The 401,003-nt window shown below is 68.2% G+C and carries 415 protein-coding genes, 8 tRNA genes, 3 rRNA genes and 1 other RNA gene (1 of these 427 cut by a window edge); 208 read left to right on the top strand and 219 right to left on the bottom strand.

What is annotated here, in order from left to right; all coding sequences use genetic code 11:
- Positions 1-54: 54 nt before the first annotated feature.
- From LT972_RS14705 to queF, 8 genes are all read right to left on the bottom strand, one after another.
- Positions 55-543, bottom strand: coding sequence for a GNAT family N-acetyltransferase (locus tag LT972_RS14705; protein WP_232571137.1), 489 nt, complete (start codon positions 541-543; stop codon positions 55-57).
- Entirely contained in the window at positions 540-1,703 is a 1,164-nt protein-coding gene (locus LT972_RS14700; protein ID WP_232571136.1) for an ATP-binding protein, read from the bottom strand. Before LT972_RS14700 ends, LT972_RS14705 begins: the two co-directional genes overlap by 4 nt.
- On the bottom strand, positions 1,700-2,818 hold the full coding sequence (locus LT972_RS14695) for a hypothetical protein (protein WP_232571135.1): 1,119 nt from the start codon (positions 2,816-2,818) through the stop codon (positions 1,700-1,702). The genes LT972_RS14700 and LT972_RS14695 overlap by 4 nt, the downstream gene beginning before the upstream one ends.
- Before the next feature lie 2 nt (positions 2,819-2,820).
- Entirely contained in the window at positions 2,821-6,825 is a 4,005-nt protein-coding gene (locus LT972_RS14690; RefSeq protein ID WP_232571134.1) for a hypothetical protein, read from the bottom strand.
- A gap of 4 nt (positions 6,826-6,829) precedes the next feature.
- Positions 6,830-7,297 carry a hypothetical protein gene (locus LT972_RS14685; protein WP_232571133.1) on the bottom strand — a complete coding sequence of 156 codons (468 nt, stop codon included), beginning with the start codon at positions 7,295-7,297 and terminating at the stop codon, positions 6,830-6,832.
- Entirely contained in the window at positions 7,284-8,129 is an 846-nt protein-coding gene (locus LT972_RS14680) for a hypothetical protein (RefSeq protein WP_232571132.1), read from the bottom strand. Before LT972_RS14680 ends, LT972_RS14685 begins: the two co-directional genes overlap by 14 nt.
- Positions 8,126-9,064, bottom strand: a complete 939-nt coding sequence (locus LT972_RS14675; protein WP_232571131.1) for a tRNA guanosine transglycosylase family protein — start codon at positions 9,062-9,064, stop codon at positions 8,126-8,128. The genes LT972_RS14680 and LT972_RS14675 overlap by 4 nt, the downstream gene beginning before the upstream one ends.
- Before the next feature lie 104 nt (positions 9,065-9,168).
- On the bottom strand, positions 9,169-9,597 hold the full coding sequence (gene queF / locus LT972_RS14670) for a preQ(1) synthase (RefSeq protein ID WP_232571130.1): 429 nt from the start codon (positions 9,595-9,597) through the stop codon (positions 9,169-9,171).
- Positions 9,598-10,638: 1,041 nt separating this feature from the next.
- Between queF and LT972_RS14665 the strand changes: the two genes are divergently transcribed.
- Positions 10,639-10,989 (top strand): DUF5783 family protein, encoded by a 351-nt coding sequence (locus tag LT972_RS14665; protein ID WP_232571129.1) that lies wholly within the window; start codon positions 10,639-10,641, stop codon positions 10,987-10,989.
- A gap of 25 nt (positions 10,990-11,014) precedes the next feature.
- Positions 11,015-11,368, top strand: a complete 354-nt coding sequence (locus tag LT972_RS14660) for a NifU family protein (RefSeq protein ID WP_232571128.1) — start codon at positions 11,015-11,017, stop codon at positions 11,366-11,368.
- A gap of 40 nt (positions 11,369-11,408) precedes the next feature.
- Here LT972_RS14660 and LT972_RS14655 read toward each other — a convergent pair whose 3' ends face one another.
- Both LT972_RS14655 and LT972_RS14650 read right to left on the bottom strand, forming a co-directional pair.
- Positions 11,409-11,702, bottom strand: a complete 294-nt coding sequence (locus tag LT972_RS14655) for a DUF7130 family rubredoxin-like protein (protein ID WP_232571127.1) — start codon at positions 11,700-11,702, stop codon at positions 11,409-11,411.
- Positions 11,703-11,793: 91 nt separating this feature from the next.
- Positions 11,794-13,902, bottom strand: coding sequence for a heavy metal translocating P-type ATPase (locus tag LT972_RS14650; protein ID WP_390226324.1), 2,109 nt, complete (start codon positions 13,900-13,902; stop codon positions 11,794-11,796).
- A gap of 454 nt (positions 13,903-14,356) precedes the next feature.
- Here LT972_RS14650 and LT972_RS14645 point away from each other — a divergent pair, with 454 nt between their 5' ends.
- Positions 14,357-14,737, top strand: a complete 381-nt coding sequence (locus tag LT972_RS14645) for an SHOCT domain-containing protein (RefSeq protein ID WP_232571126.1) — start codon at positions 14,357-14,359, stop codon at positions 14,735-14,737.
- An 85-nt stretch (positions 14,738-14,822) separates the two neighbouring features.
- Here LT972_RS14645 and LT972_RS14640 read toward each other — a convergent pair whose 3' ends face one another.
- Genes LT972_RS14640 through LT972_RS14630 form a run of 3 tightly spaced genes read right to left on the bottom strand, consistent with a single transcriptional unit; the run spans position 14,823 to position 19,016 of the window.
- The gene (locus tag LT972_RS14640; RefSeq protein ID WP_232571125.1) at positions 14,823-18,386 is read right to left on the bottom strand and encodes a DNA polymerase II large subunit; all 3,564 of its coding nucleotides are present in this window, start codon (positions 18,384-18,386) and stop codon (positions 14,823-14,825) included.
- Positions 18,386-18,805 (bottom strand): PPC domain-containing DNA-binding protein, encoded by a 420-nt coding sequence (locus LT972_RS14635; RefSeq protein WP_232571124.1) that lies wholly within the window; start codon positions 18,803-18,805, stop codon positions 18,386-18,388. The genes LT972_RS14640 and LT972_RS14635 overlap by 1 nt, the downstream gene beginning before the upstream one ends.
- 40 nt (positions 18,806-18,845) lie before the next feature.
- Positions 18,846-19,016 carry a DUF7556 family protein gene (locus LT972_RS14630; RefSeq protein WP_232571123.1) on the bottom strand — a complete coding sequence of 57 codons (171 nt, stop codon included), beginning with the start codon at positions 19,014-19,016 and terminating at the stop codon, positions 18,846-18,848.
- A gap of 180 nt (positions 19,017-19,196) precedes the next feature.
- Here LT972_RS14630 and LT972_RS14625 point away from each other — a divergent pair, with 180 nt between their 5' ends.
- The 11 genes from LT972_RS14625 (at position 19,197) to LT972_RS14575 (ending at position 33,324) form a co-directional block, all read left to right on the top strand.
- Complete coding sequence (locus LT972_RS14625) at positions 19,197-21,095, top strand: ABC transporter substrate-binding protein (RefSeq protein ID WP_232571122.1); 1,899 nt, start codon at positions 19,197-19,199, stop codon at positions 21,093-21,095.
- Positions 21,096-21,245: 150 nt separating this feature from the next.
- Positions 21,246-22,259 carry an ABC transporter permease gene (locus tag LT972_RS14620; RefSeq protein WP_232571121.1) on the top strand — a complete coding sequence of 338 codons (1,014 nt, stop codon included), beginning with the start codon at positions 21,246-21,248 and terminating at the stop codon, positions 22,257-22,259.
- 2 nt (positions 22,260-22,261) lie between these two features.
- On the top strand, positions 22,262-23,749 hold the full coding sequence (locus LT972_RS14615) for an ABC transporter permease (RefSeq protein ID WP_232571120.1): 1,488 nt from the start codon (positions 22,262-22,264) through the stop codon (positions 23,747-23,749).
- A complete protein-coding gene (locus LT972_RS14610) occupies positions 23,749-24,834 on the top strand; it encodes an ABC transporter ATP-binding protein (RefSeq protein ID WP_232571119.1) in 1,086 nt (361 codons plus the stop codon). Before LT972_RS14615 ends, LT972_RS14610 begins: the two co-directional genes overlap by 1 nt.
- A complete protein-coding gene (locus tag LT972_RS14605; protein WP_232571118.1) occupies positions 24,831-26,174 on the top strand; it encodes an ABC transporter ATP-binding protein in 1,344 nt (447 codons plus the stop codon). The genes LT972_RS14610 and LT972_RS14605 overlap by 4 nt, the downstream gene beginning before the upstream one ends.
- A gap of 3 nt (positions 26,175-26,177) precedes the next feature.
- A complete protein-coding gene (locus LT972_RS14600; RefSeq protein ID WP_232571117.1) occupies positions 26,178-26,645 on the top strand; it encodes a DUF7555 family protein in 468 nt (155 codons plus the stop codon).
- Positions 26,646-26,718: 73 nt separating this feature from the next.
- Positions 26,719-27,318, top strand: coding sequence for a DUF7529 family protein (locus LT972_RS14595; protein WP_232571116.1), 600 nt, complete (start codon positions 26,719-26,721; stop codon positions 27,316-27,318).
- A 66-nt stretch (positions 27,319-27,384) separates the two neighbouring features.
- Positions 27,385-28,242: a CBS domain-containing protein gene (locus LT972_RS14590; RefSeq protein ID WP_232571115.1), complete on the top strand. Its 858-nt coding sequence runs from the start codon at positions 27,385-27,387 to the stop codon at positions 28,240-28,242.
- Positions 28,235-29,962 (top strand): glycine--tRNA ligase, encoded by a 1,728-nt coding sequence (glyS, locus tag LT972_RS14585; RefSeq protein ID WP_232571114.1) that lies wholly within the window; start codon positions 28,235-28,237, stop codon positions 29,960-29,962. Before LT972_RS14590 ends, glyS begins: the two co-directional genes overlap by 8 nt.
- A complete protein-coding gene (locus tag LT972_RS14580) occupies positions 29,959-30,516 on the top strand; it encodes a dolichol kinase (protein WP_232571113.1) in 558 nt (185 codons plus the stop codon). Before glyS ends, LT972_RS14580 begins: the two co-directional genes overlap by 4 nt.
- Positions 30,517-30,882: 366 nt before the next feature.
- Positions 30,883-33,324 (top strand): DEAD/DEAH box helicase, encoded by a 2,442-nt coding sequence (locus tag LT972_RS14575; RefSeq protein ID WP_232571112.1) that lies wholly within the window; start codon positions 30,883-30,885, stop codon positions 33,322-33,324.
- A 26-nt stretch (positions 33,325-33,350) separates the two neighbouring features.
- Here LT972_RS14575 and LT972_RS14570 read toward each other — a convergent pair whose 3' ends face one another.
- A complete protein-coding gene (locus tag LT972_RS14570; protein WP_232571111.1) occupies positions 33,351-33,743 on the bottom strand; it encodes a universal stress protein in 393 nt (130 codons plus the stop codon).
- 48 nt (positions 33,744-33,791) lie between these two features.
- Positions 33,792-34,439 carry an Sjogren's syndrome/scleroderma autoantigen 1 family protein gene (locus LT972_RS14565; RefSeq protein ID WP_232571110.1) on the bottom strand — a complete coding sequence of 216 codons (648 nt, stop codon included), beginning with the start codon at positions 34,437-34,439 and terminating at the stop codon, positions 33,792-33,794.
- Between the two features lie 162 nt (positions 34,440-34,601).
- Between LT972_RS14565 and mdh the strand changes: the two genes are divergently transcribed.
- Positions 34,602-35,516 carry a malate dehydrogenase gene (gene mdh, locus LT972_RS14560; protein WP_232571109.1) on the top strand — a complete coding sequence of 305 codons (915 nt, stop codon included), beginning with the start codon at positions 34,602-34,604 and terminating at the stop codon, positions 35,514-35,516.
- Positions 35,517-35,750: 234 nt separating this feature from the next.
- On the opposite strand, the gene LT972_RS14555 is transcribed toward mdh, so the two are convergent.
- Positions 35,751-35,996 carry a ferredoxin gene (locus tag LT972_RS14555; protein ID WP_232571108.1) on the bottom strand — a complete coding sequence of 82 codons (246 nt, stop codon included), beginning with the start codon at positions 35,994-35,996 and terminating at the stop codon, positions 35,751-35,753.
- Between the two features lie 121 nt (positions 35,997-36,117).
- On the opposite strand from LT972_RS14555, the gene LT972_RS14550 reads away from it, so the two are divergent.
- Positions 36,118-38,142 carry an endonuclease MutS2 gene (locus LT972_RS14550; RefSeq protein ID WP_232571107.1) on the top strand — a complete coding sequence of 675 codons (2,025 nt, stop codon included), beginning with the start codon at positions 36,118-36,120 and terminating at the stop codon, positions 38,140-38,142.
- Here LT972_RS14550 and LT972_RS14545 read toward each other — a convergent pair.
- Complete coding sequence (locus LT972_RS14545; protein WP_232571106.1) at positions 38,139-38,978, bottom strand: Rieske (2Fe-2S) protein; 840 nt, start codon at positions 38,976-38,978, stop codon at positions 38,139-38,141. The genes LT972_RS14550 and LT972_RS14545 overlap by 4 nt on opposite strands.
- A gap of 127 nt (positions 38,979-39,105) precedes the next feature.
- Here LT972_RS14545 and LT972_RS14540 point away from each other — a divergent pair, with 127 nt between their 5' ends.
- Together LT972_RS14540 and LT972_RS14535 are read left to right on the top strand one after the other, a co-directional pair.
- The gene (locus tag LT972_RS14540; RefSeq protein ID WP_232571105.1) at positions 39,106-39,867 is read left to right on the top strand and encodes a helix-turn-helix transcriptional regulator; all 762 of its coding nucleotides are present in this window, start codon (positions 39,106-39,108) and stop codon (positions 39,865-39,867) included.
- A gap of 81 nt (positions 39,868-39,948) precedes the next feature.
- Positions 39,949-41,073: an ORC1-type DNA replication protein gene (locus tag LT972_RS14535; RefSeq protein WP_232571104.1), complete on the top strand. Its 1,125-nt coding sequence runs from the start codon at positions 39,949-39,951 to the stop codon at positions 41,071-41,073.
- A gap of 58 nt (positions 41,074-41,131) precedes the next feature.
- On the opposite strand, the gene LT972_RS14530 is transcribed toward LT972_RS14535, so the two are convergent.
- Positions 41,132-41,599: a DUF7504 family protein gene (locus LT972_RS14530; protein ID WP_232571103.1), complete on the bottom strand. Its 468-nt coding sequence runs from the start codon at positions 41,597-41,599 to the stop codon at positions 41,132-41,134.
- 138 nt (positions 41,600-41,737) lie between these two features.
- Between LT972_RS14530 and rpiA the strand changes: the two genes are divergently transcribed.
- Positions 41,738-42,412: a ribose-5-phosphate isomerase RpiA gene (gene rpiA, locus LT972_RS14525; protein ID WP_232571102.1), complete on the top strand. Its 675-nt coding sequence runs from the start codon at positions 41,738-41,740 to the stop codon at positions 42,410-42,412.
- Between the two features lie 56 nt (positions 42,413-42,468).
- Here rpiA and LT972_RS14520 read toward each other — a convergent pair whose 3' ends face one another.
- Positions 42,469-42,636, bottom strand: coding sequence for a DUF1931 family protein (locus LT972_RS14520; protein ID WP_232571101.1), 168 nt, complete (start codon positions 42,634-42,636; stop codon positions 42,469-42,471).
- Positions 42,637-42,878: 242 nt separating this feature from the next.
- Here LT972_RS14520 and LT972_RS14515 point away from each other — a divergent pair, with 242 nt between their 5' ends.
- Positions 42,879-43,028, top strand: a complete 150-nt coding sequence (locus LT972_RS14515; protein WP_232571100.1) for a DUF7563 family protein — start codon at positions 42,879-42,881, stop codon at positions 43,026-43,028.
- Positions 43,029-43,066: 38 nt separating this feature from the next.
- Positions 43,067-43,300: a GIY-YIG nuclease family protein gene (locus LT972_RS14510; RefSeq protein ID WP_232571099.1), complete on the top strand. Its 234-nt coding sequence runs from the start codon at positions 43,067-43,069 to the stop codon at positions 43,298-43,300.
- Here LT972_RS14510 and LT972_RS14505 read toward each other — a convergent pair.
- A complete protein-coding gene (locus LT972_RS14505) occupies positions 43,297-43,881 on the bottom strand; it encodes an NADPH-dependent FMN reductase (protein WP_232571098.1) in 585 nt (194 codons plus the stop codon). The two genes, LT972_RS14510 and LT972_RS14505, sit on opposite strands and share 4 nt — an antisense overlap.
- 134 nt (positions 43,882-44,015) lie before the next feature.
- On the opposite strand from LT972_RS14505, the gene LT972_RS14500 reads away from it, so the two are divergent.
- A complete protein-coding gene (locus LT972_RS14500) occupies positions 44,016-45,386 on the top strand; it encodes a phosphoglucomutase/phosphomannomutase family protein (RefSeq protein ID WP_232571097.1) in 1,371 nt (456 codons plus the stop codon).
- Here LT972_RS14500 and LT972_RS14495 read toward each other — a convergent pair.
- Genes LT972_RS14495 through LT972_RS14485 form a run of 3 tightly spaced genes read right to left on the bottom strand, consistent with a single transcriptional unit; the run spans position 45,378 to position 47,071 of the window.
- Positions 45,378-45,707, bottom strand: coding sequence for a GNAT family N-acetyltransferase (locus LT972_RS14495; protein WP_232572618.1), 330 nt, complete (start codon positions 45,705-45,707; stop codon positions 45,378-45,380). The genes LT972_RS14500 and LT972_RS14495 overlap by 9 nt on opposite strands.
- Before the next feature lie 40 nt (positions 45,708-45,747).
- Positions 45,748-45,945 (bottom strand): ubiquitin-like small modifier protein SAMP2, encoded by a 198-nt coding sequence (gene samp2, locus LT972_RS14490; RefSeq protein ID WP_232571096.1) that lies wholly within the window; start codon positions 45,943-45,945, stop codon positions 45,748-45,750.
- Positions 45,946-45,997: 52 nt separating this feature from the next.
- Complete coding sequence (locus LT972_RS14485) at positions 45,998-47,071, bottom strand: bactofilin family protein (RefSeq protein ID WP_232571095.1); 1,074 nt, start codon at positions 47,069-47,071, stop codon at positions 45,998-46,000.
- 167 nt (positions 47,072-47,238) lie between these two features.
- On the opposite strand from LT972_RS14485, the gene LT972_RS14480 reads away from it, so the two are divergent.
- Positions 47,239-48,210 (top strand): replication factor C small subunit, encoded by a 972-nt coding sequence (locus LT972_RS14480; protein WP_232571094.1) that lies wholly within the window; start codon positions 47,239-47,241, stop codon positions 48,208-48,210.
- A gap of 74 nt (positions 48,211-48,284) precedes the next feature.
- Positions 48,285-48,578, top strand: a complete 294-nt coding sequence (locus LT972_RS14475) for a hypothetical protein (protein WP_232571093.1) — start codon at positions 48,285-48,287, stop codon at positions 48,576-48,578.
- Here LT972_RS14475 and LT972_RS14470 read toward each other — a convergent pair.
- From LT972_RS14470 to LT972_RS14460, 3 genes are all read right to left on the bottom strand, one after another.
- The gene (locus LT972_RS14470) at positions 48,575-49,054 is read right to left on the bottom strand and encodes a TspO/MBR family protein (RefSeq protein ID WP_232571092.1); all 480 of its coding nucleotides are present in this window, start codon (positions 49,052-49,054) and stop codon (positions 48,575-48,577) included. The two genes, LT972_RS14475 and LT972_RS14470, sit on opposite strands and share 4 nt — an antisense overlap.
- A 31-nt stretch (positions 49,055-49,085) precedes the next feature.
- Positions 49,086-50,069 carry a glutathione S-transferase family protein gene (locus LT972_RS14465; RefSeq protein WP_232571091.1) on the bottom strand — a complete coding sequence of 328 codons (984 nt, stop codon included), beginning with the start codon at positions 50,067-50,069 and terminating at the stop codon, positions 49,086-49,088.
- Positions 50,070-50,130: 61 nt separating this feature from the next.
- The gene (locus LT972_RS14460) at positions 50,131-51,408 is read right to left on the bottom strand and encodes an outer membrane protein assembly factor BamB family protein (protein WP_232571090.1); all 1,278 of its coding nucleotides are present in this window, start codon (positions 51,406-51,408) and stop codon (positions 50,131-50,133) included.
- Positions 51,409-51,585: 177 nt separating this feature from the next.
- On the opposite strand from LT972_RS14460, the gene alaS reads away from it, so the two are divergent.
- Positions 51,586-54,363 (top strand): alanine--tRNA ligase, encoded by a 2,778-nt coding sequence (alaS, locus tag LT972_RS14455; RefSeq protein WP_232571089.1) that lies wholly within the window; start codon positions 51,586-51,588, stop codon positions 54,361-54,363.
- Here alaS and LT972_RS14450 read toward each other — a convergent pair whose 3' ends face one another.
- On the bottom strand, positions 54,364-54,756 hold the full coding sequence (locus LT972_RS14450) for a hypothetical protein (protein WP_232571088.1): 393 nt from the start codon (positions 54,754-54,756) through the stop codon (positions 54,364-54,366). It abuts the gene before it with no gap.
- A gap of 60 nt (positions 54,757-54,816) precedes the next feature.
- Entirely contained in the window at positions 54,817-56,043 is a 1,227-nt protein-coding gene (locus tag LT972_RS14445; RefSeq protein WP_232571087.1) for an HD domain-containing protein, read from the bottom strand.
- A 197-nt stretch (positions 56,044-56,240) separates the two neighbouring features.
- Here LT972_RS14445 and LT972_RS14440 point away from each other — a divergent pair, with 197 nt between their 5' ends.
- The 5 genes from LT972_RS14440 to LT972_RS14420 all read left to right on the top strand — a co-directional run bounded on the left by LT972_RS14440 (position 56,241) and on the right by LT972_RS14420 (position 60,476).
- Complete coding sequence (locus tag LT972_RS14440) at positions 56,241-56,537, top strand: HalOD1 output domain-containing protein (protein ID WP_232571086.1); 297 nt, start codon at positions 56,241-56,243, stop codon at positions 56,535-56,537.
- A 73-nt stretch (positions 56,538-56,610) separates the two neighbouring features.
- Positions 56,611-57,297 (top strand): type 1 glutamine amidotransferase, encoded by a 687-nt coding sequence (locus tag LT972_RS14435; protein ID WP_232571085.1) that lies wholly within the window; start codon positions 56,611-56,613, stop codon positions 57,295-57,297.
- 66 nt (positions 57,298-57,363) lie between these two features.
- Positions 57,364-58,527 carry an acyl-CoA dehydrogenase family protein gene (locus LT972_RS14430; RefSeq protein WP_232571084.1) on the top strand — a complete coding sequence of 388 codons (1,164 nt, stop codon included), beginning with the start codon at positions 57,364-57,366 and terminating at the stop codon, positions 58,525-58,527.
- 50 nt (positions 58,528-58,577) lie between these two features.
- On the top strand, positions 58,578-59,453 hold the full coding sequence (locus LT972_RS14425; RefSeq protein ID WP_232571083.1) for a hypothetical protein: 876 nt from the start codon (positions 58,578-58,580) through the stop codon (positions 59,451-59,453).
- Between the two features lie 114 nt (positions 59,454-59,567).
- Complete coding sequence (locus LT972_RS14420; RefSeq protein ID WP_232571082.1) at positions 59,568-60,476, top strand: phosphotransferase family protein; 909 nt, start codon at positions 59,568-59,570, stop codon at positions 60,474-60,476.
- On the opposite strand, the gene LT972_RS14415 is transcribed toward LT972_RS14420, so the two are convergent.
- Both LT972_RS14415 and LT972_RS14410 read right to left on the bottom strand, forming a co-directional pair.
- On the bottom strand, positions 60,473-60,841 hold the full coding sequence (locus LT972_RS14415) for a thiol-disulfide oxidoreductase DCC family protein (RefSeq protein WP_232571081.1): 369 nt from the start codon (positions 60,839-60,841) through the stop codon (positions 60,473-60,475). The genes LT972_RS14420 and LT972_RS14415 overlap by 4 nt on opposite strands.
- The gene (locus tag LT972_RS14410) at positions 60,841-61,308 is read right to left on the bottom strand and encodes a cupin domain-containing protein (RefSeq protein WP_232571080.1); all 468 of its coding nucleotides are present in this window, start codon (positions 61,306-61,308) and stop codon (positions 60,841-60,843) included. The genes LT972_RS14415 and LT972_RS14410 overlap by 1 nt, the downstream gene beginning before the upstream one ends.
- Before the next feature lie 539 nt (positions 61,309-61,847).
- Here LT972_RS14410 and LT972_RS14405 point away from each other — a divergent pair.
- Positions 61,848-62,168, top strand: a complete 321-nt coding sequence (locus LT972_RS14405; protein WP_232571079.1) for a 4Fe-4S dicluster domain-containing protein — start codon at positions 61,848-61,850, stop codon at positions 62,166-62,168.
- 12 nt (positions 62,169-62,180) lie between these two features.
- Here the strand turns inward: LT972_RS14405 and LT972_RS14400 are convergent, their stop codons facing one another.
- Both LT972_RS14400 and LT972_RS14395 read right to left on the bottom strand, forming a co-directional pair.
- Positions 62,181-62,342, bottom strand: a complete 162-nt coding sequence (locus LT972_RS14400) for a DUF6757 family protein (protein ID WP_232571078.1) — start codon at positions 62,340-62,342, stop codon at positions 62,181-62,183.
- 46 nt (positions 62,343-62,388) lie between these two features.
- Entirely contained in the window at positions 62,389-63,189 is an 801-nt protein-coding gene (locus LT972_RS14395) for a PHP domain-containing protein (RefSeq protein ID WP_232571077.1), read from the bottom strand.
- 118 nt (positions 63,190-63,307) lie between these two features.
- Here LT972_RS14395 and LT972_RS14390 point away from each other — a divergent pair, with 118 nt between their 5' ends.
- Positions 63,308-63,592 (top strand): DUF5789 family protein, encoded by a 285-nt coding sequence (locus tag LT972_RS14390; protein WP_232571076.1) that lies wholly within the window; start codon positions 63,308-63,310, stop codon positions 63,590-63,592.
- Positions 63,593-63,656: 64 nt separating this feature from the next.
- Positions 63,657-63,827, top strand: coding sequence for a DUF5786 family protein (locus LT972_RS14385; protein ID WP_232571075.1), 171 nt, complete (start codon positions 63,657-63,659; stop codon positions 63,825-63,827).
- Here the strand turns inward: LT972_RS14385 and LT972_RS14380 are convergent.
- From LT972_RS14380 to LT972_RS14370, 3 genes are read right to left on the bottom strand one after another with little or no spacing between them, the layout of a single operon-like run.
- Complete coding sequence (locus tag LT972_RS14380; protein WP_232571074.1) at positions 63,824-64,567, bottom strand: DUF7530 family protein; 744 nt, start codon at positions 64,565-64,567, stop codon at positions 63,824-63,826. The two genes, LT972_RS14385 and LT972_RS14380, sit on opposite strands and share 4 nt — an antisense overlap.
- Positions 64,560-65,489, bottom strand: a complete 930-nt coding sequence (locus tag LT972_RS14375; protein ID WP_232571073.1) for an NAD(P)H-binding protein — start codon at positions 65,487-65,489, stop codon at positions 64,560-64,562. Before LT972_RS14375 ends, LT972_RS14380 begins: the two co-directional genes overlap by 8 nt.
- A gap of 24 nt (positions 65,490-65,513) precedes the next feature.
- Positions 65,514-66,392, bottom strand: coding sequence for a YkgJ family cysteine cluster protein (locus tag LT972_RS14370; protein ID WP_232571072.1), 879 nt, complete (start codon positions 66,390-66,392; stop codon positions 65,514-65,516).
- 490 nt (positions 66,393-66,882) lie between these two features.
- Here LT972_RS14370 and LT972_RS14365 point away from each other — a divergent pair, with 490 nt between their 5' ends.
- The gene (locus LT972_RS14365) at positions 66,883-67,083 is read left to right on the top strand and encodes a DUF7561 family protein (protein ID WP_232571071.1); all 201 of its coding nucleotides are present in this window, start codon (positions 66,883-66,885) and stop codon (positions 67,081-67,083) included.
- Positions 67,084-67,114: 31 nt separating this feature from the next.
- On the top strand, positions 67,115-68,917 hold the full coding sequence (locus LT972_RS14360; RefSeq protein WP_232571070.1) for a helicase C-terminal domain-containing protein: 1,803 nt from the start codon (positions 67,115-67,117) through the stop codon (positions 68,915-68,917).
- Positions 68,918-69,081: 164 nt separating this feature from the next.
- Here the strand turns inward: LT972_RS14360 and LT972_RS14355 are convergent, their stop codons facing one another.
- Positions 69,082-70,113 (bottom strand): class I SAM-dependent methyltransferase, encoded by a 1,032-nt coding sequence (locus tag LT972_RS14355; protein WP_232571069.1) that lies wholly within the window; start codon positions 70,111-70,113, stop codon positions 69,082-69,084.
- Positions 70,106-71,206 (bottom strand): 60S ribosomal export protein NMD3, encoded by a 1,101-nt coding sequence (locus tag LT972_RS14350; protein ID WP_232571068.1) that lies wholly within the window; start codon positions 71,204-71,206, stop codon positions 70,106-70,108. Before LT972_RS14350 ends, LT972_RS14355 begins: the two co-directional genes overlap by 8 nt.
- Before the next feature lie 130 nt (positions 71,207-71,336).
- On the opposite strand from LT972_RS14350, the gene radA reads away from it, so the two are divergent.
- Positions 71,337-72,368 carry a DNA repair and recombination protein RadA gene (gene radA, locus LT972_RS14345; protein ID WP_232571067.1) on the top strand — a complete coding sequence of 344 codons (1,032 nt, stop codon included), beginning with the start codon at positions 71,337-71,339 and terminating at the stop codon, positions 72,366-72,368.
- Between the two features lie 18 nt (positions 72,369-72,386).
- On the opposite strand, the gene LT972_RS14340 is transcribed toward radA, so the two are convergent.
- The 5 genes from LT972_RS14340 to LT972_RS14320 form a co-directional block, all read right to left on the bottom strand.
- A complete protein-coding gene (locus tag LT972_RS14340; RefSeq protein ID WP_232571066.1) occupies positions 72,387-73,115 on the bottom strand; it encodes a hypothetical protein in 729 nt (242 codons plus the stop codon).
- Between the two features lie 69 nt (positions 73,116-73,184).
- Positions 73,185-73,610, bottom strand: coding sequence for a Fe-S cluster assembly sulfur transfer protein SufU (gene sufU, locus LT972_RS14335; protein ID WP_232571065.1), 426 nt, complete (start codon positions 73,608-73,610; stop codon positions 73,185-73,187).
- Between the two features lie 53 nt (positions 73,611-73,663).
- Complete coding sequence (locus LT972_RS14330; RefSeq protein ID WP_232571064.1) at positions 73,664-74,908, bottom strand: aminotransferase class V-fold PLP-dependent enzyme; 1,245 nt, start codon at positions 74,906-74,908, stop codon at positions 73,664-73,666.
- Between the two features lie 82 nt (positions 74,909-74,990).
- On the bottom strand, positions 74,991-75,281 hold the full coding sequence (locus tag LT972_RS14325) for a DUF424 domain-containing protein (RefSeq protein WP_232571063.1): 291 nt from the start codon (positions 75,279-75,281) through the stop codon (positions 74,991-74,993).
- Entirely contained in the window at positions 75,278-76,057 is a 780-nt protein-coding gene (locus LT972_RS14320; protein ID WP_232571062.1) for a tetratricopeptide repeat protein, read from the bottom strand. Before LT972_RS14320 ends, LT972_RS14325 begins: the two co-directional genes overlap by 4 nt.
- A 56-nt stretch (positions 76,058-76,113) precedes the next feature.
- Between LT972_RS14320 and thpR the strand changes: the two genes are divergently transcribed.
- From thpR to ftsY, 6 genes are all read left to right on the top strand, one after another.
- Complete coding sequence (gene thpR / locus LT972_RS14315; protein WP_232571061.1) at positions 76,114-76,668, top strand: RNA 2',3'-cyclic phosphodiesterase; 555 nt, start codon at positions 76,114-76,116, stop codon at positions 76,666-76,668.
- 53 nt (positions 76,669-76,721) lie between these two features.
- The gene (locus tag LT972_RS14310; protein ID WP_232571060.1) at positions 76,722-76,874 is read left to right on the top strand and encodes a 50S ribosomal protein L39e; all 153 of its coding nucleotides are present in this window, start codon (positions 76,722-76,724) and stop codon (positions 76,872-76,874) included.
- Complete coding sequence (locus LT972_RS14305) at positions 76,874-77,152, top strand: 50S ribosomal protein L31e (protein WP_232571059.1); 279 nt, start codon at positions 76,874-76,876, stop codon at positions 77,150-77,152. The genes LT972_RS14310 and LT972_RS14305 overlap by 1 nt, the downstream gene beginning before the upstream one ends.
- A 4-nt stretch (positions 77,153-77,156) precedes the next feature.
- Entirely contained in the window at positions 77,157-77,822 is a 666-nt protein-coding gene (locus tag LT972_RS14300; protein ID WP_232571058.1) for a translation initiation factor IF-6, read from the top strand.
- Positions 77,823-77,955: 133 nt separating this feature from the next.
- Complete coding sequence (gene pfdA / locus LT972_RS14295) at positions 77,956-78,420, top strand: prefoldin subunit alpha (protein WP_232571057.1); 465 nt, start codon at positions 77,956-77,958, stop codon at positions 78,418-78,420.
- 4 nt (positions 78,421-78,424) lie between these two features.
- Positions 78,425-79,537: a signal recognition particle-docking protein FtsY gene (gene ftsY / locus LT972_RS14290; RefSeq protein ID WP_232571056.1), complete on the top strand. Its 1,113-nt coding sequence runs from the start codon at positions 78,425-78,427 to the stop codon at positions 79,535-79,537.
- Between the two features lie 2 nt (positions 79,538-79,539).
- Here ftsY and LT972_RS14285 read toward each other — a convergent pair whose 3' ends face one another.
- Positions 79,540-79,974 (bottom strand): hypothetical protein, encoded by a 435-nt coding sequence (locus LT972_RS14285; RefSeq protein ID WP_232571055.1) that lies wholly within the window; start codon positions 79,972-79,974, stop codon positions 79,540-79,542.
- A gap of 134 nt (positions 79,975-80,108) precedes the next feature.
- On the opposite strand from LT972_RS14285, the gene LT972_RS14280 reads away from it, so the two are divergent.
- From LT972_RS14280 to LT972_RS14260, 5 genes are all read left to right on the top strand, one after another.
- Positions 80,109-81,494, top strand: coding sequence for a signal recognition particle protein Srp54 (locus LT972_RS14280; RefSeq protein ID WP_232571054.1), 1,386 nt, complete (start codon positions 80,109-80,111; stop codon positions 81,492-81,494).
- Between the two features lie 105 nt (positions 81,495-81,599).
- Positions 81,600-82,436: a hypothetical protein gene (locus LT972_RS14275; protein WP_232571053.1), complete on the top strand. Its 837-nt coding sequence runs from the start codon at positions 81,600-81,602 to the stop codon at positions 82,434-82,436.
- Between the two features lie 52 nt (positions 82,437-82,488).
- Entirely contained in the window at positions 82,489-83,061 is a 573-nt protein-coding gene (locus tag LT972_RS14270) for a magnesium transporter (protein ID WP_232571052.1), read from the top strand.
- Positions 83,062-83,619 (top strand): magnesium transporter, encoded by a 558-nt coding sequence (locus LT972_RS14265; RefSeq protein ID WP_232571051.1) that lies wholly within the window; start codon positions 83,062-83,064, stop codon positions 83,617-83,619.
- A 65-nt stretch (positions 83,620-83,684) separates the two neighbouring features.
- Positions 83,685-84,638: a hypothetical protein gene (locus tag LT972_RS14260; protein WP_232571050.1), complete on the top strand. Its 954-nt coding sequence runs from the start codon at positions 83,685-83,687 to the stop codon at positions 84,636-84,638.
- On the opposite strand, the gene LT972_RS14255 is transcribed toward LT972_RS14260, so the two are convergent.
- Positions 84,639-85,058: an RNA-binding domain-containing protein gene (locus LT972_RS14255; RefSeq protein ID WP_232571049.1), complete on the bottom strand. Its 420-nt coding sequence runs from the start codon at positions 85,056-85,058 to the stop codon at positions 84,639-84,641.
- On the bottom strand, positions 85,051-85,596 hold the full coding sequence (locus LT972_RS14250; RefSeq protein WP_232571048.1) for an AAA family ATPase: 546 nt from the start codon (positions 85,594-85,596) through the stop codon (positions 85,051-85,053). The genes LT972_RS14255 and LT972_RS14250 overlap by 8 nt, the downstream gene beginning before the upstream one ends.
- A gap of 87 nt (positions 85,597-85,683) precedes the next feature.
- Between LT972_RS14250 and LT972_RS14245 the strand changes: the two genes are divergently transcribed.
- Positions 85,684-85,758, top strand: a tRNA-Arg gene (locus LT972_RS14245).
- 867 nt (positions 85,759-86,625) lie between these two features.
- Here the strand turns inward: LT972_RS14245 and LT972_RS14240 are convergent.
- Complete coding sequence (locus tag LT972_RS14240) at positions 86,626-87,735, bottom strand: aminopeptidase (protein ID WP_232571047.1); 1,110 nt, start codon at positions 87,733-87,735, stop codon at positions 86,626-86,628.
- Positions 87,736-87,842: 107 nt separating this feature from the next.
- On the opposite strand from LT972_RS14240, the gene LT972_RS14235 reads away from it, so the two are divergent.
- Positions 87,843-88,859 (top strand): threonine aldolase family protein, encoded by a 1,017-nt coding sequence (locus LT972_RS14235; protein ID WP_232571046.1) that lies wholly within the window; start codon positions 87,843-87,845, stop codon positions 88,857-88,859.
- Here the strand turns inward: LT972_RS14235 and LT972_RS14910 are convergent.
- Positions 88,856-88,984 (bottom strand): DUF7859 family protein, encoded by a 129-nt coding sequence (locus LT972_RS14910; protein WP_269780535.1) that lies wholly within the window; start codon positions 88,982-88,984, stop codon positions 88,856-88,858. The two genes, LT972_RS14235 and LT972_RS14910, sit on opposite strands and share 4 nt — an antisense overlap.
- 117 nt (positions 88,985-89,101) lie before the next feature.
- Here LT972_RS14910 and LT972_RS14230 point away from each other — a divergent pair, with 117 nt between their 5' ends.
- Positions 89,102-89,746 carry an ArsR/SmtB family transcription factor gene (locus LT972_RS14230; RefSeq protein ID WP_232571045.1) on the top strand — a complete coding sequence of 215 codons (645 nt, stop codon included), beginning with the start codon at positions 89,102-89,104 and terminating at the stop codon, positions 89,744-89,746.
- Between the two features lie 87 nt (positions 89,747-89,833).
- Here LT972_RS14230 and LT972_RS14225 read toward each other — a convergent pair whose 3' ends face one another.
- On the bottom strand, positions 89,834-90,346 hold the full coding sequence (locus LT972_RS14225; protein ID WP_232571044.1) for a metallophosphoesterase: 513 nt from the start codon (positions 90,344-90,346) through the stop codon (positions 89,834-89,836).
- Between the two features lie 86 nt (positions 90,347-90,432).
- On the opposite strand from LT972_RS14225, the gene LT972_RS14220 reads away from it, so the two are divergent.
- Entirely contained in the window at positions 90,433-91,380 is a 948-nt protein-coding gene (locus LT972_RS14220) for a cation diffusion facilitator family transporter (protein WP_232571043.1), read from the top strand.
- Between the two features lie 106 nt (positions 91,381-91,486).
- On the top strand, positions 91,487-92,026 hold the full coding sequence (gene dpsA, locus LT972_RS14215) for a DNA starvation/stationary phase protection protein DpsA (RefSeq protein WP_232571042.1): 540 nt from the start codon (positions 91,487-91,489) through the stop codon (positions 92,024-92,026).
- Between the two features lie 49 nt (positions 92,027-92,075).
- On the opposite strand, the gene LT972_RS14905 is transcribed toward dpsA, so the two are convergent.
- On the bottom strand, positions 92,076-92,210 hold the full coding sequence (locus tag LT972_RS14905) for a DUF7331 family protein (protein WP_269780534.1): 135 nt from the start codon (positions 92,208-92,210) through the stop codon (positions 92,076-92,078).
- Between the two features lie 139 nt (positions 92,211-92,349).
- Between LT972_RS14905 and LT972_RS14210 the strand changes: the two genes are divergently transcribed.
- Positions 92,350-94,536, top strand: coding sequence for an ATP-dependent DNA helicase (locus LT972_RS14210; RefSeq protein ID WP_390226325.1), 2,187 nt, complete (start codon positions 92,350-92,352; stop codon positions 94,534-94,536).
- A gap of 375 nt (positions 94,537-94,911) precedes the next feature.
- Here the strand turns inward: LT972_RS14210 and LT972_RS14205 are convergent, their stop codons facing one another.
- Positions 94,912-95,439, bottom strand: coding sequence for a 2'-5' RNA ligase family protein (locus LT972_RS14205; RefSeq protein WP_232571040.1), 528 nt, complete (start codon positions 95,437-95,439; stop codon positions 94,912-94,914).
- 38 nt (positions 95,440-95,477) lie between these two features.
- Positions 95,478-95,672, bottom strand: coding sequence for a DUF7554 family protein (locus tag LT972_RS14200; protein WP_232571039.1), 195 nt, complete (start codon positions 95,670-95,672; stop codon positions 95,478-95,480).
- A 373-nt stretch (positions 95,673-96,045) separates the two neighbouring features.
- Between LT972_RS14200 and LT972_RS14195 the strand changes: the two genes are divergently transcribed.
- The 12 genes from LT972_RS14195 (at position 96,046) to LT972_RS14140 (ending at position 108,869) form a co-directional block, all read left to right on the top strand.
- Entirely contained in the window at positions 96,046-97,266 is a 1,221-nt protein-coding gene (locus LT972_RS14195; protein WP_232571038.1) for an argininosuccinate synthase, read from the top strand.
- On the top strand, positions 97,263-98,714 hold the full coding sequence (gene argH / locus LT972_RS14190; protein WP_232571037.1) for an argininosuccinate lyase: 1,452 nt from the start codon (positions 97,263-97,265) through the stop codon (positions 98,712-98,714). Before LT972_RS14195 ends, argH begins: the two co-directional genes overlap by 4 nt.
- Positions 98,715-98,941: 227 nt before the next feature.
- Positions 98,942-99,106: a lysine biosynthesis protein LysW gene (gene lysW / locus LT972_RS14185; RefSeq protein WP_232571036.1), complete on the top strand. Its 165-nt coding sequence runs from the start codon at positions 98,942-98,944 to the stop codon at positions 99,104-99,106.
- A 1-nt stretch (position 99,107) separates the two neighbouring features.
- A complete protein-coding gene (lysX, locus tag LT972_RS14180; protein WP_232571035.1) occupies positions 99,108-99,977 on the top strand; it encodes a lysine biosynthesis protein LysX in 870 nt (289 codons plus the stop codon).
- Positions 99,977-101,047: an N-acetyl-gamma-glutamyl-phosphate reductase gene (argC, locus tag LT972_RS14175; RefSeq protein ID WP_232571034.1), complete on the top strand. Its 1,071-nt coding sequence runs from the start codon at positions 99,977-99,979 to the stop codon at positions 101,045-101,047. The genes lysX and argC overlap by 1 nt, the downstream gene beginning before the upstream one ends.
- Positions 101,048-101,054: 7 nt before the next feature.
- Positions 101,055-101,879 (top strand): acetylglutamate/acetylaminoadipate kinase, encoded by an 825-nt coding sequence (locus tag LT972_RS14170; RefSeq protein ID WP_390226294.1) that lies wholly within the window; start codon positions 101,055-101,057, stop codon positions 101,877-101,879.
- On the top strand, positions 101,876-102,988 hold the full coding sequence (locus LT972_RS14165; RefSeq protein WP_232571032.1) for an aspartate aminotransferase family protein: 1,113 nt from the start codon (positions 101,876-101,878) through the stop codon (positions 102,986-102,988). Before LT972_RS14170 ends, LT972_RS14165 begins: the two co-directional genes overlap by 4 nt.
- On the top strand, positions 102,985-103,995 hold the full coding sequence (locus LT972_RS14160) for a [LysW]-lysine hydrolase (RefSeq protein WP_232571031.1): 1,011 nt from the start codon (positions 102,985-102,987) through the stop codon (positions 103,993-103,995). Before LT972_RS14165 ends, LT972_RS14160 begins: the two co-directional genes overlap by 4 nt.
- Entirely contained in the window at positions 103,983-104,864 is an 882-nt protein-coding gene (gene argF, locus LT972_RS14155; protein WP_232571030.1) for an ornithine carbamoyltransferase, read from the top strand. Before LT972_RS14160 ends, argF begins: the two co-directional genes overlap by 13 nt.
- A gap of 39 nt (positions 104,865-104,903) precedes the next feature.
- On the top strand, positions 104,904-105,812 hold the full coding sequence (locus tag LT972_RS14150) for a metallophosphoesterase family protein (RefSeq protein WP_232571029.1): 909 nt from the start codon (positions 104,904-104,906) through the stop codon (positions 105,810-105,812).
- Between the two features lie 61 nt (positions 105,813-105,873).
- Positions 105,874-107,121, top strand: coding sequence for a threonine synthase (gene thrC, locus LT972_RS14145; RefSeq protein ID WP_232571028.1), 1,248 nt, complete (start codon positions 105,874-105,876; stop codon positions 107,119-107,121).
- A 107-nt stretch (positions 107,122-107,228) separates the two neighbouring features.
- Positions 107,229-108,869 carry a sensor histidine kinase gene (locus LT972_RS14140; RefSeq protein WP_232571027.1) on the top strand — a complete coding sequence of 547 codons (1,641 nt, stop codon included), beginning with the start codon at positions 107,229-107,231 and terminating at the stop codon, positions 108,867-108,869.
- Here LT972_RS14140 and LT972_RS14135 read toward each other — a convergent pair.
- The 4 genes from LT972_RS14135 to LT972_RS14120 form a co-directional block, all read right to left on the bottom strand.
- Entirely contained in the window at positions 108,866-110,041 is a 1,176-nt protein-coding gene (locus LT972_RS14135; protein ID WP_232571026.1) for an MFS transporter, read from the bottom strand. The two genes, LT972_RS14140 and LT972_RS14135, sit on opposite strands and share 4 nt — an antisense overlap.
- Positions 110,042-110,100: 59 nt before the next feature.
- A complete protein-coding gene (locus LT972_RS14130) occupies positions 110,101-110,544 on the bottom strand; it encodes an acyl-CoA thioesterase (RefSeq protein ID WP_232571025.1) in 444 nt (147 codons plus the stop codon).
- A 37-nt stretch (positions 110,545-110,581) separates the two neighbouring features.
- Positions 110,582-112,165: a phosphoglycerate dehydrogenase gene (serA, locus tag LT972_RS14125; RefSeq protein WP_232571024.1), complete on the bottom strand. Its 1,584-nt coding sequence runs from the start codon at positions 112,163-112,165 to the stop codon at positions 110,582-110,584.
- 157 nt (positions 112,166-112,322) lie between these two features.
- Complete coding sequence (locus LT972_RS14120) at positions 112,323-113,015, bottom strand: helix-turn-helix domain-containing protein (protein ID WP_232571023.1); 693 nt, start codon at positions 113,013-113,015, stop codon at positions 112,323-112,325.
- A gap of 84 nt (positions 113,016-113,099) precedes the next feature.
- Here LT972_RS14120 and LT972_RS14115 point away from each other — a divergent pair, with 84 nt between their 5' ends.
- Positions 113,100-113,984, top strand: coding sequence for an alpha/beta fold hydrolase (locus LT972_RS14115; RefSeq protein WP_232571022.1), 885 nt, complete (start codon positions 113,100-113,102; stop codon positions 113,982-113,984).
- Between the two features lie 50 nt (positions 113,985-114,034).
- Complete coding sequence (gene serB / locus LT972_RS14110; protein ID WP_232571021.1) at positions 114,035-114,673, top strand: phosphoserine phosphatase SerB; 639 nt, start codon at positions 114,035-114,037, stop codon at positions 114,671-114,673.
- Here serB and LT972_RS14105 read toward each other — a convergent pair.
- The 3 genes from LT972_RS14105 to LT972_RS14095 all read right to left on the bottom strand — a co-directional run bounded on the left by LT972_RS14105 (position 114,670) and on the right by LT972_RS14095 (position 116,509).
- Complete coding sequence (locus LT972_RS14105) at positions 114,670-115,287, bottom strand: hypothetical protein (RefSeq protein WP_232571020.1); 618 nt, start codon at positions 115,285-115,287, stop codon at positions 114,670-114,672. The two genes, serB and LT972_RS14105, sit on opposite strands and share 4 nt — an antisense overlap.
- 70 nt (positions 115,288-115,357) lie before the next feature.
- Entirely contained in the window at positions 115,358-116,077 is a 720-nt protein-coding gene (locus tag LT972_RS14100; RefSeq protein WP_232571019.1) for a hypothetical protein, read from the bottom strand.
- Positions 116,078-116,436: 359 nt separating this feature from the next.
- Positions 116,437-116,509: transfer RNA gene (locus LT972_RS14095), tRNA-Gln, on the bottom strand.
- A 150-nt stretch (positions 116,510-116,659) separates the two neighbouring features.
- Here LT972_RS14095 and LT972_RS14090 point away from each other — a divergent pair.
- On the top strand, positions 116,660-117,244 hold the full coding sequence (locus LT972_RS14090) for an IMP cyclohydrolase (RefSeq protein WP_232571018.1): 585 nt from the start codon (positions 116,660-116,662) through the stop codon (positions 117,242-117,244).
- Between the two features lie 25 nt (positions 117,245-117,269).
- Positions 117,270-117,929 (top strand): metallophosphoesterase family protein, encoded by a 660-nt coding sequence (locus LT972_RS14085; RefSeq protein WP_232571017.1) that lies wholly within the window; start codon positions 117,270-117,272, stop codon positions 117,927-117,929.
- 231 nt (positions 117,930-118,160) lie between these two features.
- Here LT972_RS14085 and LT972_RS14080 read toward each other — a convergent pair whose 3' ends face one another.
- Positions 118,161-119,510 (bottom strand): tryptophanase, encoded by a 1,350-nt coding sequence (locus tag LT972_RS14080; protein WP_232571016.1) that lies wholly within the window; start codon positions 119,508-119,510, stop codon positions 118,161-118,163.
- An 89-nt stretch (positions 119,511-119,599) separates the two neighbouring features.
- On the bottom strand, positions 119,600-120,787 hold the full coding sequence (locus LT972_RS14075) for an aspartate kinase (protein WP_232571015.1): 1,188 nt from the start codon (positions 120,785-120,787) through the stop codon (positions 119,600-119,602).
- A gap of 127 nt (positions 120,788-120,914) precedes the next feature.
- On the opposite strand from LT972_RS14075, the gene LT972_RS14070 reads away from it, so the two are divergent.
- Positions 120,915-121,298: a GNAT family N-acetyltransferase gene (locus tag LT972_RS14070; RefSeq protein ID WP_232571014.1), complete on the top strand. Its 384-nt coding sequence runs from the start codon at positions 120,915-120,917 to the stop codon at positions 121,296-121,298.
- Here the strand turns inward: LT972_RS14070 and LT972_RS14065 are convergent.
- The 4 genes from LT972_RS14065 to LT972_RS14050 all read right to left on the bottom strand — a co-directional run bounded on the left by LT972_RS14065 (position 121,295) and on the right by LT972_RS14050 (position 124,281).
- A complete protein-coding gene (locus tag LT972_RS14065; protein WP_232571013.1) occupies positions 121,295-122,140 on the bottom strand; it encodes an ABC transporter permease in 846 nt (281 codons plus the stop codon). The two genes, LT972_RS14070 and LT972_RS14065, sit on opposite strands and share 4 nt — an antisense overlap.
- A complete protein-coding gene (locus LT972_RS14060) occupies positions 122,137-123,054 on the bottom strand; it encodes an ABC transporter ATP-binding protein (RefSeq protein WP_232571012.1) in 918 nt (305 codons plus the stop codon). Before LT972_RS14060 ends, LT972_RS14065 begins: the two co-directional genes overlap by 4 nt.
- A 72-nt stretch (positions 123,055-123,126) precedes the next feature.
- Positions 123,127-123,909, bottom strand: coding sequence for an ABC transporter permease subunit (locus LT972_RS14055; RefSeq protein ID WP_232571011.1), 783 nt, complete (start codon positions 123,907-123,909; stop codon positions 123,127-123,129).
- Between the two features lie 117 nt (positions 123,910-124,026).
- Complete coding sequence (locus LT972_RS14050) at positions 124,027-124,281, bottom strand: hypothetical protein (RefSeq protein ID WP_232571010.1); 255 nt, start codon at positions 124,279-124,281, stop codon at positions 124,027-124,029.
- 107 nt (positions 124,282-124,388) lie between these two features.
- Between LT972_RS14050 and LT972_RS14045 the strand changes: the two genes are divergently transcribed.
- Positions 124,389-126,140, top strand: a complete 1,752-nt coding sequence (locus LT972_RS14045) for an excinuclease ABC subunit C (protein WP_232571009.1) — start codon at positions 124,389-124,391, stop codon at positions 126,138-126,140.
- A gap of 62 nt (positions 126,141-126,202) precedes the next feature.
- On the top strand, positions 126,203-126,682 hold the full coding sequence (locus LT972_RS14040; protein ID WP_232571008.1) for an acyl-CoA thioesterase: 480 nt from the start codon (positions 126,203-126,205) through the stop codon (positions 126,680-126,682).
- Here the strand turns inward: LT972_RS14040 and LT972_RS14035 are convergent.
- Together LT972_RS14035 and LT972_RS14030 are read right to left on the bottom strand one after the other, a co-directional pair.
- Positions 126,679-127,674 carry a ribonucleotide-diphosphate reductase subunit beta gene (locus tag LT972_RS14035; protein WP_232571007.1) on the bottom strand — a complete coding sequence of 332 codons (996 nt, stop codon included), beginning with the start codon at positions 127,672-127,674 and terminating at the stop codon, positions 126,679-126,681. The genes LT972_RS14040 and LT972_RS14035 overlap by 4 nt on opposite strands.
- Entirely contained in the window at positions 127,674-130,073 is a 2,400-nt protein-coding gene (locus tag LT972_RS14030; RefSeq protein WP_232571006.1) for a ribonucleoside-diphosphate reductase subunit alpha, read from the bottom strand. The genes LT972_RS14035 and LT972_RS14030 overlap by 1 nt, the downstream gene beginning before the upstream one ends.
- A gap of 210 nt (positions 130,074-130,283) precedes the next feature.
- Between LT972_RS14030 and LT972_RS14025 the strand changes: the two genes are divergently transcribed.
- On the top strand, positions 130,284-130,460 hold the full coding sequence (locus LT972_RS14025) for a hypothetical protein (RefSeq protein WP_232571005.1): 177 nt from the start codon (positions 130,284-130,286) through the stop codon (positions 130,458-130,460).
- Here LT972_RS14025 and LT972_RS14020 read toward each other — a convergent pair whose 3' ends face one another.
- The 5 genes from LT972_RS14020 to uvrB all read right to left on the bottom strand — a co-directional run bounded on the left by LT972_RS14020 (position 130,461) and on the right by uvrB (position 136,169).
- The gene (locus tag LT972_RS14020) at positions 130,461-130,895 is read right to left on the bottom strand and encodes a universal stress protein (protein WP_232571004.1); all 435 of its coding nucleotides are present in this window, start codon (positions 130,893-130,895) and stop codon (positions 130,461-130,463) included. It lies immediately after the preceding gene.
- 1 nt (position 130,896) lies between these two features.
- Entirely contained in the window at positions 130,897-131,988 is a 1,092-nt protein-coding gene (locus tag LT972_RS14015) for a TSUP family transporter (protein ID WP_232571003.1), read from the bottom strand.
- Between the two features lie 183 nt (positions 131,989-132,171).
- Complete coding sequence (locus LT972_RS14010; protein ID WP_232571002.1) at positions 132,172-133,023, bottom strand: ABC transporter permease; 852 nt, start codon at positions 133,021-133,023, stop codon at positions 132,172-132,174.
- Positions 133,020-133,985: an ABC transporter ATP-binding protein gene (locus LT972_RS14005; protein WP_232571001.1), complete on the bottom strand. Its 966-nt coding sequence runs from the start codon at positions 133,983-133,985 to the stop codon at positions 133,020-133,022. Before LT972_RS14005 ends, LT972_RS14010 begins: the two co-directional genes overlap by 4 nt.
- 117 nt (positions 133,986-134,102) lie before the next feature.
- A complete protein-coding gene (gene uvrB, locus LT972_RS14000; RefSeq protein ID WP_232571000.1) occupies positions 134,103-136,169 on the bottom strand; it encodes an excinuclease ABC subunit UvrB in 2,067 nt (688 codons plus the stop codon).
- A 136-nt stretch (positions 136,170-136,305) separates the two neighbouring features.
- Between uvrB and LT972_RS13995 the strand changes: the two genes are divergently transcribed.
- Complete coding sequence (locus tag LT972_RS13995; RefSeq protein ID WP_232570999.1) at positions 136,306-136,719, top strand: hypothetical protein; 414 nt, start codon at positions 136,306-136,308, stop codon at positions 136,717-136,719.
- A 47-nt stretch (positions 136,720-136,766) separates the two neighbouring features.
- Here LT972_RS13995 and LT972_RS13990 read toward each other — a convergent pair whose 3' ends face one another.
- Positions 136,767-136,928, bottom strand: coding sequence for a hypothetical protein (locus tag LT972_RS13990; protein ID WP_232570998.1), 162 nt, complete (start codon positions 136,926-136,928; stop codon positions 136,767-136,769).
- 77 nt (positions 136,929-137,005) lie between these two features.
- On the opposite strand from LT972_RS13990, the gene LT972_RS13985 reads away from it, so the two are divergent.
- Complete coding sequence (locus LT972_RS13985) at positions 137,006-137,275, top strand: DUF7553 family protein (protein WP_232570997.1); 270 nt, start codon at positions 137,006-137,008, stop codon at positions 137,273-137,275.
- 207 nt (positions 137,276-137,482) lie between these two features.
- Here the strand turns inward: LT972_RS13985 and LT972_RS13980 are convergent, their stop codons facing one another.
- Both LT972_RS13980 and LT972_RS13975 read right to left on the bottom strand, forming a co-directional pair.
- Positions 137,483-138,112, bottom strand: a complete 630-nt coding sequence (locus LT972_RS13980; RefSeq protein WP_232570996.1) for a rubrerythrin family protein — start codon at positions 138,110-138,112, stop codon at positions 137,483-137,485.
- A gap of 63 nt (positions 138,113-138,175) precedes the next feature.
- The gene (locus LT972_RS13975; protein ID WP_232570995.1) at positions 138,176-139,036 is read right to left on the bottom strand and encodes a sulfurtransferase; all 861 of its coding nucleotides are present in this window, start codon (positions 139,034-139,036) and stop codon (positions 138,176-138,178) included.
- A 209-nt stretch (positions 139,037-139,245) separates the two neighbouring features.
- Between LT972_RS13975 and LT972_RS13970 the strand changes: the two genes are divergently transcribed.
- Positions 139,246-140,016 carry a sulfurtransferase gene (locus LT972_RS13970; protein WP_232570994.1) on the top strand — a complete coding sequence of 257 codons (771 nt, stop codon included), beginning with the start codon at positions 139,246-139,248 and terminating at the stop codon, positions 140,014-140,016.
- On the opposite strand, the gene LT972_RS13965 is transcribed toward LT972_RS13970, so the two are convergent.
- A complete protein-coding gene (locus tag LT972_RS13965) occupies positions 140,017-141,090 on the bottom strand; it encodes an AI-2E family transporter (protein ID WP_232570993.1) in 1,074 nt (357 codons plus the stop codon).
- A gap of 95 nt (positions 141,091-141,185) precedes the next feature.
- Here LT972_RS13965 and LT972_RS13960 point away from each other — a divergent pair, with 95 nt between their 5' ends.
- The 3 genes from LT972_RS13960 to LT972_RS13950 are packed head-to-tail and all read left to right on the top strand — an operon-like array spanning position 141,186 to position 145,197.
- On the top strand, positions 141,186-142,319 hold the full coding sequence (locus tag LT972_RS13960) for a thiamine ABC transporter substrate-binding protein (protein WP_232570992.1): 1,134 nt from the start codon (positions 141,186-141,188) through the stop codon (positions 142,317-142,319).
- Positions 142,280-144,172 (top strand): ABC transporter permease, encoded by a 1,893-nt coding sequence (locus tag LT972_RS13955; protein WP_232570991.1) that lies wholly within the window; start codon positions 142,280-142,282, stop codon positions 144,170-144,172. The genes LT972_RS13960 and LT972_RS13955 overlap by 40 nt, the downstream gene beginning before the upstream one ends.
- Positions 144,169-145,197 (top strand): ABC transporter ATP-binding protein, encoded by a 1,029-nt coding sequence (locus LT972_RS13950; RefSeq protein WP_232570990.1) that lies wholly within the window; start codon positions 144,169-144,171, stop codon positions 145,195-145,197. The genes LT972_RS13955 and LT972_RS13950 overlap by 4 nt, the downstream gene beginning before the upstream one ends.
- Positions 145,198-145,212: 15 nt before the next feature.
- On the opposite strand, the gene LT972_RS13945 is transcribed toward LT972_RS13950, so the two are convergent.
- Complete coding sequence (locus LT972_RS13945; protein WP_232570989.1) at positions 145,213-145,890, bottom strand: class I SAM-dependent methyltransferase; 678 nt, start codon at positions 145,888-145,890, stop codon at positions 145,213-145,215.
- Positions 145,891-146,259: 369 nt separating this feature from the next.
- On the opposite strand from LT972_RS13945, the gene LT972_RS13940 reads away from it, so the two are divergent.
- Both LT972_RS13940 and LT972_RS13935 read left to right on the top strand, forming a co-directional pair.
- On the top strand, positions 146,260-146,697 hold the full coding sequence (locus LT972_RS13940) for a DUF2391 family protein (RefSeq protein WP_232570988.1): 438 nt from the start codon (positions 146,260-146,262) through the stop codon (positions 146,695-146,697).
- Between the two features lie 100 nt (positions 146,698-146,797).
- On the top strand, positions 146,798-147,376 hold the full coding sequence (locus LT972_RS13935) for a DUF7090 family protein (protein WP_232570987.1): 579 nt from the start codon (positions 146,798-146,800) through the stop codon (positions 147,374-147,376).
- Positions 147,377-147,402: 26 nt separating this feature from the next.
- On the opposite strand, the gene LT972_RS13930 is transcribed toward LT972_RS13935, so the two are convergent.
- The 6 genes from LT972_RS13930 to LT972_RS13910 form a co-directional block, all read right to left on the bottom strand.
- Positions 147,403-148,179, bottom strand: coding sequence for a DUF7089 family protein (locus LT972_RS13930; RefSeq protein ID WP_232570986.1), 777 nt, complete (start codon positions 148,177-148,179; stop codon positions 147,403-147,405).
- A complete protein-coding gene (locus tag LT972_RS14960; RefSeq protein ID WP_452176542.1) occupies positions 148,180-148,263 on the bottom strand; it encodes a hypothetical protein in 84 nt (27 codons plus the stop codon).
- A 60-nt stretch (positions 148,264-148,323) separates the two neighbouring features.
- A complete protein-coding gene (locus LT972_RS13925) occupies positions 148,324-149,871 on the bottom strand; it encodes an MATE family efflux transporter (RefSeq protein ID WP_232570985.1) in 1,548 nt (515 codons plus the stop codon).
- 128 nt (positions 149,872-149,999) lie between these two features.
- Positions 150,000-150,842 (bottom strand): OapC/ArvC family zinc-ribbon domain-containing protein, encoded by an 843-nt coding sequence (locus tag LT972_RS13920; RefSeq protein ID WP_232570984.1) that lies wholly within the window; start codon positions 150,840-150,842, stop codon positions 150,000-150,002.
- On the bottom strand, positions 150,842-151,234 hold the full coding sequence (locus LT972_RS13915; protein ID WP_232570983.1) for a DUF2073 domain-containing protein: 393 nt from the start codon (positions 151,232-151,234) through the stop codon (positions 150,842-150,844). The genes LT972_RS13920 and LT972_RS13915 overlap by 1 nt, the downstream gene beginning before the upstream one ends.
- Before the next feature lie 6 nt (positions 151,235-151,240).
- A complete protein-coding gene (locus LT972_RS13910) occupies positions 151,241-151,885 on the bottom strand; it encodes an Era-like GTP-binding protein (RefSeq protein WP_232570982.1) in 645 nt (214 codons plus the stop codon).
- Between the two features lie 1,385 nt (positions 151,886-153,270).
- Between LT972_RS13910 and LT972_RS13905 the strand changes: the two genes are divergently transcribed.
- A complete protein-coding gene (locus LT972_RS13905; RefSeq protein WP_232570981.1) occupies positions 153,271-154,821 on the top strand; it encodes a Cdc6/Cdc18 family protein in 1,551 nt (516 codons plus the stop codon).
- 238 nt (positions 154,822-155,059) lie between these two features.
- Here LT972_RS13905 and LT972_RS13900 read toward each other — a convergent pair whose 3' ends face one another.
- Positions 155,060-155,608, bottom strand: coding sequence for a DoxX family protein (locus LT972_RS13900; protein ID WP_232570980.1), 549 nt, complete (start codon positions 155,606-155,608; stop codon positions 155,060-155,062).
- 157 nt (positions 155,609-155,765) lie between these two features.
- Between LT972_RS13900 and LT972_RS13895 the strand changes: the two genes are divergently transcribed.
- Together LT972_RS13895 and LT972_RS13890 are read left to right on the top strand one after the other, a co-directional pair.
- Positions 155,766-156,143, top strand: a complete 378-nt coding sequence (locus LT972_RS13895) for a helix-turn-helix domain-containing protein (RefSeq protein WP_390226296.1) — start codon at positions 155,766-155,768, stop codon at positions 156,141-156,143.
- Complete coding sequence (locus tag LT972_RS13890) at positions 156,140-156,412, top strand: DUF7521 family protein (RefSeq protein ID WP_232570978.1); 273 nt, start codon at positions 156,140-156,142, stop codon at positions 156,410-156,412. Before LT972_RS13895 ends, LT972_RS13890 begins: the two co-directional genes overlap by 4 nt.
- 43 nt (positions 156,413-156,455) lie before the next feature.
- Here LT972_RS13890 and LT972_RS13885 read toward each other — a convergent pair whose 3' ends face one another.
- Positions 156,456-157,154 carry a S26 family signal peptidase gene (locus tag LT972_RS13885; protein WP_232570977.1) on the bottom strand — a complete coding sequence of 233 codons (699 nt, stop codon included), beginning with the start codon at positions 157,152-157,154 and terminating at the stop codon, positions 156,456-156,458.
- A 119-nt stretch (positions 157,155-157,273) separates the two neighbouring features.
- On the opposite strand from LT972_RS13885, the gene LT972_RS13880 reads away from it, so the two are divergent.
- From LT972_RS13880 to LT972_RS13870, 3 genes are all read left to right on the top strand, one after another.
- Positions 157,274-158,863 carry a DNA-directed DNA polymerase II small subunit gene (locus tag LT972_RS13880; protein WP_232570976.1) on the top strand — a complete coding sequence of 530 codons (1,590 nt, stop codon included), beginning with the start codon at positions 157,274-157,276 and terminating at the stop codon, positions 158,861-158,863.
- A 93-nt stretch (positions 158,864-158,956) separates the two neighbouring features.
- On the top strand, positions 158,957-159,151 hold the full coding sequence (locus LT972_RS13875; protein WP_232570975.1) for a cold-shock protein: 195 nt from the start codon (positions 158,957-158,959) through the stop codon (positions 159,149-159,151).
- 180 nt (positions 159,152-159,331) lie between these two features.
- Positions 159,332-161,476: a PAS domain S-box protein gene (locus LT972_RS13870; protein ID WP_232570974.1), complete on the top strand. Its 2,145-nt coding sequence runs from the start codon at positions 159,332-159,334 to the stop codon at positions 161,474-161,476.
- 7 nt (positions 161,477-161,483) lie between these two features.
- Here the strand turns inward: LT972_RS13870 and ligA are convergent, their stop codons facing one another.
- The gene (gene ligA, locus LT972_RS13865) at positions 161,484-163,613 is read right to left on the bottom strand and encodes an NAD-dependent DNA ligase LigA (RefSeq protein ID WP_232570973.1); all 2,130 of its coding nucleotides are present in this window, start codon (positions 163,611-163,613) and stop codon (positions 161,484-161,486) included.
- Positions 163,614-163,718: 105 nt separating this feature from the next.
- Between ligA and LT972_RS13860 the strand changes: the two genes are divergently transcribed.
- Positions 163,719-164,891 (top strand): pyridoxal-phosphate-dependent aminotransferase family protein, encoded by a 1,173-nt coding sequence (locus LT972_RS13860; RefSeq protein ID WP_232570972.1) that lies wholly within the window; start codon positions 163,719-163,721, stop codon positions 164,889-164,891.
- On the opposite strand, the gene LT972_RS13855 is transcribed toward LT972_RS13860, so the two are convergent.
- Positions 164,888-166,042, bottom strand: a complete 1,155-nt coding sequence (locus LT972_RS13855; RefSeq protein WP_232570971.1) for an MFS transporter — start codon at positions 166,040-166,042, stop codon at positions 164,888-164,890. The two genes, LT972_RS13860 and LT972_RS13855, sit on opposite strands and share 4 nt — an antisense overlap.
- Positions 166,043-166,240: 198 nt before the next feature.
- Here LT972_RS13855 and LT972_RS13850 point away from each other — a divergent pair, with 198 nt between their 5' ends.
- Positions 166,241-167,554: an O-acetylhomoserine aminocarboxypropyltransferase/cysteine synthase family protein gene (locus LT972_RS13850; RefSeq protein ID WP_232570970.1), complete on the top strand. Its 1,314-nt coding sequence runs from the start codon at positions 166,241-166,243 to the stop codon at positions 167,552-167,554.
- Entirely contained in the window at positions 167,554-168,741 is a 1,188-nt protein-coding gene (gene metX, locus LT972_RS13845) for a homoserine O-acetyltransferase MetX (protein ID WP_232570969.1), read from the top strand. Before LT972_RS13850 ends, metX begins: the two co-directional genes overlap by 1 nt.
- Here the strand turns inward: metX and LT972_RS13840 are convergent, their stop codons facing one another.
- The 9 genes from LT972_RS13840 to LT972_RS13800 all read right to left on the bottom strand — a co-directional run bounded on the left by LT972_RS13840 (position 168,742) and on the right by LT972_RS13800 (position 177,823).
- Positions 168,742-170,007, bottom strand: coding sequence for a VWA domain-containing protein (locus LT972_RS13840; protein WP_232570968.1), 1,266 nt, complete (start codon positions 170,005-170,007; stop codon positions 168,742-168,744).
- Positions 170,004-170,927: an AAA family ATPase gene (locus tag LT972_RS13835; protein WP_232570967.1), complete on the bottom strand. Its 924-nt coding sequence runs from the start codon at positions 170,925-170,927 to the stop codon at positions 170,004-170,006. Before LT972_RS13835 ends, LT972_RS13840 begins: the two co-directional genes overlap by 4 nt.
- A 75-nt stretch (positions 170,928-171,002) precedes the next feature.
- Entirely contained in the window at positions 171,003-171,893 is an 891-nt protein-coding gene (locus tag LT972_RS13830; RefSeq protein WP_232570966.1) for an FAD binding domain-containing protein, read from the bottom strand.
- Positions 171,893-174,331 (bottom strand): xanthine dehydrogenase family protein molybdopterin-binding subunit, encoded by a 2,439-nt coding sequence (locus LT972_RS13825; protein WP_232570965.1) that lies wholly within the window; start codon positions 174,329-174,331, stop codon positions 171,893-171,895. Before LT972_RS13825 ends, LT972_RS13830 begins: the two co-directional genes overlap by 1 nt.
- Positions 174,328-174,882, bottom strand: coding sequence for a (2Fe-2S)-binding protein (locus tag LT972_RS13820; RefSeq protein ID WP_232570964.1), 555 nt, complete (start codon positions 174,880-174,882; stop codon positions 174,328-174,330). The genes LT972_RS13825 and LT972_RS13820 overlap by 4 nt, the downstream gene beginning before the upstream one ends.
- Positions 174,882-175,511 (bottom strand): CoxG family protein, encoded by a 630-nt coding sequence (locus tag LT972_RS13815; RefSeq protein WP_232570963.1) that lies wholly within the window; start codon positions 175,509-175,511, stop codon positions 174,882-174,884. The genes LT972_RS13820 and LT972_RS13815 overlap by 1 nt, the downstream gene beginning before the upstream one ends.
- Before the next feature lie 210 nt (positions 175,512-175,721).
- Positions 175,722-176,156, bottom strand: a complete 435-nt coding sequence (locus LT972_RS13810; protein ID WP_232570962.1) for a DUF6691 family protein — start codon at positions 176,154-176,156, stop codon at positions 175,722-175,724.
- Positions 176,156-176,650: a YeeE/YedE family protein gene (locus LT972_RS13805; RefSeq protein ID WP_232570961.1), complete on the bottom strand. Its 495-nt coding sequence runs from the start codon at positions 176,648-176,650 to the stop codon at positions 176,156-176,158. Before LT972_RS13805 ends, LT972_RS13810 begins: the two co-directional genes overlap by 1 nt.
- Positions 176,651-177,823 carry an MBL fold metallo-hydrolase gene (locus LT972_RS13800; protein WP_232570960.1) on the bottom strand — a complete coding sequence of 391 codons (1,173 nt, stop codon included), beginning with the start codon at positions 177,821-177,823 and terminating at the stop codon, positions 176,651-176,653. It lies immediately after the preceding gene.
- Between the two features lie 221 nt (positions 177,824-178,044).
- Between LT972_RS13800 and LT972_RS13795 the strand changes: the two genes are divergently transcribed.
- The 4 genes from LT972_RS13795 to LT972_RS13780 are packed head-to-tail and all read left to right on the top strand — an operon-like array spanning position 178,045 to position 180,503.
- A complete protein-coding gene (locus LT972_RS13795) occupies positions 178,045-178,287 on the top strand; it encodes a sulfurtransferase TusA family protein (RefSeq protein ID WP_232570959.1) in 243 nt (80 codons plus the stop codon).
- A complete protein-coding gene (locus LT972_RS13790; protein WP_232570958.1) occupies positions 178,287-178,844 on the top strand; it encodes a DsrE/DsrF/DrsH-like family protein in 558 nt (185 codons plus the stop codon). The genes LT972_RS13795 and LT972_RS13790 overlap by 1 nt, the downstream gene beginning before the upstream one ends.
- Positions 178,845-178,857: 13 nt before the next feature.
- Positions 178,858-179,631 (top strand): DUF2270 domain-containing protein, encoded by a 774-nt coding sequence (locus LT972_RS13785; protein ID WP_232570957.1) that lies wholly within the window; start codon positions 178,858-178,860, stop codon positions 179,629-179,631.
- Positions 179,632-179,672: 41 nt separating this feature from the next.
- Positions 179,673-180,503 (top strand): universal stress protein, encoded by an 831-nt coding sequence (locus LT972_RS13780; protein WP_232570956.1) that lies wholly within the window; start codon positions 179,673-179,675, stop codon positions 180,501-180,503.
- Here the strand turns inward: LT972_RS13780 and LT972_RS13775 are convergent, their stop codons facing one another.
- The 4 genes from LT972_RS13775 to LT972_RS13760 all read right to left on the bottom strand — a co-directional run bounded on the left by LT972_RS13775 (position 180,504) and on the right by LT972_RS13760 (position 187,294).
- Positions 180,504-183,053: a PEP/pyruvate-binding domain-containing protein gene (locus LT972_RS13775; protein WP_232570955.1), complete on the bottom strand. Its 2,550-nt coding sequence runs from the start codon at positions 183,051-183,053 to the stop codon at positions 180,504-180,506.
- Between the two features lie 229 nt (positions 183,054-183,282).
- Positions 183,283-183,768 (bottom strand): KEOPS complex subunit Cgi121, encoded by a 486-nt coding sequence (cgi121, locus tag LT972_RS13770; RefSeq protein WP_232570954.1) that lies wholly within the window; start codon positions 183,766-183,768, stop codon positions 183,283-183,285.
- Entirely contained in the window at positions 183,765-186,125 is a 2,361-nt protein-coding gene (locus tag LT972_RS13765) for an ATP-dependent DNA helicase (RefSeq protein ID WP_232570953.1), read from the bottom strand. Before LT972_RS13765 ends, cgi121 begins: the two co-directional genes overlap by 4 nt.
- Before the next feature lie 47 nt (positions 186,126-186,172).
- Positions 186,173-187,294 (bottom strand): twin-arginine translocase subunit TatC, encoded by a 1,122-nt coding sequence (locus LT972_RS13760; protein WP_232570952.1) that lies wholly within the window; start codon positions 187,292-187,294, stop codon positions 186,173-186,175.
- A gap of 92 nt (positions 187,295-187,386) precedes the next feature.
- Here LT972_RS13760 and tatC point away from each other — a divergent pair, with 92 nt between their 5' ends.
- From tatC to LT972_RS13725, 7 genes are all read left to right on the top strand, one after another.
- Positions 187,387-189,567 carry a Sec-independent protein translocase TatC gene (gene tatC, locus LT972_RS13755; protein WP_232570951.1) on the top strand — a complete coding sequence of 727 codons (2,181 nt, stop codon included), beginning with the start codon at positions 187,387-187,389 and terminating at the stop codon, positions 189,565-189,567.
- A 368-nt stretch (positions 189,568-189,935) separates the two neighbouring features.
- Complete coding sequence (locus LT972_RS13750; protein ID WP_232570950.1) at positions 189,936-190,484, top strand: hypothetical protein; 549 nt, start codon at positions 189,936-189,938, stop codon at positions 190,482-190,484.
- Positions 190,485-190,487: 3 nt separating this feature from the next.
- The gene (locus LT972_RS13745) at positions 190,488-191,447 is read left to right on the top strand and encodes a tyrosine-type recombinase/integrase (RefSeq protein ID WP_232570949.1); all 960 of its coding nucleotides are present in this window, start codon (positions 190,488-190,490) and stop codon (positions 191,445-191,447) included.
- Positions 191,448-191,741: 294 nt separating this feature from the next.
- On the top strand, positions 191,742-192,065 hold the full coding sequence (locus tag LT972_RS13740; protein WP_232570948.1) for a hypothetical protein: 324 nt from the start codon (positions 191,742-191,744) through the stop codon (positions 192,063-192,065).
- Entirely contained in the window at positions 192,058-193,260 is a 1,203-nt protein-coding gene (locus tag LT972_RS13735) for a hypothetical protein (RefSeq protein WP_232570947.1), read from the top strand. The genes LT972_RS13740 and LT972_RS13735 overlap by 8 nt, the downstream gene beginning before the upstream one ends.
- Positions 193,261-194,462: 1,202 nt before the next feature.
- Positions 194,463-195,587 (top strand): DNA methyltransferase, encoded by a 1,125-nt coding sequence (locus LT972_RS13730; RefSeq protein ID WP_232570946.1) that lies wholly within the window; start codon positions 194,463-194,465, stop codon positions 195,585-195,587.
- The gene (locus tag LT972_RS13725) at positions 195,584-197,116 is read left to right on the top strand and encodes a DNA methyltransferase (protein WP_232570945.1); all 1,533 of its coding nucleotides are present in this window, start codon (positions 195,584-195,586) and stop codon (positions 197,114-197,116) included. The genes LT972_RS13730 and LT972_RS13725 overlap by 4 nt, the downstream gene beginning before the upstream one ends.
- Before the next feature lies 1 nt (position 197,117).
- Here LT972_RS13725 and LT972_RS13720 read toward each other — a convergent pair whose 3' ends face one another.
- From LT972_RS13720 to LT972_RS13710, 3 genes are read right to left on the bottom strand one after another with little or no spacing between them, the layout of a single operon-like run.
- Positions 197,118-197,327, bottom strand: a complete 210-nt coding sequence (locus LT972_RS13720; protein ID WP_232570944.1) for a helix-turn-helix transcriptional regulator — start codon at positions 197,325-197,327, stop codon at positions 197,118-197,120.
- A gap of 32 nt (positions 197,328-197,359) precedes the next feature.
- Entirely contained in the window at positions 197,360-198,325 is a 966-nt protein-coding gene (locus LT972_RS13715) for a prenyltransferase/squalene oxidase repeat-containing protein (protein ID WP_232570943.1), read from the bottom strand.
- Entirely contained in the window at positions 198,318-199,718 is a 1,401-nt protein-coding gene (locus LT972_RS13710; protein WP_232570942.1) for a hypothetical protein, read from the bottom strand. Before LT972_RS13710 ends, LT972_RS13715 begins: the two co-directional genes overlap by 8 nt.
- Positions 199,719-199,770: 52 nt before the next feature.
- Between LT972_RS13710 and LT972_RS13705 the strand changes: the two genes are divergently transcribed.
- The 3 genes from LT972_RS13705 to LT972_RS13695 all read left to right on the top strand — a co-directional run bounded on the left by LT972_RS13705 (position 199,771) and on the right by LT972_RS13695 (position 201,424).
- A complete protein-coding gene (locus LT972_RS13705; RefSeq protein WP_232570941.1) occupies positions 199,771-200,307 on the top strand; it encodes a TATA-box-binding protein in 537 nt (178 codons plus the stop codon).
- A gap of 228 nt (positions 200,308-200,535) precedes the next feature.
- The gene (locus LT972_RS13700) at positions 200,536-200,712 is read left to right on the top strand and encodes a ribbon-helix-helix domain-containing protein (RefSeq protein WP_232570940.1); all 177 of its coding nucleotides are present in this window, start codon (positions 200,536-200,538) and stop codon (positions 200,710-200,712) included.
- The gene (locus LT972_RS13695) at positions 200,702-201,424 is read left to right on the top strand and encodes a queuosine precursor transporter (protein ID WP_232570939.1); all 723 of its coding nucleotides are present in this window, start codon (positions 200,702-200,704) and stop codon (positions 201,422-201,424) included. Before LT972_RS13700 ends, LT972_RS13695 begins: the two co-directional genes overlap by 11 nt.
- On the opposite strand, the gene LT972_RS13690 is transcribed toward LT972_RS13695, so the two are convergent.
- The 3 genes from LT972_RS13690 to LT972_RS13680 form a co-directional block, all read right to left on the bottom strand.
- Entirely contained in the window at positions 201,421-202,191 is a 771-nt protein-coding gene (locus LT972_RS13690; RefSeq protein WP_232570938.1) for a 23S rRNA (uridine(2552)-2'-O)-methyltransferase, read from the bottom strand. The genes LT972_RS13695 and LT972_RS13690 overlap by 4 nt on opposite strands.
- A gap of 88 nt (positions 202,192-202,279) precedes the next feature.
- The gene (locus tag LT972_RS13685; RefSeq protein ID WP_232570937.1) at positions 202,280-202,942 is read right to left on the bottom strand and encodes an SOUL family heme-binding protein; all 663 of its coding nucleotides are present in this window, start codon (positions 202,940-202,942) and stop codon (positions 202,280-202,282) included.
- A 101-nt stretch (positions 202,943-203,043) separates the two neighbouring features.
- Positions 203,044-204,381 (bottom strand): DUF4382 domain-containing protein, encoded by a 1,338-nt coding sequence (locus LT972_RS13680; protein WP_232570936.1) that lies wholly within the window; start codon positions 204,379-204,381, stop codon positions 203,044-203,046.
- Between the two features lie 143 nt (positions 204,382-204,524).
- On the opposite strand from LT972_RS13680, the gene LT972_RS13675 reads away from it, so the two are divergent.
- A complete protein-coding gene (locus tag LT972_RS13675) occupies positions 204,525-205,532 on the top strand; it encodes a sodium:calcium antiporter (protein WP_232570935.1) in 1,008 nt (335 codons plus the stop codon).
- A gap of 72 nt (positions 205,533-205,604) precedes the next feature.
- Entirely contained in the window at positions 205,605-206,348 is a 744-nt protein-coding gene (locus LT972_RS13670) for a DNA polymerase sliding clamp (RefSeq protein ID WP_232570934.1), read from the top strand.
- 342 nt (positions 206,349-206,690) lie between these two features.
- Here the strand turns inward: LT972_RS13670 and LT972_RS13665 are convergent, their stop codons facing one another.
- Positions 206,691-207,359, bottom strand: coding sequence for an HD domain-containing protein (locus tag LT972_RS13665; RefSeq protein ID WP_232570933.1), 669 nt, complete (start codon positions 207,357-207,359; stop codon positions 206,691-206,693).
- Positions 207,360-207,389: 30 nt separating this feature from the next.
- Entirely contained in the window at positions 207,390-208,031 is a 642-nt protein-coding gene (locus LT972_RS13660; protein WP_232570932.1) for a protein sorting system archaetidylserine decarboxylase, read from the bottom strand.
- An 86-nt stretch (positions 208,032-208,117) separates the two neighbouring features.
- Between LT972_RS13660 and priL the strand changes: the two genes are divergently transcribed.
- Complete coding sequence (priL, locus tag LT972_RS13655) at positions 208,118-209,200, top strand: DNA primase regulatory subunit PriL (RefSeq protein WP_232570931.1); 1,083 nt, start codon at positions 208,118-208,120, stop codon at positions 209,198-209,200.
- On the opposite strand, the gene LT972_RS13650 is transcribed toward priL, so the two are convergent.
- Positions 209,201-209,401, bottom strand: coding sequence for a DUF7472 family protein (locus LT972_RS13650; RefSeq protein ID WP_232570930.1), 201 nt, complete (start codon positions 209,399-209,401; stop codon positions 209,201-209,203).
- Positions 209,402-209,565: 164 nt separating this feature from the next.
- Between LT972_RS13650 and LT972_RS13645 the strand changes: the two genes are divergently transcribed.
- Positions 209,566-210,171 (top strand): SWIM zinc finger family protein, encoded by a 606-nt coding sequence (locus tag LT972_RS13645; protein ID WP_232570929.1) that lies wholly within the window; start codon positions 209,566-209,568, stop codon positions 210,169-210,171.
- 12 nt (positions 210,172-210,183) lie between these two features.
- Here LT972_RS13645 and hjc read toward each other — a convergent pair whose 3' ends face one another.
- The 12 genes from hjc to eif1A all read right to left on the bottom strand — a co-directional run bounded on the left by hjc (position 210,184) and on the right by eif1A (position 220,007).
- The gene (hjc, locus tag LT972_RS13640) at positions 210,184-210,609 is read right to left on the bottom strand and encodes a Holliday junction resolvase Hjc (RefSeq protein WP_232570928.1); all 426 of its coding nucleotides are present in this window, start codon (positions 210,607-210,609) and stop codon (positions 210,184-210,186) included.
- Between the two features lie 111 nt (positions 210,610-210,720).
- Positions 210,721-211,707: an ornithine cyclodeaminase family protein gene (locus tag LT972_RS13635; protein WP_232570927.1), complete on the bottom strand. Its 987-nt coding sequence runs from the start codon at positions 211,705-211,707 to the stop codon at positions 210,721-210,723.
- A gap of 46 nt (positions 211,708-211,753) precedes the next feature.
- Entirely contained in the window at positions 211,754-212,632 is an 879-nt protein-coding gene (locus LT972_RS13630; protein WP_232570926.1) for a hypothetical protein, read from the bottom strand.
- Between the two features lie 114 nt (positions 212,633-212,746).
- Positions 212,747-214,426 carry a thermosome subunit alpha gene (gene thsA / locus LT972_RS13625; protein ID WP_390226326.1) on the bottom strand — a complete coding sequence of 560 codons (1,680 nt, stop codon included), beginning with the start codon at positions 214,424-214,426 and terminating at the stop codon, positions 212,747-212,749.
- Positions 214,427-214,583: 157 nt separating this feature from the next.
- Entirely contained in the window at positions 214,584-214,784 is a 201-nt protein-coding gene (locus tag LT972_RS13620) for a hypothetical protein (RefSeq protein ID WP_232570925.1), read from the bottom strand.
- Between the two features lie 5 nt (positions 214,785-214,789).
- Positions 214,790-214,990, bottom strand: coding sequence for a hypothetical protein (locus LT972_RS13615; RefSeq protein WP_232570924.1), 201 nt, complete (start codon positions 214,988-214,990; stop codon positions 214,790-214,792).
- Positions 214,991-215,046: 56 nt separating this feature from the next.
- Positions 215,047-215,598 (bottom strand): KH domain-containing protein, encoded by a 552-nt coding sequence (locus LT972_RS13610; RefSeq protein WP_232570923.1) that lies wholly within the window; start codon positions 215,596-215,598, stop codon positions 215,047-215,049.
- Between the two features lie 56 nt (positions 215,599-215,654).
- Complete coding sequence (locus LT972_RS13605; RefSeq protein ID WP_232570922.1) at positions 215,655-216,470, bottom strand: ArsR/SmtB family transcription factor; 816 nt, start codon at positions 216,468-216,470, stop codon at positions 215,655-215,657.
- Between the two features lie 67 nt (positions 216,471-216,537).
- On the bottom strand, positions 216,538-217,671 hold the full coding sequence (locus tag LT972_RS13600) for a tryptophan--tRNA ligase (RefSeq protein ID WP_232570921.1): 1,134 nt from the start codon (positions 217,669-217,671) through the stop codon (positions 216,538-216,540).
- Between the two features lie 195 nt (positions 217,672-217,866).
- Positions 217,867-218,733, bottom strand: coding sequence for a winged helix-turn-helix domain-containing protein (locus tag LT972_RS13595; protein ID WP_232570920.1), 867 nt, complete (start codon positions 218,731-218,733; stop codon positions 217,867-217,869).
- A gap of 40 nt (positions 218,734-218,773) precedes the next feature.
- The gene (gene rio1 / locus LT972_RS13590) at positions 218,774-219,706 is read right to left on the bottom strand and encodes a serine/threonine-protein kinase Rio1 (protein WP_232570919.1); all 933 of its coding nucleotides are present in this window, start codon (positions 219,704-219,706) and stop codon (positions 218,774-218,776) included.
- A gap of 13 nt (positions 219,707-219,719) precedes the next feature.
- Positions 219,720-220,007, bottom strand: a complete 288-nt coding sequence (eif1A, locus tag LT972_RS13585; RefSeq protein ID WP_232570918.1) for a translation initiation factor eIF-1A — start codon at positions 220,005-220,007, stop codon at positions 219,720-219,722.
- A gap of 106 nt (positions 220,008-220,113) precedes the next feature.
- Between eif1A and LT972_RS13580 the strand changes: the two genes are divergently transcribed.
- On the top strand, positions 220,114-220,290 hold the full coding sequence (locus tag LT972_RS13580) for a DUF7470 family protein (RefSeq protein ID WP_232570917.1): 177 nt from the start codon (positions 220,114-220,116) through the stop codon (positions 220,288-220,290).
- 196 nt (positions 220,291-220,486) lie between these two features.
- Here the strand turns inward: LT972_RS13580 and LT972_RS13575 are convergent, their stop codons facing one another.
- The 5 genes from LT972_RS13575 to LT972_RS13555 all read right to left on the bottom strand — a co-directional run bounded on the left by LT972_RS13575 (position 220,487) and on the right by LT972_RS13555 (position 225,925).
- Positions 220,487-221,494 (bottom strand): NUDIX domain-containing protein, encoded by a 1,008-nt coding sequence (locus LT972_RS13575; RefSeq protein ID WP_232570916.1) that lies wholly within the window; start codon positions 221,492-221,494, stop codon positions 220,487-220,489.
- 237 nt (positions 221,495-221,731) lie between these two features.
- The gene (locus LT972_RS13570; protein ID WP_232570915.1) at positions 221,732-222,595 is read right to left on the bottom strand and encodes an ArsR/SmtB family transcription factor; all 864 of its coding nucleotides are present in this window, start codon (positions 222,593-222,595) and stop codon (positions 221,732-221,734) included.
- Positions 222,596-222,634: 39 nt separating this feature from the next.
- Positions 222,635-222,814: a hypothetical protein gene (locus LT972_RS13565; RefSeq protein ID WP_232570914.1), complete on the bottom strand. Its 180-nt coding sequence runs from the start codon at positions 222,812-222,814 to the stop codon at positions 222,635-222,637.
- Between the two features lie 72 nt (positions 222,815-222,886).
- Positions 222,887-223,870 carry a tyrosine--tRNA ligase gene (locus LT972_RS13560; RefSeq protein ID WP_232570913.1) on the bottom strand — a complete coding sequence of 328 codons (984 nt, stop codon included), beginning with the start codon at positions 223,868-223,870 and terminating at the stop codon, positions 222,887-222,889.
- A 90-nt stretch (positions 223,871-223,960) separates the two neighbouring features.
- The gene (locus LT972_RS13555; RefSeq protein ID WP_232570912.1) at positions 223,961-225,925 is read right to left on the bottom strand and encodes a DUF460 domain-containing protein; all 1,965 of its coding nucleotides are present in this window, start codon (positions 225,923-225,925) and stop codon (positions 223,961-223,963) included.
- Between the two features lie 99 nt (positions 225,926-226,024).
- Between LT972_RS13555 and LT972_RS13550 the strand changes: the two genes are divergently transcribed.
- Both LT972_RS13550 and LT972_RS13545 read left to right on the top strand, forming a co-directional pair.
- A complete protein-coding gene (locus tag LT972_RS13550; RefSeq protein WP_232570911.1) occupies positions 226,025-226,423 on the top strand; it encodes a DUF7344 domain-containing protein in 399 nt (132 codons plus the stop codon).
- Positions 226,420-227,130, top strand: a complete 711-nt coding sequence (locus LT972_RS13545; protein WP_232570910.1) for a DICT sensory domain-containing protein — start codon at positions 226,420-226,422, stop codon at positions 227,128-227,130. The genes LT972_RS13550 and LT972_RS13545 overlap by 4 nt, the downstream gene beginning before the upstream one ends.
- Here LT972_RS13545 and rnz read toward each other — a convergent pair.
- Positions 227,127-228,056 carry a ribonuclease Z gene (gene rnz / locus LT972_RS13540; protein WP_232570909.1) on the bottom strand — a complete coding sequence of 310 codons (930 nt, stop codon included), beginning with the start codon at positions 228,054-228,056 and terminating at the stop codon, positions 227,127-227,129. The two genes, LT972_RS13545 and rnz, sit on opposite strands and share 4 nt — an antisense overlap.
- 251 nt (positions 228,057-228,307) lie before the next feature.
- On the opposite strand from rnz, the gene LT972_RS13535 reads away from it, so the two are divergent.
- From LT972_RS13535 to LT972_RS13525, 3 genes are read left to right on the top strand one after another with little or no spacing between them, the layout of a single operon-like run.
- Positions 228,308-229,501 (top strand): DUF7282 domain-containing protein, encoded by a 1,194-nt coding sequence (locus tag LT972_RS13535; RefSeq protein ID WP_232570908.1) that lies wholly within the window; start codon positions 228,308-228,310, stop codon positions 229,499-229,501.
- 54 nt (positions 229,502-229,555) lie between these two features.
- On the top strand, positions 229,556-230,560 hold the full coding sequence (locus tag LT972_RS13530; RefSeq protein WP_232570907.1) for an AAA family ATPase: 1,005 nt from the start codon (positions 229,556-229,558) through the stop codon (positions 230,558-230,560).
- A gap of 30 nt (positions 230,561-230,590) precedes the next feature.
- On the top strand, positions 230,591-230,941 hold the full coding sequence (locus tag LT972_RS13525; RefSeq protein ID WP_232570906.1) for a hypothetical protein: 351 nt from the start codon (positions 230,591-230,593) through the stop codon (positions 230,939-230,941).
- Here LT972_RS13525 and LT972_RS13520 read toward each other — a convergent pair whose 3' ends face one another.
- Entirely contained in the window at positions 230,942-231,904 is a 963-nt protein-coding gene (locus tag LT972_RS13520; protein ID WP_232570905.1) for a TIGR01177 family methyltransferase, read from the bottom strand.
- A gap of 115 nt (positions 231,905-232,019) precedes the next feature.
- On the opposite strand from LT972_RS13520, the gene LT972_RS13515 reads away from it, so the two are divergent.
- From LT972_RS13515 to LT972_RS13505, 3 genes are all read left to right on the top strand, one after another.
- On the top strand, positions 232,020-232,580 hold the full coding sequence (locus tag LT972_RS13515; RefSeq protein WP_232570904.1) for a TATA-box-binding protein: 561 nt from the start codon (positions 232,020-232,022) through the stop codon (positions 232,578-232,580).
- Between the two features lie 3 nt (positions 232,581-232,583).
- Complete coding sequence (locus LT972_RS13510) at positions 232,584-232,943, top strand: DUF7473 family protein (protein WP_232570903.1); 360 nt, start codon at positions 232,584-232,586, stop codon at positions 232,941-232,943.
- Positions 232,944-233,017: 74 nt separating this feature from the next.
- The gene (locus LT972_RS13505; protein ID WP_232570902.1) at positions 233,018-233,374 is read left to right on the top strand and encodes a hypothetical protein; all 357 of its coding nucleotides are present in this window, start codon (positions 233,018-233,020) and stop codon (positions 233,372-233,374) included.
- Here LT972_RS13505 and hisG read toward each other — a convergent pair whose 3' ends face one another.
- Entirely contained in the window at positions 233,375-234,223 is an 849-nt protein-coding gene (gene hisG / locus LT972_RS13500) for an ATP phosphoribosyltransferase (protein ID WP_232570901.1), read from the bottom strand.
- A 236-nt stretch (positions 234,224-234,459) separates the two neighbouring features.
- On the opposite strand from hisG, the gene LT972_RS13495 reads away from it, so the two are divergent.
- The 3 genes from LT972_RS13495 to LT972_RS13485 all read left to right on the top strand — a co-directional run bounded on the left by LT972_RS13495 (position 234,460) and on the right by LT972_RS13485 (position 238,152).
- Positions 234,460-235,755: an amidohydrolase gene (locus tag LT972_RS13495; protein WP_232570900.1), complete on the top strand. Its 1,296-nt coding sequence runs from the start codon at positions 234,460-234,462 to the stop codon at positions 235,753-235,755.
- A gap of 51 nt (positions 235,756-235,806) precedes the next feature.
- A complete protein-coding gene (locus LT972_RS13490) occupies positions 235,807-236,763 on the top strand; it encodes a hypothetical protein (RefSeq protein ID WP_232570899.1) in 957 nt (318 codons plus the stop codon).
- A 108-nt stretch (positions 236,764-236,871) separates the two neighbouring features.
- Positions 236,872-238,152 (top strand): adenosylhomocysteinase, encoded by a 1,281-nt coding sequence (locus tag LT972_RS13485; RefSeq protein WP_232570898.1) that lies wholly within the window; start codon positions 236,872-236,874, stop codon positions 238,150-238,152.
- Between the two features lie 39 nt (positions 238,153-238,191).
- Here LT972_RS13485 and LT972_RS13480 read toward each other — a convergent pair whose 3' ends face one another.
- The 3 genes from LT972_RS13480 to leuS all read right to left on the bottom strand — a co-directional run bounded on the left by LT972_RS13480 (position 238,192) and on the right by leuS (position 242,282).
- Positions 238,192-238,401, bottom strand: coding sequence for a DUF7535 family protein (locus tag LT972_RS13480; RefSeq protein WP_232570897.1), 210 nt, complete (start codon positions 238,399-238,401; stop codon positions 238,192-238,194).
- Positions 238,402-238,442: 41 nt separating this feature from the next.
- Positions 238,443-239,363: a sodium:calcium antiporter gene (locus LT972_RS13475; RefSeq protein WP_232570896.1), complete on the bottom strand. Its 921-nt coding sequence runs from the start codon at positions 239,361-239,363 to the stop codon at positions 238,443-238,445.
- A gap of 81 nt (positions 239,364-239,444) precedes the next feature.
- The gene (leuS, locus tag LT972_RS13470) at positions 239,445-242,282 is read right to left on the bottom strand and encodes a leucine--tRNA ligase (protein ID WP_232570895.1); all 2,838 of its coding nucleotides are present in this window, start codon (positions 242,280-242,282) and stop codon (positions 239,445-239,447) included.
- Between the two features lie 159 nt (positions 242,283-242,441).
- Here leuS and LT972_RS13465 point away from each other — a divergent pair, with 159 nt between their 5' ends.
- A complete protein-coding gene (locus tag LT972_RS13465; protein ID WP_232570894.1) occupies positions 242,442-242,906 on the top strand; it encodes a hypothetical protein in 465 nt (154 codons plus the stop codon).
- Here LT972_RS13465 and LT972_RS13460 read toward each other — a convergent pair whose 3' ends face one another.
- The 8 genes from LT972_RS13460 to lipA form a co-directional block, all read right to left on the bottom strand.
- Positions 242,907-243,296, bottom strand: coding sequence for an Hsp20/alpha crystallin family protein (locus LT972_RS13460; RefSeq protein WP_232570893.1), 390 nt, complete (start codon positions 243,294-243,296; stop codon positions 242,907-242,909). It lies immediately after the preceding gene.
- Between the two features lie 111 nt (positions 243,297-243,407).
- On the bottom strand, positions 243,408-244,214 hold the full coding sequence (gene pheA, locus LT972_RS13455) for a prephenate dehydratase (protein ID WP_232570892.1): 807 nt from the start codon (positions 244,212-244,214) through the stop codon (positions 243,408-243,410).
- 47 nt (positions 244,215-244,261) lie between these two features.
- Positions 244,262-244,414, bottom strand: coding sequence for a hypothetical protein (locus tag LT972_RS13450; protein ID WP_232570891.1), 153 nt, complete (start codon positions 244,412-244,414; stop codon positions 244,262-244,264).
- A gap of 54 nt (positions 244,415-244,468) precedes the next feature.
- Entirely contained in the window at positions 244,469-245,893 is a 1,425-nt protein-coding gene (gene lpdA, locus LT972_RS13445) for a dihydrolipoyl dehydrogenase (protein ID WP_232570890.1), read from the bottom strand.
- On the bottom strand, positions 245,893-247,362 hold the full coding sequence (locus LT972_RS13440; RefSeq protein WP_232570889.1) for a dihydrolipoamide acetyltransferase family protein: 1,470 nt from the start codon (positions 247,360-247,362) through the stop codon (positions 245,893-245,895). Before LT972_RS13440 ends, lpdA begins: the two co-directional genes overlap by 1 nt.
- A gap of 1 nt (position 247,363) precedes the next feature.
- On the bottom strand, positions 247,364-248,338 hold the full coding sequence (locus LT972_RS13435) for an alpha-ketoacid dehydrogenase subunit beta (RefSeq protein WP_232570888.1): 975 nt from the start codon (positions 248,336-248,338) through the stop codon (positions 247,364-247,366).
- A gap of 1 nt (position 248,339) precedes the next feature.
- On the bottom strand, positions 248,340-249,422 hold the full coding sequence (gene pdhA, locus LT972_RS13430; protein ID WP_232570887.1) for a pyruvate dehydrogenase (acetyl-transferring) E1 component subunit alpha: 1,083 nt from the start codon (positions 249,420-249,422) through the stop codon (positions 248,340-248,342).
- A gap of 305 nt (positions 249,423-249,727) precedes the next feature.
- Entirely contained in the window at positions 249,728-250,666 is a 939-nt protein-coding gene (gene lipA / locus LT972_RS13425; RefSeq protein WP_232570886.1) for a lipoyl synthase, read from the bottom strand.
- 125 nt (positions 250,667-250,791) lie between these two features.
- Between lipA and LT972_RS13420 the strand changes: the two genes are divergently transcribed.
- The 7 genes from LT972_RS13420 (at position 250,792) to pheT (ending at position 261,447) form a co-directional block, all read left to right on the top strand.
- Positions 250,792-252,183, top strand: a complete 1,392-nt coding sequence (locus LT972_RS13420; protein ID WP_232570885.1) for an MATE family efflux transporter — start codon at positions 250,792-250,794, stop codon at positions 252,181-252,183.
- A 36-nt stretch (positions 252,184-252,219) separates the two neighbouring features.
- Positions 252,220-254,556: a DEAD/DEAH box helicase gene (locus tag LT972_RS13415; protein WP_232570884.1), complete on the top strand. Its 2,337-nt coding sequence runs from the start codon at positions 252,220-252,222 to the stop codon at positions 254,554-254,556.
- A 73-nt stretch (positions 254,557-254,629) separates the two neighbouring features.
- A complete protein-coding gene (locus LT972_RS13410; protein ID WP_232570883.1) occupies positions 254,630-255,367 on the top strand; it encodes an endonuclease NucS domain-containing protein in 738 nt (245 codons plus the stop codon).
- A gap of 23 nt (positions 255,368-255,390) precedes the next feature.
- Positions 255,391-256,422, top strand: coding sequence for a tRNA-intron lyase (gene endA / locus LT972_RS13405; RefSeq protein WP_232570882.1), 1,032 nt, complete (start codon positions 255,391-255,393; stop codon positions 256,420-256,422).
- Positions 256,419-257,963 carry a tryptophan--tRNA ligase gene (locus LT972_RS13400; protein ID WP_232570881.1) on the top strand — a complete coding sequence of 515 codons (1,545 nt, stop codon included), beginning with the start codon at positions 256,419-256,421 and terminating at the stop codon, positions 257,961-257,963. The genes endA and LT972_RS13400 overlap by 4 nt, the downstream gene beginning before the upstream one ends.
- Positions 257,964-258,223: 260 nt before the next feature.
- Positions 258,224-259,732 carry a phenylalanine--tRNA ligase subunit alpha gene (gene pheS / locus LT972_RS13395; protein ID WP_232570880.1) on the top strand — a complete coding sequence of 503 codons (1,509 nt, stop codon included), beginning with the start codon at positions 258,224-258,226 and terminating at the stop codon, positions 259,730-259,732.
- Positions 259,732-261,447 carry a phenylalanine--tRNA ligase subunit beta gene (pheT, locus tag LT972_RS13390; RefSeq protein WP_232570879.1) on the top strand — a complete coding sequence of 572 codons (1,716 nt, stop codon included), beginning with the start codon at positions 259,732-259,734 and terminating at the stop codon, positions 261,445-261,447. Before pheS ends, pheT begins: the two co-directional genes overlap by 1 nt.
- Before the next feature lie 51 nt (positions 261,448-261,498).
- Here pheT and LT972_RS13385 read toward each other — a convergent pair whose 3' ends face one another.
- Both LT972_RS13385 and LT972_RS13380 read right to left on the bottom strand, forming a co-directional pair.
- Positions 261,499-262,548, bottom strand: coding sequence for a quinone-dependent dihydroorotate dehydrogenase (locus LT972_RS13385; RefSeq protein WP_232570878.1), 1,050 nt, complete (start codon positions 262,546-262,548; stop codon positions 261,499-261,501).
- A 5-nt stretch (positions 262,549-262,553) separates the two neighbouring features.
- Positions 262,554-262,751, bottom strand: a complete 198-nt coding sequence (locus tag LT972_RS13380) for an AbrB/MazE/SpoVT family DNA-binding domain-containing protein (RefSeq protein WP_232570877.1) — start codon at positions 262,749-262,751, stop codon at positions 262,554-262,556.
- Positions 262,752-262,981: 230 nt separating this feature from the next.
- Between LT972_RS13380 and LT972_RS13375 the strand changes: the two genes are divergently transcribed.
- The 8 genes from LT972_RS13375 to LT972_RS13340 all read left to right on the top strand — a co-directional run bounded on the left by LT972_RS13375 (position 262,982) and on the right by LT972_RS13340 (position 270,700).
- Positions 262,982-263,293 carry a non-histone chromosomal MC1 family protein gene (locus tag LT972_RS13375; RefSeq protein ID WP_232570876.1) on the top strand — a complete coding sequence of 104 codons (312 nt, stop codon included), beginning with the start codon at positions 262,982-262,984 and terminating at the stop codon, positions 263,291-263,293.
- Positions 263,294-264,165: 872 nt separating this feature from the next.
- Positions 264,166-265,638 (top strand): 16S ribosomal RNA (locus LT972_RS13370).
- Positions 265,639-265,749: 111 nt separating this feature from the next.
- Positions 265,750-265,821 (top strand) — tRNA-Ala (locus LT972_RS13365).
- Between the two features lie 371 nt (positions 265,822-266,192).
- Positions 266,193-269,108: ribosomal RNA gene (locus LT972_RS13360) — 23S ribosomal RNA — on the top strand.
- A gap of 109 nt (positions 269,109-269,217) precedes the next feature.
- Positions 269,218-269,339, top strand: a 5S ribosomal RNA gene (gene rrf / locus LT972_RS13355).
- The 16S, 23S and 5S rRNA genes sit together here with 2 tRNA genes alongside, the layout of an rRNA operon.
- 125 nt (positions 269,340-269,464) lie before the next feature.
- Positions 269,465-269,540: transfer RNA gene (locus tag LT972_RS13350), tRNA-Cys, on the top strand.
- Between the two features lie 104 nt (positions 269,541-269,644).
- Positions 269,645-270,445: a hypothetical protein gene (locus tag LT972_RS13345; protein ID WP_232570875.1), complete on the top strand. Its 801-nt coding sequence runs from the start codon at positions 269,645-269,647 to the stop codon at positions 270,443-270,445.
- Positions 270,446-270,499: 54 nt separating this feature from the next.
- Positions 270,500-270,700, top strand: a complete 201-nt coding sequence (locus tag LT972_RS13340; RefSeq protein WP_232570874.1) for a hypothetical protein — start codon at positions 270,500-270,502, stop codon at positions 270,698-270,700.
- 138 nt (positions 270,701-270,838) lie between these two features.
- Here LT972_RS13340 and LT972_RS13335 read toward each other — a convergent pair.
- Positions 270,839-270,912: transfer RNA gene (locus LT972_RS13335), tRNA-Lys, on the bottom strand.
- A gap of 91 nt (positions 270,913-271,003) precedes the next feature.
- Here LT972_RS13335 and LT972_RS13330 point away from each other — a divergent pair.
- Entirely contained in the window at positions 271,004-272,245 is a 1,242-nt protein-coding gene (locus LT972_RS13330) for a M20 family metallopeptidase (RefSeq protein ID WP_232570873.1), read from the top strand.
- Here LT972_RS13330 and LT972_RS13325 read toward each other — a convergent pair.
- Together LT972_RS13325 and LT972_RS13320 are read right to left on the bottom strand one after the other, a co-directional pair.
- Entirely contained in the window at positions 272,236-272,892 is a 657-nt protein-coding gene (locus LT972_RS13325; protein ID WP_232570872.1) for a DUF7119 family protein, read from the bottom strand. The two genes, LT972_RS13330 and LT972_RS13325, sit on opposite strands and share 10 nt — an antisense overlap.
- Positions 272,893-272,924: 32 nt before the next feature.
- Positions 272,925-273,062 carry a hypothetical protein gene (locus LT972_RS13320; RefSeq protein WP_232570871.1) on the bottom strand — a complete coding sequence of 46 codons (138 nt, stop codon included), beginning with the start codon at positions 273,060-273,062 and terminating at the stop codon, positions 272,925-272,927.
- 240 nt (positions 273,063-273,302) lie between these two features.
- Here LT972_RS13320 and LT972_RS13315 point away from each other — a divergent pair, with 240 nt between their 5' ends.
- Genes LT972_RS13315 through LT972_RS13305 form a run of 3 tightly spaced genes read left to right on the top strand, consistent with a single transcriptional unit; the run spans position 273,303 to position 275,702 of the window.
- The gene (locus tag LT972_RS13315; protein ID WP_232570870.1) at positions 273,303-273,632 is read left to right on the top strand and encodes a hypothetical protein; all 330 of its coding nucleotides are present in this window, start codon (positions 273,303-273,305) and stop codon (positions 273,630-273,632) included.
- 43 nt (positions 273,633-273,675) lie between these two features.
- Complete coding sequence (locus tag LT972_RS13310; RefSeq protein ID WP_232570869.1) at positions 273,676-275,436, top strand: nitrite/sulfite reductase; 1,761 nt, start codon at positions 273,676-273,678, stop codon at positions 275,434-275,436.
- 2 nt (positions 275,437-275,438) lie between these two features.
- Positions 275,439-275,702 (top strand): DUF6360 family protein, encoded by a 264-nt coding sequence (locus LT972_RS13305; RefSeq protein WP_232570868.1) that lies wholly within the window; start codon positions 275,439-275,441, stop codon positions 275,700-275,702.
- On the opposite strand, the gene LT972_RS13300 is transcribed toward LT972_RS13305, so the two are convergent.
- Genes LT972_RS13300 through LT972_RS13290 form a run of 3 tightly spaced genes read right to left on the bottom strand, consistent with a single transcriptional unit; the run spans position 275,703 to position 277,741 of the window.
- A complete protein-coding gene (locus tag LT972_RS13300) occupies positions 275,703-276,089 on the bottom strand; it encodes a hypothetical protein (RefSeq protein ID WP_232570867.1) in 387 nt (128 codons plus the stop codon). It lies immediately after the preceding gene.
- 54 nt (positions 276,090-276,143) lie between these two features.
- The gene (locus LT972_RS13295) at positions 276,144-277,415 is read right to left on the bottom strand and encodes an MBL fold metallo-hydrolase (protein WP_232570866.1); all 1,272 of its coding nucleotides are present in this window, start codon (positions 277,413-277,415) and stop codon (positions 276,144-276,146) included.
- Positions 277,416-277,462: 47 nt separating this feature from the next.
- Positions 277,463-277,741 carry a hypothetical protein gene (locus LT972_RS13290; protein ID WP_232570865.1) on the bottom strand — a complete coding sequence of 93 codons (279 nt, stop codon included), beginning with the start codon at positions 277,739-277,741 and terminating at the stop codon, positions 277,463-277,465.
- A gap of 98 nt (positions 277,742-277,839) precedes the next feature.
- On the opposite strand from LT972_RS13290, the gene LT972_RS13285 reads away from it, so the two are divergent.
- From LT972_RS13285 to LT972_RS13270, 4 genes are all read left to right on the top strand, one after another.
- Complete coding sequence (locus LT972_RS13285; protein ID WP_232570864.1) at positions 277,840-279,309, top strand: aldehyde dehydrogenase family protein; 1,470 nt, start codon at positions 277,840-277,842, stop codon at positions 279,307-279,309.
- Positions 279,310-279,734: 425 nt separating this feature from the next.
- Positions 279,735-280,142 carry a 30S ribosomal protein S6e gene (locus tag LT972_RS13280; protein WP_232570863.1) on the top strand — a complete coding sequence of 136 codons (408 nt, stop codon included), beginning with the start codon at positions 279,735-279,737 and terminating at the stop codon, positions 280,140-280,142.
- A gap of 37 nt (positions 280,143-280,179) precedes the next feature.
- On the top strand, positions 280,180-280,617 hold the full coding sequence (locus tag LT972_RS13275; RefSeq protein WP_232570862.1) for a DUF5807 family protein: 438 nt from the start codon (positions 280,180-280,182) through the stop codon (positions 280,615-280,617).
- The gene (locus LT972_RS13270; protein WP_232570861.1) at positions 280,617-281,525 is read left to right on the top strand and encodes a carbohydrate kinase family protein; all 909 of its coding nucleotides are present in this window, start codon (positions 280,617-280,619) and stop codon (positions 281,523-281,525) included. The genes LT972_RS13275 and LT972_RS13270 overlap by 1 nt, the downstream gene beginning before the upstream one ends.
- Here the strand turns inward: LT972_RS13270 and LT972_RS13265 are convergent.
- From LT972_RS13265 to LT972_RS13250, 4 genes are all read right to left on the bottom strand, one after another.
- Complete coding sequence (locus tag LT972_RS13265; protein WP_232570860.1) at positions 281,522-282,319, bottom strand: BtpA/SgcQ family protein; 798 nt, start codon at positions 282,317-282,319, stop codon at positions 281,522-281,524. The genes LT972_RS13270 and LT972_RS13265 overlap by 4 nt on opposite strands.
- 61 nt (positions 282,320-282,380) lie before the next feature.
- On the bottom strand, positions 282,381-283,460 hold the full coding sequence (locus LT972_RS13260) for a DHH family phosphoesterase (RefSeq protein WP_232570859.1): 1,080 nt from the start codon (positions 283,458-283,460) through the stop codon (positions 282,381-282,383).
- A gap of 37 nt (positions 283,461-283,497) precedes the next feature.
- A complete protein-coding gene (locus LT972_RS13255; RefSeq protein WP_232570858.1) occupies positions 283,498-284,532 on the bottom strand; it encodes a hypothetical protein in 1,035 nt (344 codons plus the stop codon).
- A gap of 39 nt (positions 284,533-284,571) precedes the next feature.
- On the bottom strand, positions 284,572-285,003 hold the full coding sequence (locus LT972_RS13250) for a universal stress protein (RefSeq protein WP_232570857.1): 432 nt from the start codon (positions 285,001-285,003) through the stop codon (positions 284,572-284,574).
- A 75-nt stretch (positions 285,004-285,078) separates the two neighbouring features.
- On the opposite strand from LT972_RS13250, the gene LT972_RS13245 reads away from it, so the two are divergent.
- Positions 285,079-285,522, top strand: coding sequence for a universal stress protein (locus tag LT972_RS13245; RefSeq protein ID WP_232570856.1), 444 nt, complete (start codon positions 285,079-285,081; stop codon positions 285,520-285,522).
- Here LT972_RS13245 and LT972_RS13240 read toward each other — a convergent pair.
- On the bottom strand, positions 285,519-286,058 hold the full coding sequence (locus tag LT972_RS13240; protein ID WP_232570855.1) for a GNAT family N-acetyltransferase: 540 nt from the start codon (positions 286,056-286,058) through the stop codon (positions 285,519-285,521). The genes LT972_RS13245 and LT972_RS13240 overlap by 4 nt on opposite strands.
- 1 nt (position 286,059) lies before the next feature.
- Positions 286,060-286,428 carry a universal stress protein gene (locus LT972_RS13235; RefSeq protein WP_232570854.1) on the bottom strand — a complete coding sequence of 123 codons (369 nt, stop codon included), beginning with the start codon at positions 286,426-286,428 and terminating at the stop codon, positions 286,060-286,062.
- A gap of 252 nt (positions 286,429-286,680) precedes the next feature.
- Here LT972_RS13235 and LT972_RS13230 point away from each other — a divergent pair, with 252 nt between their 5' ends.
- Positions 286,681-287,292 (top strand): DUF5806 family protein, encoded by a 612-nt coding sequence (locus tag LT972_RS13230; protein ID WP_232570853.1) that lies wholly within the window; start codon positions 286,681-286,683, stop codon positions 287,290-287,292.
- Here the strand turns inward: LT972_RS13230 and LT972_RS13225 are convergent.
- Positions 287,289-287,771: a DUF7529 family protein gene (locus LT972_RS13225; protein WP_232570852.1), complete on the bottom strand. Its 483-nt coding sequence runs from the start codon at positions 287,769-287,771 to the stop codon at positions 287,289-287,291. The two genes, LT972_RS13230 and LT972_RS13225, sit on opposite strands and share 4 nt — an antisense overlap.
- 82 nt (positions 287,772-287,853) lie before the next feature.
- Between LT972_RS13225 and LT972_RS13220 the strand changes: the two genes are divergently transcribed.
- The 5 genes from LT972_RS13220 (at position 287,854) to LT972_RS13200 (ending at position 294,704) form a co-directional block, all read left to right on the top strand.
- Positions 287,854-290,583 carry an ABC transporter ATP-binding protein gene (locus tag LT972_RS13220; RefSeq protein WP_232570851.1) on the top strand — a complete coding sequence of 910 codons (2,730 nt, stop codon included), beginning with the start codon at positions 287,854-287,856 and terminating at the stop codon, positions 290,581-290,583.
- Between the two features lie 119 nt (positions 290,584-290,702).
- Positions 290,703-292,346: an ABC transporter substrate-binding protein gene (locus LT972_RS13215; protein WP_232570850.1), complete on the top strand. Its 1,644-nt coding sequence runs from the start codon at positions 290,703-290,705 to the stop codon at positions 292,344-292,346.
- Between the two features lie 60 nt (positions 292,347-292,406).
- Positions 292,407-293,420: an ABC transporter permease gene (locus tag LT972_RS13210; protein WP_232570849.1), complete on the top strand. Its 1,014-nt coding sequence runs from the start codon at positions 292,407-292,409 to the stop codon at positions 293,418-293,420.
- The gene (locus LT972_RS13205; RefSeq protein WP_232570848.1) at positions 293,417-294,337 is read left to right on the top strand and encodes an ABC transporter permease; all 921 of its coding nucleotides are present in this window, start codon (positions 293,417-293,419) and stop codon (positions 294,335-294,337) included. Before LT972_RS13210 ends, LT972_RS13205 begins: the two co-directional genes overlap by 4 nt.
- Positions 294,330-294,704 carry a DUF7268 family protein gene (locus LT972_RS13200; protein ID WP_232570847.1) on the top strand — a complete coding sequence of 125 codons (375 nt, stop codon included), beginning with the start codon at positions 294,330-294,332 and terminating at the stop codon, positions 294,702-294,704. The genes LT972_RS13205 and LT972_RS13200 overlap by 8 nt, the downstream gene beginning before the upstream one ends.
- Here the strand turns inward: LT972_RS13200 and LT972_RS13195 are convergent.
- Together LT972_RS13195 and LT972_RS13190 are read right to left on the bottom strand one after the other, a co-directional pair.
- Positions 294,701-295,966: a dihydroorotase gene (locus LT972_RS13195; RefSeq protein WP_232570846.1), complete on the bottom strand. Its 1,266-nt coding sequence runs from the start codon at positions 295,964-295,966 to the stop codon at positions 294,701-294,703. The genes LT972_RS13200 and LT972_RS13195 overlap by 4 nt on opposite strands.
- A 141-nt stretch (positions 295,967-296,107) precedes the next feature.
- Complete coding sequence (locus LT972_RS13190) at positions 296,108-296,779, bottom strand: lipoate--protein ligase family protein (protein WP_232570845.1); 672 nt, start codon at positions 296,777-296,779, stop codon at positions 296,108-296,110.
- Between the two features lie 52 nt (positions 296,780-296,831).
- Between LT972_RS13190 and LT972_RS13185 the strand changes: the two genes are divergently transcribed.
- The gene (locus tag LT972_RS13185; RefSeq protein ID WP_232570844.1) at positions 296,832-297,647 is read left to right on the top strand and encodes a hypothetical protein; all 816 of its coding nucleotides are present in this window, start codon (positions 296,832-296,834) and stop codon (positions 297,645-297,647) included.
- A 31-nt stretch (positions 297,648-297,678) separates the two neighbouring features.
- Here the strand turns inward: LT972_RS13185 and LT972_RS13180 are convergent, their stop codons facing one another.
- A complete protein-coding gene (locus LT972_RS13180; RefSeq protein WP_232570843.1) occupies positions 297,679-298,251 on the bottom strand; it encodes a cysteine hydrolase family protein in 573 nt (190 codons plus the stop codon).
- A gap of 45 nt (positions 298,252-298,296) precedes the next feature.
- A complete protein-coding gene (locus LT972_RS13175; protein ID WP_232570842.1) occupies positions 298,297-298,890 on the bottom strand; it encodes a hypothetical protein in 594 nt (197 codons plus the stop codon).
- Between the two features lie 134 nt (positions 298,891-299,024).
- Here LT972_RS13175 and LT972_RS13170 point away from each other — a divergent pair, with 134 nt between their 5' ends.
- The 3 genes from LT972_RS13170 to LT972_RS13160 all read left to right on the top strand — a co-directional run bounded on the left by LT972_RS13170 (position 299,025) and on the right by LT972_RS13160 (position 303,222).
- A complete protein-coding gene (locus tag LT972_RS13170) occupies positions 299,025-300,539 on the top strand; it encodes an Hvo_1808 family surface protein (protein WP_232570841.1) in 1,515 nt (504 codons plus the stop codon).
- Between the two features lie 37 nt (positions 300,540-300,576).
- On the top strand, positions 300,577-302,010 hold the full coding sequence (locus tag LT972_RS13165) for an Hvo_1808 family surface protein (protein ID WP_232570840.1): 1,434 nt from the start codon (positions 300,577-300,579) through the stop codon (positions 302,008-302,010).
- A 66-nt stretch (positions 302,011-302,076) separates the two neighbouring features.
- Positions 302,077-303,222, top strand: a complete 1,146-nt coding sequence (locus LT972_RS13160) for a nicotinate phosphoribosyltransferase (RefSeq protein WP_232570839.1) — start codon at positions 302,077-302,079, stop codon at positions 303,220-303,222.
- A 17-nt stretch (positions 303,223-303,239) separates the two neighbouring features.
- Here LT972_RS13160 and LT972_RS13155 read toward each other — a convergent pair whose 3' ends face one another.
- A complete protein-coding gene (locus LT972_RS13155) occupies positions 303,240-303,884 on the bottom strand; it encodes a TIGR00296 family protein (RefSeq protein ID WP_232570838.1) in 645 nt (214 codons plus the stop codon).
- 270 nt (positions 303,885-304,154) lie between these two features.
- Here LT972_RS13155 and rnpB point away from each other — a divergent pair.
- Positions 304,155-304,507, top strand: an RNA gene (gene rnpB / locus LT972_RS13150) — RNase P RNA component.
- 119 nt (positions 304,508-304,626) lie between these two features.
- Positions 304,627-305,184 carry a DoxX family protein gene (locus tag LT972_RS13145; RefSeq protein ID WP_232570837.1) on the top strand — a complete coding sequence of 186 codons (558 nt, stop codon included), beginning with the start codon at positions 304,627-304,629 and terminating at the stop codon, positions 305,182-305,184.
- Between the two features lie 56 nt (positions 305,185-305,240).
- On the opposite strand, the gene LT972_RS13140 is transcribed toward LT972_RS13145, so the two are convergent.
- The 3 genes from LT972_RS13140 to LT972_RS13130 all read right to left on the bottom strand — a co-directional run bounded on the left by LT972_RS13140 (position 305,241) and on the right by LT972_RS13130 (position 309,386).
- Positions 305,241-305,474 carry a hypothetical protein gene (locus tag LT972_RS13140; protein ID WP_232570836.1) on the bottom strand — a complete coding sequence of 78 codons (234 nt, stop codon included), beginning with the start codon at positions 305,472-305,474 and terminating at the stop codon, positions 305,241-305,243.
- A 96-nt stretch (positions 305,475-305,570) separates the two neighbouring features.
- A complete protein-coding gene (locus tag LT972_RS13135) occupies positions 305,571-306,674 on the bottom strand; it encodes an aminopeptidase (RefSeq protein ID WP_232570835.1) in 1,104 nt (367 codons plus the stop codon).
- Positions 306,675-306,746: 72 nt separating this feature from the next.
- A complete protein-coding gene (locus LT972_RS13130) occupies positions 306,747-309,386 on the bottom strand; it encodes a valine--tRNA ligase (RefSeq protein ID WP_232570834.1) in 2,640 nt (879 codons plus the stop codon).
- A 240-nt stretch (positions 309,387-309,626) separates the two neighbouring features.
- Between LT972_RS13130 and LT972_RS13125 the strand changes: the two genes are divergently transcribed.
- The 3 genes from LT972_RS13125 (at position 309,627) to LT972_RS13115 (ending at position 312,868) form a co-directional block, all read left to right on the top strand.
- Positions 309,627-310,802 carry an ABC transporter substrate-binding protein gene (locus LT972_RS13125; protein ID WP_232570833.1) on the top strand — a complete coding sequence of 392 codons (1,176 nt, stop codon included), beginning with the start codon at positions 309,627-309,629 and terminating at the stop codon, positions 310,800-310,802.
- Positions 310,803-310,877: 75 nt separating this feature from the next.
- Positions 310,878-312,014: a FecCD family ABC transporter permease gene (locus tag LT972_RS13120; RefSeq protein WP_232570832.1), complete on the top strand. Its 1,137-nt coding sequence runs from the start codon at positions 310,878-310,880 to the stop codon at positions 312,012-312,014.
- Positions 312,015-312,016: 2 nt separating this feature from the next.
- Entirely contained in the window at positions 312,017-312,868 is an 852-nt protein-coding gene (locus LT972_RS13115) for an ABC transporter ATP-binding protein (protein WP_232570831.1), read from the top strand.
- 6 nt (positions 312,869-312,874) lie between these two features.
- Here the strand turns inward: LT972_RS13115 and LT972_RS13110 are convergent, their stop codons facing one another.
- Positions 312,875-313,114 carry a hypothetical protein gene (locus LT972_RS13110; RefSeq protein ID WP_232570830.1) on the bottom strand — a complete coding sequence of 80 codons (240 nt, stop codon included), beginning with the start codon at positions 313,112-313,114 and terminating at the stop codon, positions 312,875-312,877.
- 83 nt (positions 313,115-313,197) lie between these two features.
- Here LT972_RS13110 and LT972_RS13105 point away from each other — a divergent pair, with 83 nt between their 5' ends.
- Together LT972_RS13105 and LT972_RS13100 are read left to right on the top strand one after the other, a co-directional pair.
- Entirely contained in the window at positions 313,198-315,042 is a 1,845-nt protein-coding gene (locus LT972_RS13105; protein ID WP_232570829.1) for an ABC transporter ATP-binding protein, read from the top strand.
- 90 nt (positions 315,043-315,132) lie between these two features.
- Entirely contained in the window at positions 315,133-316,041 is a 909-nt protein-coding gene (locus LT972_RS13100) for a decarboxylating 6-phosphogluconate dehydrogenase (RefSeq protein WP_232570828.1), read from the top strand.
- Positions 316,042-316,148: 107 nt separating this feature from the next.
- Here LT972_RS13100 and LT972_RS13095 read toward each other — a convergent pair whose 3' ends face one another.
- Positions 316,149-316,730, bottom strand: coding sequence for a DJ-1/PfpI family protein (locus tag LT972_RS13095; protein WP_232570827.1), 582 nt, complete (start codon positions 316,728-316,730; stop codon positions 316,149-316,151).
- 92 nt (positions 316,731-316,822) lie between these two features.
- On the opposite strand from LT972_RS13095, the gene LT972_RS13090 reads away from it, so the two are divergent.
- The 3 genes from LT972_RS13090 to LT972_RS13080 all read left to right on the top strand — a co-directional run bounded on the left by LT972_RS13090 (position 316,823) and on the right by LT972_RS13080 (position 319,068).
- Entirely contained in the window at positions 316,823-317,401 is a 579-nt protein-coding gene (locus LT972_RS13090) for a 2Fe-2S iron-sulfur cluster-binding protein (protein ID WP_232570826.1), read from the top strand.
- A gap of 128 nt (positions 317,402-317,529) precedes the next feature.
- Positions 317,530-318,945: an MATE family efflux transporter gene (locus LT972_RS13085; RefSeq protein ID WP_390226327.1), complete on the top strand. Its 1,416-nt coding sequence runs from the start codon at positions 317,530-317,532 to the stop codon at positions 318,943-318,945.
- Positions 318,946-318,995: 50 nt separating this feature from the next.
- Positions 318,996-319,068: transfer RNA gene (locus LT972_RS13080), tRNA-Arg, on the top strand.
- Positions 319,069-319,189: 121 nt separating this feature from the next.
- On the opposite strand, the gene LT972_RS13075 is transcribed toward LT972_RS13080, so the two are convergent.
- The gene (locus LT972_RS13075) at positions 319,190-319,507 is read right to left on the bottom strand and encodes an RPA12/RPB9/RPC11 RNA polymerase family protein (RefSeq protein ID WP_232570824.1); all 318 of its coding nucleotides are present in this window, start codon (positions 319,505-319,507) and stop codon (positions 319,190-319,192) included.
- A gap of 249 nt (positions 319,508-319,756) precedes the next feature.
- The gene (locus tag LT972_RS13070) at positions 319,757-320,077 is read right to left on the bottom strand and encodes a hypothetical protein (RefSeq protein ID WP_232570823.1); all 321 of its coding nucleotides are present in this window, start codon (positions 320,075-320,077) and stop codon (positions 319,757-319,759) included.
- A gap of 108 nt (positions 320,078-320,185) precedes the next feature.
- On the opposite strand from LT972_RS13070, the gene LT972_RS13065 reads away from it, so the two are divergent.
- Positions 320,186-320,257: transfer RNA gene (locus LT972_RS13065), tRNA-Ala, on the top strand.
- 261 nt (positions 320,258-320,518) lie between these two features.
- Positions 320,519-321,037, top strand: a complete 519-nt coding sequence (locus tag LT972_RS13060) for a DUF7504 family protein (RefSeq protein WP_232570822.1) — start codon at positions 320,519-320,521, stop codon at positions 321,035-321,037.
- On the opposite strand, the gene corA is transcribed toward LT972_RS13060, so the two are convergent.
- Genes corA through LT972_RS13045 form a run of 3 tightly spaced genes read right to left on the bottom strand, consistent with a single transcriptional unit; the run spans position 321,034 to position 322,704 of the window.
- Entirely contained in the window at positions 321,034-322,014 is a 981-nt protein-coding gene (gene corA, locus LT972_RS13055) for a magnesium/cobalt transporter CorA (protein WP_232570821.1), read from the bottom strand. The genes LT972_RS13060 and corA overlap by 4 nt on opposite strands.
- A complete protein-coding gene (locus LT972_RS13050) occupies positions 322,011-322,175 on the bottom strand; it encodes a hypothetical protein (protein ID WP_232570820.1) in 165 nt (54 codons plus the stop codon). Before LT972_RS13050 ends, corA begins: the two co-directional genes overlap by 4 nt.
- A gap of 49 nt (positions 322,176-322,224) precedes the next feature.
- Entirely contained in the window at positions 322,225-322,704 is a 480-nt protein-coding gene (locus LT972_RS13045) for a deoxyuridine 5'-triphosphate nucleotidohydrolase (RefSeq protein ID WP_232570819.1), read from the bottom strand.
- A gap of 137 nt (positions 322,705-322,841) precedes the next feature.
- Here LT972_RS13045 and LT972_RS13040 point away from each other — a divergent pair, with 137 nt between their 5' ends.
- From LT972_RS13040 to LT972_RS13020, 5 genes are all read left to right on the top strand, one after another.
- A complete protein-coding gene (locus tag LT972_RS13040) occupies positions 322,842-324,425 on the top strand; it encodes a S8 family serine peptidase (RefSeq protein WP_232570818.1) in 1,584 nt (527 codons plus the stop codon).
- A 162-nt stretch (positions 324,426-324,587) separates the two neighbouring features.
- Positions 324,588-326,573 carry an aconitate hydratase gene (locus LT972_RS13035; RefSeq protein WP_232570817.1) on the top strand — a complete coding sequence of 662 codons (1,986 nt, stop codon included), beginning with the start codon at positions 324,588-324,590 and terminating at the stop codon, positions 326,571-326,573.
- An 87-nt stretch (positions 326,574-326,660) separates the two neighbouring features.
- Positions 326,661-327,164 (top strand): GNAT family N-acetyltransferase, encoded by a 504-nt coding sequence (locus tag LT972_RS13030; protein ID WP_232570816.1) that lies wholly within the window; start codon positions 326,661-326,663, stop codon positions 327,162-327,164.
- Between the two features lie 22 nt (positions 327,165-327,186).
- Positions 327,187-327,540 carry a DUF5810 domain-containing protein gene (locus tag LT972_RS13025; RefSeq protein WP_232570815.1) on the top strand — a complete coding sequence of 118 codons (354 nt, stop codon included), beginning with the start codon at positions 327,187-327,189 and terminating at the stop codon, positions 327,538-327,540.
- A gap of 24 nt (positions 327,541-327,564) precedes the next feature.
- Positions 327,565-327,984 (top strand): DUF5809 family protein, encoded by a 420-nt coding sequence (locus LT972_RS13020; RefSeq protein ID WP_232570814.1) that lies wholly within the window; start codon positions 327,565-327,567, stop codon positions 327,982-327,984.
- Here the strand turns inward: LT972_RS13020 and LT972_RS13015 are convergent.
- Positions 327,966-328,403 (bottom strand): metal-dependent transcriptional regulator, encoded by a 438-nt coding sequence (locus tag LT972_RS13015; RefSeq protein WP_232570813.1) that lies wholly within the window; start codon positions 328,401-328,403, stop codon positions 327,966-327,968. The two genes, LT972_RS13020 and LT972_RS13015, sit on opposite strands and share 19 nt — an antisense overlap.
- 80 nt (positions 328,404-328,483) lie before the next feature.
- Between LT972_RS13015 and LT972_RS13010 the strand changes: the two genes are divergently transcribed.
- On the top strand, positions 328,484-329,059 hold the full coding sequence (locus tag LT972_RS13010) for an NUDIX hydrolase (protein WP_232570812.1): 576 nt from the start codon (positions 328,484-328,486) through the stop codon (positions 329,057-329,059).
- Between the two features lie 49 nt (positions 329,060-329,108).
- The gene (locus tag LT972_RS13005) at positions 329,109-329,462 is read left to right on the top strand and encodes a rhodanese-like domain-containing protein (protein WP_232570811.1); all 354 of its coding nucleotides are present in this window, start codon (positions 329,109-329,111) and stop codon (positions 329,460-329,462) included.
- A 65-nt stretch (positions 329,463-329,527) separates the two neighbouring features.
- Here the strand turns inward: LT972_RS13005 and yciH are convergent, their stop codons facing one another.
- The 5 genes from yciH to LT972_RS12980 all read right to left on the bottom strand — a co-directional run bounded on the left by yciH (position 329,528) and on the right by LT972_RS12980 (position 334,350).
- Positions 329,528-329,821, bottom strand: a complete 294-nt coding sequence (gene yciH / locus LT972_RS13000) for a stress response translation initiation inhibitor YciH (protein WP_232570810.1) — start codon at positions 329,819-329,821, stop codon at positions 329,528-329,530.
- Between the two features lie 34 nt (positions 329,822-329,855).
- Positions 329,856-332,057, bottom strand: coding sequence for a transglutaminase family protein (locus LT972_RS12995; RefSeq protein ID WP_232570809.1), 2,202 nt, complete (start codon positions 332,055-332,057; stop codon positions 329,856-329,858).
- On the bottom strand, positions 332,054-333,058 hold the full coding sequence (locus tag LT972_RS12990; protein WP_232570808.1) for a DUF58 domain-containing protein: 1,005 nt from the start codon (positions 333,056-333,058) through the stop codon (positions 332,054-332,056). Before LT972_RS12990 ends, LT972_RS12995 begins: the two co-directional genes overlap by 4 nt.
- A 1-nt stretch (position 333,059) precedes the next feature.
- On the bottom strand, positions 333,060-334,058 hold the full coding sequence (locus tag LT972_RS12985; RefSeq protein ID WP_232570807.1) for an AAA family ATPase: 999 nt from the start codon (positions 334,056-334,058) through the stop codon (positions 333,060-333,062).
- 67 nt (positions 334,059-334,125) lie between these two features.
- Complete coding sequence (locus LT972_RS12980) at positions 334,126-334,350, bottom strand: DUF7573 domain-containing protein (protein WP_232570806.1); 225 nt, start codon at positions 334,348-334,350, stop codon at positions 334,126-334,128.
- 72 nt (positions 334,351-334,422) lie between these two features.
- Here LT972_RS12980 and LT972_RS12975 point away from each other — a divergent pair, with 72 nt between their 5' ends.
- A complete protein-coding gene (locus LT972_RS12975; protein ID WP_232570805.1) occupies positions 334,423-334,632 on the top strand; it encodes a hypothetical protein in 210 nt (69 codons plus the stop codon).
- On the opposite strand, the gene LT972_RS12970 is transcribed toward LT972_RS12975, so the two are convergent.
- Genes LT972_RS12970 through LT972_RS12960 form a run of 3 tightly spaced genes read right to left on the bottom strand, consistent with a single transcriptional unit; the run spans position 334,629 to position 336,900 of the window.
- Positions 334,629-335,603: a 5,10-methylenetetrahydromethanopterin reductase gene (locus LT972_RS12970; RefSeq protein ID WP_232570804.1), complete on the bottom strand. Its 975-nt coding sequence runs from the start codon at positions 335,601-335,603 to the stop codon at positions 334,629-334,631. The two genes, LT972_RS12975 and LT972_RS12970, sit on opposite strands and share 4 nt — an antisense overlap.
- On the bottom strand, positions 335,590-336,351 hold the full coding sequence (locus LT972_RS12965) for a coenzyme F420-0:L-glutamate ligase (RefSeq protein ID WP_232570803.1): 762 nt from the start codon (positions 336,349-336,351) through the stop codon (positions 335,590-335,592). Before LT972_RS12965 ends, LT972_RS12970 begins: the two co-directional genes overlap by 14 nt.
- A 51-nt stretch (positions 336,352-336,402) precedes the next feature.
- The gene (locus LT972_RS12960; RefSeq protein ID WP_232570802.1) at positions 336,403-336,900 is read right to left on the bottom strand and encodes a metallophosphoesterase family protein; all 498 of its coding nucleotides are present in this window, start codon (positions 336,898-336,900) and stop codon (positions 336,403-336,405) included.
- Between the two features lie 62 nt (positions 336,901-336,962).
- Between LT972_RS12960 and LT972_RS12955 the strand changes: the two genes are divergently transcribed.
- Complete coding sequence (locus tag LT972_RS12955; protein WP_232570801.1) at positions 336,963-338,177, top strand: NUDIX domain-containing protein; 1,215 nt, start codon at positions 336,963-336,965, stop codon at positions 338,175-338,177.
- A gap of 228 nt (positions 338,178-338,405) precedes the next feature.
- Here LT972_RS12955 and LT972_RS12950 read toward each other — a convergent pair whose 3' ends face one another.
- The 3 genes from LT972_RS12950 to engB form a co-directional block, all read right to left on the bottom strand.
- On the bottom strand, positions 338,406-338,942 hold the full coding sequence (locus LT972_RS12950; RefSeq protein ID WP_232570800.1) for a hypothetical protein: 537 nt from the start codon (positions 338,940-338,942) through the stop codon (positions 338,406-338,408).
- Complete coding sequence (locus LT972_RS12945) at positions 338,939-339,673, bottom strand: DsbA family protein (RefSeq protein WP_232570799.1); 735 nt, start codon at positions 339,671-339,673, stop codon at positions 338,939-338,941. Before LT972_RS12945 ends, LT972_RS12950 begins: the two co-directional genes overlap by 4 nt.
- Before the next feature lie 61 nt (positions 339,674-339,734).
- Positions 339,735-340,355 carry a GTP-binding protein EngB gene (gene engB, locus LT972_RS12940; RefSeq protein WP_232570798.1) on the bottom strand — a complete coding sequence of 207 codons (621 nt, stop codon included), beginning with the start codon at positions 340,353-340,355 and terminating at the stop codon, positions 339,735-339,737.
- Positions 340,356-340,467: 112 nt separating this feature from the next.
- Between engB and LT972_RS12935 the strand changes: the two genes are divergently transcribed.
- Together LT972_RS12935 and LT972_RS12930 are read left to right on the top strand one after the other, a co-directional pair.
- Positions 340,468-341,217 carry an SIMPL domain-containing protein gene (locus LT972_RS12935; RefSeq protein WP_232570797.1) on the top strand — a complete coding sequence of 250 codons (750 nt, stop codon included), beginning with the start codon at positions 340,468-340,470 and terminating at the stop codon, positions 341,215-341,217.
- Positions 341,218-341,284: 67 nt separating this feature from the next.
- On the top strand, positions 341,285-342,580 hold the full coding sequence (locus LT972_RS12930) for a TIGR00341 family protein (protein WP_232570796.1): 1,296 nt from the start codon (positions 341,285-341,287) through the stop codon (positions 342,578-342,580).
- Positions 342,581-342,615: 35 nt separating this feature from the next.
- Here LT972_RS12930 and LT972_RS12925 read toward each other — a convergent pair whose 3' ends face one another.
- Complete coding sequence (locus LT972_RS12925) at positions 342,616-343,602, bottom strand: NOG1 family protein (protein WP_232570795.1); 987 nt, start codon at positions 343,600-343,602, stop codon at positions 342,616-342,618.
- Between the two features lie 81 nt (positions 343,603-343,683).
- Between LT972_RS12925 and LT972_RS12920 the strand changes: the two genes are divergently transcribed.
- Positions 343,684-344,046: a DUF5518 domain-containing protein gene (locus LT972_RS12920; RefSeq protein ID WP_232570794.1), complete on the top strand. Its 363-nt coding sequence runs from the start codon at positions 343,684-343,686 to the stop codon at positions 344,044-344,046.
- On the opposite strand, the gene LT972_RS12915 is transcribed toward LT972_RS12920, so the two are convergent.
- From LT972_RS12915 to LT972_RS12895, 5 genes are all read right to left on the bottom strand, one after another.
- Positions 344,043-344,810 (bottom strand): alpha/beta fold hydrolase, encoded by a 768-nt coding sequence (locus LT972_RS12915; protein ID WP_232570793.1) that lies wholly within the window; start codon positions 344,808-344,810, stop codon positions 344,043-344,045. The two genes, LT972_RS12920 and LT972_RS12915, sit on opposite strands and share 4 nt — an antisense overlap.
- 247 nt (positions 344,811-345,057) lie before the next feature.
- Positions 345,058-345,363 (bottom strand): phosphoribosyl-ATP diphosphatase, encoded by a 306-nt coding sequence (gene hisE, locus LT972_RS12910; protein WP_232570792.1) that lies wholly within the window; start codon positions 345,361-345,363, stop codon positions 345,058-345,060.
- The gene (locus LT972_RS12905) at positions 345,360-345,806 is read right to left on the bottom strand and encodes a bifunctional nuclease family protein (RefSeq protein WP_232570791.1); all 447 of its coding nucleotides are present in this window, start codon (positions 345,804-345,806) and stop codon (positions 345,360-345,362) included. Before LT972_RS12905 ends, hisE begins: the two co-directional genes overlap by 4 nt.
- Before the next feature lie 22 nt (positions 345,807-345,828).
- On the bottom strand, positions 345,829-346,428 hold the full coding sequence (gene pdxT / locus LT972_RS12900) for a pyridoxal 5'-phosphate synthase glutaminase subunit PdxT (RefSeq protein WP_232570790.1): 600 nt from the start codon (positions 346,426-346,428) through the stop codon (positions 345,829-345,831).
- Positions 346,429-346,467: 39 nt separating this feature from the next.
- Positions 346,468-346,629, bottom strand: coding sequence for a preprotein translocase subunit Sec61beta (locus LT972_RS12895; RefSeq protein WP_232570789.1), 162 nt, complete (start codon positions 346,627-346,629; stop codon positions 346,468-346,470).
- A gap of 113 nt (positions 346,630-346,742) precedes the next feature.
- Between LT972_RS12895 and LT972_RS12890 the strand changes: the two genes are divergently transcribed.
- Both LT972_RS12890 and LT972_RS12885 read left to right on the top strand, forming a co-directional pair.
- Entirely contained in the window at positions 346,743-347,009 is a 267-nt protein-coding gene (locus LT972_RS12890; RefSeq protein ID WP_232570788.1) for a thioredoxin family protein, read from the top strand.
- 139 nt (positions 347,010-347,148) lie between these two features.
- Positions 347,149-349,008 carry an SLC13 family permease gene (locus LT972_RS12885; RefSeq protein WP_390226298.1) on the top strand — a complete coding sequence of 620 codons (1,860 nt, stop codon included), beginning with the start codon at positions 347,149-347,151 and terminating at the stop codon, positions 349,006-349,008.
- On the opposite strand, the gene LT972_RS12880 is transcribed toward LT972_RS12885, so the two are convergent.
- Entirely contained in the window at positions 349,005-349,349 is a 345-nt protein-coding gene (locus LT972_RS12880) for a hypothetical protein (RefSeq protein WP_232570787.1), read from the bottom strand. The two genes, LT972_RS12885 and LT972_RS12880, sit on opposite strands and share 4 nt — an antisense overlap.
- Before the next feature lie 121 nt (positions 349,350-349,470).
- On the opposite strand from LT972_RS12880, the gene LT972_RS12875 reads away from it, so the two are divergent.
- A complete protein-coding gene (locus tag LT972_RS12875) occupies positions 349,471-350,400 on the top strand; it encodes a sulfide-dependent adenosine diphosphate thiazole synthase (RefSeq protein ID WP_232570786.1) in 930 nt (309 codons plus the stop codon).
- Positions 350,400-351,752 carry a bifunctional hydroxymethylpyrimidine kinase/phosphomethylpyrimidine kinase gene (gene thiD / locus LT972_RS12870; RefSeq protein WP_232570785.1) on the top strand — a complete coding sequence of 451 codons (1,353 nt, stop codon included), beginning with the start codon at positions 350,400-350,402 and terminating at the stop codon, positions 351,750-351,752. Before LT972_RS12875 ends, thiD begins: the two co-directional genes overlap by 1 nt.
- Here thiD and npdG read toward each other — a convergent pair.
- From npdG to LT972_RS12850, 4 genes are all read right to left on the bottom strand, one after another.
- The gene (gene npdG / locus LT972_RS12865) at positions 351,723-352,391 is read right to left on the bottom strand and encodes an NADPH-dependent F420 reductase (RefSeq protein ID WP_232570784.1); all 669 of its coding nucleotides are present in this window, start codon (positions 352,389-352,391) and stop codon (positions 351,723-351,725) included. The genes thiD and npdG overlap by 30 nt on opposite strands.
- Positions 352,392-352,454: 63 nt before the next feature.
- A complete protein-coding gene (locus LT972_RS12860; protein WP_232570783.1) occupies positions 352,455-352,823 on the bottom strand; it encodes a hypothetical protein in 369 nt (122 codons plus the stop codon).
- Positions 352,820-353,698 (bottom strand): TIGR01548 family HAD-type hydrolase, encoded by an 879-nt coding sequence (locus LT972_RS12855; RefSeq protein WP_232570782.1) that lies wholly within the window; start codon positions 353,696-353,698, stop codon positions 352,820-352,822. The genes LT972_RS12860 and LT972_RS12855 overlap by 4 nt, the downstream gene beginning before the upstream one ends.
- Before the next feature lie 28 nt (positions 353,699-353,726).
- Entirely contained in the window at positions 353,727-354,152 is a 426-nt protein-coding gene (locus LT972_RS12850; protein ID WP_408610817.1) for a UPF0146 family protein, read from the bottom strand.
- Positions 354,153-354,155: 3 nt separating this feature from the next.
- Between LT972_RS12850 and LT972_RS12845 the strand changes: the two genes are divergently transcribed.
- Positions 354,156-354,677, top strand: coding sequence for an archaemetzincin family Zn-dependent metalloprotease (locus tag LT972_RS12845; protein ID WP_232570780.1), 522 nt, complete (start codon positions 354,156-354,158; stop codon positions 354,675-354,677).
- 232 nt (positions 354,678-354,909) lie between these two features.
- Here LT972_RS12845 and LT972_RS12840 read toward each other — a convergent pair whose 3' ends face one another.
- From LT972_RS12840 to LT972_RS12820, 5 genes are all read right to left on the bottom strand, one after another.
- Positions 354,910-355,395: a hypothetical protein gene (locus LT972_RS12840; protein WP_232570779.1), complete on the bottom strand. Its 486-nt coding sequence runs from the start codon at positions 355,393-355,395 to the stop codon at positions 354,910-354,912.
- Positions 355,396-355,592: 197 nt separating this feature from the next.
- A complete protein-coding gene (gene hflX, locus LT972_RS12835) occupies positions 355,593-356,879 on the bottom strand; it encodes a GTPase HflX (RefSeq protein ID WP_232570778.1) in 1,287 nt (428 codons plus the stop codon).
- A 165-nt stretch (positions 356,880-357,044) separates the two neighbouring features.
- Positions 357,045-358,016 carry a hypothetical protein gene (locus tag LT972_RS12830; protein WP_232570777.1) on the bottom strand — a complete coding sequence of 324 codons (972 nt, stop codon included), beginning with the start codon at positions 358,014-358,016 and terminating at the stop codon, positions 357,045-357,047.
- A gap of 198 nt (positions 358,017-358,214) precedes the next feature.
- Positions 358,215-360,029 (bottom strand): ribosome biogenesis/translation initiation ATPase RLI, encoded by a 1,815-nt coding sequence (locus LT972_RS12825; protein ID WP_232570776.1) that lies wholly within the window; start codon positions 360,027-360,029, stop codon positions 358,215-358,217.
- 2 nt (positions 360,030-360,031) lie between these two features.
- The gene (locus tag LT972_RS12820; RefSeq protein WP_232570775.1) at positions 360,032-360,331 is read right to left on the bottom strand and encodes an EMC6-like membrane protein; all 300 of its coding nucleotides are present in this window, start codon (positions 360,329-360,331) and stop codon (positions 360,032-360,034) included.
- Positions 360,332-360,535: 204 nt separating this feature from the next.
- Here LT972_RS12820 and LT972_RS12815 point away from each other — a divergent pair, with 204 nt between their 5' ends.
- Together LT972_RS12815 and LT972_RS12810 are read left to right on the top strand one after the other, a co-directional pair.
- Positions 360,536-361,399, top strand: a complete 864-nt coding sequence (locus tag LT972_RS12815; RefSeq protein ID WP_232570774.1) for a DUF4397 domain-containing protein — start codon at positions 360,536-360,538, stop codon at positions 361,397-361,399.
- Between the two features lie 53 nt (positions 361,400-361,452).
- Entirely contained in the window at positions 361,453-361,725 is a 273-nt protein-coding gene (locus LT972_RS12810) for a MarR family transcriptional regulator (RefSeq protein ID WP_232570773.1), read from the top strand.
- Here LT972_RS12810 and LT972_RS12805 read toward each other — a convergent pair whose 3' ends face one another.
- Positions 361,726-363,102 (bottom strand): methyl-accepting chemotaxis protein, encoded by a 1,377-nt coding sequence (locus tag LT972_RS12805; RefSeq protein ID WP_232570772.1) that lies wholly within the window; start codon positions 363,100-363,102, stop codon positions 361,726-361,728. It abuts the gene before it with no gap.
- 60 nt (positions 363,103-363,162) lie between these two features.
- On the bottom strand, positions 363,163-365,028 hold the full coding sequence (locus LT972_RS12800; protein ID WP_232570771.1) for a PINc/VapC family ATPase: 1,866 nt from the start codon (positions 365,026-365,028) through the stop codon (positions 363,163-363,165).
- A gap of 93 nt (positions 365,029-365,121) precedes the next feature.
- Here LT972_RS12800 and LT972_RS12795 point away from each other — a divergent pair, with 93 nt between their 5' ends.
- Entirely contained in the window at positions 365,122-365,520 is a 399-nt protein-coding gene (locus LT972_RS12795; RefSeq protein WP_232570770.1) for a DUF7347 domain-containing protein, read from the top strand.
- Here the strand turns inward: LT972_RS12795 and LT972_RS12790 are convergent.
- Positions 365,517-366,218, bottom strand: a complete 702-nt coding sequence (locus LT972_RS12790; protein ID WP_232570769.1) for an archaeal proteasome endopeptidase complex subunit alpha — start codon at positions 366,216-366,218, stop codon at positions 365,517-365,519. The two genes, LT972_RS12795 and LT972_RS12790, sit on opposite strands and share 4 nt — an antisense overlap.
- Positions 366,218-366,949 (bottom strand): Ntn hydrolase family protein, encoded by a 732-nt coding sequence (locus LT972_RS12785; protein ID WP_232570768.1) that lies wholly within the window; start codon positions 366,947-366,949, stop codon positions 366,218-366,220. The genes LT972_RS12790 and LT972_RS12785 overlap by 1 nt, the downstream gene beginning before the upstream one ends.
- Before the next feature lie 114 nt (positions 366,950-367,063).
- Between LT972_RS12785 and LT972_RS12780 the strand changes: the two genes are divergently transcribed.
- From LT972_RS12780 to LT972_RS12745, 8 genes are all read left to right on the top strand, one after another.
- Positions 367,064-368,140, top strand: coding sequence for a M20 family metallopeptidase (locus LT972_RS12780; protein ID WP_232570767.1), 1,077 nt, complete (start codon positions 367,064-367,066; stop codon positions 368,138-368,140).
- Between the two features lie 66 nt (positions 368,141-368,206).
- A complete protein-coding gene (locus LT972_RS12775; protein ID WP_232570766.1) occupies positions 368,207-369,715 on the top strand; it encodes a carboxypeptidase M32 in 1,509 nt (502 codons plus the stop codon).
- A gap of 309 nt (positions 369,716-370,024) precedes the next feature.
- Complete coding sequence (locus tag LT972_RS12770) at positions 370,025-370,576, top strand: GNAT family N-acetyltransferase (protein WP_232570765.1); 552 nt, start codon at positions 370,025-370,027, stop codon at positions 370,574-370,576.
- A gap of 48 nt (positions 370,577-370,624) precedes the next feature.
- Positions 370,625-372,118 (top strand): carboxypeptidase M32, encoded by a 1,494-nt coding sequence (locus tag LT972_RS12765; protein WP_232570764.1) that lies wholly within the window; start codon positions 370,625-370,627, stop codon positions 372,116-372,118.
- A gap of 89 nt (positions 372,119-372,207) precedes the next feature.
- A complete protein-coding gene (locus LT972_RS12760; RefSeq protein ID WP_232570763.1) occupies positions 372,208-372,378 on the top strand; it encodes an HVO_0416 family zinc finger protein in 171 nt (56 codons plus the stop codon).
- Positions 372,379-372,524: 146 nt separating this feature from the next.
- Positions 372,525-372,683 (top strand): DUF7563 family protein, encoded by a 159-nt coding sequence (locus tag LT972_RS12755; protein ID WP_232570762.1) that lies wholly within the window; start codon positions 372,525-372,527, stop codon positions 372,681-372,683.
- Positions 372,684-372,785: 102 nt separating this feature from the next.
- The gene (locus LT972_RS12750) at positions 372,786-374,615 is read left to right on the top strand and encodes a UvrD-helicase domain-containing protein (RefSeq protein WP_232570761.1); all 1,830 of its coding nucleotides are present in this window, start codon (positions 372,786-372,788) and stop codon (positions 374,613-374,615) included.
- A complete protein-coding gene (locus tag LT972_RS12745; protein ID WP_232570760.1) occupies positions 374,616-375,641 on the top strand; it encodes a M24 family metallopeptidase in 1,026 nt (341 codons plus the stop codon).
- Here the strand turns inward: LT972_RS12745 and LT972_RS12740 are convergent.
- Positions 375,635-375,871, bottom strand: a complete 237-nt coding sequence (locus LT972_RS12740; RefSeq protein ID WP_232570759.1) for a DUF7533 family protein — start codon at positions 375,869-375,871, stop codon at positions 375,635-375,637. The two genes, LT972_RS12745 and LT972_RS12740, sit on opposite strands and share 7 nt — an antisense overlap.
- Before the next feature lie 32 nt (positions 375,872-375,903).
- Positions 375,904-376,167 carry a cytidine/deoxycytidylate deaminase family protein gene (locus LT972_RS12735; RefSeq protein ID WP_232570758.1) on the bottom strand — a complete coding sequence of 88 codons (264 nt, stop codon included), beginning with the start codon at positions 376,165-376,167 and terminating at the stop codon, positions 375,904-375,906.
- A gap of 80 nt (positions 376,168-376,247) precedes the next feature.
- On the opposite strand from LT972_RS12735, the gene LT972_RS12730 reads away from it, so the two are divergent.
- Positions 376,248-376,892 (top strand): riboflavin synthase, encoded by a 645-nt coding sequence (locus LT972_RS12730; protein WP_232570757.1) that lies wholly within the window; start codon positions 376,248-376,250, stop codon positions 376,890-376,892.
- Here the strand turns inward: LT972_RS12730 and LT972_RS12725 are convergent.
- The gene (locus LT972_RS12725) at positions 376,832-377,962 is read right to left on the bottom strand and encodes a PrsW family intramembrane metalloprotease (protein WP_232570756.1); all 1,131 of its coding nucleotides are present in this window, start codon (positions 377,960-377,962) and stop codon (positions 376,832-376,834) included. The two genes, LT972_RS12730 and LT972_RS12725, sit on opposite strands and share 61 nt — an antisense overlap.
- A gap of 263 nt (positions 377,963-378,225) precedes the next feature.
- On the opposite strand from LT972_RS12725, the gene LT972_RS12720 reads away from it, so the two are divergent.
- Positions 378,226-378,603: a DUF7532 family protein gene (locus tag LT972_RS12720; protein ID WP_232570755.1), complete on the top strand. Its 378-nt coding sequence runs from the start codon at positions 378,226-378,228 to the stop codon at positions 378,601-378,603.
- Positions 378,600-380,006 carry a DUF402 domain-containing protein gene (locus tag LT972_RS12715; RefSeq protein ID WP_232570754.1) on the top strand — a complete coding sequence of 469 codons (1,407 nt, stop codon included), beginning with the start codon at positions 378,600-378,602 and terminating at the stop codon, positions 380,004-380,006. The genes LT972_RS12720 and LT972_RS12715 overlap by 4 nt, the downstream gene beginning before the upstream one ends.
- Positions 380,007-380,033: 27 nt before the next feature.
- Here the strand turns inward: LT972_RS12715 and LT972_RS12710 are convergent, their stop codons facing one another.
- The 5 genes from LT972_RS12710 to LT972_RS12690 all read right to left on the bottom strand — a co-directional run bounded on the left by LT972_RS12710 (position 380,034) and on the right by LT972_RS12690 (position 384,111).
- Positions 380,034-380,405: a NifU family protein gene (locus tag LT972_RS12710; RefSeq protein ID WP_232570753.1), complete on the bottom strand. Its 372-nt coding sequence runs from the start codon at positions 380,403-380,405 to the stop codon at positions 380,034-380,036.
- A gap of 38 nt (positions 380,406-380,443) precedes the next feature.
- Positions 380,444-381,985 carry an LVIVD repeat-containing protein gene (locus tag LT972_RS12705; RefSeq protein WP_232570752.1) on the bottom strand — a complete coding sequence of 514 codons (1,542 nt, stop codon included), beginning with the start codon at positions 381,983-381,985 and terminating at the stop codon, positions 380,444-380,446.
- Positions 381,986-382,027: 42 nt separating this feature from the next.
- On the bottom strand, positions 382,028-382,999 hold the full coding sequence (locus tag LT972_RS12700) for an ROK family protein (RefSeq protein ID WP_232570751.1): 972 nt from the start codon (positions 382,997-382,999) through the stop codon (positions 382,028-382,030).
- 63 nt (positions 383,000-383,062) lie between these two features.
- Positions 383,063-383,659 (bottom strand): AIM24 family protein, encoded by a 597-nt coding sequence (locus LT972_RS12695; RefSeq protein ID WP_232570750.1) that lies wholly within the window; start codon positions 383,657-383,659, stop codon positions 383,063-383,065.
- Positions 383,659-384,111: a universal stress protein gene (locus LT972_RS12690; RefSeq protein ID WP_232570749.1), complete on the bottom strand. Its 453-nt coding sequence runs from the start codon at positions 384,109-384,111 to the stop codon at positions 383,659-383,661. Before LT972_RS12690 ends, LT972_RS12695 begins: the two co-directional genes overlap by 1 nt.
- A 60-nt stretch (positions 384,112-384,171) precedes the next feature.
- Here LT972_RS12690 and LT972_RS12685 point away from each other — a divergent pair, with 60 nt between their 5' ends.
- Entirely contained in the window at positions 384,172-384,912 is a 741-nt protein-coding gene (locus LT972_RS12685) for an SDR family NAD(P)-dependent oxidoreductase (RefSeq protein ID WP_232570748.1), read from the top strand.
- Between the two features lie 12 nt (positions 384,913-384,924).
- On the opposite strand, the gene LT972_RS12680 is transcribed toward LT972_RS12685, so the two are convergent.
- On the bottom strand, positions 384,925-385,119 hold the full coding sequence (locus tag LT972_RS12680) for a hypothetical protein (RefSeq protein ID WP_232570747.1): 195 nt from the start codon (positions 385,117-385,119) through the stop codon (positions 384,925-384,927).
- Positions 385,120-385,228: 109 nt separating this feature from the next.
- Between LT972_RS12680 and LT972_RS12675 the strand changes: the two genes are divergently transcribed.
- From LT972_RS12675 to LT972_RS12660, 4 genes are all read left to right on the top strand, one after another.
- A complete protein-coding gene (locus tag LT972_RS12675) occupies positions 385,229-385,699 on the top strand; it encodes a YbaK/EbsC family protein (protein ID WP_232570746.1) in 471 nt (156 codons plus the stop codon).
- A gap of 71 nt (positions 385,700-385,770) precedes the next feature.
- Complete coding sequence (gene uvrA / locus LT972_RS12670; protein ID WP_232570745.1) at positions 385,771-388,740, top strand: excinuclease ABC subunit UvrA; 2,970 nt, start codon at positions 385,771-385,773, stop codon at positions 388,738-388,740.
- 116 nt (positions 388,741-388,856) lie between these two features.
- Positions 388,857-389,516 (top strand): lactate utilization protein, encoded by a 660-nt coding sequence (locus tag LT972_RS12665; protein WP_232570744.1) that lies wholly within the window; start codon positions 388,857-388,859, stop codon positions 389,514-389,516.
- Between the two features lie 39 nt (positions 389,517-389,555).
- On the top strand, positions 389,556-390,635 hold the full coding sequence (locus LT972_RS12660) for a geranylgeranyl reductase family protein (protein WP_232570743.1): 1,080 nt from the start codon (positions 389,556-389,558) through the stop codon (positions 390,633-390,635).
- Here the strand turns inward: LT972_RS12660 and ygfZ are convergent, their stop codons facing one another.
- Entirely contained in the window at positions 390,636-391,730 is a 1,095-nt protein-coding gene (gene ygfZ / locus LT972_RS12655; RefSeq protein ID WP_232570742.1) for a CAF17-like 4Fe-4S cluster assembly/insertion protein YgfZ, read from the bottom strand. It abuts the gene before it with no gap.
- A 40-nt stretch (positions 391,731-391,770) separates the two neighbouring features.
- Positions 391,771-392,067: a DUF6432 family protein gene (locus tag LT972_RS12650; protein ID WP_232570741.1), complete on the bottom strand. Its 297-nt coding sequence runs from the start codon at positions 392,065-392,067 to the stop codon at positions 391,771-391,773.
- 103 nt (positions 392,068-392,170) lie between these two features.
- Here LT972_RS12650 and LT972_RS12645 point away from each other — a divergent pair, with 103 nt between their 5' ends.
- Positions 392,171-393,109, top strand: a complete 939-nt coding sequence (locus tag LT972_RS12645) for a DUF7093 family protein (protein WP_232570740.1) — start codon at positions 392,171-392,173, stop codon at positions 393,107-393,109.
- A 37-nt stretch (positions 393,110-393,146) separates the two neighbouring features.
- Positions 393,147-393,542, top strand: a complete 396-nt coding sequence (locus tag LT972_RS12640) for a DUF5611 family protein (RefSeq protein ID WP_232570739.1) — start codon at positions 393,147-393,149, stop codon at positions 393,540-393,542.
- Positions 393,543-393,546: 4 nt separating this feature from the next.
- On the opposite strand, the gene LT972_RS12635 is transcribed toward LT972_RS12640, so the two are convergent.
- The gene (locus LT972_RS12635) at positions 393,547-393,903 is read right to left on the bottom strand and encodes a cell division protein SepF (RefSeq protein WP_232570738.1); all 357 of its coding nucleotides are present in this window, start codon (positions 393,901-393,903) and stop codon (positions 393,547-393,549) included.
- A gap of 100 nt (positions 393,904-394,003) precedes the next feature.
- Here LT972_RS12635 and LT972_RS12630 point away from each other — a divergent pair, with 100 nt between their 5' ends.
- Positions 394,004-394,708 (top strand): DUF1028 domain-containing protein, encoded by a 705-nt coding sequence (locus LT972_RS12630; protein ID WP_232570737.1) that lies wholly within the window; start codon positions 394,004-394,006, stop codon positions 394,706-394,708.
- A 1-nt stretch (position 394,709) separates the two neighbouring features.
- On the opposite strand, the gene LT972_RS12625 is transcribed toward LT972_RS12630, so the two are convergent.
- Positions 394,710-395,189 (bottom strand): RNA-binding protein, encoded by a 480-nt coding sequence (locus tag LT972_RS12625; protein ID WP_232570736.1) that lies wholly within the window; start codon positions 395,187-395,189, stop codon positions 394,710-394,712.
- A gap of 142 nt (positions 395,190-395,331) precedes the next feature.
- Between LT972_RS12625 and LT972_RS12620 the strand changes: the two genes are divergently transcribed.
- Positions 395,332-395,610, top strand: coding sequence for a DUF7562 family protein (locus LT972_RS12620; RefSeq protein WP_232570735.1), 279 nt, complete (start codon positions 395,332-395,334; stop codon positions 395,608-395,610).
- A 45-nt stretch (positions 395,611-395,655) separates the two neighbouring features.
- A complete protein-coding gene (locus tag LT972_RS12615) occupies positions 395,656-396,945 on the top strand; it encodes an RNB domain-containing ribonuclease (protein WP_232570734.1) in 1,290 nt (429 codons plus the stop codon).
- 6 nt (positions 396,946-396,951) lie between these two features.
- Here LT972_RS12615 and LT972_RS12610 read toward each other — a convergent pair whose 3' ends face one another.
- The 5 genes from LT972_RS12610 to LT972_RS12590 form a co-directional block, all read right to left on the bottom strand.
- Positions 396,952-397,998 (bottom strand): hypothetical protein, encoded by a 1,047-nt coding sequence (locus LT972_RS12610; protein WP_232570733.1) that lies wholly within the window; start codon positions 397,996-397,998, stop codon positions 396,952-396,954.
- Between the two features lie 315 nt (positions 397,999-398,313).
- Positions 398,314-398,385, bottom strand: a tRNA-Ala gene (locus LT972_RS12605).
- A gap of 39 nt (positions 398,386-398,424) precedes the next feature.
- Complete coding sequence (gene rpsJ / locus LT972_RS12600) at positions 398,425-398,733, bottom strand: 30S ribosomal protein S10 (RefSeq protein ID WP_232570732.1); 309 nt, start codon at positions 398,731-398,733, stop codon at positions 398,425-398,427.
- Positions 398,734-398,736: 3 nt separating this feature from the next.
- On the bottom strand, positions 398,737-400,002 hold the full coding sequence (tuf, locus tag LT972_RS12595; RefSeq protein WP_232570731.1) for a translation elongation factor EF-1 subunit alpha: 1,266 nt from the start codon (positions 400,000-400,002) through the stop codon (positions 398,737-398,739).
- 230 nt (positions 400,003-400,232) lie between these two features.
- Positions 400,233-401,003: the 3' portion of a homoserine dehydrogenase gene (locus LT972_RS12590; protein WP_232570730.1), read on the bottom strand. The gene runs 171 nt beyond the window's last position; only the last 771 of its 942 coding nucleotides appear in the window; the start codon falls outside the window, past its right edge; its stop codon occupies positions 400,233-400,235.

Here is a 401,003-nt window from a genome sequence, read left to right as displayed (position 1 = left end):
TTCCGGAACATACCAGGATCGGGACGCGAGAAAGCCAGCTTCTGCTCAGGGTGGTCAGTCGAGGGGTTTCTGAACGGTAAGCATCGACCGTCCGCCGCGGGTTTCCCACTCTTCGAGGGGGTCGTACCCGATTGATTTCCAGAACTCAACAGCCGGGGCTGACGCAACGACATCGGCGATCATTCGATCCTGTGATTGTCGGCGGGCAAAGGCCTCCGCACATTCGCAGAGTAGTCGCCCGAGCCCTTCATCGCGGTTATCTGGTGAAACGGCTACGAGGCGGATTTGCGCCTCGCCGGGGTCGAGGACGCGTGATTGGCACCACACCATGAGAGCCCCGATGATCTCGCCGTCATCGTTGTCTACGTAGAGGAGTTGTCGGTCTTCGCGCTCGAATGCTCGGTCAAGTGTGTCTCGGTAGGTGAACCAGTGAAGGTCGGTTTTGATTTCGGTTGAATTGAAGAACGCATTGATGCGTTCGACGTCGTCGGGTGACGTAGCGCTGGAGACCTTCATCAGCTTCACCTTCTTACCCCTGCTCATGCTTCACCGCCACCGTGCTTACTCTGCCGTGGCCGCATCTTCACCATCTCCACAGTCTCTTCGTCGTCGTCTACATAGACGACCTCCCCGACGTTGTCGATCTGCCGGACGTAGGTTTTCAGATCACTCCCCATGTAGTCCTGACTGAGCTTGTCAAGGGACTGGATGTCCTCTTTGGTCGTGATTTTGTGGCAGAGAATGATGTCGCATTGCGACAGCACATCGCTATCGATTGCTGACGGTTGCTGGGTTGCGACAACGATGGATAGGCCGGGCTGTCGCCCTTCTTTCACCCACCGAATAATGGTGTCCTTAGCAAGTGACGACGACCCGCTTGGCACGAAGTTGTGGGCTTCATCAATGAACAACCACACCTTGGGGATCTCCACCGAAAGCCCCATCTCCTCACGGCGGCGGGCCTCCTGACGCTGCCGGAAGAGCTCTTTCCCCAGGACTTCAACGACCAGGTTTCGAAGCCCGTACTGCCCGGGATCGATGACGCTCATGTCCAGGACGTTTATTCTGTTCTCATCGAAGGTCCGCCAGAGATCCTGGTATTGGTCGGCGAAAATGCCCCAGTCTTTCGCCATCTCTAGCCGGTTCAGGAGGGCTTCCTTGGTTCGGTCGGAGGACCCGCCGTCACGCTCTACCTTCTGGATGATGTCGTCCAAGTAGAATTCCGACTCCTCTTCGTTGAGCTCTCGAACGGACCGGTACAGAGCGATGCCCATCGGCTTGTTGATGTTCAGGTCGAAGAGGTCACACCAGCCGTCTGGGGTCATGTCCGAGGGGTTCAGCAGAAGCGGGTTCACGTCGATGCCGCGCCCCTCAAGCTCCCGGAGGACTTCATCACCGAATCGCTCGCCGGGATTCCCCGGGACGAGTAGATTCACAGGGAAGCCCTCTTCGGACATTCCCCAGTCCCAGAGGAGGTCGCGTTGACGGTCGTTTTCCTCGGCCATCGTCCAATAAATCCCCATCGGGTCGATGACGAGCGGAACGATGTCGTCGGTTTCCGTGTGAATCTCTTCCACGATGCTTCCCATCGTGTAGCTCTTGCCCGTCCCGCGTTTGCCACACGCGAGGATGGAGCGGGCTGATGATGCGTCAATGTACGTGTCGCCGTGCTCGTCGAGGTTTTCGCCGATGAACAAGTTCATGCTGAATCACCGTCGTTGGAGTTGCTGCTGAGTTCTACGAGCGGGACGACGGATTCATAGTACGAGAACCCGCCGTGAACGCCCCACTCAGTGTGTTTCAGATCCCGGGCGAGATATGGGTATGCCAGCCCGGAGACGATCTCACCGTCGGAGGTGTACGTCATACTGTGCGGGACTTTTTCGCGGCCCTGTACGTACCGTGGTTGGTGTTTGTAGTCGTCCAGAATCACCTCCGGGCTATCCGGAAGCTGGGTACGCCAGAGAATGCCGTGGTCTGACGTTGCGAAAATCCGGTAGCTCTCTGCCTGTTTGGAGAGTTCCGCTTCGAGGTCGCGGACATCTTCGATGATGTTCTCAACGACCGCGTCATGGTCTGGCTCTTCTTTCTTGTTGTGCGAGTCCTGGTCCAACCCCATTCGTGTGATCTGGACGTATGTCCGGTTCGTGAACGGGGCGGCATCTGAGAGAGTCTCCACCGCGTCGGAGAAATCCCGGATGCGGTACACGTCGTTCCCCATCGCAGCATGGAGGTCCGTCGAGAGGTCCTCCTGTCCTCGGTCCCAATACGTGAAACCGAATTTGTTGGTGAAGTTCTTCTCGTGGAGTAACTCGCTGTACAGCGAGACGTTGTCGTCCCCGTAAATAATCCGCTTGAAGCCGGGTTCGGTGGTCGTCATTCCGTCAACGACCACGGGTTGGGCAGGGAGTTGCGTCGTGCGGAGTGACTCGTAGGAAAGGCCGTCAACGATGAGCAGCACGACGATGGTTTCTCCAGTCACGCTGTGAACGATGTGGTTTTTGAGACTGGATTGTTTCAGCAGCTCCCGCCGTAGCCGGTCGTGGTGTTCTCGATTGCTCCAGTCCACGACCTCGTTCAGTCGGGGCGTGACCGGCTCCTCGTCACAGCTCAGGTGCGTGTAGTCCGGATGATGGTCATCCGCACTAATGACCACATCTCGGTCGAATCGGTAATCTGGATTGTAAAGGTCGTAGTGGAAGTTGTCGAGTGACGTGTAGACGGCGAGGTCATCGAGGTAGAAACTCGCCAGTCTTGGGAGTGGGCAAACGACGGGGGTGGCTTGTGCCTGTTCAGCGATCTCCGTGAACGTTGGCATGGTTATCGCCCCCGTCTGCGGGAGATCTCAATGTCGATCTGGTTGTGCTTGAACAGCTGGTTCATCCGGGTGAGGAGGTCGTCCGGCGAGAGATTTTCGCCATCGTCGTGGTACTCCATGAGCAGTTCCTTGAAGTCCACCTGACGGTGGTCATTGATTCGCTCAAGCAACTCTTGGACGGCCTCATCGTCGGGCTCCGTTTCACGGCGGAACTCGCCGGACTGCTCCCGGAGTTCCTCCGCGCTGTCCAACACTGTACGCCCCTTGCTTTCCAGCTCGGAGCAGAGTTCGTTCCCCTCCTGAATGTCTGTGAAGGTGAACCGGGAGAGTGCAGATTTCAAGTTAGAAACTTTGGCTTCCGCCTGTTCGATCCGTTCGCCGACCTCGTCGGGGTCAGCCTCGACTCCGGCGTCTACACCGACGATGCGCGCGTACTCGATCTCTTGGAACGCCTTCGTCAGCTGTTCCTCAGCCTTCTCGATCACTTGGGTCCTGTATTCCTCCTCGAAGTCATCGACTAACCCTCGGCGTGCCTCATCAGGGTTCTCAATGAACGGATACTGAGCCCGACGGAGCCCTCGGGAGGAACCGCCAGTGGCCTCACTGAGCACGCTCTTCAGAATTTCCAGTTTCTTCTGGAACACCTCGCGGCGGTTTTCACGCCGGGCTTCGTAGGATTCCTCGATGCGGTTGAGTTGTTCTTCGAATCCTTCGCGGTTCTGGAGAGCGGCTTCCCAATCGTCTGTGAAGTGCTCGGACACCTGTCCGATGAAATCCTCGATATCTTCCGCTTCGTCCACCTCCTCTTCGAACGTCCGAGCGTAGTCCATGATCTTCCGCCGGACGTTCGCTACCTGGTCGGCGAATATTTCCCAGCGTTCCACGGCGTCTGCGAGATCCTCAAGACTCTCTCCGTCATCGCTCTCGGAGACTTCGCCCCGGATCTCGTCAAGTTCATCGCGTGCCTCTCTCGCCTTCTGGTGGAGCGTTTCCGTGTTCTCTATAGTCGGTTCGTCGTGTTGGGCGACAGCAGCTTCCAAGTCATCGCTCACTTCCCCGATTCGCTGTTTGACATCCTGATACTCTGCCCGCAGTTCTCGGCGAGCGTCGTCCAGCACCCCGACGAACTCCACGCTGCCTTCGATTGGGTCGTCGAGGTGGTCAGGGTTGATTCGACGACGTTCCCGGTTGGCCTCCTTCTTGACGTCCTTGCATTCGGAGAGATACCGCTGGTGCAGGGATTGGACCTGCTGGTCGAGGCGATCTCGGACGTGTCGAGCCGTCACCTGGAGGGACTCCAGCGTCTCCCCGTCATCAGGGTGAGCATCCTCCAGGTCTTCCTCAATTGAGTCTAACTCAGCCGTAACTCCGTCTGGAATGAATTCAGCATCAAGAGACGTGATTGCATCGTGGAGGTTCTGGCACTCCGTTACCGTTTCCTCGACGTCCTCGATGCTGACATCGGTTTCGAGGAGCGCAAGCGTTTCTCCGGAGTCCACCTCTTCGACGAGACCCCGGTGCTGGAGGAAGGTGAGGATGACGTCAACCTCTTCCTCACGGTATCCGTGCTCCACCGCAATCTCATCGACCGTGGATTGTGGGATTTGCTCGTCTTCGCTATGTTCTAAGCGACTGATGATCTCCTCTTCGAGGGGGTGGAGCTCCGCGGAGACGACGAAGCCGTCCTTTTCGTTATTTTTGACAGTGAGGATGTCGCTGTAGTGCTGACTGATCCGGCCGTCGAAGGGAGAAGTGTTCTTCAGGCCGAATAGCGATGCAACATCTGATTTCGTCCCTTCGATGGGGTTTGAACCGCGGCGCTTTGACGTGGTTTCGAGGGCGTCAAGGAAGTCCACGTACTCATCCATCATCTTCTCGTACTGCGTGCTGGTGATGATGGTGTGGTACTCGGGGTAGACTTCCTGCATCGCCTCAGTGAACACCCCCTCAACTGCTCGCTTTCCCGCTCGACTGAGTTTGACGGGTGCGTTGTCGATGAGTTCCTCGCCGAACAGGGACTTCAGCGCGACGTTGAGGAGTTTATCCCGGAAGTGTTCGACGCGGTTCTCCTCCTGGGCGTCCATCTCCGTGTCATCCTGCTCTAGATACGCAACGAGCGCGAGCATCAGGAACGGAGTGACTGCATTCGGGTCCATCGCGTCCCGAAGGAAATCGAGATTCTCAGGAAGCGAGTCGAACGTCTGCCGGCCGTTGACGACGAACGTGTATTCACGCTCGGATTCGCGCTCGATGCGGGGCGTGACCGGGTTTTCCTCGCTCTCCCACCCTAAGATGAAGTTGAACGCGATGTCGGGTGTACCGTACCCGGCCCCGAGGTCATCGTGACTCCCGATCTCGTCGTCGTGATCAGGGTCGGTGACTGTGATGCTGGCAGTCCGCTTCGGGTACCGCGTGTTGAACGTTCCTTGGAGGTCGCTGCGCTTGTACAGCGTCGGCTCGTAGTTATTCAGGCCGTCTCCGACGCCCCACCCCCGGAGCTTCCCACGGATGGGTTCGAATATCTCACCGCAGACGAGGTCGTTGGCGAACGCCTCCATCGCATAGGCGGCGTTGACGTGCTCTGTGTCGTACTGTCGCCAGAAATCACGGATGAGCTGCTGAACGATGTCATCCGGGCCTTCAGTAGCCGTGACATCAATCAGTGTGTAGCCTTCTGCGACGACCTTGATGACCTCTCCGTGCAGGGCCTTCGAGAGCTCTTCTTTCGCCTCCCCAAGGTTCCACGACTCAACGACCTCGTCCGGGATGCCTTCTTCCGGGAAAACGGCACAGATGCGGATGAACTGTGATTTCTTCTCGGAGTCAACGCTGGAGTGATCGAGGGCGTCCTGGATGGCCGACTGAATCTTCGTTGACGACCCCTGGTAGCGGACTTCACCTTCGTAGAATGCGTCGGCCAGGTCAAGGACCGTGAAGCACTCTCCGGCGGTCTGGTACTGCTTGATTGCGATGCGGAAAATGTCAATGACCGTCCGAGGACCGTTGCTGAGGTCTTCACGAGAGCAAATCTCGCCAATCGCCTTCAATGCGGATTGACTGATGACATCGTGTTGCCGATCCTCGAAGCTGTATCCCTGTGCGTACCGGTTCCAGAGTTCGGCAGGGAAGTCCTGCCCGTAGACGTTCTGGAGGTTGAGCGTCAGGTTATCGCGTTCTAACCGGTTCAGCACGTCACCCGCGTGCGCATCGAGAGTGCTCTTCGTCTGCTCCGGCATCGAGATGAACAGCCCGAACTCGTCCTGCACCTTCGCCCCGGACTGCAGTCCGAACACGAGGTTCCGGAATCTAGATTCGGCGTCCTGGCGATTATCCGCGCTCTTGAAGTACTGCTGGAACTCGTCGCCGAGGATGAGTAGACCGTCGAAGTCCGCCTTCAGGGCGAGTTCAGTGCACTCGCTGAAGAAGTCGATGAGGGTGTCGGCCTGGATACTGAGGTCCAGGTCGTTGGTACGCTCCATCTCACGGAACATCTCCACGAGCTGGTCCTTGTCCTGAAACTGGTGGTCGTCCTTCTTCTCTTCGGCGTACGCCTCCAGCTCTTGGTTGATGTATCGGTCCTTGATTTCCTCTAGCTCATCGACGTACCCGGGGGCTTTGTTGTTCAGCTCGTACCGCATCCACCCGTGGGTCGCGCGCATAATGGCGGTGAACGACGTGAGGGTGAACGGGGGCACAGCGATGACGTCGTTGTCCGTGATCTCCTTCCAAATGCTGACTGACGTACTGGTCTTCCCGTACCCGAACGGCCCGTACAAGTAGCCTTTCGTCGGTTTCTCGCTTTCCACGAGCGATTCATAGACCTCGTCTTCGAACCCGTCGGTGTCCCCGAGTGAGATGTGGGTGTCCGCGAATCGCTCGTATTCGGCTTCGACTGTTTGTGGTTCCTCTGCGACTTCGTTTGCGCTGAACGTTGAGATGATTCCCTCGCTCTTCCGAACGAGGTCAAACACCTCGCCAACGCTGTCAGTGAGTTGTTTTCCGCTCATTGGTTTACATAGTGGGTGCGTGTTCGACGGACAGTCCGAGTGCTTCCCAGTTGGCTCGGACAGTCTGGTAGTGGTCCTCTCCAGGGGCCAGTTCGACTCTCGGAAAAACCTCTTCTGCCGGCCTGTGCGTCACGTAGACGATGGTCGCAAGGCCGTTGATGCTGGCATGGTTCCGGAGATTCCGTGTCGCCATCCGGTCTGCCTCCCCGTGGTCGTAGATGACCACTGGTTCATCAGCTGACTCCGGCATCTGCGGATGGTACTCCCAGTCCTCCGCTTCCCGGAGCGCCCAGCACAGGAACGTTTTCCCGGCTTCTTCCGGACCGTACAGGTTTATGAACCGGGCATCGTCGTCCCGATGCTTCCGAATCTGGTCCATCGCCTCCTGCTGGGCAGCAGAGAGCCGTTCGACAGACGCAGCGTCTTTGAGGGCGTTCATCCGCTGGAGGAGTAGGGCATTAGGCGAGGTCATCAATGGTCACCGGCTCTGATAACCGAACGTGCATCGTGTAGTCCGCCTTGAGGCTCAGGCGACTGTCCATTTTCACAGCCTGTTCAACAACATCTGAGAGAACGTCTTCCTGCACCAAACACAGCGTCTGTAGAGCCTCGGCAGGAACACCACTCAGACTCATCAACCCACCATACTCCCGTGACCCGGCGAAGTCAGTCCGGTACAGGAGATCAATCGCCGCCAGAACCAGCTCTGACGGCACGAACTCACGCAGCTCGAACCGCCCCTCTTGGAGAACCGGCGGGTCCAACTCGTCGATGAACCGCCGATAGTTGTTGATGCTCTTCGTGCTGAGTGTACCGTGATCATCGAACCCCGGCGCAGTTTCGGTCTCCGCCGACTGCAGCACGGCCTCGACGACTTCCTGTTTGGCATCGTTGAAATCGACTGGAGCCCGTTTACAGTACTCTCGCGTAATCTGGTAGTACGACCACGAGATGAACCGCTCCGGGCTTGGGTTCCGATGATAGGCGGACGCGTACACGAAATGCAGCAGGTCGTAGAACCGCTGTTCGTTATGAATGAGGACATCCACAAGATCGCGGCCGAAGTCGGTGAGTTCCTGCCGGTCTTCCTCGTGCACGAGTCCAAGCCGGGCCAGCGTGGTTGTCATGTCCTTGGTGTTGATGAGCTGGCCCGGCTTGCTGGGGTGGCTCAGCCCAAATTCGTGGTAGGCATCGCTCATCGCGTCCTCAACGGAGGTGTAATCACGTCGATCGATGAGGTCGAGGTAGTGCTTGATAGCTTCTGGTCGGCCTGCACTCCCGACGATGTGGAGCTTGTTGCTCATGTTGAGATCGGCCCCCGGACAGGACGGGTTTTTTGGACATCTTCCAGCCGTTTCCGGTACCGCGAGTTGGGGTCCATCGCGCCGATGATCTCTTCCGTGGTCATCTCCGTCATCTGATTCGTCATCTCGTGGATGACGATCAGATTATGAATGACGCGGTCCCAGCGGTTGTTCCGGAGGTTTCTGATGTTCTCACAGAACGGGCACTTGTGGCCGGTTTCCGCTCGAAGATGGGGGAGCTCGCTCGCTGTGAGGACGTTCCCGCTGCGGTTCTTCCGGTGGGAGGCGTTGAACCGGCTTTTGAACGGGAAGAACACGTTCCCGTAGCCGCTGGACCGCATCCAGCTCGTCGTGTCGAAGGAATCGACGCCGGCTTCATGTAAGAGTGGGAGGCTGGTTGGACCGCCGACACCGAAGGCGTGAACCGAGAGGCCTTCTTCGTGTGCGCGGTCAACGACTGTCGAGAGGTTATGGAAGGCTTCGGTGGTGAGCATATTGACGCCGTTGCTCACACCACCGGTTCCAAAGCTCCCGAACCCGACGTGCTGGAGTCCATCGAGTTGGCTGTACTTGTTGAGGCATCGGTAGAGTTGGTCTGTCGTATGTCCTTGGACGACAGCGACCGCTCGTGATTGCCGGTCTTCAGAAAGCCGGCGGAAGCACATCTCGGTCGCGCTCAGTGTCTCGTCCACCTTCCGATCGACAACGTTTGGAGGGTCGTCCGTGAGCGGGACGTTATCGGGGAGGACGTAGCGATGCCCCCAGTTGTTCTCTCCATAGAAGTCAATCAGGTACGAGTACAGGTCGTCGAATTCCTTGTTTCCGACTTGCACCTCGTACCCGCCGGAGTCGAACATCACGTTGAGGTCGAATCGTTTCGTGAGCGCCTCGATTTCCCCGTGGGTTTCTGGCCCCTGTGAGATGGGGGTGAACATGACGTTTTGCAGCGGTTCCAATGACCCATAACCGTCCTGCAGTCGGGCGAACGTCTTCCGCATCGAGCTGGGGGAGACGCTCATGGCTGCGTAGAACGAGAGACTCATTGTTCAGATTGGATTCGAGTCAGGTCCTCCGTTCGCGTTGACTGGCTTTCGGGGATTTCGGCTTCGTCTAGCTCCCCGTATTCGACTGTGACGTCGGTGGTGATCCCGCCACGTGTGTTGAATTTCCCGGTGATTCGCATCCACCTAGGCGAGCAGGCATCGACCAGGTCGTCGAGGATGCGATTGGTTGCGGGCTCGTGGTAGATCTCCACGTCGCGGTAGGAGGTTAAGTACAGTTTCAGCGCCTTCAGCTCGACAATGTACTCGTCCGGGACGTATTCGATGACGAACGTGGCGAAGTCCGGCTGGGATGGTTTCTCCGGACAGAGACAAGTGAATTCTGGCGCGACCAGCTCTAATTTTGTATGCCGATTCGGGTACTCATTCTCGATAACCTCCAAGCGTTCCGGTGCTGGCTCGCCCATGTTACACATCTTTAAGAGTTGCAGCGAGTCTCATGTGGGAGAGCAATTCGTACAAGGAGTGGGGTGCAAACGTCAGTCGGCTATACTTCATGATACTTTTCCATTTTGACCAACCTGTTATAAATTCTGCCCTAGTAAATGAATCTTCAATCAGGTATTACTTCTGTGCTCTATAGATAATATCCTGACCTATGGAACTGATGGCGAACAGAACAGATCTCGAAGGAGCGCCCACATTGTACACGAAGAGCGCCACCACAACATAGCGCATACTCGGCGGTACTATTCTCAGTGTTCGCACGTAGGGCGGCTTACGGTGGGGGTTCGTGCTGAAATAGTAGCTACCAGACCCCACCAAGATTAATTTCGGTGCCTTCTGGTGAGAAACTGGTTTGTAGCTGAGAGCGTTCCGAATCTCTAGTTCCCACCGACCCCCAGTTTTTATATCGTGGAATAGAGTTTATCGTCGGTTTGGGGCCGGGATGCGGCGCACACAGAGTTCCGGCTGCAGGAGGCGTGCCGGTGTTGAAATCGGTGTGTTCGGCGAACTCGGGAGAGGCGCGCGCTGCCAGCGGCGCGCCGAAGTGACGGGCGCGAAGCGAGACCGCCAAACGGGCGGGCGTGTACACGACGAGAGATGTCGGAGTTGCTGAACCGGAGCGCGGTTTAGCAAACGGGCGACGACACAGGAGAGGGTGGGCGCGCCGACGAAGGTCCGACGGCGGGAATCGCAGTGTTTGGGGCCGGTGCGGCAGCCAGCACACCGAGAGCCGGTGGCCGGAGCTCGCGTGCGCGAGGGAGCACGACGAGCCACGCAGACTCGAGGCGACAGCCACAGCGAGCCCCGCTTCGCAGCAGCACGGTGCGGACAGAGGATATATCGCGAGAGTCGGGCGTGTCGCCGACACCACCATCTATAAATCACATAGTGCGATATAGAATTGTGGTGTGGGCCGTGGTACGTTCACCGGTGCGTCTCCTCGAGCAGTCCGACTGAGCGCGACCGACGGGCACTTGTCTCGCGACGACGAATCGCCGGCAATGAGCGAGTTGACGCCCGAGGAGTTCGAGGAACAGAAGTACGTCGACCACTTCCCGAAACTCCAGACCGCGTACAAGCGCGCGTTCAACGAGATGAACGAGACGTACGACTCGGATCTGGTCCACGGCATCGACCAGACGATTCTCGCGGAGGCCGAACCCCACTACGAGGGCGACGGCGAGTTCTCCGTCGACGTGCCCGACGACCCCCTCGCCCAACTGGAGGGTGTGATGGCGACCGACGAGAAGGCCGAACGCGTCCTCGATATCTACCTCGACGAACTGAACACCCAACTCCAGAAGATGTTCGGCGTCGGCGACGCCGCCAGCGCAGACGACGAAAAGGCCTAAGCACCGCCAGCGCCAACTCCGCCCCATGAGCGCAGAGAGCCAAGACGGGGACGACCTGGAGGAGCGCGTCAACAACTTCCTCCGCCGGAACTTCCCGCAGATTCAGATGCACGGCGGCACCGCGGCCATCCAGAACATCGACCGCGAGGAGGGCGTCGTCGACCTCCAGCTCGGCGGCGCGTGCTCGGGGTGTGGTATCTCCCCGATGACGATTCAAGCCATCAAGTCCCGGATGACCAAGGAAATCCCCGAAATCGACACCGTCCACGCCGACACCGGCATGGGCGGCGGCGACACCGGCGGCATGAGCCCGTCGTTCCCCGGCGAGGAAGACGGCGAAGAACCCGAGGACGACGAAGGCCCACAGGCGCCGTTCTAGTCCGTTTCTATCGGTCAGTTCTCCCCAGTTCGTCGCGTCGTCAGTCCTCAGTCCAGTAGTAAATCGCCTCTTTCTCGACGCCGCAACTCGGACACTCGTCGGGGAACGACTCCTGGAGGTCGCCGAGCTCCCCGCACTCCGAGCACCGCCACATCAGTTCGGCCTCGCCGAACTCGTGGCCGGCGCGCTCGTGTTCGATGGAGAGCGCGTCCACGCCGTCCCGCGTGGTGACGAAGACGCCGTCCTCGTCGAACCCGCGGACGGTGCCGATTTCGTCGCCGTTCTCCGTGTACACTGTCGCGCCCAGTCCGACGGTCGGTGAGTCGTCGCTCATAGTTCCGGGTTCGACGCGAGAAGTCATAAAAGCAATCGCCGATACCGGGCCGCGTTCCCGCAGGCAGCCCGCTACCGAGTGGCCGCATCAGTCACGTTGACGTTTCTGGCCGGTCCCGTGTCCGGTCGGGAAACTCCGAAATGGAGAGGTCGACGCGGCGGAGGAGTTGGGCGTTGACGGCGACGATGACCGTACTCAGCGACATCAAGAGTGCGCCCACCGCGGGAGACAGCAGAATCCCGAGCGGAGCGAGAACGCCCGCAGCGAGCGGGATGGCGAAGACGTTGTATCCGGCGGCCCAGACGATGTTCTCCTGCATCTTCCGGTAACTGGCCTCGCTGAGTTTCACGAGGCGAACGACGTCCATCGGGTTGTTCTTCACGAGGATGACGTCAGCCGACTGGACGGCGACGTCGGTGCCACTCCCGATGGCGATGCCGACGTCGGCCCGCGTCAGCGCCGGCGCGTCGTTCACGCCGTCGCCGACCATTCCCACGAGCTTACCTCGGTCCTGGAGTTCCCGGACTTTCTCGTCTTTGTTCTCGGGGAGGACCTCCGCGAACACCGTGTCGATGCCCAGTTCGTCAGCGACGGCGTCGGCGACGTCCTGCGAGTCGCCGGTCAGCATCGCCACCTCGATGCCCAAGTCGTGGAGGGCGTCGACGACGCGGTAACTCTCCTCGCGAATCACGTCGGCCATCGCGAAGGCGGCGACCAGCTCGCCCCCGCGGCTCGCGGCTTCGCCGCTCGCTTCGTCCGAGGACTCGCTTCGCTCGCCCCCGCGAACGAGGTACACCACGGTCTGGGCGTTCTGTCCGGCCTCGTCGGCGAACCGCCGGAGGTGGGGTGGAATCTCGCTATCGAGTTGGGTCAGTAGGTTCGGCCCGCCGACGTACACCTCGCTGTCGCCGTCGGCCGAGTCCGACGAGCCTCCGGGGAAGCCGGAGACGTCGACGGTCGCGCGTACGCCGCGACCCTTGATTGCCTCGAAGCCGGTCGCGTCGGGAACGCTGAGGTCTCGCTCGGCGGCTGCTTCGCGGATGGCCCGTGCAATCATGTGTTCGGAGTCGCCCTCGACGGCGGCCGCCAGTCGGAGTGCGTCGTCCTCGTCGACGCCGTCGACGGTCGCCACCCCGACGACGCCGTGCTCGCCCTCGGTGAGCGTCCCGGTCTTGTCGAAGACGATGGCGTCCAGATTCCGCGCCTCCTCCATCGCGATTCGGTCGCGAACGAGCATCCCGTTGCGAGCGGCGAGTGACGTGTTGATTGCGACGACGAGCGGGATGGCGAGGCCGAGCGCGTGCGGGCAGGCGATGACGAGCACCGTGACGGCGCGCTCGATGATCGTCGCGTTGAACGAGACCGCGGCGGTCCAGGCGACCGCGGTCACGGCCGCGGCCCCGACAGCGACGTAGAACAGCCAGCCGGCCGCCCGGTCGGCCAGCACTTGCGTCTCGGATTTGCTCTGCTGGGCTTCCTCGACGAGTCGCATGATGCCCGCGAGCGTCGTCTCCTCGCCCGTCGCACCGACGCGCACGCGGAGGCTGCCGTCGCCGTTGACGGTGCCGCCGATGACCTCGTCGCCCGGTTCCTTCGAGACGGGTTTCGACTCGCCCGTAATCATCGATTCCTCGACGTCCGAGTCGCCCTCTTCGACGACGCCGTCGGCGGGGACGCTCGCGCCCGGTCGCACGAGCACGAGGTCGCCCTCGGAGAGTTCACTGACGGGGACCTCCTCGGTGTCACCGTCGTCGGTGATTCGCTCCGCGGTGTCCGGCATCAGTTTCGCCAGTTCGTCCACCGCGCTCGAGGCTCGGCGGACCGACCGCATCTCGATCCAGTGGCCGAGCAACATGATGTCGATGAGCGTCACGAGTTCCCAGAAGAACGCCGACTGGGCGGGGAAGACGACGGTCGCCAGACTGTAGACGAACGCGACGGAGATGGCCATCGAGATGAGCGTCATCATCCCCGGCGAGCGGTCCCGGACTTCGGGGCCGGCCATCCGGAGGAACGGAACCCCACCGTAGGCGAAGACGACGACCGCGAAGACGGGATTGACCCACTCGCTGCCGGGGAACGCCGGGACGGAGAAGCCGAGCCACTCCTGGAGCGTCGGGCTGTAGAGCAGGACCGGCAGCGAGAGGAGCGTCGAGACGAAGAAGCGACGTCGGAACATCTGCTCGTGGCCCTCGTGCATGCCGCCGTGCCCCTCGTGGCCGTCGTGCTCCTCGCGCATTCCACCGTGCCCCTCGTGCTGGCTGTGTGTGCCGTGCTCGGCGGGAGCGGCGCCGTCGCGAGGTGAATCCTCGGTGTCGTCGTTCGGGGCGTGGTCGTCCATTGTCGAGTCAATCGTTCGCAATGTGCTTCAACGTGGGTGGCGACCCAGTGGTCACGCTCGGAGAGCGAGGAGTCAGTGGTCGCGGCCGCCCGTTCTGGGAGAATCCGACACCGATTCGGAGCGCGTCGAGGACACCCTCGGTCATCGTCCGCGTCACCTGCCGGAGAGCCACTTAGAATACCGGCGTTTTGTATAGGTTCTGCTGTGGGTTCTAAACTTAGAGAGGGAAAATGACGCTGTATTAGAAGGCACAACCGCATTGAACTGCGGGCGCGTAGGTGACAGTAGGTGCGGACCCACGGAGGAAACATACATGCCTCAAAACACCAACGACAGCCGACTGGTCACGATTCTCCTCATCGTCATCGGTGCGTTCGTCGTCTTCCCGATGCTCTTCATGGGCTTCGGGACGATGGGGGCCGGGCCGATGATGGGCGGTGCGTGGGGCGGTGGAATGTGGGGTGACGGAACGATGTCGGGCTGGGCGTTCGTCGTCGCAGCCGTCATGCAACTCCTGTTCCTGGCCGTCCTCGTCGGCGGCGGTTACCTCGTGTACAGGGCAGTCACGGACAGCGAGCGTGATTCGGACCGGGCACTCGAGGAACTCCGACTCGCCTACGCTCGCGGGGAGTTGACCGACGACGAATACGAACAGCGGCGCGAGGCGCTGGAACGAGACACCGAATCGCGGTGACGGGACTCCGAGCGACGGACTAGACGACCCGACACGACCGGGCGAATCCCCGGTACTCAGGAGAATCGTCCTCGCCGGGCGGCAATCACATGAAGTCCGCGATGCCGGACTGCTTGTTCTTGTCGTTCTCGAAGATGGACTCCAGTTTCCGGTCGAGGAGTTCGAGGCGCTGTTTCGTGTACTCCCGGCAGTCGTAGTCCTCGGCCACCTGAATCGCGGTGTCCATGTACTTGTTCACGGAGCCCTCGTGGACCGTGAGGTTCACCCTGCCCCCGCACTCCCGGCAGTCCCCGGTCAGGGGCATCCGGCGGTACTTCTCCCCGCAGTCGAGACACCGCGTCTCCTGTCGGCTGAACGCCCGGAGGTTCCCGATGAGGTCCGGGAGGAAGTGGAACTCGATGACGCGCTCTGCGACGTCGGTCTCGTCCACGGACCGGAGCTTCCGCGAGAGTTCCAGTTGCGCGTCCATCTTGTCCATCATCGACCCGAGCGTCTTGTACGCGGAGAGCGCGGGGCCGAGGTGGATGTCCGTCGTGTCGTGGGTGTGCCCGAATCCGGTGTACTCCTCGTCGGTGCCGAGCGTCTCCTCCGCGATGGTCACGAGGTCGTCGACCTCGCCGGGGTCGGCCATCTCGCGACTCGCCTCGTAGAACTCCTTGGGGTACTCCCGGTCGATGTCCACGTTGTGCGCCTCGTCGTCGATTTCGCTCGGGTCGATGCGCGAGGACATGACGAGGGGCGCGTCCATCTGCCCGCCCCGTTTGTCCGGCAAGAACGACTTCGAGAAGTTCAGCAGGCCGTCCATCAGGAGCATCACGCAGTCCTCGTCACCGTCGCAATTCCGGCGTTTCGCGGCGTGGAAGTACGGATGCGCGTAGCCGACCGCGGCCGACGTGAAGCCGATGATTCTGCCGACGACCGCGGCGGAGGTGTGGGGCGCCATCCCGAAGACGAGTTCGCCGACGAGGTCGTCGCGCTCGTCGAGTTCGTAGAACGAATCGAGGCCGTAGTACTCCGTGAGGAGGTCGTCGACGAAGTCCGCGGTCTGGAGCATGTGTTCGGCTGCGCCGTCCGAGAGCACGACGTCCTGCACGCGGAGTTCGACGAGTTGGTCGTCGTGTTCGAGGGGGTCGCCGTGGATGTCCTCGTCGTACCCGAGGTCGCGGAAGTGGTCGACGGTGACGTCGAGTTCGCGCGGGCGGACAGCGGTGACCGGGAGGTCGGTCATGTCGTACCGGACGGTGCCGTCTTTGAACGCGGTGACGTCGTGTTTCGCGCGGAGGACGCCCTTCTCCATCGGTTCGGGGACTTTCTCCGAGGACATCAATCCCTGTACGCCTTTGAGCACGTCGAAGGCGTTCTCGCGCTCGCCGACGGACTGGAGCGCGCTCCGGTACTCGTCTTGGACGTCGACGGTCTGGGTCTCGACGTTGTCGAGTTCGCGCTCGCAGCGCGGGCACTCGACGCGCCCGGACTCGTCGGGTTCGGCGGTGATGCCGCAGTCGGGACACTCGTAGTGGGGGTCGGTCCAGGTGTCGCAGTCGGGGCAGGTCGCCTCGTAGGTGTGCTCGTCGCAGTCCGGGCAGACGCGTTCGCCGAGTCGCACGTCGATTTCGCCGGGCGTGTCCGCCATGTCGGGCGCGTACCGCGCGGCGTCGCCCACGTCGCGTTGGGCCCCGCCGGCCTCGCCGATGGGGAACAGCGTGTGGACCGCCGGCGAGAGGTCGCGGGACTCGGATTTCTCCGGGCGCCCCATTCGGTTCCCGATTCGCGTGGGGGCACGCTCCTGGACGTCGAAGGGTGCGACTTCCTCGACGGCGCGCATCGCGTTCGGCCAGTCGCGGGCGTCCGCCGAGAGGCTGTCCCACTCCTTCGCCAGGTCCTCGGCCTCGCGGAGCGATGCTCCGCTCGGCGATTCCGAGGCGCTCCGCGCCTCGCCGACCCCGAGCGAGCGCGCGAGCGGCACCCAGTCGGGCACGTAGAGCGCGTCCTCGCGCTGGCGGTGCTCGACGAGCAGGGCCTCCAGCGTCGCCCGGACCTCGTCGTCGGGCGCGAGCGCGAGGTCGCCGTCCTCGCGTTCGGCGTCGACGACTGCGTCCGCGAGCGCGACGAACTGCTCGACTGTCACGTCGTGCCAGAGGTACGTGTACGCGGGGTGGAGCGGGGCGTCGTACTCGGTCGCCCACTCGATTGCCTGGTCGGCGTCCGGGTCGTCGAGGTCGGCGAACGGCGAGTCCCGGAGCGCCTGCACGTCCGCGCCGGCGTCCGCGAAGTCCTGCACCCACCACTCCGGCGAGTAGGAGGCGGGCGCGAGTTCGTGGTTGTTCTCCACGAACTCGCCGTAGTTCACGAGGTACTCGCCGACGTCGAGAATCTCCACGACGCCGTTCCGGACTTCGAGGGCGTCCTCCGGGCTTTCGATGTGGCGCACGTCCCCGTTCGCGAGTTTCACGGTCGGCCCCTCGATGGAGTCGACGGGCACGACGCCCGCCGCCTTCCCCGGGCGCTCGGTCTTGATTTGGGTGCCCGTCGCGAGGAAGTCGTCCAGCAGGTGCATCGTCGCCGGGTGGACGCCCGCCGTCGCGAACCCGTGGTTTCGGGCGCGCCCGTACCGCAGGCGGAAGCCGCCCTCCTTCGACGGGTGGCCGAAGACGGGGCGGCCCGCGATGAGGTCCTGGAGGAACTTGTACGACGGGTCGACGCGGGGCGGCCCGTCGGGCTCGTCGCCGGCGTCCTCGGCGTCACCGTCGTCGCTCGCGGCGTCGCTCTCGCCGTCCTCGCCGTCGGCCTCGTCGTCGCCGGCGTCTTCGCCGATGGTGCCGTCGATGAGGTCCTGGAGCCACGGCCACTCGACCTCGTCGAGGTTCCGGGTGTAGCGCTGAATCTTCGGCGCCTTCAGCGCGATGCCCTCCGCGAGCACGAGACACATCCCGCCGCGGGGCGAGTTCGTGTCGATGCGTTCGAGGTCGCGGAAGCCGTCGACCTCCTCGTTGCCCGTCGCCTCGCCGTCCAGCATTACGGGACAGTTCTCGGTGATGAACTTCGTCTCCTTGTCCTTCGGCGAGTACTGGAGGCCGGTCTCGGAGTCGTAGAGGGCCACCTCCTCGGCGTAGCGCTCTATCTCGTCGTCTCGCGGCTTGAACTCGTCTATGTCGAGGAGGCTGCGCGCGTAGTCCGCGACGAGCACGGAGAGCGCCTGCGCCGTCCCGCCGGCGGACCGAATCGGGCCGGCGTAGTAGACGGCGACGTACTCGGTGCCGTCGTCGTTGGCGTTCACCTCGACGCGGTCGATGCCCTCGATGGGCGCCGCGACCACGCCCTCCGTGAGCAGGGCGACGGCGGTCCGGACCGCGCCCTCGACCTTGCCGGCGTCCGTCTCGTAGTCGCCGACGGTGCCCTCCACGAAGTCCTCGACGAGTTCGAGGGCCGCCTCCTCGCGGCTCATCTCACCTTCGAGGTCGCGGACGCGCTCGGCGACGCCGTCGATGCCGAGGATGTTCTCGACGCGGTCGGCCATGTCCTTCGCGACCGGAATCTCGACCTCTGGCTTCGGGTCGTCGCCGCGGCGCTTCGCGCGCTCGGCGACGTCGAACGCGTCGTCGAGGTCGGACTCCAGTGACTCGAAGTACGCTTCGTCTTCCGGGCGCATCAGAGCCAGAGGTCGAGGTCGGTGGCGTCGTCGTGGGCGCGCTCCAGGTCGGTGTCCAGTTCTCGGACGTACAGTTCGCCCGCGAACACCGTCGCGCGGTCGAGGTGGCCGGCGAGCGCCTGCCCGGACCGACGGGATAGTGTTACGTGCGTGTGCGCGAACGGCTCGCCGTCGAGTAGTGAAATATTACCGACACAACTGGCGACCTCTAAGGGCTCGTCGAACTGCGCGCTCTTGTACTCGAAGTCGTCCTGGTCGTAGTACCAGAGCTCCGCGTCCTGTACGGCCCCCATACCGACGAACCACGCGGCGGTAATGTCGTCCTCCTCGGCGAGCGACTCGAGTTCCTCGCGCCAGTCGGCGCCGTGGTCGAGTCGCACGACGTACTCGCGGCCGCCGGAGACTTCACGGACGTTCATGAGAGCGTCATCGACGCGCGCGAGGAAAAGTCCTGCCGTCTCAGCGCCACGCCGAAAGCGGCGTCGCCGCGTCCGCGGTCATGGATACCCAGGCCTCGTCCTGGGAGATGTCCGCGATGACGAGTCGGGACTCGCGGCCTTCCTCGTCCAGCGAGGCCATCACGTCGGTCCCGTGTGCGTCAGACGTCGGCTGAGCGGCGTCAGTCGTCATGACATGTGATACAACGTCTCACCCGGTACTTAAGACCGTCGGATTGACAGAATAGTTTGCCGTGTGTTAACACATAGTAGCCGTCGGTTGATTGTACACGGTAGCGAGTGGAGAAATTTAGGGCGTGGAGACCCCCAGAAGCGGTAAGTTTATCACTATAGATTAGTAACCCGTGGGTGGATGACAGATACTGACAACCTCTCCCGGCGTCGGTTCCTTCAGGGAACTGGTGCCGCTGCGACCGCAGCCGCCCTGGCCGGCTGTACCGGTGGCGGCGGGGACGACGACGAAGAAACGACGACCTCGCCCACCGACGACGGTGGCGACAACGGTGGCGACAACGAGGACTCCGAGACGACGGAGGAGATGGAGTACGACCCGAGCAAGACGCTCCGCTCCCTCAACGTCGGTACGATGGACACCCTCGACCCGATCAAGGCGACCGACACCACGTCGGGCGCGAACATCCAGAACATCTTCGACGCGCTGACCAACTATCCGCACGGTCAGACGAACGTCGAGATGCTCCTCGCGGAGTCCCTCGAGACGGCCAACGACGGCGCCACGCTGACGTTCACGCTCAAGCAGGGCGCGACGTACAACAACGGCGACGAGGTCACCGCACAGGACTTCGTCTACTCCTTCGAGCGCCTCGCGGCGTCCGACAACTCGCGGCGCTCCACGTTCATCCTCGACACGCTCGGTGTCAAACACGAGACCGAGACGACGACGGTGGACGGCGAAGAGCAGGAAGTGTACAAGCCCGGCACCATCGCGGTCACCGCCGAGGACGACTACACGCTCACGCTCGAGCTCGAGCAGCCGTTCTACGCGGCGACCAGCATGCTCGCGTACACGTCCTTCTCCGCGGTTCCGGAAGGACTTGTCGGCGACATCGAGGGCTACGAGGGCCAGATGAGCCACCAGGAGTTCGCGACGAAGAACCCGGTCGGCGCAGGCCCGTACACGCTCGAATCCTGGGAGCAGGCGTCCGAAGTTCAGCTCTCCGCCCGTGACGACTACCACGGCGAGACGCCGATGAACGCCGGCATCCACAAGGCGGTGTACACCGAGTCGAACGCGCGATACACGTACGCGACGGTCAACGTCAACGCCGACTCGCCGTACATCCCGTCCGCGCAGTACAAGCCGGACCTCCGCGAATTCGAAGGGACCGACGACCGTGGCCGCCGCTACGGTACCTACGGCCCGATGGACGAGAACGGTCTGACCGCGGACTACTACGAGGTCGCGACGCCGTCGACCTACTACCTCGCGTTCAACTCCGAAGTCGTTCCGAAGCCGGTCCGTCAGGCTGTGGCGTACGTCTACAGCCAGAAGACGTTCGTCGAGCAAATCTTCCCGCGTCCCGCGAAGCCGGCGTACCACTTCACGCCGCCGGGACTGTTCCCGGGCGGCCCGAGCAACTACGAGGAGCAGGCCCAGGACTACAAGTACGGCTACGAGCAGCGTGGCCAGGTCGCCAAGGCCAAGGAAGTCATGGAAGCGGCGGGCTACGGTCCCGACAACCAGTTCTCCATGTCCTTCACGATGCCGTCCAGCTCGGCGTCCTCGTGGGGTAGCGACCTGTACACGCTCCTCCGTGACCAGCTCACGCAGGCGCACATCAAGCTCGAGCTGAACAGCGCCGACTGGAACACGTTCCTCAACAGCGCCCGCAACGGCAACGTCGAGATGTACTATCTCGGCTGGCTCGCCGACTACCCGGGCCTGGACAACTTCCTCAACCTCGCGTACCCGCCGGCGACCGACACGTCCGGTCAGGCCATCGGGTACATCAACTGGAGCTCCGAGACCGGTGACGCCGCAGAGCAGGCTATCGACGGCTGGGAGATGATCCAGAACAACTACGGTACCGGGCAGGCCGAAGCCCGTGGCGAAGGTGGCATGATGATGGAGAACGCCATCGAGGAAGACGCCGTGTACATCCCGATGATTCACGGCATCACGCAGGGCTACAGTTACCCGTGGCTCGAATCCCCGCGCTCGGGTGCCATGGGCGGCTCTCGCGGCAAAGAAATCTGGGCGAAGATCGGCGACCGCGGCGAGTTCGAATAGTCGGCTCGCTTCCCGAACCGCCGTCCTGCATTTTTCGAACGCAAGCGTAGTCGCATTTCAGTACGGAGAGCCCTCCGAAACGCAAGACCTAAACCCGAATAATAAACAGAGAAGAATGCAAACGAGTCACACAACTCGAGGCATGCACCAATGAGCCGGTGGACCTATTTCGCGAAACGACTAGTACTGTCGATCCCAGTGATACTGTTCGGCACGTCACTGACGTTCTTCATCATCTACGCCGGGCCCATCGACCCAGCGTACGCTATCCTGGGACAACAAGCGACCGGCGAACGAATCGACGCACTGCACCGCCGGCTGGGCATGAATCAGCCGCTGTGGGCGCAGTACTTCGACTTCATCACGGACATGTTCATGTTCGAACTCGGGCAGTCGTGGGTCATCCGCCCCGACGTCGCCGCCAACGACGTCATCATGTCCTACGCGCCCCGCACCATCCTGATGGGCGCGCTCGCCGTCATCCTCCCGCTGTTCGTCGGGATTCCGCTCGGGTTCTACGCCGGCCTGAACCCGAACACGTTCGGCGACTACCTGGCCTCGTTCAGCGGTATCGTCTGGCGCGCGATGCCGAACTTCTGGCTCGCGGTGATTCTGCTGATGATCCTCTCGCAGTCCGAGGAGTTCCTCTTCGGGTTCAACTGGGAGGAGTTCCTGGTGTCGACGAAAGTCGCCGGGACACCGGACATGAGCAACCTCATGGAACCGATGGGGTTCATCAAAGCCGCGAAAGTGGTGTTGCCCGGCGCGCTCGTCCTCGGCTCCGCCTCGATGGGTAACGAGATGCGTATCGGTCGCACCGCGTTCCTCGAAGCGAAGAACTCGAACTACGTCGAGATGGCGCGCGCGAAGGGCCTTCCGGGCCGCACCATCGTCTGGAAGCACATCTTCCGGAACGCCCTCATCCCGCTGATTCCCGTCATCACCGCGGAAGCCGCGGTGCTGGTCGGCGGGTCCGTGCTCGTCGAGAGCGTCTTCGGTATCAACGGCATCGGGTGGCTGTTCTTCAACGCCATGATGCGCGGCGACCTGCCGCTCGCCGGTGCGCTGATGTACCTGTTCATCCTCCTGATCGTGGGTCTGAACATCCTCCAAGACTTCCTGTACACGGTCGTCGACCCGCGTGTCGGGTTCGAGGGTAACTGACAATGTCGATTGAAGAAAACAAGAGCAACAGTCTCGTACAGCGCGTGAGAGAGAATCCCGCGCCGGCGGCACGATGGGGGGTCGTCATGGCAGTCCTCATCGCCGCCGAGTTCGGCGCCCTCTGGGGCGGCATCATGGCCGTTCCGTGGGACGTGCCCGTGAACTTCGTCGCGGACGCACTCCCCGCAGCCATCGGCGGCGTCATCACCGGTGTCGCGTCCGTGTTCGCGAACGTCGGCGACGCACTCGCGAACCTGCCGACGCTCCTGAGCCGGGACCTCATCCCGAACCAGGGGTACAAGGTGCCCGGACAGGGCTGGCAGGGGACCTTCCTCGGTCTCGAACCGGCGTACGCGTGGCTCATCCGCGTCGCAGTCATCTACGTGTACGCGTTCGTCACGCTCTACTGGGCGTGGCGCGGCTACCTCGTCTTCCGGCGTCACTACCGGTACGCGGACTGGACGCCGGCCGACGACATGATCGACCGATTCCGCAGCCACAACTGGGGTCGGTTCGGGCTGGTGCTCGTCATGGTGTTCGTCGTGATGGCGCTGTTCGCGCCCACCATCGGTCCGACGACGAAGTCCCAGAACATGATGCAGCCGTACGACGAGACCTCCACCATCCAGTACTACGACGCGCAGTCCGGTGAGGTCTTGACGACGACCGCCGGGAACGCGAACCTGTTCTCGGCGTCGCAAGGTGACCGACAGAACTTCGGCCTGTGGACCTACGACGACTTCGGGAGATTCCACCCGTTCGGGACACTGACGTCCGGAAAAGACCTGTTCACGTTCATGGCGTTCGGGGCGCGCATCTCGATGTTCATCGGGATATTCGCGTCCGCACTCGCGGGCGGCATCGCGTTGTCGCTCGCGCTCATCACGGCGTACTACGCGGGTCTGACCGACCTCGCGGCGGTGCTGGCGAGTGACGCGTTCTCCGCGATGCCGCGCCTGCTCATCCTCATCATGCTGGTGGCGGTGTTGCAGGACCACTGGATATCCCAGATTTACAGCGGCGCCTTCCTCCTCGCGTTACTGTTCGGCATATGGGGGTGGATGGGGCTGTGGCGCGCGGTTCGCGGGCCCTCGTTCCAAATCGTCGAGAACGAGTGGGTCACCGCGGCGAAGGGCTTCGGCGAACGCCCGTGGCGCATCGTGAGTAAACACGTCGCGCCGTACGTCATCGGCTACCTGCTCATCTACCTCTCGATGTCGCTGGGCGGGTACATCATCGGCGCGGCGGGCCTGTCCTACCTCGGACTGGGCGTGACCGCGCCGACGCCGGAACTCGGCCGCGCCATCTCGCGTGGCCAGAAGTTCGTCATCACGCGGTCGTGGCACATCTCGGTGATGCCGGGAATCTTCATCACCCTCCTCGTGCTCGGCTTCAACGCGCTCGGTGACGGCGTCCGCGACGCCATCGACCCGAAGAGTGGTGGCGACGACGCGGCTGGTGAGGCCGCGGCCACAGGGGGTGGTGGGTGATGAGTCAGTCAGACTTCGCCACCGACCAGCGCTCCGGACAGGAGCCGCTCCTGCAGGTCGAGGACCTCCAGACGGCGTTCTTCACCGACAAGGAGACGATTCGCGCCGTCGACGGCGTCGACCTCGAAATCGGCCGCGGGGAGTCCGTCGGCATCGTCGGCGAGTCCGGGTCCGGGAAGTCCGTGACGGCGCGGTCCATCATGGGCCTCATCGAGTCGCCCGGCCGCGTGGTCGGCGGCTCCATCCAGTACAAGGGCCAGGAACTCGTCGGCAACTCCGAGAAGGAGTGGCGACAGATTCGCGGCGGCGAAATCGCGATGGTGTTCCAGGACCCGCTTTCCTCCCTGAACCCGGTCTACACGGTCGGGAACCAGATCAAGGAGTCGCTGCGACTCCACCAGGGGATGCGGGGCCGTGAGGCCACGGAGAAGGCCATCGAACTGCTGGAGGACGTCGGGATTCCGGACGCGCCGCGGCGCGTGGACGAGTACCCCCACCAGTTCTCCGGCGGGATGCGACAGCGCGCCGTCATCGCGGTGGCGCTGGCGTGTGACCCCGACCTGCTCATCTGCGACGAGCCGACGACGGCCCTCGACGTGACGATTCAGGCCCAGATTCTCGAGTTGCTCGAGAACCTCAAGGAGGAACGCGACCTCGGCATCATGTTCATCACGCACGACATGGGCGTCATCGCCGAGGTGACCGACCGCGTGAACGTGATGTACGCGGGCGAGATGGTCGAGTCCGCGCCCGTCGAGGAGCTGTTCGACAACCCGAAACACCCCTACACGCAGGGGCTGTTGGAGAGCATTCCGAGTCGGAACGAGCGCGGCGACAGCCTGACGACCATCGAGGGCGAGGTGCCGACGCCGAACGAGCCGGCGACGTACTGCCGGTTCGCGCCGCGGTGTCCGAAGGCGTTCGACGACTGCGAGCAAGTCCACCCGGTACAGGTGGAAGTCGACGAGGGCGTCGACGACCACACGGCGGCGTGCCTGCTGTACCCGGATGACGTCACGCAGAACGAGGCCGTCGAGTTGCATCGGTCGCGTGCAGACAAGACTGAGACGGAGGTGACGGAATGACGACGCTCTACCAGGAGGAACAAAGCGAGTCGGTTAGCGCGCAGACCGGGGAGACGCTCGTCGAAGTCGACGACCTGAAGACCTACTACGGGTCCGAGGGCGGCCTGTTGGGCGGGAAGCCCGTGAAGGCCGTCGACGGCGTGAACTTCGACGTGCATCGCGGCGAGACGCTCGGTCTCGTCGGCGAGTCCGGCTGTGGGAAGTCGACGCTCGGCCGGACCCTGATGCAGTTGGAGAACGCGACCGCGGGCGAGGTCCGGTACGACGGGACGGACATCACGACGCTCTCCGGGAGCGACCTCAAGCAGTGGCGACAGAACGTCCAGATGGTGTTCCAGGACCCGGACTCCAGTCTCAACGGCCGGATGACGGTCGGGGAGATCATCATGGAGCCGCTGAACGTCCACAACTGGAAGACGCCACAGGAGCGCCGACAGCGCGTCCGCGAACTGCTGGACACCGTCGGGCTGAGCGAGGAGCACTACTACCGGTACCCGTTCCAGTTCTCCGGCGGGCAGAAACAGCGCGTCGGCATCGCTCGCGCGCTGGCGCTGGAGCCGGACTTCATCGTGCTCGACGAGCCGGTGAGCGCCCTCGACGTCTCCGTGCAGGCGAAGGTGTTGAACCTGCTCGACGACCTGCAAGAGGAATTCGGGCTGACGTACCTGCTCATCGCACACGACCTCAGCGTCGTCGAACACATCTGTGACCGGGTCGCCGTGATGTACCTCGGGAACATCATGGAGATCGGACCGGTGGACGACATCTTCGACGACCCGGCGAACCCGTACACGCAGTCGCTGCTGTCCGCGATTCCCGAACCCGACCCGAACGCGGAGAAGAATCGGATGACGCTGCGCGGGACGCCGCCGAGTCCGCGGGACCCGCCGACGGGCTGTGTGTTCAGTACGCGGTGTCCGTCGAAGATTCGCCCCGAGCAGTACCGGGACATCGACGACGACGTCTGGGAGGGCATCGAGATCTTCCGGGAGGTGCTCCGGGAGCGCGGCGACGTGACGAAGTCCGTCCGCGAGCGCGTCCGCGACCTGCTCGGGATGGAGACGCGGGGCATGGACGTCGAGGAGGTCATCGACGACGCGTTCGGCGAACTGGACGTGCCAAGCGACGTCCAACAGCACGTCGACGAGGCCGTCGAGCACGTGGAACGCGACGACCTCCAGTCGGCACAGGAGACGCTCCGCGATGAGTTCGGGAGCGTCTGTGAGAGCGAGGAACCGGAGACGCTCCCCGTCGGGGACACCGGGCGGACGAGTCGGTGTCACCGCCACCGAGAGGAGTACGAGAGTTCCCAGGCGTACCTCACGGACCACTTCCAGTAGTCGATGTCGACGCCCTCCAATCCGGGCTCCGGCCCGGGCACGTCCGGCGTGACGGACGCGCCGACAGACCGCCTCGGCCAGGTCCTCGACACCGTGACGTACGTGCTCGCGGCGACGGGCCTGTTCGTGACGGTGTCCGCAGTCGCGACGCTCGCCGTCGGCGGGCGTGTCGCGCCGGGCGTGAAGTACGGGTTGTTCGTGTTCGGATGGCTCGGCCTGGGCGCGGCGACGGTGTTGTTGTTGCCCGACCGGCCGTGGCGCGACGGCGACGAGGGGTTCTCGGTGTTCGGCGAGTTCGCTGAGGACAGCCAGTCGGCGTTCCAGCGGTTCGTACAGCGCCTGCCGCCGGCGCGGTTCCGGCCAGTGGAGCCCGACGACCGGTTCGCCACCGGCGTGCGGATGTTGCTCGCGGCGTTGACGATGCTGGGGACGTCGCTGGTGATGGAGCAAGTGTTCGGTATCGGCCCCTGACGCCCGCGTCGTCGGGCGTCGCGTTCGGTTTCGGCACGGAAGGTTCTTGAGTGCGAGACGATAACGCGGCGACATGGTAGATTCCCCCACGACCGAGCAGGACGAGGTGCCGGAGGAAGACGAGACGTTCCAGGAGCACCACCAGCGCGTCGAGCAGATGTCCGCGAACGCGGGACAGTTGAAGGACGCGTGGTCGAACACTCTGGAGGACATGCACGCGCTCGCCGACGAGCGACGCGAGGAGGGGTACGAGGTGACCGAAATCGCGTCCGTGGACGCCGGCCCCATCGGTCGGGACACGAACGACCCGGACGGCGAGTACGGGATGGAGTTCGTCGTCGCGGACGACGACGGGAGCGAGTTCGCCGCTGCGTTCGAGGCGGGCGACTACCCCGAGTACGACGTGTACCGCGCCGAGGTGCAGTCTGACGCGTTCATCGTGGAGGAACTGCGCGACCCGGACGCCGAGCGAGTCATCCTGCTGGCGGGCGGCTACCACTTGAAGGACATCGCGATGTGTGCGTTCGCGGCCCGCGAGGAGGGGGAGATGTTCACGTTCGTCCGGACGATGGACGGGACGCGACTCGGCGCGTTCCGCCACGACGGCTACGAGAAGTTCTTCCCGCGCGCCGACGAGCTGCCGGAGGACCCGGCGGAACTGGAGTTCTTCTGAGTCGGCGTGTGGACGCGTAACGCGGTGTCGTAGCCTACAAATGCGTGGGGAGAGTACGACGCCCACATGAACGTCGCTGACGCGATGACGCCCCGCGAGGACGTAGTGACGGTCGAGTTGCCGGGGACGCGGGACGACATTCTGGAGTACATTCAGGAACGGGCGTTCTCGTCTGTGCCCGTCGTGAAGCCGTCCGAGGACGGCGAGCGGTACCGCGGACTCATCTCTCGGGACGACCTCATCGAGCGCCCGGAGGAAGACCAGTTGGCGATGCTGATGCGGGACGCGCCGACGACGACGAGCGACGCGACCATTCCGGAGGTGGCGTCGTTGATGTTGTCGACGGGAGCGCGCCGCGTGCCGGTCGTCGCGGACGGGCGACTGGAGGGCATCGTGACGGTGACAGACGTGGTGCGGGCCATCGCGGACGGCGAGGAGGACGGCGACACGGAAGTCGGCGGGCTGGCTCGCCGCGACGTGAACACGACGTACGTGGAGACGCCGCTGCCGGTCGCGGAGCGCGAAATCTCGTACGCGCGAGTGCCCTACAGCGTCGTGCTCGGCGAGGACGCGGAGATGGCGGGCGTGCTCACCGAGGTCGACATCATCGAGGTGGCTCGCGTCGTCGAAGGCGAGGACAACACGGGCGACTCGATGGCGGCCGACGACGACGACTGGAAGTGGGAGTCGATTCAGGCGACCGGGAGCCGCTACCTGCCGACGCGGAACGTGGAGATTCCGGCGGAGCCGGTCCGCGAGTTCATGACCGCGGACGTGGTGACGGTGACGAAGCGCCGGACCGCCCGCGAGGTCGCACAGATGATGTTGACCAACGACATCGAGCAGGTGCCGCTGGTGTCCGGCGACGAGCTCGTCGGCATCGTGCGGGACGTGGACTTGCTGGCGGGGCTGACCGATGAGTGACCTGAGCGAACTCGCGCGACGCCGCGGGTTCTTCTTCCAGGCCAACGAGGCCTACGGCGGCGTCTCCGGGTTCTACACGTACGGCCCGGAGGGCGCGGCGCTGAAGCGGAACGTCGAGGAGTCGTGGCGCGACCGCTTTGTCACCCGCGAGGGGAACATGGAGATAGACTCGCCGACGGTGACGCCGGAGCCGGTGTTCCTCGCCTCGGGCCACCTCGACGGCTTCGACGACATGCTCGTGGAGTGCGCGGAGTGCGGCGAGAGCCACCGCGCGGACCACGTCGTGGAGGACAACACGGACATCGAGGACGCCGAGACGTACCCGACCGAGAAGGTCGAGGACATCATCGCGGAGCACGACCTCGTCTGTCCGTCGTGTGGCGCGCCCCTCGCCGGGCAGCCGGTCGAGGAGTTCAATCTGATGTTCGAGACGAGCATCGGCCCGGGGTCGGGTCAGCCGGGCTACCTGCGCCCGGAGACGGCACAGGGGATGTTCACGGAGTTCCCGCGCCTGAAAGAGTACGCGCGCAACCAACTGCCGTTCGGCGTCGCCCAAATCGGCGCGGGCTACCGGAACGAGATCAGCCCGCGGAACGCGCTGCTGCGCGCCCGGGAGTTCACGATGGCGGAACTGGAGTACTTCGTGGACCCCGAGGGCGACGGCCCCGACCTGGACCGCGTGGCCGACGTGGAGTTGCCGCTGTACGACGCCGACGCCCAGCAGAGCGAGGGCGAGGAGTACGTCCACCTGACGCCACAGGAGGCACTCGACGAGGGCCTCGTGGGCGGCGAGTGGGTGGCGTACTTCCTCGCGCGGTCGAAGGCGTGGTTCGAGCGCGTGGGCGTCGACATGGAGCGGTTCCGGTTCCGCCAGCACCTCCCCGGTGAACTCGCGCACTACGCGGCGGACTGCTGGGACGCCGAGGCAGAAGTCGACGGCGACTGGGTCGAACTGGAGGGGGTCGCGTCCCGTACCGACTACGACCTCTCGAAGCACGCCGACCACGCCGACGACAACTTCACCGTCTTCAAGCAGTACGACGAGCCGAAGACCGTCGAGCGCGCGACGGTCGACCCGGACATGGCGTACCTCGGGCCGGAGTTCGGCGGCGACGCGGCGGCCGTGGCGGACGCGCTCGAAGCGCTCGCGGAGCGCGACCGCGCGGCGTTCGACGGCGACGAGGTGACCGTCGAAGTGGACGGCGAGGCGTACGCCGTCCCGACGGAGAAAACCGGCTTCTCGGTCGAGGAGGTCACGGAGTCGGGCCGCCACATCGTTCCCCACGTCGTCGAACCGGCGTTCGGCGTCGGGCGCGCCGTCTACACCGTCCTCGCGCACAGTTACGAGGCCGACGAAGTGGACGGCGAGGAACGGGACGTGCTCCGTCTGCCGGCCGAAGTCGCGCCGACGACCGTCGGCGTGTTCCCGCTGATGGACAAAGACGACATGGGCGACACGGCCCGCGACCTCGCGGCCGACCTCCGCGAGGCGGGGCTGTCGGTGACCTACGACGACTCCGGGAACATCGGCCGCCGGTACCGCCGGCAGGACGAGGTCGGGACGCCGTACTGCGTGACCGTCGACTACGACACGCTGGAGGACGGCACGGTCACCCTGCGGGACCGCGACACGACCGAGCAGACCCGAGTGGCGGCCGACGACCTCACGGAACTGCTGCCGGCGCTCCGGGACGGCGAGACGACGTTCGCCGACCTGTGAGCGAACTCGGCCGCCGACTGGTACACGCGAGCGGGGCCGTCGTCCCCGCGGCGTACCTCGCCAGCGTGGTCCAGTGGGCGGTCGTGCAGTGGCTCCTCGTGGTCGGGTCGGTAATCGCACTCGTTCTCGAAGCGCTCCGACTGTCGGGGCGCGTGAACTGGCGCATCTTCGACGCGCTCACTCGCGACTACGAGCAGGACAACCCCGCGGGGTACGCACTCTACGTGCTCTCCTCGACGGCGACGGCGTGGCTGTTCGCCCCCGCAATCGCGGTGCCGGCGCTGTTGATGTTGATGCTCGCGGACCCCGCGAGCGGGCTGCTCTCCCGCGGCGAACTCGGCGTGAAACGCGGCTGGGTGCTGTTGGCGACGTTCGGCATCTGTCTGGGCATCGCCAGCCTGCTCGACGTGCCGTTCGCGGCGGCCGTCGCGGGCGCGCTCGCGGCGACGCTCGCAGACGGCGCGACGCCCGTGGTCCGCGGCTACGTCATCGACGACAACGCGAGCATCCCGCTCGGCGCGGCGGCCGCAATGTGGCTCGCGCAGGCGATATAGCCCGGGATTTTGTCGAACAGTCACGCACACACGACAGCCGATGGCTTCGCACGATTCGACGACCGATTGCATCCTGCTACTCGACGACCAGTAGGGTGGGGCTCGGGAAGGGGCGTGGCTCTGGGCGACGGCAGCCGACGTAAGCCGCGAGGCGGTTACGCCGCCTCGGCCCGTGCGAACGGCGCTTCGCGCCGTGAGCAGACACCGCAGGAAGCGAAGCGACCGAGGCGCGCAGCGAGGCTCCCGAGCCCAGAGCCGCGGGGCTTCCCAGCAGTGGGCGAAAGCGCAAGCGTCAGAGCCAGAGTCACTCCACTTTCACCCCGGTACGCGAAGCCTTAACCGCGAGAGCGACCAACCACACTGCGAATGTCGGAGTCCGCGCACGTCGACCACTCGATGCTGGAGTCGGGCGTCATCGAGGCCCGCCAGTACCAACTCCAACTCGCGGCGGCGGCGCGCCGCGACCACACGCTCGTCTGCCTGCCGACCGGGCTGGGGAAGACGACGGTGAGCCTGCTGGTGACGGCGTACCGGCTGGACGACGACGCGGGCGGGACGTCGCTGATGCTCGCGCCGACGAAGCCGCTGGTCGAGCAGCACGCGGCGTTCTACCGGGAGGCGTTGGCGGTGCCGGACGACGAGGTGGTGGTGTTCACGGGGGAGACGCGGCCCGACGACCGGGCGGAGATGTGGTCGAGCGCGCGCGTCGTCGTCGCGACGCCCCAGGTCGTGGAAAACGACCTCGTGGGCGGGCGAATCGACCTGCGGGACGTCGTTCACTGCACGTTCGACGAGTGCCACCGCGCGACCGGCGACTACGCGTACACGTACATCGCGGAGCGCTACCACGCGGACGCGGCGGACCCGCTGGTGACGGGGATGTCGGCGTCGCCGGGCGGCAACGAGGAGGACATCCGCACGGTCTGCGAGAACCTCGGCGTGGCGAACGTGGAGGTGATGACCGAGGACGACGCGGACGTCGGCGAGCACACGTACGACACGGACGTGCAGTGGGAGCGCATCCAACTGCCCGACGACGTCCTGGAGATTCGGGACGCCGTCAACGAGGTCATCGAGGACCGACTGGAGAAACTCCGCGACCTGGGGGTGACGCGGGCGTCGAGCCCGGACATCTCCCAGAAGGACTTGAACAGGATTCGCGCCGAACTCCAGCAACTCATCGACAACGACCAGAGCGAGGGGTACGAGGGAATGAGCGTCCACGCGGAGGTGATGAAACTGAAGCGCGCCGTCGAACTGGTCGAGACCCAGAGCGTGGAGTCGGTCCGGCGGTACTTCGAGCGCCAGCGCAACGCCGCCCGGTCGTCGGGCGCGTCGAAGGCGAGCCAACGCCTCGTCTCCGAGCCGAAAGTCAAGGAGGCGATGCGAATCGCAGACGACTTCGACGGACTCCACCCGAAGTTCCGGAAGGCCCGGATGTTGCTCGCGGAGACGCTGGGCATCGAGGGCGGCGACCGCGTCATCGTGTTCACGGAGTCCCGCGACACCGCGGAGGCCCTGACCGACTTCCTCGGCGACCACTTCGATACGCGGCGGTTCGTCGGGCAGGGCGACGCCGACGGCAGCGAGGGGATGACCCAAAAGGAGCAACGCGAGACCTTAGACGAGTTCCGCGACGGCGAGTTCGAGGTGCTCGTCTCAACCTCTGTCGCGGAGGAGGGACTGGACGTGCCGGAGGTCGACCTCGTGCTCTTCTTCGAACCGGTGCCGACGGCGATTCGGTCGGTCCAACGGAAGGGGCGAACCGGACGACAGACCGAGGGTCGCGTGGTCGTGTTGATGGCCGAAGACACACGCGACGAGGCGTACTTCTGGATTTCGCGCCGGCGCGAGCAGGAGATGGAGGAGGAACTGCGGTCGCTGAAGGGCGTCGCCGAGGAACTGGAGAGTGACTTGCACGGCGACCAGCAGGCACTCGACGACTACGACGACGAGAGCGCGGACAGTGAAAGCGCGGGCGACGACGGCGCGGATGCGGACGTCGGTGGCGACGAGGAGGCGACTGCCGACGCCGAGGACGACGAGAGCGACGAGCAGGCCGGGCTGACGGACTTCGACGCACCGGACCCCGAGGACGTCGACGGGAGCGAGGACGACGAGGGCGTAGCGGCGCGCGCCGGAGGCGACGACGAGGTGGAGGTGGTGGTCGACCAGCGCGAACTCGACTCGAACATCGCCCGCGACCTCTCGAAGCGCGAGGACGTCGAGACGCGCTTGGAGACGCTGGCCGTCGGCGACTACGTGCTCTCGGACCGCGTCGCCGTCGAGCGGAAGTCCCACGCCGACTTCATGGACACCCTGCTGGGCGGCGACCGCTCCATCTTCGAGCAGGCCAAGGACCTGACGCGACACTACACGCGCCCCGTCCTGCTGTTGGAGGGTGACGGGGACCTGTACGCGGAGCGCAACGTCCACCCGAACGCGATTCGCGCGACACTCGCGAGCCTCGCCGTGGACTGGGGCGTGAGCGTCGTCCACACGAGAGACGAGGACGACACTGCGGAGATGATTCGGACAATCGCGGAGCGCGAGCAGACCGAGAACGACCGCGAAGTGGACGCGCACGGCGAGAAGGCGGCGAAGACGCTCGGCGAGCAACAGGAGTACGTCGTCTCCTCGATTGCAGACATCGGCCCCGTGACTGCCCAATCGCTGCTCGGCGAGTTCGGCAGCGTGGAGGCCGTGATGACCGCGAGCGTCGAGGACCTACAGGACGCCTCGGGGGTCGGCGAGGTCACCGCCGAGCGCGTGCGCGAAGTCGTCGGGACGGACTACCGGCCGGAGTAGCGCGCTCGCGGAACGTCGCGGCGAACTCACGGAATCACGGTCACCGGCACTTTCTCGGCGTGCAGGACGGTTTCGGCGGCGCTCCCGAGGATGGCGCGCTCGATGGTGCCGGCGCCGTGGTGGCCCATCACGACGTGGTCGTAGCCGCGTTCGTCGACGAGCGAGAGGATGTCGTCGCCGACGCGGTCGCCGGGTCGGAACTCGAAGTCGGCGTCGGTGGTGACTTCGGGTTCGGCGTCGACGCCCTGCGCGTCGAGGAGCGTCCGGGCGCGGTCGCGGACGGCGTCGGTGGCGTCGGTCTCGGATTCCGCGAAGTGGACGACGTGGAGGTCGGCGTCGTACCGGGGCGCCATGTCGGCGGCGAAGTCGAGCGCGCGGAAACTGCAGTCCGAGCCGTCGACGGGAACGAGGATGTCCATACAGAGAGGTGTATGGCTCCCGGGATAACCGTTTTCGCCGACCGTCGGCTACCGGAGCGCGGCGAGCGCTTCGGCGGCTTCGCGGGCGGCTTCGAGGTACTCGCGGGCGGTCCGCGGGTCGTCGGCGCTCGCGGCGCGGCGTGCGAGCGCGGCGATACTCGATTCGAGCGCGTCGGCGGCTTCGCTCGACGGCGTGCCGCCCGACGCGGACCGGGCGGGCGACTGGGGAGCGCGCTGGTCCCGCGACTGGTCGTCGGTCCGTGCCGAGGGCGCTGGCTGGCTTCGCTGGGCGTCGGCTGGCTGTTGGCGGGTGTCGGCGGGCGGCTGCTCGGCGGCGGCCTGCTGGTCTGGCGCGTCGGCCCGCTGGCCGCCAGCCTGTGCCTGCTCGGTTCGGGATTGCTGTGCCTGGGCTCGCTCGGCCTGCGCCCGCTGTTCCTGCTCGGCCTGCGTTCGCTGCTCCTGTTCGGCCTGCGCTTGCTGGGCTTCGTGCTGGCAGGTCGGGCAGAACGACTGGCCGTCGTACCGGAAGATGGGGGAGCCACAGCGGTCGCAGTGGTCGTTGGTCATCGTCGCGCCCTGCAGGAGGAGTTCGCTCATGCGGGCGGTGGTCTCGCGGTCTTCCTGTTCGTTCTCGTACTTCTCGCGGAGTTCCTCGCGGACGGCCTCCTCGTCGAAGCCGTCGTCCGTGTCGCTCATGGGGGAGTGGAGGGCCGGGAGCGTCGAAAAGCCTGTGGGCGGAACGTCGTCGTTCGTCGAATCGGCGTTCGGCGGCTGTCGGCCCCGAGAGTGGGCGCGTTCGGGGCCGGGAGTGCGGGTATCGAAGCGCTTAACGGCCTCCCCGGAGGTGGTTTACGTGATATGACGAAAGTCAGCATCGTGGGGGCAGCCGGCACGGTCGGCGCCGCCGCAGGCTACAACCTCGCGCTCCGCGACGTGGCCGACGAACTCGTGTTCGTGGACATCCCGGACAAGGAAGACGAGACCATCGGGCAGGCCGCGGACGCGAACCACGGCGTCGCCTACGACTCGAACACCGAGGTCTACCAGGGCGGCTACGAGGACACCGCGGGCTCCGACGTGGTCGTCATCACGGCGGGCATCCCGCGCCAGCCCGGGCAGACCCGCATCGACCTCGCGGGCGACAACGCGCCCATCATGGAGGACATCGGCTCCTCCATCGCGGAGCACAACGACGACTTCGTCACCGTCACCACGTCGAACCCCGTCGACCTCCTGAACCGCCACCTCTACGAGACGGGCGACCGCGACCGCCACAAGGTCGTCGGCTTCGGCGGCCGCCTCGACTCCGCGCGCTTCCGGTACGTCCTGAGCGAGCGCTTCGACGCGCCCGTGCAGAACGTCGAGGCGACCATCCTCGGCGAGCACGGCGACGCGCAGGTGCCCGTGTTCTCGAAGGTGCGCGTGAACGGCGCGGACCCCGAGTTCAGCGACTCCGAGCAGGCCGAGATTCTCTCGGACCTCCAGGAGTCCGCGATGAACGTCATCGAGCGCAAGGGCGCGACCCAGTGGGGCCCGGCGACCGGCGTCGCTCACATGGTCGAGGCCATCCTCCGGGACACCGGCGAAGTCCTCCCCGGCAGCCTCGTGCTCGACGGCGAGTACGGGCTCGACGACGTGGGCCTCGGCGTCCCCGTGAAACTCGGCTCGAACGGCGTCGAGGAGGTCGTGGAGTGGGACCTCACGGAGTACGAGCGCGACCAGCTCGGCGAGGCCGCCGAGAAACTCTCCGAGCAGTACGACAAAATCTCGTAACGACGCCGCGTCGCTTCTCTGTTCTTTCGAGTGCGCTCAGCGCCGCCGTCGCGCAGTCAGGACGGCGCGACTTCGCGCTGGACGTCCTCGGTGCCGTCTTCGTGTTCCGTCTCGACGTCGGCGGTGTCCCAGACGGGGACTTCCTCCCACGGGTGGCACATGCTACCACACAGTACAGGGCGTCGAGTGAAAAGTGTTTGGCCGAGCGCGCGCCTCGGCGTCGCTCGCTCCCGCTCAGACGATTTGCTCGCCGTCGTCGTCGTAGACGGCGATGGCGTCGACGGGACACGAGCGCGCCGCGAACTTCGCGTCCAGTTCGGCGTCCTCGGGAATCTCCCGGGCGAACACGTCCTCTTCGACTTCCTCGCCCTCGACTAGAATCGCCTTCCCGGCGTCGGCGTCCTGCTCGAAGCCGTCGCCCCACTCCGCGACGCACTGGAACATCCCGATGCAGGTGTCGCGGTCGAACTCGATTCGCATGGTCGCTTCTGGACGCCCCGCGGGTAAATCGTTGCCGGGCGAGCGCGGGCCGGCGGGGTGAGTCGGGTTCTGACCGGGTGGGCGCGTAAGCACTTTGAGGGAGGACGCCAACGGTCCGGCGATGGAACTGGAGGCGATTCCGGGCGTCGGCGCGAAGACCGCGGACGCGCTGCGGTCGCTGGACGACCCGGAGGCGGCCCTAGAGCGCGGGGACGTGGCGGCGGTCGCCGGCGCGCCCGGCGTCAGCGAGGGGCGGGCGGCGCGCATCGTGCGGAACGCGATTCGCGCGCGCCACGACGACCCCGGCGGCTTCCTCGCGACCGACCGGGCGCGGGAGGTGTACGACCGCGTGCTCGCGCTGTTACAGGAGCGCGCCGTCACGGACTACGCGAGCCAGCGCCTGCGGACGTTCTACCCGAGCGCGACCGACTCCCGGATTCGGGAGGCCAACGAGTTCGCGGAGCGCGCGATGGCCCGCGACCCCGACCCCGCGGTGTTGGACGCGCTGGTGGGCGTCGAACCGCTGTCCCGGCCGGACGGGCTGGCGGTCCGGGACCGGTGTCTCGCGACGACCGACGCCGAACGGTACAGCGCGGCCCGGGAGACGTTCCCCGAACTCTCCGTCGAAGTCGTGGAGGACGCCCGCGGGCTGGCGGACCTCGCGCGGGGCTACTCGACGGTCGTCGCGCTCGACGAGGCGTTCGTCGGCGTGGAGGTGGACGGCGACGTACGCGTCGAACCCGACGCCCTCGACCGCCCCGAGGAGGTCGTGCCCGAGCGCGTGCTGTCCTTCTTCGCGACGAACCGCGACCGCATCCGGGCGGCCATCGAGGTCCACCAGACGGCGGGTCTGGACGCTGGCGTGGACCTCGACGAACTGGACGCCGCGCTCGCGCAACTCGAATCGGACGGGAGCGTGGCGGGCGACGACGAACTCGACCGCCTCTCGGTGGCCGTCGACGACCTCGACGCCGCCGTCTCGACCGCGGAGTCGGTCGCCAACGACCGCCTCCGGGAGGCGATTCAGGAGCAGGACGTGACCATCGAGGGCGCCGACCTGCTGAGCCTCGTGGAGCGCGGCGCTGGCGTCGACAGCCTGCTCTCCCGCGAACTCGCCGACGAGTACGCGGAGGCGGTGGCGGCGGCCCGCGACCACCTCGTGGACGCGCTCGACCTGAAATCGGGGGAGGCGGAGGTCGCCAAGCGCGCGTTCGGCGACGAACCGACGTTCCCCGTGGAACACGACGCGGAGGCGGTGTCGCGACTGCGCGAGGACCTGACGGCGGCCCGCGACCGGCGCGCCGCCGAGCGGAAACGCGACCTCGCGTCGACGCTCGCGGACCTCCGGGAGCCGACCCGGGACCTCGTGAACGACGCCCTCGACCTCGACGTGGAGTTGGCTATCGCGCGGTTCGCGAACGACTTCGACTGCGTGCTCGCGGAGCGGGGCGGCCGCGGCTTCGACATCGACGCGGGGCGCTCGCCGCTGCTCGACGTGGCGTTCGCGGACGTCGACCCCGTGGACTACGGCGTGGACGGCGTGGCGCTGCTCTCGGGCGTGAACTCCGGCGGGAAGACGAGCACGCTGGACCTCGTGGCCGTCGTCGTCGTGCTCGCGCACATGGGCCTCCCGGTGCCCGCCGAGTCCGCGCGCGTCCCCGAGGTGGAGGAACTCCACTACTACGCGAAGTCACAGGGGACGCTGGACGCCGGCGCGTTCGAGGCGACGCTCCGGGACTTCGCGGGACTGACCGAGGGCGCGGCGCGCAAACTCGTGCTCGTGGACGAACTCGAATCCATCACGGAGCCGGGGGCGTCCGCGAAAATCGTCGCTGGCATCCTCGAAGAACTCCACGAGGCGGGCGCGTCGGGCGTGTTCGTCTCCCACCTCGCGGGCGAGATTCGGGACCAGTGCGGGTTCGGCGTGACCGTCGACGGCATCAAGGCCCTCGGCCTGGAGGACGGCGAACTGGTCGTCGAGCGCTCCCCCGTCAAGGACCACCTCGCGCGCTCCACGCCGGAACTCATCGTGGAGAAACTGGCAGACGGCGCCGCGGCGGACGGCGGTGACGGTGACGACGGCGGCCGCGGGGGAGCCGAAGCGTCGAAGGCGGGGTTCTACGGGCGGCTCCTAGAGAAGTTCTAGTCGCCGGGCCGGGGGAGCGCGGTGTAACTGCGCTTGACGATGCTGAACGGGTCGTAACTGGACTGGTGGCAGGGACAGTAGACGCCGTTCTCGGCGTCGAACTTGACGCCCTGCGGGGACTTGAACTTCGGCGTACAGCAGTAGTGCGTACACTTGTTCAGAACCGCCATGAACCCCTCGGCGGTGCTCTCGGCGAGCCAGTCGGCGGCCTCGCCGTCGCCGTTGGCGGCCGCCTCGATGCGCGTCGAGCGGATGATTTGGACGGGAATCGTGGTGTCGACGTTCTGGGAGCGCCACGTCGTGAACGCGCCCTTCCCGAGTCCGTCCTTCCCGACGCCGTTCGTCCACGTCTCGTAGTCCGCGAAGTCCTCGACGTTGACGCGGCCGTCGGATGGCTGCCAGTCGTAGGCGCGCCCACCGCCGGCGTACCGGAAGTAGTTGTCGCCGTCGTAGTCGGGTTGGAGGCCGGCGACGCCCTGAATCCCGCAGTACTGGAACCACCGCGGCGAGTAGTCGACGCCGGCTATCTCCTCGGCGTTCGCGATTCGCTTCGTCCCGCCGTCCTTCGCTTCGACCTCCTCGAAGCCGGTCCACTTCCCCTTCAGGTAGCCGTCGTCGTCGAGCTCGACGGGAATCTGGGGCATCGCGCGGGGCGCGGGGCCGTCGGTGTTCTCGATGCCGTAGTAGGTGACGGCGCCACCGCCGACGCCGGTCGAGGAGACGAGGGAGTTCACCGCGGCGGTGCCGGCGGTACCGACGCCGGCGAGGCCGGCGGACCCGACGACGCCTTTCACGAACCGGCGCCGCCCGGAGTCGGGATACTTCTCGGAGGGCATAGTCGTCGGTTCAGAACGAACGCCCAAAAGCGTTGAATTCGGCGTCCTAAACAGTTCTCGCGCCGCGATACCCAGTTCGTGAGAATCGTCGAAACCCCCACACTACTGATGGGTGAACCGACCCGACATGGTCTCCGAGACGGTCCACGCGTTCGTCGCGCGCTCGGACGTGCGGCGGGCGGTCCTCCACGCGGTCGCGGACGGCGGCGCCACCACCGACGACTTGCTCGCCGCCGTCGACGGCAGTCGCTCGGCGGTGTACAAGGCCATCGACGCGCTGGACGACGCCGGCCTCGTGGTCCGGGGCGACGACTGCGTCGCGACGACCGGGAGAGGCGACGTGCTCGCCGGCTGTCTCGCCGACCGGGCGCGCGTCGGCCGCCTGCTAGACGGCACCGGCTACTGGGAGGAACACGACGCGAGCGTGGTGCCGACGCGGTTCCGCCGCCGCCTCCCGGCGCTCGCGGACGCCGAGGTCGTGGCGAGTCCGGACACGTACCCGACGCGGGCGCGAGAGCGCTTCCGGTCGCTCGTGTCGGCGTCCGACCGCGTGGACGCGTTCGTCGCGGTGCGGGACCCCGGCCTCGCGGACGCGCTCGCGGACTGCGGCGGCGACGCGGGCGCTCGCGTGCTCGTGGACGGCGCGCTCTCGGAGGCGGGTGACGCGCTCCGCGAGGCGGACGACGCGGCGGTGCGGGCGGCCGACGTGCCCTGCGGGCTCTGTGTCACGGACGACGCCGTCCTCGTGCAGTTGCCGCGCCTCGACGGGTCGTTCGACGACCGGTCGTTCCTGCTGGCGCGCGGCGACCCGGCGCTCGCGTGGGGCCGAGACTTCTTCGCGGCCCGGTGGGCGAACGCGGCCACCGAACCGCGCGCCGGAAACGCGTGATTCGGCGGTAGCGGCGCTTTCAGCCGCCTTCGCGGCGAGTGTGGCGAAGCATTAAGTATCTCCCCGAGCGTGGTGAAAGTGATGGAAGACGACCCCGAGGAGGGGATGCTGGGCTGGGACGAGACCGTGTTCCGGGATGAACACGCGCTCGAAATCGACTACGTCCCCGAGGTGTTCCGCCACCGGGAGTCCCAACTCCAGACCCTCCAGTACGCGCTCCGACCGGCCGTCAGGGGGTCGCGGCCGCTGAACGTGATGGTGCGCGGGCCGCCCGGCACCGGGAAGACGACCGCCGTCCAGAAACTGTTCGGGGAACTCGGCGGCCAGCCCGGCGTGCGGACGGTGCGCGTGAACTGCCAGGTGGACTCGACGCGGTACGCCGTCTTCTCTCGCGTCTTCGAGGAGATTTTCGAGTACGAGCCGCCCTCGTCGGGCATCTCGTTCAAGAAGCTGTTCGGGCAGGTCGCCGAGCGCATCGCCGAGGACGACGAGGTGCTCGTGGTCGCCTTAGACGACGTGAACTACCTGTTCTACGAGGGGGAGGCAAGCGACACCCTGTACTCGCTGTTGCGCGCCCACGAGACCCATCCGGGCGCGAAGGTCGGCGTCATCGTCGTCTCGTCGGACCTCGACTTGGACGTCATCGAGGACCTCGACGGGCGCGTGCAGTCGGTGTTCCGCCCCGAGGAGGCGTACTTCCCGGCGTACGACCGCGCCGAGATTACGGACATCCTCCGGGACCGCATCGAGGTGGGGTTCCGGGAGGGCGCGGTGCCGACGACGGTACTGGACAAGGTGAGCGAACTCACCGACCAGGCGGGGGACCTGCGCGTCGGCATCGACGTGATGCGGCGCGCCGGCCTGCACGCCGAGTCCCGCGCGAACAAGACCGTCGAGCCGGCGGACGTGGACGCCGTGTACGAGGACGCCAAGCACGTCGCGCTCTCCCGGAACCTGCGCGCGCTGTCGGACGTCGAGCGCGCGCTCGTGGAGACGGTCGCGGACTGCGACGGCGAGCAGGCCGGGGACGTCTACGAGACGTTCCACGACCGCACCGACCTCGGCTACACGCGGTACACGGAGATCGTGAACAAACTCGACAAACTCGGCCTCATCGAGGCGGAGTACGAGCAGTTGGAGGGACGCGGCCGGTCGCGGACGCTCCGACTCACGCACGACCCGGAGACCGTGAAAGAGCAACTCTGAGTCGCGAGCAAGCCGGTTTCGGCGAACCGACCAGCGGCGCCGCCGTCGCCGGACTCGATTACGGGTCGCTCGCCGGGACGTGCGAGCAGTCGGCGCCGCCGTGGTAGTGACAGGTGCCGCCGGCGGCCCGGACGCGGTTCGCGAGGACGGAGAGAAAGCGGGCGGTTCGGAGCGGGCCGGCGCGTTCGGCGAGTCGGTCGAGGCCGTCCACGCAGACCGCGGGCGCGGCGCCGTCGGGGAGCGACGCGAGGAACTCCTCGGCGGCGAGCGCGACGGCCACGGGTTCGCGGAGGTCGGAGACGACGCGCACGCAGTCGGGATGGGGGTAGGTCGCGACGAACGCGGGGTTGGGGGCGGCGTGCCCGCGGTCGGCGAGCCACTCGCGGGGCGTCGCGTCGAGGGCGACGACGAGCGCGTGGTCGCCGTGCGCGAGCAGGTCCGTGCAGGCTGCGCGCGCGTCGTCGACGACCGGCACGGCGTCGTCGGCGGCGGTGTCGCGGCTCCGGGACTGGGACGCGCGCGTCATCGCTCCGTCAGACGACAGACGGAGGCTTAGTTAATCGCCGGATAAACGACTTCAGCCGGTGGTTTTCGGTGTCGCGTGGTGGGCGTCGCGCCGGCGTGGGGAGGTGGCTTTTTGCGGGGCGGCCTCCCACCGTCGTGCATGAAGAACACGGGCGGCACGGACGAGGCGAAGCGGCGAGCGGGCGAGGCCGCCGCCGCGGAAGTCGAGGACGGGGCGGTGGTCGGTCTCGGCACCGGGAGCACGGCGGCGCACGCGATTCGCGCGCTCGGGGAGCGCGACGCCGAAATCGAGGGCGTCGCCACGTCGTTCCAGTCCCGCCAGTTGGCCATCGAGGCGGGAATCCCGCTCACGTCGCTGGAGGAGGCGAGCGTGGACGTGGCGATAGACGGCGCCGACCAGGTCGCGGACGGCGACCTCGTGAAGGGCGGCGGCGCGGCCCACGCCCGCGAGAAGTACGTGGACGCGAGCGCCGACCGCTTCCTCGTGGTGGCGGACCCGTCGAAGGAGGTCGACGCGCTGGACTACCCGGTACCCGTCGAGGTGCTGCCGGACGCCCACCCGGTGGTCGCGGAGCGCGTCCGCGACCTCGGCGGCGACCCGGAACTGCGCGCGGCCGAGCGCAAGGACGGCCCGGTCGTCACGGACAACGGGAATCTGGTGGTGGACTGCGCGTTCGGCGAAATCGAAGCCCCCCGGGCGTTGGCGGCGTCGCTGTCGGAGATTCCGGGCGTCGTGGAACACGGCCTGTTCGTCGGGCTGGCCGACGCGGTCTACGTCGGCACCGACGACGGCGTGCGGGTCACGGAACCGTAGATACGCGTCGCTGGTCGGCGTCGCGTCGCGAAAAATATCGAAGGAGGTCTACCGAATTACAGGTCGCGCGGCTGGACGGTCTTGCGACCGTTCGCCTCGGCGCGCGCGGCGGCGTCCTCGAGGAGTTCCGAGACTTCCTCGTCGAGTGCCTCGTAGAAGTCGGAGGCAACGTTCTTGTCGTCGAGTTCTTCCTTCACAGCGGCCTTGACGATGAGGTCTGCCATACGAACGGCTTTTTTCCTGCCCTCCTTATAAGGCTTCCCATAATCGGGCGCTTCACGGGGGCGCTGGGCCGTGTTCACACCGTGTACGCGTCGAAACAACCCGCGCGTCGGCGCACCGGGCGGCGACGTGACGGACGAACTGAGATTCGGGCTGGGGGAAATTATGTTCGAATTTGGGAAAACTCCTTTATTGGCGTGCGGAGTATTCTCACGCTGCCGGCGGCCCCGTCGGCACCAAACCCATGCCCCGCTGTACCCACTGCGACGGCCACGTCTCCGACGACTTCGTCCGCGTGTTCGCGGACGAGGACGGACAGGTGCGAGCCTGCCCGAACTGCTCGGCGAACGTCGGCATCGCGGAAGTATCCCGCAACCGCGGGCGCAAAGCCTGACCGAAACACAGGTACGTCCCCCGTGGTTCGTTCTCGGCGTGCACTACGTGTACGTCGTCGAGTGTAGTGACGGCACCTACTACACCGGCTACACGACCGACGTACAGCGGCGCGTCGCGGAACACGACGCCGGTGACGGCGCGAAGTACACGCGCGGCCGCACGCCGGTCGAACTCCGGTACACCGAGTCCTTCGAGTCGAAGTCCGCGGCGATGAGCAGAGAGTACGAGATAAAACAGCTGTCGCGCTCGGAGAAGGCCGAGTTGTTCTAGTCGTCGGCGCACGCCGTCGACGTGGGTTCGCGGGCGGCGAGTCGCATCCGGGCGGCGTCGACCACGTCCTCGGCGACGCCGTCGATGCGGTCGGCGATGTCGTCGTCGGTGAGCGAGCCGTCGGCCCGGAACTTCGAGGAGGTGTTCCGAACCCCGACCTGCGCGGGGACGACGTGGGCGTGGACGCCCCGCATCGTCACCCGGAGGTGGTCGAGCGTGGACGCGATGGTGCCGCCGCCCGCGACGACGAGCAGGCCGACGGCGGTGTCCTCGTACTCGTCGAACCCGCAGTAGTCGTGGAAGTTCCGGAACGTCGAGGAGTAACTGCCGTGGTAGACGGGCGACCCGATTATCACGCCGTCGGCGGCGCGCACGCGTTCGAGGAGCGCGGCGGCCTCGCCCGACTCTTCGGTGCTGCGGTCGGGGTGGTAGAGGGGCAAGTCCACGTCACCGAGGTCCACGAGGTCGGTGTCGGCGCCCGCGTCCGCGGCGGCGGCGAGCGCGCGTTCGATGCCTTGGAGGGTGTGACTGCCGTCGCGCCGACTACCGGCGACGCCGACGACGAGCGGAGTGTCGGTCATTACTACCGGTTCCGGGCTCGCGGTTTAAACGGTCGCCGGTCCGCGAAGCGCGTTCCGACGGTTCGTTCCAGTAAGCTCGCTGAGTAGTCCGGGGGACCGCAGGGATTTTCACCCGAGGCGGCGACCCCTCAACCATGGACGCCATCTCCTTCGGCACGGACGGCTGGCGCGCCACGCTCGACGTGTTCACGAGCGAGCGCGTTCGCGTGGTCGCGCAGGCCACCGCCGACTACCTCGACAGCGAGGGTCACGGCGGCGAGACGGTCGCCGTCGGGTACGACGCGCGCGAGACCTCGCGCGGGTTCGCGGACGACGTGGCCGACGTGCTCGCGACCAACGGGTTCGACGTGGTGCTCCCGGAACGGGACTGCCCGACACCCGTAATCTCGCACGCCGTCGCGGAGCGCGATTTCGCGGGCGCGCTGGTCATCACGGCATCCCACAATCCGCCGGAGTACAACGGCGTGAAGTTCCTGCCCGAGGACGGCGCGCCGGCGCTCCCCGAGGTCACGGAGGCCATCGAGGCGAACCTCCGCGAACCCGAGGAGGGCGAGCAGACCGGCGAGATTCGCGAGGAAGACCTCGTGGCCGACCACGCCGACCACTGCCGGAGCCTCGTGGACGCCGACCTGGAGGGGCTCACCGTCGTCTACGACGCGATGCACGGGAGCGGGCGCGGCGTCACCGACGCGCTCCTCGAAGCGGCGGGCGCGGACGTGATTCGCCTGCGCTGCGAGCGCGACCCCGAGTTCGGCGGCACCTCCCCGGAACCCGACGAGGCGAACCTGCAGGGCCTCGCGATGGCCGTGAACGAACACGACGCCGACCTCGGCGTCGCCAACGACGGGGACGCCGACCGGGTCGCCGCCGTCACGCCCGACCGCGGCGTCCTCGACGGGAACCGCTTCTACGCGCTCGCCTACGACTACCTGCTCGAAGGCGACTCGGGGCCGGCGGTGCGCACCGTCTCCACCACCTTCCTCGTGGACAGACTCGCGGACGCCCACGGCTGCGAGGTCGTGGAGACGCCGGTCGGCTTCAAGTGGGTCGCCGAGGCGATGGGCGAACACGACGCGCTGTTCGGCGGCGAGGAGTCCGGCGGCTACACGATGCGCGGACACGTCCGCCAGAAGGACGGCGTGCTGATGGCGCTGCTCGCGTCGGCCGCCGCCAGCGAGCGCGGCGTCGACGACCGGCTCGACGCCATCGCCGCCGAGCACGGCGAAATCCACCAGGACAAGGTGAGCGTCGACTGCCCGGACGACCGGAAAGCGGGCGTGCTCGCCGACCTCGAAGCCGAACTCCCCGACACCGTCGCGGGCGTCGACGTGGCCGAGGTCAACGACACGGACGGCTTCAAGATTCTCTTGGAGGACGGCACGTGGCTCCTCGTCCGGCCGTCGGGCACCGAGCCGAAGATGCGCGTCTACGCCGAGGCCGACAGCCCCGAGCGCGTCCGGAATCTGCTCGACGCGGGCCGCGGCCTCGTCGAACCGCTAGTGTAGGACGCCGCGATAGCGGTCGCCGCGGCGCTCGCAGTCGAAGCCCAGTTTCTCGTAGAACGGCTTGACCGGCGGGTCGAAATCGGCCGTGAGCGGCGTCCACCGGTCGGCCGCCGCCGCGACGAGGCGGGAGCCGATTCCCCGCCCGCGGCGCCGTCGGCGCACCGCGATTGCTTCGACGTGCGCGCCCTCTTCCCGCGGCATCGCGACGAGCGCGCCGACGATGCGGTTGTCGTCGTCGGCCACGAGGACGGTGCCGGCGTCGATTCGGTCCTCGACGACCGACGCCGAGATTTCGAGCATCGCGCCGTCGAGCACCCGCATCGCGCCGAGGTGGTCTCGGGCCGACGCCCGCCGAATCTCGCTACCCGCCACGGATGAGTCTGAGTACGCGGACGTGCTCTGCGTCCACCGGTTGGTCCTCCGGGACGGGCGTCCCGTCGACCATCACCGACACCTCGTGGGGGCTGAGGTCGACCTTCGCGAGGAGGTCGGCGTACGTCTCGTCGTCCACGTCGAACTCGTGGGTGTCCTCGCCGACCACCTCGACGGTCACGCGCATACCGGGCGTAGCCGGCGCGCCGACTTCAGCGGTGCGGTCAGGCGCGGTGCGGTCACGCGACCGAGGGGTCCATCTCCTCCTCCTCGTCGCCGCCCCGCCGGCGCTTCGTCCACGCGTAGAAGGAGAGCGCGACGGCGCCGAGGCCGAGCAGGAGGACGGCGAGGTCGACGAACCCGCCGAGAATCGGGATGCGACCGAGGAGTTCGACGCCGAGCACGCCGACGACCAGCGCCGCCCACTTGTTCTCGTAGTCGGCGAGCGAGAGCCCCCACGCGCCGAGCGCGTACGCCCCCCAGACGAACGCCGCAATGAGGACGAACACGTAGACGAACAGCCACAGCAGGCCGAGGGGAATGCCGACGATGGAGAGGAACAACACCACCGCGAGCAGGGGCGCGAGCAGGAACGCGAGCAGCCCCCACCCGGCGGTGCGGAGCGGGCGGTTCGCGGCGCCGTCGGCGGCGGTGCGGGAGACACCGGGGAACGCGACGAGGAGGATGGCGCCGAACGCGAGCGTCAACAGCAGCGTGTAGACGGCGAACAGCCAGCCCGCGATTTGCGGGAGCAGGGGGAAGACGTCGAGGCCGAGGCTGTCGTCTTGCACGAGTTCGCCGCCGACGGTCGCGCCGTCGGCCCGCGTCAGGTCGCCGTCGTACCGGAAGTCGCCGCCCACGCTGGCGTTCTCGCCGAGCGAGATGCTCCCGGCGCCGACGCGCACGGTGCCGTCGACGCGCCCGTCGAGGACGAACGAACCCGCGCCGGTCTCCACGTCGCCGGTGACGACGCCCGTGTCGGTGATGTCGACGCTCCCCGCGGCGGCCTGCACGTTCCCGTCGACGGTGCCGGCGACGCGAATCGACCCGGCGGCGCCGGTGAGGTCGCCCTCCACGGTGCCGGTGTCGTCGACGACGACGGTGCCGGCGAACGCCTCGACGCCGCCTTCGACGGTGCCGCGCACGACGACGGTGCCGCCGGTCGCCTGCAGGCCGCCCGTGACGGTCTCGCCCTCTTCGACAACGATGGTGCCGCCCGCGCGCTCGTCGGCCGCCGCGACGCCCACGAGAGCGGGGACGGCGAGCAACACGACGGCGGCGAGCGCGAGCGCTCGAACGCGTGACGTGGTCATACGCGTACTGTCGGCGTCATTCTCCATAAACATATCTGCGAACTGAACAGTGTGTGGCGTGCTGTGCAAGCACTCGGCTGATACGTGGCCGGTAGGTAGCGGGGCCGACGCGAGCGCGACTGCCGTACCTCGCACCGCTTAAGTCCGGGTGGCCCGTGGCTACCGGTATGACAGACGCCGCCGGCGGACGGCAGGAAATCTGGGTCGAGAAGTACCGGCCGGAGCGCTTGGAGGACGTCGTCGGCCACCCCGACATCACGGAACGCCTGCAGAGTTACGTCGACCGCGACGACCTCCCGCACCTCCTGTTCGCGGGGCCCGCCGGCACCGGGAAGACGGCCTCGTCCGTCTCTATCGCGAAAGAAATCTACGGCGACGACTGGCAGGAGAACTTCCTCGAACTGAACGCCAGCGACGAGCGCGGCATCGACGTGGTCCGGGACCGCATCAAGGACTTCGCGCGGGCCTCCTTCGGCGGGTACGACTACCGCGTCATCTTCCTCGACGAGGCCGACGCCCTCACGGACGACGCGCAGTCCGCGCTCCGCCGGACGATGGAGCAGTTCTCGAACAACACCCGCTTCATCCTCTCGTGTAACTACTCCTCGAAGATCATCGACCCGATTCAGTCGCGGTGTGCGGTGTTCCGGTTCGCGCAAATCGGCGACGACGCGGTCGCCGCCCACCTCCGGCACATCGCCGCGCAGGAGGACCTGGAGTACACGGAGGACGGCATCGACGCGCTCGTGTACGCCGCGGACGGCGACATGCGCCGCGCCATCAACGCCCTGCAGGCGGCCTCGGCGACCGGCGAAGCCGTCGACGAGGAGACCGTCTACGCCATCACCGCGACGGCGCGCCCGGAGGAAATCGAGGAGATGGTGACCGAGGCGCTGTCGGGTGATTTCACCGCGGCGCGCTCGACGCTCGACGACCTGCTGACGAACCGAGGGCTGGCGGGCGGCGACATCATCGACCAGATTCACCGGTCGGTGTGGAACTTCGACGTGGAGGAGGCCGCCGCCGTTCGCCTGCTCGACCGCCTCGGCGAGGCCGACTACCGCATCGCCGAGGGCGCCAACGAGCGCGTCCAGTTGGAGGCGCTGCTGGCCTCGGTCGCGCTGAACGCCGAGGAGTGACCGCGAGAGCGAGAACGCGAAGCACCGCCGACCGGTAACAGCACCTTCTTCCGCGCGCGGACGAACGCTCGCGCATGGCAGACCTCACCGACTTCCAGACGGACGCCATCGAGATGATCGGCGCGGACGCGGAGTCGCCGACGGCGGTCATACAGATGGGCGACGAGGGCGGCGCGAACATGCTGCTCAACGACGGCGAGTTCGCCACGCGGGGGCCGAACCCGCAGTTCGACCTGCTCGCGGCGTACGTGCTCCACCTCGCGAACGAGAACGACCGCTCCGTCGGCGAGGTGTTCGAGGCCGTCGACGAGCGCCTCGAACTCTGGAGCGAGGAGGGCGGCATCAGCGTCGGCCACGAGGAGCGCTAGTTCAGCGTCCAGAACGCGTAATTGAGGTACGCGGCGAAGGACACCCACGCGAGGTACGGGACGAGCAGGTAGCCCGCGACTCCGCGGACGCGGTAGAACGCCGCGAGCGTCGCGGCGATGAGCGCGAGGAGCGCGGCGATGACGGCGAGGCCGCCCTCGATGTTCTCGCCGCCGAAGAAGACGAGCGTCCAACTGACGTTGAGGACGTACTGCGCGAGGAACAGCCCGAACGCGACGGCGCGCTTCCGGCCCGTGCCGTCCCGCAGGACGAGGTAGGCGGCGACGCCGAGGAGCGTGAACAACAGCGTCCACACCGGCCCGAACACCCAGTTCGGGGGCGCGAGCGCCGGCCGGGCGAGCGATTCGTACCACGTGCCGGCGCCGGTGGCGGTGACGAGCGCGGGCGCCGCGCCGACGGCGTTACAGACGACGACGGCGAGCGCGATTCCGGGGAGGTCGTCCCGTGTCAGGTCCATGTCGGGACGACGCGCGCCAGCCCTATGAAGGTCAGTCGCGGAGCGCCTCGGGCGGGCCGCCGGGCAGGTCGCCGCGGCCGTGGGACGCGACGAAATCGGGGTTCGGGCCGGTCGGCACGATGCGCTTGGGGTTGAGGTGGCCGTGGCTCCGGTAGTAGTGGTTCTTCACGTGGTCCATGTGGCAGGTCGCGGCGACCTCAGGGAGCTGGTAGAGTTCTCGGAGATACGGCCAGAGGTTGTCGTAGTCCGCGACGTGGCGGCGGTTGCACTTGAAGTGCGTGTGGTACACCTCGTCGAAGCGGTAGAGCGTGGTGAACATCGCGACGTCCGCGAGCGTGAGGCGGTCACCGGCGAGGTAGCGCTGGTCGGCGAGCACGTCGTCGTAGTGCGAGAGCGCCTCGAAGACGTCGTTGACGGCGTTGTCGTAGGCGCGCTGGGAGTCGGCGAAGCCGGCGCGGTAGACGCCGTTGTTGATGGGGTCGTAGATGTCCTCGATTAGGCGGTCGACTTCGTCGCGGTAGCCCTCGGGGTAGAGGTCGACGTCGCGGGCGGCGAACTCGTCGAAGGCGCCGTCGAGCATCCGCATTATCTCCTCGCTCTCGTTGTTCACGATGGTCTCCTCCTCGGTGTCGAAGAGGACGGGGACGGTGACGCGCCCGGAGTAGTCGGGGTCGGCCTCGGCGTACACCTCGCGGAGGTACTCCGAGCCGTAGAGGTGGTCCGGGGTCGAGCCCGGCACGTCCGGGTCGAACTCCCAGCCCTGGTCGTAGCGCACGGGGTCGACGACGCTCACCGAAATCGCGTCCTCCAGCCCCTTCAGCGCGCGAACGAGCAGGGTGCGGTGGGCCCACGGGCAGGCGTAGGAGACGTAGAGGTGGTAGCGCCCGGACTCGGCGGGGTAGTCCTCGCCCACCCAGTCTCGGAAGGAGGTCTCCTCGCGCTCGAACTCGCCGTTGTCGTCGTGTTCGAGCATCTCCTCGTCGGTGTGCCACTCGCCGTCGAGCATCCGTCCCATGGGCGACACGAACGCGTTCGCGGGTTTAGGCGGTGGGGGAAGCGGCCCGACTCGCCCCCAGTCAGACGTAGGCTCGCACGTAGTTGTCGTACTCGACGCCGGTCTGTTCCTTGATGCAGATGCCGGCGTACAACACGTCCTCGACGACGACGGGTGCGCCGTAGGAGCCGTGGTAGACGTCGACCGGGATGTCGAACGTCACGGAGCCGTCGGCGACGTCGAGCGCGAACAGCGGTTCGCCGCCGACGTAGAGCGTGTCGCCGGCGACGGTCATGCCGGACATCTGCGTGCGGTCGCTGGCGGCGCGCCACAGTTCCTCGCCGCCCGCGCCGTACGCGACGATGTCGCCGGCGGTGAGCGCGAACAGCCGGCCGTCGGCGTACGTCGGGCGGCTGTAGATTCGGTTCGTGGCGTCGACCGTCCAGTCGGTGTCGCCGTCGGGGGTGAGCGCGTGAATCGTGCCGTCGCGCGCCGCGACGAACACGCGGTCGTCGGCGACGACGGGCGCGACGTACAGCGGGGCGGTGGTCGACACCGACCAGTCCACGTCGCCGGACTCGGGGTCGAGCGCGTACAGCGCGCCGGTCTTCGAGCCGTCGTTCGCGAGGTGCGTCGCGGGAACGTAGACGGTGCCGTCGGCGACCGCGGGCGTGCCCGTAATCGTGCTCCGAGGGGTGTCGGGCACGTCGAACCGCCAGCCCTCGCTCCCGTCGGCGCGGTCCAGCGCGCGCACGAACCCCGACCCGCCGGCCTTCGCGGCGACGTAGAGGCGGTCGCCGTCGGGCGCCACCGTCGACGTGGCGGGGAGTTTCGTCTCCCAGCGCACGCCGCCGTCGGCGGGGTTCAGCGCGCGCACGTAGCCGGGGGCGCCGTTGTTCACGCCGCCGGCGTCCTTCGCGACCGTGTAGAGGGTGTCGTCGCGGTACGTCGGCGCGAAGTGGTGGGCCATCGCGTCGAGGTCGGTGCGCCACGCGCGCTCGCCGGTGGCGGCGTCGAACGCCCACATGAACTGGTCGCTCCCGACGAAGACGCGGCCGTCGGCGACCGCGGGTTCGCGGAGCGTGTAGATGCCCTCGACCGACGAACTCCACACCTGCGAGGGGTCGTCGCCGACGCCGGACGCGTCGGGGTTGAAGCCGCTGTGGCCGGTGTCGTAGCCGTACGTCGTCCACGCGCCGTCGCCGGACAGCGATATTTCGGGGGCGTCGGAGCCGGCGGCTGTCTGCGTGGTCGTCGTCGCGTCGGGGTCGTCTGCCGGCGCGGTGCAGCCCGCGGCGGCGGTGGCGGCGGCACCACCGAGCGAGGCGAGGAGGGCGCGACGGGAGAGCCGTCGAGTCATCGTGACGTGGTTACGAGTGACACGGCGTAAGGCTGTCGCTCAATCGCACCGAGCGACGCCGCGGTCAGCAACGCGTACGCATCCGACGATTTCGCGGCGGAAAATCGGGCTGGCTGGCGGTTCTGGCACTCGCTAGTCCCGGAACTGTTTTACTCGTTCGTCGGCCACCTACACCCAATGAGCGACCTCGAATCGGAGTACCGCCTCGATTACTTCGAGGAGGAAGGATTCGAGCGCCGGGAGTGCACCGAGTGCGGTGCGCACTTCTGGACGCGCGACCCCGACCGCGAGACCTGCGGCGAACCGCCCTGCGAGGACTACCAGTTCATCGACGACCCCGGCTTCGGCGAGGAATACAGCCTCACGGAGATGCGCGAGGAGATGCTCTCGTACTTCGAGACCGAGGGCCACGAGCGCATCGACCCGTACCCGGTCGCCGCGAACCGGTGGCGCGACGACGTGCTCCTGACGCAGGCGTCGATTTACGACTTCCAGCCCCACGTCACGAGCGGCGAGTCGCCGCCGCCCGCGAACCCCCTCGTCGTGAGCCAGCCCTGCATCCGGATGCAGGACATCGACAACGTCGGGAAGACGGGCCGGCACACGATGGCCTTCGAGATGCTCGGCCACCACGCGTTCAACGCCGACGACGGCACCGACTACGCCTACGAGGGCGAAGTCTACTGGAAGGACCAGACGGTCGAATACTGCGAGGGGCTCCTGGAGTCCGTCGGCGTGCCGCTGGACGAAGTGACGTTCATCGAGGACCCGTGGGTCGGCGGCGGGAACGCCGGCCCCGCCTTCGAGGTCATCTACAAGGGCCTCGAACTGGCGACGCTCGTCTTCATGAGCCTCGAACTGGACCCCGACGGCGAGTACGAGATGAAAGACGGGAACACGTACTCGCGGATGGACCGCCGGGTCGTCGACACCGGCTACGGCGTGGAGCGCTGGACGTGGATGAGCCAGGGCACCGCGACCGTCTACGAGGCCATCTACCCCGAGACCATCGACTTCCTCAAGGAGCGCGCGGGCATCGAGCACACCGACGAAGAGCAGCAACTCGTCCACCGCGCGGCGAAACTCTCTGGCAACCTCGACATCGACGAGGTCGAGGACGTGCAGGCGGCCCGCGACAACATCGCGGACAAACTCGACGTCGACACCGACTACCTCTCGGAGTTGGTCGAACCTCTCGAGGACATCTACGCCATCGCGGACCACAGCCGCGTCCTCGCGTACATGTTCGGGGACGGCATCGTGCCGTCGAACGTCGGCACGGGCTACCTCGCGCGGATGGTCCTGCGGCGCACCAAGCGCCTCGTGGACAGCGTCGGCGCGGACGTGCCGATGGACGAACTCGTGGACATGCAGGCCGAGCGCCTCGGCTACACGAACCGCGACACCATCCGGAGCATCGTCAGAAGCGAGGTCGAGAAGTACGCCGAGACCCTCGACCGCGGCGGCCGGAAGGTCGAACAGCTCGCCGAGGAGTACGCCGAGCGCGGCGAACCCATCCCGACCGAGGAACTCATCGAGTTGTACGACTCCCACGGCATCCAGCCGGACATGGTCGCGGACATCGCGAGCGAGGTGGGCGCCGAGGTGGACGCCCCCGACGACTTCTACTCGCTGGTCGCCGACCGTCACGACGAGGCGGGCGGCGCGGCGGGCGGCGAGGAGGCCGACGAGCGCCTCGCGGACCTCCCGGAGACGGAGGCGCTGTACTACGACGACGCCTACCGCTCCGAGTTCGAGGCCGTCGTGCTCGACGTGTTCGAGCGCGAGGAGGGCGACGACACCGTCTACGACGTGGTGCTCGACCAGACGATGTTCTACCCCGAGGGCGGCGGCCAGCCCGCCGACCACGGCACGCTCTCGACCGACGACCACGCCGTCGACGTGTTCGACGTGCAGGAACGCGACGGCGTCGTCCTCCACCGGACCGACGAGAACCCCGGGAAAGGCGAGTTCGTGCGCGGCCAAATCGACGTGGAGCGCCGCCGCCGCCTGATGGCCCACCACACCGCGACGCACGTAGTCGTCCACGCCGCCCGCGAAGTGCTCGGCGAGCACGTGCGGCAGGCGGGCGCCCAGAAGGGCACCGACTCCTCGCGCATCGACATCGCGCACTTCGAGCGCCTCGACCGGGAGACGGTCAAGGAAATCGAGCGCGTCGCCAACGACATCGTCACGGAGAACACGTCGGTCCAGCGCGAGTGGCCCCACCGCCACGAGGCCGAGGAGAAGTACGGCTTCGACCTCTACCAGGGCGGGATTCCGACGGGCGAGAACATCCGCCTCGTCCACGTCGCGGAGGACGTGCAGGCCTGCGGCGGGACGCACGTCGACCGCACCGGCGAAATCGGGACCATCAAGATTCTGAACGCCGAGCGCGTGCAGGACGGCGTCGAGCGCCTGACGTTCGCCGCGGGCGCGGCCGCCATCGAGCACGTCCAAGAGACGGAAGACGACCTGCTCGCGGCCGCCGACACGTTCGACGTGGCGCCCGACGAGGTGCCGGAGACGGCCGAGCGCTTCTTCACCGAGTGGAAGGAACGCGGCAAGCAGATAGAGGACTTGAAAGAGCAACTCGCGGAGGCCCGGGCGTCGGGCGGCGGCGCCGGCGAGGAGGTCGAGGTCGCCGGCACGACGGCCGTGATTCAGCGCGTCGACGGCGACATGGAGGAACTCCGCGCGACGGCGAACGCGCTCGTAGAGAGCGGCAAAATCGCGGTCGTTGGCTCCGGCGCGGACGGCGCGCAGTTCGTCGTCGCGGTGCCCGACGGCGTGCCCGTGAACGCGGGCGAGGTCGTCGGCGAACTCGCGGGGCGGGTCGGCGGCGGCGGCGGCGGTCCCGCGGACTTCGCGCAGGGCGGCGGCCCGGACGCCGAGCAGTTAGACGACGCACTCGACGACGCGCCCGAGATTCTGCAGACCGTCGCGAGCGCCTGACTACGGCGTCCTCGCGGCGCGAACCCGGACCGTTCCCGTATCCACGACGTTCTCGCTGGCGTCCACCGCGAGCAGCGAACTCTCTTTCCCGACCGGCAGGAACACAGAGACGCCGGTCTGTCCGGGACGCACGTCGCGAGTGCCGGTGACGCTCCCGGCGGTGGCGACCACGATTTCGCGGACTCTGCGGTCGGTCGCCGCGTCGGGCGCGAGCGAGACGGTGGCGGCGACGCGGTTCGCGCCCCACGACACCGACTGGTCGCGGCCGACGCCCGTGAAGACGACGCCGGAGAGGTCGGCGTCGACGCGGAGTCGGGTGGCGACACAGCCGGCGCTGGCGAGCGCGGGCGCGGCGGCGAGCGCGGCGAGGAAGCGACGGCGCGAGTGTACCATGCGTCGAGTGACGGACGCGCGCCCCAAGCCGTCGTTTACCAGAAAGCGACGGGGTGGCCGTCAGTAGTCGGCGTCGCCGACGGCGTCGAGGCCGAGGACGCGCTCGGCGGCGGCGGCGACCTCGGCGGCGTGCTCGTCGGGCGCGTAGACGCCGAAACGCCACTGCACGCGCTGGGACTCCTGCATCCCCTGCACGAGCGGGCTCTGTTCGTCGAGGCGGCGGACGGCCCCGTCACCGGACTGCGTCCGGCCGTTCGAGGCGCTTCGCGACTCGGTGTTGACGGCGACGCGCACCGATGACTCCGGCATCGACGGACTGCCGGGGTTGTCGACGACGACTTCGCGCTCGGGGACGCCAGCGGTGTCGGCGATATCGCGCTCGAACTCGCGGACGGCCTCGTAGTCGGCGGCGACCACGTCGTCGGGGACGGCGCCGCGTTCCACCCAGACGGCGCGCTTGAACAGGTCGCGGTCGCGGACGCGGCGCGCGGTGTCGGCCGTGGCCTCCTCGTCGCGGAGCGCGCCGAGCAGTTCGGCGTCGGTCATCCGCGCGAACGTCTCCGGGGCGAGGTCAGTGGTGTCGAGCAGGCGCGCGCCGGCGCGGTCGAGCATCGTGCCGGCGATGCGGGAGACGTGGTGGCGGTAGACGGTGGCGTTCATGAGCGCGCGCCCGACGAGCACGCTCTCGGCGGTGGCGACGTTCCCCTCTGCGAGCACGAGTTCGCCGTCGCGGAACGTGAGCGCGCGCAGCAGGCGGCCGTGGTCGATGGTGCCGTAGGGAACGCCGGTGTGGTGGGCGTCCCGCACCAGGTAGTCCATCCGGTCGACGTCCAGTTCGCCCGCCACCAGTTGGCCGAGGCGGCCCTCGCCGGAGACGACGGCGGCGACCCGGTGGGGGTCGAGGCCGTGGTCGCGGAGCACGTCCCCGACCGGGCCGCCGGCGAGCAGGTCCTCGACCTCGTCGTGGTGGCGACCGAGGCGGCGCTGGATGATGCCCTCGGTCTGGTGGCCGTACGGGCCGTGACCGACGTCGTGGAGGAGCGCGGCGGCGCGGACGGTGTCGGCGCGCGCGCCGGAGACGTCGAGGTGGTCGAGCGCGCGGTCGGCGAGGTGGTAGACGCCCAGGGAGTGCTCGAAGCGCGTGTGGTTGGCCGACGGGTAGACGAGCCGAACCGTGCTGAGTTGCTTGATGTGGCGGAGTCGCTGGACGGCGGGCGTGTCCAGCAGGGCTTCGGCCACGCCCTCGACCTCGATGTAGTCGTGGACGCTGTCCTTGATGGCGCGCATTCACTCGCAGGTGGCGGGCGCGCGCCAAAGGTGGTTCGACCGAGCGCGGCGCCGCCGGGAGCAGTCCGGTGGACACCGGCCGGCGGACGACGGCCATCTATCGGAGTCGTCACGAAACCTACTTAGTCGAGAGCGCGCTACGTGTGACCACACCACGGTTCCGCGGGGAATCACGGTGCAGAGGCACCACCGAATCGATGACCGAAGACACCAGCGAACGAGCGACGGAGCGAATCGGCCCGTCGAGAGCGAGCGAACGAACGCAGTACTCGTGGACCGACGCCGAGACGCCGAGCATCGGCGTCGTCGAGGCCGTGGCCGCGGCGACCGACAGCGACGTCACGGACCTCCCGCAGCTCGCGGACACCCTCGACCCGGACGCGCTGAACGACGTCCTCGCCGACGCCGGTAGCGACGTCCACATCTCCTTCGAGTACGCGAACGCTCACGTCGCCGTGAGCAGCGCCGGCACCGTCACCGTCGGTGTCGAGTGACCGGCGTCCGCGACGCCGACAGCACTGGCCGGCGGCGAAACGACCTTCCGCCAGCGGCCGCTACTGAGACGCGATGAGTCGCCCACGCGTCGCGTTGCTAAACGCCGCCCACGAACCCGCGGACACCGCGCGGAACTTCCGCCGCGAACTGGACGCCGACCTCGTGGAGTTCCACGCCGAGCGCGGCGAACTCCCCGAGAACGTCGAGTTCGACGGCGTCGTCGTCACTGGGTCTCGGTCGTCGGTGTACTGGGACGACGACTGGATTCCGCGCCTCGTGGAGTACGTCGCCGACGCCCACGACGCGGGCGTCCCCGTGCTCGGCGTCTGTTTCGGCCACCAGGTGCTCGCGGAGGCGCTCGGCGGCACCGTCGAGGACATGGGCGAGTACGAAATCGGCTACCGGGAGGTCGAGCGCACACGCGACGACCCCCTCTTCGAGGACGTGCCCGAGTCGATGACGGTGTTCACGACGCACTCGGACGCCGTGACGAGGCTGCCGCCGGGCGCCGAACTGCTCGCGGAGAACGACTACGGCGTCCACGCGTTTCGGGCCGACCACTCCGTCGGCGTCCAGTTCCACCCCGAGTACGACAACGAGACCGCCGAGGAACTCACGCGGAACAAGGAGTTGAGCGACGAGCGCGAGGCCGACGTGCTCGCGGGCATCACGCCCGAGAACTACGCCGCGGCCTGCGAGGCCAAGCGCCTCTTCGAGAACTTCACCGCCGGCCTCGCGGAAGCGCGGGCGGCCGACTAGTCGGATTTCCGGCGTGTGCGGCACAGACTAGCAGGCTTTTTCACCGCCGCCCCCCGACTACTGTGCATGCTCGACTACGTGGGACTGGAGGCAGACCTGTCCTCGGAGGAGCGGCTCATCCGCGACACCGCCCGTGAGTTCGTCGACGAGAACGTCCGCCCGGACATCGGCGACCACTACGTGGACGGGACGTTCCCGACCGAACTCATCCCCGAGATGGGGGAACTCGGCTTCTACGCGCCGAACCTCGACGGCTACGGCCTGCCGAACGTCGGCGAGAAGGCCTACGGCCTGCTGATGCAGGAACTGGAGGCCTGCGACTCGGGGCTGCGCTCGATGGCGAGCGTGCAGGGCGCGCTCGTGATGTACCCGATTCACGCGTTCGGGAGTGAGGACCAGAAGGAGCGCTGGCTCCCGGACCTCGGCGCCGGCGAAGCCGTCGGCTGCTTCGGGCTGACCGAACCCGAACACGGCTCGAACCCCTCCGGGATGGAGACGAAGGCGGAGGCGGACGGCGACGAGTACGTCCTGAACGGCTCGAAGACGTGGATTACGAACTCCCCAATCGCCGACGTGGCGGTGGTGTGGGCCCGCGACCACAGCGAGGCCGACAACCCCGTCCGTGGCTTCCTCGTGGAGACCGAGCGCGACGGCGTGACGACGAACAAGATAGACGAGAAACTCAGCCTGCGCGCCTCCATTACGGGCGAAATCGGCCTCCAGAACGTCCGCGTCCCGCAGGAGAACCGCCTCCCCGGCGTCTCCGGGATGAAGGGGCCGCTGTCCTGCCTGACGCAGGCCCGCTACGGCATCGCGTGGGGCGCCGTCGGCGCGGCCCGCGACTGCTTCGAGACGGCCCGCGACTACGCCACCGACCGCGAGCAGTTCGACCAGCCCATCGGCGGCTTCCAGATGCAACAGGACAAGCTCGCGGAGATGGCGACCCAGATTACGACGAGCCAGCTGCTCGCCCACCGGCTCGCCGACCTGAAGGAGCGCGGCGACCTGCGCCCCCAGCACGTCTCGATGGCGAAGCGAAACAACGTCCGGATGGCCCGCGACCAAGCCCGCGTCGCCCGCGAGATGCTCGGCGGCAACGGCATCACCACGGACTACCCGCCGATGCGCCACATGGCGAACATGGAGACGGTGTACACCTACGAGGGCACCCACGACATCCACACGCTGATTCTCGGCGAGGACCTCACGGGCATCGCCGCGTACCAGTAGCCGTTTCACCCCCGACAAGACACTTATCCGACCCGCGAAAATCGTCGGTAATGGCTTCCCGTAGACGCTTCCTCCGAGCCGGCGGTGTGGCGCTCGCCGCCGCAATCGCGGGCTGTTCCGGCGGCGGCGAAGGCCCCGAGACGGTCGAGACGAGCACCGACGAACCGACGACGGACGAGACGACAAGCACGCGACCCACGAGACGGCTCGACGCGACGCCAGTGGACGGCGCTGACGTGCCGGACGGCGCGACGGTCGCCGTCGCCGAGCCGGACCTCCACCAGTTGGTCGCGGACGCCGCGAGCGCCGAGGGGCGCGCCGACCTCGCGCGCACCGGCGACGGTCCGGGGTCGGACGCAACGCTCGCGCTCGGAACGTTCGATTACGTCCGATTCCGGGGCGAGACGTACGACCCGAGCACGTCGTTCGCGGGGTTCGCACAGGAAGCGGGCTACCAGTACGACCTCGTGGAAGCGAACGAGAGCGAAGTCGAGGGCGAACCGCTCCGGTACGCCGACCTGACGGAGAGCGAACGCGACATCGCGGACGCGATGCTGAACGACTCGTACTCGGTGGGCCACCACGAGGAGAAGCCGGCCGCCGCCGAGACGTTCGAGCCACAGGACCACCTCCGGGTGGAGAACGCGACCTACCGGGTTCGCGTGACGGTCGGCGACCACGCCGCCCACCACATGCTCACGCTCGACGCCGTGAGCGTCGGCGAAGGTGCGCGCGTCGTCACCGTCCTCGACCGCGCCCCCGAGTCCGAGTGGACAGACGAACTCCGCGCTGCCGTGGAGACGGGTAACACCGGCCTCGACGGCGTCGAAGACGCCGACGCGCTCGCGGACTACCTCGACGGCGCCGACTACGTCGTCACCGCGACCGGCGTCGCCGAAATGCAGGTCGTGCGCGTCGTCGAGTAGACGCGACCCGAACAGTTTTGTCCGGGCGCCGACTCGGGTAGCGTGTCTTCTCCCGGCCGTAGCGGCGGCGCCGTGCCGCTCGCGGCCGGTCGTCGCACGTGACGCGGCGAACTCATGCAATCGACACGAGACGCACTCGCGGCCGACTTCGAGGCGTACCGAATCGAGCGACGGCTACACGACGTGCCGCCCCACGAGGTCCACGAGGTGACCGTCGACGGCAACCGAGCGGTCTGCAAGCGCGACACCGGACCGACCGGGCACGCGGGCGTCGAGGGGCGCGCGACGGCGTTCGTCGGCGAGCACACCGACGTCCCCGTTCCCGACGTGCTGGCGGTCGGCACCGGACACTACGTCGCGGCGTGGCATCCGGACGCGCCCAGTCCGGACGGCGAGCACGACGCGGACGAAGCGTGGTCGCGGGCGGCGGGCCGAGGACTCGCGACGCTCCACGCGCAGACCGCACCGCACCTCGACGGCTACGGCGAATTCGGGATGGCAGGCGACGACCTCGCGCTCCCCGAGGCGGATATCTGGCGGGACGCCGCGCTCGCGGTGGTTCAGGCGCGACGGGACGTACTCGCCGAGCACGGGCACGCGGACGTGGCCGACGCGGTTCTCGACTTCCTGCGCGAGCACCCCGGCGCGTTCGCCGGGGCCGGCGACTCCGCGCTCTGTCACGGCTGGTGGACGCCCGCCCACGTCGCGGTCTGCGACGGCGAAGTGGCCTGCGTCGTGGACTTCGAGCACGCGCTCGCGGCGCCCGGCGAGTGGGACTACTGGCGGACAGTGCTCCCGGCGTTCGACGGCGGCGACGCGCAGGCCGCGTTCCGCGCCGGCTACGAGTCGGTACGCTCGCTCCCCGACGGCTTCGCGGCGCGGCGACCGCTGTACGTCGCGTTAATCGGGACGTACTACGTCGAGTCGCTGTACGTGCAGGACCAGCACGGCCCGGAGGCGACGGCGGCGCGCGCCGACTTCCTCCGGGAGTCCGTGTTCGACGCGCTCGACGCGCTCGCTTAATTTCTCGCGGGCGGGTCGTCGCGCGCTATTTTCCCGAGCAAGACGCGACGGTCGGCGCCCGCGCGGTACAGTTTCTCGCGGAGCCACGCGTACCCCGGGACGGCTCGGAGAATCGAGAAGGCGGGCCCGAGCGCGGGGAAGTCGTGGACGAGCGTGCGCTCGACGGCCTCGCCACACGAGTAGACGGCGTCGTCGGTGAGGAGGTGGGCGCAGTTCTCGTAGTCGTCGGGGAGGCGCGCGAGTTGGTCCGGCGTGAGGTCGGTGAAGCCCACCGTCTCCACGTCGCCGTGGCGCGCCGCGAAGTTCGCACACCACGTGCAGAAGCCGCAGTCGTCGTCGAACACGAGGCGGGGCGGATGGGTCATTACTCGAAGCGTCCCGTGACCGCGCCACACTCCTCGCAGACGGCGCGAATCTCGGAGCGGTCGTCCGCGAGTTCGAGCGCGTGCAGCGTCTCCTCGCCGCAGTCCTCGCACGCCCGGAGTATCTCGGTGTCCCCGGACTCCTGTGGCGCGCCGATTGCGAGCGCTCGCACGCGTTCCTCGCCGCGGTTCACGCCGCGCTGGAACTCGCCCGGTCCGAAGCGCACGAGTTCGCCCGCGCTGACTTCGACGTCCTCGTCGAGCGTGCGGAACGTCACGGTGCCGTCGAGCACGTAGAATATCTCCTCCTGTTTCTCGTGGGCGTGGAAGCCGTACGCGAAACTGTCGCCCGGCGCGAGCTCGTAGAAGTTCAACGCGGCGTCGGCGGCGCCCAGCGCGTCCGTCAGGGGGAGGCTCCGGTCCGCCGGCCCCATCCGGGAGTCGAGGTCGTCGAGGCGTACCTTTCGCATACCAGAGGGAAGCGTCGGCGCGCGCATAAGCCTGCGGGATGGCTATGGAACAGTGGTGTCGTGGAGTCTGCGCTTCGGAGATTTAGCGTGTCCTACGCCTCGAAAGCCCCGGCGCGCTGAACTCGGGGGCACCGGAAGACTCGCTTCGTTCGTCTTTCGAGGTCACGCTCGGTCCCCTCGCGTGATTCTCGCTGTGCGCGCTCTCGGTGGTCGCGTGCTTGCGTCGTCCGCCGTCGCTCAGCGCGCCGCCCCTTTCGGATTCCCTCCGTTACCAGCTGACCAGCCAGCAGATTCCGGCCACCTGACGAGCCGGTGGCGGGCGGACTGAAAGGGGCGACCGTGTCCGGGAAGCACGCCGCTGCAAGCACTGGAGTGAGCGAAGCGAGCGAAGGGCGCAGCGAGGTGCGCGAGCGGACACGGTCGGGGCTTTCGAGGCGTCGTGGAATCCAGTAGCAGGACAGTACCACGGAACAGACCAAAACCACGTACCCGAACACGTCTCCCAGAGGATTCATACCGCCAGCCGGCGGAGGTTCGGTATGGCAATCGACCCGCAGTTCACGGAGAATCGCGAGCAGGTGGACTCGCACAAGGGCCACGACGTGTGGGGGCCGGTGGAGGAGCCCGAGAAACTGGGGATTCACGGCACCCACGTCGCCGTCGACTTCGACATCTGCATCGCCGACGGCGCCTGCGTCGAGGACTGTCCCGTCGACGTCTTCGAGTGGGTGGACACCCCCGACCACCCCGAATCCGAACTCAAAGCCGACCCGGCCAACGAGAGTCAGTGTATCGACTGCATGCTCTGTGTGGACGTCTGTCCCGTCGACGCAATCGACGTGGACGCGGGCCGGACGTAGAAGGAGAGGGCGTTACGACCGCTCGATTTCGAGCTGCTCCCGGAGTCGCTGGAGGGTCTCGCTGTCGGAGAGTTCGTCGAGTTGGTCCTGGAAGTGGTCCTCGCAGACGCCGACCTTGATGCCGCCTTTCTCGACGGTGAGGTCCGCACTCCGGTCGCAGTAGTGACACTGCATGCACGGGGTTTGGGGCCGAGGCCACCTGAACCTCACGGCAGGGGCACTACAGGTGCATGCGGACGGTCTCGTAGGCGACGCGGGAGAGGCCGGCCTTCCCGAGGGTGCGCTCGTGGGCGTCGCTCCCGCCGGTGGCGAGCAGGTCGAACTCGTCGATGGCGGCGTCCACGAGCACGTCGCCGTCCTCGGCGGGGTCGTCGCCGACGGGTCGGTCGTAGGGGTAGTGGCGTTCGACGGCGTCGAGGTCGCGACAGAGGCCGAGGGCGGTCTGCGGGTCGTCGTAGCGCAGCGGGTGGGCGAGGCCGACGAGACCGCAGGCCTCCGAGAGCAGTTCGACGCCCGTCTCGAAGTCGGGGACGTCGCGCGCGACGAAACACGGGCCGTCGTCGGCGATGAGGTCGTCGAAGACGGCGCCGAGTTCGTCGTAGTCGGTTTCGGGGTGGTCGACGACGGCGCGCGCGATGTGCGGGCGACCCAGTCCCTCGCGGGATTCGAGGCCGAGGTCGACGCCGAGGGTTGTTTCGACGTTCTCGATGATTCGGGCGCCGCGGGTGCGGCGGTCGCGCTGGATGCGGTCGGTCTCGGCGACGAGCGCGTCGGTGCGCCGGGCGCCGTAGCCGAGGAGGTCGACGCGCTGGTCGCCGGCCTCGACGCGGAGTTCGATGCCGTGGACGACGTCGACGCCGCCGCGTTCGGTGACGGGCGCGTCGAGGTCGGGGTGGAGGCGGTCGTGGTCGGTGATGGCGACCGCCGAGACGCCGGCGTCGCGGGCGGCGGCGGGCACCTCGTCGAGCGCGAGGGTGCCGTCGGAGTTGTCGGTGTGGACGTGGAGGTCCGCGTAGACCATACGGGACGGCGGGCGCGCCGCCACCTAAGCGGCGCGGTCCGAGAAAAATAAGGGCCCTATTACTATCATGATTGTTGATGCAGAAACCTCTTGTATGGGCTCCACATCCCAACGAACGATGACCCTCAGAGAGACCGCAGACGTCCTGACGGCCCAAGATTACCCGCTGACCGCGGCAGAACTGGCGTCCGCCTGCGGCGACCACGAACTCGACGAGGCGGACGGCGGCGAGACGCTGCGTGCGGTCATCGCGCGCACCGGCGAGGACCGCTTCGAGACGGCGACCGAGGCGACGTTCGCGGTGTACGGTGCGGTGGGCGAGAGCGCCGTCGGTCGCGTCGGGTACAGCGACCGCGACCCGACGCCGATGGGCGTCGACGGCCCCGAACCGGTTTCGTTCTGAGTCCAACCCGCGTGAACATCCGTTACATTCATACTTACCAACCGCAAACGTGCTTGTTGTTGCCATGTCAATGGGTGCCTATGACGAGGACGAGCACGAGCGCCGCGAGGCGAAGAACAACGGCGTCGAAGTGAGCGACGACGACACTCGTACGACCTACGAGGGCTCCGTCGAGTTCGACTCCGGCGACTCCGCAGAGGACCTCATCGACCAGTTCCAGCAGATCAAGAACTAGTCGGCCTGTTCTAGCGCGTACAGCGACGCGGTCGCCACAACCGCCACCGCCACCACGTGTCCCGCCACCGCGACGACCAGCGGCGGGTGGTCCCAGACGAACGGCACCAGGACGGACTGTAGGAGCCCGAAGCCGAGCGTCCGCCGGTCGACGGCAGCGAGGCGCGCGCGGGCGTCGGCGTCGAGGTCCTGCGTGACGGAGCGCCAGAGCGCCACGACCGCCGCCCACCACCCCGTCCCGATGCGGTAGCAGACGTCCCACAGCACGAGCAGGCCGAGCGCCGCCGGGAGGACGGGCGGACGCTCCCCGAGCAGGGAAGCGAACAGCGTCGCGCCGTCCCGCGGGTCCCAGACGAACAGGTACGTGAGCAGGGCGACGTACGCGACGACGCCGAGCACCACCTCGATGCTCGAGGAGAACAGCAGGCGGCGGTAGCGCTCGGGGACGCCGGGCGCGCGCGCTCGGTTCCCGATGTCGAGCATGAACGCGCTCCCCGCGGCCGCGACGAGCACCGCCGCCGTCCCCGGCAGGACGGCTCCCGGCAGGTCGTAGGCGAACGCGAGCGCGAGCACGCCCACCTCGAAGATGGCGAACTGGATGACGACGGCGTGCCGGTCAGCGATGTCGATGCCGGGAATCGCGCCGACGATGCTCTCGTACACCCACGTCTCGCCGTACACCGTCGTCGGCGTCGGCGCGCCCGACTGGCCGGCGTCCTGGTCGCGTTCGGCCTCACGCATCGACATCCGCCTCGTCGACAGCGCTCTGGTCGGCGCCGTCGTACTCCGCGAGTGCCGTCCGCGCGGCGTCGTCGAACGGCGTCAGGTCGACGTCGACGGCCTCGGTGATGCTGTCGTCGGTGACGACGACCGGATTCTTCAGCCCGTGAATCAGGGGGTGGGCGACGCTCCGGGGCACGTTCGTGACGAGGTCGACCCAGTACGTCGAGAGCTTCGGTGACAGCACGGGCACCGGGAGGATGTAGAGGCGCTTGCCCGCGATGGCGGCGGTGCGTTCGAGCATCTGCTGGTAGGACAGGACTTCCGGGCCGCCGATTTCGTACGTCTCGCCCGCCGTCTCGGGGGCGTCGAGGACGCCGACGAGGTACGCGACCACGTCTCTGACGGCGATTGGCTGGCAGGGCGTGCGCACCCACTTCGGCGTCACCATCACGGGCAGACGGTTCACGAGTTGGAACACCAACTCGAAACTCGCGCTCCCGGCGCCGACGATGACCGCCGCGCGCAGCGACGTCAGTTCGAAGTCGGCGTCCGCGAGGATGGCTTCGACCTCGCGGCGCGAGCGCAGGTGCGGGGAGAGTTCGGCGCGCTCTTCCCCGAGACCGCCGAGGTAGACGACGCGCTCGACGCCCGCGGCGTCCGCGGCGTCCACGAAGTTCCGTGCCGCCCGGCGGTCGCGCTCCGCGAAGTCGCCGCCCGTCCCCATCGAGTGGACGAGATAGTAGGCGGCGTCGACGCCGTCGAAGTCGCCGTCGAGCGAGTCCGGGTCGAGCAGGTCGCCCTCGACGACCTCGACGCCCTCGGGCGGGTCGTACCTCGCGGGGTCGCGAACGAGCGCTCGCACGTCGTGGCCGGCCGCGACGAGTTCGGGGACCAGTCGACTGCCGACGAAGCCGGTGGCGCCCGTGACGAGTACGCGCATACCGTCACATCGGGCGGGTGACGCTTAATTATCGAGGGCGTCCCATCCCGGCGTTTCGGGTGCGCCGCGAGCGTCCTCGACAACCTCGCCGAGACCGGGGTCGGGTTCGTCGCGGTCGGCGCGGCGAGCCCACTCCCGGACCGCCTCGCCGACCCACGATTCGGCGTCGCGCGCGGTCTCGAACGCGTTCCGTCGGCGCTCCGGTTCGACGGCGGTGGTGCCGGGCGCGCTCGCGGCGGCGACGGCGACGAAGTGCGCGCGGTCTCGGTCGGTGAGGTCGCCCGCCGCGAGCCGGTCGAGGACGCCGTCAGGGAGGCCGCCGGGGTCGGGGTACGCGAACACCTTCTCGCCGACCGCCTGCGGCCCGAACAGCAGACTCGACAGGTCTTCCGGGGGTTCGTCGTCGAGCAGGCGCTCGCCGCCGACGCGCGCCTCCACGCGCTCGCACTCCGTCGCCACGCCGAGCGCGAGGTTGTGGCCGGGGTACTCCGCGCACTCCTCGGGGTAGACGTTCGAGTCATGAATCCGACACTTCAGGGTCTCGGGGTCGAGGAACGCACAGGACGGGAGCCAGTGCGGGTCGGCGCCGAACGGCGCGACGGGCTTCGGTGGCTTCCGCAGACCGACGAAGAACGCGGGCTTCCCCTCGATTGCGGCGACCTCGCGGCCCTGCACGTCGACGCTCGGGCCCTCGCGAGCCGTCCAGAGCCGCGGCGTCATCGCGTCCCCGAGCCCCGCGTCAAGGAACGCTCGCACGTCTTCGCGGGTCAGCGGCACGAGGTTGTACGCGTCGTCTAACGGCTCCTGCGGGCCGCGGCGCTCGTGGTTGGCGCGCTCGGGTACGTCGGCGAGCGCGCGCCAGTCCACACAACAGCCAGCGCAGTTCTCGCAGTCCACCTCCATGTACAGGTGTTAGTGAAACTAGGTGTTGTGCGTGGTGTCGGTTTGTGTGGTCGCTGGTGGCTGGAAACGTGTGGGGAGGAACGTGAGATGCTGTCGTTCGGTACTCTGTCGACGAGTCCGTCGAAATCCCGGCGACCCCTTGAATTCCCGGCCTGCTACCGGCTGACCAGCCGGCCGATATCGAGCCTGTCGAGCACCCGGTATCGGGCGGACTGAAAGGGGCGGCGTGCTCGTGAGTCGAGGCGACGCAAGCACCACAGCGACCGGCGGGAGCGAGGAGCGTGGTTCGAGAGAGCAAAGCTCTCTCGTCATCACGAAAGGCGCTACGCGCCTTTCGAACGACAGCGAGCCGCAGGCCACGAGCACGCCGGGGCTTTCGAGGAGAAATCCACAGCGGAGCGCCCACGTGGAGTGACCACGACGTGGGAGCGAAAAGCGACTCACTTGACTAGAGGCCAAACGGTTTGCGGACAGAACGCAAACGAGAGCCATGGCCGAGCACTGCGATGCGTGCGGGGAGGAGGTGCGTCTCGCCGGCGGCATCGCGAACATCTGGACGACCGAGCAGACGCGGACGGGCGGGATGACCCTCGAGTTCGAGGACGGCACAGAGCACTTCCTCTGTTTCGACTGCATCGAGGCGTTGCCGGACGAGCCGAGCGAGAGCGACGTCGAGGGCTTGAAGGGATGAGATTATCCGGGCGGCGCGCCTGCGTCCGACAGTGAAACCCGGTCGCATCGTCGCCGAGTTCCCCGCGCCCGAGTTCCGGGGCGCCCAGGAGCAGGCGCTGGCGGACATCCGGGACGCCTTCGAGTCGGGGAACGACGTGGTATTGGTGCGCGCGCCGACGGGGAGCGGGAAGAGCCTGCTGGCGCGCGCCATCATGGGCTGTGCTCGCGAGGTCGAGGACGCCGACCCGACCGACGCGACGGGCGCGTACTACACGACGCCGCAGGTCAGCCAACTCGACGACGTGGCCGAGGATGACCTACTGGAGGACCTGAAACTGATTCGCGGGAAGTCGAACTACACGTGTATTCTGCCCGGCGAGGAGGACACGCCGGTCGACCGCGCGCCCTGCGCTCGGGAACGTGGCTACGACTGCGCGGTGAAACACCGGTGTCCGTACTTCTCCGACCGCGCCATCGCGTCCTCGCGGTCGAACGCGGCGATGACGCTCGCGTACTTCATGCGGACCGCCGGGAGCGAGGTGTTCCGCCGACGCGACGTGTGTGTCGTGGACGAAGCCCACGGCCTCGCGGAGTGGGCGGAGATGTACGCGACAATCGACCTGAACAGCCGGACGGTACCGGTGTGGGAAGATGTGCGCGTGCCCGACCTCGACGGGAACGTGGACAAGGCGGTGGACTTCGCGGAACACCTTTCGCGGGTCTGCGAGGCGGCGAAAGACGAACTCGTCGGGCAGGACGAACTCACCGCCGAGGAAGCGGGGCGCCGGGACCGCCTGCAGGAGTTGCTCTCCGAACTCGATTGGTTCGTGGAGGACTACCGAGACCCCGAGTCGGGGACGACGTGGGTCGTCGACGCCGACGACCGGTCGGTCACCATCAAGCCGATGGACCCGGAGCGCTACCTCCAGCACACGGTCTGGGAGCGCGCGAACAAACACGCCCTGCTCTCGGCGACGATTCTGAACAAGGACGCGTTCTGCCGGAGCGTCGGCCTCGACCCGGCGAACGTCGCGCTCGTCGACGTGGAACACACGTTTCCGGTAAAGAACCGCCCGCTGTACGACGTGACGCAGGGGAAGATGACCTACGAGCACCGCGACCAGACGCTCCCGAAGGTGGCCGAGACGGTGGTGCGCGTGATGGCGAACCACCCCGACGAGAAGGGCATCGTCCACGCCCACTCCTACGACATCGCGGAGAAACTGGCGGGGAGACTTGAGGAGTTCGGGGTCGGCGACCGCGTGCGAACCCACGACTCGGACACGCGCGACGCGGAACTCGAACGCTGGAAGGCGAGCGACGACCCGGAGGCGTTCGTCGCCGTGAAGATGGAGGAAGCGCTCGACCTGAAGTACGATTTGGGGCGCTGGCAGGTGCTCTGCAAGGCGCCGTTCCTGAACACGAACGACTCGCGGGTGGCGGCGCGGCTCGCCGACGGCCAGTGGGCGTGGTACTACCGCACCGCGCTCAGGACCGTGATTCAGGCCTGCGGGCGCGTCGTCCGCGCGCCCGACGACCGGGGCGCGACGTACGTCGCCGACTCCAGCATTCTCGACTTGTTCGAGCGCGCCCGCACCGATATGCCCCCGTGGTTCCGCGACCAGGTCGACCGGATGAGCGTCCCGGACCTGCCCGACGTGGACGCGTCGGCGGCGCTCGGCGAGACGACGACGAGCGTCGACCAAGTGGAGCGCACCCGGCAGACGGAGCGCGCGCCGTCCTCGGGGGCGGGCGCGAGCACGGACGACGGCGGCGCGAGCGACGGGAGTGACGAGGAGACGACGGACTCGCGCGTCTCGGGGCCGATGGCCGACGTCTGGAACACCGAGTAGGTTAGAACGAGAGCGCGTAGACGACCGACGACCCGAACATCAGCAGCGTGAGGACGACGGCGAGAATCTGTTTTCGGTCCATGCCGCGAGCGTGGGGCCGCGGGCCAAAAGGCGTACTGGTCAGTCCACGCGAGCGTGGGGCCGCGGGCCAAAAGGCGTACTGGTCAGTCCACGCGCGCGTCGAGGACGACGTGCGCGACGCCCTCGCTGTGGGACTTCACGCGGCGCTTCGCCTCGATTTCGACCGCGCGGCCGGCGGCCGCACAGCCCTCGCGGAGTCGGGAGACGGGGCGCTCCCAGAGTTCGGGTTCGGGGACGGCGGCGTGGACGTGGAGCGTGCCGCCCGAGACGACGGCGTCGAGCGCGGCGGCGAGGTAGCCGGGGTCGTCGCCGTCGTGGACGGGGCCGCCGCCGAGCGCGTCGTAGTACCCCATCACGACCCGGTCGGCCTCGGCGTCGACCTCGCGGCAGTCGCCGAGCACGCAGTCGAGGCTCCCGGCCACGTCGTTGAGTTGGGCGTTCTGCGCGAGGTACCGGAACGAGTCGGGGTTCTTCTCGACGGCGGTGACGCTGGCGCCGGCGCGCGCCATCGGGACGGCGAAGTAGCCGATGCCCGCGAACATGTCCAGCACGCGCTCGCCGTCGCCCGCTACGTCGCCCATCCGGGCGCGCTCGGCCTGATTTCCGGGCGCGAACATCACGCGGTCGAGGTCCATCGCGTACCGCGTGCCGTGTTCGGTGTGAATCGTCTCCGTGTCGCCGGCGCCCGCCACGACGGAGACGTTCGGCTGGCGGTGTTCGCCCTCGACGCCGCCGCGGTCCAACACGGTGTCGGCCTCCCGGTGGAGTTCGAGGAGGGCTTCACCGACCTCACCCTTCCGGGGGCAGTCGTCGAAGGACGCGAGGACGACGGTGCCGAGGACGGCCCACGACGACGGCGCGCGCTCGATTTCGTCGTCAGCCCATCCGCGGGACCGGAGGCGGGCGTTCAAGTCGGGCGACCGCAGGTCGGGGTCGCGCTGCTCGACGACACGCTCGTGGGCGGTGTGGGTCGGCTCGTCGGTCACGGGGAGTTCGACGCGGTCGGCGTCGCGCTCGCGGACCTGCCGGTCGTCGTCGTAGACGCCCTCGCGTTCCAGCGCCTCGATTCGGGCCTCCGCGTCGGCCTTCGCCACGACGACCGCGAGGTCACGCATCGGGCAGGACGTGCAAGCCAGCGCGGGACTTCAGCGCCGGGACGGTCGCCGCGTCCGGGTCCACGTAGTCGGGACGGGGCACCGTCTCGGACTCGTAGGTCTCCGGGTCGAGAATCTGGATGGAGTTCTCGTCCTCGACGGTGACGACGGTCGCCTCGCTGGCGTCCTCGACGGTGCCGAGCTTTCGGGCGTCCGGGCTGTCGCCGTCCTCGTAACTCGCCTCGTAGGGCTCGCCGGTCGTCACGCGCACGCCCTTGAGGTTGCCGTGGACCGAGCGCACCAACACCGGGCCGCCGTCGTCGTCCGCGATGTCCACCACGTCACCCTGCTGGAACTCGGGGAAGCGAACGGCGTACGTCACGCGGTACACTTCGTTGCCGTCCTCGTCTTCGGTGACGAGCGTCTCGTGGTCCTCGAAGCCGCCGCCGAACTCCTCGACGAGTTTGCGCGCGAGTTTCAGCCCGATTTTGTTCGTGGAGAGTTTGATGTCGATACCCGACTCGGCGTCCGAAATCTCCGTGACGAACGCGTTCCGGTCGCCGGTCGCCTCCATGTCCGCGACGATTTCGTGGGCGAGTTCGGTGGCTCGCTCCGTCTCCTCGCTGGTCGGGTCGCGGTCGTTCGCGCGCACTTGCACCACCGAGGCGTAGGAGTCCCCGGCGATGCGGCCACACCGCTTGCAGGTCTGTCTGCTCACCTTCACCGGGACGGTCACCTCCTCGGTCTGGACGGTGTCCCGGACGACGCCCGTGAACAGGCAGTGCATCCGAATCGTGTTCTGGTCTACTTGCTCGGGGCGGACCTCCCAGTCCACGTCCTCGGCCTCCACGTGGACGCCGAGGGCTTCGCTCGTCTCCTCGACGGCGACGTCCGTGTAGTCGCGGGCGTCCACGTCCACCCAGCGGTTCCCGCGGTGGACCGCGCCACAGCGCGCACACACCATCACTTCGATGCGGTCGGGCGCGTCCACGAGGTCGAAATCCGAGAAGTAGCAGGCGTCACACAGCGACTGCTCGCGGCGCGTGGCGCCCTCGCCTTCGTCCTCGACGGGGTCGCCACAGCGCGGGCAAAACGACGTGCCTGCGTCGGTCATGGCGCGGCGTAGGTCGCGGAGGCGGTTAAGCGCCGCGTCGTGGCCCGCGGCCGTCGCCCGACCCAGCAGTTCCACTTTCAGTCCGGTGTATACGAGGCTTTATGAGGTGGTGGGGACAAGCCAGGTGTACATGCCCGAAGCAGACCTCGAGGAACTCCCCGGCGTCGGACCGGCGACCGCGGAGAAACTGCGAGAAAACGGATTCGAATCCTTCCAGAGCATCGCCGTCGCGTCCGCCGGCGAGCTCTCGAACACCGCCGACATCGGCGACAGCACCGCCGCAGACGTCATTCAGGGGGCGCGCGAGGCCGCCGACGTCGGCGGCTTCGAGACCGGGAGCACGGTACTGGAGCGCCGCCAGCAGATCGGGAAGCTCACGTGGAACGTCCCGGAAATCGACGAGATGCTCGGCGGCGGCGTCGAGACCCAGTCCATCACCGAGGTGTACGGCGAGTTCGGCGCCGGCAAGTCCCAGGTCACCCACCAGCTCTCGGTGAACGTCCAACTCCCACAGGAGGTCGGTGGCCTCCACGGGCGCTGTATCTTCGTCGACTCCGAGGACACGTTCCGCCCGGAGCGCATCGACGACATGGTGCGCGGCCTCACCGACGAGAAACTCGAAGCGGCGATGGAGGACCGCGACATCGAGGGGAGCCCCGACGACGAGGAGGCGATGGACGAACTCGTCCAGGACTTCCTCGACAAGATTCACGTCGCGAAGGGGTTCAACTCCAACCACCAGATGCTCCTCGCGGAGAAGGCACAGGAAATCGCCGGCGAGTACGAGGACGACGACTACCCCGTGCGCCTGCTCTGCGTGGACTCGCTGACCGCGCACTTCCGCGCGGAGTACGTCGGCCGCGGCGAACTCGCCGACCGCCAGCAGAAACTCAACAAACACCTCCACGACCTCGACAAGGTCGGGAACCTCTACAACGCCGCCGTCGTCGTCACCAATCAGGTGCAGTCGAACCCCGACTCGTTCTTCGGCGACCCCACCAAGCCCATCGGCGGGAACATCCTCGGCCACAAGTCCACGTTCCGGATGTACCTCCGGAAGTCCAAGAACGACAAGCGCATCGTGAAACTCGTGGACGCGCCGAACCTCGCGGACGGCGAAGCCGTCATGCGCGTGCAGGACGGCGGCCTCAAGCCCGAATAGGGGTTCGACCCGAGGACGTCAGTTCGAGGGCGGCGGCATCTCCGGCGGATACACCTCGATGACCGGCGTGTCGCCGTCCAACTTCGTGAACAGTTTCGACTGCGGGTCGCGGAGAATCACGGTGTCGTTCTCCCAGTTCTCGCCGTCGCTGTCGCCGACCGAGACCTGGTAGACTCCGGTCTCCGGCAGTTCGGCGAGTTCGAACGGCCCGGTGCCGTTCCGGTGGACGTCCTCCGAGTAGACGGTCTCGCCGTCGTGGGTCACGACGACCTGTGCTTCGATGGGGAGGTCGATGTTCTTCTGGAAGTACAGCGGTTCCTCCATCTCCTGTCGCGGCAACGCGAAGGACTTCACCTCGATGGCGAGGTAGGAGACGTCGATTACCGTCTCGTTCCCGAGCGAACCGTTCAGTTCGACCTGCTCGCTCATGTTCCCGCCGCCCGCCGCCGGAATCGTCGTGTTCACCGTCATCGTGTACGGCCCCGCCTCCTCGACCGAGGAGAGGTTCACGTACGTCCCGTCGCCGTCGCCGGACACCGAGCGTTCGAGGAGTCGCTCGCCGTCCTTCTCGACGGTGACCGTGGCCTCGTAGGCGTTCCCGCCGGTGTCGGAGACGAACGTGAAGCCGTGGTAGTCGGGGGCTTCCGGGTCGGCGTCGCCGCCGCCGCCACCGCTGGGGAGCGCCGAACACCCGGCGAACAGTACCATCGCTGCGAGTGCAACTGCGAGCAGCCGTTTGGAGGGCATCGCCCTCACGAACAGCACGAACTGATAAAAATCTAGGGCGGAATCGGGCGCGAGTCCGCCACGCGACGGCTACGCGTCGTCTTCGGTGGTCGTCTGGTCGACGTCCTTCTCGCCCTCGTAGATTTCCGCGCCGTCCTGGACGACCTTCTCGGCGAGCACCGCGCACTTGATGCGCATCGGCGTCACCTCGACGCCGAGCATGTCGAGGACGTCCTCGCGGTCGAGTTCCGCGACCTCGTCGAGTGTCATCCCCGGCAGTTTCTCCGAGAGCATGCTCGCGGACGCCTGACTGATGGCACACCCCTCGCCGCGGAACGCGACGCGCTCGACGGTCTCGCCGTCCTCTTCGAGTTCCACGTCGAACTCCAGTTCGTCCCCGCAGGACGGATTGAACCCCTCGTGGCTGAACGTCGGGTCCGACAGCTCGCCGTGATTCCGGGGGTTGCGGTAGTGGTCCAGAATCTGCTGTCGGTACATGTCCGAGCCCATGCTCATGTTGCCTGCTGGTACGGTAGAACGCCCTAAAAGCGTTCCGCGCGGCTACGCGTTCAGTTGAAGATGTCGCGGGCGGCGTCGACGGCCTCGACGAGCGCGTCGACCTCCTCGCGGGTGTTGTAGAGGTAGAACGACGCGCGGGCGGACGCCGGCACGCCGAGCACGTCGTGAAGCGGCTGGGTGCAGTGGTCGCCGGCGCGGATGGCGACGCCGTGGTCGTTCAGAATCGAAGAGAGGTCGTGGGCGTGGACGCCGTCCACGTTGAACGCGACGACGGCGCCGCGGTCGTCGCCCGGCGGCCCGTAGATGTCCACGTCGTCGTACTCCGTGAGGCGGTCGTAGGCGTACTCCGTGATGGCCTCCTCGTGGGCTTGGACGTTCTCCATCCCGATGTCGTCGAGGTAGTCGACGGCCTCGGCGAGCGCGACGCCCTGCTCGATGACGGGGGTGCCGGCCTCGAACTTCCACGGCAGGTCGTTCCACGTCGACTCCTCGAACGTGACCTTCTTGATCATCATCCCGCCGTAGAGGTACGGTTCCATCTCCTCCAGCAGGTGGCGTTTGCCGTAGAGACAGCCGATGCCCGTCGGCCCGAGCATCTTGTGCCCGGAGAACGCGAGGAAGTCGGCGTCGATTTCCTTCACGTCCACCGGTCGGGTCGGGACGGACTGGGCGCCGTCCACGAAGAACAGCGAGTCGTGGTCGTGGGCGATGTCCGCGAGTTCGGAGACGGGGTTGACGGTGCCGAGCGTGTTCGAGACGTGGACGGCGTTCACCATCTCGGTGTCGTCCGTAATCATCTCCTCGGCGGCGTCCATGTCGAGGTAGCCGTCGTCCGTGACGGGGATGTACTTCACCTCGGCGCCCGTCTTCTTCGCGACCTGCTGCCACGTCACGAGGCTCGCGTGGTGTTCCATCTGGGTCAGGACGACCTCGTCGCCCGGCCCGAGTTCGTTCAGTCCCCACGCGAACGCGACGAGGTTCTCGGCCTCGGTGGTGTTCTTCGTGAACACCATCTCCTCGCGGCCGTCCGCGCCCACGAACTCCGCGACGCGGTCGTGGGCGTCCTCGTACGCGACGGAGGCCTCCTGACTGAGTTCGTGGATGCCGCGGTGGACGTTCGCGTTGTACCGGCGGTAGTAGTCCGCGATGGCGTCGACCACCGGCTCCGGCGTCTGCGAGGTGCCGGCGTTGTCGAGGTAGACGAGTTGGCGCCCGTCCGCGACCTCGCGTTCGAGGATGGGGAAGTCCTCCCGGATGCGCTCGACGTCGAGCGGGTCCTGTTCGGTTTGTTCCATTGTCGAGAAGTAGGGAACCGGGACACTACTGTTCTTCGGTGCGGCTAGAACTGCCGGCCGTACGGGAAAGCGGCGAGAACGGCTACAGCCGCATGAACTGCGCGTGGACGGTGCCGTCCAAATCGAGGACGTTTGCCTCCTCGACGAACCCCTCCTCGATGGCGATGCCGACCGCGTCGTCGCCGACGATGTTCGCGACGTTCGCGCGAGCGAGCGCCGCCCGGACGGCGTCGGCGTCGGCCTCGTCGCCGCCGTAGAACTCCTCGTTGACGGTGAACTCCACCTCGCCGTTCTCGAAGGTCTCCCCGAGCACGTCCGGGTCGCAGGCCGTCACGAGGACGCCGCGTTCGGTCTCTCGCTCCGTGAGTATCATCTATCGACGAGTTCCTGCTCCTTGCGCTCGCGAATCTCCTCGGCCTGCTCGGCGACCTCGGCGGCCTCCTCCTCGCGGTCGAGGGCTTCGAGCGCGCGGGACTTCTCCTCGTACACGTCGGCCTGCTGGAAGCCCAGCCGAATCGCGTTGTCCAGCGCGTCGAGGGCCTGCTCGTGGCGGTCGCGCTCGTTCTCGATGAACCCGAGGTTGTACCACGCCTGCGGCAGGCGGTCGTTCGCCCGGACCGCCTTCTCCGCGTGGTAGAACGCCTCCTCGTCCTCCTCGAACTCCCAGAGCGCGTACGCGAGGTTCGTGTGCGCCTCGGCCTCGAAGTCGCCGTCCTCGGCGACGAACAACGCCTCGCGGTGCGCGCCGACGGCCTCGTCCCACTCCTCCATCTGGCCGTGCGCGATGCCCTTGTTCACCCACGCCTCCTGTTCGAGGTCTTCGTCGTCGGTGAAGCGAGCGGCGCGCTCGAAGGCGTCGGCGGCCTGCTCGTGGCGGTTGATGCCGAGGTAACTCAGCCCCACGTCGACGAGTTCGTCGGCGTCCACCTCGTCGTCGTTGATGGCGCGCTGGTCGAGGTTGTCGGTGACGACGCGGCTGTCCACCGGGTCGACTTGGTCCGGGTCGACTTCGAGTTCCGGCGGGTCGAGGTCGAACCCCTCGTAGGGGTCGTCGAACCCCTGCCCCTCGGAGAACTCGTGGTCGAGGTCTTCGACGTCGAGGTCCTCCACGTCGGGGCTCTCGCTGTCGGATTCCTCGCGGTCAGTCATATGGACCCGGCTAAGTGAGGCGCGGAGTTAAGGCCTCCGCACGCAGAACGCCCGGTATGCGGCTGTTCGTCAGCGTCGACCTGCCCGACGCCCTCGCCGACGCGGTGGCCGACGTACAGGAGGAGTTCCGTGACGCCTCGGGGTTGAACTTCGTGGACCCGGCGCAGGCCCACGTCACGCTGAAGTTCCTCGGCGAGGTGGACGAGTCCCGACTGGACGAACTCGGGGACGCACTCGAAGAAGCGGTCGCGGACGCCGACGTGGCGCCGTTCGACGCGACGTTCGAGGGGCTGGGCGTGTTCCCGAGTCTGGACTACATCTCGGTCGTCTGGCTCGGCGTCGGCGACGGGAGCGAGGAACTGACGCAACTCCACGAGGCGGTCGAAGAGACGTTCGTCGCGCGCGGCTTCGACCCCGAAGACCACGATTTCACGCCCCACGTCACGCTCGCGCGGATGGAACACGCCGGCGGCAAGGAGCGCGTGCAGGAACTCGTCCGGGAGCGCCACCCCGAGGTCGGGACGGCGCGCGTCGAGGAAGTCAGGCTCACCGAGAGCACGCTCACGCACGACGGCCCCGAGTACGAGACAGTCCGCGCAGTCAGGCTCTGAGCCGGCCCGAGAAGAACAACGTTTTAACGACGGCGGGGGTAGAGGCGCACACTATGGGTAAGAAATCGAAGGCGCAGAAGAAGCGGCTCGCGAAGCTCGAGCGGCAGAACAGCCGCGTGCCCTCGTGGGTCATGATGAAGACGAACCGCGACGTCCAGCGAAACCCGAAGCGCCGCAACTGGCGGCGTAACGACACCGACGAATAATGAGCGCCAACGACTTCGAGGAGCGCATCGTCACCGTGCCGCTCCGCGACGTGACGAAGGTACCGAACCACGAGCGCGCCGGCAAGGCGATGTCCATCATCCGCGAGCACCTCGCGAAGCACTTCGCGGTCGAGGAGGACGAGGTCCGCCTGGACCCGTCCATCAACGACAACGTGTGGAGCGAAGGTCAGAAGAACCCGCCGCGGAAGGTCCGCGTCCACGCCGCGCGCTTCGTCGAGGACGGCGAGACGGTCGTCGAAGCCGAGTACGAAGAGTAAAAGTTTGCTCCGCGCAGCGTTCCACGGCTCCCCGTACGTCGGCGTGTTCGCCCGCGCCACGAACGACTGCGTCGTCGTCCGTCCCGACTTGGACGACGACCTCACCAGCGACGTGGCCGACGAACTCGGCGTGCCCGCCGTGCAGACGACCGTCGGCGGCTCGGCGACCGTCGGGTCGCTCGTCGCCGGGAACTCGAACGGCTTGCTCGTCTCCGGGCGCGTCCGCGAGCGCGAACGCGACCGCATCGAGGAGGCCGTCGACGTGTCGGTCGGCGAACTGCCGGGGCGCGTGAACGCCGCGGGGAACGTCGTCGTCGCGAACGACAACGGCGCGTACGTCCACTCCGAGCTCTCCCGGGAGGCAGTGCAGGCCGTCGAGGACGCTCTCGACGTGCCCGCCACTCGCGGTCGGCTGGCCGGCGTCGACACCGTCGGCGCGGCCGCCGTCGCGAACAACTCGGGCGTGCTCTGCCACCCGAAGTCGAGCGACGACGAACTCGACGCCATCGAGGACGCCCTCGAGGTGTACGCCGACATCGGCACCGTGAACTACGGCGGCGCGCTGGTCGGCTCGGGCCTCGTCGCGAACGACGACGGCTACGTCGTCGGCGAGGACACGACCGGGCCCGAGTTGGGTCGCATCGACGACGCGCTCGGCTACATCGACTGAACCGGCGGGCGTTTTTCTCCGCCGCGCCGAACGACTAAACGAGCGTTTCGGCGCTTCTACCCTCAATTCTACGCTTCTCGCCGCGAGTTCCCGAGTAGGAAGATACTTCCCGCTCGCACCCGGATTCGTTGGTATGAGTCTTGGAGGCGGCGGTCAACAGCAGCTGCAGCAGTTGTCCCAGGAAATTCAGGCGCTCGAAGAGGAGAAAGAGGAACTCGAAGCCGACGTCGAGGACCTCCAGGAGGAGAAGGCCGAAATCGAGGAGGCGAAGGAAGCCCTCGACGTGCTGGAGACGGGTTCGACCGTGCAGGTCCCCCTCGGCGGCGACGCGTACGTCCGCGCCGAAGTCGAAGACATCGACGAGGTCGTCGTCAGCCTCGGCGGCGGCTACGCCGCCGAGCAGTCCAGCGACGACGCGGTCGACGTGCTCGACGAGAAGAAGGAAGCCGTCGACGAGCGCATCAGCGAGGTCCGCTCGGAGATTTCGGACGTCGAGGAGGAGCAGTCCAGCCTCGAGCAGCAGGCCCAGCAGGCCCAACAGCAGATGATGCAACAGCAGATGCAGGCCCAGCAGCAGGGCGAGCAGGAAGACGAGTAGGGCGATGTTCGACGGGCTGAAGGACAAACTCTCGAACTTCCGAGAGGACGCCGAGGAGGTCGCCGAGGAGAACGCCGAGGAACTCGACGAGGCGGAACTCGACGAGCCCGAGAGCGACGCCGACGTCGAAGCCGAGGCCGTCGGCGACGCCTCGGAGCCGGACGCCGACGCTGCCGACGAGTCGGCGCCCGAGGACGGCGAAGAGGAGGAGTCCTCGGATTCGTCCGGCGGCTTCGTGAGTCGCGCGTCCTCGCTGGCTCGCGGCCGCGTGGTCATCGACGAGGAGGACCTCGAGGAGCCGCTGCGCGAACTGGAGTTCGCGTTGCTGGAGAGCGACGTGGAGATGAGCGTCGCCGAGGAGATTCTCGACCAGATTCGCGAGGACCTCGTCGGCGAGGAGCGGAAGTTCACCGAGAGCACGGGCGCGCTCGTAGAGGACGCGCTCCGGGACGCCCTGCTGTCGGTCATCGACGTCGGCCAGTTCGACTTCCTCGAGACCATCGAGGCGGCCGAGAAGCCCGTCACCGTGATTTTCACGGGCGTGAACGGCGTCGGGAAGACGACCTCGATTGCGAAGGTCGCGAAGTACCTCGAGGACCGCGGCTACTCGACGGTGCTGGCGAACGGCGACACGTACCGCGCCGGCGCGAACGAGCAGATTCAGGAGCACGCCGACAACCTCGGCCTGAAGCTCATCCGCCACGAGCAGGGAGGCGACCCGACCGCGGTCGTCTACGACGCCGTGGAGTACGCCGAGGCACACGACGTAGACGTGGTGCTCGGCGACACCGCCGGGCGCCTGCACACGTCCAGTGACCTGATGAGCCAACTGGAGAAACTCGACCGGGTCGTGGACCCCGACCTCACCATCTTCGTGGACGAGGCGGTGGCGGGCCAGGACGCGGTGAACCGCGCCCGCGAGTTCGACGACGCGGCGGCCATCGACGGCGCCATCCTGACGATGGCGGACGCCGACAGTCAGGGCGGCGCGGCCATCTCCGTGGCTCACGTCACGGGGAAGCCGATTCTGTTCCTCGGCACCGGACAGGGGTACGACGACCTCCAGAAGTTCGACCCCGAGGCGCTCGTCGAGGACCTGCTCGGCGACGACGACTGATTCTATCGGGGCGCGTCCGACTCGGTCGGTTCGGCGGCGACCAACACGAGGTCGCGCCGCGAGCCGTTTCGGTCGTAGGCGCGCACGGCGTCCGATTCCCACGGCGGCACGGCGACGAGCAGTGTCGCGTGCAGGTCGTCCGTGACCGAGACGTCGGGGTTGCCGTCCGGGTGAGAGACGAACCGCCCGGCGGTCTGTCCGGTGGGAGCAGCGAGGTCCACGCCGAAGACGCTGGTGAGCGCGTCGCCGGCGTCGGGGAAGTAGAACTCCGAGAGCACCGGCGTCTCCGGGTCGAGACCCGTGAGGTCGCCGTCGGTCGGCCGGAGGTCGCCGGCCGGGGCGGCGGCGAGACGGACCGACACGGCGTCCGGGTCGTCGTCGGCGGCGAGTTCGCAGAGCACGTCGACGAGCGCTCGCGTGGCGTAGACGGGCGTCACGCCGGCAGGTAGGACCGCGAGCCGGTTGAACGTACCGGCGCGCTGACCGGTGTTCGGGCGCGCTCGTCCCGGGCTTCCGGCGGGAGTATATGGAAAAAGGCTCTTACGGACCGGTCGCCTACTGGCGAGCAACAATGGTACTCGACGACCTCGGGAGTTCCCTGCGGGGGACGCTGGACAAACTCCGCGGGAAGTCCCGCATCTCCGAGGAGGACGTCGACGAGGTCGTCAAGGAGATTCAACGCTCCTTGCTGCAGGCCGACGTCGACGTCAGTCTCGTGATGGACCTCTCGGACTCCATCAAGGAGCGCGCGCTCGAAGAGGAGCCGCCGGGCGGCACGTCCGCCCGCGACCACGTGCTCCGCATCGTCTACGAGGAGCTCGTGGACCTCGTGGGGGACTCCACTTCGATTCCGCTGGAGAACCAGACCATCCTGCTGGCGGGCCTGCAGGGGTCGGGGAAGACGACGACGGCGGCGAAGATGGCGTGGTGGTTCTCGAAGAAGGGACTCCGTCCGGCGGTCATCCAGACGGACACGTTCCGGCCGGGCGCCTACGACCAGGCCAAGCAGATGACCGAGCGCGCCGAGGTGGAGTTCTACGGCGACCCCGACGAGGACGACCCCGTGAAAATCGCGCGGGACGGCCTCGAAGCCACCGAGGACGCCGACGTCCACATCGTGGACACGGCGGGCCGCCACGCGCTCGAGGACGACCTCATCGCGGAAATCGAGGAGATAGAGCGCGCGGTGAACCCCGACCGTCGCCTGCTCGTGTTGGACGCGGCCATCGGGCAGGGCGCGAAAGACCAGGCCCAGCAGTTCGACGAGTCCATCGGCATCGACGGCGTCGCCATCACGAAACTCGACGGGACGGCGAAGGGCGGCGGGGCGCTGACGGCCGTCAACGAGACGGGTTCGACCATCGCGTTCCTCGGGACCGGGGAGACGGTCCAGGACATCGAGCGCTTCGAGCCCGACTCGTTCATCTCGCGGCTGCTCGGGATGGGGGACCTCAAGCAGCTCACCGAGCGCGTGGAGCGCGCGATGGAGGAGACCCAGGCCGACGACGAGGACTGGGACCCCGAGGACATGATGAAGGGGGAGTTCACGCTCCACGACATGCAAAAGCAGATGAAGGCGATGGACAACATGGGTCCCCTCGACCAGGTGATGGACATGATTCCGGGGATGGGCGGCGGTCTCATGGACGAACTCCCGGACGACGCGATGGACGTGACGAAAGATCGGATGCGGAACTTCGAGGTCATCATGGACTCGATGACCGAAGAAGAGATGGCGAACCCGCGCTCCATCGGCGCGTCGCAGGTGCGGCGCATCGCGAAGGGGTCGGGGCAGAGCGAGGACACCATCCGGGAACTGCTCGACCAGCACAAGATGATGGCCCAGACGATGAAGCAGTTCCAGGGGATGGGCGACGGCGACATGCAGCGCATGATGAAGAAGATGCAACAGCAGGGCGGTGGCGGCGGCGGTGGCGGTTTCGGCGGCATGTTCTGACCAGTAGGGTTTTCACGCCGGTCCCGAAACGTCGTGTGGATGCGTACCACGGGTGGGACCGGGCGCAGTCGTCGCGCCGAGGGCGTCGTACGGCGGGTCGAGCGAGTGCGAGCGCGTGAGACGCCGGACGGCGTCCGCGTCGACGGCACGCACGCGCTCCTGTTGGTCGTCGAACTCGACGGCGGCGAGGCGGTCCGCGTCTTCGAGTCGTGGCCGAGCGCCGGGCACTCGTCGAGTCGCGTCGCGCGCCTGCTCGCGGCGGTCGGTCACGGCGCCGGCGACCCGGGCGCGCTGTCCGGCGAGCGCGTCGTGGTCGTGCGCGAGGACGACGACTACCGGGTCGCGGTGGACGCCACGCGCGAAACCAGGGCGTCGGCGGCGCCGGCCAGCGAGGACGCGCACTCGCTCGCCGAAGTCGTCGTCGGCGCCGGCGCCGTCGCCGGCGTCCTCGCCGTGCTCGCAGTCGGTGCGGGCTACACGAATCCCGGCCTCGCACTCGGCGCCCTCGCAGCGGTGGTCCTCCCGGTCTCGTTGGGCTACGACGCGTGGCGCACGCACGACGTCGAGTGGTCGCCGCGCCCGCTCCCGTGGGCCGTCGGCGGCGCCGTCCCCGTCCTCAACGTCGCGGTGGCGCTCGCGTACCTCGTGCAGAAAGCCGTCGTCGTGACCGACCCGGAGGACCCGGCGAGCGTGTGGCGGGACGTGCTCGTCGGCGTCGTGGCGGCGTTCGCCGCCGGCCTCGCGCTCGCCGCCGTCGAACCGGCGTTCCCGGTCTCGCTCGCGGTGTTCGTCCACGCGTGGGTGTTCGCCCCGGTCGCGGTGTTCCTCGACGCGCGGACCGAACGCCACGGCGACCGGCGGCCGCGGTGGCCCGCGTGGGTGGCCGGAGCGGTGGTCGTCGGCGGCGCCGGCGCGCTCGTCTACCTGATGCGGACGGAGTGACGGCGACGGACCGCCGGCGGGTTTTTTCAGCGCGCGGCGCGTCGCGTCGGCCATGAGCGTGCGCGCGGTCGCGGCTGAAGCCTACCGGGAGGCCGCCCCGGCGTTGGCCGCGAGCGTCGTCGGCGGCCTGTTCGCGGGCGCGGTGCTCGGCGGGATGCGCGCGCAACTCCGCGCGGTCGAAGGTTTGCTCGTCCTCGTGCCGGCGCTGTTGGCGACGCGTGGGAACGTCTACGGCGCGTTCGGCGCGCGCCTCGCCACGGGGCTACACCAGGGCGTCGTGGAACCGCGGGTAGCGGTGGGCGACGAGCGCCTGCGCGCGGCGGTCGCGGCGGCGATGGCCAACGGCCTGCTCGCGAGCGTGTTCGCGGCGCTCGTCGCGTTCGCGGTGCTCACCGGCCTCGGGCGACCAGTCGCGGGCGTCACGACGCTCGTCGGCGTCGCGTTCGTCGCCGGTCTGCTGTCGGGCCTCGCGCTCACCGTCGCCGTCGTCGTGGTGGTGTTCGCGGGGTTCCGGCGCGGCCACAACCCGGACACGCTCGTCGGGCCGCTCGTCACGACGACCGGGGACGTGTTCGGCCTCGCCTTCCTCGTGCTCGCGGTCCGCGTCGTCGTGGGGGGTGTGTGAGTGCGCCGGGAGTGGTCCGTCGCCGCCATCACGCGCGCGACGCTCCCCGTCTTGCTCGCGCTCACCGTCGTGGAAGTCGGGAGCGGGCTCGTCCTCGGTTCGTTCGAGGCGACGCTGCTGCGGTACCCCTCGCTTTTGGTGCTGGTGCCCGTCACCATCGGTACCGCCGGGAACCTCGGGAGCGTGCTTGCGTCCCGTCTGTCGACGGCGTTCCACCTCGGGACGCTCGCGTTCGACCCGCGCGACGACGACCTCGTGGGGAACGCCGTCGCGACGCTCGCGCTCGCCGTCACGCTGTTCCCGGTCGTCGGCGCCGGCGCGTGGGCGCTCGCCGCGCTCACGCAGGGCGCCGACCTCGCCGTCGGAACGGTCGTCCTGGTCGCGACGGTGTCTGGCGCGACGCTCGCCGTGCTCGCCGTGCTCGTCACGCTCGCCGCGACGTACGCCGCCTACCGGTTCGAGCTCGACCCGGACGACGTGGTGATTCCGGTCGTCACGAACGCCTGCGACGTGCTCGGCGTACTCGTCTTGTTCGGCGCCGTCGAACTGCTCGTGTGACCGAACGGCGGGGTCGGCGGGACGCGAACCGACACCAGTAATTCCGGCGAGCGCCAACCGCCGGTGTGCAACTCGCGGCGCTCCTCGCGGACGTGCTCCCCCGGGTCGCGGTCGTCTCGGTCGCCATCGCGGTCGGCCTGACGCTCGCGAACCTCGCCGTCGCGTTCGGCGCGGTTCGGTACGTCGCCGGCCTCGCACGCCCCCTCACCGGCCCCGCGAACCTCCCGGACGAGGTCGGTACCGCCATCCTCGCGACGACCGCGTCGCCGACGGCGGGTTACGGGATGCTCAAGGAGTACCGGGACGCCGGCGTGCTCGACGACCGCGCCACCCTGATTGCGGTGACGGTCAACACCTTCTTCGGGTTCGTCCAGCACATCTTCACGTTCTACGCGCCCGTCCTCATCCCGATTCTCGGTCTCCGAGTCGGCCTCATGTACGTCGGCGCGCGCGCCGCGGTCAGCCTCGGCATCACGCTCGCCGGCATCCTCGCCGGCGCGCTCTTGCTCTCCGAGGCGAACGTCTCGCCCGCCACCGACGCCGACGTGGACCTCCCCGGCGGCGACGACGAGACGCGTCGCGAAGCAGTCGCCGGTGCGCTCTCGAAGACCGCCGGGAAACTGAAGACGCTCGTGCCGCGCCTCGCCGTCGTCTACGCCGCTGTCGTCTACCTCACGGAGTCCTACGACGTGACCGCGCTGACCGCCGCGGCGCGCCCCGTCACCGACCTCGTCGGCCTCCCGCCCGCGAGCGTCCCCGCCGTCGCGACGTTCGCCGTCGACACGACGACGGGAGCCATCTTCATCGCGCCGCAGGTGCCGGGCGCGTTCACACCCAGAGAAGCAGTCGCGACGATGCTCGTCGGCGGCATCGTCTCCTTCGCGGTGTCGACGTTCAAGCGCTCGATTCCCTTCCAGTACGGCATCTGGGGGGCGCGCTTCGGGTCGAAAGTCATCGCCGTCAACGTCGCCGCGAAGGTCGTCTTCATCGCCGCCGCGATAGTTGTCCTGCTGGTCTGACTACGCGCCGTCGAGGGGTTCGCCGTCCTCCGTCTCGGGCGCGAGGTAGGCGATGAACGACTCCACGTCGGGCTCGCGGACGGTCACGTCGACGTGGATGTCGCCGAGTTCGTCCGGGTCGCCCACCGCGAAGTTCACCTTCCCGTTGAACGCCGCCTGCTTCTTCAGGTCGAAACTGAAGCCGTCGGGGTCGCGGTTCTCCGTGAACTGCTTGCGCGCCGTGTCGAGGATGCGCTGCTCGAACAACTGCTCGCGGAACGTCTCGACGGCGTGGGCCTCCGCGACGACGCGGTCGCCCTCGGTCGCCACGTCCGCACCGGGGAACAGGCCGTGGATGGCGTCGACGACGCGGTCGGTGACTTCGGTCGGCTGAATCGGGGCGGAAACGCGCACGTCCACGCTGTAGACGACCTCAGTCATCGTCGCCCTCCAGAATCGCCTCGAATTTGTCGTGGAACTCCGCGAGCGTGCCCGTGTTCTCGACGCGCACGTCGGCCTCGGCGATGGCGTCCTCCATCCCGAAGCCCTTCTCGCGTTCCTCGCGCTCGGCGAGGCTCTCGCCGTCGCTGTCGCCGGGGCGCCCCCGGCCCTCGATGCGCTCCTCGCGCAGGTCGTAGGGCGCGAACACGTGGACGAGCGTGAAGTCCTCGCCGAACGCCTCGCGGAACTGCTCGACTTCCACGTCCGACCGGATGCCGTCCACGAGCACCACGTCGCTGTCTTCGAGGTACTCCTCCAGAATCGGGAGCGAGCGCTCGGCGATGGCGCCGGGGCCGTTCTCCTCCCGGAGCGCTTGCGCGATGCGGCCGTGGTGCTGTGCGGGGTCCAGCCCCCGGTCGCGGCACTCCTGTCGAATCACGTCGCCCATGATGAGCACGGGCACGCCCATCCCCTCGGCGACGACGGCAGCCTCGCTCTTGCCGCTGCCCGGCATCCCCACGGTACCGATGACTCTCATTACTCGATTGGAGACGACGCCGCTACCTTTGTGCTTCGGTCTGGATACCCGTCGGTTTTTACCGACGCCGAATGTACTCGTGAGCGAGGGCACGTAGCTCAGTTCGGACAGAGCGTCTGGCTTCTAACCAGACGGCCGGGGGTTCGAATCCCCTCGTGCCCGTATTCTGTCGCGAGCGAACGCGAGCGACGAATTCGGTGAGGGGTTTCGAACCCGGAGAGTCGCAGCGTCCGAGCGCAGCGAGGACGACCGTCTCTCCTCGGTTCGAATTCCGGCGCGGCACCGCCGCGCCGGCGTCCCGCTCGCGCTGCTCGCGGGACTCCCCTCGTGCCCGTGTTCTGTCGCGAGCGAACGCGAGCGACGAATCCGGTTGGAGGGTACTGTAGAAGGGGATGGGACGGGGTAGCGGCGCTACGAGCGAGTAGTCGGCGACTGCGCGGGCGTTGCGAGCGCGTCGGCTCGGACGGCTACATCAACTGCTTGACTTCCTCGAAGTCGGTGCGGCAGAAGGGGCAGCGGTAACTCGTCTCGAAGCCGGTGGTCTGGGCGACGGTCCGCGTCTCCAGTTCGTGCATTGCGATGCCACGACCACAGTCCGGGCAGTCGAGCTTGGGCACGTGTCAGGCGTACACACGCCACTGACTTAAAACACCGGATGGTAAATGGTAGCATATCAGGGCGGGAGACCGGCGCTACCGTCCGGTAGCGGCGCGCGTGCGATTTCTGCCCCACTTTGGTCGTACTAAACGTCTTGTGGCCAGTCGTGGGACGCGAGAAACGCGACGTACAGGCGAAATACACAGGAATCTGAACCGCCGGTGAGACTCCGGGGACGTACCACCTACCGCAAAAATCTACGCCGGGAACGCGACGCGTTCCCGTGCTCTCACTCGCGCCGCTCGTGAGAACGCTAAAAAGACGGCGCTCGCGGCTCCCTTCGGTCACCGCTCGACATTTCGTGGCCTCCCGTCGGTCGGCCACGCGCTCCCCGGTCGCGTCCCCGAAACGCCTCACTAGTTCGGCGTCTCGCTACCCTTCGAATCCGTCCTCGAATTTGAACGTCCCATTGCGCTGCACGATTTCCCCGTCGACCTCGATGTAGGAGTCCTCGCTCATGTCGACGATCATGTCGACGTGCTTCGCGGAGTCGTTCTGTTCGACGCCCTCGCCGACCGTCGCGGGGTACGCGCGGCCGAGCGCCATGTGGACGGTGTCGCCCATCTTCTCGTCGAACAGCATGTTGTACGTGAACCGGTCGATGTCCCGGTTCATCCCGATGCCGAGTTCGCCGAGGCGGTTCGACCCCTCGTCGGTGGTGAGGATGCCCTCGAGGACGTCCTCGTTCTGGGTGGCGGAGAAGTCCACGACCTCGCCGCCCTCGAATTTCAGCCACGCGCCCTGCACCTCGCGGGCGTTGTGGTAGACTGGCTTGTCGAAGAGCACTTCGCCCTCCACGGAGTCCGGAACGGGCGCGGTGAACACCTCGCCCGCGGGGAGGTTGTTCGTCCCCCAGTCGTTCAGCGTCACCATGTCCTTCACGCTCATCGTCACGTCCGTCGTGTCACCGGAGACGATGTGAACCTCGTCGGCGCCGTCCATGATTTCCACCATCTGCTCTTGGTGCTCGCGGACGGCGTCCCAGTCCTTGTTCACGGCGTCGTAGACGAAGTCCTCGTAGGCCTCCGTGGACATCCCGGCGAGTTGGGCGTCGGCGGGCGCGGGGTACTGTGTGAGACACCACTTCGTGGAGAGGCGGGCGTTCAGCACGTCGCGGTACGCGCGGTCGTACGCCGACCCCTTCTCGGGGCTGACGTCACTCTGCTCGGTGACGTTCTCGTGGGGGCGCGCGACGACCGCGGCGTCGGCGTGCTCGAACAGTTTTAGGGCGTGTTCCGGTTCGGAGAGGTCGTCCTCGTCGACCGCGCGGAGGTACGCGCGGGTCGCGCGGTCCGTGCCGATGCCGCGGTCGCCGCGCGCGACCATCATCGGGTTCGCGCCGACCTCGCCGATCTGCTCGTAGAGGGCGACGGCGAGGTCTTCGGCGACGGGCGGCATGCTCACGACGACGTCGTCGTCGGGCTGCAAGTCGATGGCTTGGTGGACGATGATTTCGGCGTGCCTCCGAATCCGGGAGTCCATGCGCTACACTCTCCGAAACTGGCCCAAGGGTCTTTCGAAACGATACAGTTTCCCGACAGGGTGCCGGGACGCACTAACTTTTGTCCCTCGGGCACGCACCCAGAGCCGTGATAGACCTCCGGAGCGACACGGTCACGACACCGAGCGACGAGATGCGGGCGGCCGCGGCGGACGCCGACGTGGGCGACGACGTGTACGGCGAGGACCCGACAGTCAACGACCTCGAAGCGCGGGCGGCCGAAGCGGTCGGGATGGAGGCGGCGCTGTACGTCCCGACGGGGACGATGGGCAACCAAATCGCGGCGCGCGTCCACACCGAGCGCGGACAGGAGGCGCTCGTGGAGCGCGAGAGCCACGTCTACAAGTGGGAACTCGGCGGGTTCGCCCAGCACGCCGAACTACAGGTCCGCACGTTCGACGGCGGCGAGAACGGCTGTCCGACCCCCGAACAGGTGCGCGAGGGGTACGTCGAGGAGGACCTCCACCGGCCCGGCACCGGCTTGCTCTGCCTCGAGAACACGCACAACGCGAAGGGCGGAGCCGCCGCGCCGGCCGGCGAACTCGCGGCGGCCGCGGACGCCGCCCACGACCTCGGGCTACCCGTTCACGTCGACGGCGCGCGCGTGTTCAACGCCGCGACGGCGCTCGGCGTCGACGCCAGCGACCTGCTCGCGCCCGCGGACTCCGTGATGTTCTGCCTCTCGAAGGGGCTGGGCGCGCCCGTCGGGTCGATGCTGGCGGGGAGCGAGGAGTTCGTGGAGCGCGCGACCCGCGTCCGGAAACTGCTGGGCGGCGGAATGCGGCAGGCCGGGATAATCGCCGCGCCGGGCATCGTGGGCTTGGAGAACCGCGAGCGGCTCGCCAACGACCACGAGAACGCGACGCGACTCGCGAGCGAACTCGACGAAATCGAGGGGCTGTCCGTCCCGGAGCCGGACTCGAACATCGTGCTCGTGGACACGACCGAGGCTGGCGTGACGGCCGCCGAGTTCCTCGACGACTGCGAGGACGAGGGCGTCCTCGGCTCGGAGTTCGGCGACTACACGGTGCGGTTCTGCACGCACCTCGACGTGGACGCGGGCGACGTGAACGAGGCCGTCGCGGCGGTCGAGCGCGTCGTCTAGCGCTTCCCCTCGTCCATGCCCTCCCGGAACCCGGTGAGCGTGCGCCGGATGAACAGGAACATGAAGAACACGAACAGGAGGACTGCGCCTGCGAGGATGTAGAACGTGGGTCCGAACTCCACCATACGTGGTGGTGCCGGTCGGAGGCAATAGTGGTTTCGGCGGGGTGCGGAGAGGAGGCGACGGTATTCGGGCGCGATATTACGACAAAATTCATTGTAGTTTGGCTCAAACAGGGGGGCATGTCCGGCCTGCTGCCCTCCAAGTCGGAGCCGACCGCCAGCGAGGGAGACCCTCGCGTGGTGGGCGTCGACTCCGACGACGCGGACCGCCTGCTGTCGGCGCTGTCTTCGGGCACCGCCCGGAGTCTCTACGCCGCCCTCCACGACCGCCCCGCGACGCCGTCGGAACTCGCAGACGACGTGGACACGTCGCTCCAGAACGCCCAGTACCACCTCGACAACCTCCGAGAGGCCGAACTCATCGAGGAGTGTGACACGAAGTACTCCGCGAAGGGGCGCGAGATGAGCGTGTACGCGCCCTGTGACGCGCCCGTGGTGTTGTTCGCGGGCAGCGAGGAGGAGGGCGAGGACGTCCAGACGGCGCTCACGAGCCTGCTCGGCGGCGTCGGCTTGCTCGGTCTCGCGAGTCTGGTCGTCCAGCGCGTCGTCGGGAGCGGGCTGTCGGCGCCCGGCCCGAGTCCGGGGAGTGCGACCGAGACCAGCGGTGAGGTGTCCGGGCTGGTGGCACAGAGCGGCGACCAGGCCCAGACCGTCGCGGACGCCGGGAGTTCCGGCGCGGCCGCGCTCCCCGTGGGCGCGACGTTCTTCCTCGGAGGGCTGTTGGTGCTGTCGCTCGTCGCCGCCGCGTGGTTCGTGCGTGGCTAAAACGGTTTTTTGAGTGTACGTCGCCTACTTGACACCCTACTCCGTAGGGTGTGGTACAGGCCGACGTGGCCTGCGCCCTCGCTGGCGCTATCGGCCCTCCACACGGAACTCACGCAGTACGCCCCCGTCGCGGGTTCTGACCTCGCCGCGCACGCCGCCGTCCATGGGATACAGTTCGGCGTGCGCCACCGGGTTGCCGCGCGGGTCGGCGTGACTCCCCGGATTCAACAGCACCGCGTCGGCCGTCTCCGCGACGGTCGGCGCGTGCGTGTGTCCGGAGACGACGAGGTCGGCGTCTCGTTCTCGCCCGAACAGCGACAGCCCCATTTCGCCGCCCTGCTGGCGGTGCGTGAGCGCGACGGTGACGCCCTCGACGTCGAACGTGCGCGCCGTCGGGAGGCGGTCGCAGACTGCGGGCGAGTCGGCGTTCCCGTGGACCGCGAACAGGGTGTCGGCGGCGTCGTGGAACGCGTCGAGGGCGGTCTCGCTGGTGAAGTCGCCGGCGTGGACGACGAGGTCGGCGGATTCGACGGCGTCGCGGGCGCGTCCCGCGAGTTCGTGGCCCGAGTCGCTGTGGGTGTCCGAGAGGACGGCAATCATGACCTTGGGTAGACGTTGGCGCGTGGTGACTGTTACGCGACGGACGCGCAGGAACGCCTTTGTGTGGCGGGGGAGAACCGCGTTCAATGGCTGGTAGCAAGACGGTCGTGCTCGCGGCCCTGTTCGCGAACGGGGCCATCGCGGTGCTGAAGTTCCTCGGCTTTCTCGTGACCGGGAGTCCGGCGATGCTCTCGGAGACGTACCACTCGGTCTCGGACACCGGGAACCAGGTGTTCCTGCTCGTCGGCCTGCGGTACGGCGAGCGCGACCCGACGCGCTCGCACCCGTTCGGGTACGGGAAGGCGCAGTTCTTCTACTCGTTTCTCGTGAGCGTAATGTTGTTCGGCATCGCGGGCTGGGAGTCCGCGAAACACGGGTACAGCGCGCTCACCCACCACGAGGCGGCGCTCTCTCAGCAGGCGTCCCTGCTGGGGTATCAGTTCCCGGGCGTGTGGGTGAACTACGTCGTGCTCGTGGGCGCCATCGGGTTCGAGAGTTACGCGTTCGCGAAGGCGTGGAAGGAGACGAAACGCCAGATGGAGCGCCACGGCTGGGAGTCGCTGCGGGAGATGTTCCGGCGGACGAGCGACACGACGACGCTCACCGCGCTCACGGAGGACACCGTCGCCCTGCTCGGGTTGGTGACGGCGCTGACCGGCATCCTGCTCACCCAACTCACCCACAATCCGATGTACGACGCGGCGTCGGCGCTGCTCATCGGGGTGTTGTTGATGGGCTTCGCGGTGGCGCTGGCGTGGGAGAACAAGCGGCTGTTGCTCGGCGAGAGCCTGCCGAAGGTCGACGAGGACGAACTCCGCGAGGTGGTGCGGACGTTCGAGGGCGTGGAGTCGATAGCGGACTTCCGGACCGTCTACTTCGGGCCGAACGAGGTGGTTGTGACGGCTGACGTGGCGTTCGCGGACCGGTTCGACACGGACGCGATGGACGACCGCATCACGGCACTGGAGGACGCGCTCCGCGAGGCGAACCCCGCCGTGTCGAAGGTGTACGTGGAACCCGAGACCGAGGCCTGACCCCGCCGCGGCGTGGTCGTTTCGCGAACGTTGTTTTCCGATTCCGTAACCGAATTTCTATTTGGCAAAAATCTTTAAGTGGCGGGCGGTCGAATAGGTGACTGTCATGAGCACCCAGAAAGAAGTACGCGCGCACGCCGGTGACGTCGAGGGCTCCGAAGCGCTCCGGATGGACGCGGAGAAGGCCGAGCAGGTCGTCGACGCGCTGAACGCCGACCTCGCGGACACGTACGTCCTCTACCACCAGTTGAAGAAACACCACTGGAACGTCGAGGGGGCGGAGTTCCGCGACCTCCACCTGTTCCTCGGCGACGCCGCCGAGAACGCCGAGGCGTTCGCGGACGAACTCGCGGAGCGCGTGCAGGCGCTGGGCGGCGTACCCCACGCGAGCGGCGCGACCCTCGAAGCCGAGTCCTCGCTGGAGCCCGAGGACGAGGACGTCTACGACATCCGGACGTCCCTGGAGAACGACCTCGCGATGTACGGGGACGTCATCGAGAGCCTGCGCGAGCACGTCGACCTCGCGTCGAACCTCGGCGACCACGCGACCGCCGAGATGCTGCGCGAGAACCTCGTCGAGGTCGAGGACGACGCCCACCACGTCGAGCACTACCTCGAGGACGACACGCTGGTCGTCGGCGAGTAGACCGCGAAGACAGATACTGATTTTTCGGTCGGCGCGCTGTGCGTCGTTCCTATCGTTCGACGTCGACGGTGTAGTCGGTGGAGAGCCAGCCGTCGGGGTTGTCGGCTTCGGTGAAGACGGTGCGGTCCGGCGACGAGCGGAACGCCGAGACCGTCTCGCCGTCGTCGTCCTGCGAGAGTGCCATCAGCAGAGAGTACCGGGCCGCAGCCGAATATACGTTTTGGTCGGCCTAAACCTCGGTTCGGCGAGAAGACGGGCTGACGTTTATACGGCGTGGCGACCAACGACCCGCCATCGTGGCCGCGAGCGACTCACCCGACTACCTGCAGTTCTTCCCGAAGCCCTCGCCGTACGACAACCAGCGGGCGGCGATGGACGAGATACGGGACGCCCTCGACACCGGCCGGGACGTGCTGTTCGAGGGCGCCTGCGGGACGGGGAAGACGCTCGCGGCGCTCGCGCCGGCGCTCTCGCACGCCCGCGAGGAGAACAAGACGGTCGTCATCACGACGAACGTCCACCAGCAGATGCGCCAGTTCGTCCGCGAGGCCCGTGAGATTCACGACGCCGAACCCATCCGCGCGGTCGTGTTCAAGGGGAAGGGGTCGATGTGTCACATCGACGTGAACTACGAGGAGTGCCAGGTGCTCCGGGACAACACCCACGAACTCGTGGACGCCGAGCGCGACAAGCGCCAACTGGAGGAGCGCCAGGAGGCCCTCTTAGACGAGGCCCAGGACGGCGACGAGGCGGCGGCGGAAGCCCGACAGTCCGTGATGGAGGAACTCGAAGCCGTCGAGGACGACCTCGAAGACCTCCAGGAGGGGAACGTCTGCGAGCGCTACTACGAGAACCTCGTCGGCGACAACGACGACTTCTACCAGTGGCTGTACGACGGCGTGCGCACCCCCGAGGACATCTACGAGTACGCCGAGCAGCAGGGCCTCTGCGGGTACGAACTCCTGAAGGACGGCATCGAGGGCGTCGACCTCGCGGTGTGTAACTACCACCACCTGCTCGACCCCGGCATCCGCGCGCAGTTCTTCCGCTGGCTGGGTCGGGACCCGGAGGACGTGGTGGTCGTCTTCGACGAGGCGCACAACGTCGAGGACGCGGCCCGCGACCACGCCGCGGAGAAACTGACGGAGAACAGCCTCGACAGCGCGCTCGCGGAACTCGACGAAGTCGAGGACGACCGGGGAGAGGCCGCCGAGCGCGTGGTGTCGGCGTTCCGGGACGCGCTCGTGGAGACCTACGAGGACTCCTTCGGCCCGGGCGGAAAGGGGCCGTCGCGCGCGAAGTCCGAGGTCGGCGAGAACTGGGAGGACGTGCCCGTCGCGAACGACGACCGGCGCGACGACCTGACGCTGGCCTTCCTCCAGTCGTACACCGGGCCCGGCATCAAGGAGGACGTGACCGACGCGCTCGGCCTCGGCGAGTACTTAGACGAGGAGTACGAGGAGGCCTACCGGAACGGGGAGACGACGACGCGCCGGGACTGCCACGTCCTCCGGGTCGCGGAGTTCGTGGAGGCGTACATCGAGCGCGGAAACGACCTCGGCCAGTACCCGACGGCGGCGGTCCGCCGGAACGAGCAGACCGACGAGGTGTACGGGCGCGCCGAACTCTACACCTGCATCCCCCGCGAGGTGACGACGGACCTCTTCGACGCCGTCCACGCCTCCGTCCTGATGTCGGCGACCCTCCGCCCGTTCGACGTGGTGAGCGACGTGCTCGGCCTCGACGACCCGGTGACGATGGCGTACGGCCTGCAGTTCCCCGAGGACCGCCGCCGGACGTTCGCGGTGGACACCGAACCCCTGTTCTCCTCGAACCGCGAGGACCCCTCGGTCCAAGACGAGGTCGCGGGCGCGCTCCGCGACGCGGTGCGGTTCACGCCCGGGAACTGCCTCTTCTTCTTCCCGAGTTACGCCGAGGCCGAGCGCTACCACGACCTCCTCGCGGACGCCGACACCACCCGCTACCTCGACCAGCCCGGCGTCGCCGCCGAGGACTTGCGACAGGAGTTCGTCGCCGACCGCAACGGCGCGCTGTTCACGTCGCTGTGGGGTACGCTCGCCGAGGGCGTGAGCTTCGACGGGGACGACGCCCGCACCGTCGCCGTCGTCGGCGTCCCCTACCCACACCTCGACGCGCGCGCCGAAGCCGTCCAGGACGCCTACACCCGCACGTTCGACGGCCGCGACGACAGACACCACGAGGAGGACGCCGGCTGGCGGTACGCCGTGGAGATTCCCACCGTCCGCAAGACCCGGCAGGCGATGGGGCGCGTGATTCGGTCGCCCGAGGACTTCGGCGTCCGGATGCTCGTCGACCGCCGGTACACGAAAGAGAGCCGGACGGCGATGCGCAAGTACAGCGTCAACCCCACGTTCCCCCCGGAAGACCGGCAGGAACTCGTGGACATCGACCCCGAGAAACTGCGGTTCTCGATGCTGAACTTCTACGGCGACCTGGACGCCTACGACGGCGACCCGCCTAGTCCCTGAGCCAATTTCAACAGCCGGCAGTTCGGCCAGTGCCGCCGACGTGTCCTCGAAAGCCCCGGAGCGGTCGATACGCCGGGGCTCGCTGCGCGCGCTCCCGCCGGTCGCGTGCTTGCTTCGCCCGGGCGCAGTCGACCGCTCCGCCCCTTTCAGTCCCACCTAACACCAGTTGGTCGGTAGGCGTGTTTCCAGCGGGCGCGTCATCCGGTACCGGGCGGGACTGAAAGGGGCGAGATTGTGGACGAAGGCGCGCGACGAAAGCACTGGAACGAGCGAAGCGAGTGAAGCGCGCAGCGAGCGCACCGAGTCCACAATCTCGGGGCTTTCGAGGAGGTAGCGTTCACGGTAGCAACGCCAATTTTCAAACAGTACGAGAACTCACGCCGGCAACGAGATAGAGTCCACGCGTTCGCCGTAGGTGGCGTCGTAGAGGTGGAGTTCGTCGATAGTCCACGTGACCGGGCCGACTTGGCGGCCGTCGATGTTGTCGACGGCGCGCCGGCCCTGGAAGCCGTCGGCGTCGCGGGCGAGCGTGACGTGGGGGTCGTAGTCGTCGCCGCCCTCCATCACGGGCACCGGGTCGAAGACCGAGCAGAGGCGCGCGTGGAGGTCGTGGATGCCGGGGCTCTCGACGGCGAGGTAGACGACGGGGCTGGAGCCGTTCGGGGGGTTCTGGAAGGTGTCCACCTCCGAGACGCGGGCTTCGACGGCGGGCGCGCCGGCGAGCGCGTCCTTGGCGGTCTGCCACGCCGTCCGGAGTTCCTTCCGGTCGTCGGCGGGCACGCGCTTGACGAGGAGCGTCTGCTCGTGGCGTTCGCGCACGCGGTCGAAGCCGGTGAGCGCGGGCCGGAGGTCGGCGGCGACGTCCTTGACCGACGCCGGCACCGGCGCGTTCACGCTGTACACGCCCGTCTGTCCGGGACGGAGCGTGAAAGCGCTGGCGTTTAGATTTCGTCGAGCAGCCAGAGCACGATGAGCGCGAGCACCGCGAGCCCGACGATTGGCCGGGCGAGTCCGAGGACGGCCGCCAGGGATTCGATGAGCGCGCCGATGACTTCGAGCGCGAGCCACACGACCACGAGTACGAGGATTATCTTGAGCAGGCTGTCCGTGTCGATGTCGCCCCGTGATGTCGGCATAGACGGGCGTACAGACACGACGCTGAAGAGCGTTCGGGCCGTTCTCATTCGCTCGCTGACGAGAAGGGTGTGTGACTGTGTAGCGAGCAACGCTTATGATGGCGGAGGTAGTTTCGTCGGGTACGATGACGCCGCCGACTCACTCCGCGGGTTCGACGTCCCGGAGCCCGGCGGCTACGCCGCCCGCGGCCTCCCGCGGGTCGGGCACACGGCTCGCGGCTACGCCGCTCGTTCGTTCCGCGGCCTCCCGCGGGTCGGCCGCGCGTTCCTCCTCGTCGCGACGACCGGGGTCCGCTTAGACCCCACTACTACCTACTCTTTGGTCCCGGTCGGCCGCACCGCGTTTCGAACGTCGCGACAACACACACAACACATGACAGGAGGAACCGTCGCGCTCGCCTTCTCGGGCGGGCTCGACACGACAGTCTGCGTACCGCTGCTGAAAGAGGAGTACGGCTACGACGACGTCATCGGCGTCACCGTCGACGTCGGCCAGCCGGACTCGGAGTTCGCCGAGGCCCACGAGACGGCCGACGCGCTCGGCGTCGAACACTACGTGGTCGACGCGAAGGCCGAGTTCGCCGAAGCCTGCTTCGGCGCCGTGAAGGCCAACGCCACCTATCAGGGCTACCCGCTGGGCACCGCGCTCGCGCGCCCGGTCATCGCCGAGGCGATTCTCGGCGTGGCCGAGGAGCAGGGCTGTACGGCGCTCGCTCACGGCTGCACGGGGAAGGGCAACGACCAACTGCGCTTCGAGGCGGTGTGGCGCGCCAGCGACATGGACGTCTGCGCGCCCGTCCGCGAACTCGGCCTGACCCGCGAGTGGGAGATCGACTACGCCGCCGAGAAGGGCCTGCCAGTCGAGGCGGGCAACGACGGCGAGTGGAGCATCGACACGAACCTCTGGAGTCGCTCCGTCGAGGGCGGCGACCTCGAAGACCCGGGCTACGTGCCGCCGGAGGACATCTACGACTGGACCGACGCCCCGACCGGTGAGACCGAGACGGTCGACATCGAGTTCGAGGCGGGCGTCCCCGTCGCCGTCGACGGGAACGAGATGGAGCCGGTCCACTTAATCGAGTACCTGAACGACCTCGCCGGCGGCTACGGCGTGGGTCGCACCGACCTGATGGAAGACCGCATGCTCGGCCTGAAGGTGCGCGAGAACTACGAGCACCCGGCGGCCACCACGCTGCTCGCCGCCCACGAGGCCCTCGAAGGCCTCGTGCTGACCAAAGACGAGCGCGACTTCAAACAGCAGGTCGACCAGCAGTGGGCCCAGAAGGCCTACGAGGGGCTCGCCGACCACCCGCTCGTGAGCGCGCTCGACGCGTTCGTGGACGAGACCCAACAGCAGGTCACGGGCACCGTGACCGTGAAATTCGAGGGCGGGCAGGCGCGCCCGGTCGCTCGCGAGAGCGAGCACGCCGTCTACTCGGCTGACGCCGCCTCGTTCGACACGGAGACGGTCAACGGCATCGAGCAAGAGGACGCGACGGGCGTGGCGAAGTACCACGGCTTCCAGTCGCGCCTCGCGAACGCGAGCAAGCCCGAACTGACGACGGACGGCGGGGACACGGGGAGCGAGGAATGAGCGGAGAGGACGACGGCACGGTGGTGCGCCGCGACCGCTTCAGCGGCGGCCCCGCGCGGTCGTTCCTCTCCTCGATGGACGCGGACGTTCGCATCTTCGACGCCGACCTCGCGGTCGACCGCGCGCACGTCGTGATGCTCGCCGAACAGGGCATCGTGACCGACGCGGAAGCGAGCGAGATTCTCGGCGCGCTGGACGACGTGGAGGCCGCGGGCTTCGAGGCGCTGCCCGACGGCGAGGACGTCCACGAGGCAATCGAGTCCGCGGTCGTCTCCCGTATCGGGCGCGTCGGCGGGAAGATGCACACGGCGCGCTCGCGCAACGACGAGGTGGCGACCTGCATCCGCCACCGCCTCCGCGAGGACCTGTTGGGCGCGCTCGACGCCGTGCTCGCGCTCCGCGGCGCGCTCGCGGACGTGGCCGACGCGGAGACGGAGACCGTGATGCCCGGCTTCACGCACCTGCAGCCCGCGCAGCCGACGACCGTCGCGCACTGGGCGCTCTCCTACGAGGGGACGCTCGCGCGCGACACCACTCGCCTGCTGGCGGCGTTCGACCACGCGAACGAGTCGCCGCTGGGCGCGGCGGCGTTCGCGGGCACCACCTTCGACGTGGACCGCGAGCGCACCGCCGAGTTGCTCGGGTTCGACGGCGTGGTGACGAACGCGACAGACGCGGCGGCGGGCCGCGACTTCCTGCTTGAGGCGGTGGCGGCGCTGGCCTCAGTCGCGGTGACGTGTTCGGGGCTCGCCGAGGACGTCGTGTTCTTCGCGAACCGCGGGTTCGTCGACGTCGACGACGACTACGCGTCGACGTCCTCGATTATGCCCCAGAAGAAGAACCCCGACTCGATGGAGTTGGTGCGCGGGACGGCGGGCGACGCCGTCGGCGCGTACCAGGGGCTCGCGACGACGCTGAAGGGCCTGCCGCGCGCGTACAACCGCGACCTCCAGCGCGCGACCACCCACGCGTGGCGCGCCGCCGACTGCGTGACCGAGGCGACCGAGGTGGCCGCTGGCGCGGTGGCGACCGCCGACTGGCCCGCCGACGACCTCGAAGCCGCGGCGACCGAGGGGTTCTCGACCGCGACCGGCGTCGCGGACGCGCTCGCTGCGGCGGGGCTGCCGTTCCGCGAGGCGCACGAAATCGTCGCGCTCGCCGCCGAACGCGGCGCGGACCTCGACGCGGTGGACGCGGCCGCCCGCGAGGTGACCGGCGAGTCGCTATCCGACCTCGCCGACCCCGAGGTCGTCGCGGCGGCGCTCGACCCCGTGGAGAGCGTGGCGTCCCGCGATTCGACCGGTGGCCCCGCGCCTGCGGCAGTGCGCGACGCGCTCGGGGACGTGGTCGAGGGCGTCGCCGAGGACGAGGCCGCCGTGGCCGCGCGCCGCGAGGCGCTGACCGACGCGGCGGCCGCACTGGACGCGGAGGTGGCCGCCTATGTCTGAACTGATTGGAGCGCCGACCGTCGCGGCCGTCGACAGCACCGCGGCCGCGCCGCGACCGCGACGACCGCCCCGTTTGGGGCAAATAGACAACTCTCTGACTTCGGTATCGGTTTCGCTTTGTTCGCCCTTTTCGGCGCTCTCGCGCCAGTAGCGTGCCGTACAGTTTGTTTAATTTGTTTGACAGGTTCGATTACCTTAAGTAGTATGCCGGTGTAGGCAGGAGTGTAATGAGCACGTGTACCGAGTGCGGGGCCGACGTGGCCGTGCACGACGACGCCGAAGCGGGCGAGATACTGGACTGTGGCACCTGTGGCACCGAGCTGGAAGTCGTCGACACCGCTCCCCCGACCCTCGAGCGAGCGCCGGACCTCGCCGAGGACTGGGGGGAGTGAGTTGCACGTCGGCATCCTCTACTCCCGCATCCGTCGGGACGAGAAACTCCTCCTGACGGAACTCCGGGAGCGCGGCCACGACGTGACGAAGATAGACGTGCGCGAGCACGGCTTCGCGCTCGACGGCACCGACGCCCCCCTCGCGGACTGCGATATCGTCGTCGACCGGTGTCTCGCCACCAGTCGCTCGACGTACCTCACGCGGTTCTGTGAGTCCTACGGCGTCCCCGTCGTGAACAGCGCCGAGACGGCGTCGGTCTGCGCGGACAAGGCCGAGACGAGTCTCGCGCTCGCGGATGCGGGCGTGCCGACGCCCGATACCACCGTCGCGTTTACCACGGAGAGCGCGCTCGACGCCATCGAACAGTACGGCTACCCCTGCGTGCTGAAGCCCGTCGTCGGGTCGTGGGGGCGCCTGATGGCGAAAATCGAGTCCCGCAGCGCCGCCGAGGCCATCCTCGAACACAAGGACACGCTCGGGCACTACGAGCACAGCGTGTTCTACGTCCAGGAGTACGTGGAGAAGCCGGGCCGCGACGTGCGCGTGCTCGCCGCCGACGGCGAGCCCATCGCGGCGATGACGCGCTCGGGCGACCACTGGCTCACGAACGCCGCGAAGGGCTCCGAGACGGCCGACTTCGAGGTCGACGACGAACTCGCGGCCCTCGTCGCGAAGGCGAGCGACGCGGTGGGCGGCGGTTTGCTCGGGGTCGACGCAATGGAAACGGAATCGGGCGACTACACGATTCACGAGGTGAACCACACGGTGGAGTTCAAGGCGCTGAACGACGCGACCGGCGTGGACGTGCCCGCCGCCGTCGTGGACTGGCTGGAGACGAAAGCCGCTCAGACCGTGGAGGTTACCGCGTGATGGCAGTGACCGGAGACGCGACAGACGAGGAGAGCGCGACGACGACGGCGAGCGTCGTCGGCGCGAGCGGGTTCGCGGGCGGCGAACTCCTGCGCCTGCTCGCCGGCCACCCCGAATTCGCGGTGGCGCAGGCGACCAGCCGCGAGTACGCGAACAAGACCGTCGGCAGCGTCCACCCGAACCTCCGCGGCCTCGACCTGCGGTTCTCGGAGCCGTCGGACCTCGACTCCGTGGACGTGCTGTTCGCGGCGGCGCCCCACGGCGTCGCGATGGAGCACGTCGACGCGTGGCGGGACGCCGCCGGCACCGTCGTCGACCTGAGCGCGGACTTCCGCCTCGAAACGGAGGCGCAGTACGACGACTGGTACGACGGCCACAGCGCGCCCGAACACCTCGAAGACGCGGTGTACGCGCTCCCCGAGATTTCCCGCGACGACCTACCGGGCGCGGACCTCATCGCGGGCGGCGGCTGTAACGCCACTGCGACGATTCTGGGGCTGCTCCCGCTGGCCGAGGCCGGCCTATTGGAGGGCGCACACGTCGTCGTGGACGTGAAAGTCGGCTCCTCGGAGGGCGGCGCCGGCGGCGGCGCGGCGTCCTCGCACGCCGAGCGCTCGGGCGTCGTGCGCCCGTACGCGCCGACCGGCCACCGCCACGAGGCCGAAATCGAGCAGGAACTCGGGCTCTCCGTGTCGTTCACGGCGCACGCCGTGGACATGGTGCGGGGCGCGAGCGCGACCTGTCACGTGTTCCCCGACGGACCGGTCTCGAAGACCGACCTCTGGGGCACCTACCGCGAGACGTACGGCGACGAGCCGTTCGTGGAGACGGTGGCGGGCGGGAGCGGCGTCTACCGCTACCCCGAACCGAAGGCCGTCGCCGGCACCAACAAGGCCGAGGTTGGCTTCGAGGTGGACCCCGAGAACGGCCGCGTCGTGACGTTCTCGGCCATCGACAACGTCGTGAAGGGGTCTGCCGGGCAGGCCGTCCACGCGGCGAACGTCGCGCTCGGCTTCGCGGAGACGGCGGGACTCGAACAGTACGGGATGCACCCGGTGGGGAGTCCATGACTGGGGGGTGGCTCGCGTGACGGTAGTCGTCAAAATCGGCGGCGCGCGCGCCGTCGACCCGGCGGGTGCCGTGACCGACGTTGCGCACCTGACGGTGAACGACGAGGACGTGGTCGTGGTCCACGGCGGGTCGACCGCGGTGGACGACGCGCTCGACGACTACGGGAAGGAGCCCGAATACGTCGAGTCGCCGTCCGGGATGACCGGGCGGTTCACCGACGCGGAGACGATGGGCGTGTTCACGATGGCGATGGGGAAGGTGAACACCGACCTCGTCGCGGCGTTCGAGAACGCGGGCGTGCCCGCCGTCGGCCTGAACGGCGTGGACGGCAGTCTGCTCTCGGGGCCGCGGAAGTCCGCCGTAAAGGTCGTCGAGGACGGGAAGAAGAAGATTCGCCGCGGCGACCACTCGGGGAAGATTACGGACGTGAACACCGACCTCCTGTGCGCCCAACTGGACGCGGGCTACGTGCCCGTGGTGTCGGTGCCGATGCTCGCGGACGACGGCACCGCGGTGAACGCCGACGCGGACCGCGCGGCGGCCGCCGTCGCTGGCGCGCTGGACGCCACGCTCGTCGTGTTGACGGACGTGGCGGGCGTCTACGAGGACCCCGACGACGAGGGGTCGCTCATCGAGGCGGTGCGCACGCCCGGCGAACTCGCGGCCGCGGAGGACGCCGCGGAGGGGTTCATGTCGAAGAAGGTACTCGCCGCGACGGAGGCCCTGGAAAGCGGCGCCGAGGAGGTCGTCGTGTCGGACGCGAACGCCCGCGACCCCGTGGTGCGGGCGCTCTCCGGCGCGGGGACGCATTTCGACCCGGAGGCAGTATGAGCGGATTCGTCTTCGGGGAGAAACCCATCGGCATCGAGTCCGGCGAGGGCGTCCACCTGTACGGCGAGGACGGCACCGAGTACCTCGACTTCGGCGCGTCCTACGCGTGTGCGCCGGTCGGCCACTGCCACCCCGACGTGGTGAGTGCCGTCGAGGAGCAGGCGAGCGACCTGTTGTTCGTGCAGGGGTCGTACCCGACCGAGACGCGCGCGGCGCTGTACGACCGCCTCGCGGGGCTCGCGCCCGGCGACTGCTCGAACGTCTGGCTCTGTAATTCGGGGACGGAGGCCAACGAGGCGGCGCTGAAGTTCGCGCGCCACGCCACCGGCCGCGAGAAGGTGGTGGCGGCCAAGCGCGCGTTCCACGGGCGCACGCTCGGCGCGCTCGCGGCGACGTGGAAGCCGAAATACCGCGAGGGCTTCGCGGTGCCCGAGAACGTCGAGTTCGTGGACTACGGCGACAGCGAGGCGCTCGCCGAGGCCGTAGACGAGGAGACAGCCGCCGTCCTGCTCGAACCCGTGCAGGGCGAGGGCGGCGTGAACCCCGCGCCCGAGGGGTACCTCGCGGCGGCCCGCGAGGCCTGCGACGACGCGGGCGCGGCGCTCGTGTTCGACGAGATTCAGACCGGCCTCGGGCGCACCGGGAGCCTGTGGGCGTGCGAGAACGCGGGCGTCGAACCCGACGTCCTGACGGTCGCGAAGGGGCTGGCGTCCGGCCTCCCGATTGGCGCGACGCTGTGCGCCGGCTGGATTGCCGAGGACGCAGGCAACCACGGGTCGACGTTCTCCGGCGGCCCCGTCCCCTGCGCCGCGGCGCTCGCCACCCTCGACGTCATCGAGGACGAGGGGCTGGCGGGCCACGCGAGCGAGGTGGGCGCGCACTTCCAGTCCGAGCTCGCCGACCTCCCGGTTCGGGACGTGCGCGGCGAGGGTCTGCTAGTCGGTGTCGAGGTGAAACGGGGGGCGAACCGCGCGCTCCCGAGTCTCGCGATGGAACACGGGATTCTCGCGCTCCCGGCCGGTCGGACGGTAGTGCGCTTCCTCCCGCCGCTGACGGTGTCTGAGGGAGACGTCGAGACGGTGGCGTCGGCGCTGGAGGCGGTGCTGTGACGCCCCGCGACCTCCTCGTTGACCTCGTCTCGACCCCCTCTGTTTCGGGTGCGGAAGCCGACGCCGCAACGGTCCTCGTGGACTACTTCGAGCGCGAGGGCCGCGACGCGTGGACCGACGAAGTCGGGAACGTCCGCGCGCCCGGCGACGACTCGGTGCTGCTCACGAGCCACGTCGACACCGTTCCGGGCGACATCGAGGTTCGCGAAGAAGACGGCAAACTGTGGGGGCGCGGGAGCGTGGACGCGACCGGCCCGCTGGCGGCGATGGCGGCCGCGAGCGTCGAGACGGGCGCGTCGTTCGCGGGCGTCGTCGAGGAGGAGACCACGTCGGCGGGCGCGCGCCACCTCGTGGAGCACCGGGCGGAACCGGACGCAGTCGTGAACGGCGAACCCTCGGGCTGGGACGCCATCGCGGTGGGCTACCGGGGGCTGGCGCGCGCGACCTACGAGGTTTCGACCGCGAGCGCGCACACGTCGCGTCCGGAACCCAACGCCGTCCAGCGCGCGACGGCGTGGACGGAGCGCGTGCAGGCCGCCTTCGGTTCCGGAGAGTCGGTGTTCGAGTCGGTGACGGTCAAGCCCGTCTCGTTCGACGGCGGCCTCGCCGACGACGGCACCGCGTTCGAGGCGACGGTAGACGTGGAGTTCCGCCTGCCGCCCGACACGACCGCCAGCGACGTGCGGGCGACGGTCGCGGACTGCACCGAGGCCGGCGACGTGACGTGGACGGAAGCGATGCCGGCGCTCGCGGCGGACGCGCGCACCCCGGTCGCGGGCGCGCTCCGGGCGGGCGTCCGCGACGCGGGCGGCGACCCGACGCACGTCCGCAAGACCGGGACCTGCGACGCGAACCTCTACGCCGCTGCGTGGGACTGCCCCGTCGCGACGTACGGCCCCGGCGACTCGGCGCTCGACCACGCGCCCGACGAACGCATCGACCTCGCCGCGTTCGACCGCGGCGTCGAGGTACTCACGACGGCGGCTCAGCAACTATGCACTTCCTGACGATAGACGACCTGACACCCGAGGAACTGGCGAGCGTGCTCGACGACGCGGCCGCGCTGAAACAGGCGCAGGCCGACGGCATCCCCCACACCGCGCTCGCCGGCCGAACGCTCGCGATGCTGTTCGAGAAGCCGTCGACGCGCACTCGGGTGAGTTTCGAGGTGGGAATGACCCAACTCGGCGGGCACGCCGTCTTCCTCGGCAAGGACGACATCCAGTTGGGCCGGGGCGAACCGGTCGCGGACACGGCCTGCGCGCTCGGCCTGTACGCGGACGCGGTGATGGCGCGCGTCGGGAGCCACGACGACCTGGAGACGCTGGCGGCGAACGCCGGCGTCCCGGTGGTGAACGGCCTCTCGGACGCCGCGCACCCGGCCCAGACGCTCGCCGACCTGCTGACGCTCCGCGAGGTCGTCGGCGACTCGGGGACGGTGGCGTGGATCGGCGACGCGAACAACGTCGGCGCGTCGTTCCTCGTCGGCGCGGCGATGGCGGGCTACGACGTGCAGGCCGCCACGCCCGCCGAGTACGGCTTCGCAGCGGAGACGGTCGAGCGCGCCAGCGAGTACGGGAGCGTCGACGTCGGCCACGACCCGGAGGCGGCGACGGCGGGCGCGGACGCCGTCTACACGGACGTCTGGGTGAGCATGGGCGACGAGGCCGAACGCGAGAAGCGCCTCTCGGCCTTCGAGGGGTTCCGGGTGGACGACGCGCTCCTCGGCGACGCGGCGTTCATGCACTGTCTGCCCGCCCACCGCGGCGAGGAGGTCACGGCGGGCGTCATCGACGGCCCGAACTCGGTGGTGTGGCGGCAGGCCGAGAACCGCCTGCACGCCCAGAAGGCGGTGCTGGTCGAGTTGGTGGACTAGAACGGGAGGACTAAGTCGGCGTTCGTTCGGCGTTCAGACATGAGCAATCGGTTCCTCGTGATGGGCGACAACCACGGCGACGGCGAGTCCCTCCAGCGCGTCCTCGACGACATCGACGGCGAGTCCTTCGACTACGTCGTGCACGTCGGCGACTTCACGCGAGCGATGCGCCACGACGCCGAACTCGGTGTCGAACAACTCCGGGAGACCGAACACCACCTGTGCGAGTTCGACGAGCGCGCCGACCACGGCCTGCTGTGGGTGTGGGGCAACCAGGACCTGTTCGGCGACATCGACTACGACATCGACGCCGGCACCGAGATTCCGAGCGACGGCGCCGTGACGGTCGGCGGCCAGCGGTTCACGAACGACCCCGAGCGCGTCGATTCCGACACGATTCTCGTCACGCACATGGAGACGTGGCGGCTCGTCGACCACTTCGACGGGAACGCGCACTTCTGTGGAAACACCCACTTCGGCCGGCGGAAGGACCGACGGCTGAACGCCGCGTTCCTGCAGGCCACGAACCCGGAGACGGGCGAACAGCGCTACGGCGGCTACTTCGTCGTCGAGATGGGCGACGACACCTTCGACGTGGAACTCCGGCCAATCGGCGACCTCGAACGCCGCGAGTGCGCGCGCCACCGCGAGCGCGGCGTCCAGTTCCTGCCCTCGGACTGGGACTGCATGTACGCGTGGGAGGACCGCGTGCTCCTCCGCGAGATGGCGGCGTCTGCGTTCTACGGCGTCACGCGCGACGCGGACCGCGAACACGCGACCGCCGACGAACTCGTCGAGCACGCCGTCGGCCTCTGGGACGACTCGCCCGAGGGACTCCGCGAGGAGTTCGCCGACTACCTCGGCGAACTCGGCGACGACCGGTACGCGCCGCTGGCCGAACGCGAGGACGGGCGTATCGAGGTGGCCGAGCACAGTTACGCGTACTGACGGACCGGCAAAACCCGCGCCACCCGGCCCGTATTTGTGTGTCCGTCACCGAGTCGTTCGCATGACCGACCTCTCGCTCGGCGGCAGCGCGCCCGCCGAAGCCGACGACGGCGCGTGGCTGGCGTGCGTCGAGTGTGGCGCGACGCTCGCGCCGTTCGACGGCGTTGTGTACCGGTGTCCGGACTGCGACGGCCTGCTGGAGGCGCGGTACGCCGACTACCCGACGTTCGACGACTTCTCGGGCGAGGGCGTCTGGCGGTACGCCGAATCGCTGCCCTTCGAGTCCGGGGTGTCGATTCAGGAGGGGAACACGCCGCTGTACGAGGCGCCGAAAATCGAGGCCGAGGCGGGCGTCGCCGACCTGCGCGTGAAACACGAGGGGATGAACCCGACGGGGAGTTTCAAGGACCGCGGGATGACCGTCGGCGTGCGCGTCGCGGACGAACTCGGCGTCGGGCGCCTCGCGTGCGCGTCGACGGGGAACACGTCGGCGGCGCTGGCGGCGTACGGCGCGCGCGCCGACACGCCCGTCCTCGTGTTGCTGCCGGCGGGGAAGGTGGCCGCCGGGAAGGTCGCGCAGGCGGCGCTGCACGGCGCGCGCATCTGCGAGGTGGACGGCAACTTCGACGACTGCCTCGACGTGGTCGCCGAACTCGCCGACCGCGGGGAGGCGTACCTCCTGAACTCTCTCAATCCGTTCCGCCTGGAGGGCCAGAAGACCATCGCGTTCGAGATGCTCGAACAGTCCGTTGCGGCCCACGGCGAGTGGCCCGACCGCATCGTCCTCCCCGTCGGGAACGCCGGGAACACGGCCGCGCTGTACAAGGCGTTCCGCGAACTCGTCGCCGCCGGCGAGATGGAAGCGGGCGAGATGCCGACGCTCACCGGCGTGCAGGCCGCGGGCGCGGCGCCGATGGTCGAAGCCGTCGAAGCCGGCGCGGACCACGTCGAGCGCTGGGACGACGTGGAGACGCGCGCGACCGCCATCCGCATCGGGAACCCCGTGAACGCGCCGAAGGCGCTCCCCGGCATCTACGACACGGGCGGCACGGCCGTCGCCGTCTCGGACGACCAGATTACCGACGCCCAGCGCATGCTCGCCGAAGACGGCATCGGCGTCGAGCCGGCGTCGGCGGCGAGCGTCGCCGGGCTGCTGGAACTGCGCGAGCGCGGCGAGGTCGGCCCCGACGAGCGCGTCGTCTGCCTGACCACCGGCCACCTCCTGAAGGACCCGGACGCGGCGGCCGAAGCGGGCGGCGACACGACGGCGGTGCCCGCCGACGCTGACGGCGTCCTCGACGCGCTCTGAGGCGAGTAATTTTCGCTCCCGAGACGCCCTAATACCGCCCGAGAGACGTCGAAACACCGCCCAGAAGCCAGTAGGCTTATTCCAGACTACCGTAACCTACGGGTGTCATGCAGGTGACCGTCGGTGTCGTTCTCTCGGCAACGTCGGCGGTCGTCGCCGCTACCGTCGCGTGGTACGCGTGGCGGCAAGACGCGCCCGGCGCCACCGGCGCGGCGGCGTTCACCGCGGCGGCCGCCGTCTGGGCGGCCGGTAACGCGCTCCAGGTCGCGTCCACGTCGTACGCGGTAACGCAGTTCTCGGTCGTCGTGCAGTACGTCGGCATCACCGCGACGCCCGTCGCGTGGTTCGCGTTCGCGGCGGACTACACCGACCGCGAGAGGTGGGCGACGCCCCGCATCCTCGCCGCGCTCTCGGTGATTCCGGTCGCGGTGTTCGTGCTCTCGGTGACGAACGACGCCCACCACCTCGTCCGGGAGTCGATGCGCCTCCAGCGCGTCGACGGCGTGGTCCGCCTCGAACGCGAGTTCGGCCCGGCGTTCTGGGTCGGCGTGGCGTACTCGAATCTCCTCAACGCCGCGGGCACGACGATGCTCCTCGACGCGATGTTGCGCGTCGGCCGACAGTACCGCCGGCAGACGGTGGTCGTGCTCGCTGGCGTGACCGTGCCGTGGGCCGCCGCGATGGCGTTTTACTCCGGCACCACCGTCGTCGAACCGGAGGCGTTCGTCGGCGTCACCGCGGCGGCGTTCGCGTACGCCATCGCGCGCTACGAACTGTTCGACCTCGTGCCCGTCGCCCACGACCGCGTGCTCTCGGAGTTGGACGACGGCGTTCTCGTCGTGGACGCCGAGCGGCGCGTCGCCGACTACAATCCCAGCGCGGAGCGCCTGCTCGGCGCGGAGTTGACGGCTGGCGATACCCTCGACGACGTGCTCCCGGACGCCGTGCTCGCAGCGCTGGACGCGGACCACACCGACCCCGTGTCCGTGGACGGCGGCGACGGGGCGCGGTGGCTGACCGTGCGGCGGACCGACGTGAGCACGGACGAGGACGGCGAACTGCTGTTGCTTCGGGACGTCACCGAACTGGAGCGCCAGCGCCACGAACTCGACCGCGAGAACGAGCGACTGGAGCGCGTCGCCGACACCATCAGCCACGACCTCCGGAACCCCCTGACGGTGGCCGACGGCTACCTCGACCTCGCCGAGGAGACCGGCGACTCCGAGCAGTTCGACCGCGTCCGGCAGGCCCACGACCGCATGGACGACATCATCGAGGGGACGCTCCGACTCGCGCGCGCCGGCGTGGACGACCCGGAGACGACGGCGGTGTCGCTCCCGACGGTCGCACAGCGCGCGTGGAGCAACGTCCCGACGGCGGACGCGACCCTCGACCTGCGAGTCGACGGCGCCGTCGTCGCGGACCCCGGGCAACTGGAGAGCCTCCTCGAGAACGTCTTCCGGAACGCGGTAGAACACGGCGGCGGCGAGGTGACCGTCACCGTGGCACCGACCGAGGACGGCTTTTTCGTCGCCGACGACGGCCCCGGTATCCCCGCCGACGCGCGCGACGACGTCTTCGACCGGGGGCACACGACGAACGACGACGGAACCGGCCTCGGCCTCGCCATCGTCGCCGACATCGCGGCGGCCCACGGCTGGACGGTGACACTCGACGAGAGCGACGGAGGCGGCGTGCGCGTCGGCGTATCCGGTGTCGAACCGGTGGAGAGGCACGCGAAGCCCTAGGTGGTGACGGCGACGAGCGCGGCGCTCGCGAGCAACGCGACGACCAGCCCCCAGAACGCGACCCGGTAGTCGGCGGCGGTGGCGACGGTGCCGACGTACGTCGGGCCGAGCGCGCCGATGCCGATGTAGACGGTGCGCATCGCGCCGAGGTCGCCGCCCGCGGAGTCGTCGGGGAACGCGTCCATCAGGTAGGACTGCATCACCGGCGGGAACGCCATCAGGCCGGCGGCGAACGCGACGACGGCGGCGACGGAGGCGACCGGGGAGTCCGCGAGCACGACGCCCGCCAGCGACACCGCGCCCAACAGGAGCGCGCCGACCGTGATGGTGCGCCGCGGCAGGCGGTCCGAGAGCGTGCCCGCGGTCGGTTTGACGACCGCGCCGACGCCGAACAGCACCCCGAACGCGACCTGCGCGACCAGCGGGTCGAACTGTTTGCCGACTTCCAGAAAGGTCGGGAGGAAGGCGGCGGTCGCCTGCCACGTGAACGCGTACAGCGTGTACGCGACCAGCAGCCACCGGAACCGCGACCCGCGGAGCAGGCGGTCGGCGGTGTCGCGGACGTCCAGCGACCGGCGCTCGAAGACGTAGGCTTCCCGGCTCCAGAGGTGCAGCGAGACGAGAATCGCGAGCGCGACGGCGACGACAGGGAGGAACGCCCAGCGCCACGTCGCGACGGCGAGCACGAGCGCCGCGAGGCCCGCCGAGGCGACGCCGCCGACGTCGCCGGAGGCGGTGTGGAGGCCGAACGCGCGGCCGCGCTTCTCGGTGTAGAGGTCGGAGACGAGCGCGCGGGCGGCGGTCGGGTAGAGTCCCGCGCCAGCACCGACGACGGCCGCCCCGAGCAGGAACAAGGCGTAGTTCGGCGCGGACGCGAGCGCGCCGAACCCGACGACGACGAGCGCCAGCCCCGACGCGAGCAGCGTCTTCCGCGAGAGGGCGTCCGAGAGCCGTCCGCTCGGGTACTGGAGGAGCGCGTACAGCCCCCAGAGGAGCGTGAACGCGAAGCCGGCCTGCGCGTCCGAGATGCCGAGGTCGGCTTTCACCGCGGGGAGCGACGGCGACAGCACGAGCCGGCCCGCCTGAATCGCGAGCCAGCCGACGGAGACGGCGACGAGCAGGCGGCCCGCGTACCCCGTCACCAGTCGCTCCTCGGTCGCGGAGTCTGTCACTACCGGGAGGAGGGACGGCGCGTATTTGAGCGCGAGGGTTGCGGTAGTCCGCGGTCCGGTCAGTGCTCGGCTTCGCCTTCGAGCGCCGCCTCGCGGAGTTCACGACAGCGCTCGGTCTCGACGCGCAGTTCGGGGACTTCGGTCGGGTGCATCTCCTCGTCGACGGCGACGAACACGAAGTAGGAGTCGGTGGTCTGCTCGCGTTCGCCCGTCCGGGGGTCCTCGCGGTACGCGCGCAGGCGGACCTTCACGCTCGTCCGCCCGACGTCGTAGACGTAGGCGTCGATGACGCAGGTGTCGCCGGTGGGAATCGGGCGGTCGAAGCTGAAACTGTTGATGCGCGCCGTCACGCAGGTCGTGCCGGCGTGGCGCATCGCGGACATCGCGCCGACCTCGTCCATCCACTTCACGACGTTCCCGCCGTGGGCGGACTCGTAGTTGTTCGCGTCGTCGGGCTGGACGCGCTCCCGGTTCTCGATGAACGTGTCGCTGACGGAGGCCATACCGGAGCAACGCGCGCCGGTGAGAAAGTCGTCCCGCCTACTCGCCGTTCAACTGGACGTTCGTCACGTCGATGATGCGGTCGTCGCTCGCGAGGCGGTCGCGGGCGTCCTCGGGCACCGGCGAGTCGAGGTTGTAGACGGTGAGCGCCTCGCCGCCGATGGTCTCGCGGGCGTTGAACATCCCCGCGATGTTCACGCCGGCGTCGCCGAGGACGGTGCCGACGAAACCGATGACGCCGGGTTCGTCGCGGTTGCGCGCGGCGAGCATGTGGCCGTGCGGGATGGCGTCGACGCGGTAGCCGTCGATTTTCACGAGGCGCGGGTCGTCGCCCGCGAACAGCGTGCCCGAGACGGTGAGGTCGCGGTCGCTGTTGCCGACGGTGACCGAGACGAGACTCTGGAAGTCGTCGCTCTGTCGGGTCTTCGTCTCGGAGACCTCGATGCCGCGCTCCTCGGCGACGCGGGGCGCGTTCACGGCGTTGACCTGCCACTCCAGCGGCTCGAAGACGCCCTTCTGGGCGCTCGCCGTGACGAGTTCGAGGTCCTCGCTCGCGATGTCGCCCTCGTAGGTGACGTCGACGTACTCGATGCGGTCGTCGAACAACTGGGCGGCGACCTTCCCGGCGGTCTCCGCGAGTTCGACGTAGGGCTGGATGCGGCCGAACGCGCTCTCGTCGACGCTCGGCGCGTTCAGGGCGTTCAACACGGGTTCGTCGGCGAGCGCGGCGACGACCTGGTCGGCGGTAGTGGTGGCGACGTGTTCCTGGGCGGCCTGCGTGGACGCGCCGAGGTGAGGGGTGACGACGACCGACTCGGCGTCGAGCAGGGGCGAGTCGTCGGCGAGCGGTTCCTCCGCGAACACGTCGAGGGCGGCGCCTGCGATGACGCCGTCGTTGGCGGCCTCGGCGAGCGCGTCCTCGTCGACGACGCCGCCGCGGGCGACGTTCACGACGTAGCCGCCCTCCATCTCCGCGAGTTCGGCCTCGCCAATCAGGCCCTCGGTTTCGTCGGTGAGCGGGACGTGAATCGTGAGGAAGTCGGCGCGCGCAACACAGTCCTCGAACTCCACGAGTTCCGCGCCGAGCTGTTCGGCGCGCTCCTCGCCGATGTAGGGGTCGTAGGCGACGAGGTCCATGCCCAGCGAGTGGAGGCGCTTGGCGACCTCCTGGCCGACCCGACCGAGGCCGACGACGCCGAGGGTCTTGCCGTTGAGTTCGGTGCCGAGGAACTCGCCTTTCGCCCACTCGCCGTCGGTGAGGCGGGCGTGGGCCTGCGGAATCGAGCGCGCGGCGGCGAACGCCATCGCGACGGTGTGCTCGGCGGCGGCGCGGACGTTCCCCTCGGGGGCGTTCGCGACGACGACGCCGTGGTCGGTGGCGGCGTCGATGTCGATGTTGTCCACGCCGATGCCGGCGCGCCCGACGATGGCGAGGTCGGGCGCGGCCTCCAAGACCTCCTCGGTGACGAGCGTCCCGGACCGCACGACCAGTGCGTTGGCGTCGGAGACGGCGTCGAGGAGCGCGTCGCCCTCGGCGTCGTAGGCCGTTACTACCTCGTGGCCGGCGTCGCGGAGTCGGTCGAGGCCGGCGTCCGCGATGGGGTCCGTGACGAGAACCTTCATGTCCGTGAGTCGCCGGGAGCGCGGATAAGGGTTTCCGCACATGCACGTATTGACGCGACTCTAGAGCCCGGGATGTGTTCGAGAACGTGTAATGTGGTGTGGCGGCTGGCGGCGGTTCTGTCCACGCCCGCGCCCGGCTCCGGCAGCGTCTGCCGGGCTACGGGTCGCCGCCGGCGAGGCGGGGGCGGTGGGGCCGGCGGGGTGCAGGTTCACCAGCGACGGCGTCCCGGACGACGACGCGTTCGGCGCGCCGGAGCAGTTCGCCAGCGGTGCTCGACGAGCAGTCGATGGCGTCGGCGACGTCCGCGACGCTCGCTTCGCGGGGCACCTCGTAGTAGCCGAGGTCGACGGCGGCGGCGAGCGCGTCGCGCTGGCGCGTCGTGAGGTCGGCTGGCGTCCCGCCCCGCCGGAAGTCGTGGACCGCCTCGACGCTCGCATCCAACACGCCGGCGAGCGCTTCGTAGAACGCCGCGAGCGCGTCTGACTCGCCCACCGCCTCGAAGCGCGCAGTACGGTCCTCGCGGAACGAGAGCGGCGGGACGAAGGCCGCGTCCGCCTCGACGACCAGTTCGAGGAGTTCGTCGGCGAACCCGTACTCGGTCTGTCGCGTGAAGGCGTACGTGCCGCCGTCGCCCGCGACGAGACTCACGTCAGCCATCTGCGGGACGGCGTCGAGGAGCGCTGCGGTGGCGTCGCGGTCGGCGTCGAACCACGAGAGGCCGGTGGCGCTCCCGACCGGCCCCCACGTCAGGAGGTCGGCGCGCGTCGCGGCGTCCCGCGCGACGACCTCGCGGTGGAGCGGGTGGATGAGTTCGGGCGGGTACGCGACGGACAGCGTGACGCGTTTCACGCGCCATTCTCCTCGTCCGCGACTTATAAAAGACCGGATGCATCCGCCGAAACCCCCTCGCGCTCGGGCCGGCTACGTCCACTCGTGAGCGTCACGTCACGCGCCCGGAGCGACCAGCAGGTCGGCACGCAGACCGCCGAGGTGGCCGGCGAGCCGGTCGCCTACGAGTCGTACGGCGACCCCGGCGGCGAGCCGGTGGTGTTCCTCCACGGCACGCCCGGTTCGCGCGTGCTCGGCGAACTGTACGACGACGCGGCGCGAGCGCGTGGCGTTCGCGTACTCGCCTTCGACCGCCCCGGCTACGGGCAGAGTCCCGCACGCGACGGCTACGGCCCCGCGGACACGGGCGACGTGGTCGCCGCGGTGCTGGACGACGCCGGCGTCGAGTCCGCCGGCCTACTCGGGTTCTCCGGGGGCGCGCCGCACGCGCTCGCGGCGGCCACAGACCTCGGCGACCGCGTGACGCGCGTCGACGTGGTGGCCGGCGGCGTCCCCGCCTCCGAGCGCGAGGAGACGCCGACGCCCCAGCGCGTGCTCGGGACGCTCGCCGGCGCGACCCCCCGAGTTCTGGGGGGACTCCTGCGCGGGCAGGCGTGGCTGGCCGCCCGGCGCCCGCCCGCGTTCGTCACCGCCCAGTACACCACCGACGGCGCCCGCGACGGCGTCCCCGACGAGGTGGCCGACGTGGTGAAGCGGGACTTCCTCGAAGCGCTCTCGGAGCGTCGCGCCGGCGTCGTCCGCGAATCCCGACAGTTCACCGAGGACTGGCCGACTCGCCCGCGGGACGTGGACTGCGAGGTTCGGTGGTTCCACGGCGAGCGCGACACCAACGTTCCCGTCGCCGCCGCCCGGCGCACCGCGGACGCCCTCCCCGATTGTGACTTCCGCGCGCTCGCCGACACCGACCACCTCGGCGCGCTCGTCGAGAGTCGCGGCGCCGTCCTCGACGCCCACGCCCCCGAGCCGTAACGCCTGCCACGGCAGCGAGACTTTTCCCCGCTGACCGCCAACCCCCTCCAATGTCGCTGGTGGCGTTCGACTTCGACGGCACGCTCGCGGACTCGGAGATGCTCGACCGACTCGCCGCCCGCCACGGCGTCGGCGACGAGGTCGCGGACATCACGGCGCGCGCGATGCGCGGCGACCTCTCCTACGCCGAGAGCCTACGGGAGCGCGCGGGCCTCGTCGCCGGCCTCGACAGCACCGACGCGGCCGACATCTACGGAGGCGTGCGCCTGCGAGACGACGCCGGCCCCCTAATCGGCGACCTGCGAGAGCAGGGCGTGCGCGTCGTCGTGCTCACGGGCGGCTTCGGCGCGGGCGTCGAGGCCGCGCTGGACGCCGCCGGCGTGAGCGCCGACCGCGTCGTCTCGAACCGCCTCCCAGAAGCCGACGGCGAACTCACCGGAGCGGTGGACGGCCCCCTCGTCGAGGGAACGAAAGACGACGCGCTCCGCGAGGTCTGCGCGGACTTCGACGTGGCCGTCGAGGAGGCCGTCGCCGTCGGGGACGGCGCGAACGACGTGCCGATGCTGAACGCCGCGGGCTACGCGGTCGGCTTCGAACCGAAAGACGGCGTGGACGCGCACTGCGACGCGTCCGTGTCGTCGATGGCAGAACTGGAGGGGTTGTTCCGCGAGCGGGACCTACTCGACTAAGCCTGCGTGCGGTGAGTCCACGTCGTCGCCGCCGCGACGACCGCTGCACCGGCGCCGACCGCGACCGCGTTCACGAGGAGGTTCCCGAACTCCACGCTCCCCGGCTTCTGGACGACCGTACTGCCCTGCAGGCTCGCGGTGCCGAACGCCATCGACACGAGGAACGCGCCGACGACGAACAGCGCGAGCGCACCGGCGAGGCCGCCCGCGGCGCTCGCGACGTACGTCTCGCGGTCCTCGGCGTCGATTTCTCGGGCCGCGTACAGGCCGACGACCGCGGCGAACGCCGCGGCGAGCAACGGCAGCAGGTAGATGGTGAACTGCGCGGACGAGTTCACGAACTGGGTCGCGGCGATGCCCGCGTTCGACCCGCTGCCGCCGCTCCCGCCGGTGGACTGCGTAATCGTCGGCGCGCCGACGAACTTCAACAGCAGGAACATGACGCCGAGACCGACGCCGACGCCGGCGCCGGTCGCCCCCGAGAATTTCGCAAACTGCTTGGTCAACGGCGCCGTCACGAGGTCCGCGTAGGAGTCCTCCTGTTGGGTGACGCGCTGTGTCTGGTGTGTAGTCGTCTGCGATTCCCCTCCCGTGTCGCCGCTCTGACCCGACATCGAGCGAGGAATATCACTTCCCTCACTTATAATTTTGCAGTGATATGGGAGACGGTGGCGTCGTCCGCAGTCAGTTCGTCGGTGCGTATTCGCGGGCGACGTACGCGCTCGCGGCGCTCACGGCGCCGACGCCGACCCCGACGGCGACGGCGTTGAACGCGAGTTTGTCGAACGCGAGTTTCGTCCCGCCGATGTACACCGCGGAGATGGCGCCCGACGCGCTGCTCAGCTGGGAGGTCTGTGCGGTCGTTCCGGAGAGCGCTGACGCGGTCTCGGACGGCTGTGGCGTCGGCACCGTGGAGACCGCAACCGACGCGAGGACGCCGACCACGACGACGAGCACGAACGCGCCGACGCCGCCAGCGAGCGCGCTCGCGACGTACGTGTGGCGGTCCGTGCCGTCGAGCGTGGTCGCGGTGTAGAGGCCGCCCGCGACCCCGAGCAGGCCCGCCGCGACGGGCGCGGCGTTCATCGTCTGGAACGCGAGACGGTTCGCGTACAGCTGCCCCATCACCGCGTCGAAGTTGTCGAGGAAGGTGTTCGGGCTGACGATGATGTCAGGGGACAGCGGCGCGCCGCCGAGGAAACCGACGAGCACCACGGCGAGACCGGCCGCGGCGCCGACGAGCGCGAAACACGCGGTGACGAACTTCACGTACGCCTTGGTCGTCTCGTCGGTCGCGAGGTCCGAAATCGAGGGCTGTGCGGTCTGCTGGGGGTTCGGTCGTTGGTCCGCGACCGGCTGTTCCGGCGGCCGGTCGGTGGTATTGTTGTTGTCAGTTTCCGACATCGTCCTCCCAAATCCGGGAACGTAAAATAAAACCTACACATAAATTCGCCGTCAGTACGCGCGAAACCCGTCGCTGTCTGGGCACAGCGCGCTCGCAGAAACCTCCCGTGGCGGGTGGTCCACGGGAGTGCACCCAGGTCGATGGTCAGGGCACACGACCGGGTTCGGGACCTGGGCGTCCCGAAAGACGGACTGCACCACCTTCTTAATTTGGGATTCGGCGGGGACGGACGCGTCGCTGCGTACCGTAACGCACAGGAGAATAGTCCCGGGAAGATTCGAACCCCGGTCACTCCGCTTCGCTCCGTTCCCTGCTTCGAATCTGCACGATTCACTGCGTGCCGTAGCGCGCAGGAGAATAGTCCCGGGAAGATTCGAACTTCCGTCGAAGCCCCCAGAAGGCTTCAGGATTGGCCACTACCCCACGGGACTCGTCGTTCGCAGTGGATACGACGGGATTCGAATTTATTAGTGTTGCGAAGGCGTCCGGCGGTGAGAGCGTTCGGCACGGCGGCGAGCGCCCGAACACTCGAACGTGTACACACCGACGCCTATTTGCCACGCTAGGATGCACGTTCTCGTATGTACGTCGGACGGTTCGTCGTCGTCGGTCCGGAGGTCGCCGCGTACCGCGTCTCCTCGCGGTCGTTCCCGAATCGCCGCGTTGTCGAACGCGAGGGCGCGCTGACGGTCGCGCCGACGCCGGACGCCCCCGAGACGGACAACCCCTACGTGTCGTACAACTGCTACCGGGAGGCCGTCGGGCACGCGGTCGTCGGGAACGGGAGCCACGTCGACCCTATCACCGAGAAACTCGGGTTGGGGTATCCGGCGCGGGACGCGCTCGCCGAGTCGCTGCTCGCGCTCGACTACGAGAAAGACGACTACGACACGCCCCGCATCGCCGGAGTGCTGACGCCCGAGGGCGACGCCTACGTCGGGACGGTGCGGAAGGACGCACTGCTCGTCGAATCCGTCGACGAGCCGACGCTCGTCGCGACCTACGAGAAGGACAGTCCCGAGCCAATCGGCTTCGAGGCCGACACCGCGAGCGAGGCCGCCGCCGAGGCGTACAGCGCGGCGTTCGAGCACGCGGTCTGCTCGGTGGGTGTCGTGCGGGACGGCGAGGGGTACGCGACGGCAATCGAGAACGGGCAGGAGGACTAAGGCCGAGGACGCCCGAGTCCCGGGCATGAAGGTCGGCGTCGTCTCTGACGTTCACTCGAATCTGGTCGCGCTGGAGGCGGTTCTCGACGAGATGCCGGACGTGGACCGACTGGTCTGCGCGGGCGACGTAGTCGGGTACAATCCGTGGCCCGCCGAGTGCGTGGACGGCCTCCGCGAGCGCGGCGTCCCGGCGGTGATGGGGAACCACGACCGGATGGTCGCGACGGATCGGAACTTCCGGGGGAACGGGATGGCGCAGGCGGGCGTCGAACACGCCAAAGCCGAGTTGAACGACGTGCAGCGCACGTGGGTGGAGAATCTGCCCCGCGAGCGCACGCTCGCCGACGGCCGCGTGAAGGTCGTCCACGACCACCCGGAGCGACAAGACGAGTACACGTACCCCGAGGACTTCGGTCCGCACCTGCTCGGCGACGAGGACGCGCTGATTCTGGGCCACACGCACGTCCAAGCCCACGAGACGTACGCCGACGGCGTGGTGATGAATCCGGGGAGCGTCGGCCAGCCCCGCGACCGCGACCCGCGCGCGGCGTACGCCGTCCTCGACCTCGACGACCTGTCCGTGAGCGAACACCGCGTCGAGTACGACACCGAACGCGTACAAGAGGCCGTCCAGGAGGCCGGCTTGCCGCCGGAGACGGCAGACCGGCTGTCGGACGGACGGTAGCAGAATGCGACAGCCGGCGTGCTCGTGACGAGACCACACAGCCGGTAGGCCTGGCGGATCGAAAGGGCGAGGCCGTCAGGACGACTCCCCGCGACGCAAGCACTGCAGCGACCGAAGGGAGCGAAGCGCGCAGCGAGCGGCGAGAGTCGTGGCGGCCGAGGGCTTTCTAACGTCGTCGACGCTCGGAGCAGAGCCGCGAAGAGCGAGAGTACAGCAGAAACCGAGCCCGTACTATTCGACCGGCCGGAGTTCGGCGGAGAAGTGCCGGAGTTCTTCCATCTCGGGTTCCTCGACGATTTCCAGACCCGAGATTTCGTCGGCGCGCTCGCAGACGGCTTCGGCGGTGTCGGCGACGTGTTCGACGTGGTCGGGGCCGTACATGCGGCGGGGGACGGCGAGGCGCACGAGGTCGCGGCGGTCGGTGTCGGGGAAGGCGAAGCGCCCGAGTTCCACACCACGAACGCCGCCCTCGCGGTAGAGTTCGCAGACGAACGCCTGCCCCGGATATTGGTCGCGGGGGATGTGGTCGAGCGCGCGGTTGGCGTCGATGTAGACGGCGTGGCCGCCGGCGGGCTGGTAGACGGGGACGCCGCGGTCGGCGAGCGCCTCGCAGAGGCGCTGGACCTGTTCGACGCGCTCGGCGACGTACGGCGGGTCGACGGCTTCGCGGAGGCCGACGGCGAACGCGGCGATGTCCCGACCCGACATGCCGCCGTAGGTGGAGAATCCCTCGTAGAGGATGCCGCGCTGGCGGCACTGCTCGTGGAGTTCGTCGCGGCCTTCGCGGATGCCGACGAAGCCGCCGATGTTGACGAGGCCGTCTTTCTTCCCGCTCATCACGCAGGCGTCGGCGTAGGAGAGCTGTTCGCGGGCGATGGCGGCGACGGAGTCGTCAGCGAACTCGGGTTCGCGCTGCTGGACGAAGTGGGCGTTTTCGGCGAACCGGCAGGCGTCGACGACGAACGTCGCGTCGATGTCGTCGGCGAACTCGGCGACGGCCCGGGTGTTGTCGACGCTGACCGGTTGGCCGGCCATGGAGTTGTTCGTGATGGTGAGGACGACGACGGGGACGTTCTCGGCGCCGACGTCGTCGACGACGGCGCGGGCGCGGTCCAGCGAGAAGTCGCCCTTGAAGGGGTCGTCGGAGTCCATGTCCGTCGCGGCTTCGACCGGGCAGTCGACGGCGTCGCCGCCGTTCGCGACGACGTGCGCGCGTGTGGTGTCGAAGTGGGCGTTGTTGAGGATGGTGTCGCCCTCGGAGACGAGCGCGCCGTAGAGGACGTTCTCGGCGCCGCGGCCCTGGTGGGCGGGAACGACGTTCTCGAAGCCCATCACGTCGGAGACAGCGGCTTCGAGGTCGGCGAAACTGTCGCCGCCGGCGTAGGCCTCGTCGCCCTGCATCATGGCGGCCCACTGGTCGTTGCTCATCGTGCCGGTTCCCGAGTCGGTCAGCAGGTCGACGAAGACGTCCGCGCTGTCGAGGTTGAAGACGTTGTAGCCCGCGTCCGCGAGCGCCGCGTCGCGGTCCTCGCGGGGGAGGAGGCGGACGGGGTCGACCATCGTCGTCTTGTAGGAACGCACGTGCAGAACAGGGGGCCGAACTGTGAAAGTTCCGGCGTAGAAGACGTGTACCCGCCCGTACAGGGTTGTTCAGTGAGGGACGACGCCGGCTACGTCGACCCGAAGTGGTCTTGGACGATGTCGAGGGCTTCCTCGCGGTCGCTCCAGTCGACGAAAACGGCGACCGAGGTGGCACTGGAGATGATGTCGATGACGTTGATGTTGGCCTCCGCGATGGGGTCGACGATGCGCTGGAGGACGCCGGGCTGGTTCGGGAGTTCGCCGCCGAGCACGCGGATGACCGCGATGTTGTCGGTGACCGTCACCGAGGAGAGTTCGCCGACGTCGATGACCTCGCGGTGGAGGACGTTCTCGGCGCGCTCGGCGATTTCCTCGTCGACGTAGAACGTCATCGAGTCCATCCCCGACGCCACGGCGTCGACGTTGATGTCGCTCTCGTAGAGCGCCGTGGACAGCGTCGACATGATGCCGGGGCGGTTCCGGATGGCGCGCCCGGCGACGGTGAGACACGCGAGCGGTTCCTCGCGCATGTCGATCATGTTCTCGAATTTGCCCTCGACGCGCGTGCCGCCGGACAGCAGGTCGCCGTGCTGGTAGTGGATGACGCGAACGGAGAGGTCGTCGTCCTTGAAGGAGAGCGCGGACGGCGCGACCACCTCGGCGCCGCGGAAGGACAGATTCCGGAGTTCGTCGACCGTGATTTCGCCGACGTTGCGCGCGCCCTCGACGACGTGCGGGTCGCCGGTCATGATGCCCTCGACGTCGGTGACGATAACGACCTCGTCGGCGTCGACGTACCGCCCGAGCATCACGGCGGTGGTGTCCGAGCCGCCGCGCCCGAGCGTCGTGACGTTCCCCTCGTGGTCCTCGGCGAGGAAGCCCGTGATGACGGGGACGGCGTCGCCGAGGTGGTCGGCGAGCGCTTCGACGCGCTCCTGTGTCGCGTCGGCGTCGACTTCGCCGCGCTCGTTCGTGACGATGGGCCAATCCGGGTGGCCGGGTTCGAGGAACTCCGCTTCGACGCCGCGGGCCGCGAGCGCCGCCTTCAGCATCCGCACCGACGTTCGTTCGCCCATCGAGACGATTTCGGCGCGGTCGGCGTCCTCGGCGTCGAACGTGATGTCGTCGAGCAGTTCGTCCGTGGTGTTGCCCATCGCGGACGCCACCACCGCAATCTCGTGGCCGGCCGCGACCGCGTCCGCGATGGAGTCCGCGGCGCGCTCCACGCGGTCGCCGCTCCCGAGGCTGGTGCCGCCGAACTTCGCGACTACGCGCATCGGCGGTCACCGGCACAGCGTACCGTAGTCATTGCCGGAGAGTAGGGCCCTCGGTGGGGATAACTGCTTGCATGCCCGAAACGGTTGCCGCGCGGGGTTGAAGTCCTCGGCGCGCTTACGGGTCGCTATGCACGTCCGCGACGCAACCGACGAGGACGCCGACGCGGTCGTCGCGCTCGCCGACGAGGCCGTCGACGCCGCCCGACTCATCCGCGACCGCTCCGTGCGAGTCGCCGACGACGACGGTGAAGTAGCGGGATTCGTCGCCTACGACACGTGGCGGGGCGCGGTCCACGTCACGCGTCTCGGCGGCGACCCGGCGGCGCTCGGCGACCTGCTCGCGGCGCCCTGCGAGTTCGCGGCGCGCGAGGACCTGCCGGTGGAGGTGGTGTTGCCGGACGACGAGGACGACGACTTCCGGACGATTCTCGACGACGAGGGGTTCGAGGACGCGGGCGCCGGACCGATGTTCGACGGGCGGCGCACGCGCCGGTACCGCCGGCAGCCCTAGAGGTCCGCGCGGTCGAAGACGCGGTAGCCGACCAGCGGGACGGCGACGGCCCACGCGAGCAGAATCGCGAGCGCGCCCCACTTCGAGAGGTAGATGGGCGGGTTCTGCGGGAAGTACTGGGCGATGGTGCCGGCGTTTCCGGGGAGGAACCCGAAGACGGCGTTCGTGAACGCCGAGGACGGCGGGATGCGGTTCAGGAGGAGGTACCACTCGGGCGGCGTGCCGGTCGGCGTGAAGGAGTTGTTCAGCAGGTAGTAGATGCCGATGGGGACGATGGCCCACGCGAGTTCGAACACGACGAAGAAGCCGGCGGCGAGGACGGTGGCGCGCCCGGCGTCCTTCGTGGTCGCCGAGAGGCCGACGGCGATGGCGACGTAGGCGACGGCGAGCAGGAGCGTGAGCGCCGAGAAGCCGAGGTACGCCATCGCGTCGAAGGAGTCGTACATGACGACGGTGACGACGGCGGCGACGACGAGGCCGACGGCGACGGCCGCGCCGAGGACGGCGCCGCGCCCCGCGACTTTCCCGGCGAGCGCGTCGCGGCGCGTGTGCGGGAGCGACAGGAGGAACTTCGCGCTGCCTGACTCGACTTCGCCGGCGACGGACTTGTGCGCCATCACGAGCGCGGTCAGCGGCACGAGCAGCGTGACGGGGTTGAGGAGGAAAAAGAGCAGGCCGACGCTCTCCAGTTCCGTGCCGGCGGCGCCGCCGCTCTCCTGGAGGAGCGTGTAGACGTACGCCATCCCCGCCATGAACAGCACGAACAGCGCGGTGAGCGCCCACAGCGCCTTCGACCGGCTGGCGTCCCGGAAGTCCTTCTTCGCGACGACGCGCCAACTCATGCCGTCACCTCGGCTTTCTCGGTATACGCGGCGAACACGTCGTCGAGGGACGCCTCCTCGGTGGCGAAGTCGAGCACGTCGGCGCCCGCGGACTCGGCGGCGTCGAGCACGTCGGTCTTCGCGGCGCTCTCGGTGCGCACGGTGAGCGTGTCGCCGGACGCCGAGACGTCGGTGACGCCCGCAACGTCGCGCACGGCGTCGGTGACGGCGTCGGTGACGGCGTCGACGGTGACGGTGAGCGTGGTGCCGGTGCCGGCGGCGTCGCGCAGGCCGCGGATGGTGTCCTCGGCGACGAGTTCGCCGTCCTGCAGGATGCCGACGCGGTCGCAGACGGCTTCGACCTGTTCGAGGATGTGACTGGAGAAGAAGACGGTGGCGCCGCGCTCGGCCTCCTCCTGGATGATGCTCCGCATCTCGCGGGCGCCGTTCGGGTCGAGGCCCGTCGAGGGCTCGTCGAGGATGATGAGGTCGGGGTTCCCGACGAGGGCGACGGCGAGCGCGAGGCGCTGGGCCATCCCCTTCGAGAAGCCGCCGGCCTTCCGGTCGACCGCGCCCGGGATGCCGACGCGCTCCAGGAGCGCCTCGGGGTCGTCGTCCGCGTTCTTCGACTCGATGGCGAACTCGAGGTGCTGGCGCGCCGTCAGGCGGTCGTAGACGTGGAAGCCGTCCGGCAGGACGCCGGTACGCTGGCGGATGGCCTTGGAGTTCGCCTGTGCGTCCATTCCGAGCACTTCGGCGCGCCCGGACGTCGGGCGCACGAAGTCCAGGAGGATGTCGATGGTCGTGGACTTCCCGGCGCCGTTCGGCCCGAGGAAGCCGTATATCTCGCCGTCCTCGACGCGCAAGTCGAGGTCGTGGAGGGCTGTGACGTCACCGAATCGCTTCGTGACGCCGGACAACTCGATGGCTGGCATGGGCGAAACGTCACGAGCAGACTGTAAATCCGTTGCGGTGATTCTCACCGGTAGCGACGTTCGACCGCCGCTTCAGAGTTCGAGACTGCCGAATCGGCGCGCGGCGAGCGCGTACCCGAGTCCGGTCCACGCGAGCAACACGAGGACGCCGGCCCACGGCGGGACGGAACCGGACGCGCCGCCGAACCCCGTCTCGACGCCGGCGAGCGCGGCCTGGAACGCGAAGACGGGGCTGAGGTGGACGACGGCGTTCGCGGCGGCGTCCGAGACCGCGATGCCGAGTTCGCCGTCGAGGAGCAGACGGCCGATTTGGACGAACGCCGGCCAGACGAACGACACGAGGAAGAAGCCGTAGGCGGTCGCCGTGGAGAGCGTCGGCGACCGGGAGCGCGCGGTGAACGCGAGCGTCGCGGCGGTGAACGCGGCGGCGAGGAGCGAAACGACGGCGCAGACGCCGGCGAGCCGGAGCGGCGCGACGGGCCCGCCGCGAACGAGGTAGATGGCGAGCGCGCTCGCGACGCCGACCGCAGTCGCCAGCAGGGTGGCGGCGAGGCCGGCGGCGCCGACGCCCGCGACGTACTCGCCGCGGGCGTGCGGGAGCGAGAGCGTGAGGCGGACGCGACCGGAGACGACGGCGCGGGGAATCGACTCGTCGACGAACGACGCGGCGGTCAGAGGCACGCCGAAGAGGAACATGAGCGCGAGCGCCTCGGAGAGCGGCGGCGCGCCGGCGTCGCCCGTCGCGACGTACGCGACGGCGCCGCAGGCGAGCGCGAAGAACGCACAGAAGGACGCGAGCGTGCGGTCGGCGCGGTACTCGCGGACGTCGCGGCGGGCGACCGCCAGCCACGTCACGGCGCGGTCACCGGCCGGTGGAGGGGCGTCATACCGGGAGCGTCGCGGGGCGGCGTGAAGTGTCTTGCCCGGCGTCGCGGGCACTGCGAATCGGGCGCGCTCCGCGACATCCGAGAGTCAGACGGTCTCGTCGGGGTCGTGTTCGTCCCGCATTCGCTGGGCTTCGTCGCTGTACCGCTCGACGTCCGCGGGGTCCTCGACCGGTTCGAGGTCGGCGACGTCGGCGTCGGTGGCGGCGGTCGGGTCGCCGGCGTTCATCGAGCGTTGCTTCTCGAAGACGTGTTCGCCGTCTTCGGTGGCGTACACGAGACTCAGCAGGCCCTTGTCGGTGTACTCGCGGAAGACCAGCCAGACGCGCTCGGTGTCGCTCATGGCGGGTGATTCAACGACCACGTCCTTCAACGATTCGAGGTCGGGACGGGGCGCGAGAACGCCGGGGACCGCGCAGTTGAAAGCCGGCGCGGCCGTAGCCGGGGGCGATGGACGCCGACGAGGTCAGGGAGCGCGCGAGCGACCTGCCGGCGGAGCCGGGCGTCTACCAGTTCGAGCGCGCGGACGGCACCGTGCTGTACGTCGGGAAGGCGGTGGACGTCCGGGACCGGGTGCGGTCGTACGCCGACCCGCGGTCGGCGCGCATCGGCCGGATGGTCGAGCGCGCTGACGCCCTCGACTTCGCGGTGACGGACACGGAGACCCAGGCCCTGTTGCTGGAGGCGAACCTCGTGAAGCGCCACCAGCCCCGGTACAACGTCCGCCTCAAGGACGACAAGTCCTACCCGCTGGTGCAGTTCACGGACCACGCGGCGCCCCGCATCGAGGTGACTCGCGACCCCGACGAGGGCGCGGCGGCGTACGGCCCGTACACGGACGTGGGCGAGGTCGAGACGGTGGTGAAGGCGGTGCGGGAGGTGTACGGCCTCCGCGGGTGCTCCGAGCACAAGTACCGGAACCGGGACCGGCCGTGTCTCGACTACGAGATGGGGCTGTGTACGGCGCCCTGCACGGGCGAAATCTCGGAAGGGAATTACGCCGAGGACGTGGAGAGCGCGCGCCGCTTCTTCGAGGGGGAGACCGGCGCGCTCGCCGACCCCATCGAGCGCGAGATGGAGCAGGCGGCGCAGGCACAGGAGTTCGAGCGCGCCGCGAATCTGCGGGACCGACTCGACGCCGTGACCGGGTTCCACGAGGGGTCTGGTGGGGCGGTGGCGGGGCGCGACGACGCGGCGACGACCGACGTGCTCGGCGTGGCGGTGGAGGGCGATTCGGCGACGGTGGCGCGCCTGCACGCCGAGCGCGGGCAGTTGGTGGAGCGCGACCAGCACCGACTCGACGCGCCGGAGGGCGGGGCCGCGGACGGCGCCAGCCGGGTCGCTGACGTGCTGGCGGCGTTCGTCGTGCAGTTCTACGCCGAACGGGACCTGCCGGACCGCCTCCTGCTCCCCGAGGACCACGGCGACGAGGACGTGGCGGCGTGGCTGGCGGACGCGGGGGTCGACGTCCGGGTGCCGGGCGCGGGCCGGGAGGCGACGCTCGTGGACCTCGCGCTGAAGAACGCCCACCGGTACACCGGGGAACGGGACGAACTCGGCGCGCTCGCGGACGCGCTCGGCATCGGCAGGCCGGCGCGCATCGAGGGGTTCGACGTGAGCCACGCGCAGGGGAAGGCCGTCGTCGGAAGCGACGTCTGCTTTGTCGAGGGGAGCGCGGAGAAGGCGGATTACCGCCGGAAGAAACTGGACGAGGAGAACGACGACTACGCGAACATGCGCCGCCTCGTGCGCTGGCGCGTCGAGCGCGCCGTCGAAGGACGAGACGACCGCCCGGACCCCGACTTGCTGCTCATCGACGGCGGGCGCGGACAGTTGGACGCGGCCCGCGAGGCACTCGATGCAGTCGGCTGGGACGTGCCCGCCGTTGGACTGGCGAAAGACGAGGAAATCGTAGTGACGCCCGACAGAACGTACGACTGGGACGACGATGCGCCCCAACTACACGTCCTCCAGCGCGTCCGCGACGAGGCCCACCGGTTCGCGGTGGCGTACCACCAGACCGTCCGGGACGAGGTGGCGACGGCGCTCGACGGCGTGGAGGGCGTCGGCCCCGAGTTGCGCAAGCGCCTGCTCCGGCGGTTCGGGAGCGTGGACGCGGTTCGGGAGGCGTCCGTCGAGGACCTCCGGGACGTGGAGGGCGTCGGTTCGGCGACGGCGGAGACCATCGCGAACCGACTGTAGCAATTCTAATTGCAGTAGAGCAACTGGGTTTGTTTTATGGTCGTGGAGCGAGGCGTGCCTCCATGGACCGGTCCGAGGAAGTCGCGCTCGCCGCGTCGTACACGGAGATGCACGAGATTCTGATGCCCAACGACACGAACAACCTCGGGCGCGCGCTCGGCGGGAGCGTCCTCCACTGGATGGACATCTGCGGCGCCATCGTCGGCCGGCGGTTCTCCCGCCGACAGGTCGTCACGGCGTCGATGGACCACGTCGACTTCCGCGGCCCCATCGACCTCGGCGAAATCGTCGCCGTCGAGGGGTACGTCTTCGACACCGGCGACACCAGCGTCGACGTGAAGGTGGACGTGTTCGCGGAGCGCCCGAGCGCCGGCGAACGCCGCGAGACGGCGTCCTCGTTTTTCACCTTCGTCGCACTCGACGACGACGAGTCCCCCGCGCCGGTGCCCGCCCTCTCCTGCGAGACCGACCGCGAGCGACGCCTGCGCGACGAAGCGCTCGACGAGCGACGGGAGCGCCGTCGGAGCGCCCCGACGCTCTAGTCCCAGTCCAGCGACCCGCCCTGCTGGTACTCCGAGACGTTGCGCTCGAAGAAGTTCTTCTCCGCGTTCAGGTCGACCTGCTCGGTCATCCACGGGAAGGGGTTCTCGGTGCCGTAGACCGGGTCCATGCGGAGTTGCTCGAAGCGGCGGTCGGCGACGTACTCGACGTACTCCGCGAACTGCTCGCTGGACATCCCGAGTACGTCCTCGGGGCACGCCTCGCGGGCGTACACCTGTTCGAGGTCGACGGCCTCCCGCATCAGGGCGGCGACCTCGGCCTCGAAGTCGGCGGTCCAGACGCCCGGGTGTTCGTCCCGAATCTGGTTCACGAGGTCCACGCCGAAGTTCAGGTGCAGCGACTCGTCGCGCATGATGTACTCGAACTGCTCGCCGACGCCGACCATCTTCCCGCGGCGCTTCAGCGCGAGCATCATCGCGAACCCCGCGTAGAAGAAGATGCCCTCCATGATGACGTAGAAGCCGACGAGGTCCCGGAGAAAATCCCGGAGGTCGTCGTCCGTCTCGATGGTGAACGTCGGGTCGTCGACGGCGCGCGTGAGGTCGACGACGAACTCGTCTTTCTCGGCGATGGCGGGGATGCGGTCGTACATCCCGTACATGTAGTCGGGGTCGAACCCGAGGCTGTCACAGCAGTAGATGAAGGTGTCCGTGTGGACGGCCTCCTCGTAGGCCTGCCGGAGGAGGTACTGCCGGCACTCCGGCGCCGTGACGTACTCGTAGATGGCGAGCACGATGTTGTTCGCCGTGAGGGATTCGGCCGTGGAGAAGAAGCCCAGATTCCACTCGACGAGCTGGCGCTCGGCGTCGGTGAGTTCGTCGTTGTTCCACTGGTAGACGTCGTCTTGCATCGGGACCTCCTCGGGCGTCCAGTTGTTCGCGACGCCCTGCTGGTAGTACTCGCGGGCCCAGTCGTAGTCGATGGGGAGAATCTTGTTCGGGTCGTGTTCGGCGTCGCTATCGAGCACCGGCATCACTGACACACCTCGCAGGTCGGGTCCTCGACGCTCGGCAGGTCGCCGTCCCCGTCCTCGTCGTCGCCGTCGCCCCGGAACTGGGTGTCGTCGTACTCGTCCATGTCCAGCGTCGTCTTCTCGATTTGGCTGGCGCCGAGCGTGCGCAAGTAGTAGGTCGTCTTCAGGCCGAGTTCCCACGCCGTCTGGTAGACCTCGGAGAGCTTCGACCCGTCCGTCTCGGGGAAGAAGACGTTCACCGACTGGCTCTGGTCTATCCAGACGCCGCGCCGGGCGGCGAGCCGGAGTTGGTGGCGCGGGTCGATTTCGAAGGCGGTCCGGTACAGTTCTTGGAGGTCGTCGGGCACCGCGTCGAGTTCCTGTACGGAGCCGTCGTGGTAGGTGAGTTTGTCCCGAATCTCCTCGGTCCACAGGCCCCGGTCTTCGAGGTCGGCGACGAGGCGGTCGTTGACTACCGTGAAGTCGCCGCTCATGTTCGACTTCACGTAGAGGTTCGAGTACACCGGTTCGATGGACGCGGAGGTGCCGGCGATGGTGGAGATGGTGGCGGTGGGCGCGACCGCCATCGTGTTCGAGTTCCGCATCCCGTGGGCGGCGACGCGCTCGCGCACGTCGCTCCAGTCGAGGCGCTCCTCGCGCGGGACCGGAATCTCGCGGTCGCGCTCGGCTTCGAGCAGGTCGACGGTGTCCTGCGGGAAGATGTCTCGGTCCCACTTCGAACCCTCGTAACTCTCGTACGTCCCGCGCTCGGCGGCGAGGCCGGCCGAGGCGTCGATGGCGTGGTAGGAGACGAACTCCTGTAGTTCGTCGGCGCGTTCGAGCGCGTCGTCGCTCGCCATCGGCACGCGCATCCGCTGGAGGGCGTCGTGGAACCCCATCACGCCGAGGCCCACAGGGCGGTGGCGCATGTTCGAGCGCTCGGCGTTCTCCGTCGGGTAGAAGTTCAGGTCCACGACGTTGTCCAGCATCCGCATCGCCGTCTCCACGGTCTCGGAGAGCCGTTCGCGGTCCACCTCGCCGTCGTCGACGTGGCGCGCGAGGTTGACGCTCCCGAGGTTGCAGACCGCCGTCTCCTCCTCGGAGGTGTTCAGCGTGATTTCCGTACAGAGATTCGAGGAGCGCACCGTGCCGGCGTGGTCCTGGGGCGAGCGCACGTTACAGGGGTCCTTGAACGTGAGCCACGGGTGGCCCGTCTCGAAGAGGCGCGTGAGCATCGTGCGCCAGAGGTCGGTGGCGTCGACGCGCTCGAAGTTCTCGACGTCCCCTTCGTCGGCCATCGCCTCGTACTCGCGGTAGCGCTCCGCGAAGTCGCTGCCGTACAGTTCGTGGAGGTCGCCCGTCTCCTTCGGGGAGAACAGCGTCCACTGCTCGTCGTTGCGGACGCGCTCCATGAACAGGTCGGGAATCCACGCCGCGGTGTTCATGTCGTGGGTGCGGCGGCGCTCGTCGCCGGTGTTCCGGCGGAGGTCACAGAACGCGGGGAAGTCGAGGTGCCAGCACGCGAGGTAGGCGGCGGCCGCGCCGCGGCGCTTCCCGGAGCGGTTGATGGCGGCGGTCACGTCGTTCGAGATTTTGAGGAACGGGACGGTGCCCGTGGACTCGACGCCAGTGGACTCGATGAGCGACCCCGCCGCCCGGAGCGGCGTCCAGTCGTTCCCGAGGCCGCCGCTCCACTTCGAGAGTTTGGCGTGTTCCTTGTACGCGTCGAAGATGCCCTCTAGGTCGTCGGGGACGGTAGTGAGGTAACACGACGACAGTTGGGGGTGTGCGGTGCCGGCGTGGAACAGCGTCGGCGTGGAGTGGACGAACCGCAGGGTGGACAGGGCGTCGTAGAACTCGATGGCGTACTCCTCGCGCTCGTCGGCGTTCTCGCGGAGCGCGACGCCCATCGCGACGCGCATCCAGAACGTCTGCGGGAGTTCGAAGGGGTCGGCGTCGGGTTCGCGGAGGAAGTAGCGCTGCTGGAGGGTGTCCACCGCCATGTAGTCGAGGCGGTCGTCGCGCTCGGGTTCGATGGCGTCGGCGAGGCGGTCGAGGTCGTAGTCGCCCATGCGCTCGTCGAGCAGGTCGGCGTCCAAGCCCTGTCGAATGCCGTCGCGGAACGCGCGCCGGTAGGCGGCGTCCCGGTCGTCGGGGTCGTAGTCGTCGACGAGGCGGCGTTCGAGGCGCTCGCGGAGCACGCGCCCCGCGACGGTCTTGTACGCCGGGTGGCGGTCGATGCGGCCGGTGAGCGCGCCGAGCAGGGCCTCGTAGCGCTCGTCGGTGGTGGCGTCGTCGTAGGCGTTGCGTTCGGCTTCGCGCAGGACGCTGTCGCGTTCGTCCGCGAGGGCGTCCTCGTGGCCTTCGCTGGCGCGGTCGAGCGCCGCTTCGAGCGTCCGGTCTGGCGTGGTCTGGCTCATTGGTGGGGTGCCGAGCGCCGCCGCTGGACGTGGCAGTCGCTATCCGCGAAAACGCCCGCGAACGGGTCGCTCGGTCGTGTTCCGTCCCACTCGCGCCCGCCGAATAAAACTTACCAACCCCAGTTGTGGAAGTACAACCTAGTTTGTTTTCTACGTCCCCCACCAACGTCCATGATACTTATTATCTAGGGGGTACTATGCCCAGACGTAATGAGTTACGACGATGCCCCCCGTGGGCGTATCGACGAGCAGAGCCGCCACGCCGACGAGAGTCTCGGCTGGCGTCTCGCTCGCGCGCCACGCGGCGTCGTCGCGAGACTCCGGCGACACGTCCGCGAGTGGCCGACGCGATACGTCGACCAGCAGGCGAAACTGTACGAAAAGTAGTCAGTCGTCGAGTCCGACCGTCATCACCGGCACCGGCGAGGTGCGCACCACCTTCTCCGCGACGCTCCCGACGAGGTAGTGGTCGATACCGGTGCGTCCGTGCGTCCCCATCACGACGACGTCGGCGCCCGAATCCTCGGCGTACTCGACGATGGCCTCGTGGGGGATGCCCTCGGTGACGACGCGCTCGACGGCGACGCCGTCGGGGAGCGCGCTCGCCGTCTCGTCGACGGCCGCCTCCGCGCGTTCGCGCTCGCTCTCCTCCCACGCTTCCGCGGCGATGCCCGCGCTCGGCGACTCGAAGCGGTTGCGCTCGTCGGCCACCGCGAGGACGTGAACGGTCGCGTCGTACGCGTCGGCGAGGCTGGCGGCGTGCTCGGCGGCCGCCGCCGTCCCCTCGCTCCCGTCGGTCGGCAGGAGGACGTGGTCGTACATCTCAGAACCCCCCCACCGCCATCAGGAACAGCGCCGTGGCGATGACGGCGAACAGCCCGCCGACGCCTTTCTTGATTGTCTCGGTGTCCAACGCGGCGGAGACGTACGGCGCAATCTGGCCGCCCGTCACCGTCGCCGGCACCGTCCACACGACCATGTTCCACGGCGTCGTCGACAGGTCCATCGAGTGCCCGCCGACGAGGCCGCCGCCGAAGACGTGAACGAGCGACGCGATGATGGCCGTCGACGCGACGACGATGTGGTTCGTGCCGATGGCGACCCGCACCGGAATCTTCGAGGACAGCATCGAGATGATGCCGAGTTCGCCGATGCCGAAGCCGGCGAGCCCCTGGAAGGTGCCGCCGACGCTGTAGTTCCCGAACCGCTTCAGGTAGCCCGAGCGGTCGTACTCGTAGGTCTCGCCGTCGCGGTCGACCCGCGTCACGGTGCCGTCGTCGTCCGTGCGGACGCCCGCTGGCCCGAGCTTGTCGGCGTCGTCCGGGAGGTGGCCGCCGTCAGCCGCGGCCGCGGCGCTCTCCTCGCTGCTCTCCGCCGAGTCGCCGTGCCCGAGGTCGGCCTTGAACAGGAGGTACGAGGCCGCGAGCAACGCGAGCCCGAGGAGCGCGTGGAACACCGGCTCCGGGATGACGAAGGACAGGAGCGCGCCGCCCACGACGAACGGGAGGCCGCCGAGGACGAGCGACAGCGCGAGGCGGCGGTCCACGAGCCCGTACTGGACGAACGCGATGGAGGAACTGGACAGCCCGAAGGACTCGCTGATGAGCCCGATTTTCACGAGCGTCTCGGCCTCCAGCGGCTGAGCGAACAGCGGGAAGATGAAGATGAGGAACGGCACGAACAGCGCCGACCCGCTGATGCCGACGGTGTTCACGATGGTCGCGCCCGTGAGGAACGCCGGGAACAGCCACCAGTAGTTCGTCCAGTAGCCGGGTGCGGGGTCGCTGGGCGCGAGCGGCCCGAAGTAGACGAAGCCGACGAACAGGACGGGCGCGAGGAAGACGAAGACGTGCTGGTACTTGAGGAACGCTTTCGTCAGGCGCGCGGACGACGACGGCGACTCGGAGTCCGACACGTCAATGCACCCCCCGTGTCGGCGGCTGAATCGGGTGTCCGGGGTGTGAGCGTCCGCTGGCGAACGGTGATAGCATGATGGCCCGGGCTAACCGGCGCGTGACTGAAAAAGGTTGGCGTCTACGAGAGAAATTCCGCGGCGAACGGGCGTCAGACGACGGTTTGTGAGAGATTCGCAGACTCGCTACCCGAGTTCCGAGCGCCGGAACGAGACGTAGCCCGCGAACAGCGACACGGCGCCCCACGCGAACATCACGAGCGCGTTGAACCAGAACTGCCGGTAAATCTCGTTGGGTGGGTCGACGAAGTTCGAGTTTAGGCTCCCGTAGGGCGTCGGTAGGACGCCCTGATAGACGATTTCAGTCGCGTACAGGTAGGACGTGGCCGGGGACAGCGACTGAATCAGGCGGCCGGTGTTCTCGGAGATGGTGACGCCGAACAGGTCGGTGGCGGTGCTGAGGATGTTCGTCAGCGACACGAACGGCAGGAACCCGAACCAGAACGGCACGAGCACGAAGTACGCGCCGAACACGCCAAGCATCGCCCGCGAGCGCTTGCTCGTCATCGCGGAGACGCCGACGAAGATGCCGACGAAGGAGAACGCGAACAAAAGCGAGACGAGCGCGAACTTCACGAACCTGACCGGGTCCGGCGCGTTCACGAACGTGACCAGCGAGAACAGGAACGCGACGCCGATGGAGAGCGCGACGGCCACGAGCGTGACGCCGAGCCGCGACACCAGTTTCCCGAAGACGTACTCGCCCCGCGAGTTCGGGAGCCCCATCGCGTACTTGATGGCGCCGCCGTCGCGGTCGCCCGCGATGGAGAGGTACGTGAGCGGCGCGAGGATGATGGGGAAGGTGAGGAACAGGAAGAAGGACACGTCGAACAGCGTCCGGTACGGGTGGTCGTACTGGTTCATCTCGGCGGCGAAGATGAGCACGACGATGGCGGTGAGCACGCCGATGACGCCGAGGACGGCGTACGACCGGCGGGCGTTCTTGAAGTCGTCGCGCGCGACGGTGTAGAGGCTCACGCCGCGTCACCTCCGGTGGCCGGCGCGGCTTCCGGCGTCGCCGCCGACTCCGCCTCGGGCACGTCGCCGTTCGTGTACTTCTCGAACAGCGCTTCGAGGGACGCATCCTCGACGGTGATGTCGGTCACGTCGGTGGCGTCGTCGAGCGCGCGGAGCGCGGGCATCTTCGCCTCCGGCTGGGTGCAGGAGATTTCGAGGGTGTTGCCGTAGACGGCCACGTCGCGGACGCCGTTGACGGCCGCGACGGTGTCCGTGTCGGGGACGGCGGACACTTCGGCCTCGACGGTGGACTCGGCCTGCATCTGGTCGCGGAGCGCGTCGATGGTGTCGACGGCGACCATCTGGCCCTGATTCATGATGCCGACGCGGTCACACACCTGCTCGACCTGCCCGAGGATGTGACTGGAGAAGAACACCGTGGCGCCGCGCTCGGCCTCCTCGTCGACGATCTGTCGGAGGAGTTTGGCGCCCTTCGGGTCGAGCCCGGAGGAGGGTTCGTCGAGGATGAGGAGGTCGGGACTCCCGACGAGGGCGATGCCGAGCGCGAGGCGCTGGGTCATCCCCTTCGAGTAGCCGCCGGCCTGCCGGCGGGCGGCCTCGGGTTCGAGGCCGACGCGGTCGATGATGGCGTCCGGGTCGTCGTCGGCGTTCTTCGTCTCGATGGCGGAGACGACGTGCTCGCGTCCGGTGAGGTTCTCGTACAGTTCGAATCCCTCGGGGAGCAGGCCGGTACGCTGGCGGACGTTCCGGGACTGTCCCGCGGCGTCGTGGCCGAGGACCGTGGCGGTGCCGTCGCTCGGCTGGAGGAAACCGAGCAGCATGTTGATGGTGGTGGACTTCCCGGCGCCGTTGGGCCCGAGGAAGCCGAACACCTCGCCTTCCTCCACCGTCAAATCCAGGGCGTCGACGGCCACGAAGTCGCCGAACCGCTTCGTGAGACCGTCCGTTTCGATAGCGGGCATGCCGCGAAGTGGTGGCTCCCGTATTATGAACCTAGGGACCGTTCTCACCGACGTTCTACCACGGTAGAGAGTCTCACAGACGGGTCTGTGGTTCTCGCCGGGAGCCGGAACGGGCGGCTACCAGTCCTCGGCCTCCGGCGCGACGCCGCCGGGGTCCTCGGCGGTGTCGCCGTCGAGGTCGTACTCCTCGCGCAGTTCCCGGATGCGGTCGCGGATGTCCGCCGCGAGTTCGAACTCGAGGTTGTTCGCGGCCTCCTGCATCCGGTCTTCGAGTTCCTCGACGAGCAGGGCGGCCTCGCCCTCGTCCTCGGGGCCGTCGCCAGCCACGGAGGAGGTGTCCGTCTCCGCGCCGGGGAGGTTCGTCTCGCTGACCGCCTTGTCGATGGTCGTCGGCGTCGTGTCGTGTTCCTCGTTGAACTCCTGTTGGATGCGGCGGCGGCGCTTCGTCTCCTCGATGGCGTCCTCCATCGCGTCGGTGGTCTCGTCGGCGTACAACACGACCTCGCCGTTGACGTTCCGAGCAGCCCGGCCCATCGTCTGGATGAGACTCGTTCTGCTCCGCAGGAACCCCTGCTGGTCGGCGTCCAGAATCGCGACGAGCGACACCTCGGGGATGTCGAGTCCCTCACGCAGGAGGTTGATGCCGACGAGCACGTCGAACTCGCCGAGGCGCAGGCCGCGCACGAGTTCGTGGCGTTCGAGCGTGTCCGTCTCGTCGTGCATGTACTCGACCGCGACCCCGGCCTCTTCGAGGTACTCCGTGAGGTCCTCGGCCATGCGCTTCGTGAGCGTCGTGACGAGCGTGCGCTCGCCGCGCTCGGTTCGGTCCTCGATGCGCTCCATCAGGTCCTCGACCTGGCCGGTGGCGTCGGTCACGGAAATCTCGGGGTCGACGAGGTGGGTGGGGCGGACGATTTGCTCGACGACCTGCTCGGAGGCGTCGCGCTCGTAGTCGCTCGGCGTCGCGGAGACGTACAGCGTGCGGTCGGTCTTCTCCTCGAACTCCTCGAAGGTCAGCGGGCGGTTGTCGTAGGCCGTCGGCAGGCGGAAGCCGTTCTCCACGAGCGAATCCTTCCGTGACTTGTCGCCCTCGTACTGGCCCTTGATTTGGGGGACGGTTCGGTGGGACTCGTCGATGACCGTGAGGAAGTCGTCGGGGAAGTAGTCCAGCAGCGTGTAGGGCGCGTCGCCGGGTTCGCGGTCCGAGAGGTAGACCGAGTAGTTCTCGATGCCCGAGCAGTAGCCCGCCTCCTCCATCATCTCCAAGTCGAACGTTGTGCGCTCCTCGATGCGCTGGGCGGCGACCATGTCGCCGTTGCGCTCGAAGTGCCGCACCCGCCGGTGCATGTCCTCGCGAATCTCCTCGATGGCGGCCTGCATCTCGTCCTCGGGCACGGAGTAGTGTTCCGCCGGGTGGAAGAGGACGGCCGGCTCCTCGCTCTCGACGGTGCCCTCCATCGGGTCCAGTTTCGCCATCCGGTCGACCTCGTCGCCCCAGAACTCCACGCGAACTGGGTACCGGCCGTACATCGGGAACACCTCGACGGTGTCACCCCGGACGCGGAACGTCCCCTGCGTGAAGTCCACGTCGTTGCGCTCGTAGTTCAGGTCCACCAGCCGGGAGAGCAGTTCCTCGCGCTCGATGGTCTGCCCGCGTTCGAGGCGCAGGCTCATCTCCTCGTAGTTCGACGGGTCGCCCAGCCCGTAGATGGCCGACACCGACGCGACGACGATAACGTCGTCTCGCGTCAACAGCGAGCGCGTCGCGGAGTGCCGCAAGCGGTCGATTTCGTCGTTGATGGACGCGTCCTTGTCGATGTACGTATCGGTCTGTTCGACGTACGCCTCGGGCTGGTAGTAGTCGTAGTAGGAGACGAAGTACTCCACGGCGTTGTCCGGGAACAAATTCCGGAACTCCTCGTAGAGTTGGGCGGCGAGGGTCTTGTTGTGCGCGACGACGAGCGTCGGCTGCTGGAGTTCCTCGACGGCCCACGACACAGTATTCGTCTTCCCGGACCCCGTGACGCCGAGCAGGGTCTGTTTCCGTGCGCCGTCCTCGAACCCCGCGACCAGTTGTTCGATGGCATCGGGCTGGTCGCCCGCCGGGTCGAAGGGCGCGTCCACGCGGAACGGCACGTCGGCCTCCGGTCTGTCCGGCTGGAGGGGGCCGCTGGCGTCGCTCATTGTCTCGTCCTAGGCGCGCGCCCACTTCAGGGGCGCGCCTCCGGCGACCACCACTGCGCCGCACCGAAATAATATGAGAAAGTCGTCATTTTGGATGTGTTTTTAAGTCACCGTGCCCGCCTCGTGCAGTCACTCGATGTCGTCTAACGACTACACTACCGGAGAGTTGACAGCAGTCGGCGGCGCGACGCTCGCGGCGATTAGCGCGTTCCTCCCGTGGATTACGGTGTCGTTCGGAGGGGTCAGCGGCTCCCAGAAGGGGATGGACGTGGCGGCGACCCTGGACGGCCGAATCGTCTTGCTGCTCGCAATTCTCGCCGTCGGGGTCGTCGTCCTCCGCGAGTGGGAGCGCGCGGACGCCGGCGCGGTCGCCGCGTTCGGCCTGGTGACGACCGGCATCGGCGCCATGTACCTCCTCGACCCGGCGGCCGCCGCGAACGCGTCGGGTTCGTTCGGCGCATCGCTCATCCAATCGGGCTACGGCCTCTACGCCGCAGTCGTCGGCGGGCTCGTGATGCTCGGCGGCGGCGCAATCGGCCTCGCTGACTGAGGTCTAGCGGGCGCTTCCCGCGGGCGAGGACAGCCGTCAGCGGCGCGTCAGTCGTGGACTTCGAACGGGAGGTTCGACGGGTCCTCGGCGACCACCCACCAGTGGACGTCCCGCTTCGGGTGTCGTCTCTCCACGTGGTCGCGGAGTTTGCCGCCCTCCTCGAAGTCCTTCCCGCAGAGGTTACAGCGGTGGTGTCGTTTCGGGGCCATACTAGGTAGTTGTCAACGATTCTCATAAAGTTGAGCGCACACCCAGTTCTAAGCGTCCGCGCCACGAACTCCGCTACATGACCCGAGACCACCTCACGACCGCCGCCGAACTCCTCGACGACGCCAGCGAACGCGCGGACGGCGACCTCGGGGAGCGCCTCCGCGGGCAGGCCGACGCGCTGTTCGCGCTCGCGGATCGCGACCGCGGCCCCGACCACGGTCGCCTCGACCGCCACATGCACGCGCTCCGCGACATCGAAAGCGAGGCGGACGACGACCTCGCCGAGACCGTGGAACGCGCGCTCGCGGAACTCACGGAGTACCGGTCGGGCGTCGAAGGCGTCTAAACCCACTTTTTGCGCTGCATCGGGGTGCGCTTTGCGCACCCGATTCGGCAAAAACTTGGGGAAAAGCGGCGTCGGCCCACCTCCGTCAGCGCGGTGCGCTGACGTGCTCTCGTTCGCTTCGCTCACGAGAACTCCGGTGGGCCTCGCCGCCAGCGCGCGAAGCGCGCTGTGAACCGCGAGCGCTCCGCGCTCGCGGATGCTCGTCGTTCAGCAGACCGGCTTCGGGTTGACGCCCATCGCCTCCAACTGCTCGGTGTACTCGTCGTAGGCGGCCTGAATCGCGCCGTCGGCGGCGTCTTTCGCTTCGTCCCAGTCGTCGTCAGAATTGCAGACCGAGTCGAGGAGGGAGAGCGCGCGCTCGCGCTGGTCGTCGAGGTCGCCCTTCAACTCGCGGAACAGTTGGGCGGTCTGGGGGTCGGCCTGCCCGACGAAGAAGCCCGTGAGTTGTTCCTTGGACTTCTCGGTGGCGAGCAGGCGCCCGAGCAGGCCGCCGGCGCGCGCGGGCGTCGAGTCGAGGCCCCGGAGGTACGACTGCATCGCGCCGAGGTCGTCGCCGGCGTCGTAGTCGCCGAGTTTCCCGACGACCGTCTCGTAGTGGTCGTCTTCCTCGCTGGCGGTGGTCTCGAAGGCGTCGCGGGCGCCCTCGTCGCCCTCGGTGTCGGCCCACTGGTCGAACGTGCGCGCGGCGGCGTACTCGGCGTCGGCGGCGGCGCGCAGGACCGCATCGGCCTCCATCTCGCCGCCGGTCGCGGCGTAGAGGCTCTTCGAGGAGCCGAGGCGGGAGAGCGCGGTCTCGTTGTCAGCGCGGACGGATTCGAGGAGTTCGGTGGCGTTCATGGCGTGGTGTAGGCCGGCCGGCGGCTTGTATGCTGGCGTCGGAAATCGGGATTGTGAGCGTCGTTACTCGCCGCTACCCGTTTCGACCGGTGCGCCGACGAGGTTCCCCCACTCCGTCCACGAGCCGTCGTAGTTGACGGTGTTCTCGTAGCCGAGGAGTTCGTGGAGCGCGAACCACGCGATGCTGGAGCGCTCGCCGATGCGGCAGTACGCGACGGTGGTCTCGTCGCCATCGATGTCCTCCGCGCCGTAGAGCTCGGCGAGTTCGTCGGCGGACTTGAACGTGCCGTCGTCGTTGACCGTCGCGGCCCACGAGATGTTCTTCGCGCCGGGGATGTGGCCGCCGCGCTGAGCGGTCTCCTGGAGGCCCGGGGGCGCGAGAATCTCGCCGGTGAACTCCTCGGGGGAGCGCACGTCGACGAGCGGCAGGCCCTTCTCGACGGCGTGTTCGACGTCGTCGCGGTACGCGCGGATGCCCTCGAAGGGGCCGCGGGCCTCGTACTCGCGCTCGGTGAAGTCGGGGGCTTCGTCGGTGGTCGGGTAGTCGTTGTCGAGCCAGTAGTCCCGGCCGCCGTCGAGGAGTTTCACGTTCTCGTGGCCGTAGTACTTGAACTGCCAGTACGTGTACGCGGCGAACCAGTTGGAGTTGTCGCCGTAGAGGACGACGGTGGAGTCCTCGGTGATGCCGTGGCTCCCGAGGAGGTCCTCGAAGTCGTCCTTCGAGAGGATGTCCCGCGTGGTCTGGTCCTGCAGTTGGGTCTCCCAGTTGAAGCCGATGGCGCCGGGCGCGTGCGCCTCGTCGTAGGCCTCGGTGTCCACGTCGACTTCCACGAGTCGGTAGTCGGGGTCGTCGCTCTGGAACTGGTCGAGGTGGTCTTCGACCCAGTCCGCGGTGACGAGCACGTCGTTGGCGTATTCTGCCATGGACGTATCTACGACGTCACACCTCATAACTCTCGGACTCCCCGGCAGGTACCCCCGGCCGTTCGACGTGGCGGCGAGTCTCGCCGCGTTTCGGGAGGCGGGAAGCGGGCGTAGCGGGCTCCCCAGACGAAACCGGCAGGAAATGCCGCCATCCCGGAGTCGCGGCGACGGGGCGGGTGCTAAGTCGCCGGCGCGCGTACGCCGAGTCGATGACCGACGAATGGGTGGTGTCCGCGGACTGGCTCGACGCGAACCGGGACGGCGTTCGCGTCGTGGACGTGCGGGACGCGTGGGAGTACGACGGCATCGGCCACCTGCCGGGCGCGGTGAGCGTGCCCTTCGACACGTTCCGGAGCGAGGACGGGCCGGTGGGGACGATGCCGCCCCGCGAGGACTGGGAAGGCCTGCTCTCCGAGGCGGGCGTCGAACCCGGCGACACGGTCGTCGCGTACGACGACACGCACGGCGTGTTCGCGGCGCGCTTCCTCGTCACGGCGCTGTTCTACGGCCACGAGAACGTGCGTCTCCTCGACGGCGACTACAGCGCGTGGCTCCGCGAGCACGAGACGACCACCGACGCGACCGACGTGGCGCCGACAGAGTACGAAGCGGGCGACCCCGTGGAGGGCGTGTTCGTGGACGCCGACGACGTGCTCGCGGCGCTCGACGACCCCGACACCGTGCTCGTGGACACCCGCGACCCCGAGGAGTTCGAGGCCGGCCACCTGCCGGGCGCGGTGAACCTCGACTGGAAGGAACTCGTGGACGACGAGACGCGCGCCCTGAAATCCCGCGGGGAACTGGAAGAAATTCTCGCGGGACACGGCGTCACGGCCGAGAAGCGCGTCGTGCTCTACTGCAACACGGCCCGGCGCATCAGCCACACGTTCGTCGCCCTCCGGCACCTCGGCTACCCGGACGTGCAGTTCTACGAGGGGAGCCTGACCGAGTGGGAGGCCGCCGGCCACCCAGTCGAGTAGTCAGGCGTCGTCCGCGTCGCCGGGGCCGCCCGAGGTGTCGGGATTCGCGGGACCGTCCGTGGGTTCCGGTTCGAGCGTCCCGTTCTCGCCGTTCGCGCGGCGCTCGTCGGCGAGCAGGTTCGCGGCTTCGACAGTGAGCGCGACGACCAGCGGCCCGGCGATGATGCCGACCGGACCCACCGTCAGCAGGCCGCCTGTGAAGCCGATGAAGTAGAGGCTCCCGGGGAGGTTCGCCGTCTCGCGGGAGAGGCGGGGGCGCACGAGCACGTCGGGGAGCCACGCGACGAGGATGCCCGCGACGACGACGATGGTGACTGCGCCGGTGGTGTCGCCGGCGCCGATGCGGTAGACGGCGAGCGCGCCGACTACCAGCGACGGCCCGACGATGGGGACGAACTGGAGGACGCCCGCGACGACGGCGAGCGTGACGGGGAACGGCGTGCCCAGCGCGTAGAACACGGGCAAGGCGATGGCGGCGGTGGCGAGAGCGGTGACGGCCTGCAGGACGTAGATGGCGTACAGCGTGGCGGTGGCGCGCTGGCCGAGCGCGTGCGCGACGTCGTGGTAGGCTCGCGGGATGGTGTTGAGGAACGCGCGCTCGGCGTCCTCGTGGCCGAGCAGGAGGCCGAAGACGAGTACGCCGAACAGCGTGAGTTTGAGCGCGAGGACGGGGAGCGCGCTGGCGGCGTCGACGGCGAGCGTCGCGGCGTACTCGGCGACGGTGTCCAACAGCGCGCCCACCTCGACGACGTACGTGTAGTCGAGAACGGCCACCTCGAAGGACTCGGGGAGGTCGCGGAGCGCGTCGAGGAGTTGGGTGACGCGCCCGCTGGCGACGTAGAGCGCGACACCGAGCGGGACGACGACGGCGAGCACGGCGAGCGCGGTGGTGGCGGCGCTAGCGAGCCACCGGGAGAGTCCGAGGCGTTCGACGCGGTGGAGGAGGGGGATGAGGAAGTACGCGACCGTCCCGGCGAAGAAGACGGTGGCGAAGACGGCGCCGAGGAGCACGCTGGACGCGAGCAGGAGCGCGGCGAGCACGCCGGCGAGAACCGTGGTCCGCGAGGGGTTCACTGCCCGGAATACCGCGGGCCACCGACAAAAGCGCTCGGGACGCTCGGAACCGCCGAGCGACGCGTTTTTCTACCACAGGCCAAAACAACCGAGTGATGAAACGCCGCGAGTACCTCACGTCCGTCGGCGTCGGCGCCGTCGGCCTCGCCACCGCCGGCTGCCTCCAGGTCGAGAACTCCGGAGGCGGCGACACCACGACGAGCGAGACGACGTCCGGCGACGGCACCACGACCGCGACGACCGGCGGCACCACCAGCCAGTCCAGTGGCCCGCTGCGAGTCGCGACCTACGATTCCTTTTTCGGCGACGAGGGGACCGCGGGCGACTGGCTGAAGACCGCGTGGGAGGCCGAACACGACACCGAGGTGCGGTTCACCGCGCCGAGCAACGGCGTCAACGAGTTCATCCAGCGGAAGAAACAGGGCGTCGACATCGACGCCGACCTGTTCGTCGGCCTGAACACCGGCGAACTCGTGCGCGTCGACGAGAACCTCCCGAACGCCACGCTGTTCGACGACCTCGCGGGCGACGTGGCCAACGCCGGCGACATCAAGGACAGCCTGCGAATCGACCCGCAGAACCGCGCGCTCCCCTACGACACGGGCTACATCTCGCTCGTCTACGACGGCACGAAAGTCGAGAACCCCGGGACGTTCGAGGCGCTGGCCTCGGACGCCTACCGGGGCGACTTGCTCGCGCAGAACGCCCAGACGAGCGACCCCGGCCGGGCGTTCCTGCTGTGGACGATTCACGAGTTCGGCGAGGACGGCTATCTCGACTACTGGGACACGCTCGTGGACAACGACGTGCGCGTCCTCGACGACTGGCAGCCGGCCTACGACGCGTTCCTCGCGGGCGAACGCCCCATCGTCGTCTCGTACTCCACGGACCAGGTGTACTACAACGGCGAGGACGAGATTCCCCGCCACCAGGTCGGCTTCCTGAACGACGAGGGCTACGCGAACCCCGAGGCGTTCGCGCGGTTCGCTGACACCGACAAGCCCGATATCGCCGCACAGTTCGCCGAGTTCATGCTGACCGACGAGGCCCAGCGAAACATCGCGGTGAACAACGTCCAGTTCCCGGCGACGACGACCGCCACGCTCCCCGAGGAGTACGCGAAGTACGCGTACGAGCCGCCGGAGCCCGTGACCTTCACGTACGACGAACTCGCAGGGAACGTCGGCGAATGGACCGAAGCGTGGGCACAACAGATAGCGAGCAACTGACGCGGCTGGCGGAGCGCGCGGCGCTCCCGCTGGCCGGCGTCGGCACGCTCGCCGTCCTCCTCGTGGTGTTCTACTACCCCGTGTGGACGGTGTTCGAGAACGCTCTCGGGAGCGTCGCCCGCCCCTTCCAGCCGGTCCGCGAGGTGCTCGAATCAGAGTTCTACATGGGCGCCGCCCACGGCCTGTTCGCGCACCCAGCACGGGTGCCCGGCGACGTGTTGGCGTGGCTGACGAGCGTGCGCGTCGGCTTCGGGTGGAACTGGACGGGCGTCGTGCTCGGCGACCCGCTGACGTGGCCGCGCGCGCTCCCCGACGCGTGGGTCGTCTACCCCGAGGTCCGGAAGGGCCTGTTCGGCTTCACCGCGTGGCAGGCCGCGCTCTCCACGGTCGCGAGCGTCGCGCTCGGCCTGCCGGGCGCGTACGTCCTCGCGCGCTTCGAGTTCCCGGGCCGCCGCACGCTGAAGTCCCTGACAATCCTCCCGTTCGTCCTCCCCTCCATCATGGTCGTGGTCGGGTTCGTCGCGACGTTCGGCCAGTTCGGCACCGTCAACGACCTGCTCGCGTGGCTCGGCTTCGGCCGAGTCCAGATGCTGTACACGCTCGAAATCGTGGTGCTCGCACACGCCTTCTACAACGCCCCGCTCGTCACGCGGATGGTCGGGACGGCGTGGGAGAACGTCGACGCGAGCGCCGTCGAGACGGCGCGCTCGCTCGGCGCGAACCCCCTCCGGGCGTTCCGCGACGTCGTCGCACCCCAACTCGTCCCCGCGCTCGCGGCGAGCGCGCTGCTGACGTTCATCTTCACGTTCATGACGTTCCCCATCGTGCTCGCGCTCGGCGGCCTCCAGTTGGCGACCGTCGAGGTGTGGCTGTACGCCCGCGTCCAGCAACTCGACTACCAGACCGCGGCCGCGCTCGCGACGCTCGAAACCGTGTTCTCGCTCGCGTTGATGTACGTCTACCTGCGCTACGAGGGGCGGCGCGCGGCGGGCGGCACGAACAACCCGCTCTCGCGTCACCGGCTGTTCGACGCCGACACCGCCCGCGAGTGGCTCGTCCGGGGTGGCGTCGCCGTCTACGGCGTCGTCGTCGCCGTCGTCTTCCTCGCGCCGCTCGCGTCGATGGTGCTCGCGAGTTTCGGCGGCGCCGTCGACCCGACACTCCGCTGGTGGGAGTTCATCCTCGAACGCCAGTCCGGAGGCCGCACGCAGCCGGCGACAGCGGTCTGGAACTCCCTGAAGTTCGGCGTCGGCGCGCTCGCCGTCGCGCTCCCGATGGGCGTCGTCGTCGCCGCATTCTCCGCGCGCGGCGGGCGCGGCCGGAAGGTCGTCGACGCCGTCTTGATGGCGCCAATCGCCGTCTCCGGCATCGTCGTCGGGTTCGGGATGCTCCAGTCGCTCGTCTTCGGCGTCGAACTCGGCGGCCTGCGAATCAGCATCGTCGGTCCCGTCGTGGTGGTGTTCGCGCACGCCGTCGCGGGCTACCCGTTCGTCGTGCGGAACGTCGCGCCGATGCTCTCCTCGGTCGACCGCCGGCTCGTGGAATCGGCACGCTCGCTCGGCGCGAGCCGGGGGCGCGCGCTCTGGGACGTGGAACTCCCGCTCGTGTGGCCGGGCGTACTCGCGGGCGCGGCGTTCGCGTTCGCCATCAGCATCGGCGAGTTCGACGCCACCGTCCTGCTCGCCGAGGGCGGGAGCACGTACACGATGCCGGTCGCGCTGGAGCGCTACCTCGTGGACCGCACTGCCGGGCCGAGCGTCGGGCCGGCGGCCGCGATGGGCACCGTCCTGCTCGCGGTGACAGCCGCCAGTTTCGTGGTCATCGACTACGTCGGAGGTGAGTATCGCCCATGACGAGGCTCACGCTGGACGGCGTCACCCGCGAGTTCGGTCCGACGACCGCCGTCGACGACGTGTCCCTCTCCGTCGCCGACGGCGAGTTCTTCACGCTCGTCGGTCCCTCGGGCTGTGGGAAGACGACGACGCTCCGCCTCGTCGCGGGCTTCGAATCACCGGACGCCGGCGACGTTCGCTTCGGCGACGACTCGATGACCGGCGTGCCGCCCGAGCGCCGCGACGTGGGCATCGTGTTCCAGAGTTACGCGCTGTTCCCGCACATGAGCGTCGCGGAGAACGTCGCGTACGGCCTGCGGTTCCGCGACCCGCCCGAGGGCAAATCCAAGGACGAGCGCGTCGCGGAACTGCTCGACCTCGTGGACATGCCCGAGATGGGCGACCGCGCTCCGGACCAACTCTCGGGCGGCCAACAGCAACGCGTCGCGCTCGCTCGCGCGCTCGCTCCCGGTCCGAGCGTGCTCCTGTTGGACGAGCCGATGAGCGCACTCGACGCCCGCCTCCGGGAGCGCTTGCGCGTGCAGGTCAAGGCGATTCAGTCGGAACTCGACATCACGACCGTCTACGTCACGCACGACCAGGAGGAGGCGCTGTCAGTCTCGGACCGCGTCGCGGTGATGAACGGCGGCCGCGTCGAGCAGGTCGGAACGCCCGAGGACGTGTACCGAGCCCCCGAGTCGCGGTTCGTCGCGGAGTTCGTCGGCGACAACAACGTCCTCGACGGCGTCGCGTCTCCACACGAAACAGAGGGGTCTTCGGTGGCGGTGGACGCGGGCACCTTCGAGGCCGCCGAATCGGCGTCCGGCGACGTGACAGTCTGCGTCCGTCCGGAAGCGCTGTCCTTCGGTTCCGGGGAGAACGAGATTGCCGTGAGCGTGGAGCGCGCGGAGTTCCTCGGCGACACCTACAAGGTACACTGCGACTGGAACGGGACGTCACTCCTCGCCAAGGCCGCCGACGCGCCCGACAGCGGGTCGGCGACGCTGTCGTTTCCCCGGGAAGCGGCGACGATAATCCGGCAGTAGGGCGGCTCGTACGTTCTACGGCGCGACGCCGACCGTCAACAGGGTGCCGTACGTCCGGTAGCGCTCGACCATGTCCTCGCGCGTCTCGAAGCCCTCGTAGGGGAACTCCGAGGCCGGCGGAATCTCCACGTCCCGGTCCGCGACGTTGTCCTGCTCGGCGACGTGCAGGCCGGCGTCGCGGAACGCCTCCCGGTACTCCGACCGGTCCCACCGCGTCATCTCGACGGTGATGTTGTCCTGCCAGTCGTGGCTGTGGACGTTCTCCTCGTAGTAGTTCACCGCGCAGTAGAACGTCCCGCCGGGCTTCAGCACGCGCCGGATCTCTTCGAGCGTGTGGTGGGGGTCGCTGGCGTAGTAGAACGCCTCCATCGAGAACACGTGGTCGACGGAGTCGTCGGCGAACGGCAGGCTCCCGAAGTCCCCGACGACGAACCCGATCTGGTCGTCGTCCGTGTAGTCGCGGGCGTTCTGCGCCATCGCCGGCGCGCCGTCGAGACCGTAGCCGCGCGCGACGCCGCGCTCCCGGAGCGCGCGCAGGGCGTACCCCGACCCCGTCCCGAGGTCGAGGACGTAGTCGTCGTCCTCCACGGGCATCCGCGCGAGGACGTGTTTCGCGGTCTGCCAGTGGCGCTCCTCCATTCCCCTGTCGCGGCCCGACGCCGCCCACTCGTCGAACTCCTCGCGAACGCTCATACTCGAATCCTCGCCCGCATCGGGCAAAACGCCACCGGACCGCGACAGCACCGTGGCGAGCGACGCCTCCGCCCGACGCCACCGCCGACAGCACCAGCAGACGACACAGCCGACAGCACCAACAGACGCCACAGCCGGTAGCCTGGTGGATTGCAAGGGCGAGGCGCGCTCGCGCTTGCTCGTTCGGTCGCGACGCAAGCACCGACGGAGCGAGTGAAACGAGCGACGAGGCGCGCAGCGAGCGACCGGACGCGAGCGCGCCGAGGGCTTGCAGGCGGCAGTCATCGAGTGACTGTCGAAGCACTACACGGCGACCGGCAATTCCGGAAGCCGATGACACTTTAGCGACTCGTCACGCAAACCACGAGCATGGTCGGGAATCGGAAGCGGTACGCGTACGCGGACACCGCCCAGCAGGTCGTCGGCGGCTTCCTGCTGGCGGGACCGTTCGTCGTCACCGAGGAGGTGTGGCTGCTCGCCAGTCGGATGCAGTGGTACCACGTCGCCGTCACCGTGGCGTTCGTGTTCGCCATCGGCTACGGCGCGCTGTACAAGGCAGACGACGACCGCGACCCGGACCGCGAAGCCGACGTGGCCGGGGTACCGGTGCGGTTCGTCTCGCTGATGGGCGTCTCGTTCGGGGCCGTGTTCGTGTTGTCGCTCGCGCTCACCGCGCCCCACACGTTTGCGACGCAGTTGGAGTTGAGCACCGAGATGGGCGCGCTCGCGTGGCTGACGGCGAAGGCCGCGAGCGTCGGCGCCATCTTCAGCGTCGTCGGCGCGGCGACCGCCGACAGCCTGCTCTGACGCGGCGGTTCGAGCGCGTTCGCCGGCGTCGCGCCGACTCCCTGCCGCCGTCGCTTCCCCGACCCGCAAGGTTAAGACGCCGCGTCCGCTCCCGTCGCGTATGGACTACGACCTCGCTATCGACGGCGCGCCCGACTCCGTCCCCGGGGGCACCGTCGTCCTCCTCCTCCACCCGAGCACGGGGGAGACAGACCGCATGGACACCGACTTCCTGAAGACGGACACCGACCACTTCCTCGTCGTGTCCACGCGAACCACCGCCCGCGAGGTCACGCAGAAACTGGAGTACTACGACGTCGACGAGGACAGCGCGGAGATTCTGGACACGCTGTCGGTCGAGCGCGGCTACTCCCGCCGGGGCGCGAGCCACGTCCACTACGTCTCCTCGCCGGACGACGTGGACGGCATCCTCACCGCCATCGACCAGTTCCTCACCGACAACCCCGGGAAGCGCCGGGTCTCCTTCGACTCGCTGACCGAACTCGCGTACTACGCCGACGAGGCCCAAGCGCTGGACGCCATCCAGCGACTCGGCGGCCTACTGGAGCGCCACGACGCCGTCGCGCTCGTTCACGTCTCCGAGGAGGTCCACGACGCCGAGGACGTCGACGCGTTCCGCGACGCCAGCGACGTCGTCGTCGAGCTCGACGAGGACGGCAACGTGGCGACCGACTACTAACGGGCTGCGGGCCGAACTCACGAGCACTACTCGTCGCCGAAAATCTTCTCCGCCCACGTCACCGCGTACTCGGGGCCGTGGCGTCGGTACGCAACCGAGTCCAGCGCGCCGAACGGCGCCGGCACGTCGACGTCGTGTTTCACCGCCGAGCACGCCAGTTCGGCGGCGTCCGCGAACGAGGTCTCGCCGCGCGCGACTTCGCCCGCGAGGCCGTCCAGTCGGGGTTCGAGGCGCTCGCCGGCGTCCACCCACGCGTCGTAGAGGTCGGGGTAGTCGTCGCCCCACGCCTCGAACTCCTCGCGGGTGTGGAGGCCGCGGTAGGCGTCACAGCACGCCGTCGCGAGTTGGTAGACGGTCGTCGGGTCGCGGTCGACGGCGGCGTCGAACTCGCGGTACGTCTCGCCGAAGAAGCCGAGGAACTGCTCCGGGAGGTCGAGGGCGGCCTCGACGAGCGCCTCGGCGACGAGGAAGTCCGCGAACGCGTCGGGCGTGCCCTCGATGCGGGCTTTCACGAAGACGACCGGCGGCTCGGTCTGCGATGTCCACGCGACGGCGCCGTCGCCGGGCATCCCGACGACGAGGTCGTCCGTGGCGAGTCGACGCAGCAACTCCGGGGCGTCCTCGGGGAGCCACGACTCGTCGTACTCGTGGGGAACGATGCTGTCGGTGAGGAGCGCGAGGTCGTCCCGGTTCGCGGGCGGGAGCACCTCGAAGTCCCGCGCGCAGTCGAGGACGAGCGCGTCGGACGCGTACGCCTCGCGGACGGCCGCGAGGTCGCCCGAGAGGGCGCGCTCGGAGAACATCTACGCGACGTTCAGGAGGACGAACAACGAGAGTACTGCGGCGATGCCGACTGTCGCGAAGACGACTTTCGTGGCCGTGCTCATGTGCGTGGATTCGACCGCTTCGACTTAAATCCGTGTCGTTCGCGTCCGTGAGACAGGGGCTCAGTCGCCGGTCGCTGGCGCGCCGTACGCCCGCCACGCGCCGGACTTGAAGCGCGCGAGGTTGACGGCGGCGCGAGCGTACATGTCCCCGAGAATCGCGGCGTAGACGGCAATCAACCCCAGTCCGAGGCCGGGCGCGAACGAGACGGCGGGAATCGCGAGCGGCCCGAGGGCGTACGGGCCGGCGGAGAGCGCGAAGCCGACCGGGAGCGCGACGAACGCGAGGGGCAGGCGCACCGCGTAGGTGCCGATAATCCCGCCGTAGAACGGCCAGCGCGTGTCTCCCGCGCCCCGCAGGCCGCCCCGGAGTGTGCGCGAGACGGAGAAGCCAGCGACGCCGAGGCCGAACACGCGGATGAACGTCACCGTTAGCCCCACGTCGCCGGCGTCGAACACGCGAGCGATGGGTGCGGCGGCGGCGAAGATGGCGGCGCCGATGAGCAGTTGCGTGACGAGCGCGATGCGGAGCGTCTGCCAGCCGTACTCGGCGGCCTCGTCGGGGTCGTCGGCGCCGAGGCGCTGGCCGACGAGCGTCGAGGACGCCGTCGAGTAGCCCCACGCGGGCATCAGCGCGAGCAACATCACGCGCCGGCCGATGGCGTACGCCGCGACGACGGTGGGGCCGAACGTCCCGAGCACCCAGAGAAACGGGAACCGCCCGAACGTCCGCGAGAGCCGGGTGCCGGCGAGCGGGAGCGCGACGCGCACGATCTCCTTCGCGACGCGCCAGTCCCACTGCTTCCCGCCGAGGTGGAGGGTGACGCTCCACCGGCCCGACAGCAGGACGGCGAAGAACGCGACGCCCGCGACGGCGTTCGAGACGGCGGTCCCCCACGCCGCGCCGACGACGCCGAGTTCCGGGAACACCCACAGGCCGAAGATGAGCACCGCGTTCAACGCGATGTTCGTCGGGAGCGTCACGAGACGGACGTACATCGGGGTGCGGGTGTCGCCCGCGCCGGCGAGCGCGCGGGCGGCGGTCATGCTCCAGAACCGGAACGCGACGGAGAGCATCACGACGCGGAGGTAGTCCGCGCCGAGTCGCGTGGTCTCGGGGTCGCTCGCGAGCAGCGCGACGAGCGGGTCGGCGTACAGCCACGTCCCGACGGTGATGGGGACTGAGACGATGAGGGAGAGCCACAGCGACTGCTTGATGGCGAAGTCAGCGCCCACGTCGTCCTCGGCGCCCTTCAGCCGGGAGACGACGCTGATGGTGCCGGAAGTGAGCGCGAGCGCGAGGCCGAACGGGATGAAGTAGTACTGGAACCCGAACTCGAGGGCGGCGACCGCGGTGGAGCCGGCGGCGATGCTCACCATCAGGAAGTCGGCGGTGCGCAGCAGCGTGCGCAGACCGCCGGTCACCATCGCCGGCACCGCGAGGTCGAACGCCTCCTCGCCCTTCGAGCGGTCGACGAGGCCGAGGCGAGCGAGCAACGCCGGGAACGCCGCGAGGACGCCGGCGAGCCACGACTGGAGCGCCCCGAATCCGCGCGCCAGCGCCGCGACGACGGCCGCGAGGCGCGCCCGGATTCGTCTGCGAAGCGTCATCTATCGGAGACGCGACGCCACAGCGGAAAACAACTTCGCCACGCGGCAAGCGACGAAACGAGAGCGCGGTGGCCGCGGCGCTGTCGAGTGGAAACGGCGGTGTGAAGGATGGAAGTTGGGACTGCTCGCTACTCGGCGTCGGTCGGGTCCGGCGCGTCCCACGCGTCCGGCACCTCGATGACGTACTGGCCGTCCTCCTGGAGCGCGATGATGTACTCCTGGCGGTCGTACAACTCCATGAGGTTGAGTTCGTACTGGCCGGGTGCGACGATGCGGATGGACTCGAACTGGTCGTTCAGTTCCTGCCGGAGCGCTTCGAGGTCCGGTCGGTCCTCCTCGTCGTCGGGCTCTTTGACGACCCGGCCCTCGGAGGCGTCCGGGAGGACGTTCCGGTCGACGACTTCGCTTCGCGCGGACGCCTGGGCCGTGTCCTCGGTGTCGGACGTGCTGGCGTCCACTGCTTCGGCGCCGCCGGTGCCGGAATCGGCGGCCGTCGCGTCGGACTGCGATGTGTCCGACTCGGAGTCGACGGCGCCACCGGCCGGCCCGGCGTCCTCGACGCCCCCCGTTTCGGGTGCAGCGCCGCTCCCGGTCGACGCCTCCGTCGCCGGCGAGTCGTCGGCCGCGGCGGACGCGGACTCGATGGACACGTCCGCAGACGCCGACGTTTCGGGTGGAGCGTCGTCCGCGCTCGCGTCTGCACCCTCGTCTTTCGAGTGCTCCGCGCGTGCGTCGCGCTCGGGCGAGGAATCACGGGACACCGCGTCCCGAACCTTGTTCGCGGCGCGACCCACCGCGCCGCTCACCGACCCGGACTCGCGCTCGGGCGGTTCGGCGTCCTCGGACGGCTCCTCGGGGACGTCACCCGGGTGGTACTGGAACTTGTTCCCGCCGCAGTCGGGACACCCCGAGAGCATCTCCTTCGAGCCGTCGTCGAAGACGTGCCCGCAGTTCGTACACTGGTGGGGCATTACTTGCGTGAGATGAGCGCGCTGATGAGGGTCTCGTCCTTGTGCAGCGACTGAATCTGGTTCGCCGGCCCGATGACCGTCAACTTCGAGGACTCCTGTTTGCCCATCAGGCGACCGAGGAGACTCGTGTCGTTGGTCTCGGACTGCGGGAAACTCTCGATTTCGATGCCGGAGAAGCCGTCCGGGTTGATCTCGCTCATCGTCACCTCGATGAGTTTCGACTCCTCGTCGGGCGTCAAGCCGGACTCGAGGACGACGATGTTGCCGTCCCGGACGCCGTCGAGGATGAGTCGAATCTTCTCCATCGACGTCTTCCCGGACATGCGTTCGCTACTGATGAGGTCGACCTGGACGCCCTCTTCGGGCCCGTCGCCGCTGGTAGTTTCAGGCATGGACAATCACGCGAAGTACTCCGCGATCTTCTCGTAGACCTCGTCCATGTTCTCGCCTTCCAGCGCCGAGAGCGGAATCGTCTCGTGTTGCGGGAACGCGTTCGAGATCTGCTGGATGTTGGCGTCCTCGAGGTCCGTCTTGTTCGCGAGGATGAGCACCGGGAGGTCCCGGGACTCGATGATGCCGATGAGCATCGTGTTCACCTGCGTGAACGGGTCGGTCGTCGAGTCCAGCACGTAGATGACGCCGTCAACGTCCTCGCGGAGCCAGTGCATCGCCTCGGCGACCCCCTCGGTCGCCTCGCGGGAGCGACGCACGGCCTCCTCTTTTTCCATGTCGTGTTCGAGGAACTCCGAGTAGTCGACTTTCGTCGTCACGCCGGGCGTGTCGACGATGTCGATGTTGACGGTCTTCCCGTTGCGTTCGATCTCGACGTTCTCCTTTCGGCGCGCGCGACGCGTCTCGTGAGGGATGTGGCTCTCGGGACCGACCGCGTCGCCCGTCCAGTCGCGGGCGATGCGGTTCGCGAGGGTCGTTTTCCCCGCGTTAGGCGGTCCGTAAATCCCGATTCGTTTCGGTTCCGAGTCGTCGTCGAACAGGCTCGACGTGACCCGAGAGATGCTGTCTCTGAGTTCTGCGAACAGTCCCATCCTTGACCTCCATACGCACCCCGCGCCTTGTATGTTTGACGCAGGATACGGACGGTTATCTGGAGAACTCCCGGCGAGACAACTTAAACCTACGTCAGACGGGCGTCTCCGGAGCGCGGAGTAGGCCGACGTTTCGAGTCGAACGAGGGCGGTGACTCCGGTGTGTCGGTGAACCGTCCGCGTGACGTCGGCTCGACGGGAAACGGGGCGGAGTGCCTAGGGAGGGACGGGGCGGAGTGCTTGAGAAAGAACGAGCCGGAGTGTTGGGGAGGAACAGGTCGGGGTGAGGGAATAGGTAGGATTGGACTAGAAAGAGAGGGCGGGTGGTTCGTGACGAGTGGTACCAAGAGACGTCGACGACCGGGCATCTAGCCCCCACCCCTTCGTTTCGGGTGGAACGAGAGTGAGCCGCGGTGGGGTGTCCGCGAGAACGGGAGTGAGCCGGCAAGACAGAACTAGAACTAGACCACTTCCCCACCCAAACTAACGGTTCGTTCTGGTTTGCGGATTCTGTTTTGACAGTAGTCACTTAGTCTTTTCCTAATCAAGTACCCATCTCGCTCTCTCACCTCTCCCGCCTATTCTCCGCTCCACCCGAAACGAAGGGGTGGGGGGCCACCCCACGCCCCGCACCCCAACCCCCACGTTTCGAGTGGAAACCCCACCACACTCCAATCTCCACCCGTTCTCGTCTCACTCTCACCACACTCCTCCGCTCCGCTCTCGCTGCTTTCCTGTTGTTCTCTCGCTGCTCGCCCCTCCCCGCGACTGCTTCTCGTATTTCCCGCTGCTCCCTTCGTTCCGTCACGAGCCTGCACACGATCGACACTCGATACAACCATTCACAGTCGGCGCGGCGAACCGCGACCGAATCGAGTCGACGTTACGACGCCCCCGAACCGAACGAACCACCGAGACATTCCTCGTCGTCACTCGTCGACTTTCGCACTCACACCTCCCGTCGACTCCTGCACCCCATACTTCCCGCTGACTCCCGTACCCGCACCTCTCACTCGTCCAGACTCACCCTCCCACTCGTCCAGACTCTCCCCTCCTTTTCACCTCGTTCTCTCTCCCCCAATTCTCTCCCGCTGCCTCCGTTCCACTCGAAGCGTACCGCCCCAGATTGCCGTCGTTACTGTTCTCGTCCACATCACCTGACGCGTCGCGGCGCACAAAGCGGCGTTACGAACTCCCTACCCGTCGTTTCGCTCCGGCCACCACCCATCGAAACTTATTAGTCTCTCTCGTTTCCATTGGTTCATCTGCATCAACTGGAGCGGTGTTCGATACGCCCTGCGAGAAACCGGCGGTACTGGCGTTCTCCGGGGTGCTGTCATCCGAAACCGCTCTCCACACGAAACGAAGGGGTATTCGAGCAAAACATGTCAGACGAACCGACGCCGGACGGACGCCGACGCGCCGACCGGGACTTCGACGTCGACCTCGACGACGTACTCGACGACGAGGACGGCGACGAGGGCCTGTTCGACGACCTGCTCAGCGGCGAGCCCATCTTCGAGAACAAGGAGGTCCTGCGCCCGTCCTACACGCCACACGAACTCCCGCACCGCAAAGACCAGATCAACAACATGGCGACCATCCTGGTCGCCGCGCTGCGGGGCGAGACGCCGTCGAACATCCTCATCTACGGGAAGACGGGGACCGGGAAGACCGCGAGCGCGAAGTTCGTGAGCCAGGAACTGGAGAAGACCTCCCAGAAGTACGACGTGCCCTGCGAGGTCGAGTACATCAACTGCGAGGTGACGGACACCCAGTACCGCGTGCTCGCGCAGCTCGCGAACACGTTCATCGAGCAGAACCGGGCGTTCGTCGACGACCGCGTCGCGAAACTCCAAGACCTCCGGAACGAGGCCGAGGCCGACCCGTCCGCACTCGAAACGGAGGGCGACGCGTTCGACGCGACGCCCGAGGACGGGGCCGGCGCCGGAGACGACGCCGACGACTTCGGTGACCTCCGTGAGCAGTTCGACTCCATCGACGAGATAGACGAACAGATAGAGACGCTCCTCCAGGAGAAATCGGAGATGGAGGAAGTCCCGATGACGGGGTGGCCGACCGACCGCGTGTACGCGACGTTCTTCGACGCCGTCGACTACGTGGAACGCGTCGCCGTCATCATGCTCGACGAGATCGACAAACTCGTCGAGAAGTCCGGGGACGACACGCTGTACAACCTCTCCCGGATGAACTCCGAGTTGGACAACTCCCGGGTTTCGATTATCGGTATCTCGAACGACCTGAAGTTCACCGACTTCCTCGACCCCCGAGTCAAATCGAGTCTGGGCGAGGAGGAGATCGTCTTCCCGCCGTACGACGCGAACCAACTCCGGGACATCCTCCAGCACCGCTCGGAGGTGGCGTTCAAGGCGAACGCGCTCTCCGAGGACGTCATCCCGCTGTGTGCGGCGTTCGCCGCGCAGGAACACGGGGACGCCCGCAGAGCCCTCGACCTGCTCCGGACGGCGGGGGAACTCGCGGAGCGCGACCAGTCCGACGACGTCACCGAAGCCCACGTGCGTCGCGCGCAGGACAAGATAGAACTCGACCGCGTGGTGGAGGTCGTGCGCACGCTCCCGACCCAGAGCAAACTCGTCCTGTACGCCATCCTCCTCTTGGAGGACAACGGCGTCCACAACGTGAACACGGGCGAGGTGTACAACATCTACAAGACGCTCTGCGACGAGTTGGACGCCGACGTGCTCACGCAGCGCCGCGTCACCGACCTCATCTCAGAACTCGACATGCTCGGCATCGTCAACGCCGTGGTGGTGTCGAAGGGCCGGTACGGGCGCACCAAAGAAATCTCGCTCTCGGTGCCGGTCGAGGAGACGGAGGCCGTCCTCGAAGCCGACTCCCGGCTGAGTGACATCGAGAACGTCACGCCGTTCGTGCAGGCCAGATTCGACAACTGACCGCTCGCGCTCTCGTTGTCGTTTCCGTTCACGCTCACAGTGCGTCGATGGCAACCCTCCTCGAACTGCGGCGCGTTCCACCCGAAACGGGTGGCCGTGACACACCCTTCCAGTTCCACTGGAACTGTTGCCAATACGTCCTCTAGTGGCGCGTAACGGCAGTATCGAAGAAATGATCGGTCCACCCGAAATGTCGGGTGGTGGCCAGCGCGCAGCCGGCTGTCGGGTCTCGGGCGTGCTACCCGAGGAGGTAGCGCAGCCACGCGTTGTGCTTCACGACGTCGAGTCGCTCGAGGTAGGCGTCCACGCCGAGGATGCGCCCGGCGCCGAACGCCGCGACCGCGAGGAACACGAGCATGTACGCGAAGTCGCCGTTCACGTAGCCGTGTCCGACACTCCAGTTCCCGAAGTAGAACATCAGCATCATGAACGCCCCGAAGAACGCGGCGAGTCGGGTGACTGCGCCGAGCAGGAGCGCGACGCCGATGAGCGCCTCGCCGACGGGAACGGCGACGTTCACGAAGTCGAGGAACCACGGGGTGTTGGCCATCCACGCGAACATCCCCTCGAGCGGGTTGCCGTTCGCGGCGGCGACGTTCGTGAGGTAGCCGCCGGCGGCGAACCCGCCGCCGAGGAGTTTGTCGACGCCCGAACTGAGGAACGCGTACCCCATCATCAGGCGGAGCGCGAGGACGAACCACGCGCTCAGGCTGTGGGCTTTGCCGCGGACCGTGACACCGCCGAAGCGGGATTCGAATACGTTGGGGCCGGCAGTTTGCTGGCTCATAATGTTTCCCTCCGAGTAGTCCTACGACGCTCTCTGACATATACCGAGCAGGCAGTTCCCACGCGGTGAACACTGTTCTCGGGCCCTGGGAATCGCGATTTCCGGTGCGACGAGCGCGTCGAACGAATTATACGCCGGGGCTACCGACGTGCGGACGTTGATGCGCGCCCCGTTCGATTCGGACGACGCACCCGAACTGCAGGACGTCCTCGACGCGCTGGACGACGAGGGGTGCCGAAGCATCATCGAGGCGCTCGACGAACCGATGACCGCGAAGGACATCGCCGACGAGAGCGGCGTCCCGCTGTCCACGACTTACCGGAAACTCGACCTGTTGACGGACGCCGCGCTGTTGGAGGAGCGGGCGGTCCTCCAGCCGGACGGCCACCACACGACGAAGTACGAGGTCGCGTTCGAGGAGGTTGTCATCCAACTTGGCGAGGACCGCCGACTCGACGTCGGCATCGCTCGGCCGCCGTCGTCCACGGACGAGCGCCTCGAAACGCTCTGGGCTGAGGTGAGCAAGGAAACATGAGATACTACACGGTCGTCGTCGCGTTGAAGACAGTCACGCTACTGCTCGGCGGTCTCGTCACGTACTTCGCGTCGAAGGCGTGGCGCCGCACCGGGTCGCCGGCGCTGCGGTCGCTCGCTATCGGCTTCGGGTTCGTCACGCTCGGGTCGCTGTTGGCGGGCGTCGCGGACCAGGTGCTCGCGATGGACCGCACGTTCGCGACGCTGACGGAGAGCGCGCTGACTGCCGTCGGGTTCGCGGTCATCGTCTACTCGCTGTACGCGGACTGATCGACGGGAGAGGTACGCGGACTGACCGACGGAGAGAACCGAGTCAGACTACGACCGGCGGCGCGACGGTGCCGCCGGCGGCCGTGCCGGAGACGGTGAGGCGGACCCAGCCGAGCCACGGGATGCGGTACTCGGCGGTACCCTCTATCCACTCGGGTTTGACCGGACTGGAGATGCCGCGTGCCTGGTCGTAGTAGTCGTTCGTGAGTTCGTTGTCGCCTTTCGTGATGAAGCCGGCGTGGGGCGCGGGGCAGTTCCGGAGTTGGTCGCAGTTCGCGGCGTCGACGTAACTCTCGTTTGCCCTGTCGTACCAGTTCTCGCCGGCGTCCACCCAGAAGCGCGCGCGGTGTATCACCGGTGTCTGCCTGGCGTTCCCGTAGGGCTTGTAGACGACGACGTCCCCGGGGCCGCCGAACTTCCGGAAGTCGTGTTCGCCGGCGTCCTGTGCGGCGACGACCCCGGTTTCCCCGGTGGCGTACTCGGGGCTGAAGCGGTGTTCCTCCATCACGAACACGAGGTCGCCTTTCTCCATGTTCGGCTGCATGCTCCCGCTCTCGACGGCGACGAGCGGCGGCCACACGCCGCTGACGGAGAACAACAGCATCCCGACGAGCGCGACGGCGAGCGCGCTGGACGCGGCCTCCCGGACGAACAACACGACGGGGTGTTCGGTGCGGAGGAACCACCGGATGGCGTCGCGGGGGCCGCCGAGCGGGTCAGGCACGTCGTCGCCTGTCGTCATTCACTCGTCGGTTCGTCGCTCCCGCGTTTCAACTTTCCCCTCTCGCCACCGCATCCCGTCGAACTGTCGGCTCTCTGGGACCGCCACCCTTTTGCTGGCTGTGCGCCTTCGACCGTGGTGTGCCACTGGAACCCCCGGTGCGGGTGGTCCGCGAACTGACCAGCCGGGGCTACAACGCTGACCGGGAGGCCGTGACTCTGCTCGCGGGCGCGGACGACCCGGCCGACGCCGTCGAGCGTGCGGTCGACGAGGCGCCCGCCGACGCGCTCACGCTCACCGCCGACCACGTCCGCGGGGTGCTGGCGGACGCGACGCCGGACGCCGAACCGACTGGCGCTGGGGGGCCGTCCGACTCGGACGCCGATTCGACTCCCGCCGACCGACACACCACGTCTTCGACTGGAACCGAAACCACGACGGACCGTGGGGCAGAGGTTACCACTCCACCGGAAACGAAGGGGGTCGAGCGTGGCGGGGAGTCGGCCCGCGACGCGAACGCCGACCTGCGGAGCGTCGACGTCGCCGGCGACATCACCGGCGAGTCCACGGGGACCGGCGAGTACAAGCACTTCGTCGCGACGTTCCGGGACCGCTACGACAAACTCTCGAAGAAACTCCGCGGGCGCGTGAACCACCGCCCGACGGACGCGCTCGACTCGATGCCCGGCGGGAGCGAGGCTGCCGTCGTCGGTATGGTCAACGACGTGCGTTCGACGGCCAGCGGCCACTGGCTCGTCGAACTGGAGGACACGAACGGCGTGTTCCCCGCGCTCGTGATGAAAGACCGCGACATCGCCGCGCACGTCGACGAACTCCTCATGGACGAGGTCATCGCCGTCGAGGGGACGCTCTCGGACGACGGCGGCATCATCTTCGCGGACGACCTCCACTTCCCCGACATCCCGCGCACGCACGACCCCAGCACCGCCGACCGCCACGTGCAGGCGGCGCTCGTCTCCGACGTCCACGTCGGCAGCCAGGAGTTCGCGGGCGAGGCGTGGGACGCGTTCGCGGACTGGCTCCACACCCCAGAGGCGGAGACGGTGGAGTACCTGCTCGTCGCGGGCGACATGGTCGAGGGCGTCGGCGTCTACCCCGACCAGGACGAGGAACTCGACATCGTCGACCTCTACGAGCAGTACGAGGCGTTCTCGGAGCGCCTCAAGGACGTGCCCGGCGACATGGAAATCGTGATGATTCCGGGGAACCACGACGCCGTCCGCCTCGCCGAACCCCAGCCGGCGTTCGACGAGGAACTCCGGGACATCATGAGCGCACACGACGCCCAGTTCACCGGCAACCCATCCACCGTCACCATCGAGGGCGTCTCCGTCCTGATGTATCACGGCGTCTCCATCGACGAGGTCATCGCCGAGTATCCGGGCGACGAAGTGTCCTACGACCACCCCCATCGCGCGATGGAACACCTCCTCCGGAAGCGCCACGTCGCCCCGCAGTTCGGCGGCCGCACCCGCCTCGCGCCCGAGGAGAAAGACTACCTCGTCGTCGACGAGGTGCCCGACGTCTTCCACACCGGCCACGTCCACAAGCTCGGCGTCGGCGGCTACCACAACGTCCGCCTGGTCAACTCCGGCTGCTGGCAACACCAGACCGAGTTCCAGAAGTCCGTCAACATCGACCCCGACGTCGCCACCGCGCCCATCCTCGACTTGGACACGCTTGACGTGACTGTCCGAAAGTTCGTGTGAAACAGCGGTATTTTAGACGCTCGTCCACCGGACGGTCGTGGTAACGCGACCCTCGGAACCCTTATCCCCGAAACGGCCCTGTGTTTGTTTGCAATGGCAGAAGGTAAGGTTGACTTCTTCAACCAGACTGGCGGTTACGGTTTCATTTCCACCGAGGACGCTGACGACGACGTTTTCTTCCACATGGAAGACGTGGGCGGCGCGGACCTCACGGAGGGCACGGAAATCGAGTTCGACATCGAACAGGCACCCAAGGGTCCGCGCGCGACGAACGTCGTCCGCGCGTAACTCCGGTCTCTGAATCTAGGGCGGTTTTTTCCGCTTTCCAGTCGCGTAGCGGCGTCGCTGCTCGCCGACGGGAACCGACTGGGTGGGCTCGCGTTTTCTCCGCTTGATAGCGCGTCGTCGGTCGTGAACGCAACCCTAGTCGCTAAGTAAGACGACGAGTATTGAGGGCCAACGACAGTAATGATGGACGCCGCGACCGTCGCCGACCAGTTCCCGGAGCCAGTACTCGCAATCGACGACGGCGGTGCAGTCGCCTACGCGAACGACCAGTTCCTCGACACGACCGCCCTCGACCGCGACGCGGTCACCGGTTCGTCGTACACCGACCTCGACCGCGTGTTCGCCGAGGGGTTCTCTCGGCTCCGGGACGCCGTGTCGGTCGTGGCGTCCCTGGAGACCGACGAGCGCCACGTGCAGGCGACCGTCGCGCCGGCCGACGGCGCGTCGGCGGAACGCGTCGGCGCGCGCGTCACTCGACTCGGCGACGACCGCGACGCGTCTGTCCTCGTCGTCCTCCGGGCCGCGGCCGACCAGTCCGGCGAACCCTTCGACGAGTCGCTCCACCACGAGATGGTCTCGCTTTCGAGTGACGTGCTCACCATCGTCGACGAGGACGGCACCATCACGTACGTCAGCTCGTCGGTGCGTCGCGTCCTCGGCTACGACCCCGAGGACCTCGTCGGGGAGAGCGGCTTCGACTACCAGCACCCCGCGGACCGCCGAAAGGTCGCGGACGCGCTGACCGAGGCCACGTCGAATCCGGGCGAACCGGTGTCCGTCGAAGTGCGGTTCCGGCACGCCGACGGGTCGTGGACGTGGATCGAGTCGACGATTCGAGACCCGCGAGAGAACGACGCGATCGACGGCCTGCTCGTGAGTAGCCGGGACGTCACCGGTCGCCGCGGCCGCCAGCGCGACCAGGAGCGCGCCGAGACGCTGTTCGAGAACACGCAGGACGCGCTGTTCGTGGTCGACGTGGGCGGGGGCGCCGACGAGTTCCGGCTGACGCGCGTGAACGGCGCCTACGAGCGACTGACGGGGCTGTCGAACGAACAGCTGACCGGACGGACGGTCGAGGAGGCGTTCGGTCCGGACGACGGCGGCGACATCGCCGCCCGCTATCGCGAGTGCGTGACCCGACGGGAACCGATAGAGTACGTCGAGGAGCTGTCGGTCCCCGAGCCCGGGTCCCACTGGGACACGCGAATCGCGCCGGTCGTCGTGGACGACGAGGTCGTCCAACTGGTCGGTGCGACGCGGGACGTGACGACGGTTCGGGAGCGCGAGCAGGCCCTGGAGCGCTCCGAGCGACTGCTGGAGACGCTGCCGGTCGGCGTCTACCAGCACGCGTCGGACACCGACGACGGGTTCCGGTTGGTAAACGAGAAGATGGTCGACATCCTCGACGCGGAGTCGAAGGCCGACCTGCGCGCGCGGCCGGTGGCGAGTTTCTTCGCCGACCCGTCGGCGTGCCGGGCGTTCGTCGAGCGCCTCACCGAGCGCGGCGTCGTTCGTGACGAACATCTCCGCTTGGAGACGCTGTCCGGCGACACCATCTGGGGGTCGGTGACCGCGATAGCTCACGAGGTGGACGGCGAGACGGTGTACGACGGGGCCATCCAGGACGTCACGGAGCGCGAGCGCTACGAGCAGCGCCTGGAGAGCCAACGCGACGACCTCGAAGTCCTGAATCAGGTGGTTCGCCACGACATCCGGAACAACCTCCAGTTGGTGACCGCGTACGCGGACATGGCCGCCGACCACGTCGACGACGCGGGCCGGGCTCACGTCGGGAAGATACAGGAGGGCGCGTCGCAGGCGGTCGAACTGACGGAGACGGCCCGGGAGCTCGCGGGCGTGATGATGACCGAGGAGACGACGACCCACGCGGTCGGGCTGGCGTCCGTACTGGAGCGCGAAGTCGCCGAACTCCGGGACGCGTACGCGGACGCCGACGTGACGGTGGCGGGCGAGCTTCCGGCCCGAACCGTTCTCGCGAACGAACTCCTCGACTCGGTGTTCCGGAACCTCCTGAAGAACGCCGTCCAGCACAACGACACGGACGCCCCCGCGGTGACGGTGTCCGCCGAACCGCGCGACGAGTCGGTCGTGGTTCGCGTGGCGGACAACGGGCCGGGCGTGCCGGACAGCCGGAAGGAGGACGTCTTCGGGAAGGGCGAGAAGGGATTGAACAGCGCGGGTACCGGTGTCGGCCTCTACCTCGTGCGGTCGCTCGTGGAGACGTACGGCGGCAGAGTGTGGGTCGAGGACAACGACCCGAGGGGAGCGGTGTTCGCGGTGGAACTGCCGACCGTCGAGGTGTAAGCCGCCGTCACCGCGTTGGGTCGACGCCGCGCTCGGCGAGCAACTCGAAGAACTCCGCGGGCGAAATCTGTGGAACGTCGTTGGCGTCGGCGTCCTCGCGCTTCGACTGGCCCGGATTGGCGCCGACGACGAGGTAGTCGGTGTTCCCGGAGACCGACGACGTGGCGTTCGCGCCGTGGCGCCCCACGAGGGCCTGCAGGTCGCCGCGCGTCCAGTCCTCGACGCTCCCGGTGAACACGAACGTCAGGCCGTCGAGCGCGTCGCCGTCGGTGGATTCGACCGGTTCGGGTTCGCCGAGTCGGGACTCGTCGCGCAGGCGCTCGATGACGCGGCGGTTCCGGTCGTTATCGAGGAACTCCCGAAGGTGGCGTGCGACCACGTCGCCGACGCCGTCGACGGCGCGGAAGTCGGCCTCGCTGGCGTCCAGCACCGCGTCCAGCGTCCCGAACTCGGCGGCCACGTCGCGCGCGACGGTCGGTCCGACCTCGGGGATGCCGATGGACGCGAGGAACTTCCCGAGCGGCGGGTGGCGCGCGGCGTCCAGTTCGGCTTTCAGGTTCTGCGCGCTCGTCTCGCCCCACCCCTCTAGTTCCGCTATCTCGTCGACCGACCGGTCGTAGAGGTCCGCCACGTCGTGTTCGACCAGCCCCGAGTCGACGAACTGCTCGGCGGCCTGCTCGCCGATGCCCTCCACGTCCAGCACGCTCGCGAAGTAGCCGACCGACCGCACGAGTTGGGCGGGGCACGCGAGGCCGCCCGTGCAGTACGCCATCGGTCCGTCGAACTCCACGTCGCTCCCGCAGCGCGGGCACGCATCCGGGAACTCGAAGTGCCCCTCGGAGTGGGACGCGACGACTTCCTCGACGTACGGAATCACGTCGCCGGCGCGCTGGACGCGCACCTCGTCGCCGACGCCGACGCCCATCTCGGCTATCTCCTCGGGGTTGTGGAGGCTCGCCCGCGACACCGTCACGCCGCCGACTTCGACGGGTTCGAGGAGCGCGACCGGCGTCAGGCGGCCCGTCCGCCCGACCTGCACGACCACGTCCGAGATGGTCGTCACCTCCGAGCGCGCCGGGAACTTGTAGGCGTACGCCCACCGGTAGTGTCGGGCCGTCACGCCGAGTTCGACGCACTGCCGGCGGTCGTCGACTTTCACGACGACGCCGTCGATTTCGTAGTTCAGGTCCTCTCGCTCCGCGCCGAGGTCGTTCCGGTACGCCACGATTTCGTCCGCCGTCTCCACGCGCTCGGCGCGGTCGTTGACTTTCAGCCCCCACGTCGGGAGCGCCTCGTGTTCGGCCCAGTGCGTGTCGATGCCGGCGTCGAGGCCGCCCCGCGAGGCGTCCGGTTCGACCGCGTCGCGGGACTCACCTGCAGCCAACACATCGTAGAAGAAACAGTCGAGCGGGCGCTCGGCGGTGACACTCGGGTCGAGTTGGCGGAGCGTGCCCGCGGCGGCGTTCCGGGGGTTGGCGAACGCGTCGTCGCCGCGCTCCACGCGCTCGGCGTTGTACGCCTGGAACGCGTCACGGGGGATGTAGACTTCGCCGCGCACGACGAGGAACGCGGGCGGGTCGCCCCGCAGGCGCTGGGGGACGCTCTCGATGGTGCGGACGTTCTCGGTCACGTCCTCGCCCGTCTCGCCGTCGCCGCGGGTGGCGGCGCGGACGTACTCGCCGTCCTCGTAGACGACTTCGACGGAGAGGCCGTCGAACTTCGGTTCGCAGACGAATCGGGCGTCGCCGACCTCGCGTTCGACGCGCGCGACGAAGTCCCGCACGTCGGCCTCGTCGCCGCTGGAGTCGATGGAGAGCAGAGGCGCGACGTGGTCGACGGAATCGAGTTCGTCGAGCGGTTCGCCGCCCACCCGGCGGGTAGGGCTGTCCTCGGTCGCTACGTCGAAGGCGTCCTCCAACTCCTGCAGGCGCGAGAACAGCGCGTCGTACGCTCGGTCCCCGATGACGGGGTCGTTCGCGACGTAGTACCGGTAGTCGTGGTAGCGAATCGCCTCCCTGAGGCGTTCGGCCTCGGCGGCGGCCGCCTCGGCGTCGAGGTCCGCGGCCGGCACGAAGTCGGTGTCCGGGTCGCGGACGTAGGGGTTGTCCTCGGGGGCGTCCTCCTCGGCGTCGGGCATACACCGGGGTAGGCGGGGCGGGGTGGTAAGCGATTGGGGGACGGACACTCGGCAGGAGTTGCACCCACCCCGCCTCCTTATCCGGTCCGGCGACCTGTCTCCGGTATGCGCGAGGACTTCCTCCTCTTGAACCCCGGTCCCGTCCCGGTGACTCGCGAGGTCCGCGAGGCGATGAGCGAGCCGATGGTCTCGCATCGCTCCGCGGCCTTCGAGGCCGTCTACGAGCGAGCCCAGACCCACCTCGATTACGTGTTCGAGCACTCGACGCCCGACGGCGCGAGCACGTCCGCGGGCGGCACCTCGCTGATTCTGAACGGCACGGCGACGATGGGGATGGAGGCCGCCGTCGCGAATCTGACCGACCGCCACAGCGAGGTCGTGTCGGTCGTCAACGGGAAGTTCGGGCGTCGGTTCGCGCGCATCGCGGACCGGCACGGCGACGCGACCCAGGTGGCCTTCGACTGGGGGGAGTCCGTCGACCTCGACGCCGTCGCGGACGCCGTCACCGACGAGACCGAGGTGGTGACGATGGTCCACAACGAGACGAGCACGGGCGTCCTGAACCCCGTGGAGGCGGTCGGCGAGATAGCCGCCGAGCACGACGCCCGCTACGTCGTGGACGGCGTGACGAGCATCGGCGGCGACGAGTTCCGCATCGACGACTGGCACGTCGACGTGGCCGTGACCGACGGCCAGAAGGCGCTCGCGGCGCCGCCGGGCGTCAGCGCGCTGTACGTCGCCGACGACGCGAAACCGCACGTGGACGGCGAGAAGGCGCCGTTCTACGAGGACCTCGACTGGCACCTCCGGAAGGCCGACTCCCACCAGACGCCCTTCACGAGCGCCGTCCCCCTGTTCCGTGGGCTGGCCGAAGCGACCGCGGACATCCACGAGGAGGGGATGCCCGACCGCATCGCGCGCCACCGCCGGCAGTCAGAGGCCTTCAGGGAGGCGTTCTGGGCGATGGGCCTCGAGTCGTTCCCGGACCTGAACGAGCACGCCGAGTTCTCGAACACGCTCACCGCGATTCGCCTGCCGGAGGGCGCCCGCGGCGACGACGCGCCCGCCTTTTTCGACGCCGTCGAAGCACGGGGCGTCTCCATCAGCGGCGGGCAGGCCCACCTCGGCGGCGACATCTTCCGCGTGTCGAACATGGGCGGCCTGTCCAGCGAGCAGATTCTCCGCGGGATTCGCACCATCGGGGAAGCGTTCCGCGAGGTCGGCGTCGACGCCGACACCGAGGCCGCGCTGGACGCGGCCCGCGAGTGCCTGCGCTAATCGAGGCGCAGTAGCGCCGGGAGCGCGAGCGCGGCCAACAGCAGTTCCGTGCCGCCGGCGAGGAGGAACGCGGATTCGAACCCCCAGCTTTCTGCGACCCAGCCGCCGCCGACGATGCCGGCGAGGAAGCCCAGCGACCCGGCGGCGTTGAAGCCGGCCATGCCGACGCCGCGCTCGTCGTCGCCCGCGATGTCGGTGACGAGCGCCATCGTGGCGGGCGCCATCAGCGCGCCGAGCACGCCGACGACGACCATGCCGCCCTGCGCGAGGCCGAGCGCGGGCGCGAAGCCGACGCCGACGACGGCGAGGCCGTACGTGGCGGAGCCGACGGCGATGGGTATCGTGCGGCCGATGCGGTCCGAGAGCCGGCCGAAGGGGTACTGGAGGAGCGCGAACGGCGCGAAGAACAACGCGAGCGTGAGCCCCGTCGCGCCGGCGTCGAGGCCGAACTCCTGTCGGAAGTACAGCGTGCCGACGAGCGCGAAGAAGCCGGCGGTGAACCGGTCGATGAACCCGAACGCGTACGGGACGGACAGCGACGGGCGATTCGAGAGGACGCGGAGGCCGGCGCGCAGCGAGTCGCCGTGGCCCTCGGGCGCGCGGTCGGGGACGCGGAGCGCGAAGACGCCCGCCAGCGCGAGGACGGCGCCGCCGACGACGAGCGGGAGGCGGGGCGCGATTTCGGTGAGTTCGCCGCCGACGGGCGCGCCGAGCGCGGTGCCGAGGCCGATGGCGATGCCGGCGGCGCCCATGTTCTTGCCGTGGTCGTCCGAGAGGTCCATCAGCATCGTCATCGCGAGGGAGAACGCGCCGATGGTGACGGCGCCCTGTGCGGCGCGGAGAACGAGCGCGCCGGCGAGGCGGACGTTCGCGGCGGCGAGCGCGCCGTAGCCGACGCCGCCGGCGACGGCGCCCATCGCGATGAAGGGGACGCGGCGGCCGGCGCGGTCGCTGAGCGCGCCCCAGACGCCGGCGAACGCGACGAACGCGCCGAATTCGGCGGCGAGGAACCACCGGCTGGCGGTCTCGGGGTCGCTGGCGTCGAACGCGGCGACGAGGTCGGTGGCGCCGGGGTAGAGGAGGACTTGCGCGAACAGCACGGCGAACACGACGCCGGCGAGGGACGCGCGTTCGCGTCGGACGTCGCTCACGGCGCCCTCCGTCCGGCGTTCGCTCGCGCGCCGACCGTCCACCGCGGGGGTTCCGGACGCGGGCCGGTCGGTCGGTTCCGGCAGTCCATGTCCGAGTCGTGGGAGCGAACTGCCAAGTACGCGGTGGAAGCGGCGCGATTCCGCAAGCGTTGCCGTAACTGCTACGCATATTCTATAGTAGTTCTATAACTATAGCACATGACTGACGCGAGCGACGGGGACGGCGCGCCGGACGGCGAGGCCTACGACCGCCGGACGCGGAGCGTCCACGCGGGCTACGACCCCGACGAGACCGGGGCGCGCGCCCCGCCGATTCACCAGACCACGTCGTACGTCTTCCCGGACGCCGACGAGGCGGCCGCCCGGTACGCGCTCGACTCCGAGGCCGACGTCTACTCGCGCATCTCCAACCCCACCACGTCGGCGCTCGAAGACCGGCTCGCCAGCCTCCACGGCGGCACCGGCGCCGTCGCGACGAACGCCGGCATGGGCGCCATCGACGCCATCACCACGACGCTCGCCGAAGCGGGGCGAAACATCGTTGCAGGCGAGGAGATGTACGGCGGCACCGCCTCCTACTTCGCGCACACCGCGGGCAAGCGCGGCGTCGAGACGCGCACCGTCGACGCCCTCGACCCCGACGCCGTCGCCGACGCCATCGACGACGACACCGCGTTCGTCCACGTCGAGACCATCGCCAACCCCTCACTCGTCACGCCCGACTTCGACGCGCTCGCCGAGGTCGCGCACGACCACGCCGTCCCGCTGGTCGTCGACAACACGTTCGCCACGCCCCACCTCTGTCGCCCCATCGAGCACGGCGCGGACGTGGTGTGGGCGTCCACGACGAAGTGGCTCCACGGCGCCGGCACCACACTCGGCGGCGTCGTCGTGGACGGCGGCACCTTCCCGTGGGACCATCCGGACGCCGAATTCCCCGAACTCGCGGGCGAGAACCCCGCGTTCGGCGTCGACTTCACCGAGCGCTTCGGCGACCGCGCGCTCGAAGCCGCCGTCCGCCAGCGCGCGGTGCGCTCGTGTGGCACCGGGCAGAGCGCCTTCGACGCGTGGCAGACGCTGCAGGGAATCCAGACGCTCCCGCTCCGCGTGGACCGCCACTGCGAGAACGCCGCCGCGCTCGCCGACTTCCTCGACGACCACCCGGACGTGGCGTGGGTGTCCTACCCCGGCCTCGGCGACCACCCGACCCACGACGCGGCCAGCGAGTACCTCGACGGCGGCTTCGGCGGGATGCTGACGTTCGGCCCGGAGGGCGGCTTCGACGCCGCGAAGGCGGTCTGCGAGGGCGTCGAACTGGCGTCGTTCCTCGCGAACGTCGGGGACGCGAAGACGCTCGTCGTCCACCCAGCGAGCACCACGCACGCGCAACTCTCCGAGAGCGAGCAGCGCGACGCCGGCGTGCGCCCCGACATGGTTCGCGTCTCCGTCGGCATCGAGGGGACCGAGGACGTGCTCGCGGACTTCGACCGGGCGCTCCGGGAGGCCCACTGATGCCGACAGCCGAGTTGGGTCGCTTCGAGTTCGAAAGCGGGCAGGCCGTCGAGGACCTCACCGTCGCCTACGAGACGTACGGCGAGTTCGACGGGCGGAACGCGGTCCTCGTCTGTCACGCGCTCACCGGGAGCCAGCACGTCGCCGACAGTCCAGACGGCGTCGCGGGGCAGGGCCACGGCTGGTGGCGGAGCGTCGTTGGCCCGGGGAAAGCCATCGACACGAACGACTACTTCGTCGTCTGCGCGAACGTCCCCGGGTCGTGTTACGGCACGGACGGCCCGTCGGCCGAGGGGCCGGACGGCGACCCCTACGGCACCGACTTCCCGCCCGTGACGGTCGGCGACTGGACGCGGAGCCAGCGCCGCCTCCTCGACGAACTCGGCGTTGGACGCCTGCACGCCGTCGTCGGCGGGAGCGTCGGCGGGATGAACGCCCTCGACTGGGCGCGCCGGTTCCCCGACGACGTGCGCCGCGTCGCCGCCGTCGCCGCCGCCCCCCGCCTCGACGCGCAGTGTCTCGGCCTGAACGCCGTCGCGCGCCGCGCCATCCGCACCGACCCGGACTGGAACGGTGGCGACTACTACGGCGACAGCCACCCCGACCGCGGCCTCGCGCTCGCCCGCCAACTCGGCCACTTGATGTACCTCTCGAAGGACTCCGCCGGCCGGAAGTTCGGGCGCCGGACGGCGGGCCGCGAGGCGGGCGGGGACGCGTTCCCCTCGGACCCGGCGGCCGCGTTCTTCCCGTACCGCGACGTGGAGTCGTACCTCGACTACCAGGCCGACCAGTTCGTCGAGCGCTTCGACGCGAACAGTTACCTCTACCTCGTCCGCGCGATGGACGACTACGACCTCGCCGCCGGCTACGACTCCGACGCCGCCGCGCTCGCCGCGTTCCCCGGCGACGCGCTCGTGCTCTCCTTTACCGGCGACTGGCACTTCACCGTCGACCAGAGCGAGGACCTCGCCGAGTCGTTCCGCGCGGGCGACGCGTCGGTCGCCCACCACGTCGTCGACTCCGACCACGGCCACGACGCCTTCCTCGTCGAACCCGAGTCCGTCGGCCCGCCGCTCCGGGACTTCCTCGCGGACGGCGTCGCTGGCCGGTCGGTCACCGACACCGCCGAGTCGGACACGGAACCGTCGTCGTACGCGCCGGTCCACAACAGCCTGTTCTCGGGGTAGTCACGCCCGCCGCGGGTCGTACTCGACGCCCACTCTGCCGCCCGCGCCGTGCCGGTCGAGTTGGCGCGCGAGTTCCGCGACGTCGGCGGCGTCCGCGAACGCGAACAGGCCGTCCACGAACGGGAGCGCCGCCGCCATCCCGCGAGCGGTCGGCTCGTAACTCGCCGACGCGGCGAGGGGGTTCAGCCACAGCACGCTCGCGGCGCGCCGCGAGACGCCCGCAATCGCCGACTCCAGTCGGTCCACGTCTCCCGTTTCGAGGCCGTCGCTGACGACGAACACGACCGTCCGGTGGTCGACGGCGTCGGCGTCCAGTTCTGCGAGCGACGCGCCGATGCGCGTGCCGCCGCCCCACTCGGCTTCCGCGCGCTCCAGCGCCTCGACGACGGCGGCGTGGGTCGGCGCGTCGAGTTCCCCGGAGACCTCGCGCAGCGCCTCGTCGAAGAAGAACACGCGGGCGTCCCGCCAGTCCCGGCGCGCGCGCCGCAGGAACTGCAGGAGGAACGCCCGGTCGACCGTGTCGAGGACGGACTGGCTCACGTCCACGAGGAAGACGGCGCGCACGGCGGGCCGGGTGCGCTCCCGACGGGGTACCGACAGCACCGTCCCGCCGGTGCCGAAACTCGACCGGAGCGCGCGCCGGGCGTCCGCGCGCTCGTCGCCCCCGCCCGCCCAGCGCCGCCCCCGCAAACCGCCGACCGCCGCCGTCAGCGCGTCGAACGCGCGGTCGAACGCCTCTCCGGATTCGACGGGCGGCACCGAAATCGGTTCGGGGACGCCGGTCGCGCTCTGCCGGCCGAGACTCGTGTCGTCGCCCGACTCCTCGGCGTCGTCCGCCACGACGCCGCCGAGCGACGCCGACAGCACGCCGACCTCCTGTTCGTCGCTCGCGCCGTCCTCGCCGGTGTCCACGTCTGCGCGCTCGCTGTCGGCCGGGTCGCCCATCGGAGCGAGCGCGCCCTCCGGGGCGTCCTCCTGTCGGTCCGCCGGCCCCGTCGGCCCGAGGCCCGCCGTGAGCCGCCGCCAGAACTCCGCGAACAGTCGGTCGAACGTCTCCGCGTCGCGGGCGTCCGTGACGAGACACGCCCGGAGGCCGGCGCGAGCGCGGTCCTCGTCGCCGAACCCGAGTTCCACGAGCGCTCGCGCTGCGGTCGTGTGCGCGTTCGCCGGCACGTCCACGCCCGCCTGGCGGAGCGAGCGCGCGAACCGCACGAGTTCGTCCCGGACGTGATCGCGGGCCGCGACGACGTCGGGCGCGTCGGTCATTCCGCCGTCGCCGCCTCGCGGGCCTCGGTCGCCGCGTCCAGCAGTTCGCGGAGCAGGTCGTCGTCCACGCGCTCCACGTCCTCGACCTCCTTCAGGAGCGTCCCGAGGGTCTGCTCGACCTCACTCGCAGACAGCGGTTCGTCACCGTTCTCCCTGAGCGCGGCGACCGCGCGCGCCCAGTCGATGGTCTCGGCGGCGCCCGGCGGCTTCCGCAGGGGTTCCTCGCGCAGGCGGCCGGCCGCGCCGCAGAGTTCGGCGGCGACGGCGCCGTCCAACTCGGGGACTTTGCGTTCGAGAATCGCGCGCTCCTTCTCGAAGGACGGCGGTTCGACGTGCAGGAACAGGCACCGACGCTTCAGCGCGTCGCTGAGCGCCCGCGTGCGGTTCGACGTGATGACGACCACCGGCGGCGTCTCGGCGGCGACGGTACCGAGTTCGGGGACGGAGACCTGGAAGTCGCTCAGGACTTCGAGCAACAGCGCCTCGAACTCCTCGTCCGCGCGGTCCACCTCGTCGATGAGCAGGACCGGGGGGCTGTCGTCGCTGCCGCCGCGGAGCGCGCGGAGGAGCGGTCGTTCGAGCAGGTACTCCTCGGTGAACACGCCGTCCTCGCCGTCGCCCGCCTGCACCGCGAGCAGTTGTTTCGTGTAGTTCCACTCGTAGAGCGCGCTCTCGGCCGTGAGCCCCTCGTAGCACTGGAGGCGCACGAGGTCGGTGCCGAAGCCGGCGGCGAGCACCTTCGCGAGTTCGGTCTTCCCGGCGCCCGGTTCGCCCTCCACGAGCAGGGGCTTCCCGAGGCGGAGCGCGAGCGACACCGTGGTCACGATGTCGTCGTCGGCGACGTAGTCCTGCGCGTCGAACGCCGCCCGCACGTCCGCCTCCGTGGCGTCCGCGAACGCCGTCCTGCGGTCGTCTGTCATTCCTCGTTCGTGGTTGGGCGCGAGTCAATAAATGGGCGTTGCTCACACACCCCGTGGACGGGGGCGCGTGGCGTGTCAGTCGGCCGCCGCGGGCGCCGACGCCTCCTCCATCGCCGCGAGCAGCGCGCGCTCCGCGTACACCTCCAGGAGTTGGGCGCGGAACTCTCCGGAGGCCTGGATGTCGTCCATCAGCATCGCCTCGTCGACGTCCTCGGTGGCGTGCTCGGCGGCCGCCGCGACGCTGTCCTCGTCGAGCGCCTCGCCCTCGATGGCGTCCGCGACGGACGGGAGGAGGACGCCCTGGCCGACCGCGCCGTTCGCGCCGACGCGCGCCTCCCGGACGGTGTTCCCGTCTACGTCCAGCAGGGCTGAGACGCCTATCATCGCGTACCCGGAGGACGGACTCGGCTTCTTCGCGTACGCGCCGACCGCGTCGCTCGCGGACGGAATCTCGACGCTGATGAGCATCTCCGTGGGCGCGAGGTCGGTGGCGTACATCCCGTAGAAGAACTCCTCGACGGGAATCTCGCGCTCCCCGTCCGGCCCGAGCGCGACGAGCGTCGCGTCCGACGTGAGCGCCGCCGCCGGCAGGTCCGAGGCGGGGTCGGCGTGCGCGAGGTTGCCGCCGACCGTCCCGCGATTTCGCACCTGCACGTCGCCGACCTGCGCGACCGCTTCGGCCATCGCCGGCGCGTGCTCGTGGGCGTCGTCGCTGTCGAGGAAGTCGGTGTACCGCGTCGTGGCGCCGACCGAGAGGGTGTCGCCGTCCGCGGAGACGCCGCGGAGTTCGTCGACGCTCCCGAGGTCGATTAGCACGTCCGGACTCGACAGGCCGGTCTTCATCGCGGGCAGGAGGCTGTGCCCGCCGGCGAGCAGTTCCACCTCCTCGGTCGCGTGCTCGTCCAGCAGTTCGACGGCGTGCTCGGCGGACTCGGCCTCGACGTACTCGAACTCGTCGGGGAACATCACTCCTCACCCCCGTTCTCGGCGGCGTCACCAGAACCGTCCGCGGACGCCTGCTCGTTCACGGCCTGCCAGACGCGCTCGGCGGTCATCGGCATCTCCACGCCGTCCACGCCGAACGGGTCGAGCGCGTCCGAGACGGCGTTCACGATTGCCTGGGGCGCGGCGATGGTGCCCGCCTCTCCGACGCCCTTCACGCCGAGGGGGTTGTGCGGACTCGGCGTCACCGTCGACCCCGTCTCCATCTCGGGGATGTGCTCGGCCTTCGGCACGGCGTAGTCCTGCATCGACCCGGTCACGAGGTTGCCGTTGTCGTCGTACTCCGCGCCCTCGTAGAGCGCCTGCCCGACGCCCTGCGCGACGCCGCCGTGAATCTGGCCCTCCACGATTTTCGGGTTGATCTGGTTCCCCACGTCGTCGACGGCGACGTACGTCTCGAACTCGATTTCGCCCGACTCGGGGTCGACCTCCACGACGGCGACGTGCGTCCCGAACGGGAACACGAAGTTGTCCGGGTCGTAGAACGACGTGGCCTCCAGGCCCGGTTCCTCGCCGTCGGGCATGTCGTGGGCGAGGTACGCCTGCCCCGCCACGTCCTTGATGCCGATAGAGCGGTCGGGCGCGCCCGCCACCCGGTACGTGCCGTCGTCGAACTCCACGTCCTCCGGGTCGGCCTCGAGTTGGTGGGCGGCTATCTGCTTGCCCTTCTCGACGACCTTCTCGGCGCTCTTCACGAGCGAACTCCCGCCGACCGCCGCCGACCGGGAGCCGTAGGTCCCCATCCCGTGGGGAATCTCGTCGGTGTCGCCCTCCACGACCTCCACGTCGTCGTAGGGGATGCCGAGTTCGTTCGCGACGATTTGGGCGTACGTCGTGCCGTGGCCCTGCCCGTGCCCGGACGTGCCACAGAACGCCGTCACCGTCCCGGAGGGGTGGAAGCGCACGAGACTGGACTCCCAGAGGCCGGCCTGCGCGCCGAGTTGGCCCGCCAACTCGGAGGGCGCGAGCCCACACGCCTCGATGTAACACGAGAACCCGACGCCGAGGTACCGGCCCTCCTCGCGGGCCTGTTCTTGGCGCTCACGGAAGTCCTCGTAGCCGACCATCTCCAGCGCCTCGTCCATCGGTTTCTCGTACTCGCCGGAGTCGTAGACGACGGCGACCTCCGTCTCGAACGGGAAGTCGTCGTCCGCGACGAAGTTCCGCTTCCGGAACTCCACGGGGTCTATGTCCAACTGTTTCGCCGCGAGGTGCATGATTCGCTCCACGACGAAGGAGGCCTCCGGGCGGCCCGCGCCCCGGTAGGCGTCCACCGGCGGGACGTTCGTGTACGCGCCTTTCACGGACGCGTGGATGGCCGGTATGTCGTACTGGCCGGAGAGCAGCGTCCCGTACAGCCACGTCGGCACGGCGGGCGCGAACGTCGACAGGTACGCGCCCATGTTCGCCTTCGTGTCCACGCGAAAGCCCTCGATGTCGCCGTCGTCGCTCACCGCGAGTTCGGCGGTCGTCTCGTGGCCGCGGCCCTGCGCGTCCGTGAGGTACGTCTCCGAGCGCGTCGCCACCCACTTCACGGGGCGTTCGAGGTGTTTCGCCGCCCACGCCACGAGCGCCTCGTCGGCGTAGTGGTGAATCTTCGACCCGAACCCGCCGCCCACGTCCGGCGCCTTGATGCGGAGTTTGTGCTCGGGATGCCCGAGCACGCCGGACATCAGGAGGCGGTGGACGTGGGGGTTCTGGGTCGTCATGAACACGTCCAACTCGTCGGTCCCTGGGTTGTAGTCCGCGACCGCCGCCCGCGGCTCCATCGCGTTCGGAATCAGGAGTTGGTTGTCGGCCTCGAACTCGACGACGTTGTCGGCGTCCGCGAACGCGTCGTCGGTCTTGTCCTCGTCGCCGATTTCCCAGTCGAAGGCGACGTTCCGGTCGCCCTCGCTGTGGAGTTGTGGCGCGTCCCCCGCGAGGGCGTCGCTCGGGTTCGTCACGGCGTCACGGCGCTCGTAGTCCACGTCGATGTTGTCGAGCGCGTCGTGCGCGAGGTAGCGCTCGTCGGCGACCACGACGGCGATGGCGTCGCCCTGGTAGCGCACTCGCCCGTCCGCGAGCATCGGGTGGTCGACGTCGTTCAGGCTCGGGAGCTGCCACGCCACCGGAATCAAGAACGGCAGGTCGCCGGGCGTGTCGTCGCGCGCGAGGTCGTCGTGCGTGTAGACGCCGACCACGCCGTCCATCGTCTCGGCGTCGCTCGTGTCCACGTCCTCGATGGTGGCGTGGGCGTACTGGCTCCGCAGAATCGCGGCGTGGGCGGTGTTCGGTAACTCGATGTCGTCCGTGTACTCCGCGTTCCCCGTAATCAGCGCGGGGTCTTCGCGGCGCTCGATGGCGGACCCGAGGATGTCCGCGGCGTCCACGTCGTCCGGGTCGATGGAGTCGATGCTCACGCCGAATCACCCCCCGAGGCGTCGTCGCCGGTCGGATACTCCCGCGTCAGGTCCATCTCCTTCCCGCCGTCCGCGACCGCCCCGCTCATCTGGCCGGCGGCGTTCTGCACCGCGTTCACGATGTTCTGGTAGCCCGTGCAGCGACAGAGATTCCCCTCCAGTGCCTCCCGGATTTCCTCGTCGTCCGGGTCGGGGTTCTCGTCCAGGAGGTCCACCGCGGACAGCATCATGCCGGGCGTGCAGTAACCGCACTGCAGGCCGTGTTCCTCCTGGAACCCCTCCTGTATCGGGTGGAAGTCGCCGCCGTCGGCGAGTCCCTCGACGGTCTCTACCTCGGCGCCGTCGGCCCGCACCGCGAGTTCGGTGCAGGACTTCACCGCGTCGCCGTCCACCAGTACGGTGCAGGCGCCACAGAGACTGCTCTCGCAGCCGACGTTCGTGCCCGTGTAGCCGAGTTCGTCCCGGAGCGCGTGTACGAGTAGTGTTCGGGACTCGACCGCGAGGTCGTGGTCCGTGCCGTTCACCGTCAGCGTGATGTCGTGTGTCGTCATTACTTGTCTCCCTTCGACCGACCGAGCAGTCGGTCCGTGAGGCTTCGTTTGCCGGACTCCTCCTCTCCGTCGCCCTCGCCGGCCATCTCGAGGTCGCGTAGCTGCTGTTGGACCGACGAGAAGAATCGCTTCACCACCCGATTCGCGACCGGGTTCACGACGCGTTGGCCCATCTGGGCGACGCGCCCGAACACGTCGGCTTCGGTGTTCCAGTCGACGGCGACGCCGTCGTCGGTCTCCGAGAGCGCCATCGACGACGACATCTCGAAGGAACTGTCGCCCGAGGAGCCCTCGCCGGACGCCGACATCTCGGGGAACTCGCGCTCGTCGATGGTCACCACCGTCTCGAACGTCGGATTCACGGGGCCGACGCTAATCTGGACGAGCGCGGCGTACGTGGCGCCTTCCTCGAAGGCGCGCTCCTCGATGACGTCGGCGTCCGCCGTCAGTTCGCGCTCGCGGTCCGCGTACTCCTCGCGGAGCGCGTCGAAGTCGACGTCGCCGTCGTCCACGCGGACGAGGAACTCGCAGCCCGGGAGCGCTTCCGCGACGAGCGCCGGGTCCGAGAGGGCGAGCCACACCTCCTCCGCGGTCGTGTCCTCTAACTCGAACGTGCCGTTGAATTCCATCTGTCCCAGTCACCTGTTGTCGGGTGTGAACAACCCTCGTGGTAACGTCTGTCTATTACCTCAAAAGTGTTCGTGTGGAACAAGAAAGGCGCGGAAAAAGTGAATAGAAGCGGCTAGAATACGGTTCTCGCGTAACCGATTACGGCAGTGCTAATCGGCGGCGGACGAACGCGTCCCCCGCCGCCGGACCGACAGTCGTCTGACCGCCGGTCAGCGCGACCGCCAGTACCCCTGTGCGTACGCGCCGAGGAACATCCCGGCAATCGCCCAGAGGATGGGGAAGTTCCCGATGCCGACGCTCGCGTACGCCGCGCCCGGACAGATGCCCGAGATACCCCAGCCGACGCCGAACACGGCGCCGCCGAGGAGGACGTTCCGGTCGAACTCCTTCACGCGGCGCGTGTACTGCCGGCCGGTGACCGGCGCGTCGCCGAGGAACGTCGTCCCGACGAAGAACGTCACGCCGGAGACGACGGCCGCGCCGCCCATCACGAACACCAGTCCGAGGTCGTCGAACTGGAGGAAGTCCAGGACGATTTCGGGTTTCGCCATGCCGGAGAGCGCGAGGCCGAACCCGAACACGAGCCCACCGGCGAGTATCACGGCCATGAACAGCGGGCCGTGTTCCTCGGTGTTCCCGCTCATCACGGGTTCACCCCCAGTGCGCTCACGAGTTGGGCCGTCCCGATGGCGACGGCCATGAACGTCGCGACGTTCGTGATGGACGTCGGCGACGCCGAGCCGATGCCACAGACGCCGTGGCCGGACGTACACCCTTTGCCGAGGCGGGTGCCGACGCCGACGAGGAAGCCGCCGCCGAGCAGCCGCCACCACTGCACGTCGGTCGTCCACGCGCCGCCAGCGAAGGCGACGGCGTACACCGCCGCGCCGGCGACGATGCCGACGGTGAACACGACCCGCCAGTCGCGGGACGCGAGATACTTCCGGCGGTTGAACCGGTCGGCGTCGGAGACGTACGACAGCGTGGACTCGAGGAACGTGCTCGCGCCCGCGATGATGCCCGTGCCGAAGTAGATGATGGACGCGCCGAGACCGACGAACAGGCCCCCGAGGGCGTACTGCGCGATGCCCCGCGGGAACAGGTCGCCGACGGCGGCCAGCGGTACGAGTGCGCTCATCTACTCGGTCAGCGCCTCCTGGCTCGCGGCGCAGTTGTTCGGGCCGAGTTCGAGTTCGAACGCCTCGTCGTCACTCGGCGCCTCGTGCCCGAGGTTCGTGGCGATGATCTCCTCGTGGTTGGCCGGCTGGGGCGGCATGTCGGAGACGATGAACTCCACGAACGACTCGCGCTCCATCGAGAGCGCGTCCATCGAGTCGACGACGTCACCGAGTTCGGCGGTGTACGTGCCGTCGTCGGCGGTAGTCGCGCCGTCGCCGAAGTGCGCGGGCGCGACGACCGCGTCGTCGTGAGTGAGGACGCGCTCGTGGAGGCTGTCGTACAGCGTGCGCGCGGCGTCCTTCGCGGCTTCGGGGTCTTCGAGGTCGGGGCGCGCGACGCTCTCCGTGAACAGGCCGTCGCCCGTGAACAGCACGTCGCCGACGCGGTAGGTCGTCATCCCGGTCGTGTGGCCGGGCGTGTGAATCACGTCGATGGTTGCGTCACCGACCGTGATTTCGTCGCCGTGCTCGACTGTCTCGTAGGGCGTGTCGTAGTCGACGCCGCGCGCGTCCGCGGCTTCGGGGAGGACGGCGGTGGCGTCGGTGGCGTCGGCGACGTCGCGGACGCCGGAGACGTGGTCGGCGTGGATGTGGGTGTCGAGCGCGTACGTCAGTTCGGCGCCGAGCATCCGCGCGTCCTGTTCGTACTCGTCGGCGAACGCGCGCAGCGGGTCGACGACCGCTGCTTCGCCGTCGGAGACGACGAGGTACGCGAGACAGCCACTCGACGGACGGCGGTACTGCGCGACGGTGGCGTCGGCGTCCACGTCGAGTTCTTCGTACTCGTAGACGCCCGCCCAGCCCTGCATGCCGCGCTCGACGTGTTCGACGTCGTAGCCGGCGTTCTTCAGTTTGCCCGCGACGAACTCGCTGGCGCCGCCCTTCGCGCAGACGACGGTCACGGTCTCGTCCTCGGGGACGTCGCCGAGGTCGGGCGTGTCTTCGAGGAACTCGAAGTACGGGACGTTGACCGAGGTCACCGTCTCGCCGTCGATGCGCCACTCCTCGTAGTCGCCGGGTGCGCGCGCGTCGAGGAGGAACACGTCTTCGTTCGCGTCGATGCGGGATTTGACCGTCTCTGGGGTGACAGTCTCGACGTCCGCGTCGACGGACGGGAAGTCGTCTGGATTCATGCTCGCCTGTTCGTACCGGACGCTCGCAGATAAGGCTTCCCATGGAAGTTCAGAAGTACCGCAATACTGTTGGCGGCGGCTCGCGCCGAGAAAACTCAAAATTACTTTTCGCGGGCGTGTATGGGGTGGCGCTGTTTTGTTCTCGTGCAAAACTACTGCACGACCATCGACGGGTTTTTCAACTAGCGTGCGGTATTGTGCGTCGAAGGCAATACGACACCATGTCAGACTACGAAATCACCGAGACGCTCGACGTGAAGGGACTCAACTGCCCGATGCCGGTCGTGAAGACCAAGCAGGCCGCCGACGGCCTCGGTTCCGGCGACGTGCTGGAAGTCGTCGCGACCGACCCCGGCAGCATGAGCGACCTCGGCGGCTGGGCCGACTCCACCGACGGCGTCGAACTCCTCGACCAACAGGAAGGCGACGACGTGTACAAACACTACGTCCGCAAGACAGAGTGATGAGCGACGACGCCGACACCACCGAACTCACGCGCGAGGAACTCGCCGAGCGCGTCGCCGACCTCGAAGCCCGCCTCGACGACGTCGAGGACGACGGGCAGCAGAAGATGAGCATCATCGCCACGAAGGGCACGCTCGACATGGCGTACCCGCCGCTCATCCTCGCGAGCACGGCGGCCGCGTTCGGCTACGAGGTGACCGTCTTCCACACGTTCTGGGGGCTCGACATCCTCCACCAGGACAAGGCAGACGACCTCAAACTCAGTTCCGTCGGCAACCCCAACATGCCCGTGCCGAACGCCGTCGCGGCGCTCCCCGGCATGGACCGCGTGACGACGAAGATGATGGAGAAGAAGATCGACGACAACGACACCGCCACCATCGAGGAACTCCTCCAGACCAGCCTCGACATGGGCGTCGAGTTCCAGGCGTGTCAGATGACCATCGACCTCATGGGGTACGACGAGGACGACTTCTTCGACGGCGTCACCACCGGCGTCGGCGCCGCGACGGCCATCCAGGACATGGCCGAAGCCGACATCCAACTCCTCGTCTGACCCGACACACCTGATGACCGACCAGACACCCGACCACGACGCCGAAGCTGACGCGGACCGCGACAGCGACGGCGTCGACGCCGACCACGCCGACGACGCGGACCACGGCGCCGACGCACTCGACGCACCGGCGGACGTGGGCGCCGGCCTCCTCGAAACCGACATGGGGCCGAGTTCGTCGCTCGCGCACCTCTACCGCGGCGAGATACACCGCATGAAACTCTGGCGCGAGCGCTTAGACCGCACCACGAACTGGGCGGTCATCGTGCTCGCGGGCGTCCTCACGTGGTCGTTCTCGGACGCCAGCCACCCCCACTACGTGTTGCTCGGCGGTGGCGCCGTCCTCGCGCTGTTCCTCGTCGTGGAGGCGCGGCGCTACCGCGGCTACGACATCTGGCGGAGTCGCGTGCGCTCCCTCCAGCGGAACGTGTTCGCGGTCGGTCTCGACCCCGGTCGCAGTCCGACGGACGACGACTGGCGGGAAGACCTCGCCGACGACTACCGCACGCCGACGATGAAGATTACCGCGGAGGAGGCGCTCGCACACCGCCTGCGTCGCATCTACCTCCCGCTGCTTTCGGTGCTGCTCGCGGCGTGGGTGGTCCGCGTCACCGCGTTCGGGACCGGCGCGTGGCCGACGAGCGCGGCGGTCGGTGCCCTCCCGGGCGTCGCGGTGACGGCCGCCGTCGCCGTCGCGTACCTCGCTGCCGTCGCCGTCGCGTGCCGGCCGCGGACGTGGCACGCGCGCGGCGAACTCCGGAGCGAAGACCTCCGCAAGCGGCGCTGACGCACACCCTTATTGAGCGGTCTCGCGTACGCTCGAACGCGATGTTCGACCGCATCCTCGTCCCCGTCGACGGCAGCGCGTGCGCGCTCCGCGCCGCGAAGTACGGCGTCGAACTCGCCGCGGCGTTCGACGCGGCTGTGGACGTCCTCCACGTGGACACCGGTGACGTCGCTCCGGCGGACGTGCTCGCGGCCGTCGAAGGCCTCGCCGCCGACCGCGCCGTCGCGACGCACACCGCGACCGGGAACCCCCGGAAGCGAATCGTCGCGTTCGCCCGCGAGCGCGACGCCGACCTCGTGGTGATGGGGCGTCACGGCCGCCGGGGCGTCGGCGAGCGCGTGCTCGGTAGCACCACCGAGCGCGTGCTCCGCAGTGCGCCCGCGCCCGTGTTCACCGTCGCGGGCGAGGGCGTCACCGACGACCTCGGGACGACCTACGACGACGTGCTCTTGCCGACCGACGGGAGCGAGAACGCCCTCGCCGCCGCGTCTCACGCCGCGGCCGTCGCCGCGCGCTTCGACGCCACCGTCCACGTCGTCGCCGTCGTGGACGTGCAACGCGAGGGTGGCGTGTTCGGCGCCGGCGGCGTCGACCGCTCGTTCGTCGAACGCCTCGAATCGCGGGCCGCGGAACGCGTGGACGCAGCCAGCGAGCGCGTCACCGACCGCGAGGACGTGCGCGTCCGACGCGCCGTTCGTCGCGGCCACCCGTCGGAGGCGCTCTGCGAGTACGCCGCCGACGAGGGCGTCGACCTCGTGGCGATGGGGTCCGCCGGCTCGCGGAGTCTCGCGGCCCGGTATCTCGGGAGCGTCACCGACCGCGTGCTCCGGCGGGCGGACGCGCCCGTGCTCGTCGTTCCCGCCGACCGCTGACTACTCGATGCGCTCCACGACGCCGTTCGCGCCGTCCACGCGCACCCGGTCGCCCGTCCGCAGGCGGCGGGTCGCGCCGTCCACGGCGACGACCGCGGGAATGCCGTACTCGCGGGCGACCAGCGACCCGTGCGTGAGCCGGCCGCCGACTTCCGTCACGAGCGCGCCGGCGTTCAGGAACAGCGGCGTCCACCCGGGGTCGGTGTAGGGCGCGACCAACACCTCGCCCGGCCGCAGGTCGGCGTTCCGGGGGTCCGTCACGACGCGCACGACCCCCTCGACGACGCCCGGGGACACACCCGTCCCCGTCAGGTCGCTCGCGTCCTCGGTCGGTTCCACCCGCGCCGTCGGCACCTCGCCGTCGCTCGTCACGACGCGGGGCGCGTCGGTCGCGGCGAACCGCTCGTGGTCGCGGCGGCGCGCCGGCAGGTCGCCGGGCGTCGCGCCGTCCGCGAGCGCCGCGTCGAGTTCCGAGAGCGTCAACAGCCACGCGTCCTCGCGGTCCGCCAGCACGCCACGGGAGACGAGTTCGTCGCCCGCCGCGAGCACCTGCGTCCGGAACTCCGCGAGCAGTTTCGAGAGCGCGAACTTCGGGTGTTCGCGCAGGCCGACGTAGTGGCGGTACAGCCGGCAGAGCCGCCGGACGACCGGCCGAAGCAGGGGGTGGGCGGCGGCTTCGAGGCGGTCACGGGCGGCCGCCGCGTCCGCCTGCCGGGCGGCGAACCGGTCGCGGTGCGCGCCGCGCTCGCCGGCGTCGAGGCGCGCCGCGACGACGCCGAGCAGGAGACTCGGGTCGTCCCGGTACCGGGGGCGACTCGGGTCGATTTCGCCGGGGCCGCGGAAGCCGTACTCGTCGAGGAAGTCCGCGAACGCCGCGCGGAACGCGTCGCCGCCCGGCACGCCCGAGAGGTCGTCGAGGGTCGCGCCGTCTCGGAGCGCGTCCGCGACCGCCGGGTGGTCGCGCGCCGCGTCCGCCACGTCGCCGAGTGCCAGTCCCATCCGCGCGGTCACGTCGCCCTCGAACCCGCCCGCGAGTTCGGCCACGTCGTCGGCGCGCTCGGGGACGAGGCGGCGGAGCGCCCACCCCGCCGCGACGCCAGCGAGGAACCGCCCGTAGAACGGTTCGAGCAGCCAATCGACCGACTCGAAGACGGCGTCGCGGGCGGCGCGGACGCGCTGGCGCGCCGAGTCGTGAGAGCGCACCGCCGCCACGCTCTCGGCCACCTCCTCCTCGTAGCGCGCGAGCAGGTCGTCGGGCGCGTCCTCGGGGTTCCGGGCGGCGAGCGCGCCGGGGAACCCCGCGACGAAAGCAACGAGCGTCCGCGCGAACCGGCCCGCGGACCCGGCCGCGCGGAGCCACGCCCGCGGCCCCGTCGCGGGGTCGGGGAGGTCGCCGCCGCGCTCGGCGAGCAGGTCGGCGAGCGCCGCCGCCGTCGGCTCGTCGATGATTCGGAGGTTCGAGACGATTCGGTCGGCCAGCCACGGCCGCGCGACGTACGGCGTGAGGTCGAGGTAGAGGCGGCCGCCCGCGACAGCGCCGAGGCGCCCCGGCAGCCCGTACTGTCGCCCGAGTTCGTTCGTGAGGTCCCGCCAGAACCCCAGCGACAGCGGCGGCATCGCGGCGGTCATCCCCTGCCGGTGGCCGAAACTGTAGTAGACGTGCAGGGCGTCGTCCGCGGGTCGCGGGTCAGGCACGGGGAACAGCGACGTCACGGGCCGGGACTGGAGCACCGACACGTCGCCGTCCCGAATTGCCCACTCCACGTCCTGCGGGCCGCCGAGTTCGGCCTCGATGCGGTCGCCGAGGTCGGCGAGCGTCCGGAGCGTGTCGTCGTCGAGGACGCGGGCCGCCCGCCCGCTGCCGACGCGGTAGTCGAGTACCTCGCCCGTTTCGCGGTCGATTCGCGCGGTGTCGGCGGTCTCGCGGCCGGAGACCTGTCGCTCGCCGCGGCCCGGGCCGGCGTCCACGACCGCCACGTCCCGGCGGCCGGTGACGGGGTCGGCGGTGAACAGGATGCCCGAGGTGTCGGGTTCGACCATGCGCTGGACGACGACCGCCATCGCCACGCCCCGGTGCGGGACGCCGTTGCGTTCGCGGTACGCGACGGCGCGGTCGGTGAACAGGCTCCCGAGACAGCGCGCCACGGCGTCGGGCACGTCGGCGGCGTCGACGCCGAGTTCGGTGTCGTGCTGGCCGGCGAACGACGCTTCCGCGAGGTCCTCGGCGGTCGCCGACGAGCGCACGGCGTACGCGCCGTCGTCCAGTCGGTCGCGAATGGAACCCAGCACGCGCTCGGGGAGCGGCGTCCCCGCCAGGCGGTCGCGGAGCGCGCTCGCGGCTCTCTCCTCGCCGCGTTCGAGGGCGGCGAGGCGGTCGCTCGCGCCGGCGGCGTCGGCGTGCGCGCGGTACGCCGCGGTGGTGACGACGAACCCGTCGGGGACGGGGAAGTCGGCGGTGCGGAGGCGCGCCAGCGTCGCGGCCTTCCCGCCGGTCAGCGCCGGTTCGGCGGCGCGCGGGTCGGCGAGCGAGACGACGAGTGGGTCGGACACGCCTAGAGTGGTTGGATTTCCAACGACAAAGCGGTTCGCCCGCCCGGTCGTCTGCTGTCTGTCTGACGAACGTCCGCCACTCGCGGGCACCGTTTCGACTGGAAAAATCGCTGACGTGACGGCGAAGACGCCGCCCGTCTACCACCTTGCTGCGCGGAGAACCACCCGACTGCGCCGACCCACAACCCCTTCGTTTCGACTGGAACGGGGTGTGCTAACTGTCCTCGGGCTACTTCTCCACGTCCAGCAGCGCCACGCGCTCTCGGACGACTCCCGGGAGGTCGTCCACGACCGCGTACTCGGCGTCGCTCACGCCGAAGAACGCCCGGAGCGTCGCCTCGTCGCCGCCGAGCGTCGGGCGCTCGGCTTCGAGCAGGCCGCGGACCGCCTCGGCCGCGCCCGACTCGTCCTCGCCGTCGACGACCACGACGACTTCGTGTTCGCCCTCGCCGACGCCCATCTCCAGCGCGCGCCGAATCTGCCGGCGGCCCGCCGCGTACAGCAGAATCTCGACGGCGCGGTCGCTCGCCACGTTCTCCCCGCGCTCGAACGCCCGGTTCGCGCGCTCGACGGCGGCTTCGAGGTGCGCGCGGCCGGCGACGTAGTCGGCGTCGAACGCCTGCACCGCACAGCCGTACTCGTCGCCCACGTCGCCCAATTCGGCGACGAACGCGTCCACGTCGTCGACGCGCGCGACGCCCTCGACGACCTTCACGAGAAATCACCCAGACTCGCCTGCCCGTCGCGCTCCTCGGCCTCCACGGCCGCCGTCGTCTCCGTGTCCGCGTCCACCTCGCCCATCTCGGGGTTCCGGTGGCCGACGTTCTCCAGAATCCGCTCGGCCGTCGCCTCCCGGCCCCGCACCGCCCCCAGCACCACGGACTTGTCCGCGTCCCGGAGGTCCGCGCGGGACTCGATGCCCGCGTTGTGGAGGCGCCGCGCGCGCTTCCGACCCACGTCTCTCACCCCCGCGAGGTCCAGCAGTTCCTCGCGGACGCCGTACTGCACGCGCTTCCGGGCCGCCCGCACCGACGCCGCGCAGTCCACGTCGAGTTCGCCCGCGAGGCGCTCGGCCGCCTGCAACAGCCACTCCGCCGTCTCCACCTTCCCGCGGATGTCCCCCGGCCCGACGTCGTAGCGCTCCGCGATGCGGTCCTCGTCCAACTCCGACGTCCAGTCGTCGAGCAGTTTCGCGGTCTTCAGCGCCGACAGCCAGTCCTCCCAGTCGGGCGCCTCCTCGCGGGGCGCCGGCCCGAGCAGGTCGTCCTCGCGCTCGTATGCGAGTTCGGTGTACGTCTCCCGGTCGCCCGACCGCAGGTACAGTTCGTACATGTCCGGCGTCCGGCTCACGAGGTGGTAGAGGCCGAGCGGCGACGGGTCCGCGCTCGCGTCCGCGGGCAGTTCCTCGTCTGCTCGGAGTTCGTTCGCGGTCTGGAAGCCCGCCGACGCGTCGGCGTCCGCGCTCGAATCCGAGTTCGCTCGCGCGGCGTCCCGCAGGCCGTCGACGATGGTCGCCGCGCTCATCGGGTCGACGTACAGTTGGCTCACGAGGTGGCCGGTGTTTGTCGCGCGGAGCGCGCCGTCCTCGCGCTCCACGAACCCGTTCCGGTCGAGGTACGCGAGCACGTCCCGCGTGACACTCCGGAGGCGCCCGGGGTCGTCGGTCTGAGTAGCATAGAGCGTCTCCCCGAGGAACTCGTGGAGCGCCTCCTCGGTGGTCGTGAAGCCCGTCGCGACGGCCGCGAGGACGTGCGTGCGCAGCGCCGGTTCGGCCGCGAGCTTCGAGCGCACCGGTTCCGGGTCGGCGTACACGTACCGGTCGAACAGTTCCTCGAGTTCGTCGTGGTTGTTCGCGAGCAGGACGGCCTCGCCGTACGGGTCGAGGCCCGGACGCCCGGCGCGCCCGAACATCTGGTGGACTTCCAGCACGTCGAGTGGCTGCATCCCGCCCGCCGTCCCGTCGTATCGCTGCCAGTCGCGCACGACCACTCTGCGGCTCGGCGTGTTCACGCCCGCCGCGAGCGTCGGCGTCGCCGAGACCACCTTCACGAGGCGGTCCCTGAACGCTTCCTCCACGAGTTCGCGGTGTTCGCGTGCGAGGCCTGCGTGGTGGAACGCCGCGCCCTTCGCCACGGCGTCCGCGAGGTCGTCGCTCGTCTCCGTGTCGCTCACGGCCCGAATCTCGTCGGCGACCTCGCGGAGGTCGGCGCGCTCCTCGTCGGTGAGTGCGGTCTTCGCCACGTCCGCGAGCCGTCGGGCCGACGCCTCCGCGTTCCGCCGCGAGTTCACGAACACGAGCGTCGACCCGTCGTCCTGTAAGGTGTCGTCGACGACCGCCGCCGTCTGGCTCCCCGACCCCACCGAGAGTTCGGCCTGCGTGCCGTCGTCGTAGTGGACCGCCTCCCCGTAGTGGACGCCCGTCCGCAGGTCGATGGGGCGCCAGTCCGAGTCCACGAGTTCGGCGTCCAGCCAGTCCGCGAGTTCGTCCGCGTTCCCGACCGTCGCGGACAGCGCGACGACCTGTAAGTCAGCGACGCGCTGGCGGAGTTTCGCGAGCGTCACTTCCAGCGTCGGGCCGCGGTGGTCGTCGTCCACGAGGTGGACCTCGTCGGCGACCACGCAGGAGAGGTCGTCGATCCAGTCCGCGCCGTTCCGCACCAGCGAGTCGACCTTCTCCGAGGTGGCGACCACGATGTCGTTGTCCGACAGCCGGGAGCCGTCGCTCTCGTAGTTTCCCGTGGAGACGCCGACGGACAGCCCGAACTGCTCGAACGCCTCGAACTCGCCGGCCTTCTCGCCGGCGAGCGCCCGCAGCGGGACGATGTAGAGGGCAGTCCCGTCGCCGCCGAACGCGGCGCCGTCGCCGTCCGCCTCGGCGATGGCGGACAGCATCGCCAACTGCGCGACCAGCGTCTTCCCGCTGGCGGTCGGCACGCTCGCCACCAGGCTCTCGCCCTCCGTGACCCCCCGCTCGACGGCCTCGCCCTGCGGCGGGTACAGCTCCTCGATGCCCTCGGCCTCGAAGTAGTCGGCCACGCCGTCGGGCAGGCCCGGAACCTCCGCGACTCTCATTGGAGTCGGGTAGGCCCGTCCCGCGGTTTAAACTGTCGGGCCGGGGCCTAGTTTCCGGTCCACCGCAGGAGCGCGAGCGTCGCCTCGAACAGCGCAATCATCGTGAGCGCGACGATGATGGGGACGACGCCCGTCGGGTCGATGGCGCCGAACGTAAAGGAGATACCCGCGAACGCCGCCCAGAAGAGGAGCCGGCGGTCCTCCAGCCACCGCCGCGTCACCACGCCGAGCATGATGGCGAGCATGATGAACAGCGGAATCTGGAAGACCACGGCGAGATACCCCATCACCATCAGGATGAGGTTGAACGTCGTGCCGAGCGCGAACGCCACGTCCGCCGTGCCCTGCGTGTACCCCTGGAAGTAGTCCATCGTGTACGGCAGGACGATGAAGTACGCGAAGAACACGCCCAGCACCGCCAACACCAGGCTCGTCGGCACCGCGGCGAGGTAGTACCGTCGCTCGTTCTCGTAGAGCCCCGGCCGCATGAACGCGTACGACTCGTAGACGAACGCCGGCAGCGCGACCACGAGGCCCGCGAGACTCGCCACCTTCAGTTGCGTGATGATGAGTTCCAGCGGGTGGTAGACGCGCGGGTCGACGACCTCGTCGCCCGACCCCGGCAACACGTAGTCCCAGATGGTGGTGACGAGCTCCTCCGTGAGCGGGAAGACGACGACGCTCGCCAGCCCCGCGACGGCGATGACGATGGCGAGGCGCTTTATCATCTCCTCGACGTGGACCGCGAGCGGCGCCTCCTCGTCGGTCTCCGGCGCGTTCGCGACCAGCCCGTCGGTTCCCTCCGGCTCGGGCGCGCTCGCCGGGTCGACGACCTCGTGGTCGTCGGGCGACGGCACGTCGCCCTCCGGCTCGTCGGCCTGGTGTTCGTCGTCGGCGAGCAGTTGCGGGTCCGTCGCCGCCGTCTCGCCCTCCCGGAGGCCCGGCGGCTGGAGGTCGGGGCCGTCCCACTCGTCGCCGGCGCCCGATTCCTCGACGCGCCGGGCCGCCGGCGGCAAGTGCGCCCAGCCGGACGGACGGTCCGAGGACGCGCTCTCGGCGCTGTCCTCGCCGTCTCCGACGCGACGGACGGCGGGCTGGAGGGACGTCCAATCGACGCGCGGCTCGCGCTCGCCGACCTCCTCTCGCCCGCCGTCCGGTTCCTCGGCCATTCCTGTACGCCACTTGGCGACGGGGCCGTTATAGGCTTTCTTTTGGCGTTCGACGGGAAGATTGATAATTGCGAGCGGGCAACCCGAACCCAATGAGTGACTCCGGCTCGGACATCGTGGACCCTGGGACGGCCCGCGCCATCAACTCCGGCCGGGAGACCATCGGGGTGTTGCTCGGTTCCGCACAGCGACGCCTCCAGCACGTCTTCATCGCGTTCGTCGTCGGCCTGCTCGGCGGCATCTTCCTGATGCGGCTGTACGTCTGGCCCCAACTCCGGGAGGACCTGCTCGTCGAGAGCGCGTCCGTCATCGCGCAGACGCCGTTCGACGTCATCCTGATGCAGGTGAAAATCGGGCTGTTCGCCGGCGGCGCCGCCGCGATTCCAGTCCTGCTCTATCACGCCAGAGAACCCCTGCAGGAACGCGACATAATCCCCGACGTCAACGTCTCCACGCTCCAGATTCTCGGACTGGCTGCGATGAGCGCGGTGCTCGCCGTCGTCGGCATCGCGTACGCCTACTTCCTGTTCTTCCCGCTGATGTTCGACTTCCTCGCGGGGAACGCCACGGGCGCCGGCCTCGCGCCGAAGTACTCCATCGTGAAGTGGACGGAGTTCATCTTCTTCCTCGCGCTCTCGTTCTCGCTCGCCGCCCAGCTCCCGCTGCTGATGTCGGCGCTGTCGTACTCCGGCATCGTCCCCTACGAGACGTTCCGCGACAAGTGGAAGTACGCCGTCGTCGGCATCTTCGCGTTCGGCGCGTTCTTCTCGCCGCCGGACCCGTTCACGCAGATTCTGTGGGCGGCGCCGCTCATCCTCCTCTACGGCCTCTCGCTGTACCTCGCGAAGGTCGTCGTGACGATGAAACGCGGCCGCGAACACGTCGACGTCAGCGGCGTGTTCCGGGAGCGCTGGAACCGCGTGCTCGGCGCGGGCGTCCTCGGGTTCGCCGCGGGCTACGCGGTCGGGGACTTTGGCGGCGTCGCCGCGTTCAACGACGCCCTCGACTTCATCGGGTCGTCCGTGAACGTCCCGACCGCCGCCGAGGCGTTCGGCGTCGACCCCGCGACCAGTTACCTGATTCTGGGCGGCATCTTCGCCGCGCTCGCGCTCCTCGCCGCGCTCCTCTACTACGTGTACGTCGCCATCGAGCGCGCCGCACAGACCGTCGCCGCGCGCGGCGGCCCCGGCGCCTCCCCGGCGGACATCGACCTCGGCATCCTCGACGCGCCCGGCGTTCGCGCCGCGCCGCCCGAGACGTTCGCGCAGATGAGCGAGGGCGAGGCGCTCGCTGAAGCCCAAGACGCCATGGAGGACGGCGACGACGAGAAAGCCCAGGCGATTTTGAACCGCTACGACCAGGTCCAGGAACGCCTCGAAGCGGAAGCCGAAGCCGCCGCGGAGGGCGAGGGCGAGGACTCGAACCCCGTCCAGTCCACGGCCGCCGGGATGGTGGACGCGTTCACCGAGGAGGAGACCACCGAGGACGACATCGGCGGCTACTACTACGACATCCGCTTTATCTTCGACAGCCTGCGGTCGCGCGCGTTCCGCATCGTCGGGTCGTTCATGGCGCTGCTCGTCGGCATCTTCGGGTGGCTCTACTACGGCGGCTTCGGCGACCTGCGGGACGACTTCATCGCGCGCATCCCCCAGGACGTCCAGCCCGCGGGCACCGTCGACTGGCCCATCACGCTCCACCCGGTCGAGGCGCTCGTCTTCCAGGTGAAGATTTCGACCGTGCTGGCCGCCATCTGCGTGCTCCCGTTGATGGTCTACTACGTGTGGCCGGCGCTCGCCGACCGCGGCTGGGTGACCGGCGACCGGCGCACCATCGCCGTCTGGGGCGGCGGCATCGTCGGCGGCCTGCTCGCCGGGAGTTACGTCGGCTACACGTTCGTCGCGCCCGAGGTCATCTCCTACCTCGTCTACGACGCGCTCCGCGCGGAGATGATGATCAGTTACACCGTCAGCAACTTCGCGTGGACGGTGTTCCTGCTCACCGCCGGTATCGGCCTGCTCGCGGACATCCCGGTGACGATGGTGTTGTTCCACCTCGGCGGCATCGTCTCCTATGACACGATGCGGCGGCGCTGGCGCGTCCCCGTCATCTCGATGTTCGCGTTCGGCGCGCTCGTCACGCCGGACAGCCTCTACACGATGCTCCTCATCGCGCTCCCGATGGTGGCGATGTACTTCGTGGGGCTGGCGATACTGTTCCTCGTGACGCTCGGCGGGCGCCGCGGGCAGTCCGGGACGGCGGTCGGGGAGTAGTCGGTCCGGCGCGGTCCCGCCGGCTATGGTTTTCGACGGCTCCGCTTCGCGTAGCCGCCTTGCCGTCGGCGAATGCGCGAGTTTATATTCTCCAGATATTCTCTAGGGCATATGCCCAAGATATAGTGTCAACTATCCAATACAATTAATATCCTATCAGTCTTAGTATGCTATGTAGAGATGGCTTCAGAAACGCCTTACAGCGGCCGCGCTGTCACGACTATCGACCAGTTCGCTAAACCGACTATTGACGAGGAGGACGATACTTGTCAGAATGATAAGGAATGGTGTGCCGGTCCAGATGGCGACGATCTCCCGTGCTTCGAGTGCTTCGATCCCGAACAGGACTACAACGTGGGGCGGTCAGAATGAACGGCGAGGATCGTCGAAACGAGATCGTCACCCTTGCTGTGTATCCAGACACCAAAGATGAGTGGGAGTCGGCTGCTCAGGACGACCCCGACGCCGATTCACTCTCGCAACTCGTGCGCGTAGCCGTCAATCGATACCTCCACGACCGAGCCAGCGGCTCCAGTGGAGAGGTCTCGCAGGAGATCCACGAACAGCTAACGGAACTGAACACCCAACAGGAGCAACTCGCACAGCACCTCGACGGGATCAAAGGGCAACTCACGGACGTTCGGGAAGCCGTCACCGGCGAGGCGGTTGGACCCGAAACGGAGGCCCTTGCGGACGATATCTTCGAGATGCTTCCCTCGAAGAAGGAGGCCCACACGGAGCCAGTTATTTCCGAAACGGCAGACGGCGTCCCTGCTCCGGAACAGGGATCGATTGAGTGGCTGTCGGAGCGACTCGACGTGCCTCGGTACCAGATACAGGCCGCTCTCGACCACCTACAGGAGACGACGTATGCGGTCAGAGAGACCGACGACGGCCGCTACTACAAGGAGGTGTGATCGATGCCCGAGTTCGAGAACGACCATATGAACCGCTTTCTCAAGCGGGTCAAGGGGATGAAGTCAGCGGGCACGCACGAAGCACGGAAGAACGCGCTCCGCCGATTCAACGAGTGGCTGGAGGAGACGGGATACGAACCGACTGAGATTGGACCGCTCGAAATTGAGGACTTCCTCGCTCACTTGGCGAACAAGGGGTACGCACCCAATTCAATCGACAGCTCTCTGTCCGGTGTTCGCCTGTTCTACAAATTCCTCGACCGGAAGGACGTCATCGAGGAGAACCCGGCCGACGAAATCGACCAGAGTAACCTACGGTCGCTCACGAACGGGACGAAGAAGCACAACGAGGCAGATGTCGTCTACGTCACCGAGGACGAGAAGGAGGCGATGGTCGAACACGCTCCGTCGCCACAACTTCGGAACCGGCTGATCATCCGGCTTCTGTGGCAGACCGGAGTCAGAGGTCACGAACTCGCTGGTATGGAGCTAGAGAATATCGACCGAGAGGAGCGGAGCATTCGGGTCTATTCCAGTAAGACGGACGACTGGCGGACAGTCTACTACCAGCCATCTCTTGATTTCCTTCTCGACCAGTGGATCGATAGCGGGTATCGGGATGCGTATGGGCCATCGACCACGTCCCCGTACCTCTTTCCGAGTCAACGATCAGAGCAGATTTCGAGACAGACGGTCGGGAAGCTAGTGGTTCAGGCAGCCAAGAACGCCGGTTGTCAAGAGCAGATGTACACAGACGCCGGCGGGAAGCCGAAATGGCGAATCACGACACATAGCTTACGGCACGGACACGCTATCCACGCTCTGAAGTCCGGTGTCGACATTCGGACGCTCCAGAAGCACTTGGGCCACAAGAACTTGGATACGACTGAACGCTATCTTAGAATCCTCGACGATGATGTCAAAGATGCTTACCAGAAGTTCGGCGACACGAAATCGGTATAAATTAATCGATTTTTAGATTTTTACACTGCTTAGAGTGTCGAAATGTTAATGTAGGTGGCGAACTGACGCTGTAATACATCAAATGTCACTCTTGGATTTTAGAACGACCGCCCTCGGAGTGTCGAGGACGGTGATGCCGATACCGTAGGTAGGCGGTCGTGGGGTCTCAGGGAAACCTCAGTTGAATCCCGTAGGACCACAAATGAGCCGAACACAGATTGACCGTCCTAAGCGGTCATGGAAGTCGACAGTATCAGGTATTGACTATAGCAGCAAATATGGAGGGGTCCGATCATGAGGATCAATGACCCGGATCCCGAGCTGCTCCAGAACAGAGAAGTTCGGGAAGACCCCGAGATGTTCCCCTGCGAGAAGGAGGTCCGTCTGTACGGCTCCAAGGAAACAGACCGAATGACGATCTCCACCGAAGTCCCTCCCGCTATTAGATGGATTATTGCTCATCCTCTGTGTGAGGTAGACTGGGTTCGCGTTATTGACGGATACATAGTAGCCGCTCACGCAACGATTCCGCGTAGATTAGTCTCAGTCAAATCTGAGCCACGTAAGAGCAACCATTGGAACAGAGTCTTCTCGAAGCCGGAGGTCTCTGATGACTAACCTCGATAGTACAGCTTCTAACCTTGACGCCGTCCTTCAGGATGTCGAGGACGTGTTCGATAAGCGTATCGCGCTCGTCACGGAGGCTGTTCTCTCAACGAAGACGACGTTGCTGCTAGACGGACCGGATAGCTGTGAGGGGATCGCTGTTGTCGGTCCTAGCGGCGCAGGGAAGACTACGGCTCTCGACTTCCTCAAAGGGGCCGAGTTCAACGACGAGGAACTAGTCTACTGGAGCGACGACCTCACCCCCGCCGCGTTCGTAAGTCATGAACCGTCCAAGAATGAGGAGGAGCTAGCAGAGTACGATCTGTTACCGAAGATCCGTCGCAAGTCGCTCGTCAATCCGGATATGGCAGGCTGGTTTAGCGGTAGTTTCGAGCAGATTCGGTCGACGATGGCGACAATCGCCCGAGTGATGGACGGTTCAGGCTATCACCGAGATACTGGATCACACGGCTCGCGTGGCTACGACGGCGACTATCGATTCGCCCTCATCGGAGCGACGACGCCGCTTGACGGCCGGGCTTGGAGTGCTATGGGCCACGTCGGAAATCGACTGGTCTTCCATTACCTGCCACGTAAAGCGAGTCCCCACGAGGTCGCTGTCGATGTGTTTGAGGGGCGTGAATATGGAGAGCAAGTTGCTGAATGCCAAACGGAGGTAATCTCGTTCCTACGTAACGTCTGGGAACACTATGGCGGCTACGGTAGTGTGACGTGGGATTCGGCTGCCCACGGTGAGGTTCGTGATGGGATCGTCTATCTTGCCCATCTTGTTGCGTACTGCCGAGCACCTACTGAAACCGGAACACGAGAAGGAGAACATCGAATTATGAGCAGTCTGCGAAATATCGCCCGCGGGCACGCTCTGTTGTGTGGCCGCGAAGAACTCCAGCTAGACGACGTCCAAGTGTCTAGTCGTCTGGCGTTGAGTACGATGCATAAAGAACGCCGAGGAATCGTTCGTGCTGTGGTTGATCCTGAAACACCGAATCCGATCACGTCCAAGGATCTTAGGACTCACCGCGGGACAGATTCAACGCGCAAGACGTTGCGCAAGCGAATGGATCTACTGGAGACTCTTGGTTTAGGCCAAGTCGTGAAGAAGGACAACGGCAGGAACACGGAGCAGTTCGCCCTCAAAGATGAATTTGTGTGGCCGGACTTCCTCAACTTCCCGGCTTTCGGGTAGGATGTATTAGATAGCTTAACTTAGTAGGATCTTCAGCCACATACGCATCTTTTCTCTGGTATAGTGGTTATTGACTTCTGTTCTGGTCACGGCGACTGTCGATACGCGAGTGGTTGAGGATCTTACTAATTTAGAATATCTAATAGGTCTGGTTACGGACTGGCTCAGCGGGGACTCAATAGAGATCTTAGCTCAGTCGTAGACTGAACTACGTTGGTCTCGCCCGAAAACACGGTCTATGACATATGGCTACCCATTGGAATCGAGCCAACACACTCATAGACTGAGCTACTATCACTCTACAGCGGATAGCAGCGGAGGGACTACCGAGTAACAGTAACGAGCCGGCCCCTCATAGGGTAGGGGTTCTCTGCCAGTTCTAGAACTGCAAAACACCGTTCGGCCACGATTGAGACGACCTCATCAATTCAAGAAAACTGCAGATTTGGGTAATAAAAAACATAAACGCCTGTCCGGATGCCTCTCCAAATAAGGGCCATTTTTGGGATAGTCGAACGGAGTTGAGCAAAACCAACCACACGTTGTCAGTACCGATCTACCTTCTCGCTCAAGTAGTCTATCCTCCGCTGACCCAATTTTTCCGATTAGCCAGAGTGCCCTATCGAGTCGCGTCGATGTCCGATTGTACTCCTCATAGAATAGACTGTTCGTAACACGAACACGCTTGGACGCCCCCGAGTTCCAAGAGTTTCTTAGTCGTCTGAGTATCCTCGTGAACGGCGTCATCCTAACCCGGCATCTGAGATCGAGATACTGTCTAGTATTAAACCCAAATAAGTCACACATCCAATGGGCGTATAACGGCACATGACAGATTGATTTCAAGATTTATAGCGTTCTATATACTAATAGTAGTGGGGAAGCATGGTACAGCCTCGAAAGTCAGAGGCCGCGTGGTAGGAGCACGCGACCACGCTTCCGTGGAGGAAGCACAAATGAGTTTGAACCCACAACAAAAAGGAATACCGTCTGAGCATAACGGCGCGGAGAATACTAGTAAACATCAGATCAAGCAAAAACATCAGCCAGGATTTTCACAGAACATGATATCCCCTCCCTACTGTACAAAACCATCAAATATATTTCAATTTTTGAGCAGCGGCAGTAGTGGAGATAGTGGCTTAGGAAACATTGGGTATATCACGCATGAGGAAGAGAGTAGCCAACACAGAGAGTATAGAATGGAATCGGACCACTTAGATTTCGTCGACTGGCGGTTTGAAGATGCAAAAACAAATAAATTTACACACGACTACCATCCTTACCCTGCAAAATTCATCCCGCAGATCCCGGCGACTCTAATGAAATACTTCTCCGAGAAAGGGGATGTCGTATGGGATCCATTCTGCGGCTGTGGAACTGCAGTTGTCGAGGCGATTCGCAAAGATCGTCACGCAGTCGGGACTGATTTGAACCCTCTTGCCACTCTAATGACACGGTCGAAGGCGACCCCGTTGGAGCCGGAAACTTTGGGTAACAATGTCCGTGACCACCTCGACGATGTCAAACGAGCCCATAACTTCCAAGAAGAGTATGAGGTTCCTGACATCCCAAAACTGGACGGATGGTTCTCGGACAATGCGATCCGCGAGCTGTCCATAATCAAGGGATACATCAACGAGGTTGAGGACGACAGTCTCCAGGACTTCTTCAAAACCGGGTTCTCCAGTATCATCGTCAACGTCTCATACCAGGACAGTAACACGCGGTACACTCGCGTCGACAACGAAATGGAGCCCGGCGAGACCATCCGCAAATACGAGAATAAACTCAACCGGATGGTTCGGGGTATGGAGGACTTCTACAACGACTGCGACGAGAAGTACACTCCGACCGTCTTCTCTCAGGATCTCCGAGAGGACTTTACGCTCGACGAGAAGGCCGATCTCATCATCACGTCACCGCCGTATCCTAACGCCTACGACTACCACCTATACCACAAGTATCGGATGTTCTGGCTGGACATGAAGCCCCGTCAGATGAAACATGACGAGATAGGGGCGCACCTCGTCTACCAGAACCGATCGAAGGAGGAGAACATGGAAACGTTCCGCGAGAACATGACGGCGTGTCTTCGGAATCTGGAGAAGAACACAAAGGAGGGTGGTCGCCTCTGTATGGTCATCGGCGACTCGAAACTGGAAGGTGAAATCGTCCGGAATAACGAGTTGATGAAGGAACTCGCGGAAGACACCGCATTTGAGGTCGAGAAGGAGTTCTTCCGGAACATCGACTCCACCAAGAAGACGTTCAACCCTGAGAACGCACGGGCGAAGAAGGAAGCAATTCTGGTGTTCGAGCGATGAGTGAGAACCAGACCATGCTTGACTACCTCCTCGTCTATCCAGACTACAGTATGTGGAGCTACGAGGAGGACATGTGCGAGGAGATTCTGGAGCAGTACGGCGAAATCTCCGAGAACCCATTCCTCGTCGAGAACGGTCTCAGTCTGAGTACCGAGGCAGAGGTTCCCGAGTACAATCTGGAGACACTCCCGTTCTTTCAGACGGTAAAAAACCAAGAGTCGGGCGAAACTCTCACTCCGCGAGGGCACCAATACGAGCTGACTGAAGTTCCAGAGGGGACACGGAAATCGGCCCGCTATCTCGGACACGGACTACACGAGTATACAGGTAAGTTCTATCCGCAACTCGTCTCTACGATCTTCAGTCTGCTCGACCTTGAAGCAGGAGATACGGTGATGGACCCGTTCTGTGGCAGCGGGACGACGCTCTACCAGGGTCGCCTGGAGTCGCTGAACACAGTCGGCATCGACATCAACCCGTTCTCGGTCTACCTGTCGAGAACAAAGGTCAGCACGCTCGACGTAGACCTCAGCGAGATGCGGGAGTTTTCCTTCTCGTGCAAAACACTCACTAGCGAGGAGTACACCCTTCCGGAACCCGACTATCTCGATAAGTGGTTCGAGGACCCCGTCATCAACCAGGTCCGTGGCCTCCACAGCCAAATCTCTGACGTCCAGAACGATCAGGTTCGACAGCTCCTGTTCATCACGCTGAGTGACCTGCTTCGGACAGTCTCCCACCAGGACGAGGATCAGATCCGGGTACTCCGTGCTGACGAGATTCCGGAGGATGTCGACGTCTACGAGATGTTCGAAGACCGGTTCAACAAGAACGTCAAGCGCGTCGAGGATACGCAGGACTTTAAGACAAAGTTCGATCTCAACGAGGAGACCGTCGTCGAACAGGCGGACGCGACCACAATGGCGGAGGAGACCTCACTCCCTGACATAGACCATATGGTTTGCTCGCCCCCGTATGCAACGGGTCTCCCCTACGTCGATACGTATCGTCTTTCGCTCTTCACGCTGGGACTGCTGGAGAAGAAGGACCGACGCGACCTCGAACGACAGGTCATCGGAAACCGTGAGATCCGCCCGCAGGAGAAAGAAGATCTGGAAGCAGAGTTCCTCGACAACTATGATTCGCTCTGGCTTCCCGACAACGTGAAGGAACTCATCAAGCGCGTCTATGACCTCAACGTTGACGCCGACGTCGGATTCCGTCGGAAGAACAAGGCTGCGCTCCTCTACAAGTACTTCCGGGACATGCGTGACGTCCTGGATCAAGGGCACCAGATGCTTCCCGAAGGAGGGAACTTCGTACTCGTGGTCGGTCGAAACACCACCAAAGCTGGTGACGACAAGGAAGTCGTCGAGATCCCGACTGATGACTTCCTCTACGACATTGGCGAGATGGTTGGATACGAGAAGGCGAATCTGGTCGAGAAGAGCCTCAACTCAACTGCAATCGGCGAAGTCCACAGTAAGAACGCAATCCAGGAAGAGAAGATCCTGTTCCTGGAAAAGTAGCCTACTCGATCTCCGACTTCCCTTTCTCCGTCAGAGAAAATATAGTCCGACCTGACTCCTCACCAGACTGCTCGATGTATTCCGCTTCCTCCAGGTCGTCCAGATGGGAGTAGACCGTTTGAGGCGTGAGGTCCAACTCGTCAGCCAAGTTGTATCCCCACGTAGATTCCTGGCCAATTCGCTGAAGAATCTCCCTCTTGGTCTCCCTCATGACACCCAGATTTGTCCATATTTCGTTTATACCTATTGTACGAGTGAGGGCGTGAGGAGAACCATCATATGCTCCAGCGGGGTGTACGTCCGACCGAACGGGGCTTCGAACTCACGTGCGTTGACGTCAACACCGAACCCTTCCTCGTCTTCCGTCCCAGCGATGAAGTCGATGAACTCACCAGTGTCGTAGCTGAATCGAGAGTCGGTCTCGCTGGCGATATGGTAGGCATAGAAGCTGCTGAAAAGGTGCGGTGGGTTCTGGTCGCGCCACGTTCGGTGGTCGCTCCCTGCATGTTCGTCGGTCTTGTCACTGAGGCGGTACTCCCGAAACCCACCGTCCTTCTGTAGGTCACCAAGTCGCTCGGCTTCTTCATCGGTGAGTGCCGGATCGATATCGAGGTGCTTCCGAATCCGCCACGAGTAGTAGATGGGCGTGAGGAACTCGTTCTCGTCGAGTTCGGCCACGATTGGATCCGTGTCGACATTGTCGGTCAGGAGGAGCCCCAATAGAACCTGCTGGCGGAGCTCTGAGTCGAATCGGTACTCGGGAATGGTGTTCGACCACTCCTCGTTATAGATGTATCCGTCGTCCTGCTGGGAAGCGACGAAGGTGTCGACATCCACTCCAGATGAACGACCGAGGAGACCGAGAGTTTTGACCGCATAATACGTCGAATAGATGTCTGGCTCCCGGTCCGCTCGCCATCCTTCCATCTTCTCTTCGGGCACAGGGCAGTAGCCGCCACCGACCTGCAATTCCGACAGATACGACGGCACTCGGTCTGAGAGGGGGCTGTGGTCAACTCCGAGCATCTCGCATGCCCCGATGGTGAAGAACATATCCGGCAGTGGGATCCATCCGGTCGACCGTCTGTCAACGACGCCCTGGTAGAACTCGACTACGGTGTCGAGGCTGTCTCGGCCAAACGTGTCGACAAAGGCGGACTGATCGAACTCTGCGTCGAAACCAAAGTGCTGAGCGAATGTATTACTCATCCTTGCTCACCTCGTAGTGCTCGACGCGCTCAGGATAGAATGCGAGATCGTTCATTAGCGCGAAGAAGAGGACTGCTGGCGAACTGGAGAAGGCAATGTGCCACCGTGGAATGCCTGCGCCAGTCAGCTCGATGTGACTGAAGAACTGCTCGATCTCCCCAAGAGCAGGGAACGTCTTGATGCCCCACTTCTTGATTCCCTCTGCGACTTCGAACGAGCGGGACTTGCCCTGTCCCTTCGTCCCGCTGCGAAGTACTGGAGCACCGATCTTCTCGGCGGCGTTCCCAGTCTCGTACATATACTGGCTCCCGATCTTCACCTTCCAGTAGTTAAGAAAGTCGTCGAAGTCTTCGCACACGGAATTGAAGCCATCAATCAGGATTTCTAGTTCCTCGTTCTCTGTCGAAACGAATTCGATGGAGAGGCTAGTATCAGACGGTTCCTCGTAGAAGGAAACTAAGACCTCCTTCGGTGTCCCTCCTTCAGCCATATAGAGGCCCGCGATATACAGGAAATGCGGTCCGATCTCGGCTACCGAGTGGACATCGAATGTCTGTCCATAGGGCTTCCGGAGCGTCGTCACGCCGTCGTAGTTCTTCTCGATTTTGTACTGCCGGAGCTTGCCCGAGCCAGTGTAGTACTGACATGTCTCGGCATTCTCGACGTAGTCAGGGATGTTAATTTCGTAGGCGGAGAGATCGGAGGGATTGTCGTTCCATTCGAGCCAAGGATCATCGCTCGGATACGATTGCAAGTCATCTGAGAGTGTCGCTGTGACGCCTTCTATCAGTTTGAGGATGATAGGAAGAAATGGCTTAGAGCCACGGAGGTCGATAAGATCCTCGCGGCTGGACTGTCCTGCCTTACGAGCCCCTTTTACGTCGCTAACAGTGGCAGTGACGCTGTCAACATGCATCCCTCGGTCTTCCAGCATCTCCCACACCTCGTCGATGAGATACTGTTTCTTCTTTTCCAGCGGTTCGCCGTCGTGGTCCATCGCCTCCAGCTCGGCCTGCATCTCGTCCGATTCGAAGAACAGGCTATCTTCGGTGATGTGGTAGGTGACGTCGAACTCGTGACCGAAGAACTCGACCATCTCGTCGTAGGCGTGCTCCATGATGTCGATGCTCTTCTGACCGAATCCGACGGATCCGGTCTTGTCACCGTCGCCTCCATACAACCCGAGGAAAATCAATAGTGAGGGGTCGAGTTCGTGGTATCGGTCGAATTCGACTGCTTTGTTCCCTCCCTTTACTCGGAGCCTTCCACTTGCGGTCTCCGTTACCGTATACTCTTGGGAGTAATCACGAGTCCGTCCGGCGTCGTGCAACTGCCCGACGATCTCCTCGTCGGACAACAATGTTTTAAGATCAACTTGACCAAGACCGACCATACCATATCGCATTAAGAGTGGTCGGATATATCTTCCTCTACGAAACATTAGGATGGTCGAGATCGTTAACGTCGTGGGATCTGGCGATTTGGGCATCGAAATTGACCTACAGGAACTCGCTGCAGACATTCCTCTGGCTGAATACGATGATAGCCACCGACCTGCGCCGCCGACTATACAGATGCGGACAGGCAACTCGTTAATTCTCGTCTACCGAACAGGGACCTACGCGATTCGAGGTGGCGAGTCAATAGAAGATATCGAGGAGGCGCGGGACCATCTACTGTCTATCTTGGTAGACCTCAGTCTCATCGAAGACATCAACGATCCCAACTTCGCCATCCGCAACGTCGTCTGTGTCGGGAACCTTGACCAAGACATTGACCTCAATGCGATGGTTGTCCGACTTGGGTTCGAGGATACAGAGTACGAACCCGAGCAGTTCCCCGGTCTGGTCTACCGACCTGAATACACCAACTGTGTCCTTCTCATCTTTGCGAGCGGGAAAGTGGTCATCACCGGCGGTCGCAGTAAGAAAGATGCAGAGATGGCGTTTGAGTCTCTCCAGGCTGAGATCGAAACCTTCTGACACGCTTCTAAAATGATTAGATACTCTCTTTTTGAATGGTAGTGGATGGAAATAATTCATGGGGTCTTGAATTGAATCTACTGTTGTGATGTACAGCCGACGAACGGTGTCTTTTAAGTTGAGTGCTCTGAATATTCTTAAGAGAATACTATGCGAGCACTTCGACTGCGAGAGTGTGATACAGTCCACCGGATAAGGATAATAGAGTCTCAAGAAGGTGAGTGAGTTATGCCCAAGATAAGCGTCGAAGTTCCCGAGGAACTCCTCGAGGACTTGGACGACCACGTCGGCGACGACGGGAAGTTCGTGAACCGAAGCGACGCCATCCGCGCGTCCATCCGGAAAACACTCGACGTGCTCGACGACATCGACGGCCGACAGGGCCGCCTCGACGATGACGAGTGAGGACCGCCTCGCGGCCGGCCGCGTCGTCCTCGTCGGCCTGTTCGTCACCTCTCTGGTCACTGCCCAACTCACGGCGTCGAAGATTCTCATGTTCCAGTTGCCCTTCGGCCTGAGTCTCCCGCACACCGGGAGCGCGCTCGTGATGCCGGGCGCCGCGCTGGCGTACGCGCTGACGTTCTTCGCGTCGGACTGTTACTCCGAACTGTACGGCCGCCGGGCCGCGCAGGTGATGGTGAACGTCGGGTTCGCGATGACGCTCGTGATGCTCGGGCTGGTCTACACCACCATCGAGGCGCCCGTCGCGCCGTTCTCCCCGGTCGGCCAGGAGCAGTTCTCGCGGGTGCTGTGGTCGTCGGCGAACGTCGTGGTCGGCAGCCTGCTCGCGTACGTCGTCAGCCAGAACTGGGACGTGCTCGCGTTCCACGCGCTCCGCGAGCGCACCGACGGCGCCTACCTCTGGCTCCGCAACGTCGGCTCCACGGCGACCAGCCAGGCCATCGACACGGTCATCTTCATCACCGTCGCGTTCTGGGCGGCGCCCACGTTCTTCGGCGTCGGCACCGCGAACTCCCTCGACCAGATTCTCGGCCTGCTCGTCGGCCAGTACGTCCTCAAACTCCTCATCGCCGTCCTCGACACGCCGTTCGTCTACGGCGTCGTGGGCGCGTTCCGCGACCGCGGGCTCGCCGCACCGAACCCCGCGAGCGACTAGTCGCGGCGCTCCGCGAAGCCGTAGTTCGGCTTCACGTCAGTCACTTCAACTTCGACCGTCTCGCCGGCGTCCGCGTCGCCGACGAACAGCGTGTACCCCTCGACTTTGGCGATGCCGTCGCCCTCGTCGCCCTCGTCGGTGATTTCCACGTCGAGGGTGTCGCCCTCGGCGACCGGCGCGTCCACGCGGTTCTTCGCGACGACGTACACCTCCGAAGACGAATCGCGGGAGGCGTCCGGCGTGTACGTCCGCGCGAACGCGAACTCGTCTTCCACGTCCGCGAGGAAGCCCTCGAAGTCCTGCCCGTCGAAGACCTTCACGACGAAGTGCCCGCCGTCCACGAGCACCTCGCGGGCCGTGTCCAGCGCCTGTCGCGCGAGGTGGACGGAGCGCGCGTGGTCGAGGTTGTACTCGCCGGTCATGTTCGGCGCCATGTCGGAGACGACCACGTCCACGCCGTTCGCGGCGTCCCGGATGCGCTCTCGGGTTTCCTCCTCGGTCATGTCGCCGCGAATCGTCGTCACGCCCGCCTCCGTCTCGAAGTCGCTGATGTTCTGGAAGTCGACGCCGACGACCTTCCCGCGCGCGCCGACCTCCTCGGCGGCGACCTGCAGCCACCCGCCCGGCGCCGCGCCGAGGTCGACGACCGTCGCGCCGCCGAACAGCACGCCGAACTCGCGGTCTATCTGCTTGAGTTTGTACGCCGCCCGCGAGCGGTACCCCTCCTGCTTGGACTTGTTGTAGTAGTGGTCCTTGCGGTTCCCCATGGTCAGTTACCCGAAGCGAGGGCGCGAGAACTGAAAATCCCGTCGCTCCCCGCCCGAAATCGGCGTCTGGATGCCGAGCGCCCCGAACTCAGTCCTCCCGCACGGGCACCGCCACCTCGTTCGTGCGGAGGAACGGGAGCGTGCCGGGCGCATCGTACCCGAGGAAGAACGGTTCTCCCGTCGGCTCGACGCCGTGGTCGTCCAGCGTCGCCAGCAGGCGTCGCTCCTGTTCGGCGACGCGGCCGTCGGTCGGCCACCACGAGAACGTCCGCACGGCGAGCGTGCGGGGCGCCTCGGTCACGAGCTCGACCTTCGGATTCGTCGGCACTGGGGCTGTCTCCGGGCCGTACTCGGCGGGCAGGTAGAACGCCATCGTCACGTCGCCGTCCGTCTCGTCGGTGCGGACGGGCGCGGTCATCGGGACGCGATTGCCGCGACGCACGCGCACCGGCGCCGTCATCGACACCTCGGCCCCCTCGGTGCGGACTGGCGCCGTCATCTCGACCTCGCGCTCGCCCTCGTTCTCGCCGGAGATGTACGCGAACAGCCGCGAGAACGCCTCCCGGGACGTGGGCGCCGTCGTCTCGACGAGCACCGACGCGGGATACCGACGCAGTTCCACGCCGTCCAGCGACAGCACCGGCTCGTAGGCCACGCGGTCGGTGTGCCGGGAGTTGTACGTGGCGAACGCGACGCCCGCGGCGACCGCGAGCCCCACGGCCCCGGCCGCGAGTTTGGTAACAGTGCGCATACGAAGGCGTAGGCCGGCGACCGGAATAAGCGTTCAGTCGCCCGCCGATTCAGAGAAGAGAGCCGCCGTACCGGCCGCGAGCGCGGCCGTCAGTGGAGCGTCTAGTTCGCCGCCGCGACCGTCGACGCGTCGACGGTCACGGTCGTGCCGTTGCCCTCGACGGTCACCTCGGCGTCGGTGCTCACGTCCGCGGGCACGGTGAACGTCAGTTCGCCGTCCGCGTTCGTCTCGCCGACGACCTCGCCGTCGACGCGCACCTCGGCGTCCGCGACGGCCTCGCCGTCACCGTCCGTCGCGAACACGGTGACGTTCTCGCTCGCCGCGAACGACCCCTCCAGGGTCACTGCAAGGTCCGCGGTGGCGTTCCGGTTCTCCGTCTCGTCTTCCTCGTCGCTGTCGTCGCTGCCGTCGTCGCCGTCACCGAGTTCGAGTTCGAGCTCGCCTTCGGCCTCGCCGTACTGGCTGTCCTCACCGGTCTCGATCTCGAGTTCGAACTCCTCGGCGTTCTCCGGCACCTGCACGGTCGCCGTGCCGTTCGCGTCCGTCGTCACGGTGACCTCCTCGTCACCGACTTCGACGTTCGCGGTGGCGTTCGCCACGGCTTCGCCGTCCTGCGTGACCTTCACGGTCGCGTTCTCGCCGGCGGTGACGTTTCCGAGCACGGACACGTCGAGTTCGGCCTCGGCGTCGCCCTCACCCTCGTCGTCGACGTCCACGATGGGGACGTCCGTCCCGGACTCGCTGGCGACCGGCTTCAGGATGTACTTCCCGGAGTTGCCGGCCTCGAAGACCGTGATGTCGAACACGAAGTCGACCTCGCTCTCGCTGTCGACCTCGAAGTCCTTGTTCAGGTGGAGCTTCTGGGACGGCAGTTTCACGTTCACCTGCTCGCCGGACTTCAGCGTCCCGTTGACCTCGCCCACGTACACGAACACCTTCTCGTACTCGCCCTCGGGCACGCTGATGTTCCCGAGTTGCGTGGCGTTCGCGCCGCGGAGTTCCGTCAGGTCGACGGTGCGCTCGTCGACGTCGCGCTCGACCCACGAGGACTCATTCTCGGAGTCCGTGTCGGAGTCCGAGTCGTCAGCGCCCGAATCGCCCTCGGACTCCTCGACCTCGGTCGTCTCCTCGGTCTCCGTCTCGTTCGTCTCCGTCTCGTTCGCGTCCGCGTCGTCCATCTCCGTCGTCTCGTTCACCTCGCCGGACGCGGTGCCGTTCGCCTCGGCGTCCGCGTCGGCCTGCGCGAACCCGACCGACGTGATGGTCACGTTCAGGTGTTCGAAGTTGTCGATGGCGTTCGGCTGGTCGCTCACGTAGAACTGTACTGTACCACTGTCGGCCGACTGCGAACCGCCGGCGCCCGGCCCCGCGATGCTCCCGGCGCACCCGGCGAGCAACACCAGACCGGCCACCAGCAGCGTCGGAACGGTTCGGCTCATTGCACTCGGGGCCAAGCACGCTACCCACCTAAAAGGGCCAACCCCTAAAGGCGGATTTCCGGGCTCACGCGCCGAATTAACCCCGATTAAATCGCGTTAACGGAACCGCAAACCGTTTCCTCGGCCCGTTCGTCGCCAGCGGTATGCTCCGCGTCGCCGGCGCGCTCGCGGTCGCCGCAGTCGCCACCGCCGTCGTCTGGGTCGGCGGCTCCAAACTCGAACAGTCGGCGGACGACCTCGCCACCCACTACCACCTCCCGCCAGTCGTGCAGGGCGCGGTCATCGCCGCCGTCGGCTCCAGTTTCCCCGAACTCTCCAGTGCCGTCCTCGCCACCTACCTCCACGGCGACTTCGCGCTCGGCGTCGGCGCCATCGTCGGGTCCGCCATCTTCAACATCCTCGTCATCCCCGCGGCGTCCGCGCTCGCCGCCGACGGCCCCCTCGACTCGAACCGCGACCTCGTCTACAAGGAAGCCCAGTTCTACATGCTGTCGGTCGCCGTCCTCCTGCTCACGTTCGCGTTCGCCGTCATCTACAACCCCACCACGGGGCTCTCCGGGACGATTACGCGCCCCCTCGCGCTCATCCCCGTCGCGCTCTACGGGCTCTACCTCTTCGTCCAGTACCAGGACACCGCCGACCACCGCGCCGGCACAGAGGCCCCCACCGGGAGCGTCGCCCGCGAGTGGGCGGTCCTCGCCGGCAGCCTCGCAATCATCCTCGTCGGCGTCGAAGCGCTCGTGCAGGCCGCGCTCACGCTCGGTGACGCCCTCGGCACCCCCGCGTTCCTCTGGGGGCTCACCGTCGTCGCCGCCGGCACCAGCCTCCCCGACACCGTCGTCAGCGTCCGCGCTGCCCGCGACGACAACAGCGAGACCAGCCTCGCGAACGTCCTCGGGAGCAACGTCTTTGACCTCCTCATCGCCGTGCCAGCGGGCGTCCTCGTCGCCGGCAGCACCGTCGTCGACTTCGAGTTCGCCGCACCGATGATGGCCGTCCTCGTCGCCGCCACCATCGTCCTGTTCACCGTCACCCGAACCGACCTCGAACTCACCGACCGCGAAGCCTACACCCTCCTCGCGCTCTACGCCACGTTCGTCGTCTGGCTCGGCCTGGAAACTCTCGGCGTCACGAACGTCATTCCGACGTAGGGCGCGGCCCCTCTCACGCGCGCGCCCGTGTCGGGGCCTTTTTACGGGCGGCTTGCGTAGCGACTGCCAATAATGTTCAAGGCGATCGTGAGCGCCGACACGCTCCGGGACACGCTCGACTCCGTGAGCGTGCTGGTGGACGAGTGTAAGATCCACCTCGACGAAGACGGCCTCTCCATCCGCGCCGTCGACCCCGCGAACGTCGGCATGGTCGACCTCGACTTGGGTGCCGCCGCGTTCGAATCCTACGAAGCCGACGGCGGCGTCATCGGCGTCAACCTCTCCCGACTCGAAGACATCGCCGGGATGGCCGACGCCGGCCAGCTCGTCCAACTCGAACTCGACGAGGAGACCCGCAAGCTCCACATCCAAATCGACGGCCTCGAGTACACGCTCGCGCTCATCGACCCGGACTCCATCCGCCAGGAACCCGACATCCCGGACCTCGACCTCGCCGCGCACGTCGTCATCGAGGGCGCCGACATCGACCGCGCCGTCACCGCCGCCGACATGGTCTCCGACCACATCGCACTCGGCGTCGACACCGCCGACGAACAGTTCTACGTCGACGCGGAGGGCGACACCGACGACGTCCACCTCGAACTCGACCGCGACGACCTCATCGACCTCGACGCCGGGAACGCCCACAGCCTGTTCAGCCTCGACTACCTCAAGGACATGAACAAGGCCATCCCGAAGGACGCAGAGGTCGAACTCGAACTCGGCGACGAGTACCCCGTCAAGATTCACTTCGACATCGCGGAAGCCCAGGGCCACGTCACCTACATGCTCGCGCCGCGGATTCAGTCCGACTAGGTACCTTTTGCTGCGCTCGGTCGCTTCGCTTCCTCGCTGGCAAAAGCTACGCTAAAAGCACTCCTCCTTCCCGTCACGCCCTTCGGGCGTGGTGGTCAGTCGTCGGCCTCCGCTCACTCACTGCGTTCGTTCGCGGAGTGAACCGCTTCGCTCGGGCTCTCCGAGCCTCTCGCTCGCGGATGCTCTTCCCATCGGCTGCGTAGGTTCAAGTAGCAGGCCGGGACCAACCGGTCGCGTGACGTAGCCCGTGGGCAGGTCCGGTCGAGGCGGGAGCGCGGCACACCGGCCTGTCGAGGAACGCGCCGCCTGCTCGACTCTCTCGGCCGTAACAGCCGCTGGTACCTACGCTTCGCCGTACCACTCGCTCTCGAAACGCTCGGCGAACTCCTCGAGGAAGGCGTGGCGCTCGGCCGCGATTTCCCTCCCGGCTTCCGTGTTCATGTTCTCGTGGAGGCGGAGCAGTTTCGAGTGGAAGTGGTGGTACGTGCTGCCGGGCGCGTCGTCGTCGATGCCCGCGTCCTTCTCGTAGGCGTCCTCGTCGCCGGGGAGCGGCCGGTCCGGTGCCCACATGAGGTTGTCGTGGGCGCCGCCGAACTGGAACGCGCGAGCGACGCCGACGGCGCCGATTGCGTCGAGGTTGTCTGCGTCCTGCAGGACTTCGGCCTCGACGGTCTCGGCGTTCGCGGGGTCGTCCTCGAAGCCGTACTCCTCGTGGACGGCGACGCAGTGACACACCGGGTCGACGATTCCTTCCGGGGCGTCTGCCTCGGCGAGGATGTCCCGCACCTCCGACAGCGTCTCCTCGGGGTGCGTGAAGCCGTCGCCGCGCACGCGGTGGAGGTCGTGGACGAGCGCCGCGGCGCCGACGACGCGCTCGTCTGCGCCTTCCTCGCGGGCGATTCGGGTGCCGAGGCGGTGGACGCGCCACGCGTGGTGCATGTCGTGACCGGACGCGTCGCCGTCGAGGTGCGCGGCCATCTCGTCGGCGACTCGGTCGTGGAGGTCGCTCATGCGTCTACGTCCCGCAAGTCGCCGTAAAAATCACTCGGCGCCGCCGTCGAGGGCCACGTCCGGGTCGCCCTCGGTGCGCTGCCGGCGCGCGAGCACCGTCTCGCCCGCCTGCACCGTCTCGCCGTCTTCGACGAGCACGTCCTCGCGGTCGTACCGCTCGGGGAGCACGAGGTCCACGCGACTCCCGAAGGAGATGTGGCCGATGCGGTCGCCGCGCGCGAGTTCCTCGCCCGCCTCGACGTAGGGATGGATGCGACGCGCGAACGCCCCCGCGATGAGCACGACCTCGTAGTCGCCGCAGTCGACGTGGACGCGCTCGTTGTGCTCGGACTCCTTGTCGAACGCGGGGCGGTGACCGCCCGGCTCGTGGGTCACGTCCTCGACGGTGCCGTCGAGCGGTGCGCGGTTGACGTGGACGTTGTGGACGTTCATGAACACGCCCACGCGCACTCGGTCGCCCTCCTCGCGAATCACCGAAACCTTGCCGTCGGCCGGCGAGACGGCGCCCCACTCCGGGGGCGGCGAGCGTTCGGGGTCTCGGTGGAACCACGCGACGAACCCGGCGAGCGCGAACCCGAGGACGCCCCACAGCGACGAAATGGCGAGCAGCGCGGCGCCGACGACGGCGGGCGGGAGGAGGTACTTGAACTTCCACGAACCGCGAGCGAGCATACCCCTACCGTGGACGGCCAGCCGGGATAGCGCTTCGGTCGGGAAGCCGGGGCGTTTATCGGCGTCCACTCGCTACGGTGGAATCGATGAACGCGCGCCACGCCCGCTACCCGTTCCTCGGAGACGCTCGCGCCGCCGTCCAAGAGGCGGGTGTCGACCTCGCTCGCGTCGTCGACGAGGACGACGCCGTCGTGGAGCGCGCCCGAGAGCGCGTCGTCGGCGCGCTCACGGACGGCGCGATTGGCGAGCAGGGGAGCAACGTCAGCAATCGCGTCGAACTGCTCTCCTATCCGGTGGCCCGGGTGCTCGTCTCTGTCGTGGACGAGAACGTGCTCGTGCGGAAGTACGCCGAGGCCGAGGCGAAGGCGGCCCACGAGCGGTTCACCGCCGACGAGACCGACGAGTCGGAACTCAAGAGCGTCGGCGACGACGGCAGCCTCTCGCGGGCCGACCTGCTCCGCGAGTTCGACCTGACGAGTCACGTCCACGCCACCAGCGAGGGCTACGACGTGGCCGTGCCGACGTACCTCCTGCTGTCGTCGTCGCTGCGCGGCGACGAGTGGCGGCTCGTCAACCGCGCGCTCGACGACGGGCGCGTCCCGGTCAGCGAGTCCGAACTCGACGCGCTGCTCCGGGAGGCGGTCCGTGAGCGCGTCGCCGACGACCTCCCGATGAACGTCCCGGACGCCATCGCGGACGCGCTGGAAGCGCCGGCGACCGCCGTCCGCGACGTGCTCGCGGACATGGACCTCACGCGCGAAATCGACACCGTCGTCCCGGAGTTGTTCCCGCCGTGCATGAAACACCTCTTAGACCAGGTCCAGCGCGGCGAACATCTCCCGCACCACTCCCGGTTCGCCATCACCTCCTTTTTGGCGAACATCGGGCTGACGACCGACGAAATCGTTGATATCTACGCGGTGAACCCGGGGTTCGGCGAGGAGATGACGCGCTACCAGACCGACCACATCCGCGGTGACTCCAGTCCCACCGAGTACACCGCGCCGTCGTGTGCGACGATGAAGGCCTACGGCGACTGCACGAACCCCGACGACCTCTGTGACGCCATCAACCACCCGCTGTCGTACTACGAGGTGAAACTGGACGACGGCGAGGACGAAGACTTGGAAGACTGGCGCGAGCGAGAAGAGCGCGAAGCGGACGCCTGATTACTCTTTCGTGGAAATCCAGTAGCCGACGCCCGCCATCACGAGGATGAACGCGACGATGGCGGTGACGACCACGTACGCACCCGTCTCGCCGAAGTTGTCCGCAGTCATCGTCGCGCCGGCGACGAGGATACCGACGAAGACGAGCGCGGAGAGTATCGCGATGCCCGCTTCGACGCGGGTATCGAGCACTTTTGACATTGGGCGTGGCTTTCGCCGGCCGCCGCAAAAGCGCTTCGAAGCCGCCGTCAGCAGTCGAACCGCTCGACTCGGCGGCGGGGACGCTGGCATCGAACTACGCGCCGAGCGTGCTTCAACCGCTCGGATTGGCGGTGTTTAGGCGTCTCGGGCGCGTAATCGAGGGTATGACGCCTGCCGCGTCGCCATCGAGTGACGGCCGGTCGCGGCGCGCCCGCGAGGAGCCGATGCGCGTCTCCGCGCTCGGCGACAGTCGGTACGAGGTCGCCACGGCGCCCGGAAACGTCTACGAGGTCGACTTGGACGCCGGGCGGTGTGCGTGCCCCGACCACCAGTTCCGGGGTGTGCGCTGCAAGCACCTGCGTCGCGTCGCGCTCGAAGTCACCGCGGGGAACGTTCCGGCGCCCGGCGAGCGCGCCGCCGGCTGTGCGGCCTGCGGCGACCTGTGTTTCGTCCCCGAGGCCGACCCCGACCCGGTGTACTGCGGGGACTGCACGCTCGCGCCCGGCGAAACCGTGGTGGACCGCGAACTCGGGAAACTCGTCGTGGTCGTGGAGACGACCGACCGGCGCGCCGACGAGGTCGAAATCGCGGGTCGCGACTGGACCGTCGCGGAGCACCACTCGAACCGCGACTACGACCCGCGGGACGTGGTCGTCGACGTCCTGTTCCCGCTCGGACGCGGCGTCTCGCCCGAGGACGTGACACCCGAGAAATTGAAGCGCTACTCGTTCCCGCGGGGTCGGCTCCGCCGACCGCAGAAGGGACAGTAGTCGCCGAGTGCGTCAGTAGTCGTCGAGACCGGTCTTCTCGGATTCGCCGGTGAGTTCCTCGATGTCCGTGCCGTCGGCGAGCGCTTTCTCTTTTTTCACGCGGTAACTCCCGGCGTCCGTCGTGTGGAGGTCGGCGGGGTGGAAGAAGTACCAGTCCTCGCGGTCGAAGCGTACGCCGATGCGGGGTTTCGCGCCGAAGTTCTGCGCGAAGTAGACGAGCGCTTCGACCTCCTCGCCGGTGAGGTAGATGGGGTCGCCGGCGCTGGACTTCGCCTCGACGGCGTAGAACACGTCGCCGTCGCCCGCGAGCACGTCCGGGAGTTCGCGGTCCGTCGCCGCGCCCGACGCCGGCGCGCGCATCACCGCGAATCCGCGCGCGTCCAGTTCGTTCACGAGTTCGCGCTCGCGTCGATTCCCCTTCGCGTTCGAGTTAGACATGGTCGCCTCCGGCGCGTCGCCCACTCGCAGTCATTGCCGGGGCTACGGCGCGGGGGGCATAAGGGGTTGCGCCACGCGGACGCCGGGACGCGAGCGAGAACAGCCGCCGGCTCAGACGCCGAGCAGGTCGAACTCGTAGCCGTTGTCGTGTTCGTCGGCGTGCTCGTAGACGACGTGGGCGGCGGCCACGTCCTGAATCGCGAGGCCCGTGGAGTCGAAGACGCTCACGCCGTCGTCGGCGGTGCGGCCCTCCTTCGCGTCGGTGACGATTTCGCCGATTTCGCCGTAGATGTCGTCGTCGTCGAGGACACCCTCGTGGTACGGGACGTTGATTTCGCCGGAGTGCGTGGTCTGGGCGTGGTCGTCGATGACGAGTTTGCAGTCGAGCAGCACCTCGTCGGCGATTTCGTGTTTGCCCTCGGCGTCGGCGCCCATCGCGTTGACGTGCGTGTGCTCGCCGAGGTCGTCGGCGGACACGATGGGGTCCTCGACGGGCGTCACCGTGGACAGCACGTCGCAGTGCCCGGCCTCGCTGATGGAGCCTGCGCGCACGTCGAAGCGCCCGGAGAAGAAGTCGACGTACTCCTCGACGGCCTCGTCGTCGACGTCGCTCACGACGACCTCCTCGATGTCGCGGACCTGCGAGATGGCTTCCAGTTGCGTGTACGCCTGCACGCCGGCGCCGACGACGCCGAAGGAGGTCGCGTCCTCGACGGCGAGGTGGTCGGTCGCGACGGCGGCCGCCGCGCCCGTGCGCTTCATCGTCAGTTCGGTGCCGTCCATGATGGCGAGCGGATAGGCGTTCTCGGGGTCCGAGTACACCATCGTCCCCATCACGGTCGGCAGGTCGAAGTTGTCGGGGTTGTCCGGGTGGACGTTCACCCACTTGATGCCGGCGGCGTCCCAATCGCCGGCGTCCAGGTAGGCGGGCATCGACCGGAAGTCGCCGTTGTACTGCGGCAGGTCGATGTAGGACTTCGCGGGCATCTGGGCGTCACCGGTCTCGTACGCCGCGAACGCGTCCTCGATGGCCGAGATGAGTTCCGCCATCGGCGTGTTCTCGTGTACGTCGTCCTTGTTCAGCAGCAGCGTGTCCATACGCGAGAATCTCGCAACGCCGGCACTTAGAACGTCCGTTTCCGGGTTAGGCGTCCGTGACTTCGACCGTGCGTTCGAAGTCACCACACGGCGTCCGGAACGCGAACGACACCCGGTCGACGTCCTGACTCCCGACGTGGGTGTCGAGGAAGCCGGTCACCTCCCGGGACTCGCCCGGACCGACGTCGATTTTGACCGTCTCGAACCGGTAGGCCGGACCGGCTTCGTTCAGTGCCCCACGAAACCGCCCGACTCCGGCGCCCTCGTTGCTGACGCGCACGGACACCTCGATGGGCTCGTCGCTGGCGACAGACTCCGGCGCGCTGAAGTCGGCACACGCGAACTTCGGCGGTTCCCGGAGCCGGCCAGTGGCGTAGTCGGGGAGCGACCAACTGACGGGTGCGCCGCTCTCGTCGCCGAACTGGACCCGGAGTCGCGGGTCGTCGGTGGCGACGGATTTCGGTGCGTCGAAGCCGACCCAACCGATTCCGTTCTCGCCGGGGTCGTAACTCGCGGCGCGCTCCCAGAACTCGCTCCCGGACACGTCGCCGTACGTCACCCACCCGGGAACGGCGTCTTCGATGTCGAGCGCGAAGTCGCCGGGCGCCGGACGGGACTCGCCGTCCACCGAGACGGCGGCAAAGACGGCCTGCCGGTCGTCGAACGAGAGGACGTCGAGCGTATCCGGGGTCGCCAGGTAGTACGCCGAGTCCTGCACGGCGACAGCCCGGGGCGTGACACTCGTCCCCTGGACGGTCGTCGTCTCGCCCCACGAGAGACGGGTCGGCGCCGACGTCGAGGCGTCGGCGGTCGTGGACGGTTCCGCGGACGTCGGTTCGGAAGCGGGGGAGCCGGATTCCGCGCACCCGGCGACGGCCGCGAGCGCGGCCGCGCCACCGGCGAGGTAGTCGCGTCGGGAGGGCATACGCCGCGATACAGCCGCGGCTGGTAAGTGTCTTGTCGCGCCGAAAGAAAGCCGCGTGTCGGTGAGCGTGCGGTGCGAGGCGGTTTGGGGGTGGGGTGTGCTCCTAAGCGGAGTTTACATCGCGCCGCCCATGCCGCCCATGCCGCCCATGCCGCCGCCCATGCCGCCGGGGCCGCCGGCGGGGCCGTCGTCGCCGTCGTCGTCGCCGACCTGACCGCCCGCGAGGTCGCCCGCGGCGATGACGTCGTCGATGCGCAGAATCATGACGGCCGCCTCGGTGGCGGACTCGATGGCCTGCGTCTTGACGCGGAGGGGTTCGACGACGCCGTCGTCCTCCATGTTCACGACGTCACCGGTGTAGGCGTCGAGGCCCGCTGCCTTGTCGCCGCCGTCGTGCTGGCTGCGGAGGTCGACGAGGGAGTCGATGGGGTCGTGGCCCGCGTTCTCCGCGAGGGTACGCGGGATGACTTCGAGGGCGTCCGCGAACGCCTCGACCGCGAGCTGTTCGCGGCCGCCGACGGAGTCCGCGAAGTCGCGGAGTTCCATCGCGAGTTCGGTCTCGGGCGCACCGCCGCCGGGGAGGACTTTGCCGTCCTCGAGGGTGACGCGCACGACGCCCAGCGAGTCCTCGATGGCGCGCTCGACCTCGTCGACGACGTGTTCGGTGCCGCCGCGGAGGATGAGCGTGACGCTCTTGGCTTCCTCGACGTCCTCGACGAAGATGCGCTCGTCGCCGCCGATGTCCTTCTGGGCGACGCTGCCGGCGTCACCGAGGTCGTCGGCTTCGATGTCGTTGACGTTCGAGACCGGGGTGGCGCCGGTGGCGCGGGACAGACGGGTGAAGTCGTCGGACTTCGTGCGACGGACGGCGAGGATGCCCTCCTTCGCGAGGTAGTGCTGGGCCATGTCGTCGATGCCGCCGTCGACGAAGACGACGTTGGCGCCGGCGGCTTTCAGGGAGTCGACCATCTCCTTGAGCTGCTCTTCTTCCTGGTCGAGGAACTCCTGGAGCTGGTCGGGGTCGGTGACGTTGACCTCGGTGTCGATTTCGGTCTCCTGGACTTCGAGGCCGTCGTCGACGAGGGCAATCTTCGCGTCCTCGACGGCGTACGGCATGTTCTCGCTGACGCGCTCCTTGTCGACGATGACGCCTTCGACGAGTTCGGAGTTCTCGATGGCGCCGCCGGTGACCTTCTCGACTTTGATGTTGTCGGTGTCGACGGAGCCGTCGTCGGCGACCGACTGGACGGCCTTGACGACGAGGTCCGAGAGGACGTCCTTGGCGTTCTCCGCGCCCTTGCCGGTCATGGCGGTCGCGGCGATCTTCTCGAGTTCCTCGGTGTCGTCGGGCGAGACGTCGATGGCGGCGTCGTCGAGGAACTCCTTGGCCTGCTCTGCGGCCTGGCGGTACCCCTGCGCGAGCGTGGTGGCGTGGATGTCCTGCTCGAGGAGGTCCTCGGCCTCGGAGAGGAGTTCACCCGCGACGACGACGGAGGAGGTCGTGCCGTCGCCGACTTCGGTCTCCTGGGTCTCGGCGACCTCGACGATCATGTTGGCCGCCGGGTGCTCGATGTCCATCTCCTTGAGGATGGTGACGCCGTCGTTCGTGACGACGACCTCGCCGGTGGAGTCGACGAGCATCTTGTCCATGCCCTTCGGGCCGAGTGTGGTGCGGACGGACTCCGCGACGGCTTTCCCGGCCGTGATGTTCATGGACTGTGCGTCTTTTCCGGAGGTGCGCTGACTGTCGTCGGACAGTACGATCAGCGGCTGATTGCCCATCTGCTGCGCCATAGTCACTCGAATGATTGAATGCGATTCTATTTAAAACTTGTGCGCGAGACAATGGCATGCTTGGAGAGGTTGCCGCTGAAGGGGTCTAGGCGCAGTGTAGCGACGTCTCGAAACAGGGTTTATGTGTGTATCGGGCGTCGGCGGGCGAACGCGGGGGTTACGAATCGCGGGGCGAGTGTACGAACAGCCCGTCGGCGACGACCGCGCTCCCGGCGGCGAGCGCCGCGAACTGGGCGAGCAGCGGCCCGTCGAACAGGGCGGCTGCGCCGACGTACGCCACCAGCGTCGTCAGGGGGACGCCTGCGAGGATGGCGTCGTAACGCGAGACTGTGGCCGACTCGTCGGTGCCGTCCGCCATCGTACTCACTCCACGTAGCCGAGTTCGCGCAGTTTCTGTCCGATGTCGCGGGCTTCGTCGTCGGAGATGCCGTCCTCGGACTCCATCTCGCGGATGACGAGGTGTTTGATGAACTCCTTGGGCGAGCCGAACGGTTCGTCCTCGATGTACGCCTCGACGTCGCTGACGAACTCCTTTTTCAGGGAGACCGTCGTGTAGTCGCTCATACGACTCCCGACGACCGCCCGCCTGATAAATTTTAATTAGAAGTAATTACGGCGCGTCAGCCCGGGAACTCGTGGTAATCCATCCCCTGCTGTTTCAGTTCCTCGGCGCGCTTGCGCTCGAGGAACGAGTAGACGGCGCCGTGGGGCGCGCCGTCGAGCAGCATCTCGGCCGCCGAGCGAGCCACGTCGACCTCGTTGGGCTGGCCGATGACGCCGAACGTCGACCCGTAGATGACGACCGTGGCGCCGGTCAGTTCCTCCATCAGTTCCCGCGTGCGGCCGTCCTCGCCGATGAGCCGTCCCTTCTTCCGGCGGAGGTCGTTGTCGTTGCGCGCCGCGCGCTCGATGTCGATGGTCTCGAACATCCGCATCTCGTCGTCCAGCAGGCTCAGCGCCTCGTCGGGCTTGAAGCCGCGACCGATGGCCTTCACGATGTCGGGCGCCTGCATCCCGCGGATGGGGTCGCCGACCTGGTCGATGGCCACGGACCCGTTCTGGGAGTCCACGTCGAGGTCCACCTCGGCGGCCTGCTCGATTCGGCGGAGCGTCTCACCTCCGTCGCCGATGAGCGCGCCGATCCGGTCCTGCGGAATCTTCACGTGTTTCATGCTGTGTTCGTACTGGGCGGGCGCGTAAAAGCCTTCTTTACGCCTGTGTCCACGGTTCACGTGCGCTCCGCGCCGACCACGGAAAGCGACTCGTCGAGTTTGAGTTCCAGTTCGTCGCCGTCGAGGGCGACCGCGACAACCGCCTCGTCGCCGTCCATCTCCGCGTCGGTCGTCCACCCCATCTGCCAGATCGGGGCGTCGCGTGCGTCGCGGCCGTGGTCGCGGTAGAACGACAGCACCTCGGTGTGGTCGAGGACCGCCGTCGTCACGAACCCGTGGAAGCGGTTGCCACAGCGCTCGCACTCGTAGACGGCTCGCGGCCCGTGCTCGCCGTCGCGTTCGAGGCGGCCGGTCGTCCGGCCGCGACACGACGAACAGAACCCCGCGGTGAACTGGCGCGCCATCGTGCGCACGTAGCCGTCGATGGCCGTCGCGAGGTCGTCCTCGCGGCCGTCCACGAACGCCGGCGGGATGCCCACCGAGACGACGTGGACGCCGCAGTCGTCGCTCGTACACGTGACACGCGCCTGTTCGTCCTCGTAGACGGCTTCGAGGTCGCTCCCGCAGAGCGGACAGTCGCCCTCCACCGCCTGCGGGCCGACCGACGCCTCTTCCGTGAACACGCCGGAGTACAGCGCGCCGACGAGTTCGCGGCCCGCGAACCGGAGCGCGTACCCCTCGTCTCGCTGCTCCACGAACCGACCGCGTAGCTCCCCGAGGTGGTAGTTGAAGCGCCCGGAGTCCGCCACGTCGACTCGGTCGCGCAACTCGGAGAAGGCGAGGGGGTCGTCGGCGTCCCAGAGTTCGCGGAGGATACGGACGCGGAGTTCGTCGGCGACGGCGGCGAACGCGTCCTCTGCGTCGTCGCTCATGCCCCAACGACGCGGGGCCGGGGGCTTCAGGGTTCCGCCGCGTCGGTGCGACAGCGCGCCCGCCCCGTCAGTAGCCGAACCCGACTGCGTCGACGGCGCGCTCCCGTTCGGCCTCGGTCAGCCGGAACTTCGGGAGTTCGTCCTCGACCGGTCCGAGCGCGTCCCGGCGGGACTGGTGCCCGTCGAGGAACTCCACGATGCGGTCGGCGGCAATTTCCTTGAGTTCGCCCGACAGCAGGTCGCCCGCCCGGTACTCGGCCTCGATGCGCGCGAGTTCGTCGTCGTCCGACTCGAAGAACGCCGACAGGTACTGGAACGGCACGTCCACCTCGGGGTCGCCGCCCTGCTCGCGGTGTTCTTCGACGCTCGACTGTCCGCCCGTGAACGCGTGCTTGCGAATCTTCTCCCGGACGGTGTCGGCGTCGTCGGTCAGCCGAATCGAGACGCCCTCGGAACTGCTCATCTTCCCCGGCCCGCCCAGCGACGGCAGGAACTGCATCAACAGCGCGCCCGGCTTCCCGACCGGATACCGCGCCTTCGCTGCCACGTCCCGACTCACCCGGACGTGCGGGTCCTGGTCCACCGCGATTGGCACCAGCGTCTCGTGCTCGCCGTGTACCAGTTGTGGGAGCAGGAGGTGGGCCGTCTGGACCGCCGGGTAGAACGCCTGCCCGACGTTCTCCGGCGTCCCGTAGACGTTCTCCAGCGTCGAGTGGGTCACCTCCTTCCCGAACGCCGTCGCCAGCGGGTACACCACGTCGGCGTCTCTCGTGTCCACGACGAACCGCGTCAGTTCGGGGTCGAAGCCGACGGCGAGCAAGTCTCGCAGGTTCTCCCGGAGGTACTCGCCCGTCTCCGCGGCGGTCTGGTCCTTGAACCAGTACTTCTCGTCGTCCGACAGCGGGACGTACACCCGCGCGCCGAGTTCGTCCTGCAGGCGCTTCGCGAAGTAGAACACCATCGCGTGCCCGAGGTGCATCGGCCCCGACGGCCCGATGCCGGTCACGATGGACTGCTCCTCGGCGTCGAGGAAGTCACTCACGCCGCGGCCCGCGTAAAACAGGCCACGACGCACCAGCGGGTGGTCGGGGAAGCGCCGTCGTTGGTCGTCGGTCAGTTCGTCCGCGCCGAAGCGAGCGAGCAGTTTCTCGTAATCTACGTCGCCCGCGACGGCGTACGGCGTCACGTCGTCGTCTGTCATGGCTGTGGATGTGTGTGGCTGGTCGGAAGCGATACGCGAGAAGAACGGAGGGAGCAACGCGCCCGACCTGAGCGGGTGACGCCCGTCAGGCCGCGGCGGCGAGACTGTCCGCTCTCCGAGCGCGCCAGCGCCAACCGCGGAGAGCGGACTGCATACTCCCGAATCGGGGAACGTCAGCAAAAACGGTTTCGGTGCTCAGTCGGCGACTGCGACGTCGGTGACGGAGACGTCCGCCTCGACGGTCGCCGTCAGTTCGTCGCCGTCGACCACCAACCGGACGCGCGCTCCGCCGTCCTCGGTCTCGGTCACGTCGACGTCGTCCCCGGCGTCGAAAAAGCGCCACGACGGGTCCGCGAACACGTCCACGCCGTGGGCCTCGAAGAACCCGATTGCCACGGGGTGGAAGATGACGGGGAGCATCGGCGCGGACTGCAGTTCGTCCCCACAGCGTTCGCAGTCGAACACCGCGGACAGCGACATCGGCGAGTCGCCGTCGTCGGGTTCGAGGCGCCCGTCGACGCGCCCGCCGCAGTTCGCACAGAACCCCTGCAGAATCCTCGCCACCGTCGCGCGCATCCACCGGTCGAACGCTGCCGGCAGCGCCTCGCGGTCGAACTGGTCGAGGCTCGCCGGCGGGAACGAGAACTCGTTTCGCCACACCTCACACTCCGGGCAGTAGAGCCGTGCGCGCTCGTCGACGTACTCCGCCACGAGGTCCGCGTGCCCGCAGAGCGGACACGGCCCGTCGAACGCGAACGGGTCGACGGTGGCGTCCGCCGTGTACCTGCCGGAGAGAATCGCGCCGTACACCTGCCGGCCCGCCAGCGACAACTCGTAGCCGCCCCCGGTCTGCGTGACGAAGTGACCGGCGAGTTTCCCGAGGTGGTAGTTGAACTTCCCCGAATCCACCACCTCGACGCGCTCCCGCAGTTCCGAGAACGAGAGCGCGCCGTCGGCGTCGCCGAGCGCCCGAAGTATCGCCACGCGGAGGTCACTCGACAGCAGTCCGAACGCCGCCTCCGGCGACTGTCGCTCCGCAGTCACCGACGTCTCGTCGCTCATGGTCGCCGAGACGACGCCGACCGAGAAATGCGTATCGCCGTCAGGCTCCGGGGTCTGCGTCTGCGTCGTCGGTCCCGTCATCCTCGCCGTCGCCGTTCTCGCGTTGCGCGTCGCCCTCGGTGTGGGGGTCGGCGTTCGACGTGACGTAGTCGTACAGTTCGTCCGGGTCGGCGTCGGCGCCCTGTCGCGCGAAGAAGTTCGCGACGTTCCGGCAGTCCCGTCGCAGCAGGTCGTCGCTGTTCGGGTGGTGAATCGTCACCGCCTGCCCCACGTCGATGACGACGAGTTCGCCGTCGTAGACGACGATGTTGTACTCCGAGAGGTCGCCGTGTACGAGGCCCGCGGCGTACAGGCGACGCACGTACTCCCGCACCACCTCGTAGGCGGTCTCCGGGTTCTCCACGTTCACGTCGCTGAGCGTCGGCGCGGCGTCCCCCTCCTGCCCGATGAGTTCCATCACGAGCACGTTCCGCTGGACCGCGATGGGGTGCGGGACGCGAACGCCCGCCGCCGCCGCGCGCTGGAGGTTCGAGAACTCCTTGCGCGTCCACGACAACACGACCGCCTTCTTGTCGCCGCGAATCCCCTCGAAGCGCGGGTCTCCTTCGAGGTACTCCCGCATCTGCTTGAAGTTCGACGCGTTGATGCGGTACACCTTCACCGCCACGTCCCCGCCCTCCGCGTCGTGGGCCTCGTAGACGTTCGCCTCCTTCCCCGTCGAAATCGGGCCGCCCATCGCGCCCACGTGCTCGTCCTGTACGAGTTTGTAGACGGCCGCGTACGTCGCGTCGTCGAACGCGCCGTCGTCCAGTTTGAACTGCTCGGTGTCCTTCAGGCGCTTCCGGAACTCCGCGAACTCGCGGTCCTGCCGGCGCGCGATGCGGTCGGCCTCCGTGTCCGAGACGTCGATTTCCTCGAACTCGTCGCCCGGCGCGCCCTCCCGCTCCTCGGCGAGACCGAACTCGTCGGTCACCGCCGCACCACCGTCATTCGATGTGCCCTTCCTCGCGGAGCTGGTCCGCGTCGGCCTTCTCGTAGCGCCACACCACGTCCGCCTTCTCGTCCTGCCAGTCCCACGGCTCCACGAGGACGACGTCGCCCTCCCGAATCCAGATGCGTTTCTGCATCCGACCGGGAATGCGTGCAGTCCGCTCCGTCCCGTCCGCGCATCGCACCTTCACGCGATTCGCGCCGAGCATGTTCGTGACCTCCGCGAACACCTCGTCGTCGTCGGGCATTCGGAGGTTCTTGCGTCCGCTGTCGTCGTCAGCCATACGACGCGGTTGGACAGCGAGCCGTTTAAACCCCACCGACTCACGCGACGGCTAACTCCGGCACGCGACCAGTACGCTTACACTACCCGTCGCTCTCGAATCACGCATGCTCGACAAGATAGGACTCTCCGGCGTCCTCGGTATCCTCCTCGTCGTCGCCGGCGTCGCCGTCGTCGCGTGGAAAGCACCCGTCGTCGCCGCCGGCCTCACCGCCATCCTCCTCGGCGTCGCGCTCGTCGCACGCGGCGCCATCCAATCCGTCATGGGCATGTTCGGGATGTAAACCCACTTTTTGCTATGCGAGGCGCGCTCCGCGCGCCTCGCTTGCAAAAACTTGGGGAAAAAGCGCCGTCACCCCACCTTCGGTGGGGTTCGGCGCCAGCGCGCGAAGCGCGCTGTGAACCGCTCGCGCATTCCGAGACGGCTTCGCCGCCTCGCGGCGCTCGCGGATGCTCGTTTTCGGTTGGTTGGTCTGGCTGTTACTCGACGAACAGTCGGGCGTCGGCGCACATCTCGTCGTGCCCGTGCGCGAAGTCCTCGGGGAGGCTGTCGTACCAGTCCGTGGACTCGACCTGGCAACTCGGTGCGTCGTCGGGGAGGTCGGCGCCGTCGGCCGGCGAGGCGGCATACACCACTTCGTGAGCGACGACTTCCTCGCCGTCGTCGCTCGTGGACACCTTCCGGCGGACGCGCTCGACGCTGTCGAGGTCCACGTCGATGCCGAGCAGTTCGTGGGCGCCCTCGCGGGCGGTGTCCGCGAAGTCGTCGCCGGATTCGACGACGGCGTGCGTCAGGACGGTGGCGGATTCGAACGTCGGGAGCGCGAGCCGGCCGTCGCTCGTGACGCCGACGACGGCGACGCCCTCGGTGTCGCGGTTCATCTCGAAGTGCGAGTCGTCGCTGACCTCGACGTAATCCACGTCGCCGCGGTCGGCGAGCGCCTCGGGGTCGGTCAGCGACGCGGTCGGGTCGGCTCCGTCGAGTACGCGTCGAACGTCGTCGGCGACCGGGTCGGGCGCGTCCGCTGGCGGCGCGTCGAACCACGCGAGTTCGGTGTCGTCGACGCGACTCTCGGGGTCGTCGGAGAGCGGTTCGGCCGGGGTGGCGTCGAGTACGACGTTCCAGACGACGCGCTCGTCGCCGTCACTCGCTCGCGCAGTGCGCTTCCGTACGAACGACGCGCCCTCGATTGTGGCGGAGACGCCGGCCAGCGCCTCGAACTCGCGGCGCGCGACCGCGGCGTAGTCCGCCCCGGGTTCCACGGGAAACGCGGGGAGCGTCCAGCCGTGGTGGCCGTCGTTCTGGAGGAGGGCGCCGCGGTCGTCGGCGACGCCGACGACGACGTGGCTGTCCCACGCCTCGGCGGCGTCGAACTGGTCGGCGTCGACTTCCGTAGTCGTCTCCTCGTACGCCACGGCGTCGCGGGCGGCGAGCGTCTCGGGGTCGGGCAGGGCGTCGGTGCTGTCGGTGGGGTCTGAGGTTGTCATGTCGGCTGGGTGTGGTCGCGTGGGGCCGTCGTTGGACGAGTCGTCTGGCGTCGAATTGGGGACTGTCCGATGCGTGGCGACGTCCGAATTCCGGTCGCTCGGGCGCCGGAGCAGTTGCTATGGAGAACTGATAGAAGAAGCCACCGATTTAATTCCGATACTCTCCTTGTGTAATAATTAGACCGCCGGGTACAAAACCGTTTTCCCGAGCGAACTGACAGGTCGTCGGCCGACGCCTCACGCCTCCTCGACGCGCTCCGTCGCGACGACGTCCGCGTCAGCGTCGAGTGTCACGCGGAGCGCCGCGCCGTTCGCGGACGCCGTCACCGCCGCCTCGGGCGGGTTCTCGGACACCACCGTCACCGCGTCGTCGTTCAGACACCAGTCGAAGCGCCACGGCGGCGCGTCCGCCGGCACGCCCTGCTCGCGCAGGAACCCCGCGACAGCCGGGTGTTCGAGCACCGCGAACCCGACGCTCGACCGGTTGGTCACGCCGCAGTTCCCGCACTCCGAGCGCACCAGCGTCGTCGCCGGCAGCGTCGTCTCCGCGTCGAGGTCCAGCGACAGCGACATCGCGCCGCCGCAGAACGGACACAGCCCGTTGTTCGAGCGCCTTGTGTGCGCTCGCGCGTGCAGCGACACCGCCCGCACCAGCTCCTCGTCGCTCCGCTGCGTGACGCCCCGCGGCGGGAACGACAGCATGAACACCTGGTCGTCACACGCCTCGCAGTTCACGCGGAACATCCCCTCGTCGTACTCGCCGACGAGCGCGCTCCCGCACGTCGGACACGACCCCGCCACGTCCAGGCCGGTGCGCGTCGGCGCGTCCACGTACGACCCCGCGTAGACGGCGTTCAACACCACCAGCCCGGACGGTCGGAGCCGGTAGCCGTCGTCGGTCTTCGCGACGAACTGGTCGGTGAGTTTCGTGAGGTGGTAGTTGAACCGTCCGGAGTCCCGGAGGCCGACGGCGTCCCGCAACTCGGAGTACGGCAACACCGAGTCCTCGGCCTGCCAGAGCGTCGCCAGAATCTCGACGCGAACCGGGTCGGCGAGCCGCCCGAACGCGTCCGCCGTCGCCTCGAAGTCGGGCGCAGTCATGCCCGAGCCTACGCGAACCCGCGGTTTAGAAGGCTCGGCCTACGCCGACTCCGTGACCGACTTCGTCTCCAGCCACTCCTCGAACTCGAAGAAGCAGTCCGAGCAGAGCCGGCCGGTCGTCGTCTCCGTGTCGTCGGCCGCCGCCTCGAACACGTAGCGCTGGTGGCGCGGCTGTTCCGGGTCAAGACTCGTGCCGCACTTGTCGCAGTGTTCGACCATCGGAGTCGGGGATAGCGCCTCGGGACTGAAAAGCCGGACGGCCGAACCGCTCCCTCACTTCGCTCGGGAACGCTACTCGCCGCGAATCTCTCGCAGTCGCTTTCGGCCCGGTGCGATGAGTTCGTCGAGGTACGTCGCGAGCGCGCCCTTCGCGTCCGCCGGGTGGAGTTCGCCGGATTCGAGGTCGTCGGCGAGGTCGTCGTAGTCCTCGTAGACGAGGTCGCCGCCGTACTCGTCGGGGCGCTCCACGACCACTTCCTCGAAGCGGGGGAAGACGTGGTACTGGAACAGTTCGAGGACGGGGTTGACCTTCTCGCCCTCGGGGTCGCGCTCGGGCGGGCAGAACGCCGAGTTCACCTTCTCCTCGATGTCCTCGGTGGCGTCCTCCATCGAGAGCGTGACGCCCTCGCTGGAACTCATCTTCCCCTCGCCCGTCGACAGGTCGCCGACGATGGGCGTGTGGAGCGCTGGCGGCTTCCGGTAGCCGAGACTCGGCAGTTCCTCGCGGGCGAGCATGTGGACCTTCCGCTGGTCCATCCCGCCGATGGCGAGGTCGACGTCGAGGTACTCGATGTCCAGGGCCTGCATCAGCGGGTAGACGACGTGGCTCACCTTCGCCGTCTCGCCGCTCTGGATTTCGGCCATCGCGCGCTGGGCGCGGTTCAGCGACGTCTCCAGTTCGAGTTCGTGCTGGTCGAGCACGTAGTCCTCGTCGAGTTGGTACTCGGAGCCGAGCACGAACTCCGTCGACTCCTCGTCGAGGCCGTACGCGAGGAACTGCTCTTTCATCTGGTCGGCCGTCTCCCGAATCTCCTCGAAGGTGCCCTTCCCGTTGAGGTAGGCGTGGACGTCCGCGAGCAACACCACCACGTCCAGCCCCGCGTCCTGCAGGTCGATGAGTTTGTTCGCGGTGAGCAGGTGGCCGAGGTGGAGGACGCCCGACGGCTCGTAGCCGACGTACGCCCGCTTCCCGTCGGGGTCGTCGGCCAGCGCGCGGACCTCCTCCTCGGTCACGACTTCCGCCGCGTTCCGCGTGACCAGTTCGTAGGTGTCCATACGCCGAGAGAATCGGGCCGCCGGGTTAAGCGGTGCGGAAGTGTGTGAACGCGTCCAGCGGACGCGTCGAGGGACGGGCGGGAACCGCGCTCACTCCCGGTCGGCGCGGTGCTCGGAGATGATGGAGTCGACCATGCTCTCCTTCTGCTCGCGCTCGCGCTCGGCTTTCCGCTCCTTCCAGTCAGCGACGACGGCTTCCACGTCGGCCTCGCTTGCGATGGCGAGTTCGTCGATTTCCCGGATGGTCACGTCGTCGGCGGGGCCGACCGGCACCTCGCGCTCGAACAGGACCTCGTCGGCGGCGTCCGAGAGGCCGCCCGACCGCAGGACGACGCGGGGCCGGAAGTCGGCGAGCAGTTCCGCGGTGCGGCGGCCCGCGCCGGAGGCGTCCCGGAGGTAGACCACGTCGCCCTTCGCGATGCCGTACTCCTCGTCGACGGCCTCGATGGCGTCCACGGTGAACTGCTCGATTGGCTTCACGGCGACGAGGTCGCCGCTCTTGTTCACGTCCGCGAAGTTCGAGTGGTCGAGTTTCCACAGTTCCTTCAGGCGTTCGAGTTTCGCCGCGAGTTCGTCGGCGCGCTCGCGTTCCTCCTCGAGTTCGGTCTCCAGTCGGTCGTTCTCCCACTGGAGTTGGGTCACCTCGCGGCGCTCGCGGGCCTCCTGTCGCTCCTCGCGGCGGGCCTCGGAGAGTTCCTCCTCGTAGCCCTCGATTTCGGCTTCCTTCTCGGCCACTTCGGTTTCGAGGCCGTCGACGTGGGACTGCAGGCGCTCGACCTGCGATTCCAGGTCGCGGATGCGGCGTTCCTCCTCGGTCAACTCTCGGGGGTCGTGCGTGGACTCCTCGGGCTCCGGCTCCTCGGTCTCGGTGAGGTCGTTCAGCACGCCCTGCAGGGACTCGCCCGAGAGCACGCGAGCCACCACCTCGCCCGCGTCGAGGTCGCGGGGCGTCGCCTCCCGCACGCGCTCGATTCGGTCGGCGTGGTCGTCGTGCGCGAACAGCGCCGCCGCCATCGCGTCCCGCTGGTGGTCGTCCTCGTAGCCCTCCTCGCGGGTGCGGTGTTGTTTCTCGTCGACGGGCAGGTCGGCCTCGGGCCGCCAGCCCGCGGCGTCGAAACTCGCGCGAATCTTCTCGACGGTGTCCGGCATCGGGCGCACGTCCGCCGCCACCAGCACCGGCCGCCCGCGTTCGATAATCCACTCGATGACGGCCGCGGTGTCCGCGGTCCGGGTGCTCGTCACGTCCAGCACGCGCCCGTCCAGGGACACGAGCGCGACAGCCGTCGTCGTGCCGGGGTCGACGCCGACGAACACGCGGTCGCGGCGGCGCGCCAGTGGGACGAACTCGATGCCGTCCCGCCTGACCGGCTCTACCTCCACTCTGGTGTCGCCCGAGCGCCGACCGCTCACCGGGATGTCCTCGGGGCGCGCCTGCACCGTGAACACGGCGTTCGCGTAGCCGCCGTACTTCTCGGTCACGTCGCGCTCGTAGTCGAGGCCAGCGTCGTCCAGTTTCGACGCGACGCTCCGCGCCTCCCGTTTCACGGAGCCGTGGATGCGCCGCGTGAAGCGGTCCTCGCTCCACCCGCCGCCACCGCCCGTCGACCGCCCCCGGGAGACCTTCACCTCGGTCTCGTCGGTGAACGCGGACACCTCGTAGCCGACGTTCCGCGCGGCGAGTCGCGCGGCGGCCTCGGCCTCCTCCATTGCGGGCTTCCCGTAGGGGACGCCGTGGCGCTTGGCGACCCGAGAGAGGGGTTCCGGGCGCTCGTCGCCGGTCACCTGCACGAGTTTCGTCTCGTCGGGCAGGCCGCGCAGGACGTGGACGAGTTGGTCCTTGTCGGCCGCCAACTCGTACATGTTGTCGGTGGCGACGATGGCCGGCTCCTCGCTGTCGATTCGGCGCAGCAGCTTCCGACGGGTCACCACGTCGCGCTCGACGGTCTCTCCGTCGAACACGACGAGCGCGTAGGAGGGAGCGTCACCGCGCACGTCGCCGCTCTGCACGTCGACGCCGAACACGCGCGCGTCGAGCGCGCTCGTGCGGGTACTCACGTTTCGGAACGTAGGGTTCGGCGGCTAATAAGTTCACGGCGGGCCGCAAACTGGGAGAAACAGGTAAGTGATGACGTACCAAACAGTTCGTCCGACCGGATGGTGAACCGAGACGACACACCTGCGCAGTCCGAGGCCGGGCCACCGCGGAGCGACGCCGCGGTCGACGGCCCCGACCCGGACGACCTGTTCGTCGCGCTCGCGGACGCGACTCGCCGCCGCGTCCTCTGGTATCTGCGCGCGGAAGACGAGGTGGCCGTCGACGACCTCGTGGACGTGCTGGCCGGGTGGCAACTGGCCGACACCGACGTCGTCGACGCCGCCGACCGCGAACGCATCGCCGTCTCCCTCCACCACGTCCACCTCCCGCGGCTCGCGAACGCGGGGCTCGTCGAGTGGGACGCCGGCAACGTCTCGCTCGCGGACGTGCCAGCGGGCGCCAGCGAACTCATTCGAGACGCCTACGAGTACGACCGCGCCGTCGCAGGCGTCGAATGACGCTCGCAGACGTGGTCGACGCGGCGAGTCGCCGCCGGAAGTCACTCGTCCACTTCGCGCCGGAACCGGGGGCGTTCGCCGCCCAGTTCGACGCGCGAAACGTCGACGTCGACTTCCGCCGCCTCCCCGAGGGCGGTCCCGACCCGTTCGTCGCGGTGTACGAGGCCGGCGAGTTCGTCGCCGCCGTCACCGTCGCCGACCTCCGCGCGTTCCTCGAACCGCCGAGCGCTCGCGCGTTCGACCGCGACGCCCTCCCGCCGGCCCACCGCGCGCTGTTCGACCTGTTCGACGACACCGTCTTCGCGTCGCTGACGCGCCGACAACTGCTCGCGACCGCCCGCGAGATAGAGGACCGCGCGTGGCGCACGGGCCGCGGCGAACTCCACGCCGGCTTCCAGTCGCTCGCGGCGTTCGAGGCGCAGCGACCGGTGTACCGTCGCCTCGCAGCCGGTACCCGCCTCGACGTCCACGTCTACGTCGTCCCGTCCGCGGACACCGACGCCCTCGACGAGTCGCCAGTCACCGTCCACGCGTCGCCGTCCTCGGCGGTCGGACGGTACTGGTTCGTGGTGTTCGACGGCGGCGGCACCGACCAGCAGAGCGCGCTGGTCGCGGAGCAACGCGGCGAGAACGACTACTACGGCGCGTGGACGTACGAACCCGAGTTCGTGGACGCGGCGCTCGCGGCGGTGCGCGGACTCGCTTAGTCGGTGTCGGGGAACGTCACGTCGTACTCCATGCCGTCGTGGGCGACGAACACCTCGCCGGGGAATCCCTTCTCGGCGTCGCGCTTGAGTTCGCGGGCGTCGCCCGCGTACCGCGAGGAGACGTGTGTCAGCGCGAGCGCTCGGACGCCCGCTTCAGCGGCTATCTTCGCGGCCTCGCCGGCCGTGGAGTGGCCGGTCTGGGCGGCGCGCTCGTTGGCGTCGTTCGCGAACGTCGCGTCGTGAATCAGGAGGTCGGCGCCGTCGGCGGCCTCGCGGACGGCGTCGTGGGGGCGCGTGTCGCCCGTGTAGACGATGGTTCGGCCGGGTCGCGGGTCGCCGACGACCTGCTCGGGTTCGACGACGGTGCCGTCCTCCAGTTCGACGGCCTGTCCGTCGTGCAACCGGGAGAACTTCGGGCCGACGGGGACGCCGAGTTCCTCCGCGTGTTCGCGGTCGAAGCGCCCCTTCCGGTCGTCCTCGACGAGCGCGTACCCGACGGAGTCGGTGCGGTGGTCGGTGGTGAACGTCCGAATCTCGTACGCTTCGCGGTCGAGGACCGTCTCGCCGGCCGCCACCTCGCGGATGCGGACGGGGAAGCCGGTGTCGCCGCCGACGGCGAACACGAGGTCGGCGACCTGCTCGCGGACGCCCCGCGGCACGTGAATCGTGAGGGGGTCCTCGCGGTCGTTGAAGTCGAGCGTGTGGACGAGGCCGGGGAGGCCGAAGACGTGGTCGCCGTGGGCGTGCGTGACGAACACGTCGGAGACGTCGAACCCGGTGCCGTACCGCATCATCTGGCGCTGGGTCCCCTCGCCGGCGTCGAAGAGGAAGGCGTCGCCCTCGCGCCGGACGAACACCGAACTGGGGTTGCGCTCCGTCGTGGGGACGGCGGCGCTCGTCCCGAGGAACGTCACCTGTAGGGTCATACAGCGACGTGCGCGGGCCGCGCGCAAAACGACACCGATAGCCGGGCGCACCGCCCCGAAAACATCAGAGGTAGGATAGGATTGTCGAAGGGTACGGTCGGATTGTGGTCGCACGCTCCCACGACTAGAAACGAGTACGACGGCGTTTCGTCGGCGTAGCGGCTCTGTATACTTCGAAACTGGCGTTAACTATCTGACCGGTTTATGCTCGCGCGAGTGCTGTCACACTCCTTGCAGGTGTGTCCTTACACATGAACGTACGCAGACTCGCAGTCATCGCCGTCGTCGGCGCGCTCGTCCTCTGGGGCGGCGCGACGGCGGCCACAGCATCGCACGCGACAGCAACCACAGACACCACCGTTGACGCGACGACAGCGACCGTCCAGGAAGCGAACGCGACCGTCGCCTTCGACGACCAGACCGTCGAGGACGGCACCGTCACCGTCCGGAACGTCACGCTGCCCGAGGGCGGCTACGTCACCATCCACGACGACACGCTCTTCGAGGGCGACGCGCTCGGGAGCGTCGTCGGCGTCTCCGAGTATCTCGACGCCGGCACCCACGAGAACGTCACCGTGACGCTCTACGAGGGCGTATCCGGCGCGGACTTCGAGAACGCCACGCCGCCGAACGGCAGCGAAGTGCTCGTCGCGATGCCGCACCTCGAAACCGGCGACGACGAGACCTACGACTTCGTCGCGACGAACGGGAGCGAGGACGGCCCGTACACTACCGGCGGGCAGGCCGTCGTCGACAGCGCGAAAGTGACCTTCGGCGACGCCGAAGAGACCCGGACGCGCGGCATCGTCGTGTCGAACCTCGTCGCACCGAACTACGCCGCGCCGAACTCCACGGTGACGGTCGAAGCGACGCTCGTCAACGAGGACCCCGCCGAGCGCACCGAGGACGTGGCGTTCCGCCTCGAAGGCGGGAGCGTCGACGTCGTCGTCCACGAACGCGTGACCGTCCCCGCGAACAACGAGACGACGGTCACCTTCGAGGTGGACACCACCGGCGTCCCGACGGACGAGTACATTCACGGCGTGACGACGTACAACTCCAGCGAGTTCGCGACCATCACGGTCACGGAGAACGCGCAGGTCGACATCGACGAACAGGAGACCAACGGCTCGACGGTGACCGTCGACGAAGCCTACCTCCCGGAGGGCGGCTACGTCACGATTCACGACAGTTCGCTCCTCGACGGTGAGGTCACGGGGAGCGTCGTCGGCGTCTCCGAGTACCTCGAACCCGGCCACTACGAGAACGTCGAGGTGACGCTGGACGAGGCGATGGCCGAGGACGACACGCTCATCGCGATGCCCCACCTCGAAACCACGGACGACGAGACGTACGACTTCGTGGACAGCGAGGGCGAGGACGACGGCCCGTACGTGACGAACGGCCAGCCGGTGACGGACGCGGCGAACGTCACCGTCGCCTGACTCCGACTCGCCGGACCGACTCTTTCTTTGCCCCGTAGCGGCTACCCGTAGCCGATGGACGCTCCGCTGTGGACCGACACGCACGCGCCGACGCTCGCGGACCTCCCGCAGGCGGACGTGCGGGACCGCCTCCGCGACGCCGTCGACGAACCCGTGAACCTCGTCGTCTACGGGCCCGAGGGCGCCGGGAAGACGGCGGCGGTGCGCGCGCTCGCCGACGAAGCCCACGCGGACCCCGAGAACGACCTCGTGGAACTGAACGTCGCTGACTTCTTCGGCATGACGAAAAAGGAGGTCAGCGAAGACCCGCGTTTCGCCTCCTTCATCGACTCGAAGCGCCGCCGGAACTCCTCGAAGGCCGACCTCATCAACCACGTCCTGAAGGAGTCCGCGAGTTACCCGCCGGTCTCCGGCGACTACAACACCATCGTGTTGGACAACGCCGAGGCCATCCGTGAGGACTTCCAGCAGGCGCTCCGGCGCGTGATGGAGCGCCACCACGAGGCGACGCAGTTTGTCATCACGACCCGCCAGCCGTCGAAACTCATCCCGCCGATTCACTCGCGGTGTTTCCCCGTCTCGGTGCGCGCGCCGACGCCCGACGAGACGGTCGCCGTCCTCCGCGACATCGTGGAAGCCGAGGGCGTCGACCACGACGAGGACGGCCTGGAGTTCGTCGCGGGGTACGCCGAGGGCAACCTCCGGAAGGCGATTCTCGGCGCGCAGACCACCGCCGAGCAGGCGGGCGAGGTGACGATGAACGCTGCCTACGAGACGCTACAGGACGTGGGCGCCGACGACGCCGTCGAGTCGATGCTCGACGACGCCGAGGCCGGCGACTTCACGGACGCCCGGAAGACCCTCGACGACCTGCTCGTCGACGAGGGGATGGACGGCGAGGAAGTCCTGCGCGAACTCCTCGACGTCGGGCGCTCCCGGTACTCCGGCGACGAACTCGCACAACTCCACCGGCTCGCGGGCGACGTGGAGTTCGACCTCACGCAGGGGAACAGCGACCGCATCCAACTCGGCCGCCTGCTCGCGGAGTTCGGTCGGTAGATTTTCTACGCGCCGCGACCGACGGACACTGTGTCTCTGGCCGACCAACTGGAGCGCGTCGGTATCGTGCTCGGGTCGATACTGATGGTGGCGCTTCCCGTGTCGCTCGTCCTGCAGGCGGTCGTGCCGTCGAGTACGCCGTGGTGGGGGTTGTTCGCGCTGCTCGCGCCCGGCTTCGTCGTCGGGTGGGCGGTCGCCGCCGAGCAGGCGCCCTTCGACTACGACACCGTCTGGTTCGTCTGTTTCGCGGGCTACCTCCTCGCGACCGGCGTGATGCTCGCGCTCGGCCTCCAGCCGCTGGGCGAGCACCGGGCGGCGGCGCTCGCCGTCGTCGCCGTCTCGGTGGTCGTGGCGGCGGTCGTGGATTACTACCGGCCTTGACTACGCGAGGACGAGGACGTACCGCGTGAGCGACCGGTGGACGCGGCGCTCGAACCGGGATTCGACCGTCCAGCCCGCGGCTTCCGCTTCCTCGCGCCAGTCGCGGTCCGCGACGAGCACGCAGCGGTCCGCGACCCGGCGGACCTCCGCGAGCGCGCCGCCCACGAGGTCCGAGAGGTCGTGGGTCTCGATTTTCGACTGGCGGCCGTAGGGCGCGTCGAAGACGGCGGCGTCGACGCTGTCGTCCCGGAGCGGGAGGCTGGTGGCGTCGGCGCGCGCCACGTCGAAGGAATCGAGGAAATGCGCGAGGTTCTCGCGGGCGCCCCGCGTCATCTTCGCTTGCGCGTCCGTGCCGAGCGGTCGCGCGCCGAGCAAGCCCGCCTCGATGAGCACGCCGCCGGTCCCGCACATCGGGTCGAGCACGCGGTCGCCCGGGGTGACTCGGGCGAGGTTGCAGACGGCGCGCGCGAGCAGGGGGTCCATGCTCCCCGGCTGGAAGAACGGGCGGTCGGTGGGTTTCCGGTCGCCGTAGTCCCGCACCGACTCGACGGCCAGCCAGCCGAGATGACACTCGTCCCCCGAGAATAGTGCGCGCAGTTCGTGGTCCGGGTCGTCGAGGTCCACCTCGAAGCCGCGGTCCACGAGGACGCCGCCGAGCGCGCGCTCGGCCTTCTGGGTAGCCACCTCGGTCGTGTTGCGGACGTTGCGCGCGCGGACGGCGACGGTGCCTTCACGGTCGATTGGGGCGTCGCGGAGCGCGTCGACCGCGGACTCGACGCTCGCGTCGGTGTCGGCGACCGACCCGCTGGCACGGTGGGCGTACGCGAGGCCGGCGAACCGCTCGCGGTCCACGGTGTCGGCGACGGCGAGGCCGGGGGCGACGACGCGGGCGTCGGGGGCCGCGGCGCGCGCTTCGGCGGCGGCGAACTCGTCGTCGTCGCCGCCGAGTTCGATGACGAACACGCGGGCAGGTCGGCGCCGGCGGGCAATCAGACTACCGGCCTCGCGGGGTATATGAGAGGATACTGCCCGGACTACCAACCTTTATAAACCTTAAATACGTGATTTAAGGCGAACGATGACCGACCCCAAGGAAACCATCAACATTGAAAACGTGGTCGCCTCGACGGGAATCGGGCAGGAGCTCGACCTCCAGAGCGTCGCCATGGACCTCGAAGGCGCCGACTACGACCCCGAGCAGTTCCCGGGGCTCGTCTACCGCACGCAGGACCCCAAGAGCGCCGCGCTCATCTTCCGGTCCGGTAAGATCGTCTGTACCGGCGCGAAGTCCACCGACGACGTCCACGAGAGCCTCCGCATCGTCTTCGACAAACTCCGCGAGCTCTCCATTCAGGTCGAGGACGAACCCGAAATCGTCGTCCAGAACATCGTCACGAGCGCCGACCTCGGACGCCAACTCAACCTCAACGCCATCGCCATCGGCCTCGGGTTGGAGAACATCGAGTACGAGCCCGAGCAGTTCCCCGGCCTCGTCTACCGCCTCGACGAGCCCGAGGTCGTCGCGCTCCTGTTCGGCTCCGGCAAACTCGTCATCACCGGCGGGAAGAAGCCCGAAGACGCCGAACACGCCGTCGACAAGATCGTCTCCCGGCTCGAAGAACTCGGTCTGCTCGAGTAGGCCGTGGCAGTCGAACCCGCCGCGGGAACCCTCCCCCAGTTCGTCGGGACGTTCCTCGCCGGCTGGGTGGTGTTCGCGTTCACCGCGCACGCCGCCGCGACGTACATCCTCGGGGACGTACCGTGGCAGCGCGCCGCGCTGGTCGGCCTCGCGCCCGCCGTCGTCACCGTGGCGCTCATCCGGTACAGCCCCCTGGTCATCGTCGCGGTCAGCCTCGCCGCGGACTTCGCGGCCGTCCACGCGGTCTACCGCGTGAAGTACCGCACCACCGCGCTCGTCGTCGTGATGCACTACGTCGTCACGCTCGCCGTGGTGTTGCTGATTGCGAACCTGGTTGCGCTCCTCGGCACCGCGCCGGGGTGAACCGCCGCGGGTAGATTCGCAGGGCGAGAGAACGCCCGCCCCCGTTTTTTGTCCGGTAGGTACACGCTTCGCGTATGAACGACTACGAGCGCCAAGCCCTCCACGCGAGCGTGCTCACGCTCGCAGCCGCCGCGCTCGCGTACGCCGCCTCCTTCGTCCACCGGCCCGGCCCAGACGTGGCGGCGGTGTTCGCCATCGCGGCGGTGCTGTTGCTGTCAGCGTACTACTTCTTCGGGGAACCGCGGCGCATCGCCGGCGCGTGGGTGGCGCCGACGACTGCCGCCGTTCTCGCGATAGCAAGCGCGACCAGCCACGAGATGCGCCTCGCCGCCATCGCGCTCGCCGCGCTGAGCGTCGTCGGGTTCGTCTCCTACCCCGTCACCGCGTCCGCCGCGCGCCTCGGCGAGCGCGCCGGCGACTACCTCCGGTAACTACTCCACGAGGCGCTCAATTTCCGTCACGAGAATCCCCGACGCGCCCTCCCGCTTGAGGTCGTTGACGGCCTCGAACACGTCGCGCTCCTCGACGACGGCGTGGACGGCGACGGTGTTCGGTTCGTCCACGTCGAGCACCGTCGGGCCGCCGAGGCCCGGAATCACGTCCTCGATGGCGTCGAGGTTGTCCTCGGGCGCGTTCAACATCAGGTAGCGCTTCCCGTCGGCCTGCAGGACCGACTGGAGCGCGGTCGTCACCTGCTCGACCTTCGGGTCGTCGGCCACGTCGTCGCGGGCGAACAGGCGCACCGAACTCTGGAGGACTTCGTCCACGATTCCGAGGCGGTTCACGCGCAGCGTCGTCCCCGTGGACGTGATGTCGACGATGGCGTCGGCCATCTCGACGTGGGGCGTGAGTTCCGTCGCGCCCGTCACCTCCACGACTTCGGGGTCGACGCCGAGGCCGTCGAAGTAGTCCCGAGTGATACGTGGGAACTCCGTGGCGACGGTCTTCCCGGCGAGGTCGCCGGGGTCGGTGATGTCGCCGTCCTCCGGCGCGGCGAGGACGAGGCGGCACTTCCCGAAGTCGAGGTCGAGGCGCTGTTCGACGTTGTCGACGCCCGATTCCTTCACTTGGTCGAGACCTGTGATACCCACGTCGGCGGCGCCGTCCGCGACGTACTCCGGGATGTCCGCCGCTCGCGCGTACAGGACGGTTATCTCGGGGTCGACGGTGTCGGCGTACAACTGTCGGTCGGCGCCGTTCTCCACGCCGATGCCGGCGCGGTCCAGCAGGTCCAGCGTCGGGTCGTGGAGGCGGCCCTTGTTCGGCACGGCAATTCGCATGTCCCCTCTTTGGCGGGGTGCGGGGAACTAGGTTTTGCCTGTCCGTCCGTTGTCACAAACTATTAGTACGGGGATGGTGACACTTCTATTGGGCGTATACTATCGGTATACGTCCGTCCCTGCCCCCACGCCGCACCCATCCCGAGCCAACAGGGGGCGCTCGCACTCCCCCGGTGCGGGCGCACTTTCTGACGCGTCCCGACAGATTCACACGACAGTCAGGCGAAGCCTCCGCCATGACTACGCTCCGAATTGCGGGCGGCTCGGTGCTCCGCCCCGACATGTCCGTCTCCGAGGGCGACGTGCTCGTCGACCAAGACGCCGGCGAGATTCTCGCGGTCGGCGACACCGACGGCGCCGACGAGGTGCTCGACGCCGACGGCTGTCTCGTGATGCCCGGCCTCGTGAACGCCCACGGCCACGCCGCGATGACGCTGCTGCGCGGGTACGCCGACGACAAACCGCTCGGTGCGTGGCTACAGGAAGACATCTGGCCGGCCGAGGGCGAACTCGGCCCCGAGGACGTGCGCGCCGGCGCCGACCTCGCGCTCGTGGAGATGATTCGCTCGGGCACCACCGCCTTCGCGGACATGTACTTCCACGTCCCCGAGGTCGCCGCCGCCGTCGACGAGGCGGGGGTCCGGGCGCGACTCGGGCACGGTGTCGTCACCGTCGGGAAAGACGAGGAGGAAGCCATCGCGGACAACGAGGAGAGCCTCGAAGTCGCCCGCGAGTTCGACGGCGACGCCGGCGGCCGCATCGAGACGGCGTACATGCCCCACAGCCTGACCACGGTCGGCGAGGAGTACCTCCGCGAGTTCGTCGCGCAGGCCCGCGAGGCGGACGTGCCGGTCCACTTCCACGCCAACGAGACGCGCGACGAAGTCGACCCAATCGTCGACGAGCGCGGCGTCCGCCCGCTCGAGTACGCCGACAGCGTCGGCCTGCTCGAAGACGGCGACTTCTGCGCGCACGGCGTCCACAGCGACGCCGACGAAATCGAGTTACTCGCCGAGCGCGACGCCGCCGTCGTCCACTGCCCGGCGTCGAACATGAAACTCGCGTCGGGGATGGCGCCCGTCCAGCAGATGCGCGAGGCCGGCGTCACCGTCGCGCTCGGCACCGACGGCGCCGCCTCCAACAACGACCTCGATTTGTTCGACGAGATGCGGGACGCCGCGATGCTCGGCAAACTTGCCGCCGACGACGCCGCCGCGGTGCCCGCCGAGGCCGCCGTGGAGATGGCGACGGCGGGCGGCGCGGACGCCCTCGGCTTCGACTCCGGGCGAATCGAGCCCGGCGCGAACGCCGACCTCGCGGTCGTCGACTTCACAGCGCCCCATCTCACGCCCGTCCACGACCACGTCTCCCACCTCGCGTACGCCGCCACCGGGAGCGACGTGCGCCACACGATTTGTGACGGCTCGGTGCTGATGCGCGACCGCGACGTGCTCGCGTTCGACGAGGCCCGCGTCCGCGAGCGCGCCCAGCAGCGCGCCGCCGCGGTCGCCGAGCGCGCGCGAGACGTGTAAGCAGAACTGCCATCAGACTTAACGCAGTCTTTTGGTAACTGAACGGACGCAATGCGAACGGCAGGGCACACAGTGCTGGTCGCCGCCCTCGTCGTCGCGGCCGTCGCCTTCGTGCCGGGTGGCGCGATGGCGGCCGACGGCCTCGACGTGAGCGGCGACCAGACCGACGACGGCACGGTCGACGTGACCGTGACACAGAACGGGTCCGCGGTGGCGAACGCGACAGTCACCGTCGAAGCAGTGAACAACACGACGTACGCCGGGACGGGCACCTACGAGACCGACGAGAACGGCACGCTCGGTCTCGTCGCGCCCGAGCAGAACGTCACGGTGAACGTCACCGCGTCCGCCGACAACGCGACGGGTTCGACGACGCTCGACCTCGTCGCGCCGACCGACGAGGCCGACCTCTCGGTCGCCGTCTCGCAGGCCACCGACGGCTCCGCGACGGTGTCCGTGACGAACGCCACCGGCGCCGGCGTCGCGAACGCGTCGGTCGCCGTGACCGCCGTGGACAACGCGACCTACGCGGGCAGCGGGGACTACACCGCCGACGAGAACGGCACGGTCGACCTCCCGGCGCCCGAGCAGAACGTCACGGTCGACGTGACGGCGTCCGCGAACGACCGCACGGCGTCCACCACGACGACGCTCACCGTCGCCGAGGAGGGCGACGAGAACGAGACCGATTCGTTCGGCGCTCGCGTCTCCGCGTACGTCGGCTTCCTGCAGGCGAACGGCAACATGAGCGGGCACGCGGTCGCCGAGTTCGTCACCGCGAACAACCCCGGTGCGGACAACCGCCCGGACCACGTCGACCCCGGTCCGAAGGACGACGGTGACGAGGCAGACGAGGAAGACGAGTCCGAGGACGGCGACGACGCCGACACCGAGGACGACGAACGCGGCAACGGGAACGGTAACGGCAACGCCGGCAACAACGGGAATGGAAACAACGGGAACGGCAACGGCAACGGCAACCCCGGCAACGGGAACGGTCCGCCGTAGCCCGCCCCGACTCTTCTCGCCGTCCGCGACTTGCCGACCGCGGTGTCGGTAGCGGTTCGCGGTGACGGCTTCGGTAGCGTTTTGAGTTCGGTCGCCGTCTCCCGTCGTATGACAACACCGTCGATTAGCGACCGACTCGACGACGTCGAGGCGGCCCGCGAATCCGGTCGAAAGAAAATCGACTGGGCGTTCGAACACATGCCGATTCTCGGTACGCTCCGCGAGGAGTTCGAGGCCGACCAGCCCCTCGCCGGCGAGACGGTCGGGATGGCGCTCCACGTCGAGGCGAAGACCGCCGCGCTCGTGGAGACGATGGCCGCGGGCGGCGCGGAGGTCGCCATCACCGGCTGTAACCCCCTCTCGACCCACGACGACGTGAGCGCCGCGCTCGACGCTCACGACTCCATCACGAGTTACGCCGAGCACGGCGTGGACGACGACGAGTACTACGAGGCCATCGACGCCGTCATCGGCCACGACCCGACCGTGACCGTCGACGACGGCGGCGACCTCGTCTTCCGCGTCCACGAGGAACACCCCGAACTCATCGACACCATCGTCGGCGGCACCGAGGAGACCACCACGGGCGTCCACCGCCTGCGCGCGATGGACGACGACGGCGCGCTGGAGTACCCCGTGTTCGCGGTCAACGACACGCCGATGAAGCAACTGTTCGACAACGTCCACGGCACCGGCGAGGCCTCCCTCTCGAGCATCGCCATGACCACGAACCTCTCGTGGGCGGGCAAGGACGTCGTCGTCGCGGGCTACGGGCAGTGCGGGAAGGGCGTCGCGAAGAAGGCCTCGGGCCAGAACGCGAACGTCATCGTCACGGAAATCGACCCGCGGCGCGCGCTCGAAGCCCACATGGAGGGGTACGACGTGATGTCGATGGACGAGGCCGCGGAGGTCGGCGACGTGTTCATCACGACCACCGGCAACCGCGACGTCATCGTCGAGCGCCACTTCGAGCAGATGCAGGACGGCGTCGTCCTCGCGAACGCCGGCCACTTCGACATCGAAATCGACCTCGAGGCGCTCCGGGACATCGCGGACTCCCAGCGCGAAGTCCGTGACGGCGTCCGCGAGTACGAACTCGACGACGGCACCCGCGTCAACGTGCTCGCGGAGGGCCGCCTCGTCAACCTCGCGACGCCCGTCAGCCTCGGCCACCCGGTCGAGGTCATGGACCAGTCCTTCGGCGTGCAGGCGGTCTGCGTGCGCGAACTCGTCGAGCACGGTGAGGACTACGCGGCCGGCGTCCACGAGGTACCCGACGAACTCGACCGGCGTCTCGCGGAAATCAAACTCGACGCCGAGGGCGTCGGCCTCGACGAACTCACGGACGAGCAGGCCGAGTACATGAACTCCTGGCAGCACGGCACGTAAGCCGACGCTTTCTCTCTGCGACCCAGCAGCGCCGACTCGTTACTCGCCGCCCACCTGTCCGCTGACGAAGTCGGCGACTTTCGAAATCAGCCAGACCACCAGAACGAACGGGAGCAGCGGGACGAGGACGGCGAGCAGGCCGAGGAACACCATCCATCCGACGGTGGTCATCTCCGCGTCGGGCCGGGACCGGTACGGTGGGGTGACGGTGCGAAGGACGCGCTTGGCGGGTTCTGGGGCGACGCTCATGCGAAGTGGTTGGGCGTCCGACAGGGTAAGCGTTGCTCGGGTCACGCGACGACCACCCAGCGCGCCGCCTCCGCGAGCACGAGCACGGCGCCCTCGCGTCGCCCGAGCGTGCGCCGCGTGAGAAGCGCCAGCGCCGCGAGCAGGGAGGCGCCGGCGAGCCACCACAACTGCGGCGCCACACTCGCAGTCGGCGCGATGGGGCCGGCGAGCGCCGCGGCGCCGAGCACGCCGGTCGGCCGGAAGACGTTGCTCCCGACGACGTTCCCGACGGCGATGCCGACGCGTCCACGGCGCGCCGCGAGCACGTTCGTCGCGAGTTCGGGCGTGGACGTGCCCGCGGCGACGATGGTGGTGCCGACGACCCACGTGGAGACGCCGGCGGCGGCCGCGAGCGAGGTCGCCGACTGCACCAGTAGGTCGCCGCTCGCGAGCACGAGCGCGGTGCCGGCGACGAGCGCGGCGACCGTCCACCGCGTCACGGGTTCCGTCTCGACGTCGGGTTCGACGGGGTGTTCGATGCGCGCGAACGCCGGGAGCGACGCGAGCCACGCGAGACAGAGCACGACGCCCTCGAACTGGGAGACGGAGCCGTCGAGCAGGACGAGCGCGGGGACGCCCGCGCCGACCGCGAGCAGGGCGGCGTTCCGGCCGGCGCTCGCGCGCGTCACGCCGAGTGGCACGACGAGCGCGGTGACGCCGAGGACGAACGTGGCGTTGAACGCGTTCGCGCCGACGACGTTCCCGACGGCGACGTTCGGGTAGCCCGACAGCGCGGCGTCCACCGTAACGACGAGTTCGGGGAGGGAGGTGCCGACGGCGACGACGGTGAGGCCGATTGCGGCCTCCGAGACGCCGAGGCGGCGCGCGATTGCGGCGGCGCTCTCCACGAGCAGGCGCGCGCCCGCCCAGAGGCCCACGACGCCCGCGAGGACGCCGAGTGACGCGAGCAGGACGCTACGCATCGCCTCGCTCGCGGCGCTCGCTGGTCGAAGGCTGCACGCGAGGAACTACCGCGGCGACCGGAAAAAGTGTTGTCTACGGTACTATTCGAGGTCGATGGCGGGCCGGAACGGCACGGCGCGGGACGCGCGGTCGCTGTCGGCCTCGCTCTCGGGCACCACGTCGACCGTTGCGTCGAACGCCTCGGCGAGGTAGCCGGTCGCGCGCTCGTAGACGTCGCGTTCGTCCACGTCGTCGAGCGCCGCGAGTTCGTCGTCGTCGCGCTCCCGGACCTGACTCACGAGGTCCTGGGCGAGGTCGTTGACGGCGTCGCCGCGGTCGCGCAGCGACTCGTGTTGCATCACCCTCCCCATCACCGCGCCCACGTCCGGGCCGACCTCGCGGACCGTCTCGTAGACGGTCTGCTTCCAGTCGGCGGCGGTGTAGACGGTGATGTGGTCGGGGTCGGTGCCCGTCACGTCCACGACCTCCCGCACGTCGTCCGCGAGCGCCTCGACGAGGCGCTCCTCGGCCTCCACGCGCTCGGACTCCAGTTCGGGGTCGGGCTCCGGCCACTGGCCCTTGTCCACGTCCTCGCCGGTCAACTGCTCGTGGAGTTCGTTAGCGACGAACGGCACGATGGGCGCCAGCAGGCGGAGGCGCGTCCGCAGCACCTCGCGGAGCGTCCAGCGCGCGCCCTCGCGGTCGAGGTCGGCGCGCTTGCGGTACCACGTCAGGTGCTCCTCGAAGTGGTAGAACGCCTCCTGGCTCGCCTTCCGCGTCTGGAACGCCTCCATCGCCTCGGTCGCGTCACGGACCGTCGACTGGAGTTTCGAGAGGAGCCACCGGTCGATGCGTTTGAGGTCGCGCTCGCCCTCCGGGGCGGAAATTACGTCCTGCGCTCGCTCGTAGAACCGCGCGAGTTGGTCCTGCGTGGTGCCGACCTCGTCGCCGCGCCAGTCGAAGTCCTGCCACGGCTCCGCGGAGTTCAACAGGAAAAAGCGCACGGTGTCCGCGCCGTACTCCTCGATGGCTTCGGCGGGCAGGACGACGTGGCCCTTCGAGGACGACATCTTCTCGCCCTCCAGCAGCCCCATCCCCATGATGGTGATGCCCTGTGGCCACTTCGCCTGCTCGAACAGGTCGGTGTGGTGGAACAGGTAGAACGTCAGGTGATTCGAGATGAGGTCGTTCGCGGAGATGCGGTAGTCCACGGGGTACCAGTAGTCCCACTCCTCGCGCAGTTCGAGCGCCGTCTCGTCGGGGTCTGCGACCTCGCTCTCGCCGTAGAACAGCGTGTCGAAGAACTCGCGGTCCATCTCCTCGGCGGGCACGTCCTGCAGGCGGTGGGCGATGGTGTAGTAGGACATGTACACCGTCGAGTCCGACAGCGGCTCGATGACGAAGTCGTCGTCCCACGGCAGTTTCGTGCCGAGGCCGTAGTTCCGGATGCAGGGCCACTCGTTCAGCCAGTCGACCGTGTGGTCGAGTTGGTCGCGGGTGTTTTCGGGGACGGCGTCCAGTTCCGCGATGGCGTCGTGGGTCATCTGCTTCCAGTCCTCGTCGCTGTACGTCAGGAACCACGTGTCCTGTTTCGCGACCTCGACGTCGCCGCCACACCGACAGACGACCTCCTCGGAGAACTCGTACATCGCGTCGAAGTCGCCGGACTCCCGGAAGCTCGCCGCGAGGTCGTCGCGCACGTCCTCCACGACCTCGCCCGCGTACTCGCCGTACATGTCTTTCAGGCGGCCGTCGTGGAACTCGCGGTTGTACACCTCCTGGGTGGCCTCTTCGAGGGCCGGGTCGTCGCTCGACTCGATGCCGTAGGACTCGACGGCGGCGCGCGCCGGGAACGGGTCGTCGTAGGCGTCGATGTCGAGGATGGCCTTCGGTTCGATGGCCTCGACCTCGGCGGGGTCGATGCCGTACTCGCGCATCCGCTCGTCGTCGGCCTTCGCCTCCTGGAGGGCCATCCAGTCGTCCGGCGAGTGCGCCGGCACCGACATCACGACGCCCGTGGCGTTGTCCGCGTCGACGAACGTCGCGGGCAGGACGAGCACCTCGTCGCCCGTCACGGGGTTAGTGACGCGCTGGCCGACCAGCGCCTCCCCGGTGAAGCGGTCGAGAATCTCCACGTCGCGCTCCTGCAAGACGAGTTTCTCGGCGGCCTCGTCGCTCACCAGCCACGTCTCGCCGTCAACCTCGGCCTCGACGTAGTCGGCCTCGGGGTCGATGTAGGCGTTCGTGACGCCGTGGACCGTCTCCGGGCGCAGGGTCGCCATCGGCACCACCGTATCGCCCTTCTCGAATTTGACGAGCGTGTACTCCTGGAACTCCGCCTCCTCGCCCTCCAGTAAGTCGTGGGTGGTGACGGGGTTCTCCTCGTCGGTGCAGTACTTCACCGGGTGGAGGCCCTTCTCCAGTCGCCCGTGGTCGCGCAGGCTCTCGTACTGCCACTCGATGAACTTCGAGTAGCGCTCGTCGTTCGTCGTGAACTCCCGGCGCCAGTCGATGCTGAGGCCGAGGGACTTCATGTTGTGCTTGTAGTGGTTCTCGATGAAGTAGCGCGCGAAGCCCATCGGCGTCTCCAGTTGCTCCAGTTCGTCCTCGGGGACGTTGTACGTGTCCCGCAGGACGGACATCTGGTCTTCCTCGCGCTTCTGGAGGCGGTTCACTGCGCCGATGATGGGCGTGCCGGTGACGTGCCACGCGATGGGGAACAGGACGTTGTCGCCCTGCAGTCGTCGGTACCGCGCGTACACGTCGGGGACGGTGTACGTGCGGGCGTGCCCGATGTGCATCCCGCCGGAGGGGTACGGGTAGGGGACGGTGACGAACGTCGCGTCCTCGTCGTCGCCGTCCGGTTCTGCGTGGTAGCGACCGCCGTCCTCCCAGCGGTCCTGCCACTTGCGTTCGATTTCCCGTGGCTCGTAGGTCATACCCGAGGTGACTCCCCGCCAGTCCAAAAGCCCTCTCATAGTGACTGTCGGGCCTGTCAGATTCCGGCAAGAATTGCCACGCGGTAACACGGGACGCGATACTTCGAGCGGCCCTGCCACACACAACTGCTTTCACCCGTCCCGTCCACGAACCGGCTCGTGGGCGAGTTCGCCGACGACGTACACGCCGCGCTCCGGGACGCCCTCGCCGCCCGCGACCCCGACCGGGACTGGCAGACGGAGTGGTACGTCCGCAACACGCCCGTCGACGTGGCCGGCGTGCCCGACGCTACAGACGCGCCGCTCGTGCTCGTGGAAGTGGAGGTGCGGCGCGCCGACCCCGCGAACAACCCCGTGAAACTCGCGCGGTACGCCGACGACGGCGACTTCGACCGTCCCGTCGTGCTGGTGCAGGCGTTCACCGACTACTACGCGCTCGAAACCGGCGGTGTCTCCTCGAAACGCGAGAACGCCACGTTCGTCGGTCGTCTCGCCGCCGAGACGCTGACCGACTTCGACTACCGCGCCGTCGACCTCCCGGTCGCGCCGCCGAAACGCGGCGATACCCCGCCCGACGGCTGGCGGAACGCGGTCGAACGAGTCGCAGCGACGGTTCTCGACTGACTACTCCACGTCGACGCTCGTGGCGTCGCCGCCGGCGTTCGTCTTCGGGAGCGTCACCGTCAACACGCCGTCCGCGAACGTCGCCGACGCCTCGTTTTCCTCGATGGCCTCGGGGAGCGTGACGCTCCGGCTCGCGGACTGCTTCGTGCGCTCCCGAATCACGTAGTCGGCGTCCGCGTCCCCGTCGTCGGCCTCGTGCTCGGCGTCGACGCGGACGGTGCGGTCCTGTACCTCCACGTCGATGTTCGTCTTCTCGAACCCGGGGAGGTCGGTGCGCACCGCGAAGGCGTCGCCCGCGTCCTCCACGTCCACCGCGAGGCCGCCGTCGCGGGCGTCGTCCAGTCGTTCGAGGAGTCGCTCCACCTCGTCGAAGGGAGTACCGCGAGACATGGCTCGTCGTTCGTCTGGGTGACTGGAAAATCCCACGGCCGTTCCCACCGCACGCTCGGTCACGGTGCCCTCACGGCACGCCCCGTCACGCCGCCGGCACGCCGCGTCTCACTACGTCACGTGTTCCACGTCGTAGGAGCCGAGGCGGCGCACCCAGCCGTTCGACGCTATCTCCTCGACGTCCGCGACGGCGGCCTGCGTGCGCTCCTCGTAGAGGCCGCCCGCGACGTCCACGTGGAACACGTAGTCGCCGAGGCGCTCCCCGGACGGCCGGGATTCGACCCGCGAGAGGTTGATGTCGCGGTCCGCGAACGGCTCCAGCAGTTCGAGCAGGAGACCGGGGTAGTTCGCGTTCGGGTAGACGACGAACGACGACTTTCCGCCCGCCTCCGAGCGCTCCGCGGCGGGCGCGACGACGAAGAACCGGGTCGCGTTGCTCGTGCGGTCCTGTACGTCTTCGGCGAGCACGCGGAGGTTCCCGCCGTTGTTGTCGGGGTGCGCGATGGCCGCGACCGACGCGTCCTCGCGCGCTATCTCGACGCCGCGGGCCGTCGACGCCACTGACCGCAACTCCGCGTCAGGGTGGTGCTCGTCGAGGTAGCCCCGGCACTGCGCGAGCGCCTGCGAGTGACTCGCCACCGCGTCGAAGGATTCCCCCTGCGCGAGCAGGGCGTGCCGAATCGGCGTGACGACCTCCTTGACGACCGCGAGGTCGGTGTCCGCGAGCGCGTCCAGCGTCTCCGTCACCGACCCCTCGATGCTGTTCTCGATGGGGACGACGCCGCGGTCGGCGTCGCCCGCCGCAACCGCGTCGACGATGCCGCGCACGGACTCCGAAAACGAGATGTCGCCGTCCGAGACGGCGCTCGCCGCGCGATGGGAGTACGTGCCGGCCGGACCGAGCGTGACCGTCTGCATACCTCCCCGTACCCCGGGACGGCGGAAAAGCGCGTCGGGGTGACAGCCTACGGCAGCCCGTACCCGCCGGCGACGAGCGCGGTGCCGAACGCCGCCACCACGACGGGGAACGCGTCCGGGAGCCAGCCGGGGACGAACAGCGCGAGCAGGGTACACTGGACGCCGATTAGCATCGTCTTCGCGCCCTCGGAATCGGTCATACGGACACCGTCGCGGAAAACCGGAAAAAGGCCTGCGTTACCGACCGAGCGGCGTCACCGATTGAGCGTGTGGATGGCGTGCCCGAGCGCGTGCTCGGCGGCCTCCATCGTCGCCTCGGAGAGCGTCGGGTGCGTGTGGATGGTCGAGGCTACGTCTTCGAGGGTCGCGCCCATCTCCACGGCGAGCCCGAGTTCGGCTATCAGTTCGCTCGCTTCCGGACCCACGATTTGGGCGCCGAGGATGAACCCCGACTCCTCGTCCGCGACGACGCGCACGAACCCTTCGGGGTCGCCCGTGGTGAGCGCGCGACCGCTCGCGCTGAACGGGAACTTCCCGACGGCGGGCTCGTAGCCCTGCTCCTCGGCCTCCTCCTCGCTGAGGCCGACCGTCGCGATTTCGGGGTCGGTGAACACCGCCGCCGGCACCGCCATGTAGTCGAGCGCGGCGGGCTCGCCCGCGATGACCTCGGCGGCCACCTGCCCCTCCTTGCTCGCCTTGTGCGCGAGCATCGGGCCGGGCGCCACGTCGCCGATGGCGAAGACGTTGTCCACGTCGGTGCGCGCTTCGTGGTCGGTCTCCAGTCGGCCGTCGTCGTTCGGCTCGAGGCCGATTTCCTCGAGGTTGAGGGTGTCCAGGACGGGCTGGCGACCCACGGCGACGAGCACCTTGTCGGTGTCGAACTCCGTCGTCTCGCCGTCCTCGTCCTCGGCGGTGACGACGATGCCGTCGTCGGCTTCCTCCCACGAGTCGGCCGCGAGGCCGAAGTGGAAGTCGATGCCGAGTTCCTCGGCGCGGTCCTTGACGGGCTTCGCGAGGTCGTCGGGGTACGTCGGGAGGACGCTGTCCAGCATCTCCACGACGGTCACGTCCACGCCGAGTTTCGCGAGAACCGTCGACAACTCCATGCCGATGTAGCCCGCGCCGACGACGACCATCGACTCCGGCAGGTCGTCCATCGCGAGCGCGTCCCGGGAGTCGAGTACGTGCTCGCTGTCGAATTCGAAGCCCGGCACCTCGATGGCCCGGGAGCCGGTCGCGACGATGCAGTGCTCGTACTCGATGGTCTCCGAGCCCTGCCCGTCGCCGCCGTGGACGACGCGCAGTTTGTCGTTGCCAGCGAACTCAGCGCGGCCCTCGACGAGGTTCACGCCGTTGGCCTTGCAGAGTTTCTCCACGCCGCCGGTGAGTTGGTCGACGACGCCGTCCTTCCAGTCGACCATCTCCGCCACGTCCACTTCGGGGTCGGCGTACACGCCCATCTCCTCGGCGTTGCCCGCCTCGTGGGCCACGTCCGAGGCCGTAATCATCGCCTTCGACGGGATGCAGCCGTAGTTCAGGCAGGTGCCGCCGTAGGCGTCCTTCTCGACGAGCGTCACGTCGAGGCCGAGTTGTCCAGCGCGAATCGCCGCGACGTAGCCACCGGGGCCAGCGCCGACGACCGCGACGTCCGTCCCAGTCGAGATGTCTCCAACAACCATTATTCGAGTAACAGCAGTTCGGGGTCAGTCAGGTACTCCATCACGCGGTTCGTGAACTGCGCGGCCTCCGCGCCGTCGATGACGCGGTGGTCGATGGACAGCGACAGCGGGAGCGTCTCCGCCGCCCGCACCTCGCCGTCCTCCGCGACCGGCCGCTCGTCGATGGCGCCCAGCCCGAGAATCGCCGTCTCGGGGTAGTTGATGATGGGCGTCGCGTACTCGCCGCCGATGGCGCCGAAGTTCGTGATGGTGAACGTCCCGCCCTGCATCTCCGAGCGCGAAATCGAGCGGTCGCGGGCCTTCGCCGCGAGTTCGTTCACCTCCTGGGAGATCTCCAGCATCGACTTCTGGTCGACGTGTTTCACGACGGGGACCATCAGGCCGGCGTCCGTCGCCACCGCGATGCCGATGTTGTAGTCCTGCTTCAGCGCGATTTCCTCTTCTTCCTCGCGGAGTTCCGAGTTCAACACCGGGAACTCCTCGAGGGCCGCGACGACTGCCTTCATCACGAACGGCATGTACGTCAGTTTCACGTCCTGCTCGGCGGCGCGCTCCTTCAACTTCGAGCGCGTGTCCACGAGGTCGTCGATGACCGCCGTGTCGTGGTGCGTGACGTGGGGCGCGGTGTACTTCGATTCCGCCATCGCTTCGCCGATGGTGCGGCGGATACCGCGGTACGGCTCGGTCGTCTCGCCGCCCTCGGCGAACTCGCGGGTCGCGCCGCCCGCAGCGGCCTCGCCCTGCGCGGCCTGCCCGCCCTCGGCGTACTGCTGGACCGCTTCCGCGGTGACGAACGCCTCGCCGTCGCGTTGCTCGACCGCGGGCACGTCGTCGATGTCGACGCCGAGTTCGCGAGCGACACCGCGCGTCGCGGGCGCCGCCAGCGTCTTGTCTCGACCGGCGGGCTCGGCGCTCGCCGCGCCGCCCTCGGTGTGCTCGGCGGCCTGCTCGCCGACCGGCTCCGCGGCCTCCCGGACTTCCTCCGGCGGCTCCTCCTGCGGTTCGGTCGCGTGGCCCTCCGCGGCGGCGCGCACGTCGCCCTCGGTGACGCGACCGGACGGCCCGGTGCCCTCGACGGAATCGAGGTCCACGCCGAGTTCGCGCGCCAGTCGGCGCACGCTCGGCGGCGCGAACGTCCGCCCGCCCGCGGACTCGGTCGCGGACTCGGACTCGCCGTCGTCGGCCTCGGTCTCGCTCTCGTCCGTGGTCTCGGGCTCTTCGTCGGCTTCGCCCTCCACGTCGAACGTGACGAACACGTCGCCGACCGGCACCACGTCGCCCTCGCTCCAGTGGAGTTCCCGGACCGTGCCGTTCACGGGCGCCGGCACCTCCACCTGGGCCTTGTCCGTCTCGACCTCGGCGACCGGCTGGTCCTCGGAGACGGTGTCGCCCTCCGAGACCAGCCAGCGCACGAGCTCGCCCTCCGCTACGCCTTCGCCGACGTCTGGAAGTTTGAATTCGCGTGCCATCTCAGAACTCGAACGCCTCGCGGATGCCCGACTCGATGCGCTCGGGCTCGGGCAGGTAGTAGTCTTCGAGCGCCGCCAGCGGGAACGGCACGTCGAACCCGGTGATGCGCTCTATCGGTGCCTCCTGGTAGAGGAGCGCTTCCTCCTGTAGGGTCGCGGTAATCTCCGCGCCGACGCCGCAGGTGTTGGGCGCCTCGTGGACGATGGCCGCTCGACCCGTCTTCTTGAACGACTCGACGACCGTGTCGAAGTCGATGGGACTCAGGCTCCGGAGGTCCACGACCTCCACGTCGATGTCCTCGATGTTGTCCGCCGCCTCCATCGCCGGACGCGTCATCGCACCCCACGTGAACACGGAGACGTCGGACCCCTCGCGGCGCACCGCGGCCTCCCCGAGTTCGACCTCGTAGGGGTCGTCGGGGACCTCCTCGCGGAACGCGCGGTAGATCTTCTTCGGCTCGAGGAAGATGACCGGGTCCGGGTCGCGAATCGCCGAAATCAGCATCCCCTTCGCGTCGTACGGCGTCGACGGCATCGCGACCTTCAGGCCGGCCTCGTGGACGTAGAACGCCTCCTTCGACTCGGAGTGGTGCTCGGGCGCGCGGATGCCGCCGCCCATCGGCGCTCGCAGCACCATCGGGCACGTGAACCGGCCGCGACTCCGCGTGCGGAGGCGGGCCATGTGGCTCACGATCTGGTCGAAGCCCGGGTACATGAACCCGGAGAACTGAATCTCCGGCACCGGCTTCAGGCCGTACGCGGCCATCCCGACCGCGGTGCCGATGATTCCCGATTCGGCCAGCGGCGTGTCGATGACGCGCTCGTCGCCGAACTCGTCGAAGAGTCCCTCGGTCGCGCGGAACACGCCGCCGTTCTTCCCGACGTCCTCGCCCATCACGAGCACGTCGTCGTCTTCGGCCATCTCGTCGCGGAGGCCGTCCCGTACCGCCTGCACCAGCGTTAGATTCTCGCTCATATTAGTCCTCCAGTAGTGCCTCGTCGCCGTGTTCCGCTCGAATCGATTCGAACCAGTCGAGTTGCTGTTCGAGGCGCTGTGGCATGTCCGCGTAGACGTTCTGGAACATCTCCACGGGGTCCGGCCGCGGCGTCTCCTCGGCGGCCTCGATGGCCGCCGCGACGTCGTCCTCGATGTCGGCCTCGATGGCCTCGACGTCGTCGTCGTCGAGTCGGTCGGTGTTCTTCAGGAACGTCTCCAGTCGCGGGAGCGGGTCCTTCGCCTTCCACTCCTCGACTTCCGCCTCGTCGCGGTACACCGACGGGTCGTCCGCCGTGGTGTGTGCGCCGAAGCGGTACTGCACCGCCTCGACGAGCGTCGGACGGAGTTCGTCGTCGTCGGGGTTCTTCGCCTTCTGCAGGGCGTCTTTCGTCACCTTGTAGACGGCCAGCGGGTCCATCCCGTCGACCTGCACGCCCTCGAAGCCGTACGCTTCGGCCTTCTGGGCGATGGTCTCGGACGCCGTCTGGCGCTCCCGGGGCACCGAAATCGCCCACTGGTTGTTGTTACAGAAGAACACGTTCGGCGTGTCGAAGACGCCCGCGAAGTTCAGGCCCTCGTGGAAGTCGCCTTCGCTGGTGGCGCCGTCGCCGAAGTAACAGAGGAACGCCTTGTCCTCCTCGTCGCGGAGCTTCGACGCCCACGCCAGTCCGGTGGCGTGTGGAATCTGGGACGCGATGGGCACCGCGACGGTGAAGATGTTCGCGTCCTCGGGCACGCTGTTCCCGCGCTCGTCGCCCATCCAGTACAGGAGGGTGTCTTTCAGCGGGAGGCCGCGGACGAGCGCGGCGCCGTGCTCGCGGTAACTCGGCACCATCCAGTCGTCCTCCGCGAGCGCGAACGCGGAGCCGATCTGTGCGCCCTCCTGTCCGGAGAGCGGCGGGTAGGTGCCGATGCGCCCCTGTCGCTGGAGGCTCACGGCGCGCTCGTCGAAGCGGCGAGCGAGTTTCATCTGTCGATACATCTCCACGAGCTCGTCGTCGCTGAGGTCTGGGACCTCGGCGCCGTCTACGAGCTCGCCGTCCTCGTCGAGTACCCGAACCATGTCGTCGGGTGCTCGGTGAACAGTCTCAGTCACGGGTACCCCCGTCCTGACATGTGCGGAGGGTCAACCCCTGCGACCATAGGGTTTTCGTAACAATCGTTCCCACGAGTCAGCGTCTGCGCACATTCCGCAACTCTCGTCCAGTAGTCGCCCGGACAACCGACCGAACGGACAGAAAAGAACCATTCATTCGCCAGAATCGGAACAAACGTCGCACGATACGGGTTTCGGTTGGACGGGCGTCCGGTCGCGACGGCACGTGCCGGCTAACTCCGCCGCTCACCGAGTACGCCTCCGCCCGTCGGTCAGTCCGAGGCGCTGCGCTGTCGCGCTTCCTTCCGCGCTGCCTCGATGCTCTTCCCCTCGCGGAGCACGGCGTCGACGAAGAGTTCGCCGGCCTTGTACGACGAGCGCACCATGGGGCCCGACGCACAATAGAGGAAGTCGAACTCCTCTTCTGCGACCCGGCGCCACGTCTCGAACTTCTGGGGGTGGACGTAGTCCTCGACGTCGAGGTGGGAGCGACTCGGCTGGAGGTACTGGCCGAGTGTCACCACGTCCACGCCGACCTCCCGCAGGTCGCCGAGGGTCTGGTACACCTCGTGGTCGTACTCGCCGACGCCGAGCATCACACTCGTCTTCGTGTAGATGTCGGACTCCCGGTTCACCTGGTCGAGTACCTGGAGGGACTGCTCGTAGCCGGCGCGGCGGTCCCGGACCGGGAACTGCCGGCGCTCGACGGTCTCGACGTTGTGCGCGATGACGTCGGGGTCCGCGTCGATGATCTTCCGAACGAGGTCTTCCTCGCCCTGGAAGTCCGGAATCAGCACTTCGACCAGAATGCCGGGGTCGCGGTCTTTGATTTCGCGAATCGTCTGCGCGAAGTGGCCGGCGCCCTGGTCGTCCAAGTCGTCGCGGTCCACCGAGGTCAGGACCACGTAGTCGAGCCCGATTTCCGCGACGGACTCCGCGACGTTCGCGGGCTCCTCGGGGTCTAAGGCCTCCATCCCGCCGGTCTTCACGTCGCAGAAGTTACAGCCCCGTGAGCACCGGTCGCCCATCAGCATGAACGTCGCGGTGCCAGGGCCGTTCCGGCCGCTCCAACACTCCCCGAGGTTCGGACACGACGCCTCCTCGCAGACAGTGTGGAGGTCGTTCTCGCGGAGCGTCTCCTTGATGTCCGTGAACCGTTCCCCGGACGGCGGCCGCATCTTCAGCCAGTCCGGCTTGCGCCGACCGCTCATATCCCCTCCTTCGGCGGCCACCGCTAAAACGGTGCGGATTGTCGCGCTCGCCCCCGCCGACAGCGCGCACACCCCGTATGTTAAAGAGGGACAAAACCACTATTAATTCAACGACAACTCGAAAAATGTTCGACGTTTCGAAAGAGGATATTACCGAGGGGTCACTGTCGCGAGCGCTCGCCGTGCTCGCCGCCCCGCTCGTCGCCCAGCAGGTCGTCGTCGCCCTCGGCGCCGTCGTCGACATCTTCTGGCTCGGGCGCGTGAACGAGGCCGCCGTCGCCGCCGTCGGCCTCGTCGTCCCCGTCTACGCGCTCATCTCGCTGCCGGTGATGGCGTCGTACACCGGCGCCCAGATTCTCACCGCACAGAGCGTCGGCGCCGACGAACACGGCCGCGCGACCCGTCTCCCGGTCCACGGCGCCGTCCTCGGTGCCGTCCTCGCGTTCGTGCTCGCCGCCCTCGTCACGGTCGTCGCGCCCGACATCGTCGGCCTGCTCGGCGCCGACGACGACGTGTTCGGGTACGCCGTCACGTACCTCTCGACGTACATGTTCGCGTACGTCCCGATAGCCATCAGCGACGGGCTCGAAGGCGGCTTCGTCGGCTGGGGCGACTCCGGCACCGCGTTCGCGCTGAACGCGGTGAACATCGTCGTGAACGCCGTCCTCGACCCCTTCCTCATCTTCGGCTGGGGGCCGTTCCCCGAGTGGAGCGTGTTCGGCGCCGCCGTCGCCAGCATCGTCGGCGTCACCGTCAGCGCCGTGCTCGCGGTCGCCGTCGCCGCCAGCGGCCGCCGCCAGTTCGCCGTCTCCCGGAGCGACCTCCGCGTCCGCTCGTCGCTGTTCCGCGAGATTCTGGCCGTCGGCGGCCCGGTCGGCCTCCAGAACGCCGGTCGACAGGCGGCCCGCCTCGGCATGGTCGCCGTCATCTCCATCGCCGGGTCGACCGCCGCGCTCGCCGCGTACAACGTCGGCGCGCAACTCGCGACCATCGCGTTCGTCCCCGCCAGCGGCCTCGCCAACGCCGCCACCACCGTCGTCGGGCAGAACCTCGGCGCCGACCGCCCCGACCGCGCGCGCCGGGCGACGTGGCTCTCGGTCGGCGTCGCCGTCGTCGCGCTCCTCGGCGTCGGCGCCCTCCAGCTCGCCTACCCGGCGCGCATCGCCGAGACGTTCGCGCCCGCACTCGACGGCGCCGGCCTCCGCCTCACCGTCGAATACTTGGAGATTCTCGCGCTCGGCTACTGGGCGCTCGGCGCCATCTACACGCTCGAATCCGGGTTCAACGGCGCGAGCAGAACGAGTGTTAGCATGTACGCGACGCTCGTCCAGTACTGGGGGATACGGCTCCCGATAGCCGCCTTCGGCGTGTTCGTGTTCAACTACACGGTGCTCGCGGCGTTCTGGGCGGTGACGCTGTCGAACGTCGCGGCCGCCGTCGGCCTCGCCGTCTACTTCTGGCACTCCACCGACGACGGTATGCTCCGGCGCGCCGCGTCGACGGCCGCGGCGGACTAGAAACGCCTATCCGCGCCCCGGCCAATCCACGTCCTGATGGAAGTCGCCGAGGTCGTCCCGGAGTTCGCCGAGGCCTTTCCCTTCGACGAGTTCAACGAGATGCAACGCGAGGCGGTGCCCGCGCTCTTGGACTCGGACGCCAACGTCGTGGCGTCCGCGCCGACCGGGAGCGGGAAGACCGCACTCGCGGAACTCGCCATCTGTCAGACCCTCGACGCCGGCGGGACGGCGCTGTTCGTCGCGCCCCTTCGCGCGCTCACCAACGAGAAAGAAGACGAGTGGGAGCGCTTCGAGGATTTGGGCTACTCGGTGTACGTCGTCACGGGCGAACGCGACCTGAACCCGCGCCGCGCGGAGCGCGCGGACGTGCTCGTGATGACGCCCGAGAAGGCGGACTCGGCGACCCGGAAACACGACTCGCCCCGTTATTCGTTCGTCACCGACGTGGACTGCGTGGTCATCGACGAGGTCCACCTGCTCGATTCGGAGAAGCGCGGGAGCGTGCTCGAAGTCGTCGTCTCGCGCCTGCGCCGGCTCTGTGACCCGCGCGTGGTGGCGCTGTCGGCGACGATGCCGAACATCGACGACGTGGCCGAGTGGCTCGACGCCACGCCCGAGACCACCTTCGAGTTCGGCGACGAGTACCGGCCCGTCGACCTGCACGCGGGCGTGCGGACGTACACGCACGGCGACAACCCGTTCGCGGACAAGTACCGACGGCTGTTCACCGCGCTCGACCTCGCGGAGCCGCACTTGCGCGAGGACGGGCAGTCGCTCGTGTTCGTCTCCTCCCGGCAGGACACCGTGCAGGCGGCGAAGAAGACCAGGGACGAAATCGGCGAGCGCGACATCCCCGTCGGGTCGCGGGGTGACTACGAGTTCCACACCGACGCCGAGGAACTGGACAACGCGACCCTGCGGAAGTCCGTGCTGGACGGCGTGGCGTTCCACCACGCCGGCCTCTCGACCCACGACAAGAACCTCGTCGAGGAGTGGTTCCGCGAGGGAAAGATTCGCGTCCTGTTCTCCACGTCGACGCTCGCGTGGGGCGTCAATCTGCCGGCGCGCTGTGTCGTCATCCGGGACACCAAACTCCACGACCCCCTCGAAGGCGAGGTGGACATGAGCCCCCTCGACGTGCTCCAGATGCTCGGGCGCGCGGGCCGCCCCGGCTACGACGACGTGGGCTACGGCTGGGTCGTCTGTGACTCCTCGGACGCCGACAAGTACCGCGAACTGCTCCGGGAGGGCAAGGAGATAGAGAGCCGCCTCGACGGCAACCTCGCCGAGCACCTGAACGCCGAAATCGCGATGGGCACCATCCGCGGGCTCGGCGACGTGATGGAGTGGCTGGAGACGACGTTCTACTACCGGCGCGCGCAGTCCGCGCCCGACGACTACGACTTCCCGAACCTCAAGGAGCGCGTCCGCGAGACCCTCGACGCCCTCGTCGAGGACGGCTTCGTGGAGACCGACGACGACCTCGGCCTCTCCGCGACTCGGCTGGGGGTGCTCGCCTCGACGTACTACCTCCGCCTCGACACCGCCCGCGAGTTCGAGGCGGTCGCCACCGACGACGCCGACGCGGACGGCATCCTGCGCGCCGTCGCGAACGCCGGCGAGTTCGACTCCGTGAGCGCCCGACAGTCCGAGCGCGACGCCATCGACCGCGTACTTGGCCACGCCGGCGACGAGATGGACGACGGCCCGCGGAAGGTGTACGCCATCCTCCGCGGGAGCATGGACGGCTCGGTCCCGCCGGAACTGCGCTCGGACGCGTGGGTCATCAAGCAGAACGCGCTCCGCCTGCTCGCCGCGCTCGGCGCGTTCTTCGACCGGTACGACGACCCCGCGGGCGCGAACGCCGCCGCCCGCCTCGAAGCCCGCATCGACACCGGCGTCCCCGAGGATGCCGTCGGCCTCACCGCCCTCGACGGCGTGGCGGCGGGGCGCGCGCACAAACTCCACGACGAGGGCATCGAGACGCCCGCCGACGTTCGGGACGCCGGCGTCTCCGGCCTCGCGGACGCCGGCCTCTCCGAGGGCGTCGCCGAGAGCGTCCTCGGACAGGCCGCCGGGATGCCCGCCGTCTCGGTGGACTGGGGCGACTTCCCCGAGTCAATCGCGGTCGGCGAGAACGAGATGTGCGAGGTCGCCGTGCGCAACGACGGCGGCGCCACGCCCGTCGGCGTCCGCGTCACCGTCAACGGCGTCGAGATGACCGAGACCTCGGGCTATCTGGACGACGCCGTCACCGCGCCCGTCGGCGTGTTCGGTGCGGACGCCGACGAACTCACGTTCGAAGTCACCGTCTCCTTCGCTGACCTCCCCCTGCTCCCGGTCACCGACACGCGGACCGTCGCCGTCGAGTAGCCGGCTCTGTCGAGCGAACCGTCGCCGAGGCGACGGCGTAAGTTCAAGTGCGAGACCGGGACCAACCCGGCTTATGCAGGACGCGATTCGCGTACTCGCCGGCGAGTGCGCCGTGCGCTACGAGGCGGGCGGCGAGACCGAACGCACCCTCCGCGGCGACGTGGTGGTACTCGTGAAGCCCGACGACACCGTGCTCGTCCACGACAGCGACGGCTACCAGCCAGCGGCGTGGCTCACCCGTCCCGGCGTCGTCCGGTACACGCGGGACGCCCGCGGCTTCCGCCTCGACGCCGCCGACGGCGACGAACGCCTCGTCGTGGAGAGCGCCACCGAACACGGCGACGCCCACTACCCCGCCTCGCCCGCCGGCCCGCCGGTCGGCACCTGTGGCTGCGAGGGGACGCTCGTCCGCGACGGCGGGCGGGTCGTCTGCGTGGACTGCCGCGCGCAGTACGCCATCCCCCGGGACGCCGCCGTCGTCGGGGAGACCTGTGAGGACTGCGGGCTCCCCCTGCTTCGGGTGGAACGCGGCGTCGAAGTGACGGCGTGTCTCGACCGCGACTGCGAACCCATCGCGGACGCCGTTCGGGGCGCCGTCGGCGACTGGACGTGTCGCTGCGGCGGCGGCCTCTCCGTCGAAGCCGACCGCGGCCTCCACGCCGCCTGCGAGGACTGCGGTGCCCGCCACCGTCTCCCCAGGGGCACGGCCGCGGACGACAGCGACTGCGACTGTGGCTTCCCCGCGTTCGACACCCGCGACGGCCCGCGGTGTCTCGACGCGGACTGTGCGCGCGCACCGCAGTCGCTTTGAGTGTCGGCCCGCGTTGTCCCGGTATGGACGGCGACCTACGCGGCGACGAGGTACGCGTCGGCGGGGACGCGCGCCAGCGCTTCCACGACTCCCGCGGGTACGGCTACCCGCTGGACGGCAACGCCATCTCGCTCTCGCTCGTCGAGGCCGCCCACCTCCTGTTCCGCGGCGACCTCGATTCCGTCGACGGGATGGACTTCCGCACGTTTCTGGCGGGCCGCGACGCCGGGTTCACCGCGCGCTTCCTCGTCTACGCGGACCTCCGGGACCGAGGGTTCTACCTCGCGCCCGACCGCGACCCGTGGTGGAGCGACCCCGGCGACGGCGACTTCGTCGTGTTCCCGCGCGGGAAGGGCCCGAACGACGGCGACGTGAAACACCGCGTGCGCGTCGTCGACGAGCGCACCGACGTGCCCAGCGACGACCTCGGCGGCGAAGTGCTCGCCGTCGTCGACGAGGAGAGCGAAATCACGTACCTCGACGTGACCCGCGAGGACCCCGCGGGCGACACCGCCTTCGACCCGCCGGAGGGCGTCGAAGCCGTTTTGCTTGACGACCGCGTGCTCGTCTGGGAGCCGCCCGCCGACCTCCACGAAATCGGCTTCTACGGCCAACCGCTCGGCGGGCGCGCGTCGGACTACGACGCGCTCCAACTCTCCCTGCTGGAAGCCGCGTACCTCGCGGCGTCGGGCGCGCTCGCCTTCGCGGACGCGGACGTAGAGGACGTCATCGAGCGCGGCCGGGACACCGAGGGCGACCACTTCGACCGCCGCCTCCGGGTCTACCGCGCGCTCCGGGATAGGGGGATGGTCCCCAAGACCGGGTTCAAGTTCGGCGCCGACTTCCGGGTGTACGCCGACGTGGAGTCGGTCGACGACCTCGGCCACTCCGAGTTGCTCGTGCGCGTGCTCCCAGAGGGCCACGTGTTCACGCCGCGGGACCTCTCCCTGGACGTGCGCCTCGCCCACGGCGTCCGCAAGCGAATGGTTTTTGCGCTCGACAGCACCAGTGAGGACACGATTCGCTGGCTCTCCGTCAGTCGACTGACGCCATGACCGACAACGACACCACCCAGACGGCAGGCGCCGACGACGTCGCACTCGACCCGTGGGGCTCCTCGACCATCGACGACTACCGCAAGCTCTTCGAGGAGTTCGGCATCGAAGCGTTCGAGGACGTCTTAGACGAGGTGCCGACCCCCCACTACCTGATGCGGCGAGCCATCATCTTCGGCCACCGCGACTACCGCCGGGTCGCCGACGCGATGCGCAACGACGACCCGTTCGCTGCCCTCTCCGGGTTCATGCCGACGGGCGACCCCCACATCGGGCACAAGATGGTGTTCGACGAAATCATCTGGCACCAACAGCAGGGCGGGGACGCGTACGCGCTCATCGCCGACCTCGAAGCCCACGCGGCCCGCGGCCTGACGTGGAGCGAAATCGACGACCACGCCGAGGACTACCTCCTCAGCCTGCTCGCCCTCGGCTTCGACCCCGAGGACGGCGAACTCTACCGGCAGTCCGAGAACCGCGAACTCCAGGACTTGGCGTTCGAACTCGGCGCCGAGGCGAACTTCTCGGAGTTCGAGGCCATCTACGGCTTCGGCGGCGAGACGGACGTCTCCCACATGCAGAGCGTCGTCACCCAGATGGCGGACATCCTCTACCCCCAACTGGACGAACCCAAGCCGACGGTCATCCCGGTCGGTCCCGACCAGGACCCCCACGTCCGCCTCGCCCGCGACCTCGCGGAACGCACGCGCTTCTTCAAAGTCACCGAGGCGTACGCGAGCGTCGCGTTCGACGACGACGAGCGCCCGGTCGTTCGCGCCGCCTACGACGCCCGCGACGCGTACGCCGACGACCCCGAGACGCCGCGGTGCACGGAGGCCGCCGACTGGCTTCAGAGCGACGACGCGACCGCCGGCTTCGACGACGAGACGGTCGGCAGCGTCGTCCAGAAGTTGGAGAACGCCGGCATGGAACCGCTCCGACCACGCGTCCGCTTCTTCGACCGGCAGGCGACCGACGAGGCCTTCGACGCGCTCATCGACGCCATCGACGGCGAGAAGCGCGTCTTCGAGGGGCACGTCGACGCCTTCGACATGAGCCACGAGACGGCCGAGGACCTCGCGCTCGGCGTCGAAGTCGACCACGGCGGCTACGGCTTCGTGCCGCCGTCCTCGATTTACCACCGCTTCATGACCGGGCTGACGGGCGGGAAGATGTCCTCCTCGATTCCCGCGAGTCACATCAGCCTCCTCGACGACCCCGAGGAGGGCTACGACAAGGTCAAGGCCGCGACGACGGGCGGCCGCGACACCGCCGAGGAACAGCGCGAACTCGGCGGCGAAGCCGACGACTGCCCGGTGTACGAACTGTACGCATACCTGCTCGCGGGCGACGACGACGCGGTCGCCGAAGAAGTGTACTCGGAGTGCGTGAACGGCGAACGCCTCTGTGGCGGGTGCAAGGAGCAGGCCGCCGAACTGATGGAAGAGTTCCTCGAAGACCACCAGGAGAAACGCGAGGAGGCCCGCGAGGTGCTCGACGACCTCGACATCGTGTTGGACTCCTCGCGCGCACGGACGTAGACGGGCGCGAGCGAGGAGCACGCTGCGGAACGCTTCCTGCGGAACGTTTTTGCCGGGCCGCGCCATGCTCTCGCACATGGCGTCCGAACCCCACGCCGGATGCACGGACGGTGAGCCAGCGGCAGCGACGGGGTTCGGGTTCTTCTTCGCCTGAACGCGGGGCGGACGCCGACCCGGGGTCGACGCTCCGGGACGGCCGAAACCACGCGTTCGGGTGCGGTTCGGAACGGATAACTGACTGCCACACACGCCTACGCACAATGAAACTGCCAGCACAGCAGGTCGCGGTGCTCGAAGCGGCGAGCGCCGACGACCCACGACGAATCGAGGACCTCGCGGCGGACACCGAGTACCCGCCCGAGACGGTGGCGGGCGCGGCGTTCGAACTCGAAGACGCCGGGCTCGTCGCCGTCACTGAGGAGACGACCGACGAGGTCGAACTGACTGACGAGGGACGCGAGTACGCAGCCGAGGGCCTGCCCGAGGTACGCCTCTACGAGGCCGCCCTCGAACAGGGCGCCGACGAGGACGCCGTCCAGATGGGACGCGTCATCGGCGCGTCCGGCCTCGAAGGCCCGCAAGTGGACATCGCGCTCTCGAACTACGCCCGGAAGGGGTACGGCTCAATCGACAGCGGCGAACTCACCGCGGACCCCGACGCCGACCCCGACAGCGACCCCGAGGCCGCCGCGCTCACGTCGCTCGCCGACGGCGAATCGGTCGCCGACAGCGACGTACTCGGCCAACTCGAACGCCGCGACCTCGCGGTCGTCCGCGAGCGCACCGCGCGCTCCGTCCAACTCACGGAGGCCGGCGTCACCGAACTGATGGCGGGCGTCGAAGCCAGCGAGCAGGTCGGCGAACTCACGCCCGAGATGCTCGCGTCCGGCGAGTGGCGGGACGCCGACTTCGCGGAGTACAACGTCGAAGCCGACGCCGCCGAGTACCAGGGCGGGAAGGTTCACGTCCTCCGGCAGGCCGCCGAGCGCGTGAAGGAGGTCTTGGTGGGGATGGGATTCCAGGAGATGGAGGGCCCGCACGTCGACGCGGACTTCTACATCAACGACTGCCTGTTCATGCCACAGGACCACCCGGCGCGCAACCACTGGGACCGGTTCGCGCTGTCGAACCCCGAGAAAATCGGCGACCTGCCCGCCGACCTCGTGGAGCGCGTCGAACGCGCCCACCGCGAGGGCGTCGGCGACGACGGCGACGGCTACCACTCCCCGTGGGACGAGGACTTCGCGCGTGCGCTCGCGCTCCGCGGGCACACGACGAGTCTCACCGCCCGGTACCTCTCCGGGATGGCCGACGAGGAGGTAGAGGCGCCGGCACGGTACTTCAGCGTCGAGAAGGCCTACCGGAACGACACCCTCGACGCCACCCACCTGCTGGAGTTCTTCCAAATCGAGGGCTGGGTGCTCGCCGACGACCTCTCGGTCCGGGACCTGATGGGTACCTTCCGGGAGTTCTACGGCGAGTTCGGCATCCACGACCTCCAGTTCAAGCCGACGTACAACCCCTACACGGAGCCGTCCTTCGAGCTGTTCGGCCGGCACCCCGAGACCGGGGAACTCATCGAAATCGGGAACTCCGGCATCTTCCGCCCGGAGATGCTCGAACCGCTGGACGTAGAGGGCGACGTGATGGCGTGGGGGCTCGCACTGGAGCGACTGCTCATGCTGATGACCGGCTTCGAGGACATCCGGGACGTCCACGGGACGCTGTGTGACCTCGACTTCCTGCGGGACGCGGAGGTGGTGTACTGATGCCCGTCGTCGACATCGACCCCGACGAACTCCGCCGACTCACCGGTCACACCGACAAGAGCGACGACGACCTCAAGGACGACCTCTTCGGCCTCGGCATCGAGTACGAGGGCGAGACCGAGGACGGCGAGTTCAAACTCGAATTCGAGGCCGACCGCCTCGACCGCCTCTCTGTCGAGGGCATCGCGCGCTCGCTTCGCTACCACTACGGCGACGACCGCGGCGTCTACGCCCCCGACACCAACGGCGCCGAGTGGACTATCCAGGTCGAAGACGTGCCCGATGAACGCCCGTACGTGACTGGCGCGGTCATCCGGGGCGTCGACCTCGACGAGGACGCGCTGGACTCGCTCATCCAACTGCAGGAGAAACTCCACGCGACGATGGGCCGCAAGCGCGCGAAGGGCGCCATCGGCATCCACGACCTCGCGATGCTGAAAGGCGGCGCGCTCGGCGACGAAGACACCGGGAACGCAATCCGGTACACGGGAATCGACCCGGACGGCGACAAATTCGTCCCGCTCGACGACGACGCCGAGCGCACGCCCGCCGACGTCCTCACCGAACACCCGACCGGCGAGAAGTTCGCGGACCTGCTCGCGGACTACGACACCTACCCCGCCATCTACGACGACATCGGGCTGTTCAGCTTCCCGCCGGTCATCAACGGCCGCCGAACCGAGGTCACCACGGACTCCCGCGAACTGTTCGTGGAACTCACCGGCACCGACCAGTGGACTATCGACCGGATGTGCGCCATCATCTGCTACGCGCTCGACGCGCGCGGCGCCACCATCGAGGACGTCGCCGTCGAGTACCCCGACCACGAACTCGTCCGCCCGGACCTCGACGTGCGCACCAAGCGCGTCCCCCACGAGCGCGTCGAGACGCTGCTCGGCATCGACCTCGACACCGACGACGTGGTCGACCTCGCCGAGCGCGCGGGACTGGACGCAGAACCTGACACCGTCGGCGACGACGAAATCGAGTACCGCGTCGACGTGCCGCCGTACCGCGTCGACGTCCTCCACCCGGTCGATATCGTGGACGACATCGGGCGCGCGTACGGCTTCAACGAGCTCGTGCCCCGGTACCCCGACGTGAGCACGGTCGGCGGCCGCACCGAGACCTCGCGGCTCGAAGCCGCCGCGCGGCAGGCGCTCGTCGGCCTCGGGTTCGAGGACCTGCTGAACTTCAACATGACCAGCGAGGCCGAGAACTTCGACAGCATGGGACTGTCGCCCGACGACGACGGCGTGGGGGCCGCCGAACCGGCCACCATCTCCGAACCCTACAGCGAGGACTTCACCGTCCTCCGCACGTGGGCGCTCCCGTCGCTCGCCACCGTCTTAGAGAACAACACCCACCGGTCGTACCCGCAGGACCTCGCGGAAATCGGGTTCGCCGCGCACGTCGACGAATCCACGGAGACCGGCGTCGCCGAGCGCCGCACGGTCGCCGCCGTCCTCGCGCGCCACGACGCCTCCTACGAGGACGCCAAGGCGCGCCTCCAGGCGCTCTGCGACGAGTTCCACGTCGACCTGGAGACGCCCGCCACCGAACACCCGTCGTTCATCGACGGGCGGACCGCGAGCGTCGAAATCGACGGCGAGACGGTCGGCGTCATCGGTGAACTCCACCCCGAGGTCATCGTCTCCCACGACGTCGAAGTGCCGGTCGCCGCCTTCGAGTTCGAACTCGACGCACTCCGGTAGAATAGTCGGCGTTCCGCTTTCGCTCCGTTCTCGCGCTCCGTCGCCGGTTCGCTACAGGTCCGCGCCCACGGCGTCCTCGACGGAGTCGAAGCCGTCCCGCTCCAGCAACTCCAGTACGCCCTCGTTGATGGACTTCGCGATGGACGGGCCGCGGTAGACGAGGCCCGTGTACAGTTGGACGACCGACGCGCCCGCGCGAATCTTCTCGTAGGCGTCCTCCGCGGTGAACACGCCGCCCACGCCGACCACCGGGAGGTCCGTGCGTTCGGCCACGAACCTCACCTGTCGGGTCGCGCGCTCCCGAATCGGCTTCCCCGAGAGGCCGCCGCTCTCGGCCGCGTTCGGACTCTCCAGCGTCTCGGGGCGATCGGTCGTCGTGTTCGTCGCGACGATGCCGTCCAACCCCAGTTCGTTCGCGAGGTCGATGGCGTCCACCACGGCGTCCCGGTGGAGGTCCGGTGAGAGTTTCACGAGCAACGGCGCCGCGCCCGCGTCCTGCAGGGCCTCCAGAATCTCCGCCAACTGCTCGCGGTTCTGGAGCTCACGGAGTCCCGGCGTGTTCGGACTGGAGACGTTCACCACGAAGTAGTCGCCTGCGTCCGCCACGCGCTCGTACGTGTACCGGTAATCCCCGGGCGCGTCCTCCAGGGGCGTCACCTTCGACTTCCCGATGTTCACGCCCACGGGCGCGTCCGGAAGCGACTGCTCGTCCAGGCGCTTCCCCACGCGGTCTGCGCCCTCGTTGTTGAACCCCATCCGATTCACCAGCGCCTCGTCCTCCCGCAACCGGAACAACCGCGGACGCTGGTTCCCCGGCTGGCGTTCCGCGGTGACGGCACCGACCTCGACGTGCCCGAAGCCGAGCGCGGCGAGCGCACGCGGCACCTCCGCGTTCTTGTCGAAACCGGCCGCTACACCCACGGGATTGTCGAAGGACTGCCCGAACGCGTCCACCGACAGCCGATCGTCGTCGACCGTGTAGTGTCCCGCGTACGCGCGGTGGACGCCCGCGCGTTGGGCCACCCGGAGCAACCCGGTCGTCGCCTCGTGAATCGTCTCCGGCGGGAGTCGCAGCAACGCCGGTTTCAGGAGTTCGTACATCGCCGCTAGAAGTCGTGTTCCACGTCCTCGGCGTCGGCCTTCTGGATGATTATCTTATCCTCCCGAACGCGAACGAACACCTCGTCGCCGATCTCCAGCCCGGCGACGGAGAGTTCGTCCTCGTGGAGGTTGACGTGGGCGTTGTGGTACTCGCCGTCCTCGCCTTTCGCGCCACTCGGACTGAGCTTCTTCTTGCGAACCATCGCGAGTGTCTACGTTGCCCTTCGCCACAGCCGGTACTTAAACTCTTCCGACCGGTTCGTGGACCGTTCCGCCGTCGTCCGGCCGCGTCGCACTCGCGGACGCCCGCGTCGAAACCGACCGGTATCGTACCGCTCTCCCCCGAAACGCGCGAACACACATATAAACATTACGCCCAAATGGGCGGTATATTTATCACCCGGCCTTGTGTTGGCATGACACGGAGCAAACCATGGTACGTGAAGACGGTAAGCGCAACTTCGCGCTACGAGACGTCGACGGCAACGAGAACAGCGTCTTCAGCGGGAACACGCCACGACAGGCCGCACTCAAGGCGGCTCGCCGGCTCGAAGACGTCGCCGACAGCGAACAACACGCCGAACACCACGAAATTCGCCTCCGAGAGAAAGGCACCGACAAGGTACACATCTACGAAGCGTGGGCCTGGCAGGAGGACGCCCCCAGCGACAAACCCGACTGGATGCCCGGCGACATCACCAAAGCGAACGTCTCCAAACAGGGTATCGAACACGTAGACGCCTGAATCTCCGTCGTATAGTTCATTTTGTCCGCGCGCACGACGCGCAAGCGATTAGTTCGAGAAGTGACTACCCGAAGTCGCGTGGGTACCACTCGGCCCGACCCCACGCACTCGCGGGGGACGACCGGCCGACCTCCGCCCACGCGACACCTCGACGACGAGCTCGTTCTGGTATGCGGTTCCGTATCGAAGCGGGTCTGGTTCGACGGTGTTTTACGTAACCCGGCACTCGGATAGAATGCGAACGACGTGAGGTGGCTCGGTGACCCCGACGCCACTGATTGACGCCTCCGCCCCGTGCGTCGAACCCCTCGCCTTCGGCGAGTCTGGTTCGATGCCCTTAAGTGTAAACGGGCACTCGGATGGAATGCGAACGACGATGAGGTCGTTCGGGTCTCCCGAACGACTGACGCGTGATTCCGATGCCCCTCTTCGAGGGTTCGTCCCGACTCTCACGAGTCGGGTTCGATGCCCTTAAGTAATAACGGGGCGTTGGAGGAAATGCGAACGACAATGAGGTCGCCCGGGGTTCTCCGGGCGACTGACGCATTCCCTCCACGCCTCCACGGTGTCTATCTCGGCTCTCACGAGTCGGGTTCGATGCCCTTAAGTAATAACGGGGCGTTGGAGGAAATGCGAACGTCGTCTCGGGCCGAACCGACTCCGATGGGTTTATTGCCTGTCGGGAGTTACGTTCAGGTCCGAAGGAATGAGGATTCCACACCTGCGGTCCGCCGTACAGATGGAATCTGATGTTAGCCTTGATGGTTTGGTGACATCCAACTGGTCACGACGTACTGTCGTGGCCTGAGGAACCTTGTGTTCCGCCAAACCAGGACTGATAGTCCTGGCCGCTGGGGAGTTTACCCCAGCAAATTCCGGTTGATCCTGCCGGAGGCCATTGCTATCGGAGTCCGATTTAGCCATGCTAGTTGTGCGGGTTTAGACCCGCAGCGGAAAGCTCAGTAACACGTGGCCAAGCTACCCTGTGGATGGGAATAATCTCGGGAAACTGAGGCTAATTCCCAATAACGCTTCACCCCTGGAATGGGTGAAGCCGGAAACGCTCCGGCGCCACAGGATGCGGCTGCGGTCGATTAGGTAGACGGTGGGGTAACGGCCCACCGTGCCCATAATCGGTACGGGTTGTGAGAGCAAGAGCCCGGAGACGGTATCTGAGACAAGATACCGGGCCCTACGGGGCGCAGCAGGCGCGAAACCTTTACACTGTACGCAAGTGCGATAAGGGGACTCCGAGTGCGAAGGCATAGAGCCTTCGCTTTTCTGAACCGTAAGGTGGTTCAAGAATAAGGGCTGGGCAAGACCGGTGCCAGCCGCCGCGGTAATACCGGCAGCCCGAGTGATGGCCGATATTATTGGGCCTAAAGCGTCCGTAGCTGGCCGGACAAGTCCGTTGGGAAATCTGCTCGCTCAACGAGCAGGCGTCCAGCGGAAACTGTTCGGCTTGGGACCGGAAGACCTGAGGGGTACGTCCGGGGTAGGAGTGAAATCCTGTAATCCTGGACGGACCACCGGTGGCGAAAGCGCCTCAGGAAGACGGATCCGACAGTGAGGGACGAAAGCTAGGGTCTCGAACCGGATTAGATACCCGGGTAGTCCTAGCTGTAAACGATGCTCGCTAGGTGTGGCACAGGCTACGAGCCTGTGCTGTGCCGTAGGGAAGCCGAGAAGCGAGCCGCCTGGGAAGTACGTCTGCAAGGATGAAACTTAAAGGAATTGGCGGGGGAGCACTACAACCGGAGGAGCCTGCGGTTTAATTGGACTCAACGCCGGACATCTCACCAGCTCCGACAGTAGTCATGACGGTCAGGTTGATGACCTTACCCGACGCTACTGAGAGGAGGTGCATGGCCGCCGTCAGCTCGTACCGTGAGGCGTCCTGTTAAGTCAGGCAACGAGCGAGACCCGCACTCCTAATTGCCAGCAGTACCCTTTGGGTAGCTGGGTACATTAGGGGGACTGCCGCTGCCAAAGCGGAGGAAGGAACGGGCAACGGTAGGTCAGTATGCCCCGAATGAGCTGGGCAACACGCGGGCTACAATGGTCGAGACAATGGGAAGCCACTCCGAGAGGAGACGCTAATCTCCTAAACTCGATCGTAGTTCGGATTGAGGGCTGAAACTCGCCCTCATGAAGCTGGATTCGGTAGTAATCGCGTGTCAGCAGCGCGCGGTGAATACGTCCCTGCTCCTTGCACACACCGCCCGTCAAAGCACCCGAGTGGGGTTCGGATGAGGCCGGCATGCGCCGGTCGAATCTGGGCTCCGCAAGGGGGCTTAAGTCGTAACAAGGTAGCCGTAGGGGAATCTGCGGCTGGATCACCTCCTAACGTACGGGACCGGGGCGACGCCCCGGCCCACATTTGCGCCGCGACGACGACGTGGCCAGTTGGACACCTACAAACCATCAAGGCTAACGAACCCTCCCAGACGGGAGGTGGGCCCATAGCTCAGTGGTAGAGTGCCTCCTTTGCAAGGAGGATGCCCTGGGTTCGAATCCCAGTGGGTCCATCCCGCTCGGGAGTCATCGCGAACCGTGTCCCTTAAGTGGGAGACGGGGATACGATGAGTCCCAAGCAAGACTGATGCACCGCCCCGCGAGAGCGAGGGTGGGAAGGGTCGATGTACGCTCCCCAGTCACCATGGGGACGTGCGATGACGACCGTGTGTAAGTGCAATCCAGGCGCTCACTGGACTCGACCACCGTGGTCGAGTACCGACTGTTGGTCACATCCGTGACTCAACAGCGCTCACCCATTACGTGGTGAGCATCGCTGACTGTTCTACAGTCAGCATTCATCGTCGTTGACTGCTCTGCAGTCAACATCTCGACCACCTCGTGTGGTTGAGTACCATATCGTCGACTGCTCTGCAGTCGACAACCAACGTGGCTACTGTGCCACCTGGTGGATAGCTCGGCTCGGATGCCGACGAAGGACGTGCCAAGCTGCGATAAGCCTGAGGGAGCCGCACGGAGGCTAAGAACTCAGGATCTCCTAATGGGAATCCCCACCGCAATTGCTTCGCGCAATGGGGAACGGCCGGAATTGAAACATCTCAGTACGGCCAGGAAGAGAAATCGAACGAGACGCCGTTAGTAATGGCGAATGAACGCGGCACAGTCCAAACCGAAGCCTTCTGGGCAATGTGGTGTTCGGACTGACTCTCATCGCGAGAACGTTCACGTGAAGTCTCCTGAAATGGAGTGCGATACAGGGTGACAGCCCCGTAACGTGGACAAGTACTGCGTGCGTCAGCTCCAGAGTAGCGGGGGTTGGAAATCCCTCGTGAAGGTGGCAGGCATCGACTGCCAAGACTAAGTACTCTCCGAGACCGATAGTGAACAAGTAGTGTGAACGAACGCTGAAAAGCACCCCACAAAGGGGGGTGAAATAGGGCTTGAAATCAGGTGGCGATGGAGCGACGGGGCATAAAAGGCCTCACTGGGAACGAGGTAGGTGCAAACCTACAGTAGGACCTGTGAGGAGCCGATGTTCCGTCGTACGTTTTGAAAAACGAGCCAGGGAGTGTGCCTGTTTGACGAGTCTAACCGGAGTATCCGGGGAGGCGTAGGGAAACCGACATGGCCGCAGCATTGCGAGGGCCGCCGTGTTCAAGCGCGGGGAGTCAAACGGGCACGACCCGAAACCCGGTGATCTACGCGTGGGCAAGATGAAGCATGGCGAAAGCCATGTGGAGGTCTGTTAGGGTTGGTGTCTTTCAACACCCTCCCGTGACCTACGTGTAGGGGTGAAAGGCCCATCGAACCGGGCAACAGCTGGTTCCAACCGAAACATGTCGAAGCATGACCTCTGCTGAGGTAGTTCGTGGGGTAGAGCGACCGATTGGGGAGTTCAACTCCGAGAGGAGTTGACTCCCCTGTCAAACTCCGAACCTACGAACGCCGTGGACGCAGGGAATCCGGTGTGCGGGGTAAGCCTGTGCACCGTGAGGGAGACAACCCAGAGTTAGGTTAAGGTCCCAAAGTGCGAGCTAAGTGCGATTGAAGGTGGTCTCGAGCCCTAGACAGCCGGGAGGTGAGCTTAGAAGCAGCTACCCTCTAAGAATAGCGTAACAGCTTACCGGCCGAGGTTCGAGGCGCCCAAAATGATCGGGGCTCAAGTTCGCCACCGAGACCTGACGGCGCGTGTAACAGCGCGATCCAGTAGGTTGGCACTCTGTTCGGGCGGAAGCTCGGGTGAGAACTCGAGTGGACCGAATGGGGAAGAAAATCCTGGCCATAGTAGCAGCGTTAGTCGGGTAAGAATCCCGACGACCGAGAAGAGCAAGGGTTCCTCGGCAATGCTTATCAGCCGAGGGTTAGCCGATCCTAAGGTCCGTCGTAATTCGAGCGGATCAAAAGGGAAACTGGTTAATATTCCAGTGCTACCGTACAGTGAAAGTCGACGCCTCGGGGCAGCTCGAGCCGGGCCATCGCCCGGTCGAACCGTCGAAGTCCGTGGAAGCCGTAATGGCAGGAAGCGGACGAATGACGGGATAGGGAAACTCGAGTCAACCTGGGGCCCGTGAAAAGACGAGTACGGTATTCGTACCGAGATCCGACACAGGTGCTCTGGCAGCGAAAGCCTAGGTCTGTCGGGAACAACCGACGTTAGGGAATTCGGCAAGTTAGTCCCGTAAGTTCGCGATAAGGGATGCCTGCCCAGTGATTGGGCAGGTCGCAGTGTCTCGGAGGCTCCGACTGTCTAATAACAACATAGGTGACCGCAAATCCGCAAGGACGCGTACGGTCACTGAATCCTGCCCAGTGCGGGTATCTGAACACCCAGTACAATGGGGCGAAGGACCCGTTAACGGCGGGGGTAACTATGACCCTCTTAAGGTAGCGTAGTACCTTGCCGCTTCAGTAGCGGCTTGCATGAATGGATCAACGAGAGCCTCACTGTCCCAACGTTGGGCCCGGTGAACTGTACGTTCCAGTGCGGAGTCTGGAGACCCCCAAGGGGAAGCGAAGACCCTATAGAGCTTTACTGCAGGCTGTCGCTGGGACACGGTCGCTGATGTGCAGCATAGGTAGGAGGCGTTACACAGGTACGTGCGCTAGCACGCCACCGAGCCATCAGTGAAATACTACCCGTCAGTGACTGTGACCCTAACTCCGGGAGGAGAACACCGGTAGCCGGGCAGTTTGACTGGGGCGGTACGCGCTCGAAAAGATATCGAGCGCGCCCTAAGCCTATCTCAGCCGAGTCGGAGACTCGGCGAAGAGTGCAAGAGCAAAAGATAGGCTGACAGTGTCCTACACAACGAGGGACGCTGACGCGAAAGCGTGGTCTAGCGAACCAATGAGCCTGCTTGATGCGGGCCATTGCTGACAGAAAAGCTACCTTAGGGATAACAGAGTCGTCACTCGCAAGAGCACATATCGACCGAGTGGCTTGCTACCTCGATGTCGGTTCCCTCCATCCTGCCCGTGCAGAAGCGGGCAAGGGTGAGGTTGTTCGCCTATTAAAGGAGGTCGTGAGCTGGGTTTAGACCGTCGTGAGACAGGTCGGCTGCTATCTATTGGGGGTGTTTTGGTGCTTGACAGGAACGTTCATATAGTACGAGAGGAACTATGAACGGGTGCCACTGGTGTATCGGTTGTCCGAGAGGGCAAGTGCCGAGCAGCTACGCACCACGGGGTAAGAGCTGAACGCATCTAAGCTCGAAACCCACCTGGAAAAGAAGCACCACTGAGGTCACTCGTAGAAGACGAGTTCGATAGACTCGGGGTGTACGCGTCGAGGCAACGAGACGTTCAGCCCGCGAGCACTAACAGACCAATGCCACACACTCATGCACTCACCACATTACGTGGTCGAGTCCAGGCGTTAACTGGATTGCACTTACACACGGACGTCCGCCGACGTCGGCGTACAACGGTTCGATTCCGTTGGTCGGTATTAAGGCGGCCATAGCGGCGGGGCAACTCCCGTACCCATCCCGAACACGGAAGATAAGCCCGCCTGCGTTCCGGTCAGTACTGGAGTGCGCGAGCCTCTGGGAAATCCGGTTCGCCGCCTGCCATTCATACTCTCATCAAGCCTCGAACAGCGTTAGCGCTGTTCGGGGCTTTTTGTATTTGTAGCGCGGAGTGGCGACACTCCAGACCGCTACGCTTATGCGCGCGAGCGAAGTATCACGTGATAGCGCCAAGGTGGCAGAGTCCGGCCTAACGCAGCGGCCTGCAGAGCCGCCCATCGCCGGTTCAAATCCGGCCCTTGGCTTTCTTCGCGTTCGTCGAGTGGCGTAGCGTTGGGTGTGGCAGCTGGTTCTCGGAGTCCGGGAGTGGAAAGTAACGATTATACGCGCCCCTCTCCACGCTTCGAGTATGCAACGACGCGCTGCGGCGGTGTCCGTCGCTATCTTCCTTCTGCTGGCGGCCGGGTCGTACACGCTCATCGGGGCCGCCGAGCAGCCGGAGGTGTCGCTGGATAATCCGGATTATTCCGTGTCTGTGAACGAGACGCGGACGATCGGGGACACGGCGTACGACTTCTCGGAGGTGTCCGAGCAGTCTGCGACGGCGACGTGGGTGAACGAGTCCGCACGGTACACGGTGGTGTGGAGTGCCGAGGATACGGTGCCGTTCCGTGATGGGAATTACACGGTCGTAATCGCGAACGAGTCGGAGCCGTCGTCGTTCGAGTTGCGCGAACAGCAGACTGTGGACCGTCCGACCGTCGAGCAGAACGGGACGACGTACGTCATCGTCGAGGACGGCGAGAATCGGACGTTGGTGCCACGCGACGAGTACTTGCCGGAGCAGCAGGTGTACGAGTTCAGTGAGGGCGACGCGATCGAACTTCAGGACAACGACAACGAGACGGTGGTGGCGTCGGTGACGGAGTCCGAGGTCACCATCGAGTGGTTCGCGCCGCGGACGAACGAGCTGTCGTTCAGCGAGGGCGAGAACACGACCATCGGTGGGACGGATTATCTCGCGCACTTCACGCAGGCGGGCGGTGAGTCGGTCGTGCAGTTGACGACCGATTACGAAGATTACACGGGTGACGTGGACGCTCAGCAGTACTTCAAGGAGCGCATGAACGGCTTGTGGGGGATCGTGATTCTGGCCGGTAGCGCGGTGGCGTTGTTGGTGATGATGGCGTTCATGCCGTCTCGGTACTGAGGGCGTTCGCGTCGTTCCGTCAGCGTTATCCTCTTTCGCGGTGAGGCGTCGTGCATGCAACAGGTGTTCGCTGACCGATTGGACGTGTTCGGCGTCCTCGTCGGGGTGTTCGTCGCGCTTGTGGGCGTGGGGACGCTCGTCGGGATGCCGTGGCAGTACAGCGGTGGCGGTCTGGTGACCGTGCTGCAGATTTTCGGTTCGGTGGTTGCTGTCGGCGTCGGTGTCGGGCTGGCGTGGTTGACGCACACGCAGTAGTTCGTCTGGATTGCACGGGCCGGTACGGATAGTCTTCTACGTTTTCGCGTCGCGTAGCGGCAGTGCTGTCGATGCGCGTCGTGGTTTCGCTCGGAATCCCCATCGACCGGTTGACGCGTCGCTACGGGACTCGTTGTACGGGCCGAGAGGGATTTGAACCCTCGACCGTCTGGTTAAAAGCCAGACGCTCTGCCGAACTGAGCTATCGGCCCTCGGTTTCACCTCGGTGGTCGCGCGGTTAAACGTTTACCATCCTCGCGGCGGCCCGGAACGCTTAGGCGGGCGTCGGTGGTCGGTTTTGGTATGGAAGCGTTACGGGAGTTCGCGTCCCGCCTCGTGTCCTTCGAGTCGACGGCCGGTCGGGAGGCCGAACTGGCGGCGTGGGTTCGCGAGCGATTCGAGGATTTCGGCTTCGAGACGTACGAGTGGACTGCAGACGCGTCGGTGCTCGCGGACCACCCGTCGTTCCCGGACGACCCGAGTGAAATCGATACTGAGGGCAGGCCGAGCGTGGCGGGCGTCGTGGAACTCGGCGACCCGGACGCGGGGCCGACTGTGGTGTTGAACGGGCACGTGGACGTGGTGCCGGCCGACGAGAGTGCGTGGTCGTCGTCGCCGTTCGAGGCGACGTGGGACGGGGACGAGTTGACCGCGCGCGGCGCGGCGGATATGAAGTCGGGGGTGGCGGCGTGCGTGTTCGCGGCGAGGCGGCTCGCGGACGCGGACGATTTGGACGGTCGAGTGGTCGTGGAGTGCGTGGTCGGCGAGGAGGAGGGCGGCGTGGGCGCGGCGTCGTCCGCGCTGGACAGCCCGTTCCCGTTCGCCCGGGACGCGGCAATCGTGGCGGAGCCGACGGAGTTGACGCCTGTCGTCGCGTCGGAGGGGAGTCTGATGAAGCGGTTGACGCTCCGTGGGCGGTCGTCGCACGCGGCGACGCCGTGGCGCGGGGAGTCGGTGCTCCCGCACTTCGACCGGGTGCGGGAGGCGTTCGAGGAGCTGGCGGCGGCCCGCGAGGAGCGCGTCACCCACCCGCTGTACGAGGGGTTTCCGACGAAGTGGCCCGTGGTCTGTGGGACTGTGGAGGCGGGCGAGTGGGCGTCGACGGTGCCGGCGTCGTTGACCGCGGAGTGGCGCATCGGCGTCGCGCCGGGGGAGACCGTCGCCGGGGTCGAGCGGGAGTTCGACGAGCGTCTCGCCGAGGTGGTGGCGGAAAACGAGTGGTTGCGCGAGCATCCGCCCGACTTCGAGCGGTTCTCCGTGCAGTTCGAGCCGTCGGAAATCGACCCCGACGAGCCGGTGGTGCGTGCGGTCCGGCGCGCGCTCGCCGAGAACGGCGTCGAGGACACTGACCCGCGTGGTGTGACGTACGGTGCGGACGCCCGGCACTACGTCGAGGCGGGGATTCCGGCGGTCATCGTGGGGCCGGGGAGCATCGAGCAGGCGCACTTCCCGGACGAGACGATCGACTTCCGGGAGGTCGAGACGGCGGTGGACGTGTTCGCGGACGCGGTCCGGGCGTTTTTCGAGGCGGGGGGTCAGAGGTAGTCGCGGAGCGCGTCGGCGACGACGTCGTCGATGGGTTCGTCGGCGGCGGTGGCGTGCTGTCTGAGGTCGCGGTAGACGTCCAGCGGGAGCGCCACGTCGAGTTCGCCCGGAGTGACCTCGAGGTCGCGGAGCGCGTCCACGGGGTCGGTGCCGTCGCCGACCGCGCTGGCGGCGGCGCGCACGTCGCGGACGGTGAGGTCGTGGTCGATGGCGGCCCACGCGAGCAGGTAGCGGCCGTCGCCGTCGACGCGCGCGATGTGTTTGGCGGCCGACGGCGGGATGTCGCCGCGGGCGACGCGCTGGCGGATGGGCCGCGGGAGGTCGTGGACGCGCGCCCATTTCCGGATGAAGGAGACGCCGACGCCGTCGCCGGCGCGTTCGGCGGCGGCTTTGTAGGAGTGTTCGGCGCGCACGAGCGCGGCGCAGGCGGCGGCGCCGCGGAGCATGTGGACGTGGGTGTCGTCGAGGTCGCCGTTCGCGAACGCGGCGACGGTGGCGGCGGCGTCAGCGGCGCTCTCCGGGTCGTCGGGGTCGAAGGCGACGGCGTCGCGGCTGTGGTCGCCGGTGACGCGTTCGTCGCCGCGGACGACCGGCTGGCCGACCGGGGAGTCGCGGTCTGTGGGCGGCCGGCCGTCGTCGTGAGTCATGCCGTACTGTAACGGGGTGGCGCGTAAAACACCTATTCCTCCTCGCGTTCGCGGCGTTCCGAGAGGTGTTCCCAGATTTCGGCGCAGCCGGCGCCGGGTTCGACGCCGTCGAGGTGGGCGTCGTCTCGGTCGTCGTCTGCGTCCGGGCGCGTCTCGCTGGCGTCGGTCACTCGTCGTCGCCCTCCTCGGCGGTGAACAGTTCTGGGGCGGCGTCGGCGGAGGCGTGTTGCCGGCGGCCGCGCGGTGAGTCGGACATGGGGAGTCGTAGCGAGGGGAGACGCATAACCGTCGCTTCGCCCGCAACGCCCGCCAGCACTGCCGGGTAGGGGCGAGTCTTGACGGTGTCGGCGACGAGTGGCGGGCGTTGCCAGCGCCGACGGGGACAGGGCACGCCGGTCCGAATCGGGAGTATGGTGACGCGACTGCGGTTGTTGGACGACGCCGCGTGGGTGAGCGTGAACGACCGCCGCGAGGTGGGCGCCAGTGAGGTGTGGCCGGTCGCTGGCGGCTTCTGCTCGTGTGCCGTTGCGTGGGTCGTCGCGGAGGCGTTCGTGGACGTGGGCGTGGACGGCCGGCGCGTGGAGGCGCGGGCGCGCGGACACTGCGTTGAGTGCGGGGCGGCTGGGACGACGCCGTGGGTGGCCGTGGGCCGGGTGACCGACGCGGGGTTCGAGCCGACGACGGGGCTTCGCCGGTCGCGGCAACGCTCGCCCGTTTCGGGTCGCCGCGGGGACTCTTGACGGCAAGCGCGGCTTGGTAAGTCCGAGTGTCGAGTGTGTGGGTATGCCGACGGACGTGGAGCGCTGGAAGGACGAGGTGTACGGCGAGGAGATACGCGACCACCTCTTCGAGTTCGCTGAGGCGGGGTGGGACGCCATCCCGGACGACGAGCGGGACGCGTGGTTCGAGCGGTTCAAGTGGTGGGGATTGTACCACCAGCGGAAGGGCCAGGAGTCGTACTTCATGATGCGAGTCGGGACGCCGAACGGCGTCCTCGAACCCGGCCAACTGCGGACGGTCGCCGAGGTGGCCGACGAGTACGCGCGGGGGCCCGTCGAGAATCCGGAGTTCGGCGCGGCGTACTGCGACTGGACTACCCGGCAGTCCATCCAACTCCATTGGATAACACTCGAAGACGTGCCCGCCATCTTCGAGAAACTGGAAGCGAACGGCTTGACGACCCAGCAGGCGTGTGGCGACTCGTGGCGAAACGTCGTCGGGTGTCCGGTCGCGGGGAAGGACACCCACGAGCACGTGGACGCGTGGCCCATTGCGAAGGAACTCCACGAGACGTTCAAGGGCGACGATGAGCACGCGAACCTCCCGCGGAAGTGGAAGGTGTCGGTCACGGGCTGCGACCAGGGCTGTGGGCAGGGAGACATCAACGACCTCGCGTTCGAGCCGGCCGAGAAGGACGGCGAACTCGGGTTCAACGTCCGCGTCGGCGGCGGCCTCGCGCGGAAGGAACCGCGGTTCGCGCGCGATGTGGACGTCTGGGTGCCCGAGGAGCGCGTGACCGACGTGGCGGGCGCGATTTCGTCGCTGTTCGACGACCACGGCGACCGGGAGGACCGGTACAGCGCGCGCATGAAGTTCCTCGTAGACGAGTGGGGCGCCGAGAAAGTGCGGTCGGTCTTACAGGAGGAGTACGTCGACTGGGACCTCGAAACCGCCGGCGACGACCTCCGCGAGTCGTACACGTACAACGCCGGGACGGGCGAGCACGGCGACCACGTCGGCGTCCACGAGCAACCGAACGGCGACTACTACGTCGGCCTGAACGTCCTCGTCGGGCGGATGGGCGTCGAGGACGTGTTCGCGCTCGCGGACCTCGCCGACGAGCACGGCTCCGGGGAGGTGCGTCTCACGCAGCGACAGAACGTCATTGTCACCGACGTGCCCGAGGACGCCCTGGACGACTTCCTCGCGGCCGACCTGCTCGACGACTACTCGCCGGACCCCCACCCGTTCCTTCGGGGTTCCATCGCCTGTACGGGGACGGAGTTCTGCTCGCTGTCCATCGTGGAGACGAAGAACCGGCAGGTGCGGTACGCGCGCTGGCTGAAGGCGAACGTCGACGTGCCCGACGGCGTGACGGACTTCCACATTCACCTCTCCGGGTGCACGGCGTCCTGCGCTCAGCCCCAGATTGCGGACGTGAGCCTGCGCGGGATGAAGACCCGGAAGGACGGCGAGGCGGTCGAGGCCTTCGACGTGGGACTGGGCGGCGGTCTCGGCGAGAATCCGCGGTTCGCGGACTGGGTGGAGATGCGCGTGCCCGCCGACGAGGTGCCGGGGTACGTCGCGAACCTCCTCTCGGCGTTCGCCGACGAGCGCGAGGGCGGGGAGTCGTTCCGCGAGTTCGTCGCGCGGCAGGACGAGGAAGCGCTCCGTAACCTCGCGGACCCCGAGGAGACGGACTACGACGACCCCTACATGCACAACACGAAACTGACGTGGTACCCGTACGCCGACGACGACGAGATGGCCGCCAGCCCCGCGCCGACGGACGGCAACGGCGAGCCGATTCCGGGGGGTGACTGACGGTGGCCGACCGCGTCGTCGGCGTGAACGCGTACACGACGTTCACCCTCCTCGACGGCGAACGCGAGGGCCACGGCTGGAGTGAGGACGCGCCCGCCGTCCTGAACGTCGCAGCCGGCGGCGGCGACGTGCTCGTGGAACTCGAACTCGACGACGCCGCGACCGACCGAGCGCCGCCCCACGCCGACCGCGTCCGCCTCTCCGCGGCCGACGCGCGTGCGCTCGCCGAGGAACTCGAAACGTACGCCGACCGCGTTGAGGACTGATTACTCGTCGGCGTTCTGCGCGCGCCGCCGCCACTCGCGTCGCTGTTCGCGCTCGGCGACGTGTTCTTCGCCGCCGGCGACGTCCTCGCGGAGGTCGTTCTCGAAGTCGCTGACGGCGGCGAGCAGGCCGTGCCGGAACTCCTCGACGAGTTCGTAACTCCACCGGTCGCCGACCGCGCCCGCGGGCAGGTGGCGGTCCCGGAGTTCGTCGGCGTACGCGTCGTGACCAGACTCCCGGAGGAGGTGTTCGGCCTCGTTCAGGTGGTCCATGCCGCGCCCGAGGCTGTGGTGGAACCCGAGCAGACTGCCGTACGCGCGGTAGACGTGTTCGACGCCGAGTTGGAGTTCGTGGAGCGCGTCGCGCTCGGTGGCCGAGAGGTCCGTCATGTCCACAGATAGGTCCGCGACGCAATTACCTGTGTGGGTGAGTACCACGGCGCGCTAAATAGACAGTTCGTCGCCGAGTGCGGGCGCGCTCGCGTCGAAGCCGTCCGCGCGGAGTTCCTCGGCGAAATCCGCGCAGCGGTCGCCGTGGTTCACGAACACCTCGCTCCCGCGGTAGGCGTCGAGGAATTCGCGGAGGCCGTCGCGGTCGGCGTGCGCGGAGAAGTCGTGGCTCTCGACCTGCGCGGCGACCCGGAGGTGGCGGCCGTCGATTTCCGCGCTCCCCGTTTCGAGCAGTTCCCGACCGGGCGTCCCCTCGACCTGGTAGCCCGTGAACGCGATTTTGTGCTGTGGGTTGCCCGCGATTGCGGGGACGTAGGTCATCGCGGGGCCGCCGCCGAGCATTCCGGCGGTGGTGACGATGGCGGTGCGTTTGTCGGCGATGCGGCGGCGCTGGCCGTCCCGCGTGCCGGCGTCCACGAAGCGCGCGTGGCCGCAGGCCCGCCGGAAGGCGTCGGGGTCGCGGAGGAACTCCGGGGTGCGCTTGAAGCTCTCGGTGACGGCGACGCCCATCCCGTCGACGTAGCAGTCGACGCCGTGGGCGTCACAGACGAGCATCGCCTCCTGCGTGCGCCCGACGGCGAACGCCGGGACGACGACGGTGCCGCCCTCGTGGACGGTCTGCTGGACGGACTGCGCGAACCGGCGTTCGACCGTCTCGCGGTCGGGGCGGGTCACGTCGGCGTACGTCGCCTCGCAGACGACGGCGTCGGCGTCCGGGCGCGCCGTGGTGCCCGCGAGCAGGCGCTGGTCCTCGGTGTTGAAGTCCGCGGTGTAGAGGAGGCGGCTCTCGCCGTCGTCGACGAGTACGTGGGCGCTGCCGGGGATGTGGCCGGCGTCGAAGAACGTCACCTCGTAGCCCGCCGCTTCGAAGGGCTCGCGGTAGCCGTGGGTCTCGGAGACTTCGCCGAGGCGCGCGACCTCCGTCCGGGTGAACGGACAGTCGTAGCGCCCGCCGCGCTCGGTCGCCCCGCGGCCCTGCTCGGCGCGCTGAATCTTCAGCGTGTCTTTCGCGAGCAGGCGCGCGAGGTCGCGGGTCGGCGGCGTCCAGTGGACCGGCGGGCGACGCGACCCGGCGAGGAGCGCGGGCACGAGACCGGCGTGGTCGAGGTGGCCGTGGCTGACGACGACGGCGTCCGGGTCCACCGAGTCGAGGGGGTACTGGGGCGGCGTCCCGTTCTTCAGACCGTAGTCCAAGAGCAGCGAGTCGTCGACGAGGATGGCGCTCCGCCCGACCTCGCGGGCGCCACCGAGGAACCGCACGTCCATTCGGTTCGGGGTAGTCGGCGCGCCCGCTTGGGTGCGTCGGTGCGTCGCTACTCCTCTCGCTCCCACGCCGTCACGCGGAACCGCCGGTAGCCGCCGTGGGACGCTTCCAGCGCGCCCATCCACCAGTTCCAGCGCTCGGCCGGCGTCCCCTTCGGGGCGTCCGAGAGGTGTTCGAGGACGAACTCCGCGGTCAACTCCGCGTCGAGGTCGGCTCCCAGTTTCCCCGCGTCCGCGAGGTCGCCCGCCGCCCGCGCGACCGTGCGTCGCTCCGCGGGCGTCCCGCCGAACGCCTGTCGCAGGTGCAACATCAGCACTTCGCGGTCCATCGCAGTCGGTGTGGAGTACGCGACCCCGCGGCTTCAACACTCGGATGAACGTTCCGATGGGAGTAACATTACCACGGAGGACCTCGAAGTCCGACGTGATGTCCGACCTCGACCTCAGCGACGCGGACTGGCAGACCCAGTACATCGACGGCGAGTACGTCCCGGTCGGCGACCGCGACACCATCGCCGTCGACGACCCCTCGACGCGCGAACAGTTCACCGAGGTACCCGCCGGCACCAGCGACGACGTCGACGCCGCCTACGAGGCCGCCGCCGACGCCCAGACCGAGTGGGCGAACACACCACCTCAGCAGCGAGCGAGCGTCGTCCGAACCGCCCGCGACCTGCTCAAGGAACACCGCGACGACATCCTCGACCTGCTCGCGGCCGAATCCGGAACCACGCGAACGAAAGGGTTCGCGGAGTTCTACACCTCCGTCGGCATCACCGGCGAAGCCGCCTCCTTCCCCACGCGAATGTCCGGGGACCGACGGGAGTCCACCGTCGAGGGCAAGGAGAACATCGTCGTGCGCGAACCGCAGGGCGTCGTCGGCGTCATCTCCCCGTGGAACTTCCCGCTGAACCTCTCGATTCGCGCCGTCGCGCCCGCCATCGCCACCGGGAACAGCGTCGTCCTCAAGCCCGCCTCCAACACCCCCGTCACGGGCGGCCTCCTCCTCGCGAAACTGTTCGAGGCCGCCGGCCTCCCCGAGGGCGTCCTCAACGTCGTCACCGGCCGCGGGAGCGACATCGGCGACGCCGTCGCCGGCCACGACGAAGTCGACGTGGTCGCGTTCACCGGCTCGACGGGCGTCGGCCGGCAGGTCGCCGCCACCGCCGCCGAGAACCTCGCACTCCCCGCGATGGAACTCGGCGGGAACAACGTCCACGTCGTCACCGACGACGCCGACCTCGACAAGGCAATCGACGGCGGCGTCTTCGGTTCGTTCCTCCACTCCGGGCAGATCTGCATCTCCATCAACCGCCACCTCGTCCACGAGGACGTCTACGACGAGTACGTCGAACGCCTCACCGAACGCGCCGCCTCGCTCCCCACCGGGAGCGCCCACGAACCCGACACCGTCGTCGGCCCGATTATCGACGAATCCCAGCGCGACCAGATTCTCGACTACGTCGAGGAGACGGTCGACGCCGGCGCCACCCTCGAAACCGGCGGCGGCCACGACGGCCTCGTCGTCGAACCTACCGTCCTCTCGGACGCCACCAACGACATGGCCGCCGCGTGCAACGAACACTTCGGCCCCGTCGCCCCCGTCATCCCGTTCAGCGACGACGACGAAGCCGTCGAACTCGCCAACGACACGGACTACGGCCTCTCCGGCAGCGTCCACGCCGGCGACACCGGCCGCGCCCGCGACATCGCCGACCGCATCGACACCGGCATGATTCACATCAACGACCAGCCCATCAACGACGAACCCCACATGCCCTTCGGCGGCACCGGCGACTCCGGCATGGGCCGCTACAACGGCGAAGCCGTCATGGAGGAGTTCACCCAGCAGAAGTGGATTAGCGTCCAGCGAGAGGAGCGAGACTACCCGTTCTAAAACCCACTTTTTGCCCTGCGCGGGTCGCCAAAGGCGACCCCGCTCGGCAAAAACTTGGGGAAAAAGCGCCGTCACCCCACCTCCGGTGGGGTTCGGCGCCAGCGCGCGAAGCGCGCTGTGAACCGCTCGCGCATTCCGAGGCGGCTTCGCCGCCTCGCGGCGCTCGCGGACGCTGGCGGCTACCGGCTGTGTCCTCTGCTGTTCCGGGCCGTAACTTCAAGTGCGAGGCCGGGACCAACCTGGCGCGTGACGTGAGTTTCGACGCGGGGCGTCCCACTCGATAGCGCGGCGCGCGCCCCGCGTGCAGTCCCGCCGCCTGCTCGCCACTTCACCCCTGTCGACGCCCGGATTCGCGGGGAGGGCCGTCAGCGTCGGTACTGCGCGGCTTCGACGGGTTTTTGAATAGCGCCCGACTGGTTTCACGCATGGCTACGTTTCAGGTCGCCGTCGCCGACCCCGAGTCGGGACGCACCTACCAGCGTGAGGTAGACGGACAGGACGCGAACCGATTCCTCGGCCTCGACATCGGTTCCGAAGTCGACGGCGAAGCCGTCGGCCTCGACGGGTACACGGTCACGATTACGGGCGGCAGCGACGCCGCCGGCCGACCGATGCGCGGCGACGTCGACGGCGCCCAGCTCAACGACGTGCTCCTCTCGGGCGGCCCCGGCTTCAACCCCTCCACGGACGGCGAACGCAAGCGCGTGAGCGTCCGCGGGAAGGAAGTCTCCGACGAAATCGTCCAACTCAACGTCTCCGTCGCCGAGCGCGGCGACGAGTCCGTCGACTCGCTCTACGGCGAGGGCGACGAGGAAGACGGCGACGACGAGTAACGCCACGCTTTTTCGCGGCCGCCGCCTACTCGCTGTCGTGAGCGACTACGACGCGTACCTCGCCGGCGACCGCACCGACCACGTCGCGCTCTACCTCGCGGAGTCGTACGTCTCCGACGTCGACGAACTCGCGGACCGCGACGACGCCGAGCGCGTGGGCGAGGGGGTCGTCCTCGTCGTGGACGGCGAACGCGGCCGCAGCGTCTTCCAGAAAATCACGGGGATGGCGGCGATGGACTTCGGTTCCGCCGCGATGGACAACCCCGGTCACGTCGACAGCGACCTCGTCGGCGGCGACTGCCCGCACGCCGCCGACGGCCCCGAAGACCACAGTCCCGAGTTCGTGTTCTCCTTCGCGGAAGCCCAGAACGAGGAGGTCGGCGGAATGTACGCCGACGGCGACGTGATTCACGCCTACGTCTACTGTTCCTGCGGGGAGACGTACTCCGACAAGTGGGTCGCGGGCGACCGGTAATGGCTCGCGTCGTCGCCGTCGGGAGCGCGGTGCTCGACCGCGTCTACGGGCTGTCGAATCTCCCCGAGCCCGACGGCGGCGCGTTCGTCCGCGACTACGAGGAGCGCGCGGGCGGCGTCGCGGCGAACGTCGCGTGCGCGCTCGCCGCACTCGACCACGAAACGAGCGTCGTCTCCCGCGTCGGCCGCGACGACGCCGCGGACCGCGTACTCGACTCGCTCGCGGACTACGGCGTCGACGCGTCGGGCGTCCGCCGCGGCGACGACGACACCTCGTACGCACTCGTCCTGCGCGGCCCCGAGGGCGACCGGATGATTGTCGCGGGCGGCGACAGCGTCCCGGCCCTCGAACTCACCGCCGAGGACCGCGAACGCGTCCGGAACGCGGACTGCGCCTTCACTAGCGCGTACGCCCCCGACGGCGCCGTCAGCGACCTCGTGGAGATGCGCGCCGCCGGCGAGACGACCGCGCTCGCGTTCGACCTCGCCGGCCCGCTGTCGGAACTCGACGGTCGGGGCGCGACCCGCGAGACAATCGACCGAGCGGCCGAGACGGCCGACCTGTTCGTCACGAACGAGGTCGCGGCGCGCTCTTACCTCGACTGCGGCCCCGAGGAAGCCGCGACCGAACTCCTCGAACGCGGCGCCGAGCGCGTGGCCGTGACGGTCGGCGCGGACGGCGCGTACGTCGGCACGGACGACGTGACTCACGTCGCCGCCGAATCCGTCGAAACCGTGGACACCACGGGTGCGGGCGACGCGTTCACCGCCGCGCTGATTCACGCGTGGGTGCTCGACGGCCGAGAAGCGACAGCGGCCGCACGCGTCGCGACTGCGGCGGCCGCCCGGAACTGCACGGCGGCGGGCGCTCGCGGCGCGCTCGCGACGCGGGACGACCTGTCCGGTTAGCGCGCCGACTCGACGAGGTCGCGGACGCGCGCTTCGTCCACCGGCGCCGTCGTCTCGCCGTCTTCTTTCAGCGCCGTCCCGACGATGACGCCGTCCGCGAGGGCGAGCGTCTCGCCCACGGTCGACTGTGTGACGCCGCTCCCGACGAACACCGGCGCGTCCACGCCGAGTTCGTCGCGCGCCGCCACGACGGCTTCGAGGTGGTCGCGGTCGGTCTCGTGACCGGTGCCGGCGCCGCTCGCGACGAGGCCGTCGGCGTGTCCGCGCTCGACGAGTTCCGCGACCTCCTCGGTGAGGGGGCGCTCGGCGAGCGGCGCGGAGTGTTTCACATCCACGTCGGCGAGAATCGACACGTCCGCGCCGAGGCGGTCGCGGAGGCGCACCGTCTCGGCGGCCTGTCCCGTGACGACGCCCTGGTCGGTGAGGCGCGCGGCGGCGTGGACGTTCACGCGCACGAACTGTGCGTCCGCGGCGGCCGCCACGCTGATTGCTGCTTCGGCGTCGTTTCGCAGGACGTTCACGCCGATTGGGAGGTCCGTCTCTCGTCGGAGGTCGCGGGCGAGCGCGGCCATCGACGCGACGACGTGTTTGGGCACGTCGTCGGCGTAGAACGGCGCGTCGCCGAAGTTCTCGAGCATCAGGGCGTCCACGCCGCCGGCTTCGAGGCGTCGTGCGTCGCGGAGCATCGCGTCGCGAATCGCCGCGCGGCCGCCGTCGAAGCCGGGCGCGCCGGGGAGCGCGTCGAGGTGAACCATCCCCACGACGGGGCGCTCGGCGCTGAAATCGAGAGTCATACTACCAGCGAGGGCGCCGGAGAGGAAAAGCGCCGCGACCCGTCGTTGGCCGTCCGTCTCCCTAGTCGTCGGCCGGCTCGTCGGGGAGGTTCCGGAAGCCGTCGAGGATGACCTGCTTGGCGGTCGCGCCCTGCGAGGTCCAGTGGTTCGCGTAGTCCATCATGTCCTCGTAGATGTCGGGCTTGCAGCCCGCGGCCTTCGGGTGGCCGCCGCCGTTCACCTGACGGGCGACCTCGTGGGCGCGCTGGAACGTCTCGGTGCCGCGAATGCTCGCGCTCCCCGAGGGCTTGACGATGACCGCGGCGTCGGCGCCCTGCTCGCGGAGCGCTTCGGCGACCTCGTTTTGGGAGCACCGGCCGTAGGTGACGCCGACGGTCCACTCGCCGATTTCCTTCATCGCGGCGCGGTCGACCGCGCGGTCGATGAGTTCGTGTTTCTCGACGCGGCGTTCTTCGAGGAAGTCCATGACTTCGTCCGGGAGGTCGGCGCCGTGAGCCTGCACCACGTCCATGTACTCGTCGGCGTCCGACCAGTACGAGTAGTCCGCGAGGTCGTCGCTTCGCTCGTCCTCTTTCAGCCAGAGGTCGTGGTCCCGGGTGACCTCGGCGAGTTCGGCGAGGCGCTCGGGGAGGTCGGCGTCGATGGAGCGCACGGCCACGTCGGCCGTACACTCCTCTTCGCTGTCGCCGATTACGAGGTCGACGCCCGCGTCGCGGACGGACTCGGCGGTCTCCTCGGTCCACTGGTGGTGGTCGAACCACCGCACTTCGCTGGCGGCCTCGACGGCGTCCGCGAGTTCCTCCTCGACGTACTCGAAGCGGTCCGGACAGACGTCACAGACGAACAGTTTGAAGCCGGGTTCGCCGAACTCCACGGCCCTGCGCAGGCCGTCCTCGATTTCGTGGGGGCCGGCGGGCACGAGCGCGGCGTCGCCGTACACCTCGCGGACGATGGCGGCACAGGCGAGGCCGTCGGCGTCCGGGTCCGCGACCACGATGACGTCGGCGCCCTCGACGCGCTCGCGAATCTCCTGGTCTCTCTGTGCGTCCCGCACGTCGTCGGGTACGAAAAAGCCCTTCCCGGGGAGCAGCGACTTGCGCTCCAGCGGGAGGTCCTCGTCCTCGATGACCCAATCTTCCATACGCCTCCGTGGGGTGGACCGCGGAAGAACCCCGCGGTTAGGCGTCGAGGTGCCACTCGCCGCGCCCGGTCGCGGTCGCGTAGCGGCGGTCGTTCCCGAGGAGTTTGTCGCGCTTCCAGGTGACGCTCACGCGGTGGTCGTACGCGATTTCGCCGTCGGTCCGGAGGCCGCCACAGCCGGTGAGCGCGCTCTTCGCGCGAGAACTCTCTGGGGTCACCTCGAAGGAGAAGTCGCTCCGAATCGTGTTCGACGTGTTCGCGATTTGGACGCCGTTCTCGGTGTGGGGGTTCGGCCACGCGCGGTGCAGGCGCTGGTCGTCCGGGAAGTCGGCTTCCCGGACGCCCTCCTCGATTGCGTAGCCGTCGTTGGCCTCGGCGTGGAGGCGCGTCCGCAGGCGCACGAACCGTCCGGCGTCCTGCCGACTGACCGTGGCCGTCGTGCGCGAGACGTAGGCTTCCCCGGTGTCGAGGCGGCCGACGACGTGGGCCGACCCCGCGTAGTCGTACATGCTGTCCGCCGACGACTCCGGGACGAACGTGTCGCACTCGGGGACGCGCCCGACGAGCGCCCACCCGAACGCGTCGAGTACGGGGTCGTCCCACCCGCCATCGTCGACGAATGTGTACGTGTCCACGGTGCCGTTCCGTCCGGGCACGGCGACGGCGACCGGTACGGGACGCGCCCTGACTTCCTCGACGCCGAACGTGTAGTTCTGTCTGGTGCTCTCCAGCAGTCCGCGGAGCGCGCTCTGTGCGTCGCCGCCGTCGAACGCCACGGGCTTGTGGTCGCGGAGCGCGCGTACGAGCGGGACGCGGTCGGCGTCGGTGGTCGCGAGCACGGCGTCCGCGTCGTCGATGCTGTCGACGGTATTCGGGGGGTCGGGCAGGTCGCTGGCGTCGCCCGCGAGATAGACCTGCTCGCTCTGGAGGGCGTGACTCGTGTCCTCGTCCAGCCCGCTTCCGGTGTTCACGTCGGGTCGGCCGCCACCGCCGAGCGCACCACAGCCGGCGAGACCGGCGGCGCCGGCCGCACCCGCGGCTGCGAGGAACTGGCGGCGATTGGTGGAGGGCATCGTCGCGAACCGACGCCGCGACTCGGTAAAAGTCTCGTGTTACTCGCTGTCGTCGAGTTGGCGCACCGTCAACACCGGCACCGGACACGTGCGCACGACGCGCTCCGCGACGCTCCCGATGAGAAAGCGGTTCTCGCCGTGGCGGCCCCGCGTCCCGGTCGCCACCACGTCCGCGTCCACGTCACGCGCGTACTGGCTGATTTCGGCCGGCGGCCGCCCCTCGCGTACGGCCGTCGTGACGTCGCGGACCGCCCGGTCGGCGACGGCCGCAACCGCCTCCTCGCCGCGCTCTTCGAGCGCGTCGTGCATCTCCTCGCGCACCTCCTCCGGCGCCGTCTCCACCTCGCTCTCCTCCAGCACGTACAGGGCGTGTACGGCCGCGTCGAACCGGTCCGCGAAGTCGAGCGCGACCTCGACGGCGCGCCCCACGCTCTCGGACCCGTCGGTCGCGACGACCACGGTGTCTATCATACTAGGCGGTATCTCGCCGGAGACCTTAAACCCACACGCGGAGCGTTTTAGTAGCCCGACGGCGCACGCTCACGCATGCCCCTCGAAGTCGACACCGTACTCGTTCCCGTCGACGGCACCGAAGCGTCCGTCACGGCCGCCGAGTACGCGCTCGCGGTTGCCGACCGCTACGACGCCGACGCACACGCGCTCTACGTCCTCGGGGAGACGGTGACCCGCGCAATCAAGGCCGGCGACGTCGCCGAGGACGACGTCGTCGAGGACACCAACACGTTCCTCGCGGAAGTCGCCGCGCTCGCCCCCGAGGACGTCACCGTCGAATCCTCCATCGCGTACGGCTTCTCCACGTCGCGGAAACTCCAACACCCCGGCAGCGTCATCCTCGACTGCGCCGACGACGTGGACGCCGACTTCCTCGTCATCCCCCGCGAAGGCATGCGCGGCGACGCCGGCGACGTCCTCGAGAAGGCCGCCGAGTACGTCCTGCTGTACGCCAGCCAGCCGGTGCTCTCCGTCTAGTTCAGGCGAATCGCCATCTCCATCTCGAAACTCTCGGCCGACGCCGTCTCGAAGCCCACCTTCTCGTAGAGCGCGACCGCCGGCCGGTTCCAGCGCTCGACGGTCAACCACACCAGGTTCGCGCCCTCGCTTTGCCCGTACCCGAGCAGCGCCTCGATGAGTCGCGTGCCGATGCCCGCGCCCTGGTAGTCCTGGTGGACGAAGATGGCGAGTTCGTACGTCTCCTCGTCGTCGGGCACCAGCGTCGCGTGCCCGGCGACCCGGTCGCCGTGCCACGCCACCACGTCGAACCCGTCCTGTGAGAGCAGCGTGTTCAGCCACTCCCGAACGCGCTCCTCGCCGACCGGCGGCACGCCCTGCGCGCGGTCCGCCGGGTCGAAATCCACGTACATCTCCACGAGCGCGCCGAACCCCTCGCCGTCCGGCTCGTCGAACGCCCGTAGTTCGATGTCTCTCGCCTCGCGGTCCGCGAACGACACCGGCGGTCGCGGGAACTCCTCGGCCACTTCCTCCGGGTACACGCGTTCCCCCACCATCTCAGCGCACCAACTTCACGGACACGCGGGCGTTCAACAGCACGAACTCCGCGATGTGGCCGAGGCGAATCTTCCCCATCGGACTGCGCTCGCCCCCGCCCAGGACGATTTGGTCGAACCCCTCGGACTCGGACAACTCCACGAGCGAACTCCCGGGGTCGCCGGACAACTGTCGGACGTTCTCCGGCAGTCCCGCGTCGGCGAGCGCCGACCGCGCCGCGTCGACGAGTTCGCTCGGGTCGCGGTCGCTCTCCGGATTCTCCACGACCGCCACCGTCAGGTCGTCGCCCGCGTCCACCGCCCGCTCGACGGTGTGCTCGAGGGCGTCCAGCGAGTCGTCCGCGCCCCCGATGCCTAACAGCACTTTCATGGTCGGAGTGTCGCCGCCTCCAGTGAAAAGCGTTCGCCCCTCGTCTCGACCCGTCGGCGCTCGCTCGCGTGTTTCGCTCTCCCGCCGCTCGTCTCACCGAGACCTTTCACTGCGTTCGAGATGCCGCCGCTCGCCCGTTCCGAGACTTCTCGCTTCGCTCGAAGTCCCGCCGCTCGCATTCCCGAGACCTCTCACTGCGTTCGAGGTCTCGCCCCCGACACGCTTTTGCGACCACCTCCGCAATCCCCGAGCATGCCCGAACAGCGTTCTTCTCCCGCCGATTGGGACCTCACGCCCGCCGTCGAACCGGCGGCGGACGGCGACGCCGACGACGTGCCGGCTGACGTCCAGCGCTACGAGCGGTTCTCGAAGATGGACGGCGCGCAGTACGACCGCGTCAACGAGTTCCTCCGCGACCGCACGTACATCACCGCCCGCGAGTGGGCCATCGCGCGGCTCTGCGCCGACTTCCGCACGGAGACCGGCGTGGAGATGACGAAAATCGGGGAGAACCTCCCCGAACTCGTCCCGTTCATGACGGACACGTACACGCCCCAGGCCGTGAATCAGGCGCGCTCGGCGTTCGAGGACAAGGTGACGATGGCGGGCGCGACGTTCCTCTACGGCGCGATGTCCGGGTTCTTCACGGCGGACGAACTCGACGACCTGATGTACGAGGTGGCGGAGGTCGCGAAGTTCCTGCTCGAAGTCGAGGGCGTCGACCTCGCCGTCGAGGAGGAATTAGAGGCGGAAGAACGCATCTCGTCGGTGATGCGGGACGTGCGGTCGGCGAGCGACGAACTCAGACACGAGGGAACCGACTGCCCGAACTGCGGGCACACCATCGAAGCCGGCGACGACTAGACGCCTTCGGGGAGAAACGGGCCGACGTCGCTGTGGACGAACTCCACGTAGTCGTCGTTCAGGCGCCGACAGAACAGTCGCAGTTCGCCCGCTTCCTGTACCGTCTGTATCTTCTCCTCGGCCGACCCCGGATTGTAGTACGCGGGCACGAACACCGCCGTCTCGCTGTCCGGGTCTTTCTCCACGACGAGCAGGTAGAACATGCTCGCGTCCTCCGCGCGGAACACGTCCACGTCGGTGAACTCGGCGTCCGCGGCGACGGCTTCCAGTTCCTCGTACTCGGAACCGGGCAGCACCACGTCGATGCCGGTGCGGAACTCGGAGTCGACGAACACGGAGTCGCCGGGGTGGAGTTCGACCGTGGTCCAGCCGCGGTCGCGGTACGCCTCGGCCGTCGCTTCCATGTCCTCGATGACCGGCTGCCAGCCCGAGGCCGCCTGGACGTTGTCCGGCGCGCCGTTCGCGGGGTTCTCGCTCATGTGTCCACGGCGGGTGGCGCCGGGGATAAGGTTTGCCCAAGTCCCGCAAGCTATTTCTTCGCCGCCCTGTGAATACCTCTCAGTGACCGACCTCCTATCTCTCTCCGGCCTCCGGACGCAGTTCAAGACGGAACGCGGCGCAGTGAAGGCAGTCGACGGCATCGACCTCACCATCGAAGAGGGCGAGACTGTCGGTCTCGTCGGCGAATCCGGTTCGGGGAAGAGCGTCACGGCGCTCTCCGCGATGGACCTCGTCGACGACCCCGGCGAAGTCGTGGACGGCTACGTGACGTTCCGCGGCGCCGACCTCGCGGCCGACATCGCCGACGAGTTCGACGGCGCGGTCGTCCCGTACCCCTTCGACCTCGTGGACGCCGTCCGCGAAGTCGTCGCGGACCTCGACGTCGGCGACCGCGTGGACACCACGCCAGCGGAACTCCGCGGGATGGCCGACGACCTCGCGGGTCTCGACGACCCCGCCGGCCTCGCGGACGAACTCCGGGACGCCGCCGACCGCCTCGACGACGACGCCACGCCGTCCGTCGTCGCGGACGCACTCGACGACGCGCTGGACGAGGCCACCGACGGCTTCGTCTACTTCGACGACCGCGCGCGCGAACGATACCAGAACGGCGCCGCCGCGACCGACGCGGGCGTCGAGGACGGCGTCATCGACCTGACCGCGGCGCCAGAGGAGGCGATGCGGAAGGTGCGCGGCGGCGAGATGGGGATGATCTTCCAGGACCCCATGACGTCGCTGAATCCCGCCGTCACCGTCGGCGAGCAGGTCGCCGAATCCCTCCGCCTCCACCAGTACGGCGGCCGCAAACGGGACACGTGGCTGAACGCAATCCGGGAGATTCTCCCGAAAATCGGCGGTCGCGAGCACGACGAGGAAGTGATGGAGGACGTCGTCGACATCCTCACCGAGGTCGGCATCCCGGAGGCGACGACGCGCCTCGAGGAGTACCCCCACGAGTTCTCCGGGGGGATGCGACAGCGCGTGCTCATCGCCATCGCGCTCGCGTGCCAGCCGAGTCTCCTTGTCGCCGACGAACCGACGACGGCGCTGGACGTGACCATCCAGGCCCAGATTCTCGACCTCATCGACGACCTGCAAGACGAGTTCGGGATGTCGGTGCTGATGATCACCCACGACCTCGGCGTCGTCGCGGAGACTTGCGACCGGGTCGCCGTGATGTACGCGGGCGAAATCGTCGAGGAGGGCCCGGTCGAGGAAATCTTCCACAACCCGAGTCACCCGTACACGTACACCCTCCTCGAGTCCATCCCGACCGAGGAGAAAGACCGCCTGACGCCCATCGAGGGGAACGTCCCCGACCTCATCGACATGCCCGATGGGTGTCACTTCGCGGACCGGTGTCCGTGGGTCCAACCCGAGTGCCGGGAGGGCGAGATTCCGTACCTCCAGCACGGCTCCGAGGACGTCGACCACCGCTCGAAGTGCATCCTGCCGTCCTTCGACGAGAGCGAGTACGGCACGCAGGGCGTGACGTCGGCGACGGACACCGACATCGGCGACCCCATCGTGGAAATCGAAGGACTGCGGAAGTACTACGAGCAAGAAGACGGCTTGCTCGACCGATTTTTCCCCGGCGAGAAGCCGAGCGTGAAGGCCGTCGACGGCGTGAGCCTCGACGTCCACGAGGGCGAGACGCTCGGTCTCGTCGGCGAGTCCGGCTGCGGGAAGTCCACCGCGGGCCGCGCCATCCTCAACCTCGACGCCCCGACCGACGGAACCGTCGTGTTCGCGGGCCAGGACCTCGGCGACCTCTCGAAGTCCGAACTCCGGGAGAAGCGCAAGGACATGCAGATGGTGTTCCAGGACCCGATGTCGAGTCTCGATCCGCGGATGACCGTCGGGCAGACCATCATGGAGCCGTTGAAGATTCACGGCCTCGCGAAGGGTCGGCGCCGACAGCGCGTCTTCGAACTGCTCGAAGAGGTCGGCCTCGACCGCAGCCAGTACGACCGCTACCCCCACGAGATGTCCGGCGGCCAGCGCCAGCGCGTCGGCATCGCCCGCGCGCTCGCGGTCGACCCCGACTTCATCGTCGCGGACGAACCCGTCTCCGCCCTCGACGTCTCCGTGCAGGCCCAGATTATCAACCTCATGGAGGACCTCCAGGAGGAGTTCGGGCTGACGTACCTCTTTATCGCACACGACCTCAGCGTCGTCCGCCACATCTCCGACCGGGTCGCCGTGATGTACCTCGGCGAAATCGTGGAGGTGGCCGAGACGAGTGCGCTGTTCGACGACCCGAGACATCCGTACACGAACGCGTTGCTCTCCGCGATTCCGGAGCCGGACCCGCGCGCGGACACGGGCGACCGCACCATCCTCAAGGGCGACGTGCCGTCGCCCATCGACCCGCCGTCGGGGTGTCACTTCCGCACGCGGTGTCCGTCCGTGATTCCGCCGGAGGACCTCGACATCGAACAGGAGCGCTACCGCGAGGCGATGTTCTACCGCCAGCGCGTCGAGTCTCGCGACATCGACCTCGAAGCCGTCCGCGAGGAGGCCGCCGAGGCGTCCGAGCCGGCGCGCGCCGTCGCGGACGGCGGCAGCGGGTTCGCCGCGGTGCTCGACCGGGAGTTCTTCGACGGGCCGCTCTCGGGTCGCGCTCGGGACGCCGTCGACGAGTCCTATCGCCACCTCGAAGACGGCGACTGGGACGCGGCCGAGGACGTCCTCGAAGAGACCTTCGAGAGCGTCTGCGAGCGAAAAGACCCCGCGCTCGGTGACAGCGACCACCCGGCGGCCTGTCACCTCTTCGAGGACGCGGAGTAACGAACCTGCGGCGGCGCCGACACGTTTACTCGCTGTGAAGTAACTTACCGGTAGAACTGACCGACTACACACCGTTCCCGTCCGGTAGTATTATCTATGTAGGTGTATGGGGTTTTCTCATGGCAGGCAATAACAGCCAGGTTTCCAGGCGCAGTTTCCTGAAGGCCGCCGGTAGCGCAACTGTCGCTGCGACCGCGACGAGTTCCGTTGCCGGCTGTATCGGTGGCGGCGGCGGTGGCGGCGGAACGCTCCGCTACGGCCGGAGCGCTCACTCCGACACGCTCGACCCGCAGAACACCACGAGCGGCGAAGTCGCGAAGGTCACGAACCAGGCCTACGAGGGCCTCATCGGCTTCCAGCCCGGCGAATCCTCCATCACGGAGGCGCTCGCGACGGACTGGGAACTCGACGGCACGAACGTCACGCTCACGCTCCGCGAGGACGTGACGTTCCACGACGGCAGCGACTTCACCGCCGACGACTTCATCGCGACGTACCGCCGGTTCGTCGACGAGGACTACGAGTACTACTTCGAGGACGCCTCCGTCTACGGGCCGTTCACGCTCGGTAACTGGATCGAGAGCGTCTCCAAGGACGGCGACTACACGCTGAACATCACGCTCTCGCAGCCGTACGCGCCGATGCTGCGCAACCTCGCGATGTTCGCGTCCGTCGTCATCTCCCAGCAGGCCATCGAGAGCGACGACGTGAACCTCGGCCAGGAGATGGTCGGCACCGGACCGTTCGAACTGGAGAACCTCGACAACGCGAACAACCGCATCCAGCTCACGTCCTTCGGCGACTACTGGGGCGACTCGCCGAACGTCGGCGAGGTCATCTTCCTCACGCGCGGCCAGAACTCCACGCGCGCACAGGCGCTCATCGAGGAGGAGATGGAGATCATCGACGGTCTCGACCCGGACACCATCCAGCAGATCAACGGCTCGGACACCGCCGAGGCCCGCACCGCGACCGGCATCAACATCGGCTACATGTCGATGAACATGTCCCGCGTCGAGGCGTTCCGCGACAAGCGCGTCCGGCAGGCCATCAGTTACGCGATCAACACCGAGCAGATCGTCAACGAGATCTACTCCGGTATCGCGACGCAGGCCGACCAGCCGTGCCCGCCGGCGCTGTTCGGGCACAACGACGACATCAGTCCCTACGAGCACGACCCCGAGGAGGCCCAGCGCCTCCTCGAAGAGGCCGGCTACGGCGACGGGCTCTCGTTCGAACTGACGACGTTCCAGAACGCGCGCGGCTACAACCCCGCGCCGCTCCCGACCGCCGAAACCATCCGGACGAACCTCTCGGAAGTCGGCATCGACGTCACCATCGACGACCGCCAGTTCTCCGACTACCTCACGTACACGTCCGAGGGTCGCCACGACGCTTCGCTCTCCGGTTGGTACACCGACAACGCCGACCCGGACAACTTCATGTACGTGCTGATGCACCCGCAGGTGGAGTCCCCCGAAGGTCAGGACTGGGTCGACTGGGGCACCGAGGGCTTCAACACGTCCGACCGTAGCGCGTGGGCGAACCAGGAGTACATGGACCTCATCGAGGAGGCCCAGCAGGTCTACGACGAGGACGAACGTGCGTCCCTCTACCACGAGGCCGCACAGATTGCCCACGACGAGGCGCCGTGGATCTACATCGACTACGCCGACGAGACGCGTGGTGTGAGCAACAGCGTCAGCAACTACACCATCTCCGCGATCGGTGGGCCGCACCTCGACCTCGTGGAAGTCGAGTGACGAGTCCGTAGTCGACGCACGACGGGACATTTTTTACCCCTCGTCCTCTCCCCTTGGGTAATGGTATCAAAGCGGTTTGTAACCAAACGACTACTGCTGCTCGTTCCCGTGTTGTTCGGGGTGGCGTCGCTCGTCTTCGCCGTTCTCCACCTCTCGCCGGGCGACCCCGCCGTCGCCATCGCCGGCGACCGAGCGAGCCAGGAGTTCATCAACGAAGTCCGGGCCGACCTCGGCCTCGACGACCCGCTCTGGCAACAGTACGTCCGCTTCCTCGGCGAAGTTGTCACGTTCAACTTCGGCGAGTCGTACCAAGTCCAGCGCGGCATGCCGGTCAGTGAACTGCTCGCCGACCGCCTCCCGGTCACCATCGAACTCGCCATCCTCGGGCAGATTGCGGGCCTCCTGTTCGGCATCCCGCTGGGCATCCTGAGCGCCGTCAAGCAGGACACGCTCACGGACCACCTGACCCGCGTCGGCGCGCTCGCCGGCATCAGCGTCCCCATCTACTGGAGTGGCCCCCTGCTCATCCTGCTGTTCGCGCAGGTCCTCGGCATCCTTCCGACGAGCGGCCGCATCGGGTCGGCGTACTTCATCGACTCGACCACCGGCTTCATCCTCGTGGACACGCTCCTCGCCGGGAACATGGCGGCGTTCCGGTCCGCGGTGATGCACCTGCTGATGCCCGTCGTCGTCCTCGGCATCTACTCGATGGCGTTCATCTCGCGGATGATGCGCTCCTCGCTGCTGGAGGTCATCCGGCAGGACTACATGCGGACCGCCCGCGCGAAGGGCCAAGGTTCGAAGATTACGGTCCTCAAGCACGGCCTCCGGAACGCGTTCATCCCCGTCATCACCATCATCGGCATCCAGTTCGGGTCGCTGCTCGGCGGCTCCGTCCTCACCGAGACCGTCTTCGAAATCAACGGCATCGGGACCCTGCTCGTGGACGCCATCAGTCGTAGCGACTACCCGGTCGTGCAGGCGACCGTGTTGGTGTTCGCGTTCCTGTACACGCTCGTCAACCTCTTCGTGGACATCACGTACTCCGTCCTCGACCCCCGGATCGACCAATGAGCACCGAAACCACACAATCGTCTGACGTAGAGCGCAGTCTCCTCGACCGCCTCCGTGCCAGCCCGTTCCTCACGGAGCTGCTGTCGAACCGAATCGCCGTCTTCGGCCTCGTGCTCATCCTCGGGATGTTCGCGCTGGCCATCTACGCGCGGTTCGCGTACGACCTCCAGGCCATCGTCGCCACGCAGTTCGGGTCGAACCCGACCGAGGCCGCGCCGAGCGCCGAGTTCTGGTTCGGCACCGACGGGCAGGCCCGCGACATCTTCCCGCGCGTGCTGTACGGCGCGTGGTTCGCGCTGAAGTTCGGGACGGCGACCGTCCTCGCGTCGACCGTCCTCGGCATCGCCGCCGGGACGCTCGCGGCGTACTACGGCGACCTCGCGGACAACGTCATCATGCGCACGATGGACGTGTTGCTCTCGTTCCCGTCGCTGCTGTTGGCGCTCGCGCTCGTCACCATCTTCCCCGAGTCGCTGGGGCTGTGGCGCGCCGTCGCGGCGCTCACCCTCGTGTACACGCCGCGGTTCGCGCGCGTCGTTCGCGGCGCCGCGCTGAAAGTGCTCGAAGACGAGTACATCGAGGCGACCCGGGCGCTCGGCGCGACCGACCCGCGCCTGCTGATTCGCCACGTGCTCCCGAACTGCCTCGCGCCCATCACGGTCCAGTCCACGCTGAACTACGGGCTGGCCATCATCGACATCGCGGCGCTGTCCTTCCTCGGGTTCGGTGCGAGCCCCGGCGACCCGTCGTGGGGGATGATGCTCTCCGAGGGCGTCGAGCGCGGCCTGTTCTCGGGCGCGTGGTGGTGGTCGTTCTTCCCCGGCCTGTTCCTCGCGCTCGCGGTGCTCGGGTTCAACCTCCTCGGTGACGGGATGCGGGACGCGCTCGACCCGCGCATGCGGGACACCGTTGACTGACGACGCGTCCCCCGGTTCGGCCGCACTGGGTCGCCGCCTCCGCGTCCTCGTCCCGGCGGCGGCACGCTGGCTGGCGGTCGGCGCCGCCGTCGGCGTCGCGCTCTCTGTGGGTCTACTCGCGGTGCGGACGCCGCGGGCCGCGACGGACACGGCGTTCGCGCTCGGCCTGCTCGTCCTCGGCTTCGGCGTCACCGCGTGGTCGACGGCTATCGGCCTCGGCGAGACGATAGAGGGCGTCCAGGCCTACATGGACGTGAGTTCGGGCTGGACCGAAGCGAGCGCTCGCGAGGCGTTTTTCGTGCTGTCGTGGTCGGGCTTCGGGTGGGTGTTCGGCGCGGCCGCCACGTCGCTCGCGCTCGGCGTCTAACGCCGGACGTTCTCGCCGCCGTGGGCGGCGAACTCCTCGCCGTCCCACACCACCGTTCCGCGAATCATCGTCCACTCCGGGAACACCCCTCGTTTCCCCTCGAACGGCGTCCACTCGCAGTTCGAGTGGAGGTCCGCGCCGCGAATCGCTCGCGACTCCTCGGGGTCGACGAGCACGAGGTCGGCGTCTCGGCCTTCCTCGATTCGCCCCTTCTGCGCCAGTCCGAACACGTTCGCGGGGTTCGCGGCCGTCACGTCGCGCACGCGCTCGTAGGTCAGTTTCCCGTTTCGCGCCGCCTCCAGAAGAAGCGGGAGCGACGTCTCGACGCCCGGCACGCCCGACGGCGCGTCCCAGATGCTCGCGTCCTTCTCCGCGCGCGTGTGGGGCGCGTGGTCCGTCGCCACCATGTCGACGCGCCCGTCCGCGAGTCGCTCGAACAGCGCTTTCCGACGCTTCTCACTCCGGAGCGGCGGGTTCATCCGCCCGAACGTCCCGAGTTCGTCGAGGTCGTCGCGAGACAAGAAGAGGTGGTGGGGCGTCACCTCGCAGGTCGCGCCGCCGGCGTTCGCGGCGTCCACGCCCTCCGGCGTCGACGTGTGCGCGATGTGGACCGTCGCCCCGGCGTCGCCGCCCACCGAGACGGCGCGCTCGACGGCCACTTTCTCGGCCTCGGCGGTCCGGTACGCGCTCCACGCGTCCGCGTCGTCCCGCGACTTCGCCGCCTCGTCGAACAGGTCGGCGTCCTCCGCGTGGACGGTGACGACCACGTCCTCGTCGGCGGCCTTCTCACAGGCGTCAGCGAACAACTCCGCTTCGATGCCCATATCGCCCGTGGAGTCCGCGAGGAACACCTCGCCGAGCGCGAACAGCGGCCGGTCGAACAGCGACTCGGGGCCCCAGTCCGCCGTCACGCCGCCGTTGATGCCCCAGTCCACGACGCTCTCGCTCGCGTACTCGGCCTTCTCGTCGAAGGCGTCGCCCGTCACCGTCGGCGGACTCGTATTTGGCTGGTCGACCACCGTCGTCACGCCGCCCGCGGCCGCGCTCCGCGACCCGGTCGCCCACGTCTCCTTGTGGTCGTAGCCGGGCTGTCGGAAGTGTACGTGAACGTCGACGGCGCCCGGCAGGAGGAGGTTCCCGTCGGCGTCGATGGCTTCGTCGCCGGTCAACTGCTCGCCGACCGCGTCGATGCGGCCGTCGTCGCCGACGCGCACGTCCCGCCGCCGGCCGTCCGCGAGGGTCGCGTCCCGGATGACTCGCATGGGTGTAGGTCTGTGGGCGCGAGCGTAAGTGCTGTGAAGACATCCGAGGAATCGCCTCCGAGAACGCCCTCGCCGTCTCGCCCGTTCAGTCCGCCAGGGAACCGGCTGTGTCACTGGCCGTAAAATCGGTGGCCGCCGCAGTCACGGTACGCGCTCGACGGTCGGGACCGAACCGCCTACAAGAGCGTCTTCGACTGCCTCGCGGACGCGCTCGGGGTCGCCGCCCGAGTCCGCCACACTCCCCACGGAGTCGGGGTCGAAATCGACGCCGAGCGCCGGGTAGACGTCCGCTAACACGCTCGCTATCTCCTCGCGGTCGTCCACGACGAGCACGCCGGAGGTGAGCGCCGCGCCCTTCGTGACGCGCTGGGCGACGCCCGCGAGTTTCCCGTCGGCCTGCACCGAGTGGTCGCCGGGACAGAACGAGTCCGCGGGTTCGCCCTCGCGGGCGTCGACCCCCACCGTTTCGAGTGCGTCGAGCACGTCCGCGACCATCGCGTCGTAGCGCGCCGACAGCCCCGAGCGCACGTCGCCGATGGGTTCGATGCGCGCGAACGCGAGCGTCGTGTCCGTGTACGCCACCGCGCGCCCGCCGACCTGCCGCTCGACGGCGGGGAAGCCGTGTTCGCGGGCGGCCTCGCGGGCGTCCTCGTAGCCGTCCTCGTTGGCGTCCCGCCGCCCGAACGCCACCACGCGTCCGGGCGCCCACACACGAACCGCGGACTCGCCGGTCTCGCGAGCGAAATCCAGCAGGTCGCGGGTGGCCTCGTGGTCCGCCTCTCGGGTGTCGGCCCGGCCGCGGAGTACGCGCATACCCCTCGTTGGGACCGACGCAGGTAATTCCTCCCGGTTCCAAACCGAGGGCATGGTCACGCTGTCCGGCGACGTGCTCCGCCGGTATCCCCGGGTCTCTCGCTACAACTCGCCGTACCCCGCCCACGACGCCGGCTGTGCGGTCGACCTCTATCCGGAACAGAACCGCGCGACCAGCCCGGTCGCCGGCGAGGTCACGGAGACGCGGACGGTGCGCTGCCCCGAGAAGCCGTACGCCGCCGACCACGACCACCTGATCGTCGTGGACATCGGCGACTACCTCGCGCGGATGCTCCACGTCGACCCGGCGGTCGAACCCGGTGACCGCCTCGCCGTCGGCGACGACCTCGGGCAGATGGTTCGCTCGGGCTTCTTCGCGCCGTGGGTCGACAACCACGTCCACCTCGGCTTCCGCACGCGCGACCAGAACCCCGTCCGGGCGTCGGGGTCGCTCCCCCTCGACCTCGGGCTTCCGGTGGAACCGGTCGCGTGGGACGGCGGGGCAACCGTCCTCGACGTGGGCGAGACGTGGGCGCTCCTCGATGCGCCCGCCCACCCCGCGCCCGGCGAGGCGTTCGCGGGACTCGCCAGCGACGACGGCGGCGTCGTGGACGGCGGACTCCCGCACTACGAACAGGGCTACGCGGACGGCGACGCCGCCACCGTCTCCCTGCTCGGTTCAGTCGTCGGCGACCGCACGGGCGACCGGACTGTCGCGTGGCGGGACGTGACGCCGACGGCGAACGGCGCCCCGATTCGCGGCCTGTCGCTGTGGCTCGGCCTCGACCGCCTCGGCGCGAAACTCGTCTGTCCCGGTCACGACCTCTCGGCCGGCGACGACGTGACGGTCGGGATTCGGGACGCGTAGTTTCTCGCGTCCGCGCGACGATTCCGGAGCGTCAGGCGAACGTCACGGTCTCGCGCTCGGCGAGTTCGCCGAACAGCCAGTCGGCGTGCTCGACGGCGTACTCCCTGTGGTCGTCCTCGATGTAGCCGACGGCGTCCTCCACGAGCACGGGCCGGTAGTCCCGGAGACCGGCGGAGCCGGCGGTGTGGAGGACGCAGACGTTCGCGAGCGTCCCGCAAATCAGGAGGTCGTGGACGCCGTGGCTGTCCAGATAGCCTTCGAGGTCGGTCTGGTAGAACGCGTCGTAGGTGTGTTTCTCGACGACGTGGTCGTCCTCTCGCACGTCCAGGTCGCCGTGGAGTTCGGCGTCCCACGACCCCTCGACGACGTGTTCGCCCCACCGGTCGAACTCGTCGTAGTAGTGGTTGTCCGCGAACTGCTCGGGCGGGTGGACGTCGCGCGTGTAGACGACGCTCGCGCCCGCCTCCCGCGCCCGAGCGACGAGGTCGGTGACGGGGCCGAGCGCGTCCTCGCTGGCGGGCGCGTACAGGCTCCCCTCGGGGTGACAGAAGCCGTTCTGCATGTCCACGACGACGACCGCGGTGCTGGCTGGGTCGAACTCCATACCGGCCGTTCGTCGCCCGGCGAAAAAGCAGTTTTGCGCGTCCGGTCAGGCCAGTTCGTCGCCGAAGTACGCGCCCGCGCCGCCCGCGATTGCCGTCCCGACACCCATCAACACCGCGTTCACGAGCGCCTGCCCGTAGTCGACGGAGAGCTGTGAGACCTGCGTCGACGCGATTATCTCGGCGAGCAGGAACAACAACACCGCGCCGACGAGCGACCCGGCGGCCGCCGCGACGGTCGCCCGGCGTTGCTCGCCGAGGCTGAAGCCGACGAGCAGTCCCGCGCCCGCGGCGACCGCGAACCCGACGTACGGCGCGACGCCGAGCGCCGTGTTCGTGAGACCGAGTTTGTACTGCTGGGTCGACAGCGACGCGCCGAGTTCGCTGCCGCCGAACGAACCGAGCAGTATCACCATCACGCCGATGCCGACGCCGACTGCCGCCATCACGCCCGCGACCGTCTTCGCGTAGTTCTGGGTCGCCTGCTCGGAGAGCAGGTCGGTGACCGACGGCTGCTGGCGGCCCGCCGGTCGTCGGTTCGCGCCGCCGTGAGGCTGGGCGTCCGCCAGGTGGTCTCGTTCGTCCGCGGCCTCGTTCTCGCGCTGGCCGCCGTCTCGTCGTTCGTGGTCGTCGTTCGACATCGTGGGCGGAGGTTTCGACTCACTAACTTAAATTGTGGGGGCGAACGCGACGCTCCGAGGGCGCAACCGACCGTTCTCGCGGTCGATGCGACCGCCCGAGGGAGTTTTACGTGTCCTACCGTTGACTTCCCGTGATGGCACGCCGTATCATCGCCGTCGCCGTGGTCTTCCTCGTCGTGCTCGCCGGGTGTCAGGGGGCACCGGGCGCCGACACCAGCACGACGCCGGACGTCACGTCGACGTCGCCCGCGGAATCGACGACCGAACCGCAGTCCACCGACGCGTCCTCGTTCGACTACGCCGACCCCGACGAGGACGTCCTCGGGTGGGAGGGCGGCTTCTGGTACAACGAGTCGATAGACGTCGACCGGTCGAACGGCCTCAACGACACCGAACTCGCCGCCGTCGTGAACCGGTCGATGGCGCGCGTCGAGCGCATCCGCGACATCGAGTTCGAGCGCTCGGTCCCCGTCGAAATCGTGTCCCGCGAGGAGTTCGCGAACGACACCGCGGACGCGTACGGGAACGTCTCCCGGAACGCCTCGCTCCACCAGAACGTCAAGTTCGAGGCGACGTTCATGCTCGCGGAGAACGAGAGCGCGATAGCGCAACTCCAGTCGAACCGCGCGGCGTCCGTCGGCGGCTACTACTCGCCGACCGAGGACCGCATCGTCATCGTCTCCGAGAACACGTCCTCGCCGAAGATGGACGAAATCACGCTGTCTCAGGAGTTGTTCCACGCGCTCCAAGACCAGCAGTTCGACATCACCGACTACAATCAGTCCACGCAGGAACTCCACAACGCCAGAGACGGCATCATCGAGGGTGACGGGAACTACGTCGACTACCTCTACGGCGAGCGCTGCGCCGAGTCCTGGGACTGCCTGATGCCCCAACAGCAGGCCGGCGGTGGCGGCGGGTCCGGCGACCGCCACCTCGGCATCGCCGCCATCAAACTCCAGCCGTACAGCGACGGCCCGGTGTTCGTCCAGCAACTCCGCGAGGAGGGCGGCTGGGACGCAGTGAACGCCGTCTACGAGCAGCCGCCGAAGAGCACCGAGCAGACCATCCACCCCGAGAAGTACGGCGAGGACGCGCCGACCGACGTGACGGTCGCCGACGCCTCGACGGACGCGTGGTCGACGCCCGACATGGGTAACGGGAGCGTCGACTTCGCGCAGTTCGGGGAGGCCGGCCTCTACTCGATGCTCTGGTACCCGAGTTACGCCGAGTCCATCGAGCAGGGCGCGGTGACGAACGTCGTCGTTCCGTACCGGCACTTCGTCGCGCCCGCGCAGAACTCCGGGACACTCGACCTCTACAACTACAGTTACGAGTACACCGCCGGCTGGGACGGCGACAAGCTCGTGCCGTACGTCACCGAGAACTCCGCGCAGAGCAACGAGACGGCGTACGTCTGGAAGACGGCGTGGGACTCCGACACCGAAGCCGGCGAGTTCGCCGAGGGCTACCGGCTGTTGCTCGAACACCACGGCGCCGAGCGCGTGGACGGCACGGCGAACGTCTACCGCATCCCCGAGGGCGAGAACGCGTTCGCGGACGCGTTCCGCGTCGTCGTCTCGGGTGACACGGTCACCATCGTGAACGCGCCGACCGTCGCCCAACTCGACGACGTCCACGCCGCCTGAGAAACGCCTATCCTCGCTCGCCACCAACACGGTGGCAATGCGCACACCCCTCGTTCTCGCCGTCGTCGCGCTCCTCGTGCTCGCCGGCTGTAGTGCCACCGCGCCGGCGGACGCGCCCCAGACGACCACGCCGGCGACGGCCGCGCCCGACGCCGCCGAGCGCCCGGACCCCGACAGCGACGTGCTCGGGTGGGAGGGCGGTTACTGGCACGACGACGCGCTCGCAGTCACGACCGCGGACGGCTTGAACGAGAGCGAGCGCGCCGCCGTCGTGAACCGGTCGATGGCGCGCGTCGAACACCTCCGCGGCATCGAGTTCGACGAACCGGTGACCGTCGACGTGGTGTCACGAGAGACGTACCGCGAGGAGTACGCGGGCGCCGGGCAGGCCAGCGACGCGCTCCGGACGTTCGACGACGCGAAGTTCGAGGCGCTGTTCCTCGTCGGCGAGGACCGAAACTCCATCGAGGTACAGGAGGCGAATCGCGGGTCGAACGTCCTCGGGTTCTACTCGCCGAGCGAGGACCGCATCGTCGTCGTCTCGCCGTCGGAGGCGCCGACCATCGAGGAGACGACGCTCGGCCACGAACTGATGCACGCCCTCCAGTTCCGGAACTTCGACGCCGACATCCCGTCGCCGACCCGTGACGCCGCGAACGCCCGAAGCGGCCTCATCGAGGGCGAAGCGCGCTTCCTCGACCAGCAGTACGGCGACCGCTGTGGCGCCGAGTGGGCGTGCGTCGAAGCGGGGAGCGGCGGCGGCGGTGGCGGCGACCTCCACCTCGGCATCTACGTGATGAAGTACTTCCCGTACAGCGACGGCCCGGGCTTCGTCGAGTCGTTCCACGAGGACGGCGGCTGGTCGGCGGTCGCGGCCCTCTACGACGCGCCGCCCGCGTCCTCCGAGCAGGTCGCCCAGCCCGAGAAGTACCAGGCCGACGCGCCGACGGACCCGACGCTGCGGGACCGCTCGAACGGCGACTGGTCGCGGGTCACCGTCGACGGGCGCGCGCCCTACGGCGAAGTCGGCGTCGGCGGCCTCACCGCGATGCTCGCGTACCCCGCCTACGAGACCGACCGCCACGACGACCGCGCCGTCCTGCCTCCCGCCGCGTTCCTGAACACCGACGGCTCCTCAGTCGACCTCTCGGACCCGTTCGACTACACCACGCCGGCGGTCGACGGCTGGGACGGCGAACGCATGTGGGTGTACGAGCGGTCGGACGGCGAGACGGCGTACGCGTGGCGCATCGCGTGGGACTCCGCGAGCGACGCCCGCGAGTTCGCCGACGCCTACCGCGAGTTGCTCCGGTACTGGGGCGCCGAACAGCGAACCGACGGCGTCTGGCGCATCCCCGAGGGCGAGAGCCAGTTCGCCGACGCGTTCCGCCTGACCGTCGACGGGAACCGCGTCACCATCGTGAACGCCCCGACGGTCGCCGAGTTGGACGCCGTCCACCGCCCCGCGTAAGCGAGGCTTTTTCGCTCGGGCGCCAGTAGACGCGCCCATGCACCACACCAGTCGGGGGGTCGCGGCGTGACCTTCGACGTCGTCCCGAACGACGCCATCGCGGACGGCCGCGCCACCGACGCCTACTTCCAGCGCACCGAAACCACGCTCGACCACGCCGGCGTCAACCCCGACGTGGTCGCGGAGGTCACCGCCGACCAGTTCCCGACCGGCGAGTTCGAACTGCTCGCCGGCCTCAAGGACGCCGCCCACCTCCTCGAAGGCCTCCCGGTGGACGCGGACGCGCTCCCCGAGGGGACGCTGTTCGACGGCGGCCCCGTGATGCGCATCGAGGGGACGTACCGCGAGTTCGCGCGCTACGAGACGTCGCTGCTGGGTTTCCTCTCGCACGCCTCCGGCGTCGCCACCGCCGCCCTCGAAGTCCGCGAAGCGGCGCCCGACTCGCAGGTCCTGAGTTTCGGCGCGCGCCACGTCCACCCCTCCATCGCCGCGATGGTCGAACGCTCCGCGCTCCTCGGCGGCCTCGACGGCTTTTCGCACGTCGCCGCGGGCGACGTACTCGGCCGGGAAGCCAGCGGGACGATGCCCCACGCGCTCCTCATCTGCTTCGGGCGCGGGAACCAGGAGCAGGCGTGGCGCGCGTTCGACGAGGCGGTCCCCGAGGACGTGCCGCGGGTCGCGCTCTGTGACACGTACAGCGACGAGAAAGACGAGGTGATTCGGGCAATCGACGCGCTGGGCGACGACTTGGACAGCGTTCGCCTCGACACCACGTCCTCGCGGCGCGGCGACTTCCGGCACATCGTCCGCGAGATTCAGTGGGAACTCGACGCGCGCGGCCACGGCGACGTCGACGTGTTCCTCTCCGGCGGCCTCGGGCCCGACGACCTGCGTCACCTCCGGGACGTCGCCGACGGCTTCGGTGTCGGTGGCCACGTCTCGAACGCCGACCCCGTGGACTTCGCGCTCGACATCGTGGAAGTGGACGGCGAACCCGCGGCCAAGCGCGGCAAACTCTCGGGCAAAAAGGACGTCTACCGCACGCGGGACGGCGGCCACCACGTCGCGCTCGCGAACCGCCCGGGCCCGACGGACGGCGAGTCGCTACTCGAACCGCTCGTGCGCGACGGGGAGGTCGTTCGGTCCTTCGACGTCGACGACGCCGCTTCGCACGCCAGGGACGACGCGGACGCGGTCGGCTTCCGGCGGTAACGCCGGGATGCAGTCGGTCAGGAAGTGAGTTCTTCGACGGCGGGTTCGCCGTCCTCGGTCTCCTCGTCGGTCTCGCGGAACACCTGCCCCTCGAACAGCGTCACCATCACGTCGTCTTCCTCCCACGCGCCGTTCGGGAGGCCGGCCTTCCGGCAGGTGCGGTCGAGATACTCGTAGACGCTCCATCCGTTCTCCACGGGGAGCGTGGGGTACATCCAGCCGTGCTTGCCGTCGCCGTCGATGGCGACGCCGTGGACCCCGAGTTCGATGTCCTCCACGGGGTCGTCGGTCAACACCAGATTCGACACCGTGCAGACGGACACGCGGAGGTTCGGGAGTTCCGCGGGCTCCACCTCGGAGCCACAGGACGCGTCGGAGGCGGCCTTGATGGACGCCTCGACGATGGCGTGCCCCAACTGCTGGCTGCCGTTCCCGAGTTCGCGCGCGGACTCCTGGGCGCCCGCGCAGCCTCGAAGTCGCCCGCGGCCGCGGGTGGACTCGAGTCGAACGAACGCGCTCGTTCGGTTGTAGAACGCGTCTCGCATGCTCCCTGGCTGCTCTCGCTGTCCGTTTCGAACGAACGCCTCCACAGATTCCCGCGCCAATTCGACGGTCCGAGCGCCGTCCTCGAAGGAAAGTACTACTGACTGGGCCTCGGCCATACGGAGTCTCTTACGCCCACGAATAACTTGAACTCTTCCCTTGTGCACGAAAATCGTGATGGATTACCCGTCAGGCGGTGTACTCGACGAAATCGCGTGCATCCGGCGACTACTCGCGGTTAGAAGAGAACTATCTGGTACATTCGACTGCTAATTCCGCGCGACGCGCTCACGAATCCATCGCCGGGGATCGCGTCGTGCCGACCGACGCCCCGAGCATCCGCGGAAAAACCGAACACCTTAACGACGGCGCACGCTTACCCGGGGGTGGGTAGAGGGAGCCCGGCTCCCGTGCCGCGAGGCATGAGGAAAGTCCCCCCACCAGTCGAGCGGGCGGCCGGACGCAAGTCCGGGGCGGGAGACCGCCGGCACTGGAACAGAGACGACACGTCCCTCTCCGACCGATGAGGCGCGCGACCCGACCCGGAAGGGAAGGAAGATAACCCGCCGAGGAACGCGTGACCGGCACAGCCGGTCACGCCGACGAGAGGGGAGCGATGGAACGGCCAATCCCCGCCGGTGCAAGTCCGTGCGGTAGGTAGCTCGACGACGCCCGCGAGGGCGCCGCGCGGACGCTGAGCCGAATGCCGGGCCGAACAGAAGGGGGCTTACTCCCCTCAACTCCACTTCGAAACGCCAGACAGCGACGTCGCTGTCGGCCGCGCTGGCCGTCGGAGCGGCTCGTTCCGCGTCCGTGGGAACGCAGCACACACTTATGTGTGGTCATGTCGAAGTTCCGAACATGTCTACGAAGCGGCAACTCGGCGCGAAGATTCTCGGTCGAAACGTGTCGTTCACGTACTCCGAACAGTGGGTCGGCTACTCCGTCCTCGGCCTCCGGCTCGTGATGGCGTGGACGTTCCTGCAGGCCGGCCTCGACAAACTCCTCGCCGGCGACTGGACGGCCGCCCCCTTCCTCCTGAACGCCATCCCGCCGGGCAATCCGCTCGCCGATCTCTTCACCACGCTCGGCACCGACTACGTCGGCCTCGTGAACGTCCTCAACGTCTGGGGGCAGATACTCGTCGGCCTCGCGCTCCTCGTCGGCGCGTTCGTCAGATTCTCGGCGTTCTGGGGCGCCGTCATGATGCTGTTCTACTGGCTCGCCTCGCTGGAGGGCGGCCTGTTCGACGGCCTCCCCATCGCCCACGGCTGGGTCGTCGACTCCCACCTCGTGTACGCCGTCCTGCTGTTCGGCCTCGGCGCCATCGGCGCGGGCCGCATCGTCGGCGTCGACGAGTACCTCGAAGCAACCAGCGTCGTCCAGAACAATCCGTGGCTGCGCTACCTGCTCGGGTAGCGCCACAGGAACCCGAGGCCGCGTTCGCCGCGCCGGCGAAAACCGAGTGACCGCGGTTACTCCAGTCCCGCCGTAGCGGTGAGCGGGGACGCGCCGCCGACGATGGCGCCCGCCGTCAGCACCGCCGCCGAGAGCGTCACGAAGTCGCCGCTCGGGTCGTAGCCGGCGAGGTCGGCGCCCGCCTGCACGATGAACACGGTGACGAAGAAGCTCACTATCGCGAGCACGAGGAGCAATGCGACAGCGATGACGCTGCCTACCAGTTCGCCGACGGAGTCGAGTATCCCCATCCGTTACACCTCAATGGAGTAACTCTTGGGTGTGGTAAAAAACCACTGCCCGCCGTGTTCGCGTCTCCGAGGGTCTTCGCTGGACTCCGGCCCTCGCTACTCCTCGAATCCGTCCTCCCACCGGAACGTGCCGTTTCGCTGCACCACTTCCCCGTCGACTTCGATGCGGGAGTCCTCGCTCATGTCCGTAATCATGTCGACGTGGACCGTCGAGTCGTTGGCCTCGTCCTCGTGGCCCTCCGGGAAGTTCGACCCGTAGGCGCGGCCGAGCGCGAGGTGGACGGTGTCGCCCATCTTCTCGTCGAACAGGATGGAGTCGGTGAACTGGTCGATGCCGCGGTTCATCCCGATGCCGAGTTCCCCGAGGCGCTTGGCGCCCGCGTCCGTGTCGAGGATGTCGCCGACGACTTCCTCGTTCTGGGCGGCGCTGTACTCCACGACCTCGCCGTCCTCGAAGGTCAGGTGGACGTCCTGCACGCGCTCGCCGCGAATCGTCATCGGCACGTCGAAGAACACCTCGCCCTCCGTGGCTTCGGGTGCGGTGAACACCTCGCCCGACGGGAGGTTGTGGGAGTCGTAGGCGACCGACGCCGCGGAGTTCACGGCGACCCGGTTCTCGATGTTCATCGTCAGGTCGGTGCCCTCCTTGACGATGCGGACCTCGCTCCCGGCGTCGAGCACGTCTTTCATGTTCGCCATCTCGTCGGCGAGCGTCTCCCAGTCGCGGAGGATGGCGTCGTACGCGAAGTCCTGATACTCCGCGTAGGACATGTTCGCCTGCTGGGCGAGCGACCGCGTCGGGTGGACGGTCGACACCCAGTCGGTGTCCATCCGCGCCTCCCGAATCTGCTCGCGGGCCTTCCCCCGCGCGGTCCGCGTCTCCGGCGGCACGTCCGACCCCTCGCTCGTGTTCCGACCGCCGCCGATGGACAGCACCACGTCGGCGTTCTCGTACAGCGCGAGTTCGTGGGCGGGGTCCTCGTCGAAGTCGCCGTCGTGGGCGAGCGAGTACGCGCGCCCGACCTCGCCAGACGCGTAGGTCGTGTGGAGGTTCGCGCCGCGCTCGCCGACCTTCTCGGCGACCGCGACCGCGAGCTCGTGGGCGTCCGGCCCGACGCTCAACACGACGTTGTCGCCGTCCTCGATTCGCGCGCTCCAATCGACCAGCACCTCGGCGTGTTCCTCGACGCGGGGGTCCATACTCGCAGTCCGGGTCGCAGTCGAAAAAAGCAGTCGGGTTCCGGTCGGCCGCGTGGGGTTACGCTCGGCGCGTCACTCGTAGACGAGGACGGTGCCGAACGACACCTCCAGCACTTCGACTTCCTCGCCGGAGGCGGCGCGGTACTCCTCCGTCACTTCCAGCCAGTCGGCGTCCAGTTCGAAGGACCGGCCGTCCGTCTCGACGGTGACGGTGTCCCCGGAGTGCATCTGGGCCTGAATCTCCGCGGGGTCGGTCTCCGCGATGGCCTGCATGACGGCGCCCGCGTCGCTCCGGAACTCCGGCCCGATTTCGGCGTCGTCGCCCTCGGCCTCGACCGGCACGAGTTCGACGTCCGGGCGGCCGTCCACGAGCTTGATGGGCGCGTTGACCGTCTCGCTCAGGTCGTAGGTGTCCAGCGTCGCGTCGCCGTCCCCGTCGAAGTAGAGTTCGACGCGGTCCAAGTCCGCGTTCAGCGGCATCCCGTTGTCGGACTTCCAGCGGCGCACGTCGCTCGCGACCTCCGCGATGCGCTCGCCCGCGAGTTCGGCGTCCTCGTCGAGCATGTCGACGTCCGGCCACGCGGCCTCGTGGACGCTCCCCTCGGTGCCGGGGAGGCCCCGCCAGATTTCCTCGGTGACGTGCGGGCTGAACGGCGCGAGCATCTTCACGACCGACGTGACCGCGGTGTACAGCGCCTTCTCGGCGGCGGCGCGCTCGCCCGGTCGGCCGTTGTAGAGCCGTCCCTTCACGAGTTCGACGTAGTCGTCGGCGAGGTCCTCCCACGCGAACTCGCGGAGGCGGCGCATCGCCGCGTCGAAGCGGTAGTCGTCCATCTCGGACTCGACCTCGTCGGCGACCCGGGTGAGTTCCGAGAGAATCCACCGGTCGGCGTCGCGGTACGCGGGCGCGTCGATGTCCGGGGTGTCCTCGTCGAAGTGGCCCTCGGAGAACTTCACGATGTTCCAGAGCTTCGTCAGGAAGCGCGAGGCGGACTTGACTTCCTTCCACTGGAACTGCACGTCGCTGCCGGGCTGGCCGCCGAGCGCGAGCGCCTGCCGGACGGCGTCCGCGGAGTACTCCTCGATGGCCTCGTCGGGCGCGACGACGTTCCCGCGGCTCTTGGACATCTTGTTGCCGTCCGGGCCGAACACCATGCCGTTGACGAGCACGTCGTCCCACGGCTTCTCGTCGGTGAGCGCGCCAGTGCGGAGGAGCGTGTAGAACGCCCACGTGCGGATGATGTCGTGGCCCTGCGGGCGCAGGCTCACGGGCTCGAACTCGTCGAGGTCGAGGTCCTCGGGCCACCCCGAGATGTGCAGCGGTGTAATCGAGGAGTCCATCCACGTGTCCATCACGTCGGTCTCGCCGGTCCACGACTCGCCGCCGCACTCGGGACAGTCACCGACCGCGGGGTCGTCCTCGGTCGGGTCGACGGGCGCCTCCTCGCGGCTGGCGATGTGCCAGTGGCCGCAGTCGTCGCACTCCCACGCGGGAATCGGGGTGGCGAACACGCGCTGGCGGGAGACGACCCAGTCCCACTCCATGCTCTCGGTCCAGTCCACGAGGCGGTCGTGCATGTGGTCGGGAATCCAGTTCGCCTCGGCGGCCTTCTCGAGGATGAGGTCCTGGTCGACCTCCACGAACCACTGTTCCTTCGAGAGAATCTCGATGGGGGTGTCACACCGCCAGCACGCGCCGACGCTCTGCTCGGTGGGTTCGGAGTCGTTCAGATAGCCCTCGTCGTCGAGCGCGTCCGCGATTTCGCCCTTCGCCTCGTCGATGGTGAGGCCCGCGAACTCGCCGGCTTCCTCGCTGAGGCGGCCGTCCTCGGTGAACACGGAGCGCAGGTCGAGGTCGTACTCCGCCCACCAGTCGACGTCCTGTTTGTCGCCGAACGTACAGATCATGACGGCGCCCGACCCGAAGTCGGCGTCCACGTCGTCGTCCGCGACGAGTTCGACCTCCTGGCCGAACAGCGGGACTTCGAACGTGTCGCCGACGCGGTCCTCGTAGCGCTCGTCGTCGGGGCTGACCGCCATCCCGACGCAGGCCGCGAGCAGTTCGGGGCGCGTCGTCGCGATTTCGATGTCGTCGTTGTCCACGCCGTCGAACGTGACGTAGTACAGCGTCCCTTCGCGGTCGACGTTCTCGACTTCCGCGTCGGCGATGGCGGTCTCGCAGCGCGGACACCAGTTCACGGGGTGCTCGTCGCGGTAGACCATGTCGTCCTCGGCCATCGCGGAGAACGACTGCTGGGTCTTCCCCCAGTACTCGGGGTCCATCGTGCGGTACTCGGCGCTCCAGTCCTGGGAGAAGCCGAGTTCCGTCATCGTCTGTTTCATCTCGTCGATGCGGTCGTGGGTCCAGTCGATGCACATCTCCCGGAACTCGTCGTTGGAGACGTCGGTCCGGTGGATGTCGTTGACTTCCTCGACTTTGACTTCGGTCGGGAGGCCGTGGCAGTCCCAGCCCTGCGGAAAGAGCACGGCGTCGCCCTGCAGTCGGTGGTAGCGCGCGACGAAGTCGATGTACGACCAGCCGAGGGCGTGGCCGAGGTGGAGGTTCCCCGAGGGGTACGGCGGCGGCGTGTCGATGACGTACTGGGTGTCGGAGTCGCTCGGATCGAACTCGTAGACGTCGCTGTCCTGCCACTCGGTCTGCCATCGCTGCTCGATGCTGTCGGGGTCGTAACTGTCCGGTAGGTCTGTCATGGGTGAGTCGGTCGTCGGTCGCGGTCACGCGGCTGTCCAGGCGGGTCGCGTCGCTGGACGAGAGAATGGAGCCTACACACGTACTACCGCGAACTCGACGCGCATACCTGCGATGAGCGCGGGCGCGCTGATAAAGGTTCCCGTCCCGTGTGAGGCGCGCTCGCGGTGTGTGAACCACTCTCGTTTAGGCCGACCGAAAAATCGACGGCCTTATTATCTTTAGGCCGGCCAAAATCTGGTATGCAGCGACGCACGTTCCTCAAGACCGGCAGTTCGGCCGCACTCGCCGCCCTCGTCGCGGGCTGTAACAGCCCCAACGAGGGCAGTTCCGACGACACCAGCACCGAGACGCAGGCACCCACCGACACCACCGAGGAGACCACCGCAGCGGAGACCACCGAGAGCGAGGAGACCACGCAGACCGACGCCTCGTACTCCGTCTCGATGACCCCGGTCGGCGAAGTCACGTTCGAGTCGACGCCCGAGAGCATCGCGCCGTACATGCCCGGCTACGCCGACATGCTCGTCGCGCTCGGGCACGGCGACGCCATCGAGTCGGTCGGCCAGAAGGGCCGCTTCCACACTGGCCCCTACGAGGAACTCGACGGCGTCAGCGTCGACGAGTCCGAGATGGTCGACCTCATCAAGCAGGAAATCTCCCGGGAGACCCTGCTCGACATCGACCCGGACCTCTTCCTGATGGACCCGAACTGGCTGACGAACGTCTTCGAGATGACGGGCGAGGACGTCTCCTTCCTCGAAGAGCGCGCCGCGCCGTTCCTCGGGAACACCATCTTCCGGCGCACCGACTCGTGGCACGACTACGACTACTACACGCTGTACGGCGCCTTCGAGAAGGTCGCCGAAATCGTCCAAGAGCAGGAGCGCTACGAGGCGTTCAAGTCCTTCCACGACGACTACGTCGGACGCGTCGGCGAGAAAGTCCCGAGCGAGGGGCCGCGTGGCGCGCTCGTCTGGGGCGGCGCGAACAACCCCAAGTCGTTCTCGCCGTACCACCTCTCCGGCGAGGGCGCGAACAAGAAGTCCTTCCACGACCTGAACGTCCGGGACGTCATCGCGAACTCCGACGTGGAGGCGCTCTCCGAGGGCACGCGCTCGAAGGTAGACTACGAGACGCTGCTGGACCTCGACCCCGAGGTGCTGTTCGTGCGCGGCCACGAGGGCAAGTCCGCCGAGGAGTTCCAGAACACGGTCGTCTCGTTCATGCAGGACCACGAGGCGGCGAGTCGAATCACCGCCGTCGAGAACGGCGACGTCTACCGGGGTGGCCCCATCTTCATGGGCCCCATCCAGCACCTGTTCCTCACCGAGCGGTTCGCCACCGAACTCTACCCCGACCAGTTCTCCGGCGACCTCTTCGACCGCGACGAACTCGCCGGCATCGTCACGTCGTAAACGCAACCCTTTTTGTCTCTTAGGGCGGCCTAAAAGATGAACTCGCGTCGCCGCCGCCGGCGACGCACCTCCACCATGACAGACGACCACTCCTCGCCACGGTCGCGCAAACTGGCCGCCATCGCGCCCGAGTTCGACGCCACGCTCCTCGGCATCGCCGCCACGAGCATGGCCCTCGTCTTCGTCTCGGCGGTCGTGCAAGTGCGGTACGGCGCCTACAACATGCCCATCGAGACGGCCGTGCGCGCGCTCTTCGACGAGAAAGTGCTCACCAACCCCGAGATTCTCGCCACCATCGTCCTCGGCGAGAACGCGGCGCGATTCTTCGGTATTTACGCCGACCTCTCGGTGCTCTCGAACGCCACCGTCGTCGTCTGGACCATCCGCCTCCCCCGGGTCGTCGTCGCCGCTTTCGTCGGCCTCAACCTCGCCATCTCCGGCGCCATTTTCCAAGCCATCACCCGGAACGAACTCGCCAGCCCCTACATCCTCGGCGTCTCTTCCGGCGCCGGCGTCGCCGTCGTCGCGACGCTCGTTCTCTCGCTGGGCACGTACTACCTCCCGGTGGCCGCCGTCGCCGGCGGTACGCTCGCCTTCCTCCTCGTGTACGCCGTCGCGTGGCGCGGCGGCACCACGCCCGTCCGCCTCGTGCTCGCGGGCGTCGTCGTCGCGACCATCTTCAACAGCCTCCAGACGGGGATGTTCTACTTCATCGAGAGCAACGGCGTAATGCGCACCGCCGTCGCGTGGCTCGCCGGCTCCCTCACCGGCGTGAACTGGACGGAAGTCCGCCTCGTCGCCATCCCCACGCTGTTCGTCGTGCCAGCCTCGGTACTCGCCGCGCGCCACCTCGACGTCCTCCTGCTCGGCGAACGCACCGCGCGCTCGCTCGGCATGAGCGTCGAACGCCTCCGGTTCGGGCTGTCGGCGCTCGCCATCGTCGCCGCCTCCGCCGCCGTCGCCGTCGCCGGCCTCGTGGAGTTCGTCGGCCTCGTCGTGCCCCACGTCGTCCGCCTGTTCGTCGGCAGCGACTACAAGCGCCTCATCACCGGCTGCCTGTTCGCCGGGCCGGCGCTCGTCGTTGTGGCGGACGTCATTGCCCGCCTCGGCCTCCCCGGCACACAGGTCCCGGTCGGCGTCGTCACCGGCCTCATCGGCGGCCCGTACTTCCTCCTGTTGCTCCGCCGCGCGGTCGACTTCAACGAGTTCTGACAATGCCACAGACACCACGCACACCCGACGAGACGCCCGAAGAGACGCGCGCCGTCGTCGACGAGGACCCCGTCGCGGACGCCGCGCTGTTCGGCACCGACATCGAACTCGGCTACGGCGACGGCGCGGTCGTGGACTGCGAGGACATCGTCGTCCCGGAAGGAGAGGTCACCGCGCTCGTCGGCCCGAACGGCTCCGGGAAGTCGACGCTCCTCAAGGGGTTCTCCGCCGAACTCGAACCCGACCCCGGCACCGTCCTGCTCGACGGCGAGGACGTCCACGAGCGTCCGCCGAAGGAACTCGCGCGCGACCTCGGCCTGCTCTCCCAGGAGAACGACGCCCCGGGCGGCCTCAGCGTCGAACAGTTGATTTCCCACGGGCGCTATCCTCACCGGGGATTCCTCGACCCGATGGGCGAGGACGACGAGGCCGCTGTCGAGCGCGCCATCGACCTCGCGGGCATCGACCACCTCCGGGACGCCGCGCTCTCGGAACTCTCGGGCGGCCAGAAGCAACTCGCGTTCGTCGCGATGACGCTCGCCCAGGACACCGACGTCCTCCTGCTGGACGAGCCGACGACGTATCTCGACTTGCACCACCAACTCCGCGTCATGGAGGTCGTCCGGACGCTCAACGAGGAACGCGACGTGACGGTCTGTGTCGTGCTCCACGACCTCCAGCAGGCGGCGCGGTTCGCGGACTACCTCGTCGCGCTAGACGACGGGTCGGTGTACGACTGGGGGCCGCCCGAGGACGTGGTGACCGAGGACCTGCTCGCGGACGTGTTCGGCGTCGACGCCGCCGTCAGTTACGACGACGAACCCCGCATCGTGCCGCGGCGCGCACTCGACTGACTCCGGCTACTTCTCCAGTTCCTCGACGCGCTCGCGCAGGTCTCGGAGTTCCGCCTGCAGGTCGGCCCGAGACGCCGGACCGGTGTCCTCGGTTGCCACACCGGCGAGCGCGACGATGGGCGCGGATAGCCCGACGGCGGCGCCGAGCACCAGCCCCCACGTCGGCACGTTCGCGTCGAGGAGGACGACCAGTACCACGTCGTTGACGACGAGGAGCGCGAGGACGGCGGGCAGGGACGTTCGCATGTCCGAGGCCTGTACCGGCCCGCACTGGAGTGTTCCGGTTCGGACCGTAACCGACTTCGGCGCCCGTGGTATTTCGAAACGTAATGGCCACGGAGGACAGCGTCTTCGACCAGTACCGCGACCGCGTCGACCGACCGCTCGTCCGCCTGTTCCGCGAGTACGGCGTGCCGGAGTGGCGCTACCTCGCGCTCGGGATGGCGGCGAACGTCGTCGCGCGGGTCGCCAGCCTCCTCCCGCCGCTCGTGCTCGGCGCCGCCATCGACAGCGTGTTCACGGGCGACGCGCCCTACGAACTCCCGCTCGTGCCGGCGAACTGGCTGCCCGCGACCGACGCCGCCCAGTTCGAGTTCTCCGCCGTCCTCATCGGCGCGTCGTTCGTCGTCACGGCGGTGTTCACGTACGCCTACGGCGTCACCGCGAACCTGTTCGCGCACCGCGTGATGCACGACGTGCGGACGGACTCGTTCGCGAAGATGCAGAGCCTCGACATGACGTTCTTCGACGACAAGCAGACCGGCGAAGTGATGTCGGTGCTGAACAACGACGCGTCGAACCTCGAAGTCTTCCTCGACAACGCGCTCCAGAACTCCGCGCGCCTCGTCGTGATGCTCGCCGGCATCGCCGCCATCCTGGTCTACGAGAACGCCCAGTTGGCCGTCGTCACGCTCACCGCGATTCCCCTGATGGTGGTGCTCACGTCGTGGTTCATGAAGCGCGCCGAACCCCGCTACGAGCGCCAGCGCGCCGCCGTCGGCAACCTCAACACGCGACTGGAGAACAGCCTCGCGGGCGTCGAACTCGTGAAGACGAGCGCCGCCGAGGACCACGAGACCGAGCGCGTCACGTCCGCGTCCTATCGCTTCTTCCAGGACACGATGGACGTGCTCCGGCTGAGTTACGTCTACCGGCCGGGGATGGAACTGCTCGCCGGCATCTCCTTCGCGGTGACGTTCGCCGTCGGCGGTTCGTGGCTCCTCTACGGCGCGCCCGGGCCGCTCACGGGGACGCTGACGCCCGGCGCGTTCGTGACGTTCGTGTTCCTCACCCAGCGGTTCGTCACGCCGCTCGCCGAGGTGTCGAACATCGTCGACCAGTACGAGAACGCGAAGGCCTCCTCGGCGCGCGTGTTCGGCCTGATGGACGTGCCCGCCGAGGTCACCGACAGCGACGACGCCACCGAACTCGAGGACGTGGCGGGCGACGTCACCTACGACGACGTTACGTTCGGCTACGACGACGAGCCGGTCGTCGACGGCGTCTCTTTCGACGCCGACCCCGGCGACACGGTGGCGCTCGTCGGGCCGACCGGCGCCGGGAAGTCCACGCTCTGCAAACTCCTCTTGCGGATGTACGACGTGGACGACGGCGCCGTCCGCGTCGACGGCCGCGACGTGCGCGAGGTCACGCTCGACAGCCTCCGCGAGCACGTCGGCTACGTCAGCCAGGACACCTTCCTCTTCGACGGCACTATCGCCGAAAACGTCCGGTACGGCGAGTTCGACGCCGACCGCGACGCCGTGGTCGAGGCGGCGAAGGCGGCGGACGCCCACGAGTTCGTCACGGCCCTCCCCGAGGGCTACGACACCGAGGTCGGGGAGCGCGGCGTGAAACTCTCCGGCGGGCAGCGCCAGCGCCTCGCCATCGCCCGCGCCGTCCTCCACGACCCCGAGATTCTGGTCCTCGACGAAGCCACGAGCGACGTGGACACCGAGACCGAGCGCCGGATTCAGGACAGCCTCGACGACCTCGCCGCCGACCGCACCGCCGTCGTCATCGCTCACCGCCTCTCCACGGTCCGGGACGCCGACCGGATTCTCGTCGTCGAGGACGGCGAAGTCGTCGAACGCGGCGCCCACGACGACCTGCTGGACGACGGCGGCCGGTACGCCGACCTCTGGGAGGTGCAGGCCGGACAGATTCAGGGATAGCGTTCGGCCACCGACTCCTGACGCCGGGCCGCGCCCGACCCGTCCGCGCACAACCGCAACCCCTACTTACCGCCGCCGGAACTGCTACCCATGGAACTCGGAGTCGTCGGCCTCGGCCGCATGGGGCGCATCGTCGTCGACCGCTGTCTCGACGCCGGCCACGACGTGGTGGCGTTCGACATCGACGCTGACGCGCGCGAGGACGCCGCGGACGCGGGCGCGACGCCAGCCGACTCGCTGGAAGCGCTCGCCGCGGAACTCGGCGACGAGAAGCGCATCTGGCTGATGGTGCCGGCGGGCGACCCCGTGGACGCCGCGCTGGAAGAACTCACACCGCATCTCGACGCCGACGACGTGGTGGTGGACGGGGGTAACAGCCACTTCGAGGAGTCGACGCGGCGCGCCGACGAACACGACTTCGCGTACCTCGACTGCGGCACCTCGGGGGGACCGGCGGGCGCCGAACTCGGCTTCTCCCTGATGGTCGGCGGGCCCGAGTGGGCGTACGACGACCTCGTGCCCGTCTTCGACGCCGTCGCCACCGGGCCGGACGGCCACGACCGCATGGGGCCGGCGGGCTCCGGGCACTACGTGAAGATGGTCCACAACGGCGTCGAGTACGCGCTCATGCAGACGTACGGTGAGGGGTTCGAACTCCTCCACGAGGGTCGCTACGACCTCGACCTGGAGGCCGTCGCGCGCACGTGGAACAACGGCGCAGTCATCCGGTCGTGGCTGCTGGAACTCTGCGAGGAGGCGTTCCGCGAGGAGGGCACCGACCTCGGCACCGTCGCCGACCACGTCGCCGGCGGCTCAACGGGCACGTGGACGGTCCAGGAGAGCCTCGAACAGGAGGTCGCGCTCCCCCTCATCTACCAGGCGCTCGCCGAGCGCTTCGCCTCGCGGTCCTCGGGCGACGGCGAGGGACGGTTCTCGCGGCGCCTCGCGAACCGGCTCCGGTACGGGTTCGGGCGGCACGAGGTCGCTCGGAAAGAGTGAGCGGAGCGAACGATTGAGAGCGACGAGTTAGCGAGCGGCGAACTGAGTGAGCCGCGAGCAGAGCGACCCGCGAGCAGAGGGCAGTCAGCGACGAGTGACGTAGACAGTCAGTACCCAGACTCGTACTCGATTTCGTCGGCGACTTTCTCGGCGAGGCCGGGCGAGCACTCGCGCTCGACGAGGTGGAGCGCGAGGTCGATGCCCGACGTGACGCCACCCGCGGTGAGAATCGTGCCGTCGTCCACGACGCGGTCGTCGCGCACGTCCACGTCGTACTCGGCGAGGTCGGCTTTCGCGGACTCGTGGGTGGTGGCGGGGCGGCCGTCGAGCAGGCCGGCTTCCGCGAGGAGCATTGCGCCCGTGCAGACCGACGCGATTTCGGCGCCGCCGTCGTGGAGCGTGTGCAGGCGCTCGGGGAGCGTGCCGTCTTCGACTTCGGCGCGCGTGCCGGCCTCGCCGCGGTCGTTCCACCCGCCGCCCGGAACCAACACGAGGTCGGGCACGCCGAGCAACACGTCGTCCGGCTCGACCGTGAGGCCGTGGCTCGCGGTCACGCGCTCGGCGGGTACGAGCGTGCGCATCGTGGCGTCGATGTCGCCGCCGAACTCGCCGGCCGTCCGGAACACCTCGTAGGGCGCGACGGCGTCCAACTCGTCGAACCCCTCGTACAGCAGTATCGCGACGTCCATGCGAACGCGTTCGCGGTGGGGTTTCAAAACTCGCCCGAAGCCGGCGTGGGGCAATCACAATACTGTTAAACACCGCTTCCGTACCGCCGCACATGGTAGACACACTGGGGCTGGTCTTCGGCCTCGGGATGGCGCTCACCCTCGTCGTGCTCCACTTCTTCAAGGGCACGTCGAAGCCCGTCCCGGAGGACATCGCACAGGAGGTCCTCGAACAGCGGGCTTCCACGGTGCCCGAGACGGACTTCCCCGAGCCGTACAACCGCTCCATCGGCGGTGGCGGCGCGGCCGGCGCCGTCGCGGGCGGCGCAGAGGGAGAACTCGAAGACAGCGAAGAGGAAGACGAGGGCTTCGACCCGTCCTCGATAGCCGACGACGAAGTCGAGTACTACGAAATCGAGTACGTCAAAGAGGGCGAGACCATCGAGGTCGCGAACAACGAGACCATCCTCGACGCCGGCGAAGACGAGGGCTGGGACCTCCCGTACGCGTGCCGCCAGGGGCAGTGTCTCTCCTGCGGTGGTCGCGTCGCCAGCGGCGAGGACTCCCACGACTTCGTCCAGCACTCGAACAACGAGACGCTGAGCGACGACGAGATGGAGAAGGGGTACATGCTGACGTGTACCGCGTACCCGACCGCGTCGTTCTCCGTCGAGACCGACGAGACGCCGTAGGCGGCAATTCACGCGGTTTGCCGGCTTTCTAGAAGTCGGAGTTTTCAAATTCTCCCGCCGCCTGGACTCCCGTAGTGCCCGACTCCCCGACTTCTTCCTCCATCACGGACGGCGACCTCCTCGGCCCGATGATTCGGCTCGCGTGGCCGATGGTCGTCATCCAACTCCTGCAGGTCGCGTACAACCTCGCGGACACCTTCTGGCTCGGCCAACTCTCCGGGAACGCCGTCGCCGCGCTCTCGCTCGCGTTCCCGCTCGTGTTCTTCCTCATCTCCGTCGGCGGCGGCTTCACGACCGCCGGCTCGATTCTCGTCGCGCAGTTCACGGGCGCCGACAGCGAGGGCTCAGCGGGGAAAGTCGCCGGCCAGACGCTCGGTTTCGTCGTCAGCATCTCCGCGGTGCTCGGCGTCGTCGGTCACTTCGTCACCGGCGACATGCTCGCGTTGCTGCCCGCCGACGAGGAGACCGCCGCGGTCGTCATCCCGATGGCCGCCGACTACATGGAGGTGTTCTTCCTCGGGATGCCGGCGCTGTTCGGGTTCTTCGTGTTCTCGTCGCTGATGCGTGGCTACGGCAACACGCGCACGCCGATGATCGTGATGTTCGTCAGCGTCGCCATCAACGTCGTCCTCGACCCCATCCTCATCTTCGGGTTCGCCGACAACCCCCTGTTCGGGATGGTCGGCGCGACCGGCGTCCAGTCCTCGCTGTACGCCGCCACCGGCTTCGGCGGCATGGGCATCGAGGGCGCCGCCATCGCCACCATCTTCGCGCGGTTCGTCGCCGCCATCCTCGGGCTCTACGTCCTCTTCTTCACGACCGCCGGCCCCGACATCGAACTCTCGCATTTCACTCCCGACCCGGCGATGATATCCCGCATCGTCCGCGTCGGCACGCCGAGCGCCGCCGAACAGTCCACGAGCGCGCTCGCGATGATTACGCTCACCGCGATGGTCGCGTCGTTCGCGCCCGGCGTCGTCGGCGCGTTCGGCCTCGGGAACCGCCTCATCTCGCTCGTGTTCCTGCCCGCGATGGGGCTCGGCAGAGCGACGAACACGATGGTCGGTCAGAACCTCGGCGCGAAACAGACCGAGCGCGCCGAACGCGCCGTCTGGCTCGCCGCGAAGTTCGCCGCCGCCGTCCTGTTCGGCATCGCCGTCGTCGCCGCACTCTTCCCCCGGCCCGTCGTCTCCGTGTTCATCAGTCCGGGCTCGGAGAACGCCGCCGCCATCGTCGACTACGGTTCGACGTACGTTCGCATCCGCGCCGTCGAGTTCGTGTTCATCGGCGTCCTCCAGGTCCTGCTCGGCGCGTTCCGCGGCGCCGGCAACACCAAGACCGCGATGGCAATCTCGATGGTCACGCTGTGGCTCGGCCGCGTCCCCACCGTCTACTTCTTCGCGTTCACCCTCGGCTGGGGCGCCACCGGCATCTGGGTCGGCATGGCCCTCGGGAACATCGTCGGCGCCATCGTCGCCGCCGCGTGGTTCACGCGCGGCACGTGGAAACGCACCATCGTCGACACCGACTCGACCGCCGGGTGACCGCGACCACTCACAACCGTTATACCGACGGTCGTACAAAAGGGATGTGAGGGCGCGTAGCTCAGCGGACAGAGCACTTGGTTCCGGACCAAGATGTCAGGGGTTCAAATCCCTTCGCGCCCGCTTCTCGAAAAACTCGCACCGGACAGCGACGCGCGCGTCGCTGTCCGTGCGGTGGCGGCGTGAGCGGGCGGGATTTGGACCCTGGAGTTTGAACTGTTCGCGGGGTTTGTAGGATGCACCGTCAGGAGTCGCGCCACTTGTGACCGCACTCGACGCAGGTGAACAGCCGGACTTCGTAGGAGCCGCCCGGTTTCGGTATCATCTCGTAGTCGGCTCGGTCGCTGTCGCAGTCGTCCGCCGGACAGGGCTCTTGCATCGTCTCGCTGGAGTCCTGGGTCGCGTCGGCCACGGCAGGCGTTCCGTCGTCCTGCTGTCCGTTCTGGGTCGTCATCGCCGCTTCTGCCTGCGAGTCGCGGTGCTCCTCGTTCCCACAGGCGCCACACACCCACGTGTCGCCCTCCGTGCGCATCATCGAGCCGCACCCGTCACAGAATCTCATACAACGTAAGAACGCACGGTTGTCGGATATATGCATCAACTTCCCGCCCACCGTTGATTGCAGGCGACTGTTCGTGCTGTACTTCGCGACTCAGCGTCCACCTAACGGGCGGTGGCACTGCGCCGTCCACGTTTAGCCGCCTCACGTCCGACCCGCTGGACGGTCGCAGAGTCCACGGAGACCGAACAGGCCGCCGACGAGGCCGCACGCAGACCGTGACGTTGCTTCGTTCGCTGGCTCGACTCCCGGTCAGTCCCGGTCGTCGTCCCCGCCGGGGAGCCTGCGAACCGCTTTCTCCCACCGGTCTTTCGCCGCCTGTCCGGGGTCCGCGACCGGGTCGTAGGTGATGTCGCCGCTGCCGGTGTGCGCGTGTTCGCCGCCCTGGGTCGACCGCCACGCGCCGACCACCATCGCGGCGACCAGCGACGCGAACAGGAACGCCAACAGGATTTTGGCGGCGCTATCGAGCGGAAACGCGACGTACACCACCGCCAGCAAGAACACGGCCAGTTGGAGCACGTAGAAGACGACGTTGAGAACGCCGCCCGACACGTCGATGCTCCGTTCCATCGACCGATACGTCACCGCCGCCACGAATAGTCCTTCCCCACGCGCGCCGTCCGCGCTAGTCCCGCGAAACAGAAGCCTGAAGTACGCCGGTCGACTGATTTCGGGTGCGGGCTCGTAGATCAGGGGTAGATCGCTTCCTTCGCAAGGAAGAGGCCCTGGGTTCAAATCCCAGCGAGTCCACTACTGTACCTGACCGCGAAGCGACGCGTGTGTCGCTTCGCGTCAGTTCTCGCGGTGGTGAGCTGGGATTTGAAGCCCTACGAGACGAGCGAAGCGAGTCTCGTTCTGGGTTCAAATCCTAGCGAGTCCACGTACCGGCGGTTCCGGTACGTGCTGGCTGTGGTGTGGTTCGGGCGTCGCGGGCGCTGTTCGGCGGTCGGTGTCACGCCACGAACTAGCAAAGTTTATGTCGGCACACCAAAGTTTCAGGAGTACCGACTCATGCGAGGGGAGGAGGCCCGACTCGGTTCGGCGAGCGTCCTCGTCACTGGGGGCGACGAGGCGGCTGACGCCGTCGAACACGAATCGAACGTCATCGGAGTAACGTACGAACGCGACGCGGAGTCGTGGTTGGCGCAGTGGTCGGGGGACGCCGACCGCGTCGTCGTCGTGAGCGTCGGGGAACAGTCTCGCGGGAGTGCTGCGGCGACGGCGAGCGCCGACTGCGCCGAGGCGGCGTCGGGCGTCGTGGAGACCGTTCCGAGGGAGAGCGCGGTCGGCGAGGTCGGCGCGCTCGTCCACGAGTATCTCTCGGCGTGGGAGGGAGCGACGACGGTTCGCGTGGACGACCTCGCGTCGATTCTCGACGCCGTGTCGACGGAGACGGCGTTCCGGTTCGTCCACGCGGTGCTCGCGCGAACCGAGGCCGGCGAGGACACGGCGGTCGTGTCGCTGGACTCGGACGCGTACCCGCCACACGTCGTGGACACGTTCGCGGAGTTGTTCGACGACGTGCGCTAGAGCCAGTTCTCGCGCCGGAAGTACGCGACGAGGATGCCCGCCGTCAGCGCCATGCCGAGCATCACGGCGGGGTAGCCGTACTGCCAGCCGAGTTCCGGCATGTTCAGCGCGCTATCCTGGAAGTTCATGCCGTAGACGCCGACGACGAACGTGAGCGGGAGGAGGATGGTGGCGACGACGGTGAGCGTCTTCATCACCTCGTTCGTGGACATCGACAGCGCGTTCAGGTAGATGTCTCGCGCGCTGCTCGTGAGGTCGCGGTACGTCTCCGTGAGGTCGACGAGTTGGACGAGGTGGTCGTAGACGTCCCGGAAGTACTTCTCCGTGGCCACGTCGACGTGTACGGGGTCGCCGCGCGCGAGCACGCCGACGGCGTCACGGGTCGGCCAGAGGAGGCGGCGCACCGACAGCAGGTCCCGGCGGAGGCTGTTGATGCGTTCGAGCACGTCCTCGCCGGCGGGGTCGACGACTTCGTCTTCGACGGCTTCGATGTCGTCCTCGATGTCGTCGAGGATGGCGTAGTAGTCGTCGACGACGCGGTCGATGCCGCGGTACGCGGCGAAGTCGGGGCCGTGGGAGAGCAGGCGCGGTTCTTCGCGCGCGACGCGGTCCCAGACGGCGTCGAGTGCGGCGACGCGGTCGGGTTCGATGGTGACGAGCCAGTCGTCGCCGACGAAGAAGCCGACCGGTTCGTCGCGGAGTTCGTCGGCGAACGCGACGTCGCCGCGGCGGAGCGTCGCGGCTTTCACGAGGACGAGCGTGTGTTCGTCGAACTCCTCGACTTTCGGGCGGACGTCGCCGAGCACGTCCTCGATTTCGAGCGCGTGGAGTCCGTAGCCGGCGGCGATTTCGTCGAGTTCCGCGTCGGTCGGGTCGACGACGCGCACCCACGTGGTGCCGGCGTCGTCGCGCGCGTCCACCGGGTCGTCGCGGGCGCCGTGCCCGTGCTCGTCGTAGACGACGGTCTCGACGGTCATCGCGGCACCTCGCTGCCGGACCCGATGCTCGCGAGCGTGATGCCGACGATGACCGCGGTGACGCTGAACGCCCGCCCCGGATAGGGCGCGAGGACGCCGGCGACGTAGCCCGCGACGCCGGCCGCGGTGAGCGCGACGCCGCCCGCTCGCGTTCGGTCCATAGTCGCGTCCTCGCCGCCGACCGTCAAAAAGGCTCGCCGGCGAGCGGCGTTATTCGACGCGTTCGCCCTGGTAACTGCCGTCGTATGTGTCGTCGTGGTCGCCCTCCGCGAGCACGAGCTGGGCGACGCGCGCGCCGCGCTCGAGTTCGACGTCGTGGTGGACCTGCAGGAGGCCTTCGCCCTTGCCGGTGTAGCCGGCGTCCCAGACGGCGGTGTTGAGCATACAGGAGTTCCGCATGAGCGACGACCGCGGGTAGACGAAGCCGACGTGGCCGTCGGGAATCGAGATGGTTTCGGCGTACTGGAGGACGTAGCCGCCGGGCGGCAGGTAGAACGTGTCGGTGTCGCCGTCGCCGGCCTCGGGGTGGCGGCGCTGCCGGTCGCCGATTTCCTTGCCGTCGCGGCCGATGCGGCCGGGTTCGCGCTGTTCGAAGACGGCCTCGACGGTGAGGTCGACGCCGTTGGGCTGGACTTGCTCGGCGGTGACCGGGTCGACGTGTTCGGCGACGAACGAACCGCTCTCGTACATGCTGAAGCCCTGCGCGTTCGGTGCCTACTCTCTGTCGGTTCGGAAACGCCGCGCGAATTTATTTCCGTTCTCAGCGAACTAATTTACGCTAACTCTAGAAAGATATTAAGTTGGGTGGCGCTCACGTGGCGGACGGGATGGCAGACAACACCAACCTCACGCGGCGTAGTTTCCTCGGAGCAACGAGCGCGGCAGTCGGGTCCGTGGCGATGGTCGGCGCGGCGTCCGGGTCGCCCGGCAACGGCGAGGGGCCGGACCGACGCGAGTACATCGTCGGCGTGTCCGGCGCCGAAGACGACCCCGAGGGGTACGTCGAGCAGTTCCTGAAGGGCAACGAGGAGGCAGTGAAAACCAACGACGCGCTGAACGCGACGGTCGTCGGCCTGCCGGAGAACGCGGCCGAGCCCGCCCACGAGAACTTCGTGGAGCGACTGGAGCGCGCGGACGCCGTGAAGTACGTCGAGGAGAACGTCGAACTGCAGGCGCAGGTCGCGCCCAACGACCCGCGGTACGGCGACCAGTACGCCGACCAGCAGGTGAACGCGCCCGAGGCGTGGGACGTGACGTTCGGCGACTCCGGGGTCACCATCGGCGTCGTCGACCAGGGCGTGAAGTACGACCATCCGGACCTCGACGGCAACATGGACGGGTCCGTGTCGAACTACGGGCGGGACTTCGTGGACGACGACAGCGACCCCTACCCGGACGTGCTCGCCGACGAGTACCACGGCACGCACGTCGCCGGCATCTCCGCGGCGGAGACCGACAACGGCGAGGGCGTCACCGGCATCGGGAACTCCAGTGTCCTCTCCGGGCGCGCGCTCTCCGAGCAGGGCTCCGGCTCCACGGCGGACATCGCGGACGCCGTGACGTGGGCGGCCGACCAGGGCGCCGACGTCGTCAACCTCTCGCTGGGCGGCGGCGGATACACGGACACGATGAAAAACGCCGTGTCGTACGCGACGAACAACGGCGCGCTCGTCGTCGCGGCGGCGGGCAACGACGGACAGGGGTCGGTCTCGTATCCGGCGGCCTACTCGGAGTGTCTCGCCGTGAGCGCGCTCGACCCGGACGAGACGCTCGCGTCGTACTCGAACTACGGGAGCGACATCGAACTCGCGGCGCCCGGGACGAACGTGCTGTCGACGTGGACCGACGACGGCTACGACAAGATTTCGGGCACGTCGATGGCGACGCCCGTGGTCGCTGGCGTCGCGGGCCTGACGCTCGCACAGTACGACCTCACGAACGCCGAACTCCGGAGCCACCTGAAGGCGACGGCGGTGGACGTGGGGCTGTCGAGCGACCAGCAGGGTTCGGGGCGCGTCGACGCTGGGAACGCCGTCACGACGACGCCCGGGTCGGGCGGTGGTGGCGACGACGGCGACGGCGGAAGCGGCGACTCCACGACGTCGACGGCCTCCGGCACGCTGTCGAGTAGGTACGACGACAAGTGCTGGACGTACAGTTTCTCGTACAGTTCGCCGAGCGAGGTGGTAATCGAACTGTCCGGGCCGTCGACGGCGGACTTCGATTTGTACGCGAACGACGGCACCGGGACGTGTCCGTCGACGTCGAGTTACGACTACCGGTCGTGGACGACGAACTCCGAGGAGACCATCACCATCACCGACCCCGACACGTCGACGGACCTCCACGTGCTCGTGGACTCCTACGACGGGAGCGGCGACTACACGCTCACCATCACGGAGTACCAGTAGTCCTCGCGGGCCGCCGTCGGACGCCCCGCGTCGGGCGCAAACGCCCACTTCCCGTTCCGTGTTCACACGCCCCAAATAAGGGTGTGGGGTGTGTATAAGGCGAATGCCCGAATCCTGAAACACGCGGGATTTATAATCGTAGAAAGTCCATCTCGGGACGCTATGGGACAGACGCTTACGGAGAAAATTCTCGATGACCACCTCGTCGAGGGCGACCTAGAGCCCGGCGAGGAGATCGGCATCGAGATCGACCAGACGCTCTCCCAGGACACCACTGGGACGATGGTCTGGCTGCAGTTCGAGGCCCTCGAGATGGACGAAGTCCAGACCGAGCTGGCCGCGCAGTACTGCGACCACCAGACCTACCAGTTCGACTTCAAGAACACCGACGACCACCGCTTCCTGCGGTCCGCGGCCGGCACCTACGGCGCGTACTTCTCCCGACCGGGCAACGGCATCTGCCACAACGTCCACAAGGAGAACTTCGCGGCACCCGGCAAGACCCTGCTGGGCTCGGACAGCCACACGCCGACCCCCGGCGGCCTCGGTCAGCTCGCCATCGGCGCGGGCGGCATCGACATCGCCGTCGCGATGGGCGGCGGCGCGTACTTCGTCGAGATGCCGGAAGTCGTCAACGTCCGCCTCGAGGGCGAACTCCCCGAGTGGGCGACCGCGAAGGACGTCATCCTCGAGCTCCTCCGACGCCTCTCCGTGAAGGGCGGCGTCGGCAAGGTGCTCGAGTACACGGGCCCCGGCGTGGAGACGCTCTCCGTTCCGGAGCGCACCACCATCACGAACATGGGCACCGAACTCGGCGCCACCTCCTCCATCTTCCCGACCGACGAGCGCACGGAAGAGTGGATGGAGCAGTTCGACCGCGGCGACGAGTTCGTCGACCTCTCCCCGGACGAGGACGCCGAGTACGCCGACGAGATCGTCGTCGACCTCTCGGACCTCGAACCGCTCATCGCGCAGCCGTCGATGCCGGACAACGTCGTGCCGGTCCGCGAGGTCGCGGGCCAGGACGTCGAGCAGGTCATCGTGGGCTCCTGTACGAACGGCGCCTACGAGGACGTGCTCCCGGCCGCGAAGATGCTCGAAGGCCGCGAAATCGCGAAGGAGACCGAGATGATCGTCGCGCCCGGCTCCAAGCAGGCCTCCGAGATGCTCGCCCGCGAGGGCTGGACGGCCGAGATGATGGCGGCCGGCGTCAACTTCTCCGAGGCGACGTGTGGTGCCTGTATCGGCATCGGTCACGTGCCTGCCTCTGACTCCGTCTCGCTCCGGACGTTCAACCGGAACTTCGAGGGTCGCTCCGGCATCGAGGACGACTCCGTCTTCCTCTGCTCGCCGGAGGTCGCGGCCGCGGCCGCCCTGAAGGGCGAAATCGTGGACCCGCGGGACCTCGCCGACGAACTCGGCGACCTCGAGGACCCCGGCTTCGAGATGGGGACGTCGTACTCCGGCGGCTACGGTGAGGGCGACGCGGACATCATCACGCCCGAGGAGTCCGTCGACGACGAACTCATCAAGGGCCCGAACATCTCCAGTGTGCCCGTCAAGGACCCGCTCGGCTCGGACGCCGGCGGTGAAACCCTCCTGAAGATGGAGGACAACATCACGACGGACCACATCATCCCGGCGACCTCGGACATCCTGAAGTTCCGCTCGAACATCGAGCGCCTCTCCGAGTTCACGCTCTCGCGCATCGACGACACGTTCGCCGAGCGCGCGAAGGCCGCCGAGAGCGGCGTCCTGGTCGCGGGCGAGAACTACGGTCAGGGTTCCTCCCGCGAGCACGCCGCGATGTGCCCGATGTTCCTCGGCGTCGAGGCCGTCCTCGCGCAGAGTTTCGCCCGCATCCACAAGGCGAACCTCTTCAACTTCGGCATCGTCCCGCTCAACATCGACGAGGACACGTACGCCCGCATCGAGCAGGGCGACGACGTCGAAATCGTCGACGACGTGGCTGAGGCCGTCAAGTCCGGCCAGGAGGAGTTCACGGTGCGCGTGAACGACGACTGGGAGGCGACGGCGACCCTCGACGCGTCCGAGCGCGAGCGCCGCACGCTCGCGGCCGGTGGCAAGCTGTCGCTCACGAAGCAGAAACACGACGACAGCGGCGCTGCCAGCCCCGCGGACGACTAAGCGGAATCTCCGTTCTTTCTTTCGACGCGCTCGCCAGCGACAGCCGTGGCCGTAGGTCATTTATCCCGTGTCGCCCTACCGGCTACCGTGACCACCGTCGAGCCAGCGGAGGCAGGCGTCTCGATTCGGCGCGCGACGCGCGCTGACTTGCTCGACGTGTTCCGCATCGAGCAGGCGGTATTCGAGCAGCCGTGGCCGTACTCGGCGTTCGAACAGCAGGTGGGGACGCCGGGCTTTCTCGTGGCCGAGGACGCCCACACCGTGGAGTCGCCGCCACCCGTCTCGGGGTACATCGTCGCCGACGACATCCCGAACCACGGCCGGCCGCTCGGGCACGTCAAAGACCTCGCGGTGCGGCCCGAGCGCCGCGGCGAGGGGGTGGGCGCGGCGCTGTTGCGCCGTGGGTTGTCGGCGCTCGCGTCCCAGGGCGCGCGCAGCGTGAAACTGGAAGTCAGGGAGAGCAACGAGCCCGCGAGGGGGCTCTACGAGAAGTTCGGGTTCGAGTATCTGCGCACGCTCCCGAAGTACTACGCGGACGGCGAGGACGCCTACGTGCTGGTGGCGAGCCTCGAGGACCGTGACGGGTTTTAGGCGGTAGTCCCTCACTTCGGGTATGGGATACGAGTGTCCGGTCTGTGCGTCCGCGGAGGCCGACGGCGAACACCTCGCGAACCACGTCGCGTTCACGGCGCTCGTGCGCGGCGGCGACCACGAGGACTGGCTGGACGAGCACGTGCCGGACTGGGCGGACCGCGACCCGGAGTCGCTGGCGCCCGAGGTGACCGAGCACGCGACGGAGACCGACGTCGAGGTGGCGTCGGCCGAAGCCCACGACCACGAGCCGCCGGCCGTCGAGCGAACGGGGCAGGCCGACCTCTCGGGCGAGGCCGCGAACATTCTGGAGGAAGCCCAAGAACTCACGCGGGAGATGCACGGTAGCGAGAGCGAGGACTCCGAAAGCGAGTAGGGCGTGGGCGCCCCGAACTCGGGTATGACCGAGACGCGCGGCGTGCTCGCGCCCGAGACCGAGAGCGAGGTCCGCGAGCAGTTCGAGGCGGTGGGGCCGGCGGCACAGACAGTCACGCGCGAACTCGCGCGCGAACTCGAACTCTCGAAGGAGGAGTACGACGAGCAAGTCACCGGCGAGGTCGTGGGGACGGCCCGCGACGCGCTGTTCGCGTCGCTGCTGGAAGTCGAAGTGGGAGACTACGAGGCCTTCGAGGCCGCGCAGGACGAGCGCCCCGAGGCCGAGGTGTTCGAGAACGGGAGCAGCGAGGTCGACCGCGCGGCGTGGGTGTACGTGCCGTTCGCGGACGCGTTCGTCGCGACGACGTTCCAGAGCGAACCCGACGCCGCGGTGGCGACTTTGCGCCGCATCGCGTTCGGGCGGTTCTACCGGGAGGCGCTGTAGTCGAACGTACACTCCGCGAAGTCGGCGTCGGGCGCGCGACACTCTCCCGAGCACGGGTGGTCGACGTGGTCTGCGAGCGCGTTCGCCGTCTCCGCGGAGAGCGCTTGGCCGACGGCGTCGGCGTCGAGGTTGTCGAGGTCGAGGTCGTCGGTCGCGAAGTTCTCGACGACGCAGTGTTTCCACATGAGTTCGCGGGTCGCGGCCTCGCCGTCGTCGGTGAGCGTCGCGCCGGCGTAGCGTTCGTAGTCGACGAGCCCGCGCTCTGCGAGGTCGCCGAGGCGCTCGGTGACGGTCGCGGGGTTGACGTCGAGTCGGTCGGCGACCTCGCCGGTCTTCGCGGGCCGCCCCTCGCTCGCGGAGACGAGCAGGATGGCGGTCAGGTATCGACCGGCGCTGTCCGTGAGTTCGACGCCGCTCATCAGTCGTGTGTCCGCCGCTCGGAGGGATAAGGCTGTCCCCGGAGCCGTGAGACTTAGTGGGGGCGCGCGAACCTTCGGGCATGGACCACGACTGGCCGGTGCTCGAATCCGAGACCGAGTACGAGACCGGATGGTACGACGGGGGGTACGACCGCGTCGAACAGCCCGACGGCTCCGCGAAGAACTACTACTGGGCGGCGCTGCCGCCCGCAGTCGTCGTGCTCGCGGTAGACGACGGCGACGTGCTGTTCGTCGACCAGTACCGCCCGACCATTCGCAAGCAGTGCATGGAACTCGTGGCCGGCATCGTGGAGCAAACTGACGACGAGACGCCCGCCAACGAGGTGGCGCCCGCCTCCGACCGCGAGTCATACGTCGCGGCCGGTCGGCGGGAACTCCGCGAGGAGACCGGCTACGAGGCGGGGAACGTCGAGTTCGTCGAGGAGTTCTGGACGGCGACGGGCGTGCTCCGGCACAAGCGCGGCATCGTGTTCGCCGACGACCTCACCGAGGTCGGCCGCGACCTAGACAGCAACGAGTTCCTGTCCGTCGAGCGCGTGCCAATCGAGGACGCGCTCGCCGTCGCTCGCGCGCCGCCGGCGAACGACGCCACCATCGAGGGCATCCTGCTCGCCGAGGCCGACGGCCACCTCTGACGGGTCGCTGACCGCAAGCCCTACCTCCGCGCGCCCCCACCCGTCGTGCATGGACGGCGAAGTCTCCGCCGAGGAACTGGCGGCCGTACTCGACGAGGACGGCGTGCGCGTCGTCGACATCCGGCGGCGCGGCGCGTACGCGCAGGGCCACATCCCGGGCAGCGAGTGCATCCCGTTCGGCGAACTCCCGCAGTCCGTCGACGACCTCGCGGGCGCCGAGCGCGTCGTCACGGTGTGCCCCCACGGCGAGTCGAGCGTGCGCGCCGCGCGCCTCGTCGCGTCCTACGAGGGACTCGACGACGACGCCACGGTCGAGAGTCTCGCCGAGGGGCTGGCCGGCTGGCCGGGCGACCTCGAAGCCGCGTCGAGCGACGAGGGGCCCGCGACGGACGCCCCATTCTAGTCCGGTCGCTCGCACGCGTCGCTACCGAGTAGCGTCGAGAGGAGAGTCAGTGCCGACGGCGGGAGTTAGGCGACGTTGAAGCCCTTGTCGCGGAGGAAGTCCTCCACGCGCCCCGAGTGGTTGCCCTGGAGTTCGATTTCGCCGTCCTCGACTGTGCCCCCGCAGGCGAACTTCGACTTGAGGTCCGAGGACAGGCTGTCGAGGTCGACGTCGCTCGGGTCGAATCCTTCGATGACGGTAACCTCCTTTCCGTAGCGGCGCTCGTCGATGCGGATTTCGATTTGCTGGGACTCTTTGGCGACGTCCTCGCAGACGCAGAGTTCCTCGGGCAACCCGCACGTCGAGCAGACTTCCGACATTACAGGTCGGATTACGAAATCCGTGTATTAAACACTATCGCCGAGGCGACGGGAGGCGGCTGTATTCGCCGGCCAGCGACCGCGCGAGGCGTTTCGCTTCCGCCGCCGTCTCGTCGTCGGCGACTCCCGCGTACCTGGCGCGCTCCCGCAGGTCCGCGACGCGTTCGGCGCGCTCGTCGGCGCGCACGTCGGCGATGTAGTCTCGCACCGTCTCGCCGTCGCCGCGCTCCCGGTGGCGCTTTCCGAGGACGTACTCGACGCGCTCGAAGGCGGCTTCTATCTCCTCGTCGGGGTCGCCGCTCGGGAGCCACCGCAGCCAGAGCGCGCGGTACGCGCGGTCGGCGAGCCCCGTGAACCGGAGCGTCGCGGCGGCGCCGCCGACGAGGACGGCCCAGACGGTGAGCGTCGTCAGCGGCGGGAGCGACGGGCCGCCCCCGCTGTTACCGCCACCGCCCGCCTCCGCGGCGCCCGGCGCGGTGATGTTCGCGACGTTCGCGGTGGTCTGGCCGCCGATGCCGTACTCGGACTGCTCGTCGGGCGCCTCTTGGAGGCCGCTGCGCGTCGACTCGGTCGTCCCGAGGTCCTGGAGCGTCGTGGTGGTCGTGGTCGTCGGCGTCCACGTGCCGTTCTCGCTGCCCGCGGTGTCGACGCCCTCGACGCCGTTCAGGCGCGCTTCCTGCACGCGCTCGTCCTCCGCGGTCGTACGGGAGGCGGCGGGCGTCGGGTCGAAGGTGACCCAGCCGCGGTCGGGCACGTACACCTCGACCCACGCGTGGGAGTCGACGCCGCGCACGACCCACTCGTCCTCGGCGACGCGCTGGCCCTCGGTGAAGCCGACGACGAAGCGCGCCGGAACGCCCTGCGAGCGCAGCATGACGGCCATCGAACTGGCGTAGTACGTGCAGTAGCCGACGTCGCTCTCCAGGACGAACTGGTTCACGAGGTTGTTGCGCGCGCCCCGTGCGTCCAGCGAGTAGCGCTTGTTCGTCTCCAGCCACTGCTCGATTGCGGCCGCCTGCTCGTAGTTCGAGTCGGCGCTCTCCGTGATGCGGTCCGCGAGGTCGACGACCCGGCCGTCCGTGTTCTGTGGCGTCTGGAGGTAGCGCTCGGCGACGGCGTCGGGCACGTCGCCGGTCTCGTCCGCGAGCGTCGCCGGGTCCGAGGGCGGCGCGCGGCTCTCGACCTCATAACTGTCGCCGGGGTACAGCGTCGCGTCGGACACGACGAGACCGCCCTCTGTGATGTCGGCGTCGACGCCGTCGATGCGCTGGGGGACGGGCGCCGCCGGCACCAAGTCGAGCGTCCGTTCGGCGGTGATGCGTTGCGTGATGCGGTCGCCCGACGGCGGCGGCATGTTCTCCTGGGTGCCGACGTCGGCGGTCTGCACCCAGCCCGTGCCGGTGAACCGGTCGTAGACGGCGGTCCGGTAGTACGACGGCTGGTCGGCCTCCACGACGAACTGGACCTTCGGGTCGAGGCGGAGGCTCCCGCCGACGCCGACGTAGCCGTCCGCGCTCACCAGACTCCCCGCGGTCGCCGTCGACGACGACGGCACGAGCGGGGAGCGACCGCCGGGAACGGCGGTGACGGTCGCCGAGCCGACAATCATCAGCGCCAGCACGGCCGCCAACACCTGCGCCTGCCGGCCGCCCGCGCCGTGGTGAGCGAGCGTCCCGAAGCCGACCGCGCCCGCCGCCGCGAGCACGCCGACGAGCGTCACCGTCGTGTTGCTGTCGCCGGTCAGCACGAAGAACGCGAGCGCCGCGGCGGCGATGCCGGCCGCGCGCGTGAACTCGCCGCGCGCCGCGAAGTACGCCGCGAGGAACGTCGGCGCGGGCGCGACCGCGATTGCCCACGCGCCCGCCGCCGGCATCCGCAGCACGGAGTAGCCGGTGAGCAACGCGACCGTGTCCATCGCGACGCGCGTCGGCGACATCGCCGCGAAGTATGCGGGCGGGACCGCCCGGAGGTAGAGCGCGAGCCCGCCGACGAGCAGGGTCGCGGCGAGGCCGAACGCCCACTTCCACGGGAGCGCGCGAAGCACGCCCGCGAGCAGGACGGCGCCCGCGACGGCGCCGAGGAACGTCGCCGTGCCGCCGACCACCGACACCACCTCGTAGAGCACGGAGAGGTACGCGCCGACGACGACGGCGACGCAGGCGCCCGCGACGGCGCTCGCAGCGGACGGTCGCTCCCAGTCGGCGCCGACCGCGGTCCGCAGGTCGGCGACGCTCACGCCGCCACCTCCGCGTCGCTCGCGCTCGTGCGTCCGCCGACGAACTCCTCGTAGCGGTGGTCGTTTCCGGCCACCGTCACCGACACGTGTTCGCCGCTCTCGGGCGCGTGAACGACGATTTCCGCCTCGTCCTTGCGGCGGCGCCGGAGTTTCCCCCGCTGGAAGCCCGCGAGCACGCCGAGCACGCGCCGCCGGTGGGGGTCCCCGCTCGCCGGGTCGAGCGCGCCGTTCGGCGTGGCGACGCCGACCGAGACGCCGGCGTCGAGGAGGTGGGCGGCGATGCTCGCGGCGGCCTCCGCGACGGAGTCCGCGCGCGGCCCGAGGGACTCCGCGGCGATGGTGACGCGGTCGGTCGCGCCCTCACCGGCGTACTCGGTGACCGCGAGGCTGCCGGGGTGTTTCGCGCTCGCCTTCCAGTTCACGTCCCGGAGCGGGTCGCCGCGCTCGTACTCGCGGACGCCCGCGAACTGCTCGCGCTCGTCCGTGATGCCGACGTAGCCCCGAATCAGGGACGCCGTGTCGTCGAGGCCGTGGACGCGCGGGAACACCGTCACCGTCTGCGGGTCGGCCGCGACGAATTCGACCTCCCAGAGGCCGAACGGGTCGGTCGCGGTGACGAAACACGGGCCGACGGCGTGGACGCCGCGGCGCGCGAGCTCCACGTCGTACGCGAGTTCGCGGCCGTCGATTTCGGTGGCGAGTTCGCTGTCTCCGCGCAGCCCGTCGGCAAGCGAGTCACGCACCGTCGCCGGATACGACCGGTCGGCGTCCACGAGGAGTTCGACGGTTCGGTGGTCGCCCTGGTGGCCCTCGCGGGGCGTGACGCGCTCGACGCCGGGTTCGGGAATCGACCGGGCGTAGACGTGCGTGGCGACGAGCAACGCGGCCGCCGGCACGACGACGGCGTTCAGGCTCCGGCCGCCGAACCCGTAGCCGAGCGCGACGCCGAGGAGGGCGACCGCGAGCACCACTTGCCCGCGGCGAGTGAGTGCGGGCGCCATCTCACTCGGGGTTCACGGTGTCGAGCGCGCGCTGGACGAGCGTGCGCGCGGCCTCGCCGCCGAGCGTGCCGCCCGCTTCCGTGCGGATGCGGTGGGCGAGCGCCTCGCGCGCCTCGGCCTGCACGTCGTCGGGAACCACGTAGTCGCGGCCATCGAGGACCGCGCGGCCCTGTGCGGCCCGGAGCAGGGAGATGGAGCCGCGGGGGCTCACGCCGAGCGCGGCGTGGTCGCGGGTGTAGCGCGCGAGTTCCGTGACGTACGCCTTCACGGGCCGGGACACCTCGACGGCGCCCGTGGCGGCGCGGGCGCGCCGCAGGTCCTCGACGCCGGCGACGGCTTCGATGTCGTCGATGGGGTGGCCGCCGACGACGCGGTCGAGGACGTCCACTTCCTCCTCGCGGTCGGGGTAGCCGAGGCTGAGTTTCTTCATGAAGCGGTCGAGTTCCGCGACCGGGAGTTCGTAGGTGCGGTCGCGCTCGACGGAGTTCTGGGTCGCGATGACGAGGAAGGGGTCGGGGAGGGCGCGCGTGTCGCCGTCGGCGGTCACCTGCTCTTCCTCCATCGCTTCGAGCAGGGAGGACTGCGTCTTGGGGGGCGCGCGGTTGATTTCGTCGGCGAGCAGGACGTTCGCGAACACGGGGCCAGGCTGGAATTCGAACTCGCGGGTCTTCTCGTTGAAGACGTTCACGCCGGTCACGTCCGTCGGGAGGAGGTCGGGAGTGAACTGGACGCGCCGGAAGTCGCCGTCGAAGGAGCGAGCGACCGCCCGCGCGAGCATCGTCTTCCCGACGCCCGGCACGTCTTCGAGGAGGACGTGCCCGCCGCCGAGGACGGCCGTCAGGACGTGCTCGACGACGTCGCGCTTGTCGACGATGACCGTCTCGATGTTCTCGACGACGCCGTGAGCGAGGTCGCTGGCCTCCGACACCGACATCGGGGCCGGGGCGTCGGCGTGTGTCCGCGGGTCCGCGACGGCGCGAGTATCGTGTGCATCTGTCATGGTGTAGCGTTGGGGGAACCGGCGGGGAGTCGACTGTCGAAGGGTAGGGGAGGAAATACTTGTATGTTTATTGGTCGCACGCCTCGCTGCCGGTTGTCGTCCACGGCACGCAGTCCGCACAGACGCGCTCGCCGTCGGCCGTCCAGCGACGCGCCGCCGACTCGCCGCAGGCCGAACACGCCGCGTCCGCGCGCCACGAACTCGTCACCGGCGCGGGGTCGGTGCGCTCACCGTCGTCGTTCGACTCGGCCGCCCGGTCGCCGAACGCGTCGAGTGTGGCGTCGTCTGACACGGGTCGGCGTTCGGCCGCCACCGGCATAACGCTCCCGGAGCATCTAAGGCGCCGGCCCCGCGAACTCGAAGCATGGTTTGGGTTATCGACAACGTCACCTCGATGGTCGACCACTTCGCGACCGCCGCCAGCACCGACCCGCTATCGGCGGCGCTCATCGCGCTCGGCGGCCTCTTCGTCACCGTCTCCGCGGGCGCGTTCGGCGTGCTCGCGCTCGGCGGCCTGCTCTCGGAACTCGTGCCGGACGCCGCGACCAAGCGCACGCGCCGCCAGCGTTCCTAGACGCCGGCCGCGTCGAACGCCTCGCCGAGTAGCCTGACTGCGTTCTCGCGGTCCGGGCCGAGTGGCGACCCCGCGACCACGCTGTCAACGTGTTCGCCGACGGCCGCCAACTGCTCGGCGACCGACTCGGGGTCGCCCGCGAGACAGAACGCCGTCAGCATCGCGTCGGTCACCAGGCCGAAGGCCTCGGAGAACTCGCCCGCCTCGATTTTCTCGCCGATTCGTTCCGCGCGCTCGCGGTCGATGTCGTGCCGGTCGAGCACGGGCGGCGCCGCGCCCGCCGCGATGAACGCCACCGGTGGCCGCGCCGCCGCGAGCGCCTCGTCGGCGTCCTCGGCTATCGACACCGACGCAAACGCCGCCACGTCCACCTCGCCCTCGACGACCCGGTCTTCGGCGCCCTCGGCGACGCGGTCCGCCGACCACGCCAAGTCGCGGGGGTGGCTCGCGTTCACCAGCACGCCGTCCGCGTGCTTCCCCGCCATCCGGAGCATGTGCGGGCCCTGCGCCCCGACGTAGACGGGAATCTCGCCCGCATCGTAGTTCAGGCCGGCGTCCCGCGCCACGAACGTCCCGTCGTGGTCGACGCGCTCGCCGTCCCAGAGGTCCTGTGCGACCTTGAACGCCTCCAGCACGCGCCGGAGCGGCTTCTCTCGCTCGAACCCGAGATTCGACAGCGTCGACGCGTCGCCAGCGCCCACGCCGAACACCGCGCGCCCGCCGCTGGCCTCGTCGAGCGTCGCCACCTGCGAGGCGAGTTTCACGGGGTGGGTCTCGTAGGGGTTCGCGACGCCCGGCCCGACGCGCACCGACTCGGTCGCCGCCGCCACCCGGTCGAGCGCGACGAACGGGTCGCGGTTGTTGTAGTGACACGACGCGAACACCGAGTCGAAGCCCGCGTCCTCCGCCAGCGCGCCCAGTTCGGCGACCTCGCTCACGGGAATCTCGGGCGTCAGTTCAATCCCGCGCATACTCCCACCCCCGGAGCGCCTGCCGCACGAAGTCGCCCTCGACCTCCCGGTAGAGCGCGTCGCTCCCGCCGTGGTCGCCGAACGCGAACTCACGAACCACGACCACGGGCGTCCCGCCGTCGCCCTCGCCGGAGACGAGGTTCGCCGTCGCCGCGAGTTCGTCCACGACGCTCTCCACGGTCACTTCGAGTTCGTGGCCGTCGCGGTCCGTCTCCCCGCGCCAGTCGCGGGACGCCGGCATCCCCGCCCACCCGAGCGCGACGCCACGTTGGCCGTGTCGGAACGGCCGCCCCGAGGTGTCGGTCACCACGACGGCCACGTCGGCGTCCAGCCCCGAACGGATTCGCTCGGCGCTCTCGGAGGGGTTCTCTGGTAACAACAGCAACTCGGCGTCGCCCGTGTTCGAGCGGTCGATGCCGGCGTTCACGCCGACGTGCCCGAACCGCGTCTCCGTCAGCAGGAACGGCGCCTCCATCAGCAGGTCGACGGACTCCTCTAAGACGGCCTGCGCGAACCGCGGGTCCTTCTCGTCGCCCGTCGCGGCCTCCAGTTCCGAGGCGATTTCGCGGGCGCGCGGTCCCGCCGGGAAGTCCGCGAGCGACGCCGTCCGCCCCTCGGCCTTCGACACCACGGTGCTGGCGACGCAGACCACGTCGCCGTCCTCCAGTTCGGCGCGGTCGCCGACCAGCGCGGCGAGGTCGTCCCCCGGCCGCACCTCCGGCAGCCCCGACACCGCAAACGCGTGCATATCACCGGGTTCGACGCCACCGACAAAAGCCCCGGCGGTACCGGAGACGACTCACTCCCAGCGCGGCGTCACGTCCGCGTCCTCGCCCTCGACGTCTACGAGCAGCAGCGACGCCGAATCCGCTGGCTCCGCACCCGTCGCGCTCCCCGGGTTCAGGAGGCGCACGTCCCCGACGGTCCAGTCCCGGAGTTCGTGGGTGTGCCCGCAGACGCCGACGGCGTCGGGGTCGTCGCGGGCCCCCCGAATCTTCTCGGCGACGCGGTCGTCGTAGCCCGCGAGCCGCCCGGTGCCATGCGTGACGACGAACTGCACGTCCTCGACCCACACCGTCTCGACCGCCGGGAGTTGGAGGCCGCGCGGGTCCGTGTTCCCGTGGACGGCCACGAGGTCGTCCGCGAGGTCTCGCACCGTCTCGTACGCCTCGCGGCTGTCGAAGTCGCCGGCGTGAATCACGAGGTCGGCGTCCTCCATCTCGTTCGCCGCGAAGTCCGGAATCTCGGGCGCCCGCGACGGCACGTGCGTGTCGCTGACGATTACCACGGTTTGCATGCGTGAACGTTCGGCGCCGACCGGCAAATAGGTTCAAGCGCGACGCGGCCCACGCTCCCGACATGGCGACCGACGTGGTGACCGTGTTCCTCCGACACGGCCCGGACGTGCTCTTGCTCCGACGGAGCGACGCGGTCGGCTCCTACCCAGGCAAGTGGGGCGCCGTCGCTGGCCACGCCGAGGGCGACCCGGACGCGCTCGCCCGCGAGGAAATCGCCGAGGAGACCGGGCTGACCGACGCGACGCTCGTCAGGCACGGCGACCCGTTCGCGGTCGACGACCCCGACCACGGCACGTGGCTCGTCCACCCCTTCCTGTTCGACGTGCCCTCGCGGGCGGTGACGACGAACTACGAGACCGCGGAACACGAGTGGGTGCCGGCGACCGAGATTCGGCGCCGCGACACCGTCCCCGACCTCTGGGCGTCCTACGACGCCGTGCGTCCGACCGCCGAGAGCGTCGCGGGCGACGGCGAACACGGGTCGGCGTACCTCTCGCTGCGAGCGCTGGACGTGCTCCGCGACGAGGCGGCGGTCGCCGACGACTGGGACGCTGTCGCCGAGACGGCGCGCGCGCTGCTCGACGCGAAACCGGGGATGGCGGTCGTCCGGAACCGCGTGAACCGCGCGATGCACGCGGCCGACGGGCGGACGCCCGAGGCGGTCGAGGCCAGCGCGCGCCGGGTGGCCGGGGAAGCCGCCGAAGCGGACGACCGCGCCGCCAGCGAGGCCGCCGCCGAACTCGGGGACGCGAGCGTGGTGTTCACGCTCTCCCGGTCGGGGACCGTGCTCGCGGCGCTCCGCGAGTATGAACCCGACCGCGTCTGGGTCGCCGAATCCCGACCCGGAAGCGAGGGCGTCGGCGTCGCCGAGGAGTTGGCCGACGCGACGGCGGTGACGCTCACGACGGACGCGAACGTTCCGGCGGCCGTCGCGGCCTGCGACGCCGTTCTCGCGGGCGCGGACGCCGTCTTCCCGGACGGACGCGTCGTCAACAAGGTCGGCACGCGCGGAGTGGCGCTCGCCGCGCGCGATGCGGACGTGTCCGTACTCGTGGCGTGTGCCGCGGACAAGGTCGCGCCCGAGGAACTACCAATCGAGGGTGGCGACCCGGCGACACTCTACGGCGGCGAGGCGCCGATTTCGGTCGAGAATCCGGTGTTCGAGGCGGTGCCGGCGCGACTCGTCGACCGCGTCGTCACCGAGGACGGTGCGCTGAACGTCGGCGGCGTCGCCGCCGCGGCGGCCGAACGCCGCGCGTGGGCGGACTGGGAGTGAAAGGGTCTTGTCCGGGGCCGCCCAACGGACTCGCGGGCGACGGTGACGAGGAGTTACCCCCTCCGAGCCCCTTGTGACGAGGCCTTTCTCCCGAGTCGCCCCCTCGATTTCGTGCAGACGGCCGTCCCGCCCGCGAGCCGTCCGGCCGTCGTTCCGAAGTGGTCGGCTCGCGGTGACTGTCACGTCACGGGGCGGCGTGGTCGCGTCCCCGTACTTGAGGCTACGCCGTCACTCGACCGGCGCTCCGCGGTCGACGCTGCAGTTCCGCGGGTCGCCCGTGCGGGCGAGAAACCACACCAGCACCGCGATACCCGCGAACCGCAGGAGGTTGCCGTGGAACGGGAGCGCGGCGAGCGCGCCCGCGAACCCGAACAGGCCGAGCAGGCCCGCGCCGCAACTCGCACACCCTGACGCTACGAGACCGGGGAGGACGCCGGTGACGCCGCCGGCGCCGGACTGGTCGCCGTACCGGAGTTGGCCGACGGCGGCGACGACGGCGACGCCGGTCGTCAGCGCGTACAACACGACCAGCGCGAACCCCACGGTGCCCGCCGTCGCCGCCGTGTTCTCGGACAGCGCGACGAGCGCGTCGTCCACGTACGCCACGTCGGCGCGCACCATCTGGGCGGTGTACGACGGGAACGCGCTCAACACGAGCACGCCGTACGCCACTGCCGCGGCGACCGACGCACCGAGGACGCGTCGTCCCGTCGAGCAGGCGTACCCGAACGCCGCCAGCAGTCCGGTCGCGGTCGCTCGCGTCATGCGTCTCGGATGCGCTCTACCGCGGTCTGGAACCGCGAGTACGGTTGTGCGCCGACGACCCGGCCGGCTTTCTCTGTTCCTCGCTTGACGAACACCGACGTCGGCGTCGCCCGGACGCCGTACGTCTTTCCTCGCTCTACGTCCGCCGCGATGCTGTCCCGAATCGCCTCGCCGTGGTCGTCCGCGCACGCCTCGACGGCCGCCGCGTCCACGCCGTCCACGTCCTCGGCGATGCCGAGGAGGTTCTCCCGCGACGCCCACCCCGAGTTCGGCTGGCCCTGCTCGTCGAACAGCGTGGTGTGCCACCGCCACCACGCCTGCGGGTCCGACTCGCGGACCTGCCGCCACACGCACCGGTCGAGGACGGCCGCCGTCGTCGACGCCGGGCCGATGTTCGGGAACTCCACGAACACGAGGCGGGCGGTGCCAGACGACACCTCGTTCGAGACGAGTTTCGGGAGCGCGTTCTGCTCGAAGCGCCCGCAGAACGGGCACTGGTAGTCAGTGTAGTAGTAGACGTCCACGGGCGCGTCCATCGACCCCATCACCGGGTGACCGTCGAGGTCGAGGCCGAGACTCGTCGTCTCCGTGGTGTGGTGGAGGGGCGCGGACGACGCGCCGTCGCCGCCAGTCGAGAGTTTCGACATCCCGTAGCCGGCACCCCCGGTGATGGCGAGGGCGCCCGCGAGACCGAGCAGGCCGCGTCGCGTCGTCTCGTCGAGGCGACTCATCGTCCCTAGACGCTCGTCGGGGCTCCGTAAGCGCTGGGTTCGCGGACCAGAATGCTGCCGGTCACGCGAAGAACTTCTTCAGGTCGTCGCGCTTCGCGGCTTCGAGGTGGCTCTTCATCGCGTCCTCGAAGGGACCGATCTTCCCCTTCTTCGCGGTGATGGGCGCGATGACGTCCCGCCACTGCTTCCACGGCGGGTAGAGGCCGAGGCGGTCCGCGATGTCGTTCAAGCGCTCGTCGCGGTCCGGGACTTTGTCCATCTTGTTCACGGCGACGACCGGCTGGATGCCGAGTTCCTCGAGGAGGTAGTAGAGTTCCACGACGTGGGGAATCTCGTCGTCGCCGCTGTGGCGGTCGATGATGTCGACGGCGGCCTTCCCGTCGAGGACGAGCACGCCGACCATGACGTTCTCGGCGTACTCCTCGACGTACTGCACGACCTCCGTCTTGATGGCCTCCTCGTGGCCCTCCTCGACGCCCTGCATGTAGCCGAAGCCCGGCAGGTCGGTGACCATGAAGTCCTCGCTCGCCCAGTCGAAGTGGTTGGGTTCGCGCGTGACGCCGGGTTTCTGTCCCGTGGGGACCTTGTGGCCCGTAATCTCGCGCATCAGCGTGGACTTCCCGACGTTCGACCGGCCGACGAGCACGACCTCGTCGCTCCGGTCGGGGCGGTTCTCGAACATACTCGCTGTTGCCCGCGAACGGGGTTAAGTCCCGCGTCACCGGCTCGAACGCTCAAACGACCCTTTCAGTCCCAGAGACCTTCAAGAGGTGTTGTGTCGTAGACAGTCTCGTATGCAACGGAAGACACTCCTGATGGCCGTCCTCGGTTCGGCCCTGCTCGTGAGCGCCGGCGTCGCCGGCGCGCTCGCGCTCGGCAGCGGCTCCGCCGCGGCCAGCCAGCCCGACCAGTCCGGCAAGTCGATTACCGTCTCCGCGAACGGCCAGGTCGAGGCCACGCCCGACCAGGCCATCGTGCGCGTCGCCGTCACCGCGACCGGCGACGACTCGACGGCGGTCCGCGAGGAACTCGCGTCCGGCGCCGAATCGCTCCGCAGCGCGCTCGAAGACTACGGCATCGCGTCCGAGGACATCCGCACCGCGCACTACGACATCCGCGAGGAACGCGAGCGCACGCCCGAAGGCACCGAGACCCGCGGCTACCGCGGCGTCCACGCGTTCGAAATCACGCTCGCTGACACCGAGGCCGCCGGCGAAGTCATCGACCTCGCCGTCGAGAACGGCGCCGACACGGTCAACGGCGTCTCCTTCACGCTCTCCGAGGAGAAACGCGAAGAACTCCACAACGAGGCGCTGACGAAGGCGATGGAGAACGCGCGCAACCGCGCCGACACGCTCGCCGCCGCCGGCAGCGTCTCCGTCACGGGCGTCCACACCATCGTCTCCGCGGACACGAACTACCGCGGCTACCGCGTCGAAGCGGCGTACGCGAGCGCGGGCGGCGACGCCGGTACGTCCATCCAGTCCGGTCCCGTCACCGTCACCGCCGACGTGCGCGTGACGTACAACGCGACCGCCGCGTAACGCTGCCGACCCGAGAGACGGCACTCGCCCCTGAACGCTTTTCTTCGCCCCCCCTCAATCGGGAGGCGTGCGACTCGTACAGGTGACGGTGCCCGCGGGGAAACGCGACGCCGTCCTCGGCGTCCTCGACGACGAGGGCATCGACTACGTCGTGACCGACGAGACGAGCGGCCGCGAGTACACCGCGGTCGTCCACTTCCCGCTCCCGACGGAGGCCGTCGAAGAAGTCCTCGAATCGCTCCGGAGCGTGGGACTCTCCGAGGACGCGTACACGGTCGTCGTGGACGCCGAGACGGTCGTCTCCCGGCGGTTCGAGGAACTGGAGGCGCGCTACGAGGTGGACGCGGAGAACGGCGACCGCATCGCCCGCGAGGAACTGGTGGCGCGCGCCGAGGACCTCGCGCCGTCCCGGCAGACGTACGTCGTGATGACCGTCGTCAGCACCGTCATCGCGACCGCCGGCCTGCTGTTGAACTCGCCGGCGACTGTCGTCGGGTCGATGGTCATCGCGCCCCTGCTCGGCCCGGCGATGTCCGCGAGCGTCGGCACCGTCGTCAACGACGAGGACCTGTTCCGGCGGGGCGTCCGCCTCCAGTTGGTCGGCGTCGCGCTCGCGATACTCGGGTCGACGGCGTTCGCGCTGTTCGTGAAGGAGACGAACGTCGTGCCGCCCGGCCTCGACGTGCTCTCGCTCACCGAGGTCAGAGAGCGCCTGCGCCCGGACTTCCTCTCGCTCGTCGTCGCGCTCGGCGCCGGCGTCGCGGGCGCGTTCAGCCTGATGACCGGCGTCTCCGCGGCGCTCGTCGGCGTCGCCATCGCCGTGGCGCTCATCCCGCCGGCAGCCGCCGTCGGCATCGGCGTCGCGTGGAACATCCCGACGCTCGCCGTCGGGTCCTCGATTCTCGTCGCGGTGAACGTTCTCTCCATCAACCTCGCGGCGCTCGTCGTGCTGTGGTACTCGGGCTATCGGCCCGAGCGGTTCTTCCGCGTCGGCGAAGCGCGGTCCTCGCTCGTGAAGCGCGTCGCCGTGCTCGCAATCGCCATCGCGGTGCTGTCGGCGTTCCTCGGCGGCGTCACGTTCGCGTCCTTCGAGTCGGCGTCCACCGAGCAGGCCATCAACGACGCCGTCGACGACGTCGTGGCCGAGGACGGGTATCCGGGCGTCACGCTACTGGACACGCGCTTCGAGTACGAGCGCGGCCTCATCGTCCGCCAGCCACAGACCGTCGTCGTCACACTCGGCGTGCCGCCCGACGCCGACTACCCCGACCTCCCAGAACAGTTGAACGACCGCATCGACGAGCGCGCCGGCCGCGACCTCGCTGTCGAAGTCAGGTACGTCGAAGTCGAGCGCGTGGACTGACGCGAGAACGGTCGGACCGACGACCTCGACGTCGCCTAGGAGTCCTCGAAGGGCAGTTCGGGCTCGTACCCCGCCGCTTCGACCGCCGCGTCGAGCGCGTCCTCGACGCCCTCGCCTTCCTCGATACTCATGTAGCAGTCGGCCTCCACGTCCTCGGAGAGGTCGGTCTTGTTGCAGACCGTGACCAGCGGCGTGTCGCCGAAGCGGTCGGCGACCTCCGCGCGGAGCGCGCGCTGGTCGTCGAGGGGGTAGCCACACGTCCCGCTCGGGTCGAGGAAGAACAAGATGACGTCGCCGGCGTGGGCGAGCGCGGAGACCGCCTGGTCCTCGATTTCGTTGCGCTCGTCGGCCGGTCGGTCGAGCAGACCCGGCGTGTCCACGAGTTGCCAGCGCACGCGGTCGTTCTCGAAGTGGCCGACGCGCACGCCCTTCGTCGTGAACGGGTACTCCGCGGTCTCGATTTTGGCGTTCGTCACGGTGTTCACGAACGACGACTTCCCGACGTTCGGGTAGCCCGCGACGACCACGGTCGGTTCGTCCGGCCGGATGTCCGGTAGCACCTTCAGCGCGTCACGCGCCCGCCCGACGGCGTCGAGGTCGTCCTCGACCTGGTTCATCACGGAGCCCATCCGCGCGAACCCCTGCTTGCGAATCTTCCGGGCGGCGTCCGCGTCGTGCGGGAGTTTCCCGATGTACTCGCGGCCGAGGTCGTGGGTCTTCTTCGACGCCCACGAGAGTTCCGAGAGGTGCTTGCGGAGTCTGTCCACGCCCTCGTCGTCGGCGAACTCGTCTCGCAGGATGGCGTCCGCGAGTTCGTAGTAGAACTCGTCGACGTGGTCGAAGTCCGGCCACTCCGTCACGACGTTGTGGAGGTTGTCCCCGAGGATGTTCGAGGAGGTCTGGAGCATCGACTCCTGTGCCTCCCGGCCCTGCTTGGCGCGCCCCGCGCGTGCCGCCCGGGAGAACGCCTTGTCGAGGAGTTCCTCCGACGTGGGGGTCGTCGGTAGGTTCTCGAAAATCATGGCCGTCGGTAGACGCGCGACACGTAAAAGGCCACGTATCGGCGCGCGAGGCTTTTACGCCCGCGTGCCGTCCCCTCGCGTATGGTCAAGTGGCGCGCGGTGTTCGCGGGGTTCGCGGTCCAGTTCGTGCTCGGCGTGTTCGCGTTCGCGATTCCGGGCGTCGGTCACGCGGCCGCCGGCCTGCTCGGCGGCTTCACCGCCGGCTGGCTGGCGAAGGAGGGCGTCTGGGGCGGCGCGGTCAACGGCCTGCTCGCGGGCGCGCTCGGCGGCCTCGTCGTCGCGTCGTTCCTCGTGCTCGCGAGCCTCGTGGTGTCCGCGACCGGCCTCGTGCCCGCCGGCCTGCTCGGCCTCGGCGTCGCCGCGTTCTCCGTCGTCGTCTTCCTCTTGCTCGCCGTCGACTCCGCCATCGCCGGCGCTATCGGCGGGTGGCTCGCGGCGCGCTAACCGAGGAACTGCCGAACCTCGTCTTCGAGGGCCGCGGGCGCGGTTTCGAGGGCGTGGTGGCCGGTGTCCGGGAGCACCGACACGTCCGCGTCCAGTCGCTCGGCGACCGCGTCGACCGCGCGGTGGACGTGGTCGTCGCTGGTCTCGCCGACGAGCACTCGCGCCGGTGCACCCACGTCGGCGTCGAACTCGTCGACGCCGTACTCGACGACCACGTCGTGCTCGCGGACGACGGTGTCCGCGATTGGCGCAATCTGTTCGATGGGCATCCGGTCGACCAGTTCCTGCCCGCCGTACCCGCGGAACAGCAACTCGACGGCGGCCTCGCGGTCGCCCGCGTCGAGCAGGTCCCGCATCCGGGCCGCGCGCTGCACGCCGCCCGGGTGGTCGCCCGCGACGACGGCGGGCTCGTAGACGAGCAGTCCCGAGAGGGCCGCATCTCCGGCCGCCGCGAGTGCGACGAGACCGCCGTAGGAGTGCCCGAACAGGACGGGGTCGCCGGCGTCCGAATCAGCGCGGACCGCATTCAAAACTGCGTGGACGTCCTCAACTTCGCGTTCGAGCGCGTACCCGTCGCCGTCTCCGCTGTCGCCGCGACCGCGCCGGTCCATCGCAACGACGCGGTAGTCGTCGGCGAGGCGGCCCGGAACCGTCCGCCAGCTCGCCTTGCTGCCCGCGATGCCGTGCACGAGCACGAGGGGTTGGCCGTCGCCCCGCGCCTCGTACGCGATTTCCGTGCCGTCGGCCGAGACCACAGACTCCATGACGAACGGAGCAGTCGCCGGGCCGTCGGGAAAGCGATTCGGTTCCGCCGAGGGGCGCGCGCAGAATAGCCGTCGCTCTTCGTCGTTAGAGAGACGGGGTAGGTCGGCCAGCGGAACTGCGCGTGGAAACCACGCGAGTTTGAAAGGCGACTGGCCGACCGTGCCGTCCGATACACGCTACCCGGCGTCGGCGGATAACCCCTCCGGTACTCGGACGCCAACCGACGCGCCAGAAACTCGATTTCGGCTACCGACGGGACTCCAGTTCGTCCAGCAGGGCGTCGGCGTCCACGTCGTTTTGCGCGAGCACGACGAGCATGTGGTAGATGATGTCCGCGCCCTCGTGGGCGAGTTCGGCCTCGTCGCCGTCCTTCGCGGCGAGCAGGAACTCCGTGGCCTCCTCGCCGAGCTTTTCGAGGGCGGCGTTCTCGCCCTTCTCGTGGGTGAACAGGCTCGCCGTGTAGGAGTCCGCGGGGAGCCGTTCTTTCCGGTCCTCGATGACCGCGAACAGTTCGCGGAGCACGTCGTCCGCGCTCGCCTCGGCGTCGCTCATCCCTCCATCACCTCGCGGATGTCCCGCAGTTCGTCGAACGTCCCGGGGGCGCGCCGGCCGTCCTCGAAGACGTCCTCGGCCACCTCGACGGGCGCGTCCGTTCGCGCGGCCAGCGCCAGCGAGTCGCTCGGGCGCGCATCCACGACCTCCTCGCCGCGAGGCGTCTGGACGTGGAGGTCGGCGTAGTAGGTTCCCTCTTCGACGCGGGAGACGACGACGCGCTCGACGCGCCCGCCGAGTTCCTCCACGAGGTCCAGCGTCAGGTCGTGGGTGAGCGGGCGCCCGATGTCCGTCGCGTCGAGGCCGCGCGCGATGCTCGACGCCTCGTCGAACCCGACGAAGATGGGGAGGACGTCGTCCTCGCCGTCGACGCCGAGGATGACCACGGGGACTGGGCCGTCCGGCGTCCCGGCGACGCGGACCGCATCGATGTGCGCGTTCACGTTCGTACCACGACGGGAACGGTCAAAAGACTGCCTCCTCCCGCGCGAAGAAGGCGAGGTCGTGGATTCGCGGGTCGTCCGTGAGTTCCGGGTGAAAGGACGTGCCGACCACGGGACCGTCCCGCACCGCGACCGGGCGGCCGTCCCACTCGGCGAGCACCTCCACGTCGTCGCCGACGCCGTCGATGAGCGGCGCGCGGATGAACACCGCGGGGAACGGGTCGTCGAGTCCGGTCACGTCCAGGGGCGCCTCGAAGGAGTCGACCTGCCGACCGAACGCGTTCCGGTCGACGGTCACGTCCAGTACGTCGAGGGTGTCGACGCGCTCGTCGTTCGCGTCCGTCGAGGAGACGATGAGGCCCGCACACGTCGCCAGCACGGGCTTGCCGGCGGCGACGTGGTCGCGAATCTCGTCGTCGATGCCCTCCCGGGCGAGCAGTCGAGAGATGGCGGTGGACTCGCCGCCGGGCAACAGGAGGATGTCGCAGTCGGGGACGATGCCCGACTTCCGAATCTCGACGACCTCCGCGTCCTCGCCGTGGGACGCGGCGGCGCGCCGGATGGCGTCCGCGTGCTCGGAGACGTCGCCCTGTACGGCGACGACGCCGGCCTTGACAGTCATGACTGCGAGTACGCGGCGGGCGCGAAAAAGCCTCTCGCTCTACACGAAGAACTGGAGCAACAGGATGGCGACGCCGAAGAACGCGCCCGTCGCGACGACGGAGCGCGGGTCGATTTGCATCGCGTTGGGGTCCTCGGAGTCGAAGTAGCGAACGAGCCCCGCGCTGGACATCAGCCCGCCGGAGTTCTGACCACTGCTCATGTACGCTCCCTGACGCCGCGACGGCCTAAACCTTTCGAGTCACCCCGACTCGCGGCAAGCACCCACCCGTGAGAAACCCTTAAGCGCGGGGCGCGGCAAGCCTCGATAGACCGATGACCGTCACCCTCAAAGACTTCTACGCGGACTGGTGTGGCCCCTGCAAGACGCAGGACCCCATCCTCGAAGAGCTCGAGGAAGACTGGGACAGCGTCACGTTCGAGAAGATCGACGTCGACGAAGCCGAGGACGTCGCCAACGAGTACCAGGTGCGTTCCATTCCGACCATCGTCGTGGAGAACGACGACGGCGTCGTGGAGCGATTCGTCGGCGTCACCCAGCGCGAACAGCTCGAGGACGCGCTCGAAGAAGCGGGCGCGTAGTCGGTCACGCCGATTCTCCGCGGTTCAGTTCGCTCGCCAGCGGCGCCGCCGGCGTCGCCCGAAGCGTCCCGTCGCCGTCCGCGTGCGCCGGTCGCTGCCTTCCGGTAGCCTCATTTGACGAGCGTTCGTCCGCGGTGGTATGTTCTCGCTACCGCTCGCCGCGTCGGGCGGGACGCCCCCGGTGACCACGGAGATGCTCGTGGTGTTCGCCGTCGTGCTCGGGTCGCTGGTGTTGTTCGTCACCGAGTGGCTCCCCATCGACGTGACCGCCATCCTCGTGATGGTGGTGTTGGTGGTGCTTGGGGACTGGACGAACGTCTCCACGGCGGAGGGCATCTCGGGGTTCTCGAACAAGGCGACCGTCGCGGTGCTCGCGATGCTCATCCTGAGTACGGGGGTGAGCCGGACCGGCCTCGTCCAGATTCTCGGCCGGAAGATGGCCGACTTCGCGGGGACGAGTCGGCGCCGCCAACTCGCGGCGACCATCGGCTCGGCGGGCCCCGTCTCGGGGTTTATCAACAACACGCCCGTCGTCGCTATCCTCGTGCCCGTGGTCTCTGACCTCGCGCACAAGGGGAAGACGAGTCCGTCGAAACTCCTGATTCCGCTGTCGTTCGCGTCGATGCTCGGCGGCATGCTGACGCTCATCGGGACGTCCACGAACCTGCTCGCGAGCGAGACGGCGGCCCGCCTCGGCGAGGCCGAGGGCATCGAGAGCCTGCACGCGTTCTCGATGTTCGAGTTCACGCAACTCGGCGTCGTCGTGCTCGTCGTCGGGTCGCTGTACCTGTTCACCGTCGCGCCGCGCCTGCTTCCCGAGCGCGTGCCCGCGGCCGACGACTACCTCGCGGAGTACGAGATGGAGGACTACCTCACCGAGGTGGTCGTCCGGGAGTCCTCGCCCATCGTCGGGAAGACGGTCACGCAGGCCATCGACGAGCGCCGGTTCGACGCGGACATCCTCCAGATTGTGCGGGGCGACGACCGGTTCATCGAACCCATCGGGCAGAAGGTCATCCAGGCCGGCGACGTGCTCACCGTCCGCACCGACCGCGACACGCTCGCGTCCATTGCGGCCGTGGACGACCTCTCGCTGGCGGGAACGCCCGAGTCCGAATCCGAACTCGAACCGACCACCCAGGAGGAGCAGACGCTCGTCGAGGTCGTCATCCAGTCGGGGTCGTCGCTCGTCGGCGAGACGCTGAAGTCGACGGGGTTCCGGAGCCGCTACGACGCGAACGTGCTGGCGTTCCGGTCGCGCGGGGAGACGCTCCGGAGCCGGCTGGACGACGTGGAGATGCGCGTCGGGGACACCCTGCTCGTGCAGGCGCCCGAGGACAGCATCGACCGTCTGTCGACGAATCCGGACTTCATCGTCGCGCACGAACCCGACGAGCCGAACTACCGAACCGAAAAGATTCCGTACGCAGTCGCCATCATCGTCGGCGTCGTGCTCGCCGCGACGGTCACGCCGCTGCACATCGTCACGACGGCGCTCGGCGGCGTCGTCGCGATGGTGGGCACCGGCGTCCTCCACCCGAGCGAGGTGTACGACTCCGTCGACTGGAACGTCATCTTCCTGCTGGCGGGCGTGATTCCGCTCGGCATCGCGCTCGAACAGACGGGTGCGGCCGCCCTGCTCGGGTCGCTAGTCGCGGCCACGGCGACGATGCTCCCCGCGATAGCGGTGCTGTGGGTGTTCTACGTGTTCACCGGGCTCATCACGGGCGTCATCAGCAACAACGCGAGCGTCGTGTTGATGATTCCGGTGGCCGTCGAGGCCGCCGTCGACATCGGCGCGAATCCCTTCGCGTTCGTGCTCGCGGTGACGTTCGCGGCGTCGACGGCGTTCATGACGCCGGTCGGCTACCAGACGAACCTCTTCGTGTACGGGCCGGGCGGCTACAAGTTCGGGGACTACTTCCGGGTCGGGATGCCCCTCCAACTCCTGCTGTCGGTGGTGACGGTCGCCGGCATCGCCGTGTTCTGGGGCGTCTAAACCGGCTTCTTCTCGACGCGCCACTCGCCGGCGTCGGCGTCGAAGACGAACATCCGGGAGCCCTTGTCCGACTGGAGCGCGAGCCGCGTCTCCCCGATTTCGAAGCGCGTGAGCATCTTCAGTTCGAGTTCCTCGCGCACCGTCTCGAAGCGCAGCATGTGCCGGCCGTTGGCCTCGTAGACGCCGACGCCGGTCATCATCTGCGTGTCCGAGGATTCGAACTCGCAGCGCAGTCGCTCGTCGGTTCGCTCCGCCATCGTGCCGCCGTTCCGGGTCGCCCACGATTCGAACTCGTCGGCGAACCCGTCGGCGACGCCGTCGCCGTCCCAGACCGCGTCCATACCCCTACGAGAGAGCGGGCTGATTTAGCAGTTGGGGGTTCAGCGAGGCGGGTTCGCGCACGACCGACGCAGGGGACCGTCCATCCAAACGCTTAATTACTCGGTTGTATCACCTAGTAGTATGCCGTTCGACTCGTTCGCCGACGCAGACGAAGCGCAGGTCACCCGCGCAATCGCCCGCCAGTGGACCGAGGAGTTCGTCGACGACACCGAGACCGACGTGATAATCGTCGGCGGCGGCCCCTCCGGCCTGATGGCCGCCAAGGAACTCGCCGACCGCGACGTGGACGTCACCGTCGTCGAGAAGAACAACTACCTCGGCGGCGGCTTCTGGCTCGGCGGCTTCCTGATGAACAAACTCACCGTCCGCGCGCCCGCCGACGACGTACTCGACGACCTCGGCGTCCCCTACGAGTACGACGACGAGACCGAGGGGCTCGCGGTCGCGGACGGCCCGCACGCCTGCTCGTCACTCATCAAAGCGGCCTGCGACGCCGGCGCGCGCATCCAGAACATGACCGAGTTCACGGACGTGGTCGTGCGCGACGACCACGAGGTCGCGGGCATCGTGATGAACTGGACGCCCGTCCACGCGCTCCCCCGCGAACTCACCTGCGTCGACCCCATCGCCGTCGAGGCCGACCTCGTCGTCGACGCGACGGGCCACGACGCCGTCGTCGTCTCCAAGCTCCAGGAGCGCGGCGTCGTCGACGCCGCCGGCATCGAGCACGCCGAGGAGCACAACACCGGGATGGACAAGACCGAGGACGGTGAGTACGGGGCGCCCGGCCACGACTCGCCCGGCCACGACTCGATGTGGGTCGCGGACAGCGAGGACAAGGTCGTCGAACACACCGGAAAAGTCCACGACGGCCTCATCGCCGCCGGCCTCGCCACCGCGACCACGCACGGCCTCACGCGGATGGGGCCGACGTTCGGCGCGATGCTCCTCTCCGGGAAGGCCGCCGCGAACGCCGCCATCGAGGAACTCGGCGTCGACGCTCCCTCGGTCGACCTCCCGAGTCGCGCGTCCCCCGCGGCCGACGACTGATGCCCGCCGACGCCCCGACGCCGCCGGTCGCGCTCACCGTCGCCGGGTCCGACAGCGGCGGCGGCGCGGGCGCGCAGGCCGACCTCAAGACCTTCGAGGCCTGCGGCGCGTTCGGCGCCTCGGCTGTCACCGCCGTCACCGCGCAGAACACCCGAGGCGTCGCGGCGAGCGACGTCCTCTCCCCAGACATCGTCCGCGCGCAGTGTGACGCCGTCGTCTCGGACTTCGACGTGGCCGCCGCGAAGACCGGGATGCTCGGGGACGCCGACGTGGTCGAAACCGTCGCCGATGCGCTCCGCGACGCCGCCTTCCCCGTGGTCGTCGACCCGGTGGTCGTCGCGCAGTCCGGCGACCGCCTGCTCACCGAGCGCGGCGTCGACACCGTCCGCGAGGCTCTGCTCCCCGCCGCGACGCTCGCCACGCCGAACGTCCCGGAGGCCGAACTGCTCGCTGGCGTCGAAATCACTCACGAAGGAGACCTCCGGGAGGCCGCCGAAGCCGTCGCCGACCTCGGGCCGGACGCGGTCTTGCTCACCGGCGGCCACCTCGACGGCGACCCCGTCGACGTGTTCGTCGGCGACGCCGCGCGAGCGTTCACCCGCGAGCGCGTCCACACGAGCGACACCCACGGCTCCGGGTGTACGCTGTCGGCCGCAATCGTCGCCCGCCTCGCGCACGGCGACGCGCTCTCGGATGCGGTCGAACGCGGCGTCGAGGGCGTCGCGGCCGCCATCGCTTCGGAGCGCTCGGTCGGCACCGGCGACGGTCCGGTCGACCACCGCGCCGTCGGCGACGCCCGCACCGACACCGCGGACGCAATCACCGCCGTCCGCGACGTGGTCGCCGCGCTCGAAGCCGACTGGCCGCCCGGTTTGGTTCCGGAAGTCGGCACGAACGTCGCCGTCGCACCCGCCGGCGCTCGCTCGCCCGCGGACGTGGTGGCGGTCGACGGCCGCCTGCACGCCACGTCTCGCGGCGTCCGGGCGACGGGGAGCATCGCGCCGGGCGCGTCCAGTCACGTCGCGCGCTTCCTGCTCGGCGTGCGCGAGACCGACCCCGGCGTCGCCGCGGCCGCGAACGTCCGGTACGGCGAGGCGCGGGCGAGCGCGCTCCGCGAGCGCTGGGACGCCGAAACCGTGGACCGCGCCGACGAACCCGCGGACGCCGACGGCACGATGGACTGGACCGCCCGCGACGCGATGCGCGGCCGGGAGCGCGCGCCGGACGCGGTGCTCGACGAGGGCGCCGTCGGGAAGGAACCGATGATTCGCGTGCTCGCTCGTGACGCCGGTGCGCTCCGCGAGAAACTGGCTACCGTCGCGTCACTCGAAGCGGACGCCGACGTCGTGTAGACCGTCGTTGTGGATGGCGAGGTTGATGAGCAGCGGCGTCAGCGACTCCACCTCCGCCGCGTTCGCGAGCGGCCCGGCGTCCAGCGCGCGCAGGCCCTCGATGCCCGCCGCGAGGTCCTTCACGTTCTCCTTCGCGTCGCCGTCGTCCCCGACGACGAGCGTGTCGAGGTCGAGTTCCACGTCGAGGTTCGCGAGGCGGTCGGCCGCGAGGTTCTGGAACGCCCCGACCACGGGCACGTCCTCGGGCGCGGCCTCCGCGACCAACTGGGTCACGCTCCCCGCGCTCGGGGGGTTGTACCGGAAGCCGCCCTCGCCCTTCTGCATCCCCACGGCGGGCGACACCAAAAGCGAGTCCTCGTCGAGGCGGTCGGCGATTTCCTCGGTGAGGTCGGCGACGTGATACGGCGGCACCGCCAGCACCACCACGTCCGCGCGGTCGGCCGCCATCTCGTTGACGAAGCCCGTGACCTTCTTCTCGACGCCGCGGCTGTCGAGTTCGGTCTCGTACTCCTCGGCCTTCGCGCGGGCCTTCTCCGGGTCGCGGGAACCGATGACGACCTCGTGGTCCGTGTGGTACGCCCACCGCAGGGCGAGTCCCTCGCCGATGTCGCCGGTCCCGCCGAGTAACGCGATTCGCATACCCTGTCAGTCTCCCGGCACCCGAATAAGGATTGCGCGGCAGGTAGGCGTGGCCGGTTCCGGTCAGGCGCCCGCGGTGCGCTCCGCGCCGAAGCGCTTGCGCGCCGCGGCCGCCGCGAGGTAGACGCCGCCGACGAACGCGACGAGCGACAGGAGGCCGGCGAAGTCGAAGGGAACCAGCGACGCGGCTTCGACGGCCGCGCCGCCGACCACCGCCGCCGCGACGACGAACACGGCGAACCCGGACCCGTCGCTCCCGCCGGGCGCGCGCACCGCGACCCAGACGCACGCGGGCAACGCCGCCGCCGCGACGACCGGCAGGAACACCACCTGCGTTATCGGGTCCGGCGGCGCCGCCATCCCCGCACCGGCGAACCCCAGAATCACGGCGGCGACCGTCGTCCACCGTCGGCCCGCCGACGCGTCGCTCACCGTTCCCCCGCGAGCAGGTCGGGCAGGTCGTTTACGATGTCGAGAACGTGGTCGGCGCCCGCCTCGCGGTACTTCCGCCGGCCCGCTGCGCCCGTGAGACCGCCCGTGAGCACGCCGACAGCGTGGTACTCGCGTTGAGGGTCGGCCTCCCGCGCGTTCAGCGCCGTTTCGATGTCGTCCAGCGTGTCCCCGACGAACACCACCGAGTCGGCGTGCGTGCGCTCGGCGAGCGCCACCAGCGCGCGCGGGTTCGGCTTCCCCTCCTCCCAGTCGTCCATCGTAAACCGGCGCTCGTCGGGGACGTCGAGGCCGACGCGGTCTAACGCGATGTCCGCCTCGTCGCTCGGGCGCCCGGTCAGCACGCAGACCGGCCAGTCCGCCGTGAGCGCCTCGACGGTCGCCGGCGAAATCAACACGTCCTCGTCGTGGATGAACCCCTCTACGTCCAGCTCCGGCGTCTCGCCCTCCAGTTGTTCGTAGAGGTCGGTGCCGAGGTAGAGCTGCTGGAACACGTCCCGCAGGCGCTCGGGGTCCCACTCCTCGCGCACCCGGCGCACCGCCTCGGAGTCGAGACTCGACTCCACGACCGCTTCGGCGCCCGCCAGCCCGCCGCCGTGGGCCGCGACGGCGTTCGTGAACTCCGCGACGCTCCCGACGCCGCCGTCCTCGCGGCGAGCCAGTATCCAGAGCGCCGCCGCGTCGGTCAGCGTCCAGTCGTTGTTGAACCCCCCGGCGTCCTTGAACTGCTGGACGGCGGCCTTCTCGATGGTCTCCCCGTACACGTGCTCGATGGACTCCACGATGGCGCGACGGTAGGAGTCGGCCACGTCCACCAGCACGCCGTCGATGTCGAGGACGACGGCGTCTACGTCCATGCCCCGACGCAGGCGCGCCGGAGAGAAGTCAGTTACGCGTCTCCGCGACGAACACCGTCCCCGTCGCGACGGTCACGCGCGCCACCGGAACCGCGGGCTGGTCGCCGCCCAGCGTCGTGAACAGGCAGTCCGCGCCCGCGCGCTCGGCCACGTCGCGGAGCGGCCGGTGGAGTTCCGGCGGACAGTTCAGCGCGTACACCGCGTCCGCGCCCTCGTACACCGCGGCGTCGGGGTCGGTCACGTCGTCCACGACGAACCCCACGCCCTCGGGCACCTCGCGCTCGTACACGTCGGTCGCCGTCACCGAACACCCGCGCTCCGTGAGGTCGCGGGCTACCCCCGTGCGCCGACCCACGCCCACCTCCACGAGCTCGTCGTACTCGGCCAACACGTCCGCGACGTTGGGCGGTTTCACCACGCCGGGATGTTTATGCTTCGCGGCGTTTAACGTCATCCCATGCGGGTAGATATCGTCCCCGTCGGCGACGTGCCCGCGCACGTCAAACGCGAGGCCTCGTCCAGCCTCCGGTCCGTCTACGACTGCGAAGTCGTCGTCGAGGCCGAACAGGACGTACCGACGGAGGCGTACGACGACGCGCGCAGCCAGTACCGCGCCGCCGAGTTCATCGACGTCGCGACGCGCGTCGGCTCCGGCGACAAGACCCTCGCCATCACCCCCGAAGACCTCTACTACCGCCGCCGCAACTACGTCTTCGGCCTCGCCTACCTCGACGGCCGCGGCTGCGTCGTCTCCACCTACCGACTCCAGACCTCCTCCGACGGCGGCTTCTCCGAACGCCCCGCCAGCGACGTCTTCGACGACCGCGTCCGGAAGGAAGTCGTCCACGAACTCGGCCACACCCTCGGCCTCGAACACTGCGACAACAACCGCTGTGCGATGAACTTCTCCCCCACGGTCCGCGAAGTCGACCGCAAAGAACAGTTCCTCTGTGGCAGCTGCGAACGGACGGTTTTCTAGAACCCACTTTTTGCGCTGCACGAGGCGCGGCGACGCCGCGCCTCGTGCAGCGCAAAAACTTGGGGAAAAAGCCTCGGTCACCCCCATTCGGGGGTTCCGTCGGCCTCCGCTCACTGCGTTCGCGGAGTGAACCGCTCGCGCGTTCCGAGGCGGCTTCGCCGCCTCGTGGCGCTCGCGGATGCTCGTCGACGGGAGTCGAACGAGCGACCACCTACGACCTCAAACTCGCTGCCTACACGCTCCCGGACGCGTCGGTGATACTGCCGTCTTCGGCGCGTTCGACGGTGAACGAGAGCGTGACGTCGCTGACGTCCTTCTCGAATCGGTACGAGCCGGGTCCGGGGCACGGGGCGGACGAGGACGCGAGGACGCTGAACTTCGTCGATACGCGCTCTCCGGGTGCCAGCGACTGTTGGAAACCGATGGACTCCACCGCCACGTTCGCGCCGAGTTCCCAACAGCCGTCGCGTGACCCGGGAATCAGGCTGTCGCCGTCCACCGGAAACACGTGCTCCCGGTCGTCGGGGACGAGCGCGAGCGCCCCGTCGGTCGAACTGTACTGCGTGAACGGGAACGTTGCGCCGCCGGAGACGCTGACTCCGTGGTCGGCGACGTTCGCGAGTTCGACGCCCACCCGAGGCGGACTGCCTTCCGGAGACTCGTCCAGAACGCGCGCGTCGAACGCGAAGTCCTCGGCGGTCGGCGACTCGTACGTCACTCGTTCCGTCGTGGTCGTCGTGCCCTCCGTGGTTGTCTCGCTCGTGGCGGTTCTCGCTTCGGTGGTACTGACTCCGTCTCGACCGTCTCCGAGGCAGCCGGCCACCAGTACGGCGCAAGCGCTGGCCACGCCACCGAGCACCTCCCGTCTCTCCATTAGTGAAACACGAAACGGGGCGAATGAAGTGTTTTGTGGGGCTACTCGCCGAAGTCTGCGGTGCGCCCCTCGGCTTTCGCGACGACCTCGGGTCGCCCCTCGAACGCGAACGAGATGGCGTCGCCGTACTCGATTTCGCGGACGGTGCCGTGGTCGTGACACCACGAGACGAAGGCGTTGCCGGCGTCCGAGTTCGGGACCGTGAGTTCGACGCGCTCGCGCTCGGGGAGCGCGTCGCCGAGGCGGTCCCGGAGCGCGTCGACGCCAGCGCCCTCGGTGGCGCTCGTGACGACGGGGTCGCCCGCGAGGTCAGCGACGACCCCCCGTTTCGAGTCGAGCGCGCCCGCCTCGTCGCGCTTGTTCAGGACGGGGACGAGCGTGCCGTCGCGGTCGTCCAATTCCGCCAGACTCGTCTCGACCTTCGCGCGAATCGCCTCCGGGTCGTCGGTCGCGTCGATTACGAGCAGAACGGCGTCGGCTTCGCGGGCGGCGGCGAGCGTCGTCCGGAACGAGGAGACGAGCCAGTGCGGCAGGTCGTCGACGAACCCCACCGTGTCCGTGAGGAGCACGCGGTGGTCGTCGACGGTCGCCCGGCGCGTCGTCGTGTCCAGCGTCTCGAACAGGCGGTCGCGGGACGCCGCCGTGTCGTCCAAGTCGTCGTGCTGGACGGCGTTCTCCTCGACCGAGAGGTCGTCCGCGAGGCGGCGCAGGAGCGTCGACTTCCCGGCGTTCGTGTAGCCCGCGAGCGCCACCAAATCGAAGCCGGACTCGCGGCGCGCGTCCCGCAGGTCGCCGTCGGCGTCGTCCAACTGGTCGAGTTCGTCCCGCAGGTGCTTGATGCGTTGCTTGTAGTCGGCGCGCATCTGGGCGGCCTGTGGCTCCTCGCCGCCGCTCTTGAACCCGCGGCGGCCCGAACTCTCGCCCCGCCGGGCTTTCGCCTCGGCGCGCGGGAGTTCGTACTTGAGTTCGGCGAGGCGGACTTCGAGGCGGGCGCGCTTCGTCTCGGCGCGCTCCGCGAAGATGTCGAGGACGAGGCGCGTCCGGTCGATTACGTCGGCACTCACGGCTTCTTCGAGGTGGAACGCGCGACCGGGGTCGAGTTCGTCGTCGACGACGAGCACGTCCACGTCCTCCCGTTCGACGCGCTCGGTCATCTCGGCGACCGCGCCCTCGCCGAAGTCGTAGGTCGGGTCGCGGGGCCGGACCTGCGTGCGCTCGCCGACCACGTCGAGGCCGGCCGACTCGCAGAGCGCGCGAATCTCGGTCGTGTCTACTGGTCGGTCTGTGCTGCGTTTCGCTACGAGTGCTGTGTTGCCGCGTCGTGACATGCGTGCGTGGGTGAGGGAGTCGAACGTCGATGCACGTCGTGACGCCCACGCGGCGAGGAGGAGCCGGCTCGCGCCGACCCGCCGGGCGGACGCCCGGCTAGAAGTCGAGGACCGTCATGTGACCGAACCGACAGCGGCGACCGGAAAAACGTTACCGGTGGTGTGTCACTCGATGCCGAGGAGCGGGACGGCGGTCAGCGCCCACGCGACGGACACCGGCGGCCCGGTCGTGGAGTTACCGGGCGTCTCGTTCGTCGGCGGGCCGCCAGTCGTCACGGGCGCCGAACCGAGCGACGCGTCGTTCTCGGTGTCGGTCTCAGTCTCGTTCTCCACCTCGTCCACCACGTCGCTCACGGTCGCGTTCTCGGGGAGGTCGTCCATCGAGACGTCCTGCAGGTCCGCCACGGAGACGTTCTCCGGCAGGTCGCCGACCGAGACGCCGTCCGGCAGGTCGACGTCGCTGTCTCCCTCGTCGTCGGTCTCGTTCGCATCGTTCTCACCGAACGGCGGTCCCTCACCGTCGCCCTCGAACGGCGGCCCGCCCATCTCGCGCGCTATCTCGGATATCTCCGGGCCGGAGAGGTTCCCCGCGGCCGCCCGGAGTCGCTGTAGCGACTCGGCGCTCACGCCCTGGGCCGCCAGCGCTTCCGCCGGGAGTTCGGTGGACTCCTCGGTCGTCCGGTTCAACAGATTGTTCGCGGTCGACAGTTCGGCCGCCACGCTCGCCATCTCGGCGCGGAACCGAGCCTGCGAGATGGAGCCGTTCTGCTTGGCCTCGATCAGCGCCTGCTTCCGGTCGCGGAGCTCGGAGAGGCGCTCTTCGAGGTCGCCGCTCTGGTTCGCGAGCACCGCCGCCTTCGAGGCGTTCGACTTCGCCGCCGCCATCTGCAGGCCGAACGACCGGGACGCCAGGTCGCCCTCGACCTCGGCGCCCTGCACGCTCACCACCGCGGCGAGTTGGGCGCCGGGCGCCGTCCCGTTCGTCTCGTTCGCCGTCTCGTTGTCCTGTGCGGCGACCGACGCCACGCCGCCCGACGCGGCGTCACCGGCCGCGGCGTGGCTGCCGACCGCGCCGACCGACAGCGGAACGCCGGCGGCGACGACCAGCACCGCCACGAACAGAGCAGTCCGTCTCATGCTGTCCGGTCGTTGGCGTCTCCACCCCTTATACCCGCAGGACCGTGCGCGCGACTTACTGCAAATTAACCCCGATTAACCCGACTTAACGGTTCGAAATCGCTACACGGCGACGAGCCGGTGGGCCTGACCGGCTCTCGCCCGTCGACCCGGAATGCGCGCGGCGAGCGCGCGAAAACAGGACCGCGAGCCGACGGTTCAGTTCGTGTAGTAGTACTCGCCGTCGCGTTTCTGTTGTTTGTCGAGTTGGCTGTCGGGCTTGTTGATGCGCGGGCGCCCGAGGTTCTCGTCGCGGCGGAAGGTAACGTCGAGGTTCGCGAGGAACTCGTTCATGCCCGAGCGCATCTCCTGTGGCGTGGACGCGTGACCCTGTTCGGCGGGTTCGCCGTCGAACACCATCAGGCGGTCCGCGAGCAGGTCTATCATGTAGATGTCGTGGTCGATGACCATCACGGTGGTCTCGCGGTTCTCCGCGAACCGCCGGATGGCGCGCGTCGCGAGGACGCGCTGTTCCACGTCGAGGTGGGCCGAGGGCTCGTCGAGCAGGTAGAGGTCGGCGTCCTTCGAGAGCGTCGCGGCGATGGCGACGCGCTGGCGCTCCCCGCCGGAGAGGTCCGTGAGGTTCTGCTCCATGATGCGGTCGAGTTGGAGCGGGTCGCCGATTTCGGTCTTCCAGTAACTCGACCCGAAGTCGTCCGTAATCGAGGAGAGGAACGCGTCGACGCGCATGTGCTGGTCGGCCTCGACGTACTGGGGCTTGTACGCGATGTCCATCCCCAAGTCGAGGTCGACGCCGTCGGCCTCGATGTCGCCCGCGAGCAGTTTCGCGAACGTCGACTTCCCGATGCCGTTCGGCCCGACGACGCCCAGCACCTCGTTGCGGTGGACGTCGCCGCCGTCCACGGACAGCGAGAACTCGCCCTCGCCGTAGGACTTGGCCATGTCGGGGTAGGAGACGAGCGTCTCCTCGCGGCTCGCCGGCCGGGGCGCGTGCTCCTCGAACTCGATGGCTTCCGGCCGGATGCGCATGTTCTCGTTGTCGAGGTAGCCGCGGAGGTACTCGTTGATGCCGTTGCGCACGCTCTTCGGCGGCGTGACGACGCCGTACACCGAGGGTTCACCGTACGCGACGTGAATGGAGTCCGCGAGCAGGTCGAGGACCGCGAGGTCGTGTTCCACGACGAGCACGGCCTTGTCCTCCTCCTCGGCGAGTTCGCGGACGATGCGCGCCGCGGTGACGCGCTGGCCGATGTCGAGGTACGGCGTGAGTTCGTCCACGAAGTAGAAGTCCGCGTCCCGCGCCAAGGTGGCGGCGAGCGCGACGCGCTGGAGTTCGCCGCCGGACAGCGAGTCGATGGACTGGTCGATGACCGGCCGAATCGAGAGGCGGTCCACGAGGTCGTCGAGGACGCCGCGCTCGTCCGTGCGTTCGAGCAGTTCCCGCGTCGTGCCGTCGAACTGGTCGGGAATCTGGTCGACGTACTGGGGCTTGCGCGCGACGTTCACGTCGCCGTCCCGGACCGCCGCGAGGTAGTCCTGGAGTTCCGTCCCGCGGTACTCGTCGATGACCTCCTCCCAGTCGGGCGCGTCGTCGTGGCGCCCGAGGTTCGGCGTGATTTCGCCCGCGAGAATCTTCACCGCGGTCGACTTACCGATGCCGTTCGGCCCGAGCAGGCCCGTCACCTTCCCGGACTCGGGCACCGGCAGGCCGTACAGCGAGAACGCGTTCTCGCCGTAGCGGTGGGTGGGTTCGTCCTCCAACTCCTGGGGGAGGTTGATGATTTCGATGGCGTCGAAGGGGCACTTCTCGACGCAAATCCCGCAGGTCTCCCCGAGGCAAATCTCCTCGCTGATGCGCACTTGGTCGGGGTCGCCGTCCTCGGCGTCCTCGCCGCGGAGCGTGATGCACTCCTTGCCCGTTCGGTTCGGCGGGCAGTAGTTCGAGCACTCGTAGTTGCAGCGGTCGGGCTGACACCTGTCGAGGTCGACGACCGCGATGCTGTCCTCCGCCATCGTTACAGGCTGACGCCTTCGCTCAGGAGCACGCCCCACGTCACGAACCAGAGCGCGAACGTCATGAACAGGACGTAGAAGTGGTCTTTCATCCCGAACTCGGTCACGTCGACGCCGAACAGCCGCATCGCGGCGAGTTCGACGAGCACCACGCCGAACATCACGAGCAGGCCGGTTCTGCTCGACGGATTGGACACCGCGACCTCCGAGGCGAAGGCCGCAGCGACGCCGCCGAGCGTGGCGATGGTGGTCACCTTCAGGCTCCGCCGGTGGGAGGCCTTCCGGTCCACGGTCTCTGTCATACCGGGTTCTCCGGTAGCCGCGCTCAAAAGGTGTTCGCTTGCCGTACGAGGCACGCGACGCTCGCGTTGCTCTCGGGCCACGTACGTCGACCGTACTCGGAGACAACGCGGGCTTACGCGTTCGTAGGACGTGTATAGCAAAGCACGCGTCGTCCTTTCTCCGGTCTCATGGGAACGCCACCCAGTGCGAACAGACGGCGCGTCGTGCAACTCTCCGGAACAGCGCTCGCAGTCGCGCTCGCCGGTTGCGCGGGCAACGGCGGCGGGGACGCCGACACGACCACCGAGACGACCGACGGGGCGGGAACGACGGAGACCACGACGACCGCCGATGGAACCACCGAGACGACCGACGGGACGACGACGTCCGCGGGCGACGGCGGCTACCTGCGCGCGGTCCACGCGTCCCCGAACGCGCCGGACGTGGACGTCTACGTCGACGACCAGCTCGCGTTCGAGGGGGCGCCGTTCGGCGGCGTGACGCCGTACGCGTCACTGTCGCCGGGCGACCACGACGTGCGCATCACGGCCGCGGGCGACGAGAGCACCGTCGTCTTCGACCAGACCGTCCCGGTCGCCGAGGGGTTCCAGTCCGCCGTCGCGTACGGCGAACTCCAGACCGGCGGCGGGACGACCACGGCGGACGGGACGACGACCGCGAACGGCACCACCACCGAGCAGATGGACGGGGACACGGCGTTCACCGTCGGCCTGCTCGAAGACCAGTCCGAGGCGCCGGGCGCCGACGAGTCCGTGGTGCGGTTGTTCCACGCGTCGCCGGACGCGCCCGCGGTGGACGTGACCGTCGAGTCCAGCGGGTCGGCGCTGTTCGACGGCGTGGCGTTCGGTGAGTCGTCGTCCTACGAGACGGTGCCCGCGGGGTCGTACACGCTGGAGGTGCGCCCAGACACGGAGGACAACTCCGGGGACGTGGTGACCACCTTCGACGTGACCGTGGAGGGCGGCACCGCGTACACGGCGTTCGCGGTCGGCTACCTCGCCGACCAGGAGCCCGGATTCGACCTCGTGACCGCGGTTGACGGCCGGACTGGGGAGTCCGAGTCGTGACGCCGTGGGAAGACCTCCCGCAGTTTTAAGCGCGTGGAGTGTTTCGAATCGTAATGATGGCTGGAGACGACAGTGTGCTGGAGGACCTCCCGCCGAGCGCGAAGCTCGTCTTCAAGGTACTCGAGTACGACGGCCCCCTGACCCAGAAGCGAATCGTCGAGGAGACCATGCTCTCTGCGCGCACCGTCCGGTACGCGCTCGAACGACTGGAGGACCGCGGCGTCGTCGACGAGGACATCTACTTCGCCGACGCCCGGCAGAGCCTCTACCAGCTCACCTGCGAGAAAGACGACGCCGGCGCCGAGGCCGACGCCGAAGCAGCGTAACTACTCCTCGCCGAGTTCGTACGCCTCGAACTCTCGTGCGACCTGTTTGACCGTCTCGTCGAGTTCTCCGACCGTCTCGGTCTGTTCGGTCGTCGCCGCCGCGATGTCGCTGACGCGCCCGGACACGTCGCGGGTGCGGTCGGCCAACCGCTCGATGTCGCCTTCGAGACTGCGCGTGCGGTCGGCCTGCTCGGTGACGGCGTCCGCGACCGACGCCACGTCGGCGGTCGCCGCGCGCACGTCGTCGGCGATGGCCGCCTGCGTCGATTCGAGGTCGCGCGCCTCGTCGGTCGCCGCGCCGAGTCGGTCGTCCAACTGCTCGACGCCCGCCACCGTCTCGTCGATGGTGTCCCGGGTCGCCGCCACCTCCTCGGTGACCTTCTCGGCTTCCTCCTGTGCCCGGGTCGCCAGTTCCTTGACCTCGTCGGCGACCACCTCGAAGCCGTCGTTCCCGCCGGCGCTCGCGCGCGCCGCCTCGATGTTCGCGTTCAACGCGAGCAGATTCGTCTGCGTCGCCACCTCCTCGATGGTCTCGGTGACCCGCGTGATGGCGTCCGCGCGCTCGTCCAACTCCTCGGCGCGCTCCCGCACGTCGGCCGCCACGTCTGCCGCCGACTCGACGGACCCGACGACCGCCGTCACCGACGCCTCCGCGTCGTCCATCGCGTCCTCGATGTCGTCGCCGCGGGCGTCCACCGCGCGAGCGGTCTCGGCCGCCGCCTCACTCTCCTCGCAGACCGTCCCGAACTCGCGGCGAATCGACGCCACCTCGTCGGCCTGCTCGTCGGTCGTCGCCTCGATGGCCGCCGCGTTCTCGGCCGTCTCGGCCAGCGCGTCCCGCAGGGACTCCGTCGCCGTCGCCACCTCCTCGGTGACCCGGTCCTGCAACTCCGAGAGCGCGCGGTTCTTCTCCACGATTTCGGTGACCTCGGTGTTCACCTGGAACGCTCCGACCACGTCGCCGTCCGGCCCCTCGACGGGGAACGCCGCGCCGCGGACGTGCCACGACTCGCCGGTCGGCGTCTCCCCGGAGCGAATCTGGTCCTCGACGACCGTCTCGCCGGTGCGCGCGACGCGCTCGGAGAGCACCTCGTCCTCGCCCTCGGTGCCGACCACGTCGTAGGCCGTCTGCCCGACGGCCTCCTCAGCGGGGACCTGTACGAGGTCCGCGAGGCCGGGATTCCAGTGCGTCACGACGCCGCCGTCGTCGACCACGCCGACGGGGTGCGGGAACGACTCGACGGCCGACTCGAAGAGGTGTTTGTAGAAGTCGCGTTGCCGCCGCAGCGTCTCGGCGTCGTCCGGTTCGCCCGCGATGTCCTCGGGAAGCAGGCGGTCGGTCGCCGTCGCCGACCCCCTCCCCGTCGTCGTACTCATGTCCGGCGTGTCGTCGGACCAGCGACATTAAACCTCGGTCCGGCGGCGGGGCGGTGCCGGCTACTCGTTGGGAACGACCGACACCATGCGCTCGGCGTCGATGGCGCGCTCCAGTTCCTCCGCGATGGCCGACCCGCGCGAGACCTTGATGTCGCCGCCGCGCCCGACCGTCGCCGTGAACAGATACTCGCCGTCCGCCTGCACCTCCACCGTCTCTCCGGAGCGGTCGCCGGACAGCGGGAGGATGATGTGCCGGCTCGTGATTTCCGGCGTCACGATTTGGCCGGACTCCTCGGCGCCGTCGCCGGTGCCACTCGCACCCTGCGTGCCCGCGGGCTGGCCCGGGCGCTCGTCGAGCGTGCGCACGTCGATGTTGATGCCGAGTCGGTTCTCGATGTCCGCGATGCGCCCGCCGCCCTTCCCGATGACGTGACTGATGTCGTCGTCGGAGACGTAGACGACTGCCTCGTTCGGCCCGCGGATGTCGACTTCCACGGGGCCGCGCGTGGCGGCCTGAATCTCTCGCTCGACCTCCTGTTTCGCGAGGCGGTCGACCCCCGAGTCCGTGCTCCCGTCGTTCTCGTCGAGGGGCACGGTGACGACCTGGCGGTTGAACGTGTAAATCTCGTAGGCCGGCGTGCCGGTCGAGAAGTCCCGAACCTGAATGACGGGCCGGGCGAGGTCTTCTTCCATCAGGCCCTCGGGCACCTTCACCTCGGTCGTCACGTCGTAGACGGTCTCCACGTCGCCCTCCTCGATGTAGACGACGGTGTCCACGATCTGCGGAATCATGCCGAGTTCGACCCGGCCGACGAGGCGCTGGAGCGCGTCGATGGGCCGGGTGGCGTGGACGACGCCGACCATCCCGACGCCCGCGAGGCGCATGTCCGCGAACACCTCGAAGTCGTCGGTCTTCCGCACCTCGTCGTAGATGGTGTAGTCCGGGCGCACCATCAGCAGACTGTCGGCGGTCTTCGACATTTCGCCGCCGAGTTCCGTGTACTGCGTGACGTTCTCGTCCAACTGCAGGTCGCGGGGTTTCTCCATCGTCTTCACGACGTTCCCGGCGTCCGAGAGGAACTCCGCGACGGCCTGCGCGAACGTCGACTTCCCGGCGCCCGGCGCGCCCGCGATGAGCACGCCGCGGTCGCGCTCCAGCAGGCGGTCCCGGAGTTCGTCGGCGTGCTCGTAGTCGTCCATCGTCGTCTTCACGATGGGCCGCACCGCCGTAATCTCGATCTGCTCCGAGAACGGCGGCTCGGAGATGGCGATGCGCATGTCACGGACCTGCGCGATGGTCATCCCCTCCTCGGAGAGTTCCACGAACGCGTCGTCCGCGCGCTTCGCCGTCGAAATAATCTCGCCCGCGTACTCCTTGACCGTCTCCACGTCCAGTTCCTCGTCGCCGATTGGCTGGTACTCGACTTCGCCGACCTCGCCGCGCTTCGCCATCGCCACCATCCCCGGCTTCAGGTGGACGGACATCGTCAGGTCGTCGAAGTACTCCTCGATGGCGAGTTCGCCGAGTTCGTGTTCGAGCGGTTCGAGGAACTCCACCTCGATGCCCTTCCCCTTCGCCACCTCGGCCTGCACGATGTCGCTCGTGACGAACACCGCGTCGTACTCCGCCGCCACGTCCCGGATGATGGCGTCGATGGCGCCCGCCGACGCGCGCTTGATGTCGTCCTCGTCGGCGCGCTCCCCGACGTAGTGAACCTCCACGCGCCCGTCGTCCGCCAACTCCACGAGTCGCTGGAGTTCTTCGAGGGCGTCCCAGCCGGTCTGCCGCCCGCTGTTCGCCTGTGCTTCGACCTCGCCGACCACGGCCTCGGGGACGTATATCGTGGCCCCCTCGTACTCGCCGTCCTCGACGCGCTGCGAGATGCGGCCGTCGACGACGACGCTCGTGTCAGGAACGACGTTCATGTTGACTGCTGGTAGTCGCGGCGCATTGATAAGGGTGTATACGCGTTGCCGCGGCCCCGTCGCTTAAGCCACCGACGCTCCACCTCCGGCGTGATGCCCGAGTCGAACCCCTCCCGCGTCGGTCCGGGCGACGCCCTCGACGCGACCCCGGGCCGCGAGGTCGACGCCCAGACGTGGGTCGCCGAGGCCGCCGAAGACGGTGCGCCAGCGGCCAGCGACGCCTTCCAGACGCTCGCCAGCGACGTGCGCCTCGCGGTGCTCGTCCACCTCCTGCGGGCCGAACGCGACGGCGCGTCGCCGACGTTCTCGGACCTCCAGTCGGCGGTCGGGTCCGACAGCTCCGCGCGGTTCGCGTACCACCTCCGGCAACTCGACGGCCACTTCGTCCGGAAAGCGGGCGACGGCTACGAACTGACGCGCGCCGGCCGCCGCGCCGCCGAGGCCGTGCTCGCCGGCACGTTCACGTCGAACGACTCGCGTCGGGCGAGTTAACTCCCGCGCACCGCCCGCAGTCGCTGTTCCTCGACGCGCTCGTGGCCGTCGTCGGTCACGAGCGTCGCGTCCACGTCGGCGACCGAGAGGTCGTCTACCGCCGCGTCGAGGCCGGCGAGCGCGAGCGCCAGCGCGCCGTCGGCGCTCAGTTCTTCTTCGTAGTCGTCCTCGAATTGCTCGCGGGCGACGCTCGCGTTCCGACCGACGGCGTCGGCGCGCCACTCGCGGGTCGCGCCCGACGGGTCGATTTCCACGAGGCCGGGCGCGCCGTCGTGACCCGCGACGAGCAAGGCCGTGCCGTACGGGCGCGCGCCGCCGGTCTGCGTGTACTCCTGGAGGTGGTCGGCGACGACCGTTCCGAGTTCGGCGACGGGCGCGCGCTCGCCGTACCGGACGCGCTCCTGCTGGGCACGCTGGCGAGCCAAATCCACCAGTTGGCGGGTGTCGGCGGCGTGGCCCGCGCCCGCCACCGCGACGTGGCCGTCCACCGTGGCGACCTTCTCGGCGTCCCCATCGACGGCGAGTGCGGAGCGCTCGGCCGCGTGAGCCGCGAGCACGACGCTGTCCTCGCCTCTGACGCCGACCACGGGCGCGCCCTGTTTGACCGCTTCGCGGGCGTACTCGACCTGGTAGAGCCGGCCGTCCGGCGAGAAGATGGTCGTCCCGCGGTCGTACGCCCGCTGGTCGGTGCCCTGCATCAGGCCACCTCCGAGGCCGCGTCGTAGTCGTCGAGTTCGACGCCCTCGCTGGTGACGGTGGCGACGGTGACGCCGTCGCCGCTGGCGGTGTCGCGCTCGCTCGCGCTCCCGACGGCGCGCGCCGCGACGCTGCGGGCCGCGTCCACGGCGAGGCCGGGTTCGTACTCGCGTTCGAGGACGCCGTACGCGAGTTGCATCCCGCTCCCGCCGGCGGCGTAGTCGTCGGTGAGGACGCCGCCGCCGCCGTCGAGCGTGACGACCTGCGGGCCGTCCTCGTCCACACCGCCGAGCAGGGGGGAGACCGCGAGCGGCGACGACCCGAGGATGCCGCCCGCGAGCGTCGAGAGCGCGTCGAGGCTCGGCGGGTCGCCGCGCCGGTCCTCGTAGAGGCGCGCCTCGGAGCGCAGGACGCGCACGAACTGCTGGATGTGGCCGACGGTGCCCGAGAGCGCGGCGGCCGCGGTCGGGTGGACGGCTTCGACCTTCTGGGTGTCCTTGTTCGTGACGAACCGACCGCCGCTGACGCTCGCGCGCTTGTCCGCGGCGAGCACGGCGGCGTCCTCGGTGGTGACGCCGACGACGGTCGTCCCCGTCTCGGCGACCTGTCCGTCGGCGTCGCCCGTATCGACGAGGCTCGGGTCGCGCTCGTGGAGCGGTCGGCGGTCGCCGCGGGCCGGTTCCGCGGTGGGCGATTCGGGGGTGCGGTCGGTCGCTTGCGGTGTCTGTCTCACGTCTCGTCGGAGGCGCCCCGCGCGGAAAAGTATAATCTAAATTATATTTTAGTTGGGCGGGCGACCGGCGCACCCCGACCACACGGCTAAGGCCGCGGACGCCCACGCACCGGTGTGTCCGAACTCACCGACCTGACCGAGCGCCTCGTCTCGATTCCGAGCCACGAAGACGAGACGCAGGCGGGAGACGCCATCGAGTCGTGGCTCCGCGACGAGACGGAAGCCAACGTCACCCGGGACGACGCCGGCAACGTCCGCGCGTGGCGAAACGAGAGCGCCGACGCCCCGTCGCTCGCGTTCGTCGGCCACCACGACGTGGTGCCGCCGGACGACTCGCAGACTGCCGACGGCGGCGAGTACGTCGTCTACCGCGACGACGGTCGCCTCCACGGCCGCGGCACCGCCGACATGAAGGGCGCCGTCGCCGCGATGCTGTTGGCGTTCCGCGAGGCCGACCCCGACCGCCCGCTCGGGTTCGCGTCGTTCGTCGGCGAGGAAGTCGGCGGCGAGGGCGCGCGCTTCGCCATCGAGGGCGGCTTCGACCCGGACTACGCGCTCGTCGGCGAGGGGTCGACCGGCTACTCCGCCGACGGTGTGCTCGACGTGGCCGTCGCGCACAAGGGGCGGCGCGCCAGCACCGTCACCGCGGCGGGGACGAGCGCGCACGCCAGCGAGCCCGAGGCCGGCGAGAACGCCGTCTACCGGGCCTGCGACGCGGTGGACGTGATTCGCGACCTCGACGCACCGAGCGCCGACGTACTCGGCGAGACGCTGTCCGGGAGCGTCGCGGTCACCGAAATCGACGGCGGGACGGCGTGGAACGTGATTCCCGACGAGTGTGCGGTGACCGTCGACGAACGAACCGTCCCCGGCGAGCGCGCGGACCTCGCGAGTGTCGAAGACATCGCGGGCGTCTCGTGGGCGGTCGACCAGGACCTCCCGCCGATGGCCTGCGACGACGAAGCGTTCGCGGACGCCGCCGTCGCCGCCGTGCGCGCCGAACAGGACGGCGCCGGCGAGCGCGTCAGCAAACCCCACGCCACCGACGCCGGGTGGCTCGCCGACGCGGGCGTGACGTGTCTCGTCTGCGGGCCCGCCGAACCCGGGGAAGCCCACACCGCCACCGAGAGCGTCTCGGTCGACGTGCTCGGGCGGTGTCGTCGCGTGTACGAGCGCGTCGCCGAGCGGTGAGGCGCCGGCGGCAGAGCGCGGGCCGCGACGACAACCCTCATAGTCCCCGGGGCGTCAAGAGCGGGTATGGCGACAGAGGCCACACAGGAGGCCCCCGAGGCGTACGACGCCCTCCTCGACCACTACGAGACGATTTCGAACATCAACGGCGCGAGCGGCATCCTCTCCTGGGACCAGGAAGTGATGATGCCCGAGGGCGGCACGCCCGCGCGTTCCAAGCAGAAGTCCGCGCTCTCCTCCGTCTCCCACGACCTGCTCACCGAGGAGCAGGTCGGGGAGTGGCTGGACGAACTCGCGGACGCCGACCTCACCGGCGAGCAGGAAGCCGTCGTCCGCGAGATTCGACGCCAGTACGAGCGCGCCGACCGCGTCCCCAGCGACCTCGTCGCCGAAATCTCGGAGAAGACCTCCGAAGCCCACCCGAAGTGGAAGGAAGCCCGCGAGGAAGACGACTTCTCCATCTTCGCTCCGGTCCTCGAAGACCTCATCGAACTGAAAAAGGAGTACGCGAACCACATCGACCCGGACGCCGACCCCTACGAGGTCCTGTTCGCGGACTACGAGCCGTACCTCGACCTCGAAACCGCGGAGCAGGTGCTCGAACGCCTGCGCGACGAACTCGTCCCGCTCATCGACGACATCCGCGAGAGCGACGCCGAACTCGCGGACCCGTTCACGGGCGAATTCGACGTCGACACCCAGGAGGACCTCGCGCGGGACGTGCTCGACACGCTCGGCTACGACTGGGAGCACGGCCGCCTCGACACCGCCCCGCACCCGTTCTCGTCGGGGAACCAGTTCGACGCCCGCGTCACCACGCGCTTCGACCCGGAGAAGCCCGTGGACGCCTTCATGTCCACGATTCACGAGTTCGGCCACGCGCGCTACACGCTCGGCCTGCCCCGCGACCAGTTCGGCAGCCCGCTCGGCGAGTCCCGGGACCTCACCGTCCACGAGTCCCAGAGCCGCCTCTGGGAGAACCACGTCGGCCGCAGTCGCGTCTTCTGGGAGAAGTTCCTGCCCGCCGTCAAAGAGCGCTTCCCGCAGGTCGAGGGCACCCCCGAAGAGGCCTACGAGGCCGCCAACGAGGTCCACGAGAACAACCTCATCCGCGTCGAAGCGGACGAACTCACCTACCACATGCACATCGTGGTGCGCTTCGAAATCGAGCGCGAACTCATCGAGGGCGACCTCGACGTGGAGGACGTGCCCGAGGTCTGGAACGACAAGTACGAGGAGTACCTCGGCATCCGCCCCGAGAACGACGCGGAGGGCTGCCTGCAGGACATCCACTGGAGCCACGGCTCCTTCGGCTACTTCCCGACGTACTCGCTCGGTAGCGTGCTCGCCGCCCAGATTTACGACGCACTCGTCGAGGACGTGGGCGACGTGGACGAGAAGGTCCGCGACGGCGACTTCGACGTCATCGCAGACTGGCTGGAATCGAACGTCCACAGCCACGGCGCGCGCTACACCACCCCCGAACTCATCGAGGAAGCCACGGGCAAGGCGTTCACCGCCGACTACTTCCTCGACTACGCCACCGAGAAGTACACGGAACTCTACGACCTGTAGCCCGGCTTCGTAGCGAACCTCCACGTATCGACTTCCTTCTACACCAGAAAGCCCTCGGCGCGCTCGCGTCCGCTCGCTCGCCGCGGTCCTCGGCCGTCGGCCTGCGGTCCTCGCGTCGCGAGCGAACAAGGCAAGCGCGAGCGCGCCTCGCCCTTTCGATCCACCAGGCTGCCGGCTGACCGACTGCCGTCGCTTCGCTCGGTGTCGCGGGCCCTACCTGGCGGAAATCGCGGTTCAGACAGAAATACTCCGAAACGGAGTCACACGCGCACCGAAGACTTATGCTCGGACCCGAGACCAAATTCGCGTATGCCCGGTCCCGTCTTCCTGTCCGGCGAATCGGTGACCCTCCGACCGACCGAGCGCGAGGACCTCCCCGCGATTCGGGAGTGGATGAACGACCCCGGCGTGTGGCGTCCCGCACTGGACGCGAAGCCGATGAACGCCGACCTCGGCGAGGAGTACTTCGAGCGCGTTCTCACGACGGAGGACGACGTACACGTGACTGTCTGTGCGGACGACGAGCCGGTCGGGCACGCGAGCCTGACGACGAGCGAGTACGGACCGACGGCGACCGACCGCGCCCGGAGCGTCGAACTCGCGTACCACCTCGGTTCCGACCACCACGGGAACGGGTACGGGAGCGAGGCCGCGGAACTGCTCGTGCAGTACGCCTTCGAGGACTGGAACATGCGCCGGGTGTTCGCTCGCGCCGGCGCGTTCAACGACGCCTCGATGGGGCTGCTCGAATCGCTGGGGTTCCAGCGCGAGGGTCGCCGCCGGCAGGCCGCGTACTACCGCGGCGACTACTACGACATGGTGCTGTACGGCCTGCTTCGCGAGGAGTGGGACGGCGTCTAGGTTTCCGCCGGGCGAGGTTTAACGTACTGACGTGTCACACGTCGTAGTATGGCCACGGAACCGCCCGAGACGGACGCCTACGACGAACTCGAAGACCGAACGAAGCGACTCGCGTACCTCGGGGACGCTCGGGGCGTGCTGGCGTGGGACCAGCGCGTGATGATGCCCGAAGGCGGCGCGCCCGCCCGCGGGAAGCAACTTTCGGCGCTGTCGACGGTCCACCACGACCTGCTCACCGACGACGAGGTGGCGGGGTGGCTGGACGAACTCGAAGACCGGGAACTGGGCGACGACGAGCAGGTGACGGTGCGGGAGATGCGCCGGCAGTACGAGCGCGCGGACAGCGTGCCCAGCGACCTCGTCGCGGAACTCACGGAGACCCAGAGCGACGCCCAGCAGGTGTGGGAGGACGCGAAGGCCGACGCCGACTTCTCGCAGTTCGCGCCCGTGCTCGACGACCTGCGCGAACTCCACACCGAGCGCGTCGAACACATCGACCCGGACACTAACCCCTACGAGGTGATGTTCGAGGACGGCGAACCCTACCTCCCGCTCGAACGCGTCGAGGAGATTTTCGACACGCTCCGCGAGGAACTCGTCCCGCTGATTGCGGACCTGAAGGACAGCGACACGGAGTTTACGTCGCCGTTCTCGGGGGAGTACGACGACGACACGCAGATGGAACTCTGCCGCGAAATCGTCGACCACCTCGGCTACGACTGGAACCGCGGTCGCCTCGACACGGCACCCCACCCCTTCATGGTGGGGCCGCAGTTCGACGCGCGCATCACCACGCGGTTCGCGGCCGACGACCCGCTCGGCGCGGTGATGAGTACGATTCACGAGTTCGGGCACGCGTCCTACCAGCACGGCCTCCGGGACGACCAGTACGGCCTGCCGCTCGGCCAGTCCCGGTCGTCGGGCGTCCACGAGTCCCAGTCGCGGTTCTGGGAGAACCACGTCGGGCGCACCGAGGCGTTCTGGGAGTACGCGACGCCAATCGTGAACGAGCACCTCGACGCGGACGCCGACCCGCGGGACGTGTACGAGGCGGTCAACCGCATCTACCCGGAGAACAAGATTCGCGTGGAGGCCGACGAACTCACCTACCACATGCACATCATCCTCCGGGCGGACGTGGAGAAGGCGTTCGTCGGCGGCGACCTCGACGTGGCTGACGTGCCCGAGCGCTGGAACGACCTGATGGACGACTACCTCGGTGTGCGCCCGGAGGACGACGCCGAGGGCTGCCTGCAGGACATCCACTGGTCGGGCGGGTTCGCGTCCTTCCAGAACTACACCGTCGGGAGCGTGTTCGCCGCCCAACTGGACGCGGCGATGCGCGAGGACCTCGACGTGGACGACCTCGTGCGCGAAGGCGAGTTCGGGCCGATTCGCGAGTGGCTCACCGAGCACGTCCACGAGCACGGCCAGCGCTACACCACCGACGAACTCATCGAGGTGGCGACCGGCGAACCGCTGACCGCGGACTACTTCGTCGAGTACGCCCGCGAGAAGTTCGGCGACCTGTACGACGTTTAGACGCTTCCTCCCGCTCGATTTTCGCGGCCGGGAGCGCTCGCCTGTCACCCCGACAGTTTGAAGTAGTGGTGTGGTATAGCATACCGTGTATGTCGAGCGCACAGACTCCGGACGACTCCCTGCTGGACGAGTTCCTCGAAGACCGCGGGCACGACACGCAGACCTGGGAACGAAGCTACAACAAAAAGCAGTGTCCGGAGTGTGGCGGCCTCCACGACGTAAACGCGACAGACTGCGGCGTCTGCGGCTGGACGCCGTAGCCGGCCACACCGAATTGCCCGCTGACAACTTCTCCCGTCGTTCGCGTCGCCAGCGCAGCGAGTGCTCCGAACGCCGAGCAGTCGTCAGCGAGCGTTGTGCCGGCCAGTACGCCTAAGACGAATCGTGAGAAAGGCCGAGTGAAGCCATGCCGGAGTGTCAGAACTGCGGGTCGTTCGTCACTGACGCGTACGCGAGAGTATTCACGCCGAACGAACACGGCGCGCCCCGCGTCTGTCCGAACTGCGAAGACAAGATTCGGGACGGCGCCGAGGTACGGGAAGCGCGTTCGACGCGACGCACGTAACGCCGGCGGCGTGGCTGGGGCCGCGAAGGTCGTTTTCTCGGGGGTTTTCGTGACGACAGAATTTCAAGCGGTTTATACCCGTTCGGTTCCTCTAGTTGTCCAATGACGGACTCGGAGCCGGAAGTTACGCGGCTGTTCGGTGGTCCGGGGAGCGGGAAGACGACGGCGCTCCTCGACCACGTCGAGGAAATTCTCGAAGACGACGACGTCTCGGTTCGTGACATCCTCGTCGTGTCCTACACCCGCGCTGCGGCGGCCGAGATCCGGGAGCGGCTCGCCGAGCGCCTCGACATGAACCCGCGCTCGCTGCGCGGAAACGTCGCGACGATGCACGCGAAAGCCTACGAACTGCTCGGGCTGTCGCGCAACGACGTCGTCGGCGAGGACGACAAGGAGAAGTTCTGCGAGGAGTACGGCATCCCCTTCGAGGACGAGTACGCCTCGGGCTCCCGCCGGACGGCGCGCTCGACCACCCTCGGTAACAAGGTCATCGCCACCTCGCAGTGGCTCCAGCGGACGCGACGCGACGTCGCGGACTGGTACGACGTGCCGTTCCGCTGGAACGACGAGGAGGTCCGCCTCCCCCCGGACATCGACGACAACGCCCAGACCGGGAACAAGTACACGCCGACGTGGCCGTCGAGCGACGACCGCTACGACATCCCCGAAGCGATTCGCGCGTGGCGCTCGTACAAGGGCGAGAACGAACTCGTCGGCTTCGCGGACATGCTCGAGCGCGTGAAACAGCGCTCGCTGCTCCCGAACGTTGAGTACCTGGTCATCGACGAGTTCCAGGACATCACGAGCCTGCAGTACGACGTCTACGAGGAGTGGCGCCCGCACATGGAGCGCGTGCTCATCGCGGGCGACGACGACCAGGTCGTGTACGCGTGGCAGGGCGCGGACCCGAAGCTCCTGCTCGACACGAAGGTGACCGACGACCGCGTCCTCCCGAACTCCTATCGTCTGCCCTCGGAGGTACTGCAGGTCGTCCAACAGGAAATCGGGCACATCGAGACGCGACAGGAGAAAGACCTGAAACCCCGCAAGGAGGGCGGGAGCGTCGAGGCCATCGACAGTCCGTCGATGCTCGACCTGGTGCGGAACGTCCGACGCACCATCGAGTCCACCGAGGACGACACGGTGATGGTGTTGTTCCGCGCTCGCTACCAACTGTTCGACTTCGTGGACGAGTTCATCGGCGAGGGCATCCCCTTCAAGGCGCTCACCGACCAGCGCATGTGGACGGACCGGCTCCAGCAGTACATCTCCGCCGTGGAGGCCCTGGAGAACGACGAGTCCATCGACGGCCTGCAGGCCCGACGCCTGATGGACATGCTCCAGGACTCGGCGTTCGGCACGCGGGAGCGCAGCGACCTCCGCGAGGCCATCGACGAGGCCCAGGGCGAGGACACGGACCTCACCGACCTGACGTTCACCGCGGACTTCATCCGGGACTACGTGCCGTTCGTGCCGGGGCCGTCGGCGGCCGCCGACATGCTCCGGAAGGTCACGCGCTACCAGCGCCGCAGCATCGACGCGTACTTCCAGGGCGACTACCGCGGGATGGACCCGGACCGCGTGCGCGTCGGCACCATCCACTCCGCGAAGGGCCGCGAGGCCGACCACGTGTTCCTCGCGACCGACCTCACGGAGAAGGTCGTCGAGCAGATGGCGGCCACCGCGGACCCCGAGGACGTGCCCGAGGACATCGAGTTCACGAGCAAGACGAGCCCGGTGCCGATTCTGACGGACAACGAGCGCCGCGTGTTCTACGTCGGGATGAGCCGCGCCCGCGAGCGCCTGGTGATGCTCCAGAACCTCATCGGCGGCGCGCCGACGCTCCCCATCGACGTGTTGCTGTACGGCGAGCAGACGGGCCAGACCCTGGAGGAGGCCCTCGAAGCCGACACGCCGGTCCAGCTCCCGTGAATGCGGTCGGCGGTTCTCGACCGCGCGCTCGCTGACGCGGGCGCCGACGCGTTCGTCCACGTCGGACCGCCCGACGACCCGCTCGTTCGCTACCTGAGCGGCGCCGCTCTGCCGTGTCGCGCGGCCGTCGTGTACGCGGGCCGGGTCGCCGTCGTGCCCGAGTGCCCCCTCGCCGAACGCGTCTCGCTCCGCGACGGCGTCTCTGTTCTCGACCCCGAGCCGACGCCAGCACAGCGACTGCCGGGGCTCGTCGCGGACAGCGTGCTGGCGCCGCGGACGCTCCCGCACGACGCCGCGCTCTACCTCGAGAACGACGGCGTCGACGTGGCGTCGACGACCGCCCACGAGGACGCGCGGGCGGTGAAGACCGACGGCGAGCGCGACGCAATCGAGGCCGCACAGAAAGCGGCGGAGGCGGGCGTGGCGGCGGCCGCCGCGCTCCTCGCTGGCGCTGACGGCGACCCGCTCGAAGACGACGCAGGGGTCGTCACCGCCGAGCGCGTGCGCCGGGCCGCGAACGCGGCGATGGCCGGCGAGGGCGCGACGCCCGAGGCAGTCGTCGGTGCGTCGGGCGCGCTCGCGGCGAGCGACCCGGTGCCGGTTCGCGTCACCCCGGCCGTCGGCGGCTACCGCGGCCTGCTCGCGCGGACGTTCGTCGCGGACAGCGACGGCGGGTGGGAGCGCCGCGCGACGCTCGCGGGCGAGTACGCCGTCGACGCCGGCCTCGACATCCTCGAACCGGGCGAGACGACGGCCACCGAAGTCGCCGACGAGGCTGTCGCCGAACTCGGTTCGTACGGCTTTTCGCCGTCGGCCGGGTCCGCGACGGCCCACGGCGTCGGCCTCGAACGCCGGGAGGCGCCGACCGGCGACGCGACCGTCGAACCGGGCGCGGTACTGGGCGTGACGGCGACACTGGACGACGAGGGCGCGGTGTGGGTCGCCGATTTAGCGTTCGTCGGCGACGAGGGCGCCGAGCGCGTCGGCGCATTCCCGCGCTCGGTGGTGCCGCGAGCCGACTACTGATTGTCGTCGTCGGGGTCCTCGGCGACGACCTCGGCGGTCTTCTGGGCGGCGAGCGCCGGGAGGTCGGTGGGGGTCGTGAGGTAGCGCTCGAACGCGAGGATGCCGGCAGCGAACCCCAAGAATACCCAGCCGGTCTGGTCGCCGCCGAGCAGCGTCTCGACGCCGAACAGCGCGGCCGGCGCGGCGAACGCGACGGCCACCGCGAGCGAAATCGCGTCGAGGATTTTCACGTCTCAGCGTGGGCGCTCGGGACGGATAAGCGTCACCACGTCCGCGCCTGCAGGAGTTCGGCGGCGCGCACGCCGCCCACGTCGCCGTCGTCGGTGCGCACGAGGACGCGGACGTCGTCGCCGTAGTCCGCGATGAGTTCACGGCAGACGCCACACGGGGAGACGACGCGGGCGGCGTCGCGCTCGCCGCGCGGGTGTTCGACGGCAGCGATGCGCTCGAAGTCGTGGGCGCCGGCGGCGACGGCAGCGCGTTCGAGGAGAGCGTTGTCGGCGTCGGTGAGCGGGGAGAGGTCCATACCCCGTGGTGAGGGGCGTCGGGCAAGTGTCTTCGGCCGCGTTCCGCAACACTTTCGTTACGGATGACGAAATTGGAAGCGTGTTCACCGGCATCATCGAGGAGACGGGCACCGTCGAATCGGTCGAAGACGGCGACGGCGGCCGCCGCCTCCGCATCTCCACGGGCGACCTCTCCGGGTTCTCGCACGGCGAGAGCATCAGCGTCGGCGGCGTCTGCCTCACCGTCGAGGAGTTCGGAGCGGACTGGTTCTCGACGTTCACCGCGACCGAGACGCTGGAGAAGACCACCCTCGACGCAGTCAGCGAGGGCGACGCGGTCAACCTCGAACGCGCGCTCCCCGCCGACGGCCGCCTCGACGGCCACGTCGTGCAGGGCCACGTCGACACCACCACCGAGGTCGTCGGCGTCGAACAGGTCGGCGAGGACTGGACGTTCACGTTCGCGCTCCCCGACGGCCACGAGCAGTACGTTGCGCCGAAGGGCTCTATCGCGCTCGACGGCATCAGCCTCACCGTCGCGGACGTGGACGACCAGGCCAACACGTTCTCCGTCGCAGTCATCCCCACGACCCACGACCTCACGACGCTCTCGGAGCGCGACCCCGGCGACCGCGTGAACGTCGAAGTCGACGTGATGGCGAAGTACGTCGAACGCCTCGACGCCTACTCGTCGTCGGACGCCGCGGCGTCCGTCTCCGACGCCGTCTCCTCGCCCTCGGAGTAGTCCACGCCGTCTACCGCAGCGCTCTCGTCGCTCTCGCCGGTCTCCTCGTCCAGTTCGTCCTCGTCATCGTACGCCTCGCTCGCGCCCGTCTCGACGTAGGCGTCGCGGTACGCCGTCAACTTCCGATAGAGGACGTAGAAGAAGAAGCCGTCGAACGCCACGACGAACGCGAGGAAGGCAACGCCCTGCGAGAGGCCGATTGCGTCCGCGACGGCGCCGAGGTTCGTCACCGACGTGTTGTACGTCGCGTGGATGAGCGACGCGATGACGAGGCCCTTCACGACGATGGGGCCGCGGTTCTCGGGGTTGAACTTCGCGAGGCCGAGGTAGTAGCCCGCGAACGCCGAGTAGATGACGTGACCCGGCCCGGCGAGCGTGCGCACCGCCGCCGTCTGGAGCGCCACGTCCGCGACCACCGCGTTCCCGGCGGACTGCGAGACGACGATGACCTCGCGGGCGATGTAGATGGCGTTCTCGATGGTCGCGAAGCCCAGCCCCGCCATCGCGCCGTACACCGCGCCGTCCACCACCGCGTCGAAGCGGTCGCTCCGGAACGCGTAGAGGCGGACGGCCAGCCACTTCACCGTCTCCTCGACGGGGCCGACGACGAGGAAGAAGTAGAGCGCGGGCGCGAGGAACGCCAGCCACGCCGGCGAGTCCGACGTGAACTGGAAGAAGAATCCGGAGAACGCGGAGTTCAGGACGGCGGCGAACCCCGCGAACAGGAACCCGAACGCGAACGTCACGACGAGCAGTTCGAGGGGTTCCTGCATCGTCACGTCCGCCCGCCAGATGTACGCCGCCATCCCGAGCGCGGGCACCACGGACAGCAGGACGTAGACGGCGACGGCGGGCCGGTTCACGTAGACGAGGCCTGCGGCCGCCGCGAACTGCGCGACCACGATGAGCACCGCGAGCGCGACCACCGACGCCCGCGCCCCCGTCACGAGCGTCCCGTACAGTCGCGTCGACGCGCGGTCGAGGAACGTGCGTTCCTCCCACGTCGCCACGTCGTACAGGTCGAACTCCCCCTCCCCAGCCTCCTGTACCGGGTCCCGTTTCTCGGTCATGCCGGGCCGTTCAGCCCCCTCCCTCTTCTGTGTTCCCGCCGACTGTCCTTGTATGTCATTAAGTGCCTAAAGGGGTAACCTTTTCAATTCGTTCCGAGTCCCCGTGGCGCATGGCATTCAGTTCGAGTCGCGGCATCCTGTACTCCAGTCCGCCGGAGCCGAATCGAGGACGAGACGAACCGACACCCGAGGCCGACGCCGACGCGACGCCCGCGCCCGCCGACGACTGAAACGCTTTCAATCCCGCGCGACCAAGCGGGGGTATGCTCTTCGACCAGCGAACCCGGGAACTGCTCCGGGACGCCGGCCTCTCGCAGGACGACATCCAGCGCGTCGAGCGCGACGCCAGCGAGCAGGCCCGCGAGACCGCCGACCGCGTGGAATCCTTCTTCGACGGCCTCGACACCGTCTACTCGGACATGGACCAGACGCACTCGGCCGCCGACTACCCCGAACACGACCTCGACTACGTGGACCTGTTCACGCACAGCGAGGACATCCGCGGGTTCGTGCGCTTCGACTCGTGGGGCGCGTACGTCGAGGACGCGCGCGTGCTCTCCGAGGACGCGGTGGAACTGACGCTCGGCCCGACGATTCACGGCCGCGTGCGCTTCGCCGCCGAGCGCGAGCACCTCGAATGACTCGCGTCCGCGTCCGCGGCATCTACGCCACCGCGCTCACGCGCCGCCTGCTCGACGCCGGCCACGACGTGGTCGCGGCGTCCCCGCCGATTCAGCGCCGGTTCGACGCCGACCTCCCGGAGGCCGAACCCGACGCAGACGTCTGGATGACCGACGACCGGCAGGGCGTCGGCGTCGCCGCGCCGACCGACGCGGCCGACGCGCTCGCCGACCTGCTCTCGGACCTCGGACGGGACACATTCGTCTGGCGCGACGACACGCCCCGCGGCGCCGTCTTCGACGGCGTCGTCGACCGCACCGTGGGCGGCGGCGCGATTCTCGACCTCGGCGACGGCCGCGAAGCCTACCTCCCCTTCGACGCGGTGGACGCCCACGTCACCGAGGGAGACGCCTACCGCGTCCAGATTCGGGAGCCGTCGGCGCCGTGGGAGCGCGACCGCGCGGTCGCCACCGCTGACTTCGAGGTGAAGGGCGCGCTCGCCAGCCTCGACCGCGGCGTCGACGCGCTGGTGTCGGGCGCCGCGACCGACCGCGACGCGCTCGCGCGCACCACCGAACTGCTCGACCCGGACGTGCCCGACGACTGGGGCGTCTACTGGCACTACGGCGCGAGCGAGGCCGACACGAGCGCGCTCGGCGACAGCGTCGACGCGCTCGCCGACCGCGCGCGAGACCTCGACGCCGCGCTCGCGGACGCCGACGGCGACGACCCCGGCCTCGTCGCCGCGCCCGCCGACACGCTGTGGGCGTGGTTCGGTCGCGAGACCCGCAGCGAACTCGACGACCTTCGCCGCGAGGTCACCGCGACGATGCCCGGCCACCACCGCGTGAAGGCCGGGAGCGCGAGCGCGAGCGACGCCGTCGACTTCGCCGAATCCCTCGGCGCCACGCCCGACGAGTTCGCGTTCGGCGCGGTCACCGACCAGTTCGGCCCCGCGGCGGGCGACACCGTCGCGCTCCACCACGGCAAGCCGGACGGCCGACTCGTCACGCTCGGTCGCGGCGAGGTCACCGACCGGAACGTCGAGAAGGGGCGCGTCTCGGTCGAGCGCGAGATGACCGGCGGCGGCACGTACGACGCGCTCGGCGTCGACCGCGAGGCCGGTGACACCGCCACCACGCGGTTCACCGAGGGGAACTGGTGGTACCCGACGGTCTACCGGAGCGCGGACGGCGACCGGAAGGGCACCTACCTGAACGTCTGCACGCCCGTCGAGGTGTTCCCCGACGCCGTCCGGTACGTCGACCTGCACGTGGACGTCATCAAGCACGCCGACGGCACCGTCGAAATCGTGGACGAGGACGAACTGCGCGACTGTGTCGACGACGGCACGGTCAGCGAGGAACTCGCGGAGCAGGCGCTGTCGGTCGCAGAGCGCGTGAAATCCGCAGTGGAGAACTGACGGCTGGCCGCCCCGAGCCGTCCGGAATCAGAAGTGCGAGTCGGAGTTCGGACTGCCTTCGCCGCGGCCGCCGCGTCCGCCCTCGTTTCTGTCGACGCCCATGAAACTCTCCGCCTGGTCGCCGCCCCAGCCGCCGCCGTCGCCGTCGGTGAAGCGCACGACCACGTCGTCGACGGCGTCGAACTCCGCCGCGAGGTCCATCTTGATGCGCTGGGCCGTCCGGGGGCTGATGCCACAGCCGGAGCACGCGCCGCCGAGTTCGACGACGACCTCGCCGTCCTCGGGGTCGGCCTTCCGCACGGCGCTCGTGCCGCCGTGACTGCGGATGATGGGCATCTGGGCGGTGAGCCACGTTTCGACGCGCTCGTGGAGGTCGCCCGCGCCCGCTGACTCGCTCATGGCCGGGCGTACGCGCTGGAGGTGTGGTATACCTTCGGTTAGTCGCGGCGTCGCCACGCGGCGAGGGCGGCGCCGGACGCCGCCGTGATGCCGGCGAGCACGCCGAACCCGGGCGTGGAGCCGCCGGACTCGCCGCCGCCGCTGTCGTCGGACTCCGTGGTGGTGTCGTCGCCGCCCGCGGACGCCGTGGTGCTACCGCCGCTCTCGGTGGTCGTCTGCGTGGTCGACGCCGTGGTCTGCTCGGTGGTCGGTTCCGTCGTCGCGGTGGTCGTCGTGGTCGTCCCGTTTTCCTCCTCGACGAGCGCGGGCGCGTTCGCCTGCTCGCCGGCGCGGTTCGGGAACGTGTAGACGCCGGTCGCGTAGTCGCCGCTACCTTGCATGTTGCCCGCGACGAACGCCTCCTCGGAGACGTACTGCGCGCCCCAGAACATCGCCTGCTCGGGCTGGCGCCACCACGCGATCTGTTCGGGGTTCGCGGGGTCGGAGACGTCGTGAATCTTCACGCCGCCCCGGTACCACGACGTGTAGAGGCGGTCGCCGTGGAAGTCGAAGTTGTGGGAGGTCGTCCACACGCCGCCGCGGGTGGGGTCGGGCGTCGGCGGGCCCTCGATGAACGACAGTTTCTCCGGGTTCTGGGGGTCGGAGATGTCCCAGAGGTCGATGCCGCCGGGCGCGCCGATCTCCTCGGTCTCCTCGACGTCCCAGGACTCCGCGCCGGACGCGAGGAGCGTGGCGTCGTCGTTCACCGCGACGTAGTGGGAGTTCCCCGGTTTCTCGGTGCCCTCCGCGATGAGTTCGCTCCGGGAGCGCTCTCGTAAGTCTTCGAGCGCGTAGTGCCCGAAGTCGTTGATGTACGTCGGGTTCTGGGGGTCCGAGACGTCGACCAGCCACGTCCCGGCGTCCCAGTGGGCGATGTACAGCGTGTCGCCCTGGACGTACACGTCGTGGTTCGACCGCGGGTAGTAGAAGATGTCCAGCCAGCCCTCGTCGTGGTCCGCGATGGACCACCGGGAGAGTTCCTCGGGGTTGGCGGGGTCGGAGATGTCGACCATCACGACGGGGTTCCGGGCCTGCTGCTCCGGGTCGGCGACGTTGTCGTAACTCAGCGCCGTGAGGTACGCCACGCCGTCGTGCAGGTAGGAGTTGTGAATCGCGTAGTCCGTCTCGTGGAACGCCACGCGCTCGGGGAGTTCGGGGTCGCTCACGTCGTACAGCGCCATCCCCTGGAGGGTGTCCTCCCGCGTGGGGTTCGCGGGGCCGACGACGGCGAGCGTGTCGCCGTCGACTTTCACGTCGTAGATGCCGCTCATCGGGCCGCTCTCGCGGTCCGCGAGCAGCGAGGACGCCTTCGAGAGCACTTCGGGGTTGGCGGGGTCGCTGACGTCCACGACCGCGAAGCCGTCGGTGGTCGCGGCGTACGCCGTCGTCCCGTCGTCGCCGACCACGACTTCCTTGGTGCCTTCGAGCGCCACGGAGCCGAGTGGCTCGTAGGACTCCTGGGTTCGGGCGGTGACTGCGCTACTCGCCAGCGGGAGGGCTGCTGCGCCGACCGTCGCGCGCAGCACGTCTCGTCGTCGCATGACACGTCTTCCGCGAGGAACGTCTAAAAGTCCTGCGACGACTCACGGCGCCTGCGACCGGTCGCCGGTGCCGCCCGTGAGCGCGGACGCCACCGCGCCCCGCAACACCACGTCGTCGCCGAGCGTCGTCAGTCGCACCTGCGGGACGTTGTTGAACACGCCGTCGTCGAGGTGCTCCCGAATCGGGTCCAGGACGAGGTCGGGGTTGTTGAGCGCCACCGCGCCGCCGACGTACACGACGAGGGGGGCGTACGCCTGCACGAGGTTCGTCATCCCGACGGCGTTCCAGAAGCCGACCTGGTCGACGACGTGGTCGGCGAACTCGTCCTCGCCCGCGTACTCGAAGACGTGTTTCGCGGAGAAGTCGGCGTCCTCCAAGGGGAGTGCGGTCTCGACGCCGCCGTCCTCCTCGGCGAGCATCCGGGCGTACTCCGGGATGTTGTTCCCCGAGCAGTACGCCTCCCAGTGGCCGTCGCGCCCGCAGCCACACGTCCGGCGGCCCTGCGGGTCGACGACCATGTGCCCGAGTTCGCCGGCGTTGCCGTCCCAGCCGGCGAGGACGTTGCCGTCGACCGCGACGCCCGCGCCGATGCCCGAGGAGATGGTGACGTACGCCATGTCGTCGGGGTTGCGGTCGGCGTGGAAGCGCTCGCCGATGACGCCCGCGACGGTGTCGTTGTGGAGGTAGACGCGCTCGGACTCTACGAGTTTCGACACCGGGCCGACGAGCGGGATGGTGTCCACGGAGTCGGGGAAGTTCGCGGGGCCCTCGACGGTCCCCTCGGCGAGGTCGAGGGGACCGATGCTCCCGACGCCGACGGCGCGCACGTCGGTCGGGTCGACGCCCGCGTTGTCGCAGGCGCCCCGGAGCACGTCGAGGACGGCTTCCGTGACCTCGATGCCGGTCGGGCCCCGGGGCGTCCCGCGGCGGTGGCTGGCGACGACTGCGCCCGTCTCGTCGGCCACCGCGGCGCGCACGTTCGTCGCGCCGAGGTCGACGCCCGCGTAGTGCATTCAGGTGAACAGGGCGGCCGAGCGCACTTAACTACACAGTTTTCACTCGGACTCGTGTTAGTCTCAGCGCTCGGCGCGCCGCGTTCCCACCCAGACCGCGCCGCCGGCCACGCGACAGACCGGCGTCGCGTCCTCCAGCGCACCGGCGCGCTCCACGGTGACGTCCGCGTCGCCGTCGAACGCCACGACGTGGTCGGCCGCCACCGCGTACTCGCCGTCCACGTCCACGCGCTCGACGCGACCGCGTCCCGCGAGGAAGGCGGTGCCGTCGCCCGACAGCGTCGTCAGAAAGAGGCCGACGCCGCGGTCCGGCGCGTTCCCCACGCGCCCCGCGCCCACTCGGACGTCGCCGGTCGCCGCGAGGAACGTCGACCGCGCCGCGCGCACCGTCCGGTCGCCGAGGTCGCAGGCAGCCAGTTCGCCGTGGTGGTCGGGCGCGAACCGCGCCGTCGTCTCCCGCTCCGCGCTCACGCGGACGGGCGTCTGCTCGCGCTGGCGAGCGGCGTTCGCCACCGACCGCAGGACGCCCTCGCGGGCGCGACTCACGCGCACGCCGCCATCGTGGTCGAGGAGCGCGCCGGCCGCCGTCAACAGCGAGTCGCCAGCGTCGAACTCGACTTCGAGCACGCCCGCGACGCCGTCTCCGACGCTCGCGTCCATCAGTGGTCGCTGCGCACGAACGTCACCGGACACGGCGCCGACAGCAGGACGGTCTGGGCCGTACTCCCGAACACCGCCTTCCCGGTCGGCGAGCGCTTCCGGCCGCCGACTACCGCGAGGTCGGCGTCCACGTCGTCCGCGAGCGAGACGATGCTCTCGCCGTGTTCGCCGACGCGGCCGCGAATCTCGTGTTCGATACCCGCGTCGTCGAGGCGGTCCTGTATCTCGCGGCTCGTCTCGTGGCGGCGCGCCACCGCGTCCGGCGACACGCCGTCGTCGGCCTCCGCGCCGAGGTTGATTCGCGCGTCCTTGTACTGCTGGTCGGTGAATACGTGCGCGAGGGTGACGGTCGCGCCGGTCGGTCCGGCGATGTCCGCGACGGTCGACGCCATCGGGTCGACGCGCTCGCTGTCCCCCGGCCCGACGGCGAGCAGGATGTTCTCGATTGCCATGCCGACGTGGTGACCGCCGAACGGCATAAACATATGGCCGCGCGGCCGGAACACACCGCCATGCTCGAACCCGACCTCGCCGGCCGCACCGTACTCGTCACCGGGAGTGCAAGCGGCGTCGGCCGCGCGTTCGCGCTGTCGCTCGCGGACTGCGGCGCCAGCGTCGCCGTCCACTACAACACGAGCGGGGACGCCGCCCGCGAGACCGCCGCCGACGCACGCGAACTCGGCGCGCCCGCCGCCACCACCGTGCAGGGCGACGTGACCGACCCCGACGGCGTGGACGCCCTCTTCGACGCCGTCGAGGCCGACCTCGGGAGCGTGGACGTGCTCGTGAACAACGTCGGCGCGTTCGCCCCCGACCACTGGGCGGACATCGACTTCGAGACGTGGCAGACCGTCATCGACACGAATCTCACCGGCACCTACCTCTGCTCGAAGCGCGCGCTCCCCGCGATGCGCGAGCGGTCGTGGGGCCGCATCGTCAACGTCGGCTACGCCTCGGCCGAGAAGGGGCTGGTCTCCCCGAAGAACTTCCCGTACTTCGCCGCCAAGCAGGGCGTCCTGATGTTCACGCGGATGCTCGCCGCCGACACCCAAGACGACGGCATCACGGTCAACGCCGTCTCCCCGTACGTCGTCGAGAACTCCGACGAGTACCCGGACGAGGCGCCCCGCGGCCGCTGGGCGACGTTCGAGGACCTCGCGCAGGTAGTCAGATTCTTCTGCGACGAGGGCAGCGAGTACGTCTCCGGCGAGAACGTGGAGGTAGATGGCGGGTGGCTCCCGGAGGACGTCTGAGCCGATAGCGCGTCAGTCGTCGTCAGCCCACGGCCCGACGCCCGCGACGGCGCCGGCGAGCCAGCCGACGAGCAGCGGGCCGACGATTGCCAGACAGCCGAGGCCGACCCACTTCGCGGGCGGCGGCTGGAGCGCGAGGTAGACGAGGTAGGCGGTGCCCACCGGCAGGAGGAGCCGATTAACACCGGTTCCGAAGTCGGCGTTCACGGGCTGTCTCGGGGTTCCGGACGGAAGAATCCCGCTACTCGCCGCTCGGAGGCGTACTGCTTGCACCGAGCGACAGCCCTTTCTCCCCGGCCCGTGTCAGCGACTCGCAATGCACGAGCGAGCCGCGGAGTTCGCGGAGCGGGCGCGCGAGGAGTACGGTGTCGAGGTAGACGTCCACGAGTTCGACGAGGGCACGAAGACGGCGGCGGACGCCGCGGACGCAATCGGCTGTGACGTGGCGCAAATCGCGTCCAGTATCGTCGTCGTGGCGGACGACACGCCCGTCGTCGTGATTACGAGCGGCGCGAACCGCGTGGACCTGGAGAAGGTCGCGGTGTACGCGGACGCCGCCGACGCCCGGATGGCCGAAGCCGACGAGGTGAAGAACGCGACGGGGTGGAGCATCGGCGGCGTGCCCCCGGTTTGCCACGAGAACGGCGCACCCGTCTTGCTGGACGAGACGCTCCTCTCCCACGACGAGGTGTGGGCGGCGGCGGGCACGCCGACGGCGGTGTGGCCAATCGACCCCGAGCGCCTCGTCGAGTTGGCGGGCGCGGAGGCCGCGGACGTGGCGGAGTAGGGGCCCTGGGCGTTCGCGAGCGCGTGCCGCGACCGATAGACCTTCCCTGATTCGGTCCCTGCACTCGTCCAATGAGCGAGGACTACATCGAGGTCCGAGGGGCCGAAGAACACAACCTCAAGGACCTCGACGTCCGGCTTCCGCGGGAGTCGCTGAACGTGGTGACCGGCCTCTCCGGGTCGGGGAAATCGTCGCTCGCGTTCGAGACGATTTACGCCGAGGGCCAGCGCCGCTACATCGAGAGCCTGTCGGCGTACGCCCGGAACTTCCTCGGGCAGATGGACAAGCCCCAAGTCGAGTCCGTCGAGGGCCTGAGCCCCGCAATCTCTATCGACCAGAAGAACGCCGCGAACAACCCCCGTTCGACGGTCGGCACCGTCACCGAACTCCACGACTACCTCCGCCTCCTCTACGCTCGCGTCGGCACGCCTCACTGCCCCGAGTGCGGGCGCGAGGTCGGCGAGCAGTCCGCCCAGCAGATGGTGCGTCGCATCCTCGAACTCCCCGAGGGGACGAAGGCGAAGATTGCGGCGCCCGTCGTGCGCGACCAGAAGGGCGCGTTCGAGGACCGCTTCGACGAACTCGTGAGTGAGGGGTACTCGCGGGTCGAGGTCGACGGCGAGGAGTACGATTTGGCGTACGACACGCCCGACCTCGACGAGAACTACGACCACACGGTCGACGTGGTCGTGGACCGCGTCGCGGTCAGCGAGGACGCGCGCTCCCGCATCACGGACAGCGTCGAGACCGCCCTCGACGAGGCCGACGGCGTGCTGAAGGTCGTCGTGCCGGACGCCGACGACGACCTCGAACTCGGCGGCGCGACCGCGCGGAGCACCGGCGACCTCGCCGAGGACGACGGCGACGACCGCCTCGTCGTGGAGTTCTCCGAGGAACTGGCGTGTACGCACTGCGGCATCGACATCAGCGAAATCGAGACCCGGTCGTTCTCCTTCAACAGCCCCCACGGCGCGTGTCCCGAGTGCGAGGGCATCGGGAACACGAAGGAGGTCAGCGAGGACCTCGTCGTGCAGGACACCTCGAAGCCACTGAAGGACGTCTTCGAGGCGTGGAGTTACAACCGCTCGTACTACCAGACGCGACTCGACTCCGTGGCGGCGCACTTCGACGTGAGCGTCACCACGCCGTTCGAGGAACTCGACGAGGACGTCCAGCAGGCGTTCCTCTACGGTACCAGCGAGCAGGTCGTCTTCGAGCGCCAGACGAAAAACGGCACCCGGCGCAAGGAGAAGCGCTTCGAGGGCGTCATCCCGAACCTGGAGCGCCGCCACGTCGAGACGGACTCCGAGAGCACGCGCGAGCACATCGAGGACTACATGAGCGTGACGACGTGCCCGGCGTGTGACGGCACGCGCCTGAAGCCGTCCTCGCGGGCCGTGCTCGTCGACGACACCCCCATCAGCGAGGTGAACCGGATGAGCATCGGTGACTGCTTGGCGCACTTCGAGGGGATGGAGGACGGGATGGACGAGCGGGACACGAAAATCGCCGAGGAGATTCTCAAGGAGATTCGCGCCCGCCTCGGGTTCATGGAGGAAGTCGGGCTGGAGTACCTCACGCTCGACCGCGAGGCCTCGACGCTCTCGGGCGGCGAGAGCCAGCGCATCCGCCTCGCCACCCAAATCGGCTCCGGCCTCGTCGGCGTCCTCTACGTCCTCGACGAACCCTCCATCGGCCTCCACCAGCGCGACAACGACCGCCTCCTGAACACTCTCGAAGAACTGCGCGACCTCGGGAACACGCTCGTCGTCGTGGAACACGACGAGGAGACGATGCGGCGCGCCGACAACGTCGTCGACATGGGTCCGGGGCCGGGCCGCCACGGCGGCGAGGTCGTCGCCAACGGCTCCGTCGAGGACCTGATGGACGCCGAGGAGTCGATTACGGGCGACTACCTCGCGGGCCGCAAGCAGATTCCCGTCCCCGATGAGCGCCGCGACTGGAACGAGTCGCTGACGATTCGGGGCGCGCGCCAGCACAACCTCCGGGACCTCAACGTGGACCTCCCGGTCGGCGCGTTCACCGCGATTACCGGGGTCTCGGGGTCCGGGAAGTCGACGCTGATGCACGACATCCTCTACAAGGGCCTCGCCCGCGAGATGAACGACAACACCTCGGTCGACCCCGGCGACCACGACGCCATCGAGGGCGTCGACCACGTCGAGACGGTGCGGCTCATCGACCAGAGCCCCATCGGGCGCACCCCTCGGAGCAATCCGGCGACGTACACGGGCATCTTCGACTACGTGCGCGAGAAGTTCGCGCAGACCAAACTCGCGAAACAGCGCGGCTACGAGAAGGGGCGGTTCTCGTTCAACGTGAAGGGCGGCCGGTGTGAGGCCTGCGGCGGGCAGGGCACCCAGAAGATAGAGATGAACTTCCTCTCGGACGTCCACGTGCCCTGCGAGGAGTGCGGCGGCGACCGGTACAACGACGAGACGCTGCAAGTGGAGTTCAAGGGGAAGACCATCGCGGACGTGCTCCAGATGAGCGTCGAGGAGGCCCACGACTTCTTCGAGGCGGACAGCCGACTCGGGCGCCGCCTCCAACTCCTCAAAGACGTGGGGCTGGACTACATGCGCCTCGGACAGCCCTCCACGACGCTCTCGGGCGGCGAGGCCCAGCGCGTGAAACTCGCCGAGGAACTCGGGAAGAAGGACTCCGGCGAGACGCTGTACCTCCTCGACGAACCGACGACGGGCCTGCACTCCGCGGACGAGCGCAAACTCATCGAGGTGCTCCAGCGCCTCACCGACCGCGGGAACAGCGTCGTCGTCATCGAGCACGAACTCGACCTCGTGAAGAACGCCGACCACGTCCTCGACCTCGGTCCCGAGGGCGGCGAGAACGGCGGGAGCGTCGTCGCCACCGGTACCCCGGAGGAGGTCGCGCGCAACGACGACAGCCACACCGGCCGGTACCTCCGGGACAAACTCCCGCGCGTGGACCTCGAAGGCCCGCGGAGCGACCGCGAGAAGCCCGAAGCCGAGGAAGCGCCGGCGCCAACCACCGACGACTGAGACGCGAGACGAACCGGCGATAGCACGCCTGAAACCCGGTTACGCCGGGGTTACTCGTTCGGGCGCGACTCGCCGGTGGGCGTACCCTCTTTTCCCGGGCGCGACTCGTATCGCGTGTGAGCCAACAGACGAAATCCGACTACGTCGACGACGTCGACGTGGACGACGACTGGGACGACCATCCGACCGACGACGAACTGGAAGCGACCGTTGAGAACCTCGAAGCGTCCGGCTTCGACGTGGAAGTCGTCTCCGACGCCGAGGAAGCCCTCGACGTCCTCGTCTCCGAGATTCCCGCCGGCGCGTCCGTGATGAACGGGCACTCGACGACCCTCGAAGAAATCGGGTTCGACGACTACCTCGGCGAGGGCGACCACGACTGGGAGAACCTCGCCGCCGACATCTGGAGCATCGACGACGACGCCGAGCGCGACGCCGCCCGCCGCGCCGCCCAGACCGCGGACTACTTCCTCGGGAGCGTGAACGGCATCGCGCAGGACGGCACGCTCGTCGCCGCCGACCTCTCCGGTAGCCGCGTCGGTGCGTACCCGTTCGCCGCACAGAACCTCCTGCTCGTCGCGGGCGTGAACAAAGTCGTCGAGGACGTCGAGGCGGCCCGCGAGCGCCTCCACGAGTTCGCCTACGCGTTCGAGAACGAGCGCGCACAGGAGGCCTACGGCGTCGAGAGTTACCCGTCGAAGGAACTCGTCTACCGGCAGGAGGGCACCGAGGGCCGCACCACGGTCGTCCTCGTCGAGGAGACGCTCGGCTACTAAGCCGAAGGCTCTTTCTTCCGCGCGGCGTAGGACGGCCCGATGTACGACTTCGCGGTGGTCGGCGTCGGTCCCGCCGGGGCGCGGTTCGCGCGCCGCGCGGCCGAACGCGGCTTCGACGTGGTGGCCTTCGAGTCGGGCGAACTCGGGAAGCCGCTGGCGTGCTCGGGGCACGTGAGCCTCGACGTCTGGGACCGGGTGCCCGAGGCGCACCGCGAGGACCTCTTCCAGAACGAGATTCGGGGCGCGCGCTTCCACCTCGGGGGCGCCGACTCCGACGCCTATCCGTTCTACCGCGACGGCCCGATTTCGAACGCCGTCGACCGCGTGCAGTTGGACAAGGTGCTCGCGGACGCCGCCCGCGACGCCGGCGCAGACGTTCGCGAACAGCACACCGTCACCGGCGTCACCGAGCACCGCGACCGCGTGGAACTCACCGTCAGGGGTCCCGACGAGACGTTCGACGTGACCGCGAAGATGGTCGCCGGGAGCGACGGCCCGCGCTCCCGCGTGCGGGACGCGCTCGGCCTACCCGAGCCGGACGAGTTCCTGCACGGTGCGCTCGCGTTCGACCCCGACCCCGACCACGAGGACTTCGTGGACGTTCACCTCACCGTCCCGGAGTTCTTCGCGTGGCGCATCCCTCGCGGTGAGGGCGGCGTCGAGTACGGCCTCGCGGCCGCGCCCGGCGAGGACGTTCCCGCGCTGTTCGACGCGCTCGTGGAGGACTACGGCGTCGAAATCGAACACCGGTGTTCGGGCGTCATCCCCATCGGCCCGCCCGACACCGTCACGAGCCACCGGGGGTTCCTGCTCGGGGACGCCGCCGGCCAGACGAAGCCGTTCACGGGCGGCGGCATCCTCTACGGGATGCGCGCGGCGGACTGCGCGGCCGACGAACTTGACCCCGACAGGCCGGGGACGCTCGCGGGATACGAGCGCGCGTGGCGCGACGAACTCAGCCGCGACATCGCACTCGGCCACCTCGTCAGAAAGGGGTACTCCGCGCCCGAACCGATTCAGCGCGCGGGAATGCGGCTGTTCTCCGGCGAAATCGCGGTCCACATGGACGAGCCGACGAGCCTCTTCTCCGCGGCGCAGTTGCGCGCGCTCCTCCGGTAACTACTCGTAGGTCGGGAGTCGCGCCGAGCGCTCGCCGCCGTCCACGAACGGCAGGTCGGCGAGATTCGCGCTCGCGTCGCCGCCGTCCGTCTCGACGGCGAGTGCGCCGTCGCCGGCGTCGCCGCCCACGTCGTAGTCCACGAACGCGAGCGCGAGCGGTTCCTCCAGTGTCGGACTCTCGGCCGCGCGCGTCACCTCGCCGACTTCCTCGCCGTCCTCGGTGACGGTCGCGCCGGCGTCGGGGAGCGTCTCGCAGGTGAGGCCGACGAGCCGGGAACTCGGCTCGCCGCGGTTCTCGACCTTCGAGACGACTTCCTGCCCGACGAAACAGCCCTTCTCGAAGTCGACGGCGTTCCGCAGGCCGACGACGTTCGGGATGCGGTCGCGGAGTTCCGTCTCGAACAGCGGCGTGCCCGCCTCCAGGGTCAGTGTCTCCCACGTTCGGCGGCCGAACGGCACCGCGTTCAGGCCGCGGACGAGCAGCGTCTCGAACACGTCGCTCGCGCCCTCGGCGCCGCAGACGACGAGGTAGCCCTCCTCGCCCGCGAGGTCGTCGTCGCGCACGACCGTCACGCCCGCCTCCATCTCGCCGCGGACGAACGTCAAGCGCTCCTCGGGCGGACTCGCGTGGTGGAGGACGCTCGCCACCTTCTCGGTGGCCTTCGGGCCGTGGACGCCGAACGTCCCGAAGTCGTCGGTCGCCAGTTCCACGTCGACGTCCTGGACGAACGTGCGCTCGTTCCACTCCTCGGCGACGGCCCCGCCCTCGCCAAAGGGCAGGAACAACAGGAGGCTGTCGCCCGTCGCGAACACGTAACAGTCGACGCGAATCCGGCCCTGCGGGTCCAGGAGAAGTGCGTACGCGCCCTCGCCGTCCTCGGTCGGGACGCGGTTCGTCACGGTGTCGTCGACGAACTCGCGGCGGTCGTCGCCCGACACCACCAGCACGTCGAAGGCGTGTTCGGTGACGCCGACGGCGTTCCGCACGGCGCGGTGCGTGCGCGCCGCGCGACCGTACTCCGCCGGGACGGCGCGCCCGGCCACCGCCTCGAACGTCGCGCCGTGTGCCTCGTGGGCTTCCCTGACGACAGTCATCGCTCGAACGTCGGTGTCTCCGCGGCGTAAACCCACCGCATCAGAACCCCATCTTCCGGCGAATCGCGTCGATGATAGACGCCTCCTCGGTGTGGTCGTCGGCGTCCGGGACGACGCGGTCGTCGACCGTGAAGACGGTGCGGTCGCCGTCGTCCTCGGCGTCGATGAGGTCGTCTTCCTTGAGCGCGCCGAGCGCGCCCTCGATGTCGTCGATGCTGGCGTCGACGCGCGACCGCAACTCGAAGACGGTCATCCCGCCGTTCGTCCGGTCGACGAGCGCGTCGAGTACCGCCACCTCGGTGTCGTCCCGGTCGCGGAACTCGCGCTTGGCCTGCATACGTGGACCGACGCGCGCCGGCGTCTTATCGGTGTCCCCGGCGCGTACCGGCGGTGGTTCCGAACGGTAGTCTTTTGCCGTTGGCCCGGATACGACCCTGCCAATGGGTCTCAGGTGTTCCCTGCTCGGGCACGACTACGGCGAGTCGTTCGTCGAGCGGGACCGCGAGGAACGCGGGAACGAAGTCGTGGTGACCGAGCGCGAACTACAGGAGTGTGCGCGCTGTGGCGCGGAACGAGTCACGAGCGAGAACACCGAAGTCCGGTCGCTCGAACCGGACCCGGAACCGGCGACCGAGGAGACGGCGTCGACGCCGGACCAGCAGACCGAGCAGGCGGCGACCGCGAACGCTGGCGCCGACGACTCGGGCGGGTCGGGCGCGTTCACGTCCGCCACGGACGCCATCGAGCAGGCGGAAGCCGGCGCCGGTGCCTCGACAGAGGACGCGGGCGGCGCGGCCGACGCCGACCCGGACGGCGAGGACGCGGTCATCCTCGACGACGACGCCGACGACGGGACGCCCGGCAGCGACCAGTGGGACGAACCCGAGGACGAGGTCGACCCCACGGACGCGCCGGAACCGACCGCCGACCCCGACGAGGAGGACGTGGAGTTCGTGGACGCCGGCCCGGACGAGACCACGGGCGCGGCCGACACCCAGTCCGCCGAAACCGACGCCCAGCAGGCCGGCGTCGGCGCGTCGACCGAGACCGCTGACGCCGGCGGCACGCAGGCCGCGGCCGCGGAGACCGACCGGCCGCGCGGCGAGTGGCCGGAGCCCGACGGCGAGGACGAGGGGTTCGACGCCACCGACGGCGACGCCGAGGACGCCGCCTTCGAGTTCGGCGACGACGAGGAGTTCGTCGAAGCCGACACCGGCTTCACGAGCGCCGGACCGGTCGAGAGTTCCGACGGCGACGACCTCGACTTCGAGTTGTACTGTCCGGAGTGTGGCTTCGAGCGGTACGCCGCCGGTTCCAGCCTGCGCGCGGGCGACATCTGCCCCGAGTGCAAGCGCGGGTACCTCGCCGAGGACCGCTGACGAAGGGATTAAAGCCCTCGCTGTTCTTCTCGCCTCCATGAAGGAGTACAAGATGCGGAGAGGGGAGTACCTCGAAGAGCGCATGCCCGACCTCGAAGCCTCCGTGGAGGAGTACTTCGGTGAAATCACGGAGACCGAGGAGTACAAGGGCAGCGACCTCTACGTCGTCGGCGACCCGAAGAACCCGGTCTTCGAGCGCGTCGTCGCGGGTGCCGTCTCCTACTCCGGCAAGAAAGACAAACTCGGCGTCGACTTCGAGGAGCGTCCCGCCGAGGACGTCATCGCCGAGGGGAACGCGGACGCCGCCGCGGACGCCGTCGACGCGAAAAACGACTTCCTCCTCGAAGCCACCGGCCGCGACGCGAAGTCCCGTCGCGACTCCATGAAGCGCGCGGTCGAAGACGACGCCGACAAGCCCGACAACGTCTCGTAGGCCGTCAGTGGCGGTTCAGTTTCGACCGGCTGATGGCGATGCCGTTCGGCGAGACGATGAGTTGGTCGTCGCCCTTCTGGACGATGTCGCCGCCGACCTCCGTCGCCACCTGCCGCAGTTCGTCGACGACGTGTTCGACGGTGCGGTCTTCGGTGCGCAGGCGCGTGATGTCCGCGATGACCATGTCGCCGTCGTACACCGCGTCCTTGATAGCGATGACGTCCTCCTGTCCGTCGATTTCGGCGACGTGTACGGTGACGCCGGCGTCGCCGTTCTCCGTGTCGAAGTCCTCGATGTCCAGTTCGACGTAATCCTCGGTGGACCCACCGCCGCCGCCGAGAATCTTGTCCATGAAGCCCATGCGTACACGACGCGCCCGCCGCGGGCATAGTTCTTGCGTCAGACGCGAGGAGCCAACCGGTTCGCGTACCGTTTAGGGCGTCGAGTGCCACGGGACGGACGTGACCTTCAGCATCTGCGTCCGGGAGTCCTACGAGGACGACGAGGGCGACGAACAGTTCCGGTTCGGCGTCGCGGTGACGACGCGCCTGCCGGCGGTCGGCGTGCCGTGCCCGCACGTCAACGAGCACGGCGCGGTCGCCACGCAGAGCCTGACGAACGTCGAACTCGGGTCGCGGGGCGTCGAGTACCTCGCCGACGGCCTCGGCATCGAAGACGCCCTGCAGGCCTTGCTGAACGCCGACGACGGGAGCGCGGACCGCCAGCTCCACGGCGTCTCGCGGGACGGCGCGTTCACGTTCTCCGGCGACGGCTGTTCCGGGTGGTACGGCCACACCGAGGGCGAGAACTACACCGTCGCCGGCAACCTCCTCGCCGGCGAAGCCGTCATCGAGCGCACCGCCGACCACTACGCCGACCACCGCGACGACGGCGACCCGCTCGCCAAGCGCCTGATAGACGCGCTCGGCGCGGGGCAGGCCGCGGGCGGCGACAAACGCGAAGACCTCACCGTGCAGAGCGCCGCCGTCCGCGTCGCGGACACCGGCGACGACGAGCGCCCGTACTACGACGACCTGCGCGTCGACGCGAGCGAAGACCCTATCGTCGACCTGCGCGAGACCTACCGGCTCGCCAAGCGGGGCTACGAGGACGCGCTCGAACGGTACGCAGAGGACGCGAGCGAAGAAGACAGAGGCGGCGAGTGACTCAGACGGAGAACTCGAACAGTTCGTCGCCGACGTGGTGGAGCGACTCCACGACCTTCCCGGAGTCGCCGACCATCTCGTCGCCGTCCACGAGCGCGCGCCCAATGCCGAGTGTCTTCCCGTGGGCCTCCTCCTGAATCACGACGAGGTCGCCGGCCTCGATGCTGTCGCTCGCCTCGGTGATGCCCGGTCGCATCACGTCCGCACCGTCGCTCACGAACGACACCGCGCCCGCGTCCACGGTGACGACGCCCGTCGACGGGTCGGTGGCGTTCGCGCCCTTCACGGTGACGAACGGTTCGCCGTCCGGATACCAGACCAGCGGCTCGCCGTCCACGAGCACGACGTCGAAGTCCTCGTCGGCGAGTTCCACGAGTTCGAACGAGTCGGCGTCCAGTTCGACGCCGAGTCCCTCCGCGAGCGCGTCGGCGATGGCGCCGATTTCGTCGCTCCGAAGGTGGTGTCGCGAGGATACCTCCATACCGGACCTCCGTCGTCGTCGCGCTTAAAACGCCCGCTCCGAGCCGAACGCCCGAACCCTGCTGTCGTACTCGGTGTCCGGCGCGAACCCCCGTCGCACACCGGCCAAATCGCTAAGTGGTCGGCCAGCGAACCACTACGTGATGTGGGGGTCAGCGAACGACCCGGTCTCCTGTATCGCCTGCGGCGACTCCGTCGAGCGGAGCGACGCCCGCGAGTACGACAAACACGGCGACCGCTGGGACCGCGACGGCAAGGAGTTCGAACACCTCTGCAAGCCCTGTTTCCGCGACCTCACGAAACACGCCCGCGACGGCCTCGAAGACACACTGGAGGCCGCGGGCGCCGGGCGCGTCGGCGACGACGAGTTCCTCGCGCGCTTTTTGGCCGAGACCACCGAGGAACCACCGGGCCGCGAGTGACGGCGCGGCGATACGCCTAACTGGGGGAGCGGGCTACGTGGTGGTATGTCCAACGACGCCGGGGCCCAGCAGGGAACCATCGAAGACCAAGGGCCCGTCGAAGTGTCGCCCGAACTCGCCCGCCAGATAGAGAACAAGCGAGAGGACCTCTTCGAGAAGTTCGAACTCCACGACGAGTTCCCGCCGGAAGTCATCGAGGAGGCCGAGGAACGCACCGAGGACGTACAGGAAGAGATTCAGAGCGAAGTCGAGGAGCGCGCCGACATGCGACCGCTCCCGACGTGGACGACCGACCCCGTGGACGCCCAGGACTTCGACGACGCCATCAGCGTCCTCGAGCGCGACGACGAGTACGTCGTCTGGGTCCACATCGCGGACGTCACCCACTACGTCCACCCGGACTCGGCGATGTGGGACGAGGCCATCGACCGCGGGAACACCGTCTACCTCCCCGGCTACACGATGCACATGCTCCCGCCCGTGCTCGCGGAGACGGTGTGCTCGCTGGTCCCCGAGGAGGACCGCCTCGCGCACACCGTCGAGATGCACCTCGACAAGGAGGACCTCTCCTACCAGAACATCGAGATTTACAAGTCCGTCATCCACAGCGACGAACGCCTCACGTACAAGGAGACCGAGGCACGCCTCGACGACGAGGACGCGCCCCTCCACGACGAAATCTCGCTCGTCTTCGAACTCGCCGACCAGATGCACGAACAGCGCAAAGAAGAGGGGAGCCTCGTCCTGAATCCGCGCCGGGACCGCGCGCACACCATCATCGAGGAGTGCATGCTGAAGGCGAACAAGGCCGTCACGCACGAACTCATGTGGAATCGCGGCGTCGAAGCCGTCTACCGCGTCCACCCCCAGCCGAGTCCCGACGAGTGGGACGACGCGCTCCGCGAAATTCAGGAACTCGACGGCGTCTCCATCCCCGGCGACTCGTGGGACGACCCCCGGAAGGCCGTCAACGCCACCTTAGAGCAGGCGCCCGAGCGCCAACTCGGGAAGATTCAGTGGGCGGTGATGAAGGTGATGCCGCGAGCGAAGTACATGAACGACCCGTTCGGCGGCCACCACGCGCTCAACTTCGAGATTTACGGGCACTTCACGAGCCCCATCCGCCGCATGAGCGACCTCGTGAACCACTGGATCGTCTACCAGAACGACGTCCCCGAGAACCTCGTCGAGTTGTGTGACACCGCCAGCGACAAGCAGAAAGCCGGCGAGTCCGCCGAACGCGAGTACCGGAACTTCCTCGAAGAGGTCGGTCTCGACCCGGACGCCATCAACAACCGCGGGATGGAAGTAGTGGACGAAGACGAGGCGGAGTAACGCCCGCTACCACGTCGTCGCCGCCGGCTTCTCGTCGCCCGGCCCGGTCTGGAACGGCTTCGGGTAGCCGTCCGTCCACAGCGAATGCCCGAGCCAGTAGCCGAGGTGCCAGCCCGGCCGGTCGTGCCCCGAAGCGCCGACGACGATTCTCGCGCCCGTGTAGTACTCCGGCTTCGGGTCGTCGTCGACGCTCGGCCCCTGCCACTCGACGCAGGACTCGCTCGGCCCGACGACGGGACAGCCGTCGACGTCGTCGGTCAGTGACACCACCACGTCCGCCGTCGACGGGTCGTCCACGAGCGAGAACGACGGCGGTCGCGGCACCGCGCCCCCCGCACCGCGCTGGTAGTACTCGAGAGCGCTCCGCACGCGCGCTCGCTGCGCGTCCGTCACGCCGCCCTCGGCACTCGTCACGGCCACGGCCAACTGCTCGGACGCCCACGGGTACTCGCGGGCGCTCGCGTTCACCACGTCGACCGGCGCGCGTGTCGACAACTCCTCGGACATCACACCGAGACCGTCGCCGTGCCGGTAGCCGAGCGTGTGCCCGAACTCGTGTTTCAGAATCTCTCGGGTTGTCGCCGAGGAGTGCCCCGCGCGAACGCGAATCGTCACCGTGTCGTCCACGGTGTCGTCGGCGTCCAAGACCGGCGCACACCCCAACGCGACGCGGTCACCGTGTACACCACACCCCTCCACGGTGCGCACGAGCACCACGCGAATGTCCGGGTCGTCGGCCTCGCTGCGAAGCCGATAGTTCGGGCGGTACGCCGCGTCCCGGCCCGCGGTCTCCTCCCAGTACTGCAGCGTCTTCATCACGTCCGGCGCGACGTTCCGCTCCATCCCCGCGGCGTCTTTCACCACGACGGTAATCTCGTCCGTGCGCCACGGGTTGTCGTACGCTCCGTACGGCGGATTCGACACGCTCCGGTCGTCGTGTGGCAACTCCGCGGCCGGCGCCTCGCTGCGCTCGCCGCTCGTCGGGTTCGCCGTCAAACACCCCGACAAGACGACGAGCGCGAGCAACGCGAGTGCCACCGCGTGGCGTGCCATCGACTCCCGAATCGGACGCGGCCCGTATTAACGTACCGCTCGGACGTCACGTACACGGCGCGAACACCGCCGCTACGTCAGCAATACGCGCGTCGGTCTCGGAGAGATATGGACTCGCTGGGAGTGCCACGAGCGCAGCGAGTGGCACGTCGGCGCGGCTTCGCCGCGCCGGGATTCCCGCGAGCGAAGCGAGCGGGAAGTCAACGAGGGAACGAGACTCGCTTCGCTCGTCTCGTAGGGCTTCAAATCCCAGCTCACCACCGCGAGAACTGACGCGAAGCGACACACGCGTCGCTTCGCGGTCAGGTACAGTAGTGGACTCGCTGGGATTTGAACCCAGGGCCTCTTCCTTGCGAAGGAAGCGATCTACCCCTGATCTACGAGCCCAATAAGGGGAGAGCGTGTGACACGCCGCGAGGCGGCGTTTTAGTCTTCGAGGACGATCTCGATGTTGACGTCGTTCGGGACCTGAATCCGCATCAGCTGGCGGAGCGCGCGTTCGTCCGCGTCGATGTCCATGAGACGCTTGTGGACGCGCATCTCCCAGTGCTCCCACGTCGCCGTCCCCTCACCGTCCGGGGACTTGCGCGAGGGAATCTCCAGCGTCTTGGTCGGGAGCGGGACCGGCCCGCTGACCTTCACGCCGGTCTTGTCCGCGATCTCCTGCACGTCGTCGCAGATGTCGTCGAGGTCGTCGGGATCGACGCCGGCGAGACGAACGCGAGCCTGCTGCATGGATTAGGACTCGTTGACCTCGAGGACCTTCCCGGCCGCGATGGTCTGGCCCATGTCGCGCACAGCGAAGGAGCCGAGCTCCGGAATCTCGGAGGACGGCTCGATGCTGAGCGGCTTCTGCGGGCGAACCGTGACGACCGCGGCGTCGCCGGACTGGATGAAGTCCGGGTTGTCCTCTTCGGTCTCGCCGGAGGCCGGGTCCATCTTCCGGTCGATGGACTCGATGGTACACGCGACCTGTGCGGTGTGGGCGTGGAAGACCGGCGTGTAGCCCGCCGTGATGACGGACGGGTGCTGCATCACGACGACCTGCGCCGTGAACGTCTCGGCGACCTTCGGCGGGTCCTCGGCGGGACCACAGACGTCGCCGCGGCGGATGTCGTCCTTGCCGATGCCGCGCACGTTGAAGCCGACGTTGTCGCCGGGTTCGGCCTTGTCGACTTCCTCGTGGTGCATCTCGATGGTCTTGACCTCGCCACCGACGTCAGACGGCTGGAAGCTGACGTTGTCGCCCATGTTCATCACGCCGGTCTCGATACGTCCGACGGGGACGGTACCGATGCCGGAGATGGTGTAGACGTCCTGAATCGGGAGGCGCAGCGGCGCGTCCGTCGGCGGCTGCGGCTCCGGCAGGTCGTTCAGGGCCTCGAGCAGGGTCGGGCCTTCGTACCACGGCGTGTTGTCCGAGTGGTCGGCGACGTTGTCGCCCTCGAACGCGGACGTCGCGATGAACGAGGCGTCCTCCGTGTTGAAGCCGACCTGACCGAACAGGTCCTTCACGTCGGAGACGACCTGCTTGTACTCGGACTCGTCGTAGTCGACGACGTCCATCTTGTTGACGGCGACGATGAGCTCGTCGATGCCGAGCGTTCGCGAGAGGAACACGTGCTCGCGGGTCTGGGGCGCCACACCGTCGTCGGCGGCGACGACGAGGACGGCGTTGTCCGCCTGGGACGCGCCCGTAATCATGTTCTTGACGAAGTCGCGGTGACCCGGACAGTCGACGATGGTGAAGTAGTACTCGTCGGTGTCGAACTCCTGGTGGGCGATGTCGATGGTGACACCGCGCTCACGCTCTTCGGCGAGGTTGTCCATGACGTAGGCGAACTCGAAGCCGCCCTTGCCCTTCTCCTCGGCCTCTTCTTTGTGCTGTTCGATGACGTGCTCGGGCACACTCCCCGTCTCGTAGAGGAGACGCCCGACCATCGTGCTCTTCCCGTGGTCGACGTGGCCGATGACGGCCAAGTTCTGGTGCGGTTTGTCGCTCATGGTCGGATATCGCGCGAAAGGCGCGCTCTGTGGAATGTATTCGGCAGTTCGCATTAAAACCATTTCGGTACGGCTTCAGCCCGAACCCGCCGCCCGCTAGGGGTTTGTGGGAACACGGCACACGAATTGGCCCGCGGAGGGGCCGACCGTAGTCGCGCACTAACCCCGACTCGTTCGCGGACACGTTTCCCGCCGAGCGACGTGGCAGTCGCGTTCGACTGTCCGGCGGACTACGAGAGCCGGTCCACGTCGGCGAGCACCGCGGTCGCCGTTTCGGGCCCGCCCGCCCCGCGCCCCGAGAGGTTCAGTCGGCCGGCGTGCTCGGTCTCCAACTGGACGATGTTCATCGTCCCCGAAACCGCGAGCGTGTCGTTCTCCGGCACGAGCCGCGGCCCGACGCGCGCCTCCCCGCCGGTCACTTCGCCGACGAGACGCACCGTCCGGCCGTCTTCGGCGGCGAGTTCCAGCGCGCTCGGCGGCAGGTCCGTGATTCCCTCGACGGCCACGTCGGCCAGCGAGTAGCCGCCGCCGTGGAGGACGTTCGCGAGGATGGCGCACTTCAACGCCGCGTCCGTCCCCTCCACGTCGAACGTCGGGTCTGCTTCCGCCACACCGAGGTCTTGGGCCTCCGAGAGGACGTGTTCGTAGGACAGCCCCTCGGCGGCCATTCGCGTGAGAATGAAGTTCGCCGTCCCGTTCAAGACGCCGCGTGCGCCCGTGACGCGCTCCGGCCCGAGCCCCGCAATCGTCGAGAGTGCGGGAATGGCGCCCGCGACGGTCGCCTCGAACAACACCTCGCCCGCGCTCTCGCGTTCGAGCGCGCGCACCTCGTCGTAGCGCTCCGCCACCGGCCCCTTGTTCGCGAGGACGACGTGCCGGTCGGCTTCGAGTGCCGCCCGCACGTGCCCGAAGCCGGGCTGGGCGTCGCCGAGCGTCGTCGGCGTCGCCTCCACGAGCGCGTCGTAGTCGGCGGCTAACGCGTCCGCCGGGTCGGCGTCTCC

The sequence above is a fragment of the Halobacterium litoreum genome (genome assembly GCF_021233415.1).
Taxonomy (GTDB): Archaea; Halobacteriota; Halobacteria; order Halobacteriales; family Halobacteriaceae; genus Halobacterium; species Halobacterium litoreum.
This window is presented reverse-complemented; position numbering and strand designations above follow the sequence as displayed.

What these genes read in the sequence shown, in the direction of transcription:
- LT972_RS14705 (WP_232571137.1), bottom strand. Translation starts at nt 543, where the DNA reads ATGAGCAGGGGTAAGAAGGTGAAGCTGATGAAGGTCTCCAGCGCTACG.
- LT972_RS14700 (WP_232571136.1), bottom strand. Translation starts at nt 1,703, where the DNA reads ATGAACTTGTTCATCGGCGAAAACCTCGACGAGCACGGCGACACGTAC.
- LT972_RS14695 (WP_232571135.1), bottom strand. Translation starts at nt 2,818, where the DNA reads ATGCCAACGTTCACGGAGATCGCTGAACAGGCACAAGCCACCCCCGTC.
- LT972_RS14690 (WP_232571134.1), bottom strand. Translation starts at nt 6,825, where the DNA reads ATGAGCGGAAAACAACTCACTGACAGCGTTGGCGAGGTGTTTGACCTC.
- LT972_RS14685 (WP_232571133.1), bottom strand. Translation starts at nt 7,297, where the DNA reads ATGACCTCGCCTAATGCCCTACTCCTCCAGCGGATGAACGCCCTCAAA.
- LT972_RS14680 (WP_232571132.1), bottom strand. Translation starts at nt 8,129, where the DNA reads ATGAGCAACAAGCTCCACATCGTCGGGAGTGCAGGCCGACCAGAAGCT.
- LT972_RS14675 (WP_232571131.1), bottom strand. Translation starts at nt 9,064, where the DNA reads ATGTTCACCCCCATCTCACAGGGGCCAGAAACCCACGGGGAAATCGAG.
- queF (WP_232571130.1), bottom strand. Translation starts at nt 9,597, where the DNA reads ATGGGCGAGCCAGCACCGGAACGCTTGGAGGTTATCGAGAATGAGTAC.
- LT972_RS14665 (WP_232571129.1), top strand. Translation starts at nt 10,639, where the DNA reads ATGAGCGAGTTGACGCCCGAGGAGTTCGAGGAACAGAAGTACGTCGAC.
- LT972_RS14660 (WP_232571128.1), top strand. Translation starts at nt 11,015, where the DNA reads ATGAGCGCAGAGAGCCAAGACGGGGACGACCTGGAGGAGCGCGTCAAC.
- LT972_RS14655 (WP_232571127.1), bottom strand. Translation starts at nt 11,702, where the DNA reads ATGAGCGACGACTCACCGACCGTCGGACTGGGCGCGACAGTGTACACG.
- LT972_RS14650 (WP_390226324.1), bottom strand. Translation starts at nt 13,902, where the DNA reads ATGCACGAGGGCCACGAGCAGATGTTCCGACGTCGCTTCTTCGTCTCG.
- LT972_RS14645 (WP_232571126.1), top strand. Translation starts at nt 14,357, where the DNA reads ATGCCTCAAAACACCAACGACAGCCGACTGGTCACGATTCTCCTCATC.
- LT972_RS14640 (WP_232571125.1), bottom strand. Translation starts at nt 18,386, where the DNA reads ATGCGCCCGGAAGACGAAGCGTACTTCGAGTCACTGGAGTCCGACCTC.
- LT972_RS14635 (WP_232571124.1), bottom strand. Translation starts at nt 18,805, where the DNA reads ATGAACGTCCGTGAAGTCTCCGGCGGCCGCGAGTACGTCGTGCGACTC.
- LT972_RS14630 (WP_232571123.1), bottom strand. Translation starts at nt 19,016, where the DNA reads ATGACGACTGACGCCGCTCAGCCGACGTCTGACGCACACGGGACCGAC.
- LT972_RS14625 (WP_232571122.1), top strand. Translation starts at nt 19,197, where the DNA reads ATGACAGATACTGACAACCTCTCCCGGCGTCGGTTCCTTCAGGGAACT.
- LT972_RS14620 (WP_232571121.1), top strand. Translation starts at nt 21,246, where the DNA reads ATGAGCCGGTGGACCTATTTCGCGAAACGACTAGTACTGTCGATCCCA.
- LT972_RS14615 (WP_232571120.1), top strand. Translation starts at nt 22,262, where the DNA reads ATGTCGATTGAAGAAAACAAGAGCAACAGTCTCGTACAGCGCGTGAGA.
- LT972_RS14610 (WP_232571119.1), top strand. Translation starts at nt 23,749, where the DNA reads ATGAGTCAGTCAGACTTCGCCACCGACCAGCGCTCCGGACAGGAGCCG.
- LT972_RS14605 (WP_232571118.1), top strand. Translation starts at nt 24,831, where the DNA reads ATGACGACGCTCTACCAGGAGGAACAAAGCGAGTCGGTTAGCGCGCAG.
- LT972_RS14600 (WP_232571117.1), top strand. Translation starts at nt 26,178, where the DNA reads ATGTCGACGCCCTCCAATCCGGGCTCCGGCCCGGGCACGTCCGGCGTG.
- LT972_RS14595 (WP_232571116.1), top strand. Translation starts at nt 26,719, where the DNA reads ATGGTAGATTCCCCCACGACCGAGCAGGACGAGGTGCCGGAGGAAGAC.
- LT972_RS14590 (WP_232571115.1), top strand. Translation starts at nt 27,385, where the DNA reads ATGAACGTCGCTGACGCGATGACGCCCCGCGAGGACGTAGTGACGGTC.
- glyS (WP_232571114.1), top strand. Translation starts at nt 28,235, where the DNA reads ATGAGTGACCTGAGCGAACTCGCGCGACGCCGCGGGTTCTTCTTCCAG.
- LT972_RS14575 (WP_232571112.1), top strand. Translation starts at nt 30,883, where the DNA reads ATGTCGGAGTCCGCGCACGTCGACCACTCGATGCTGGAGTCGGGCGTC.
- LT972_RS14570 (WP_232571111.1), bottom strand. Translation starts at nt 33,743, where the DNA reads ATGGACATCCTCGTTCCCGTCGACGGCTCGGACTGCAGTTTCCGCGCG.
- LT972_RS14565 (WP_232571110.1), bottom strand. Translation starts at nt 34,439, where the DNA reads ATGAGCGACACGGACGACGGCTTCGACGAGGAGGCCGTCCGCGAGGAA.
- mdh (WP_232571109.1), top strand. Translation starts at nt 34,602, where the DNA reads ATGACGAAAGTCAGCATCGTGGGGGCAGCCGGCACGGTCGGCGCCGCC.
- LT972_RS14555 (WP_232571108.1), bottom strand. Translation starts at nt 35,996, where the DNA reads ATGCGAATCGAGTTCGACCGCGACACCTGCATCGGGATGTTCCAGTGC.
- LT972_RS14550 (WP_232571107.1), top strand. Translation starts at nt 36,118, where the DNA reads ATGGAACTGGAGGCGATTCCGGGCGTCGGCGCGAAGACCGCGGACGCG.
- LT972_RS14545 (WP_232571106.1), bottom strand. Translation starts at nt 38,978, where the DNA reads ATGCCCTCCGAGAAGTATCCCGACTCCGGGCGGCGCCGGTTCGTGAAA.
- LT972_RS14540 (WP_232571105.1), top strand. Translation starts at nt 39,106, where the DNA reads ATGGTCTCCGAGACGGTCCACGCGTTCGTCGCGCGCTCGGACGTGCGG.
- LT972_RS14535 (WP_232571104.1), top strand. Translation starts at nt 39,949, where the DNA reads ATGGAAGACGACCCCGAGGAGGGGATGCTGGGCTGGGACGAGACCGTG.
- LT972_RS14530 (WP_232571103.1), bottom strand. Translation starts at nt 41,599, where the DNA reads ATGACGCGCGCGTCCCAGTCCCGGAGCCGCGACACCGCCGCCGACGAC.
- rpiA (WP_232571102.1), top strand. Translation starts at nt 41,738, where the DNA reads ATGAAGAACACGGGCGGCACGGACGAGGCGAAGCGGCGAGCGGGCGAG.
- LT972_RS14520 (WP_232571101.1), bottom strand. Translation starts at nt 42,636, where the DNA reads ATGGCAGACCTCATCGTCAAGGCCGCTGTGAAGGAAGAACTCGACGAC.
- LT972_RS14515 (WP_232571100.1), top strand. Translation starts at nt 42,879, where the DNA reads ATGCCCCGCTGTACCCACTGCGACGGCCACGTCTCCGACGACTTCGTC.
- LT972_RS14505 (WP_232571098.1), bottom strand. Translation starts at nt 43,881, where the DNA reads ATGACCGACACTCCGCTCGTCGTCGGCGTCGCCGGTAGTCGGCGCGAC.
- LT972_RS14500 (WP_232571097.1), top strand. Translation starts at nt 44,016, where the DNA reads ATGGACGCCATCTCCTTCGGCACGGACGGCTGGCGCGCCACGCTCGAC.
- LT972_RS14495 (WP_232572618.1), bottom strand. Translation starts at nt 45,707, where the DNA reads ATGCGGGTGCTCGACGGCGCGATGCTCGAAATCTCGGCGTCGGTCGTC.
- samp2 (WP_232571096.1), bottom strand. Translation starts at nt 45,945, where the DNA reads ATGCGCGTGACCGTCGAGGTGGTCGGCGAGGACACCCACGAGTTCGAC.
- LT972_RS14485 (WP_232571095.1), bottom strand. Translation starts at nt 47,071, where the DNA reads ATGACCACGTCACGCGTTCGAGCGCTCGCGCTCGCCGCCGTCGTGTTG.
- LT972_RS14480 (WP_232571094.1), top strand. Translation starts at nt 47,239, where the DNA reads ATGACAGACGCCGCCGGCGGACGGCAGGAAATCTGGGTCGAGAAGTAC.
- LT972_RS14475 (WP_232571093.1), top strand. Translation starts at nt 48,285, where the DNA reads ATGGCAGACCTCACCGACTTCCAGACGGACGCCATCGAGATGATCGGC.
- LT972_RS14470 (WP_232571092.1), bottom strand. Translation starts at nt 49,054, where the DNA reads ATGGACCTGACACGGGACGACCTCCCCGGAATCGCGCTCGCCGTCGTC.
- LT972_RS14465 (WP_232571091.1), bottom strand. Translation starts at nt 50,069, where the DNA reads ATGGGACGGATGCTCGACGGCGAGTGGCACACCGACGAGGAGATGCTC.
- LT972_RS14460 (WP_232571090.1), bottom strand. Translation starts at nt 51,408, where the DNA reads ATGACTCGACGGCTCTCCCGTCGCGCCCTCCTCGCCTCGCTCGGTGGT.
- alaS (WP_232571089.1), top strand. Translation starts at nt 51,586, where the DNA reads ATGAGCGACCTCGAATCGGAGTACCGCCTCGATTACTTCGAGGAGGAA.
- LT972_RS14450 (WP_232571088.1), bottom strand. Translation starts at nt 54,756, where the DNA reads ATGGTACACTCGCGCCGTCGCTTCCTCGCCGCGCTCGCCGCCGCGCCC.
- LT972_RS14445 (WP_232571087.1), bottom strand. Translation starts at nt 56,043, where the DNA reads ATGCGCGCCATCAAGGACAGCGTCCACGACTACATCGAGGTCGAGGGC.
- LT972_RS14440 (WP_232571086.1), top strand. Translation starts at nt 56,241, where the DNA reads ATGACCGAAGACACCAGCGAACGAGCGACGGAGCGAATCGGCCCGTCG.
- LT972_RS14435 (WP_232571085.1), top strand. Translation starts at nt 56,611, where the DNA reads ATGAGTCGCCCACGCGTCGCGTTGCTAAACGCCGCCCACGAACCCGCG.
- LT972_RS14430 (WP_232571084.1), top strand. Translation starts at nt 57,364, where the DNA reads ATGCTCGACTACGTGGGACTGGAGGCAGACCTGTCCTCGGAGGAGCGG.
- LT972_RS14425 (WP_232571083.1), top strand. Translation starts at nt 58,578, where the DNA reads ATGGCTTCCCGTAGACGCTTCCTCCGAGCCGGCGGTGTGGCGCTCGCC.
- LT972_RS14420 (WP_232571082.1), top strand. Translation starts at nt 59,568, where the DNA reads ATGCAATCGACACGAGACGCACTCGCGGCCGACTTCGAGGCGTACCGA.
- LT972_RS14415 (WP_232571081.1), bottom strand. Translation starts at nt 60,841, where the DNA reads ATGACCCATCCGCCCCGCCTCGTGTTCGACGACGACTGCGGCTTCTGC.
- LT972_RS14410 (WP_232571080.1), bottom strand. Translation starts at nt 61,308, where the DNA reads ATGCGAAAGGTACGCCTCGACGACCTCGACTCCCGGATGGGGCCGGCG.
- LT972_RS14405 (WP_232571079.1), top strand. Translation starts at nt 61,848, where the DNA reads ATGGCAATCGACCCGCAGTTCACGGAGAATCGCGAGCAGGTGGACTCG.
- LT972_RS14400 (WP_232571078.1), bottom strand. Translation starts at nt 62,342, where the DNA reads ATGCAGTGTCACTACTGCGACCGGAGTGCGGACCTCACCGTCGAGAAA.
- LT972_RS14395 (WP_232571077.1), bottom strand. Translation starts at nt 63,189, where the DNA reads ATGGTCTACGCGGACCTCCACGTCCACACCGACAACTCCGACGGCACC.
- LT972_RS14390 (WP_232571076.1), top strand. Translation starts at nt 63,308, where the DNA reads ATGACCCTCAGAGAGACCGCAGACGTCCTGACGGCCCAAGATTACCCG.
- LT972_RS14385 (WP_232571075.1), top strand. Translation starts at nt 63,657, where the DNA reads ATGTCAATGGGTGCCTATGACGAGGACGAGCACGAGCGCCGCGAGGCG.
- LT972_RS14380 (WP_232571074.1), bottom strand. Translation starts at nt 64,567, where the DNA reads ATGCGTGAGGCCGAACGCGACCAGGACGCCGGCCAGTCGGGCGCGCCG.
- LT972_RS14375 (WP_232571073.1), bottom strand. Translation starts at nt 65,489, where the DNA reads ATGCGCGTACTCGTCACGGGCGCCACCGGCTTCGTCGGCAGTCGACTG.
- LT972_RS14370 (WP_232571072.1), bottom strand. Translation starts at nt 66,392, where the DNA reads ATGGAGGTGGACTGCGAGAACTGCGCTGGCTGTTGTGTGGACTGGCGC.
- LT972_RS14365 (WP_232571071.1), top strand. Translation starts at nt 66,883, where the DNA reads ATGGCCGAGCACTGCGATGCGTGCGGGGAGGAGGTGCGTCTCGCCGGC.
- LT972_RS14355 (WP_232571069.1), bottom strand. Translation starts at nt 70,113, where the DNA reads ATGCGTGACCTCGCGGTCGTCGTGGCGAAGGCCGACGCGGAGGCCCGA.
- LT972_RS14350 (WP_232571068.1), bottom strand. Translation starts at nt 71,206, where the DNA reads ATGACCGACGCAGGCACGTCGTTTTGCCCGCGCTGTGGCGACCCCGTC.
- radA (WP_232571067.1), top strand. Translation starts at nt 71,337, where the DNA reads ATGCCCGAAGCAGACCTCGAGGAACTCCCCGGCGTCGGACCGGCGACC.
- LT972_RS14340 (WP_232571066.1), bottom strand. Translation starts at nt 73,115, where the DNA reads ATGCCCTCCAAACGGCTGCTCGCAGTTGCACTCGCAGCGATGGTACTG.
- sufU (WP_232571065.1), bottom strand. Translation starts at nt 73,610, where the DNA reads ATGAGCATGGGCTCGGACATGTACCGACAGCAGATTCTGGACCACTAC.
- LT972_RS14330 (WP_232571064.1), bottom strand. Translation starts at nt 74,908, where the DNA reads ATGGAACAAACCGAACAGGACCCGCTCGACGTCGAGCGCATCCGGGAG.
- LT972_RS14325 (WP_232571063.1), bottom strand. Translation starts at nt 75,281, where the DNA reads ATGATACTCACGGAGCGAGAGACCGAACGCGGCGTCCTCGTGACGGCC.
- LT972_RS14320 (WP_232571062.1), bottom strand. Translation starts at nt 76,057, where the DNA reads ATGACTGACCGCGAGGAATCCGACAGCGAGAGCCCCGACGTGGAGGAC.
- thpR (WP_232571061.1), top strand. Translation starts at nt 76,114, where the DNA reads ATGCGGCTGTTCGTCAGCGTCGACCTGCCCGACGCCCTCGCCGACGCG.
- LT972_RS14310 (WP_232571060.1), top strand. Translation starts at nt 76,722, where the DNA reads ATGGGTAAGAAATCGAAGGCGCAGAAGAAGCGGCTCGCGAAGCTCGAG.
- LT972_RS14305 (WP_232571059.1), top strand. Translation starts at nt 76,874, where the DNA reads ATGAGCGCCAACGACTTCGAGGAGCGCATCGTCACCGTGCCGCTCCGC.
- pfdA (WP_232571057.1), top strand. Translation starts at nt 77,956, where the DNA reads ATGAGTCTTGGAGGCGGCGGTCAACAGCAGCTGCAGCAGTTGTCCCAG.
- ftsY (WP_232571056.1), top strand. Translation starts at nt 78,425, where the DNA reads ATGTTCGACGGGCTGAAGGACAAACTCTCGAACTTCCGAGAGGACGCC.
- LT972_RS14280 (WP_232571054.1), top strand. Translation starts at nt 80,109, where the DNA reads ATGGTACTCGACGACCTCGGGAGTTCCCTGCGGGGGACGCTGGACAAA.
- LT972_RS14270 (WP_232571052.1), top strand. Translation starts at nt 82,489, where the DNA reads ATGAGCGTGCGCGCGGTCGCGGCTGAAGCCTACCGGGAGGCCGCCCCG.
- LT972_RS14255 (WP_232571049.1), bottom strand. Translation starts at nt 85,058, where the DNA reads ATGACTGAGGTCGTCTACAGCGTGGACGTGCGCGTTTCCGCCCCGATT.
- LT972_RS14250 (WP_232571048.1), bottom strand. Translation starts at nt 85,596, where the DNA reads ATGAGAGTCATCGGTACCGTGGGGATGCCGGGCAGCGGCAAGAGCGAG.
- LT972_RS14240 (WP_232571047.1), bottom strand. Translation starts at nt 87,735, where the DNA reads ATGGACTCCCGGATTCGGAGGCACGCCGAAATCATCGTCCACCAAGCC.
- LT972_RS14910 (WP_269780535.1), bottom strand. Translation starts at nt 88,984, where the DNA reads ATGGTGGAGTTCGGACCCACGTTCTACATCCTCGCAGGCGCAGTCCTC.
- LT972_RS14230 (WP_232571045.1), top strand. Translation starts at nt 89,102, where the DNA reads ATGTCCGGCCTGCTGCCCTCCAAGTCGGAGCCGACCGCCAGCGAGGGA.
- LT972_RS14225 (WP_232571044.1), bottom strand. Translation starts at nt 90,346, where the DNA reads ATGATTGCCGTCCTCTCGGACACCCACAGCGACTCGGGCCACGAACTC.
- LT972_RS14220 (WP_232571043.1), top strand. Translation starts at nt 90,433, where the DNA reads ATGGCTGGTAGCAAGACGGTCGTGCTCGCGGCCCTGTTCGCGAACGGG.
- dpsA (WP_232571042.1), top strand. Translation starts at nt 91,487, where the DNA reads ATGAGCACCCAGAAAGAAGTACGCGCGCACGCCGGTGACGTCGAGGGC.
- LT972_RS14905 (WP_269780534.1), bottom strand. Translation starts at nt 92,210, where the DNA reads ATGGCACTCTCGCAGGACGACGACGGCGAGACGGTCTCGGCGTTCCGC.
- LT972_RS14200 (WP_232571039.1), bottom strand. Translation starts at nt 95,672, where the DNA reads ATGCCGACATCACGGGGCGACATCGACACGGACAGCCTGCTCAAGATA.
- LT972_RS14195 (WP_232571038.1), top strand. Translation starts at nt 96,046, where the DNA reads ATGACAGGAGGAACCGTCGCGCTCGCCTTCTCGGGCGGGCTCGACACG.
- argH (WP_232571037.1), top strand. Translation starts at nt 97,263, where the DNA reads ATGAGCGGAGAGGACGACGGCACGGTGGTGCGCCGCGACCGCTTCAGC.
- lysW (WP_232571036.1), top strand. Translation starts at nt 98,942, where the DNA reads ATGAGCACGTGTACCGAGTGCGGGGCCGACGTGGCCGTGCACGACGAC.
- argC (WP_232571034.1), top strand. Translation starts at nt 99,977, where the DNA reads ATGGCAGTGACCGGAGACGCGACAGACGAGGAGAGCGCGACGACGACG.
- LT972_RS14165 (WP_232571032.1), top strand. Translation starts at nt 101,876, where the DNA reads ATGAGCGGATTCGTCTTCGGGGAGAAACCCATCGGCATCGAGTCCGGC.
- argF (WP_232571030.1), top strand. Translation starts at nt 103,983, where the DNA reads ATGCACTTCCTGACGATAGACGACCTGACACCCGAGGAACTGGCGAGC.
- LT972_RS14150 (WP_232571029.1), top strand. Translation starts at nt 104,904, where the DNA reads ATGAGCAATCGGTTCCTCGTGATGGGCGACAACCACGGCGACGGCGAG.
- thrC (WP_232571028.1), top strand. Translation starts at nt 105,874, where the DNA reads ATGACCGACCTCTCGCTCGGCGGCAGCGCGCCCGCCGAAGCCGACGAC.
- LT972_RS14140 (WP_232571027.1), top strand. Translation starts at nt 107,229, where the DNA reads ATGCAGGTGACCGTCGGTGTCGTTCTCTCGGCAACGTCGGCGGTCGTC.
- LT972_RS14130 (WP_232571025.1), bottom strand. Translation starts at nt 110,544, where the DNA reads ATGGCCTCCGTCAGCGACACGTTCATCGAGAACCGGGAGCGCGTCCAG.
- serA (WP_232571024.1), bottom strand. Translation starts at nt 112,165, where the DNA reads ATGAAGGTTCTCGTCACGGACCCCATCGCGGACGCCGGCCTCGACCGA.
- serB (WP_232571021.1), top strand. Translation starts at nt 114,035, where the DNA reads ATGTCGCTGGTGGCGTTCGACTTCGACGGCACGCTCGCGGACTCGGAG.
- LT972_RS14105 (WP_232571020.1), bottom strand. Translation starts at nt 115,287, where the DNA reads ATGTCGGGTCAGAGCGGCGACACGGGAGGGGAATCGCAGACGACTACA.
- LT972_RS14100 (WP_232571019.1), bottom strand. Translation starts at nt 116,077, where the DNA reads ATGTCGGAAACTGACAACAACAATACCACCGACCGGCCGCCGGAACAG.
- LT972_RS14090 (WP_232571018.1), top strand. Translation starts at nt 116,660, where the DNA reads ATGTACGTCGGACGGTTCGTCGTCGTCGGTCCGGAGGTCGCCGCGTAC.
- LT972_RS14085 (WP_232571017.1), top strand. Translation starts at nt 117,270, where the DNA reads ATGAAGGTCGGCGTCGTCTCTGACGTTCACTCGAATCTGGTCGCGCTG.
- LT972_RS14075 (WP_232571015.1), bottom strand. Translation starts at nt 120,787, where the DNA reads ATGCGCGTAGTCGCGAAGTTCGGCGGCACCAGCCTCGGGAGCGGCGAC.
- LT972_RS14070 (WP_232571014.1), top strand. Translation starts at nt 120,915, where the DNA reads ATGCACGTCCGCGACGCAACCGACGAGGACGCCGACGCGGTCGTCGCG.
- LT972_RS14065 (WP_232571013.1), bottom strand. Translation starts at nt 122,140, where the DNA reads ATGAGTTGGCGCGTCGTCGCGAAGAAGGACTTCCGGGACGCCAGCCGG.
- LT972_RS14060 (WP_232571012.1), bottom strand. Translation starts at nt 123,054, where the DNA reads ATGCCAGCCATCGAGTTGTCCGGCGTCACGAAGCGATTCGGTGACGTC.
- LT972_RS14050 (WP_232571010.1), bottom strand. Translation starts at nt 124,281, where the DNA reads ATGAGCGACACCGAGCGCGTCTGGCTGGTCTTCCGCGAGTACACCGAC.
- LT972_RS14045 (WP_232571009.1), top strand. Translation starts at nt 124,389, where the DNA reads ATGGACGCCGACGAGGTCAGGGAGCGCGCGAGCGACCTGCCGGCGGAG.
- LT972_RS14040 (WP_232571008.1), top strand. Translation starts at nt 126,203, where the DNA reads ATGGACCGGTCCGAGGAAGTCGCGCTCGCCGCGTCGTACACGGAGATG.
- LT972_RS14035 (WP_232571007.1), bottom strand. Translation starts at nt 127,674, where the DNA reads ATGCCGGTGCTCGATAGCGACGCCGAACACGACCCGAACAAGATTCTC.
- LT972_RS14030 (WP_232571006.1), bottom strand. Translation starts at nt 130,073, where the DNA reads ATGAGCCAGACCACGCCAGACCGGACGCTCGAAGCGGCGCTCGACCGC.
- LT972_RS14025 (WP_232571005.1), top strand. Translation starts at nt 130,284, where the DNA reads ATGAGTTACGACGATGCCCCCCGTGGGCGTATCGACGAGCAGAGCCGC.
- LT972_RS14020 (WP_232571004.1), bottom strand. Translation starts at nt 130,895, where the DNA reads ATGTACGACCACGTCCTCCTGCCGACCGACGGGAGCGAGGGGACGGCG.
- LT972_RS14005 (WP_232571001.1), bottom strand. Translation starts at nt 133,985, where the DNA reads ATGCCCGCTATCGAAACGGACGGTCTCACGAAGCGGTTCGGCGACTTC.
- uvrB (WP_232571000.1), bottom strand. Translation starts at nt 136,169, where the DNA reads ATGAGCGACGCCAGCGGCCCCCTCCAGCCGGACAGACCGGAGGCCGAC.
- LT972_RS13995 (WP_232570999.1), top strand. Translation starts at nt 136,306, where the DNA reads ATGTCGTCTAACGACTACACTACCGGAGAGTTGACAGCAGTCGGCGGC.
- LT972_RS13990 (WP_232570998.1), bottom strand. Translation starts at nt 136,928, where the DNA reads ATGGCCCCGAAACGACACCACCGCTGTAACCTCTGCGGGAAGGACTTC.
- LT972_RS13985 (WP_232570997.1), top strand. Translation starts at nt 137,006, where the DNA reads ATGACCCGAGACCACCTCACGACCGCCGCCGAACTCCTCGACGACGCC.
- LT972_RS13980 (WP_232570996.1), bottom strand. Translation starts at nt 138,112, where the DNA reads ATGAACGCCACCGAACTCCTCGAATCCGTCCGCGCTGACAACGAGACC.
- LT972_RS13975 (WP_232570995.1), bottom strand. Translation starts at nt 139,036, where the DNA reads ATGGCAGAATACGCCAACGACGTGCTCGTCACCGCGGACTGGGTCGAA.
- LT972_RS13970 (WP_232570994.1), top strand. Translation starts at nt 139,246, where the DNA reads ATGACCGACGAATGGGTGGTGTCCGCGGACTGGCTCGACGCGAACCGG.
- LT972_RS13960 (WP_232570992.1), top strand. Translation starts at nt 141,186, where the DNA reads ATGAAACGCCGCGAGTACCTCACGTCCGTCGGCGTCGGCGCCGTCGGC.
- LT972_RS13955 (WP_232570991.1), top strand. Translation starts at nt 142,280, where the DNA reads ATGGACCGAAGCGTGGGCACAACAGATAGCGAGCAACTGACGCGGCTG.
- LT972_RS13950 (WP_232570990.1), top strand. Translation starts at nt 144,169, where the DNA reads ATGACGAGGCTCACGCTGGACGGCGTCACCCGCGAGTTCGGTCCGACG.
- LT972_RS13945 (WP_232570989.1), bottom strand. Translation starts at nt 145,890, where the DNA reads ATGAGCGTTCGCGAGGAGTTCGACGAGTGGGCGGCGTCGGGCCGCGAC.
- LT972_RS13940 (WP_232570988.1), top strand. Translation starts at nt 146,260, where the DNA reads ATGGTCGGGAATCGGAAGCGGTACGCGTACGCGGACACCGCCCAGCAG.
- LT972_RS13935 (WP_232570987.1), top strand. Translation starts at nt 146,798, where the DNA reads ATGGACTACGACCTCGCTATCGACGGCGCGCCCGACTCCGTCCCCGGG.
- LT972_RS13930 (WP_232570986.1), bottom strand. Translation starts at nt 148,179, where the DNA reads ATGTTCTCCGAGCGCGCCCTCTCGGGCGACCTCGCGGCCGTCCGCGAG.
- LT972_RS14960 (WP_452176542.1), bottom strand. Translation starts at nt 148,263, where the DNA reads ATGAGCACGGCCACGAAAGTCGTCTTCGCGACAGTCGGCATCGCCGCA.
- LT972_RS13925 (WP_232570985.1), bottom strand. Translation starts at nt 149,871, where the DNA reads ATGACGCTTCGCAGACGAATCCGGGCGCGCCTCGCGGCCGTCGTCGCG.
- LT972_RS13920 (WP_232570984.1), bottom strand. Translation starts at nt 150,842, where the DNA reads ATGCCCCACCAGTGTACGAACTGCGGGCACGTCTTCGACGACGGCTCG.
- LT972_RS13915 (WP_232570983.1), bottom strand. Translation starts at nt 151,234, where the DNA reads ATGCCTGAAACTACCAGCGGCGACGGGCCCGAAGAGGGCGTCCAGGTC.
- LT972_RS13910 (WP_232570982.1), bottom strand. Translation starts at nt 151,885, where the DNA reads ATGGGACTGTTCGCAGAACTCAGAGACAGCATCTCTCGGGTCACGTCG.
- LT972_RS13905 (WP_232570981.1), top strand. Translation starts at nt 153,271, where the DNA reads ATGTCAGACGAACCGACGCCGGACGGACGCCGACGCGCCGACCGGGAC.
- LT972_RS13900 (WP_232570980.1), bottom strand. Translation starts at nt 155,608, where the DNA reads ATGAGCCAGCAAACTGCCGGCCCCAACGTATTCGAATCCCGCTTCGGC.
- LT972_RS13890 (WP_232570978.1), top strand. Translation starts at nt 156,140, where the DNA reads ATGAGATACTACACGGTCGTCGTCGCGTTGAAGACAGTCACGCTACTG.
- LT972_RS13885 (WP_232570977.1), bottom strand. Translation starts at nt 157,154, where the DNA reads ATGACGACAGGCGACGACGTGCCTGACCCGCTCGGCGGCCCCCGCGAC.
- LT972_RS13875 (WP_232570975.1), top strand. Translation starts at nt 158,957, where the DNA reads ATGGCAGAAGGTAAGGTTGACTTCTTCAACCAGACTGGCGGTTACGGT.
- LT972_RS13870 (WP_232570974.1), top strand. Translation starts at nt 159,332, where the DNA reads ATGATGGACGCCGCGACCGTCGCCGACCAGTTCCCGGAGCCAGTACTC.
- ligA (WP_232570973.1), bottom strand. Translation starts at nt 163,613, where the DNA reads ATGCCCGACGCCGAGGAGGACGCCCCCGAGGACAACCCCTACGTCCGC.
- LT972_RS13860 (WP_232570972.1), top strand. Translation starts at nt 163,719, where the DNA reads ATGCGCGAGGACTTCCTCCTCTTGAACCCCGGTCCCGTCCCGGTGACT.
- LT972_RS13850 (WP_232570970.1), top strand. Translation starts at nt 166,241, where the DNA reads ATGACTGACGCGAGCGACGGGGACGGCGCGCCGGACGGCGAGGCCTAC.
- metX (WP_232570969.1), top strand. Translation starts at nt 167,554, where the DNA reads ATGCCGACAGCCGAGTTGGGTCGCTTCGAGTTCGAAAGCGGGCAGGCC.
- LT972_RS13840 (WP_232570968.1), bottom strand. Translation starts at nt 170,007, where the DNA reads ATGACCGACGCGCCCGACGTCGTCGCGGCCCGCGATCACGTCCGGGAC.
- LT972_RS13835 (WP_232570967.1), bottom strand. Translation starts at nt 170,927, where the DNA reads ATGACAGACGACCGCAGGACGGCGTTCGCGGACGCCACGGAGGCGGAC.
- LT972_RS13830 (WP_232570966.1), bottom strand. Translation starts at nt 171,893, where the DNA reads ATGTTCCCCGACGAGTTCGAGTACGTCGAGGCCGAGTCCGCCGAGCAC.
- LT972_RS13820 (WP_232570964.1), bottom strand. Translation starts at nt 174,882, where the DNA reads ATGACGACACACGACATCACGCTGACGGTGAACGGCACGGACCACGAC.
- LT972_RS13815 (WP_232570963.1), bottom strand. Translation starts at nt 175,511, where the DNA reads ATGGAATTCAACGGCACGTTCGAGTTAGAGGACACGACCGCGGAGGAG.
- LT972_RS13810 (WP_232570962.1), bottom strand. Translation starts at nt 176,156, where the DNA reads ATGAGCGGGAACACCGAGGAACACGGCCCGCTGTTCATGGCCGTGATA.
- LT972_RS13805 (WP_232570961.1), bottom strand. Translation starts at nt 176,650, where the DNA reads ATGAGCGCACTCGTACCGCTGGCCGCCGTCGGCGACCTGTTCCCGCGG.
- LT972_RS13800 (WP_232570960.1), bottom strand. Translation starts at nt 177,823, where the DNA reads ATGAATCCAGACGACTTCCCGTCCGTCGACGCGGACGTCGAGACTGTC.
- LT972_RS13795 (WP_232570959.1), top strand. Translation starts at nt 178,045, where the DNA reads ATGTCAGACTACGAAATCACCGAGACGCTCGACGTGAAGGGACTCAAC.
- LT972_RS13790 (WP_232570958.1), top strand. Translation starts at nt 178,287, where the DNA reads ATGAGCGACGACGCCGACACCACCGAACTCACGCGCGAGGAACTCGCC.
- LT972_RS13785 (WP_232570957.1), top strand. Translation starts at nt 178,858, where the DNA reads ATGACCGACCAGACACCCGACCACGACGCCGAAGCTGACGCGGACCGC.
- LT972_RS13780 (WP_232570956.1), top strand. Translation starts at nt 179,673, where the DNA reads ATGTTCGACCGCATCCTCGTCCCCGTCGACGGCAGCGCGTGCGCGCTC.
- LT972_RS13765 (WP_232570953.1), bottom strand. Translation starts at nt 186,125, where the DNA reads ATGAGAGTCGCGGAGGTTCCGGGCCTGCCCGACGGCGTGGCCGACTAC.
- LT972_RS13760 (WP_232570952.1), bottom strand. Translation starts at nt 187,294, where the DNA reads ATGGCCGAGGAACCGGACGGCGGGCGAGAGGAGGTCGGCGAGCGCGAG.
- tatC (WP_232570951.1), top strand. Translation starts at nt 187,387, where the DNA reads ATGAGTGACTCCGGCTCGGACATCGTGGACCCTGGGACGGCCCGCGCC.
- LT972_RS13750 (WP_232570950.1), top strand. Translation starts at nt 189,936, where the DNA reads ATGAACGGCGAGGATCGTCGAAACGAGATCGTCACCCTTGCTGTGTAT.
- LT972_RS13745 (WP_232570949.1), top strand. Translation starts at nt 190,488, where the DNA reads ATGCCCGAGTTCGAGAACGACCATATGAACCGCTTTCTCAAGCGGGTC.
- LT972_RS13740 (WP_232570948.1), top strand. Translation starts at nt 191,742, where the DNA reads ATGAGGATCAATGACCCGGATCCCGAGCTGCTCCAGAACAGAGAAGTT.
- LT972_RS13735 (WP_232570947.1), top strand. Translation starts at nt 192,058, where the DNA reads ATGACTAACCTCGATAGTACAGCTTCTAACCTTGACGCCGTCCTTCAG.
- LT972_RS13730 (WP_232570946.1), top strand. Translation starts at nt 194,463, where the DNA reads ATGGAATCGGACCACTTAGATTTCGTCGACTGGCGGTTTGAAGATGCA.
- LT972_RS13725 (WP_232570945.1), top strand. Translation starts at nt 195,584, where the DNA reads ATGAGTGAGAACCAGACCATGCTTGACTACCTCCTCGTCTATCCAGAC.
- LT972_RS13720 (WP_232570944.1), bottom strand. Translation starts at nt 197,327, where the DNA reads ATGAGGGAGACCAAGAGGGAGATTCTTCAGCGAATTGGCCAGGAATCT.
- LT972_RS13715 (WP_232570943.1), bottom strand. Translation starts at nt 198,325, where the DNA reads ATGAGTAATACATTCGCTCAGCACTTTGGTTTCGACGCAGAGTTCGAT.
- LT972_RS13710 (WP_232570942.1), bottom strand. Translation starts at nt 199,718, where the DNA reads ATGGTCGGTCTTGGTCAAGTTGATCTTAAAACATTGTTGTCCGACGAG.
- LT972_RS13705 (WP_232570941.1), top strand. Translation starts at nt 199,771, where the DNA reads ATGGTCGAGATCGTTAACGTCGTGGGATCTGGCGATTTGGGCATCGAA.
- LT972_RS13700 (WP_232570940.1), top strand. Translation starts at nt 200,536, where the DNA reads ATGCCCAAGATAAGCGTCGAAGTTCCCGAGGAACTCCTCGAGGACTTG.
- LT972_RS13695 (WP_232570939.1), top strand. Translation starts at nt 200,702, where the DNA reads ATGACGAGTGAGGACCGCCTCGCGGCCGGCCGCGTCGTCCTCGTCGGC.
- LT972_RS13690 (WP_232570938.1), bottom strand. Translation starts at nt 202,191, where the DNA reads ATGGGGAACCGCAAGGACCACTACTACAACAAGTCCAAGCAGGAGGGG.
- LT972_RS13685 (WP_232570937.1), bottom strand. Translation starts at nt 202,942, where the DNA reads ATGCGCACTGTTACCAAACTCGCGGCCGGGGCCGTGGGGCTCGCGGTC.
- LT972_RS13680 (WP_232570936.1), bottom strand. Translation starts at nt 204,381, where the DNA reads ATGAGCCGAACCGTTCCGACGCTGCTGGTGGCCGGTCTGGTGTTGCTC.
- LT972_RS13675 (WP_232570935.1), top strand. Translation starts at nt 204,525, where the DNA reads ATGCTCCGCGTCGCCGGCGCGCTCGCGGTCGCCGCAGTCGCCACCGCC.
- LT972_RS13670 (WP_232570934.1), top strand. Translation starts at nt 205,605, where the DNA reads ATGTTCAAGGCGATCGTGAGCGCCGACACGCTCCGGGACACGCTCGAC.
- LT972_RS13665 (WP_232570933.1), bottom strand. Translation starts at nt 207,359, where the DNA reads ATGAGCGACCTCCACGACCGAGTCGCCGACGAGATGGCCGCGCACCTC.
- LT972_RS13660 (WP_232570932.1), bottom strand. Translation starts at nt 208,031, where the DNA reads ATGCTCGCTCGCGGTTCGTGGAAGTTCAAGTACCTCCTCCCGCCCGCC.
- priL (WP_232570931.1), top strand. Translation starts at nt 208,118, where the DNA reads ATGAACGCGCGCCACGCCCGCTACCCGTTCCTCGGAGACGCTCGCGCC.
- LT972_RS13650 (WP_232570930.1), bottom strand. Translation starts at nt 209,401, where the DNA reads ATGTCAAAAGTGCTCGATACCCGCGTCGAAGCGGGCATCGCGATACTC.
- LT972_RS13645 (WP_232570929.1), top strand. Translation starts at nt 209,566, where the DNA reads ATGACGCCTGCCGCGTCGCCATCGAGTGACGGCCGGTCGCGGCGCGCC.
- hjc (WP_232570928.1), bottom strand. Translation starts at nt 210,609, where the DNA reads ATGTCTAACTCGAACGCGAAGGGGAATCGACGCGAGCGCGAACTCGTG.
- LT972_RS13635 (WP_232570927.1), bottom strand. Translation starts at nt 211,707, where the DNA reads ATGGACACGCTGCTGCTGAACAAGGACGACGTACACGAGAACACGCCG.
- LT972_RS13630 (WP_232570926.1), bottom strand. Translation starts at nt 212,632, where the DNA reads ATGCCCTCCCGACGCGACTACCTCGCCGGTGGCGCGGCCGCGCTCGCG.
- thsA (WP_390226326.1), bottom strand. Translation starts at nt 214,426, where the DNA reads ATGGCGCAGCAGATGGGCAATCAGCCGCTGATCGTACTGTCCGACGAC.
- LT972_RS13620 (WP_232570925.1), bottom strand. Translation starts at nt 214,784, where the DNA reads ATGGCGGACGGCACCGACGAGTCGGCCACAGTCTCGCGTTACGACGCC.
- LT972_RS13615 (WP_232570924.1), bottom strand. Translation starts at nt 214,990, where the DNA reads ATGAGCGACTACACGACGGTCTCCCTGAAAAAGGAGTTCGTCAGCGAC.
- LT972_RS13610 (WP_232570923.1), bottom strand. Translation starts at nt 215,598, where the DNA reads ATGAAACACGTGAAGATTCCGCAGGACCGGATCGGCGCGCTCATCGGC.
- LT972_RS13605 (WP_232570922.1), bottom strand. Translation starts at nt 216,470, where the DNA reads ATGAGCGACGACGCAGAGGACGCGTTCGCCGCCGTCGCCGACGAACTC.
- LT972_RS13600 (WP_232570921.1), bottom strand. Translation starts at nt 217,671, where the DNA reads ATGACAGACGACGACGTGACGCCGTACGCCGTCGCGGGCGACGTAGAT.
- LT972_RS13595 (WP_232570920.1), bottom strand. Translation starts at nt 218,733, where the DNA reads ATGAGCGACGAGACGTCGGTGACTGCGGAGCGACAGTCGCCGGAGGCG.
- eif1A (WP_232570918.1), bottom strand. Translation starts at nt 220,007, where the DNA reads ATGGCTGACGACGACAGCGGACGCAAGAACCTCCGAATGCCCGACGAC.
- LT972_RS13580 (WP_232570917.1), top strand. Translation starts at nt 220,114, where the DNA reads ATGCTCGACAAGATAGGACTCTCCGGCGTCCTCGGTATCCTCCTCGTC.
- LT972_RS13575 (WP_232570916.1), bottom strand. Translation starts at nt 221,494, where the DNA reads ATGACAACCTCAGACCCCACCGACAGCACCGACGCCCTGCCCGACCCC.
- LT972_RS13570 (WP_232570915.1), bottom strand. Translation starts at nt 222,595, where the DNA reads ATGACTGCGCCCGACTTCGAGGCGACGGCGGACGCGTTCGGGCGGCTC.
- LT972_RS13565 (WP_232570914.1), bottom strand. Translation starts at nt 222,814, where the DNA reads ATGGTCGAACACTGCGACAAGTGCGGCACGAGTCTTGACCCGGAACAG.
- LT972_RS13560 (WP_232570913.1), bottom strand. Translation starts at nt 223,870, where the DNA reads ATGGACACCTACGAACTGGTCACGCGGAACGCGGCGGAAGTCGTGACC.
- LT972_RS13550 (WP_232570911.1), top strand. Translation starts at nt 226,025, where the DNA reads ATGGTGAACCGAGACGACACACCTGCGCAGTCCGAGGCCGGGCCACCG.
- LT972_RS13545 (WP_232570910.1), top strand. Translation starts at nt 226,420, where the DNA reads ATGACGCTCGCAGACGTGGTCGACGCGGCGAGTCGCCGCCGGAAGTCA.
- rnz (WP_232570909.1), bottom strand. Translation starts at nt 228,056, where the DNA reads ATGACCCTACAGGTGACGTTCCTCGGGACGAGCGCCGCCGTCCCCACG.
- LT972_RS13535 (WP_232570908.1), top strand. Translation starts at nt 228,308, where the DNA reads ATGAACGTACGCAGACTCGCAGTCATCGCCGTCGTCGGCGCGCTCGTC.
- LT972_RS13530 (WP_232570907.1), top strand. Translation starts at nt 229,556, where the DNA reads ATGGACGCTCCGCTGTGGACCGACACGCACGCGCCGACGCTCGCGGAC.
- LT972_RS13515 (WP_232570904.1), top strand. Translation starts at nt 232,020, where the DNA reads ATGACCGACCCCAAGGAAACCATCAACATTGAAAACGTGGTCGCCTCG.
- LT972_RS13505 (WP_232570902.1), top strand. Translation starts at nt 233,018, where the DNA reads ATGAACGACTACGAGCGCCAAGCCCTCCACGCGAGCGTGCTCACGCTC.
- hisG (WP_232570901.1), bottom strand. Translation starts at nt 234,223, where the DNA reads ATGCGAATTGCCGTGCCGAACAAGGGCCGCCTCCACGACCCGACGCTG.
- LT972_RS13495 (WP_232570900.1), top strand. Translation starts at nt 234,460, where the DNA reads ATGACTACGCTCCGAATTGCGGGCGGCTCGGTGCTCCGCCCCGACATG.
- LT972_RS13490 (WP_232570899.1), top strand. Translation starts at nt 235,807, where the DNA reads ATGCGAACGGCAGGGCACACAGTGCTGGTCGCCGCCCTCGTCGTCGCG.
- LT972_RS13485 (WP_232570898.1), top strand. Translation starts at nt 236,872, where the DNA reads ATGACAACACCGTCGATTAGCGACCGACTCGACGACGTCGAGGCGGCC.
- LT972_RS13480 (WP_232570897.1), bottom strand. Translation starts at nt 238,401, where the DNA reads ATGAGCGTCGCCCCAGAACCCGCCAAGCGCGTCCTTCGCACCGTCACC.
- LT972_RS13475 (WP_232570896.1), bottom strand. Translation starts at nt 239,363, where the DNA reads ATGCGTAGCGTCCTGCTCGCGTCACTCGGCGTCCTCGCGGGCGTCGTG.
- leuS (WP_232570895.1), bottom strand. Translation starts at nt 242,282, where the DNA reads ATGACCTACGAGCCACGGGAAATCGAACGCAAGTGGCAGGACCGCTGG.
- LT972_RS13460 (WP_232570893.1), bottom strand. Translation starts at nt 243,296, where the DNA reads ATGTCTCGCGGTACTCCCTTCGACGAGGTGGAGCGACTCCTCGAACGA.
- pheA (WP_232570892.1), bottom strand. Translation starts at nt 244,214, where the DNA reads ATGCAGACGGTCACGCTCGGTCCGGCCGGCACGTACTCCCATCGCGCG.
- LT972_RS13450 (WP_232570891.1), bottom strand. Translation starts at nt 244,414, where the DNA reads ATGACCGATTCCGAGGGCGCGAAGACGATGCTAATCGGCGTCCAGTGT.
- lpdA (WP_232570890.1), bottom strand. Translation starts at nt 245,893, where the DNA reads ATGGTTGTTGGAGACATCTCGACTGGGACGGACGTCGCGGTCGTCGGC.
- LT972_RS13440 (WP_232570889.1), bottom strand. Translation starts at nt 247,362, where the DNA reads ATGGCACGCGAATTCAAACTTCCAGACGTCGGCGAAGGCGTAGCGGAG.
- LT972_RS13435 (WP_232570888.1), bottom strand. Translation starts at nt 248,338, where the DNA reads ATGAGCGAGAATCTAACGCTGGTGCAGGCGGTACGGGACGGCCTCCGC.
- pdhA (WP_232570887.1), bottom strand. Translation starts at nt 249,422, where the DNA reads ATGGTTCGGGTACTCGACGAGGACGGCGAGCTCGTAGACGGCGCCGAG.
- lipA (WP_232570886.1), bottom strand. Translation starts at nt 250,666, where the DNA reads ATGAGCGGTCGGCGCAAGCCGGACTGGCTGAAGATGCGGCCGCCGTCC.
- LT972_RS13420 (WP_232570885.1), top strand. Translation starts at nt 250,792, where the DNA reads ATGTTCGACGTTTCGAAAGAGGATATTACCGAGGGGTCACTGTCGCGA.
- LT972_RS13415 (WP_232570884.1), top strand. Translation starts at nt 252,220, where the DNA reads ATGGAAGTCGCCGAGGTCGTCCCGGAGTTCGCCGAGGCCTTTCCCTTC.
- LT972_RS13410 (WP_232570883.1), top strand. Translation starts at nt 254,630, where the DNA reads ATGCAGGACGCGATTCGCGTACTCGCCGGCGAGTGCGCCGTGCGCTAC.
- endA (WP_232570882.1), top strand. Translation starts at nt 255,391, where the DNA reads ATGGACGGCGACCTACGCGGCGACGAGGTACGCGTCGGCGGGGACGCG.
- LT972_RS13400 (WP_232570881.1), top strand. Translation starts at nt 256,419, where the DNA reads ATGACCGACAACGACACCACCCAGACGGCAGGCGCCGACGACGTCGCA.
- pheS (WP_232570880.1), top strand. Translation starts at nt 258,224, where the DNA reads ATGAAACTGCCAGCACAGCAGGTCGCGGTGCTCGAAGCGGCGAGCGCC.
- pheT (WP_232570879.1), top strand. Translation starts at nt 259,732, where the DNA reads ATGCCCGTCGTCGACATCGACCCCGACGAACTCCGCCGACTCACCGGT.
- LT972_RS13385 (WP_232570878.1), bottom strand. Translation starts at nt 262,548, where the DNA reads ATGTACGAACTCCTGAAACCGGCGTTGCTGCGACTCCCGCCGGAGACG.
- LT972_RS13380 (WP_232570877.1), bottom strand. Translation starts at nt 262,751, where the DNA reads ATGGTTCGCAAGAAGAAGCTCAGTCCGAGTGGCGCGAAAGGCGAGGAC.
- LT972_RS13375 (WP_232570876.1), top strand. Translation starts at nt 262,982, where the DNA reads ATGGTACGTGAAGACGGTAAGCGCAACTTCGCGCTACGAGACGTCGAC.
- LT972_RS13345 (WP_232570875.1), top strand. Translation starts at nt 269,645, where the DNA reads ATGCAACGACGCGCTGCGGCGGTGTCCGTCGCTATCTTCCTTCTGCTG.
- LT972_RS13340 (WP_232570874.1), top strand. Translation starts at nt 270,500, where the DNA reads ATGCAACAGGTGTTCGCTGACCGATTGGACGTGTTCGGCGTCCTCGTC.
- LT972_RS13330 (WP_232570873.1), top strand. Translation starts at nt 271,004, where the DNA reads ATGGAAGCGTTACGGGAGTTCGCGTCCCGCCTCGTGTCCTTCGAGTCG.
- LT972_RS13325 (WP_232570872.1), bottom strand. Translation starts at nt 272,892, where the DNA reads ATGACTCACGACGACGGCCGGCCGCCCACAGACCGCGACTCCCCGGTC.
- LT972_RS13315 (WP_232570870.1), top strand. Translation starts at nt 273,303, where the DNA reads ATGGTGACGCGACTGCGGTTGTTGGACGACGCCGCGTGGGTGAGCGTG.
- LT972_RS13310 (WP_232570869.1), top strand. Translation starts at nt 273,676, where the DNA reads ATGCCGACGGACGTGGAGCGCTGGAAGGACGAGGTGTACGGCGAGGAG.
- LT972_RS13300 (WP_232570867.1), bottom strand. Translation starts at nt 276,089, where the DNA reads ATGACGGACCTCTCGGCCACCGAGCGCGACGCGCTCCACGAACTCCAA.
- LT972_RS13295 (WP_232570866.1), bottom strand. Translation starts at nt 277,415, where the DNA reads ATGGACGTGCGGTTCCTCGGTGGCGCCCGCGAGGTCGGGCGGAGCGCC.
- LT972_RS13290 (WP_232570865.1), bottom strand. Translation starts at nt 277,741, where the DNA reads ATGGACCGCGAAGTGCTGATGTTGCACCTGCGACAGGCGTTCGGCGGG.
- LT972_RS13285 (WP_232570864.1), top strand. Translation starts at nt 277,840, where the DNA reads ATGTCCGACCTCGACCTCAGCGACGCGGACTGGCAGACCCAGTACATC.
- LT972_RS13280 (WP_232570863.1), top strand. Translation starts at nt 279,735, where the DNA reads ATGGCTACGTTTCAGGTCGCCGTCGCCGACCCCGAGTCGGGACGCACC.
- LT972_RS13270 (WP_232570861.1), top strand. Translation starts at nt 280,617, where the DNA reads ATGGCTCGCGTCGTCGCCGTCGGGAGCGCGGTGCTCGACCGCGTCTAC.
- LT972_RS13265 (WP_232570860.1), bottom strand. Translation starts at nt 282,319, where the DNA reads ATGACTCTCGATTTCAGCGCCGAGCGCCCCGTCGTGGGGATGGTTCAC.
- LT972_RS13260 (WP_232570859.1), bottom strand. Translation starts at nt 283,460, where the DNA reads ATGGAAGATTGGGTCATCGAGGACGAGGACCTCCCGCTGGAGCGCAAG.
- LT972_RS13255 (WP_232570858.1), bottom strand. Translation starts at nt 284,532, where the DNA reads ATGCCCTCCACCAATCGCCGCCAGTTCCTCGCAGCCGCGGGTGCGGCC.
- LT972_RS13250 (WP_232570857.1), bottom strand. Translation starts at nt 285,003, where the DNA reads ATGATAGACACCGTGGTCGTCGCGACCGACGGGTCCGAGAGCGTGGGG.
- LT972_RS13245 (WP_232570856.1), top strand. Translation starts at nt 285,079, where the DNA reads ATGCCCCTCGAAGTCGACACCGTACTCGTTCCCGTCGACGGCACCGAA.
- LT972_RS13240 (WP_232570855.1), bottom strand. Translation starts at nt 286,058, where the DNA reads ATGGTGGGGGAACGCGTGTACCCGGAGGAAGTGGCCGAGGAGTTCCCG.
- LT972_RS13235 (WP_232570854.1), bottom strand. Translation starts at nt 286,428, where the DNA reads ATGAAAGTGCTGTTAGGCATCGGGGGCGCGGACGACTCGCTGGACGCC.
- LT972_RS13230 (WP_232570853.1), top strand. Translation starts at nt 286,681, where the DNA reads ATGCCCGAACAGCGTTCTTCTCCCGCCGATTGGGACCTCACGCCCGCC.
- LT972_RS13225 (WP_232570852.1), bottom strand. Translation starts at nt 287,771, where the DNA reads ATGAGCGAGAACCCCGCGAACGGCGCGCCGGACAACGTCCAGGCGGCC.
- LT972_RS13215 (WP_232570850.1), top strand. Translation starts at nt 290,703, where the DNA reads ATGGCAGGCAATAACAGCCAGGTTTCCAGGCGCAGTTTCCTGAAGGCC.
- LT972_RS13210 (WP_232570849.1), top strand. Translation starts at nt 292,407, where the DNA reads ATGGTATCAAAGCGGTTTGTAACCAAACGACTACTGCTGCTCGTTCCC.
- LT972_RS13205 (WP_232570848.1), top strand. Translation starts at nt 293,417, where the DNA reads ATGAGCACCGAAACCACACAATCGTCTGACGTAGAGCGCAGTCTCCTC.
- LT972_RS13195 (WP_232570846.1), bottom strand. Translation starts at nt 295,966, where the DNA reads ATGCGAGTCATCCGGGACGCGACCCTCGCGGACGGCCGGCGGCGGGAC.
- LT972_RS13190 (WP_232570845.1), bottom strand. Translation starts at nt 296,779, where the DNA reads ATGCGCGTACTCCGCGGCCGGGCCGACACCCGAGAGGCGGACCACGAG.
- LT972_RS13185 (WP_232570844.1), top strand. Translation starts at nt 296,832, where the DNA reads ATGGTCACGCTGTCCGGCGACGTGCTCCGCCGGTATCCCCGGGTCTCT.
- LT972_RS13180 (WP_232570843.1), bottom strand. Translation starts at nt 298,251, where the DNA reads ATGGAGTTCGACCCAGCCAGCACCGCGGTCGTCGTCGTGGACATGCAG.
- LT972_RS13175 (WP_232570842.1), bottom strand. Translation starts at nt 298,890, where the DNA reads ATGTCGAACGACGACCACGAACGACGAGACGGCGGCCAGCGCGAGAAC.
- LT972_RS13170 (WP_232570841.1), top strand. Translation starts at nt 299,025, where the DNA reads ATGGCACGCCGTATCATCGCCGTCGCCGTGGTCTTCCTCGTCGTGCTC.
- LT972_RS13165 (WP_232570840.1), top strand. Translation starts at nt 300,577, where the DNA reads ATGCGCACACCCCTCGTTCTCGCCGTCGTCGCGCTCCTCGTGCTCGCC.
- LT972_RS13155 (WP_232570838.1), bottom strand. Translation starts at nt 303,884, where the DNA reads ATGGCCGAGGCCCAGTCAGTAGTACTTTCCTTCGAGGACGGCGCTCGG.
- LT972_RS13145 (WP_232570837.1), top strand. Translation starts at nt 304,627, where the DNA reads ATGTCTACGAAGCGGCAACTCGGCGCGAAGATTCTCGGTCGAAACGTG.
- LT972_RS13140 (WP_232570836.1), bottom strand. Translation starts at nt 305,474, where the DNA reads ATGGGGATACTCGACTCCGTCGGCGAACTGGTAGGCAGCGTCATCGCT.
- LT972_RS13135 (WP_232570835.1), bottom strand. Translation starts at nt 306,674, where the DNA reads ATGGACCCCCGCGTCGAGGAACACGCCGAGGTGCTGGTCGATTGGAGC.
- LT972_RS13130 (WP_232570834.1), bottom strand. Translation starts at nt 309,386, where the DNA reads ATGACAGACCTACCGGACAGTTACGACCCCGACAGCATCGAGCAGCGA.
- LT972_RS13125 (WP_232570833.1), top strand. Translation starts at nt 309,627, where the DNA reads ATGCAGCGACGCACGTTCCTCAAGACCGGCAGTTCGGCCGCACTCGCC.
- LT972_RS13120 (WP_232570832.1), top strand. Translation starts at nt 310,878, where the DNA reads ATGACAGACGACCACTCCTCGCCACGGTCGCGCAAACTGGCCGCCATC.
- LT972_RS13115 (WP_232570831.1), top strand. Translation starts at nt 312,017, where the DNA reads ATGCCACAGACACCACGCACACCCGACGAGACGCCCGAAGAGACGCGC.
- LT972_RS13110 (WP_232570830.1), bottom strand. Translation starts at nt 313,114, where the DNA reads ATGCGAACGTCCCTGCCCGCCGTCCTCGCGCTCCTCGTCGTCAACGAC.
- LT972_RS13105 (WP_232570829.1), top strand. Translation starts at nt 313,198, where the DNA reads ATGGCCACGGAGGACAGCGTCTTCGACCAGTACCGCGACCGCGTCGAC.
- LT972_RS13100 (WP_232570828.1), top strand. Translation starts at nt 315,133, where the DNA reads ATGGAACTCGGAGTCGTCGGCCTCGGCCGCATGGGGCGCATCGTCGTC.
- LT972_RS13095 (WP_232570827.1), bottom strand. Translation starts at nt 316,730, where the DNA reads ATGGACGTCGCGATACTGCTGTACGAGGGGTTCGACGAGTTGGACGCC.
- LT972_RS13090 (WP_232570826.1), top strand. Translation starts at nt 316,823, where the DNA reads ATGGTAGACACACTGGGGCTGGTCTTCGGCCTCGGGATGGCGCTCACC.
- LT972_RS13085 (WP_390226327.1), top strand. Translation starts at nt 317,530, where the DNA reads ATGATTCGGCTCGCGTGGCCGATGGTCGTCATCCAACTCCTGCAGGTC.
- LT972_RS13075 (WP_232570824.1), bottom strand. Translation starts at nt 319,507, where the DNA reads ATGAGATTCTGTGACGGGTGCGGCTCGATGATGCGCACGGAGGGCGAC.
- LT972_RS13070 (WP_232570823.1), bottom strand. Translation starts at nt 320,077, where the DNA reads ATGGAACGGAGCATCGACGTGTCGGGCGGCGTTCTCAACGTCGTCTTC.
- LT972_RS13060 (WP_232570822.1), top strand. Translation starts at nt 320,519, where the DNA reads ATGCGAGGGGAGGAGGCCCGACTCGGTTCGGCGAGCGTCCTCGTCACT.
- corA (WP_232570821.1), bottom strand. Translation starts at nt 322,014, where the DNA reads ATGACCGTCGAGACCGTCGTCTACGACGAGCACGGGCACGGCGCCCGC.
- LT972_RS13050 (WP_232570820.1), bottom strand. Translation starts at nt 322,175, where the DNA reads ATGGACCGAACGCGAGCGGGCGGCGTCGCGCTCACCGCGGCCGGCGTC.
- LT972_RS13045 (WP_232570819.1), bottom strand. Translation starts at nt 322,704, where the DNA reads ATGTACGAGAGCGGTTCGTTCGTCGCCGAACACGTCGACCCGGTCACC.
- LT972_RS13040 (WP_232570818.1), top strand. Translation starts at nt 322,842, where the DNA reads ATGGCAGACAACACCAACCTCACGCGGCGTAGTTTCCTCGGAGCAACG.
- LT972_RS13035 (WP_232570817.1), top strand. Translation starts at nt 324,588, where the DNA reads ATGGGACAGACGCTTACGGAGAAAATTCTCGATGACCACCTCGTCGAG.
- LT972_RS13025 (WP_232570815.1), top strand. Translation starts at nt 327,187, where the DNA reads ATGGGATACGAGTGTCCGGTCTGTGCGTCCGCGGAGGCCGACGGCGAA.
- LT972_RS13020 (WP_232570814.1), top strand. Translation starts at nt 327,565, where the DNA reads ATGACCGAGACGCGCGGCGTGCTCGCGCCCGAGACCGAGAGCGAGGTC.
- LT972_RS13015 (WP_232570813.1), bottom strand. Translation starts at nt 328,403, where the DNA reads ATGAGCGGCGTCGAACTCACGGACAGCGCCGGTCGATACCTGACCGCC.
- LT972_RS13010 (WP_232570812.1), top strand. Translation starts at nt 328,484, where the DNA reads ATGGACCACGACTGGCCGGTGCTCGAATCCGAGACCGAGTACGAGACC.
- LT972_RS13005 (WP_232570811.1), top strand. Translation starts at nt 329,109, where the DNA reads ATGGACGGCGAAGTCTCCGCCGAGGAACTGGCGGCCGTACTCGACGAG.
- yciH (WP_232570810.1), bottom strand. Translation starts at nt 329,821, where the DNA reads ATGTCGGAAGTCTGCTCGACGTGCGGGTTGCCCGAGGAACTCTGCGTC.
- LT972_RS12990 (WP_232570808.1), bottom strand. Translation starts at nt 333,058, where the DNA reads ATGGCGCCCGCACTCACTCGCCGCGGGCAAGTGGTGCTCGCGGTCGCC.
- LT972_RS12985 (WP_232570807.1), bottom strand. Translation starts at nt 334,058, where the DNA reads ATGACAGATGCACACGATACTCGCGCCGTCGCGGACCCGCGGACACAC.
- LT972_RS12975 (WP_232570805.1), top strand. Translation starts at nt 334,423, where the DNA reads ATGGTTTGGGTTATCGACAACGTCACCTCGATGGTCGACCACTTCGCG.
- LT972_RS12970 (WP_232570804.1), bottom strand. Translation starts at nt 335,603, where the DNA reads ATGCGCGGGATTGAACTGACGCCCGAGATTCCCGTGAGCGAGGTCGCC.
- LT972_RS12965 (WP_232570803.1), bottom strand. Translation starts at nt 336,351, where the DNA reads ATGCACGCGTTTGCGGTGTCGGGGCTGCCGGAGGTGCGGCCGGGGGAC.
- LT972_RS12960 (WP_232570802.1), bottom strand. Translation starts at nt 336,900, where the DNA reads ATGCAAACCGTGGTAATCGTCAGCGACACGCACGTGCCGTCGCGGGCG.
- LT972_RS12955 (WP_232570801.1), top strand. Translation starts at nt 336,963, where the DNA reads ATGGCGACCGACGTGGTGACCGTGTTCCTCCGACACGGCCCGGACGTG.
- LT972_RS12950 (WP_232570800.1), bottom strand. Translation starts at nt 338,942, where the DNA reads ATGACGCGAGCGACCGCGACCGGACTGCTGGCGGCGTTCGGGTACGCC.
- LT972_RS12945 (WP_232570799.1), bottom strand. Translation starts at nt 339,673, where the DNA reads ATGAGTCGCCTCGACGAGACGACGCGACGCGGCCTGCTCGGTCTCGCG.
- engB (WP_232570798.1), bottom strand. Translation starts at nt 340,355, where the DNA reads ATGTTCGAGAACCGCCCCGACCGGAGCGACGAGGTCGTGCTCGTCGGC.
- LT972_RS12935 (WP_232570797.1), top strand. Translation starts at nt 340,468, where the DNA reads ATGCAACGGAAGACACTCCTGATGGCCGTCCTCGGTTCGGCCCTGCTC.
- LT972_RS12925 (WP_232570795.1), bottom strand. Translation starts at nt 343,602, where the DNA reads ATGATTTTCGAGAACCTACCGACGACCCCCACGTCGGAGGAACTCCTC.
- LT972_RS12920 (WP_232570794.1), top strand. Translation starts at nt 343,684, where the DNA reads ATGGTCAAGTGGCGCGCGGTGTTCGCGGGGTTCGCGGTCCAGTTCGTG.
- LT972_RS12915 (WP_232570793.1), bottom strand. Translation starts at nt 344,810, where the DNA reads ATGGAGTCTGTGGTCTCGGCCGACGGCACGGAAATCGCGTACGAGGCG.
- hisE (WP_232570792.1), bottom strand. Translation starts at nt 345,363, where the DNA reads ATGAGCGACGCCGAGGCGAGCGCGGACGACGTGCTCCGCGAACTGTTC.
- pdxT (WP_232570790.1), bottom strand. Translation starts at nt 346,428, where the DNA reads ATGACTGTCAAGGCCGGCGTCGTCGCCGTACAGGGCGACGTCTCCGAG.
- LT972_RS12895 (WP_232570789.1), bottom strand. Translation starts at nt 346,629, where the DNA reads ATGAGCAGTGGTCAGAACTCCGGCGGGCTGATGTCCAGCGCGGGGCTC.
- LT972_RS12890 (WP_232570788.1), top strand. Translation starts at nt 346,743, where the DNA reads ATGACCGTCACCCTCAAAGACTTCTACGCGGACTGGTGTGGCCCCTGC.
- LT972_RS12885 (WP_390226298.1), top strand. Translation starts at nt 347,149, where the DNA reads ATGTTCTCGCTACCGCTCGCCGCGTCGGGCGGGACGCCCCCGGTGACC.
- LT972_RS12880 (WP_232570787.1), bottom strand. Translation starts at nt 349,349, where the DNA reads ATGGACGCGGTCTGGGACGGCGACGGCGTCGCCGACGGGTTCGCCGAC.
- LT972_RS12875 (WP_232570786.1), top strand. Translation starts at nt 349,471, where the DNA reads ATGCCGTTCGACTCGTTCGCCGACGCAGACGAAGCGCAGGTCACCCGC.
- thiD (WP_232570785.1), top strand. Translation starts at nt 350,400, where the DNA reads ATGCCCGCCGACGCCCCGACGCCGCCGGTCGCGCTCACCGTCGCCGGG.
- npdG (WP_232570784.1), bottom strand. Translation starts at nt 352,391, where the DNA reads ATGCGAATCGCGTTACTCGGCGGGACCGGCGACATCGGCGAGGGACTC.
- LT972_RS12855 (WP_232570782.1), bottom strand. Translation starts at nt 353,698, where the DNA reads ATGGACGTAGACGCCGTCGTCCTCGACATCGACGGCGTGCTGGTGGAC.
- LT972_RS12850 (WP_408610817.1), bottom strand. Translation starts at nt 354,152, where the DNA reads ATGACGTTAAACGCCGCGAAGCATAAACATCCCGGCGTGGTGAAACCG.
- LT972_RS12845 (WP_232570780.1), top strand. Translation starts at nt 354,156, where the DNA reads ATGCGGGTAGATATCGTCCCCGTCGGCGACGTGCCCGCGCACGTCAAA.
- hflX (WP_232570778.1), bottom strand. Translation starts at nt 356,879, where the DNA reads ATGTCACGACGCGGCAACACAGCACTCGTAGCGAAACGCAGCACAGAC.
- LT972_RS12830 (WP_232570777.1), bottom strand. Translation starts at nt 358,016, where the DNA reads ATGAGACGGACTGCTCTGTTCGTGGCGGTGCTGGTCGTCGCCGCCGGC.
- LT972_RS12825 (WP_232570776.1), bottom strand. Translation starts at nt 360,029, where the DNA reads ATGGCGGAGGACAGCATCGCGGTCGTCGACCTCGACAGGTGTCAGCCC.
- LT972_RS12820 (WP_232570775.1), bottom strand. Translation starts at nt 360,331, where the DNA reads ATGACAGAGACCGTGGACCGGAAGGCCTCCCACCGGCGGAGCCTGAAG.
- LT972_RS12810 (WP_232570773.1), top strand. Translation starts at nt 361,453, where the DNA reads ATGATGGCTGGAGACGACAGTGTGCTGGAGGACCTCCCGCCGAGCGCG.
- LT972_RS12805 (WP_232570772.1), bottom strand. Translation starts at nt 363,102, where the DNA reads ATGAGTACGACGACGGGGAGGGGGTCGGCGACGGCGACCGACCGCCTG.
- LT972_RS12800 (WP_232570771.1), bottom strand. Translation starts at nt 365,028, where the DNA reads ATGAACGTCGTTCCTGACACGAGCGTCGTCGTCGACGGCCGCATCTCG.
- LT972_RS12795 (WP_232570770.1), top strand. Translation starts at nt 365,122, where the DNA reads ATGCCCGAGTCGAACCCCTCCCGCGTCGGTCCGGGCGACGCCCTCGAC.
- LT972_RS12790 (WP_232570769.1), bottom strand. Translation starts at nt 366,218, where the DNA reads ATGCAGGGCACCGACCAGCGGGCGTACGACCGCGGGACGACCATCTTC.
- LT972_RS12775 (WP_232570766.1), top strand. Translation starts at nt 368,207, where the DNA reads ATGGCGACAGAGGCCACACAGGAGGCCCCCGAGGCGTACGACGCCCTC.
- LT972_RS12770 (WP_232570765.1), top strand. Translation starts at nt 370,025, where the DNA reads ATGCCCGGTCCCGTCTTCCTGTCCGGCGAATCGGTGACCCTCCGACCG.
- LT972_RS12765 (WP_232570764.1), top strand. Translation starts at nt 370,625, where the DNA reads ATGGCCACGGAACCGCCCGAGACGGACGCCTACGACGAACTCGAAGAC.
- LT972_RS12760 (WP_232570763.1), top strand. Translation starts at nt 372,208, where the DNA reads ATGTCGAGCGCACAGACTCCGGACGACTCCCTGCTGGACGAGTTCCTC.
- LT972_RS12755 (WP_232570762.1), top strand. Translation starts at nt 372,525, where the DNA reads ATGCCGGAGTGTCAGAACTGCGGGTCGTTCGTCACTGACGCGTACGCG.
- LT972_RS12750 (WP_232570761.1), top strand. Translation starts at nt 372,786, where the DNA reads ATGACGGACTCGGAGCCGGAAGTTACGCGGCTGTTCGGTGGTCCGGGG.
- LT972_RS12745 (WP_232570760.1), top strand. Translation starts at nt 374,616, where the DNA reads ATGCGGTCGGCGGTTCTCGACCGCGCGCTCGCTGACGCGGGCGCCGAC.
- LT972_RS12735 (WP_232570758.1), bottom strand. Translation starts at nt 376,167, where the DNA reads ATGGACCTCTCCCCGCTCACCGACGCCGACAACGCTCTCCTCGAACGC.
- LT972_RS12725 (WP_232570756.1), bottom strand. Translation starts at nt 377,962, where the DNA reads ATGACCGAGAAACGGGACCCGGTACAGGAGGCTGGGGAGGGGGAGTTC.
- LT972_RS12720 (WP_232570755.1), top strand. Translation starts at nt 378,226, where the DNA reads ATGCTCTTCGACCAGCGAACCCGGGAACTGCTCCGGGACGCCGGCCTC.
- LT972_RS12715 (WP_232570754.1), top strand. Translation starts at nt 378,600, where the DNA reads ATGACTCGCGTCCGCGTCCGCGGCATCTACGCCACCGCGCTCACGCGC.
- LT972_RS12710 (WP_232570753.1), bottom strand. Translation starts at nt 380,405, where the DNA reads ATGAGCGAGTCAGCGGGCGCGGGCGACCTCCACGAGCGCGTCGAAACG.
- LT972_RS12705 (WP_232570752.1), bottom strand. Translation starts at nt 381,985, where the DNA reads ATGCGACGACGAGACGTGCTGCGCGCGACGGTCGGCGCAGCAGCCCTC.
- LT972_RS12700 (WP_232570751.1), bottom strand. Translation starts at nt 382,999, where the DNA reads ATGCACTACGCGGGCGTCGACCTCGGCGCGACGAACGTGCGCGCCGCG.
- LT972_RS12695 (WP_232570750.1), bottom strand. Translation starts at nt 383,659, where the DNA reads ATGGACGCGAGCGTCGGAGACGGCGTCGCGGGCGTGCTCGAAGTCGAG.
- LT972_RS12690 (WP_232570749.1), bottom strand. Translation starts at nt 384,111, where the DNA reads ATGGCAATCGAGAACATCCTGCTCGCCGTCGGGCCGGGGGACAGCGAG.
- LT972_RS12685 (WP_232570748.1), top strand. Translation starts at nt 384,172, where the DNA reads ATGCTCGAACCCGACCTCGCCGGCCGCACCGTACTCGTCACCGGGAGT.
- LT972_RS12675 (WP_232570746.1), top strand. Translation starts at nt 385,229, where the DNA reads ATGCACGAGCGAGCCGCGGAGTTCGCGGAGCGGGCGCGCGAGGAGTAC.
- uvrA (WP_232570745.1), top strand. Translation starts at nt 385,771, where the DNA reads ATGAGCGAGGACTACATCGAGGTCCGAGGGGCCGAAGAACACAACCTC.
- LT972_RS12660 (WP_232570743.1), top strand. Translation starts at nt 389,556, where the DNA reads ATGTACGACTTCGCGGTGGTCGGCGTCGGTCCCGCCGGGGCGCGGTTC.
- ygfZ (WP_232570742.1), bottom strand. Translation starts at nt 391,730, where the DNA reads ATGACTGTCGTCAGGGAAGCCCACGAGGCACACGGCGCGACGTTCGAG.
- LT972_RS12650 (WP_232570741.1), bottom strand. Translation starts at nt 392,067, where the DNA reads ATGCAGGCCAAGCGCGAGTTCCGCGACCGGGACGACACCGAGGTGGCG.
- LT972_RS12645 (WP_232570740.1), top strand. Translation starts at nt 392,171, where the DNA reads ATGGGTCTCAGGTGTTCCCTGCTCGGGCACGACTACGGCGAGTCGTTC.
- LT972_RS12640 (WP_232570739.1), top strand. Translation starts at nt 393,147, where the DNA reads ATGAAGGAGTACAAGATGCGGAGAGGGGAGTACCTCGAAGAGCGCATG.
- LT972_RS12635 (WP_232570738.1), bottom strand. Translation starts at nt 393,903, where the DNA reads ATGGGCTTCATGGACAAGATTCTCGGCGGCGGCGGTGGGTCCACCGAG.
- LT972_RS12625 (WP_232570736.1), bottom strand. Translation starts at nt 395,189, where the DNA reads ATGGAGGTATCCTCGCGACACCACCTTCGGAGCGACGAAATCGGCGCC.
- LT972_RS12620 (WP_232570735.1), top strand. Translation starts at nt 395,332, where the DNA reads ATGTGGGGGTCAGCGAACGACCCGGTCTCCTGTATCGCCTGCGGCGAC.
- LT972_RS12615 (WP_232570734.1), top strand. Translation starts at nt 395,656, where the DNA reads ATGTCCAACGACGCCGGGGCCCAGCAGGGAACCATCGAAGACCAAGGG.
- LT972_RS12610 (WP_232570733.1), bottom strand. Translation starts at nt 397,998, where the DNA reads ATGGCACGCCACGCGGTGGCACTCGCGTTGCTCGCGCTCGTCGTCTTG.
- rpsJ (WP_232570732.1), bottom strand. Translation starts at nt 398,733, where the DNA reads ATGCAGCAGGCTCGCGTTCGTCTCGCCGGCGTCGATCCCGACGACCTC.
- tuf (WP_232570731.1), bottom strand. Translation starts at nt 400,002, where the DNA reads ATGAGCGACAAACCGCACCAGAACTTGGCCGTCATCGGCCACGTCGAC.